This is a genomic window from Sphingomonas sp. (assembly GCF_965227385.1).
Taxonomy (GTDB): Bacteria; Pseudomonadota; Alphaproteobacteria; order Sphingomonadales; family Sphingomonadaceae; genus Sphingomonas.
Map to the genome: position 1 here is coordinate 1 of NZ_OZ245750.1, position 457322 is coordinate 457322.

The following is a 457322-nucleotide window of genomic DNA, read 5'->3' on the forward strand; positions in this document are numbered from 1 at the left end:
AGAGATCTGCGCCATTATGCGGGCAATAGGCGCTGACAACGTTCGCCACGCCATCCTCGCTGCGATAGACCGCGACACGACCGTCCAGGAAGTTGCGCCCCAAGACGCCGCCGGATGCGACATCGCTCGACCGACACAGCGGATACCAGTTCTGCGAGAACTGATCGTCCTGCCCCTCATAGGTTACGCCCCGCCCGTGCCGGCGGCGATCGAGCAGATCGACCGCGGCCTGCTCGCCGTTAAACATGCTTTCCAGATCGCGAACTTGCGTCGACATGGCTCAAATCCTCAGAAGTTGAAGGTTGCAGCGACGCCGTAGCGACGCGGCTGACCCGGGTAGCGGATGTCGGCAGCGCCGGCTGAGAACTCCTTGGCGAAGAACTCCTCAGTGTAGCGCGTGTCGAACAGGTTGTTGGCGTAGAGCGCGACCGAATAGCGCGGCGCCTCGAACGTCAGCCGGGCGTTGACAAGATGGACTGGATCCTGCCGATCGGCATTGTCGATGTGCCAGTAATTGCCGGACTTGCCTGAATAGTCCGCCCGGGCGATCAGCGACATGTCATTGCCGAGCCGCGCACGGTATTGGCCGAATAAGGTATAGGACCAGCGATAGGTCAGCGGCACCTGATTGCCGCGAAAGCGCGCCGTGCCGTCGAAATCCTTGATGTTGGTATCGATGAAGCCGAGCGACGCGCCGATCTGCACATCGCGCACCGGGCGAGCCTGTGCCTCCACCTCAAACCCGAAGATGTCGGTCTTGGCGACGTTGACGATGCCTTGATCCGCGAGGTTCAGGATGAAGACCTGCTGATCCTTGTACCGCATGTAGAACGCGGCCGCGTTCAGCGTGATGTGGCGATCCGCCAGGCTGTTCTTGGTGCCGAATTCCAGCGTGTCGGCGACTTCCGGGCGATAAATCGCAGGGAAAACGCCGGTTGGCGGATTGAACCCGCCGCTGCGGAAACCGCGCGCGGCCGTCGCATAGATCATCGATGTCGGCGATAGATCATATTTGATCGAGAGCTTGGGCTGCCACTCGTCAAAGCTCGCCTCGCGCCGTGGGCCGCCGGTCAACCGGTCCACCTGCTCGCGCTCGTCATTGTCGTAGCGCAGCGCGGCGGTCACTTCGAGAGCGTCGGTCAAGCTGTAGTTCAGCTGCGCATAGGCGGCGCGGGTCAGGATGTTCTCGTCCGCAGCGGCGACCAGCACGGGAATATAAGCGGACGGCGGCAAGCGGCTGGCCGTCGGATCGGGCGAGATCAGGACAGTGGTGTCGATGCGCTTCTTCGCATCGAGCAGGTACACGCCCGCCGTCCAGCGCAGCTTCTGCGCGGAGGGCGAGGCCAGCCGGATTTCCTGGCTGAAACTCTCATAGCCCCGCAGCTGTCGCGCGCCGAGGATCGACTTGGGCGTCCAGTCCAGGTCTTCGATGAGGTCAATGTCGGTCTTGTTGTAGGCAGTGACGGACGTCAGCGTGAATGGATCGAAGCGGTAGTCGATCTTGAGCGAGCCGTCCCTGGTATTGCGCGGGCTGAACCCCAGGAAATCGTTCTGGATCGGCTCGCTGGTGTTGTTGGGCTGGCCGTCCGGCAGCGGGATGTACCAGGACGCGCCGCCATCGAGGTCGCCATAGGCGCCGCGCAGGTCGAAGCTCAGCCGGTCGGTCGGTGTCAGGATCAGTCGCCCGCGCAGGTTCAGATCCTCGACGAAATCGACCTTGTGATCGAGCGTCACATTATGCTGCACACCGTCGAACTTGCGGTAATCGGCGGCCACGCGGAACAGCAGCAGATCGGGCACGAGCGCGCCACTCAGCGCGCCCGACAGCCGGCGATCGTCGCCATCGGCATAATCGACGCCGATGCGCCCCTGCAGCTCGTTGGTCGGTCGCTTGGTCGTGATGTTGATCGCGCCGCCGATCGCATTGCGCCCGTAAAGCGCTCCCTGCGGCCCCTTGAGCACTTCGATCTGCTCTAGGTCGAACAGCGCTTGCTTGATCATGTCAGTCGAAGTCATCTGGACCCCGTCGATCACCAGCGCGACCGGCGCTTCGCCGTTGCGCACCTGGCCGATGCCGCGCACGCTGATCGCGACCGTGCCGGCGTCCTGCGCATCGACCAGCGAGACGTTGGGGATCAGCGTCGTCACATCGTCGATGCTGCGGATGCCGGCCTCTTCGATCGCCTGAGCGGAAAAGGCGGTGACCGAGTCCGGCACCTTCTGCAGGCTTTCCGACCGCTGCCGCGCGGTGATGACGATCTCGTTGCCCTCGGCCTCGCCCGCCTGTGCCAGCGCGGCATTTGCGTTCAAGCTGGCGATCGCAGCGACCCCGCTCAGCAGGATCTTCCGGTAATTCATGTGCAGCTCCCTCCGACTGTCACGCCGGATTGTGATCCGTGCGCCTGTTCTCGAAGGCTACGGTCGAAGGGGACGCCGCGTATATCGGTCGAAAAGGTGGAGCCAGCGGATCAGATCAGGCGCAGGGTGCGGGCCGCCGCGATCGCTCGCGACCGTGTCGCCACGTCGAGCTTGCGGTAGATGTTGATGCGATGCGTCTTGATCGTGCTCTCTGCGATTCCCAGCGTCCGCGCCATTTCCTTGCTCGACAGCCCGTCCGCCAAGGCACGCAGCACATCCACCTCGCGCGGGGTAACGATGATGTCGCTAGCGGCAGGCGGCACGACAGTTGCGCCGCGGCGCGCCGACGGGCTGTTCTGACGCAACCGCGCGACGACACTGCGTTGCGCCGGCTCGAAAACGTGCAGTGCCGCCTCGCACGCCTGCATCAGCGGCGGCAGCAATGCGCCGAACTGCGAGACGAGGCCGATCAGTCCTTCCCGCTCGGCCGCCTCCAGCGCAGCGCGGAATGCCCGCGCCGCGTCGGTGGTGCGCCCCTGCGCGGCAGCTGTGGTTGCGCTCAGCATGTCGAGCTCGATCGCCAGCGCGGTCGAAGCAGTCGCGCCCGCCTGCGCCCTCAGCTCGCCTAGCGCTGCCGGATCGGCATGCCCCTGCTGCAGCGCGCAGGCAGTGATCGCGATGCGATAGTCGCACGGCAGACGCGGATCGCGCGCCACCATCAATGGGCTTGGCTCACCAAGCGTGTCGAGCAACAGCATGGCCGCGCTCACCTGCCCGACGCTCAACAGCATGCGCGCGCGCATCAGGTCGAGTTGATAGCGCAGGCGCGGCAAATTGCGCCGTTCTGCCGTCAGCCGACCGCGGTCGAGGATCTGTTCGGCGCGCGATTGATCGCCTGTGCGTAGCGCGGGCCAGGCCTGGGCGGCATAGGCGGCGACGAAGACTTCGTGCCAGCCCTCGGTGGCCTCGATGACCGGCAATGCCGCTTCGAGCAGGTCGGTCGCGGTAGAGAGATTGCCCGATAGATACAGCGTATAGGCCAGCAGGGCCAATGCCACGGCAACCTGCGGACTGCCCTCGCCGAACTGGCGCGTCGCCAGCTCCAGGCTGCGCCGAAAGCAAAGTTCCGCTTCACGACGGCGGCCGGTGCGCAGGTGCGACAAGCCAAGATATTGATAGGAATAGACCTCGACCAACGGCAGCTGGTGCAGTTGCGCGAGCCGTCCGGCCTTTTCGCCATGCACGCGGCACCATAGGTCGTCGCCGCGATCGAAACTGGCGAGCGAGGAGAGATGGTGCAGCAGGACGCGCATCGACGGGTCGTGGACGTCGTTTGTCAGCTGGCGGTCGAGAATCACCGCCGCCTCGGCCGGGAATGCACGGTCCTCATAAATGCGCAGAACCAGGTCGTTGCACAGGATCTCGCAAGCCAACCCCGGATCGCGCTGCTCGACCTCGGCCAGCGGGCAAGCGGCGATCAGCATGTCGAGCCGAATGCGCGCTTCGACCAGCCGGCCAGTCTGCGCGGCATAATAGGCCTGACCCAGAGCCACGCGCGGGAACTCCGCGACATCGCTCGTGTCGATCTCATCGAGATGGCGCAGCAAGGTGAGACCACCGCGCATCGCGATCCGCCAGCCGCCCGCCGCCTCGATGATCCCGAGGGACGCCGCGCGATCGGAGATCAGCGCCGAATGCGTCAGCGCCTCGGGCAACAGGCCCTCACCCGCCAGCCACGAGGCGGCACGCAGATGCAGCGCATCCAAGCGCTCGCGGCTCCCCTGCGCGAGCAAGTCGTACAGGAACTCGCGCAGCAGCGGATGGAACCGATACCATGTACCTTCATCGTCCAGCGGCGCGATCAGCAGGTTCTGCCGGCGCATCTGCTCCAGCATCGCCGCGCTGTCACCGCGCTGCGTGATCGCGTCGCCCAGCCGCTTGCTGATCCGCTCGGCAATCGAGGTTTCGAGGAGGAATTGCTGCGCGTCGGCTGACAGGCCCGAAAACACCTGTTCGGCCAAATAGTCCGCCAGATCGATCGACCTTCGCGTGAGATGGTCGAGATTCTCGATATTGCCCCGGCCTGCCAGCCACAAACGCAGCAATTGCAGCGCGGCGGGCCATCCCTCGGTCCGGTCGATCAGCTCGCCCCAGTCCACCTTCGCGCATTCCGCGCCAACGAACGCACGCGCTTCACTGTCCGAGAAGCGAATGTCCGCCTGATCGAGCTGGAGCAGCTGGCCTCTCACCCGTAGATGCGACAGCGCGATCTCCGGCAGACCGCGCAGCGCCAACACGATCGCGGCGTGGGCCGGCATGCGTTCGATCACATAATCCAGGAAACGGTTGGTCGCAGGCGAAGCGATGCGGTGATAATCGTCGATGATCAGTCGCACCGGCTCTTCGCTGGCCTCAAGCGCCAGCACCATCGCGCGCGCCGCCGCTTCGGCCGCTAGGCCGGGCAGGCCCGCATCGATGGCCTCGCTCGAATAAGGCAGGGGCAGGCCGGCGCGGTGCAGCGCCGCCATCAGATAGGCGAAGAACTGATCCGCCTCGAACTTGCCGTCATCGACGCTGTACCACGCGACCGCCACATCCTCCTGCCGCCAGCGCGCATGGCACTGGCTCAGCAGCGTCGTCTTGCCATAGCCGGCCGGCGCCGAAAGCACCGTCAACTGCCGCTGCGAAACGATGATCCGATCGATCAGGGCATCGCGCGAAAGCAGGTCGATCGACCTGTTCGGCGGCGCCAATTTGGTGCGGATCAGCATCGCGCGATCATGCCACAAAGCGGTCTTGTGCCCATCCACCTAATCGGTGGATTGTTTGCGCCGCAGAGAGACCGCACGCTTCTCGCGACTTTACGAGGGCGACATGACCAAGACTATCCTATTCGTACTCACGGGACAGAGCGAGCTGGGCGACACCGGCGCCAAAACCGGCGTCTGGCTCGAAGAGCTGGCAACGCCCTACCAACTATTGAGCGCGGCGGGCTATGACATCCTGTTCGGCACGCCCGGCGGCAGGGTGGCGCCGCTCGATCCGGCCAGCCTGGCCGAGCCATGGCTACTGCCGGCAGGTCACTGGTTTCTCGACCAGAAGAACGTCGTCGCGAAGCTGGATGCGCCGCTCGATCTCGCCGATGTCGACGCGTCGCGACTGGACGCGATCTTCCTGGTCGGCGGGACCGGGACACTGTGGGATTATCCAGACTGTCGGCCGCTGGGGTCGCTGGTCAGCGCGCTGATCGCGGATGAGCGGCCGGTAGCGGCGATCTGCCATGGCGTGGTCGGGCTGATGACGGCGACGACGCCCGACGGCGCGCCACTCGCTGCCGGAAAGGCGCTCACCTGCTTCAGCAACGAAGAAGAAGCGATGCTGGAATATGACAAGCTTGTGCCGCTGCTTGCCGAGACCGAGCTCCTGAAGCAAGGCGCGCGCTATAGCCAAGCAGCGGCATTCGAACCGCATCTAGTCGAGGACGGCGCGCTCATCACCGGCCAGAACCCGGCCAGCGCCGCCCCCCTGGCTCAAGCGTTGCTTGCTCGTTTAACCCAATTCTCGTCGCAGCCATAGGCCGCCCAACCTGTGACGGGCCTAGTGACTTGACGCTGGTGAACAAACGATCATCGAGGGGACACGTGTCCGCCCAGCGATGCGCAGTCGGCTTATGGGCCGGCAGCGGATAGGCGGCTTAAAGCTGCCCGACTCAGAAAAGCTGACATGCTCCGCCGGTCATATCCAGCGGAAGCTCACGACCAATGTACGCCATTCCGGCGCTGGCTAGCATGTCCGCTGAAGCTGGAACTGGTCGCTTGCAAGCTGGGCCGGAGCTGTATTCTCCTCGCGACACGCTTTTTGTCCGTTTCCGCGAACCCTCCGACGGTGATCCCTTGGACGCGCTGGCAACCGACGTGTCGGGGAATGAGCCGACATCCTCGGCGGTGATCGAGTGGACCCGTGTGTTGGCATAGTGCTTGCGGTTCTGCGCCGAGTCCAAGTCTGTCGCGACTGCCGATCATCAAAATCCGGCGGAGAATACCTCTTGATGACACACATATAACAACTATAGTACCAGCGGTCGGCGCAGCGTGTTCCGGCACAGCGGCGGGAAAGGCAGGCAATGGCGGGGGCAGCGACAATGGTCGAGCGCAGCACCTTGATGGAGAGCGAGGCCGGCGAAGCCGCAGCTGCGGTAGCGCGCATGCTGGATTCCAATGGTGCAGCCTTCGCCCGAATTGCGGCACGGCTCGCCGCCGACGCGCCCGCAACCGTCATCACCTGCGCCCGCGGTTCGTCCGACCATGCCGCGACTTACGCCAAATATCTGATCGAGACTTACGTCGGAGTGCCGGTGGCCTCGGCGGCGTTGTCGGTCGCCACCTTGTTCAACGCGCCGGTCCTTCCAGGCAACCGGCTGGTGATCGCCATTTCGCAATCGGGGCGCAGCCCAGACCTGCTCGCCACGGTCGAACTCCACCGGCGTGCAGGTGCCTATGTCGTTGCGCTGGTGAATGCCGAGGATGCGCCGCTGCGCGACCTCGCGCATGAGGTGATCGCGCTGTCCGCCGGTCCCGAACGTTCGGTCGCGGCGACGAAGTCCTATATCGCGTCGCTCGCTGCGATCGCGGCGCTGGTCGCCGCCTGGGCGCGCAACGCCGCGCTCGCCGGTGGGGTGGCTCAGCTGCCGGAGCTGCTCGAAAAGGCCTGGACCCTCGACTGGTCGGCTGGCGTCCCGGCGCTGGTCGATGCCGACAATCTGTTCGTGCTCGGACGCGGTCACGGCTATGGCATTGCGCAGGAAGCTGCGCTCAAGTTCAAGGAGACCTGTGCCCTGCATGCCGAGAGCTTCAGCGCTGCGGAGGTGCGGCACGGCCCGATGGCGATCGTCGGGCGTAATTTCCATGTCCTGGCATTTGGCGGGAGCGACCGCGCGGGGGCCAGTGTGCGAGAGACGGCGGCGGAGTTTCGTGCGCGCGGCGCGAAAATGCTGCTCGCCGATCCGGTCGCTGCCGATGCCGAACTGCCCGCGTTGGCGGCGCATCCGGCGATCGAGCCGCTGTTAATGGTGCAAAGCTTTTACGCTCTGGCCAACCGGCTGGCGCTGGCGCGCGGGCTCGACCCCGACGCCCCGCCACACCTGCGCAAGGTGACCGAAACGCTATGATCGTCCGCATCCTCAACGGGCGCATCGCGACGCCGCGCCAGGTGCTCGACTCCGCCGATATCGCCGTCGCGGGCGAGTGTATCGCCGCGATCGGCCCGGCGGGGTCTGGACGTGCCGATGCGACGATCGATCTCGACGGCGGCTGGCTGCTGCCCGGTTTCATCGATTGCCAGGTCAATGGCGGCGGCGGCGTGCTGTTCAACGACCATGCCGATCTCGAGGCTATCGCCGCGATCGGCGCGGCGCATGCCGGATTCGGCACGACCGGCTTCCTCCCCACGCTGATCAGCGATACGGCGAAGCAGATCGCCGCCGCGCTCGACGCGGTCGATGCGGCGATCGTTCAGGGCGTTCCGGGGGTGCTCGGCATCCATATCGAGGGGCCGTTCATCAACGCGGTGAAGCGCGGAATCCACGAGGCGCATCGCATTCGCCCGCTCGACAGCGATACGCTCGCCCTGCTGACCGCGCCCCGCCGCGGACGGGTGATGGTGACTCTGGCGCCCGAACAATGCGCGCCCGAAGACATTGCGACGCTGACCCGCCATGGCGTGATCGTCAGTGCAGGGCATAGCGATGCGACCTATGACGCCGCGAAGCGCGCAATTCATGCGGGGCTGTCCGGGGTCACGCATCTGTTCAATGCGATGTCGCCGCTGCACCACCGCGCGCCGGGACTGGTCGGTGCGGCGCTGGATTCGGATATCTGGTGCGGGCTGATCGTCGACGACGCGCATCTTCACCCCGCCGCAGTGCGGATCGCGGTCAAGGCCAAGGGTGTTCACCGGCTGATGCTGGTCACCGACGCGATGCCGACCGTCGGCACCGATGCGACCGAATTCATGCTGCAGGGCAAGCGGATCACGGTGCGCAACGGGGTATGCGTGTTCAGCGACGGCACGCTGGCCGGCACGCATCTCGACATGGCCTCGGCGCTGCGGAACACGGTCGCGTTGACCGGGCTGTCGGTCGCCGATGCCGCGACGATGGCCAGCACCACCCCGGCACATTTCCTGTCGCTCTCCGACCAGCGCGGTTCGCTGGAGGTCGGGCTGCGCGCCGACTGGGTCAGCCTGGACCGCGATCTGCGGCCGACCGGTACCTGGATCGGTGGCATTCCGTTACATTCTGATGCTCCTGCGCGCCTGAGCGCTTCCCTTTGATGAAAGGACCGGCGGCACGATGACGCTGATCATCACTTCGCCGCTTCGGGGCTGGGCCACCCAGCTCGATCGGGTCCCCGACCCCGTTTTCGCGCAGCGGATGATGGGAGACGGCGTCGCGATCCACCCGCTGGGCGACATCGTCTGCGCGCCATGCGACGGTGAGATCGTGACGCTGCACGATTCCGCCCACGCCGTGTCGTTGCGCAGCGACGAGGGCGCAGAGCTGTTGATCCATATCGGGCTGGAGACGGTCGCGCTGAAGGGGCGGGGCTTCACGCCGTTGGTGGCGCCGGGCGCGCGCGTGCTGCGCGGCGATCCGCTGATCCGCTTCGACCTCGATGCAGTTGCGCTCGCCGCCGCCAGCCTCATCACACCGGTCGTGGTGACCAACGCCGAAGCCTTTACCATCACCCGCCGCACCGTTGACCGCGCGGTCGGGGCGTGTGAGGAGTTGATGGCACTCGCCCCGACTGCTCAGACCCAGCGCCGCTGGTCGGATGACGGGACGGTGATTGCGCAGACGGTGACGCTGCGTCTGCCCCATGGCATCCACGCCCGCCCCGCCGCACGGATCGGCGAATGCGCGCGCGGGTTCGAGGCCGATGTGCACCTGGTGCTGGGCGAACAGCGTGGCGACGCGCGCAGCCCCATCGCCCTGCTCGCGCTGGGCACGAAGCTGGGTGATGTGGTGCGGATCGAGGCGCGCGGCGACGATGCCGAAGCCGCGCTCGCCGCGATGATGGCGCTGCTCGACACCGACATGGGAGAAGGGGTGCCCACCGCCGATGCGCGGCCGCCCGTCAACGCGCGCTTGCTGGAGCCCGGACAGATTGCAGGCGTGATCGCCGCTCCCGGCCTGGCGATCGGGCCGGTCGCGCGGATTGATCGCGCGGCGATCGCGGTGCAGCGCGAGGGCGCGGGCGTGGAGGTCGAACGCGAGGCGCTCGCCGCCGCGCTGGTCGATGTGGGGGAGCGGATTGCGGCGCGGGCGGCCACCGGAAACAGCCATGTCTCGGCGGTGATGACGGCGCACCTCGCGCTGCTCGATGATCCCGGCCTCGCCAGCGCGGCGGATGCGCGGATCGCCGAGGGCGCGAGCGCAGGCTTTGCCTGGCGCGGCGCGGTGCATGACCAGATCGACGCCCTGCGCGCGACCCGCAACGCGCATCTGGTCGAACGGATCGACGACCTGATCGATATCGAGCGACAGGTGCTGGCAGTGCTGACCGGGACCCCCGCCGATGCCGATGCGGCGCCACCGGGCGCGATCCTGGTTGCCGATGACCTGCTCCCGTCCCAGCTGGTGTCTCTTGCCGAAGCGGGGCCCGCCGGCCTGTGTCTTGCGCGCGGTGGCCCGACCTCGCACGTGGCAATTCTGTGCGCGGGAATGGGGTTGCCTGCGCTGGTGGCGATGGGCAATGCGCTCGATGCTGCAACGCCCGGCGTCACCATGCTGCTCGATGCCGAGACGGGTTGCGCGACGATTGCGCCCGACGCGGCGACGCACGATGCCTTTGCCGCCCGATGCGATGCGCGCAGCGCACGCCGCGCCGCCGCGCAGGCGGCCGCCAGCGATCCCTGCCACACCGCCGATGGCACGCGGATCGAGCTGTTCGCCAATCTCGGCAGCGTCGAGGATGCGCACGCCGCCGCCGCACAGGGGGCGGAAGGATCGGGACTGGTGCGCAGCGAATTCCTGTTTCTGGGCCGCAATGCTGCGCCGTCGGAGGATGAGCAGCTTGCCGCATATCAGGGGATCGCCGATGCCCTGCCCGGCCTGCCCGTCATTGTCCGCCTGCTCGACATCGGCGGCGACAAGCCCGCCGCCTATCTCCCGTTCGCGGCGGAGGAGAATCCGGCGCTCGGCCAGCGCGGCATCCGCGTCGGCCTTGCACATCCTGATCTGCTCGAAAGCCAGCTGCGTGCAATTCTGCGGGTCCGGCCCGCTGGCCAATGTCGCATCATGTTGCCGATGGTGGCGAGCGTCGCGGAGATCGTCGCGGTGCGCACCGTTGTCGACCGGCTGCGGGGGGATCTGGGGATTGCCGAGCCGGTTCCGGTCGGCGTGATGGTCGAGACCCCGGCGGCGGCGATCACCGCCGATCTGCTGGCGGCCCACGCCGATTTCCTGTCGATCGGGACCAATGACCTCAGTCAATATGTGCTGGCGATGGACCGCGGCAACCCGGTGGTGGCGGCGCAGGTCGATCCGCTGCATCCGGCGGTCCTGCGCATGATCGCCGAGACTTGCCGCCGCGGCGCGGGGGCCGGGCGCTGGGTCGGGGTCTGTGGCGGCCTTGCCTCCGATCCGCTGGCGGTGCCGATTCTGATCGGGCTGGGTGCCACGGAATTGTCGGCGGTGCCGGGCTTCGTTGCGGAGGCAAAGGCGATCGTCCGGTCGCTGACGCTGGCTTCGGCACAGGCGCACGCCCGCGCCGCGCTCGATTGCACCTCAGCGGCCGACGTTCGCGCGCTCGCCCGCGCTTTTGCGGAGAGCCGCGCATGAAGAAGATCCTCGAAGCGCTCCAGCCGCTCGGTCGGGCATTGATGCTGCCGATCGCGGTACTCCCGATCGCCGGACTGTTGCTGCGCGTCGGCCAGCCCGACTTGCTCGACATCGCCTTCATCTCGGCCGCCGGTGCGGCGATCTTCGACAATCTCGGCATCCTGTTCGCGATCGGCGTGGCGACGGGCTTCGCCCGCGACGGCAACGGCGCGGCCGCGCTGGCGGGGATCACATGCTATCTCACGACCATGACCGGGGCACAGACCTTCCTGGTGACGCCGACCGATATCGGCGCGGGTCTGCCGGACGCGGCCGCTGCACTCGCGAGCAAGACATGGGTGATCAGCCAGATCGACCGGCTGGAGGTACCGATCGGCATTCTCTCCGGCCTGATCGGGGGCAAATTCTACAACCGCTTCGCAACGATCGCGCTGCCCGAGTATCTGGCCTTTTTCGGCGGGCGACGCTTCGTCCCGATCGCCGCGGGCATTGCCGGTCTGGCGCTTGCTGCGCTGGTCGGTGGCCTGAATTCGCAGATCAGCGCCGGCATGGACGGGGTCAGCCGCGGCGTCGTGGGGTCGGGCGAGTTCGGGCTATTCGCCTATGGCGTGCTCAACCGGCTGCTGATCGTCACCGGACTGCACCATATCATCAACAATATCGCCTGGTTCGTGATTGGCGATTTCAACGGCGTGACCGGCGATCTGCGGCGCTTTTTCGCCGGGGACGCCAGCGCAGGGGCTTTCATGACCGGATTTTTCCCGGTGATGATGTTCGGCCTGCCCGCGGCATGCCTCGCCATGTACCATGAGGCGCGGCCGGAGCGGCGCAAGGCAGTGGGCGGCATGCTCTTCAGCCTTGCCTTCACCAGTTTCCTGACCGGCGTCACCGAGCCCATCGAATTCAGCTTTATGTTTCTCGCGCCGCTGCTCTACGCAGTTCATGCGGTGCTGACCGGGTTGTCGATGGCGCTGATGCACCTGCTCGGTGTGAAGCTTGGCTTCGGCTTCTCCGCCGGCCTGTTCGATTATGTGCTGAACTTCAAGCTGTCGACTCAGCCCTGGCTGCTGCTGCCGGTCGGCGCGGTCTATGCGCTGCTCTATTACACCCTGTTCCGTTTCTTCATCCGCAAGCTCGACCTTGCGACACCCGGGCGCGAGCGCGAGGCGACATCGACCGCCAGCGGCGCGGCGGTAGAGGGCGGGCGCGGTGCCCAGTTCGTGGCCGCGCTGGGCGGTGCGGCCAATTTGACCAGCGTCGACGCGTGCACCACCCGGTTGCGCCTGATCGTCGTCGATCAGCAGGCGATCGACGATGCGGCGCTGACCGCATTGGGCGCGCGCGGGATCATCCGGCCCTCGGCAAATGCGGCCCAGGTCGTGCTCGGGCCACTCGCCGACCTGATCGCGGAAGAGATTCGGGATGCACTTGGCGGCGCCAGCACCACCCCGGTGAACCAACCGCAGCCGATCGCCGCAGCCGTTCCGCCTCCATCGCTCGACGCTGCACTCGTCGCGGCGCTGGGGGGCGCGTCGAACATCATCGGCTATCGCGCCTTGCACGATCGGCTGCGGGTCGAGGTCGCCGCGCCGGAGCGTGTCGATGCCGCCGCTCTCGGCACCGCGACCCGCGGCGCGGCCCAGCTGGAGGCAGGGGTGTTTCACCTGCTACCGGTCGACTAGCCGCGCACCAGCCGTTTCAGTTGGAGTTTGTTTCAGCAAAGCTGAAACGCCTGCGGCACCGCCCACTCCAGGACCGGCAGCGCGGGAAATCGTTCGCCGAACCGCGTCTGCAGTAGATCGGGACTCTCTGGGTCGTCGTGAATCCTGACGAAGTCGCCCGGAGGATGATTTGGCGTTTGTCGCGCATGCTGCGCTAGCGCTTCACCGGCATGCCGAGCCCAGACGGCTTTCGATCCGGCGAGCGGTCGGGATCGTCGACGGCAACACGGCATCCACTTCCGCAGCGCGCAGCCGCCACTTGCCCTGGCTAGGAGGGGTGACGGTGGATGCCGATGTGGGCAGCGCGGCGTCGCGCCACTGCTGCCACGGTCCGGCGATATTCAGCCGCTCGCCGAGCGCCGTCAGCACCATCTCCGGCGCATCGATCAACGCCTGATAGCTGACGCCGATCATCGGCGCATCGCCCAGATCTGCCAGGATCTGATCGTTACAGGCGTTCCACTGAAAGGCGCAGATGTCCGCCAACGGCCTTCCGATCAACGCCCGCCATCCGCGCGGGAGGACGAAGCACCATTGCTCCCGATCCCAACCTGGCAACTTGCGATAGGTTACGAAACGACCGGTGCGCGCGCCCGTTTCCCAGCCTTCGATCAGGCTGGCAATCGTTTCGGCGGCATCGCGGTGCAGGAACACATAGCGCGCATTTGGAAACACGTGTTTGAGGAAGGGCAGGTTCAGGGCATTGCGTGGCGTCTTCTCGACAATCACATACCCCTCGGTACTGCGGCCGGGCAAGTCGTGCAGCAGTCGGCCCTGGTTGTTGCGCAACATCGCCAGGAACATGCAGCGGAACATGCGCACCGTTTCAGGATCGGCATGCCGCGCGTCCAGCATACCCGAATCGAACTCCGGGTTTTCGGCGGCAAGGTGAGGAAATTGGCGGTAGACGGCATGCGTCTCGCCACCGATCGTCAACACCTGGCGCGATCGCGACAGCAGATCGAACAGGAGCGTGCTGCCCGATCGGGGCGCGGACAACAGTACGACGATATTGGCCAGCCGCGCCTCCAGCTCTGCGTCCGGCAGCCGCGCATAACGCCGCGCGATCATGGCGATGCGCGCGGGATCGGCGGCGCTCATCCCGGCAGGCGTCCGGCCTTGCGCATCAGGTCGGTGTAGAGCGCGTCCCAGTTGATGGGGTCGAGCATCAGCGCGGGGAAGCTCGCCTTCACCGCGATGCTGTCGAGCACTTCGCGAAGATAGGGAAACAGCGCATTGGGGCAGACCGTGTGCAGGATGCGATCCTGCATCGCGGCGTCGAAGCCGCTGAGGTGGAACAGCCCCGCTTGCACCGCTTCGGCCATGAACGCGGTGGTGCCGGCATTCTCCGCGGTGACGGTGATGCGCGTGGCGACTTCGTGCAGATCTTCTGCCACCTGCGCCGCAGCCACGTCGGTATCGATCGACAGTTCCGGCTTCCAGTCATTGGTGAAGCTGTGGTGCCCGCCCGGGGCTTCGAACGAGACGTCCTTGAGGTAGATCCGCACGATCCGAAAGTTTCCGCCTGCCTGTGTCACATGCATTCCCTTGTTCAGGCGACCAGTGCGCCGTCGTGATCGAACACCGTTTCGCCGGGTTGGACATAGTCCATGATGAGATGGACCCGCGATACGTCGCCATCATTGCTGACGGCGTGAATCAACCGGTTGTTGATCTCCCATATCTCGCCCGGCTGCATCGCAACGCTGGTTCCGCCGACATGGAACCGGCAATCCGGGTTCGACCAGATCGGCAGGTGGATACGGTGGCAGCGCGCCAGTGAATAGCCCCCGTCCGCATGCGGCTTGATCGCTGCCCGGGGCGCGAGGCGGGTCAGGATCATGCGTACGAAATAGCCCGCGCCATGCCGCGCGATCCAGCGGCGCTGGCGCATCGTCCTGCTGAAATGCGCGCGGATCAGCGTCATGACCGGGTCGAGCAGCGGCAGCAGCTCGCCATAAGCGGGGTGAACCGTGGGATCGCGATGGCGATAATCGGCATCGAAGATCAGTTTCACCATGGCGGTACTGGCATGCGCGTCGAACAGCTCCTGGCGGCTCTGGTCTTCGTACCACCGCGCCTCGTCGAATGCGCGCACCGCCGCCTGCAGGGGCGCGATCGGCACGGTACCGAGCAGCTCGATATCGCCCTGGAAGTTCATGCCGCCTCCAATATCGCGCGCGCCGGGTTCAGCGCGTCACCGTAACGCTGGGCATGGTTCAGCGCGGAGGTGTAGATCGGCTGGCGCACCTGGGCGAGGCTGGCCGTATCCACTGGCGCAACATTGCGCTCGGGCGTCAGGCATGCGTCGTGCCAGTCGAGACCCAGAAAAGCCTTCACCGCGCGTAACGTGCCGGCGGGATCGCGGACCAGGTCCGCATAGCGTACCTCCAAGATACGACCCGGCAGGCGATCGACCCAGAACGCCATCAGCGCGCGATAGCAGCGATAATAGCGCGCGCACTCCTCCAGGTCGTAGGAGAAATGGTGAAAGCCGAGCGAGAACATCTGCTTGAAATTGGCGAACACGGTGTCGAGCGGATCGCGCACGGTATGGATGAACCGGGCGGCCGGCAGCGCGTCGGCGATCAGGCCCAGATCCAAGAAGTTCATATGATATTTGTCGGTGAACCATTTGCCGGCAAACCCTTCGGGCGCGGCGTTGGCGCGATAATGTGCGCCGATCGCCGCCACATCCACGACGCGATCCGGCTGGCCATAGAAATGCTCGTGGAACCCTGGCCCGCCGGCGTAGCCGGTGGCGACCTTCATCGCCTCCTTGACGTTGCCCAGTTCGCCCATGGTCGCGACGTCCGGATGACAGCCAAGCATGCGGTCGAGCAGCGTACTGCCGGTGCGCGGCAGGCCGACGATGAACAACGGCGCGGGCCGCGACGCCGGCTGCGGAGCCGCGACCGGGCGGCCCTCGAAATAGCTCCGGGTGAGTGCGAACGCTGCTTCGCTCGCTTCATGCGAGTAGGGGGCGAGCGCCCGCATGATGCGGTTGCCTGCGGCAAAGGCATCAAATGCGGCCCGATAGTCGCCGCTGTCCTCCAGCGCCTTGCCCAGCGCGAAATGCGCAGCCGCCATATCCTCGCTATCGGGTTCGAGATGCGGCAACGCCGCCGCCACGCGGCGTGCGATGTCGCTGGCGTCACGCTGCTTGCGGACATAGGCGAGCAGGCGGATGCCGTGGCCCGAATGCGGGCGCACCGTCAGCGCCTGTTGGAAACAGCGCTCCGCCATATCCATCCGCCCGAGCTTTTGGTTGATATGGCCCAGGTTCACCAGGGCGGCCACATCGGTCGCATCCTCGCGCAGCAGCAGTTCATAGGTTGCGCGCGCTTGATCGAACAGGCCGAGTTCATGCGCAGCCTTGGCCAGTTCGTGCCGCACCGCGCGCGCGAGGCCGGGGCGCCCCAGCATCGCATCCACGATCGGAAACGCCTGTTTGCGGGCAAAGGCCGCCAGATGGCCCCGCAGCCGCAGTAGTTCGAGTTCGATCGAGGCGCCATGCCGGTCGATCGCACGGTTGGCGACCGCCGCGGCAAAGCTGCCGCAGCCCAGATCCAGCAGCAGTTCCGCCTCGACCCGGGCGACGTCCGCGCCTTCCCCACCGGTGTCCTGCACACGATGCAGCTCTGCCAGTGCGTTCAGCGGATCCTGCGTGCGCAACGCCGCAATCCGCGCAATGCTGCGACGAAGCCGGGCCGGACCGATTGTGGTTGCACTCATCGCATCAGAATAGGCGCTCCCCTGCCGGCGGCAAGGCAGCGCCCCATTCATCATCGCCTCAGAACTTCGCCGTGAAGGTCAAGCCGATATAGCGGTCGAAGTCGCGCGGCACATTGCCCTGCACCGCTGCCTGCCGGAAGAAGCGACCGTCCGGCGTCGCGCCATAGGTCGGATAGGCCTGCGCGATGCCGACCAGTTCCGGGACGACCGCCAGATCGCCGCCCACGGCGCGGCTTCCCAGCCCGTCGCCATAATCCGTCTTCAACACATAATAGTGCTTGTTGAACAGGTTCTTGACCGACAGGCCGAACGAGAAGCGTTCATCCGGGGTCGACGCACCCAAGAACAGATTGTGGAGCGTGACGCCCGGCGCCGTCGTATTCTCGTTGTTGTTCGCCTCACCGCCATGGTTGGTATACTCGGCCGAGCGATGATGGGTGTTCCAGCGAATGAACGCGGGGATACGACCCACTTTGAACTCGTAGGTCGCATTGCCGACCACGGTATCGACCGGCGCATTGGCCAGCCGCGCCCCGTCCAGCTGGAAGAACCGGCCGCGCCGGGGGAAGGTGTAGTCGAAGAACTCACCATAGTTGATGATGTCCGAGCAGCCGGTGGCCGCCCCGGCACACGGGATCACCACATCGGTGTCAGCGAACCGGGCGTCGACATGGCTCCACGCCGCCTGAAGCGAAAAGCCTTTGAACACCCTCCACGTCACTTCCGCGTCGAAGCCCTTGGTCTTCAGCGTACCGGCATCGATGATGTCGAAGCGGTTGATCGGCTGACCGCTTGCGGTCGGGTCGTTGCCGATATTCTGGAGCCCGCCATTGACGATTGGGAACAGATCGTAGTCGAGCAGGCGCAGGCGCTCCTGATAATGGTAGAAATTGGTGCGGAAGTAGGTGAAGTTCACGCGCAGGCGACGGTCGAACCATTCGGTGCGCGCACCCAGTTCCAGGTTGCGCGAGCGCTCAGGCGAGATCGGATATTTGCTGTCCAGTCGCGCCTGGGTCATGTCGCTGTCGCTGTGCCAGGCGGCGCCCTTGTAGCCAGAGGACAGGTTGGCGAAGAAGGTCAGGTCGCGCGACGGCTGGAACACCAGGGCCGCCTTGTACGAGAACGCCCAGTCCGATGCCGACTTTGCGATCGTGCGGAACGGCGTTGCGGGGCTGCGGATGTCGAGATTGGCCGCAGGATCGCTGGTCACCCGCCCAAAGAACGGATTGGCAACGAAGATGCGGCGACCGTCGATCTCAATTCGGTTGCCATCGGGATCGTTGATCCACAACAACGTCGGCCGCGTATCGATATTGGGCACGCCATCGTCGCGCACGTCCATGCGGTAACGCGACTTTTCATAGGTTCCGCGGCCGCCCAGAACCAGTGTAAACATCCGGTGCAGGTGGACATTTGCCTGGCCGAAGATTGCGGCATTGTCCGTGGTGATGACGTTGTCGCGATATTCGCGATTGTAGATCAGGTCGGACAGGTTGTTCTGGATGCCGACGCCGGTCACCGCCGGATTCACTTCGTCAAAGCCGAAGGCGTAGCCGGCGCAGTCGAGCAGGTTGAAGTTGGCGTCGACCTGACTGGTGGCGAGACCCGGTTCCTGACATGCCAGCACCTTCTGATCGCGCTCCACGCGCGAGTGCTGGAAATAGGTTCCCGCCACGAAGTCGAACGTATCGCTGACCGGCGACGCCACGCGCAGTTCGTGCTGAAAGGTTTCGCTGTTCACCGTGCCGGCGAAATTCAGCGGAAAGATATTCGCCGCGACGCCGATACCGGAATCGTTGGTGTAGAGGTCGGTCTTGCGCACATGCAGCGTAGTCGTCAGCTCGTATCCGTCGATATCCTTGATGAATTCGAGCGAGGCACCGTACGACTTCTGACCGCCATTGTCGCGGCCGGGGGGGGCGGAGGTGCGGTTGTTCTCCGGCCCCGCCGGCGTCTGCGAGATTTCGTGCAGGCGCGTCTTCAACAGCTGATCCAGCGCTGCAGGCGTGAGGTTGAGGCCGTCGATCACCGATTGCGGAATCTGGCCGAACCCGTCGCCGATGGTGAAATCGTCCCGACGCAGGAACACGCGGATGCCCGGCCCGAAGTTCAGTTCGCCATAATCCGCGCGCAGCAGCAGGGTCGACGTGTCGTCCAGTTCGGTCAGATACTGGGCGCGACCGCCAAATCCAGAGCTTTCGCCGCCGTTCGGCGCGTCTTCGATGACGTTCGGGATCCAGCCCTGCTGTTTCTTGCCGAACAGGTTGACGCGAAGTGCGGAGCGGTCGGTCAGCGGCTGGTTCATCGTGACGGATGTGTTGATTCCGCCGAACAGCTCGCCCTCGCCCTCTTCCAGCGTCAGGTCATAGCGATATTCGGTCTTGTTAAGCTTGGGGCGATTGGTCCGCACGAGCAGCGCGCCAGCGACCGAGTTCTTGCCGAACAGCGTGCCTTGCGGCCCCTTGAGCACTTCAACCGATTCAAGGTCGTTGATGTCGCCGAACAGGCTGGAATTGCGCGCCTGCACTTCCCCGTCGACGTTGATCGCGGCGCTGGGTTCGATGCCGATGAACGACTGGTTAGAGCCGACGCCGCGGATCAGGAAGCCCACGTTGCGCTGATCGTTGTTCTCACGGATCGAGATGCCGGTGACCATCTGCTGAATGTCCTTCAGCGTATCGGCACCTTGTGCGCGCAGTTCTTCGCCGTCGACCCGACTGATCGTGACCGGCACATCCTGCAGATTTTCCTCGCGGCGCTGTGCCGTGACGACGATTTCCTTAAGGCCGCTGTCGCTTTCCTCGGCAGCAACTGCATCCTGTGCCTGTGCGACGCCGGAGAACTGGAACGCCGCCACGGCACCGAGCGAGACGCCCAGGCGCAGTGCATTGCGGATTTTTTCGATCGCTGATTTCATTGTCGCCCCGCCCCAAAACAAGAAAAGAATACCACTACAATGCCAAAACGAAACCAAATTGCAATAGTATCGTCACGCTGATCTGGTTTCGCCTTGGCAAACCGTTCGCCGCGCGGCTCAGGCCGGCGTGAAGGTGAAGTTGGTGATGATGATCTCAACCGGTTGCGCATCGGCCGGCGGTGCCGTGACCCACAGGTTCATGAACACCGGCATCGGCTGTTGACCGATTCGGTTCGGCATCCCGGCGGGCGCGAAAATCCAGTCGGCGATCGGCAGCGGATTATTGTCATAATGACCGTGCGTGGACTGGAACCGCACGCTTTGCGGACCCCAGATATAGCGGTGGGTGGACCAGTCGCCGTTCAACGTCATCGGAAAGTGGATGGTGGTGTGCGGCAGACCGGACGCCGCCGGATAGACCGTGTAATTGAGGATGTTAGCCGACGGGTCACCCCACCGGGTGAATTCGATGTCCAGCTCATTGGTGCCGTCGGGTCCCACATCGGCGGTCGGATAATGGAACAGGCCGAAGACCACATTGCGATCGAGCTGATCGACCCGGCTCGCCAGCTGCCATTGATAGGTGCCGAAGCCCAGCCGTTGAACCGTCTGAACCTGTGACGAGCACCAGCTGCCATCCGGTCGGCGCGTCAGCTTCAAATGAAGTCTGCCCTGCGCGTCGACAAATACATTGGAATCGCACCAATTGTTGTTGCGCGGCCCGCCCACGCCGTCCGGCCGGACCGTCCACTGATATCCCGAAAAATTGATTGTCCGCGCCGACGCCGGCGCTGCGCCTGCTACGAGTGCAATGGCGCCGCTCAGAACGGCGATCAAGGCCCTGGAGGGTCGTGGAGTCATGTTCAAGCTCCTCTGTGGGCGGCGGACAATCTCCGACTCGCCTAACGATAGGTATCATGAAAATCTCTAAAGGATATATATTGATCTTATTTTGCGAACTCGCGCGCAGGGTTCAAAACGATCGATCAGATAACGAGATGGAGCGCGCCTCCTCCACAAACCGCCATGTCATTGAGCTGGCGAGACGTTGACAACGCCTCGCCGCGATGCAAGCTAATACCAATAAGAGCCCAAATGGCCGGGCGAGGAGGTCGAACATGCAGCATCCTGTCCCGCGCGCGTTGATTGCCGCGCTATTGGCGGTCGCGTCCCCGGCCGCTTATGGACAGGTCGCCGGCGCACCTTCCGCTCCCTCGTCCGAATGGGTCGATCTGGCCGAGCGCATGGATGTGCAATTCGCAATCCTGGACAACAGCAGCGGCGATTGCCCCGCCGGAAACGAGGATTGCTTCCGGGCCGAGATCACGCTCACCATGCCCGAGCATATGCCCGTGGCCGGCAATCTGCAGGACATCAGGATCTATTATGGGTTTGTAACTCGCCTGCTGGATTTCCGGAGCGACACGTTCCAGGACCGACTGATCAACGGCGACTTGCGCGAACTCAGTCTGCGCCCCGGTCGGCAACTGGAGCCTGGATCGCGCCACCTGCTGCAGCTGGTCGGTCGCGCGAACTTCTTTTCCACCTCCTACGTCATGCCCAATTTCTATCTGGTCACACCCGATGGTAAAGCATTGGTGTTGCGCGCCACCGTCCCCGTGATCGATGCCGAAACCGGGCTTGAAACGCTTCCCTTCGTACGGCCCATGACCGACGCGGTGAAGCTCGCCCGGGGCACTCCCGCCGATCAAACGCAGTGGCGCAGCGCGGCGACGGATTATGCCCGCTACGCCAGCTGGGATGCGACGACCGTTGCGAACCCCGGCGTTTCGGTGATCGTCCCCACGCCCCTTGCCGAAACCGCGCTCCCGGGGGATCCGCTCGATCTGCGCCGCGGCATCGCGCTGTCGTTGCGCGGAATCGAGCGCGCCCAAGTGTCAGAAGCACTGGCGCGGTGGGCGCGCGACGGCGTGCGTGAGGCAGAGGCTGGTGTCGCAGTCGAGATCCGGATCGACCCGGAGCTGCAACTGCGCGTGCCCGCCGCCGCCACCGCCAGCCCGGAGCGCTATCGCATCAGCGTCTCCAGCCAAAGTGTCGAGATCGAGGCTGCTTCCCCGGCCGCCGCCTCTGCGGCACTGTTCGGCCTGTCGCAGCAGATCGCCCATGGTGGCGGCGTGCTGCGTCCCATGCGGATCGAGGACGCGCCGCGCTTTGGCTTTCGCGGGCTTCACATCGACATCGCGCGCAACTTTCACGGTCCGGCCGAGCTGCACCGGTTGCTCGACCAGATGGCGCGCTACAAGCTGAACCGGCTGCACCTGCACCTCGCGGACGACGAAGGCTGGCGGCTGGAAATACCCGCCCTCCCGGAACTCGCGCAGGTCGGCGGCTTTCGGTGCCACGACCTGCAGGAGGACCGCTGTCTCCTTCCCCAGCTTGGCGCCGGTCCGGACCGCGCCGCGCCACAGAACGGCTACCTGACCCGGTCCGATTACATCGCGTTGCTCAAGGCGGCCCAGGCCCGGCATATCGAAGTCATTCCGTCGTTCGACATGCCGGGCCACAGCCGCGCCGCAATCAAATCGATGGAGGCGCGGTATCGCCGGCTGATGCGGGCGGGCGATCGGCAGGGCGCCGAACGGTATCGCCTCACCGACCCGGGCGATACGACGCAGTATCGCAGCATCCAGAACTATGATGACAACACGCTCAATCCCTGCCTGCCGGCCACCTTCCGATTTTTCGACACGGTGGTCGGGGAGTTGCAGGCCATGCATGCCGATGCGGGCGTGCCGCTCGAGACCTATCACATTGGCGCGGATGAGACCGCCGGAGCCTGGATCGAGTCTCCCGCGTGCCGCAAGCGCGCCCGGGGGGGCAAGGTCGACGGCAAGGCCGTGGGCGCGATGTTCATCGAACGCGTGGCGAAGCGGCTGAGCGACCGCGGCATTGTTCCCGCCGGCTGGAGCGACGGGATGGGCCATGCCGACCCCGCAAAAATGCCGGAAAAGGTACAGTCCAACGTCTGGGCGATGCTACTTTCGGAAGCGCCACAGGTCGCGCATACGCAGGCCAATCGCGGCTGGCGCACCGTCATTTCGGTCCCCGACATTACATATCTCGATCATCCGCAGGCGGTCGATCCCGATGAACCCGGCTATGACTGGGCGTCGCGCGGCACCGACTTGCTCAAGGTCTTCTCGCTGATGCCGGAAAATCTGCCGGCCAATGCAAGCATCGTGCGCGACCTGCTGAACCGGCCGGTAACCACGCCCGACACCGTGCCGCTTCGCCCCGGCGCGCGCCCCTTTTCCGGCCTGCAGGGGCATTTGTGGAGCGAGACCGTCCGCACCGACGGGCGGGTCGAATATATGCTGTTCCCGCGCTTGCTCGCGATCGCGGAACGCGCATGGCGCCGCGCGCCATGGGAGCCTGCCTATGTCGCGGGGCATGCCTATCGCTATGGCGACGAAACAGTCGATCGCAACGCGATCCTTGTCGACTGGCGCGCGTTTCGCGGCCGCCTTAGTGCGCAGATGCCGCTGCTCGATCGCGACGGCATCGCCTATCGCGTCGCCCCGCCGGGCGCGCGGCTGAGCGGCGGCGAACTGACGGCGAATACCGAGCTGCCCGGCATGGCGATCGAGTGGCGCGCGCGCGATGCGGCTGAATGGACGCTCTATCAGGCCCCGGTTGCGGTCCGTGGCGCCGTGCAAGTCCGCGCCCGATCGGCCGACGGTCGGAGGGCGAGCCGAAGCGTTTCGGTGACGCCGGAGTGATCCGGCTCAGCCGCCGCCGTTGATTTCCGACACGAAGTCATAGGTGTCGCCGCGATACCAGCTCTTGGTCAGTTCGACCATCTGCCCCCGCGCGTTGAAGCCCCGGCGCTCGATATAGAGCGCCGGCGATTGAACTTCGATGTCGAGCAGCTTGGCCTGGCTCGCGTCCAGCGACACGGCCCGAAGCCGTTGCAACGCGCGCACCGGGCGATTGTCATGCGCCTCCAGCGCGACATAGAGCGAGGTGTCCACCAGCTTTAGCGACGGCAGTGCGAAGTCCGGAATGGTCGTCATCTCGATCGCCAGCGGTTCGCCGTCGGCGCAACGCACGCGATGGAACCGAAAGACCTTCGATCCCAGGCTCTGGCCGAACGCCAGCGCTTCCTCGGTGGTGATCCGCCCGCTGCTGCGGTCGAGCCATCGCGATGTCACGTCCCGACCCGACGCCGCCATGTCCTCGCTGAACGACGAGATCTTCGCGAATTGCTTGTCAATGCGCGCCGCCACATAGGTGCCCGACCCCTGCTGGCGAACCAGCAACCCCTCCTCGACCAGGCCGGAAATCGCCTTTCGCACCGTGATGCGCGAAATACCGAGCCGTGCCGAAATCTCCCGCTCGGGCGGCAGCGTGGCGCGCGGTAGCAATTCGCCATTCTCGATCGCGCTCCGGATAGCATCCTGCAGCTGCAGATAGAGCGGCCCGGGGCGGCTAGCGCCGTCGAGCACAACATGATCGAAGAACGCGAAGTCCAATTTGGGTTTACCGGATGGCATTTTGAACAGCCTAAACAAAGCGCAAGGTTGGCGTGTGAGGCCGAGACGTCACACAAGCGCATCTCGATGGGGATTGCAACCGATCCACGCCGCACGTTCAGGTGTCACGATGGCGCAGCGTTGTCCGTCACCCGGCGAAGTCGGGTTCTGTGAGGTTCGAACATTCGAGCCGCCCGGCCGGATCGGCCGCTATGTCCCAACGGCCGCCTCCCCACGACCGACTCTATCAGATGAACGAACGGCCGGTTTCGGGCACGTCCGGAGGCGAGCTGAACGTCTGACTATGGGGCGCGAAGCTGTCGTTGCGCGCGGCGCAATTGACGGCAACGCGATCAAGAGCAGGTTCGAAATGGCTACAGCCATGTCCAGTAAAGTGGTTGATAACATGCGCGGTCGGCACGTCACACCTTAGGCGCGCAGCTTCGATCGCTGGCAGGCGAGATCGATTGGCTTGAGCCCCAGATCCTCGCCTGGCATCGGCCCCATCACGGCATCAGCGATCGGCGCAGCTCTGCCGGATGTATCGCTGTTCCGATCCAGTCGCCAGTTCGCTGCGTGGTTGGGTCATAACCCGCGCACCAATAGCTCAGGCGGCAAAAAGCGGCTCGGTGGGATCAGCAAGCAAGGCGATAGGTATCTGCGGAAGCTGCTGGTCGTTGGCGCCACCGCTGTGATGCGCATGGCGCGCAAGGTTGCGAGCCGCCAGCCCTGGCTGGTGCAACTGCTCGAGCGCAAGCCAGTGAAGATCCCCTCGTGGCCGATCGCACGACAGTTGCCGCCTCGTGTGGCGCCCGCGGGCGCAGGAACTTGACCATGGCCGCTGCCCGGCGGGGCAGACGATCAGGGTGCGCGGCAGCGCTGGCAGAGCACCATCGGGTGCAGTTGAGTGGATAGCAGGTGAGAGGGGAAAAATCCCTTGTCACCGCTCGCTATCTGCAAGCGAGGTTAAGATATGGCTTACGGAAACGCGCTCTCGAAACTTTTTTCCTATCACGTTGCAGCGACGCAACATATCAATCCGGACGATGGGCTCCGCGATGGCGCCCGTCATTTTAGCATCCAATCGACGTCGCCGATGACGGCACGCGGCCTCATGCTGATGAAGCAGGCGGTGCGCGAACACGGTCGCACGATCGTGTCGCTGATCTACGACGTCGATGGCGACACACCGAAGCTCGACCGGGTCTGGTTGATGATGCCATCCACCGACCCAGCGGTGCTCGCGCGCGGCGACGACCTGACTTTGCTCATCGACTGCAAGCTCTGGGCACCGGCCAACGACGGGCCGATCATCATCCTCGCGCCGATGACGTTCGGCGGGCACTTCGCGCTGTCTGCCGACGGAACCCGGCTTGAGCATCGCTCGCACCGGCCTGCGCAGCAGCTGGTCGCGGGCGTGCAGCGTGCCGAGAAGCGGATCGCGCGCGCTGCGCGGTCGCGTGGCCTGCGGGCACCCCGCGATACGACGATGCTGATCGCGGCCTGACACCAAGGTTCGGCGGGATGCTTCGGGCGTCCTGCCGAACTGCTCGCGCGCGCCGGCCACGCGCGCATTCGTAAACGACGCGCTTCGTCTGCGTTTTCTCACCCGTCCGCGTAAAGCGGAAACTTGGAGCGTTAACGGGAATAATCAATTGCCAAACCGACCGAATAGCAAATCGTTCTGCCTACGCTTCACCATCGGGTGGCTTTTGAATGATAAGTTCGATATGCCATGACACGGTGCCGCGGGCGTTTTGCCCGCAAATTCAGACCCTCCATCCGGTACAACCGCCGAACACGTTTCACGTTGACCGCCCAACCTTCGCGGCGAAGTAGCACGTGAATGCGCCGGTAGCCATAGCGCGCCGCGTCTCGGCAATCTCCTTGATCCTGCTCCTCAGTGGCGGCTGATCGCCTCGGACCGACCAGTAGCGGTGCGTCTTGCGATCGAACCGGAGCACGGAACAGCTGCGCCGTTCACTCACTCGATAACAATCCTGCACCCAGTGGACGATCTCGCGCAGCCGACCAGGCGCTAGGCTTTTTGCCAGCACTTCCTGGAGCATGGCCTTGTCGAGCGACAGGTCCGCCACAAGCCGCTTCAGCTTGTGTTTCTCTTCCCCGAGCTGGCGCATCTTGCGCAGCTCCGACGGCCCCAGGCCACCATACAGCCGCTTCCAGCGGTAGTACGTCGCCTCCGACACACCCATCTTGCGGCTGACCTCGGCGACCGGTGTTCAAACCTCGGCCTGGCGCAGCGCAAACGCGATCTGCTCGCCCGTGAACTTCAATTTCTTCATGCAAAACCTCCAGCTTCCGTCAGCTTCGACTTTGTCAGATTCCTCTCATTCTCACTGGAGGCATTTTTCGGGACAGGGTCATCGGACAGCGTGCAACGCCTCCGCCCTGCCCCGCTGCCTGAACCTAATTACGGTAACGACGAAGTCCGATAGGAATGGGCTATGTTCCGGACTTCGATCCTCGCGTTCACTCTGCTCACTTTGGTCAACGGCTGCGCCGACGAGCGGCAGGCGGATGTATCCCGCCGTGCGTCGGCACCGCTCAAGATCGTCAGCTGGAACCTCGAGCATCTCGCCGAACGCAACGGCCAAGGCTGTTGTCCCCGCACCGATGTGGACTATGCCGAGCTGCGCCGTCACGCCGATGCGCTTGCTGCCGATGTGATTGCGCTCCAGGAGGTCGAGAGCAAGGTTGCAGCCGAGCGAGTCTTCGATCCAGCCCGCTATGATGTCGTGATGTCGGCGCGCCCACAAAGCCGCCGCGGCGGCACCTGCTATGGCAAACCGGGACAAAGCATCGGCCACCAGGCGGTGGGTTTTGCAATCCGCAAAGGAGTTTCTTGGACCCGCAACGACGATCTGTCAGCGTTGGCGCTCGGCAGTCCGACTTGCGCTGGGGTGTCGATGTGACGATTGCAGGACGCCGCCCGCTGCGCCTCCTTGCCACTCACTTTAAGTCGGGTTGCCAGACAGGATTCGAACCCGAAATACCTGCCCCCTCAACCCACGGATTTCTGCGGGTTTCGCGGGATCGCGAGGCCCTTGTGAATCGGTTTTGTGTACGTGTCCAGTGCGATCTGGGGATTGATCCCTTCGCGCCCCGATCTCGGCCATCTGCATTTCGCGAACCGCGTTCTATTGCCGCTGGAGCTTCGCTCAGCGTATCGGGCATGCATGGAAGCGCTGACGAAAACCGACTACCGAATGCCGCGCATTTGGATAGCTTTTGCATGGTCATGTATAGCGCTTGCCTGGGGCCCTGCCGCAGCACTTGCTTCGAGCCCCCGCCCATCGCCCATGGACTTTTTCCTCGCGACGGCATTCTGCTTTGCAACCTTCCTCCCTTGGGCTCTGGCGACCCCAGTGCTATTCGCGATTTGCCGGAGACATCCGCTCGGAACGGGGCGCAATGCTTCCTCGGTCACAGCACTGCTGACCATCGGTTTGGGTGTCGTCGCGCTACTTTCGAGCCTGGTGCCAGTGATGCAAGCGCTGGGGGCGATCATCTTGCCGGCGCTTCTCGGAGGGCCGCAGTCAGTCGAGGCGTTGGCGAGACGTATCCTGGTCACATCCTTGTTCGCCGTGCCAACCTACGTGGCAGTCATCGCCGTCGGCCAGACGCTGGTATGGGCGGAGCGAGCGCGGGATCAGGAGGTCCGGTCAACGCGCGCAGAATTGCGAGCCTTGCGGGCCGAACTAAACCCCCACTTCCTGATGAACGCGTTGGGATCGATTGCCCAAATGGCCCATGCCTCCGCCGACCGCGCAGAGGCAGCACTATCGGCGCTGGCGAACGTCCTGCGTAGCGGTTTGTCGGCAGAAGAGGAGTTGCACACTCTTGCCGACGAATTGGGCGCCGTAGAAGAGCACGTGCTGCTCTATCGCCAATTGGACGGCAAACTCGATTACCGGCGCGAGGTCGCCGACGGACTGTGGCAGCGGCAGGTGCCGTCGCGCATCCTTGTTCCGTTGGTTGAAAACGCACTGACACATGGCGCGCCGCTGCCTGACGGCACGCGGCAGATCGAGCTATGGGTGACGGCTGCGCAAGATGTGACACGGATCAAGATCATCAATCCGTTGTCTCTCGTTCCGCACGCCTCGATCGGCCTAGGCTCCGGTCTTGAGCAGGTCAGGCAGCGCCTGTCGATCCTGTATCAGGACCGCTTCCGCCTCACTGCGAAACCTGAGGGCGCTCGCTTCCACGTGGTTCTAGAGGTGCCATTTGCCTGACCTGACGGTGCTGGCCGTCGAGGATAATCCGCTGGCTCGTGGAGCTTTGCTTCGGCTGCTAAAAGCACATGCTGATATCGGTCCCGTGGTCGAAGCTGCAACTTTGGCGGAGGCCAGAAAGAGCATCGCGTCGAGAACCTTCGACCTAGTCTTCCTCGATGTTTGCCTCCCTGATGGTGCGGGTACGCAACTTGGCAGCGAACTGAGCGGACACGTGCAAGCCCCCGCGCTGGTCTATATCACGGCCGATCCGGGAGCGGCGGTAGAAGCCTTCCGGCAAGGCGCGTTCGATTATCTGCTCAAGCCCATTGTAGCCTCCGATCTTGCCCGGGCCTTGGGTCGTGTGCGCCAGGCCCGGCATGGCTCAGCGCCCGCGCCGATCGAAATTCGCGACGGGTCTTCGACGCGCTTCATCGCAACCGAACTGATCGCGGCGGTAGAGAGTGCCGGCCATTACCAGTGCGTTCACGCCGCTGGCGAAGTGCACCTTATCCGTGAATCGATCGCTACACTCCTTGCACGGCTTGGGCCGGGCTTCGTACGCGTCCATCGCTCTGTCGTTGTTCGCGCCAACCTCGTCACCGCGATGGAAACGAAGCGTAATGGCGATGGGGAACTCGAACTGGTTGGCGGCAAGCGAGTTCGCTTCAGCCGATCTTTTCGAGGCGCCCTGGAAGAAGCGCTCTGCGCACGCTGACCGGTTCGCGTCGCCTGCGCCCCATCTCACGTCGCGGAAGCTGGCAGGGAGCAGCAGACAGCCTAGCGCCGGGCAACTCACGAAGGAGTGGTCATGTTGCGCTTTATTGTTCCGGCCCTTGCCATGTTGCTTGCGTCCGCCCCACTTGCCGCCGAAGAGGGAGAAATTACCGGCGGCCCCCGTGTTGCCGTCACTCTGCCCAAACCCACCCTTTCGCTTGAAGGAGGGAGGTGGTTCGACGGCCAGCGTTTTGTCGAGGACAGCTGGTATAGCGTCGACGGAAAGCTCACGCGCAAACGTCCGCCGAGAATTGATGTGCGAGTGAATTTGCAGGGGCAGTATATGATCCCACCGCTTGCCGATGCGCACAACCATAATCTGCAAAATGCGTGGTCGGCATCCACCTTTGCTGAAGATTATTTGAGACGCGGCATCTTCTATTCAGCGCAGCTGGCAGCGAATACGGAGGAGATTGCCGGGCATCGGGGCTTGCTCGGCGGTCCGGGACGCGTTGACGTGCTGTGGGCAGAAGCGACCTTGTCCAGTTCGGATGGTCATCCTCTAGGACTTGCCCTTGCGGGCGCAAAACAGGCCGGAATGCCCGCGAACCCAGGCGACTACATCGATAAGGCGTTTTGGGCGATCGATAGCCTCGCAGATCTGGATGCCAAATGGCCGAAGATTGCCGAGAGCCGCCCCAAACTGGTCAAGGTAATCGTTGTCGATGATGCCCATGCAGCGGCTCAGCGCCAGGATCCATCGAGTTATGGCCTTCGTGGAATGAGCACGGCTTTGCTGCCGCAGGTCGTAGAGCGAGCCCGCGCCGTCGGAGCGCGCGTCGCGGCCCATGTTGATAGCGCGGACGACATCGCCCGTGTCGTTGCTGCGGGTGTCGACATCGTCGCACATCTCAATACGCGCATCCCCGCTGGCCTGAGCGTGTCGGATCTGCGCCTGTCGGACGCGACGATCGCCGAAATGAAGCGGCGCAACACGGTGATGATTCCGACCGTCGCGGTCTCGCGCTACTACCTGATGGCGCATCCCGAAGATCGCGAAGCGCTGATGGCGGTCATCGCCGATAATCTGGCCCGGCTGAAATCAGCAGGTGTGCCGATCCTGACTGGCAGCGACCTGTTCGACGGATCGGTGATCGACGAGATCGAGGCCCTGGATGGGACCAAAGTCTTCAGCCCCGCAGAATTGCTGCGTCTTGCCACCACCACCACGCCGCAAGCTATTTTCCCCCACCGGAACATCGGCAATTTTTCGGAAGGAGCGGAGGCCAGCCTCGTCGCCTACGCTACCGATCCGACGCGCAACCTAGGAGTCCTCCGACGACCGCAGATCGCGATCAAGCAGGGCGAAATTCTAGCTCGCTAAGGTGATACAGATTGATGGGCCTATCGCTGCTGATGACTCGGGTCTGGTTGCTGGCGCGCCGCCGCACCCTGGCCGCGGCGTGGATGCAAGGCATGATCAACGCTCGCCGCGATTACCTTCAACGTTCAGCTGTGGCGCCGGGGCTGGTCAGCCGAAGCCAATTTGCTGCACCTCACCCTGGCGATTGGGGTCGCTGCGCTGGTCCTTCACGTACTGCGTCGATCCGATCGGCAAAGCTGACTTGGAACGACGGATTGCACATGTTGTTGTTTCGCCTTCCTGCGGTGGGACATCGTCTGCTTCCGGCCCGCTTTCAGCCCATTACTCAACACCGCAGCCGACTGACGCGGCCTTATCTCCCCGGGCGGGGGATAGGGCCGTCCAGGCTCAACTCCATACCATCGCCACTAGCCCGCCACTTGGGGACGATATTCATTGAAGAGGCGATGGACTGGATCACGCGCGATCCCAGACCAGAACCCTTCGCCGCGCGCTCTGCCTCTGCCGCGCCTGCGGTCCCGTTATCACGGCAAAGGAGCGCCAATCGGCCAGGCTGCGCATCTATCTCGACCTTGATTGAACCATGACCTGAGCCGAAGGCATGCTTGACGGAATTGGAAACAAATTCGTTGACTATCAAGACCAGCGAATTGGCAAGTTCCGGGCCTACCCCGCCGTCGCGCACGACTATAGAGAGTTCTATTCCTTCAGGGAGCAACTGTCGCAAATCGGTCTCGACGCGCATAAACAGCGATTTCGTGCTTACCAGATCCTGCCCACCCAGCTCGTGGAGTTCTGCATGGAGCGATGACAGTGAGCGAACGCGGCTACCCGCATCCTCCAGCGCGTGCCGCACAGCGGCGGCTGTTTCCCTCCGCGCCTTCATAAAAAGCAATGCCCCGATCGACGCGAGCGAGTTCTTGACCCGGTGATCGACCTCCCGCCGGAGTGTCTGCTCCTGATCCAGCGCCAAGCGAAGGTCCAGTTCACGCATGATATGGCGCGACAGCACCCGCAGCACCTTGCGCTGATGTTCCGACAACGCCCGCGGCTTGTGGTCCAGGACGCACAGCGTGCCTAGCGGAAGACCGTTAGCCCCCTTCAGGACCGACCCAGCGTAGAAGCGAAATCCCGGATCGCTGGTGCAAAGCGGATTATCCGCCATCCGTGCATCATCGAGGGTGTCTGATATCTCGATATAGTCGCCCTGCAGGATCGCGTGGCCGCACAGGCTTGTCTCGAGCGGAGTTGATCTGACGCCTAGCCCGACCTCTGCCTTAAACCACTGTCTGCCTTGGTCGATGAAATTGATAACCGAGACGGGGGCTTCGCAAATTTCCGACGCTATTTCGACCAGCTCGTCGAACTCGCGCTCCCGGTCGGTGTCCAGAATCCCGTAGCGACGAAGTTCGCGCAGGCGATCATCTTCATGCGGGTGCAATGCGGGCTTCATGCGCCTCCGTTAGCAACAGAGCACCGACAGCGGAAGTGACCGAACAGCACTATACCTCCCCGTCCCTTCCCCGCAGTCGGTGCCACGAAGCCGACAGGCTAATCCGGCCCAAGAGCGTCTTCGTAGGGGTCCCACCGGCAAAACTATTTTTGTCGCTCAGTGGCCTTTTTCGGACCCGTTGCGTTTGTCGCCAGCCGGATCGCAGTTGCGTCGCGGAATGGAGACAGGAATGACGTCATCGATAGCGTGGATCGCAGCCCAGATGGCGCGGAAGCTCGAAGCCGACGATCTGCTCTACCTCGCCGACGATGACCAACAGGCGCAGGCGCTTACTGCCGCGCTTCGGGCGATGCTCCCCGCCGCGCCGGTTTTCTTCGTGCCCTCGAGTGACGCCCTGCCCGGCGACGTGGCGCCCGCATCGCCAGCCAATATTGGAGTGCGCGTGGCTGCGCTGCACGCACTCCGCATGGCCCAACACGTGGCTAATCGCGCTCACTTGGCCTGCGTTATGAGTGGCGAGGCCGCGGCTCGGCTCTATCCGCCGCCCCAAGCCTTCGATCAGGCGCTGCCGCGGCTCTCGGTCGGGGACGTGCTGGCAATCGGGCGCTTGTCGGAGATGCTAGAGACAATCGGCTATGTCGCGGATGATCGCGTCGATGAACCCGGCGAGATGGCTGTTCGTGGCGACGTCGTCGATATCTTCCCCGCCGACGCCGGGGCGCCGGCCCGGATCGAAATTGCCGAGGGCAAGGTGGCTGCGATCCGTTCCTACGATGCCGTCACGCAGCGCACAGTCGGCGATCTCGAATCGATCGAGATCGGTCGCGCCGCCGAGCCGCCTGCCGACGGCGCGGGCTCGATCCTGCCGCATCTCGTTCCTGGCACGATCCTATTTTCGGAGAAAGCCGACAAGCGTCGGCGGCGTTTCCTGCGCTTGGCTGAGGATGCTGCGCAAGGGGATAAGCGAAAAATCGACGCGGTTGCGGAAGCGGATTGGGCGGCGACACTGTCCGAATGGCGAGTGGACCGCCTTGAAGCGGCATTCGATCCGGTTCCCCATTTTGCGGAGACGCGCTCGCCGCTGTCGGCGCTCACGCGTTTCGCCAAGCCGTTGCTGGAAACACATGCCTTCGTGTTAGCGGGGAGCCAGCGCGATCTGCGTTTCCTGCGTACCCGCGTCGCCAAGCGTCTCGGCCTGGAAGTCGCATCACTCGCCGATTGGGCCGAAGCCGAAGCTCTTCCCACCGGCACCGCCGGGCTGCTGGAGATGCCGGCCGATCGTGGCTTCGTAAGCAAGGCAATGGTGCTGGTGGCGGCCGCGGACCTGCTCGGCAGCCGCGCACTCAGCGACGGCTCCAGCACTGCCGCCGCCAATCCCTGGTCGGTCGGCGGCAGCGAAATACGGATTGGCGATGTCGTAGTTCATGAAGATCACGGCGTCGGCATCGTGGCAGGGCTTGAGCCCGCACCTATTGGCGGCGAAGGCGGCGAGATGATCGCGCTCGAATATGCCGGGGGCGCGCGGCGCCTCGTGGCGATCGATGACGCTGACCGGATCTGGCGCTATGGCGCGGATGCGGAAGCCGTCACCCTCGACAAGCTCGACGGTTCTTCCTGGTTGAAGCGCCGTGGTGAAATCAACGCAGCGATCACCGAAAGCGCGAAGGGATTGGCTGCCCTTGCCGAGACGCGTGCCAAGCTCGTCGCACCGGTCCTCGAGCCCGATCCCGCCGCCTATGAGCGTTTCGCTGGCGGCTTCCCGTTCAACGAGACCGCCGATCAAGCCCGTGCCATCGCCGCGGTGCGCGCCGATCTTGCCAGCGGCAAGCCGATGGACCGGCTCGTCGTCGGCGATGTTGGTTATGGCAAGACCGAAGTTGCGCTGCGTGCCGCGGCGATTGCCGCGCTGTCGAGCCATCAGGTGGTGATCGCGGCGCCGACCACGGTGCTCGTCCGCCAGCATCTCGCCAGCTTCCAACGTCGCTTCGAAGGGTCGGGACTGAACGTAGCCGGATTGTCGCGCCTGTCGAGCGCCGCCGAGAGAAAGGCGGTTAAGGCCGGCTTGGCCGACGGATCAGTGCACATCGTCATCGGAACCGGCATACTAATGGCGAAGGGCGTGACCTATGACCGGCTCGGTCTGGTGGTTATCGACGAGGAACAGCGCTTTGGTGCCGCCGACAAGGCGAACCTGCGTGGATCGGGCGAGATGCATTTGCTCAGCCTCAGCGCAACGCCGATCCCGAGGACCCTCCAGATGGCGCTTGTCGGTCTCCAGCAAATTTCGATCATCGCCACGCCGCCTGCCCGGCGCCAGCCAATACGCACCAGCCTTGATCACTATGACGATGGGCGCATCCGCACGGCACTGCGGCGCGAGAAGGTCCGGGGCGGGCAGAGCTTCGTCGTCGTCCCCCGGATCGAGCATATGGCCAATGTTGCCGAAAAACTGAGGCGGGTGGCGCCCGATCTGCTCTTGGTCGAGGCGCACGGCAAGATGCCGCCAGCTGAAATCGATGCGGTGATGGCGGGCTTTGCGGACGGACAAGGGGACGTTCTGCTCGCCACCAACATCATCGAAGCTGGGCTCGACGTGCCCCGAGCTAACACGATGATCGTCTGGCGTGCCGACCGCTTTGGTTTGGCCCAGCTTCACCAGCTTCGCGGGCGCGTCGGCCGAGGTGCGCGTCGTGGTCAGGTAATCCTGCTCACCGGCGATGACCGCACGATCGGAGAGCGGACGATGAAGCGACTGCGCACCTTGTCTACTTTCGATCGCTTAGGCGCAGGTTTCCAGATCAGCGCGCAGGATCTCGACATGCGCGGGGCCGGTGATCTGCTGGGAGAGACGCAGGCCGGGCACGTGAAATTGATAGGAATCGATCTCTACCAGCATTTGCTCGGGCAGGCGCTGCGCGAAGCGCGCGGGGAGCCGGCAGACCGTTGGACACCAGAACTTCATCTCGGCACGCATGGCGCGCTGCCGGACAGTTGGATACCCGAGGCCGATACGCGTCTGACGCTCTATGTGCGGCTAAGCGGATTGACGCGAGAAGCCGAAATTGACGCGTTCGAAGAGGAGCTGATCGACCGTTTCGGGCCGCTGCCCAATGCCGCTGCCGATCTGATGGCGCATTCCCGGCTGCGCCTGGCCGCGCGGACCGCCTGTGTCGCCCGCGTCGACGCCGGGCCTTCAGCAATCGCTTTAACGCCTCGACGCGACTTCAGTGCGGATGCTGCTCGGCACGGCCTGACGGCCAAAAACGACCGCCTCGTGCTTCTCGAAGCGATCGACGAACCCGCGCGAGCGGAACGGGTCCAGGCGTTGTTGGAAGCGCTTGCTGCTTGATCACAAGTCAGGATTGAGTGCTAGTGCGCATGCAGGCCCTGTGAGGGTCTGGATTTGCAGCTTGACGACTTCGGCTATGTCGGGATCGACGCGGAAGATGCGCGTGCCTTGACTGGGGCCCCCGAGATTGCCTGACAGGCTCCCTCACCTTGCGCGAGGTGTCGATTTTAACGCCCCAGAAGATGCACTTATGTTCGCGGTTCAAAAAAGCGAATATACCGTGCTGTCGAACGAGGCTGAGGTACGTCCCCGAGCAGATCGCGGCGCAGCGCATATCCCGCCTGCCGGGCCAGGTCATCGAGGTCGATGCACGCGTCGACGTGCCACCCCGGGAAACCTTGACGTGCAGCTTGCACCGCCTCCTTGAAGTTTCCCGCACTGAAGAACCGGTAATCATGCTGCTCGCGTATCGCGTTCGCCGAATTGCGTCCGAGCTCCACAACGAAAAACGATGGCCCAACTCGCGCCCCATCCTCGGTCAGATCTTCGAGCTCCAGTTCGATCCATCCGTCGAGATGGGCAGCCCGCATCGCGCCGGCAAATCGGGACCGACAATCGAGAATCAACTGCTCCTCGCCGGGGGCGACCAGCGCATGGACTTCGTGGCACTCGAACAGATTACCGTCGCGCATGCCTCCTATTTCCACGAGGTAGAGCTTCATCCTATATCCTTCATGCTGGCGATTCGATTGCGCGCCCGACAGGCGCGTCGTTGCAGGAACCTCCCACCGGCGGGCGGCGTTCCAGCATCCCTTCGAAGCGCGATGCGCGAATAGAGGCTTTTCTTATCCATACCGAAGATCGCCATGACTTGGGCGAGCGCATCGCGATCGTCGGTGCCGGTGCCACCGGCACCTATGTGCTGGATGCCCTGCTCCGCAGCGGGGTGGCACACGCGATTGTTGTGTTTGAGGTCAGCAACGCTCTGGGGCCGGGTTTCGCCTATGCCGAGCATCTCAACGAGGCGCACGCCCTCTCCAACATCGCCGGGATCGAAATCCCGCCACTGATCGAGAGCGTCAACGCGTGGGCATTGCGGCAGCCTTCCGCCAAGCTCGATGCCTGGGGCATCCGCGCCTCCGCCGGCGACAATCGCGCCTTTTTCCCCCGGGTCGCGCTGGGCGCCTGGCTGGCGGATCAGTTCGCCATGATCGTCGCCCGAAGCCCGGTACCTGTTTCCGTGCAGCGGCAAGTGGAAGTTGTCGATGTGATAGCAATGCCGCAGGGTTGCCGGGTCGACTGGCGTGGCACTGACGGTCACATCGTCCAGGACCATTTCGACCGGGTGATCGTGGCGACGGGCTATGGCCCGATCGCGACGGATGCGGCGGCGACGGACGGGCACAACGAGAAGGCTCCTGCAGCCTTGGGAGGGGGTCAGCGGACCGAACGCTTTGCTGTGCTGGGCTCGTCCCTGTCGGCGATCGACGTGGTGACCGCGATTGCTACGGCTCGCGGCACGTTCGTCCCGCGCGGTGGTACATTGACCTATGTGGCCGAAACCCCGTGGCACGCGACCTTGCTCAGCCGGAACGGCCTGTTGCCGGAAGCGGACTATTGGTTCCCCCACCCGCTCCCTACACTGAACGGGTTCACGCCGGCGACTGCGGCCGCAACGACGCGGGGGGACGACGGCGACCTGGACAGGCTGTTCGACCAATTCGTCGCGGTGCTTAGGGACGGAGCGCCGGATTGGGCGGCGCGGCTCGGCCTTGCGGACGCCACTGCGGATGATTTCGCGGATCGCTACTTCGCCGCACGCCATTCAGCCAATGCTTGGGCCTATGCCCGCCAAAATCTTGCCGACGCCCGGAACGGGCATGAGCATCAAGATACGCCCTTCTGGCGCATCGCGATCCTCAAAGCGCACGAGGTGTTTGCCAGCGTGCTCCCGTCGCTGTCGAAGGTGGATCTCGCCCGCTTTCATCGGGGCCTGAAGCGCGTCTTTACCGACAACTATGCCGCGGTTCCACATCTCTCGATCGAACGGCTTCTCGCTTTACATGACGCCGGCTACCTCGACGCCCACGCGCTCGGCGACGCGTATAACATCGTATCCCAGCCGGATGGCACCTGCTTGGTGGAGTCTCCGAATTGGGCCGGAGCTTTCGACGAACTGCTCGACGCCCGCGGAACCCAGACAGCCGCCATGAACCACTTCCCGTTTCCCACTCTCCGCCTTCAGCTTTGCGCCAGTGCAATAGAGGCCGACCATGCGTGGAGCAGCGGAATCAATCCAGCAGGCGACCTCACGATGCGTGAGCAGGACCCATCGTTGGAGCGCGTGCATCTTTGCGCGCTACCCTTTTTGCTGGGCAATCGGCCGTTCGTGCAAGGGCTCGTGGAGTGCGCAGGGATGGCGGCGGCGATCAGTCGTGCGATCGAGGAAGGCCGCGCCACGACCTTCACAGATCAGATGTCCGCTGCGGAGCTACTGGATGTCCTGGAAAGGCCCAGCGTCATCCTCCCGGACGGAGCGGTGCTCCCGCTGGCCGGTTCGAAGCGATGAAGACAGCGCCGTCCCGGCATTTGACAAATGCTGGGACCGCCCCCTTCGTGGGCACGTGGAGACCAATGCGGCCGCGCTCGATCAGGCCGCGAAACGAAGCGGTGCCGCCTGCGCCGGGCGTGCCGTGGGAGCATAGCGCGCCTGGATGGCATTCAGCGACGACAGCAGACTGAGCACCGCACCCTCGGTGCATGCGAAATCCTGGCGCTTGGTGTTGAGGACGCCTTCGGTCATCAGCGTCTCGAGCGTAGCACGCGCCCGCGACACGCGGCTTTTGACCGTGCCCAGCATCACGCCGGTAACTTCGGCGACTTCCTCATAGGACATGCCTGCCGCCGCGACCAGGATGATCGCCTCGCGCTGGTCGGTGGATATCTGCTGGAGCGCTCGCATCAGGTCGCGAAGCTCCACTACCTTGTCCTGGATGGCCGGTGCGGCCAGCACGCGATCCGCGACGAGGTCATCCCACTCACCCACGAAGCGCTTGCGCCTCGTCTGGCTAAAATAAAGGTTTCGCAAGATGGTGAAGGTCCACGCCTTGAAATTCGTGCCGCCCTGGAACCGGCTACGCGCGGCCCAGGCCTTGAGCATGGTCTCCTGCACGAGATCGTCGGCAGTATCGCGGTTGCCGCTGAGTCCCCGTCCGAAAGCGCGAAGGTGCGGAATGACCTTCTGAAGCTGATCCTTAAATTCTTCGTCGCTAAGCGCGGCACCGCTTGAAACGCTGGGTTCAGCGTTATGCATTGTTACCTCCACCCGGTATCACGTTCCCTACAGAAACGTTTCGCTAGGGAAACTGTTCCACCCGCGACACATCCTCGCAGTCATTTACTTCGGCGGCGGTTATCTGAGCGCCCGTCAGACGCAAAGATTTGTCGTCATAGCTGCGAGTGGTCGGCAGGCCCCTAGACCGAACCCGGTTTACAGCTCGACCCGTCCGGCTGTTATGACGTGAGCGGCCTTATCTTTCTGTTCGCCCTGGTGCGCGTGCTGATCGAGCAGCTCGCGCACCCTGATTGCCAGCGCGGCATAGGTGAAAGGATTGGCGATCAGGTCCACCATCGGGTCCAGCCGCCCGTCGCGCATCATTACTTCATTCGGGTAGCCCGAAGCGAAAAGGACCTGCCCGCCCTAGTTACCGACGGTCTCCTGATCACCGGCCAGAACCCGCCGTCAAGCGACCCCACCGCGCACGCCCTGCTCGACGCGCTGAACGCCAAGGCCTGACGATCCACCGCCGCCGGATGACCGCGTTCCGAGGTCGTCCGGCGGAGGCCGCTCATTTCACGTTGAGCGCAAACGTCGCGCGCCCGAGTAGCGGTACTTCACAAAGCGGGCGTAAGGACGATGTCCTTCTGCCGAACTTGCACTGCCATGCCGCCGCCGCGACGCACATTGAATCCCCCTGCCTGCTCGATCAGCGTCGTCAGCTTGGTGCAACCATATGTGCGCGGATCGAATTCAGGGTCCATTGCCAAGAGCCGTGAACCAAGGCCGCCCAAGTGGACCCAGCCCTCTTCATCTTCGAGCTGCGCAATGGCGCGTCGGATCAGCGCTGTGGCCTCGCTGGGCTTGCGGGGAGCGGCAGAAGTTGTGGACGCTGAGTTAGGTAACGGCTTTGAGCTAGCGATTGACGTTGCAGGTTGAGGCTTGGAAAGCAGGTTCTCTGTAAGGACAAAGCGCTTGCAAGCTTGGCGGAAACTCTTTGGCGTCTTTGCCTCGCCAAAACCGAACACGTCGAGGCCGTGCTCACGGATGCGGGCGGCGAGTCTTGTGAAATCGCAGTCTGACGAGACGATGCAGAAGCCATCAAACCGGCCACTGTGCAACAGATCCATGGCATCGATCACCAGCGCAATGTCGGATCCGTTTTTTCCAACAGTCAACGCGAAATTTTGCTGGGGAATGATCGCATGGTCAGCCAGTATCTGCGCCCAGCCCTTCAACTGTTCCGCCGAGAAGTCGCCGTAGATCCGGCGGACGCTAGCCTCTCCGAGGGTCGCGATCTCTTCCAACAGGCGCCCCGCAATGCGGGGTGAAACGTTTTCTGCGTCAATCAAGACAGCAAGACGGGGAAGTGGATCGGCGCGTGACATAAGCCACCCCTACGTGCCAAGTGCTTGACATCACGCTAATTCGCCACACGATCAAAGGCTTTTCGGCACGAACCCGAGGCGCTTTTGGACACGTCGATCGGTACGGGCATTCCCCGCAGCGGCTTCGCGCTTCCGGTTGCAACTATATTCCCGCCTTCGGCTTTGTCATTCAGCCAAGTCGCCAGCCCCGTCCGATCAGGCTTTGTAATGCTGATGCCTGACGCAAATTCCGGACGTCTCGAACACGATCCGATTGATTGTCCCAAATGGCGGGGCATCGAGTTTGACGAGCGATCAGGGGACAGTGGACAGGATTCGAACCCGAAATACCTGCCCCCTCAACCCACGGATTTCTGCGGGTTTCGCGGGATCGCGTGGCCCTTGTGAATCGGTTTTGTGTAGGTGTCCAGTGCGATCTGGGGGCGACCGCTTTGCGCCCTAATATCGGCCGTTGGTTAAGCCAGAGGTTCTTCCCGAAAGCGGACTATCGACCTGATTCATAGGCCCTAGCTTCTGCGTCCATCAGGATGTCCGCGAGCATCCAATAGGCTTCGCCCCACGCGGCCAGCACCGCATCGGTGGCGACTTCCTCGCCCAGCACGTCGCGGATCGCCGGCAGCAGCGCGGCGGCGACATGCGGATAATGTTCGGGCATTACGCCGGTCTCGACGTGGCGCGTCACCATCCGTTCGACTGCCGAGCCGAGGTTGGGGAGCTTGTCGATATTGCGGGCATAGGCCAGAATTGCCCCCGCCAGCCGACGCGGTTGCTCGCCGCTCTCCTGTGCCGCACGGTCGAACATGGCCGCAATCTCGGCGTTCTCGAACAACCGCGCATACATAGCGGTGGTGATTGCAACGCCGTTCTTTTCGAGCGCCGGTGCCGTAGACTTGACGATGGCCATCGCCTCGGGGGTTGCCGTCCGCATGTTATTTTCCTTGATCGAATGAACAGGGACGCGGGCGATCCAGTCGCTCCGCGCCCCGGCAAGGGGGATGTCAGGCGACTTTCTTCCAGATCGGTTCGAGTGCGACGTGCGGCGGGCAATCCGCAACCGGACCGGCGGGAAGCCCGGCCAGCTCGTTGGCAAAGCCATGGTTGACGTCGCGGTGATGCGCTTCGTCGGCGCGGACCACGAGCACAACGTCACGCAGCGTCGCATTCTCGGGCAGACCCCAATAACGCTTGGCGATCTCAGGGGCCGGCACGTTGGGGCTGCGGCCCTCGTCGATTTCGGCGAGATAATGGGTGTAACTGATGACCGCCTCTTCCTCGAAATAGCCGACGACGCGATGGGCGGTCTTGGAGCTGACGAGGTAAAGGCCGAAGAAGAACAGGTAGAACACCCATTGCACCCCAATGATGACGGCGCGTTCGAACCAGGTCGGCTTGGAAACCTCAATGAACGTCATCAGGTGCATGCGTTCGTTCTCGGCCTCGTCCATCAGCGTCTTGATCCAGCCCTTGTCGTCGCAGATGCGGCGCAGGCAGGCGAGGTGCGTGATGGTCGCGCCGACCATGCCTGGGACGGCGGCAACGGTCTCGAGTACCACAGCGCGATGGCCATAGCGTTCGGCGAAGAACGTATCGGCGGTCCAGCGCAACAGCTTGGTAAAGCTGTAAGCGATCCGATCGGACGCGCCCTTGGGCTGGTGGTGTACGCCAAGATCGATGAACGGCGGGGTCATGGTCAGTCTCCGATGGTCCGGTGTTTCTGTGTGGCACCGAACTAGGCCGGTCGAACCGAAGGCGAAATTTGGATGTTGTCCCTACCGGCATGTCCCTAAGGGCAATCACGGAGGTGGCGGATGAGAGAGCGACACGGCATGAAAGGCCGATGACCGCACCGCGTCTACCGCTGCGCCATACGATCCTGCCGACACCCGCCTTGGGCGTCACGCTGGGGCTGGCGTTCGTCGCTATCGTCATCGGCGCAGGCGTTCGCGTCGGATTTGCGGCCGAGCTGGGCGCACGGGCGACTTATATCTTCTTCGTCCCGGCCGTGGTGGTCGCCGGCGCGCTCAGCGGCTTGCGTGCTGGCGTGGTCGCCAGCCTGGCGGGAGCCGCAATAGGTCTCGCATGCGATCGGCTGACCGGCCCAGTCGAAGCGGGCAGCATGATCGCATCAATTGCTTTCGTCGTCATCGGGTCGGCCATAGCGCTCGGGGGCGAATGGTTTCAGCGCGCCCGCGCTGAAGCCGAACGGGTGACCGAAGGACTGGCCCGCCGCGAGGCGCATCTCCGTTCGCTGCTCGACACAGTTCCCGATGCGATCGTCGTGATCGATGAGGCGGGAAAAATTCGCGACTTCAGCCCGGCGGCGGAGCGCTTGTTCGGATGGGAAGCGGACGAGGTTCGCGATCGGAACGTCGCGATGCTGATGCCCGAACCCTATCGCAGCGCGCATGACGGCTATCTCGAGCGCTATTACGAGACGGGCGAGCGGCGCATCATCGGCACCGGCCGGGTGGTCGTCGGCAAGCGCAAGGACGGGTCGACGTTCCCGATGGAACTGGCTGTCGGCGAAATGCGCGTCGGCGGGCAGCGGCATTTCACCGGCTTCATCCGCGACCTGACCGAGCGCCAGGAGGCCGAGGCGCGGATGCAGGAACTCCAGAACGAGCTGGTTCATGTCTCGCGCCTGACCGCATTGGGTGAGATGGCCTCGGCGCTGGCGCACGAGCTCAACCAGCCATTATCGGCGGTCGCCAATTATCTTCAGGGCAGCAAAATGCTTCTGGCGCGCGACGATGTTCCCATCGCGCGCGTCACCGATGCCGTGGACCGAGCAGGTGAGCAGGCGTTGCGTGCCGGCGACATCATCCGTCGCCTGCGCGAGTTCGTCGCGCGCGGCGACACCGATCGCGCGGTCGAAAGCCTACCCAAGCTGGTCGAAGAGGCGAGCGCGCTCGCGCTGCTCGGCGCCAAGGAGCACGACATTCGCGTCCATTACGACTTCGCCCCGGAAATCGACCGCGTTCTCGCTGACCGGGTTCAGATCCAGCAGGTTTTGCTCAACCTGATCCGCAATGCGGTGGATGCGATGGTCGAGGCGCAATCGCCACGGCGCGACCTGACGATCACGATCGCCGCTGCCAGCGAGGATTTTGCCTGCGTTACCGTCGCGGATACTGGGCCGGGCATCGCCACCGATGTCGCGGACAAGCTGTTTCAGCCCTTCATCACTACCAAGCGAACCGGTATGGGCGTCGGTCTGTCGATTTCGCGGACGATTGTCGAGGCGCATGGCGGCCGCATCTGGGCAGAACCGCGCGAAGGCGGCGGCGCATTGTTCGGGCTCACGCTGGAACGGTTCAGATCGGGGGATTTGCAGGATGGCGAATGAAGCGATCGTCTATGTGATCGACGACGATGAGGCGGCACGTCATTCGCTGGAGTTTCTCCTCGACTGCGCGGGGATCCGCGTGCGCTCCTTTGTCAGCGCCGACGCATTTTTGAGAGCCAGCCCGCCGTTGGCAGATGCGTGCATAGTGACCGATGTTAGGATGCCGGGGCGTAGCGGGATCGAACTGGTCGAGGAGATGGGTCGGCGAGGCGCATCGATCCCCGTGATTGTGATCACCGGCCATGCCGATGTCCCGCTGGCGATCCAGGCAATGCATGCCGGCGTCGCCGACTTCATCGAAAAGCCGTTCGATGACGCAACAATCCTGACCGCGATCCGCAAGGCGATTGCGCAACAGGCGAGCGAGAGTGCCTCACAAGCTGAACGGCAAGCGCTGCTCGACCGCATAGCGACGTTGAGTGGTCGCGAGCGTGAGGTGATGGAAGGCCTTGCGCGCGGAGATGCGAACAAGGCGATCGCCTACGACCTTGGCATCAGTGCGCGCACCGTCGAGGTCTATCGCGCGAACGTGATGCTCAAGATGCAGGCGAACACATTATCAGATCTGGTGCGGATGGTGACGCTTGCGCGGATTGTTTGAGCTGTCGGAAGCGCGACTGCTTAGCGCCCTAATTGCCGCCGTTTAGCGCGCCGCTTGAAAACCCCGAAAACGGTCGTCCGTTTCAGCAGGGAGCCTATTTAGCTCGGCGCGGACCACGCTCTGAAACGCCGTCCTCGCGGCCGCCTTGGCACCCTTTACGCGGTTCCGGACTTCCTTTGCGGGCTTCCTGTGGCTCGGCAGGCCCTTAATAGTGGCGATTTTCCTCATGATGAGCCGTTACCTATTGCGTAACCGTCGGTCTGGCATTACCTGATAGGTAACAACGGGCAGGTGGATGGAACTTGAGTTCGCCTCGGAAGCGCTCGGCAAGCGCATGGAAAATGACAAGGCGATGTCCAAGGCGTTCGGCGAGCGGGCAAAGCCGCTGAAGTTGCGCCTGGCGCTGCTTCGGCAGGCGGCGAATCTCGCCGACGTGCCGCATGTCCCACCACCCAGGCGGCATAAATTGTCGGGGACACGTGATGGTCAATATGCGGTCGACCTCAAGCATCCGTGGCGCCTCGTATTCGAGCCGGCGAACGATCCACTGCCGATGAAGGGCGACGGCAGCCTCGACCTCGCGGCGGTTACCAAGGTGCGGATCCTCGAGGTGACCGACTATCATTGAGGATATTTGACGTGGCTGGAGCACAGGACACACAATTCAGGCCTGACTGGGCCATTCACCCCGGCGAGATGCTGGAGGAGTATCTGGAGGCTTACGGCCTATCGCAGGCCGAGTTCGCGCGTCGTGCGGACCTTACACCCAAGCTCGTCAACACAATCATCAAGGGTCATAATCCGGTCGAGGCTGATACGGCGCTTGCGCTCGAGCGGGTCACCGGAACCAGAGCCTATATCTGGACCGGGCTGCAGAAAGAGTGGGAACTGTACCGCTCACGCGTCGCCGAGCGCAGCCAGCGCGACAGCAACGCGATCAAAGACTGGTTGGCGCTGTTTCCTGTAAAGGAATTGCAGCAGCGCGGGGTGCTCCCAAGCTCGAACGACTTACATGGGCTGCGCGAGAGCTTGCTGGCATTCCTCGGCGTCGCGAACGAGCACGCCTTTGCTGGGCTCAACCAGCGCTACGCGGTCCGCTATCGCGCGTCCAAAGCATTTCGCAGCTCGCCCGAATGCGTACATGTCTGGCTTCAGCTCGCGACCCGCGCCGCCGAGGAAATGGACGTCGCCGAGTTCAGCGATGCCAAGCTGGTCAATGCGCTGGCGGAAATCCGTCCATTGACTAAGCTTGCGCCGCGAGAATTCCAACCACGCGTGACGGCGCTATGCGCGGCGGCCGGCGTGGCGATCGTGCCAGTACCTCCTTTCAAGAAGACCAAGCTCAATGGGGCGGCCTTCTGGTATGCCCGCAACAAGGCTGCCGTCGTCCTGTCGCTTCGCCACAGGACCAACGACCATTTCTGGTTCACGCTTTTCCACGAGTTGGGCCACCTCTGTCTTCACGGGCGCGATATGGCCTATGTCGACGATGACAAGCCAGAGAGCGATCCGGCCGAGGCCGAAGCCGATGCCTGGGCTGAAGACAAGCTGGTCGGGCGCGCACGGCTCCAAGCCTTCATGGCCGGGCAACCCCGCGCCAAGGCTGAGGTGCGGCATTTCGCCGCCTCCGTCGGCATCCATCCCGGCATCGTCGTCGGGATGCTCCAGCATCATGGCGTGCTGCCCTGGACGCATATGAACGACCTCAAAGACATCTTCGTCTTTGCAAGCGAAGGCTGAGGAACGGCGACATGCTTCCCACCTATCCCAAGCTCGTTCGTCACCGGCAGAGCCGCAACATGGAGACGGTGCATGCCCGCGTCCGCCAGCTCTCGCCGATGATCGGTCTGATTAAAAGCCACCAGCTGTTCGAAGGCCGATCTTCGGCGATCCAGCGTGAAGACGGAAAGATCGATGAGTCGCCAATCCACCGGGCGAGCGGTGAGATCACGATCAAGCGTGAGATGCTGCTCGATTTCAATGAGGCGATGGTCGCGCATCATCTGGATGAAATGGCTGAACAGCTCGCTCGCAGTATCAGCGAGCAGTTCCAGCAGCGCATGAACGAGGTCACCAGCGAGACCGGCAACGTCGTCGACGGAGGCGGCAAGCCGTTCTCGGAGGACACCTTCCTCGATGGCATGGAGGTTATGGAGCACAACTTCGGCAAGGACGGGAGTTGGAAGCCGCCGACGATGATCGTCGGTCCCGGTATGGCCGAAAAGATCGCCGCGGCCGGTGAGATGTCCGCTGCCGGTAACAAGCGCCTCAAGGCGATCCTGGAGAGAAAGCGCGATGAGCACCGTCGCCGAGAGGCTGCTCGAATCCTGGTTGGATAACCAGACCGAGCGCCGCTACCAGCCCGCCTTCATTCAGATGCTCGTGTCGGAGGGCTGGACCGTCCTTCATAACACGCGTCACTCACCGATCGAGCTCGGCAAGGACGTCATTGCGCGCAATCCGTCGGGCGTGCTCCATTGCTTCCAGCTGAAGGGCAATCCCGGTTCGCGCGTCACCAAGAGCGAGGCTGCAAACCTCCTAGAGCAGTTTCACGAGCTCGTACGCTTGCCGCCAGGGCCCGAGTTCCAGAAGAGCCCGCAGGAAAATCACGTCGCGGTATTCGTGACCAATGGCGAGATCGACGAGGAAGCGCGCCTCCTGTTCGAGCGCGCCGGCGCCGCCTGCGGTCAGCCGGGCGTAGCGGCGTCGCGCTACGAACTCTGGTCTCGCGGCAAGTTGTTGTCGATGGCGAAGCCCGCGATCCGGGTGTGGCCGGCGAGCATCGAAGCCACGCGTCTCATCCTCAACCTACTCGCCGGCGATGGTCGCGAGCCGCCGGTGCCGGCGGACATCTCGACCATTATGGTGTCGTTGCTCCCGCCGGCCGGGGCGACATCGCCCGCCAAAACCTCGGCGCTAAGTGGAATGCTGGTGGTTTCCGAGATCATCAAGCAACGCTGGTATCAGAAGGAGAACCATCAGGCGCTGCATGCGGTGACGGTATTGGCCTGCATCGCGGCGCTGCCGCTCGCCGACACGGAAGAGCGGCTCGGGATGATTGAGGGCTACGCCCCGCTGGCGCTCGAGCATTGCTCCGACCTCCTTACAGAGGCCAAAGAAAAGAATTTCGAGCCGGACCGTGCATGGGCCGAAGGCGATATGCTCGGTGAGATCGACGTCATGTGGGAGCGCCGGCGGCTCGTCGCCGATTGCGCGGCAATTGCCATACTCGGCGGGCGAGACCTATCGCCCGAGCTGCGCAGCTACGCCACGGATCTCGTCACCCGCGTTACTCACCAAGTGATGCTTTGGGGGCAGGCGCAGATCCCCTCGTCAATCGTGGCGTTCTGGGCCCGGTCGCTGGTCGACGCCGGTATCGGCAAGGAGTTCGATCTGGCCGCCACCCTGCGTGCAATTGAGCAGGCGAATAGCGGGGACGATGATCGCACTATGCTTCCTGGGCCCTATTATCCATGGCCCGATGTCTGGGCTTTGCACCAGAACAAGCCGCACATGACCGATACCCCGATTTTCAACGACACCGCTCACGGGCATCTCCATTTCGGGCGCGCAATCATGGGCATGCTCGCTAAGCGCAATCTGAAGCGGACCTGCGGCGCGCTCTGGGCCGATCATACGCGCGTCATTCACGAGGAACCTGAGCTGGCAGACCACGTGTTCTTTTCGGCCGTTCTCGCCGATGAGGGCTCGATGCGTGATGTCCAGCTACGGACCGGCGTATGGGCAGACGTGGTCAATGAGGCAATCGATGGGGGAGCGACACCGTTCCTCGATCCTTACGCGGCGCTCGCTTGGCTTCTCGCCGCCTACGTATCTTTGGTGCCCTATCGAGCCTGGACTCGCGTGCTCCTCTGGCTCGACCGCCAGTTTGGCGAGACTTGGTATCATGCGGAATATCGGCCGCGCTGACTGCCACGAGTCAGTCCACGATTTTTCGAGGCGCTTTCCGCGCCGCTCGACAAACAGTGGCAGACGTGTCTCGACATCCGCAACTCAGTCTTAGCAGTTTCGTGATCTTCCCAAATGGATGTCTGCTTTAGATATCGAGCCGCCTGAAAGCTGTCTGTCGGCAATCGGCCCAGTTCCTGCCGCAGAAAACCAGTCAGATGACGGTCTCCGGAACCAGGCTTGCTGTTTGCCGATCGTATTTCATGCCTGTCAGCGTACCATTCTCGATCCGCTGCACGATTTCGTCGATCACCGGCAGCGGGACCAAGAACCATTCCCGCGGCCTGAACGGCTTTCCGAAACGGTCGGTGAGTTCCGCATCGAAGCGGACGCTGTCGAGAACGCGATGGATCAGACGTTCAAGTTTTGGGCGCTCGATGTCGAGCAGCTTGTAGGTTGCGATGACATCAACCTCGGCGAGCAGGAAGGTCGGGTCGTCGATCGCGCCGGCAATGCGGCGTTCGACTGAGCCACCGGTGATGCCGATCTTGTGGACGAGGTCGCGGTGCGCGGCGATGGTCGGATGGATGGAGCGGCTGCGCAGGACGTAGAGCGTACCGGTTTCGAGATAATCGCCGTCCGGCTCGATCTCGGGCGCGTCAAACAGCGGCCCGACGGTGGGCTCAGTAACGCGGCGACCACCTTCGTCCTTGTAGAGCGCGCGCTGGAGTGACCAGCGGAGCAGATCACTCTCGGTGCCGTTGGAATAGATCACTCGCAGCCGCGCGTCGTTCTGACCGTTTGCCGCCTTGATCGGCTCGCCGATAATCTCGGCGACATAGGCGAGCTGTCCGCGCAGGATGAAGAAATCGGTGACGTCGATGCTGGCATCGCGACCGAAGCGCCGCGTCGTGCGGATGCCCTTCTCCAGTTCCGTCTGGACCTGGTCGAACAGCGGCTTGAAGCGGTCGAAATCTTCGCAGCGTTGCGCGGTCGCGATTTCCTCCGCCGCCTTGCGTTCGGTGGCGGAGCGGACGTTGCGGAGTTGGGTGATGTCATCGTCGGGCGCCGCGTCCATGCCGAGTTCGGCGAGCAGCGCGTCGTCGTCGAGCGGTGCGTCGCCCGCATCGCCATCGAGCAGCCCGTGCGTGTCCATCTCCGCCAGCAGCTCGCGGCATTCGGGCAGCGCGCGCAGCCGGTCGAGCCGTACAGCGTAGAGCCGTTCGAAGATATCGCGGCCCTCGCCATGCTGCGGCGCGCGGCCATGCTCCTCGCGGAACTTCACGATATCCTCGAACCCGGCGATGATCCGCTCCTCACGCGGGGTGCGCGCGCGGACCTGCTTGGGCGCGAGGTCGATGCCCAGTTCGGCCAGCAGTTCGTCGTCGGTCATGTCAGCCACTGGCGGCAGCCTTTGCCCGATAGCGCGCGAAGGCGGCAACACCCTCGGCCAGCTGGCGCTCCCACGGGTCCTGCGACGTCACCTCGGGCGCGCGGCCGCGTTCGCGCTTCCACTGCACCGCGCGGACGGCATAGGCGCGCGCCTCCTCCTCGCTCAGCGTCACCTTGCGTCCGGTGATCGCCGCCTGCACTTGGCGCAGCGTATTTTCGTTCATCGCGCGCGACAGGATCGCGTAGGCGGCGTCGAACGGGTTGATGCGGTCGATCAGGTCGATGTCGAGGTCGCGCACATTCATGAACTTGCGCACCCCGTCGACGAAGGAGGTATTCGCCTTCAGCTCGCCCGATCCGTCGTCGGTGGCGCTGTCGGCGACGATCTTCGCCGCCTGTTGCGTCACGTTGAGCGCGGCGATGGCGTGCTGGCGGATCGCCTCCTGATCGTCCTCGCTCAGCTCCGGGTAGCGGTCGCGCACGATCTTGCCCATCCGCACCACGGTCAGCTCTTCGGGCACCACTTCGGGGTCGAACAGACCGCGCTCGATCGCCTGCTTGTCCTGAATGAAGCTGGTGATGACCTCGTTGATGTCCTCGGCACAGATGCGCTTGGCCTCCTTCGAGCTTGGCAGGAGCAGGTCCTTCAGCTCGAAATGGAACTGCCCGCGCTCCTCGTTGAAGCCGACATTGGTCCGCCCTTCCTGATAGCCGCCGGGGCCATAATCGAACCCCTCTTTCGGCCCGACATCCTTGGGCGTGAAGTCGAACCGGGGGGCGAGCACCTGTTCCATCAACAGGCTGGCCGCGATCGCCTTGAGCGTATCGTTGACCGCTTCGGCCACCGCATCGTCCGCCGCAGCCGGCTCGGCGATCAGGTTGGTGAAGCGCGCCACGGTCTTGCCCGGCGCGTCGCGGGTGGCGCGACCGATGATCTGGATGATCTCGGTCAGGCTCGAGCGATAGCCGACGGTCAGCGCATGCTCGCACCAGATCCAGTCGAACCCTTCCTTCGCCATGCCCAGCGCAATGATGATGTCGACATGGTCGCGGTTCGCGCGTGCATCCGGGCTTTTGAGCGCCGCAGCCACGCGGTCGCGCTTGGCGGGATCGTCATCGACCAGGTCGGCGACCTTGATCGTCCGCCCATCGGCCGTTTCGATCAGGTGAAAGCCGGTCGCCGGATCGGTACCGCGCCAGGTGCCGAGGTGATCCATGATCTCCTCAACCTCGCGATGCTTGTCCTTGGTGCTTTCGCGGCTGTTGACGCTGGGGATATGGACGATTGTCTTGACCGCCGGATCGAGCAGGTCGTTGATCTTGTCGATATAGCGCCCGGTGTAGAAGCTGTAGGCGATGTCGAGCGTCTTGAGCCAGGTATAGCCGTTGAGCTGCTCATAATAGGTGTAGGTGACGGTGGTGAACTTGCCCTCATCCTCCGGCGACAGCACTGCCGCCGCGTCGCCCCGGAAATAGCTCCCGGTCATCGCGACCAGATGCACCTTGTCGCGCGCGATCAACTGGCCGAGCTGTGCGCCCAGCCGGTTGTCGGGATTGGCGGAAACATGGTGGAATTCGTCCACCGCGATCAGGCGATCGTCGAACGCTTCGATCCCCAGCTCATCGACCGCAAAGCGGAAGGTGGCGTGGGTACAGACCAGCACCCGGTCCTCGCTCGCCAGAAACTCGCCGACCGCGTTCACCTTGGACTTGGCGACCTTCACATCGTCGGCGCCCGGCGTGTTGCACAGGTTCCAGTGCGGGCGGACCACCCAATCGGCCCAGAAGCCATGCTTGCTCAGCGGCTCATCGGCAAAGCTGCCGCCGATCGACCGCTCGGGGACGACGATGATCGCCTGCCTGACCCCCTGGTTCTCCAGCTTGTCGAGCGCGATGAACATCAGCGCGCGCGACTTGCCCGAAGCCGGGGGCGATTTGATGAGCAGATATTGCTCGCCGCGATGGGCATAGGCGCGCGCCTGCATCGGTCGCATGCCGAGTTCGTTGGCGCTGGCCGATGCGCCGGTGTGGGCGGTAACGAGGCGGACGGCGGGAATGGTACCGGTTGTCATCATGCGGTCCGATGCTGTTCGGCGAGCGTCTTCCAGACGCTCAATCTGGATATGTTCGAGCGCAGCCAATCCTGCAGGTCCAATGCGCGTCTAATACCAGCAACGAGTTGGTTACGTTGGACCGCAAAGTCCTGCTGATTGTCCACCGGGGGTGTGGCGCAGGCAATCGTCAGGCCGGGGTTTGGCCGCACCTTTGTCGGTGGCTTGGCAAAGACTGTTGCACTCAATTCGGCGAGATCCTGTTCGATCACGGGCTTGAGCAACGGCAGCGCCGCGCCCCAGCCTCCAAATGTTACTGCGACGTAATTAGCGCGGTGCTCCTGCCCCCGTCCAAGTTCATGGGCAAAGCGTGTAGGCCGTACATTCGAGGGCAAGGCGGCCAGGGAAGCCGCATGGTCGAAGATCATGGACGTGCTTTCATCCGGATTAGCGGGCTTGAGCATGCTCTTGCCCGGCTTGATTGCCGGGGCCACTTCGGACAGCAACCGGACATACCGCGCGTTGAAGTCACCTACGATCTCGTTCGGGATCGGCGTGTAGCCCCGTCTGTGCTTGTTGACCGCTTGGTTGAGGATATCACGGCGGAACCGTGCTCGCGCTGACGGCTCTCCAGTGGTCCTGCCAACTAAACCGTCAAAGTACTTCGCAACCTCTTCATAGGTGATCACGGCGTCGAATTTTTCTGTGAACGCCTTATGCTCCCGCGCATAGCTGTCGGGGCACACGATGAGCATTGCGGCAGTCGGGTAGTCGCCGCTAATTCGGTGCAGTTCCTCGCGATAGCTTTCGGCTTGGTCAGGCTGCTCACTGGCGTCGAGCTTGTTCTCAATCAGCAGCGCGGCCTTGCCACCGTCGGTCAGGAGAAGGTCGACGAAGATGTCGATCTCACGCCGGCTTCGGGTACGCCGCTTGCTGTGAAGCACCGTAGACGTTTTGATGGTGCCGCTGGCGCCTCCTCGAGCGGCCAGCCAACCGATGAATGCGGGAGAGGCATACAACTCTTCTACCAGCATCAGATCGATGTCGCGCTCGGTCGCATGGGTGAGCGTCGGGATAAATTCTTCGCTCACGCTGCCGCCTTCCTGCCCTTCGCCGGCTTCGGCTGGTTCGCCGTCATCTTCGTGTACATCTCGAACAGCTTTTCCAGCCGTTCGGTGTCGTTGCGGAAGCGGCGGCCAATATAGATGCGTTCCAGCACTTCGTCATTTTCCTCATGCGCGCGGCGCAGGTCGTTGGGCATCGCGTCGGGATCATAGAGATCGGCGATGGTCGCGGGGAAATGCGCCTCCCGCGCCAGCAGGATATTCTCCGCCGTCCGGGTGAGGTCGGCCTTGTCCTGCTCGGTCAGCTTCGGGACCGGGAAGGTGTTCCAGCCGAGGGTATTGGAGTAGCGGTATCGCGTCTCCAGCTTTCCGCAGACCGTAGCGATCCAAACCAAGTGAAGACGTGATGCGATTAACGCAAGGTGCCACAGAGGCGCGTCGTACAATCCGAACGCTGCGTTTGAGACGACAGCACCCTGGGGGAGGGCTCCGACAGGCAGAGCGCTTCTCGCCTCGCTCGTGTGAATGGGGATTACGAGCGGATAACCGCTACTGTATTTTCCATGACGAACCTCAGCGAAGCGGTGAGGCGTGCTCGCCTGAGCTTTCGTCTTTGCCTTGGTACTCCGAGCGCGTGCCAATGAAACGATGTTGAGTCGTTCGCGTACGAACGGAATGCGCATTGCGCCATCGAGGCCGTTTTCTTCAATCCATAGACAGAAGCGCATTTTGCCATCGATGTACTCGTCGCTCCCGACATACGGCTTTATCAGTTCCCGGGCCACTGAAGGTGCCGCTAGATATTCTGAGGTAGAAAGTATCAAACCTCCCCCATCCGCTGGCTTGCTTCCATAATCCATCGGGGCCAGCCCATTCAAAGGCTTGCTGGATTTATGAATTATAGTCAGCGAGTTCGGAACAAGATAAGGTCCAATTTCATCTACGTATCTTCCTGTGCCAGGGCCGCCATCCTCTCCTTCATACAAGACGGGTCGCGCATCTTGGCACGATAGTCCCACCACGATGACGGTAACGCCTGCATTATTCTTTGCGAGGTTCTTCCATTTGAAAGATACGCGAGCAAATTTTATTCTTAGTCCATCTAAAAGAACGTGCTTCCAAAAAGCCGGAACCTGCTGACCTTGGCAGATTGAGTTGGTGGTAACGAAAGCGCATGCTCCGACACCCTCGCGACACATCTGGATAGCTTTTTGAAACCAACCAAGCACGTAGTCGAGTGATTTCCAGTCAGCAGGACTTCCAGAGAAAGCTTCTTTGAGGTCTTCCTTCTCACGGTCGCTCATTTCAGACTGGCCGCTATAAGGCGGGTTTCCGCAAATATACGTCTCAGCCCGACAACCCTCGTCCAGCCCATTCTCCTCCAGCGCCAGCCGCCCGGTCGGCCCGGCCAGATCCTGCTCCTCCACCAAGGTCGCCCCGACCGGCGGGCAGACCTCCAGCCAGTCGAGCCGCAGCGCGTTGCCGACGGTGATCTGCCCCGTCTTGTGCAGCGGAAGGACCATCGCGCGCGCCTCCTGCTGGCTCAGATACAGGCAGTCCGCTTGGAACTCCGCGATCAGCAGGGCGAGCCGGGCGATTTCTGCCGCAAACCCCTTGATCTCGATGCCATAGAAGTTGCTGAGCGGGATGACGCTGCGGCGGTCGGCCAGTTTCAGGCTGGCTTCGCCGCCCAGCCGGGTGACGATCTCCGCCTCGATCGCGCGCATTTGCTTGTACGCGATCACCAGGAAATTGCCCGATCCGCAGGCGGGATCGAACACGCGGATATTGCCCAGGCGACGGCGCAGGTTGCGCAGCTTCGCCTTGCTGTCCCCCGCCGCCTCCAGCTGTTCGCGCAGATCGTCGAGGAACAGGGGGTTCAGCACCTTCAGGATGTTGGGCACGCTGGTATAGTGCATGCCCAGCTCGCCGCGCTCGCCATCGTCGGCGACCGCCTGGATCATCGACCCGAAGATGTCGGGGTTGATCTCCTTCCAATCCAGCTCACCCGCGCGCAGCAGGTACGCGCGCGCAGTGCGGCTGAACCGCGGGCAATCCGTCGCCCCGGTGAACAGGCCGCCATTCACATAGGGAAAGACATCGGCATAGGGCCGGATGCCCGCTGCGCGGCGATAACGATCGTCCAGGTTGCCTTCGTGCGTGACCGGCGTGTCCATCGCGCGGAACAGCTCGGTCAGCACCACATGGGTGTTTCCCCATTGCTCCTCACCGCTGCCATGACCGGCCTGGCTCATCTGGGTGATGGTTGCTGTGAACTGACCCTCGCGGAAGATGCCAGTATCCTCGGCAAAGAAGCAGAAGATCAGGCGCGCCATGAACTGGTTGAGCTCATGCCGCCGCTCGTCGGTCGCCCAGTCGGGATTGTCCTTGAGCAGCTCGACATAGAGTTTGTTGAGGCGCCCGGTCGCCTTGACGTCGATCGGGTTGTTCTTGATCTCCTTGACCGTGGAGATGCCGGCGAGCGGCAGGAAGGTCGCGAAATGCCGGGGCAGGTCGGCATAGGGGCAGGCAACGACATCGCCGCCGACCAGATCCTCCGCCTCCACCGTGTCGCCATCGGTGGCGAGGATGAACTTGGCCTTGGCGCTAGCGGTCTTTGCGCTGGCGCGCAGGGCGGTGAGGGTCGCGGCGACTGCGCCTGATGGCGCGACCGCGAGATGGATGTTGTTGCGCCACAACACGCCCCCCGCAACGTCCGACGCATTCGAGTCGCCCTTGCGCAGCCGCTTGAGCGTCGTCTCCTTCGCGCCGAAAGCGGTGAGGAAGTGAAAGGGGAATTCGACGGCATCGAACGGCTGGACGACCAGCTCCGATACGGCCTCTTCAATCTCGACGGCGTTCATGGAGACAGCTGTGCCAGTCCACCACCGGGGGATGCAATCTGCTTTCGATGCGAGCTGGCCTTAGATCGGCGAAAGCCCGGTCTTCTGCTGATAGATTTTGCGCGCCGCCGGCCCGAGGGATCGGGAGATGATGATGCGACGATGATTGATTTGCCCTTGAGGCGAGTGGTTCAGATAGAAGTGATTTGCGTAGGGGGCGTCGATACCTTTCGCCATATATTTCGCGAGCTTGCTCGTAGTTGTCGCCGGCTGCACCAACAAACAGCGGCTGGGCATATTCGGCGCGAGCTTTTTCAGCGTTCGACGGATGCGCTTGTCGAGATCGTCCTGATCAAGCGGTGACCAGCGCAAAAGCCAGTGAACATGGATTGGGCCGCCAAGGGGCTTTTCCCACACGGCCATCGCATCAAAGGTGCCATGCGCGAGTCCTTGGCCGACGCGATACTTCCATGCTCGCTGCGTATTCTGCCAAATTTTTCGAAACAGCGCATAAGGCTGCGCACTGCTCGCCAGCGCCGAGCTGAACTCGATGGTGATCGCAGTATCCAAAGGTGACAGCGCTTTGCGTGCGAACCGCTCGGCATGCAGCAGCGCTCGAGCGCTCTCGGGCCGCAGGCACTCGCCCTTTGGCAGTTGGGGCACGCCCGCGGTCATGGAGGATCGCCACATACCCTTTAGGCTAGTGGGCATTGGTTAACGCTCTGACCACCTAGTTTTCGTCGGTAGTACGCCCCCCCGGGACTTTATATAATCAATGGTCAGAACGGGCCCGTGCCGCAGCTTGGTTCCGCCGTGATCCGATTGGATCTCCCCATAGCCACAATCATCTTGACTAACTGGCTGGCTCACTTTCGTTGGAGCGCCGGCCCCTTCAAAGTCTCTGCAGTGGCCGCATCTTCCAAATGATCACGGTCCAACGCTACCAGACGTCGAATGCGGTTGGTACCTGCGGGCCCTGGCAGCCGCACCCCGTCGAAGAGGCCCGCCCGTCCCAGTTGATGTTCGGGGGACGTTTTGATTTCGAACAGCAAGAACAGCCACAGGCGGCGTTCTTCCTCCGTCAATTCTCGCGCCGTTCGGGCGCAATGTTGACCGACGAAGCGTTGCGCCCACACCCCATTCTCATCATCTTCGGCGCCGACTGCCAGCGTCTCCTCTAGGCTCATGGGTATCGCCAGTGCCCGCATCGATCGATCGTCAGGAAGTTGCAGGTGCAACGCCGCCGCATCCTCGGTCGAACGGACCTCATCCTCCTCGATGCGATAGCCAGTACCGGTCACATCGATGATGTCCCAGATGCCCTGGCTCAATTCTTGGTTGGCTGAGGCGTCTGAATCGGCGCCTGTAACTGTGCTAACCGGCGAGGCATCCGACAAGCCTGTCGTCGAACCGCTGCCTAGGCTCGTGTCGACACGCCGCTCCACGCGGTCAGGGTGCGTCTGCGCAGACGATCCGTCGACCTCCGTCAATTCGGCCTCGTCCCCGTGATTTGGTTCGGGCCACGAAGAACGCGGGAGATTATCTGGAACGTCGGCGAGGGCAGATTGCAAGTCCACATCCTTGATCGCCGCTACGACCCGGGCTAGCCGGTCTCTTGGCATGAAGCGGACGTCTCTGGCGACCACGCCCGAGGCCATCAGGCGATTTACGAAATCGACCATAGCCAGCGGGATATCACGCAATTCATCTGCTGCGCGATGACGGGCGTCAGTCGCGATCTCTCGCAATTCCTGGTCGATCGCGACGTGCTCGACCAAGTGGCGAATGAGCGTATCCATAACCCGCCCATTCGCGTGAATTGCACGCTTTGCGTCTGAAAACGCATTTACGGGAGATTTTTTCTCCAGCCACGGGCGAGACGTGGCTCGGACCCCAGTTAGTCCAGGAAGGTCCCGCTCCCCCGCTGCAAGTTCGTCACCGGCCAATTTTGCCTGCGCGCCAACTTTTCGAGCGGACTCGCTAATTATTTGAGATATTCGGTCGAGCTTCGCTTCAGTTCCCAATTCCTCTATCGGATCAGCGAACTTATCGCTCGATGCAAAGAGCGCCTCACCCGCCATTTCCGGCGCGTGCACCATGACCATCGATCCGATTATTTCTTGCGTTTTCCGTGGCCTACCGCGCCCGCTGCGGACTGGCCTTGTCCCTTTACCCATACACGTTCCTCCACCGCGACAACTTCGCCGACGCGGGATCCTGACCACCTCACATAATTGCTTTTTAACCCGCAGCTCAGATAGTAGGCAGTCAAGGCACAGCTATCAATGGGCGCTAAAGCCCGACTTTTGTTTTTGTGAGAAGGAAAACGGCACGAGTCAGCCACATTCGACCAGATTCTGTCGTCTGAGCTCGTTTGCCGGTGCCTAAAGGCACCCTGATATGTCAGGCGCAATACCGCAAACGTGACGCAAGCGTTCACGTTTGCTGCGCGGCGTCGTTTTTTACTCCGCGGAGGCCCTCGCTTCGCTCGCCGGGTCGGCGCGTCGCGCCTCGGATCGGATGCTTGGCATCCTCGGTCGTGCCGCCGCGTCTACGACTGCGGCGGCACGTGGGTTCGCTTGGTGCGAACCCTGCGTCATCCTAAAACAGGTATACCAAGGAGGTGGTCGTGGAAACCTTGTTCGACGCATTGAAATATCTAGCCCGTCGCTATCACGGTCGATGGAGCAGGCTTGACGACGCTCTTTTGCGAATTCGCGCCGAGGACGATGGCGGCCGGAGCAAAGAAGGCGAACGCGCGCGACGTACGCTGATCAATGCTTTTCGGGTCCAGGCATATCTTGGGCCGACCCGCGATACGCTCTACGCTGATCGATCAAACGCCATACGCAAGCTCGGGGAGCCGCTTTCGGAAGCTCTCGGTCACATCATTACGATCGAACTGGCCGATCAGATGCTCGAAGCCTTGGAAGAAGCCGAGCGTGCGCGTGGGCAGGAACGCGATGATGCAGAGGCCGTGGAAGGCAGCTCCAGCTCATATGGACCGCTGATTACTGCCCTGCATCGGCATGGCGTTAATCGCGGCAACTATCACGTTCTGCTTGATGTCGAATACGCTGCCATCGCGCGTTACATCCGGCGGAAGGTCGAGCAACGACTAGCTCCTCTACCGCCAATACGTTCGGCATCTGAAATGCGGTCTCCACACGGGCGCCTTCATCCCTTCTGGAACCCATATCGTATGTCTTTCAAGCGCGGTGCCCCCTGATGACGCACGGCGCGACCTTTGAAAATTTAGATTGTAGGTGGCTGAGGAAGGTTTTGGAAAAATCCTTTTATCAACTCGTGCTTGCCGTCAGGCGGCACGCTTTCCGTCAGTGTGTCGATACTATCGGGTGAAACCACCGACCATCTGCCCTGTGATCAGGGGCAAGATGAGAAAGTTGCCGGACAACTTCGGTCAACCTGTTGGCGACACCACCACACCACACACCCAATGATGAGGTAAGTCTATGCGCGCATCCGTGCGCCAGCCATGCCGTGCGCCTAGCACGCAGTCGGTGCTGGCCTATGATATCGAAACCATTGCACCCCAGCAGGAGGACGGTTCGTTTCCACCCTGGCCGCTCCACAGGCCCGTTGCGATCGGTTTCGCCGCGGCAGCGTATCGCGAGGGTAGCTGGTCTTTCGATATTGAGGCGCTTGTCATCAAAGATGGCGCGGACGAAGCAGACCTGATCCGTGCCGCAGACACCCGCATGGCCACCGTTTCGCTGGTGACTGGCTACAATTCTGCTCAGTTCGATGCTCTTGTTCTGCGGCTCGCTGCTCAGCGGTGCCGGGTATGGGACGCTAAGGCGTTGGGCAATCATGCGGGTGCTCATCGCTATAGTGGCGAGCACGCCGATCTGGCAGATCTCTATGGGAGCTATGGCCGCAAGGTCGGGCTGGCTCAGCTCTGCGACGCGGTGGGCATTCCTGTGAAGACTGACGTAGGTGGCGGCGACGTCGGGGGCCTGTGGGAAGCAGGTGAAACCGAGCGCATCCGCCGTTATGTAATGGAGGACGCAGTCGCCACGCTCTGCCTATACTTCGCATGGACGGCCGGACGTGCGGGGGACGAGGCGCTGGTCACCCGGCCTATGGCAGCGCTCGCTCGCCATATCGAATGCTCGCCGGACCTCTCGCATTTGCAAACGTTTATCGACTGCGCACTCATGCGCTGGTGCCGCCCGCGCGCGCTGAAGGCCGATGTTGCCGCCTCGCTCGAACGGGTCACGGCAAGGCTTCGCCGCGAGCAAGAGGAAAGGACATTTAAGATGTCCTGAACACAGCCGTCGCCCTCTCATCAACTCACGCCATGCCGGCCTGGCCATCACCACGATGGCCAGGCCGATTTCATTTCGAAGGCAGAACATGAACACGGATACCGTCATCCTTTCCACCGCCTGGATCAATCAACCTGAACTCGGCGAACGCCCTGCGCGAACGCTGCTAATCGGAGCTGCAACGCTGACCGTTTCTAATCGGTTCGGCACGCTTGCCTTTGATCTTGCCGCCCACAGTACGACTGTGACCTGTGATCAAGTCGAAACCATGAAGTGGCTCGCCGACCGCCTGCAGGCGCCACCGGCGCGACTGCTATTGTGGAGAGCGGGCGATATCGTGGTCCCATCGCTCATTGCTGCAGCCGAGACCGCCCGCGACGCTATCTCGGGCGCGCGGCTGCTGCGTCAGTTCGACTTGGCGCTGACCGGCGAGGTGATCGACGTGGCGGATAGCTATGGGGGCAGCAAAGCCACATCTTTCGATGCAATCGCACACCAGGCGGGTCTGTCCTTCGTGCCGATGACACGCGCCGACCTTGCCGAAGCACACCGCACCGGATGCCACGGGGCGATACGCGACCATCTGGCTGCGCGAGCAAAGGCGACTTGGCGACTGTGGCTGAACGGTCTGGACGATGCCACGACGCAGATTGCTGCGACCACGGCTTGGGACAACACGGCAGAGTCGGAGGTGCAGCTGTGATGATTGTCGAGGGCAAGCCCCACATCCGTCCATGCCGATCGATCCCCAGCGACGGAAACGAGAACAACGAGTGGGTCGCCTCGATCCCGCATCTCTATGATTGCCTGACGGTTCCGCTGCCATTGGCCGGCGCATCAGCGCTGCCCCGGCCGCGCGGCGGTAATGAGTCACGGATCGCGGCGATCCTGCGGGCCGAAGCGCCATGGATGGCGACAGCGATCGACCGTATTGCGGACCAGTGCGCACTCAACTTGTGGGCGGGCCGGCCTTGGCTATCGTTGCGGCCGATGTTGCTTACGGGACCGCCAGGTGCCGGCAAAACGCATCTCGCGCAGCGAATCGCAGATCTGTCCGGGTGCGGCAGCGCTCTTTTGTCGCTGGCCGGGGTGAGCAGTAATGCCGAATTGGCTGGCAACCCGCGGGGTTTTCGCCATCAGCAGCCGTGCTTCCCGGCGATGACGATGTTGAAGACCGGTACCGCCAATCCAGTGGTAATCATAGACGAGATCGACAAAGCGGCGGCCGGGAATATGGGCGATCCGGTTTCAACGCTGCTCGGCATGCTGGAGCGATCAACTGCTGCCCGGTTTTTCGACGGCTGCCTTGCGGTCGAGATCGACCTTAGCCACGTCAACTGGATCCTAACGGCCAACCGCATCGATCGGCTCCCCGCCCCGCTGTTGTCCCGCGTGGACGTGGTGGAGGTGGCCGGCCCCGGGCCGGAGCATGCCGAGTTGATCCTGGCCACGCTTTGGCGCGACGTTGCCCGCGATGTCGGACTGCTACCCTCGGCTCTGCCGGGCATCGAGCGCGGGTCGGAAGCGGCGTTGCTGCGATTGTTCCGCAACACCCGTTCAGTCCGCCGGCTGCGTCGAGCGATCGAGACGCTTGTGGCGGTGTCGGCGCGACATATGTCCCGCACGATCAACTGACTTCGGCGGGAAGAATCAGGGATGAGCCCCCTGACGAACGGGAAAAATGCTCGGCCGCGCAGGCCATCACTCAAACGGAAAGAAACCATGGAAATATTAAAGGCCGAGACTATCACTCTGCCCCGCGCTCGACGTTCTTGGGTAGTCCTGGACATCGAATCTGCAGTGCTCGATGATATCGGGCACAAGCGCTATCAGGTCATGGAGCGTTGGGTCCCCAGCGACGACAAGCCAATCCGGCGAGGCTATACGCGCAGTGAGGATCCACTCACGTGTCCCAGATGGGTTTTCCAGACGATCACCACCGCCGCGGTCATGGTGCTTAGCGAAGACGCGCAGGGTGGCATTGACGTTGACCGCTTCGTAACGCTTTCTGCCCCGGAACAAAACGAGCGAGCCGTACTCTCCGGCATCCTGCGGGTCCTCGCAGAGGCGCCGAGCGAAACTGAAATCGTAACGTGGGCGGGTCTCGCTCATGATATTCCGCTGCTCATTAGCGGATGCATGCGTCACGGACTAACCCTGCCTCCAGGTTGGGGCTGGCTCATGCATGGCGGATTCCATAAGCAACGGCACCTCGACCTAGCTCACGCATTCACCGGCGGGATGCGTATGAAGCCTCTGCACTTGTCCGAGGTTCTGGCCGCGATGGACATCCCGGGCAAGTTGTCGTGCCCGCCTTTCGCGGTCGCAGGACTTATACTTGCGGGCGAATGGGATAAAGTGAAAAGCGCCTGCGAAATCGACGTGGTTTCGACCGCCTGCCTACTAGCGCGTTGGCGTGGACTAGTCGATGCCCGCGTCGCGGCGGTTGCGGTGGAGGATCGCATTCTGCGGCGCGTGATCAAGAAGCGTAAGGATCGCGAATACATCGCAGCGCTTGAAGCGCACCGACGAAAGCGCTTTGCGGCTCTCTTCGCAAAAACTGCTAGCGATGCCAGCACGCTGGCGCCGTGGCTTGATCTTGACGCCGCTTAACCCTTGGGCCGGACTTACAACCACCAGGTGGCATGTGGTGGTTATGAGTCCCGACCCTGGGCAACTACGGCAATTTCTATAATCTCTCGAGCGGTTACGGCATAAACTTCGCGATGGTAATCCCCTGCCGATCGCCACCCCAGTCCTCCCAGCCAACATGCATCTCTACGCCGGTCTTCGTGGCTATGACGACAATCAGGTGCTCGGATGAGAAAGACATGCGTTCGACAAGTCCGTGCGCAGCCTCCATCACCAGCGACCTTGCCTCAAACCGGATGCGCTCATCCTCGTCGTTCAGCGTACCACGCAACTTTTGGATGCGGCGTCGATGCTGGGCCGGTGTCGCCGTACCGCGGGCGTCTTTGATGTGTCGCTCGAGTTCCACAATTGATGCGTCGAGTTCGTCGATCTCCTGAGTGATCGCCATCCACCTAGCCTTCACCTCAGGGCGGTTGGTCTCGACGTAAAGTGCAAGCGCCGTTTCGGCACGCTCTCGGTCAGTTTTCCGCTTGCGGATGCGTTCAGCCAGTTGGATCTCGAGCGGGCGGATTATCTCGGGTGACGAGAAGTGGCGGTCCTCCATCGCGTCGTAGAGGATCGCGTCAAGGATGCCGTCCTCCCAAACCGAATAGTTGAAGTGACGACCGTTCTGACAGCCAAGCCCCCGTTGGTACCTGTCGCAGATGAGGTAATCCTCGTTGACGATCGAGCCGTCAGCCCGAACCTTCTTTCCCTTGCCCCTGAAGGTCATCTTCGAGCCGCAGCCGCCGCAGACCGCTAGACCGCCAAATAGATTGACCAAACGTCGTCCGCGCCCACCGACCCGACGGGGGCGACCCGAAATGCTCTTGAGAGTACGCGCGTAGAGGTCCTCATCGATGATACGGGGATAGTAGTCCTGGATGGGGTCGCCAACGGATTGGCGCGGTTCCCCCCGCGCCTTTTGGCCGGGCTGAAACTCGCCGAGAACTGCGGGACCGGTTAGGATCTTCTGAATGTACGACGGATGCCAGCCCGACGCCCTGCCGAAAGTCGGAACGCCGTCGAGGTTAAGACCACGCGCGATACTGTGCTTGCCGAGGCCGGCGCTAGTCTCTTCGAAAATGCGGCGGACGACAGCGACGCGCTCGGGGATCGGGACGAATCGCGCGGGCGTGCCCTCGACCGCAAGCCAAGCTGGTGCTCGGCGCGTCAGTACCTGGGTCTCACCATCTGCCAGTCTACGTCGCTTCGACGCCCATGCCGCCGCCAATCGCGAAGACTTCTTCTCCGACTCCTCGTTTGCGAGCTCAGCCTTGACCACGACCTCGATGATCGAGGCCATGTCCAGATTGTCCTTCGCGTAGCGCCGGTCGCCATCGACGGTCGCCACGACGACGCCGAGGTCAGTGATATCGACGACCCACGAGAACACCTTCTTTGCCTTCTCACGCGACAGTCGATCCAGCTTCTCAGTCAGGAGCACCACCCCATCGGGATAAACACCGGCCTCGACATCAGCCACGAATTTCCCGAGTTCGCCAACGATAGCGTGACGCCCCTTGAACGCCGACACGCCATCGTCCACGAGTTCGGCTACGACGTTCCATCCCTTTCTTGCCGCGAGCGCGCGACACTGTTCGCGCTGCCGCTCTAGGCTGCTGCCCTTCCCCTGCTCGGCCGAGGACCAGCGAATGTAGATAACGGCGTCCATGATCAATCCTGTCCGGTGTAGATCAACATTACATTAGCAGGTTGTGCCCGCCCGCCGCCGCGATCTCCAGTGCGCGTTTGGCCGTCTCCTGCCCTTTGACCTGTTTGAGGTCGGGACCGAAGCCGGGCGCATCGGCCTCCCCCGGCTCGGGCGCGCCGAGCAGCTGCTGGCCCTTCAGATGGTTGAGCAGGCCGATCAGGTCGGGCGCCGCCAGCACCGCTCCCGTCCCGGCCCAGGCTGCCTCCGCCCCCTGCGCCGCGGGACAGATCAGCCCCTTCCCCTCCCCCGCCGCGTGCAGCGCCGCGAGCAGCACGCCGGGCGACGGCGCAATCCGGCCATCCAGTGCCAGCTCGCCGACCACGACATAATCGCTGAGCGCCTCGGCATCGGTGACCCCCATCGCCGCCAGCAGCGCCAGCGCAATCGGCAGGTCGAAATGCGACCCTTCCTTGGGCAGGTCGGCGGGCGACAGGTTGAGCACGATATGCTTGGGCGGCATTGCCAGCCCGATCGCCGCCATCGCCGCGCGCACCCGCTCACGGCTTTCCGCCACCGCCTTGTCGGGCAGCCCGACAATCATGAATTTGGGCAGGCCGGGGACGAGGTTACACTGCACCTCGACGCTGCGCGCCTCCAGCCCGAGATATGCGACCGTCGAGACACTCGCGACCATCAACGCCCCCCTTTTGTTCGCACACTCTTAGCCGCTTTTCGTGTCAGGGAAACGGTTCATCGTGCCTGCGCCTTGCATCGGCAATACACCGCCCCATCTGGAAGCGATGCGTTCCAACCCGCATCCCTTTGTGCGAATCGCCTTGCTCGTGACCGGCTGGCTGCTGTTCCTGATCGTCGCGCCGCTCGTCTCGCCATTTCCAGGACCGGCGGGCACAGTCGTCGCGGCATTTGGCCTGATCCTGATCCTGCGCAATTCGCGCTGGGCGCGGTACCGATTCGTGCGATTGAAGGCCAAGTGGCCGCGAGTCGGCGCATTCATCGACCGGATTCTGGTGCGCGGAAGCGCCAAACGTCGCCGGGAAGTGGCAAAAAGGCTCGCCGCGAATTGACTTGCGCGTCCGCTTTGGCTAACGGCCCCGTTCACACGGTCGCCCCCGCGGCGGCCTTTTCAGTTTCTAGAATTCAGGGAATGAGCGATGAAGCGGACCTTTCAGCCGAGCAACCTGGTGCGAGCGCGCCGGCACGGCTTCCGCGCGCGCATGGCGACCCCCGGCGGTCGCAATGTGATTCGCGCCCGCCGCGCCCGCGGCCGCAACAAGCTGAGCGCGTAAGCCTGACGCCAGCATCGCTGGCGCCGAACCAGCCCGTTTCCTCAGGCGAGGAGGCGGGCTGTTTGCGTTCGCCCGCCCCGCTTGCGCGGATGACGCAGCGCAAGGACTATCTCGCCGCCAATGCCGGCAAGCGGGCACCGATGCCCGGCTTCGTCCTTATCGTCCGCGCGCGCGGCGATGATGATGCGACGATGCGGATCGGAATCACCGTGTCGAAAAAGGTCGGCAACGCCGTCACCCGCAACCGCATGAAGCGCCGTTTCCGCGCACTGGTGCGCGAGGTGCTGCCGATCGATGGCGTGGTGGGCGCCGACCATGTCCTGATCGGCCGCGCCAGCGGGATCGAGCGGGACTATTCCGCACTCAAGACCGAACTCTCCAAGGCGCTGGCAAAGGTGAAGCGGTGATCGCCCGCATCTTGATCCTCATCACGCGCGGGTGGCAGCTCGGCCCCTCGCGAATCCTGCCGCCCAGCTGTCGGTTCGCGCCAAGCTGTTCGGCCTATGCAATACAGGCGCTCTCCCGCTATGGGGCGCTCAAGGGCGGATGGCTCGCGCTGCGGCGTATCCTTCGCTGCCATCCATGGGGTGGGCACGGCTATGACCCCGTGCCCTGATGTCCTGACCGGGGAATGACGTGAAAGAAGACCAGAAGAATTTCCTGCTGTTCGCGGTGATCGCGGGGCTGCTGCTGTTCGCATGGCCGGCGGTGACCGGCTGGCTGTTCCCGACGCCCCCCGCCCCGACCGTGACCAAGGCCCCGGATGGCTCGCCCAAAATGGTCCCCAATCCCGGCGCGGACCCCGCCGCCGACACGCCGCAGGCGATCCGCGACCGCGACAGCGTACTGCGCGAAAGCCCCCGCATCGCGATCGAAACCCCGACGGTGCAGGGTAGCCTGAACCTCAAGGGCGCGCGCATCGACGATCTGGTGCTGGTCAAGCACAAGGAAAGCATCGCCAAGGACAGCGCGCCGATCCGCCTCCTGTCGCCCAGCGGCACGCGCGACGCCTATTTCGCCGGCTTCGGATGGTCGGGTCAGGGCGTCAACGCCCCCGGCCCGGACACGCTGTGGAAGGCCAGCGGGTCGAAGCTGACCCCGACCACCCCGGTCACGCTGACCGCCACCAGCGGCAGCCAACGCTTCGCGATCGAGCTGTCGGTCGATGACGGATACATGTTCACCGTGCGCCAGAAGGTCGCGAACCTGGGGCAGAAGGCGGTGGCGGCGGCCGGCTATGGCTATCTCTACCGCTATGGCCCGGGCAAGGATCACGACACCTGGACGATCCACGCCGGTCCGGTCGCGTCCTATGGCGGCGCGGTCGATTATGGCGTCAATTACGACACGGTGAAGGACGATGGTCCGCAGCGCTTCGACGCCAAGGGCGGCTGGATCGGCTATACCGATATCTACTGGCTGACCGCTTTGGTGCCCGATCAGGGCATGCCGGTCAGCCTCAGCTTCCGCCCCGGCGCCGGCACCGCGACCCAGGCGCAGTTCGAGCCGACCACGGCGCGCCAGATCGCACCGGGCCAGGTTATGACCCAGACCACGCGCTTCTTTGCGGGCGCGAAGGACATCAACCTGCTCGACAGCTACGAGGAAGAAGGCGGAATCCACCACTTCGGCAAGGCAATCGACTGGGGCTGGTTCGAGATCTTCGAAAAGCCGATCTTCCATTACCTCCACTGGCTGTTCCGCATGGTCGGCAATTTCGGTGTGGCGATCATCCTGCTGACCGTCACCGTCCGCCTGCTGCTGTTCCCGATCGCGCAGAAGCAGTTCGCGTCGATGGCAGCAATGCGCGCGCTCCAGCCCAAGATGAAGGCGCTGCAGGAACGCTACAAGGACGACAAGCCGCGCCAGCAGCAAGAGATCATGAAGCTGTACAAGGACGAGAAGGTGAACCCCCTCGCGGGCTGCCTGCCGACCCTGCTGCAGATTCCGATCCTCTACGCGCTGTACAAGGTGCTGATGCTGTCGATCGAAATGCGCCACCAGCCATTGGTGCTGTGGGTCAAGGATCTGTCCGCGCCCGACCCCGCGAACCTGGTCAACCTGGTCCATTACCTGACCGGTATCCAGCTGCCGATGTTCCTGGCGCTGGGCGTGTTCCCGATCCTGCTCGGCGTCTCGATGTGGGCGCAGTTCAAGCTGAACCCGGCACCCACCGACGAAGTGCAGAAGCAGATGTTCGCGATCATGCCGTGGATCCTGATGTTCGTGATGGCGCCGTTCGCGGCGGGTCTCCAGCTTTACTGGATCACCTCGAACCTGCTCACCATCGCGCAGCAGAAGTTCCTGTACATGCGCCACCCGGCGCTCAAGGAACCGGTGCCCGCAGCGGGCGCGGTGATCGACGCCAAGCCGGGCAAGGGGAAGAAGTGACCGAGTTCGACCCCGAGCTGATCGAGGGCGCGCGCAAGACCTTTGCGGGTCCGGTCACGTTCCTCAAATCCGCGCCAGCGCTCAACTTCCTGCCCGATGCGATCGTGCCGGAAGTGGCGTTTGCGGGGCGGTCGAACGTCGGCAAATCCTCGCTGCTCAACGCGCTGACCAACCGCAACGGCCTTGCCCGCACCTCGAACACGCCGGGGCGGACGCAGGAGCTGAACTTCTTCGATATCGGCGATCCGGTGAAGTTCCGGCTGGTCGACATGCCCGGCTATGGCTTTGCCAAGGCACCCAAGGATGTCGTCAAAAAATGGCGCTTCCTGGTGAATGACTATCTGCGCGGCCGCGACGTGCTCAAACGCGTGCTGGTGCTGATCGACAGCCGCCACGGGATCAAGGATGTCGACCGCGAAATTCTCGACATGCTCGACGCCGCGGCGGTCAGCTATCGCATCGTCATGACCAAGGGCGACAAGATCAAGCCGGCCGAACTTGCCGACGTGACCGAGCGTACGATCGCGGAAGCGCGCAAACGCCCCGCCGCGCATCCCGACATCCTCGCGACCTCGAGCGAGAAGAATGACGGCATCGCCGAACTGCGCGCTGCGGTGATCGAGGCGGTCAGCGTCTGACCGCCCCGCCGGGGCATGCCGACCGGACCGAGGCGACGCGGATGCAACGTCACCGCGCCATTGCCCCGCCCCCGCCCCGCCGCTATCCCCGCGCGATGCTCAAGCTCTTCATCGGCAACAAGGCCTATTCCTCCTGGTCGCTGCGCGGCTGGCTCGCGTGCAAGCTCTCCGGGCTTCCGTTCGAGGAAGTGGTGGTCCCGCTTTACGATCAGGACTGGGACCAGCGGCGCGAGGGCGATGAGTTCGCGCCGTCATCGGGCAAGGTGCCGATCCTGTGGGACGGCGACGCGGTAGTGTGGGACAGCCTCGCCATCGTCGAATATCTCAACGAGAAATCGGGCGGCGACAAATTCTGGCCGACCGATCCCGCCGCCCGCGCAATGGCGCGGTCCATGGCTGCGGAGATGCACTCGGGCTATGCCGCGCTGCGCCGCAAGCACAGCATGAACATCCGTCAGGTCTATCCGCCCAGGACCCCCGACGAAGACGTGATGCACGACATCCAGCGGATCATGGAGCTGTGGGCGCAGGCCCGCGCGCGCTACGGCAGCGACGGCGAATTCCTGTTCGGCCAGTTCGGCGCGGTCGACGTGATGTTCGCGCCGGTCGTGACCCGCTTCGTCACCTACTCGCTCCCCGTCGCGCGCTTTGCCCCGGCGTACATGAACGCGGTGCTCCAGCATCCCTTCATGCAGGACTGGATCGCCGGCGCGCAGGAAGAGGAATGGGTGATCGAGCAGTTCGAGCAGGAACCCGCCTAGAACTCACTTCCATCTTTCCGCTTGAACCCGCGGCCATTCGCCAGGTGCATGTCGATATCGGGGTAATGGCAATCGCTCGCCGCCGGGCGGCCGATCGCGACGAACACGCAGTCGGCGTCGCTGCGGTTCTGCAGGACATGGCCGTTGCCGTCGCCCTTGGGGAAGGCGGCCACATCGCCGGGGCGCATCACATGCTCGCCCGCGTCGTCGACCAGCACCGCTTCGCCCGCCAGCATCACGACCAGCTCGTCCTCGCCCTCATGCCAGTGGCGGTGCGCGGACCACGCGCCGGGCTTGAGCGTAACATGGCTCGCGCCGAAATCGGTGAGGCCCGATGCGGGGGCAAGGCGGCGGTACCAGCGGCCCTGCACGACATCGGCATATTCAGCCGGATAGCCGGTCGCATTGGTCTGCGGGATTGTGTCGAGGTCGAGCTTGGGCAAAGGAGCCTCCCAGTGAAGGAGCGAATATGCCCGATGTCGTCGACCTGACCAAGGCGCTGATCGCCGCGCCCAGCATCACCCCGGCGCAGGGGACAGTGTTCGATGTTCTCGAGGCGGCGCTGATCCCGCTCGGCTTCGACGTCGAGCGGTTCGTGGCGGGTGAGGCCCCGGACGGCCCGGTTGAAAACCTGCTCGCCGTGCGCAGCGCCGGGCCGGGGCCGCATTTCGCCTTTGCCGGGCATCTCGACGTTGTGCCGCCGGGCGAGGGCTGGGCGTCGGGTGCGTTCGATCCGGAAATCCGCGGCGACCTGCTCTACGGTCGCGGCGCTGTGGACATGAAGGGCGCGATTGCCGCGTTCGTGGCGGCGCTCGCCCCCCTGCCCGCCTCCGGCACCGTCAGCCTGATCATCACCGGCGACGAGGAAGGCCCGGCGACCTATGGCACGGTGGCGATCATGGACCGGATGGCAGCACGCGGCCTGACCCCCGATATGTGCCTGGTTGGCGAGCCGACCTCGGCGCATCGGCTGGGGGACACGATCAAGATCGGGCGGCGCGGGTCGACCGTGATCGATATCGAGGTGCCGGGGCGGCAGGGCCATGTCGCCTACCCGCACCTTGCCGACAACCCCGTCCCGCGCCTCGTCCGCGCGCTGGCGGAGATCGACGCCATCGTACTCGACGAAGGCACCGACTGGTTCCAGCCGTCGAACATCGAAGTGATCGATCTGGAGGTCGGCAACTCGGCGACCAACGTCATTCCGGGCAAGGCGCGTGCGCGGCTGTCGATCCGCTTCAACGACCAGCATCGCGGCGCAGACCTGATCGCACGGGTGCAGGACATCGTCCATGCGCACGCCCCGGCAGGGATCGTGCGCGGGCGGGTCTATGGCGAGGCGTTTCTGACGCAGCCGGGGGCGCTGTCAGCGCTCGTCACCGACGCGATCCGGGCGGAAACCGGGGTCGAGGCGGAATTGTCCACCAGCGGCGGCACGTCCGACGCGCGCTTCCTGTCGCGCATCTGCCCGGTGGTCGAATTCGGCCTGCTCAACGCGACGATGCACAAGCTCGACGAAGCGGTCGCGCTGGACGATCTGCACACGCTGACACGGATCTATGCGAGCGTGCTGGGACGGGTGTTCGGGTAAGGGTTCAGGCCCGCAGCGCCAATCGCGGCGCGGCACTCGCCCATTTGAGGAACGCCTGCTCGGCCATCGGCTTGGCGATGACATAGCCCTGCAAAATGTCGCAGCCGATCACGCGCAGCACTTCCAGCTGTGCCTCGGTCTCGATCCCCTCGGCCACGACCTCGCACCCGATGCCGTGGATCAGGCCGATCACGGCATGCGCGATGGTGCGCGATTCGGCGCTGGTCGCGACATTCTCGACCAGGGTACGGTCGAGCTTGACGCGGTCGAGCGGCAGGTCGCGCAGTCGGGCCAGGTTGGAATATCCGGTGCCGAAATCGTCCACCGCCACTGTCGCACCATCGCTGCGCAACGCCGCGATCGCATCGATCACCTCACGCGAACAATGCATCGCCAGCGTTTCGGTAATCTCCAGCTCGAGCAGCCGGGCGGGTGCGCCGGCAGCCTGCATCGCTTCGCGCAACCGGCGGAAGAAGGCGGCATGGTCGAGCTGGCGCGGGCTGATATTGACCGCCATCCGCTGCTCGATACCCATCGCACCCCAGCGCGCGATGGTCGCGGCGACATGTTCGACCACCCACTCGCCGATCTCGACGATCAGGCCGGTTTCCTCCGCCCGCCCGATGAAGCTGCCGGGCAGGCACAGGCCGCGCGTCGGATGCTGCCAGCGCAGCAGCGCTTCGGCGGCGACGATGCGACCGTCGTGCGCGCTGATCTGCGGCTGATAGACCAAGGTGAATTCATCGCGCTCGACCGCCATGCGCAGATCGCTCTCGAGCAGGGCGCGCGCGGCGATTTCGCTGGCGAGATGGTCGGTGAAATGTTCCGCGCGACCGCGGCCCTTGGCCTTGGCGTGATACATGGCGGCGTCGGCGGCGCGCATCAGGTCGGTCAGGGACGTGCCATGTTCGGGCCGGATCGCAATGCCGACGGACGCACCGATCGACACTTCCTGATCGGCAAGGTCGAACGGCTCCGACAGGGCGAACAGGATGCCGCGCCCGACGCGATCGGCGTCCCGCACATGCCCCAGCTCGGGGAAATAGATGGTGAACTCGTCGCCCGACAGGCGACCGATCAGCGGCTGGCGCGCATCACCTTCGATCGCGAAGCGGTCGGCGACCGCGCGCAGGCGGTTGGCGACCATGCCCAGCAGCTGATCGCCCACGGCATGGCCCAGCGTGTCGTTGACCGCCTTGAACCGGTCGAGATCGATGAAGAACAAGGCCGCCATCGCATCGTGTGGCAGCTCGGCCAGCATCCGCTCGCAACTGCGGCGGAAATGGGTGCGGTTGGGCAGGCCGGTGACCGGATCGAACAGGGCGAGGCGCTGGACGCTGTCCAGATTGCTGTGCAGCTGGCGGAACAGCCCGTCCATCGCGCGGGCGAGCGGCGGGACGCATTGCTCCACCTCCTGCGGAATTTCGCTTTGCAGGTCGCCATTGGCAGCCTGGGTCAACCGCTCGATCGCTGCGTCGATCGCTGCGGCGGTCGAGGCAATGGTGCGCTCGGCATAGGCCCAGCACATTGCGGCGCAGATGATCGCGGCAATCAGCGCGCGGCTGGCGCTTGCAACGTCGAAAGGACCGCGCGTGGTCGCGGCAAGCGCGAGGATGAAGACGAACGCCCCCGCGCACAGCGCGAATGCTATCGCGCGGCTTTTGAGCGAAAATCCGTCCATTGCGGTTGCGCGATCCCCCACGCCAGCCGGACCATCCGGCTTCCTGGCAATGGGTATGGCGGCAAAGAGTTAAAAAATTCGAGCGGACGACCGGGATCGGCGCAAGATGATATAGAGCGCGCCCTGCCCGCCATGCCGTGGGTGCGCGCCGCGTACCGCCGCGATGGCATCGGCATGGCGCGACGCGGCGAGCCAGTCCCCCACCGCAGCCCGGATCGCGCCGCGCGCATGCGGGCGTTCGGACTCGGGCCGGGGCGGCTTTCCGGTGATCAGCAGCAACACGCGGTCGCCGCGCGCGATCGCGCGGGCCAGACCCTGATCAAGCAGGGCATGGGCGCTGGAGAGTGTATGGCCGTGCAGGTCGATCGAACTTTCCGGCGCGACCAGCCCGCGCGACAAGCGCCGGTCCCAGCCGCCGTCCAGCGTATCGCGCGGGGGCTTGGGCGGGGGCGGTGCGGGCTGGCGCGGGGGCGGAACGCGCCCCTTGACCTTCTTGGGCGGGACCGGCTCAGCGACAGGTGCAGGTGCCGCGAACGGAACAACCGGTGCCGCCGGCACAGGCTTGGCCCGTGCAATCGGCGTCACGCTGGAGACCACGCGCTGCCACAAGGCCCGTTCCTCGGGCGAAAGCGCGCGCGGCGGGCGGGCCATGGATCAGTCGCGCGCGGCGCCGAGCCGCTGCAGCGTCCCCTTGGGCAGCAGCAGCCAGGCGGTGCCGCGCGCGGCCATGCCGCCGGCAATGGCGCGCGCGTCGTCGCCCGCGCCCCAGAAAGTGTCGAAGCGGTTCGAGCCCTTGATCGCGCCACCGGTATCCTGCGCGATCCACAGGCCATTGGCGTCCTGCCGATCCATCGACAGGAACACCGGCGCACCGAGCGGCACGAATTTTGGATCGGTCGCCACCGTCGCCTGTGCCGTAACCGGAATCCCCAGCGCGCCCAGCGGCCCCGGGCCGGTCAGTTCGCGAAAGAACACATAACTCTTGTTCTCGCGCATGATTGCGCGCCCCTCTTCGGGGTTGGCGCGCAGCCAGGCCATGAGGCCCTGCATCGAGGCCTGACCGCGCTGGACCAGGCCACGGTCGAGCATCAGCTTGCCGATGCCGGTATAGTCGCGCCCGTTCTGGCTGGCATAACCGATCCGCATCACGCCGCCATCGGGCAGGCGCAGACGCCCCGAGCCCTGGATCTGGAGGAAGAACAGCTCGACCGGGTCCGCCGCCCAGGCGATTTCCAGCCCGCGCCCGGCGAGCGCGCCCTGCTCGATCGCGGTGCGGTCGTGATAGGGCACCAGCTTGGTGCCATCGACCCGGCCGCGGATCGACTTGCCCGCGAGCGTGTCGGTAAAGCTGCCGAGATCAACATCGACCAGATCGGTCGGCCGGGCATAGACCGGCACTTCATAACCCGGACGCCGCGTGCGCGATCCGGCAATTTCGGGCTCGTAATAGCCGGTAGCGAATGCCTTGCCGTCGGCGACCTGCACCGTTTCGAAATAGCGCGCGAAGAAGCTGGTGGCATCGCGGTCCTGTGTGGTCCGCGCCGCGTCGCATGCCGGTTGCCAATCCGCGCCGCGCGTCAGCGCGGTCGCGTCGGTCCGGCGCACCAAGGTGGCACAGCTCAGCTTGAACGCCCCCAGCGCGCGCGCGGCGGCCGCCATGGTGATCGGCAGATCGTCGACCGCCGGGCCGGGCAGCAGTCCGGCCCCGGCCGCCGTGGTGACGCCCGCCGGAACCGGCGCGGCGGGGGCAGGCGTCAGCGGCGTGGCGGCAACCGGCTGACGCACGGGAACGCCGGTCGGTGGCGCGGGACGTGCGGGGACCGCTCCGCCGGTCGCAGGCCGCCCCGCCGGAACCACACCGGACGAACAGGCGCCCAACAGCGCGGCGCAAGCCGCTACCCCCCAAGCGCGCATCACTGTCCCCTTATGTCCGATCAAACTTCGTCGGTGTCGCTCAGCTTCCAGTTCGGATCGCCGCTGCCCAGCGTGCGGCTGAACGTCCACGCATCGTGAGTCTGCACTGCGTCGCTCAGCGACCCGGCGATGACGTTGCCGTCCTTGTCGCGCGTCACTGCGGCGATATCCGCGTCGAAGCGGACCGTGATCCGCGCCACGCGCCCGTCGAGCGCGATGTCGGAAACGGTTGCGCGCTCGATCGAGATCAGGCGGTTGTCGAGCGTCTCGCCCGCCGCCTCGCGCGCGTCGATCGCGGCGATGAAGCTGTCGCGCACTTCCGCATCGACCAGCCACTCCAGTGTTTCGCGGTCGCCCTTCCAGAATGCCTCAAGGATCATGCGATAGGCGGATTTGGCGCCCTCGACGAACTGACCGACGTCGAACGACGGGTCGGCGGCGACCAGCGCGCGAAGGCCACCCTCCGCACCGCTCTCCAGCGCGCGCGGACCGGTGTCGCGCACCTCGGCCGGCATGTCGATCGTGCGCGGCATCTGGGGTGCGCCCACGCGCTCCTCCGCCGGACGCGGCAACGGCTGCTCATGCCCGGTGCGCTTGCCCAGCACCGAATACAGGCGCAGCGCAAGGAACGCGGCAATCGCCGCAAACAGGATCACCACATATAAAGACACGTCGTCACCTTCTTTCTGAGCTCCAACATAGGCCGGAAACCCGCACGTTTCAAATCCGGTCTGATGCGAACCGCACGCCCGTTGAAACGGTCAACCGCCCCTGCTAGGCGCGGCGGTCATTCGAACGCGGCGAACCGCGACAATATCCCGAACACACAAAGGAAGTTTGACGAGCATGGATACGCCCGACACCGCAGCACCCCAGGCGAATGGCGCCGACACCGCTCCGTCGGTCGGCGTGATCTCGCAATACACCAAGGACTTCTCGTTCGAAAACCCGAACTCGCCCGCCATCTATCAGGTGCAGGGGCAGCCGGCATTCGACGTCCAGTTCAACATCGGCGCCGCCGAAGTGGCGCAGGACGTCCATGAAGTGACACTGAAGATCGATGTCCGCGCGACCATGGAAGAGCAGGTCGCGTTCATCGTCGACCTGTCCTATGCCGGGCTGTTCGCGATCCGCAACGTGCCGGCCGAGCATCTTCAGCCCTTCCTGCTCGGCGAAGCGCCGCGCCTGCTGTTCCCGTTCGCGCGCCGCGTGCTGGCCGACGCGGTCCGTGACGGCGGCTTCCCGCCGCTGATGCTGGAGCCGATCGACTTCAACGGCCTGTACGAGCAGCAGCGTGCACAGCACGACGCGCAGGCGCAGCTGGGCGGCGAGGCCGGCCAGGCGTAATTGCTCGGGGAGCGGCACCTGCCCGCTCCCCCACCCGGCCATCCAGCGCCAGCACCCTATGGGTGGCCGGGTGGGGAAGTGGGCAGGTGCCGCTCACGCGCCGGGAGGCGCATCAGACAAACAAAGGCGGGGAATCCATGAATCTCGTCAAGGCACTCGGGTCGATCGGCGGGCTGACGCTCGTCAGCCGGGTGCTGGGGCTGGTCCGCGATTCGCTGTTCGCGCGCTATGTCGGCGCCAGCTTCGCGTCGGACGCGTTCCTGATCGCCTTCCGCCTGCCCAACCTGTTCCGCGCGCTGTTCGCCGAAGGGGCGTTCAGCGCCGCGTTCGTGCCGATGTTCAGCAAGAAGGTCGGCGAGTCCGGCGGCGACACGAAATCGGCGCTGTCCTTCGCCGAAGAGGCGCTGTCGGTCCTTCTGCCGATCCTGATCCTGCTCACCGCGATCATGGAAATCGCCGCCTTCCCGGTGGTGTGGGCGCTGTCCGGCGGGTTCAACGACGCGAGCCCGGCCGAGTTCGCCTATGCGGTCGAGCTGTCGCGCATCACCTTCCCCTATCTGCTACTGATCAGCCTCGTCTCGCTGCTCGGGGGCATCCTCAATTCGCTCAACAAATTCTGGGTGAATGCCGCGGCGCCGATCCTGCTCAACGCGACGCTGATCGTGGCGCTGCTGTTCTTCCACACCGACGACACGCTGCTCACCGCGCGCAACCAGGCGATTGCCGTGACCGTGTCTGGCGCGCTGCAGCTGCTGTGGCTGATCCTCGCCTGCCGCGCCGCCGGCGTGAAGCTGCGCCTTCGCCTCCCCCGCCTCAGCCCGGACGTGAAGAAGCTGCTCAAGCTGATCGGTCCCGCGGCGGCGGGCGCCGGGGCGTATCAGATCAACCTCGTCATCTCGACCGCGCTCGCCGCCAGCCTGCTGGTCGAAGGATCGGTGTCGTACATCTATTATGCCGACCGGCTGAACCAGCTCCCGCTCGGGCTGATCGGCATCGGCCTCGGCACCGTGCTGCTCCCCACCATCGCGCGTCAGCTGGGCGCAGGGAATGACGGCGCGGCGATGCACACGCAGAATCGCGGGACCGAACTCGCGCTGTTCCTCACCCTCCCCGCCACCGTCGCGCTGGTCGTATGCGGCGCACCGATCGTCGCCGCGCTGTTCCAGCATGGCGCGTTCACGCCCGAAGATACCCGCGCCACGGCACAGGCGCTCGCCGCCTTCTCGGTCGGCCTGCCCGCTTATATCCTGGTCAAGGTGCTGACCCCGGGCTTCTACGCCCGTTCGGATACCAAGACGCCGGTGCGTTATGCGACGCTGTCGATCGCGATCAATCTGGTGCTCAACCTCGCGCTGATCGTGCCGCTCAAGCATATGGGGCCGCCGCTCGCCACCGCGATCGCCGCGTGGGTCAATGTCGCCCTGCTTTATCGCACGCTGGTCAAGCGCGGCCATTTCGAGGCCGATCCCCAGCTGCGCCGCCGCGTCTGGCGGTTGGTCGGCGCGGCGCTGGCGATGGGTGGCGTCATGTTCTTCCTCAACGACCTGTTCACGCCCTACACCAGCGGTGCATGGACGATCCGCACGGGCGCGATGATGGTGCTGGTCGGCGCAGGCTGCATCGTCTACGCCGCCGCCTGTTTCGCGACCGGCGCGTTCCGGCCAAGCGACATCAAGTCGCTGGTGCGCCGCAAAGCAACCTGAACCTTGGACACCTGAACATGCGCGTCGTTTCCGGCATCAAACCCACCGGCAATCTCCACCTCGGCAACTATCTCGGCGCGATCAAGCAGTGGGTCGGCATGCAGGCGCAGGTCGAGGCGGCGGGCGGCGAGTCGATGTACTTCATCGCCGACCTCCATGCGCTCACCGAATGGAGCGAGCCGGCAGCGATCACCGACAGCACGTTCGAGGTGAGCGCCGCGATGATCGCCAGCGGCATCGATCCGACCCGCTCAATCCTGTTCAACCAGGCGCGCGTTCCGGCGCACAGCGAGCTCGCGTGGCTGCTCAACAATGTCGCGCGCGTCGGCTGGCTCAACCGCATGACCCAGTTCAAGGACAAGGCGGGCAAGAACCGCGAGGGCGCGAGCGTCGGCCTGTACGACTACCCCGTGCTGATGGCCGCCGACGTGCTGCTGTATCGCGCGACGCATGTGCCCGTCGGGGAGGACCAGAAACAGCATCTCGAGCTGGCGCGCGACATCGCGGCCAAGTTCAACCTAGACTACAAGACCGACCTGCTGCTCGAACCCGAACCGCTGATCAGCAAGGCCGCGCCGCGCATCATGTCGCTGCGCGATGCGACGCAGAAAATGTCCAAGTCGAACCCGTCCGACGCGGCGCGGATCAACCTGGTCGATGACGACGACGCGATTGCCCAGAAATTCCGCAAGGCCAAGACCGACCCGGAGCCGATGGGCGAGAGCTGGGATGCGCTCAAGGACCGGCCCGAGGCCAGGAACCTCGTCACCATCTTCGCGGCGCTCGCCGACCGCACGCCCGAAGATGTGGTCGCCGAATATGCCGGGCAGGGGTTCGGCAGCTTCAAGCCCGCGCTCGCCGATCTTGCCGTGGCGAAACTCGGCCCGATCCGCGACGAGATGGTCCGCCTGATCGCCGACAAGGGCGCGGTTGATGCCGAGCTGCGCAAGGGTGCGCAGCGCGCCGCCACCCTGGCCGCACCGCTGCTGCGCGACGTACAGCAGGCGATGGGGCTGCGGATCGACTGACAGGAATTGTCGCTGGCGTGATCGCGCCGCGATGATAGGTTGACGGGGATGCGCGCGCTCATCCCCATGCTTTTGCTCGCCAGTCCGGCACTGGCGGCCGACCGCGCGCCGGTGCCCAAGGCTGCGGACAAGGTGCAGGCCGCGCTGGATGCGTGCCTGGCCAAGCCCGAACCCGCCGACCGCTGCGTCGACCTGCAATTCGCCCGCGCCCGCGCGCTGCTCGCGACCGATCCGGAGGCGGCGCACAAGCTCGGCAAGGCGATCCATGTCGCGCTGATGGACGCCAGCGGAGTTGAGGAGGACCGCATCGCCCCGCTGCAGTTCCGCCGCGAAAAGGGCACCCTCACCCCCGCCGACGCCGCCGCCCTGCAGCGCGGGGAGGAAGTGGTCCGTCGCTATTGGGTCGAAATCGCGCAGGTCAGCGAACTGCTCGGCGATGTCGGCACCGTCACCGGCAAGATCTACCGCGAACCGGCGCAGGACTATGACCGCACCGTTGCCATCCTCGAACAATATGGGCGCGGCATCGCCGACACGCGCTGGCGGCTGCGCGCCAAGGGCAAGCAAGCCGCCGCCTTCACCGACTCGCCCGCTCCGGCTGAAGGCGAAAAGCCCGCGCGCGAAGCCTATGACGAGGCGCTGAAGACGTTCGGACCCGCCGACCCCCTGACCCTGTCGCTCGCGCTGGTCCGCGCCGACTCGCTGGCGCAGCTCGGCCGGTTCGGCGAGGCCGAGCCGCTCTACCGCGACACCCGCGCGCGGACGACCGACCCCGTGGCGCGACTGGACGCCGACTCGCGCTATCTGCGGCTGCTCATCCGGCTCGACCGGCGGCAGGAGGCCGATGCGCTCGGTCGCGACCTGCTCACCCGCCTCGCCACCACAGGTGCCGATCCGCTCCAGGCCGCGCGCATCTATCTCGACCTGTCCGCTGTCGTTTTACCGGAGGACGGCCTGGCCCTTGCCCGCAACGCACTGGCGCTGCGCACGCAGCGACTGGGCGAAACGCACGTCGACACCGTCCGCGCACAACTCGTCGTCGCGACGCTGCTGGAGGCGCTGAATCGGTATGCCGAGGCGGAGCCGTTGCGCCGCACGGGCGCATGGGCCCTGCGGTCCAAACTGTTTTCCCAGCACCCGGAAACGGCCACTGCCTGGCTACGCTATGGTGAGAACCTGCTGCTGCAGGGGAAGGTCAAGGAGGCCGCCGCCGCACTCAGCTCCGCCGAATATTCGGTGCGCGATTCGGTCGGGGACAAGCATCCGCAATATGGCCGCGTGCTGCTGTTCACCGGCATGGCACAGCTGCGTCAGGGCGACCCGCAATCGGTCGCGACGATCGAGCGGGGACTGGCCATCATCCGCGCCGGCCTTGCCCCCACGCATATCGACCGCGTTCAGGCCGAACTGACCTGGGGCATGCTCAAGCTGCTCGCAGGCGATCCCGCCGCAGCCCGGCTGCAGTTCCGCGCAGTCGGCCGCGCCGGGCTGGAACGTGCTGCCGCCTTCCCCGACTACGGCCCAGCTGCCCAGCGCGAGCTGCGACAATTTTCCGGCGTCTACGGGCTTGAGGTCCGCGCGGCTTGGCAGCTGGCGGAACAACCGCGCTAGAATTTTGTCTCGTCGTAAATCCGGCTGACATCGCCCTGCCACGCGCCGTGATAGCGCTCGAGCAGCAGCTCGGCCGGCACCTTGCCGCTGCGCACGATCTCACGCAGCGGGTCGAGGAAGCCGTTCTCGCTGTCCCCCGCCGAATTGAGCCGCGCCCGCGCCGTCAGTCCCGCTCCGGCAATGTCGATCACCTGCCCGGCAATGTCGCGCAGCTTCCCGCCACCCGGCAGCGGCGCGTCGAGGCCCAGGCGCGGCACGCTGTCGCGCAGCGCCTGTCGCCCGGCCATGTCCCAATCCTTGACCAGATCCCACGCCGCATCCAGCGCGCCCTGATCATAGAGCAGCCCGACCCACAAAGCGGGCAGCGCACAGATGCGCCCCCACGGCCCGCCATCCGCGCCGCGCATTTCGAGGAAGGTCTTCAACCGCACTTCGGGGAAGGCGGTCGACAGATGATCGGCCCAATCGTCGATCGTCGGCTTCTCGCCCGGCAGCACCGACAATTCGCCCTTCAGGAAATCGCGGAAGCTCAGGCCCGCCGCGTCGATGTAGCGCCCGTCGCGGTAAACAAAGTACATCGGCACATCGAGCGCATAGTCGGCATAGCGCTCATAGCCGAACCCGTCCTCGAACACGAACGGCAGCATGCCGGTGCGGTGCGGGTCGGTGTCCGACCAGATGTGCGAGCGATAGGAGAGCATCCCGTTCGGCTTGCCCTCGGTAAACGGCGAATTGGCGAACAACGCGGTCGCCAGCGGCTGCAGCGCCAGCCCGACGCGGAACTTCTGCGCCATGTCGGCCTCGCTCGAATAATCGAGGTTCACCTGGATCGTGCAGGTGCGCAGCATCATGTCGAGGCCCAGGCTGCCGACGCGCGGCATATGGTTCAGCATGATGCCATAGCGGCCCTTGGGCATGATCGGCAGCTCGGCGCGGGTCTTGTCCGGCCACATGCCAAGGCCGAGGAAGCCGATGCCCAGCTTCTCGCCCACCGTCTTGACCTGCTGCAGATGCCGCCCGGTCTCGGCGCAGGTCTCGTGCAGATTCTCGAGCGGCGCGCCCGACAGCTCCAGCTGCCCCGCCGGCTCCAGGCTGACCGTCCCGTCGGGACCCGACAGCGCAATGACCTTGCCGCCCTCCTCGACCGGGCTCCAGCCGAACTGGGTCAGTTCGGCGAGCAGGTCGCGGATCCCACCCGGCTCGTCATAGCTGGGGGCGTGATGGTCGTCCGTCGCATAGACGAACTTCTCATGCTCGGTACCGATACGCCAGCGCTCCGCCGGCTTCTCACCCCCGGCGAAATAATCGAGGAGCGCCTGACGGCTCTCGATGACAGGCGCGTTGCTGTTTGAAACCGTCTTGGTGCTCATCGCGCGCATTTAGGCGCGTGAAACGATCTGCGAAAGGGGGCATAAAACACCCAAATCGGGATGGGAAATGCGGCGGTCGAGCCGTCTGCTGCCCCGCGCTGCGCACCACCCGCCCCAACCTCTCATGGCGTCCGCTCACGAACTTCCGCCGTCGGGACGGGGGGCGGTGATGCTGAAGGTCCACAATCGGGTGGAAGCTGCTGGATAACGCGTGGGGGCGATCGCCACGTGCCCGTCCTTGGCGTGCAATCCCGCCTTATGGTTTAGTTGGCGATTTCGGCGGCGAACCGTCCTTGCTGAGTTTCCATGCGACACGAATCTGACCAATGAAGGCAGGACGTCCGTTCTTTACATAGATCTTTGCTACCTCTGTGAATCCTTGCTCATATCGCATTTTCTGGAGTACTTCCAAACCTGCCTCACGGTACAGCGCGCGAGACCTGAGGAAATCGCCGTCTGGCATTTCGAGCCGCTGGGCGACTGGCAGCAGGGCATCTGAATAAGCCATTTGCGCGCCCAATGTTTTCAATCCCGACATCATCCGGCCAATCACCGGGTGCGTGGCCGGTACTGTGGCGAGCAGACCGTAAAGCGCATATTTGTACGCGCGCTCGGCGTCGAACCGCTGGCCAAGAGCCTGGAGATCTTCTGCCATATAGGCAATTTGAAGCGCTTCCGGCGCACTCGCGCCGCTGCTCTCTGCGCTGTCCTGCGCCAGCATCGCAGCAAGGTTGCCGCGGGTTGCGCTGGCCGCTGACAGGGTCTCGTTCCCACTGCCGATGCCGGACACATGGGGCGACCAATATTCGTTGACGGCTGCGAACTGGTCCATGCCGATCTGGCGCTGCGATCGGTCGCGATACTGCGCCCCGCGCAGGCTGGCGACAGCGTCCGCGGCGGAACCCGTAGCTTCTGCATAACGCTCGGTACGAAACAGATTAAGCACCTTCTCGGCTTGCAGCATTGCAAGTTCCGGCGCGTCGGATGGTAGTTTCCGCTTGGCAAAAGCGTGGGCATGCTCGGTCAGTCGGGATGCCTCGGCATGTCGCTCCTGCTGGGCAAGGTTTCGCGCAAGGAGCAGCTGGTCCATGACATAGGAGTCCACCGGCCGACCCGCCATCGTGCCCCGACTTGCTGCTTGGCGGCGAAACTCTTCTGCCTCTTTGGGCTTGGCCAGCACCTCTAAACTCGATGCGAGCTTGCGTAGTAGAGAACTGCTTGCCGGCATCCTCGATCTGGCACCCCCTGCCCGCGCAGCAGCGAGATAGGCCACCGCAGCGCTTTTGGTATCATCGCGCGACGTGTCATAGTCGCCAAGCGCGGTGTACGCTTTCACAAGTGCGGCGACATCGTGCGCGGCCCATTTACGATGCCATTCGACAATGCGCACGAGCTTCGATCGTGCTTCGCTCTGGTCGTCCCGCCGCTCGAAGGAGGATGACGCCACCAAGGCGCGGGCGCGCAGACTGTCGGCCGAGACCTGCAGCGCCACGACCCAGTCGGGATGATCGTCGGGAAGTTGCGCATCGGCCATCTCGATCAGCGCTCGGCGCGAAAATCGCACGCTCGTGTCGGGATCGGTCGCGCGCGCGCTTAATGCGAGCGCAAAAAGGAAGCTCCGGCAATCTGCGCCATTTGGATTTGCCGCGTGGCATTCATCGTTGCGTCGCAGCAGCTCCTCATTGTCCGCATGCGACCCATTCCCGTCACGAAGTTGATCCGATGCACTAGGCTTGGTCGACGTTGACCGATTGTCCGTCGCATGCGCCGTCACCGGAAGCACTGCGGCAGCGAGAAGCACCAGCAATCGTTCGATCTGCACCCGAAGCATAGTCTTGGCCCCTTGGAGCGGCGCTCAGGTGAGGACGCTGTAGATTTCAACCTATCCGCTGAACGGCTTATGGCAACACGCTGGGTGGGCAGAATGAACGTGCGCTATGGCGTCGGCAACCGACAGAAGGTGACGGCCAAATACCGCACCGGCTCGACTGTGCGTTGCGGCGCGCGGGCCACCGTGGCACGCGCTCAAACGCTCACCAATCCCCCACCGCCCCCATCCACAGGCTGACCGCCGCCGCCGCCGCGGTCTCGGCACGCAGGATGCGCGGGCCGAGCGAAATCCCCACCGCCCCCGGCACCGCCCGGATCGCCTCGCGCTCCTCGGCGTCGAAGCCGCCCTCCGGCCCCACCAGGATCGCCGCCGGGCCGGGATGCGCCTTCATCGCTTCCAGCGCGGGCGCGCCGCCGGTCTCGTCGGCAAAGAACAGCGTCCGCCCCGCCGGCCAGTCGCGCAGCATCGCGGCCAGCTTCACCGGCTCGGCGAGGTCAGGCAGCGCGGTGCGCCCGCATTGCTCCGCCGCCTCGATCATGTGCGCGCGCAGCCGGTCGAGGTTGAGCTTGTCCACCACCGCGCGCCGCGTCAGCACCGGCGCGACGCGCGCGACGCCCAGCTCGCACGCCTTTTCGACCACCCAGTCGATCCGCCCCTTCTTGATCGGCGCAGCGCATAGCCACAGGTCCGGCACCGCCTCGCGCTCGCGCAGCCGCTCCCGGATCTCCAGCACCACGTCGCGCTTGCGCACCTCGCTCGCGACGCCAAGCCATTCGCCGGTCGCATCGTCGAACAGCTTGACCGGGTCGCCGACCTTCAACCGCATCACGCTGGCAAGGTAATGGCCCTGCTGGCCGTCGATGCGGCGGTGTTCGCCCATCGTCAGCGCGGGTTCGACGAACAGGCGCGGGGTGGATTGCGGCGGCCAGGCGGGGGTGGCGATCATGGCCGAGCCATATCGCGCCCCAAATGCTTCGTCACCCGGCGTCTTTTCGCTGTCCTACACGCAACCCGATGTGGCAGCAGGAGGCATGACCGAAACGGCCCCCACCCCCAACCTGACACAGCGCCTGACACCGCGCATACAACCCGCATTTTTTGTCAGCTTCGTCGTCAGTTTCGCACATGACTGACCCGGCGCAGATCGTCCCCGACACCGAACATCGCGGCCTGATGGCGCTGCTGCCCGCCGCCGCGCGCCCCTATGCCTTGCTCGCCCGGTTCGACCGGCCGATCGGCTGGTGGCTGCTGTTCTGGCCGGGAGCGTGGGCGATCGCGCTGTCCGGTGGCGCGGTCGAGCGCTGGGACCTGATCCTGTGGTTCCTGCTCGGCAGCATCGGGATGCGCGGCGCAGGCTGCGTCTATAACGACATCGTCGACCGCGACCTCGACCGCCAGGTCGCCCGCACCCGCAGCCGCCCGCTGGCGAGCGGCGCGGTCAGCCTGAAGGCTGCGTGGATCTGGCTCGGCTTCCTGTGCCTGATCGGCCTGGTCGTGCTGGTCCAGCTCAACCCCTTCGCCGCCGGCATCGCGGTCGCCAGCCTTGCGCTGGTCGCCGCCTATCCCTTCATGAAGCGGATCACCTGGTGGCCCCAGGCATGGCTGGGCCTCGTCTTCTCCTGGGCCGCCTTGGTCGGCTGGGCGGCGATCACGCGCGAACTCCCCTTGCCCGGCCTGCTGCTCTATGCCGGGTGCATCTTCTGGGTGATCGGATACGACACCATCTACGCGCTGCAGGATGTCGAGGACGATGCGCTGGTCGGCGTCCGCTCCTCCGCCCGCCGCCTGGGCAGCAATGTGAAGGCCGGGGTCGCGCTCTTCTACGCCCTCGCCCTCGCCCTGTGGAGCGCCGCCTTGTGGCAGGTCCGCCCCGACCCGCTCGTCCTCGCCGCCCTCGCTCCGATGGCGTTGCATCTGGTCTGGCAGGTCGTCACGCTCGCCCCCGCTGACGGCGCCAACGCGCTCCACCGCTTCCGCTCGAACCGCAATGCCGGGCTGCTGATGTTCGCCGCCTGTTTCGTCGTGGGGACCACTGCCTTTTGAACCGGCGCCTTTTGACCTTCGCCCCCGCACTTCCTAGATCGCGTCGATGCTGACCCCCGATCAAGCCCGTGACCGCGTCCACGACGCCATTGCCCGCGCCACCCGCGCCGGAGCCGACGCCGCCGATGCGATGCTCTCCGCCGGCGAATCGCTGTCGGTCTCGGTCCGGCTCGACGCGCTCGAGGATGTCGACCGCGCCGAGCATTTCGAACTCGGCCTGCGCGTGTTCTGCGGCCAGCGGTCTGCGAGCATCTCCACCACCGACCTGACCCCCGCCGCGCTCGACATCCTCGCCGAACGCGCCGTCGCGATGGCGCACGAAGCTCCCGAGGACGAATGGGCCGGCCTCGCCCCCGCCGAGCGGCTGATGCATGGCGATGTGCCGCGACTCGACCTCGACGATGGCGCGCTGGGCGATCCCGCCGCGCTCAAGGAAACCGCGCTGATCGCCGAACGCGCCGCCCGCGCCGTCCCCGGCGTCACCAACAGCGAAGGCGCCGGTGCCAGCGCCAGCCGCAGCATCTGGGCGCTCGCCACCAGCCACGGTTTTGCCGGCGCCTATGCGTCGTCCAACCACAGCATTTCGGCCAGTGTGCTCGCGGGCGACGCCGGCGCGATGGAACGCGATTACGATTATCACAGCGCCCGCCACGCCGCCCGGCTCGATTCCGCCGACGACATTGGCCGCCGCGCGGGTGAGCGGGCCGTCGCCCGTGTCGGCGCCGGGCGCGTTCGCGGCGGCCCGATGCCGATCGTCCTCGACCCGCGCGTCGGATCGAGCCTGCTCGGCCATCTGAGCGGCGCAATCTCGGGCAGCGCGATCACCCGCAAGACCAGCTTCCTGCTCGAAGCGATGGGCACGCGCATCTTCGCGCCGGGTATTGACATCGTCGACGACCCGCACCAGCCGCACGGCCTGCGCTCGCGTCCCTTCGATGGCGAAGGCCTGCCGGTGTCGCCGATGAAGCTGGTGAGCGACGGAATGCTCGAAACCTGGCTGCTCGACAGCGCCGCCGCGCGCCAGCTTGGCCTAGAGCCCACCGGCCATGCCGTACGCGGCGTCGGCGGCGCGCCGAGCGTGGGGCCGAGCAACCTCTATCTCGCCAATGGCAAGACCCCGGTCGCGTCGCTGATCGCCGATATCGACTATGGCGTGTATGTCACCGAACTGATCGGTCAGGGGATCAACCTCGTCACCGGCGATTACAGCCGCGGCGCGGCGGGCTATCTGATCGAGGGCGGCGTGATCACGACGCCGGTCAGCGAATTTACCGTCGCCGGAACGCTACAATCCATGTTCCGCGAACTTGTCCCGGCCAACGACCTCAATTTCCGCTATGGCATCAACGTACCCACGCTGCGGATCGACGGGATGACGGTGGCCAGTGGCTGACGACCTCGCCGCCGCCGTCAGCGCCATCGCCGCCGAGGCGGGTCGGCTGGCGCTCGGCCGCTATGGCACCGATGTCGAGAAATGGGAGAAATCGCCCAACAATTTCGTGTGCGAGGTCGATCTGGCGGTCGACGAACTGCTCCGCAACCGTCTCTCCGCCCTCCTTCCCGACGCCGGCTGGCTGTCGGAGGAGACCGCCGACGACCTGGCCCGCCTCTCCTGCCGCCGCGTCTGGGTGGTCGACCCGATTGACGGCACCCGCGATTATCTGCGCCAGCGCCCCGGCTGGGCGGTCTCCGTCGCCCTGGTCGAGGATGGCCAGCCGGTGATCGGCGTGCTCGACGCCCCGGTGCGCGGCGAACATTGGCTGGCGGTGAAGGGTGAAGGCGCAACGCGAAGCGGCGCGCCGATCGGCGTGTCGGACCGCACCGACCTGACCGGCGCACGCGTCCCCGCCGACGATCTGGCAAAGGTGGACCGCCACCTGGTCAAGGTCGACAAGCCCAATTCGATCGCGCTGCGCATGGCGATGGTCGCGGCGGGCGACGCCGATCTGCTCGCCACCTTCCGCTGGGGTGCAGACTGGGACATCGCCGCCGCCGTGCTGATCGCGCGGGAGGCCGGCGCGAAGGTTACCGACGCGCTCGGCAAGAAAATCCGCTTCAACACCCCGCGCGGCGAAAGCTTCGGCCTGCTCGCCGCCACCCCCGGTATCCACGCCGCCGCCGCAGATCACTTGCGGCCGCGGGCGGTGGAGGCGTTGGGCAAACCTATCCGCTGACCTCGTCATCCCCGCGGTAGCGGATCTGCAGGTACCGACCCCGCGTCGCCAGCGCGTCGAGATCGCCCTGTGCCAGCTGCGCCGACATCTGCGCGATTTCCTGGTCGATCAGGGCGAGCCCATCCACCAGCTGCTTGTCGGGCGACTGGCCGAAACGGTCGACGCGCCGCAGATTTTCGGGAACGCGCTGATAGCCCTTGATCAGTTCGGGCAGCTGCTCACCCACCAGCTTGCGCACTTCCGCCGCCGCCGGCTCGCCCTCGTTCAGCGCCTTGAGCTGCCCGGCCAGCACGTCCAGCTTGACCCCGATCCCGTCGACCAGCGGCATCGCCGCCCCGGGCAGGCTCGGGCGCTGGCGGTCCAGCCACTCCTCGGTCTGCAGCGGCAGCGACGCCAGCGACACCTCGCCGAAGCGCTCGGGGATTGCTTCCCGGCTGGTCGGCACCAGCCCGAAGAACAGCGTCACCGCGATCAGCGCCGCCATCACCAGCAGCGCGCCGCCCATGCCGAGCGGGATGAACCAGCCGAGCACCATCGCGCCAATCAAGATCGCACCCACCGCCGCCGCGATCCGACCGATCCGCCCGAGAATCTCGGCCTCACGCCGCTTCTTCGCGCGCGAGCTCAGCGTCGTATAGCGTTCGCGCGAACGGTTGAGGACCTCGCTCGCGCGGTCGATCTGGCGGTCAATCTCGGTGGGCATGACAGCTACTTACAGGGCCTCCAGCTTGAAGGTTTCGTTGGTGCCGCCGATCTGGTTCTGCGCCGCACCCTCGGCCCGGGCGATATAGCCCTTGGACTTTTCGACCTCGGTCGACAGCACGTTGACCGTGGTCTTCATGTTATCGAGCGCCTTGACCTTGAACGTGTCGATCGCGTCCATCGTGTCATAGATGTTCTGGAACGCGCGCTGCAGCGTTTCGATCGGGATCGTCGCGGACGCCGCCTGTTCGTGGATGCGCCCGGTATTGTCCTTGAGCAGCTTGCCGGTCGAATCGATGATGTTCGCGGTCGTGGTGTTGAGCGCGGTGATCTGGTCGAGCACCAGCCGCTGCGCGGTCAGCGCCTGCGCGACGGTAACCGCCGTGCGCAGTGCGCCGACGGTGGTGGTGCTGGCGCGGTCGACACCCTTTACCAGCTCGACGTTATTTTTCTTGACCAGATCGAGCGCAAGATAGCCCTGTACGGTGACCGCCATCTGGGTCAGCAGGTCCTGGGTGCGCTGACGGGTGTAGAACAGCGCCGTCTCACGGATCGCCTTGGCCTTGGCCGGATCGCTGTGATCCAGCTCATTGGCCTTGTCCTCCAGCCGCTGATCCATCTCCTTCGAGATATAGATCATCTGCTCGAGCCGCCCCATCGCCGCCCACAGATTCTGCCGCTCCACGTCGATCGCGGCATTGTCCATCAACAGTTCGTCCTTGCCGGACTGCAGGCTCTTCAGGATCGCGGCGATATGGCCCTGGCTCGACTTGTAGCTGTCGAAATAGTTGCGCAGCGAATTGCCGAACGGGATGATGCCGAACAGCTTCTTGCGCTGGGTCAGGCTGCCCTTCTTGCCAGGATCGAGATCCTCGACCACGCGGCGCAGCTCGGCCAGGTCCTTGCCGACGCCGACATCCTTGTCCATCGCGCGTACCGGGCGGTCGAGGAAGCGGTTCGACTGGCCCGCCGCGTCGCGGATCTCCTTCGATCCCATCGCAGTGATCGCGTCGACGCGCTTGCCGAACTCGGGCGAGTTCACGTCCTGCGCCACCAGATCGTCGATGAAGCTCTCGACACGCGTCACCAGCTCGGACTTTTTGCCCTCATCGACGGGCACCAGCCCGGCCATCTTCTCGATCGGGCGTTCCTTCAACGGCTCGGGCGCGGTCAGCACCAGATCGTCGGTTTTTTCGGCAGTCGCAGTCTCAGTCGACATCCCATCCCTCCAGCGGTTCCCCCCTAGATGAACGGGAACCGCGTCGCCTTCAAGTGTATCGCAGATATAATACACTCTGGTCGGGGCGCAACCGACTGCATATGTCAGTAGTTGGCGATACGCGGGCTGTTAACATATCGGCGCTACGGAGGACTGATGGAACGCAGGCTCAGGATGATGATCGCCGGTTCGATCGCGGTATGGGTGCCGGTGGCTTCGGCCTCCGATTCGCGTCCTGCGGCCGTCGATGCGGGGAAACTCTATCGCCTGAAGGCCCAGCCCGCGACGAAAGCGCCTCCGATCATGGAGGATCATGCGCGCTAATCTGGTCGCGGTTCTGCTCACCGCGTTCGTTGTTCCCGCTTCGGCATCGCAAGCGGATCTCTGCCAACAGACCTATGGCCAGCGCGCCTGCACTGGGAGCGCACTCGCCCCGCTCCGCGCCGAGCTGGCGCACAAATTCGCGGCGGTCATGGCGCTGGGCAACCGCACCGCAACCTGGCAGGCGCGCCACGACGCCGTGCTGCGCGAGATCCGCGCCGCGCTGAACTATGACGGCAAGCCGATGGACGATGTCGAACTGGAACAGACGTTCCGCGACGCGATCGCCGAGTATGACAAGGCCTTGGCGCAGGCACAGGGCGTCCGCACGATGATCAAGACGCCATCGGCACGCAGTCAGACCTGCATGGCGAAATGGCTCGATCAGGGCTGCGGGGTGATTGCTTCGGGCATTCTGTGGCGCAAGGACGGCCAGCCGGTCCACTGGCAGATGATGGATGGCGCATCGGGTGCAGACGGCATCGGCGCGGGCATCGTATTGTGGGCGGAAAGCGGGCATGGCACCGCCAATCTGATCGGATGGTCGTTCGACGGCGTCGTCTACGAACCGCCGCGCATGACGCAGGGCGGGATGATCTGGGTGCCGGGGCGCAGGGCCGGAACAGGCGACGGCAATGCCGATCTGCTTTTCAAATGGGATGACGCCCGCAAGGCCTGGCAGGATATCGAGCTCGAGAGCTGGCGCGATGCGCTACCCGGCAAGCTGCCCAAGGGCCTCGGCATCTGGAAGGGCGTCGATTATGATTTCGAGGGGATGGGCGCGGCCAGCAAGCTGTGGCGCGACAAGGACCCGAATTGCTGCCCCAGCGGTGGCGAGGCGCAGCTCGGCTTCGCGATCGCCGGGCGCTGCCTGGTTCTCAACGAGGTTCAACTAGACCGCCGCTGAGCGACACCGCGCCGCCTCCGCGTTGCCAGGGCCCCGACTGCCCGCGCCAACGCATCCTTACGCTACTCAGCTTTAAGCAGATGTTTACGCAGCTTGCGTCATCGGGACGGTGGGCGGAGGTGCGGCATGAAGGGCGTGATCTTTAACATCCTTGAGCAGGCCGTCATCGAACACCTCGGCACCGGGGTGTGGGACGATCTGCTCGACGCGACCGGTCTGGAGGGGGCTTACACCTCGCTGGGCAGCTATCCAGACAGCGAGATCATGGCGCTGGTCGGTGCCGCGGCAAGCGCGCAAGGCAAGACGCCCGCAGAAATCCTGCGCTGGTTCGGCACCGCGGCAATTCCGGTGCTTGCGGCCAAATATCCCGTGTTCTTCGTGGGGCAATCCGACGCGCGAAACTTCCTGCTGAGCGTGAACGGCATCATCCACCCGGAAGTCCGTAAACTCTATTCGGGAGCAGGATGCCCCCATTTCAGGTTCAGCGAACAGTCGGGCGAGCTGATCATCCGCTACAACTCGCCGCGCAAGCTTTGCGCTCTTGCGCATGGATTCATCGATGGCAGCGCCGCCTATTATCGTGAAGCGGTGACGGTCGATCATCGCAGCTGCATGCATGACGGTGCCGATGAATGCGCGTTGGCAGTCCAATGGGTGTCCTGAGCTTCAGCGACCTCGACGTTTCCCAGGCCGCCGATCTCTCCCGGGAACTGGCGCGGCTGCAGCGCGCACTGCGCCGAGAGCGCACCGCGCGGGAGGAGGCGGAGACAATTGCCGAAACGGGGCTGCGCGACCTCTACCTCGCGCAGCAGCGCGCCGATCTGCTGCATCGCATCGCAACCATTGCCAACCAGTCGACGACCGTCCGCGAAGCGCTGCACGCGGCATTGGTCGAGCTGTGCCAATTTACCGAATCGGCGTTCGGCAACGTCTATCTGACCGTGCCCGACGGCCAGTCGGTGGTGCCGGCGGGCATTTGCTACGCGCCGGAGCCCGCCGCGTTGGCCGACTTCGTAACCCTGTCGCTGAACCGTGAATTTGCGTCCGGCGAAGGACTGCCCGGACGTGTTCTGGCCAGTCGGCGCCCGGATTGGATTGCGGACCTGCGCAATGCCGTTGACTCCCCGCGGCAGAAGCTCGCCGGGCTGGCGGGGCTGAATTCGGCATTAGCGTTTCCGGTGGTGGTGGGTGAGCGGATCGAAGCCGTGATCGAATTCTTCACCCTGCCCCATCGCGACATCGACCCCGCGATGCTGGACTTGATGGCACAGGTCGGAACGCAACTTGGGCGGGTGATCGAACGTGACAGGCTCAACACCAAGCTGCTGTTCGATGCGCTTCATGATCCGCTGACCGGGCTCCCCAATCGGACGCTGTTCATGGACCGGGTGGATCAAGCGCTGCGCAGAAGGGATCGCCATCCCGACCTCGCGCTGGCACTGATATTCGTTGACCTCGACGGATTCAAATATGTCAATGACAGCCTGGGTCACCATGCTGGCGATGCCATATTGTGCACTACGGCTAAGCGCTTCAAGGCCGCCGTGACCGCGATCGCCGGCGCAGCACAATGGACCCTCGCGCGATTGGGCGGGGACGAGTTCACGGTCATCCTCGATGACTATGTTGATCCCACATTGCCGACACGGCTGGCGAATGCCCTTCTGGAACAAGCATCGCGGGGACATGATTGCAACGGGAGCGAAGTGGTCGGAGGTGCCAGCATCGGGATTGCGCACCCGCTCAGCGCCACGGCGACCGCGATCGATTTGCTGCGAAAGGCCGACACCGCGATGTACGCGGCCAAGGCACGGGGTCGCGGGCAGATCGCAGTCTTTGACGACGAGCTTCGCGCGCGCGCACTGAAGCGGCTGCAGATCGAGAACGGGCTGCGCCGTGCGGTGCGCCGCAGCGAGTTCCGCTTGTTTTTCCAGCCCATCGTCGACATGGAAAGCGACCATCTCGCCGGGTTCGAGGCGCTGTTGAGATGGGAGCCGCAACGTGGCGAGATTGTCGCTCCGGCCGACTTTATACACGTCGCCGAAGAAACCGGTCTGATTGTCGCCATCGGCGAATGGGTGCTGAACGAAGCCTGCCTTGCGGCAGCGCGTTGGAACCGCCGCTATCCTGGCCGCCACCTGACGATGAGCGTGAATGTCTCGCCCCGCCAATTCGCGCAGCCGGGCTTCGCGCGGCTGGTTCGCGCAGCGATTGCACAGAGCGGCATCGCACCAGCCACACTATCCCTCGAGATTACCGAAGGCATCGCGATCACGCAGCCCGAGCGCGCTGTCCGCGTGATGGAGGAATTGGCGGAGATCGGCGTCAAGATCAGCCTCGACGACTTTGGCACCGGCTATTCATCGCTTGGACATCTGCATCGTTACCCGTTTCACACGCTGAAACTGGACCGCTCTTTCGTGGTCGGGATGGGGGCCGTAAATCGCCGCAAGGGAATTGGCATCGTCAGGGCCGTGCTCGACCTTGCCGCCACGATGAATATGACCGTGGTGGCCGAAGGCATCGAAACGGTCGGCCAGCGCAACAGGCTTCGCGACATGGGCTGCCAGCTCGCCCAAGGCTATCTCTATTCGCGACCGCTGGACGCCGATGCAGCGGAACGGCTGATCGCCGCGCGCGCTTAGGTCTTTCCGCAGTGCGACATTTCCGCTAAGGGCGCCCGCGACCCGCGCTTCCGCGGCATCCAGGAACCGACATGAACCTCCGCAACGTGGCGATCATCGCCCACGTCGACCATGGCAAGACCACGCTCGTCGACCAGCTTTTCCGTCAATCCGGCACTTTCCGCGACAATCAGCGCGTCGAAGAGCGCGCCATGGATTCCAACGACCTGGAAAAGGAACGCGGGATCACCATCCTGGCCAAGCCGACCTCGGTCGAGTGGAACGGCACGCGGATCAACATCGTCGACACCCCGGGTCACGCTGATTTCGGTGGCGAGGTGGAGCGCATCCTGTCGATGGTCGACGGCGTCATCCTGCTGGTCGACAGCTCTGAAGGCGCGATGCCGCAGACCAAGTTCGTGACCGGCAAGGCACTGAAGCTGGGCCTGCGTCCGATCGTCGTGGTCAACAAGGTCGACCGCCCGGACGAGCGCATCCAGGAAGTGCTGGACGAGGTGTTCGACCTGTTCGTGTCGCTCGAAGCGACTGACGAGCAGCTGGACTTCCCGGTGCTCTACGCCTCGGGCCGCAACGGTTATGCGAACGAGGACCCAAGCCTGCGCGAGGGGACGCTGGAGCCGCTGTTCCAGAAGATCGTCGATCATGTCCCGCCGCCCGCGCTGGACGTCGACGCGCCATTCACCTTCCTCGTCACCCTGCTCGACCGCGACAATTTCCTCGGTCGCGTGCTGACCGGCCGCGTCACCAGCGGCAAGGTGCGCGCGAACCAGGCGATCCATGCGCTCGACATGGACGGCAACGTCATCGAGACCGGCCGTGCGTCGAAGATCATGGCGTTCCGCGGCCTTGAGCGCGTCCCGGTCGACGAAGCGCAGGCGGGCGACATCATCAGCCTCGCCGGCCTTGCCGTCGCGACGGTGTCGAACACTATCGCCGACACCAGCGTGTCCGTGCCGATCCAGGCGCAGCCGATCGATCCGCCGACGCTGTCGATGCGCTTTGCCGTCAACGATTCGCCGATGGCGGGCCGCGAAGGCACCAAGGTGACCAGCCGCATGATCCGCGACCGCCTGTTCCGCGAAGCCGAGAGCAACGTCGCGATCAAGGTGACCGAAGCCGCCGACAAGGACAGTTTCGAAGTCGCCGGCCGCGGCGAATTGCAGCTGGGCGTGCTGATCGAGACGATGCGCCGCGAAGGCTTCGAACTCGGCATCAGCCGTCCGCGCGTGCTGTTCCAGGAGCAGGACGGGCAGAAGATGGAGCCGTACGAAACGGTGATCATCGACGTCGATGACGAGCATTCGGGCGCGGTCGTCGAGAAGATGAACCTGCGCAAGGCGGAGATGACCGACATGCGCCCGTCGGGCGGCGGCAAGACGCGCATCACCTTCAGCGCGCCCAGCCGTGGCATGATCGGGTACCATGGCGAGTTCCTGTCCGATACGCGCGGCACCGGCATCATGAACCGGCTGTTCGAGAAATACGGCCCTCACAAGGGCGTGATCGAAGGCCGCAAGAACGGCGTGCTGATCTCCAACGGCACCGGCGAGGCGAATGCCTATTCGCTCAACTCGCTGGAAGAGCGCGGCATCCTGTTCGTCGGCCATGGCGAGGCGCTGTACGAGGGGATGATCATCGGCGAAAATGCCAAGCCGGACGACCTTGAGGTCAATCCGATGAAGGCGAAGCAGCTGACCAACATCCGCTCGTCGGGCAAGGACGACGCGATCCGCCTGACCCCGCCCAAGAAGATGACGCTGGAACAGGCGATCGCCTATATCGACGATGACGAGATGGTCGAAGTGACCCCGAAGACGATCCGCCTGCGTAAGCGCTTCCTGGACCCGCATGAGCGCAAGCGCGCGAGCCGCGCCAAGGCGGCATGAGCTGAACACCAGAAAGGCGCCGGGGGAGACTCCGGCGCCTTTTCTCACTGGGCCGCGTACTGGTCAGCTCCACAAAGCGGGTACTGACGCCCGCCCGTTCGTCACCGCTGCAATCCCTGCAGTGAGAGTGAGACGATGAAGGCCTGATTGCCGCCCCCTGACAATGCTGTGAAGCGTGGCGGGTGCATCGCCGCAAGCAAGTACATCGCTTGAGCCCAGATGGCTCGGACGCGATTATCACCAACAGTCCGTGGCGAACCCCAACCACCCCGGTTGCTCAATCCGCCGCGTGGATAGCTCTGGCCGTCCGGACTCGCCGTAGGGGAGTCGGAACCAAGCAACAGACGCCGGATTAGCTCTTCCGGCCCCGTAACGGGCCGACCAGTTTCAGGAGTATGTTCATGCGTTCCATTCACCCCAAGACCATTGCCCTGGCCGCGCTGCTGGCCAGCGCCGCGCCGACCGGACTTGCCGCGCAGGAGCAGCCGCTTCCGCCCGGCGATCAGGTAACGATCCAGGGCGAGCCACTCCCGCCGCTTGCGCAGCTGCCTGCGGGGCCAGAAATCGAGGGGATGATCTCCGCGCGTGAGGGCAATCAGATTCAGGTGACGACCGCCGACGGCACACCCACGCTGATCGCGGTGACCGGCGAGACGCAGATCCGTTCGGCCGGCGGCTTTCTGGGCCTGGGGCGGACCAAGCGGGGCAGCGATGCGCTGCTCAACGGCCTGCCGGTGAGCGTGCAGACCCGCCAGTTCGGCGGCGGGCTGGTCGCGGCGCAGGTGAAGCTGGCGGACAAGGATCTCAAGACCGCGGCGATGATCCGCAGCGGGACCAGCCAGGGCTTTGCCGAACAGACCGCGGCGACCGAAGCGCTGCGCGGCCGGGTCGGCGACATCGACCAGTATAACGTCAAGGGCACGACCAACGTGAACTTCGACACCGGCAAGGCGGTGCTGAGCGCGCAGGCCAAGGCCGAACTGTGCAACGCGGCGAGCCAGGCCGGGTCGATGGAAAATGCACTGCTGCTGGTCGTCGGTTATACCGATGCGACCGGACCCGATGAGCTCAACCAGGAGCTCAGCGAAAAGCGCGCCAGCCGCGTGGTCAACCATCTGCAGCAGGCGTGCGGGTGGAAGCCCTATCGCATGCTGACGCCGACCGGCATGGCCGAGGCCGACCCCCTGGCCGACAACAGCACCGAGGAAGGCAAGGCGCAGAACCGACGCGTGGCCGTGAACATCCTCGTCAGCAAGGCGGTCGACGGGCTGTAAGGCAGCCCCGATCGAATGAGACGGCGTCGGGCGCGAGCCCGGCGCCGTCTCACTGCGTGAGCGGCAGCAGGATCAACGTGATGCGGTCATGGCCGACCGCGATGTCCAGCGTTTCACCCGCAACCACATCGACCGGCGCGGGAAAGCTGTGCAGGATCTGCAGCCAGCCGCCATCGGTGTAGCGGTCGGGGTGGTTGTCGAACGTGACGCCGGGCCACAGGTCGATGTGCATCCACTGCACGATGCCGATCGCCCGCCCGCTCGCCGTCACCGGGATGCGCAGGCGGCTCAGCACCGCATCATGCTTGGCTTCGGTCAGATCGAGGCGGACCAGTTCGTGATCGTCGGACAGCCGCTGCCACGCCGTCATCGTGCCGTGGATCGGCAGGCGCTGCTGGGCGAAGGCGGTGAAGGGCGACAGGTCGAACCCCGAAACCTCGCCCACAAAGGCGTAGTTCGCCAGCGTCTCGCTCGCGACCAGGCATCCCATCGCGCTCGCCGCGCGCGGGATCACCAGCGCGTCGGGGGCAAGCAGGCGGCGATGCGCATCTTCAAACGTGTCGAGCACCTTTTCGGTGAGCAGGTCGCTGGACAGGATTTCGGAAACCAGGATTTGCGCCGGGCGGTCGAGCTCGACCCCGATGGCAAGGTCGGTGGACGGCTTGGCATGGACGGTGACGCGATCGGCATAGCCGTTCCGCGCCACGATCTGCTGCGCCATTTCGGCAATCAGTGGTTCCATCTCGCACGCCACCACCTGCGCCGCACCCGCCCGCGCCGCCATCAGCGACAACAGCCCGCTGCCCGCCCCGATATCGAGCACCCGCGCATCCGGGCCGGCAACGGCGATCGCCGCCTTGATCGCCGCCTCGAACGCGTCGTTGCGCGGTGCGTCGTTCATCATCGGGATATGCCAGAAGGGCACCGATGCCGCGCCCAGCCGGCGCAGCTGATGGCACAGATGCAGATTGTCGGGCTGAAGCGCCAGCGCGCGGCGGAACTGGCCGATCGCCGCGTGATTGCGCCCTGCATCGGCCAGCACCACTGCCAGATTGCCGATCGCGATCGCGTTGTGCGGATCAAGCGCACAGGCCTGCTCCAGCGCCGCGACGGCTTCCCCCGTGCGGCCGAGCCAGTGCAGCGTCAGCCCCTTTTCATGCAGCGCCACGGCATGATCGGGTTGGATGTCGAGCAGTTGCTCCCACGCGGCCAGCACATCTTCCGGACGGGTCAGGCGCCCGAGCAGTCCCGCCAGCAGGGGCAGCACGTCGGTCGCGCGATAATCGAGCGCCAGCACCGCGCGATAGCCCGCCTCGGCACCCTCCAGATCGCCTTGTTCGTGCAGTGCCATCGCGGTGGCGAGGGCCGCGCGTGCCTCGCTCAGGCGGTTAGCGGAAAGCTGGTCGGTCAAGGCGTCGTTTCCACAAAGTCAGTGCCATCCGATAGTCCAATCAGCGGTCGCAGCGATAGCCTCGATATCTCAGGCCGGTTCGCCTCCCGCTGAGCGCCAATTGCCACGCCATGCCAATCGGATAGGATCGCCTCCGAATCGAACGGGGGCCATGATGGACAAGATTTTGCGGCCGTGGCGCCACTATGTCGACTTTAGCGGACGATCGACGCGCACCGAATTCTGGCTGTTCTATATCGTTTTTTACGGCCTGATCGCGGCGTCGTTCATCGTGACCGACGCACTTTTCGGGAGAGGGCTGGACGATGCTGCCAAAGGCGATGAATTTTCGCTCGCCTATGTCCCTCTGATCCTCTGGGTCCTCGCCTGCCTCCTGCCGAGCATCGCGGTGACCGTCCGTCGCCTGCACGACAGCAACAAGAGCGGGTGGATGTATCTGCTGACCCTCGTCCCCTATATCGGCTTCATCTTCTTCATCGTGTTCGGCTTTTTGCCCGGCACGCGTGGCGAGAACGACTATGGCTTCGACCCGCGGCTGGGCGAAGGCGCGCCCGATTTTGATGCACCCGAAATCTTCAGCTGAACCGGTCGGGTAACGACGCCACGCGGCGTTACCCGTCGAACAGCCCCTCCTGGGATCCGGCGGGCGGGTTGAGGCCGAGATGCTTCCACCCGGCCGCGTTGAGGCAGCGCCCGCGCGCGGTGCGGGCGATCAGGCCGATCTGGATCAGATAGGGTTCGATCACCTCCTCGACCGTGTCGCGCGGTTCGGACAGGCCCGCGGCGAGCGTCTCCACCCCGACCGGGCCGCCGCGATAGATGTCGGCGATCATCGTCAGGTAGCGACGGTCCATCGCGTCGAGGCCGAGCGCATCGACCTCAAGCCGATTGAGCGCGGCATCGGCGGCGCGGGCGTGGACCACCGCCTCCCCCGCGACATTGGCAAAGTCGCGCACGCGGCGCAGCAGCCGCCCGGCGATGCGCGGCGTGCCACGCGAACGCCGCGCAATCTCAGCCGCCCCATCCTGCGCAATGCCAAGGTCGAGCAGCCCGGCGGCGCGGGTGACGACGCGCGTCAGTTCCTCGACCGTGTAGAATTGCAGCCGCACCGGAATGCCGAAGCGGTCGCGCAGGGGGGTGGTCAACAGCCCCTGTCGCGTCGTCGCGCCGACCAGGGTGAAGCGCGGCAGGTCGATGCGCACACTGCGCGCCGACGGCCCCTCCCCGATCATCAGATCGAGCGCGCGATCCTCCATCGCGGGATACAGCACCTCCTCGACCGCGGGGGCGAGGCGGTGAATCTCGTCGATAAACAGGACATCGCCATCCTCGAGATTGGTGAGCAGCGCCGCGAGATCGCCCGACTTGGCGATTACCGGGCCGGACGTTGCGCGGAAGCCGACGCCCATTTCCTTGGCGATGATCTGCGCCAGCGTGGTCTTGCCCAGACCCGGCGGGCCAAAGAACAGCACATGATCGAGCGCATCGCCACGCTGGCGGGCGGCGTCGATGAACACGCGCAGGTTGTCGCGCGCGGCGCGCTGGCCGACGAACTCGTCGAGCGACTTGGGGCGCAGCGCCGCGTCGATGTCTTCCGGGCGGCGCGATGCGGTGAGGATGCGGTCAGGGTCGGTCATTGCTTACCCTTGTCGCACAAACCGGCGTCATAGTCCCAACGTCCGCCGCGATCGAGGCACGTGTCAATCTGTGCCCATTGGCTGCGGGTCAAGAAGTACCATCCCGCAGCGGCGCCGAAGACTATCATGCATAATCCAACAAAGAGGGCTTTGCGACGCACGCTCATAAGTTCCTGCCGTCATGCTGAACTTGTTTCAGCATCCACCGTTCGGCGGGCGGCTGTTCAGCGGCTTCAGCCCCAGCCCGACCGCCAGGTCCGCCCAGTCCGGGTTTTCGGACTCGATCAAATTGACCTTCCATAGCCGATGCCAGCGCTTGAGCTGCTTTTCCCGAGCAATCGCCTCGAGCATCGTGGCGAAGAATTCGTAGCGGACGAGCACGTGCACGTGGTTGCGCTGCGTGAAGCCCGGAATTGCGCCGCTGCGATGCTGAACCAGCCGGGCAATCAGGTTGGACGTGACGCCGACATAGATCGTGCCGTTCGGCTGGCTGGCGAGGACGTAGACGCAGGGTTGTTTGGGCATGGCTGCGCCCTTTGCGATAGAGCCGCCAGTTCGTCGCTTGTGGCGCGGTGGATGCTGAAACAAGTTCAGCATGACGGAAGATAGGGTCAGACTGGGGGATCACGCTCGCCACGAACGTTCCTTATCCGTTCGCTTGCGGCAAGCCAATCCCCTCCCCGTCCGTCAGGTCGGCGCTGGACGCGCGGTCGTCGCCGCGAATGCATCGCCAATTGCGGTGTAGAGCCGCTTGGGCTGGGCGCTGGCGTCGTAGGGGAGCGGGCGCAGCGGCTGGCCGTCGGGGCGCGGGGTGCCGAAATTCTGCAGCCAGCTATATTTGTCGTTCATGCCCCAGACGAGCACGTCCTTGAGCTGCGGATAGCTGAACAACAGGTCGAGCCACGCGCGACCGTAGACCGCGACATCCTCGTCCCGCTGCGCCACCGTGCCGGTGCGGTTGCGGTCGCTGACGTCGAATTCGGTGATGATCAGCTTGTAGCCCAGTGCCACGACCGCATCGAGGAACGCGCGCATCGCCGGGATCTGCGCATTGGCGATGTCCTGCGCGGTGCCGCTGGAGTAAAAGCCGATATGCGACTGGATGCCCAGCGCGTCGATCGGCACATTGCGGTCGCGAAAGCCGCGCAGCAGGTTGAGCACGCCGTTGCGGTGGGTGGTCGAACCCCAGTCCATATAGTCGTTATAGACCAGCTCCGCCGTAGGCAGCTCGGCGCGCGCGGTGCGGAAGGCGAGATCGAGTATCGAATTGTCGCCGCCGACTGCGGTGTGCAGGATGTTGGTGCGGACATTGCCGGTCGCGGGGTCGATCGCCTCGTTGATCACGTCCCAGCTCTTGATGCGGTTGCCGAAATGGCGCGCGGTGCTCTCGACATGGCTGCGCACCAGCCGCTCCGCGGTGGCGCGGGGGTTCACCCCCATATCGTAGCTGCGCAACCAGGCGGGGAAGCGCTCCTGGATATACCATAGGAAGCAATGGCCGCGCATCTCCATGCCCTTGGACTCGGCATAGGCCAGCATCTGGTCCGCGCGGGTCCAGTTGTACACATTCTCGGCGCTCGACTGATATTCCCATTTCATCTCGTTCTCGGGGACCAGCAGCTGGCAGTCGCGTTCGAGCAGCGCAGCGTAAGCTGGGTTGTTGAACGACCCGGCATCCGCGCCGGGCGACGCCCAGGCGAAGGTCGAACCGAAGCGCATCCGCTTGGATGCGGCCGCGGCCTTGAGCGTGCTGGTCGGGGTCGGCGTGGGGGTCGGGCTGGGCGACGGCGAAGGGCTTGGCGATGGACTTGGGGTCGGTGACGGCGTGGAGACGGTCCCGCCGCCGCTCGATCCGCCACCGCTGCAGGCTGCAACGCCCAGCGCACCGGCAAGGGCAAGGGTTTCCCGACGTGTAAGGGACCGCATCCTCTCTCTCCTAATCGCGGCCCGTTTGCGGGCCTGCACGACCGGAATCATGTCCGGCGGAGTTTATGGTAGCGCTATCAATATGGGGCGCAACGGGAATCTGGTAGCGCTATCTTTAAAGGGGCCCGTCATGCTGAACTTGTTTCAGCATCCACCGTGCGGCGGGCTGCCGTTCCGAGACCTGGTCCCGAGCGTCGCGCCAAGGGCGGCATGGACTGCCCGTTGCAGATAGAGCCTCTGGTCAGTCGCTGCGGGGCTCAGTGGATGCTGAAACAAGTTCAGCATGACGGGAGGAAGGTGCGCGAAGCCGACCCTATTTCTTCCCCCTGCCCTGATCCGCCTTCGCCTTGAATTCCGGATCGACGATATACTTGTCGAGTTCAGCGGCGCTTCGACCCTTTGGATAGATCCGACCCCTGACCGGGCGCGCGACGACAACGATCTCTCCCGAGGCACGCGTGAAAACGCGGTCGAAAACGATCAGTGCGCGGCCTTCTCGGAGTCCATAGTCGATACAGTTGGTTACCTCTGGGTAATCGGGCAGCTCGATCTGAATATCTCTGCCACCGAGTGCCTTTGCTAGGCGTTCGTCGGCTTTCGCGTGAACGATTTGCCCGTCGATGCGAACGATCTCGACCGGCAGCAATCGCGCGACCTCCACACCCTCGGGTCGCACACCGAAGAAGTAATAGCGGGTCGACGAGCCATCCGTGCAAGCCAGTGCATTGCTGCTCATCAGCAGCGCAATCAGACAGATGACCCACTTCACTTCGCCGCCTTGCGCAACGCCAGCCGGACGAGCGCATCCAGCGTCGCGCCCGGCCCGAGTTCGTCGCTCGCCGCGTTCACCGCGTTGCTCGCTTCGGCGGGTTTGAAGCCCAGGTTGAGCAGCGCCGACACCGCGTCGTTGGCCGCGCTGCCGGCGGGGATCGCCGCCCCTGCCCCGCCGCCGATCGCCACGCCGCCGGCCTTGTCCTTCAGCTCGTTGACGATGCGCTGGGCCAGTTTCGGGCCGACGCCATTGGCGCGGGCGACCATCGCGGCGTCGGCGCGGGCGATGGCGGTCTGGACCTCGGTTGGCGAGAGGATCGAGAGGATCGCGAGCGCGACCTTGGCCCCCACCCCCTGCACGCCGGTGAGCAGGCGGAACCAGTCGCGTTCCTCCGCGCTGGCAAAGCCCATCAGGCGGATCGAATCCTCGCTGACCAGCATTTCGGTGTGGACCGTGACGAACTCACCGATCGCGCCGAGCGCCGCCAGTGTCCGCGCCGATGCGCCGACCAGATAGCCGACGCCATCCACGTCGATCACCGCATGGTCGATGCCGGTTGCTGCGAGATGGCCGTTGAGATGCGCGATCATGACCGGGACATAAGCGGAACGGGTTAGGCGCGCAAAGCGAAAAGGTCAGGGAATCCGGCGCGCCGTCGCCAGATGATGCGCATGACAGATCGCGACCGCGAGCGCGTCCGCCGCATCGGCCCCGGCGATCTTGGCGCCGGGGAGCAGGCGGGCGATCATCGCGTGGACCTGCGCCTTTTCTGCGGTGCCGGTGCCGACCACCGCCTTTTTGACCAGACGCGGCGCATATTCGCCGACATCGAGGCCGGCGCGCGCCACGGCGGCAATGGCGACGCCGCGCGCATGGGCGAGCTTCAACGTCGATTGCGGGTTGGAGTTGACGAACACCTCCTCCACCGCCGCGCCATCGGGCGCGTGGTCGGCGACCAGCGCCGCGAGCATCGCGTCGAGATGTGCCAGCCGCTGGGGCAGCGGTGCCTTCGCATCGGTCTTGAGCTGGCCGTTGCCGACATGGCTCAGCCGGTTGCCCTCGGCGCGGATCAGGCCCCAGCCGGTGGTGCCAAGGCCGGGGTCGAGGCCAAGAATCAGGCGAGTCGGGCTCATAGTGTTACTGCGCACGCTCCATGCAGTAACGTATTTCTACTTGTTGCCCGACCTGTAACCATCGCCGCGCCCTAAAAGACATGTGGACGGTGCGCCAGCCCGTCCCGGCATCGTTCCGGTGCCGTCCTGTCGATCCGGAGCGTGAAAGCGGGTTTTGGTGACCGAACTTGATCCATTCTTTGCCGAGCACCGTCGCTTGCGCGCATGTAATGCAGAAATGGGGGCAATCGCCCTTCGGCCCGCACCACCCGATCGCGACGCGCTGAACGACATGCGATGGCGCCTGATGCGATCGCTGCTGCGGACGCTGACGCTCAAGGACCGGATGATCTATCCCCGGTTGCGGCTTCATCCGGACGTTGCCGCGCGGGCAGTTGCCGAACGCTTTTCCGCGTCGACCGAGGCCGATTATGAGCGCATCGCGGCGCACTCAAAGCGCTTCCCACCCGAAGCGGTGGCGCGCGACTGGCCGGGCTATACCGCCTCGGTGCGGCTGCGCGTCAACGAAATGAACGACCGGCTGGACCGCGAGGAGCGCGAGCTGTTTCCCTTGCTCGACGGCGCACCGCGCATTGCCTCGGTTTCGTTTTCGCAAGGAACGAACTGGGCTGCCGATGCCTGGCGCATCCGCGCGATGCTGGGGATGGATGGGGCCGACGATCGGGCGGCTTGACCGAAATTCCTCCCTGCCCCGCAGGGGAGGTAGCAGCACGATGCTAAGGGAGGGGTCGCCCTCGCAGAGGGCGGATTTTTCCGAGCTGTTCACGGCCGTCTGCGCGGCCGCCCCTCCACCACCGCCTGCGGCGGCGGTCCCCCTCCCCCAGCGCGCTGGGGGAGGAATGAGACATCAACCCAGCTTGGCCATCACCTCGTCCGAGACTTCGTAATTGCCCCAGACGGTCTGGACGTCGTCGTCATCGTCGAGCGCGTCGATCAGCTTGAACAGGGTCGCGGCGTCGTCTTCGCTCACCTCGACCATCGTCTGCGGCTTCCACGCGAGCTTCGCGCCCTCGGCCTCGCCGAGCACGGGTTCGAGCGCCTTGGCGACTTCGTGCAGGTCGGCGCTGGCGGTCCAGATCTCGTGGCCGTCTTCGGACGAGGTCACGTCTTCGGCACCGGCTTCGAGTGCGGCTTCGAACACCTTTTCGGCGTCGCCGACGCTGGCGGGATAGGTGATCAGGCCGACGCGGTCGAAGGCATGGCTGACCGATCCGGATGCACCGAGATTGCCGCCATTCTTGGACACTGCGGTGCGAACATTGGTGGCGGTGCGGTTGCGGTTGTCGCTCAGCGCCTCGATGATCAGGCTGACACCGCCGGGGCCGAAGCCCTCATAGCGGATTTCCTCGTAATTCTCCGCGTCGCCCTTGCTCGCCTTGTCGATCGCGCGCTGGATATTGTCCTTGGGCATCGACTGCGCCTTGGCGGCGTTGACCGCCGCGCGCAGGCGCGGGTTCATGTCGGGATCGGGCAGGCCCATCTTGGCCGCGACGGTGATTTCGCGGCTGAGCTTGCTGAACATGCCCGAGCGCTTCTTATCCTGCGCGCCCTTGCGGTGCATGATGTTCTTGAACTTGGAATGGCCTGCCATGGGGTGTCTCTATGGAATTGGGTGGGGCGTCTCTAGGGCAAGGGCAGCGCCGGGTGCAACCGGGGGTTTCCCACTACCGCTCGTCACCCCGGCACAGGGCCGGGGTGACGAGTCAGCAGAGTCGCGCCTCAAACCCCGCTCAGCGTCACCGCCGTACCCGAGGCGGAGACCATCAGCATCGACCCATTCTTGCCGATCACTTCATAATCGAAATCGATGCCGATCACGCCGTTGGCGCCCAGCGCACGGGCTTCGTCGCGCAGTTCGTCGAGCGCGGTCTTGCGCGCGTCCTTGAGCGGGCGTTCATAGCTGCCCGATCGACCGCCGACGATGTCGCGGATGCCGGCGAACAGGTCGCGGAAAATGTTCGCGCCGATGATCACCTCGGCGGTGACGATGCCGTGATAGCGCGTGGCGCTGTAGCCATCGAGGGTGCTGGTGGTGGTGAGAATCATGCGGACCTCCTGTTGGGAGACGGCATGCTAGGGCGGTGGGGTGTGGGGCGGCAATGCCCGCCCGCCACCACCGTCGCCCCGGACTTGACCCGGGGCCGGGCTGCCTCTCTTCGGCGGAGGAAGAAGTAGCCCTGTCCCGGGTCGAGCCCGGGACGACGAGAAAGTGGGCTGCGCGCTTACTGCATCCCCAGCGCGGCGCGATAGGTTTCGAGCAGCGCGTCCTGCTCGTCGAGCTGGTGCTTCTCCATCTTCCGCAGGCGGATGATGGTGCGCATGATCTTGGCGTCGAAACCGGTCGCCTTGGCCTCGCCATAGACATCCTTGATGTCGTCGCTGATGCCCTTCTTTTCTTCTTCCAGCCGCTCGATCCGCTCGATCAGAAGGCGCAGCTGCTCGGCCGAAATCGAGTCGCTCATGTCCCGCTCCATAACTGTGGTGAACGGGCGCGTTTAGCGGCTGTGCCGGGGGGTGCAAGGGGGCGGCGCTACCCGGCTGTGGATAGCACCGCCCGTTGCGACCGGATCAGCGCTTGCCGGGCTGGCGGCGCAGCATTGGCCCCTTGGGCATGTGCGATGCCGACAGCGCCTCCGCCTGTGCGGGGGGCACGCCTTCGCGGATCAGCGCTTCGTAAAGGGCGCGCTCGGGGGTAACCGCGATATCGGGCTTCACCCCCACCTGCTCCCAGCTGTCGCCACCGGGGAAATAGCTGCGACCGACCGGAATGAACGCCGAATAGCCGCCGCCGAGCGGCGCGGTGCCGCCATAATGGCCCGCCCCGGCGGTGGTTTCGCCGATCAGCGTCGCGCGCTTCGTGCCCTTGAACACCGATGCGAGATGCTCGGCAGCCGACGCGGTGCGCGGCGAGGTGAGGTAATAGATCTTGGTCTTCGCCCAGGGACTCGCCGGGCTTGCCGGGATGACGCGGTGCTCGGTCCGCGCCAGCTCGGCGGGGGCATCGACCTTGACCAGCGAGCGGAACGGCAGCGGACCGGCCCCCTCGGCAAAGGATGCGCGCGTGTCCATGATCATCACCGTCTGCGGCTTGTCGAAGATGCGCGGGAACAGCAGGTCCATCTCGTCCAGCCCGCCGCCGCGATGCGTGCGCGCGTCGATGATCAGCGTCTTGGCCCCGGCCTGCTGGTCGAGAAAGGCGGTGAAGGCCTTGAGCGCTTCCGGCTCGCCGAAAAAGCCGTTGAAGCGGACATAGGCGATGCCGGGCGCGATCATCCCGGCCTGCTCCATCGCCGGCGGGGGCAGCGGGGCGTTGCCGATCTGCTGCTGGGTCGAGGGCTGGCCGACACGTTGCGACTGCGGACCGCCGGGCGCGAACATCGCGAGATGGCCGTCGGGGGCGATCGCCTGCAGATCGGCGGTCACGGCGGTGGCCAGCGCATAGCCGTCGGAAATGCCGTCATAGCCCCCCGCCGCCAGCTTCGTGCGCAGGGCGGCGGCGTAGCGCTTAGCGGTATCGGGGAAAACGAAGTTCTTCTCCAGCTCATCCGCCAGCGTCGCCACCGCTGCCTTGGCCGCCGCCGCGTCATAGGCGGGCGCAGCGGCCAGCGCCGGCGCCGGCGCCTCGCTCTGTGCCATCGCTGCCGGTGCCAATGCCGCCAGGATCGCCGCCGCCATCACGTTCTTGCCCATCGAGTCCCTCCCTTGTGGATTACCAGAAGTGTTATAGTTGACTAACACGCCTTTTGCAGCCGATGGTGGCACGCTATGTGCCGAAAATCGTCATTCGGGAGTGGGTTCGCGCAAGACATGGGCAAGCTCGACGCCTTCGACATCCAGTTGCTCAACCTGCTCCAGGCCGATTCGCTGGCGACTGCCGAGCAGCTGGCGCGCGTCGTGCCGCTGTCGGCATCGGCGGTGACGCGGCGCGTGCGGCGGCTGCGCAGCGAGGGGTTCATCGCGGCGGACGTCGCGCTGCTCGCGCCCCGGCTTACGGAACGAAGGCTGCGCGCCCTGGTGCGGGTGCAGGTGCATGAACATGCCGAAGCGCGCGGCATCGCGGCCTTGCGCGCGGCGCTCGCCGCCGAGGATTCGGTTCAGATGATCCTCGACGTCGCCGGGGCGGACGATCTGGCAGTGCTCGTCTGCGCGCGCGACATGGCCGATTACAATGCACTGGCAGAGCGGCTGTTTCAGAACGACCCGGCGGTGCGGCGCTACGAGACGAGCTTCATCAAGCGCGTGCACAAGCAGAGCGGGAGGGTCGTGTTGACGGCTGGCGATGTGGAGTGAGGGGGATGGCCACCCGTAAAGGGTGGCGCGAGTGACGGGGCTCGAACCCGCGACCTCCGGCGTGACAGGCCGGCGCTCTAACCAACTGAGCTACACCCGCATGACCCTGGCGCCGAAGCGCAGTCCCTTGCGAGAGCGCGGCACCTAACCGGGCGGTCCGGGGCTGTCAACTCCGCTTTCGCGCATAATTTGCGGACGGGGCGCGGAAGGGTTTCCGCGCGCGACCAGGGTGCCATGTTCGAACAGGAATCCGGCGATGTCCGGCTTGCCCGCTGCATTGAGCACGGTCTGGATGATGATCAGCAGCGGCACCGCGAGCAGCGCGCCCGGCGTACCCCATACCCAGCCCCAGAAGGACAGCGAGATCAGGATCATGATCGGATTGATCGTCAGCCGCCGCCCGACCACCAGCGGCGTGATGAAGTTCGCCTCGATCGTGTGCAGCCCGATCATGATCGCGGCGGGCAGCAATGCGGTCCACACGTCCTGAAACGTCATCAGTCCGCCCACCGCCAGAAATCCTGCGGCAAAGATCGGGCCGAGATAGGGAATGTAGTTGAGCAGCGCGACGATGCCGCCCCACATCAGCGGGGTCGGCATGCCGATCAGCCACAGCGCGCCCGCCACCGTCAGCCCCAGCGTCACGTTGATCATCGTGATCGTGCCGAGATAGGCCGAGGTATCGTCGACCACGTCCTGAATCACCCGCGCGGTCGCCATCGCGCCGCCAAAGCTGGTCCGGCTGGTGATCGCGTTGCGGCGCAGCCGGGTCCAGCCCGACAGGAAGAAATAGATGACGAGGACCGCAAAGAACATCTCGATCAACGCGGTCGGCGCACTGGTCGCGGCAAGTTCGAGGATCGACCGCGGGGGTGCCTGCCCCGCGGTCTCGGCCGGCTGGATCGGGCGCGACTGGGCGAGATCCTGGATCGTCTTGTTCACGAAGTTTTCGAAATTCGAATAGAAGTCGATCAGCGGCTTCACGTTCGACTGGATATTGTCGATCCGTTCCGGAAGGATCGACAGCCAGCCCCAGGCGGGCACGACGATCGACGCCAGCGCGGCGTTCGCGGCGGTCAGGAACAGTAACAGACAGATCAGCGCGGCGAGCGGCGCGGGGACGCGATGCCGCTCCAGCCATTCGAGGATCGGGACCAGCGCGATTGCGATGACGATCGCGGCGGTGAGCGGCAGAAAGAAGGGCGACCCGGCCTTGAGCGCGAAGGGCAGCGCGAGGACGAGGCCGATCCCCGCCATCAGCGTCAGCCCGGCGAGCAGGCGGTCGCGGCGATTCTCCGCCTCGGTCTCATGATCGGCGGGCGGCACTACGGGGACAAAGTGATGCGTCGAGTCGGGCGTGTCCCCCTCCCCTTCGCCGCGCCGGTCGTTCCCGAAAGCTTCGTCCACTTGCTTCACCTCTCGACCGAATCCTAGCGCGATTTGCGCGCGATGTAATCCCGGCTAACCTGTTTCGATGGGAGAGATTCTGCTGGTCATCGACGAGGGGACGACCTCGACCCGCGCGATGCTGTTCGCGCCGGATGGGCGCTGCCTCGACAGCGCGTCCGCGCCGCTGCGCCAATTCTATCCCCGCCCCGGCTGGGTCGAGCACGACGCCGCGCAGATCTGGGCCGATTCGGCGCAGTGCGCGGCGGCGATGGTCGAGCGCGCGGGCGGGGCCGATGCGATTGCGGCGATCGGCATTACCAACCAGCGCGAGACAATCGTGTTCTGGGACCGCGAGACGGGCGAGCCGCTCGCCCCCGCCATCGTGTGGCAGGACCGGCGCAGCGCCGATCTGTGCCGCAACCTCAAGGAACGTGGCGAGGAGCCGGGCGTGCAGGCGCGCACCGGCTTGCTGCTCGATCCCTATTTCAGCGGGACCAAGATCGCCTGGGCGATGGCCAACTGGCCGCAACTGCGCGCGGCCGGCGACCGGCTGGCGATCGGCACGGTCGAAAGCTGGCTGGTATGGAACCTGTCCGGCGGCCTGCATGTCACCGACGCGACCAACGCCTCGCGCACCCTGCTGATGGGCCTGGGCAGCGGCGGGTGGAGCGACGGGCTGCTCGACCTGTTCGATTGCCCGCGCGGCGCGCTGCCCGAGATTGTCGATTGTGCGGGGCAGTTCGGCGAGACGACGCTGTTCGGCGGCCGCATCCCGATCTGTGGGCTGGCCGGCGACCAGCAGGCGGCGACGATCGGCCAGGCGTGCCTCGCGCCGGGCGAGACCAAGGCGACCTATGGCACCGGCGCATTCATGCTGACCAATGCCGGGGAGCGCCAGCCGACATCGCGCCACCGGCTGCTCTCGACCGTGCTGTGCCAGCTCGGCGGCAAGCGCACCTATGCGATCGAGGGGTCGGTGTTCGTCGCGGGGAGCGTGGTCAAATGGCTGCGCGATTCGCTCGGCCTGATCGCCGACGCGGGCGAGACCGAGGCGCTGGCGCGGTCGGTCGCAGACAATGGCGGAGTGTATTTCGTGCCCGCGCTGTCGGGGCTGGGTGCGCCGTACTGGGAGCCGGAGGCGCGCGGGGCGATCAGCGGGCTCAGCCTCGCCAGCGGCAAGGCGCATGTCGTGCGCGCCGCGCTGGAGGCGATGGCGCACCAGAGCCACGACCTCAAGACCGCCTTCGCCGCCGATGGCTGTGACTGGTCGCGGCTGCGGATCGACGGGGGCATGGTCGCCAATGACTGGATCGCGCAGGACCTGGCCGATGTGCTGGGTGTGGCGGTGGAGCGGCCGGCGTTCACCGAGACGACGGCGCTGGGCGCCGCCATGCTTGCGGGCGTGGGCTGCGGGCTGTTTTCCGGGCTGGAGGAAGCGGCGGCAATGCGTGGACGGGTCGAGATGTTCGAGCCGGCGATGGATGCGGGCGCGCGGGCGGCGCGGCTGAACGGGTGGGCGAAGGCAGTGGCGGGGGTGTTGGCGTAGCACCTATCCGTCGCCCCGGGCTTGACCCGCGGCTGGGCTCTTCTTCCCCGGTATTGAAGGAAGAAGAAGCCCGGTCCCGGGTCAAGCTCGGGACGACGAAGAATGTTGTTCGCACCCGATTGCGCCTCCCCCTGCCCACCGTTATGGTAACACAATACACCATCGACTCTCTGGGGGGATTTTTCCATGAAGATCAATGTTTTCGCGCGCCTGACGCTGGGCGTGGCCGCGCTCGCGCTGACCGCGCCGGCGCTGTCGCAGAGCGCAAGCGGGCCGCGCTATGGCACCGTGGGCCTGGAGCTGACCGGGCAGGACAAGAGCGTCAAGCCGGGCGACGACTTCTGGTCCTACGTCAATGGCGGCTGGGCCAAGTCGGTCGAGATCGCGGCCGATCGCTCCTCGGCGGGCTATGGCGTCAAGCTGACCGACGAGGCCGAAGTCTCGGTGCGCGCGATCCTGGACGACATGGCCAGGAACCCCGGCCAGTTCGGCGCGAAGGGCCAGCAGATCGGCGACCTCTACGCCAGCTGGATGGACGAGGCCGGGATCGAAGCGCGCGGCACCGCGCCGCTCAAGCCCTATCTGGCGAAGATCGCGGCGGCGAACGACCGCGCCAAGCTGCAGACGCTGTTCGCGACCGTCGGCTATGCCAGCCCGGTCGATGTGGGGATCATCCCCGACCTGGCCGACCCGACCCAGTACACCGCCTTTGCCGGTCAAGGCACGCTGGGCATGGCACGCGACTATTATCTGCTGGAAGGCGAGAAATACGACAAGTTCCGCGCCGCCTATCGCGCCTATGTCGAACAGGTGCTGACGCTGGCGGGAATCGCCGATGCGGCGAAGAAGGCGGACACGATCGTCGCGTTCGAAACCGCGATGGCCAAGGTCCACTGGAGCCCCGAGCAGAACCGCAACATCATGGCGCTGTACAAGCCGATGGACCGGGCCGGCATGGCGAAGCTGGCGCCGGAGTTCGACTGGCCGGCGATGATGCAGACCGCCGGTCTGGGTTCGCTGCCCAAGATGATCATGGGCAACGACACCGCACTGACCGCGCTGGGCAAGATGTTCGCGCAGGTGCCGGTTTCGACCTGGCAGGACTGGATGACGTTCCACTTCATCTCGTCCAACGCGGCGTATCTGCCCAAGGCGTTCGACGATGCCTCGTTCAACTTCTACGCCAAGACGCTGTCGGGCACCCCGCAGAAGCGCGAGCGCTGGAAGCGCGGCATCCAGCTGGTCAACGGCGCGCTGGGCGAAGCGGTCGGCGAGATCTACGTCGCGCGCCACTATCCGCCCGAAAGCTCGGCCAAGATGAACGAGCTGATCGTCGATCTGCGGGCCAGCCTTGAGGAGCGGTTGAAGGCGAACCAGTGGATGGACGCCGCGACCAAGGAAAAGGCGCTGGCCAAGCTCGCCGCATTCGATCCGCGCGTCGGCCATCCCGAAAAGTGGATCGACTATTCGAGCATGAAGATCGGCCGCGGCGACCTGCTCGGCAACATGATGGCGTCGCGTGAGTGGGGCCAGCAATATCAGCTGTCGAAGCTGGGCAAGCCGGTCGACCGCGCGGCGTGGGACATGACCCCGCAGACGGTGAACGCATACTACAACCCGCTGATGAACCAGATCACCTTCCCGGCGGCGATCCTGCAGGCGCCCTATTTCGACGCCAAGGCGGACCCGGCGGTCAACTATGGCGCAATCGGCGCGATCATCGGGCATGAGATCGGCCACGGCTTTGACGATCAGGGCAGCCAGTTCGGCGCGGACGGCAAGTTCGCCAACTGGTGGACGCCCGAAGCCAAGGCCGCCTTTGCCAAGCGCACCGGCGTGCTGGTCGAGCAGTTCAACCAGTATGAGCCGATCCCCGGCACCAAGATCAACGGCAAGCTGACGCTGGGCGAGAATATCGGCGATCTGGGCGGCATCGAAATGGCCTATGGCGCGTACCAGCGCTATCAGGCCAAGCATGGCAAGGCCCCGGTGATCGGCGGCCTGACCGGCGACCAGCGCTTCTTCCTGTCCTATGCGCAGGCGTGGCAGTCCAAGCTGCGCGAGGATGCCGAGCGTCAGCGCCTGCTGACCGACCCGCACAGCCCGGCCAAGTATCGCGTCAACGGCATCGTGCGGAACGTCGACGCGTGGTACACCGCGTTCAACGTCAAGCCGGGCGACGCGCTGTATCTGCCGCCGGAGCAACGGGTGAAGATCTGGTGAGGCGGCACGTCTTTTGAGACAGAAGGGCCGGTTCGAAAGGACCGGCCCTTTTTTGTTGCCCGCGCCCTCCCTTTCGTGGCCCCGGGCTTGACCCGGGGCTGGGCTTTTCCTGGCGGGCGTTGGAAGAAGAAGAAGCCCTGTCCCGGGTCAAGCCCGGGACGACGAGAGGGTGGAACTACGCCACCCCTTCCTCCACAAACAACGCCTTCAGATCCTTCTTCAAGATCTTCCCGTTCGCATTGCGCGGCAGCGTTTCCGCGACGAACTTGATCGCGACGGGAGTCTTGAAGATGGCGAGGCGCTCGCGGACCCACGCCTGCAACTCGGCCTCGCTCGCCTCCATCCCCGGCGCCAGATGAACCACCGCGGCCGGCTCCTCGCCCAAAGTCTTGTGCGGGATTCCGATCAACGCGCAGTCGGTGACGGCGGGGTGGGCGTAGAGCACGTCCTCGACCTCGGACGAGTAGATATTCTCGCCGCCACGGATGATCATGTCCTTGGCTCGGTCAACGATGTAGAGGAAGCCCTCCTCGTCCAGCTTCGCCAGATCGCCGGTGCGGACCCAGCCGTCGCGGAAGCATTCGGCGGTCGCTTCGGGCTTGTTCCAGTATCCCTTCACGATCATCGGCCCCTTTGCCCAGAGCTCGCCGACTTCGCCGACAGGGAGTTCGTTGACGCCATCCGCGTCCATGATCTTGAGGTCGGCAACCGGCACGGGCGGGCCGGCGCTGGTCGGGCGATTGAGATAATCCTCGCTCGAATGGCTGGTGACGGTCGCCATCGTCTCGGTCATGCCCCAGCCATTGCCGGGCAGCGCGCCGAATTCGGTGTAGATGCGCTTGACCAGCTCGGGCGCCGATGGCGCGCCGCCATAGGCGATCGCCTCGAGGCTGGAGAGATCATATTTGTGGCGGTCGGGATGCTCCAGGATCTGCCAGGCGATGGTCGGCACGCCACCGGTCAGATTGACCTTCTCGCGCTGGATGATCTCCATCGCCTCGACCACGTCCCATTTTCGCATGAACACCGCCGTGTTGCCCGATGCCAGCGTGCCCATCAGGCTCGCCGAACAGGCGGTGACGTGGAACAGCGGGATGACGAGCAGGCCGACCCTGGGCTGCGGCTCGGGCGGCATTTCGCCGCGGCGCAGGTAGGAGCGCGCGGCGGCGTACCCGCCCGACATGATGTTGGTGCACAAATTGCGGTGCGTGCCGAGCGCGCCCTTCGGCGATCCGGTGGTGCCGCTGGTGTAGAAGATCGTCGCGTCATCCTCCGGCTCCAAGGTCGGTTCGGCGGGCAGCGGGACGTCGGGCAGCGAGGCCCAGTCGTTTGGCGCACCGATCAGGTCTTCGAGCTTGTCGACGCCCTCGGGCAGTTCGGCGTCCCAGCGGCTGACGATGGTGCGCTGAAGATCGGGCAGGTCGGGCAGCCGCTTTTGCAGCCGCGCGAACCGCTCGCCGTCGAGGAAGAGCACCTTGGACCCGGAGTCGCGCAGGCCGTAATCGAGCTCGCCGCCAGTCCACCACGCGTTGAGCGGGACCAGGATCGCGCCGATGCTGACCGCGGCGAAGAAGATCACCGGCCATTCGGGCGTGTTGCGCATCGCCAGCGCGACGCGGTCGCCCTTCACCACCCCCATCTCGCGCAATTTGGTCGCGAGGTGCGCGGTGGCGCGGAAATTCGCCTCGAAGCTGACGCGCTCATCCTCATGGATCGTGAAGATGCGCTCGCCATGGGTGCGTGACAGCTGGAGCAGGGCGGCGAGGTGCGGCGGAGCATTCTTCCACACCCGCGTCTTGATGCCGCGAATTTCGATTTCTTCCATTTCCAGCTTCTGGCCGGGCGCGGTCATCAGCGCCTGGGCTTGCGCCAGCGTCATCTTCGGCCAGGACGGGTCGAGCGGGATGAGCGGTTCGGGGGCCAAGGCGGGTCTCTCCAATGCTGTCATCATTTCGTTGTTGAATGTCGGGTTTGGCGATTCCACCTTGCCCGAACACACTTCATTCTTGATTCATTAGCCGCTCAACGCAATAGGGAAGCGACAAGCGAGCGATCGCCGCGGAACAAGGATTCGAATTAGAGGTATGGACTCAACCGCCCTCGCTACCGCTACGGAAAGCGGCTTCGACGCCGATCGGCTCGCGCGCATCGATGCGTTCGTCAGGGCGCGCTACCTCGACTCGGGGAAACTGCCCAACGCCCAGCTGCTGATCGCCCGCGACGGCAAGATCGCGCATTTCAGCCATCAGGGTGTGGCGCGGGAGGGCGGCGCGGCGGTGGACGAGACTTCGATCTACCGCATCGCGTCGATGACCAAGCCGGTGACGTCGATCGCATTCATGCAATTGGTCGAGGGCGGCAGCGTCGCGCTCGACACGCCGGTCCATCACGTCCTGCCCGAGTTCAAGGGGCTGGGCGTCTACAACGGCGGCGGCGGCGGGGTGCCGTTCGTGACCAGGCCGACGACCGAGCCGATGCGGATGATCGATCTGCTGCGACATACCTCGGGCCTCACCTATGGCTTCCAGAATCGCGGCAATGTCGATGCGGCCTATCGCGAGGGGCGGATCGAGAATTGGCACGGGCATCTCGATCTGGATGGATTCGTCGCGGCGCTGGGCAAGCTGCCGCTCGAATTTTCGCCGGGTGAGGCGTGGAATTATTCGGTCGCGACCGATGTGCTGGGCGCGGTGGTCGAGCGCGTGTCGGGCCAGAAGCTCGACGCCTATTTTGCCGAGCACATCTTCGCGCCGCTCGGCATGCACGACACCGGCTTCTGGGTGCCGGAGGACAAGGTCGATCGGCTGACCGACTGCTACACGTTCAAGGCCGGCGAAGGCCGGGTGATGTACGATCGCGGGGCGCAATCGGCGTGGAGCCGCAAGCCGACCTTGTTGTCGGGCGGCGGCGGGCTTGTCTCCACCGCGCTGGACTATCACCGTTTCTGCACGATGCTGCTGAATGGCGGGACGCTGGACAGCGCGCGAATCATTGGGCGCAAGACGCTCGACCTGATGGTGATGAACCACCTGCCCGGCGGCAAGGATCTTTCGAGCCTGTCGCGGTCGCTGTTCAGCGAGACGCAGAATGCCGGCACCGGCTTTGGCCTGGGATTTGCGATGAACATCGACGTCGCGCGATCGATGATCCCGGGCAGCGTCGGGGAGTTTTACTGGGGCGGGATGTTTTCGACCGCCTTCTTCGTCGATCCGGTCGAGCGGATCAGTATGGTGTTCATGACCCAGCTGTCGCCGTCGGGGCTGTACCCGATCCGGCGCGAGCTGAAGACGATGATCTATTCCGCGCTGGCCTGACCGGCGCAGCACTCAACTGGAGAGCGACATGTCCGTGATTACGACCGAAAAACAGGGCGATATCCTCGTCATCACCTCGAACAACCCGCCGGTGAACGCGCTGGGCGCGGCGGTGCGGCAGGGGCTGGACGCGGCGATCAAGGAGCTGAACAGCGACGACAGCCTGAAGGCCGCCGTGATCCGCTGTGACGGGCGCACCTTCTTTGCCGGGGCCGACATCACCGAATTCGGCAAGCCGATGCAGGAGCCGGGGCTGCCCACCGTGGTCGATACGATCGAGGCGAGCGAGAAGCCGGTGGTCGCGGCCGTTCACGGCACAGCCCTCGGCGGCGGGTGCGAGGTTGCGCTGGCGTGCCATTATCGCATCGCCGTGCCCTCGGCGAAGTTCGGCCTGCCCGAAGTGAAGCTCGGCATCCTGCCCGGTGCGGGCGGCACCCAGCGCCTGCCGCGCGTCGCGGGGGTCGAGTTCGCGCTGGAGCTGGCGGCGAAGGGCGATCCGGTCCCGGCCAAGGTGGCGCAGGCCGCCGGCCTGGTCGATCGGCTGGCCGGAGAGGACAGCCTGACTGCCGACGCCGTTGCCTATGCCAAGGAAGTGGCCGACGCCCGCCCCCTGCCCCGCGCCAGCGAAAAGCCGGTGAGCGTCGAGCCGGGCGTGTTCGACGCGTTCCGCAAGACCAACGCCAAGCGCTTCCGCGGCTTCGACGCACCGGCCGAGATCATCGCGGTGATCGAGGAAACGGTCGACAAGCCCTATGCCGAGGGTGTGCAGCGCGAGCGCAACGGCTTCATGAAGCTGATCATGGGCACGCAGTCGGCGGCGATGCGCCACATCTTCTTCGCCGAGCGCAAGGCCGCAAAGATCGACGATGTGCCGGAAGATACGCAGCTGCGTGCCATCAAGAAGGTCGGCGTGATCGGCGCCGGCACGATGGGCGGCGGCATTTCGATGAACTTCCTGTCGGCCGGAATCCCGGTGACGATCGTCGAGATGCAGCAGGAAGCGCTCGACCGCGGCACCGGCGTGATGCGCAAGAATTACGAGGGCAGCGCCGCGCGCGGCCGGATCAAGCCCGAGCAGGTCGAGCAGGCAATGGGCCTGCTGACCCCGACGCTCAGCATGGACGACCTCGCCGACTGCGACCTGGTGATCGAGGCGGTCTATGAGAATATGGACGTCAAGAAGGACATTTTCGGCAAGCTCAGCACGATCTGCAAGCCGGGTGCGATCCTGGCGTCCAACACCAGCTACCTCAACATCGACGAGATCGCGGCATCGACCAGCCGTCCGGGCGATGTCGTCGGCATGCACTTCTTCTCGCCCGCCAACGTCATGAAGCTGCTCGAAATCGTGCGCGGCGCAAAGACCGACAAGGATGTGCTGGCGACCGTCATGGACGTCGCCAAGAAGATCAAGAAGGTCGCGGTGGTCGCGGGCGTGTGCCACGGCTTCATCGGCAACCGCATGCTGATGCCGCGTCAGGTCGAGGCAATGAAGCTGCTGATGGAAGGCGCGACGCCCGAACAGGTCGACCGCGTCCATGTCGAATTCGGCATGCCGATGGGCCCGTTCCAGATGAGCGATCTGGCCGGTGTCGACATCGGCTGGCACCGCGACCCGACCCGCATCGAAAGCATCCGCGACGCGCTCGCCGCCGAGGGCCGCTGGGGCCAGAAGAAGCAGGCGGGCTTCTACGACTATGACGACAAGCGGAACCCCTCGCCGTCGCCGCGCGTCGCCGAGATCATCGAGGATTTCCGGAAGAAGACCGGCGCGGTGCAGCATGACGTGACCGCCGAGGAGATCATCGAGCGCACACTGTACACGATGGTCAACGAAGGCGCCCTGATCCTGCAGGAAGGCATGGCGCAGCGTGCGTCGGACATCGATGTCGTGTGGATCTATGGCTATGGCTGGCCGGTCTATCGCGGCGGCCCGATGTTCTGGGCGGATACGGTCGGCCTCAAGACCATCGTCGCGGGGCTGGAGAAGCATGGCTTCCCGGTTGCGCAGCTGCTGAAGGACAAGGCCGAGAAGGGCGAGCGCTTCAATGGCTGATGCCGCACTGGCCGGCGCAGAGACGGGCGAGGTGGAGGCGCTGCGCTTCCGCCTCGGCTTCTTCAAGCTGGTCGTGCGCGATCTGGCCGCGATGGAGCGGTTCTACTGCGACACCTTCGGGTTCGCGGTGACCAATCGCGTGGTGCTGCCTGGGCTGGAAGAGTCGATGCTCAACCTGCCCGGCCAGCCCTTCACCTTGGTGCTGTTCCATTACACCGATGGCCGCGCGGTGACGGTCGGCAACGGGCATGGCCCGGTCGGCCTCACCACCGCCGATCTGGACGGGGCGGCGGCGCGCGCAATCGCGCATGGCGCGCGTCCGCTGCACGGCCCGCACGAATTGCCGGGCGCGCGGCTGACCTTCCTGCTCGACCCCGAGGGACATGAACTCGAGCTGATCCAGCGCACGGGCGCACCGGGATGACATTGGCGCGCGCGTCCGCGATCGACATCGCCACCGCAATCGCGGCGGGCGAGACGCGCGCGCGCGCGCAATGCGAGGCCGCTATTGCGCGGATCGAAGCCGGGGACGGCGCGATCAACGCGGTGGTGGTGCGCGATTTCGAGCGCGCGCTGGCAGCGGCGGACGCGGCCGATGCGGCGGTGGCGCGCGGCGAGCGCCGCCCGCTGCTGGGCGTGCCGATGACGGTCAAGGAAGCTTTCGACGTCGCCGGGCTGCCGACCAGCTGGGGCTTTGGCCACGCGGCTGGCAACATCGCGACCTCGGACGCGGTCGCGGTGCAGCGGCTCAAGGCGGCGGGCGCGGTGATCCTGGGCAAGACTAACGTCCCCAAGGCGCTGGGCGACTGGCAGAGCGTCAATTCAATCTATGGCCGCACCAGCAATCCGCACGACCCGGCGCGCACCTGTGGCGGCAGCTCGGGCGGCGCGGCGGCAGCATTGGCGGCGGGCTATGTGCCGATCGAGCTGGGCAGCGATATCGGCGGGTCGATCCGGGTGCCGTCGCACTTCTGCGGCGTGTGGGGGCACAAGCCGAGCTATGGCGCGCTGAACGGCCATGGCCATCGCTTCCCCGGCAGCGACGGCGCGGAAGCGGTGCTGGGCGTGATCGGGCCGATGGCGCGGCGGGGCAGCGACCTGCCGCTGCTGCTCGACCTGCTCGCCGACCTGCCCCTGCCCTGTGATGCCGCGCCAGCCCGGCGCGTGCTGGTGCTGACGGCGCATCCGGCAACCGCGACCGCTGCGGCGGTGATCGACGGGGTCGAGCGCGCGGCCGAAGCGCTGGCGCGCGATGGGGTCGAGGTGATCCGCACCCACCCTGCCCTGCCCGATCTGATGGCGCAGCATGACGCCTATACCGCGCTGCTCGGCACGGTGTTCGCGCGGTCCGATCCGACGCTGCACGACACGCTGCCGCGCCTGCTCCCCTATCTCGCGATGCTCGACGCGCAGGCGCGCAACACGCGGGCCTGGGCGAAGCTGTTTGCCGAGGTGGATGCGGTGATCGCCCCGCCCGCCGCAACCCAGGCATTCCCGCACGACCCGCGCCCGCAGGCCGAGCGGACGCTCGATATCGACGGCGTGGAGAGCGGCTATGACGCGCACCTCGCCTGGGCGGGGCTCGCCACCTATCCGGGCCTGCCTGCCACCACTGTCCCGGTCGGGACCGCAAACGGCCTGCCGACCGGGGTGCAGGTGCTGACCGACCTCAATCACGACCATCTTGCGATTGCGACCGCGCGCCGCATCGCCGCTTTGCTGGACGAGGACCCATCATGACCGATCTCGATCAATTCCGCGCCGAAACCCGCGCCTGGCTGGAGGCCAATGTCCCGGCGTCGATGCGCCAGCCGATGCGCGGCGAGGGTGACGCCAATTGGGGCGGGCGCAAGGCCGATTACAGCAAGAACCCCGACCAGAAATTGTACATGGACCGGATGGCTGCGCGCGGCTGGACTGTGCCCGACTGGCCGAAGGAATATGGCGGCGGCGGGCTGTCGCCAGCGGAGACCAAGATCCTGCGCGAGGAGATGGCGGCGCTCAACTGCCGCAATCCGCTCAACAGCTTCGGCATTTCGATGCTCGGCCCGGCTTTGCTCAAATACGGGACCGAGGAGCAGAAGCTGGAGCATCTGCCCAAAATCGCGCGCGGCGAAATCCGCTGGTGCCAGGGCTATTCCGAGCCGAATGCGGGCAGCGACCTTGCCGGCCTCGCCACCAGCGCGGTCAGCGATGGCGACGATTACATCGTCAACGGGCAGAAGGTGTGGACCAGCTACGCCGACAAGGCCGACTGGATCTTCTGCCTGGTGCGCACCAGCAAGGACAGCAAGCAGGGCGGGATCAGCTTCCTGCTGTTCGACATGGACTCACCGGGCGTGTCGACAAAGCCGATCCTGTTGATCAGCGGCTATTCGCCCTTCTGCGAAACCTTTTTCGACAATGTTCGCGTGCCCAAGAAGAACCGCATTCACGACGAGAACAAGGGCTGGGACGTCGCCAAGTACCTGCTCGGCCATGAGCGCGAGATGATTTCGGGCATGGGCCTCGCCTCCCCCGGCGGCAACCCGCTCATCGAGGGCGCGATTGCGACGATCGGGCTGGACGCACAGGGGCGCTTGGCCGACCCGATCCTGCGCGCGCAGCTCGCACTGTTCGAGGTGCGGTCCAAGGCGTTCTCGGCAATGTCGGAGCGGTTCATCGACCAGCTCAAGGCCGGACAGGCGCACCCGGCCCAGCCGTCGATGATGAAGTACTACGGCACAGAGCTCAATAAGGACCGCCACGAGCTGATCATGGCGAGCGGCGGGTCGGACACGCTGGAATGGGAAAGCGAACGCTCCAACGGCGGCGCCAAGCCGCGCGCGTGGCTGCGGACCAAGGCGAATTCGATCGAGGGCGGGACGAGCGAGGTCCAGCTGAACATCGTTGCCAAGCGGATTCTGGAGCTGCCTGCCTAGCTCACCGTCACCCCAGCGAACGCTGGGGTCTCCAGTTGCGAAGCGGTTACCCTGCCGCACGAGACCCCAGCGTTCGCTGGGGTGACGTAGAAGAGGGCGACGGAGTTGAAAATGCCACTCTACCTCAACGACGAACAGACCATGCTCCGCGAGAGCGCACAGCAATTCGTGGCCGAGGCCGCGCCGGTCAGCCATATGCGTGCGCTGCGTGACGCGAACGATGCGACCGGGTTCAGCCGCGAGCTGTGGAAGCAGTTTGCCGAAATGGGCTTTACCGGCATCCTGATCCCCGAAAGCGATGGCGGCCTCGGCCTCGGCCATGTCGAGGCGGGGGTGGTGCTGGAGGAGATCGGGCGCAACCTGTCCCCCTCCCCCTTCCTCACCACCGCGGTTGCGGCGGTGGCGGCGCTCAAGGGCACCGCGCAGCGTGAACGCTGGTTCCCCGGCATCCTGTCGGGCGAGACCGTCGCGGCGCTGGCGATCGACGAGCGCGCCAAGCATGGCGACGCGATCGGGATGAAGGCCGAACGCTCGGGCAATGGCTTCAAACTGACCGGGACCAAGCAGTTCGTCGCGCATGGCCATGTCGCGGACCTGCTGATCGTCGCCGCGCGCACCGCCGGATCGCCCGAGGATGCCGACGGCGTGACGTTGTTCGCCGTGCCGAAGGACGCCGCGAACCTGGCCGCCGACCCGCAGCGGCTCGCCGATGCCAGCCTCGCCGCGCGCATGACGTTCGACGGGGTCGAGGTCGATGCCGATGCGGTGATCGGTGAGGTCGATGGCGGCCGCGCTGTGCTGAACGCACTGCTCGGCGCCGGGCGCACGGGCGCGGCGGCGGAGATGCTGGGCGTCGGCGGCGGCGCGATGGACATGACCGTCCAGTATCTGAAAGAGCGCAAGCAGTTCGGCGTGCTGATCGGCAGCTTCCAGGCGCTGCAGCATCGCGCCGCGCATCTCTACAGCGAACTGGAAGTCGCCCGCGCGGCGGTGCTCAAGGCACAGCAACTGCTCGATGCCGGCGACGCCAGGGCGAACGAGGCGGTGTCAGTCGCCAAGGCGATGGCCGGCATGGCATCGACGCTGGCGGTGCAGGAAGGCGTGCAGATGCACGGCGGCATCGGCATGACCGACGAATATGATATCGGCTTCTACATGAAGCGCGGGCGCGTGCTGGCGGAGCTGTTCGGGGATACCAATTTCCATGCCGATGCGCTGGCGCGCGCGGCTGGGTATTGATCCTGCCATCCGTTTGCGCTGAGCCTGTCGAAGCGCCAAGGACGAAGGGAAGTTGAAGGTGCTTCGACAGGCTCAGCACGAACGGATGTTAGACAAATGACCGAAAAACGCGCCGAAACCGCTGCCGAACAGGTGACCCAACTGGTCGAGCTGCTCGACGTCGAAACCATTGACGTCGACCTCTATCGCGGTGCGCGCCAGCCCGGCGGGGTCGGGCGCGTGTTCGGCGGTCAGGTGATCGCGCAGGCGCTGCAGGCGGCGCAGCGCTCGGTCGAGGGCAAGGACGCGCACTCGCTCCACGCCTATTTCATGCGCCCGGGTAATGAGGATTTCCCGATCATCTATCGCGTCGTGCGCGACTATGACGGGGGCAGCTTCGCCAATCGCCGCGTGATCGCGCTGCAGCAGGGCGTGCCGATCCTCAACATGATCGCGTCGTTCCAGCGGCCCGAAGACGGCCTGTCGCACCAGGCCGACATGCCAGACGTGCCGGGGCCGGACGACCTGCGCTCCGAGTTCGACCTCCGCGAAGAAATCCGCGACCATGTGCCGGAGCGGTTCCGCCCGTTCTTCCTGCGCCCGCGGCCGATAGAGATCCGCCCCTGCAATCCGCGCAACTGGTTCAAGCCGGAAAAGCGCGACCCTGTCCAGCATAGCTGGTTCCGCACCGCCGCCGCCCTGCCCGACGATCCCGCGCTGCACCGCGCAGTGCTGTCCTATGCCAGCGACATGATGCTGCTCGGCACCGCGACGATGCCGCATGGCGTCAACTGGATGACGCGCGGGCTGCAGAGCGCGAGCCTGGACCACGCCGTGTGGCTGCACGAACCGCTGCGCGCCGACGACTGGCTGCTCTACACCACCGACAGCCCCTGGGCCGGCCATGCGCGCGGGTTCAACCGTGGGCGGATCTACAGCCGCGACGGGCGGCTGGTGGCGAGCGTGGCGCAGGAAGGCTTGATGCGGATGCGGGAGGGGTAAAGGCTGCCACTCCCCTCCCGTTTGCGGGAGAGGAGATCAATCCTTCGGCCGGATCACATACGCCGCGGGCAGATACAGAAACACCTCGGTCAGGCTCGCGCGCGACCATTCGACCGGACGGTCCAGCCCGCGCACCTCGACCCCGTAACCCGTACCGAAACGCGCGGCGGTGGTGGCGGCATCTGCGGCGATCATCTCGATGATCTTGGTGCGATACTGATCCGGGTTGAGCACAGACAGCGTCATGTCGCCGCTCTTTTCGATCTGCGCCCGCCCGGTCGGCGGCACCGCCTTGATGAACCTGGCGATCCGGTCGAGCGCGGCGCGCGCGTCCATGCCGGGCTCCAGCTTCACCTTGATGATGAAGCTGGTCCGCTCCGAATCCGGGCGGCCATCGCGGCTCAGCAAAAGGTCGCCATAGTTGGCGAGCGTCAGCGCCTCGACCACATAGTCGCCGGTCGCCAGCTCGACGCCATGCTTGCCCGCCTGCTCGATCGCGCTGCGAACCATCGCGTAGATTTCCTTGCGCCGCAGCGCCTCGTCGCGCGTGTCGCCGGTGATCGAAACGCGCTGCACCGCGAAATCCGCCGTGCGCCGCAGCGTGATGATCGGGATCGACGTGCCCTGAAACCCGTCGCGATTGCTCGCCGATCGGGTAGCGGTGACCACCACCTCCTGCGCCGGGGCGGGCAGGATGCTCGCCGCCATCAACGAAATCGCCGTCAGTGCCCGAATGATCCGCATCGCCCTGCTCCCGTTTTCCTCAGGTGCACGGTCGCCCTTTGGCCCCGTCCGGTCAATCGCATGTCAGGAGCCGTCAGAAACCCGCCGCGTCGTCATCGACGTCATCGGGTCTTGCCATGCGATACTGCACCCGCGCGATGCAGCCCTGCGCGCCGCTGGACGAGGTTTCGGCGCGCGCGGCGATGATCATGCGGCGCGCCTGTTCGCCAAAGTCCGCCGCCGGCTCGCTGGCAAGCACGGTCACCGCACCCGTCGCACCCCAGGGCGCGAGATCGTAGCGGACGATCGCCCAACCCTCGATCGCGCGGCGGCGGAACGCGTCGGGGAATTCAAGGTTGAGCGGGCGGGCCCACCGAACCGGCTCTGGGCAGCGCCCCTCGGGATAGGCCGCTTTCGGCGGCATGGGCGGGGCGGGAACCGGAACGGTCGCGGGGCGGCCAAAGGGGATTGTGCAGCGCGTGCGCGGCGCGTTCCCGACATAGCGGCTGCGCGCCGCAGCATCGCTCGCCGCCGCCTCGAGCACGCGGTTGCCATCGCTGGCGACGATGCCGGGATTTTGCGGCACGCCATCGGCATCGACGTCGAAACTGGCGACAGCATAGGACGGCACGCCCGGCGTCTGCGGAATACGGCGATCGTCGACGAATGCGCGCAGCAACATGCGCGGCCGCCCCGGCCCGGCACAGTCGCCCGACTTGCGGATCTGCTGCATCACCGTCTGGAATTCGGACGGGTTCGCCATGCGCAGCGCCGCGACGCGATAGAGATCGGCCGGTGCCGCGCGGTCGAGCGGGACGCTGCGCGCGGCAAAGGTCATGGTGCACGCGGCCCCGGCCACGCCCTCCGGGAAGCGCCACAGGCTGAGCGCGGGAGCCAGATCATTGCCCTGCACATAGCCCTTCGGCCCGGACGCCGCGACCCGCTGCGTAATGCCGAGCGGGCGGCCATCCTCGCCGATCGTGAACCCCATTTCATAGGAACGCGGTGCATCGACCCCGATCCGGGCGACCTGGGTGAAGGGAGCGACGGCGGAAAGCGGAGCGACCACCTGTCCGCCGCATTGCGCGGTGGCGCCGTCATAATCGACCAGATGCGGGCCCCAGCCCGGAACGCCGGCGTGTGGTGCCGCCAGATGTGTGGGAGACCGCGGCGGCGCAGGCGGCGGCACGGTGATGGTCGCGGTCTGGGCGGCGGCGGCGAGGAGCGTCAGCATGAAGCGCAGCGTCCGCCTTTTTTATTACCGGATCAAGGCATTAGCTCGGGAGCGCCGAAAACACCGTTTGGCGCGGGAGCGGATCTGGAAAAGTGCGTGTCAACTGTCGTCCCAGCCATTACGCCGCGCTTGCTCGGCAAGATGGGCGTAAATGGCCGCCTGATCGAGGTGGAACTTGCGGTCCGCTGGGCACGTAGCACGCTTGGCTTCGTCGAGGGACTGGACGGCACAGCGCGTGCTGGCGATGCTGGACAGGTTTTCAGGCACTGATTGTCCGATTGGTTGCCAACCGGCAGATCGGTCAGTCGGGTAATAACTGGCGGGCGGTCACAATGTTCAAACCACCAGCGCTTCGGCGCCTGGCCGTGCTACAATCGCGCTGAAGCACCGATAGTCGGTTACACCGCCGTCTTGCCATACTCCTGCCGCGTCACCGGGTGGCTGGACGACAGCCCGCCATCGACCGCCAGCGCCTGGCCGTTGACATAGCTGGCATCATCCGACGCCAGGAACAGCGCTGCCCGCGCCAGTTCCTCGGCCTGCGCACCGCGGCGGAGCGGGTTCAGCCGGCCCACGCGGTCCATCTTCCCCGCCTCGCGCGCATAGTCGAAGGTGGGCTTGGTCATGCCCGTCTCGGTAAGCCCCGGGCAGAGCGCGTTGACGCGAATGTTGGAGCCCGACAGCTGCTGTGCGGCGACGGCGGCAAGGTTGATCACGCCCGCCTTCGACGCCGAATAGGCCGGGCTGCCCGCGCCCGACCGGATGCCGGCAACGCTGGCGGTGAGGACGATCGCGCCCTTGCCCCGCTCGGCGATCTTCGGCGCGCCATGCTTGATCGCGAGCAACGGCCCGATCAGGTTCACGCGCAGCACTTCGGCCATCAGCTCCGGCGTGGTGTCGAACAGGTTCGCCATGCCGCCCGAAATCCCGGCATTGGCGAAGAGGATATCCAGCCCGCCATATTCGGCGACGGCGAGATCGATGGTCGCGATCACGTCCGGCTCGCTGCCCGCGTCCATGCGGATCGCCTTGGCGGTGCCGCCCGCCGCGGCGATCAGCGCGACGGTCTCATCCGCGCCTTCGCTCTTGTCGGCGACGATCACCCGGCCCCCTTCGGCGGCAAACAGGATCGCGGCGGCGCGGCCGATCCCGCTGCCTGCCCCGGTGACGATGATCGACTTGTCGGTGAAGCGCGCCATTAGATCGTCACCCCGCCATCGATCACCAGTGCCTGCCCCGTCGTGTAGCGCCCCGCTGCGGAGGCGAGGAAGACGACGCCCCCGGCAATGTCCTCCGGCTCACCCAGACGGCGCAGCGGGGTCTGCTTGTTCACCCGCGCCTCAGCTGCGGGATCTTCCCACAGCGCACGCGCGAAGTCGGTCTTGATCAGGCCCGGCGCGATGCAGTTCACGCGGACATTGTCGGGGCCATATTCGACCGCATAGTTGCGCGCGAGCTGGAAGTCCGCCGCCTTGGACACGTTGTAGGCTCCGATCACCGGCGACCCGCGCAGGCCGCCGATCGAGGATATGATGACGATCGCGCCGTCCTTGCGCGCGCGCATTTCGGGCGCGACCATCTGAATCAGCCAGTGGTTGGACAGGACATTGTTGTCGAGGATCTTGCGGAACTGCTCATCCGCGATGCCCGCCAGCGGCCCGTAATAGGGGTTGGACGCAGCGTTGCAGACCAGGATGTCGATCCGCCCGAACACGCGGCGCGTCTCGTCCACCAGATGCTGGAGCGCGTCCTTGTGCGAGATGCTGGCGGCGACCGCGACTGCCGTGCCGTCGCCATGTTTGGCGTTGATCGCGGCCGCGACCGCTTCGCACGCATCCTGGTTGCGACTGGAGATGACAACCTTCGCGCCCTGATCGGCGAGCGCCTCGGCGCTGGCCTTGCCGATCCCGCGCGAAGATCCGGTGACGATAGCGACCTTACCGGTCATGTCGAACAGGCTCATCAAAACCCCTCCCAATCAATTCCAGTCACCCCAGCGAAAGCTGGGGTCTTTCGCCGCACGCGAGTCCGGCGCCGCACGAGGCCCCAGCCTTCGCTGGGGCGACGGCCCGATTATGCCCCCGCCTTGCGCGCAAATTCCCACGCGCTCGCGGCCAGCCCCGGCACCCGCGCCGCCGTCTCCTCGGCGTGCGCATTGCTGGCATTGCCGTCGAGCAGGCGGCGCTTGATCCCCTGCACGATGCTCATCAGCCGGAACTGGCCGAACGCGAAATACCAGTTGAGGTCGGGGATGCCGTCGCGCCCGGTCGCGGCGCAGTAGCGCTCGACCATCGCCTCGACGGTCGGAATGCCTGTCTCCGCCCCGGTAATACCGCCGATGCCCGACGCGCCATTGGCCGGGATCATCCAGTTCATCAGCAGGTAGCTGAAATCCGCCATCGGATCGCCCAGCGTCGACAGCTCCCAGTCGAGCACCGCCTTCACCCGCGGCTGCTCCGCGTCGAAGATCATATTGTCGATACGATAATCGCCGTGGACGATGCTGGTGCGCGTCTGCGGCGGGAGGGTGCGCGGCAGCCACTCGATCAGCTTTTCGACATCCTCCAGATCGTCGGTCTGGGCGAGCCGATACTGCTTGGTCCAGCGCCCCACCTGCCGCTCGAAATAGCTGCCCGGCTTGCCATAATCGCCAAGGCCCGCCGCGACGTAATCGGTCTCATGCAGCTGCGCGAGGCGGTCGCAGATTTCGTAATAGATTGCGGTGCGCTGCTGCGGCGTCTTGTCGGGCAGCGATCCGTCCCAATAGGTCGCGCCCTCGACCAGCTCCATGATGTAGAAAGCCGACCCGACCACACCATCATCCTCGCACAGCCCATAGGGCTTTGCGACCGGGAAGCCGGTCGGATGCAGCCCCGCAATCAGGCGGTACTCTCGATCCACCGCATGGGCCGAGGGCAGCAGCGGCCCGAACGGCTTGCGCCGCAGCACATAGGCGCCGCTCGCCGCATCGATGCGATACGTCGGGTTGCTCTGCCCGCCGGGGAATTTGGCGTAGGTGAGCGGACCTTCGAAGCCCGCGACATTGGCCTCCATCCACGCGGTCAGCCGCGCGATGTCGAGGTCGTCGACCTGCTCCATCGGCTGCCCGCCGCGATGTCCCGCCGGCGGGGTCATGCGAATTCGATCACGGATCGCACCGCGTCCCCCTGGCGCAGATTGTCGAACGCGTGGTTGATGTCCTCCAGCTTGATCCGCTCAGCCACCATCGTGTCGAGGTCGAGCACCCCGTCGAGATACATCTGGACGAGGCGCGGCAGATCGATCGGGAACTGCATCGATCCGGCGAGCGAACCCTGCAATTTCTTGCCCGACAGGAAAGTCGGACCCGGAATGCTGACCGACTCACCCGGCTTGATCATGCCGAGGATCGTCGCGGTGCCGCCCCGGCGCAGCACGTGCCAGGCGGTCTCCGCCGTCTGCGGCCGCCCGACCGCCTCGATCGCATAATGCACGCCGCCATCGGTGAGCTTGAGCACCTGCTTGACCAGATCGGGAGCCATGGCATCGAGGTCGTGGGTCGCGCCCATCTTCCGCGCCAGCGCGCGCTTCTCTGCCACCGGATCGATCGCGATGATCTTGCCCGCGCCCGCAATCTTGGCGGCGTTGATCGCGGACAGGCCGATGCCGCCGCACCCGATCACCGCGACCGTTTCGCCTGGCACCACCTTGCTGTCGCGGAAGATCGACCCCGCGCCGGTCAGCACCGCGCAGCCAAGCAACGCGGCCCGGTCGAGCGGCATGTCCCTGCTGATCGCGACACAGGCATTTTCGTGGATCAGCATCTGTTCGGCGAACGCCGACAGGTTGAGGAAATGGTTGACCGGTGTGCCGTCGGTGAGCGTCAGCTTGGGCGCGGCATCGGCCGGGCGACGGGTCGAATTGTCCAGACAAAGCGACGGTCGGCCCGAGATGCAGAACTCGCACGCACCGCAGAACACGGTGAAGAAGGTGATGACATGGTCGCCGGGCTTCAGCCGCGAGACCTCGCTCCCCACCGCCTCAACCACCCCCGCCGCCTCATGCCCTGGCACGGTCGGCATGGCGTGTGGATAGGCCCCATCAACAAAATGCAGATCCGACCGGCACACCCCGCAAGCCGCGGTACGCACCAGCACCTCACGCGGGCCGGGCTTGTCGACACGGATATCGTGGATTTCGAGCGGCTTGCCCGCCTCGAACAACACTGCTGCTTTCACTTTTTCCTCCGTCACCCCAGCGAAAGCTGGGGTCGCAAGCCGCACGAGACCCCAGCTTTCGCTGGGGTGACCCCAATATTACCGTGTCACCGCCATGTCGCCGCTGCTCGGGCGATCCGCTTTGAACTCGCCGTACTTGCCGAACTCGCTACGCGCGATCGCCCGGTTGTGCACCTCATCCGGCCCATCGGCAAAGCGCAGCGTGCGCATGCTCGCCCAGGCGCTGGCCAGCGGCGTATCGCCCGACACGCCCGCGCCGCCGAATGCCTGAATCGCATCGTCCAGGATTTGCAGCGTCATGCGCGGTCCCATCGCCTTGATCATCGCGATCTCGCCCTGCGCCGACTTGTTGCCGGCCTTGTCCATCATGTCCGCGGCCTTGAGACAGAGCAGCCGCATCATCTCGAGGTTCGATCGCGCTTCGGCGACGCGCTGTTCCCAGATCGAATGATCCGCGATGCGCTTGCCGAACGCGATGCGGCTCAGCAGCCGCTTGCACATCAGCTCCAGTGCCATTTCGGCGACCCCAATCGACCGCATGCAATGATGGATGCGCCCCGGCCCGAGGCGGCCCTGCGCGATCTCGAACCCGCGCCCTTCGCCGAGCAGGATATTCTCAACCGGCACGCGGACATTCTCCAGCACCACTTCGCCATGGCCGTGCGGCGCGTGATCATACCCGAACACCGAAAGCATGCGTTCGACCCTGACGCCGGGCGTGTCCATCGGCACCAAAATCTGGCTCTGCTGCGCGTGGCGCGAAGCGTCGGGGTTGGTCTTGCCCATTACGATCGCGACGGCGCAGCGCGGGTCTCCGACGCCCGACGACCACCATTTCCGGCCGTTGATCACATAATGGTCGCCATCGCGAACCATCGAGGTCTGGATGTTGGTCGCGTCGGACGAGGCGACGTCCGGCTCGGTCATCAGGAAGGCCGAGCGAATTTCGCCGTTCATCAGCGGCTTGAGCCAGCGTTCCTTGTGCTCGCGCGTCCCATAGCGGTGCAGAACCTCCATATTGCCGGTGTCGGGCGCGGAGCAGTTGAACACCTCGCTCGCCCAGCCGGCGCGGCCCATCTCCTCGGCGCACAGCGCGTATTCGAGGTTGGTGAGCTGCGTCCCCTCGAACTCGAAACTGTCATCGACATGGGTCTGGCCCGAATGCGGCGGCATGAAGAAATTCCACAGCCCCTGTGCCCGCGCGACCGGCTTCAGCTCCTCGATCACCGGCAGCACCTTCCAGCGCTCGCCGGTATAGACCTGCTCGCGATACTCGCTCTGGCGCGGGGTGATATGCTGGTCGATGAACCCGCGCACGCGGTCGCGGAAAAAGGTCTCGCGCTCCGTCAGCGTGAAATCCATGCGCCCTCTCCTTCTTCAATCCGTTTCGACTCGATTAGGCCATACCCGATATTCGGTAAAGTGGGCGATGCAGCATTTTTCCGCTGCGCTTCCCTGTACGTTGCACCGCTGCGCTTTAGGACTGTTCGTTCGAATCAAATTTGCTAATCTGTCACGATGAACGCCGAAGACGCAGCGCCCGAAGAGGCGCGGGGGGAAACCAAACGATTCCGTGCCAAGCGCGACGCGATCCTCGCGGCGGCAGCGGACGTGATCAACGATCAGAGCGCGAAGGGCATGACCTTCGCCGATGTCGCGCAGCGCGTGGGCCTCAACACGACCAGCGTTACCTATTATTTCAAGCGCAAGGAAGACCTGGCAGCGGCGGCGTTCGACGTCACGCTCGACCGGCTCGATGCGATGCTGGACGAAGCGCATCGCGAAGCGACGCCCGAAGCCCGCGTTGCGCGCTATCTGTCGATCAACATGGCGCGTCTCGCCAGCATCCATCGCGGCGAGGAAAAGGCATTCGCGATCCTGTCAGACCTGCGCGCGATGGAGGGCGATCTGCGCACCCGCCTGATGCAGCGCTGGCAGCAGATTTTCCGCAAGACCCGCGCCCTGTGGGGCGAAGGCGGCACGCGCGCGGAGACCGACCTGCGCGGCGGACGGGCGCATGTGCTGCTCGAAAACACCTTCTGGCTCCCGGCCTGGATCACGCGGTACGAAGTCGACGAATATCCGCGCGTCGAAAGCCGGCTGATGGACGTGTTCCGCCACGGCATCGCCACGCCGGGCGATGTGTGGAAGCCGGCGATGCTCGACCTGACGCATGACGAGGCCGAGCCGGGGCGCGAGGCGTTTCTGCTCGCGGCGACGCGGCTGATCAACGAACTGGGTTATCGTGGCGCTTCAGTGCAGAAGATCGCGAGCGAGCTCAACGTGACCAAGGGCAGCTTCTACCACCATCTCGACGCGAAGGACGAGCTGGTGATCGAATGCTACAAGCGCAGCTTCGACCTGATCGCCGACGCGCAGCGGTTGGCTGAGGAAGGGCCGGGCGACCATTGGCGCAAGCTGACCAGCATCATCGCCACCCTGCTCGACGTTCAGTTTTCGGAACGCGGGCCGCTGCTGCGCACGACGGCGCTTTCCGGCCTGCCCGCGCGCGTGCGCACCGCGCTGATCGACCGGTCGAACCGCATTGCGCGGCGCTATGCCGGCATGTTGTCCGACGGCATCGCCGAAGGATCGATCCGCGCGATCGACCCGCTGGTCGCCAGCCAGACGATGATGGCGCTGCAGAACGCCGCGTTCGACATGCGCAAATGGGCCAGCACGATGCCGCGCGAGCGCGCGGTCGCCTTCTACGCCTCCACCATCGTGTTCGGGCTGTTCGACGACCGGGTGCTTGAATTTTGAACGCGGCGACGCGTAGCGGTCAGGATTTGGGCGGCACGACCGACGATGTCATGTCGACGATGTGCAGCGTCGGCTCCCCGTTCCGCACCTTGAGGCGCGACATCTTGTCCAGTCCATAGGACGGCCGCAATGTATAGCGTTCGACGCGGTAGAAGCCCGGTCCGGATGGATCGGTGGCGGCGTAACGCCGTCCGGCGACATAGGCGATCAACGGCTCGGCCCAGCCGGTTCCCGTCCCGGGCTGGACGATCTCGACCTCCTCGGTCCGGCCATCAGGCTTGATCCAGAAACCGATATCGACCCAGCGAATGGCGCCTGAAGCCTCGATTGCAGAGGTGATGGTGATCGACGGCTCGCCATGGCGGCGCGAGGCGTCTTCGGCCGGTGATTGGAACGAGGGCGGCGGCGGCGCGGCGAGCAGGGGTGGCGGCTGATCGCCGGTCGTGATGCCCGCCATCAGCCGCTGCGCCCCGGCCTCGTCACCCGCCCTGAACAGAATCTGCGCGCGCAGGATCCGGCCCTGGCGGCTCAGCCACGCGTCGTGCGGATAGCGCCGCTCCGCCGCGTCCAAATAGCGCAGCGCCGTGCGCGGCGAACCGTCGAGAAATGCGAGCCGGGCGCGCCGCAGGCCCAGCGCGGCGGCGACCTTGTCGTCGCCCGCGCGCTCGGCTGCCTCTGCTGCGGCGCGATAACTCGTCGCGGCGAGCTGCGTGTTGCCCAGTTTCAGGCGCATGTCGCCGATCCGCGCGGCCGCGGCGAGTGTCGCGGGGTGGTCGGCACCCACATATTTGCGCAACACCGTTACGCTCCGCAGCGCCGAGGCGCGCGACAGCTCATTGTCCCCTTCATGCTCGGCGACATCGGCCAGCGTCGCATACAGGTCCGACATCTTGCCCGGTATCTTCGCTGCATGTTGCGCGTTCCGGGCGACGGCCCGCGTCAGGGTCGCCTTGGACTCAAGATATTTCCCCTCCCGAAAGCTCTCGGCTGCGGCCGCCATCGCGGCGTCGACCTCTTCCCCCGGGGGACATTGGCGTGCGAGGCAATCGGCCAGCGCGTCGCGCATTCGGGTACCGCGGATCACGATCTCCTCGCGCGCTTCGACCGGCTCGACCGCGGGCGATCCCGCTTGAAGTCCCATGGCGGCCAGGGCGAATATCAACATCCGGATCTCTTTCACGCACGCGCCGAGAGTGGCGCGCGATCATCTAGCGCACCGCATTTGTTGCCACAAGCGAGGCGGGACAAGCGCCCGACCGGCGCTCCGTTCAGGTCGGGTTCGCCGCGACCTGCCGCCGCTTCAGCCAGACCCCCGCGCGCCAGTAATGGAACAGCGCCCAGGGCGTCGCGGCGGCGAAGGTGAGCATCGCCAGGCGCAGTGCTTCCGCCTCGCCATAGGTCGGCTTCAGCGCGTCGGAGATCACACCGATCATCGTCGGACCGAGGCCGAGGCCGATCAGGTTGATGACCAACAGCGTCACTGCGGCCCACAGCGCGCGCATGCGCAGCGGGGCGAGCCCCTGGATCAGCGCGAAGCTGGGGCCGAGATAGGAGTTCACCAGCAGCAGCGACACCCAATAGATCGGGATCGCGATCCACGGATCGGACGAGGCGAAGAACAGGAAGGACAGCGGCAGCCCCACGCCCTTCATCACCAGCACCAGCCACGCCTGGCTGTGCAGTCCCCAGCGCACCGCCGCCTTGTTCGCCAGCCAGCCGCCGAGCACCGCCGACAGCGTGCCGCACACCGCACCGACCGGTGCGACGATCGACGCGATCTCGATCTTGGTCAGGCCGATCGTGCGGATGAGGAAGCTGGAACCGAAGGCGGTATGGCCATAGCCGATCAGCGAGGTGATGGTGACGCCCAGCACCAGATGCACTGCGGCGCGGTTGGAAAAGAGCGAGCGGAAGCCGTCGCCGAGGCTGGGCATCGCCCCTTGTGCGGCAGGCACATGGCTGGGGTCGGACAGGCCGCGACGCGGTTCGACCACGAACAGCTTGATGATGATGGCCAGCATAATGCCGGGAATGCCGACCGCGAACATTGCGACGCGCCAACCGAAATAATGCGCCAGCGTCCCGCCGATGATCGTGCCGCCCGCAGCACCCAGCACGACGCCGAGCGAGTAGATGCCCATGGCTCCCGCGCGTTTTTCGGGCGGGTACAGGTCGGCGATGATCGAATGGCTTGGCGGGCTCGACCCCGCTTCACCGATACCGACGCCGATGCGGGCGAGCAGCAGCTGCACGAAATTCTGCGCCAGCCCGCACACCGCGGTCATCGCGCTCCACAGCGACAGCGCGATCGCGATGATGTTGACGCGGTTGCTGCGGTCCGCCCAGCGCGCGACCGGCAGCCCCAAGGTCGCGTAGAAGATCGCAAAGGCGAACCCGGCCAGCAACCCGAGCTGCGTGTCGGACAGCAGCAGCTCTTTCTTGATGTCCTCCTGCAGGATCGCGAGGATCTGCCGGTCCATGTAGCTGAAGAAATAGGCGGCGGTGAGCAGGATCAGCGTGGCGGTACGCCGCCGGATCGCGAGCGCGTCCTCGGGAGACGTCGCGGGAATGGTCGCCATCGTTACGCTACTCCTTCACTCGGCCGACGCGGCCCGATGCTAAAATTCGGGGCTCCGCCGCGTTCCCCGCGCGACGAAGCCCCGAAAGGTGCCGGCTTCAGAATTTGGCGGACACGCCGATCTTGAAGTTGCGGCCCAGAGGGTTCCCCACGAACGGCTCGTAGTTATAGTCTTCGCGCGCGAAGGGCGGATCCTTGTCGAAGATGTTGTAGATGCTGCCCGACAGCGTGACGTCCTTCACGATCTCGAACTGGATCGTGAAATCGGCCGTGGTGAAGCTGTCGATGAACGCGCCTCCCGCCACCCGCGCCCCGCCGAGCGAGGCGTTGGGGCCATAGACGCCGGCCGTCGTGGTATCGGCGCGCTGGTCGTACAGCCCATCGATATAGGTCACGGTCAGCCGCGCATCGACCGGCCCGGCACCGAATTCCAGGAAGCCCTGCCCCTTCCACTCCGGCACCGGATAGAGCGTCGTCTGATAGTTGAGCAGGCCCACGCCATCATAGCCGCGCTGCACCAGCGTCCCTTCGACGTAGATGTCGCTGATCCGGTTCTGCAGCGTGTAGGTGACATTGCCGCCGATCGCGAAGCGCGTCCCCTCGCCCAGCATGTCGATCCCGCGATAGCTGGCCGCCACGTCGATGCCTTCATTGGTGATCGACGCGCCATTCTGCGTCACCGTTTTGACGCGAGAGATGGCGGTGCGCTGCGTACCCGATCCAGGCACGCCCGGCGTCGAAGCGACGCACGGGCCGGTCGAGAAGGTGAAGCGCGCCGCCAGCGCCGCATTGGTGGCACAGGTATTGCCGCCGGTGCTGGGGAACAGCGTGTTGACCATCGAGATCAGCGGATCGGAGACGATCACGTCCTCGATGTCATAGCGGTAATAATCGATGCTGGCGCTGAAGCCCCCGGCATTGAGCAGCACACCGCCGCCGTAATTCTTCGAGCTTTCCGGGACCAGGTTCGGATTGCCGAACACGTCGATCGGGCGGAACGTCGTATCGATGATCTGCAGCGCCGTGATCGACCCGGGCGCCACCTGGTTGAGCGTCGGCGCGCGGAACGTGGTGCCGAACCCGCCGCGCAGCGCAAGCCAGTCGGTTACCTGCCAGCGCGCGCGGATCTGCGGATCGAAGGTGGAACCGGTGGCCCCGCCGTAATCCTCGAACCGCGCGGCGACCTGCAGGTTCAGCGAGTCGAGCACCGGCAGCTGCAACTCGCCATAGACCGCCCAGACGTCGCCCTGCAGGTCATAGTCGGCATTGGTGCCGAGGAAGCCGAGCGCACCGGCCGGGGCGCGCCCACCCGAACACGCAGCGCCGTTGGTGTTGCCGTTGAGCGGGGATTCGCGGCACGGGTTGGTGGCCAGGTTGTTGGCCGCACCGTACCGCCCGGTGACCGACGTATCGCGATATTGCGCGCCGACGCCGAACTGCACTTCGCCGCCCGGCAGGCTGAATCCGGTGCCCCCGCTCAGCGACCCTTCGAACACCAGCAGGTCGGTGTTCACCTTGGTATTGGAGCGGACGAAGAACCAGTCGGTCAGCTCCGCGCTGTTGCGCGGACCGTTGGCGACGGGGTTGGTCTGGCCGGTGGCGGGGTTTACCGTCACCGCATTGCCGAACGGATTAAGCCACTGACAGCCATTGGCCCCCGGCGTCGTCCCGGAGCAGTTCGGCCCGCCAAAGCCAAGCAACGCACGCTGCACGCGGTCGCCGAAGGAATCGTAGCCGTCGATGTACCGGTAATAATTGTGGTAGGTGGCGTTGAGGTTGTAGTTCAGCCCGTCCGCGATCTCGCCCCGCAATTCGGCGGTAAAGCGGGTGGATTCGCTTTTGCGCAGACCGGTCGCCGAACCCGGCGCGAACTCATTGTCCAGCGTCGAGGGATTGCCGCCGAGCAGGAACGGCCGGAACAACAAGGTCGGGAACAGCACGCCCGCGCCCGCCGGGGTCGTATTGGCCGCGCGATAGGCAACCAGGCCCGGATTGGCGCTCGGCACGAAAAACCCGCTGCCCAGCAGCGCCGCGAACGGTGCGTAGGGCGTTCCCGCAATCGCGACGCCCGATGGCGGCTGGGTCAGCAGATAGGATGGCGAAGTGAGATAGTTGGGAACGGTGGTGCGCCCGTACAGCGCGGTCACCTGCAGCGTCGTCTTCTCGCCCACATCCCATTCGAAATCGATGAACGCCTGGCCGCGCATCTCCTTTTCGACCAGATTGTCATAGGTCGAATATTGGTTGTAGCACCGCGCATCGGCCCCGACGAAGCCGCCGAGCGGCGCGCAGGCCGAGTCCGCAGCGATGCCGCTGACCGGCGACCCGGTCGCGCCGAGGAACAGGAAGTTCGCGGGGTTGCCGCCGCCGGTCCACCCGCCCTGCGGGTTTTCGGCATAGGGGCGGATCGCCCAGTCGCGTTCCTTCGCCATCAGCTGCCCGCGCTGCTGATAGCCGCCCGCGACCAGTACCCGGAAATTGTCGCCGACATGGCCGAAGCTGAGCGACACATCGATGTCACCGTCCGACCCGTCGATGAAGCGCCAGCTGCCCGATCCCTGGAAACCGCGCTGATTGGTACGCGTAATGAAGTTGACCACGCCCGCAATCGCTTCGGAGCCGTAGGTCGCAGCCGCACCGTCCTTCAACACCTCGACCCGGCCGATCGCGGCCTGGGGCAGCATGTTGATATCGACGGAGGGTATGCCGTTGCCCGACGTCGCCAGCCGCTTGGAATTGAGCAGCACCAGCGTGCGCTGCGGGCTGAGGCCGCGCAAATTGACCGTCGCGATACCCTCGGCACCCTGCGAGCGGCTGTCAAACTGGTTGGCGTCGCCGAGCGACGCGCTCGAGCTCGGCAGTGCCTTGACCAGGTCGAGTACCGTCGGATTGCCCTGCTTGGCCAGTTCCTCGGCACCGATCACATCGACCGGCAGCGCCGCATCCTCAGGCGTGCCGGCGATCAACGATCCGGTAATGACGATTTCGGTTTCGCCATCGCTGTCCTGCGCAAAGGCGGGCGCCGCGCCGCCGAGGACAAGCGCCGAAATCCCGCACGCCGCCAAAAGCTGCTTCTTCATAGATCCCACTCCCGTTCGGCCGGAACGCTGTTCGGCTCCATACCGTAAACTCGAATAGAGCGAGTTCCAGAGTTGTGGTCAAGGCGAGAAAAGCGTTGCGAAACGCCACCTATCCTTGAGTGTAACGGGAAAAGCACGCCCCATCGGCTACTGTAGAAATACGCGTGGGTATGTTGAACCGATCTTCTAAACCGACGATCTTATACCGCAGATGCGAAAAGAGCGTTGGCGCGACTGCGGACATTGGACCCTTCCGCTTAAGGGAAGGGGTTAGGGGAGGGTCGGTCTGCAAACGACGGGCCCGAGATGACACGCCCTCCACCGGCCCCTCCCGCAAGCGGGAGGGGGGAATGGACCGATTTGGTCAAACGCGATCCCTTGCCTTCCTCGCCTCCCTGTCAGGAAGGGGAGTCCAAGGGCTGGATGACGATACGACTTAAAACCCGCTCAGCCGCGCGAAACGGTCGCGATGATAGGCGGTGTTGCCCCACATCTGCTCGAGCACGCGCATCCGCTTGAGGTAGAAACCGGCATCATATTCGTCCGTCATGCCGATGCCGCCGTGCAGCTGGATCAGCTCGCGGCTCATCAGGTGACCGATCTCGTTCGCCTTGCCCTTGGCCAGCGATGCCGCCTGCCGGACATCGCCGCCCCGGTCGATCGCGGCGAGCCCCGCCTCGACCGCCGAGCGCATCTGCTCGATCTCGCTGAACAGGTTCGCCATGCGGTGCTGCAGCGCCTGGAAGGTCGCGAGGATTTGCCCGAACTGCACCCGCTGCTTGAGATAGGCGAGCGTGGTGTCGAACGCCTGCCCCGCCATGCCCAGCATCTCGGCAGCGGTCAGCACGGCAGCGCGATCGAGCACCGCGTCGAGCAGATCGGTGCCGCCCGCCGCCAGCTTGTCGGCGGGCGCGCCATCGAACGTCACCTGCGCATGGCTGCGGAAATCGACCAGATGGCGGCGCGAAACGGTCACTCCCTCCCCTGCCTCGACCAGGTACAGGCCATCGGTCGCGGCGACGACGAACAGCCCGGCGCTGTCGCCCTCGGCGACGAACGCCTTGGTGCCGCTGAGCTTGCCGCCCTCTACCGTCGCGGCAATCGCCGCCGGATCGTGCCGCGGCCCTTCGTCCACCGCGAGCGTCGCGACCAGTTCGCCACTCGCGATGCGCGGCAGATACTTCTCCTTCTGCGCGTCGCTCCCACCCAGCAGGATCGCGGAGGCCGCGGCTGCCGACGCCGCGATCGGGCTGGCGGCCAGCGTCTTGCCCAGTTCCTCGATCACCAGCCCCAGGCTTAGCCACCCGAAATCGCTGCCGCCATGCGCTTCGGGGATGATCACCCCGGTCCAGCCCATTTCGGCCATCGTCGCATAGGCGGCGGGGTCGTATCCCGTCGCATCATTGGCGTTGCGGATCTTGCGCCATGCGGTGACTGGGCTCTCGTTGGTCGCCCAATCGCGCGCCATGTCGCGCAGCATCGTCTGTTCTTCGGTCAGAACGGCCATTTTCAGTCCTTTACGTCCGTCCCATCTAGGCCGTCATCCCAGCGAAAGCTGGGATCTCGCGCGGCGAGGGAAACCCATGTGGAGAAAGACCCCAGCTTTTGCTGGGGTGACGTTCAGCTATTGATGATCGAGCATCCCCAGGATGCGCTTGGCGATCACGTTGTTCTGGATTTCGGTCGAGCCGCCATAAATGGTCGTCGCCTTGCCGAAGAGCCAGGCGCGCACGCCATGGATCTGCGCTTCGGTAAAGCCCTCGCCCTCCCAGCCGAGCCCTTCCATCCCCTGGATCTCGATCAGCAATTCGGCGCGTTCCTGGCCCAGCTTGGTGCCGAGCGTTTTGAGGATCGACGACACTTCGGACACGCCGCCCACCGCCTTGCTCTCCGCCTGCACGCGCATCGCGGTGAGCAGGAAAGCGCGCCAGTCCATCTCGAACTTGGCAATGCGCGCGCGCAGATCGGGGTTAGCGATCCGCCCCTCGGCATCGACGCCGACATATTTCTTGGCGATGTCCGCCAGCGACGGGCCCGACATGCGGAAGGCGGAGCCGCCGCCCGACAAATTGGTGCGCTCATGCTGGAGCAGGCGCTTGCCGATGGTCCAGCCCTGCCCTTCCTCACCGACGCGGTTTTCCTTGGGCACCTTCACATTGGTGAAGAAGGTTTCGCAAAAGGGCGACATGCCGCTGATCATCTGGATCGGCTTCACCTCGACCCCGGGCGCGTCCATGTCGATCAGCAGGAAGGTGATGCCGCCCTGTTTCTGGGTCTTGTCGGTGCGAACGAGGCAGAAGCATTTGTGGGCCCATTGCCCGCCGCTGGTCCAGGTCTTTTGCCCGTTGACGACATAATGGTCGCCCTTGTCCTCGGCAAAGGTCTGGAGGTTGGCAAGGTCGGAGCCGGCATTGGGCTCGGAATAGCCCTGGCACCAGCGCACTTCGCCCTTGGCGATCGCCGGGATATGTTCGCGCTTCTGCGCCTCATTGCCATATTCCAGCAGCGTCGGGCCGAACATCATCACGCCCATGCCGCCGATCGGATTCCATGCGCCCACGCGCGCCATTTCCTCCTGCAGCACCTTCGCCTGCGCGCGACTCAGGCCACCGCCTCCATATTCGGCAGGCCAGGTCGGAACGCCCCAGCCCTTTTCGCCCATCGCCTTGCGCCACGCGGCCTGTTCGGGGGTCTCGTTGGTCGGCCCCTCGACCGCCGACATGCTGTTGTCCTTGCCCTTGAGCGAGGCGGGGAAGTTGGCCGCGAGCCAGTCGCGGACTTCGGTGCGGAAGGTGTCGAGATCGACCCTTACATCCTCCATTACAGACATCTTCTCTCCTCAAAATTCACAACGGGCTGCGGATCCACGGCGCATTCTTCGGCGACATGTTCGCTTGTGTTCACTCTGTGCGAATTTCCTCGACATGTTCGCTTTCGACCATTTCCAGCCTCTTGGCTTTGGGCCGTTTGCATGCACCGTCAAAGCGACTCCCACGACATTCAATTTGAATTTGCGGTATGGCTTGATGCCCGTCAATACCCCGTAATTACCGCACGGGGCCGAGCAGGGCGGAATTGTCCATCTCGAGCGACCGCGCCTCGGCCTCGCGAGCACGCAGGGCGGCGACATTGGCTTCGTGCTTGGCGCGGGTGATCGGGTAGAAGAGCAGGATCAGCGCACCGAGCGTCCACAGCCCGATCGAGCAGGGGATATAGTGGATGACGAGGCTGCGGACCGCCTCCTCGCTCACCTGCCCCGGCGCGGGCTTGGCGGGGAAATCCGACCAGACCAGCAGCCGGCCGGCGAGGAAGATGCCGATCGCGGTCGAGCATTGCTGCATGAAGCTGGACGCGGCGAAGAAGATCCCCGCCTCGTGCCGGCCGGTCGTCACGGCGCTGTCCTCGACCACGTCGGCAAGCATCGAGCTGGTGTTGATCAGCGAGATGGCGACCATCGCGCCATAGAGCGCCCCGATCGCGAACAGGGTCGGCACCAGCAGCGCGTCGCCGGGCACGAAGAACCAGCCGAAATAGGACAGCAGCAGCGGCGACAGGCCGATCGCGACGCCGACCACGGCGAACAGCATCGAACTCGCCCGCTTGCCGATCCAGGCCGACATGACCGGGGCGAGCGGCGCGGCGATGGTCGCGGCGACCAGGCTGTCGATGGTCAGGATAGCGAGCTGGGTCGCGTTGAGTTCGAACAGATAGGTGCCGAAGAACAAATTGGTCGCGCTGTAGAGGCCGATCGCGGAATATTTGAGCACGCCGAACCCGAAAATCGACAGAAACGCGCGGTTGCGCAGTGCACTCCCCATTTCGCGCAGATGGCCGAGCAGCGGGGTGCGCTCGACCCGGACCTCGGCCTGGCGCAGATAGGGGATGCGGTTGTGCGTGCCGATGCCGCAGATCAGGATCACGACCAGGATGGTCAGGGCGCCGGCAATGGCAAAGCCGGGATAGCCATCGGGATTGAGCTGGCCGCGCGGATATTCCGGGGTCGCGGCAAAGAAGGTCAGCAGGCAGAGCGTGGTGAAGCCATAGGTGCCGGCATAGCCGAACCACCAGCGCAGCGAGAACAGACGCGTCCGCTCGCGATAATCATCGGTCATCTCGGGCGTCATTGCCGAGGTCGCGATCTCGAACGCGCTGATCGATACGCGGGTGAGCGACGCGGTGACGAAGATCCAGACGCCCATCTGCAGATCGCTCATCCCCGCGGGCGGGAACCAGGCGAGCAGGAAGAACAGGGCGGTCGGGAGCGCGGCGCCGTAGATGAACGGGTGGCGGCGGCCCCAGCGGCTGCGCGTCAGGTCGGACCAGCGCCCGATCAGCGGATCCGCGACGGCATCGACCAGCAAGGTCAGCGCGACCGCGGCGGAGACGATCCCGGCCGGCACCCCGATGATCTGGCTGTAGAAAAACAGCAGATAGGTGGTGAAAGCGGCGTTCTTGATCCCGTTGGCGATCGCGCCAGTGCCATAGCTGACCCGGGTGCGCAGCGTGATCGGCGGGGTCCCAGACACGCGCGCCCGTTCGACCGGCACGGTTCCACCAAGCGTCGTCGCCATCTCATCCCTCCTACACCGTCTGCTGCGGCTGTTTAGAAGGTGCGGTATGGATGACGCTACGTCAAGCGGTTGTGGGAGAATGGCGAATGAGGTGAGCATGTCGCGGAACTTCGCGTCATTCGTCGCACGGCCCGGAGGACATTTGCACAGCGCGAACGATGCAAACGGCACGCGGTCGGCGCAGCGAGCGCCGCTTGCCCCTTGTTATCGCCCAAGGCTTGACCGGGGCTGAGCTGCCTTCTCCTTGCCCCGGAAGAAGCCCTGCCCCGGGTCAAGCCCGGGGCGACGATCGGGTTTGGTGGTTGCGCTTTCGTCTGACCCTGATCGGTCCTAAAAGCGGGTCGAACGGGGGACAGGGGCATGAAGTTCGGACATCGCGCGGTTCCGATCGCGCTGGCGGCGGTGCTGATCGATGCGATCGGGTTCGGAATCGTGATTCCCGTGCTGCCGACGCTGATCGTCGAGCTGAGCGGGGCGACGCTGACCGATGCGACGCGGATCGGCGGGGCGCTGGCGATCGTGTTCGCGCTGGCGCATTTCTTTGCCGCGCCGATCCTGGGCAATCTGGGCGACCGTTTTGGGCGGCGGCCGGTGATCCTGGCGGCGATGCTGATCTTTGCCGTCGATTATGCGCTGATGGCGTTTGCGCCGACGATCGCGTGGCTGTTCGCCGGGCGGCTGGTCGCGGGGATTGCGGGCGCAGTCTATGGCCCGGCCAATGCGATTCTGGCGGACGTGACCCCGCCCGAGAAGCGCGGCGCGACATTCGGCCTGATGGGCGCGGCGTTCGGGATCGGGTTCGTCGTCGGCCCGGCGATTGGCGGGCTGCTCGCCGATTTCGGGCCGCGCACGCCGTTCATGGTCGCGGCCGCACTGGCGGCGATCAACGCGACCTGGATCTTCTTCATCCTGCCCGAGACACTCGCGCCCGAGAACCGGCGCCAGTTCGACTGGAAGCGCGCCAATCCGCTCGGCACCTTTCGCCCGTTGTTCGCGATGACGGGGGCGCTGCCGCTGCTCGCCGTCGCGTTCATCTGGCAGCTGGCGCATCAGGTGTACCCCGCGACCTGGGCCTTTTATGCCGAGCTAGCGCATGGCTGGGACAGCCGTGCGATCGGCTGGTCGCTGGCGGCGTCGGGCACGGCGATGGCGCTGACGCAGATTTTCGTGACCGGGCGCGCAATCGCCGCGCTGGGCGAGGCCAAGACGCTGATGATCGGCCTGATCGTCGGCACGCTTGCCTACACCGCCTATGGCTTCGCGACGGCGGGGTGGCAGGTCTATGTGATCCTGATGTTCGGGGCGTTGCAGATGCTCGCCTACCCCGCGCTCAACGCGATGCTGAGCCGGCGGGTCGACGCCGCCAATCAGGGCGCGTTGCAGGGCGGGATGGCGAGTATCGCCAGCATCGCCGCGATCCTGGGGCCGCTGAGCCTGACCCAGACTTTGGCCTATGGCGCCGAGCATGGCTTTCCGGGCGCGGCGTTCGCGCTGGCGGCGGTACTGACGACGGTCGCGGCGGGGATCGTGCTGGTCTTCGTCCTGCGGCGACCCCACGCTGCGGAGCCGGTTGCTTAAGCGACGCGCCACCCCATTTGTGGGGCTTCACGCTGGAGACCCGCGCCCATGATCGACCTGCATTACTGGCCCACGCCGAACGGCCACAAGATCACGCTGTTCCTGGAGGAGGCCGGCCTCCCCTATTCCATCGTGCCGGTGAACATCGGGCAGGGCGAGCAGTTCAAGCCCGATTTCCTTAAGATCGCCCCCAACAACCGCATGCCGGCGATCATCGACCATGATCCGGTGGATGGCGGCGAAGCGATCAGCGTGTTCGAGAGCGGGGCGATCCTGCTGTACCTAGCCAACAAGACCGAGCATTTCTTTGGCCCCGAGCAGCGCGACAAGATCGTGCAGATGCAGTGGCTGATGTGGCAGATGGGTGGCCTTGGCCCGATGGCGGGGCAGAACCACCATTTCAACCGCTACGCGCCCGAGCAGATTCCCTACGCGCAGAAGCGCTATATCGACGAGACCAACCGGCTGTACGGCGTGCTCGACCGGCAGTTGGCCGGCAAGCCCTTCGTCGGGGGCGAAGATTATTCGATCGCCGACATGGCGATCTATCCATGGATCGTGCCTTATGAAGCGCAGAGCCAGAATCTCGATGATTTCCCGCATGTGAAGCGCTGGTTCGAGGCGGTCGCCGCGCGCCCGGCAACGGTGCGCGCCTATGCCAAGGGCGAGGAACTGCGGTCGGGAAATCCGGTGATGACGGACGAGCAGAAGAAAATCCTGTTCGGCCAGACTGCGGCGGTGACGAAGGGGTAGTTCGGCTCCCGCTTGTCTTATTTAGCCCGCCCGCTTGTGGGAGCGGGCTAAATAAGGGGAACGCCTGTTCAGTCGATCACAGGCCGGCCTTTTCGATCGCGATGGCGAGTTCATTGGCGGCGGACACATCGTCGGCGGGCCGCAGCCGGTTGAGCGCGGTCTGCACACGGGTCTGCGCGACCTGCAGCGTCTTGTAGCGCGTCTCACGCGCCAGATTGGTGCGCCAGGACGGGCTTTGCCCCAGCAGCGGCAACCATTTGGCTTCTTCGGTTGCGAGAATCTCGAGAGCGAGGCGCAGGCCGTCGCGTCTGCCCCGGTCGTAATCATCCGCCATTCGCTGCCCCTTTCGTGCGGCACCGGTCGGAACAGAACTTCACTTGTTCCCAGTCCCGTTCCCATTTCTTGCGCCAGGCGAACGGGCGGGCACAGGCGACGCAGATCTTGGTCGGCAGGTTCAGTTTCTTGTGGGCCACCTTTACCCTTTACCCGGCCTGCGCGATAATCCCACATCAAGATGCGCACCGGCGTCGAGCAGCACGACCTCTCCGGTAATCACGCGGCTGGCGGGGTCGAGAAGGTTGACGATGGGCCCGGCGATATCCTCGGCATGGGCCGCCATCGCCATCGGGGTCTGGCTGGCGATGAAGGCTTCGAACTTGTCGAACGCTTCGGGCGTCATCCGTTCGCTGAACCAGCCGGTGCCGACATAGCCCGGCGCGACGGCGTTGACGCGGATGGCGGGGGCGAGGACGCGGGCGAGGCTCTTGGTCATCGTCGCCAGCGCGCCCTTCGACGCGGCATATGCGACCGAGGAGCCGTTGCCGAACACCCCGGCGACCGAGGCAATGTTGACGACCGCGCTTGCTGGCCCCGCGCGCATGGCCGGGGCGCAGGCGCGGATCATCTGGAACGGGGCGACGGTGTTGAGCCGGTAGATGTCGAGGAAATCGTCGGCGGTCAGCGCCTCCAGATCCTCGTGATTGGCGAATTTGGTCTTGCCGGCATTGTTGACGAGCAGGTCGACGCGGCCGAACGCCTCCGTCGCTGCAGCGGCGAGCGCGCGGCACTGGGCGTCGTCGGCGATGTCGGCCTGAACCGCGATCGATCCGTTGCCGAGTTCCGCCGCCAGCGCCTCGGCCGCGTCGCGGCTGTTGGCATAGTTGATGACGCAGCGCACCCCGCGCTCTGCGAGCCGCCGGACCACCGCTGCGCCGATGCCGGTGCCGCCGCCGGTGACGATCGCGGCCATGCCCTCCATGGTCATGCCGCAGCGCTCGGGCGCGCGGTGACGCGGCGGTGCCAGTCGTTCAGGCGGACACGCTCCTCTGCGATCGTCAGGCCGATGAAGGTGCCGAAGTCGATCGTGGTGAGCAGCAGGATGTCGGCCATCGTGTAGCGCTCGCCTGCGACGTACGGGGCTTCGCCGAGCGCCTGGTCGAACAGCGCATGGGCGCGGTCGACGAGCGTGCGGTTGCTCTCGCCGAACTCCTTATACTGGTGCGGCACGACGCGCGCGGTGAAGGGGTGGGTGTGGATCCAGATCATGCCGGTCGGCACCATCAGGCGCAGTTCGACGCGGCGGCTCCACATTTCGACCTGGGCGATTTCGGTCGGGGTGCTACCGAACAAGGGCGGCTCCGGGTGCAGCGCTTCGAGATAGCGGCAGATCGCAACGCTTTCGGAGAGGCAAATTCCGTCGTCAGTTTGCAACGCCGGGGTCTGGCCGAGCGGGTTGATCGCCTTGAACTCCTCGCTCTTGTGCTCGCCCTTCATGATCGACACATCCTGGGTCGGAAGGGTGATCCCCTTTTCCGCCGCGAAGATGCGGACGCGGCGGGGATTGGGGGCGGGCATCGCCGAATCGTAGAACAGCATCGACCTCTCCTCGTCATTTTTCGAAGATCGCGTATGGCAGCCAATGGCGGTTTCGCATAGCAGTTGATACGAATCGAGGAGTGGGGATGCAGACAGCGACGGAAATCCTGACCCAGCCATTCGGCACCATCCCCGCGCTGATCGCCGCCCATGCGCGCGAGCGTGGCGACAAGCTGGCGGTGGTGCATGGCGACGATGCGCTCACCTATGCGCAGCTCGATGCGCGGATGGACGCGATCGCGGCGGCGTTGCAGCGCGACGGGCTGGCGCGCGGGCAGGCGGTGGCGATCGTCGGGGCGATGGGCGTCGATTATGCCGCGATCTTTCTAGGCGCGATCCGGGCAGGCGGGGCTCCGGCGCCGATCGCGCCCTCCTCCACCGGCGAGCAGATGGCGGCGATGATCGCGGACAGTGGTGCGGGGGTCGTGTTCCTCGACGCCGATGCCGCCGCGACATTGGGCGACCGCACGGTGGCGGCGCGGCGGGTGGCGCTGGATGGCACCGATGCGGGCGCGGCGCTGGAGGACTGGCTGGCGGGTGCGCGTGCGCCCTCCCCCGTCGAACTGCGGCCCGAGGACCCGTTCAACATCATCTATTCGAGCGGGACGACCGGCACGCCCAAGGGGATCGTGCAGCCGCATGCGATGCGCTGGGCGCATGTCGCGCGCGGCGATGCGGCGGGCTTTGCCGATGCGGTGACGATGATCGCGACACCGCTCTATTCGAACACGACGTTGGTCAGCTTCATCCCGACGCTCGCCTGGGGCGGGACCGCGGTGCTGCTCGGCAAGTTCGATGCGCGCGGGTTTTTGGAGGCGGCGGAGCGGCATCGCGGGACGCATGCGATGCTGGTGCCGGTGCAATATCAGCGGATCATGGCGCTGCCCGATTTCGATAGCTTCGACCTGTCGAGTTTTCGGTTGAAGACATGTACCAGCGCGCCCTTCTCCGCCGCGCTCAAGGCCGATGTGGTTGCGCGCTGGCCCGGGCTGCTGGTCGAATATTATGGGATGACCGAGGGGGGCGGCACCTGCATCCTCAATGCGACCGCGCATCCCGACAAGCTGCACACGGTCGGGCAGCCCGCGCCGGGGCACGACATCCGCCTGATCGACGAGGATGGCCGCGAGGTCGCTCAGGGCGAGATGGGCGAGGTGGTCGGGCGCAGCGGGGCGATGATGTCGGGCTATCACGGGCGCAAACAGGCGACGTCGGACGCGGAGTGGTATTGTCCGCAGGGCAATCGCTTCATCCGCCATGGCGATGTCGGGCGGTTCGACGAAGACGGCTTCCTGATCCTGATGGATCGCAAGAAGGACCTGATCATCTCCGGCGGGTTCAACATCTACCCCAGCGATCTGGAGGCGGAGTTGCGCCAGCATCCCGGCGTGCGCGATTGCGCGGTGGTGGGCGTGCCGTCGGAGCATTGGGGGGAGACGCCGGTCGGCTTCTACGTCCCCGCCGATGCGACCCCGGCGGGCGAGATTTTGGCGGCGGTCAATGCTGGCCTGGGCAAGACTCAGCGCTTGTCCGACCTGATCGCGATCAACGAATTGCCGCGCAGCGCGATCGGCAAGGTGCTGAAGCGCGAATTGCGCGACCTCTATCAGGAGAAGAGCCCGGCATGACTTCGCTTATCGACCTGCTGGCATCGGCGCAGCGCACCGAGACGGGCTTTAAGACCGAGATTCCGGCGAACTGGCTACAGGGGCGCACCGCTTATGGCGGGCTGTCCTCGGCGCTGGCGCTGGCGGCGGCGAAGCAGGTCGAGGCGGATTTGCCGCCGCTGCGATCGGCGCAGGTGGCGTTTGTCGGGCCGCTCGCCGGGCCGGTGGCGGTGACTGCGACCAAGCTGCGGCGCGGGCGCAATGCGGCGTTTATCCAGGCGGATATCGTGAGTGAGGCGGGGCTGGGGCTGCGCACCAATTTCGTGTTCATGAGCCGGCTGGAGTCGGCGATCGACCATGACGGGACCGCGCGAGCGGAACATGCGCCGCCGCCTGCGGATGCCGCGCTGTACACCGGACCGAAGGAGTTCTTCACCGGCAATTTCAACTTCTTCGACCTGAAGGCGGAGGCTGGGCCGACCGAGTGGCTGCGCTGGGGCCGACTGATCGACCGGGCGGGATTGGACCCGGAGGTCGAGCTGCTGGCGCTGGGCGACGCGCTGCCGCCGGCGGCGTTCAAGCTGTTCGAGAAGATGACGCCGCTGTCTTCGCTGACCTGGCAGGTCAATGTCCTGCAGCCTGCGCCGGTCACGACCGATGGCTGGTGGCTGCTGGAAGCCGAGACCGACAGCGCGCGCGGCGGCTATTCGAGCCAGACGATGCGGATGTGGTCGGCGGACGGGACGCTGGTGGCCGAGGGGATGCAGGGCGTGGCCATTTTCGGGTAACCCGACACAATTTGCGACAATCTCCTGTCGCGCTGACAAACGCGTGCGACAGGCGGGGTTCAGAAGGGCATCACTGCGGCGCCCCCTGCCGCGTGACAGGAGCCCGTATGAAGAAACTTCTCACCACGGCGGCGATCGGCGCGATGCTCGCCGCTGGCACCGCAATCGCAATGCAGAGCGAAGCCCCGGCCGCGCCCAAGCAACCGATTTCCAAGGCCGAAATGCTGGCGCGCGCCGATGCGCGGTTCGACCGGATGGACACCAACAAGGATGGCCAGCTGAGCGCCGACGAGCGCAAGGCGGGTGCCGAGGCCGCACGCGCCGCGATGGCCGAGAAGAAGGGCGGCGAACTTCAGGACTTCATGCGCGGCGGCCGGCGCGGTGGTGGCGGCATGGGCGAGCGGATGCTTGCGCGCGTCGACACCAATGGCGACGGCCTGATCAGCAAGGCGGAGAACCGCGCGATGGTCGAGGCGCGCTTTGCCCGGATGGATGCCGACAAGGACGGCACGGTCGAGGCGGGTGAAGGCCGCAAGGGCTGGGGCAAGCGCGGCGAAGGCCGTGGCGGCAAGGCCAAGGGCATGCACGGCGGTCGCGCTGGCGGCGCAGGCATGATGATGGCCGACACCAACAAGGACGGCGCGATCAGCAAGGCCGAGTTCGACGCGATGTCGGCACAGCGCTTCGCCAAGCTCGACACCAATAGCGACGGCAAAATCGACGCGGCCGAAATGCAGGCGCAGCGCGAGAAGGCACGCGACAAGGTGAAGAAGATGCGCGAGCGCCGCGGAAACACACCGCCGCCCCCGCCCTCCCCCCAGGGCGCGTGACGGCGATGCCGGGCGGGATCAGCGACCTCCTCCGCGCCCGCCCGGCACTTCCCGAGCGGACGGAATCTGCTAACTCCAACGAGATGACCAATGAGACCCCGCATTTGCTGCTCGTCGATGACGAGCGTTCGATCCGCGAGCCGCTGGCGCAATATCTGACCAAGCAGGGGTTTCGCGTGACGCAGGTGGCCGATGCGGAAGCCGCGCGGACGCGGCTCTCGGCCTACGCGATCGATCTGGTCGTGCTCGACATCATGATGCCGGGCGAGGATGGGTTGAGCCTGTGCCGCCATATCCGCGCGACCAGCGAAGTGCCGGTGATCCTGCTGACCGCCAGGAGCGAGGAAACCGACCGCATCGTCGGCCTTGAAATGGGCGCGGACGATTATGTGGTGAAGCCCTTTTCCCCGCGCGAATTGGCGGCCCGCATCAAGGTGGTGCTGCGCCGGATGCAGGCGGGTGGAACGCGCCTCGCCGCGCCGGAGACGGGCAGCTATGCCTTTTCCGGATGGGTGCTAAAGACCGGCGAGCGGGCATTGGTCGACCGCGAGGGCGTGTCGGTGCCGCTGTCGACCGGCGAGTATAACCTGCTGCTCGCGCTCGTCATGCGCCCGCGCGCGGTGCTGACGCGCGACCAGCTGCTCGACCTGACCCAGGGGCGCGAGGCGGCGGCGTTCGACCGCGCGATCGACAATCAGGTGAGCCGGCTGCGCAAGAAGATCGAACCGGATGCCAGGAACCCGACGCTGATCAAGACGGTGTGGGGTGGCGGCTACACGCTGGCGAGCGACGTTACCAAGCTGTGAGACGGTTCGTCCCCAGCAGCTTGACCGGGCAGATCGCGCTGCTGGTCGCGCTGGCGCTGTTCGTGGCGCAGGCGATCAACTTCGCGCTGATCCTGCGCGAGCGGCGTTCGCTGCGCTTCGAACAGGTGACGGCGCCGGCGATCACTCGCGTGGTCGATGCCGCCGAGCGCATCCGCGACGGGCGATTCCGCGAGCCCCCGGAGCAGCGCAGGGCGCGGCTGCGGCTGGAGCCGACCAATCCCATTCCTGCAGGGCTGCGGAGCAAGCCTGAGGTCGAGGAGGGCATCCGCGCCTCGCTCGCCGAGGCCGGGATCCCGGTGGGGCGCATCGTCACGGGCGTTCGCAAATTGTCGCCGACCGATCCGCGCTTTGCCCGGATGAACGCGCTGCGGGCCGAACGCATGAAGCGGCTGGGCGGCGAGCTGATGGTCGCGGTCGAGCTGCCCGGCAAGGGCTGGCTGGTGCTCACCTCGGCCTGGCCGCGCAGCGATGGCGACATCATCTGGCGGCTGATCCTGCAGACGCTGATCATCTATGGCCTTGTACTCGTTCCGGTGCTGTGGGTTGGCGCGCGGGTAAACCGGCCGTTGCGCTCGCTCGCTGATGCGGCGCGCGGGTTCAGCCCCGGTGCCGCGCCCGAGCCGATCGAGGAACGCGGGCCGGGTGACGTGCGCGCGGTGATCGCCGCGCATAATCTGATGCGCAGCCGCGTGACCGCGATGCTGGACGAGAAGGACCAGATGCTCGGCGCGATCGGGCACGACCTGCGCACACCGCTCGCCGCGCTGCGCGTGCGGATCGAATCGGTCGAGGATGACGAGGACCGTGCGCGCATGGCCGACACGATCGACGAGATGAACCGCACGCTCGACGACATATTGTCGCTGGCACGGCTGGGCCGACCGAGCGAGCCGCCGACCGAGACCGATTTGTCGGCGCTGATCGACGCAGTGGTCGATGACTTCCGTGATCTGGGCGCGGCGGTGGAGTATGAGAATGGCCATCGCCTGATCCGCCGCATCCGCCCGTCCCTGATGCGCCGCGCGCTGCGCAACCTGATCGAGAACGCGATCAAATATGCGGGCGCCGCCGAGGTGAAATTGGGCCATGACACAGGCGGCGTGCGGATCGAGGTGGCCGATCGCGGCCCCGGCATTCCGGCGGAGCAGATCGCGGCGGTGTTCGATCCCTTCACCCGGCTCGACCCCTCGCGCAACCGCACCACGGGTGGGGTGGGCCTCGGCCTGACGCTGGCGCGCGCGATCGTGCGCGAGGCGGGGGGCGACATCACGCTGGCGAACCGCGACGGTGGCGGGCTGTGCGCGACGATCACGCTGCCGGGGCGGTGACGCCGCTGGATCGACAGGATAAGACCACGGCATGACCGAGACGCCACCCGACCCACATGAGGACCAGGCCGAGAAAGCCGAGAAACAGGCGGTGCGCCGCCGCTGGCTGACGATCGGTGAACTGGTTGCGGTGGCCGGCGTGGTGATCGCGGGGCTGACATTCTGGAACGGCTGGTCCGAACGCCGCGATGCCGCCGCGACGCGCGCTGCCGAACAGGCGGCGGCGCAGGCAGAGGCCGAGGCGACCCGCCGTCGGGTCGGGCTGATCGCGACCGATGCCGGCGGCGATACGCTGGCGTTCAAGGGGGTCGAATGCGCGCTGCAGGCGACCGACATCCGCTTTCCGCCTTCGCTGGGGGTCGAACCCCAGTTTACCGTGACGGTACATGCGTTTCAGGCCGACTGGATCGCCAGGCCCTTGCTGACGCTGACCGATGGCGGGCCGGATCGGCGCCGGGGTCGCCTGCCGGTCCTGATCGAAAGCCGCTGCGACGGCGCGGGCGGGCCGCGGCTGGAACGCGCGATTTACGATCTGGTGTGGGAGATCGAGCCCGGGCTGTTCGGGAGATCGCTGAAATTGCGCGGACTGATCCTGCGCGAGGACAAGCTGGGCACGAACGTCGATGCCCGGCTGAATGCGCTTTGGGACAAGCCGGCGGCACAGCCGGGCGGCTAGAGCGCGGAAGAGGATCGCGAACGTCGGATTGACAAGGTGCGCCCTGCGCCCGACGAACCGGGCCAAGGGGACATGATGTGAGCGGTTTCGAGTTCATCTTTTCGCTGTTCGGGCTGATCCTGGGCCTGGCGCTGGCGGAGGGGCTGGGTGGGTTGACGCGCGCGATCAAGGCGCGGGGGATCCGGACAATCGGCTGGTCGACCGGACTGCTCGGCCTGTTCGTGTCGTGCGACGTGGTGACATTCTGGATGTATGGCTGGGCAATGCGCGATCAGCTGCCGCTGAGCTGGCCGGTGATGTTCGGCGGGTTTCTGGTGACGGCGGTCTATTATGTCGCGGCGTCACTGGTCTTTCCCGACGCGGTCGACCGCGACAGCGACCTTGATGCGCATTTCGAGCGCAATTACCGCACGGTGATGGGCGCGCTGTTGTTCTGCAACGCGGTCCTGATCGGGCTGGTGTTCTGGCTGCTTTCCCCCGCGCTCGACCTGCGCAGCGCGATCCTGAGCCTGTCGTTCTTCCCGGTCAGCCTGATCGCGATTTTCGTGCGCAAGCGGCCGGTGGTGATCGCGTGCCTGATCTGGCTGATCGCGCTCTATCCATTGTCGGCGATCTGGCACTGACGCAAAACGGGCCGGGGTTGCCCCCGGCCCGCTTGGTCTGGTCCGATGATCGGCTCCATCAGCCGACGATTTCTTCCGGCTTGAAGAAATAGGCGATTTCGATCGCCGCGTTCTCGTCGCTGTCCGAACCATGGACGGTGTTGGCTTCGATCGACTCGGCCAGCTCGGCGCGGATCGTGCCCGGCTCGGCGTTCGCCGGGTTGGTCGCGCCCATGATGTCGCGGTTGCGCTGCATGGCGTTCTCGCCCTCGAGCACCTGCACGACGACCGGGCCGGAGATCATGAATTCGACCAGTTCACCGAAGAAGGGGCGCTCCTTGTGGACCGCGTAGAAGCCTTCGGCCTGCTCGCGGGTCATGTGGATGCGCTTGCTGGCGACGACGCGCAGGCCGGCTTCCTCAAGCATCTTGGTGACCGCGCCGGTCAGGTTGCGGCGGGTGGCATCGGGCTTGATGATCGAAAAGGTACGGGTCACGGCCATGGCCGAGCGGCTCCTGTCATATGGGGGATGGGATTGCGCGCGCCTCTAGTCGGGTGCGGGCGTGGTGGCAAGGGGGCGGGCGGCGATGAAATCCTCCCCAGCACCGGGAGATGGCAGCGCGCAGCGCTGACGGAGGGGGCCCTCCGCGAAACGAAGTCCTTGACCCGGGCCCACTCCACCACCGCTTCGCGGCGGTCCCTCTCTCCGTTCCGGGGAGGATTGAATGGTTACGCCGCCTGTGCCCAGCGGCCGGTTTCGTCCTGTTTCCAGTAGCGGCGCTCGACGCCATCGCGGTCGGCGAGGGTCTTCCACGCGATCCGCGCCGCCCCGATGCTGTCTTCACCGAAGAAGTGGAAGGCGCGGTCGAAGGTGAGCGCTTCGTCGCGCCATTCCCCGTCGATCAGCGCGACGTGGCGCGCGCCGTTGCCGGGCGCGACCGCTTCGCCGATCAGGACTGGCTGGCGGCTGTCGTCTCCTGCCCCGGCCTGGGCGTGGGGCAGGAAGCTGTCGGGGCGGAAGGTCCATAGCAGCTGGTCGATCCGGCGGCGCTGTTCGGCGTCGGCGGAGACGATCAGCAGACGCTGGCCGGTTTCCACCACCTTGGCCGCGATCTGCGGGAGCGCGCGCTCCAGCGGGGTCGCGGTGAGGTGGTAGAAATCGACCTGCATCACCCGATCACCGCTCGAAATTGTCGCGGATATAGCGGTCGAGCAGGCGGACGCCGTAGCCGGTTGCGCCCTTGTCGTAATTCGGGCCGGGCTTGTCAGCCCACACCATACCGGCGATGTCGAGATGCGCCCAGCGCACGCCGGTGTCGACGAAGCGCTGGATGAACTGCGCCGCGGTGATCGACCCGGCGCCGCGCGGGCCGACATTCTTCATGTCCGCGATCGGGCTGTCGATCAGCTTGTTGTAGGCGTCGCCGAGCGGGAAGCGCCACAGAGGATCGCCGGTCGCGCGGCCGGCGGACAGCAGCTCCTCCGCCAACCCGTCGTCGTTCGAGAACAGGCCGCCATGCTCGCTGCCGAGCGCGATGATCATCGCGCCGGTCAGGGTAGCGAGATCGACGATCGTCTTGGGGCCGTGGGTGCGCTGCACCCAGGTGATGGCGTCGCACAGGACGAGGCGGCCCTCGGCGTCGGTGTTGATCACCTCGATCGTCTGGCCCGACATCGAGGTCACGACGTCACCCGGACGCTGCGCATTGCCGTCGGGCATGTTCTCGACCAGGCCGCACACGCCGATCACGTTCGCCTTGGCCTTGCGCAGCGCGAGCGCCTTCATCGCGCCGGCGACGGCACCTGCGCCGCCCATGTCCCACTTCATGTCTTCCATGCCGGCGGCGGGCTTGATCGAGATGCCGCCAGTGTCGAAGGTCACGCCCTTGCCGACCAGCGCGACATCGACGTCGCCCGATCCCTTGCCGTTCCAACGCATCGCGAGCAGGCGGGCCTCACGGCGCGACCCCTGTGCGACACCAAGCAGCGCGCCCATGCCGAGCTTTTCCATGTCGGCGCGGTCGAGCACGGTGATTTCGACGCCCAGATCCGCAAGGTGGCGGCAGCGTTCGACGAAGCTTTCCGGATAGATGATGTTCGGCGGCTCCGACACCAGCGTGCGGGTCAGTTCCATCCCCTTGGTCACCGCGTCGAGGCTTGCCCAGCTTGAGTCGCTGTCGGCGGGGGCGTTGGCGAGGGTGAGCGTGTCGAGCGTCGGCTTCTGCTTGTCGCTGAGCTTGGTGCGATAGACGTCGTGGCGCCAGCTGCGCTGCACCGCGGCCGCGGCGAAGCGCGCGACGGCGCGCGCGGTCGGTGCACCGCCCAGAGCGGCGAAGTCGACCGTCACGGCGGTCACGCCCGAGGTCAGGAAGCGCGCGGTCAGCGATCCACCGGCGCGCTCATAGTCCGCCTCGCTGCCCGAACCGACGCCGAGCAGCACCACCCGGTTCGCCGCTTCGCCACCGGGGACGAAGATTTCGGCGATGCCGCCCGCCTCACCCTCGAACCGACCCGCCCGGGCCGCGCCGCGCACCAGTGCCAGCGTCGCATCGTCCAGCGTGCCTGCGGGCATGCGATCCAGCCCGTCCTTTTCGATCGGGAGCGCGAGCACTGCGGTATCGGCGGGGCGGGTGGCAGAAAAAATGACCTGCATGAAGCTTCCTGTTCCTGTGGGCGTTAGCGGTTCGGATGGGCCGCGATTCACGCCTATCTAGGCGCGGCACCCGAGCGGGGCAACGTCGGGCGATTGCGAAGCGGGCCGTGCGGTGCGATAGGGCTGCTTCGGCCCTGCGCGGGGCGAGTGTTGGTTCAAAGGGGTTTTCGAGAAACGTGACGCGCAAGGCTCTGTTGCTCGCCGGGGTCGTCCCGCTGGCCCTGTGTCTGGTCCCCGGGGCCGGCGCGACCGGCGTTCAGGACCTGCAGGACCGCGCGGTCGAACCGCCGCCGCCGTCCGAAACCCCGCTGCCCGACGATCCCGACCAGATCCAGTTTTCCGCCGATCTGGCCGAATATGATTCGAACGGCGATGTCGTCACGGTGAGCGGCGATGTGCGCCTGTTCCGCGACGGCAACCGGCTGCGCGCCGACAAGGTGATCTGGAACCGCAAGACCGGGCAGGTGGTGGCGAACGGCAATATCGCGGTCACCAATCCCGAGGGCGACACCGCCTATGGGGACCGGATCGAGCTGACCGATTCGCTGAAGGACGGCGCGATCGAGAACATGCTCGTCGTGCTGGAGCAGGGCGGGCGCATCGCTGCGGAGCGCGGGACGCGTGAGGCCGGGGGCGTGATCCGGGTCGATCGCGCCGCCTATACCCCCTGCGCCGTGGTCGATTCGGGCAATTGCCCCAAGGAGCCGTCGTGGAAGATCACTGCGGTCCGCGTCGTCTATGATCCGGCGACCCAGCGCATCCGCTACACCGGCGCGCGCGTGTCGCTGTTCGGCATCGCCAGCCTGCCGCTGCCGGTATTTTCCCATTCGGTGGGCGACGGCAATGCCAGCGGCCTGCTCGCGCCCGAGCTGCGCTACGACGCGGTCAACGGGTTCGAGGTCGCCCTGCCCTATTATTTCAGCCTGGCGCCCAATCGCGACCTGACGCTGACCCCGCACATCTTCACCGATGCGCTGCCGATGATCCAGGCGCAATACCGCCATCTGCTCGACAAGGGCGCGTTCAGCGTCACCGCCTATGGCACCTATAGCCGGCGCAGCGATGATTTCATTTCGCCCAGCCCCACCGTGTCGAGCGAGAATGCATTTCGCGGCTATATCGACGCGGTCGGCCGGTACCAGTTCGACGAAAACTGGAGCACGAGCGGATCGGTCCGGCTGGCGAGCGACCGGACCTTCCTGCGCCGCTACGATATTTCCAGCGACGACCGGCTGCGCAACAACCTGCGCGTCGAGCGGATCGACCGCGATTCCTATTTCTCGATCAACGGCTGGTTCGTCCAGACGCTGCGCCCGACCGAAAGCCAGGGGTTGCAGCCTGTGGCGCTGCCCGAGATCGACTATCGACTGCGCTTTGGCCAGGACCTGATCGCCGGCGGGCGGTTCGAGCTGCAGGCCAACAGCCTGGCGATCGGGCGCAACGCGGGACAGGATACGCAGCGCGCCTTTGCCTCGCTGCGCTACGACCTGCGCAAGCTGACCGCCTGGGGGCAGGAGGTGACGCTGACCGCCTATGGCCGCGGCGACCTGTACAACACCCAGCAGACCGCCGCGACCAGCGTGGTGAGCTATCGCGGGCTGGAGGGCTTTCGCGGGCGCGCGATCGGTGCGCTCGCGCTGGACGTCAAATGGCCGCTGATCGGGGACGCGTTCGGCGGCACGCAGCGGATCACGCCGCGCTTCCAGATCGTCGCCGCGCCGCGCATCGAGAATATCGACGTGCCGAACGAGGACGCCCGATCGGTCGATCTCGAGGATTCGAACCTCTTCGCGCTCAACCGCTTCCCGGGTTACGACCGGTTCGAGGATTCGACGCGCTTCACGTTCGGCGTCGACTATGCGCTGTACCTGCCGGGCATTTCGGTCGAGGCGAATGTGGGGCAGAGCTATCGCCTGAATGCGCGCCCCACGATCCTGCCGAGCGGGACCGGCCTCGACGACCGGCTGTCGGACATCGTCGGGCGGACGGTGGTGCGGTATCGCGACTTCGTGTCGTTCACGCACCGCTATCGCGTGGACAAGGACAATTTCGCCGTGCGCCGCAACGAGATCGACGCGACCGTCGGATCGCGCACCACGTTCGTCACGCTTGGCTATTTGCGGCTCAACCGCAACATCCCCTTCGCGCTGGAAGATCTGCAGGACCGCGAGGAAGCGCGGATCGGCGCGCGCGTCCAGATTTCCCGCTTCTGGTCGGCATTCGGATCGGCGGTGGTCGACCTGACCGATGGCGAGGAAGACCCGGCCTCGCTCGCCGACGGGTTCGAGCCGGTGCGCCACCGGCTGGGCGTCGAATATGAGGACGATTGCATCCGTGTCGGCCTGACCTGGAAGCGCGATTACCAGACCACGGGCGATGCGCGGCGCGGCAATTCCTACCTGTTTACACTGGCGCTGAAGAATCTGGGGCGTTGAAGATTCGCTAAGTCTTCCCCGCGAGGGGAGGATCAGGGTGCGCCCAATCATGACCATTGCGGCGATAGATTACAGGCCGTAAGCCCCAGTTCAGGCACAATTGGCTAGTAAGACGGCCTCGATCACGAAAATCGAACAGGTTTCAGGCACAGGTGAAGATGACGAAAGTCGCGCGTTTCGGCCGGATTGCGGCCCTTGTTCTGGGTATTGCGGGCAGCACGGCCATTGCGGCGCAAACCGTCGATGACGGGGCCGTACCATCCACGGCGAACCTCAATCTGCCGGAAAATCTGCAGCTGTTCGGCAAGGCAGATCCCAATGTGCGCAAGCCCACGGCCATCGTGAACGGCTATGTGCTGACCCGGACCGATGTCGATCATCGCGTCAACCTGGCGATCGCGCTCAACCAGTGGAAGCTCTCCGACGCGGAAAAGGATCAGCTGCGCATGCAGGTGCTGCGCCTGTTGATCGACGAGACGATCCAGATACAGCACGCCAAGGCGGAAAATGTGTCGATCGCCGCCGAGCAGATCGAGCGCAGCTTTGCCGGCATTGCGCGCCGCTATGGTCGCTCGCCCGATCAGATGCGCGCATGGCTGAAGGACGTGGGATCGTCGGAACGCTCGTTCCGCCGCCAGATCGAAGGCGAGCTGGCATGGCAGGCGGTGATCCGCCGCAGCGTCGGCCCGTTCATCAACGTCGGCGATTATGAAATCCAGCAGATCATCGACACGATCGAAGCGTCGAAGGGCACCAACGAATATCACCTGCGCGAGATCTATCTCTCGGCCCCGCCGGAGCGCGCGGGCGAAGTGTTCCAGGGCATGCAGCAGATGATCCAGCAGATGCAGCAGGGTCGCCCGTTCGAATATTTCGCGCAGTTCACCGAAGCGACGACCAAATCGACCGGCGGCGATCTGGGCTGGGTCCGCACCGAAATGCTTCCTGCATCCCTGGCGCAGGCGGCGCAGCAGATGCAGGTCGGCCAGGTTGCGGGCCCGATTGAGGTGCCGGGCGGCTTTTCGATCCTGTATCTCGTCGACAAGCGGCAGGTCGGCATGCCCGATCCGCGCGACGCGAAGCTGAGCCTGCGCCAGCTGACCGTCAAATTCCCGGCCGGCATCACTCAGGCGCAGGCGACCGCCAAGGTCGCCGAATTCGCCGCGGTGCTGAAATCCACCAATGGCTGTGGCGCGGTCGGCAAGGCGGCCGAGACGCTGGGTGCCGATGTCATCGACAATGATTCGGTGGTCGCGCGCGACCTGCCGCCGCAGTTGCAGGACCTGATTCTCGGGCTGCAGGTCGGACAGGCGACTCCGCCCTTCGGATCACCGTCCGAGGGCATCCGCGCTCTGGTGCTGTGCGGGCGCGACGATCCCAAGACTGCCGCCGGGCCATCGCCCGACGCGATCCGCAACGGGCTGGAAGAGCGCCGCACCAATCTGCGCGCTACACGGCTGCTCAAGGATCTGCGCCGCGACGCGATCGTCGAGTATCGCTGAGCCGTGAGCGGCGCGCTGCGTCCGCTCGCGATCGCGATGGGCGATCCGGCAGGGATCGGCCCGGAGATCATCGGCAAGGCGTGGCACGCCCGCGAGTTGCATGCGCTTGCCCCGTTCTTCGCGGTCGGTGAGCCCGGCGCGATCGCGGCGGTGTGGGACGGGCCGGTGGCGCGGATCGGCAGCCCCGACGAGGCACGCGGCGCGTTTGACGCCGCGCTGCCGGTGCTGCCGGTCGATTGCTCTGCCGCCGTCCAGCCGGGGGTTCCCGACGTCGCGGGGGCGCGCTGCGCGCTGAGCAGCCTGGAGCTGGCGACGGGGCTGGCGCGATCGGGCACAGCGGGCGGTCTGGTCACCGGGCCGGTGTCGAAGGCGCAGCTCTACGCCATTGGCTTCACCCATCCGGGGCAGACCGAATTCGTCGCCGAACGCTGTGGCGTGGCGCCGGAAAATGCCGTGATGATGCTGGCCGGGCCGACGCTGCGCGTGGTGCCGGTGACGACGCACATCGCGCTGAGCGCGGTGGCGCCGACGATCACGATCCCCTTGATCCTGGCCAAGGCACGGGCAACTGCACGCGGCCTTGCCCGCAATTTCGGGATCAGCGCGCCCCGCCTGGCCTTTGCCGGGCTCAACCCGCATGCGGGCGAGGGCGGCGCGATCGGGCGCGAGGAGATCGACCTGCTGATCCCGGCGATCGAACAGCTGCGCGCCGAGGGGATCGACGCGACCGGGCCGTTTGCCGGCGACACGATGTTCCATGCGCGGGCGCGCGCGACCTATGATGCCGCGATCTGCCTGTACCACGATCAGGCGCTGATCCCGCTCAAGACGCTGCATTTCGACGAGGGAGTCAATCTGACGCTTGGCCTGCCGATCGTGCGCACCTCGCCCGATCATGGCACCGCGTTCGGCATCGCGGGCAAGGACATGGCCGAGCCGGGCGCGATGATCGCAGCGATCCGCATGGCGGCGCAGGCGGCGGAGCATCGCGCCGCCTATGACGCCGAACAGGTCGCGCCCGCGTGACCAAGCTGCCGCCGCTGCGTGAGGTGATTGCGAAACACGGGCTCTCCGCCAGCAAGGCGTTGGGCCAGAATTTCCTGTTCGATTCGCAATTGCTCGACCGAATCGCGCGGGTGCCCGGCGATCTCAACGGCGCCGAGGTGTTCGAGGTCGGCCCGGGGCCGGGCGGCCTCACGCGCGCGCTGCTGGGTGCCGGCGCGCAGGTCACGGCGGTCGAGCGCGACCGGCGCTGTATCCCCGCGCTGGAGGAACTGGGCGAAGCGTTTCCGGGACAGCTCAAGGTGATCGAGGGCGATGCGCTGGAGGTCGATGCCCCGGCGCTGTTTTCGGGCAAGCCGCATATCGCGTCGAACCTGCCGTACAATGTCGGCACGGCGTTGCTGGTCGGCTGGCTGTCCGCCGAGTGGGAGCCGTGGTGGGCGAGCCTGACCCTGATGTTCCAGAAGGAAGTGGCCGAGCGCATCGTCGCAACCACCGACAGCGATCATTATGGCCGCCTCGCCGTGCTCGCCCAGTGGCGCAGCAGCGCGCGGATCGCGATGCCGGTCCACCGCAGCGCGTTCACCCCGCCGCCCAAGGTGATGTCGGCGGTGGTGCATATCGTGCCCGGCGACGAACCGCCGGGGGTGAAGTTCAAGGTGCTGGAGAAGCTGACCGCCGCCGCCTTCGGCCAGCGGCGCAAGATGCTGCGGCAGAGTTTGAAGGCGGTTCCGGGCGCGGTCGAAGCGGCCGAGGCACTCGGGATCGATCCGACGCGACGCGCCGAGACAGTGAGCGTCGCGGAGTTTGTCGCGCTGGCACGCGCATTGTCCTAAAAGGGCGATGCTCCCGGCGACGAAGCCTGAAGCGGATCGGGCGGCGACGCGGGCTTCCCGGAGGCACTATGGTTTTCGTGAGTATCACCCGGCTGCGCATTCGATCGTGGCGGTTCATGCCGGGTTTCGCGATCGCGGCGCTACGCACCCGCGCTCAGGTCGGCCGCGCCGAGGGGTTTCTGACGGGATCGCTGCTCCCCGATCGCGAACGCACCTTCTGGACGATGACCTTATGGCGAGATCAGGCCGCCATGCGACGCTATATGACGAGCGGAGCGCATCTGAAGGCGATGCCGAAGCTGATGCTCTGGTGCGACGAGGCGAGCATCGTGCACTGGGAACAGGATGATGCGGTGGCGCCCGACTGGACCGAGGCGGACCGGCGCATGCGCGCCGAGGGGAGACCATCAAAGGTCGGTCGGCCTTCCAGTCGCCATCACGATCTGAGCTATGCCGCGCCGCGAACGAGCGGCGCCGTGGCGATGCCCGCCACGGACGCGGAATCGGGACGCGATTAGTTCTTCTTTTCCTCGTCCGGCTTGGCTGCCGGAACCACCTGCGCCGTGGCGGTAGCCGGCGGCCCCTTGGCGATCGCGGCGGCCAGCTGCGTCGCCTCGGCGCAATTGCCGCACAGCGTCTTCAGCCGCGCGAGATTCTCCCGGGCGCGTTCGACCGCGCCCTTTTGCACCATCGCTTCGCCCTGCCCGCGCAATGCCGCCTGGTCGTTCGGCTCGAGCGTCAGCGCTTCGCGGTAGAAGCGGATCGCCTTGCCCGGCAAGCCCTGCGCGCGGGCGATTTCGGCCAGCACCAGATAGGCGGCGCGGTTACGCGGATCGACCGCGAGCGCGCTTTCGATCAGGCCATTGGCGGTGTCGAGATCACCGGCGGCGCGCGCCGTCTTTCCGCGATCGAGCAATGCGACCGAGCGCGCGTCGATCTGGTCGTCGGCACGCTGGGCGTTGAGCGAAGTCGAAACGCTGAGCAGCGTGAGAGCTGCGGCGGCCGACACGAGCGAGATACGCATGACAGTCTCCGGACGTGGAATGGATAGGGCTATCATGCGCGCACCAGCCGCGCGACAAAAAAGCCGTCGGTCGCATCGCTGAGCGGGGTGAGGCGCATGCCGGGTCCATGCGGCGTGCCGAGCGGGAGCGCAAGCGGCTCTGCACGGAAGGCGGGATTGCGCGCAAGGAACGCCGTCACCTGATCCGCCCCCTCCGCATCGAGCAGCGAGCAGACGATATGGATCAGCGCGCCGCCGGGGCGGACCAGCGCCGCGCCGACATCCAGCAACCGCGCCTGCGTCTCCACCAGCCGCGCGAGCCGCGCCGGGGTGAGCCGCCAGCGCGCCTCCGGATTGCGGCGCCACGTGCCGGTGCCGGAACACGGCGCGTCGATCAGCACGACGTCCGCGCTGTCGGCCCAGTCGGTCAGCGCATCCGCCTCCCGGTTCGGGTTGAGCAGGCGGGTTTCGACGATCTCCACCCCTGCCCGCTGCGCGCGTGGGGCGAGGCGCGACAGGCGGGCGCGGTCGCTGTCGGTGGCGAGGATCGCCCCCTCCCCCGCCATCGCCGCGGCGAGCGCGAGCGTCTTGCCGCCCCCGCCCGCGCACAGATCGACCACGCGCATGCCCGGCGCCGCGGCCGCGGCGAGCGTCACGGCTTGGCTGCCCGCATCCTGCACCTCGAACCAGCCCGCATCATAGGCGTCGCTCTTGTCCACCGGCGTGTCGGCGGACAGGCGCAGCGCGAGATCGAGACCGGGGATCGGCGCGGAGTCCGGGAAAATGGCGGCGAGCTGGTCGCGGTCGGCCCGCAACGGGTTGACGCGCAGGTCGAGCGGGGCCCGGTCGAGCAACGCTGCTGCCTGTTCGCCATCGACGCCCGAGGCGACGAGCGCGTCGATCAGCCAGGCGGGAGCGATGCCGTGAACGGCGGCAGGCTCACCGGGCTTGATCGGAGCAGGGCCATAGGGCGAGCCATCGAAGGTCGCGGCAAGATCAGGATCGCGCGCGGCGAGCGCGAGCAGCGCGGCGCGGCCACTCGCCGGAACTTCGCCGCTCAGACGGATCGCGTCGTAGACGAGCCCGCGGATCGCACGCCGGTCCTTCGACCCGGCATAGCGGCGCGCGGCGAGTTCGCGCGCGATCAGCACGTCTGCCGACGCACCCCCTTCGCGCGCGGCGGCGATGATCGTGTCGAGCAGTTCGATGGCAGTGCGGGTCCGCGCAGCAGGTGTCATGGCGTTCTCATAAGGACGGTTTCAGCAAAGCTGAAACAGTAGCGGCACCGGCCCTTAGGGAATCGACAGCGGTTCAGCGAGGGTCTGGGGGAATGCGCGGATGATCGCCGGGGCAAGCTTGGCCGCGAGCGTTGCCGGAACATCGGCGCGGGTGCCTGCGGCCTGAGCCGTGAGCGCACTGCCGCGCCACACGACCGTGTCGTCGGCGCGGCTGATCAGTTCGACCGTCAGCGTGGTGACGATCAGGCCGCGCAGCTGGCGCTTGCCGGAGGGTAGCGTCACGCTGACCCCACCGCCCCAATTGCCGACGCCGCCCGACGCGCCCGGCTCACGCCCGTTCGACGCGACCGCGCCACGCTCGGCACGGGTCACGCCGATCCGCGCAATGTAGCGCCCGCGCGCCTGTGGCGGCAGCGCGGTGAAGCGCGCGTCGAGCAGTGCCTGTTCCACCGCGTCGGCAAAGACCTGACGCACCGCAGCCGGGGTGGCTTCATCCGCCACCGCCTCGACCGTCACGGTTCCGGGGGTCGGCGTCGGGGCGTCCTGAACGCCGGAGGCCAGCAGGGCCAGAGCTGCAATCCACATCATTTCGTTCCTTTCGAGAACCTAGCGTACGCGCGTTGAACCGACTTCGTAATCGATGCGGATCCGCACCCATTCGCCGACCTGATACTGTCCGCGCAGCCGGGGCGGCCGGACGCGAAACTGCCATGCGGCGGCGAGCACGGCGCGCCCGATCTGCGCGCCGTCCGGATATTCGTCGAGCAAGGTACAGCTGTCGATGCGATAATCGGCCACCGTGCGGCACGCGATCAGCGCCCAGCCGGGCGGGCGCGCGGTCGACAGATAGCCGCGCAGCTCGCTGTCATAGGGTTCGCGGAACCAGGACGCGGCATAGAGCGGCTCGCCATTGGGGCCACGCCCTTCGACGCGGCGCGAGTCTCCCGGGTCGGGCCCAGGCGCGGGAGGACCGGCGACACGGCGCGCGGGGGCCGCGGGACCGGCAGCCGGGCGACGCGGCAGGGTGGAGATGTCGGGCATGCGGCTGAGCGGAATGTCGAGCAGCACGGGCGGCTCTGGCACAGGATCGGCGACCACCGGGTCCGGCGTCGGCGGCACTTCAGCGTCGCGCGGCTGCGCGCGTGCACTGGGCCGGGGTTCGGCCGCGGCGGGGCGGGCATCGGATGGCGGTTCGGGCGCGGATTCGGGTTCGGGGCTGACGCCAAAGGTCTTCAGCGGGACCGTTTTGTCCGGTGGCGAGAGGATCTTGGGCGCGATGGTGAGCAGGAGCAGCGCCAGCAGCAGTTCGACCAGCAGCGCCAGTGCAATCGCTACCGCGCGGGTGCCGAACCGCTCGCGCAGTTGCGCCAGCGGCGTGCGTGATGCTTCGGGCGGGGGCGGGACAGCGATACTCGACAAGGCGGGGTCGGATTGCCCGCGCATTGCGTCGAAATGATGTCAGGCCGTCACCGCTCCCTTGCAGGGAGAGGAAGGCGCGATGCCCCTTACACCCGCTGCAGCATCGCATCCGACACGGCGCGTTCCAGGTCGGCCTGAGTGAAGGGCTTGTTGAGACGCAGCAGGTGCGCGGCGGCGGCGGCGGGGGTTTCGCCATAGCCGGTGGCGAGGATGATCGGAAGCTCGGAACGCCGTTCGCGGACCTGGGCGATCAGTTCGGTTCCGGTCATGCCGGGCATCGCCTGATCGGTTATCAGCAGCGCGATATCCTCCCGTGCCACAAGCTGCTCGAGCGCGGCGGCGCCGGAATCGGCTTCGATCGCCCTGTGCCCAAGGTCGGTGAGCAGATCGGCGGTATTCATCAACACCAGTGGATCGTCATCCACCACCAGCACGACGAGCGACCGGGTGGCGGCGCGGCCCATGACGCTGCGCGGCGTGGCCACCGCCGTGCGCGCGCGGTCCCCCGCGACCGGCAGCCAGATATGCGCCGCCGTGCCCTTGCCCGGCTCGCTCTCCAATTCCAGCATCCCGCCATTCTGCCGGGCAAAACCGTGGATCATCGACAGGCCGAGGCCAGTGCCCTTGCCCACCCCCTTGGTCGTGAAGAACGGCTCGGTCGCGCGGGCCAGCGTCGCGGCATCCATGCCGCTCCCCTCGTCGCGCACCGTCATGCGGACATACTGACCCGAGGTCAGGCCGCGCACTTCGCCAACCACTTCACGCTCGACACCGCGGATCCAGATGCGACCGCCATCGGGCATCGCATCGCGGGCATTCACCGCCAGATTGACCAGCGCCATTTCGAGCTGGTTGGCGTCGGCAGAGACCGCGGGCAGTTGATCGGGGAAATCGACCTCGATCCGCCACGACGGGCCGATCGTCCGTTCCAGCAGGCCGCGCATGTCGGCGACCAGTGCCGGGACGTCGATCCGTTCGGTCTTGAGCTCCTGTCGCCGGGCAAAGGCGAGCATCCGCTGAGTCAGCGCCGCGCCGCGATCGGCCGCCTGCATCGAATTGTCGATCAGGCGGGTGATCTGCGCATCGCCCTCCGGCAGGCGCTTGCGCAGCAGGGTCAGGCCGCTGATGATCGCCATCAGCAGATTGTTGAAGTCATGCGCGACCCCGCCGGTGAGCTGGCCGATCGCCTCGATCTTCTGGCTCTGGAACAGCGCCTCGCGCGCGACTTCCAACTCGCGCTGCGCCTCCTCGCGTTCGGTGATGTCACGGGTGATCTTGGCAAAGCCGATCAGCTTGCCGTCATCGTCATGGATCGCGTCGAGCACCACACTGGCGCGGAAGCGCACGCCGCCCTTGCGCATCCGCCAGCCTTCGGCGGCGAAGCGCCCCTGGCGGCGCGCGGTTTCAAGGGCGCGCTGCGGTTCCCCGGCGGCGCGATCCTCTTCGGGATAGAAGGTCGAGAAATGCGCTCCCATGATCTCGTCCGGCGTATAGCCCTTGATCCGCTGCGCCCCGGCATTCCAGCTGGCGACCACCCCGTCGGGATTGAGCATGTAGATCGCATAGTCGGTCACGCCCTGCACCAGCAGGCGGAACTGGGTGCGGCTCTGCTCCAGCGCGGCGGCACGTTCGTTGGCACGGGTTTCCAGTTCGGCGTTCAGCTGGCGCAGCTGTTCGGCGGTCCGGCGCAGCTCCGCTTCGGCAGCCGTGCGCGCGACATGTGCCCAGCTGCGGTCGGTGACCTCACGGATCAGCGCGATCTCGTCCGGGGTCCAGACATGCGGCTCGGCATGATGCGCCGCCATCAGCGCGATCAGCCGCCCGTCCCGGACCAGCGGCATGCAGCAGGTGGCGGCGATGCCGATCGCCTGAAACGTCGCCGCTTCATGCGCCGGTAGCTCCATCGCATTGTCGTCGAGGATTAGCGGGCGCCCGGCGTTGAGCTCGCGCACCGCCTGCTCGCCGAATGCGGCCAAGCTGTAATGGCCGACGATCGAGCGCGACCCCGGCTTCGCCCAGTCACCGCGGACGGTGAAGCCGTCGCCATCGGCATCCATATCGGCATAGGCGCAGTTGGATGCCCCGAGCTTATCGGCGAGCCTGCGCGTGGTGTTCGCAAGAATCTCCGACGGATCGGTCGCGCCGCCGGTTTCGCGGTCGAGAATGTCCAGAAAGCGTAGCCGTGCCTCGCTCTCGCGCAGCGCCTGCTCGCTCCTGACCGATTCGGTGGTTTCGACCACCACGGCCATGACCCCGGCCGGATGCCCGTCATCCTCGAACACCGGCGAATAATCGAGGTCGAGCCAGCAATCCTCGAACGTACCCGTGCGGTTGAGCTTCAGCTTGTGATTGCGATAGGCGAGCGTCCCGCCTGCCAGGCCGACGCGCATCACATGCGCGTTGAGGTCGGCGACTTCGGGCCAGGCCTCCAGCACCTTCATGCCGAGCAGCCCGGGATGGCGCTCGCCGGCAAAGACCGAATAGCCGTCATTGTAAATGAGGTGGCCATCCTCGCCCCACAGCATGACCAGCGGCACGGGCGAGTTTACGAGAAATGCGACGATGCTGCGCAGGCTCTGCGACCAGGCGTCGATCGGCCCGGCACTGGTTGACGACCAATCGAAGGCGGCGATGCGCGCGCCCATCTCTCCGCCATTCGCCAGAAAAGCCGGGACGTCCGCCACCCGTGTCGCGCTGGATTCCACGATTGCTCCGTCATTCCCCCAGGTGATGCACATGCATCGGCCCGGAGCAGTCAACGCGCACGCGAAACGATCGGTTCCAGTCCCGCTAAATTTCTGAGATTGCGCGGTTTAGGCGGGGATCAGCGCGTCGGGTAGTTGGGAGCTTCGCGCGTGATCGTCACGTCATGGACATGGCTTTCGCGCAGGCCGGCATTGGTGATCCGGACAAACTTGCCCTTCTGCTGCAACTCGGGGATCGTTGCCGCGCCGGTATAGCCCATCGCCGCCTTGATGCCGCCGATCAGCTGGTGGATCACGTCCTTGGCCGGGCCCTTGAACGCGACCTGGCCCTCGATCCCCTCGGGGACGAGCTTCAACTGATCCTTGATGTCGCCCTGGAAATAGCGGTCGGCCGAGCCGCGGCCCATCGCGCCGACGCTGCCCATGCCGCGATAGGATTTGTACGCGCGGCCCTGATACAGGAAGGTTTCGCCCGGCGCTTCCTCGGTCCCTGCCAGCAGCGATCCGACCATGCAGGTCGATGCCCCGGCGGCAAGCGCCTTGGCAAGGTCGCCCGAGGTGCGCAGGCCGCCGTCGGCGATCACCGGGACGCCTGATTTGGCGGCTTCGTTGGCGGCGTCCATCACGGCGGTCAGCTGCGGCACGCCGACGCCTGCGACCACGCGGGTGGTGCAGATCGATCCCGGGCCGATGCCGACCTTCACCCCGTCCGCGCCCGCGTCGATCAGCGCGCGCGTGGCGGCGGCGGTCGCGACGTTGCCGGCGACGACCTGGACGCGGTTCGACAGCTTCTTCACCCGCTCCACAGCGCGCGCGACGTCCTTGTTATGGCCGTGCGCGGTGTCGATGACGATCAGGTCGACTTCGGCGTCGACCAGCGCCTCGGTGCGCTCGAAGCCCTTGTCGCCAACGGTGGTCGCGGCGGCAACGCACAGGCGGCCCGCGCCATCCTTGGTCGCGTTGGGATAGTTCACCGCCTTTTCGATGTCCTTGACGGTGATCAGCCCGACGCAGCGATAGTTTTCATCCACCACCAGCAGCTTTTCGATGCGGCGCTGGTGCAGCAGGCGGCGGGCCTCTTCCTGACCCACACCGATCGACACGGTGGCGAGATTGTCGTGCGTCATCAACTCGCTGACCGGCTGGCCGGGATTCTCGGCAAAGCGCACGTCGCGGTTGGTGAGGATGCCGACCAGCTTGCCATCGGCTTCGGTGACCGGAATGCCGCTGATCTTGTGCCGCGTCATCAGCGCCTGCGCCTCGGCGAGCGTTCCGGTTGCACGGATCGTGATCGGGTTGACGACCATGCCGCTTTCGAAGCGCTTGACCTGCCGCACCGCCTCAACCTGCTCATCGATCTCGAGATTGCGGTGGAGGACGCCGAGGCCGCCGAGCTGCGCCATGACGATCGCCATGTCCGCCTCGGTCACCGTGTCCATCGCCGAGGACAGGATCGGGATGTTGAGCGCCAGCGACTTGGTCACGAACGTCCGCGTATCCGCCATGCTCGGCAGCACCTCGCTCTCGCCCGGATAGAGCAGAACGTCGTCGAAGGTGAGGCCGAGCGGGATATCCATGAGGTGCGCCAATGTCCTGAGTCGAAGATTGGCGGCCCATGTAACCGTGCTATGTGACGGGCGCTAGGGGGCTATGGCCGCCATTGACTTAACCGTCGTCCAGACCAAAGTGGCAAGATGCTTGCCGCCCTGCTCTCCCTCACGCTGACGCCCCAAACAACTGACGACCCGCTTGCGATCCTTTCATCCATGCCGATCGAGGAGGTACTGGCGATTGGCGGCATACGGCCTGTTCGGCTGCATGAAGTCCAGTGCATCGGAACCGCCCGCTGGATGCGCGCAAATAACTCCGGGGCGCCGCCGCCTGCCGCCCATATTGACACCGCAGCAGCAGAGATAGCGCGCCGCACATCGGCCGAAACCGGGGTGCGCAATATAGCGATCCGGGCGATGTTCGCGGCCTATGGCGGCGAAATCGACGCGCGGATTGCTACCCCAGGGGCGGATCGGGACGCGGTCATCGCAGAGCATGTCGGCCCCTGCACCAGCCTGTTCGCCGCGATCACGCAGGGCGATGCGGCAATGCTGGCCGCGCTTGCCCCTGCCCGGGATCCTGCAGTGGTCGATCCCCAGCTTGCGGCCTGCGCCGCCGCCTATGGCATAGCCGCGAGGGAGGCGACCGGGGATGAGGCAGCCGCGCTGGCAGGCGATGCCGATCGTGCCCGTTCGCTGGCGCTTGATGGAAAACTGGGCGACGCCCGTACACGGGCGGAACGCGCGCTGGCCGAAGCGGAAGCCGAGGATGCGGCCCAGCAATCGGTGGACGCGGAAACGCGAATGGCGCGGCTGGTGCAGTGCCAGATCGTCATCAACCGATCCGCCCGCAAATAGAAGCTGACAGATATTTGCGTCGATCCAGCGAACGACCGGCGGGCTAAGTCATGATCCGCCCGCCCGCGTCAGCAGCGCCTTCGCGCGGTCGACGTGCATCTCCTCGATCATCGCGTCCTTGTAGCGTTCGGCGCCGCCGGTGAATGCCGCGACCAGCGCGCGGGCCTCGTCCAGTTCCGCCTCGGTCGGATCGAATGCGGCGCGGGCGATGTCGATCTGGTTCGGGTGGATCAGCGACTTGCCGTCGAAGCCGAGCAGGCGGCCCTCGGCGCATTCCGCCGCCAGCCCCTCGGGATCGTCGAGGCGGTTGAACACGCCGTCGAGCACCCACAGCTCGCGGGCCCGTGCCGCCAGCACGACCAGCTGCAGCGACAGCGCCATCTGCGCGCGCCCCGCCGCCGGGGGCAGCTTGAGCGATGCGGCAAGATCATTGGTGCCGACGATCAGGCCGGCGAGTTCGACGCCCCAGCCGGTGGTGCTGGCGATCGGGCCGACATTCATCACCCCCGCCGCGGTCTCGATCATCGCCAGCACGGGGCGGTCGGCGTAGAGCGCGGCATAGGTGATCGCCTCCGCCGTCTCAACCTTGGGCAGGATGACATGGGTGGCGGCGGATTTCTTGACGGCCTTAAGGTCGGCCTTCCAGTGGTCGCTGTCCTTGGCGTTGACGCGGACGCCGAACGGGCGGTCGCCAAAACCATCAACCGCCTTCACTGCCTCGCGCGCAGCCTCCTTGTCCTGCGCCTTCACCGCATCCTCGAGGTCGAGGATGACCATGTCAGCTTCCAACCCTTTCGCTTTTTCGATGGCACGGGCATTCGACGCGGGCAGGAACAGCGCGGTGCGCGGCGGGGCGTAAATCGCTTTGCTCATGCCGCCTCTATGCTAGGATCGGATGGACTAGGAAACCCAGGGGACGCGTGATGGAACTGACGGTCGGCGCATTTTTCATCCTGATGGTGCTGGTGCTGCTGTACCTGTTCGCCAGCATCAAGATCGTCCGTCAGGGCTACCACTATACGATCGAGCATTTCGGCCGCTTCACCACCGTCGCGCAGCCGGGGTTCAACCTCTATCCCGCATTCTTCTACCGCGTGGGTCGCCGCGTGAACATGATGGAGCAGGTGATCGATATTCCGGGTCAGGAGATCATCACCAAGGACAATGCGATGATCTCCACCGATGGCGTGGTGTTCTTTCAGGTGCTCGACGCGGCCAAGGCAGCCTATGAAGTGTCGGACCTGTATGTCGCGTTGCTTCAGCTGACGACGACCAACCTGCGCACGGTGATGGGGTCGATGGACCTCGACGAAACCCTGTCCAAGCGCGACGAGATCAACGCGCGGCTGTTGTCGGTGGTCGATCATGCGACGACGCCGTGGGGGGTCAAGATCACCCGCGTCGAGATCAAGGACATCCGCCCGCCCGCCGATATCGTCAACGCGATGGGCCGCCAGATGAAGGCCGAGCGCGAGAAGCGCGCCAATATCCTTGAGGCCGAAGGCTCGCGCGCATCGGAGATCCTGCGGGCAGAGGGGCAGAAACAGGCCCGCATCCTCGAGGCCGAGGGCCGCAAGGAATCGGCCTTCCGGGACGCCGAAGCGCGCGAGCGCGCGGCGGAGGCCGAAGCCAAGGCGACCGAACTGGTCAGCCAGGCGGTCGAAAGCGGGTCGGCCCAGTCGCTCAACTACTTCATCGCGCAGAAATATGTCGAAGCGGTCGGCAAATTCGCGACCAGCCCCAATGCCAAGACGATCCTGTTCCCGGTGGAGGCGACGCAGTTGATCGGCACGCTGGGCGGCATCGGCGAGCTGGCCAAGGAAGCGCTTGGCAGCGGCAAGGACACGCCGCCTGTGCCCCCCTCCCCGCCCGCCCGCGTGCGTCAGTCGCCATTCGGCGGCACGCAGGAATGAGCGACTGGCTGGCTGAACAGGCCGGGTTCGTCTGGCTCATCGTCGCGGCGCTGCTCGCCATCTGCGAGTTGATGATCCCCGGCGTGTATCTGACATTCCTCGCATTTGGCGCGGCGGCGACGGGGGTGCTGGCGCTGCTCTTTCCCGAGCTGGGGGCGATCGGGCAGTTCATCAGCTTCGCGGCCTGGTCGACGGTCGCGGTGCTGGTGGGCAAGCGCTGGTACGGCGCGAACCCGGTGCCGAGCGCCGATCCCGACCTCAACAACCGCGCCGCGCGGATGATCGGGCAGAGCGTCACGGTGGTCGATGCGATCAGCGGCGGCAGCGGCCGGGTGCGCGTCGGCGACGGCGAGTGGCCGGCTGAGGGCCCGGACCTGCCCGCCGGCGCCAAGGCGCGGATCACCGATGTGCGCGGCGGGGTAGTGTTGGTGGAAGCAGTGGCGGCACTGCCGGCCGACTGATCCCACGCTTACCGGATCGAAGGAATTTTACCGCTAACCCTGCGCGTCAGGGAGCGGATCGATGTACGTTGAGCGGATCGACTGGGCGGAGCAACGCAACGGTGTCGCGGTGGCGCGGCATCCGGGGGTCGACGACTCAGTCGATGCGCTGGCACCGTTCCTTTCCCCACAGCACCGGTTCCTACGCGCCGCCTGGTTCGGTGCAGCCGATGACGGCGACGCCGCGACGCTGATCGCCTGGCGTGGCAACGACACACCGTTAGCGGCGATACCGACGATCGGGTTGGGTCCGGCGCTGGTCGGTGCGCGGACCGTGCCGGGCAGCTATTGGCCGTTCCGCGCGCTGCCGATCGCGGCGGATGCCTCCGCCGAAGAGCTTGCAGAGTTCCTTGCTCATCCGGTGACGCTCGGCGCGCTGGGGCAGGTGTGGCGGCTCGGCCCGACCTATGCCGACGATCCCGCGACGCAGCTCTTCTCACGCGCCGCGGCGATGGCCGGGTGGACGGTGCTGTCGCGCCCGCTGGGCCAGACCTTCATCTTCGATCCGGCCACCGGCTGGCCGCGCGCATCGACGCGGCGGCGGCTCGCCAATTATGCGCGGCAGCTCGATCAACAGGGCACGGTCACGATCGAGTCCGTACGCGGGTCCGGGTGGAGTGCGGCGCTGCTCGCCGATCTCGGCGCGATCGAACAGGCGAGCTGGGTCGGGCGCGCGACCGACGGCACGGGTGCCAAATTCCTGTCCGAAACGCGCCGCGCCGACTGGCGCCGCGTGCTGGGCGATCCGGTGCTGGCGCAGATGCTGATGGCGACCGTGCTGCGCGTCGACGGCCGGCCCATTGCCTTCTCGTTCGACCTGCTGACCCCGCCGGTGCAGTACAGCATCGCCAGCAGCTATGACGAAGCCTTCGCGGCCTATCGCCCCGGCAAGCTGGTCACCGCGCATCTGGTGGGGCAGGCCGAAGCGCTGGGCATCGACCGGATCGATTTCGGATCGGGCGACTCCGGCTACAAGCGTGAGATGGGAGCGGAAGCGGGGTCGCGGATCGTCGACCTGTTGCTGGTGCGCAACCGCGCGGCATCTTCGCTGCTCCAGCTGCGCTGGGGCCCCGAATGCGCCATCGCTGCAGAGGCCTATCGCACCGCCAGCCTGCTCCGCCACGGCGCACGCGCACGCAAGGGGCGCAGCCGGATCGACATGCTGATGGCGATGGGCGCGATTGCCGCGGCGGCGATCAGTTTCGGGGAATAGGCGCGCTTCGGGTTGATTGGTGGCGGCACCGGCCCGCTTCTCCACCCGGCCACCCAACGCCAGTGTATTCTATGGGTGGCCGGGTGGGGGAGCGGGCCGGTGCCGCTTCAGCGAAGCTGAAAACGACTCTACCGGGTGGCGCTGGCCGTCCGCGCGGCTAAGGTAACGCGGGTAACCACCTCCCGCGTATCCGGAGCCGTCATGATCGCCAGCCGCCGCCAGTTCCTCGCCTCGACCGCCACGCTTGCCGCATTTCCCGCCCTCCCCGCCTGCGCGAAGGGCGCGCCGTCTGCGGATGCGGCGGCCGACGCACTGCTCAGCGCGACCGCCGAGCAATTGCTGACCAGTTCGCCCGAGAGCGCGACCTCGCTCGGCATCGACAAGGGCGAGCGGGCGCATCTGCGCTCGATGGTCGAGGATCGCAGCATTGCGGGCCGTCAGAAGGTCGCCGAGGGCCTGCGCGCCCGCATCGCGCAGCTCGACGCGCTCGACCGCAATGCGCTGTCGCCGGTGATGCAGACCAATGTCGATGTGGTGCGCACCGCGTTCCAGAACGGGCTGGACGGGTTCGCCTTTGGCTATGGCGATGTCGCGGTCGGCGGGTGGCGCAACACGCCCTATGTCGCAATCCAGAATGTCGGGGCCTATCTCGACATGCCGCGCTTCCTCGACAGCGAGCACAAGGTCGAGAGCGCGGCGGATGCGGCGTCGTGGCTGGCGCGGTTCGAGGGCTGGGCCGGGCAGATCGACGGCGAGACCGAGCGGCTGAAGATCGCCTATGACAAGGGCGTCGTCGCGCCCGACTTCCTGCTCGACAAATGCCTGCGCCAGATCGCGCTGACCCGCGGCACCGATGCGGGGAAATGGGAGCTGGTGGAGAATTTCACCGGCAAGAAGGTCGTGACCGGCGATCAGGCGGTGGCGGTAGCGAAGCTGGCGGCGGGCAGGATCGCCCCGGCGCTCGACCGCCAGATCGCCGAGCTCAAGCGCCATCGCGCCAAGGCGACGTCGGACGCGGGCGTGTGGAAGTTCCCGGACGGCGAGGCATACTACGCCTGGGCGTTGCGCGCCGGCACCACGACGACGATGACGCCCGACGAGGTGCATCGTGCCGGGCAGGAGGAGCTGAAGGCGCTCCAGTCCGAGATGAACACCATCCTCAAGAAGCTCGGTTATTCCAAGGGAACGGTCGGCGCGCGGATGACTGCGCTCGGCAAGGATCCCAAGTTCCTCTACCCCGACAATGACGCCGGGCGGCAGGAAATCCTCGCCTATATGACCAAGACGATTCAGGACATGAAGGCAAAGATGCCGCAGGCGTTCCACACGCTGGTGCGCGGCAATGTCGAGGTGAAGCGGCTCCCGCTCGCCGAAGAGCCGGGCGCGCCGGGTGCCTATGGCGGCGCGGGATCGATCGACGGGACGGTGCCGGGGCGCGTGTGGCTGAACCTGCGCACCACGCATCTGCATACGCGCTACAGCCTCGCCACGCTCGCCTATCATGAGGGCATTCCTGGGCATGCGTGGCAGGGCGAATACACGTTCAAGCTGCCGCTCGTCCGATCGCTGCTGGGGTTCAATGCCTATAGCGAGGGCTGGGCGCTCTATGCCGAGCAGCTCGGCGCGGAGCTGGGCGCGTATGACAGCGATCCGGTCGGGCGGCTGGGCTATCTCCAGAGCCTCGCCTTCCGCGCCTGTCGCCTCGTCGTCGACACCGGGCTGCACGCCAAGCGCTGGACGCGACAACAGGCGGTCGAATGGTTCGCCACCGCCAATGGATCGTCGGTCGAGGAAGTGAGCGGCGAGGTCGATCGCTATTGCAGCTGGCCGGGTCAGGCATGCGGCTATAAGCTCGGCCATACCGCGATCAACCGGCTGCGGACCAAGGCGCAACGCGCACTCGGCCCGCGCTACGATTTCCGTGCGTTCAACGACGCGCTGGTGCTCGGCGGCGGGGTGCCGATGAGCGTGCTGGAAGGCGTGATCGACCGGCACATCGCCGGGCGGAAGGGGTAGCATTCGACCCTCCCCCGCAAGGGGGAGGATTAAGTCAGACCAACCCCGCCTGCCGCAGTGCCACACCCGCACCCGCGCACAACCCGAGCACGCTAAACAGGCCGAGCTTGAGCCGGAACACCGCGATCAACGCGAACAGCGTCAGCGCCGCCGCCCAGGGGTCGATGCGCGTCAGTACGGGCGCATCGAACGACACCGGCCCCGCCCCGACCGCTACGGTCTCCCGAAACACAGCGTGGATCGCGAACCATAGGGCCAAGTTGAGGATCACCCCCACCACCGCCGCCGTGATCGAGCTCAGCGCTCCGGCCAGCGCCGCATTTCCACGCAGCCGCTCGATGAATGGCGCACCGAGGAAGATCCACAGGAAGCACGGCGCGAACGTGACCCAGGTCGCGAGCAGCCCGCCCAGCGTCCCGGCCAGCATGGGGGAGAGCATGCCGGGGTCGCGATAGGCGCCCAGGAACCCGACGAACTGCAGCACCATGATCAGCGGCCCGGGCGTGGTCTCCGCCATGCCGAGCCCGTCGATCATCTCGCCGGGCGAGAGCCAGCCATGATGCTCGACCGCCTGCTGCGCGACATAGGCGAGCACGGCATAGGCCCCGCCGAACGTCACCATCGCCATCTTGGCGAAGAAGGTCGCGATCTGGCTGAGCACATGGTCCGGGCCGAGCGACAGCAACAGCGCCGCGATCGGAACCAGCCACAGCGCCAGCCACAGCAACGTGTCGAACAGCACCGCACGCCAGCGCGGCCGGGCGTGATCGGGCAAGTCCTCGCCCAGCACCGTGTCGCGATCGGCAACGCCGCCGCCCGATCCGCCATGCCCGCCGTCCGCGAACGCCTTGCTGCCGGACCGCCCCGCCAGCCAGCCGATCAGTCCCGCGACAAGCACGATCAACGGAAAGGGAGCACCGAGGAAAAAGATCGCGACGAACGACGCCGCCGCGAGCAGCCGCGCGGCGTTGGAACGCAGCGCGCGTCCGCCGATCCGCACCACCGCCTGTGCCACAATCGCCAACACCGCGGCCTTGAGCCCGAAGAACAGCCCGCCAATCAGCCCGCTGGTACCCCACAGGACATAGATCCAGCTCAGCGCCATGATGGCGAGCGCGCCGGGCAGGATGAACAGCGCGCCCGCGATCAGCCCGCCGACCCGCTTGTGCAGCAGCCAACCGATATAGGTCGCCAGCTGCTGCGCCTCCGGCCCGGGCAGCAGCATGCAGAAGTTGAGCGCGTGGAGAAACCGCTGCTCACCGATCCAGCGTTTCTCATCGACCAGCACGCGGTGCATCACCGCGATCTGCCCCGCCGGCCCACCGAACGACAGCGCGGCGATGCGCAGCCACACGCGCACCGCTTCTCCCAGCGGGATCGTAGATCGAGCCATGCTCAGGCCCGCTGACGCGCGGTCACGTCTTGCCGAACAAGCCCGAGGCGATGCCGCCCAGATCGTTGAGCGGGTTGCCGTCGCCGTCGCGGTCGAGCGCGCCGAGGATGCCGCCCGCGCCGTCCTGTTGCAGCATCGTCGCGAATTTGCCGAGCGCGCCCTCGCCGCCGATCTGGGTGATCAGTTCCTGGATTTTGTCGAGCGGCAGGCCGGTCGCAGCCGCCGCGCCTTCCGCCGTGTCGCCGGCCATCTGGTGATGTTTCGCCAGCGCCTGAACCGCCTGATCGACATGCTCGGGCGAGAGCCCGACCTTTGCCGCAAGGTTCGCAAGGCCGTCGCTGCCGCCGACCTGGCCCAGAATCGAATCGAGGATGCTCATCTGCGTCGCTCCTTCAAAAGGGGGAAGCCCGTCCGATCCTAACCCGCCGGGTGCAGGGCGTCGAGACGCGCAACAACCGCGCGGAAGCCGCCGTCGTCGGCGATGGCGAGATCGATCGGACGGCCGCCAAGCGAGGTGTCATGCGTGTTTAGGAAAGCGGCTGCTGCGACGCTGTCCCGAAGCCGCTCCCAAACCAGTGTCGCCACCCGCCCCTGTCGCGCAACCGCCGCCGGAGCGAGCAGCGGTCTGTGGCTATGGCGGCGGAACTGGCGCGTGCGCGGCTTGTCGGTTTCGAGCGGTGCAGGCGTCAACATGGCGCGCGCGTCAGCGAACCCTCTTCGCCAAATCCGCTGCGCAGCACGCGGATGCGATCCGCATAGCCCTTGGCAAGGTCGCGGTGCGACCGGGTCGCGCACACGCAATCCGATGCCTTGGCGCGCATCAGCGAAACCTGATGCCGATAGAGAAGATAGTTGAGGTCCACAGCGCGGCTCCCGTCATGTAAGCGGGAGCGCGAAGAATCTCTCAGCCGTTGGCGCCTACGGAGTGATGTGCCGACGATGAACCGGATATAGGCGCTGGACCGAAAAATAGCCAGCGCCATCCCCCGCCGGTGCATCGGCGGGGGACGGTCGCGGATCAGGCGGGCTCGGTCGCCTTGCTGCTGCGTGGCGCTGCGTCGCGGACGCCCGCATCGACATAGTCCGCGAACTGCGCGAAGTTGGCGACGAATTCGTCGACCAGCCTGGCCGCCGTCGCGTCATAGTCGCCCTTGTCCGCCCAGGCGGCGCGCGGGTCGAGCATGTTGGGGTCGATCTCGCCGACCGCGACCGGGACCATGAAGCCGAAATTGGGGTCCTGACGGAACTCCGCATCCTTCAGGCTGCCGTCGAGCGCGGCGTTGAGCAGTGCGCGCGTGACGCGGATCGGCATGCGTTTGATCCCCGGCATCGTCGCCTTGCCGCCGCTCCAGCCGGTATTGACCAGCCAGCAATCGACCCCGCCCTTGGCGATCCGCTCTTTCAGCAGATTGCCATAGACAGACGGATGGCGCGGCATGAACGGCGCGCCGAAACAGGTGGAAAAGGTCGCGGTCGGCTCGGTCACGCCGATCTCGGTCCCTGCGACGCGTGCGGTATAGCCCGAGAGGAAGTGGTACATCGCCTGATCCGGCGTCAGCTTCGCGATCGGCGGCAGCACGCCATAGGCGTCGGCGGTGAGAAAGATGATGTTTTTCGGCACCGGGCCGAGATTGTCCGCGCTCGTATTCGGGATGAAGTCGAGCGGGTAGGATCCGCGGCTATTCTCCGCGAGACTGTTGTCGTTGAAGTCGAGCTCGCGCGTCGCATCGTCCATCACGACATTTTCGAGCACCGTACCGAAGCGCTTGGTGGTGGCGAAAATCTCCGGCTCGGCCTCGGCCGACAGGTTGATCATCTTGGCGTAGCAGCCGCCCTCGAAATTGAACACCGCGGTGTCGGACCAGCCATGCTCGTCATCGCCGATCAGCGTGCGGCTGGCGTCGGCGGACAGCGTCGTCTTGCCGGTACCCGACAGGCCGAAGAACACCGCCGTGTCGCCGTTCGGGCCGATATTGGCCGAACAATGCATCGGCATGATGCCCTGTGGCGGAAGCAGATAGTTGAGCAGGCCGAACACGCTCTTCTTCATCTCGCCGGCATAGGCGGTGCCGCCGATCAGGATCAGTTTTTCGGTCAGGTTGACCGCGATCACCGTCTCGCTGCGGCAGCCATGCTTCGCCGGATCGGCGCGGAAGCTCGGCAGGTCGATGATGGTATATTCGGCGACGAAATCGCGCAGCTCATGCGCTTCCGGGCGGACCAGCAGGGTGCGGATGAACTGGCTGTGCCAGGCGAGCTCGTTGACCACGCGCACGGTGACGCGATGCTCGGGCTGCGAGCCGCCATACAGGTCCTGGACGAACAGCGTGTCCCGGGTAGCCAGATGCGCGAGGAAATCGGCCTTGAGCGCCGCGAAATGCTCCGGCGTCATCCCGACATTCGTGCTGCCCCACCACACGCTGTTCTCGGTCTCGGCGTCGCGGATGATGAATTTGTCCTTGGCGCTGCGCCCGGTGTGCTTGCCGGTTTCGACGACCAGCGGCCCGTCCTTGGCGAGGCGGCCCTCACCGCGACGCACAGCATGCTCGACCAGTTGGGCAGGCAGCAGGTTCCAATGGATGGCGGCCCCGGCCGCGACGCCCAGCGCGTCGAGGCCGATCTTCGGCGTACGATCGGTCACGTCTCTCTCCTCCGCCGCGCCTCTCCGCACGGCATTGCATTCGTATGCGTGGAGTCGCGCATAGGCAGCGGCGGAAACGGGGGTCAACGCTAGTAACCGGTGTCAAAAGCGCGATAGCTGTCTATTTTTCGGTGACAACGCTGACCTGTTGCAGCGATGTGCGGATCGACGCGATCAGGCCCAGCTCCAGCCAGTGGTTGAGGATCGCCCCGGCTGCCGTTGCAGCCGCTTCCGGATCGAGCCGCGCGGCGAGGCGGGTGCAGATGTCGCCGAAGCTCGCGCCGTGCAGCGCGGCGTTCAGCGCTTCGCCCTCATGGTCGGGGAGCAGGGCGAACACCGCCTCCTCGCCTTCGCGCCAGACCAGCAGCCACTGGGGTGTCTCCAGCCGCTCGACGATCGGCTGATCCGCATCCTGCGCCAGGGACCGCCACAGCTGGGCCAGATCATGGGTCACCGGGCGCAGCGCCGTGCCCGAGATCGGAACGAGCACGAGTTGCTCCCAATCCGTCGCATCAAACCCCGCCGTCGCCGCGGCGAACCCGGCATGCGTCAGCGGCGTTTCGTCGGCGGCGGTGAAGGCGCTTTGCATTGCCCATTCGAGCCAGGCGAGTTCCGGCACATCGGGGTCATGGGCAAACAGCTCGGCGCAGGTGTCGGCGAACCCCTCCCCGGCCCGATCGATCGTCCAGGCCGATGGCGGATGCGCGATCAGATGGTGCGCCGCCGCCTGATGAAAGGCCTCTGCACCGACCAGCCGCGCGGTGCGCGCATAGCTGTCCGCCAGCACGTCGAGCAGCCGCGCGCGATAGCCGTTGCGATACACCGCCATGCCCGCCGCGCGCGTGGCGTCGAGACCGGGCGGCAACGGCGCGTCGTCATTGTGCAGGCAGGCGAGGAAGGAGTCCTGCAGTTCAGCCAGCGCAGTCATGCCGCCGCCTCCAGCCGCGCGGTCGCGGCGATGGCGCGCGCCCGATCGAGCTCGGTGAGCAGCTCGGCCAGCGGCGGGACTGCGTCGTCGCGCTCGATCATCACCGCGACCGGCCCGAGCAGCGCGATTGCGCGGGCGAACAGATCCCAGACGGCATCGCAGACCGGGCGGTCATGCGTGTCGATCACGATCTCGCCCGGCGTGTGCCCGGCAAGGTGCACCTGGCGCACCCGCTCTGCGGGGATGCCCGCCAGATAGTCGCGCGGGTCGAAGCCGTGATTGCACGCGCTGACATGGATATTGTTGACGTCGAGCAGCAGGTAACAGCCGGTGCGGCGGCTCATCTCGGTCAGAAACTGCCATTCGGTGAATTCGTCCTGCGGAAAGGACAGATAGCTTGACGGATTCTCAAACAGCAGCGCGCGGCCCAGCACATCCTGTGCGCGGTCGATATTGTCGCATACCAGATCGAGCGCATTGCGGGTCAGCGGCATCGGCAACAGGTCGTGGCTGTTATGCGCGCTGGTGCGTGTCCAGCACAGATGATCGGACACCCAGAGCGGATCGATCCGGTCGGCCAGCGTTCGCAGTCGCGCGAGATGATCGGGGTCGAGGCCGTGCGCCGATCCGATCGACATCGACACGCCGTGCAGGATCACCGGCAGCTTCGCGCGCACCTGTTCCAGAATGCGGATCGGGCGGCCGCCATCGATCATGAAATTTTCGGAGATCACCTCGACGAAATCGACCGCGACCTCGCCCTCCAGAAAATCCCGATAATGGTCGCGGCGCAGGCCAAGGCCAAAGCCGCCAAAGGGCGTGACGGGGTCCATGGCGTCGCTCCTGGCAGTCAACAGATGGATCCGGCGGGCCTTGGGGTTTGCGGGGGGTGCGGCCCGCCGGATCGGGCAGGATCAGCCGAGGTCGCCGATCGTGCCGCCCTTCGAGAGGCATTCACCGGCCTTCATCGCCTTGAACCCGTGACCCTTGCAGGCATTGTTGCCCTTGCACTGATGTTCGGCGGTCGCGCAGTCGGACTGGCCCTTGCAGCTGTGCAGGCCATAGCAATGGACAGTGTCGTTCGCGCCGATCGCGCGGCCCTTGCTGCCGGCGGGGGTGTCGGCGGCGAAGGCCGCGACCGAACCCAGTGCGATGGCGGCGGCGGTGGCGGCGATGGATGCGGCGGTGCGCGTGGCGGTCTTCATGTGGCTATTCCCTTCAGGCGGATCGTCGTGCGGAAGCGCACATCGGTCGGTTCGCCCCACGCCGCATGGGGGTTACACCCGAAACAATTTTTTCCGGCTGTAACATCCGGGTGGTCGACCCCGAATGAGCAGCTGTGCCGACGCTGTCAGCGCCGACACGGATCCACAGCCGGAGACGATGACGATGACCACTTCCCCGATTGCCCGCCTCGCCGGGCTCGCCGCCACCGCCGGCCTCGCCGCCGCGCTCGGCACCGCCCCCGCCATGGCGCAGAAGCCCGAAATGGAAAAATGCTATGGCATCGCCAAGGCCGGCAAGAATGACTGTGCGGCGGGCCCCGGCACCAGCTGCGCCGGCACTTCGACCCGGGACTATCAGGGCAACGCCTGGAAGCTGGTTGCCAAGGGCACGTGCGAAAAGACCGAAACGCCCAAGGGCAAGGGTTCGCTGACCCCGGTCCAGCGCTGATCCATTTCGTACAGACGGGATATCGACATGCAGCGCATCGCATCTTTGTACGACCGGGCCGTCACGCTGGTCGGCTCGCACCCGGCAGAGGGCGTTGCGCTGCTGCTGGTCCGGGTCGCGCTCGCCGGAGTCTTCTGGCGCGCGGGCCGCAGCAAGGTGGTGGAGGGGAGCTGGTTCGAACTCAGCGACTCCACCCACTATCTGTTCGAGAATGACTACAGCGCGGTTCCGCTGCCGCCTGAGTTCGCGGCGCCAATGGCGCTGATGGCGGAGCATCTGTTCCCCGCCTTGCTGCTGATCGGTCTCGCTACCCGCTTCTCGGCGCTCGCGCTGCTCGGCATGACGCTGGTGATCCAGATTTTCGTCTATCCCGATGCTTGGTGGGCGACCCATATCCTGTGGGTCGCGCTGGCAGGAATCCTGGTCGTGCGCGGCGGAGGCATGGTCTCGCTCGACGCGCTGATCGCCAGCTGGCACCGTCGGCGGGGCTGACACCGGGTCAGGGCGGCGGGGGCGGCGATGATTGCAGACGAAGCCGGCTTCGTGCGGCTGATGATTGCGGCTCAGGCGGGCGACAGCCGTGCCTATACCGTCCTGCTGACTGAGGTGCAGCTGTGGCTGGAACGGTATTTCCGCCGCCGCGTCGCGCCCGCCCAGCTCGACGATCTGGTGCAGGAGGTGCTGCTGGCGCTGCATGCCAAGCGCGCGACATGGGACGAAACGCGTGCCTTTCTACCCTGGCTCGCGGCGATCGCGCGCTATCGCTGGGTCGATCATCTGCGCCGAGTCTATCGCAGCGCAGAAGACGCGCTGGAGGATCAGGATTCGGCCGAGGACAGCGACGAAGAGGCGGTGCTGGCGCGGATGAGCCTGGAGCGATTGTTCGTCCACCTGCCCCGCGGCCAGTGCGAGGCGATCGAGCTGGTCAAGATCAAGGGGCTGTCCGTGTCCGAGGCAGCTCAACGCAGCGGTCAGAGCGAAAGCCTGATCAAGGTGAATATCCATCGCGGTTTGAGAAAGCTCGCCGCGCTCGTAGAAGAGGCCGATTAAAATGACCCGCCCGCCGTCCCCCTTGATCGCACAGCTCGCCAGCGAGCTGGAACCGGTGCGCCCTGTCCGCATGGGGCATGGCCGCGCGCTGCTGGCCGTGTCCGTGGCCGCAACGATTGGCATCGTCGCACTGGGGCTGGGCCTGTGGTCCGGCCCGCTGCATGGCGAGGCGGCGGGGATGTTCTTCGTTGCCAATGCGCTGATCGGACTGGTCGGTTTGGTCTCGGCGCTCGCTGTCATCCGAATGGCCGGCCCGCGCGTCGGGGCGCGGCAGGACGGTGCGCGCTGGCTGCTCGCCGCGCTTGCGATCCTGCCCATGGCCGCCGTCCTGCTTGCCGCGATCGAGGGACAGATCGATTGGCATGAGCACGCGACCCATGGTCCGGAATGCTTCATCGCCGGGACCTGCGGCGGCGCGTTGGTGGCGGTCGCCCTGGTCGCCTGGCTGCGGCGCGGGGCACCGGTCGCCCTCAGGGTCGCTGGCTTCTACACCGGCGTCGCCGCCGGCGCGCTCGGCAGCTTTGCCTATGGCCTGTCGTGCCCGGTGGATTCGATCGGCCATCTTGGCATCTGGCACGTCGCGCCGGTCGCCGTATCTGCCGCGCTGGGGCGGGCCTTCGTGCCGCGCTGGGTGCGCTGGTAGCGGACACACCCCTCCCTTGTTGAGCCGCGCGGCACATTCCGCTACCCCGCGTGCATGACCGCAACGATTGCGCTGGTCGATGACGACCGCAACATCCTGACGTCCGTGTCGATCGCGTTGCAGGCCGAAGGGTTTGTGACGCGCGTCTATTCGGATGGCGAGGCGGCGCTGAAGGCGCTGGTCGACAATCCGCCCGAGCTGGCGGTGCTCGACATCAAGATGCCGCGCATGGACGGGCTGGAGCTGCTGCGCCGGCTGCGCGAGAAGAGCCAGATCCCGGTGATCTTCCTGACCAGCAAGGATGACGAGCTGGACGAGGCGCTGGGCCTTGCCATGGGCGCGGACGATTATATCGCCAAGCCGTTCAGCCAGCGGCTGCTGATCGCCCGCATCCGCGCGATCCTGCGCCGGACCGAGCTGGTCGCGGCGACGGCGCAGGGCGAAGAGGAGGCGACGACCGAGGTCCAGCCGGTGATCGAGCGCGGCCCGCTCACGATGGACCCGGCGCGGCACAAGGTGACGTGGAAGGGCGACAACGTCACCCTGACCGTCACCGAATTCATGATCCTCGAAACGCTCGCCCAGCGGCCCGGCATCGTCAAGACGCGCAACCAGCTGATGGATGCGGCGTACCAGGACGACATCTACGTCGATGACCGCACCATCGACAGCCATATCAAGCGCGTGCGCCGCAAATTCCGGCAGGTCGATCCCACATTCGACGCCATCGAGACGCTCTATGGCGCCGGATATCGCTTCTCCGACGAATAGGCCCGCGGCACCGCGGGAAGAGCGCGACCTGTCGCTGCGCTGGTCGGGCCGCGTCAGCCTGACGCCGCGCATTCTGGCGGTGAACATCTTTGCGCTGGTGATGCTGGCGGGTGGGTTCTTCTACCTCGACAGCTATCGCGCGCGGATCGTGGACAGCCGCGTCGAACAGGCCAGCCGCGAGGCGCGGCTGATCGCGCAGGCGATCGCAATGACCCCGCCGGACGATCGCACCGCGCTGATCGAACGCGTGGCGAGCGAGGCGGATATCCGCATCCGCCTGTATGATCGCGCGGGGCGGATGACGCTCGACACGCGCGCACTGGGCCTCAACAATTTCGTGCTGCGCGATCCCGACAAGGATCCGTGGAACCAGAGCGCGGCGCGCTTCCTCGACGCGGTGATCGATACCGTGGCGGGCGCGGACCGGGCGCAGCAGTTTCGCGAGCGCGCGCCGACCAAGGGGCTGGACTGGCCCGATCTCGCCGCCGCGCTGCGCACGGGTGAGGCGAGCGCGACGGTGTGGCGCGCGCCCGATCGCACGCCCGTCATCACCGCCGCAGCGCCCTACGGACCGGGAGGGGCGGTGTTCACCAGCTCCAACGCGCGCGACATTACCCAGCGGGTGCGGATCGAGCGGTTCCGGCTGGGGCTGGTGCTGGCCTTCACCGCCGGGTTGTCGATCTTCCTCTCGCTGTTCCTCGCCCGCACCATCGTCCGCCCGCTGCGCCGCCTCGCCCGCGCGGCGGTGCGGGTGCGGCTGGGGCGCGCGCGCGAAGTGGTGGTGCCGCGCCTGCCCGAACGGCGCGACGAGATCGGGCACCTCGCCCGGTCGCTGTCCGACATGAGCCTCGCCCTGCGCGCGCGGATCGACGCGACCGAGGCGTTCGCCGCCGATCTGGCGCATGAGATCAAGAACCCGCTCGCCTCGCTCCGCTCCGCCGTCGACAGCCTGATGGCGGTGCGCGATCCGGCGCTGCAGGCGCAGCTGCTGGCGGTGGTGCGCGACGATGTGCTGCGGCTCGACCGGCTGATCAGCGACATTTCGGAGGCATCGCGGCTCGATGCGCAGCTGTCGCGTGCCAAGTTCGATCCGGTCGATCTGGGCGCGATGCTGGCGGCGATGGTCGAGCAGCGCACCGCGCGCGGGGTCGAGCGCGGCATCCGCCTGCGCTTCGACGCGCCGATCGGGCCGATGCCGCGCGTGATGGGCGAAGGCGCACGGCTGGAGCGGGTCTTTGCCAATCTGATCGACAACGCCATCTCCTTTTCCCCCGATGGCGGCACCGTGGCGCTATCGCTGATCGCCGTCGGCGACATGCTGGAGGCGCGGGTCGAGGACGAGGGGCCGGGTGTACCGGAAGAAGCCCGCGAGGCGATCTTCCGCCGCTTTCACACCGACCGGCCGGAGGGCGAGGAATTCGGCAAACATTCCGGACTGGGACTTGCGATTGCGCGGACCATCGTCGAAGGTCATCAGGGTACGATCGGCGTCGAAACGCGCGAGGACCGGATGCAGGGCGCGCGGTTCGTCGTCCGGCTGCCGTTCGTGCAGGCGGGTTGAGCGTACGGGGAGTTAGAAGCGTGGCGATCCTGTCTTCCGAAACGCTGCACGCGTCCTGCGTCGCGATCGACGGGCGCGCCGTGCTGGTCGAGGGGCGGTCGGGCGAAGGCAAGTCCGATCTGGCGCTGCGGCTCATCGACCGGGGCGCGCTGCTGGTGTCCGACGACTATACGATCTGCGCGCGGCGCGACGGCATGCTGTATGGCGCCCCCCCGGCGACGATCGCGGGTAAGATCGAGGTGCGTGGGATCGGCCTGATCACCCTGCCTCATGCCGACAGCGCACCGATCGCGCTGCTCGTTACCATTCTCGACGATCCGCCGCGCATGCCGGAGGGGCCGCAATCGCGACGAATCGCCGGGGTCGACGTGCCGGTAGTGGCGCTGCCCGCGCTCGAACCGTCGGCGCCGATCAAGGTCGAACTGGCATTGCGTCACCTCACGGAGCTCAGGCGATGAGCAAGCGGCGGCCCAAGCAGATCCTGCTGGTCACCGGCATGTCGGGCGCGGGTAAGTCGACCGTGCTGCGCACGCTGGAGGATCTGGGGTGGGAGGTGGTCGACAATCTGCCGCTGCTGCTGCTCAATCGCCTGCTCGACACCGACCCACCCGAGGGCAGCGACGGCGACGATCGCCCGCTCGCGCTCGGCATCGGCACGCGCACGCGCGGGTTCGACGCCGACAGCATCGTGCGCCGCATCAAGAAGCTGCGCGACGAGCGCGGCTACGACATGGGCACCCTGTTCCTCGATTGCGCGGGCGCGGAGCTGGAGCGACGATATTCGGAGACGCGCCGTCGCCACCCGCTCGCGCTCGACCGGCCGGCGGGCGACGGGATCGTGCGCGAGCGCGAGTTGCTGCAGCCGCTGCGCCGTTGGGCCAATCGCGTGATCGACACGACCAGCCTGACGTCGAACGAACTGGCGCAACAGATCCGCACGACCTTTTCCGGACCGGGCCTGGGCGAGACGGTGGTGTCGGTGATGTCGTTCGGCTTTGCGCGCGGCGTGCCGACCGGGGCCGACCTGGTGCTCGACATGCGCTTCCTGCGCAATCCGCACTGGGTCGAATCGTTGCGCCCGGGCACGGGCAAGGACCCCGACGTCGCTGCCTATGTCGCCGGCGACCCGGCCTATGCCGACGGGGTTGGACGGATCGAGGAGCTGCTGCTGCTCCTCCTCCCCCGCTATCAGGCGGAAGGAAAATCCTATGTTACCATCGCATTTGGCTGTACCGGCGGGAGACACCGGTCGGTGCACGTCGCCGAACGCGTCGCTGCCCGGTTGCGCGACGCGGGTTTTTCGCCCACGGTGACGCATCGTGACTTGCAAACCGCGCCGCAGGACTCGCTAGAAGGCCCGCCGGTCGGCAACTGAACCGCATGGGACAAGCGTAAAGACATGATTGGACTGGTACTCGTGACGCACGGGCGGCTCGCGGAGGAGTTCGTCGTCGCGATGGAGCATGTCGTCGGCCGTCAGGACCGGATTGCCACCATCTGCATCGGCCCCGAAGACGATATGGAGGAGCGGCGCGCGGATATCGCCAAGGCGATCGTCGCGGTCGATGGCGGGCGCGGGGTGATCCTGCTGACCGACCTGTTCGGCGGCACCCCGTCGAATCTGGCCATTTCGCTGCTGGAGGCCGGCAGGGTCGAGGTGATCGCCGGCATCAACCTGCCGATGCTGATTCGCCTGGGCGGCGCGCGCAAGACGATGAAGGTGACCGAGGCGGTCGCCGCCGCGCGTGAAGCGGGCAAGAAGTACATCACCGTCGCGTCCGAAGTGCTCGGCGAGGCCGCCGCTTGAGCCGGGTCAGCCGCACCGTCCTGATCGGCAACCGCCGCGGACTGCACGCGCGCGCCAGCGCGAAGTTCGTCACCCTTGCCTCGTCGCTGCCGTGCGAACTGACCGTCGAGAAGGACGGCAACGCCGTTACCGGCACGTCGATCATGGGCCTGATGATGCTGGGCGCGGCGATGGGCGACACGATCACGATCAGCGCAGCCGGTGACGGCGCCGAGGACGCGGTGCTAAAGCTCGTCGAACTGGTCGAGGATCGCTTCGGCGAGGATTGAGCCGGTGCGCGAAATAACCGCCTTTTCCAACCCGCTGGTGAAGCGGGTCCGCTCCTTGCGCGACAAGAAGCATCGTCGCGACGAGGGGCTGTTCCTGGCCGAAGGGCTGCGCATCCTGACCGAAGCGCGCGAGGCGGGGCATCTCCCCGCCTATCTGTTCTTTGCCAAGGGCCATGACGGACACCCGCTGGCGCAGGAGCTCATCGCCGCGACGGAAGGTTCGGGCGGTGAGGTCATCCAGACCGACAGCGACATTCTGTCCAAGCTGTCGGGCAAGGATAATCCCGGCGCGGTCGTGGGCGTCTATCGCGAGCTTTCGACCGACCTCGCCCGCATCGACCGCAGCGCCGCGCCGCTCTGGCTGGTGGCCGAGCGGCTGCGCGATCCGGGCAATCTCGGCACGATCCTGCGCACTGCCGATGCGGTCGCCGCGGGCGGGCTGATCCTGGTCGACGAGTGCGTCGATCCGTTCAGCGTCGAAGCGGTCCGCGCGAGCATGGGCGCTCTCTTCACGATTCCCTTGGCGCGTGCGCCGTGGGATGAATTCCACGCCTGGCTGCGCGCCGGCCCCGGCCAGCTGGTCGGCCTCGCGCTCGAGGGGGCAGTCGATTACCGCGCGCCGAACTTTGCCGCGCCGGTGTTCCTGCTGACCGGGAACGAGGCGCAGGGGCTCCCCTCCGATTATGCCGCAGCGTGCGACGTGCGGGTCAAAATCCCGATGCTGGGCAAGGCGGATAGCCTGAATGCAGCCGTCGCGACCGCCGTCATGGCCTACACCGTGCTGGACCGAATTCGTCCGTTGGACTGACTCGGGACGTGTTGCAGTTTGGCGACACCTGACCCGCTCCGTCGATACGCGCTTGGAACAAAATCGCGTTTCCGTGCGTCGAACCGGGCAAGTCTGGAGACGAGCCGATGTTCTATGACACGACCCCCTTCACTGCCGCCCAGAGCGGCTATCGCATTGCCTTTCGCCCCGGCGAGCAGAATGTGTGCCCCGGATGCGGCCAGTCGCACTGGATGATCGGGCGCATGACCGCCGAGTGCGCGTTCTGCGCGACGGCGCTGCCGATCCACAGCGGCGGCAGTTTCGGCACCGGCACCTTCCGCGTGAGCGAGAAGCCCAAGCCGCTCGCCGCATGATTCCCGCGCGGGGAGGTTGGTAAGCCGCCTCCCCCGCGCTATGGCGCCGCACATGACTGGCGCCACGCTCACCCTCTACAACAGCCTCACCCGCGCGCTCGAACCGTTCGCGCCGATCGACCCCGCCAAGGGCGTGCGCGTCTATTCGTGCGGGCCGACGGTCTATAGCGACCCGCATCTCGGCAATCTGCGCGCCTATGTCTTCACCGATACGCTCAGCCGAGTGCTGCGGTGGAAGGGCCATGCCCTGACCCATGTCATCAACATCACCGATGTCGGCCATCTGACCTCCGACGCCGATGCGGGCGAGGACAAGATGGAAGCGGCGGCGAAGCAGCGCGGCCTGAGCGCGTGGGACATCTCCCGCCACTATGCCGATGTGTTCCGCCGCAATTTGCGCGACCTCAACATCCGCACCCCCGATCACATGCCGCTGGCGACCGATTACGTCGCGAAGATGATCGACTTCGCCAAGGGCATCGCCGACCGGCATTGCTACCAGCTCGACAGCGGCCTGTATTTCGACAGCAGCACCGTGCCCGATTACGGCAAGCTGTCCGGCGGGCAGGACGATGCCGGTGAAGGCCGGATCGAGAGCGTCGAAGGCAAGCGCCATCCGCAGGATTTCGCGATCTGGCGCACCACCCCGCCGGGCGAGACGCGGCAGATGGAGTGGGATTCGCCCTGGGGTCGCGGCGCGCCGGGCTGGCACCTCGAATGTTCGGTGATGAGCGCCGAGCTGCTCGGCCTGCCATTCGACATCCACACCGGCGGGATCGACCATCGCGAGATCCACCACGTCAACGAAATCGCGCAGAATCAGGCGCATTGCGGGTGCGCGAATTCGGGCGCGAAGGTCTGGATGCACAACAATTTCCTGGTCGATCGCGGCGGGAAAATGTCGAAGTCGAAGGGCGGCATCGCGACGCTCGAAGCGCTGGTGGCAAAGGGCGTGCACCCGCTCGCCTATCGCCTGATGTGCCTGAGCGCGCATTACCGCAGCGAGCTGGAGTTCAGCGGCGAGAATCTGATGGCGGCGCTCGTGCGGCTGCGGCGGCTGGTGCTGGCGGCGGAGAAATTCCGTGCCGCCGAGGGCAAGGGTGGCGGGAATGCCGCAAGCTATCTCGAGCGGCTCGACGCGGCGGTGTCGGACGACCTCAACACCCCCAGGGCGCTGCCGGTGCTGGAGGAACTGCTCGCCGACAAGCAATTGGGACAGGAAGCGCGGCTGATGGTGCTGGCACAGTTCGACGAAGTGCTGGGCCTGGACCTGCTGCATTTGTCCCGCGCCGACCTCCGCGTCCGCCCCGCCGACGCACTGGTCAGCGAAGCGGAAATCGAAACGCGCCTGGCGCAGCGCAAGGAAGCCCGCGCCGCGAAGGACTTCGCCCGATCGGACGCACTCCGCGACGAGCTGATCGGTGCTGGCGTCGAGGTGATGGACGGCGATCCGATTGGGTGGGACTGGAAGGTCGAGATCTAAACTGACGCCCCGGCGAAGGCCGGGGAGACAGCCCCCTCTGCAACGAAAGGCCCGCGCGCCCTTACCGGCGCAGGGGTGACGCCAGCTGGATCAGCAACCCGTCGCGCGGTGCGTCGGCAATGCCGACCACGACGTCCGAGCCATCGGGACGCCGCTCGGTCCCGAACAGGCGGTCCCACAGGGTGAACATATCGCCATAATTGCCCGATGCCGCGCCCGCCGCCGCGTCGTGATGCAGCCGGTGATAGCGCGGCGTGACGAACAGCCGCTCGGCAACGCTGGCGGCCGGTGCAGGCAACCGGACATCGGCATGCTGCCAGAACGCCGCCATCAGCAACAGCGCATCGACCGCCAGCACCACCGCGCTCGCGGGCGCGAGCGCTGCGCTGATCGCGACGGCAAGGGCTAGGCCCACCAGCTGCTCGATCGGATGGTTGCGCAGGCCGCTCGACACGTCGAGCTCCGCATCAGCGTGATGGACGCGGTGCAGCCGCCAGAGCAAGGGATGGGCATGCATCGCGCGGTGCAGCCAATAGGCGGCGAAGCTGCGCGTGACGAGCAGCACGGCGAGGGCCACCGCTGCGGCCATGGCAAGATGCGCTTCCAGGCCCAGTCCCGCCGCGCGGGACCATGACGCCGCGACCAGGGTGGAAACGGGCAGCAGCGCCGCGATCGCGAACCCAATCGCGCCAAGCCCGAAATTGGTGGTCCAGCGCCGCCGTCGGTTGACCGACCGCTCGACGTCCCCGTCCGCCTCCAGCGCGAACAGCAGCGCGAACCCGCCGCCGAGCACGAGCGATGTCCAAAAATACGCGCTCACGCCCGCCACTTACCCCTCAATTTTCGGCACCGACGATTTACAACGCCGCCCGTGATGATATCGATTTAGCAGAACAGGATAGGGGAACAATGACGATGCGCGCCGGAACTCTGATGGCATTCGCGGTGATGGCAGTGGTGGGCGCAAGCCCGGCAATCGCCGGACTGCCGCCAACGCCGACGCCCGAAATGGGCGTGGGCCTTGCCGCAATGATCGGCGTTGCGGTCGGCTATCGTGCGCTTCGTCGCCGTATCAAGCGCTGAACGATCCGCGCCGCGTGGCGCGGCCGGAACGACCATTGATCGGACAAGCTGGCTCGCCCTCGCCACCATCGTGGCGGGGGTCAACGCGCTGGCATCGAACTTGCTCGCCAGCTTTGCGCGCGGATGGGCAACCACCCTGCTCGATCTGGGCGGGGTCAACCCGGCGCTGTGGTTCGCGCTGTTCGCCATCGGCAGCATCGCGGCCGAACCCGATGAAGCGGGCGATGCCCGCCCGGCAATGACCGCGCGCGACTGGCTGGTATTTGCCGCCGTGCTGGGTGCAGCCTTCACCCCCATCCCATTGGCGGGAGCGGTGGGCGTGTTCCTGGGCGGGCTGTGGATGCTGTTGCGCGGCACAAAGGGGTCGCGTGCGCGACGGATCGGCGTGATTGCGCTCGCGCTGACCTCGATGCTGATCTGGGGCCGCGCGTTGCTGGTTCTTGCCGGCGGCCCGGTGCTGTCGCTCGATGCCGCCTTTGTCGCGTGGCTTGCGGGGACCACGGCGCAGGGCAATCTCGTCTATTTCGCGGGTGAGGCCCAGCCGTTCGTCATCGGCTTTGGTTGTTCGTCGATGGACAACATGACCTTGGCGGTCCTGTTCTGGGCCGCGCTGACGCAATTGCTGCGCATTCCGCTCGATCGCCACTCGGTGCTGCTGTGCATGACGGCGATGGGCGCCAATTTGTTCGTCAACGTGCTGCGCCTGGCGGTGATCGCGCACAAGCAGCAATATTATGACTATTGGCACAGCGGTCCGGGCGGAATGCTGTTCGCATGGGCAGGCCTCGCCGTTGTCGCCGTTATCGTGGGGGTTGGGTGTGCCCGGCTGGCGGATCGGCGCGCTTAGTGCGCTTGGCCTGGCACTGATCGCAGGTTCGCTTGGGGTCAAGGCGATGGCGACCGGCGCGGTCCTGCGCGACCAGGCACGGTTCGACGCGGAGGTGATCGCGCGGCTGCAAGCTCAGGGGTTCACCGCCACGCGCGAGCATCGCTATGCCGATATCAGCCGGGTCCATGCGCAGCGGGGAAACTGTCGCGTGCTCGTGCAGGAGGCGAGCCGCGTCAATGAATTCGACGCGGTGTATCGCCTCAAGGCGCGCAGCTATGGCCCGCTGCGCTACCGCTATCGCGGCGCATGGCGCGCACCGCCGTCCGAAGCAATGCTGCAGGCCGAAAGCTTCGTGCAACGCCTGAGCGCGCGGCTGGGGATCTTCGTGCCGATCTCGGTCCCGGTCGCGATTGCCGGCTCGCCGGGCTGCAATCTCGACGCGATCGATTTCGGCCCGCTCGAACTTTCGATGCGCCGCCTCTGAGCCGTCCGCCTCGACCCTCAAACAAACCCCAGATTCGTCGTCGCGTAATTCCCGATGTTCGGCAGCACCGTCGACATGTTCCCCGCCGACACCCCGAACCAGCTTGCCAGCGTCGCGGCATATTGATCGACCGAGGTCGTCGGCAGCAGGCGCCCCTGTCCCACATCGCTTGGCGTGTTGTGCCCGAAATCGGGCGGGGTGCCATAGATGCGGCCGCCCTGCACCGCGCCGCCCAGCACGAAATGCATGCTGCCCCAGCCATGGTCGGAGCCGTCGTCATTCTGCGTCAGAGTACGGCCGAAATCGGATGCGGTGAAGCTGGTCACCTTGTCCGCGATGCCCAGCGCGTTGGTGGTGTCGTAGAAAGCACGCATCGCGTCGGCGACGCGACCGATCAGGGTCGGGTGATCGCGCAGCAGGAAATCGTGCATGTCCCACCCGCCGATCGACACGAAGAACACCTGTCGTTTGGAACCCAGTTCCTGCGACACCGAAATCAGGCGCGCGACGATCTTGAGCTGGTCGGCCAGCGAATTGCCGACCGGAAACAACGGGAAATTCGCCGCCGGTGCGCTGCCCAGCGCACCATTGACCTGCGCATAGAGGTCGAGCGCGCGTTTCGACACGGTGGCATGTTCGTTGGCGATGAGGTTCGCCTGCGCCCCGCCCATCAGCGTCCGCAGCGTGCTGGCCGCGGTGGCCGATCCGAACAGCGTCGATGCGCCGTTGATCAGCGCGGTCGGCCCGTTGGTGCCGGTGACATATTGGATTGCACTGCGCCCCGACAGATAGGTCGCATTGCCCGAAGCGCTGATACAGGTCAGCGCGCTGGTGCCGTTGCCGCTCTGCAGCAGGTCGCCGATGCGGCCGCCCCAGCCCGACGTCGCGCCCTCCGCGCTCGATGCCTGCCAATAGCTTTGCTGGTCGTTGTGGCTGAACAGCTTGGGCGGCAGCGCCACCGACCGCGCGTTGTATTCCGCCTTGGTCGTCGGCCGCACCAGCGTGCCGACATTGAGGACCGGGGCGAGCTTGCCCGCATTGAACAACGGCAGCAGCGACGCCATCGTCGGCGCCAGCGCATATTGCCGCCCACCCAGCGCATTGGCCGGGTTGAGCAATGTCGCGGTCAGGCTGTCGCGCGTGTGCCCCAGCGTCGGGCGCTGCGCGAGATAGGCGGCATGCGTTGCGCTGTCATAGGGCGGCAGCGTGTTGGCGTAATCATTGCCGCCATAGAGGAAGATGCACACCAAAGCCTTGTAATCGCTGGCGACCGCGGCCGATGCTTCGCCGATCGCGGCAAGCTGCGTGACGAAAGGCGCGGCGGCACCCGCTGCACCGAGCGCGGCGGTGCGCTTGAGGAAGGCGCGGCGCGATTGGTTCTGATCCATGTCCCGGCCCCTCACTTCAACGTCAGAAATTCGGGCGACGCCAGCGTCAGCAGGACAGCGATCGCGATGCGGTTATTGGTGTTGGTCGAGCTGTCCACCGCAGCACGGATCGCCGCCACGGTGGCGCTGGAGAGCTGACCGGCGGCGAGCCACAGATTGACCCGCTCGACCAGTGCCGCGCTGTCCCCCGCGATACCGCTGATCGAACCGTAATCGGTGCGCAGGTCGGTCGTGTTGTTCACCACCGACTGCATGTAGTTCACATAGCCGACAACGCTGATTTCATTGGTGATCTGCAATTCCGGCGCGACCAGCCCGGCGGTCGCGATCGGCGTGTTGGGCGGGGTGTAGCCGGGGCGGAAGAAGTTGAACACCGACGGGCTGCGTCCCATCGACTGTGCCAATCGGTTGGTGGAATTGCTGGTGTTGCCGGTGGTCCAGTTGCCCGACACGCTGGTCGCACCGAATGCGCGCGCCCAGCCGGTCAGGCGCATCACCGGCTCGCGCAACTTGCCCGCGCTGGTGGCGGTCGGCTCGGTCCGTGCCTCGCTGTCCATCAGGATCGCGCGGATCACCGCCTGCATGTCGCCGCGCACGCCCGATCCATTGTCGGCGAACTTCGCCGCGACGCGCCCGACATAGGCGGGCGAGGGATTGCTGGTGGCCAGCCGCTGGATCAGCTGTTTCGATACGAACGGCGGCACATTGGGGTGAGCAAAGATCGCGTCGAGCGCCTGCTTGACCGCATCCGCGCCCGATGCCCCCGCCGCCACATTGGTGCCAAGGAAGGTCGAAGCGCCAGTCTCATGCTGACCGGTGTTGAAGATCATCGCACGGCGGTAGCGGTCCGGCGTCGTATTGTCGGAACTGTCGAGCACAAGGCCCGTGAAGACCCGCGCCAGCCCCGATACGTCCGCCGGCGTATAGGTCTCGACCGGCTGTCCGCCCGACGTCACCACGCTGCCGTCCATGTTCAGCCGGTAGAGGCCGATGGTGAACAGCTGCATCAGCTCGCGCGCATAATTCTCGTCGGGGACCGATCCGGTGCGGCTGTCCGCCTTGCGGTTGCCGAGATAGGTCAGGAACGACCCCATTGCGGGGTTGTAGGTGACCCGCTCGATCAGCGTGCGGAAATTGCCGAACGCATGCTCCATGAGGATGTCGACATAGGCGGCCATCGCGAATTGCCGCCAGCTCAGGTTGACCCCGTCGATCCCGACGACAAGGATTTCGAGCAGCGCCATGCCGACCCGCTGGCGCAGCTGATCGCCCGCCCCGACCAGCTGGCTCCAAATCGCATTGTCGAAGCCGTTCTGGTTGTTGACGTTGGCCGCGTCGTTATAGCCCTTGGCCACCAGCCAGTCCCACAGGCTGGTCGGGCGCGATTTCCCGAATTCGGCGGTGATCCAGGCGTCGTAACCGCGCGCCTGCACGTCGGCGATATCGGCGGCGGTCGCGCCCATCGTCGCCTGCGCCAGGAAGCGGCTGGCCTGCCCCGCAGTGGGCGGCAGCACCGGGCTGGACGTCGGCGTCGGGCCGGGCGTCGAGACAACGCCACCGCCCCCACCGCCGCCCGAATCGCATGCCGCAAGCGCCAGTGCGAGACCGCTGACCCCGACTGTGGTGAAGCTGCCGCCCGCCCGCGCGAGATCACCCGCAACCGGCTGTTCCCGCACGTCTAGATCATCCGCCGCGATCAGCGGCGATTCCGGTTTGTCCATTGGTCCCACCCCCGGGGCGGGTCACACCTTGCCCCACCCGATCCTCTCAATCTTTCTAGAGGCCTGCCAGAGGGAAACAGCGTGAAGCCCGTGCTAACCGACTCGGTCCGGCGCGAATTGCGCGCTCTTCGCCGCCGCCGTAACATCATGGCCATGAAAGCTGTGCTGCCCGCGCTCGCCCGCCCGCTGATCGAACCCGGCCTGCCCGCCGGCATCACCGCGCATTGGTTCGCCAGCCGTGAGGAGGCGCTGGCGATGATCGGCGACGCCGATATCGGCTGGGTCGACATGAACCGCCCGGGCTGGACCGGGGAGATCGCGGCGGCGGGAAAGCAGCTCAAATGGCTGTCGACCATCTATGCCGGGATCGACGCGTTCGACATCGACCTGCTCAAGGCGCGCGGCACGATCCTGACCAACGGCGTCGGTATCAACGCGATCGCGGTCGCCGAATATGCGGTGCTCGGCATCCTCGCGGCGGCCAAGCGCTTCGACGAGGTGGTGCGGATCGCCGACCGGCGCGAATGGCCGGGCGACGCGCCGGGCAAGGTCGAGCTATGCGAAACGCGCGCGCTGGTGATCGGTTACGGCACGATCGGACGGATGATCGGGGAGCGGCTGGCAGCGTTCGGCGTCGATGTCACCGGCGTTACCCGCTCGGGCCGCGACGGCACGCTGACGCCCGACCAGTGGCGCACGCACCTCGCGGACCATGACTGGATCATCCTCGCCGCCCCCTCGACCGATGCGACGGCGGCGATGATCGGCGCGGACGAACTGGCGGCGATGAAACCCGGCGCGTGGCTGATCAACGTCGCACGCGGCGACATGGTCGATCAGGACGCGCTGATCGCCGCGCTGCACAAGCGGCGGATCGGCGGCGCATTTCTCGACGTGGTGACGCCCGAGCCGCTGCCCGCCGACCACCCGCTCTGGACCGCGCCCAACACGCTCCATTCGATGCATCTGTCGGGCCGCTCGCAGACGCGGATGTTCATGCGCGCCACCGCTTTGTTCCTCGACAACGCCCGCGCCTTTGCCGAGGGTCGGTCGATGAAGAATGTCGTCGATCTCGACGCAGGCTACTGACGCGGCTAATCCCCCACCCATGATCCTCGTCATCGACAATTACGACAGCTTCACCTGGAACCTGGTCCATTACCTCATGGAGCTGGGCGCGGAGGTGAAGGTGGTGCGCAACGACGCGCTCACCGCGCAGGATGCGATCGCCAGCAACGCGCAGGCGTTCCTGCTCTCGCCCGGCCCGTGCACCCCGAACGAAGCGGGGATCAGCCTAGACCTCGTCGCCGCCTGTGCCGAAGCGGGCAGGCCGCTGCTCGGCGTGTGCCTGGGTCACCAGTCGATCGGCCAGCATTTCGGGGGCAAGGTGGTGCGCGGCGGACTGATGCACGGCAAGACGTCGCCGGTCAGCCATGACGGCACCGGCCTGTTCGAAGGGCTGCCCAGCCCCTTCACCGCCACCCGCTACCATTCGCTGATCGTCACCGACATTCCCGACGCGCTGGTGGTCAACGCGACCGCATCGGACGGCAGCATCATGGCGTTCCGCCACCGCGACCTCCCGATCCACTCGGTCCAGTTCCACCCCGAAAGCATCGCCACCGAACACGGCCACGCGATGCTCGCCAATTTCATGAAGATCGCGGGACTTGAGGCAAAGCAACTGACCTGAACCGCCGTGGGCCGCAGTCAATATCGGCTTAACCCATTGGCGCTAAGCATCGCTGGCAACGGCGTAACTGCGGCTCCGTCTGCGCGGAGCTGGAAGGTCAAACCATGGGCGAACCAGCGATCCACGAAACCCTCACCCCTCGCAAGCCGCGCCAGCAGGTGTTGCTGGGTGCGGAGATTTGCGGCTTTGGCGGTGGCGCCCCGACCAAGCATCGGATCAAGGACCTGTCGGTGTCCGGTGCGCGGATCGACCGCGCGGACGGGTTGAAGCCGGGCGCGACCGTGCTGGTATCGGTGGGCGTGCTGAAGGCGGTCGGCGCCACCGTGATCTGGGTCAAGGACGACCTGGCGGGGCTGCGCTTTGCCGAAACGATCGATCCCGATGCGGCGCGGTCTAAGGCAATGATCGCTCCCCCCAAACCGCGCCCTGCGGCCACGATCGACCGGGGCGCGACTGCGGGCTGGATCAGGGACCTCGATAGCCCCTACCGGCGCTGACCCGCATCCGTCGAACTTGACCCGCCGATAACAGGAATTGCTCGACTCGCGCGGCGCACGCCGGAATAGAGGCGGCGTGACCAGCTTCAGCCTCCTCCCCGATCCCGCCACCCCGCTCGCCCGCGAAAGCGCGGCGCAGGCCTTCGCCGATATCCTCGACAGCCGCGCTGCGGAGGACGAGATCGAGGCATTCCTGATCGCCCTGTCCGATCGCGGCGAGACCAGCATCGAGATTGCCGAGGCGGCGCGGGCGATGCGCGCGCGGGTGATCCCGGTCAGTGCCCCGGCCAACGCCATCGACGTATGCGGCACCGGCGGCGACGGGCATCACACGCTCAACGTATCGACTGCAGTCGCGATCGTCGTCGCGGCGGCGGGCGTGCCGGTCGCCAAGCATGGCAACCGCGCCGCCAGCTCGAAATCGGGCGCGGCGGATACGCTGGAGGCACTCGGCCTCGACCTCGACCGCGCGGCGGCCAATGCCGAAGCGCACCTCAACGACCTCGGCATCGCCTTTCTTTTCGCGGCGAAGCACCACCCGGCGATGGCCCGCGTCGCCCCGATCCGCAAGCGCATCGGGCGGCGCACGATCTTCAACCTGATGGGGCCGCTCGCCAACCCGGCGGGGGTGCAACGCCAGCTGATCGGCATCGCCCGCCCCGATTACGCGCCGATCTATGCCGAGGCGCTGGCCCAGCTGGGCGTCAAGGGCGCGGCGATCGTCGCGGGCGAAGAGGGACTCGATGAGCTGTCGCCCGAAGGTGGCTCGGTGGTGGTCAGCATCGGCGATGTCAGCCTGCCCGCGCGCGTGACCCCCGCAGACGCCGGCCTGTCCGCCCACCCGCTCGCCGCACTGCGCGGTGGCGACGCGCAGGAGAATGCCGCAGCGCTGCGCCGCCTGCTCGATGGCGAGCGCGGGGCCTATCGCGACGCGGTGCTGCTCAACGCCGCCGCAGCTTTGGTCGTCTCGGGTGAAGCGATCGATCTGCGCGAGGGCGCGGAGGAAGCCGCGGAAACGATCGACAAGGGACTTGCCAAAGCGCTGCTCGACTGCTGGATCGCCGCCGCATGAGCACGATGCTGGATGAGATCATCGCGGTGAAGCGCGGCGAAGTGGCGGACCGCAAGGCGGCGACGTCGCTGGCGGACCTTCAGGCGCTGGCGATGGCGCAAACCCCGCCACGCGGCTTTCGCGCCGCGCTGGATGCCAAGGCCGCGACCGGATACGGCCTGATCGCGGAGATCAAGAAGGCCTCGCCCTCCAAGGGGCTGATCCGCGCCGACTTCGATCCCCCCGCCCATGCCCGCGCCTATGCCGCCGGCGGCGCGGCGTGCCTGTCGGTGCTGACCGATGCGCAATTCTTTCAGGGGCATGAGGCGTATCTGATCGCCGCGCGCGCCGCCTGCACCCTGCCGGTGATCCGCAAGGATTTCATGATCGATCCGTGGCAGGTGCTGGAGGCGCGCAGCATCGGCGCCGACGCGATCCTGATCATCGTCGCGGCGCTCGAAGACGCGCAGATGGCGGACATCGAGGATGCGGCACTCGGCCTCGGCATGGACGTGCTGGTCGAGGTGCACGACGCCGCCGAGCTCGACCGCGCGCTGGCGCTGCGCTCGCGGCTGATCGGGGTCAACAACCGCAACCTCAAGGACTTCAGCGTCTCGTTCGACCGCACCTACGAACTGGTCGGCCGCGCACCCGAGGGCTGCACCTTCGTCGCCGAAAGCGGGCTCACCAGCCGCGCCGATCTCGACGCGATGGCGCAGCATGGCGTGCGCTGCTTCCTGATCGGCGAGTCGCTGATGCGGCAGGACGATGTGGAGGCGGCAACGCGGGCGATGATCGGGTGAGCGACCTCACCCATCTCGATGCCAGCGGCGCGGCGCGCATGGTCGATGTGGGCGGAAAGGCGGAGACCGAGCGCGTCGCCATCGCCACCGGGCGGATCACCATGTCCGCCGAGGCCGCCGGCGCGATCCGCAACGGCCTGCTCAAGAAAGGCGATGTCATCGCCGTCGCGCGCATCGCCGGGATCATGGCGGCAAAGAAGACCAGCGACCTGATCCCGCTGTGCCACCCGCTGACGCTGAGCAAGGTCAGCCTCGACCTGGTCCCCGATGACGGCGGCGTCACCGCCACCGCCACGGTCGGTCTGACCGGGCGGACGGGCGTGGAGATGGAAGCGCTGACCGCCGTCACCGTCGCGCTCCTGACCGTGTACGACATGGCCAAGGCGCTCGACCGCACGATGGAGATCGGCGCGGTCCGCCTGATCGAAAAGCGCGGCGGCAAGTCGGGCGACTGGCACGCGACACAGGGTTAACCCGCCCCTTACCGCGCTCGCTCAGCGAATCTTGACGGCGCTGGCCGCACAGCTTTTCCGTTCAGTTGTGGGGCGTTATGTCGAGTTCAGGGCGGTCGGCCATATTTTCACTGTCGGACGGTCTCGAGTCCGTCCCGCCCGGCACTGGCGAGAATGGAACGCACGCCCGGTTGATCGGCAGCCACGGTCCGCGCGACTGTTTCGTTCACCGCATCACCGCCGCCGGCGCCACGCTCACCGTCAGCGGGCCGGTGACCGATGGCGATCGCGGCCGGATCGAACTGCCCTTTGGCGTTACTGCCGAAGGATCGGTGCTGGGCGACGACCCGGCTGCTTTCACCTTCTGCTTCGACGAGCCGCTGGACGTGGTCGCGGCGCTCGCCCGCTGCCTTGCCGCCTTGCCCAGCGAGCGTCGCCAGATGCCGCGCGTCGAGCTGCGCCAGCGGCTGTGCATCCGCCATGGCGATCAGGTCGATTTCGCGTGGACCCGCAACCTCTCTCCGGCCGGTCTGGGCGTCGAGACGCGCGCCGCGTTGCACGTGGGCGAAGCGGTGGAGGTCACGCTCGACGGGCTGCGGCCGATCGGCGGCGAGATCCGCTGGACCGAGCGCGGTCAGTCAGGCATCGCCTTTGCCGAGGAGCTCGGGTGGCAAATCCTGATGCCCTGGCTGCGACAGGTCGCCAATCGCCGTCCGCTTCCCGTCCACGCACCGATGGCGGGAGGCGCGTCGCCGCTGGGCGCGGTCAAGAATGCGATCAAGCTGGACGCCGCCACCCATGTCCGGTCGGGCAGCAGCTGGTGGAACGCCCAGATCACCTCGCTCAGCAACGCGCTGGTCGAGTTCGAGAGCGAGACCGAGTTCGCGCCCCTGTGCGGCCTGTGGTTGTCGCTGCCACAGATCGGCGGCTGGCCGATCCGGGTGATCGAGTGCCATGGCGCGCGGCATGTCGCCGAATTCCGACTTCCGCTGCGCCCGCACGAGATGAGCCGGTTGAGCGAGGCCGCGCGCCCGCGCTGATGCCTCGACCATAGGCCCCGCCCCGGCTAATCGGGAGCATGGCCGACATGATCTCTTTAGCCGAAGCGCAAGAACGCCTGTTTGCACTGGCCGATCCGGTAACGGTCGAGCATGTGCCGCTGCGCGACGCCGCCGGGCGCTGGGCAGCAGCCCCGATCGCGGCGTTGCGGACGCAGCCCGAACTGCCGCTCTCGGCCATGGACGGCTATGCGATCCGTTTCGCAGACCTGCCCGGCCCATGGCGCGTGATCGGCGAGAGCGCAGCGGGACGGCCATTTGCCGGATCGGTCGCACCGGCTGAAGCGGTGCGCATCTTTACCGGCGCGGCGCTGCCCGAGGGCGCGGATACGATCCTGGTGCAGGAAGAGGCGGCGCAGCACGGTGACGCGCTCACACTGGACGGCGAGGGTCCGCCCGCGCGCGGCGCGCATGTGCGACCGGTCGGGCTCGACTTTTCCCGTGACGCCATCGTGATCGACGCGGGCGCGCGGCTGACCCCGGCACGGATCGCGCTCGCCGCAATTGCGGGTCACGCGACCCTGCCCATCCGCCGCCGCATCCGCATCGCCATCGCCGCCACCGGCGACGAACTTCGTGCGCCCGGCGCGCCGCTCGGGCAGGGCGAGCTCCCCGAGAGCAACGGCGCCATGCTGGCCGCGATGCTGGCGCCGCTGCCGGTCGACCTGATCGACCTTGGTATCCTCCCCGACCGGATCGACGCGCTCACCGCCGCATTCGCCGCGGTCGATGCCGACCTGCTCGTAACCAGCGGCGGCGCATCGGTCGGCGACCATGACCTCGTCCGCCCCGCGCTCGAGGCTGCCGGCACCGAGATCGATTTCTGGCGGATCGCGCTGCGCCCCGGCAAGCCGATGATGGCCGGGCGGATGCGCAACACCGTCGTGCTCGGTCTGCCCGGCAATCCGGTGTCGGCGCATGTCACCGCCTTGATCTTCGTCCTGCCGATGGTCGCGTATCTCTCGGGCGCAAGCGACCCCCTGCCCCGCCGCCGCACTGCCATTCTCGGCGCAGCGCTGCCCGCCAACGGCCCCCGCGCCGACCATATCCGAGCGGTTCATAGCGACCGGGGCGTGATCCCCGCCGACCGGCAGGACAGCTCGATGCTCCGCATTTTGGCCGGGTCGGACTGCCTGATAGTCCGTGCCCCACATGTTCCTGCAGCGGCACCCGGCGACTCGGTGGAAATCCTCGACATCGGCTGAGTCGCACCCGCTTGACGGGGCGGGGAACAAGGCGTAAACGTTCCACGTCTGTTCTTGATAGGGGACGTCCAATGCTTACGAAGAAGCAGCATGAGCTGATCTGCTTCATCGCCGACCGTCTGGCCGATACCGGGGTTTCGCCCTCGTTTGAGGAGATGAAGGACGCGCTCGACCTCAAGTCCAAGTCGGGGGTCCACCGCCTGATCTCGGCGCTGGAGGAACGCGGCTTCCTGCGCCGCCTGCCCAACCGGGCACGCGCGCTCGAAGTGGTCAAGATGCCCGAGCGTGGCGAGACCAAGAAACCCGCGGCCAAGTCGACCGTCGTCGCGATGCTGCGCCCCGCGCCGCAGCCGGCGAACGACGTGATCGAAATCCCCCTGCACGGCCGCATCGCGGCCGGTGTGCCGATCGAGGCGATGGAGGGATCGACCATGCTCCCCGTCCCCGCCGCGCTGCTCGGCTCGGGCGACCATTATGCGCTCGAGGTTGCCGGTGACTCGATGGTTGAGGCCGGGATCTTCGACGGGGACTATGCGCTGATCCGCCGCCAGGAAACCGCGCGCGACGGCGAGATCGTGGTCGCCCTGATCGACGAGATGGAAGCGACGCTGAAATACTTCCGGACCGAGGGCAGCATGGTCCGCCTCGACCCGGCGAACCGCAGCTACGACCCCCAGCGCTACCGCCCCGATCAGGTCCGCGTGCAGGGCAAGCTGGCCGGCCTGCTACGCCGCTACTGACACACTTAAAGCCCCTCCCGTTTACGGGAGGGGTTTGGGGAGGGCCAGTCAGCGCAATCCCCGACCTGAGCTTGTCGAAGTTCTGGGTAACACTTTAGGAGAGCCAGCATGACCCTGGCCGGTGGATGCCATTGCGGCGCAGTGCGCTACGAAATCCATGGCGAGCCACTCCATGGTGGTCAGGCGCTCTGCCACTGCACCGATTGCCGCCGCTGCGCCGGGGCACCGATGGTCGGCTGGGCGATGTACCCCGAAGACGCGCTGACGGTGACGCAGGGCAGTCCCCGCGAATATGCCTCGTCCGACACCGGCCGCCGCTGGTTCTGCGAAACCTGCGGCACCGGGCTGTTCTACCGCAACGCCACCAACCTCCCCGGCCTGGTCGATGTTCAGGCATCGACCCTGGACGACCCCGACGCCGTCCCCGCCGCCGCCCACATCCAGACCGCCGACCGCATCGGCTGGATGCAGGACGCGCACAGCCTGCCCCAGTTCGAGCGGTTTCCGGGCGGGGCGTAGGTCCCCTCCCTTCGTCACCCCGGCCCTGTGCCGGGGTCCACCGGGAGGCAAGCGCGAAGCAAGAAGCTTGAGCGCCAAGTGTGCGGCCAAGTGGACCCCGGCACAAGGCCGGGGTGACGAACGTGTAGGGACGGAGCACTGCGCGTCCTCACTCCCGCCCCGGCATCACCGTCTCCGCCGCCAGCCACGGATGCCGCGCCCCTGCCCGCCGCACCGTCACCACGGTCGGCTTCTCCCCGAACGTGATCGCCACCCCGCCAGTCGCCTCCAGCTGCGCGCGATCCAGCTTCAGCCACTTCGGCACGCACCCGCGTGGCAGCCAGCGGTCCGCCACGATGATGTCGGCTGAGGCACAGAACGCCACCATTTCCCGCCACGGCACGCGATAGCCGCTGCGCGTCGCCGCGATGCGCCATTCGCGCCCACCACGCTCCACCGTCACCATGCACAGATCCGCGCTGCACCGCGCGCCGCGCTGCTCCGCCAGCGCCGGAAGCTCGGCATCCACCCCGCCATTCTCGGCCAGCGTGTCGCGGACATAGTCCCCCGCCCGGTCGCGCAGCAGCGCCAGCTCGCCGCCGGGCATCCGCAGCGCCAGATGCCGCCCGTCGCCCGTCACCAGCAGATCCGGCATCGGCGTCGTCAGCGCCCACACCGCCCCCACCGCAACCGGCACCACACCCGCGATCCGCACCCGCGTCCGCCACAACGCGATCCACACGCCGCCCACGACCATCAGCGCATAGGCCCCGCCCGGCATCGCGGGCAGCATCGCCAGCGCGCCGGGCGCATTCGCGGCGGTGTGGGCGATCCACAGCAACAGATGCAGCCCCTGCTCCGCCACCCACCAGAAGGGCGCGCCGAGTCCCACCGCATCGAACGCCAGCCCCGCCGCCTCGAACGGCATCACGACGAATGTGGTCAGCGGGATCGCCACGATGTTGGCGAGCGAGCCGTACAGACCGGACTTGTGAAAATGATAGAGCGCGATCGGCGTCAGCGCGATCTCGACCACCAGGCCCGTGAGTAACAGCGAAGCAACCCCGCGCACCAGCCGCCGTCCCCACCCTTCCTCGCGCCGCTCGAACCAGCCACGCACACGCTGATTTTCATACAGCGCGACGATGGCGGTGACCGCGGCAAAGCTCATCTGGAAACTCGGCCCAACCAGCGCCTCGGGCCACAGCAGCAGCACCACCAGCGCCCCGAACGCCACCAACCGCAGCGTGATCGCCTGTCGCCCCAGCATCATCGCCGCCAGCACCATCAGCGCCGCGATGCACGACCGCACCGTCGGCACCTCCGCCCCGGTCAGCAGCGTATACCCCACCGCCGCCAGCCCCGCGACGCCCGCCGCAATCACCGGCAACGGCCAGCGCAGCGCCAGCCACGGGCTGAGCGCCAGCAACCGCAGCACCAGCAGTATCGTCGCGCCCACCACCGCGGTCACATGCAACCCGCTCACCGACAACAGATGCGCCAATCCCGACCGCCGCAACGCCTCGGCATCCTCCTCGGATATCGCCCCGCGATCACCCGTCACCAGCGCCGCCGCAATCCCGCCCGCACTGCCCTCGACCTGCGACTGGACATGCGCCGTCAGCCGCGCGCGCAGCCCGCTATCGGGCCGCCCCGGCACCAATACTTCGACCGGCGCGAACCCCCGCCCCGTCGCGCCCAGCCCGTCGAACCACGCCACCCGCTCGAAATCATAGGCCCCCGGCACGGCGGGCGGCGCGGGCGGCATCAGCCGCGCCCGCACCCGCACCCGCGCACCCGGGGTCAACCCGTCGGGCATGTCCTTCACCGCCAGATCCACCCGCACCAATCCCGGTAAGCCGTTCCCGGCATCGGTGGCAATGCGCAACCGCACCAGCTCCCGCGCCGGCATCGGCTCGATCCGCTCGACGCTGCCTACGACCTGCACCACCGCAGGACGCGCCAGCACCGGCGCCGCGACCCGCTCCGCCCGCCACCACACCAGCGCACAGCCCAGCGCCACCAGCAATCCCGCCCAAACCAGCGCCCGTGCCGCCCGTCCGCTGCGCCCCGCCGCCAGCGCCGCCGCCGCCAGCGCCAGGCCGCCCAGGATCACCGCGCCCCAGCGCGCCGCATCGGGCAGCGCAAACCACGCGGCGATCCCCGCCCCGATCATCACCGGCACCCACAGAAACAGCTGTCCGCGCTCGACCTCCAGCCAGCGCTCGACCCGCGCGGCGACGCCACCCGGCCATGCCGGGGTCGGGAACCGCATCGGCCCCCATGCGCGCGCGGCGTCGGTCCCCATCGGGCGTGCAGCTTGGGCCAGCCATGGTCCCTACGCAACCCACTCCAATACCCTACGTATCACTGCGGTTTGAAGCCTGCGAAACCGCGTGCTAGGGGCGCAGCCGGCCATCCCGGCCACCCTTTGCAAGCTGGAGATCGCGCGGTTGAGCGCAGTAGTTGAGCCTTCGGGCGCCACCATCGTCACGCGCTTTGCGCCCTCGCCCACCGGCTTCCTGCACATCGGCGGCGCGCGCACCGCGCTGTTCAACTGGCTGTTCGCGCGCCATCACGGCGGCAAGTTCCTGCTGCGCATCGAGGATACCGATCGCGCGCGCTCGACCGAACCGGCCATCGCCGCGATCCTCGATGGGATGCGCTGGCTCGGCCTCGATTGGGATGGCGAGGAAGTCTATCAGTTCGCCCGCGCGGGTCGCCACGCCGAGGTCGCGCATGCGATGCTGGAGAGCGGCCACGCCTATCGCTGCTGGATGACGCAGGAGGAAATCGCGGCACAGCGCGAGGCGGCGCAGGCGGCGAAACAGCCCTATCGCATCCGCAGCCCGTGGCGCGACCGCAGCGACGGCCCGCTCGACCAGCCCTATGTCGTGCGCATCCGCGCCGAGCGCGAGGGCGCGACGACGATCCGCGACCTCGTCCAGGGCGAAGTGACGGTGCAGAATGCCGAGCTGGACGACATGGTCCTGCTGCGCTCGGACGGGACGCCGACCTATATGCTCGCGGTGGTGGTCGACGATCACGACATGGGCGTCACCCATGTCATCCGCGGCGACGATCACCTCAACAACGCCTTCCGCCAGCTGACCATCATCCGCGCGATGAACTGGCCCGAGCCGACCTATGCCCATATCCCGCTGATCCACGGCGCGGACGGGGCAAAGCTGTCGAAGCGCCACGGCGCGCTCGGCGTCAACGATTACCGCGACGAACTCGGCGTGCTGCCCGAGGCGTTGTTCAACCATCTGCTCCGCCTCGGCTGGGGCCATGGCGATGCTGAGATCATCGACCGGGCGCAGGCGATCGACTGGTTCACGCTCGACGGCGTCGGCAAGTCGCCTTCGCGCTTCGACCTCAAGAAGCTCGACAACCTCAACGGCCATTATATCCGCGCCGCCGACGATGCCCGCCTCGCCGAGCTGGCCGTTCAGTTCCTGCCGTTCGATCCGACCGCCGAACAGCGCGATCTTCTGCAGCGCAGCATGCATGCGCTCAAGCCGCGCGCCGCCAGCCTGATCGAAATCGCCAACGGCGCGGCCTTCCTGTTCGCCACCCGCCCGCTCGAAATCGATGCGGATGCGGTACCGCTGCTTGAAGGCCCGGCACGCGAACTTATTTCGCAGTTGCACAGCGCGCTTGACGCGGTGGCGGACTGGAATACGGAAGCACTCGAAGCTGCGGTACGTGAGGTCGCAGAGTCGGCGGGGGTAAAACTGGGCGCGGTGGCACAGCCATTGCGCGCGGCGCTCACCGGCAAGCGCACCTCACCGGGGATTTACGACGTGCTCTTCTTGCTGGGGCGCGACGAAAGCCTCAGCCGCATTGCAGATCAGATGACGGCCTCCCCGGGCAATTGACACGGACGGCTGAAGGAAAGGAAGTGACGATGACCGACTCCACCCTCAATCTGGGCGACAAGGCATATCCCGTGCGACAGGGTAGCGTCGGCCCCGAGGTCGTCGACATCCGCAAATTCTATGCCCAGACGGGCAAGTTCACCTATGACCCGGGCTTCACCTCGACCGCATCGTGCGAGAGCGGCCTCACCTATATCGACGGCGACCAGGGCATCCTGCTGCATCGCGGCTATCCGATCGACCAGCTCGCCGAACAGTCGAGCTTCATGGAAGTCGCCTATCTGCTGCTGAACGGCGAGCTGCCGAACGGTGACGAGCTGGGCAAGTTCTCCAACACCATCACCCGCCACACAATGCTGCATGAGCAGCTCGCGACCTTCTACCGCGGCTTCCGCCGCGACGCGCACCCGATGGCGATCATGTGCGGCGTCGTCGGCGCGCTTTCTGCCTTCTACCACGACTCGACCGACATCAGCGATCCCCACCAGCGGATGGTGGCCTCGCACCGCCTGATCGCCAAGATGCCGACGATCGCGGCGATGGCGTACAAGTACAGCGTGGGCCAGCCGTTCCTCTACCCGGACAATTCGCTGTCCTACACCGGCAACTTCCTGCGCATGACCTTCGGCGTCCCGGCCGAGGAATATGTCGTCGATCCCGTGATCGAAGCGGCGATGGACAAGATCTTCATCCTCCACGCCGACCACGAACAGAACGCCTCGACCTCGACCGTCCGTCTCGCCGGCTCGTCGGGCGCCAATCCGTTCGCGTGCATCGCGGCGGGCATCGCCTGCCTCTGGGGTCCGGCGCATGGCGGCGCGAACGAAGCCGCGCTCAACATGCTGCGTGAGATCGGCCGTCCCGACCGCATTCCCGAATATATCGCCCGCGCCAAGAACAAGGACGACCCGTTCCGCCTGATGGGCTTTGGCCACCGCGTGTACAAGAATTTCGACCCGCGCGCGAAGGTGCTGTCCAAGGCCGCGACCGAAGTGCTCGACAAGCTCGGCATCAGCGATCCGGTGCTCGACACTGCGCGTGAGCTGGAGCGGATCGCGCTCAGCGACGATTATTTCATCGAGAAGAAGCTGTACCCGAATGTCGACTTCTATTCGGGCGTGATCCTGTCGGCGATCGGCTTCCCGACCACGATGTTCACCGTGCTGTTTGCCCTGGCCCGCACCGTCGGCTGGGTCGCACAGTGGAACGAAATGATCAGCGATCCGGACCAGAAGATCGGCCGCCCGCGCCAGCTCTACACCGGCCCGACCCAGCGCGATTACGTGCCGGTCGGCCAGCGTTGAAGTGAACCAACCCCTCTCCGGTCCGCCGGGGAGGGGTTTTTCACATCGTGGTGGCGATGATGTAGCCGCCCACCGCAATCACCACGATCGCGAACAGCTGCTCCAGCAGCCCCTTGCGTGCCGCCATCCGCTTGCCGATCGCGATGCCCGCCACCGCGCCGCCGATACCGCCCAGCAGCATCAGCCCCGCGATCCGTCAGTCCTTGCAATAAAGTTGGTATAGGGTGGCGAGCAGCGCCTCGGTCCGCGGATCGGCGATCCGGTACCACAGCGTCTGCCCCTCGCGCCGAAAGGCGACGAGCCCCTCGTCACGCATCTTGGCGAGGTGCTGCGACAGCGCCGACTGCGACAGCGCAACCTCCCGCGCCAGGTCGGTGACGTTCATCTCGCCATGCTCGACCAGCTTGCACAGCACCATCAGGCGCCGGCCATTGCCCATCGCCTTGAGCAATGCGGCAACGCCGTCGGCCTTGGTCGTGAACGTCGCCAGATCCATCGGAGCCTTGAGCATCTACGCTTCCTTACATTAGGTATTGCTAATTTAGATGTCCCTTATATATTGTCAAGCATCGAATGGAGGAAGCCATGCAACCCGTGATCGAAGCGTTCTTCGACGAACCCACAAACACCGTGACCTACCTGGTCGCCGACACTGCTACCGGCGACGCTGCAGTGATCGACCCGGTCCACGACTATGATCCGGCGAGTGGCGAGGTCGACTCGACCTCGGTCGATCAGGTGCTGGCAATGGCGGAGGCACGCGGCTGGCGCATCGTCATGGTGCTCGAAACCCATGCCCATGCCGATCACCTGTCGGGTGCACCGCTGATCAAGGCACGCACCGGCGCCTGGATCGGCATAGGCGAGCATATCCGCGACGTGCAGAAGATCTTCCGCCCGGTGTTCAACCTCACCAACCTCAAGACCGACGGCTCCGATTTCGACCGGCTGTTCGCCGATGGCGAGCGCTTCGCGCTGGGCGAACTGGAGGTTACAGTGATGCACGTGCCCGGCCACACCCCCGCCGACATCGCCTATCGCATCGGCGACGCGGCGTTCGTCGGCGACACGTTGTTCATGCCCGACTATGGCACCGCCCGCGCGGATTTCCCGGGTGGCGACGCCCGCACGCTGTACCGCTCGATCCGCAAGCTGCTGTCGCTGCCCGAGGATACCCGCATGTTCCTGTGCCACGATTACAAGGCACCGGGCCGCGAGGACTATCGCTGGGAAACCACCGTCGGCGCGCAACGCCGCGACAGCGTGCATGTCCATGACGGCGTAAGCGAGGACGCGTTCGTCGCCATGCGCGAAGCACGCGACGCGACGCTGGCGGTGCCAAAGCTGCTGCTCCCCTCGATCCAGGTCAATGAGCGCGCCGGGCAACTCCCCGAAGCGGAGGACAATGGCGTGCGCTACCTGCGCATCCCGGTGAAGCCGCGCGGGGTGAACGCCTGACCCCGCCGCGCGACAGGGACCCTGCCCGGCACCGACGCGTTGGCCATCGAAGGAGTTCGTGATGCCTACCAAGCCGACCGCCACGCTCTACCGCATGGTCATGCCCGGCCATATCTGCCCCTATGGTCTCAAAGCCAAGGCGCTGCTGGAGCGCAAGGGCTATGCCGTCGAGGACCGTTGGTTGAAGACCCGCGCCGAAACCGACGCCTTCAAGTCCGAACACGGCGTCGCGACCACGCCACAGACCTTTATCGACGGACAACGCATCGGCGGATATGACGATCTGCGCCGTCATTTCGGCCTGCACGTGCGCGCAAAGGGCGAGACCAGCTACGCCCCGGTGATCGCGCTGTTCGGGATGATGGCGCTGCTTGCCCTGGCCGCCAGCCATGCCGCCTATGGCTCCTCCTTCACGATCCGCGCGGGCGAGTGGTTCATTTCCTTCAGCATGGTCGCACTCGCCATCCAGAAGCTGCGCGATGTCGAAAGCTTCTCGTCCATGTTTCTCGGGTACGATCTGCTGGCGCGGCGCTGGGTACCCTATGCCTATATCTATCCATATGCGGAGGGCGCGGCCGGCGTGCTGATGACGGCACAGGCGCTGCACTGGCTCTCGATCCCGCTCGCCGCCTTTATCGGGAGCGTCGGCGCGGTGTCGGTGTTCAAGGCGGTCTATCTCGAGAAGCGCGAACTCAGATGCGCCTGCATGGGCGGCGACAGCAATGTGCCGCTCGGCTTCATCTCGCTGACCGAAAATGTGATGATGGTGGCGATGGCAGCGTGGATGCTGCTGCGCTGACCAATCAGACCGCCGCCACCATCCGCCGCACCTCGGCAACCCCGGCGGCGAGGATGTCCCCACCATCCGGCACCAGCACGTCCGGCACCAACTGCCAGCGTGGCCGGTCCGCGACGTCGTAAACCGGCTCGGCCGAATATTGCAGTTCGAACCCGGTGCGGTCGAGCCGCAGGGTGAACACCGCCGCGCCCAGTTGCATCATCGGCGTCCCCACGATCCGCGCCCGGCCCAGCCCGCGCATGCCCATAGGGAAACCCTCCGCCATGCTCGCGCTCCAGCGGTCGCACAGCACGATCACCGGGCGGTCATAGGTGAACGGTCCGCGCGGCTCGACCCATTCGGTCCATGGCGCGCTGAGCCCACGCCCCGCCCGCCGCCGCATCCGCGCATAGGGCGCGCGCGTGGTGATGAACCGCCCCATGATCGGGCGCGCGACCGCGGTGTCGCCCCCGCCATTGCCGCGCACGTCGATGATCAGCGCCGGCGCATCGCGCAGTTCGGCCAGCGCCGCATCGAACGCCGCCGTCGCCGCATAATCGCCAAAGCTGTGGATCACGATCAGGCCGATGCCGCCCTCCAGCCGCCGGTGCGCGATGGTCGGCGGTTCATCGCGCTGCGGGATCGGAAGCGCGACCTCCCCCTTCCCTGCCACCGCGAACTGCCGCGCCATCGCGCGCTTGCCCGCCACCACCGCGTTGATCGCAAACCGATCCGCCGCCGGATCGCGCCGCGCCAAACAGGTCAGCGCCGCCGCCTTGATCGCATCGCTCACGGGCACGCCATCGACGACGGTCACAACATCGCCGATCGCCAGCCCCGCTGCGCTCGCCCCGGAGTCCGGAGCGACATTGGTTATGCGCAAGCCCTCCGCGCCCCGCTCCACGAGCAGATCGAACGGCGGCATCCGGGGAATGCCGTTCGGGCCGTTGCGCACCGATGTGTGTGGATCATAGAGCTCACCCAGCGCCGCGCGCAGCACGTGCGCGAAATCATTCCAGCTCGGCGCCGCAATCGCGCGCGGGCGATAGACGCGGCGCACCTTGTCCCAGTCGGTCGCCTTCTCGCCAAAGAAGCAATAGCCGTCGCGCAGCGTCTCCCACATCTCGTCGAAATCCTGCGCGAGCGTGACGTCGCGCGGCGGCTCCTTGGCCTGCAAAGCCTGCGGAAGGGCGGGAAGCACAAGGCCGGCGGCAAGGCCGCGCAGCGCGGCGCGGCGATCGATCATGGTCATGCGGCGGACCTATCACGCCGCTGCCCCGCCATCAACTACAACCGTAGTCGGAGCAATCAGCCGTCGCGGGCAGGAAGCGTCAGGACGAAACGCGCACCCTGCCCCGGCGCGCTGTCCACGGTGATATCACCGCCCATCGCGCGCGCCAGTCGCCGCGCAATATAAAGGCCCAGCCCGCTGCCGCCCGGTTCGGTCGGATCCACCCGCCCGAATTTCTCGAAGATCCGCGCATGGTCCTCGGTCGCGATGCCCTTGCCCTGATCCGCGACGATGACACAGCCAAGCGCGCCCTCGCGCTCCAGCCGCACCCACACCGACCCGCCCGGTGGCGAATAGCGCAGCGCGTTGCCGATCAGGTTGACCATGATCTGCAACACGCGGCGGAACTCGCCGGTCGCGGGCAGGCTCTCGTCCGCCTTGGGCTTGTCGATCCGCACATCCGCCTCGCTCGCGCGCACGGCGAGCAGCCCGGCGGCACGGCGCGCGATATCGGCCAGGTCGATCGGCTCGGCCTCCACCTCGAAATCGTCCCGCTCGACCGCGGTCAGGTCCGCAAGGTCGTCGACCAGCGACAGCAAATGTCGCCCGGCATTGGCGATGTCGCCGGCATATTCGGCATAATCGGTGCGCAGCGGGCCATCGATCTGCGCGCTGATGCTGTCGGCATTGGCGATGATGCGGCTCAACGGCTTGCGCAGCGCGCGGTCGAGCCGCTGGCCGAATTCGCTGGTGAACACCGCCTCGGGTGCTGCAGGTGGGTGCGATGGCGCATCCGCGTCCGCATCGATCATCTCCGCCGCGCCGGTAAAGCCGGCGAAGCGCAGTTGCGCATCGACACGCGGGCTGGCCGACAGCCGCACGCGGCGACCGGTGCCGCGCAGTTCGGCGACCTGCCCCTCGAACCGCCCCTGCTCCGCCGCTGCGGTCAGGATCGGCAGCGCGCCCTCGTCATCCGCCTCCAGCGCGAACAGCAACGTCAGCGGCTGGCCCAGCATCTTGCTGGCATCGAAGCCATAGCGCGCGCCGGCCTCCAGCGAGAGATGCGTCAGCCGCATCGCCGAATCGCATTCCCAAACCCAATCGGCGTCGGTGCGCAGAAAGGCATCCTCGCGCCCGCCATCCTCCGCGGCGCGCCATGCGGGCCGGGGACGCCAGCCGCTCACCTCCAGCCGCACGCCGTCGGCGTCGGGCTCGGCGCGCACCCACAGGTCGATATCGTCCTCGCCATCCGCCGCCACGATGTTGCGTGAGATGGCGATGCCCAGCCGCAACGCCAGCCGGGCGATCGACGCGATCTGCGGCACGGCGATCGGTTCGCCCTGCTTGCCCCCGGCGCGTGCGTTGAGGTCGGACAGGCGCGGTTCGGCATCGAGCAGCCGGCCGTCGCGCCCGACCCGCCCGATCGCGATCGGCACATGCGGGTCGATCGCATTCATGCCGCCCCTCCCAGCGCCTGCACGGCTGCACGATAGTCGGCCGGCAGCCGCAGTCCGGCCAGCGCCGCACGGGCCTCCGGCACGTCGACGGCCATGATCGTGTCCAGCGTATCGGCGAACGCCTCGATATCGCGGCGCGGATCGGCTTCGGTCAGCGCAAGGCCAAGGCGCGCAATCGCCTCCCGATCGAGATCCAGTGCGCGCAACGCGACCCACAGCCGCCCGCTGCCCGCATCCAGTGCCAGGCTGCGTGCGACGCCATAGTCGACGCCCAGCGCATGCGCGAGCAGCCCGGCAAACAAGGTCACGCGCCGGTCACCCAGCGCTTCGTTGAGCAATTCGGGCAGCTCGTCGGGCTGCGCGTCGATCGCGGCGGCAAGGCGCATCACGGCGGCCTCGACCCGGTCGCCCTCGTCATGCGCCGCCAGGCTGCGTTGCGCGGCTTCGGCGAGCACGCGATCGAGCGCCGCCCCGTCGGAATCGGCCAGTTCGGCTGTTGCAGCAACGCAGCGGCGCAACGCGGCGGCGACCCACCACACCAGCTTGTGATGCAGTTCGGCGGGCAGATCGGTCTGCGGCAAGGGCCCCGCTTCGGGCAGGCTGCGGCGGCGGCTTTCGGCGATCAGCACGCCCATCGCGCTCTGCGCCAGCACCCGGTCGGGATGCTGGACAAACCGGTTGATCAGGCTGGGCCGTTCGGGATCGTCATGCGCCTGTACCGGCATGCCGCTCGCCAGCAGTTCCTGTTGCACCTGCGCGATCAGCTCGGCCATCAGCTCGCGGTCGCGCAGCACGCCCGAGTCGGACAGTGCCGCGAACACGCCTTCCGCCGCCGCCAGCGCATCGGCCAATGCGGTCTCGCCCTGCACCTGCAGCTGGCGCACGCCATGGTCGCGAATCTCGCCCTCGACCGTATCGACCAATGCGCGCAGCAGCCGCGCGAGCCCGACTCGGGTCTGCTCATCGATTCGGTGCGATTCGGGCAGGAAGAAATCGTCGATCGCCGTCGCCAAACCGCGCCAAGCGGCAGCGTCCGCACTCGCGGCATGCGCGAGTAACGTGCGGGCGCCCCGAACGGTGGCGCCGTCACTCATGTCGACATTTGGGTCGGACATGGTCTCCGGAATAACGGAATGCGGTTAAGGCCGCCCTAAGGCTTTTCCCGCCTGCTCTCAACCGCCGCAGCCAGCGTCGCGAATGCATAGATCGCAATCAGCGCCAGTCCCCAGCTGACCCGCCCGGCGATGGCAAAGGGCGTGACCAGCAGCAGATAGGCCGCCGGACTGCCCCACCAGCGGCGAATCACCGCCTGGCTGCGCTCGGCAATCGCGGTCGCGGCAATCGTCACCAGCGCCAGGATCGTTCCGTCCAGCGTCGCGTCGATCCGCATCTCGCCGAGCCCCAATGCCCCGACCACCGCGCCGACGATCCCGCCGATCAGCGCCTCCTGCATCAGCGCGCGCTTTTCCTCGCCGCGCAACGCCGACAGCGCGGCTCCGGTCGCCAGCGCCGCGACGCCGGGAATCGCGACTCCTGCGCCCCAGGCAAAGCCGAACGCGATCAGCGCGACCGCTCCCGCCCCGGTCACCGCGCCACCGGCCATCAGCAGCCAGGCGGGAATGCCCTTTTCCACCACCTTGGGCAGCACCCAGCGCGCGATGCGGGTGAAGACATGGCGGTCGGCCCAGCTCGTCCGCCGTTCGGTCAGCGCCGCCAGCACCGCGTTGCTGCGGCTGGCCAGCGCCGCGCCTTCGCGCTCGACACCATGGCCCGCGCGCACCGCGCCAGCCGACAGCGGCACCTGCTCCGCCCCGGCCTGCACGATCGCGCGCAGCAGGGTCGACTGGAAATCATAATCCGGCGGAAAGTCGGCAATGTCCTTGATCCGCCGCGCCGGCGTGTGCGCAACACCCGCCCAGCAATTGCGCGCGTCGATCCGCTCGAGCGACGCGGCGGGGTCCTGCGTTACCAGGATCGCGTCCTTGCCCTCGCCCGCCATCTTGTCGATCACGTCGTCGGTGGTGACCAGCGCGTCGGCGACCACTACGACATGCGCCAGCGGATGGACCCGCGCCGCCGCCTCCGCCGCCGAGCGCACGATATCGACCGGCACCCCGCGCTTCGCCGCGCGGCTGACCGCGCCGAGCAGCGCCGGCGTGACCCGGCTGACCGCCACCAGAATATGCCCAGCACCCGCGCCGATCAGCAGTCGCGCCTGATATTCGAGCAGGGTCATCCCACCGAACGGCAGCGTCGCGGCGAGCACCCCCGCGCGATCGCCCGCATCCTCCGTCGCAAAGATCAGCCCCGCCAGCATGTTGATCCGGTTAGGCGAATTGATTCGGCGGGGGAAGGGGGACCATTCGCATCCCCCCTTCGTCACCCCGGCCTTGTGCCGGGGTCCACTTGGCCTCGCTCCCGACGCTCTAACCTCTTGCTTCGCGCCTGCCTCCCGGTGGCCCCCGGCACATGGCCGCGGTGACGCCCTTTAGTAGAGTAGGAACCGTTCGCGCAGCGCGACCCACGCCGCCTCATCCGCCCCAGCAGCCGCATCCAGATCGCCCGGCACCGCCCCCGCATCGTCAACCCACGCGCGCAGCCCCGGCCCGCCATTGATCACATCGATCGCCAGCTTTTCGAACTCGTACTCATACGGAAAATCGCGCCACAGGTCATAGTCCGGGTAGAGCGCCCGGATCGCCTTGAACCCCAACGCCTGCAAGCGCCACGGCCGGAAGGCGTCATGATCGTACCCCGCCCCTTCGGCATGGATGAACACGCCGCTGCATAATTGCCCGACATGCTTGTGGAAGGTCGGCTGGAACCAGAAATCGCGCAGCGTGCACCCCGCGGTCCATTCCGGCGCAATCCGCCGCATCTCCGCGATCACCGCCTTGCCGTCGATGTCCGGCGCCCCGAACAGCTCCAGCGCGCGCGTCGTCCCGCGCCCTTCGGACAGCGTCGTCCCCTCCAGCATCACCGTCCCGGCATAGGCCCGCGCCATGTTGACGTTGGCGGCATTGGGGCTGGGGTTGATCCAGACGCGCTCGGGCGGCCAGCCGAACCCGGGTGCAGCGTTGGGCGCCCATCCCTCCATCGCGATCACGCGATAGGCGACGTCCAGCTTGAAGTGCTCGATGAACCACGCGCCCATCTCGCCCAGCGTCATGCCGTGCCGCATCGGCATGGGCCCCGCGCCGACGAAGCTCTCCCACCCGGGCAGCAACGTCAGCCCCTCGACCGGGCGGCCCGCCGGGTTGGGCCGGTCGAGCACCCACACTTCCTTGCCATGCTCGGCCGCGGCTTCGAGCATATAGAGGAGCGTCGTGACATAGGTGTAGATGCGGCACCCCAGATCCTGCAGGTCGATCAGGATCACGTCGAACGTGTGCATCGACTGGCCCGTTGGCCGCCGCACGTCGCCATACAGGCTGAACACCGGCATCCCGTAAGTGGGGTCGGTATAGTCCGGCGATTCCATCATATTGTCTTGCAGGTCGCCGCGCACGCCATGCTGCGGCCCGAACATCGCCGACACGGTGACCCCCGCCGTGACCAGCGCATCGACACTGTGCGTCAGGTCCGCGGTCACCGACGCGGGATGCGCGAGCAGCGCGACGCGACGCCCCTTGAGTTGGGCCAGCAAAGCGGGGTCGGCGATCAGCCGGTCGATACCGAAGTTCATGGGCGTTGGGTGCCGGGACTTGGCGCGCAAAGCAATCGGCTTTGTCGCGCTGCGGCGGACCCGTCCAACGCTTCATCCGTTGGGCGGGCAACGACACAAGGACCCCGCATGCTCAGATCGATCCTGGTCGGCCTCGCCGCCGGCTCGCGCGCAATGACCCCGCTTGCCGTGGTGACCAATGCCGCGCGCATGGGACAGCTGCCACGCGACAGCGCCGCGCCGGCGCTGCTCGCCCATCCCATGGCGTCGGTGGCGACCGGGGCGCTCGCTCTGCTCGAACTGGCCGGCGACAAGCAGGACAAGGCCGGCGACCGTATCGTCACGCCTGCGGTCATGGTGCGCACGCTCAACGCGGCGCTCGCCGGCGCGATGCTGGCGCCCCGGCATCGGCGCTGGGCCGCAGCGGCAGTCGCCGGTACGACCGCAGCCGCAGCAACCTATGTCAGCTGGCGCATCCGCAAGGCCGCGATGGATCGGCACAGCCAGACCGCGACCGGCCTGATCGAGGACGCAATCGTCGTCCCGACCGCCATCGCCGCCGCCACGATGCGCTGATTACCGACGCACGAAGCGGCGGCCCGGACACCCGGACCGCCCCGCCGCAGTCAACCGATCAGAACGACGCCGCCACCTGCACATACCAGCTGCGCGGACGGGCGAAGATGCGCTCGGCATAGCCCAGCGTCGCCAGCGAGGCGTTGCCCTGGATCAGATACTGCTCGTTCAGCAGGTTGTTGACGCCGCCGCTCACCTCGATCCCGTTGCCGAGCTTGAGCGTCAGCGATGCGTTGCCGACGAAATAGCCATCCTCCTCGATCAGCGGGATGCTGCCGGTGATGAAGGTGATCTTCGACTGGTAGCTGCCATCGACGCGCGGCGTCAGCGTCATGTCGCCGCCCAGCGGGATCGCATAGGCGATGCCGAAATTGGCTTGCATGTCCGGGGTAAAGGGCAGGTCGTCGTTCGGCGTCACCGTCGCGGTCGCGCCCGGCACCGGGGTGATGGTCTTGATCTTGTCGTCGAGGATGCTGAGCCCGGCGTCGAAGATGAGGCCCCAGCTGGTACGCAGGCTCGCCTCGGCCTCCAGCCCGCGAATGCGCGCCTCGCCTGCGTTGAACAGCATCGGCACGACGCCCTGGCGGAAGATCAGCTGGATGTCCTGATATTCGGCCTGGAACGCGGCGAGGTTCAGGCGCAGCCGACCGATATTGGTCTTGGCGCCGATCTCGTAGCTGGTGACGCTTTCCTCCGCGAACGGCACCGGGAGATTGCCCGCCGGCGCCGCGTTGTACCGGGTGTTGTAGCCGCCCGACTTGAAGCTCTTGGCGTAGGACGCATAGGTGCTGATCGCGTCGTTCCAGCGATACTGGATGCTCGCAGAGCCCGTCAGCGCCGAGAAATCCTGCTGGAACGGGCGGCTGAAGATGAACAGCGGCCCGCCCTGCGACGTGGCCAGCGTCGGCAGCGGGTTGGGATCGGGCAGGGTCGCGGGGAACAGGTTCAGCACCGTCCCGCGATAATTCTTGCGGTCGCTGGTGTAGCGCAGGCCGCCGCTGATCTCGAGCGCATCGGTGACGTTCCAGGCGAGTTCGCCGAACACCGCGACCGAATCGGTCTTGAGCCGCGAAACCTGAAGATCGCGCGACCCCGGCCCGCCTGCCAGCAGCGATCCGATCACCGGCGGCGATGGCGGGAAGGCGAGCGGCACGGTCGCGCGCTCATCGGTGACTTCGTTGAAATAATAGCCGCCGATGATCGCATTGACCGACCCGAAGTCGAGCTGAAGCTGGACTTCCTGGCTGAACTGCGCCGATTGCGCAGCGACGTCGGTGGTGATCAGCAACAGCGGCGTGTTGTCGCCGTCGCGGATGCCGCGCGATTCGGTCTCGCGGTATGACGTGATCAGCTTCACCGACGCGACATCGGTCAGGCGGATATTGGCGGTCGCGCCGATGCCCCACACTTCCGAATTGCTCTCGACCGGCGCGGTGCCGCCGTTCACGAACGGCCCGCGCGCCTGCAGGTCATTGGCGCAGCGGATGTCGTTGGTCATCGGCACGTTGGGCGCGCCAAAGCGCGGATCGCCGGGAGTCAGCGGCGCGAACGGGATCGTCGCCCCGGGGCAGCCCGCCGCGACGCTGGCGATCGCCGCGACCGGCGCCTGCTCGTTGATCCCGGCAAAGGTGAACGGCGCGCCATTCTCGTCCTGCTTGCTGTAATCGGCGCGCAGGAACAGGTCGAAGTCGCTCGACGGTTCCCACAGCAACGACGCGGCGAGCGAGAAGCGGTTCTCGTTACCCAGGTCCAGCCCGTCGACCACCCGGAACACATAGCCGTCACGCTTGCGGAATCCGCCCGACACGCGCGCCGCGACCGTCTCGCCCAACGGGACGTTGACCACGCCAAAGCCCTCGATCAGGTTTTCGCTGCCGCCCCGCACGCGCGCCCGGCCGCTGAATTCGCCCAAAATCGGCTGTTGCGTGCGAACCAGGATCGCGCCGCCGATCGTGTTGCGCCCGAACAGCGTCCCCTGCGGACCGCGCAGCACTTCGACGCCCGCGATATCGCCGAAATCGATCGCGCCGCCGACCGCGCGGCCCAGATAGACTTCGTCGAGATAGACGCCGACGCCCGGATCGACTGCTGCGGTCGGATCGACCTGACCCACGCCGCGAATGAACACCACCGACGACGCGCTGTTGCCCGACAGCTGGCCGGCCGGCTTGAACTGCAGGCTGGGCGTGATCCGCTCAAGGTCCTGCGTCTGCGTGATCTGCCGCTCCTGCAGCGTCTCGGCGCTAAAGGCGGAAATCGCGACCGGCGTGTCCTGCAGGCTTTCCTCACGGCGGCGCGCGGTGACGAGGATTTCGCCTTCCGCTGCCGTAGTCGCTTCTTCTGCGCTATCCTGCGCCAATGCCGGCGCAGCTGCGGTAAAGCTCAGAAATGCCGCGATCGCGGCGATGCTGGATGCAGCGCGACCCTGCGCGCGCGAAGTCCCTCGACCCATCGTCACACTCCCCTTTTTACCCGCGATTCTTGGCGATCGTCGGTCCAATATTACTCACATCCGAGATTGTTTTTGTCAATAACAGTTATGCGATGAAACTATTCGGGCGGCGGACAGATGGTTTACTTTTGCAACGATCTTTGCCCACCGTAATTACGGTATTGCGGGAAGCGCGAGCACGAACCCGTCCGGGTGATGAAAGTCCGGCTTCTCCCCCGGATGCGCCAGCGCCCAATAGGATTTGGTGCCGTCGGTTTCCTCGATCACGGCGGTGAGCGCGAGCCGTGCGGCGGGACCGGCAAGCTGTGGCCCGATATCGAGATCGGCACCGACCGCGATACTTTCGGCCCAGCTTGCAACGGTGATCTCCGGCTGGACCATCTCCAGCGGCCGCATTCCCTCGCGATACGCGTCGAAGCGGTAGGCTGCCCATTGCCGCGACGGCGCAAGGTTGATCTCATCATAGGCCGGACCGCCCCCAATCCGGAAAAATGCTTCGAAGCAGGTTGTTTGCCAAAGACCATCGACACGCGCCGGTTCGCCCAATTCGGCAATGCGGATCGTGTCGACCGCTCCAGACACCACATACCACAGGCGCAGGCCGGTCTCGCCGAGCCGCGTCACCTCCACGTCAAGCGTGATGACGGGATGCGGCATGGCGAGATGCGGTATCAACCGATGCTTTTGCAAACTCGCGTCTCCATGCTACCCGCCCGCGCACCATGACCGAATACGCATCCAATCTGCTCCGCACTTTGTCCGACCGTGGTTACATCCACCAGGTCACCGACGCCACCGCGCTCGACGCGCTGGCCGCCAAGCAGATCGTGCCCGGCTATATCGGCTTCGACCCGACCGCGCCCTCGCTGCATGTCGGCAGCCTCGTCCAGATCATGCTGCTGCGCCGCATGCAACAGACGGGGCATAAGCCGATCGTGCTGATGGGCGGCGGCACCGGCAAGATCGGCGACCCCAGCTTCAAGGACGAAGCGCGCAAGCTGATGACGGACGAGGTCATCGCGGCCAATGTCGCGTCGATCAAGACGGTGTTCGAGAAGTTCCTGACCTTCGGCGACGGCCCGACCGACGCGATGATGGTCGACAATGCCGACTGGCTCGACAAGCTCGAATACATCCCGTTCCTGCGCGACATCGGCAAGCATTTCTCGATCAACCGCATGCTCAGCTTCGATTCGGTCAAGCTGCGCCTCGACCGCGAACAGTCGCTCAGCTTCCTCGAATTCAACTACATGATCCTTCAGGGCTACGACTTCCTGGAGCTGTCGCGCCGCGCCGGGTGCCGCCTGCAGATGGGCGGGTCGGACCAGTGGGGCAACATCGTCAACGGCATCGAATTGTCGCGCCGCGTCGACGGGACCGAAGTCTATGGCGTCACCACCCCGCTGATCACCACGGCGGACGGCGGCAAGATGGGGAAGACCATGTCGGGCGCGGTGTGGCTCAACGAAGACGCGCTCCCCGCCTTCGATTACTGGCAGTTCTGGCGCAACACCGACGACCGCGATGTCGGCCGCTTCCTGCGCCTGTTCACCGACCTGCCCCTGGACGAGATCGCCCGCCTCGAAGCGCTGCAGGGCGCCGAGATCAACGAGGCGAAGAAGATCCTCGCCACCGAAGCCACCGCCATGTGCCGCGGCCGCGACGCCGCGCTGGCGGCTGAGGAAACGGCGCGCAAGACGTTCGAGGAAGGCACCTCGGGCGACGCACTCCCCATCCTGTCGGTCAGCGGCGAAATCAGCGTCGTCGACGCGCTCGTCGGCCTCGGCTTTGCCGCATCGAAGGGCGAGGCCCGCCGCCTGATCAAGGGCGGCGGCGCGCGCATCGACGGGGAAAAGGTCAGCGACGAGGCTGCGACCGTGACCGTCGGCGCCGCCGAAGTGCGCGTCTCGGCGGGCAAGAAGCATCACGGCCTGCTGCGCCCGGAGTGATCGCACCCCTGTAGGACTACGTAAGTAACCACTGGTAACCAATCCGGTTGCGGAGCTGTTTACGCCCTGCAGCCTACCCAATCTGACATCGAGCCACGAGTCGGTGGGGGCCAGTATGAGTTTTCAGTTCTCGTCCATCGTGCGCGCCACCGCCGCCGACAGCGATCGTCGGAACACCGACCGCGACGAAGTCCATTTCCGCGCCCGCGCCTTCGGTCCCGACGCCCAGCCGCGCACGCTGCTGATCGTCAACATCTCTCCCCACGGCCTGATGGACCGCTGCGAACACGAATTTGCCGAGGGCGACCGCCTGCGCGTCATGCTCCCGGTGGTCGGTGTCGCCCCTGCAGAAATCCGCTGGGCGCTGGGTGGCCGGATCGGAGTGAGCTTCGACAGCGCGGTCGACCTGGCGAGCTATTACGAGCTGCTCGCGCAGATGCTGAAGGCGGGGTGATCGCCGACTTCAGCGATCATAGTTAGGTTTCGCGAGCGGAATGGCCGTCGGATTCAGCCTGACCCATTCCACCGCAACTTCACACAACCGCTGCGTTTCGCCGCCGGTCGCTTTCAAGCCGGCTACGATCGCCGTCACCTCGTCCAGCAAAGCGGTCGGCAGTGGCGTGCCCGATCCGAGATGTGAGAGAAACGCCTTAGTCATGGCGCGATAATCGCCGTCCCAATTGACGCCGCCATTGCCCTCGATTTCATCGCTGACCCGTCCCGAAATGCGGATCACCTCCCCCTGCACCGTGCGAGCCGAGCCGCTGGACGGCACCAGCATTTCCCATAGCTCCTGGTGCTGGTCCTGCCAGCGCCGTGCCTTGGCGGTGATCGGCGATACGCCATCATGCATCGCCCGGCGGGGAACAGCCCGAACCCCGAACAGGGTATAGAGGCGATCGAGCGCAGCGCTGACCTCCTCGACATGATCGGGATTGAAGCCCGCGCGATGGAACTCGAAGTTCGTTCCGATCCGTTCGACCGATGCCTGCATCTCGGGCGTGACGCGGGATGCTGGCTGCGCCTGCCGCCCAAACAGCCGATCCATGATGCTCCGTGCGGGCGCAGGCGGTGGTTCCAAGGCTCCGAGCAACAGCTCGGCCATTGCGGCGCGGTCCACGATCTGAATGTTGCTGCAACGTTCAAGCGCATAAACCAGCGGCGTCTGCCCGCGTTCGTTGCGCGCGTCCGCACGTGCGCCATGTGCCAGCAATAGTCGCGCTGCGTCGACATTGCCCCTATCCGCCGCCTTGTGCAGCGGTGTCCCTCGCGCGCCGTCGCCGCTATTCACATTCGCGCCGAGCTCAATCAGCACAGCAACGCCGCCGTTGCTATACCCGGCTTGGGCATGAAGCGGAGTTTCGCCATAGCTATCCGCAGCTTCGAGGTCTGCGCCACGCTCGACCAGCCAGCGCGTCAGTTCCTCAGGGCAGCCGCGAAACGCCAGCGCGGTCTGCTTCGAATAGCCGCCCCGCGCATTGATGTCGCAGGTCTCGAATACTGCCTTCAATGTCTCCATATCGCCCGCCTCGATCAGCGCATCGAACTCCTTGGGCAACGTCTTTCGCTTCGCCTTGGCCAAATGTTCCTCCTACCCCGCCCGCAACAACCCCACAGCCGCATCGCGCTCGAACAAATACAACGCCACCCGCGCCGCCTGCCCGCGCGCGCCGTCCAGCCCGCCATCGCGATCGACCAGCAGGCGCGCGTCGTCCGTCGCCGCCGCGATCAGTTCGGCGAACTTCTCGGGCGGGGCGAGCCGGAACGTCTGCTCCCCTGATTGCCGCGTCCCCAGTATCTCGCCCGCGCCGCGCAGGCGCAGATCCTCCTCGGCGATGCGAAACCCGTCATTGGTCTCGCGCATCAGCGCCAGCCGCGCGCGCGACGTTTCGCTGAGCGTCCCCCCGCGCAGCAGCACGCACACCGACCGCCCCCCGCCGCGCCCGACGCGCCCGCGCAACTGGTGAAGCTGCGCCAGCCCGAACCGGTCCGCCGCCTCGATCACGATCAGCGTCGCGTTGGGGACATCGACCCCCACCTCGATCACCGTCGTCGCGACCAGCACCCCGAGTTCGCCTGAAGAAAAGCGCGCCATCACCGCGTCCTTTTCCGCCCCCTTCATCCGGCCATGGACCAGCCCCACCCGCTCGCCGAACCGCGCGCGCAACGCTTCGGCCCGCGCTTCGGCGGCGGCCAGGTCGGTCTTCTCGCTCTCCTCGACCAGCGGGCACACCCAATAGGCCTGCCCCCCGCCCGACAGATGGCGGGCAAGGCCGTTGACCACCTCCTCCAACCGCTCCTCGCTGATCACGCTCGTCTCGATCGGCTGGCGGCCCGGCGGCATCTCGTCGAGCTTGCTGACATCCATCTCGCCATGCGTCGCGAGTTGCAGCGTGCGCGGGATCGGCGTCGCGGTCATCACCAGCAGATGCGGCGCGGTTTTCGCCTTGGCCTGCAGCATCATCCGTTCGGCCACGCCAAAGCGATGCTGCTCGTCCACCACGACAAGGCCGAGGTCGCGATACGCGACTCCCTGCTGAAAGATCGCATGCGTGCCGATCAAGATGTCGATCGATCCATCGGCAACCCCCATCAGCGTCGCCTCACGCGCGCGCCCCTTGTCGCGCCCGGTCAGGATCGCGATCTCGACGCCCAGCCCGGCGAACAGCTTGCGCAACGTCTCATAATGTTGCCGCGCGAGGATCTCGGTCGGCGCCAGCATCGCCCCTTGCGCCCCCGCCTCGACCGCGATCAACAGCGCCATCGCCGCCACCAGCGTCTTGCCCGCGCCGACATCGCCCTGCAGCAGCCGCAGCATCGGGCGCGGCTGCGTCATGTCCCCCTCGATCTCCCGGATCGTCCGCGCCTGCGCGCCGGTCGGCGTATATGGCAGGTGCAGCGCATCGCGCAGCCGCCCGTCGCCGGCCAGCGCCCGCCCCTTCTTCGCCCGCGCCGCCCCGCGCACCAGCATCAGCGCCAGCTGATTGGCGAACACCTCGTCATAGGCCAGCCGGTCGCGCGCCTTGGCATCGGCCGGATCGGCATGGATCGCCGCCAGCGCCTCGCGCCACGCGGGCCAGCCCTTGCGCGCCTTCAAGCTCGGCTCGATCCATTCGGGCAGCTCGGGCGCACGCGCCACCGCCTGGCCTGCAAAATCCGCCAGCCGCTTCGACGTCATCCCCTCCGACAGCGGATAGATCGCCTCACGCCCGCCCGGCCGCGGTTCGGTGATCGCGGCGATCTCCGGGTGTACGATCTGCAGTTCCTGGCCGTACTGGTCCAGCCGCCCCGACACCCATTTGGCCTCGTTCAGCGGCAGCTGCTTCTTGGCCCAGCCGCTATTCCCGCCAAAGAACACCAATGTCACATAATTGCCGCGCGCATCGGTCGCCTCGACCCGCGCTGGCGCCCGCGCGCTCCCGCTCATGCGATAATTCACCGGGGTCAGCTTGATCGCGATTGTCCGCCCGACATCGGCCTGATCCAGCTCCTCGCGCGGCAGCCGGTCGATATATCCGCTCGGCAGATGGAAGGCGACATCCACCACCCGCGCCAGCCCCAGCCGCTCCAGCGGCTTGGCCAGTTGCGGCCCCACGCCTTTGAGCGCGGTGACTTCGGCGAACAGCGGGTTGAGGATATCGGGTCGCATGTTTATCTGCCCCCCTACACCCAGCCGACTGCGCGCAAAAGCGCCGTCGGCCAATCTGCGTTGGATGAAGATGGATCTGGAAACCCGCCTCAAACGCCTCCGCTTCCGCGCCTGGCATCGCGGCATCAAGGAAGCCGACCTGATGCTCGGCGGCTTTTACGACGCGCGCTCGGCCAGTTGGACCGAGGATCAGGTAACCTGGTTCGAGGAACTGATGGAGGAACAGGACGTCGACATCATGGCCTGGGCGATGGGAACCGAACCCGTCCCCGCGCGCTGGCAGGGCACAATGATGGATGACCTCAAGTCGCTGGATTACGTCCCGATTTCGAAGTGACCCGTCACCCCGGCGAAAGCCGGGGTCTCCTGCCACAAGCCGCTCGCGTGCGGAGAAAGACCCCGGCTTTCGCCGGGGTGACGAACCGGAATATGCCCGACCTCAACCGCATCCTCTCCGCCAAGACCCCGCTGACCCTCGCCGGCGTCCCCACGGGCTTTCTCCCCTGGCTGCTCGCCGATCTCGCGCGCGCCAGTACCGCAGGCGCGGTCTACATCGCCCCCGATGAATCCGCGATGCGCGCCATCGCCGGCACCGCGCCCTTCTTCGCGCCGGAGCTTGAGGTCATCCAGTTCCCCGCCTGGGACTGCCTCCCCTACGACCGCGCCAGCCCCACGCTGCGCGTCATGGCCGAACGCATGGCCGCCCTCGCCGCGCTTCAGGCCAAGCCGACCGGCCCGCGCCTCATCCTCACCACCGTCAACGCCGCCAGCCAGCGCACCCTCACCCCGTTCCGCATCCGCCAGATGACCGCGCGCCTCGCGCCGGGCGAGCGCATTTCGCTCGACAAGCTCGCCACGCTCCTCTCGTCCAACGGCTATGTCCGTACCGACACCGTCCACGACAGCGGCGAGTTCGCGGTGCGCGGCGGGCTGGTCGACCTCTACCCCTCGGGCGCGGAACAGGCGCTCCGCCTCGATTTCTTCGGCGACGAGATCGAAAGCGTCCGCACCTTCGACCCCGCCGATCAGCGCACCACCGGCCGCGTCGACGGCTTCACCCTCCTCCCCGCCAGCGAAGCCCTGCTCGACGAAGACACGATCAAGCGCTTCCGTACCCGCTACCGCGAGAAGTTCGGCGCCACCGCCACCGGCGACCCGTTGTATCAGGCGATCAGCGAAGGGCGCCGCCTCGCCGGCATGGAGCATTGGCTCCCGCTGTTCGAAGAGCGGATGGAAACGCTGTTCGACCACCTCCCCGACGGCGCCGTCATCGTGCGCGATCCGGGCGAAGCGGGCGCCGCGGAGTCGCGCTTCGAAGCCATCGCCGACTATCAGGCCAACCGCGTCCGCGCCCAGTCGACCGATGCCGGCAGCTACCGCCCGCTCGGCACCGACCAGCTCTACCTGCTCCCCGCCGAGTGGGAGACGCGCCTCAAATCCGCCCGCGCCCATCTCGCCACCCCGTTCCACGAGCCCGAGAGCGCCACCGTCCTCGACTTCAACGTCGACGGCCCGCGCGACTTCGCCCCCGAACGCGCGGCACAGAGCAACATCTACGACGCCGTCACCGACCACCTCGTCAGGCTGCGCAAGGCGGGCAAGAAGCCGATCCTCGCCAGCTATTCCAACGGCTCGCGCGAGCGCCTCAAGGGCCTGCTCGCCGACCACGGCCTGACCAGCACCGTGCTGGCGGACGGTTGGCAGGAGGCGCTGGGCGCCGCAGCGGGCGGGCGCGATTCCGCCAATGTCGCGCTCATCGTCCTCCCCCTCGACCACGGCTTCACCGCGCCCGACATCGCGCTGCTGACCGAGCAGGACATGCTCGGCGACCGGCTGATCCGCCGCAACAAGCGCAAGAAGTCCACCGACGCCTTCCTCGCCGAACTCGCCACCCTCTCCCCCGGCGACCTCGTCGTCCACGCCGAACACGGCATCGGCCGCTACGAAGGGCTCACGCAAATCCCGGTGCAGCAGGCGCCGCACGATTGCGTCGCGCTCTCCTATGCCGGCGGCGACAAGCTCTACGTCCCGGTCGAAAACCTCGAAGTCCTCACCCGCTACGGCTCCTCCGAAGAAGCCGCGACGCTCGACCGCCTCGGCGGTGAAGCCTGGCAGCGCCGCAAGTCGAAGATGAAGGAGCGCATCCGCGAAATCGCGGGTGAACTCATCGCCACCGCCGCCGCCCGCGCCGTCCGCCCGGGCGAGGTGATCGACCCCGACCCCGGTGCCTACCCTGCCTTTGTCGACCGCTTCCCGTTCAGCGAGACCGACGATCAGGAACGCGCCATCGGCGAAACGCTCGACGATCTCGCCGCCGGCCGCCCGATGGACCGGCTCGTCGTCGGCGATGTCGGCTTCGGAAAGACCGAGGTTGCCCTGCGCGCCGCCTTCGTCGCGGCGATGGCGGGCTATCAGGTCGCGATCGTCTGCCCCACCACCCTGCTCGCGCGCCAGCATTATACCAACTTCGTCGCCCGGTTCGAAGGATTCCCGCTGCGCATCGGCCGCCTCTCCCGCCTCGTCCCCGCTGCCGAGGCCAAGGCGACCAAGGAAGCGCTCGAAAACGGCACACTCGATGTCGTCGTCGGCACCCACGCAGTCCTCGCCAAGGGCGTCGAGTTCAAGCGCCTCGGCCTGGTCGTGGTGGACGAGGAACAGCGCTTCGGCGTCACCCATAAGGAACGGCTGAAGGGCCTCAAGGCCGACGTCCACGTCCTCACCCTCACCGCCACCCCCATCCCGCGCACGCTGCAAATGGCGATGTCGGGCCTGCGCGAGCTGTCAGTGATCCAGACCCCGCCGGTCGATCGCCTCGCGGTGCGCACCTATGTCATGCCGTGGGACCCCGTCGTCCTGCGCGAGGCCCTGCTGCGCGAACATTATCGCGGCGGGCAGAGCTTCGTCGTCACCCCGCGCATCGCCGACCTGCCCGACATCGAAACCTTCCTGCGCGAGGAGGTCCCCGAGATCCGCTACGTCGTCGCGCACGGCCAGATGGCGCCGAGCGAGGTCGAGGAGCGCATGTCCGCCTTCTACGACAAGAAATACGAGGTGCTCGTCTCCACCTCGATCATCGAATCCGGGATCGACATCCCGTCCGCCAACACGATGATCGTCAACCGCGCCGACCGCTTTGGCCTCGCCCAGCTCTACCAGCTGCGCGGCCGCGTCGGCCGGGCCAAGACTCGCGCCTATGCCTATATGACCACCGCGCCCCAGCGGATGATGACCGAAGCCGCCGAAAAGCGCCTCAAGGTCCTCTCCGACCTCGAAAGCCTGGGCGCAGGGTTCCAGCTCGCCAGCCACGATCTCGACATCCGGGGCGCGGGCAATCTGCTCGGCGACGAACAATCGGGGCACATCAAGGAAGTCGGCTACGAACTCTACCAGTCGATGCTGGAAGAGGCGATCATGGACGCCAAGGCCGGCGGCATGGCCAGCGACCGCCCCCGCGACCTCTCGCCCCAGATCACCGTCGACGCCCCGATCCTCATCCCGGAAGGCTTCGTCCCCGACCTCGACCTGCGCATGGGCCTCTACCGCCGCCTCAACGATGTCGAGGACCGCGCAGGGATCGAGGAATTCGCCGCCGAGATGATCGACCGCTTCGGCAAGCTGCCCGAGGAAACCGAAAACCTGCTGCTGCTGATCGAGGCCAAGCTGAACGCCAAAAAGGCCTGCATCGCCAAGATCGACGTCAGCCCAAAGGGCGCGCTGGTCACCTTCCACGAAGACAAGTTCCCCAGCGTCGAGGGGCTGTTCGCCTATGTCGAGCGCCTGGACGGCACCGCCAAGCTGCGACCGGATATGAAGCTGGTGGTGGCCCGCGCTTTTGCGACGCCAAGGGCACGGCTGAACGCGGCGCTGCAGATTTCGCGGGGGCTGGCCAAGGCTGCAGGGTGAATGTTCTAATCGGCCAACGCGTAGTGCAACCCTGACTCAATTCAGTGAAAATGAGTAGCAGTCGGACAGCTCAATTCCACGCCTCGACCGCATCGACCAAGCAATGTCGGGACCATTACTTGTCCCACATCAGTCCTGTCAGTTGACTTTGACGCGTCGTTGCGGGTGTAAATTGTCTTGGATTCGGGGAAGATAGAGCGTTTTCCGCAAAACGATTTATCCGCGGAATGCGATCGGTTGGACTTGGGGGCAGTCTGGAATGAAGCGGTTGTTGGCCGCGCTCGCAATTGCGGCGAGCGCAAATCTTGTGTTGATCTCCGATGACGCAAGCGCGCAGCGGCGTAAGGGAGGAAAGCGATCGGTCGCGACGGCGCCCGCCGCCCCCGCCGCCTTACGGATCTGGGGTCCGCTTACACCGCTTACCGGGACTGCCTGGCTGGATGAAAAATCCGGCGACGTTATCCAGTATCGCTGGAAGCTTCGTAACGAAATCCTCGCCATCGAAACCTACTCGCGGTCCGAGACAGAGCCTCAGATCGACGAAGTTCGGCTAGCGCCCAACGGCCTTTCGCTCACCCGGGTGACGGTACAGCCGACGACTGCACTCCAGCGTCAATATGTGCTGGAAATGCCGCGCCCGGGTGTTTTGATCGAAGCCGAGGCAGTCGGCGCGACAATCACGCGGCGAACCCTGCGGCTCACTGCCGACCGGATTTTCGTCGATAGCGAGATCAACGTGAATGGCGTGACCCGGCCTGGCGCGAGCGTCGAATGGCGCAAACTCAGTTCGGCTGAACTGCCTTTGCAACTGGGCCGCATCGCGGCGGCACAGGCAGCCCAGCGCGCCGAGCAGGCAGAGATGGCCAAGATCTGGGGGCCGTTCGCACAACTGGCAGGCACCGACTGGAAGTGGCGGTCGGGCAAATCGGATTTTGTTTCGGAATACCGTTGGCGCGAACCCGGAAAGTCACTTGTCATAACTCATAATGCGTCGCGAAAGGGTGAGAGCTATCAGGAGATCGTGACGCTTGATTCCGGCACCGGTACTTTGACGGGGACCGGAGGGGGAACCGAATATCGGTATAGTCTTGAAGATGGCGCCATCGTCGCGACAGCGTCGAACAATAAGGCTCGCACCACCCGCAAGCTGATCGACGCAACCAGCTACCAGCTCGTCACGCACAAGCGGAAAGGTGAGGGTTGGGTACCGGATGAAAATATTCTCGTGCAGAGTGCAATCGGCGGGGTTCCCACCGTTCCCATTCAGTTGACGGCGACCAGCGGCGCGATAGTGTCCAGTGACGCGCTGCAAGTGGCGGTGCCGATGACTCCGGCCTCTCCCCCCGACCGGGTCGAACAGGTCGCTGTCCAGCATGCCACGCCTCCGCCTCCCGCCGAACCTGCAAAGAAAAAGGGGGGCGGACTGCTTGCAACGCTCGGCCGAGTTGGCGAGGTCATGGTCGCCACAACGGGCGCCAATCTGATTACCGGCGCCTTGACCCGGGAAACCGGCATCGCGGTCGATCCGACTGGGTCCTCGACCGGGGCCCAGTCCCTGCTCGGTGCGCTTCGCGGAGGCCCGGGCGGCGGATCCGGTGCGCCGGCTCCGTCGGGCAATGTCGGTGCGGCAGCACCAGCGGGAAAGAATTACCCGGCGCGCCCCAACATCCTGTCGGGGCATCCCGCTTGCCGCGGGTATACCGTCGACAACTATAAACAGTATTTTCAGCAAAATTCGAAGGGGCCCGACGTGCAGCTTCATTCGCTCTGCGCTGGAGCCTACAATTACTATTGGATGTATTTGAACGCCATCAAACAGGGCTACAGCCAGGCCGACAGCGACCGGACTTATGCTGCGTTTACCGATTCGGCCAAGGTCGCGATCAATTTCTACGAAACCGCGCGCTGAGCGGAAGGCAGACGCGATGCGCGGGTTTCTACTGCTGCTGGCTGCGACGGCCCTGTTGTGGGCTGGCACGGAGTCGACGCCTGCGCAAACACCGCTCAATGTTTATTATTGCTCACTGCATAATGTGAGCTCCGACATCCTTTATGTGTCGCCGACCAGGCGGGTCGGCCCCGTGTCCGAGCGTGCAACCTATGGCCCCGCTTATGCTGCGGAATTGGCAGCCGCTGGCCTGGTGCCTGCAGGTTCGACCCCGAAATGCACCATGCGCGCCACCGACGCGGAGATCGAAGAGGGCCGCGCCAATGCCCTGCGCGATTGTCGCACGTGCGGACCCGCGACTCGCGTCGTCATCGCGGGCCGGGGGAGCGGCGCCCCCACTGTAGCACGCCGCACGCAAGGTTCCGGAGCAGCGCGTTTCGAGGCTCCGGAAGAGTCGATCAGACGCCAGTTCCAGCAAAACGCTCCCGGAACATGCCTTGTCGATCGCGGCGGCGGGGTTCGATGCACTGGCGGCGTCCAGGACGGCAAACCGCTTCCGGGCTTTTCGGTCGACCCCGCCCCCCGACCACAGGCAATCATCGAGTCGCCACCGGCGGGCCGGGCATATATCTGTAAGAAGCGCGTAGCCGGGCGTTGCGTGGACGCGCCTGTGGCATTGCCGACGCCCACACCCCGGCCATCATCTCTGCCCGGCTCCGGCACGATGAAGCCTACGCCCAAACCATCCCCGGCACCTAACCCCAGGCCAAAGCCGACACAGGCGCCGAAGCCAAAACCAACGTCCGCGCCGCTACCCAAACTGGAGACCGTCTGCGCCACCATGGACGTTTACGGCAATGCACAGCCGGTCACGATCACGCTGCGATGGCCTGAAATTCAAGTTCACGTGTCGGGTCACACGCGGCTGTTCATGCGCAATCTGGGGACAGGTGCAGCGTATACCCTCGGGGCTACGCGCTACTCCATACCAGCCGGGACATATAAACTTTGGGCAAACGGACCGGCTGTGGGAGGCCCCTTCGGCAACGGCAACATCTCTGCCTGCGCAACATACCGGACAGCGTAAGGCTGCAAACAAGGGCCACATTCGATGGGCTGCGGTCACCGAACACGCCAGCGCGCCGACGGTTCGCCCTTGCAATGTTGGACCCCATATGTTCCTATCCCCCAGTCGTCGCTCAACCGCTCTTTGACCCCGTCGATCGCCCCGCCGCAGGACCTCGCCAACCCTCGGCCCGAACCTGACAGCCCGCCTTACGCACCCGAATTTCTGTCAGCTTCGTCAGCCCCGCCCCACCGTCACCGCGCAAAAAGCGTCCGAAGCTTACAGGAAGAACCGCGTTCCGCGTAACTTCGTCAGTTTCCGCCAACTCCCCTCCGATCTTGACTTATGGCAACCCTGCTGCCATATCGCGGCGCAGCGAGGCGTTATGCAGCGTGATCGGGCCGGGGTTCATCCTGCGGCTCCGGCTCCGCCTCGGTTGATTGCTCGGCTTCCCATATCACGCGGGTCGTCATTTTTGACCCCGCCTGCGCGCGCGCATTCCGCATGCGCGCTGGCCGTTATGCAAAGAGATTCCATGACCAAGTTCAATACCCTCGGCCTGTCCGAGACCACCCTCGCTGCGCTGTCGGCAAAGGGCTATACCGACGCGACCCCCATTCAGGCGCAGTCGATCCCGGCGCTGCTCGAAGGGCGCGACCTGCTCGGCATCGCCCAGACCGGCACCGGCAAGACCGCCGCGTTCATGCTCCCCTCGATCGAGCGCCTCGTCGCCTCGAACAAGCGGGCGCAGCCGCGCGGTTGCCGCATGCTCGTCCTCGCGCCGACCCGCGAACTGGCCAGCCAGATCGCACAGAGCGCCCGCGACTATAGCAAGGGCACCAAGCTCAGCGTCGCAACCGTGTTCGGCGGAACCTCGATCCACAAGAACAAGACCGATCTGGCGCGCGGCGTCGACATCGTCGTCGCGACCCCCGGCCGCCTCGTCGACCTGATCGAACAAAGCTATGCAATCCTGCTCGGCATCGAGATTCTGGTGCTGGACGAGGCCGACCAGATGATGGACCTGGGCTTCATCCATGCGCTCAAGCGCATCGTCCGCGAGCTGCCCAGCAAGCGCCAGACCCTGTTCTTCTCGGCCACCATGCCCAAGTCGATCCGCGACCTCGCGACCCAATTCATCAAGGATCCGGTCGAGGTGAAGGTGACCCCCGTCGCCACCACAGCCGAGCGCGTCGAGCAGTATGTGACGTTCGTCAATCAGGCGGAAAAGCAGTCGCTGCTCACCATCGCGCTGCGCGACGAGAGCATCGACCGCGCGCTGATCTTCACCCGCACCAAGCATGGCGCCGACCGCGTCGTGAAGCTGCTGGCGGCGAGCGGCATCGCGTCGAACGCGATCCACGGCAACAAGAGCCAGCCGCAGCGCGAGCGCGCGCTGGGCGAGTTCAAGTCGGGCAAGGTCAAGATCCTGGTCGCGACCGACATCGCCGCGCGCGGCATCGACGTGTCGGGTGTCAGCCATGTGTTCAATTTCGAACTGCCCAATGTCCCGGACCAGTATGTCCACCGCATCGGCCGCACCGCCCGCGCCGGCGCGACCGGCATCGCCATCAGCTATTGCGCCGATGACGAGCGGCCGTACCTGCGCGACATCGAAAAGCTGATCCGCCAGAAGGTTGCGATCCAGCCGCTGCCCGAGGACTTTCTTGCCGAATCGGCCCGCATCAAGTCGAGCCGCGGACCGATCCCGGTCAGCCGCGACGAGATGAATGGCCGCAACGGCCGCACGATGCAGGACCGCAACGCCCATCACCGCGCCGCCCAGCGCGACCGCGGCCCGCGCGGCAACCCTGCCGGTGAGCGTCGCGAAACGCTCGGCACCGCCGCACCGCGTGGTGGTGAAGGCGCCGGAGCCGGCGACAAGCCGCGCTTCTATGGCCCGCGCAAAAAGAAGTTCACCCCGCGCCCCGCCGGGGCCCCCGGCGGCCAGGGCCAGCGTCGCGGCTAACCGATCCCCGCTCCTCCCGGCCCGGCCGGGGGGAGCGGATCAGTTGGCGGCGACCGGCGTGATCGCCTTTGCGAACGCCAGCACCGACGGCATCAGCTTGCGAACGTCCGCATCGGTGGTGCCGGGCGCATAGCGATAGATCGTCACGACCTTGCCCGCCACAACGGTCATGCACCCGCTCATCGCCAGCGTGTATTTGATCCCCCGCTCCGGTGCATCCATGTCGAGGACCGCGCCGAGATACAGGCAGTTGGCGTCCTGGCCATAGCCGCGCACCTCGCCCTTGATCTGGACCGGGCTACCCATGGTGCGCGAAACACTCTTCGACGCCTCTTCATTCTCATCTGCGGCCAGCGCAGCCTTGAGCGCCGGAGCGACTGCCTGCTGAAGCTCTGCGGTATTGGTGCTGACGGCCAACAACTCGTTCGGCGTCTTGATGATGAAATAGTCCTTCCACGCCTTGTCCGCGTCGCACGAAAGCGCGGTCAGATGCGTGACGTTGCGATTGTCCGCAGCCGCCAGCATCTGCGCGACGGCAGCAGGCTTGCCTTCCGTCGCAGAACAATAGCCCACCGGGAGCGCGGTCGTGAACTCCACCGTGCCCACGCGAAAGCGGTGTTGGGCGGCAGCGGGGGTTGCGATAGCGGCGACCAGGCCGGCGATCAGAAGCGATTTCATGTCGCGATGCTAGCGCACTGGCGCCCGAAATCGAGTCGCTTTCGCAGCGCCCTTAGCGCCGCACCGGCCTGCGTGCCCGCTCCCGTGCCAGTTCATCCGCACGCCCGGCGATCAGCCGCGCGACCCGGTCGGCACCCACGGTTGCCTCGTTGCCGCCCCGCCCGATCAGCGGCGCAGCACGGCGATACAGCGCCAGCGCCTTGTCATACTCCCCCGCCGATTCGGCGCACAGGCCGAGGTCGAAGGTGACCGACGGATGGTTCGGCGCCTGCTGATCCATCGCCGCCCATGCCGCACAGGCAGCCGGCAGGTCGCGCTGGGTCTGCTTGACGATGTCCTTGAACGGCCGCTCCAACGGTTTGGGCAGGCCGCGCGTGCTCTCACGAAAGCGGATCGAGTAGAGTTCAACCGACGGCACGATGTCGGCGCGCACATTTTCAGCGATGTCGATGATCATCGCGCGAATCGCCTCTTCGGTCGTGCGCGACGGGTCCTGCCCGCGGCACCAGCTGGTTTCATCGCGGCGGGGACGCGACACGCTATAGACGACGCGCGCCCGCGCATCGGCAATCCGCAGGTCGGCGTTCACATTGATGATGCGCCGGGTGCAGTCCCTTTCGACCTCCTCCTCGCGCAGGCACTTGCCATCGCGCTTGCCACCCGCGCGCTCGACACAGTCCTTTTCCTTGCGCTTGATCTTTGTTTCCTGGACCCCGGTGACGACATTGCCGTTGAGCAACCCGTCGGATTCTCCGCCGCGCCCGCCGACCAGGTCGAAATGGGTTCGGCCCTCGATATCCGGTCGCCCCAGCGCGCGCTCGATTGCGAGTCCCAGCTGCATCCCGTCCTCACCCGCGATCCGACCGACCCGCAACGAATCGAGCATCGCGGCATCGCGATAGGGTGCGGCGAAGCGCCCGGTCATGCGCACGCTTTCGGCATGAGCGGCTGTCCCAAGCAGGCTGGCGGCGACAACGGCGAGTCCGGCGCGGATCGGCATCGAAAGCATGGCATTCCCCCCTGAGCGGTGTCAGCAGGCAGTTGTTTCGCACCCGGCGCCATTCCCGGCAAGCCCGCTGCGCACCCGCAGCCGTCATCACACGGTCACACAGGTTGCATCCTCGCCCCCCCTTTGCTAGGCGCGCGCCAACCCATCGGGGGTGCCGCGCAGGCACACCCCCGAATCCCCATGGGGCCATTCTAGAGTCCAAGAGGAAACACGCGTCCGTGGATAATTCCGGCGGTATCCAAGCCAGCTTAAGCGGTCGTTATGCGACTGCGCTGTTCGATCTGGCGCGCGAAGGCGGTTCGATCGCGACGGTCGAATCGAGCCTCGCCACGGTCAAGCAGGCGCTGACCGAATCGGCCGACTTTGCGGCGCTGACCAAGAGCCCGCTGCTCGGTCGCGATGAAGCGGCGCGCGGCGTTGCGGCGGCGGCGGGCGCGATGCAGCTCGATCCGCTCACCACCCGCTTCCTCGGCGTGCTGGCCCAGAATCGCCGTCTGTCGGCGCTGCCCGGCATGATCCGCGACTTCCGCACGCTGGCCGCGCGCCATCGCGGCGAAGTCACCGCGCAAGTCGTGTCGGCCCACCCGCTCGACTCGGCGCAGGTCGCTGAACTGAAGGCGCAGCTGCGCACCCGCGTCGGCCGCGACGTCACCGTCGACCTGTCGGTCGATCCCTCTCTCCTTGGCGGGCTGGTCGTGAAGATCGGCTCCCAGATGATCGACAGCTCGATCAAGACCCGTCTCAATTCCCTCGCGCATGCGATGAAAGGCTGAAAGCTAGAACCATGGATATCCGCGCCGCAGAAATCTCCAAGGTCATCAAGGACCAGATCGCCAATTTCGGCACCGAGGCAGAGGTCAGCGAGACCGGCCAGGTGCTGAGCGTCGGTGACGGCATCGCGCGCGTCCACGGCCTCGACAATGTCCAGGCTGGCGAAATGGTCGAGTTCGCCAATGGCGTTCAGGGCATGGCGCTGAACCTCGAGGCCGATAACGTCGGCATCGTGATCTTCGGCTCGGACGCCGAGATCAAGGAAGGCGACACCGTCAAGCGCACCGGCACCATCGTCGACGTTCCGGTCGGCAAGGGTCTGCTCGGCCGCGTGGTCGATGGCCTTGGCAACCCGATCGACGGCAAGGGCCCGATCGTTTCCGACCAGCGTTCGCGCGTTGAAGTGAAGGCGCCGGGCATCATCCCGCGCAAGTCGGTGCATGAGCCGGTGCAGACCGGCCTCAAGGCGATCGATGCACTCGTCCCCGTCGGCCGTGGCCAGCGCGAGCTGATCATCGGTGACCGTCAGACCGGCAAGTCGGCCGTCGCGATCGACACCTTCATCAACCAGAAGACCGTCAACGCCGGCACCGACGAGAGCAAGAAGCTCTATTGCGTGTACGTCGCCGTCGGCCAGAAGCGCTCGACCGTCGCACAGCTCGTCCGCACGCTTGAAGAGAACGGCGCGATGGAGTACTCGATCGTGGTCGCCGCGACCGCATCGGACCCCGCCCCGCTCCAGTTCCTCGCACCGTACACCGGCTGCGCGATGGGCGAATATTTCCGCGACAACGGCATGCACGCCGTCATCGTCTATGACGATCTGTCGAAGCAGGCGGTTGCCTATCGCCAGATGTCGCTGCTGCTTCGCCGCCCGCCGGGCCGCGAAGCCTATCCGGGCGACGTCTTCTATCTGCACAGCCGCCTGCTGGAGCGCGCCGCGAAGCTCAACGAAGCCAATGGCTCGGGCTCGCTGACCGCGCTGCCGATCATCGAAACCCAGGCGGGCGACGTGTCGGCCTACATCCCGACCAACGTGATCTCGATCACCGACGGCCAGATCTTCCTTGAAACGGACCTGTTCTTCGCGGGCATTCGCCCGGCGATCAACGTCGGCCTCTCGGTGTCGCGCGTCGGTTCGTCGGCACAGACCAAGGCGATGAAGAAGGTGTCGGGCTCGATCAAGCTCGAGCTCGCCCAGTATCGCGAAATGGCCGCGTTCGCGCAGTTCGGTTCGGACCTCGACGCCTCGACCCAGAAGCTGCTCAACCGCGGTGCACGCCTGACCGAGCTGCTCAAGCAGCCGCAGTTCAGCCCGCTGCCGTTCGAAGAGCAGACCGTGTCGATCTTCGCCGGCACCAACGGCTATCTCGACAGTGTCGCAGTGACCGATGTCGTCCGCTACGAGGCCGCGATGCTCGCCGAAATGCGCAGCAAGCACGCCGACATCCTCGCCGCGATCCGCGACAGCAAGGATCTGAGCGACGACACCAAGGCGAAGCTCAAGGACGCGCTCGCCGCGTTCGGCAAGACGTTCGCGTGATCCTTGCGCTTGCCCTGATCACCGCCGCCCAGGCTGTCGCTGCACCCGCAGCGCAGCCGATGGACGGCGCGTGGACGGTGGACCTGTCCACCGAACCGGGCAAGCCGTACACCCAGCCCATGAAGCTGAAGCTGGAGGCCGACGGCACTGTGTCCGGAAGCTTCTACAATAGCGACATTCAGGCCGGGCGTTGGGAAACCGCACGCGGTCGCACCTGCGTCAGCTTCCGCACTACCGATGGTCAGGGGCCGTATCACACCGCCGCCTGCCTGGTCGGAACCGGAGTGCAGGGCCAGACCTGGGCCGAACACCGCAATTTCCTGTTCAACTGGAACGCCGTCCGCGCGGCTGGAAACTAGAAAATGGCTAGCCTCAAGGCACTGAAAGTCCGGATCAACTCGGTCAAGTCGACCCAGAAGATCACCAAGGCGATGAAGATGGTCGCCGCCGCCAAGCTGCGCCGCGCGCAGGAAGCGGCGGAGGCCGGGCGCCCCTATGCGCAGCGGCTGGAACAGGTCGTTGCCAGCCTCGCGTCGAAGGTCGCGGGTGGCCCCGGCGTGTCGCCGCTCCTCGCCGGAACCGGCAAGGATCAGGTCCATCTGTTCATCGTCGCGACCAGCGACAAGGGCCTGGCCGGTGCGTTCAACACCAACATCGCCCGTCTGGCGCGTCGACGCGCGCAGGAGCTGATCGCGCAGGGCAAGACGGTGAAGTTCTACACCATCGGCCGCAAGGGTCGCGCGGTACTGAACCGCCTCTACCCCAACAACTTCGTTCACGGGATTGAGCCCGGCGACTTGGGCAAGCTCGGCTTTGCCGATGCGCGTGGCTATGCCGACGACCTGATCGCGCGCTTCGAAGCGGGCGAGTATGACGTCGCGCACCTCTTCTATTCGAACTTCAAGTCGGTCCTGACGCAGGAGCCGACCGAGCAGCAGCTGATTCCGGTCAAGATTCCCGAGGTCGCGGTCGACGAAGCCGGTGCCGCCGTCACCGAATATGAGCCTGACGAGGAATCGATTCTCGCCGACCTGCTTCCGCGCAACGTCGCGATCCAGCTCTATCGCGCGATCCGTGAGAACGCCGCGTCGGAGCAGGGCAGCAAGATGACCGCGATGGACAACGCCACGCGCAACGCGGGCGACCTGATCAAGCGGCTGTCGATCCAGTACAACCGCGCGCGCCAGGCCGCGATCACGACCGAACTGGTCGAGATCATCTCGGGCGCTGAGGCTCTGTAATCGCGATGCGCGTTTTCCCCCTCCTTCTCGCGACCGTCGCGCTCGCGGGCTGCAACCAGCAGTCTGCCGAGCAGGCGACGCTCGCGCAGAACGAAGCGGCGGCGCGCGAAGCGGCGGCGGACCTCAAGGGCGCGGACCGGATGTTCGGCTTCCCGACCGAAACGATCGGCCGCCTCAACCAATATGGCTATCGCATCGGGACCTATGCCGCAGCTGGCGACAGCTTTGCGGCAAAGGGTGTGGACATCACCCTGTCCCAGTCCGATGCGAAGACTCCGAATACCGGCACCGTCGCCATCACCGGCCCCGACGCGCAGGCGATCGACACCATCGCCTTCTCGCTCGCGCTGACCGATGCCGCAAATGCCGACACCGCGAAGAAGCGCCTGACCGACATCATCCGCGCCTTCCTGTTCCAGTATGGGCTGAAGGACGATGGCGCGCTTGAGACCATCGCCACCGAACAGGCAACCGGCGGTACGATCGGCACCGCGCCGTTCGCCGTAGAGGTCGCCAAGGGCGATGCCGCCCGCACCCTGACCGTGACTTTCCGCCGCCCCTCCGCTACGGCCCCTGCCGAGGCGATGGTCGGCAATTCCCAGCAACCCTGATCGCATTCGCCAAGCAAGGACTTGAAGAACATGGCAACCGCAGCCCCCACCGCAGAAAAGCCCGCGCGCAAGCCGCGCGCGACCAAGCCCAAGGCGGACAGCGCCGCAACCGCGGCACCCGTCGCCGCAGCCGGCCAGGGCCGTATCGCGCAGGTCATCGGCGCGGTCGTCGACGTCAGCTTTGACGGCGAACTGCCCGCGATCCTGTCGGCGCTCGAGACCGACAACAACGGCAACCGCCTCGTCCTCGAAGTCGCGCAGCATCTGGGCGAGAATACCGTCCGCACGATCGCGATGGACTCGACCGAAGGTCTGACCCGCGGCCAGCCGGTCACCGCCACCGGCGCGCAGATCCAGGTTCCGGTCGGCCCGGCGACGCTCGGTCGCATCCTCAACGTCGTCGGTGAGCCGATCGACGAGCGCGGCCCGGTCGCCACCGACCTGCGCGCCCCGATCCATGCCGAAGCCCCGCTGTTCGTCGACCAGTCGACCGAGAGCGCGATCCTCGTCACCGGCATCAAGGTCATCGACCTGCTCGCCCCGTACGCAAAGGGCGGCAAGATCGGCCTGTTCGGCGGCGCGGGCGTCGGCAAGACGGTTCTCATCCAGGAACTGATCAACAACATCGCCAAGGGCCACGGCGGCACCTCGGTCTTCGCGGGCGTCGGTGAGCGCACGCGCGAGGGCAACGACCTGTATCACGAGTTCCTCGACGCCGGCGTTATCGCCAAGGACGCCGACGGCAACGCGATCAGCGAAGGGTCGAAGGTTGCGCTGGTCTATGGCCAGATGAATGAGCCGCCGGGCGCCCGCGCCCGCGTCGCGCTGTCGGGCCTGACGATCGCTGAATATTTCCGCGACGTCGAAGGTCAGGACGTGCTGTTCTTCGTCGACAACATCTTCCGCTTCACCCAGGCGGGCGCGGAAGTGTCGGCACTGCTCGGCCGCATCCCGTCGGCGGTGGGCTATCAGCCGACCCTGTCGACCGACATGGGCGCGCTGCAGGAGCGCATCACGTCGACCAACAAGGGTTCGATTACTTCGGTTCAGGCCGTGTACGTCCCCGCGGACGACCTTACCGACCCGGCACCTGCAACCTCGTTCGCCCACCTCGACGCGACCACGGTTCTCAACCGTGCGATCTCGGAACTCGGCATCTATCCGGCGGTGGATCCGCTGGACTCGACCAGCCGCGTGCTCGAGCCGCGCGTCGTTGGCCAGGAGCATTACGAGACCGCCCGCGCGGTCCAGTCGATCCTGCAGAAGTACAAGTCGCTGCAGGACATCATCGCGATCCTCGGCATGGACGAGCTGTCGGAAGAAGATAAGCTGACCGTCGCCCGCGCGCGCAAGATCCAGCGCTTCCTGTCGCAGCCGTTCCACGTCGCCGAAGTCTTCACCGGCATCCCGGGCGCGTTCGTGCAGCTGGAAGACACGATCAAGTCGTTCAAGGCGGTCGTGAACGGCGAGTACGATCATCTGCCCGAATCGGCCTTCTACATGGTCGGCGGCATCGACGACGTCGTCGCCAAGGCCGCCAAGATGGCCGCCGAGGCGTAAGCCGATTTCCCCTCCCGCTTGCGGGAGGGGCTAGGGGAGGGCCTGTCCACACGGGCCATCCTCGACTTGTTACAGGCCCTCCCCCGACCCCTCCCGCAAGCGGGAGGGGGGAGAAATTCAAATGCTGCACTTCGAACTCGTGACCCCCGAAAAGCTGCTCCGCTCGGAGGACGTCCACATGGTGGTGGTCCCCGGGAGCGAGGGCGATTTCGGCGTGCTGGAGGGTCATGCGCCCTTTATGTCGACGATCCGCGACGGCAATATCGAAATCTACAAGACCGCGTCGAACCAGTCGCCGGAGATCATCCGCGTCGAGGGGGGCTTTGCCGAGGTCAACGAAAAGGGGCTGACGGTCCTCGCCGAAAAGGCGGGCTGATCCCTTAGCCAGCGCCGGAATCGAAAAGGGCCGCGGGGCAACCCTGCGGCCCTTGTCTTGCGCGCAGTCCGAATCAGCCCCGCCGATACTCCATCGCGTTCCCCCAGCCCTGCGCCGTGCCACGCTCGACCTTCAGCACATCGCCGGTGCGGGTGAAGCGCAGCCGGGCGGTGCCACCCTTGACCGGCATCTCGAACGTCACGCTCTGGCCGTCGCGCGCCACCTCGGTGAACTCGCTCGACGGTATGGACGGGAGGGTCAGGCGGAGAAGTGCCTTTTCGCCGCCTGTCTCGAACGCCAGTTCCGCTTTCGCGCCCTGCATGGCGCCGCTGACCCCCTCCTCGCTGCACGCGATGCCGAGCTTGGTCTGATCGCACTTCATTTCCAGCCCGTTCCCGCGCCAGGTCCCCCCGAGCCAGTCGAGCCGCCCGCTATCGACCGCGACGGCGGCAGCGGGGGCAGGCGCGACGGCCAGGCCGGTCGGCGCCGCCAACATCGTGAACAAGGAGATGAAGAAAGTGAGCATGAAGAAACCCCTGTGATCGAACATCACGGCCCCAGTCGCACCCTCATCCCCCGCCAGCCACGGTCAGGATCGGTCAGCGTACGCACATAAAAGTCCAGCGCATCGCCCTGCGCCCGTTCGCCAGGGGGGCGTCGGCGCCGCACCAGCGCCCCGCCAGCCATTCGGGAATGCCGGTGCGCCCGTCCGGTCCCGGTCCGGCCAGCGGCATCGCCAACGCCGTTAGCGCCAATGTCACCCCGATCATCCGAATCTCTCCATGTATTTACGCCACGACAGCCGCGGCGTCCGGCTGGCTTGAACCAATGCCACAGGCAAGGCTGGCGACGGACTATCGCGACACTCCACCTCAGCCCGGCGATCGGATCGCGCATGAGGCAGTGCGCGACGGCTGCATCGCGCTGATCCGTCGCCATGCCGGCCGTTCGTCGCCGCGCACGACCAACCGGCGATGGATGGTTAGGAACTTGTAAAACCTTGGCGGTTATCCCGGAGCAGACAGCGGATAGCGGGGAGCCGAGGTGAGCGCATTTGGACGTCGTAGCGGACCGGGAGCTGGGCCGGGACGCCCTGCCTTCGGCGTTGCGCGCCCGATGCAGGGCGGCGGCGCATCGCGGTCCAGCGAGCCGATGGGTGGCGAGCAATTCCCGCCGCTCCACGACGTACCCCTGCCCGGCGCTGCGCAGATTCCGCCCGAGCCGGTGTCGGCCGGAGGCATGGCCGCCCAGAATATGAGCGAGGCGATGCAGCGCCTTGCCGATCGTCAGGCCGCGACCGGCGAACCGAGCAGTTCGCGAATCGAGGGCTTCGAGGCCTCGATCCACCGCATCAAAGAACAGGTGCTCCCACGCCTGCTCGAGCGCGTCGATCCCGAGGCAGCTGCCACGCTCAACAAGGATGAACTGGCTGAGGAATTCCGCCCGATCATCGGCGAGGTGCTGGCCGAGCTCAAGCTCACCCTCAATCGCCGCGAGCAGTTCGCGCTCGAAAAGGTGCTGGTCGACGAGCTGCTCGGCCTCGGGCCGCTCGAGGAATTGCTGTCCGACAGCTCGATCAGCGACATCATGGTCAATGGCCCCGAGCAGACGTTCGTGGAACGCAAGGGCAAGCTCGAGCTCGCGAACATCCAGTTCCGCGACGAGGAGCATCTGTTCCAGATCGCCCAGCGCATCTGCAACTCGGTCGGTCGCCGCGTCGATCAGACCACCCCGCTCGCCGACGCCCGCCTCAAGGACGGCAGCCGCGTCAACGTGATCGTACCACCGCTCAGCTTGCGCGGCACCGCGATCTCGATCCGTAAATTCTCCGACAAGCCGATCACGCTCGACATGATGGCGGGCTTCGGATCGATGTCGACCAAGATGGCGACGATGCTGAAGATCGCCGGCGCCAGTCGCTTCAACATCGTCATCTCGGGCGGTACCGGCTCGGGCAAGACGACCATGCTCAACGCCCTGTCGAAGATGATCGACCCGGGCGAGCGCGTGCTGACGATCGAGGACGCGGCCGAACTGCGCCTGCAACAGCCGCACTGGCTCCCGCTCGAGACCCGCCCGCCAAACCTGGAGGGTCAGGGCGAGATCACGATCCGCGACCTGGTCAAGAACGCGCTGCGTATGCGCCCGGACCGCATCATCCTCGGCGAAATTCGCGGACCCGAGTGCTTCGACCTGCTGTCCGCGATGAACACCGGCCATGACGGGTCGATGTGTACGCTCCACTCCAACTCCCCGCGCGAGTGCCTCGGGCGTATGGAGAACATGGTGCTGATGGGCGACATCAAGATCCCGAAGGAGGCGATCAGCCGCCAGATCGCCGACTCGGTCGACCTGATCGTTCAGGTCAAGCGCCTGCGCGACGGTAGCCGCCGCGTCACCAACATCACCGAAGTGATCGGCATGGAAGGCCCCGTCATCGTGACGCAGGAGCTGTTCAAGTTCGAATATCTCGACGAGAGCGCCGATGGCAAGATCATCGGCGAGTACCGCTCGATGGGCCTGCGTCCCTACACGCTGGAAAAGGCGCGCTCATTCGGTTTCGATCATGCGCTGCTGGAAGCGTGTTTGTAAGTCAGGCACCCGGCCCACTCCCTCAACGGGACATTAACTACGACCGCAACTGCTGGCGTGCTGCCGCCCTGCCCTTAGCATGGACGGCATGGATGTCCGCGCGCCCATGATCCTGCTTGCCGCCTTGCTGGGACTGGCCGCACCGGTCGATCGCGTCACCGCCGCGCCGGCAGTCATGCACCTTGCTACCGACAGCGAAGCCCGCTGGGTCAGCTTCGAGCTGACGTCGGGCAACCAGATCCGGTTTCGCACGATGCTCAACGGGCGTTGGGTGGATGCGCTGCTCGACACCGGCGTTACCGACAGCGCGGTCACCACGCGCTTTGCCCGCGCAGCCGGACTGAAGCCGCTGGTTGCGGGGCGCGCGGATGCGATCGGCGGCAGCGTGGCGCTGTCCTGGACGGGCATCGATCGTGTCGAGGTCGGCGGATTGGTCCGCACCGGCGGACGCATCGCCATCATCGACGCCGACCCACGCGTGACGGGCAGTGCGCCGGTCGACCTGTTCGTCGGCTCCGACCTGCTCGCAGGCCATGCGCTGGAGATCGATTACGATGCTCAGCGCTTCCGCCTGCTGCCCAGCGGCCGCTTGCCATTCCGCGGCGTCACCCTGCCGCTGCGCCTCGCCGAGCGTTCGGGGCTGTATGTCAGCGAACTGGATTTGGGTCGTGGCAATTTGCGGCCGGTGATCGTCGATACCGGCGATGGCGGCATGGTCAGCCTGACCCGCAGCGTGTGGCGGGCGAGCGCGCCCGGCTCCGTTCGCACGACGACAGCGATCGCGTGGGGCCTGGGCGGCACGGTGGAGAATGAGATCGCGGTCCTTCCGACGCTGCGCATCGGCGGCCTTGCTGCCGAGGTCGAATTGCGGGTCGAGGCCGATACCGGCTTTTCCGCGCGCAAGGGTGCCGCCGGCCGAATCGGCGGCGGATTGCTGCGCCGTCACCGCGTGCTGCTCGATCCGCGTGCGCGGCGAATGGTGCTGGCCAGCGGCGCGCGTGCCGACTGGCCGGTGACGCGATCGACCAGCGGCCTGATGGTCGCGCAGGAAACGGACCGGTTGCGCGTGTTGCACGTGATGCGGGGGAGCCCGGCGGCGGCGGCCGGCTGGCGCGCGGGAACGCTGATCTGCGCAATCGATGGGCTCCCGACCGCCGATGCGCCGCGCGACTGGGCGACCGGCACACCGGGCCGCCACGTTCGTCTGAAGCTGTGCGACGGCACCGAACGCACGCTCACCCTCGCCAACTTTTACTGAATCACCCGCCCTTGAGCGCCAGCGCCGCGCCGACGATAGCGAGCAGCAGCGCCATCACCTGAATGAACGTCCACGGCACCCAGCCGACCTTGTCGAGGTCGTGCCGCTTGCCGCGGCGCCACTCCGCCACGCCGCTGACGCCGACCAGCGCGACCATCGCGCCCACTCCGATCCATAACGGCCCTTGCATCGCCCCGCGCCCCACTCCAAACCACGCCCCAGAACAGAGAGGAGCCGTCCATGCGCTACACCCTGCCCGCTATCGCTCTATCCGCAATCGCCCTGACCGCAGCCGCCGCGATCGGCGCGCCTCAGATGGGCAAGCCGACCGCCGAATTGAAGGCCGCCGTTGCCGCTTCCACCCGCACCCCGGCCAATGTCGCCCGCGACAAATACCGTAATCCCGCAGAGACGCTCACCTTTTTCGGGGTGAAGCCGTCGCATACGGTGGTCGAGCTGTGGCCGGGCGGCGGCTGGTACACCGAAATCCTGGCGCCCTATGTCAGGAAGGGCGGCGGCACCCTCTATGCTGCGGCGCCCTGGCCCAATGGCGTGAAGGGCACCCAGACGCTGCAGGCGAAGGACGCCGACCTCTATGGCGCGATCAAGCTCGCGGCCTTCCCATCTGCCGAGGGCGCCCCCAGCGTTCCCGCCGGCAGCGCTGACGTCGTGCTCACCTTCCGCAACATCCATAACTGGAAAATGGGCACCACCGACCGCAGCGCCGAGGCGTTCAAGCAGATTTTCGCCATGCTCAAGCCCGGCGGCACGCTCGGCATCGTCGAGCACCGCCTGCCGGAATCGGCGGACCCGGCGCGCGAGAAGACGAGCGGCTATGTGAAGGTTTCGACCGTCCGCAAGCTGGCGGAGGACGCTGGCTTCAAGTTCGTCGCCGCGTCGGAGGTCAACGCCAATCCCAAGGACACCGCCGACTGGAAGGACGGCGTCTGGACGCTGCCGCCGGTCCTGCGCCTCAAGGACGTCGATCGCGCCAAATATGAAGCGATCGGCGAAAGCGACCGCATGACGCTCAAATTCCGCAAGCCCAATCCCGGCGTGCGGGGCGGCTGACGCATGCCGGGGGCGGCACGCGCCGCCCCCGCCATCTCATTGCTTTTGCACCGCCCCGGCGCGCATCACGAACCCGACCGATTTCAGCACGCGCACATCCTTGAGCGGATCGCCGCTCACCGCGATAATGTCGGCGCTCTTGCCCGGTTCGATGCTGCCCACTTCCTTGGTCAGCCCCAGCAGATCGGCGGCATTGGTGGTCGCCGCGACGATCGCCTGCATCGGCGTCATGCCATGCTTGACCAGCAATTCGAACTCATCGGCATTGCGCCCATGCTTGGACACTCCGGCATCGGTGCCGAATGCGATTCTGACGCCCGCCGGCACCGCCTTTTCCAGCGCCTTGCCGGTGATGCCGATGCGCCAGTCAATCTTGGCGCGCACCGCGGGCGGATAGGCGTTGGGATCCTTGGCGATCCGCTCGAGATAGCCGTTCACGGTCGACAGCGTCGGAACGTAATACGCCCCCGTCTTCTTGAAGAGCGCAATCGCCTCGTCATCCATCAGCGTGCCGTGCTCGACCGAATCCGCGCCCATCTTCAGCGCCAGCGTGATGCCGTCGGCCCCATGCGCATGCACCGCAACCTTCTTGCCATAGAGCCGCGCCGTCTCGACGATCGCCTTCGCCTCGTCATCGAACATCTGCTTGCCAAGGCCAGCGCCGATGCGGCTGTTGACCCCACCAGTGGTGGCGATCTTGATCACGTCAGCGCCGCGCGCGACCTGGTTGCGGACCGCCTTGCGGCATTCCTCCGGCCCGTCGCACAGATTCTCGATGTTCATCACCGGGTGCAGATCCTCGACTACCCCCAGCCGCCGGTCCATGTGACCCGAGGTGGTGGAGATCGACCGCCCGGCATCGATGATCCGCGGCCCGTCGGCCCAGCCCCGCGCAATCGCCTCACGCAGCGCCAACGTCGCGCCGTCATCGCCCAGATTGCGCACCGTGGTGAAGCCCGCCATCAGCGTCTTGCGCGCGTTCCACAGCGCCTCGTATGCGCCCAGTTCCTTGCTCTCGGTAAAGCCGGCCAGCAGCCCTTCCTGTCCCGCGCGGTCGGAGCCGAGATGCACATGGCTGTCGATCAGCCCGGGCAGCACCGTCTTGTCCCTGAGGTCGATGACCGGTGCATCGCCCAGCGGCGTGACATGACCGTCATAGACGCCGACGATCCGGTCGCCCTTGACCGCAATCGTGCTCGCACCGCGCGGCGCCTGCCCCGGCCGGTCGAGCAGCGCGCCGGCATGGATATAGCGGTCGACTTGAGCCGGTGCCTGTGCGAACGCCGATCCGGCGAGCAGGCCAGCCGTTGCGATGGCGATCAACGATTTCATGCACTTCCCCCTTCAATACCGCGAAGGGGGTTGAGGCTATTGCGCTCAGCCGAGCTTGTCGACCTGATCCTTGAGCGCCGACAGCTGCGCCTTCAGCGCGGCGATCTCGTCATCCTTGCTCTTCTCGGGCGCGCCAGCAGCGGGCTTGGCCGCAGCCGCACCGGTCGCTGCAGCACCGGGCTTGAACGCCTCGGCCGCCGCTTCAAACATCTGCATGTTGCGCTTGGCGATCTCGGCAAAGGGCGAGTTGGCGAACGCGCCTTCGACCGCGCTCTTGAACTGCTCCTGATTGCGGCGGAAGCTTTCCATCGATGCTTCCAGATAGCCCGGCACCATCGCCTGCATCGAATCGCCATAGAGCGCGATGAGCTGGCGCAGGAAGTTGACCGGCAACAGCGTCTGGCCGCGCGCCTCTTCTTCCATGATGATCTGGGTCAGCACATTGTGCGTTATGTCTTCGTCGGTCTTGGCATCGACGACCTTGAAATCGCGCCCCTCGCGCGTCATCGCGGCGAGATGGTCGAGCGTGATGTAGGACGAGCTTTCGGTGTTGTAGAGGCGCCGGTTCGCGTATTTCTTGATGATGACCGGGCCGTCCGTCTGCGCTGTCTTTTTCATGATCGCCCCCAAGGGTATTTGACATGGCCCTAACATCTTTCATTGCCGCATCGCAACACGGGCCGCGTCCCCTTCCGCTGTTTCTCGACTTGCTGCGCGAAGAAACCGCAGCATCGCCGGATCGCCGCGCCGCCGCACTCGCCGGGCTGGCCGCCTATCAGGCCGCACCTCGCCCCCGTCCGCGCCGCCCCATGCCGGTGGTCGCGCGGGCGGGTCGGGCGACGCTACATGATTATGGCGGAACGGGGATTCCGACGGTGTTCGTGCCCTCGCTGATCAATCCGCCGATGATCCTCGACATGCGCTACCGCCGCTCGCTTCTGCGCTGGCTGTCGCAGCAGGGCGTGCGTCCGCTGCTGGTCGATTGGGGCGTGCCGACCCCCGCGGACCGCGGCTGCGACGTCGCGCAGCATATCGAACACATGCTGATCCCGCTGCTTCGCAGCATTGGTGAGCCGGTGGCACTTGCGGGCTATTGCCTTGGCGGAACGATCGCCGCGGCGGCGGCTCAGGCGGTTCCGGTCCGGGGCCTTGCGATGATCGCCGCGCCGTGGCGGTTCGCCAATTTCGGGCCTGACGCACTGACGCGCATCGACGCGATTTGGCAGGCGGCGCACGGCACCTGCGACGCCTTGGGCCTGGTCCCGATGGAGGTGCTTCAGGCCGGATTCTGGCAACTCGACCCGGCGCGCACGATCGCCAAGTTCGAGAAATTCGCGCGGCTCGATCCGGCCAGCGCGGCGGCGAAGAATTTCGTGGTGCTGGAAGATTGGGCCAATGCCGGCGCGCCGCTGACCTTCGCCGCGGGGCGGCAGATGTTCGACGATTTCTTCACCGCCGACCTGCCCGGGCGTAGCCGATGGCGCGTGGCAGGACAGGTCGTGGACCCGCTCACCCTGCCTTGCCCCTCGGTCGAGTTCGTCTCGCTCACCGACCGCATCGTCCCTGCCGCCAGCGCGGCCGGCTTTGCCGACCAGCGCAAGTTGCGCCTCGGCCATGTTGGCATGGTGGTCGGCTCGTCGGCGCGGGAATCATTGTGGCGGCCACTCGCAGACTGGCTAACCGGCCTCCCCTCCCCTAAATAGCCCGCAACCAAGTTCAGGAGCCCCTCGATGACCGAAGTCGTGATCACCGCCGCCAAGCGGACCCCCGTCGGCAGCTTCCTCGGCGCCTTCGCCGCCACCCCCGCGCATGAGCTCGGCCGGATCGCGATCGAAGCCGCGCTGGAGCAGGCCGGCGTCAAGGGCGAAGAGGTGTCGGAGGTGATCCTCGGCCAGGTACTCACCGCGGCGCAGGGCCAAAATCCGGCGCGTCAGGCATCGATGGCCGCCGGCGTGCCCAAGGAAGTGCCGGCTTGGGGCCTCAACCAGGTCTGCGGATCGGGCCTGCGCGCAGTCGCGCTCGCGGCCCAGGCGGTCCAGACCGGCGACGCCACCATCGTCGTCGCGGGCGGCCAGGAATCGATGTCGCTCGCCGCACATGCCCAGACGCTGCGTGCGGGTGCGAAGATGGGCGACGTCGCTCTGGTCGATACGATGATCAAGGACGGCCTGACCGACGTGTTCAACGGTTATCACATGGGCATCACGGCGGAAAACCTCGCCGAGCAATATCAGGTCGGCCGCGCCGAGCAGGACGAATTCGCCGTCCGCTCGCAAAACCTCGCTGAAGCCGCCCGTGCCGAGGGGCGCTTCAAGGACGAAATCGCGCCGGTCACGATCAAGGGCCGTAAGGGCGACACGGTCGTGGAGCAGGACGAATATATTCGCGCCGGCGCAACGCTGGACGGCATTGCAGGCCTGCGCCCGGCGTTCAAGAAGGACGGCACCGTCACTGCTGGTAACGCATCGGGCCTTAACGATGGCGCGGCGGCACTGGTCGTGATGAGCCGCGATGAGGCCGAAAAGCGCGGCGCACCGATCCTCGCCACTATCAAGAGCTGGGCCACCGCCGGCGTCGATCCGTCGATCATGGGAATCGGCCCGGTCCCCGCGTCGAAAAAGGCGCTGGAAAAGGCCGGCTGGACCGTCGCCGACCTCGACCTGATCGAAGCGAACGAGGCGTTCGCGGCCCAGGCGCTGTGCGTCGGCAAGGAACTGGGCTTCGATCCCGAAAAGGTCAACGTCAATGGCGGCGCAATCGCGATCGGCCATCCGATCGGCGCTAGCGGGGCGCGGGTGCTGACGACGCTGATCTACGAGATGGCGCGCCGCGACGCGAAGAAGGGCCTTGCGACGCTGTGCATCGGCGGCGGCATGGGCATCGCGATGTGTATCGAGCGGTAAGCACGCGCGGCGCCCCTGACGCGCAGCCTGCTGGCGCGCAACCCTGACTGAATTCCGGGCGCTTGCGTTTTGACGCGAGCGCCCTTTTGCATTCCGCCGGCGCGGTTCGCGCAAGGCGGGGTCATGCATATCTGCGATTGCGGCAGGTGGCTGCCAAGGATCGGCTCGCCCCGACCATCGCGACACGATCGCCCCATCCCCGCCGCTCCGCGTACCGATCAGCGACGTGGCGTCCGCGCGTCCATCCGCACAGGCGAAGAGCGGCGCGCGGCGTACACCGATCGCGGATTCCGGACTGCGGCAAGTGCCTTGGAACAAAAAAAGGGGGTGAGGAAAACCCTCACCCCCCAATTTCTTCAGATCAACTTCAGATCAGAAGCGGATCTTCGCGCCTGCAGTGAAGCGGCGTCCGATCACGTCGAAGTCAGCCGAGGTTTCCAGGCCGGTCGGCGTACCGAACTGCGCACCCGGGAGGTACTGCGGCTTCGTGTCGAAGACGTTGTCGACGTTCAGGAAGAACGAATAGCTACGATCGATATCCCAGCGGATCTGGGCGTCGTGCAGCCAATAGTCCTTGATGTCGTTCAGCGCGGCAACAGCAGGGTTGTTGCTGGTGAAGCCGAGCGTGTACGGACCGCCGCTCATGAAGCGGGTGGCCCAGCTCATGCTGAACTCGTCGATCGAGTAGGTCGCACGAACGTTCGCACGATGCCGCGAGTAACCGGCACCGAACGTACCCGAATAATCGATCGGATCGTTGGCCGGATCGGACTGCTGATTGTACTCGATCAGGTAGGTGTAGTTACCGCTCAGCGACAGACGGTCGTTGTTGAGCAGACCCAGCGGGGTCGAGTAACGCACACCAACGTCGATACCGCTGGTCTGGTAACCCACCACGTTGATCAGCTGACCATCAACCCGCGTCACGAAACCGGTCGTCGCGTTGCGAACGACGTTGTTACAATAGACGGGCTCATTAGTCAGAAGGCACTGTTCGATCGAGTAGGAACGACCCAGCGAACCGATCGCGTCGTCGATCTTGATGTTGTAGTAATCGACAGTGAAGACCAGGCCGCGGACCAGCTGCGGGCTGACCGCCAGACCGATGGTGTAGGTCTTGGCCTTTTCTTCCTGCAGGTTCGGGTTACCGCCAACGAAGCCGTTGATGCCCTGCAGATCTGCCAGCGTGTAGGTGAACGCGCCACCCGGATTCGCTGCCAGGAAGGCTGCGATCGCGGGGACGGAGCGGCAAGCCGTAGCTGCAGCGCCAGCAGTCGTTGCCGTCACGCCGTCGCAAGGATCAGTGACCGCTGCAAAGGTTTCCGACGGTGCGCTGAACAGTTCGGAAATGTTCGGCGCGCGGTTGGCGACAGCGTAGTTACCGCGGAAGCGGAGACCGGCAATCGGCTCATATTCCAGACCGGCGTTCCAGCTGAAGGTGCTGCCGATGGTCGAATAGTCCGAATAACGGACCGCACCGTTCACGCCCAGATAGTGGGCCAGCGGCTGGTCGGCCAGCAGCGGAAGACGGGCTTCGCCATAGACTTCCCAGACGTCGAAACGGCCAGCAAGATCCGGGGTCACGTTGCCCGAGTTGCCACCGGTGTTGGTCAGGATGTCCAGATCGTCGAAGGTGCTTTCCGAACGATATTCCACGCCAGCAGCAACGCTCAGGTCGCCTGCCCACAGGGTTGCAACCGGGCCGGCAATGCTGAACGCCGCAACATGCTGCTCGTTCGTGACTTCTTCCGACTTCGGAACCACCGCCTGCACATAGCTGGCGGCACGCGGATCGGCGGTGTTGAACCCGAACAGGTTGAGCGGGATACAACCCTCGGCACGCGCAGCTGCGTCGCGGCAGATGATGTCGACGCCGACAACGTTACCCGGACCAACGCGGATTGCGTCAAGGGCATTGCGATAACGGTTGTTATCGATGTCCTGGCTCGCATTGAAGTCGTTCATGTGGCCGTAGACGTAGCTGGCTTCCCAGTTGAAGCCGCCCAGGTCACCCTTGAAGCCGGCAGCGACACGCCAGGTGTTGCGCAGAACCTCGTTCGAGCGATCGAACACGTCATTCTGACGACGACGGCCGTTGATGGCGGCGACATCGTTGGTGGGATCCGCGTCCGAGTTCGCAGCCGCGATCGCAGCCGCGATCGGACCAGGGATGAACGGGTTGGTGATCGGAATGCCGTACGGATCAATGTCGCGGAAGTAGATGTCGTTGAGCAGATCGAGCGCGAACGGCTCGAGGCTCGAATTCGACGACACGCGCGAATAGGTCACTTCTGCGAACGCGGTGACGCTGTCCGAGATTTCGTAGTTACCGACGACTGCACCGAGGTAACGCTCGACCGGCACCGAGATATAACGCTCGGCGTTGCGGTTGAAACCGTAACCAACCGCGCCCAGACCCGGGATGATCGCGAGGCTGTTGTCGGGGTTGAACGAGAAGGTGCTACGACCGCCGGTCAGGATCGGACGCGCTGCACCACCGGCCGAAACCAGCTGGTACTGACCCTGGGGCGCATAGGACGAATAAGCCGCCGGGCCGCAGGTCAGGGCCGAGCAGTCCTGGTCCGAAATGTCGCGCTTGCGTGAGTACAGGCCATCGTCACGGTCATAGGTGAAGTTGGCCATGATGTTGCCGCGCGCGCCAAAGGTGGTGCCTGCGGTGGCGCTGATCAGGTACTGACCATTGTCGCCTTCATCGGTGATGCCGGCCTGTGCGCGGAGCGTGAAGCCCTTGAAGTTGTCGCGCAGGACGAAGTTCACGACACCCGCCATAGCGTCCGAACCGTAAACGGCCGACGAACCGCCGGTGACGATGTCGACGCGCTCGAGGAAGTCGGTCGGGATGTTGTTGAGGTCGACAGCCGAGTCGCCAGCAAAGCCGCTGATGAAGCGACGGCCGTTGACCAGCGTCAGCGTGCGCGAGTTGCCCAGCGAGCGCAGGTTCACGGTCGCGATGCCGGTACCCGAGGTCAGGAAGTTGGTGTTGGTACGGGTCGAACCGATACCGACCTGCGGCAGTTCGTTCAGGATGTCGCTGACGTTCTGCGAACCTTCGACGGCCAGGTCGCGCTCGTCGACCACAGCGACGGGAACCGGCGATTCCGCCTCAGGACGCGCGATGCGAGAACCGGTGACGACGACCGTTTCACCCGCAGGCTCCTGGGCACCCTCTTGAGCGAACGCAGCCGGCGACAGCATCGTAGCGCCGAGCAGCGACGATGCCATCAACCTAAAGCGGAAAGTGGATTTCATGTTTGAGCCCCTATCAATTCATCTCTTTGCAGGCCAAAGCCTGCTACGCCGATGGTTAGGTCGGCATAGGGGCGAGCTTAGTTACCACGGGCACTATTGTGCAACGCACATCGTGGACTGTCATGATTTTGACCGAAAATGTGGCGCAAATGTCACACGGCGCACAAACATGGCGCAATCTGCGCGCCTCTGCGCGATCCACCGGGCCGCGCGTCAATGCGCGACCCGGCGTCAGCGCGACGGGATATTTAGCGAGCGCCCGTCTTCACGCGCTCATAGGGCACGAAATCGCCCAGCACGACAAACCCGCTCCACATTTGCGAGGTGCGATCGACCAGGTCGATCTTGTCGATATTGCACAGCTGGCTGCCATGGATCTTGGTCACCAGAATCTCATCGTCGCTCAGCTGGTCGGCACCCCCGCGCGGGCGGTTGACGTACAGCTTCGATCCCGCGCGGTAGACGATGGCGGTCTTGTCGATCACCGTGCTCTGGTCGAGCCGCGAATGCGGCAGGCAGCGTACGGGCGTTCCGGCCACGCGGCCTTCCAGCATCTTGGCGAGTTCGGCTTCCCCCTTGGGATATGGTTTCTGATCGGCCATTGCGACGCCCGGAAGGGTCAGGGCGGCAAGGGCGGCGGCGGCAAATGCAAGGCGCATGACGTTCCACTCCTCTGTTACCCAACATGGTACCCGCGCGCGCCTTTCGCAACGCTGAACCAGTTACAGCTTCAGCCCCAGACCCGGTCGTACCGCCCGCCGAGGCCGGTCAGCAGCTCATATTGCGACAGTCCCGACAACGCGGCCATCGTCGGCAGGTCATAGTCCATCGCCAGCCAGTCGCCCTCGGTCAGCTCCGGAGCCGCGCTCACGTCCACTGCGGTCAGGTCCATCGACACCCGCCCGATCACCGGCAGCACGCTCTCGTCCAGCATCGCCCGCCCCTTGCCGGAGAAACAGCGCAGATAGCCGTCCGCATAGCCGAGGTTGAGGATCGCCACTTCGGTATCGGCGGCAGCCGTCCAGGTCAGGTTGTAGCCGATGCCCGCGCCCGCCGGGACCAGCCGCCGCTGCAGAATCTGCGCCTCGGGCGTCACCACCTGCCGGATTCGTCCGGTCAATGCGGGGACCGGCACCGCCCCGTAAAGAGCAACGCCCGGTCGCGTCAGGTCGAACGCATAGTCGGTCCCGAGCGCGATCCCAGCCGAGTTGGCCAGGCTCATCCGCCGCGCCCGCGTCCGTCCGCGCAATGCGGCAAGGCTGTCGCGCTGGCGGCCGTTCAGCGGGCTATCTTCATCCGCGCAGGCCAGATGGCTCATCAGCGTCTCGACCTGCATCCCGTCGAGCAGCCCGGCGGCCACATCCTCGGGACGGATGCCGAGCCGGTTCATGCCGGTATCGACCATCACGTCGCACGCGCCGCCCCCGGCATCGCGCCAACGGCGCAGCTGCTGCACACTGTTGAGCACCGGGCGCGCATGGGTCGACGCCAGCGCCGCCGCCATATCCGCGTCGCGGACGCCATGCAGCACGGACACGGCGACGCCGCACTCGGCCAGCGCCAGCGCCTCGCGCCAGGTGGCGACAAAGAAATCGCGGCAGCCTGCCTCCGCCAGATGCTGCACGACCTCGCGCGCGCCCAGGCCGTAACCATTGGCCTTTACCGCCGCCCCGCACGCGGCCGTCCCGCTCATTGCCGCAAGCGTGCGCCAATTGGCGACCAGCGCGTCGCGGTTGAGACGCAGGCGAAGCGGAGAAGCGATCATCCCGCCCGGTTAGGCATCGCGCGCGCTCGCCGCAATCACTGCTGAACCAGATCGCGTTCCTTGAGAAGGAAGACGGTCACCGCCAGCGCCATCGCCACGACGATCCAGGTGTACCAGAGGCCCGCATAGGGATCGCCGCTCTTGGCCACCATATATTGGCTGATCAGCGGCAGGAATCCGCCGAAATACCCGGTGCCGATATGATAGGGGATCGACATCGAGCTGTAGCGGATGCGCGGCGGGAACAGCTCGGTCAGCAACGCGGCCACCGGGCCATAGGTCGCCCCCGACAGCGCCGCCAGCGCGACGATCGCGATCAGGATCAGCACCAGATCGACCGTGCCCGGCGTAACCCGGTCCAGCGAATAGCCCGATTCGGCCAGCGCCTTGTCGATATCGACCGACGTGTTCGAAACCACCGGGATGCTGCCGATCGCGACCGATGCCGAAGGCGTCACCGCCTGGGTATAGGGAATGCCCTTTTTGGACAGATAATCCATCAACTGGCCGCACGTCGTCGATTGCTGAGCGGCAAAGGGGTCATAGGCGCAATCGGGTCCCGATACGACCACGGGCGAGCGTTTCGCCGCCTCGGCCAGCCCCGGATTTGCGGCATGTCCCATCGCCCAGAACAGCGGGAACAGCAGCAGCAGCGTGAAGCCATAGCCGATGATGATCGGCTTCTTCCGACCGATCTTGTCGGAGAGCTTGCCGAACAGGATGAACCAGAACAGCCCCGCCGCCGCGCCGCCAGCGGCGAGCAGCTGCGCCACCACCGGCTCGACCCGCATCGGCCCCTGCAGGAACGACAGGACCGAAAAGGTCGCGGTGTACCAGATTACCGTCAGCCCCGCCGCGATCCCGAACAATGCGACCATCAGCCGCCGCCAGTTGCCGGGATAAGTAAAGCTCTCCTTCAGCGGATTGCGCGCAATCTCCCCCGACGCCTTCATCGCCTTGAACACCGGGCTTTCGTTGAGCTTTACCCGCATCCACAGCGAAATGGCGAGCAGCGCGATCGAAAAGATGAAGGGCAGACGCCAGCCCCACTCCTCGAAGCTTTCCGACGGCATCGCAAAGCGCGTCGTCAGCACGACGGCAAGGCTCAGGATGAACCCGGCCGACACGCTCGCCTGAATGAAACTGGTGTGATAGCCGGCGCGGCCCGGCGGCGAATGTTCGGCGACATAGATCGCTGCCCCCCCATATTCCCCGCCCAGCGCCAGCCCCTGCAGGATGCGCAGGCCGATGACGATCATCGGCGCGGCAACGCCGATGCTGGCATAGGACGGTACCAGCCCCACGCCCGCCGTTGCGATGCCCATCAGCGTGATGGTGACGAGAAAGGTGTATTTGCGCCCGAGCTTGTCGCCCAGATAGCCGAACAGCACCGCGCCCAGCGGACGGAACCCGAACCCGACCGCAAAGCCGGCCCAGGCATAGAGCGCCTCCAGCACCGGATTGCCGGTCGCGAAGAAGGTGCGCCCGATGATACCCGATGCGGCGAGCGTTCCGTAGATGAAGAAATCATACCATTCGAACACGGTGCCCAGCGACGACGCGGTCACCACCTGCCGCATCTCCGCCTTGCTCGGCTCGCGCTGCGCCAACGCCTCGTCCGCGGTCGTCGCCATGTCCAGAATCCCCCAATCCCTCTGGCGCAAGGGTTTAGCGCGAATGAAGGGGTCGGCAAGCACCCAAAATCCTCCCCGAGCGGGGCGGGGAGCATGCGCAGCATGGTGGAGGGGGCCCGGGGCACCGGATGCCCTTGCCTCGGCCCCCACCGTCAGCGCTCCGCGCTGCCACCTCCCGGCTCCGGGGAGGATTTGAAGCGCAAAGCATTCCCTCCTAAAGCCGCCACATGCTCCGTCTCTCTGGCCTCAACCTCCCGCTGAATCACGCACCCGAAGCGATTCCCGCCGCGATCTGCGACCGCCTCGGCATCACGCGAGAAGCGTTGCGCGGCTGGACGCTGTTCAAGCGCGGCAATGACGCCCGCCGCCGCAACGCGATCCAGCTGGTCTACACCTTCGACCTCGACCTCGCCGACGAGGCTGCGGTGCTCGCGCGCTTCCCGGACGACAAGGATGTCCGCCCCACCCCCGACATGGCCTATCGCCCGCCGGTCGCCGCCCCGGCCGGATGGTCGGGCAAGCGGCCCGTCGTGATCGGCGCTGGCCCATGTGGTATCTTCGCCGGCCTGATCCTGGCGCAAATGGGCTTCCGCCCGATCATCCTCGATCGCGGCAAGGTGGTGCGGCAACGGACCAAGGACACCTGGGGCCTGTGGCGGCGCAGCGAGCTCAACCCCGACAGCAACGTCCAGTTCGGCGAAGGCGGCGCGGGCACCTTTTCCGACGGCAAGCTCTATTGCCGGGTCAAGGACCCCCGCTTCCTCGGTCGCAAAGTGCTGGAGGAGTTCGTCAAGGCCGGCGCGCCCGACGATATCCTGTGGGAAGCGCACCCGCATATCGGCACCTTCCGCCTCGTCACCATGGTCGAAAGCATGCGCGCGGCGATCGAGGAACTGGGCGGCGAATATCGCTGGCAGACGCGCGTCGACGACATCGAGCTTGATGCCGACCGCAATCTGCGCGGCCTACACCTCCACGACGGCAGCTTCCTCGAAACCGACATGGTCGTGCTCGCGGTCGGCCACAGCGCGCGCCCGACCTTCGAAATGCTCCACCGCCGCGGCGTGCATGTCGAGGCCAAGCCCTTCGCGATCGGCGTGCGGATCGAACATCCCCAGGCGTGGATCGACACTGCCCGCTTCGGCAATTGCGCGAAGCACCCCGATCTAGGCCCCGCCGCCTATTCAGTGGTGCACCACGCATCGAACGGGCGCAGCGTCTACAGCTTCTGCATGTGCCCCGGCGGGCGCGTCGTCGCCGCGACCAGCGAAGAGGGCCGCGTCGTCACCAACGGAATGAGCCAATATTCGCGCGCCGAGTTCAACGCCAATTCGGGCCTGGTCGTCGCGATCGATCCGGCGCGCGACTATCCCGACGGCCCGCTGGCGGGCATCGCGCTGCAGCGGCAGTTCGAGGATCTGGCGTTCATCGCCGGCGGCTCCAACTACAACGCCCCGGTCCAGCGCGTCGGTGACCTCCTCGCCGGCCGCGCCTCGACCGCGATCGGGGAGGTGGTGCCGAGCTACAAGCCCGGCGTCACTCCCACCGACCTGTCCGCCTGCCTGCCGCCCTTCGTGATCGAGGCGTTCCGCGAGGCGCTGCCCGTGTTCGGACGCCGCATCGTCAATTATGCGCACCCCGACGCGATCATGACCGGCGTGGAAACCCGCACCTCCAGCCCCGTCCGCATCACGCGCGGTGGCGATTTCCAGAGCCTCAACACCCCCGGCCTGTTCCCGGCGGGCGAAGGCGCGGGCTATGCCGGCGGCATCCTCTCCGCCGCGATCGACGGGATCAAGGTCGCGGAAGCGGTCGCCGCGCGACTGATCGAGAACCGCTAGCAGCCCTTTATTGCAACTAATTCGCACGAGCAAAGATTTCTTGACACCGCGCAATTCGCCGGTTGCCCCGCCTCTATAATGCGCCTAAGGCGCCTCCGTCCCTGCGGCCAATATGTAGGACCGGCCGCCCAACGCATGTTCAGGGAGGCTCATTTGGCCCGCAAGAAGATCGCCCTTATCGGCGCCGGCAATATCGGCGGCACGCTTGCCCATCTCGCTGCACTCAAGGGACTGGGCGACATCGTCCTGTTCGATGTGGTCGAGGGCGTTCCGCAGGGCAAGGCGCTCGACCTGTCGCAGTGCGGCCCGGTCGAAGGCTTCGACGCCACGATCACCGGCAGCAACGACTATGCCGACATTGCGGGCGCGGACGTGATCATCGTCACCGCCGGCGTCGCCCGCAAGCCGGGCATGAGCCGCGACGACCTGCTCGGCATCAACCTCAAGGTCATGAAAGCCGTTGGTGAAGGGATCGCCGCCAACGCGCCCGACGCCTTCGTTATCTGCATCACCAACCCGCTCGACGCGATGGTGTGGGCGCTCCGCGAATTCTCCGGCCTGCCGCACAGCAAGGTCGTCGGCATGGCCGGCGTGCTCGACAGCGCGCGCTTCAGCCACTTCCTCGCCGATGAGTTCAAGGTCTCGGTCAAGGAAGTGAACAGCTTCGTGCTCGGCGGCCACGGCGACACGATGGTCCCGGTCGTCGAATATTCGACCGTCGCCGGCATCCCGATCCCCGACCTGATCAAGATGGGCCGTTCGACCAAGGAGCGCATCGACGCGATCGTTCAGCGCACCCGTTCGGGCGGCGGCGAAATCGTCGGTCTGCTCAAGACCGGCTCGGCCTTCTATGCCCCCGCCACCAGCGGCATCGCGATGGCCGAGGCCTATCTCTACGACCAGAAGCGCCTGCTGCCCTGCGCCGCGCACCTGACCGGCCAGTACGGGGTCGACGACCTCTATGTCGGCGTTCCGGTGATCATCGGCGCGAACGGCGTCGAGCAGATCGTCGAAATCGAGCTGGATGACGAGGCCAAGGCCAACCTTCAGGTCTCGGTCGACGCGGTCAAGGAACTGCTGGTGGCCTGCAAGGGCATCGACAGCTCGCTCGCCTGATGTCGGCAGCCGCCCTTATCGCAGCAATTGGCTTGGCGCAGGCGGCACCCGCCCCTGCGCCATCGCCGCTGTTTGCTGCGTTCAAGGCGGCCTGCTTCAACCTCAAGAGCGCGGACGGCAAGTCGGCATTCGCTCGCGTAGCCCCCGCCGCCAAGGCTGCGGGCTGGACCGAAGTGGCCGAGGCCGAGGCCGACCCGCGCATCGCGCGCATCACGGCCATGGGTCGCAAGGCGGTTCAGGCCGAGGAGCCCGATGGCACCCAGTCGGGCCAGATGTTCCGCCACAGCTTCGACGGCCGCACTGTCTGGCTCGTCACCAGCCGCTTCGTCGCCAAGGAAGGCTATTGGGGCGATGGCTGCCGCGCCTATGACCTCGACGCCCCAGCCGCCCCGCCGCGCGAAGTGATCGACTCCTGGGTCGGGTCGGCACCGACCGGCGTCCAGGCCAACGGCACCGCGACCAAGCGTCTGTGGGAGCCGTGGCAGACTGGCGTCACGCTCGAAATTACCTATGTCCCGCGCGGTCACCCGCTGGGCTCATCTTACGGCATCCAGGGCCTGGTCCTGGTCTCGCAATCTATCGGAGGGTTCTGAATGTCCATTCTCATCGACCGGAATACCAAGGTCATCACACAGGGTATGACCGGTGAGACCGGCACCTTCCACACCCAGCAGGCGCTGGCATATGGCACCCAGATGGTCGGCGGCGTGACGCCGGGCAAGGGCGGCTCGACCCACATCGGCCTGCCGGTGTTCGACACGGTGGCCGAAGCCAAGAGCAAGACCGGCGCCGACGCATCGGTCATCTATGTTCCGCCGCCCTTCGCCGCGGACTCGATCCTTGAGGCGATCGACGCCGAGATCCCGCTGATCGTGTGCATCACCGAAGGCATTCCCGTGCTCGACATGGTCAAGGTGAAGCGGTCGCTGTCGGGCAGCAAGTCGCGCCTGATCGGTCCGAACTGCCCCGGCCTGCTGACCCCGGGCGAGTGCAAGATCGGCATCATGCCGGGCAACATCTTTTCCAAGGGCAGCGTCGGCGTCGTCTCGCGCTCGGGCACGCTGACCTATGAAGCGGTGTTCCAGACGACCAATGCGGGCCTCGGCCAGACCACCGCAGTCGGCATCGGCGGCGATCCGGTCAACGGCACCAACTTCATCGACGTGCTCGAGCTGTTCCTGGCCGACGATGCGACCGAATCGATCATCATGATCGGCGAAATCGGCGGCGACGCCGAGGAGCAGGCCGCGCAGTTCCTGATCGACGAAGCCAAGCGCGGCCGCAAGAAGCCGATGGCCGGCTTCATCGCGGGCCGCACCGCCCCTCCGGGCCGCCGCATGGGCCATGCCGGCGCGATCGTGTCGGGCGGCAAGGGCGATGCCGAGAGCAAGATCGCGGCGATGGAGGCAGCGGGCATCCGCGTGTCGCAGTCGCCCAGCCTGCTCGGCGAAACGCTGCTCGAGGCGCTGAAGGGCTGAAGTGGACGCCGTCGCCCCAGCGAAAGCTGGGGCCTCGTGCGGCAAGAGACCCCAGCTTTCGCTGGGGCGACGAAGGAACGTTGAAATGGGCGTTGATGGGTTGGATTTCGCGGAGATCGCAGGTGGCGTGAGCCCCGCCTTCGTCGAGACGTTGTACGCGAAGTTCAAGGCCGATCCCTCGGCAGTCGAAGCTGGCTGGCGCCAGTGGTTCGAGGGGCTGGAAAGCACCGCCTCCGGCCCCAGCTGGGCCAATCCGCGCTGGCCGCTCAAGGACACCGACGCGCTGACTGCCGCGCTCGACCCCACCCAGATGGAGCCAGCGCCCAAGCCTGCACGTGGCGGCGCCCCGGCTCCGGCTGCGGCCCCTGCCCCGGCTGCATCGACCGCCGACATCGCGCGCGCCGCGAACGATTCGATCCGCGCGATGCTGCTGATCCGCACCTATCGTGTGCGCGGGCACCTTGCCGCCAATCTCGACCCGCTCGGCCTGTCGAAGCAGGAGCTTCCCGCCGACCTGACGCCCGAATATCACGGCTTTACCGACGCCGACATGGACCGCCCGATTTACCTCGGCGGCACGCTCGGCCTCGAAAAGGCGACAATCCGTGAGCTGGTCGCGATCCTGCGCCGCAATTACTGCGGCAATGTCGGCCTCGAATATATGCACATCGCCGATGTGGAGGAGCGCCGCTTCCTGCAGGAGCGGATCGAGGGCCAGGACAAGGCGATCGAATTCTCGCCCAACGGCAAGAAGGCGATCCTGTCCAAGGTGATCGAGGCCGAGCAGTGGGAAAAGTTCCTCGGCAAGAAATATGTCGGCACGAAGCGCTTCGGCCTCGACGGCGGTGAATCGATGATCCCCGCGATGGAAGCGATCATCAAGTATGGCGGCCAGTACGGCGTGCGCGAGATCGTGTACGGCATGGCGCATCGCGGCCGTCTCAACATGCTCGCCAACGTGATGGCCAAGCCCTATCGCGTGATCTTCCACGAATTCGCCGGCGGCTCGGCCAACCCCGACGATATCGGCGGTTCGGGCGACGTGAAGTACCACCTCGGCACCAGCACCGATCGCGAGTTCGACGGGATCAGCGTCCATATGTCGCTGGTCGCCAACCCCTCGCACCTCGAAGCGGTCAACCCGGTCGTGCTCGGCAAGGTCCGCGCGCAGCAGACCAACCGCAACGACCTTGAGGAGCATGAGCAGGTCCTCCCCGTGCTGCTGCACGGCGACGCCGCCTTTGCAGGCCAGGGGATCGTGTGGGAGTGCCTCGGCTTCTCCGGCATCCGTGGCTACAACACCGGTGGCTGCATCCACTTCATCATCAACAACCAGATCGGCTTCACGACGAGCCCGCAATTCGCGCGCTCCTCGCCCTATCCATCGGACGTGGCGAAGGGCGTGATGGCCCCGATCTTCCACGTCAACGGCGACGATCCCGAAGCCGTGACCTTCGCGTGCAAGATGGCGATCGAATACCGCCAGAAGTTCAAGCGCGACGTCGTCATCGACATGTGGTGCTATCGCCGCTTCGGCCATAACGAAGGCGACGAACCGTCCTTCACCCAGCCGCTGATGTACGCCAAGATCAAGGGCCATCCCGGCGTCGCCGACCTCTATGCCAAGCGGCTTGAGGCGGAGGGCGTAGTCGACAGCGGCTTCGCGGCCAAGCACATCGCCGACTTCACCGCGCATCTCGAGGAAGAGTTCAGCGCGGGCGCGACCTACAAGGCGAACAAGGCCGACTGGTTTGGCGGCCGCTGGACCGGCCTGTCCGCGCCGGTCGATGCCGAGAATGCACGCCGCAACGTCGAAACCGGCATCGACAAGAAGCTGTTCGACAGCCTCGGCCGCACGCTGACCACCGTTCCCGAGGGGCTGACCCCGCACAAGACGCTGCTGCGCGTGCTGGATGCCAAGGCGAACATGTTCAAGTCGGGCGAGAATTTCGACTGGGCGACCGGTGAGGCACTGGCCTTCGGCTCGCTGCTGTCGGAAGGCTATGGCGTGCGCCTGTCGGGCCAGGATTCGGGCCGCGGCACGTTCAGCCAGCGTCACGCCGTCTGGGTCGACCAGACCGATGAGCGCAAATACGTGCCGCTCAACGAAATCCCGCATGGCCGGTTCGAGGTGCTGGACAGCCCGCTTTCCGAATATGGCGTGCTCGGCTTCGAATACGGCTATGCCCTCGCCGACCCCAAGAGCCTGGTGCTGTGGGAGGCGCAGTTCGGCGACTTCGTCAACGGCGCACAGATCATGATCGATCAGTTCATCGCGTCGGGCGAATCCAAGTGGCTGCGCGCCAACGGCCTCGTGATGCTGCTTCCGCACGGCTATGAAGGCCAGGGCCCCGAGCATAGCTCGGCACGTCCCGAGCGCTTCCTTCAGCTGTGCGCGGGCGACAATATGCAGGTCGCGAACGTCACCACCCCGGCGAACTATTTCCACCTGCTGCGCCGCCAGATGCACCGCACCTTCCGCAAGCCGCTGGTGATCATGACGCCCAAGTCGCTGCTGCGCCACAAGCTGGCGGTGTCGACCGCGGACCAGTTCCAGGGCGACACGCATTTCATGCGCATCCTGTCGGACCCCTCGGCCCCGGCGGATCAGGATGTGAAGCGCGTCGTGCTGTGCACCGGCAAGGTCGCCTACGACCTGATCGAGGCGCGCGACGCCGCGGGCGACAAGAACACCGCGATCATCCGCATCGAACAGCTGTACCCCTTCCCCGGCGACCCGCTGGTCGCGCGCCTGTCGCGCATGACAAATGTCGAGGAAGTGGTGTGGGCGCAGGAAGAGCCGCGCAACAATGGCTACTGGTTCTTCGTAGAGCCGTATATCGAGGCATGCATGGTCGAAGCGGGCATCAAGCCGCAGCGTCCCCGCTATGCCGGTCGCGCCGCGGCGGCATCGCCCGCCACCGGCCTGATGAAGCGCCACCAGGCCGAACAGGGCGCGCTGATCGCCGACGCGCTCGGCCATAATGTGCGTGAGGAAATCCGCCGCGCACGCACCACTGAAGACCCCAAGACCGCCGGCAAGGCGGGCGCCTGATCCCCAGGAAGGACCCAACGAGATGGCCACCGAAATCCTCGTCCCCGTGCTGGGCGAATCGATCACCGAAGCGACGCTGGGCGAATGGCTCAAGCAGCCGGGCGAGCCCGTCGCGGCTGACGAGCCCGTCGCCAGCCTCGAGACCGACAAGGTCTCGGTCGAAGTCCCCGCGCCCGTCGCGGGCGTGATGGGCGCGCACGCCGTCGCCGTCGGCGACACCGTCAATGTCGGCGCGCTGATCGGCACGATCGAGGCCGGCTCGGGCGCCGCTGCCCCGGCCCCCGCCGCTGCGACCCCGGCTCCGGCTCCCGCCGCCGCCGCGCAGCAGGCCCCGGCTGCTCCGGCCGCCGAGCCCGCTGGCGAAGCCGCCGCCGCCCTCTCCCCCGCCGTGCGCCGCGCGGTGCTGGAGCATGGCGTCGATCCCGCGACGATCACCGGCACCGGCAAGGATGGCCGCATCACCAAGGAAGACGTGATCGCCGCCGCCTCGTCCAAGCCTGCCGCCACCCCGGCTGCGGCCCCTGCCCCGGCTCCGACGACCGCCGCCCCGGCAGCATCCGGCGGCCGCAAGGAAGAGCGCGTGCGGATGACCCGCCTGCGCCAGACCGTCGCCCGCCGGCTCAAGGACGCGCAGAACACCGCGGCGCTGCTCACCACCTTCAACGACGTCGACATGACCGCCGTCATCGAAGCGCGGACCAAGTACAAGGATCTGTTCGAAAAGAAGCACGGCGTTCGCCTCGGCTTCATGGGCTTCTTCGTGAAGGCCGCGACGATGGCGCTCAAGGACATCCCCGCCGTCAACGCGCAGATCGACGGCGATGAGATCGTCTATCACGACTATGCCGACATCTCGGTCGCGGTCAGCGCGCCGCAGGGCCTGGTCGTCCCCGTCATCCGCGACGCCGACCAGATGAGCGTCGCTCAGGTCGAAAAGACCATCGGCGACTTCGGCAAGCGCGCCAAGGACGGCACGCTCAAGATGGAAGAGATGAAGGGCGGCACCTTCACCATCTCCAACGGCGGCGTGTTCGGATCGCTGATGTCGACCCCGATCATCAACCCGCCGCAGTCGGCAGTGCTCGGCCTCCACCGCATCGAGGACCGCCCGGTCGTCCGCGACGGCCAGATCGTCATCCGCCCGATGATGTACCTCACGCTCAGCTACGACCACCGCCTGATCGACGGGCGTGAGGCGGTCACCTTCCTCGTCGCGCTCAAGAACGCGATCGAGGATCCGACCCGCCTGCTGATCGATTTGTAAGTGGACGAAACGCCCCTTCCGCCGTGGCAGATGTATCCCGATATCCCATTCGGATCGATCGGCTGGCGGATGGGCCCAGGGGAAGATGCCTTGTGCGCCTTCTATCAATGGTTCGCCGAGCTAAATGACGTTGATGCTGCCGAGTTTGTAGCGAGTAACCCGGCACCCGATGACGACTGGCGAGATTGGTGCCGGCGCATTCGGGCAGATGATTGGGATTGATACTATGGCTGAATACGACTTCGACGTCCTCGTGATCGGTGCCGGGCCCGGCGGCTATGTCGCGGCGATCCGCGCGGCGCAGCTCGGGCTCAAGACCGCGTGCGCCGAGGGGCGCGAGACGCTGGGCGGCACCTGCCTCAATGTCGGCTGCATCCCGTCCAAGGCGCTGCTGCACGCCTCCGAGCTGTACAACGAAGCCGCCAGCGGCGCGCTTGCCAAGCTCGGCGTCAAGCTCGGCAGCGTCGAGCTCGACCTCGACGCGATGCACGCGCAGCGGCTCGACGCGGTCAAGGGCCTGACCGGCGGCATCGAATATTTGTTCAAGAAGAACAAGGTCGAATGGCTCAAGGGCTACGCGTCCTTCACCGGCAAGGACAGCGTCCAGATCGGCGACCGCACCGTCCGCGCGAAGAACATCGTGATCGCCACCGGCTCCAGCGTCACTCCGCTCCCCGGCGTCACCGTCGACCAGCAGGTTGTGGTCGACTCGACCGGCGCGCTCGAACTGGCCAAGGTGCCCGAGCATCTCGTCGTCATCGGCGGCGGCGTGATCGGGCTTGAGCTGGGCAGCGTGTGGCGCCGCGTCGGCGCGAAGGTCACCGTGGTCGAATATCTCGACCAGATCCTCCCCGGCTTCGACGGCGACGTGCGCAAGGAAGCGCAGAAGCTGTTCAAGAAGCAGGGCATCGAGTTCAAGACCGGGACCAAGGTCACCGGCGTCGCGGTCAATGGCGGCAAGGCGACGATCACCGTCGAACCGGCCAAGGGTGGCGACGCCGAGACGATCGAGGCGGACAACGTCCTCGTCGCGATCGGCCGCCGTCCCAACACCGACGGCCTCAACCTCGAAGCCGCCGGCCTGACCGTCAACGCGCGCGGCCAGATCGAAATCGGCCACGAGTTCGAAACCGCGGTCGACGGCATCTGGGCGATCGGCGACGTCGTCCCCGGCCCGATGCTGGCGCACAAGGCCGAGGATGAGGGGATTGCGGTCGCGGAGAATATCGCTGGCCTCACCGGCATCGTGAACCACGACCTGATCCCGTCGGTCGTCTACACCATGCCCGAAATCGCCGGCGTCGGCCTGACCGAAGAAGCCGCCAAGGAAAAGGGCGAGATCAAGGTCGGCAAGTTCCCGATGGCCGGCAACAGCCGCGCCAAGACCAATCACGAACCCGACGGCTTCGTGAAGGTCATTTCGGACGCCAAGACCGATCGCGTGCTCGGGGTGTGGATCGTCACCAGCCTCGCCGGCACGATGATCGCCCAGGCGACGCAGGCAATGGAATTCGGCGCGACCAGCGAAGACATCGCCTATACCTGCCACGCCCATCCGACGCACAGCGAGGCGATCAAGGAAGCGGCGATGGCGGTAACGGGCAAACCGATCCACATCTGATCGCGATAGAGCGGGGGACGACATGATCGCGCTGGCGCTGGCCGTTATGGCCATGTCCGACGACAAGCCGGTGCGAAGCGTCGATCTCTACGTCACCCCGCTCTACTCCAGCGCGGCCAAGGCATCGAAGCGGGTGGTTCGGGTCGATCCCGATCTCGACCCCCTACTCCGGTCCGACCGCGCCGAGGATGTCCTGGCCGCGCAAGATCGCGTCCGCGCCGCCCCGGCCAATGTCAGCCCGCTGGCCATGATGGTACTCGCATCGCGCCTCTACGATGTTGGCGCGCGCGACGATTCGGTGTTCTGGTTCTACGTCGCCAAGGACCGGTTCATGGCGATGGCGGGCGTGCTCAGCGGCTATGACAGCCCCGGCATGTTCGCTGCAGGCAGCGAAGCGCGTGCGGCAATGGGCGCGTTCGTCCAGCTCGCCGGGCCGACGATCAACGGCTACGCCTTCTGCAACATCGACAATCAACAGGCGCTGCGCCGCAAGGCATATGACTGGGTCGTTGCCAATCCCTATCGGCCGGTGTTCGACACGGCGCGCCCGGCCAAGGGCGACGATCGCCAGGCTCTGCTCGATGCCGCCACTGCCCGGTTGCGAGCGGATGTGGAGAAGGAAGCCGCCTATCTCGCGGATGCACAGAACCGCGCCGACCTTGTCGACGCACGCGAGACGAACGGCGCCGACAAGCGGTTTTGCTGGTAGTCGCACCGCGCCGTCGCCGGCCACCCTATTAGCCGCCACTTAACCGGTTGCTGCTTATGGGTCGATCATGGTCGCCCGCCTGCCCTCTTTCCTCCGGGACATGTCGATCGCCACACGGACGGCGATCGCGCTGTCGGCGCTGATCGGCCTGATCTTCATCCTGGCGGGCATCGTATCCTATCATGACAGCGCCCCGCGTACGAAGGCGGCCGGGCTGGCGACGCTCGATCATTATGCGCGCCAGGTCGCCGAGCGGCAGGAGGCGCGCTTCGCCCGTATCCGTGCAGTCCATCTGCGTGCCACCGACCTGTTGCGCGCCGAACTGTCGGCCAACCCCCGGGTGGACGATGCCGGGGCGTTCGACGCCATGTTCCCGTCGGATGCGCGCGGCGGCCGCCGCAGTGCCGATACGCTTTATACCGGTGCCAGCACCCCGTTCGGCCATGTCCGGACCGTCGGCGGCTTCATCCCGCTTGAGCCCGATCCTGCCGCTCGCCGCCGTCTGATGGCTGCAACCGGAGTTGTCAGCCGTCTGGGTGAAGGCGCCAGCCCCGAACTGGAAAGCCTCTATTATTTCACGCCGGACAATGCGCTGATCATCTTCGCCCCGAACCGTCCGGACCAGCTGCGCTTCTACCGCAAGGACGCGCCGAGCAATTTCGATTTCCAGCAACAGGAATTTGCGACGATCACCACCCGTGCCGCCAATCCGGGCCGCACGATGCGCTGCACCGCGCTGCGCCACATTCTGTACGACCGCACCGGCGGGACATGGACGACGGGCTGCATGACGCCGTTCGATGTCGACGGCCGGCACGTGGGCAGTTGGGGAACCAGCGTCCCGCTCGACGCCCTGATGCCCACGCACGACCGGAACGATTTGCCCGGCACGGGGGTCATCCTGATCTCGCGGGAGGGGCGGCTGATCCACCACCCCAGCTATACCCGCCAAAAGCGATCCGGTCCGGAATCGATGCTCGACCTGACCACGACCCGCGACCCGCAGCTTGCAGCGTTATGGGCTTTTGTGCAGCAGCATCGTGAGGACAACTATCTTGGCGAAGCGCTGGACAGCTTCGTCGCGATGCGCCGGATCAACACGCCGGGCTGGTATGCGATCGTGGTGCAGGATCCCGACGTGCTGCAGGCGGAGTCCAACCGCCTGATCCTGCGCGTCGGAATTACCGCTGCGGTCTGTCTGGTTCTTCAGGCGCTGACGATCACCTGGCTGCTGCGCCGCCGCGTCGGGGCACCGCTGGCCCGGCTCATCGAGCGGACGCGTGCGCTTACCCGCCGCGTTCCCAGCGCGCGCTTCGTCGATGTCGACCCCGTCGCCCGGCGGGACGAGGTGGCCCAGCTGACGCACGATTTCGACCTGATGGCCGAACGGATCGGATCGGCGCAGAGCGAACTGGAACGCAAGGTCGCCGACCGGACCAAGGCGCTGCGCCGCGCCAATCTCCAGCTCAAGCTGATCGCGACCCGCGATCCGCTGACCGGCATTCCCAGCCGCCGCCATCTGGCGAGCGAGATCGATGCGCGGCTCGCGGTCCATGGCGGCGAGGGGCACTATCTGCTCGTCTTCGACATCGACCATCTGCAACGGATCAACGCCGCGCATGGCGAGGAAACCGGGGACCGCGCCCTGATCAACATCGCCAACGGCATCGCCGCGCTGCTGCGCGAGGGCGATTTGTGCGGGCGGATCGGCGGCGCGGAGTTTGCAGTTTTCGTGCGCGCCGACACGCAGGCGGAGGCAATGAACGTCGCCGAACGCGTCCGCACCGGCCTGTACGGCCTCGAAACGCCGGGCCGCTATGGCGAGATGATCCGGGTGACGGTCAGTGCCGGAGTGACCGGAGCCGGTGCCGGCGACCGGTTCGATGCCCTGCTGCTCCGCGCCGAGGAAGCGCTCGCCGAGGCCAAGCAGGGCGGGCGCGACCGCTCGATATGGCACCGTCCGACGGCACGGCGGCACGATGCGGTCCGGCGCACCGTCTGATCATCGGCATCGCTTGCCTTTCCCACCCTGGGCGTTATAGTCGAGTAACACACAGGGGGAGAGTTTTCATGCGCCGTTTCGTCGTCGTTGCATCCGCCACGCTTGCCCTTGCGCCGCTTCCCGCGTTTGCGCAGGACCCAGCGCGCATGGATGCGGTGGTGCGCGAAGACGCCGAAAACGGCGATTTCATGGGTGCCGTGCTGGTCGCGCGCGATGGCGATATCCTGTTCGACAAGGGCTATGGCTCGGCCAATCTCGAGTGGAACATCCCCAATGACGGTGCCACCAAGTTCCGCCTCGGCTCGGTCACCAAGCAATTCACCGCGGTCGCCATCCTGCTGCTGCAGGAACGCGGCAAGCTGACGCTCGACGCGCCGGTCAAGACGTATCTGCCCGATGCCCCCGGCATTTGGGACAAGGTGACCGTACGCCATCTGCTGACCCACAGCTCCGGCATCCCCAACTTCACCAACTTCCCCGATTACGGCACGACCAAGACCCTTCCCGCGACCCATGCCAGCCTGATCGCGCGTTTCCGCGACAAGCCGCTGGAGTTCGCACCGGGGGCCAAGTTCGCCTATTCCAACTCCGGCTATGTCCTGCTCAGCGCGATCGTCGAAAAACTGAGCGGTCAGAGTTACGCCGCCTTTGTCGCGGAAAACCTGTTCAAGCCGCTCGGCATGGCCGACACCGGCTATGACGTTCACGCCGCGATCCTCCCGCGCCGCGCATCGGGCTATTCGCCCGGACCCAAGGGGCCGGTCAACGCCGACTATATCGATATGTCGATCCCGCAGGGGGCCGGTGCCCTCTATTCCACCACGCGCGACCTGCTCAAATGGCAACGCGGCCTGTATGGCGGCACGCTGCTCAAGCCCGCCACGCTCGCCGCCTTCCGCACCCCGTACAAGGACGGCTATGCGCTCGGCGTCGGCGTGCAGAGCGCGGGCGGCGTCACCACGATCGAACATGGCGGCGGGATCGAGGGGTTCAACACCTCGCTCGCTTACGACCCCGATCGCAAGATCACGGTGGTCGTGCTCGGCAACCTCAACGGTCCGGGGCCGGGCAAGCTGTCCAAGTCGCTGATGACGCTCGCGCGCGGTGGCACGGTCACCCTGACCAGCGAACGCAAGGCCGCCACAGTCGCGCCGGATCAGCTGGACCAGTATGAAGGCGTGTACGAACTCGCCCCCACCTTCGCGATCACCATGCGCGTCAAGGACGGCAAGCTGATGACCCAGGCCACCGGTCAGCAGGAGTTGGAGCTGTTCGCGGAGAGCAAGGACCGCTTCTTCCTCAAGGTCGTCGATGCCCAGGTCGAATTCACCCGCGACGCCAGCGGCAAGGTCACCGGCCTGATCCTGCACCAGGGCGGACGATCGATGCCGGCCCCGCGGAAATAGCCCTGCCGCTTACACCCGCTTGCCGGGTTTCGCGGCAAACCGGTCGATCGCCGCCAGTTCCTCCGCGCCGAAGTCCAGCCGCTTCACCGCATCCAGCGAATTGTCGAGCTGCGCCAATGTCCGTGCGCCGATCAGCGCGGAGGTGACCCGCGGGTCGCGCAGCACCCAGGCGATCGCCATCTGGGCGAGCGTCTGGCCGCGCGCCACGGCGATGGCGTTGAGCCCGCGCAGCCGTGCCACCATCGCCTCGGTCACCCGCTCGCGCCGCAGCGAAAAGTCCTTCGCCGCGCGCCCATCGTCCGGCACGCCATCGAGGTAACGCCCGCCCAGCAGCCCCTGCGCCAGTGGCGAAAAGGCGATGCATCCCGCCCCCGCCGCCTCCAGCGCATCGAGCAGACCGTCCTCGATCCAGCGGCTCAGCATCGAATAATCGGGCTGGTGGATCAGCAGCGGCACACCCTCCGCACGCAAGATCTCCGCCGCGCGCCGCGTCGCCTCGGGCGTGTAGCTCGAAATGCCGACATAGAGCGCCTTGCCCTGCCGGTGCAGCTGCACCAACGCGCCGATCGTCTCCTCGATCGGCGTGTCGGTGTCCATGCGATGCGAATAGAAGATGTCGACATAGTCGAGCCCCATGCGGCGCAGCGACTGGTCCAGGCTGGCGATCAGATATTTCCGGCTCCCGCCATCGCCATATGGGCCGGGCCACATGTCCCACCCCGCCTTGGTCGAGATGATGAGCTCGTCGCGATGGGGCTTGAGATCGCCCGCCAGCACCCGCCCGAACGTCTCCTCTGCCGAGCCGTAGGGCGGCCCGTAATTGTTCGCGAGATCGAAATGGGTGACGCCGCGATCGAACGCGCGCAGCAGCATCGCGCGCCCGGTCTCGTAGACATCGACCCCGCCGAAATTCTGCCACAGCCCCAGCGAAATCGCGGGCAGCACGATCCCGCTGCGCCCGCACCGGCGATAGGGCATGCCACCGGCATAGCGGTCGGCGGCGGGGACATAGGTCATCGGGTCACTCCTCGGGTCAGTCCGGCCGCGACCAGCGTCAGCCCGCCTGCAGCAATCGCCGCAATCCATAGCGCCGCGTCCGCCGCCGCCAAGCCCAGCTTCGCCCCCAGCACCACGCCGACCGCAAAGCCCAGCCACAACATCAGATGCGGCACGAACGCCCAGCGGTCGGGGTCGCCCATCAGCGCCCCGGCCAGCCGCTGCGCCATGCGCACCAGCGATCCGGTCATGTAGGAGACTCCGATCGCCACCTCGCCATCGCGCGCAAACACGCCATTTTCCATCCCCATCGCGGCCGCGACCAGCAGCAGCGGGAACGGCCCCGGCACGACCATCCACAGTGCCGCCGCCAGCGCCAGCGTGGCCGTGACCGCGCTCAACACCGCTACCTTGCGCCGCGCCGCAAAGCGCCGCGCAACGATCGTCGCCGCCATCACCCCGGCAACGAACGCCAGGATCAGTCCCGCCGCCAGCGCCGCCGTGCCGTCCGCCAGCCCGATCCCGACGCCCAGCCGCGTCGAATTGCCGCTCATGAACGACACGAAATAACCACCCAGCCGGGTGAAGGCGATCGCATCGACAAAGCCGGCCAGCGCAGCCAGCGCGACGGCGAGGCCGATCAGCGGGGGCGGATAATCCTTCATCCGCGCCATTCTCCACACCCGCGTCACGACGCCAAGCAGGAAATCGCCTCGCCGATTGAACCGAATGCCCGATCCGACGCACCTTGTCCGCATGAACGGGGAAATGGATCAGACCGACCGCGCCACCGATGGCTGGCTGGTCGTCGCTGCGCAGGCCGGGGACCGGCGCGCGCTCGAGCGGCTGGTCGTCCGCTGGCACCGGCGGCTGGTGGCGCATGGCTGGCGGCTGACCGGCGACCGCGCGCTGGCCGAGGAAGCGGTGCAGGCCGCATGGATCGACATCATGCGTGGCCTGAGCGGCCTGCGCGACGAACGCGCCTTTCCTGCCTGGGCCTATCGCATCGTCACGCGCAAGACCGGTGCCGCAATCGGCGAACGGATCGCCGGCCGCGCGCTCGCCACCGCGCTGGAGGACGCCCCCGTACCCGCGCCTCCCGACCCGGACGCGTCCGCCGAACGCAGCGACCTGCGTCGCGCGGTCACCGCACTCGCGCCCGGCCACCGTGCCGCCGTCGCGCTGCATTATTTCGAGGGGCTGAGCATCGCCGAAACCGCGGTCGCGCTCGGCATCCCGGCCGGAACCGTCAAGACCCGCCTGCTGCACGCCCGCGCCAGGCTCAAAACCCAATTGGAAGGAGACTCCCATGCGTGACCATGACATCGACGCCGCCATCGCGGCCGAGGAACGCGAACTGCTGCGCCAGATCGGTGAGGAACCGGGCTATCTGACACAGGTCGGATCGCTGTTCGGCGGCAGCCTAGGCTGGACCAGCGCCGTGGTGCTCGTCGCCCAGATTTTGATGTTCGTCGCAGGCGTCTATGCCGCGTGGCGTTTCTTCGCCGCGACCGAAACGCTGGAGGCGCTGCACTGGGGCTTTCCCGCAATGACTCTGATCCTCGTCGCAACGATCTTCAAGGCGACGATGCTGCCCGTGCTGCATATCCAGCGTGTGCTGCGCGCCCTCGCCCGGCTCGGTATCGGCACGGCGCGTTGACCGCGGCCGAGCGGAGTGAGACAGCATGCCCCATGTCCCCCACCCCACTCCCGCTCGGCACCGTGTTGCCCTGGCTCGACCTGTTCGGCATCGCCGTGTTCGCCGCAACCGGCGCGCTGGCAGCGGCGGGGCGCGCGCAGACCTTCGTCACCGCCGCCTTCTTCGCGCTGGTCACCGGAGTCGGCGGCGGCACGATTCGCGATCTGCTGATCGGCGCGCCGGTATGGTGGGTGCATCACCCGTTCGTGGCCGCTTTGTGCCTGGGCGTGGCGGCGGTCATCTGGGTGACTCCGCAACGCTGGTGGCAGGGACAGGGGTTCGACTGGCTCGATGCGCTGGGTCTCGCCGCCTACGCCGTGTTCGGCGCGGCCAAGGCGCTGAGCTTCGGCATCCCGCCGGTGCCCGCGATGCTGATGGGTGTGCTGACGGCGTGCGCGGGCGGGATCATCCGCGATGTGCTGGCGGGGGAGCCGTCGATCCTGATGCGCCCCGAACTTTACGTCACCGCCGCCGCGCTCGCCTCGGGCCTGCACGTCGCGCTGACGCTGGCGGGATTGCCGCTCTATGCCGCCGGGCTGCTGGCGGCGAGCGCGGGCTTCGCGCTGCGTGCCGCCGCAATCCGGTGGAAACTGGCACTGCCGGCGTATCGCGACGGGCGCTAGCGCTCCATCAGCCAGGCGATGGCGGCATCACGCGTGTCGAATACCGCGATGTCCGGGCGTACGTGCTGCAACCGCTTGATCTGCAATCGCGCCGTGGCAGTGGTGGCGACAAAGGCAACCTTGCGCGCCCAGATGGCGCGCACGGCAGGATGATCCAGCGTCCTCAGGATCTGATCGACCGTCGCGGTCGGCAGGCTCGGGATCGCGCTGCCATCGTACAGCGTCACATGCTGCCCGATATCCGGCCCGAAACTCTGGATCGCCGCGCGCAGCTCTTCGCCCGCCCATGCCGATTCTTCGGGCGCGTGCATCGTCAATGCGGTGAGGATCAGCAGCTTGCGCGCACGATCGACCTCGATCCGGTAGCTTGGCGCTTCATCCATGCTGCCATCATAGCAGGAATTGGCGCCAAGAAACTCGAACATGGGAAAAATCGTTACGCTTCAGCCGCGCACGACGCCGACCTCAGCGAACGGCCGCGGCTCGACCGGCGGAACCGTGCTGTCGTTCAGTTCGCACTGCCAGATCCCGATATCGACCCAGCGCCCTTGCTTGAAGCCGATCTCGCGCAACTGCCCGGCGCGGCGAAAGCCGACCTGCTCATGCGTCTTGATCGATTGGTCATTGGGCAGCGAAATCACGCCGATCGCCTGGGTAAAGCCCTGCGCGCGCAGCGTGTCGATCAGCGCTTCATAGAGGAGCCGTCCGACCCCCTGCCCCTGCACCGCACCGGCGACATAGACCGAGGTTTCGACGACATAGCGATACGCCGCGCGCTCGCGGAACTTGGTGGCATAGGCATAGCCCAGCACGCCGCGCCCCTCGCCATTGGTCGCGACGATCCACGGATACAGCCCGTCCGACGCCTCCATCCGCCCGCGCATCGCGCGCGCATCGGGCGGATCGAACTCGAAACTGACCGTGCCGGTCAGCACATAGGGCGCATAGATGGCAGCGATGGCCGCCGCGTCGCCGGGCTCGGCGGCGCGCAACTGGATCTGGATCACGCGTTCAGTTCCTCAAAGGCCCAGCTTCGCCATCACCAGATCGATCAGCCGCGCATCCGCCTGTGCCTGCGGCCCCGACATCGGGCCATAGGCCGCGCATTCGAGGCAGCGCGCCTGCATCGACGACGCCCCTGCGAGCCTTTTGGCATCGCCCAGCGCCTGCGCCAGCACCGCGCGGCGATCGCCCGCGATCCGGGCATAGAGGTCACCGCCGCTCTCCGGTGCCGCCTCTTCCTCGTCGCTATCACCGCCCGCCATCAACCCGGCGATCAGGTTGCTGAACCAGTCCGGCTCCTTCTCCAGGAACACCGCGTGCGTCTTGGCCGGGTCGAGCTTCGCGCGCTTGGCCGCTTCGGCGACTGCGTCGTCGAGATTGCCGAACCGGTCGACCAGCCCCAGCTGGCGCGCCGTGCCGCCGTCCCACACGCGGCCCTGGCCGATCTCGTCCACCCGCGCCGTCGTCATCTTGCGCGACCCGGCGACCAGGCCGATGAAGCGGCGATAGCCCTGCTCGATTCCCGACTGCAGCATCCGGTCCACTTCGGCATTGGTGCCGGCATAGACATCGGGCTGGCCGGTCAGCGGCGTAGTCTTCACCCCGTCCGACGTCACGCCGATCTTGGCGAGGCTGTTCTCGAACGTCGGCAGGATACCGAAAATGCCGATCGATCCGGTGATCGTGTTCGGCTCGGCAAAGATCACGTCGCCCGGGGTCGAGACCCAGTAGCCGCCGCTCGCGGCCAGGCTGCCCATCGACACCACGACCGGCAGACCCTGCGCCTTGGCCTGCAGGATCGCCTGACGGATGCGTTCGGACGCCAGCGCCGATCCGCCCGGCGAATCGACGCGCACGACCAGCGCCTTCAGCTTCTTGTCGGCCAGCCCCTTGAGCAGCAGGTTGGCGATGGTGTCGCCCGCCGCCACGCCCGGCCCGGCCTTGCCATCGACGATCTCGCCCGCAACGGTGATCACACCGATCGCGTCGCCGGTCTTGGGCGCGGGATTGGCCTCCAGCCAGTTGGCGAGCTTGATCGCCTTGTAGCTGCCGACCGGCTTGTTCGCGTCGACCCCGGCGATTTCAGCGACGCGCTTGCCGAACGCCAGCCGGTCGCCCAGCTTGTCGACCATGCCGAGCTGCTGGTTCATCTTGGCGAAGTCGCCATTGGCCGCGACCACTGCGTCGGCCGGGTTGGTCAGCAGCGGTTCGATCCGCGCCTTGGGCCGCGCCTTCTTCACCGCTTCGCGCCACTGGTCAAAGATCGCGCCATACAGCGCCTCGTTCGCCTGTTTCGCCTCGGGCGATTGCTGGGTCAGGATATAGGGTTCGACCGCAGACTTGAACTTGCCGACCTTATAGACGTGCGTGGTCACGCCCAATTTGTCGATCAGCCCTTTGTAATAGAGGCGCGAACCGCCCGGCCCGGTGAAGATCGTGCCTCCCATCGAGTCGACCCAGATCTCGCTGGCATTGGCCGCAAGCAGATAGCTCGCATCGCTGTAGCCGGTGGCATAGGCCAGCACCGGCTTCTTCGCGTCACGCACGCGACGGATCGCCTCGCCCACTTCTGCGACCGCAGCGGGGTAACCGCCGCCGAACCGGTCGAGGTCGAGCACGACCACCTTGACGCGCGCATCGTCCTTCGCCGCGTCGAGCGCGCGGACCAGATCGCGCATGCGATATTCGCGCGGCACCTGGCCGCCGCCCAACCCACCGAACGGATCGGCCTCCGCCGGCTGCTCGACGATCGTTCCATCGATCGCCAGCACCAGCGCGCCATCCTTGACCCCGCTCGGGTTCGGTCTGGCCGACAGGAGCGCGAACAGCACGCCGAAGAAGAACAGCATGAACAACAGGACCAGAGCGTCCTTGATGCCGACCAGCAGCTTCCATGCGCCGCGTACCAGTTTCACGTCTGAGTTCTCCGAAATGCCCCGCGCAATTGACGCACAGCTAGGGCTTCGGGGCAAGCGAGTAAAGCCACTGTGTTAACGAGGTGATACAGGCGCGGTCGACCTGCGCGATCATTTGCTGACAAATTGCGTCAAACCGGCGGGGACCCCGTTGACGCCCATCCGACGCTCACCCATATGACCGCTGCTGGCACTCGCCGGGGGTGAGTGCCAACAATGCTATTCAACCACGTTCAGGAGAGCTCCATGAACTTTCGTCCGCTGCACGATCGCGTGCTGGTCCGCCGCGTCGAGGCCGAGGCCAAGACCGCCGGTGGCATCATCATCCCTGACACCGCCCAGGAAAAGCCGCAGGAAGGCGAAGTCGTCGCCACCGGTTCGGGCGCCAAGAACGACAAGGGCGAGGTTTCCCCGCTCGACGTCAAGGCCGGCGACCGCATCCTGTTCGGCAAATGGTCGGGCACCGAGGTCAAGGTGAACGGCGAAGACCTGCTGATCATGAAGGAAAGCGACATTCTGGGTATCGTCGGCTGATCGCCTGACACTCCCCTGAAAACGTCAGTTTCGTCAACTTCAACTCATTTGAAAGGGTAGCCACCATGGCAGCCAAGGACGTAAAATTCAGCCGCGACGCGCGTGAGCGCATCCTGCGCGGCGTCGACATCCTCGCCGACGCGGTGAAGGTCACGCTGGGCCCGAAGGGCCGCAACGTCGTGATCGACAAGAGCTTCGGCGCCCCGCGCATCACCAAGGACGGCGTCAGCGTCGCCAAGGAAATCGAACTGAAGGACAAGTTCGAGAATATGGGCGCGCAGATGGTCCGCGAGGTCGCCTCGAAGACCAACGACGTCGCCGGCGACGGCACCACCACCGCCACCGTGCTCGCCCAGGCGATCGTGCGTGAGGGCATGAAGTCGGTCGCGGCCGGCATGAACCCGATGGACCTGAAGCGCGGCATCGACCTCGCGGTGACCAAGGTCGTCGCGGACCTCCAGTCGCGCTCGAAGCCGGTTTCGGGCTCGAGCGAGATCGCCCAGGTTGGCATCATCTCGGCCAATGGCGACCGTGAAGTCGGCGAGAAGATTGCCGAAGCGATGGAAAAGGTCGGCAAGGAAGGCGTGATCACGGTCGAAGAGGCCAAGGGTCTCGAGTTCGAGCTGGACGTCGTCGAAGGCATGCAGTTCGACCGCGGCTACCTGTCGCCCTACTTCATCACCAACCCCGAGAAGATGGCGGTCGAGCTCAACGACCCGTACATCCTGATCCACGAGAAGAAGCTGTCGTCGCTCCAGGCGATGCTGCCGATCCTCGAGGCGGTCGTGCAGTCGGGTCGCCCGCTGCTGATCATCGCCGAGGACATCGAGGGTGAGGCACTGGCGACGCTGGTCGTCAACAAGCTGCGCGGCGGCCTGAAGGTCGCAGCGGTCAAGGCGCCGGGCTTCGGCGATCGTCGCAAGGCGATGCTGGAAGACATCGCGATCCTGACCAAGGGCGAAGTGATCAGCGAAGACCTGGGCATCAAGCTCGAGTCGGTCACGCTGAACATGCTGGGCACCGCCAAGCGCGTGTCGATCGACAAGGACAACACCACCATCGTCGACGGTGCGGGTGAAGCCGATGCGATCAAGGGCCGCACCGATGCGATCCGTCAGCAGATCGAAGTCACGACTTCGGACTATGACCGCGAAAAGCTGCAGGAGCGTCTCGCCAAGCTGGCCGGCGGCGTTGCCGTCATCAAGGTCGGCGGCGCTTCGGAAGTCGAAGTGAAGGAGCGCAAGGACCGCGTCGACGACGCGCTGCACGCAACCCGCGCAGCCGTTGAAGAAGGCATCGTCCCCGGTGGCGGCACCGCGCTGCTCTATGCGACCAAGGCGATCGACGGCCTTACCGGCGAAAACGAAGACCAGACCCGCGGCGTGGACATCGTCCGCAAGTCGCTGACGGCGCTGGTCCGCCAGATCGCGGCCAATGCCGGCCATGACGGCGCGGTGGTGTCGGGCAAGCTGCTCGACCAGACCGACACCTCTTTCGGCTTCAACGCTGCGACCGACACCTACGAGAACCTGGTCTCGGCCGGCGTGATCGACCCGACCAAGGTCGTCCGCACCGCCCTGCAGAACGCGGCCTCGGTCGCCGGCCTGCTCATCACCACCGAAGCGGCGGTGAGCGAGCTGCCGGAAGACAAGCCCGCGATGCCCGCAATGGGCGGCGGCATGGGCGGCATGGGCGGCATGGACTTTTGATTTTGGACCGGGGCAGCGTTCGCTGCCCCGGACACAAAATCAAAACGGACGGCGGGTCGGCGGCCATTCCGCCGAACCCGTCCGACGCCACGGCTTTGCCGGGGCGGAAATCCAGAAGCCTCGCCAACCGGCGAACCAAAAAAAGGGCCGGGGAGTCGCCTCCCCGGCCCTTTTTCCATACGCAACGCTACACCTACACTCACCGCATGCCGAGCAACCGGAATGCGGCAATCGCCTGATCCATCGTCTCACGCTCCCCCGGATTTGCGTCCGGGCAGCCTGCCGGGCTGAGCATGATGCTGCCCACGCTATGGCGCGGCAGCTTCGCCCGCTTGTCGCGCGGCATGTTCGCCGCCACCGGCAGCCGCCGCCCAAAATCGCTCGGCACCGCGTGCCGATGATAGCCGCTGCGCCATACGACCCGATATTTGCTCGGCACCGTCCGCCACGGCCCGTCGGCGCGCATCATGTCGCGGCCACAGCGGGTGCAGCGGGTGAAGAAATACCCCTCGTTCCAGATCTCATCGCCCGGCTGATGCCCGGTCAGGTGACAGCGCGCCATGTTCCGCTTCCCATTACTGGAGCTTCGTCGCCGAGTGGACCAGCGCGACCAGATCGGCGTCGTCCGACTTCATCGCGTCCTCGATCGACCAGATCTCGAACGTCTCGCCCGCACCGACGAACAGCGCCGCGTTGGCGATCCCCGCCACGGCCCGCGCCCAGCTCGGCAGCTTGACGAACTCATTCGGCCGCCAGAATTCCTCGCAAAATCCGAACAGCCGGCGCGTGCGGGCGGTGGCGGGATGTCGCGCCGTTCCGCCGCATCGGCGCCGTCGAGGCGATGGCTGTCGCAGCTCATCGTCAGCTGCTGCCACCAGCGCACGCTCGAACCGACCAGGCAGTTCTGGGACGCGTGCAGACCAAGGAAGATGCTCGGCCCCTCGCTGCTCACATTGCGGCGCACGAAGGAAGGAAGACGGACCAGGCCATTGGTCTTGACCGGAACGATGCAATGCCCGGCATAGGGAACAAAGCCCCCCAGCGGTCGCGACGGGCGCGCCTGCGGCGCCGGGGCGAAGCGACCATCGGTCGGTGCAAACAGGCTGCGCCCGATCGCCGCAGACGAAGGCGACCAAGGTGAAGCACGCCCGCCCATTGGAGCCGTTTGAACGCCTTCAGAAGCAACGCTACGCATACCCATCCCCTGTGCTCGACTCACCGCCTCAATAAGCACCTTGTCCCTCGATTCGTGGTTAATCAGCGATATCGGGATTCTACGATCCGAGAATCTACAACTCGCAAAACTACAAATCTGAATCCGATTTGATATGTATAGTTCGAATTAAATTGGATTGTATTGACCCATTTTTTGCTCAAGCATCGCCATCAATATTTGCCCTTCATTTGCCATATTGCGGTCATTTGCAGGCTATCCGCAGATTTCTGAAAATAGATCATCCCTATTGGCGCAACCGCCCTATTCGCGAATCAATCTCAACTTGTCGTGGCGCGCGTGTAATAAATGCGATGATTCCGCGAGTCGCGGGCTGCCGGGGCGGGATTGCTGTCGGAATAGCGCTCAGGTTCGGGCAGGATATTGCTACCCAAAGCGAAGTAATCGACACGATCCGATTACACCGCTGCCCGCCCGATCACCTCTTCAGGTTCGATCTGCGCGGGCGCCGCGCGATTGGGGAAATTTAACGCTTCGTCATTACGCCATGCGCGTGACCCAGACCCTTCAGGAGCGGCGATGAACGCGGTGACGGCCATCGACACGGGCGGCGGACACGCGCCTGCGCCCGATGCGCTGTGCGCCATCGCGACCGCGACTCAGGTCGAGATCGCGGCGCTGGGCGACCCCGATGCCGCCTTTGCAGCCGAATGGGACGCGCTCGCCCGCCACGTCGCCGAGCCGGATGCATTCGCCGAACGCTGGTTCGCGGAGGCGAGTCGGCACCTCGCTCCGCCAGACATGCGCCTGTTGCGGGTCCGTCGCGGCGGGCAGATGATCGGGCTGATGCCGATCGTCCCCGCCACCCGATACGGCCGCATCCCGCTGCGCCACGTCGAGAATTGGGCGCATTACCATCGTTTCCTCGGCGCGCCGTTGCTCCGGCAAGGGCATGAAGTCGCGGCGTGGACCGCGATTCTCTCCGCACTCGATGCGACTCGCGACGCCGGCGCGCTGCTCCATGTCAGCGGGCTGGTCGAGCACGGCCCCGTGCATCGCGCGCTGGTCGATGCAGCGCAGGCCCTCGGGCGACCGTGCGACACCGTGCACCGGATCGAACGGGCGATGCTGGCGACCGATCTGTCGCCCGACGCATATTACGCCGCCACGGTGCGCAAGAAGAAGCGCAAGGAACTGGGTCGGCTGCGCTCGCGCTTGCTCGAGCAGGGCGTGGTCGAAACGCGCCGCCTGACACCGGGCGACTCGCTGCCGGACTGGATCGACGCCTTCCTTGCGCTCGAACGTGCCGGATGGAAGGGCGCTGCTGGCTCAGCGCTCGCCTGCACGCCCGAAACCCGCGCCTTTTTCCGCGATGTCGTGACCGGCGCGCATCGCGCGGGCAAGCTCGACATGATCCGCATCGATCTGGACGGCGCGGCGATCGCGATGCTGGTCAATTTGCTCGCCCCGCCCGGCGCCTTTTCGTTCAAGACTGCGTTCGACGAGCGCCTGTCGCGCTTTTCCCCCGGCGTGCTGCTGCAGATCGACAATCTCCAGCTGCTGGCGCGCGGCGACATCGCCTGGATGGACAGCTGCGCGGTCGAGAATCATCCGATGATCAACAGCCTGTGGGGCGAGCGCCGTGCGATCGTCCGCGTCTCGGTCCCGCTTGCCGGAGCACGCCGTCGCGCCCTGTTCACTGCGGCACGCGCGCTCGAACAGGGCGCAGCCGCCCTGCGCGCGCTGCGCGCCTCCCGCCCCGTTCCCACCGTGGAGAGCGACGCATGACCCCGATCTTCGACACCGATTCGCGCACCGCATTCTCCGTGCTCTATCCGGAGCGCCCGGGCGTGTTCGGCCACCATCTGTGCGGCCATCCGCTGTTCGAACTCGACGCACTCGTCGCGCTGTCGCAGCGGATCCGCCCGGTCGATGTCGAACAGAATCTCGCCCACATCCCGGTCGGGATCGATCCGTCGGAACTGAAGAGCAACGGCCTGTCGGTCGAGGAAACGATCCGCTCGATCGAACAGAACGGGTCGTGGATGGTGCTGAAGTTCGTCGATCAGGACCCGCTTTACCGCGCGTTGCTGGACACCGTGCTCGATGAGATTGAGCCGCTCGTCGCGCGCAGTACCGGTGCCATGCTGAAGCGTGAGGCGTTCATCTTTGTCTCTTCGCCCGGCGCGGTAACCCCGTTCCATATCGATCCCGAGCACAATATTCTGATGCAGCTGCGCGGGGAAAAGGTGATGACGGTCTTCCCCGCCGCCGACCCCGAACTGGTGCCCGGCGCGCTGCAGGAGGCGTTCCATGAGGGCGGCCACCGCAACCTGCCCTTCCACGACAGCTTCGCCAAGAAGGGCACACCGCTGCGCCTCACGCCGGGCGACGCGCTCTACGTGCCGGTCAAGGCGCCGCACTGGGTGCAGAATGGCGACGCCATGTCGATCTCGCTCTCGGTCACCTGGCGCTCCGAATGGAGCTATCGCGAGGCGGACGCCCATGCGCTCAACCGCCTGCTGCGCAAGGCGGGGTTGCAGCCCGCGATGCCCGCGCGCTTCCCGCAGCAGAACCATATCAAATCGATCGCCTGGCGCGGAATTCAGAAGGCGCGACGCATCACCGGTCACGCCGAATGACAGCGCACTTCCCGCTGATCGAGGCCGCAGCAGCCCCCGGCGCGCGGATGCTCGGTTCGATCGACGCGCTCGCCCGCGAGTCGGCGGGGATGCTCGACCGCCCGTTTCAGCGCGGCCATTACGACCGGCTCGACTGGCTCACGCTGACCGCTCAGCACCTCTGGCCCGACACGCCGATTGCGATCGCGTCGGCGCGTGTCGGCCCGCACGCTTTGTGGCTGCCATTGCGCGACGGCGGTGCGGGCCGCGCGCGCAGCCTCGCGAGCTGGTACACGCTCGCCTTTGCGCCGATGTCCACGCCGGGCTGTCCGGAAGATGTGCGCGCGACGCTCCTCGCAACGATCGCACGGCAGGTGGGCAAGCGCTTCGGCGCGCTGGCGCTCTGGCCGCTGGAGCCCGAGGTCTGCGCCGAAGTGCAAAGCGCGTTCCGTGCGCAGGGCTGGATTGCGATCGCGCGGGTCGAGACCGCGCATTGGATTGCGCATACGGCCGGACTTGATTTCGACGCCTATTGGGCGCGGCGCGGGTCGAAGTTGCGCAACACGGTGCGCCGACGCGCGAAGAGCAGCCCGGTCGAAACGCAGATCTTCGACCGTTTCGATGCCGATGCCTGGGCCGCATATGAAACGGTCTATGCCGGCAGCTGGAAGCCGAATGAGGGCTCGCCCGCCTTTGTCCGGGCCTTTGCCGAGCAGGAGGGTGCGGCCGGCACGCTGCGTCTCGGCATCGCGCGGCGCGATGGACAGCCGGTCGCCGGGCAATTCTGGACCGTTGAGAACGGGGTCGCAACGATCCACAAGCTGGCGCATCTCGAAAGCGAGCGCGCCAACTCGCCCGGCACCTTGCTGTCGCATGCGATGTTCCGGCACGTCCTCGATCACGACCGGCCCGACCTGATCGATTATGGCAATGGCGATGAGGGTTACAAGGCCGAGTGGATGGACGAGCGCCGCGTGCGCCACCGGCTGCGGCTGTTCAACCCTTACAGCCTGAGCGGACTGGCGGCCGGAGCAACCACCGCTGCCAAAGCGCTTTTTCGTCGATTCGGCCACTGACACTGGTCGCTCCGGGCAGCGCGACCTATAGCCCGAGCATGCGCGCCGCCGATCACCGCTTGCCTCTGATCCTGTTGCCGCTCGCGCTGTTCGGCGTCTTCTTTCACTGGCAGATCCTCGACATCGGCAATGTCGGCTGGCTGCTGCGCGGCACCGACAATGGCGAGAATGCGCTGGGCCTGCACGCGTGGTTGCACGATCCCGCCCCCGGCTTTCTGCGCACCGGCCTGCTCGGCGCGCCGGAGGGGACGCCGCTGCTGTTCACCGACAGCAACCCGCTACTCTCCGCGCTCGGCTTCCTGCTGCAATGGGCGCTGCCCGACGATGCGCAGCTGATCGGTTGGTGGCTGCTCGCCTGCTTGTTCCTGCAGGTTCTTTTCGCGTGGCTGCTGCTCCGTCGCTATGCGCCCGGCCCGGTTACCCTGTGGTGCGGCGTGTTGCTGCTTGCCGCGCTGCCGACCCTGTTCAATCGCGTCGTCCATGTAAATTTGATGGCGCATTGGCTGATCCTGTGGGCGCTGTGGCGGTTCGACGATCCGCAGCGGTCGGCGTCCAATCGCGGCTGGGCGGTGCTGATCGCGCTGACGACATTGGTGCACAGTTATCTGCTGGTGATGGTCGGCGCGATCTGGGCGAGCGCGATGTTGGAGCGGCTGGGCAAGGATCGCAGCGCCCTGCCGCGTCTGCTTGGTGAGGGCGCGGCGATGGTCGCCATGGTGCTCGCCATCGCCTGGGCCCTCGGCGTGTTCGGCGACTTCCAGTCCTCGGGCAATTACGGCGCCTTCGCCATGCCGCTCGACGCGCTGTGGAACCCTGGCGTGGACAGTTATTCGACCTTCCTGCCAGCGATCGAACAGCGTCCCGGGCGCGGGTTCGAGGGGCTCCAGTATCTCGGCCTCGGCCTGCTGCTGCTGCTCCCCACCGCCGCGATCCTCGCGCGGCGCCTGCCCCGCCCCGTGCCCGACGCGCCGGACAGCCTGTCGCGCTATCGCTGGCTGGTCCCGGCGCTGGTCGTGCTCACCCTGCTCGCGGTCAGCACTTACCCCGATATCGCCGGCCATATGCTCCCGCGCCTGCATCTGCCGGTCGAGATCGCCAACGCGCTCGATGCCGTTCGCGCCTCGGGGCGGCTATTCTGGCCGGTCGCCTATGTGCTGGTGTTGGTCGCGCTGCGGGTGATCTATCGCCTGCCGGAGCGGACCGCCCGGCTCGCGCTGATCGCGGCGGTCGTCGTACAGGTGGCCGACCTCGTGCCCATGTCCGCCGCGATCCGGGCGCAAACGGCGGAGGCCCGCCGCGCCCCGCTCTATGTCCGCACGCCCTCGCCCGAATGGGACCAGTTGATCGCCCAGGCCGACGACATCGCCTTCATCCCCGGCGACGTGACCAAGGGGCTGGGCCATTTTCAGGAAATTGCCTGGCGCGCCGTCAAGGCCGGGGTACCCGTGCGCAGCGTCTATGTCGCCCGCGTTTCGCACAGCAGCGCCGCCCGGCAACAGGCCGAAACCGATCGCTTCCGCGGCGGTGAGGTGGTGCCGGGCCGCCTTTACATCCTCATCGACAACGAACGCGTCCCCGCCCCGCTGATCTTTCAGGCACGACCGCTCGACGGAGTCGCGATTGTCTTCGTACCGCGCTAAAGCGCGGTGCGGTGCCGCTTCAGCGAAGCTGAAACACACTCAGGTTCCGTCCTTCATCGCCGCCAATACGCGCTTGACCTCCTGGCTACGCCCGCGCGGCAGGATCAGCACATCGTCGCCATCGACCACCACGATCAGGTCGGACACACCGACCAGCGCAACTTTCTTGCCTTCGCCCGCGCGTACCAGGCAATTCGCCGTGTCGATCGCCACCACATCGCCGCGACAGGCATTGTTGCTGGCGTCGCAGGCGCTGATTGCGTGGAGCGCGTCCCAGCTGCCGACATCGGACCAGCCCATGCGCACCGGGACCACCGCGACCTTCGACGCCTTTTCCATCACGGCATAGTCGATCGAGTCGGACGGCGAGCGCGCGAATTCGGCGGCATCGGGCAGGATGCGATTGCCCTCCCGCACCGCCCGGTCCATCGCCGCGCGCGCCGCCGCCAGCATCTCCGGCGCGAACTCGGCCAGCGCATCGACGAACACATCGGCGCGGAACAGGAAGATGCCGCCGTTCCACACATGGTCGCCGCTCGCGACCATCGCCTCGGCCGCCGCGCGCTCGGGCTTTTCGACGAAGCGGGCGACGCGGTGGATGCCCTCTCCAATCGCCTCGCCGACGCGGATATAGCCATAGCCGGTTTCGGGATGATCGGGGCTGATCCCGAACGTCGCCATCCACCCGTCGCGCACGGCGGGCAGCGCCGCCTCGATCGCGGCATGGAAGGCCGGGATGTCGGCGATGACGTGGTCGGACGGCATCACCAGCAGCGGCGCGCTGCCATCGACCGCCAGCGCCGCCAATGCAATCGCAGGCGCGGTGTTGCGGCCCATCGGCTCCAGGATCATCGCACGGATCGCATCCGTCCCGCCCAGCTGCTGCTCGATCATGTCGGCATGCAACGCATTGGCGACCACGATCGGCGCGCCGAACCCCGCCTCCGTCGGCGCGCGCTGCGCGGTCAGTTGCAGCATCGTCTCGTCGGCGGTCAGCGCCAGCATCTGCTTGGGCCGTTCGGGCCGCGACATCGGCCATAGCCGGGTGCCCGATCCACCCGACAGGATGACCGGGACGATCGCTTCATGCTCGCTCATTGATTGCCCTTCAAATCCCCCGACGCGCGATAGCAATAGGCCGCACGGGCTGCACTCCCAAACACTTATCTGGCGCGCAGTTTCCGCCGTTCAGCATTTCTTCGTCAATTTCACCGACATGGGGGCCAGTGTCGGATTTGTTTACACGCGCGCTTTAGGGTTGAGCCATCATGATCCGCCTGTTCAAACACTATATCCCGAACGCGGTGCTGCTGCTGGCGCTGTTCGACATCGTGCTGCTGTTCGCCGCGGCCGAGTTCGGCTGGATCTATCGCGCACATCAGATCGGGATGGCGGTCGAACCGATCGTGACCCGCATCCCCCAGATGCTCAGCTTCGTGGCCAGCCTCGAACTCGCGATGATCGCCGTGGGAGTCTATGGCGCGGACTCGCTCCAGTCGAACCGCGTTGCGACCGCGCGACTGCTGGTTGCCGTGTCGCTCGGCACGATCTTCCTGTCGGTGATCTTCTTCCTGGTCCCGGCGCTCACCTTCTGGCGCTCGAACCTGCTCTACGCGATGCTTGCATCGTTCGTCGCACTGTTCGCGCTGCGCATCCTGCTCGGCAAGACGCTGGGCAGTCAGGTGTTCAAGCGTCGCGTCGTCGTGCTCGGCGCCGGCCCGCGCGCGGAACGGCTCAAAGTCCTGTCCAAGAAACCCGGATCGGGCTTCGTCGTCGTCGGCTATGTCTCGATGAGCGAGGCGAACCGCGTGATCCCGGAGGCGATCGCGCGCGACGCGATCTACAACCTCGCCGACCATGTCGTGCTGCTCAACGCGAGCGAAGTGGTGCTGGCGCTCGAAGAACGCCGCAACGCGCTCCCGCTCAAGGATCTGCTGCGGATCAAGACCACCGGCGTGCACGTCAACGAGATCTCGACCTTCCTCGAGCGCGAAACCGGCCGCGTCGACCTGCAATCGGTCAACCCCAGCTGGCTGATCTTCTCCGACGGATTCTCCTCCGGTCGGATGTTGTCGAGCATGTTCAAGCGCCTGTTCGACATCGCCGCCAGCCTGATACTGCTGGCACTCACGCTGCCGGTGATCCTGCTCGGCGCGCTCGCGGTGAAGCTGGAGAGCAAGGGCCCCGCCTTCTACCGCCAGCGCCGCGTCGGCCTGTACGGTCAGGGTTTCGACATCATCAAGCTGCGCTCGATGCGGCAGGATGCCGAAGTCGCGGGCAAGGCCGTCTGGGCCGAAAAGGACGACCCGCGCATCACCCGCGTCGGCAGCTTCATCCGCAAGGTGCGGATCGACGAGCTGCCGCAATGCTGGAGCGTGCTGAAGGGCGAGATGAGCTTCGTCGGCCCGCGCCCCGAACGCCCGCAATTCGTCGAGGATCTGGAACAGCAGCTGCCCTATTATGCCGAGCGCCACATGGTGAAGCCCGGCATCACCGGCTGGGCGCAGATCAACTATCCCTATGGCGCGTCGATCGAGGACAGCCGGCAGAAGCTGGAATATGACCTCTATTACGCGAAGAACTATTCGCCCTTCCTCGACCTGCTGATCCTGCTCCAGACATTGCGCGTGGTCCTGTTCCCGGACGGGGCGCGGTAATTCGATGCTCGCGACGCTGATCCTCTGGGGCCATGCGCTTGCCGCCCTGTTGTTCGGCGCGATGGGGCTATGGGCGCTGCGCAGCGACCCGGCGGCGATGCCGCGCCTCCCGCTCGTCGCGGCGCTGGGCGTCACCGCGCTCTGGGCGCTCGCAGTTGCCGGGATCGGCGAGAGCGACCTCGTCACCCAGATCGCCGCCGGCGCGCGCAACCTCGCCTGGTTTGGCTTCATGGTCGCGCTCTACCGCAGCGGTGCGATCGAGCGTCCACCTGCCGCCATCGGCACCGTTTTCGGGGTCGTCGCGGTCGTGATCCTGATGGCCGCGACGCTGGACATCTTCACCAGCGCTGCGGGCGATCTGCCCCGCCCGATGCTCGACGCTGCCCTGCTGCTCAAGATGCTCGCGACCGTCGCGGCACTGCTGCTGGTCCAGGGTCTGCACAGCGCGCTTGCCCCGCGTCAGAGCCATGCGGTGCGCCCCGTGATCCTCGCGCTCGGCGCGATGTGGCTGGTCGACATCAACCTGCTCGCCGTCGCCTGGCTGGTCGAGCGCTGGCCGCTCCAGCTGATCGCAGTGCGCGGCTTTGCCATGGCAATCATCGCCATGGCCATCGCCGCCGGGCTGCAACAGCGCGGCGACCGGCCCGTGCAGATGTCGCGTACCGTCATCTACCAGGCGCTGACCCTGATCGCGATCGGCGTCTATGTCGCGCTGCTCGCCGCCGCCACCAGCGCGCTCGCCGCGATCGGCGGACCCAATGCGCGCCTGCTCCAGACCGCCTTCGTGTTCGGGTCCACCGCCGCGATCCTCACGCTGATCTCAAGCTCGTGGCTGCGCGCGTGGACCAAGGTGAAACTCGCCAAGCATTTCTTCCGCCACCGCTACGACTATCGCGCCGAATGGATGCGCTTCACCGGAACGCTGGGCGAGCCCGACGGGGCGGCAACGCTCGACGAACGCATCGTCAAGGCGCTCGCCGACCTCACCGACTCCCCCGCCGGCGTATTGCTGCTGCCCCAGGGCAACAGCTTCACCGTCGGTGCCGGCTGGAACATCGCGCGCGCCGACCTGCCCGCTGCCTACGGCGAGAGCTGGCAGCGCGACCGCGTCGATCCGGCGCTGGTGGTCGAGCTCGACACCGGCGCGGGCGCCGATGCGGTGCCGCCATCGATTCGCGCCTGGGCCCAGGCATGGGTGGTAGTGCCGCTGCCGCACCAGCAGAAGCTGGCCGGGGTGATCGTCCTTGCCCGCCCGCCGGTACCGCGCGCACTCGATTGGGAGGACTTCGACCTGCTCAAGGCCGCAGGTCGTCAGGTCGCCAGCCATATCGCCGAGGAACGCGCGCAGGAGGCGCTGGCCGAAGCCGAACGGTTCGACGAGTTCAACCGCCGCTTCGCCTTCATCATGCACGACATCAAGAATCTGGTGAGCCAGCTCACCCTGGTCGCGCGCAATGCCGAACGCCATGCCGACAATCCCGCATTCCGCGCCGACATGGTCGCGACGCTGCAGGATTCGGCCGGCCGCATGAATGACCTGCTCGCGCGCCTGTCCCAGCATCATCGCGCCCGCAACGAACCGCCGGTCGCCATGCCGCTGGTCCCGCTGCTCCGCCGCATCGCGCGCAGCCGCGAAGCGACCCATCCGGTCGAGGTGGTGAGCAAGGGCGACCCGATCGCGATCGCCGACCCCGCCCGCCTCGAAACCCTGCTCGGCCACCTCGTTCAGAATGCCATCGACGCCAGCGCGCCCGAAGCGCGGGTGACCCTCGCAATCGTGGAACTGGGCGATGCGGTCGCGATCGACGTGATCGACCGCGGCTGCGGCATGTCGCCCGCCTTCATCCGCGACAAGCTGTTCCGCCCCTTCGTCTCGTCCAAATCCGGCGGCTTCGGCATCGGCGCGTTCGAAGCGCGCAAGCTGGCCGAGGAAATGGGCGGACGGCTCGACGTCTCCAGCGCGGAGGGGCGTGGCAGCCGCTTCCGCGTCGCCCTGCGCGCAGCCCGCGCCGACACCAACGCCCTCGGAAACGCCGCATGACCGACAAGCCCGCCCCGCTCCCCAAATTGCTGATCGTGGAGGACGATCCCGGCCTGCAGCGGCAGCTGCGCTGGGCCTATGAGGGCTATCAGATCCTGCCCGCGAGCGACCGTGAAGGCGCCATCGCCCTCCTCCGCGCCGAGGAGCCGGCGGTGGTCACGCTCGATCTCGGCCTCCCGCCCGATCCCGATGGGACCAGTGAGGGGTTCGCGGTGCTCGAAGCCATTCTGGCACTCAAGCCCGATACCAAGGTGATCGTCGCCTCGGGCCATGGCGCGCATGAATCGATGCTGCGCGCCATCGCGATGGGCGCGTGGGACTTTTACCAGAAGCCGATCGACATCGACGCGCTCGGCCTGATCGTCGCGCGCGCCTTTCACGTCCATGCGCTCGAAGCCGAAAACCGCCGCCTTGCCGCGCGCGCCGAGAGCGGCAACGCGCTCGGCGGCATCATCACCAGCGCGCCGGAGATGCTCAAGGTCACCCGCACGATCGAGCGCGTCGCTCCCGCCGATGTCTCGGTCATGCTGCTCGGCGCGAGCGGCACCGGGAAGGAACTGCTCGCGCGCGGCCTGCACGAAGCGAGCGGGCGCAAGGGCGCGTTCGTCGCGATCAACTGCGCCGCCATCCCCGAAACCCTGCTCGAATCCGAGCTGTTCGGCCATGAAAAGGGCGCGTTCACCGGCGCGGTCAAAACGACCGAAGGCAAGATCGAACAGGCACAGGGCGGCACCCTGTTCCTCGACGAGATCGGCGACGTGCCGCTCCCGCTCCAGGTCAAACTGCTCCGCTTCCTGCAGGAACGCGTGATCGAGCGGATCGGCGGGCGCAAGCCGATCCGCGTCGACACCCGCGTCGTCTGCGCCACCCATCAGGACGTGGATGCGATGGTCGCCGCGAACAGCTTCCGCGAAGACCTCTACTATCGCCTCGCCGAGATCGTCGTGCGCATCCCCAGCCTGGCCGAACGCCCCGGCGACGCCGGGCTGCTCGCGCGCCATCTGCTGCACAAACATGCCAGCGCGATGAAGCTGCCCGCCAAGAGCTTCGCCCCCGACGCGCTCGACGCGATCGACGCGTGGCACTGGCCGGGCAATGTCCGCGAACTGGAAAACCGCGTGAAGCGCGCCACGATCATGGCCGATGGCAAGCTCGTCACCGCCGCCGATCTCGACCTCGCGCCCGCGGAAGACCCCGAGCCGATCAACCTCAAGGCGATCCGCGAAGCCGCCGACCGCCGCGCCATCGCCAACGCACTGGCGCGGGCGGAGGGCAATATCTCCGGCACCGCGCGCCTGCTCGGGATCAGCCGCCCCACCCTCTATGACCTGATGAAGGCCTATGACCTCCAGCCCTGAACCCCGCCGCCGCCGTCGCCGTTCGGGCGAAGCACGCGCCCGGCGCGGCGTCACGCTGCGCCGCCTCATCGTGTTCGGCCTGTGCCTCGGCGCGTTCGCGGTCGCGCTCTTCGCGTTCAAATCGGTCATCACCGATCGGCCCGATCCCGCCGCCGCGCGCGCGGCGCTGGCGCGCAGCGAAGCCTATCTCAAGGCCAGCAACGCCTCGGCCGCGCGCAGCCAGGCGTTCAGCGCGGTCCGCGCCGACCCGGCATGGGGCGAGGCGCATCTCGCACTCGCCCGCGCGAACCTCGCGCTCGACGAAGGCGTCGCCGCCGAAGCCGCGCTCCGCCGCGCGCTCGACAGCGGCATCGCCCCGGCGCGTACCCATGCGCTGATGGCGCACGCGATCCTGCTGCAGGGCGATCCCCGCCGCGCGCTGGTCGAAAGCCGCAAGGCGCCCCAGGCCGACCGTCTCTATGCGTTGCGCGTCCAGACCCGCGCCTATGTCGCGGGCGGCAACCTCGCCGCCGCGCAGGAGGCGGCCACCGCCGCCGTCACCCTCGCCCCGCAAAGCGCCGACGCCTGGACCGAACTCGGCCGCTTCCGCTTCAACGCCGGCGACGTGGTCGGCGCGATCGAGGCGAGCTCGAAGGCGGTCGATCTCGACAAGGGCAATACCGACGCGCTGCTGCTGCGCGGCGAGCTGGTCCGCACCCAGTACGGCCTGGTCGCGGCGCTCCCCTGGTTTGACCGGGCGTTGCAGCGCGATCCCTATCGCCACGCCACGCTGATCCAGTACGCCGCGACGCTCGGCGATGCCGGTCAGACGCGCGCGATGCTCGACCTCACGCGCCGCGCGATGGAGGTCCGCCCGCGTAGCCCGCAGGCGCTCTACCTTCAGGCCGTGCTCGCCGCGCGCGCGCAGCGCTTCGACCTCGCCCGCCAGCTGCTGACCCGCGCCGGCGGCGGCGTGGGCCAGCTGCCTGGCGGCCTCCTGCTCGGTGGCGCGCTCGACCTCGAAGAGGGCGCCTATGCCCGCGCGATCGAGAAGCTGCGCACCCTGATCACGCTGCAGCCGATGAACATTAATGCGCGCAAGCTGCTCGCCACCGCTTTGCTTCGCTCAGACGCGTCGAAGAACGGCATCGACGTCCTCCGCCCGGTCGTCGCGCGCGGCGACGCCGACACCTATGCGCTGACGCTCGTCGCGCGCGGCTATGAACGCATCGGCGAGCGCGCCGAGGCGGCACGCTATTTCGACCGCGCTGCCCTTCCCGTGCGCGACAATCCCGACTGGTTCAGCTCGGACGATTCGCTCCCGATCCTCGCCGCCGCAGCGGGCAAGGCGGGCGGCGACGATCCCAAGACGCTGATCCCGCTGCTGCGTGGCCTGATCGAAAATGGCCGCGGCGGCGAAGCGCTCGCCCGCGCGCAGGCTGTGGCTCAGCGCAACCCCGGCGCGCCCGCATCGGCCAGTCTGGTCGGCGACGTGCTGATGCTGCTCAAGCGCCCCGGCGACGCCGTCGCGTGGTACAAGACCGCTGCCGGCATCCGCTTCGACGAGCCGGCGATGCTCCGGCTGGTCGAAGCACTCGACCGCTCGGGCCAGCGCCAGACGGCATCGACCACGCTCGCGCTGTTCCTGTCGCAAAACCCGTTCAACCTGTCCGCGCTGCGCCTCTCGGCGCACTGGCAGGCGGCGGCGGGCGATTTCGACGCGGCGATCGATTCGCTGGAGGCAATCCGCCTGCGCATCGGCAATCGCGACGCTGCTTTGCTGGCCGAACTCGCCTTCGCCTATGCCGGAGCCGGCGAGCCCGACCGCGCCGCGCGCTATGCCGAAGCGGCCTATCTGATCGCGCCCAGCAACCCGGCGGTTGCCGGCGCGATGGGCTGGGCGCTGGCACAGGGTGGCGATCAGGCGGGCGGGATCGAGCTGCTGCGCAAGGCCGTAACTCTCGCCCCGCGCCACCCGATGCTGCGCTGGCAACTCGCCCAGGCCTATGCCGATGCCGGCCGCAAGGACGAGGCTGTGACCGAGACCCGCGCCGCACTCGCCACCCCCGGCTTCACCGACAAGGGCGCCGCAGAGGCGCTGCTGGCGAAACTGGCGTAACCCGCCTCTCTTCGTTGTCCCGGGCTTGACCCGGGACCGGGCTTTCTTGCTCTGGACAGCGCGCAAGGAAGCCCGGTCCCGGCTCAGGGCCGGGACGACGGGGTAGCTTGCCAACCCCCGCCCCACCCCCTAGCCCTCGGGCCGATGACCGACCCGCTGGACCGCATCGCCGCCGCGCTTGAACGGCTCGCGCCGCCCCCGCCGCCCGCGCCCGACCTGACCGCGCACCCCGCCTATGTCTGGCATCAGGGGTATCTCCAGCCCGCCCGCGCCTTCGCCCCGCTCCCGCTGTCCGAACTGGTCGGGATCGACGCCCAGAAAGCGACGTTGGTCGAAAATGTCCGCCGCCTTGCCGCCGGTCTTCCCGCGCATGACGCCTTGCTATGGGGCGCGCGCGGTACCGGCAAATCGGCGCTGAGTAAGGCCGCGGTCGCCGCCGTTCAGGCCGAAGGCGGAGCCGTCGCGCTGGTCGAGGCACAGGCCGATGCGCTCGACACGCTCCCCACCCTGTTCACACAGCTTGCCGACGCCCCGCGCGCCTTCGTCATCTTCCTCGACGATCTCGGCTTCGACGCAGCCTCGGACGGACGCGCGCTGCGCTCGCTGCTCGAAGGCGGAGCAGAGGCCCGCCCGGCCAATGCCCGCCTGTTCGTGACCTCCAACCGCCGCCACCTGATCCCCCGCAACCTCGAGGAACAGGCGAGCGCGATCAACCCGCGCGACAGCATCGACGACAGCCTTGCGCTCGCCGACCGCTTTGGGCTCAGCCTTGGCTTCCACGCGATCGATCAGGACACCTATGTCGCGATCGTCCAGACCTATGCCGCGGACCACGGCCTGCCCTTCGACGCGGCGGAGGCGATCAACTGGGCAGCCCGGCGCGGCAGCCGCTCGGGCCGCGTCGCGTGGCAATATGTCGTCGATCTCGCCGGACGGCACGGCAAGCGGCTGTGAGGGGGCAGCTCGCGATCCAGCATGTCCATATCCATTGGGACAAGGCGGCGCGCGGCATGCCCTGGTCGGGCGTGCGCAACGCGCTGCCCCGCGAAGTCCCGTTCGACCCGCCGCACGCAAGCGAGCAGGGCTGGTACCAGCGGATCGACTATCAGGCGCGCGACCGCTTCGTGCCCGTCACCAGCTATGGCGCATTGGGCGAGATCGAGGAATGGCGCGTCCCGCTCGCCACGCGGATGGAGGGCAGCGATCATCTCTGGCTGCGCTTCAACGTCGCCAATCACACCCCATATCGCCCGAATCTCGACCAGTGGATCGTGCGCCTGCCCTTCGGCCAGCGGGTCACGTTGCGCTGCAACTCCAAATCGGATGGCGACCATGACCGCTGGTATTTCGAAGATGTCGTCCATGTCGGCTGGGCCGACACCGCCACGCTCGACCTCCCCGTCTTTCGCGAAATCGACGAACGTGCACTGCTTTACTGATCGGGCGATGGACCTTCGCCGCGCCTGCGGGGTTGGGGCGCCATGACTCTTCCCGTCCCGCGCGAAGCCGTGCTGATCGTCAATGCCAAGTCGCGGCGCGGCGAAGCGCTGTTCGAGTCTGCGCGCGAAAAGATCGAAGCGGCTGGCATCCGCCTGATCGCCGCGCATCCGGTGAAGAACCCCGACCTGCTCGACGACACCGTTCGCGACGCGATCCGCAGCGGCGCGCCCATGGTGATCGTCGGCGGCGGCGACGGATCGCTGTCGGGCGTCGTCGACGATGTTGTCGGCAAGGATGTCGTATTCGCCGTCCTCCCCCTCGGCACCGCCAACAGCTTCGCGCGCACGCTCGGCATCCCGCTCGACCTCGACGGCGCGATCCAGACGATCGCTGCCGGCAAGCGCCGCCGCGTCGATCTCGGCATGATCGATGGCGACTATTTCGCGAACGCCGCCGCGATGGGCCTGTCGCCGATGATTGGAAAGACGGTGCCGCACAATCTCAAGAAATATGCGGGACGTGTCGGCTATCTCGCCTGGGCGCTGTGGTGCTTCGCCCGCTTCCGCCCATTCCGCGTAACCGTCACCGACGCGCGCGGCCCGCACCGCATGTGGGCGAGCGAGGTCCGCATCCTCAATGGCAAGTTCCACGGCGGCGTGGTGATGAGCGACGAGGCCTGTGTCGAAAGCGGCGAGATGATGATTCAGGTCGTGACCGGCCGCAATCGGTGGCGGCTGGCCTGGGACTGGTATCTGCGCTTCTTCCGCCTGCGCGGCCGCGAGAAGCTGGTGGAGGAATTTCGCGGGACCGAACTGAAGCTCGACGCCCGCCCCCGCCGCAGCATCTCGATCGACGGCGAAGTGCTCGCACGCGTGCCGGTGACCGTGCGCGTCGCCGAACGCGCCATCGACGTGGTGGTGCCGGCTTAAAGCCTCATCCCAACCCCTCGGCCATCTCCGCCAGCTCCAGCCAGCGCAATTCCGCCGCGTCCTTTTCGTCGCGCGCCTTGGCGATCGCCGCCATCAGCGTGTCGAACTTTTTCGGGTTCTTCGCGTACAGGTCCGGATCGGCCAGCGCCGCCTCGTCGCGCGCAATCGAAGCGTCCAGTTCCTCGATCCGCTTGGGCAGCAGATCGTAGTCGCGCTGGTCCTTGTAACTCAGCTTGGTCCGCGCCTTGGGCGTTTCCGCGACCGGCGCGGCCTTGGCCGTCACCTTCTTCGCCTCGGTCCGCACCTTGCGCTTGGCTTCCCAGTCGGCATAGCCCCCGACTACCATGTCGACCGTCCCCGAGCCGTCGAGCCCGATCGTCATCGTCACGGTGCGGTCGAGAAAGTCGCGGTCGTGGCTGACGATCAGCACCGTGCCGTCATAATCGGCGATTACTTCCTGCAACAGGTCGAGCGTTTCGAGGTCGAGGTCGTTGGTCGGCTCGTCCAGCACCATCAGGTTCGACGGCCGCGCAAATTCGCGCGCGAGCAACAGGCGTGACCGCTCGCCCCCCGACAACGTCCCCACTTTCGCCTCGACCATTTCCGGCGCGAACAGGAACTCCTTCAGATAGCCATGGATATGCTTGCGCACACCCAGCACATCGACCCACTCACCGCCATCGGCGACGACTTCGCGCACTGTCTTGTCCGGCTGCATCCGGCTGCGCTGCTGGTCGATGATCACCGGATCGATCGTCCTTGCCTGCGTCACCGTCCCGCTGTCGGGCTCGATCTCGCCGGTCAGCAGCTTGAGCAAGGTGGATTTGCCCGCGCCATTCTTGCCGACGATGCCGATCCGGTCCTTGCGCGTGATGCGCAGGGTCAGGTCGCGGATGATCGTGCGGTCGCCATAGGCTTTGCTGGCACCCTTGGCGTCGATCACCACCTTGGTCTTCGAATCGTCCGCCGCCGTGGTCAGGTTCGCCGCGCCCTGTGGCCCGGTCATCGCCGCGCGCTCGGCCCGCATCTCCAGCAGCTTGGTCAGCCGCCCCTGATTGCGCCGCCGCCGCCCGGTGACCCCGCGTTGCAGCCAATGCTCCTCCAGCTTCAGCCGCGCGTCGAGCTTCTCCGCCGCGCGCTGCTCCTCGGCATAGACCTGATCGGTCCACGCCTCGAACCCGCCAAAGCCAACCTCCGCCCGCCGCATCGCGCCGCGGTCGAGCCACAAGGTCTGCCGCGTCAGCCGCGTCAGGAAAGTACGGTCATGGCTGATCACCACGAACGCGCCGCGATAGCGGGTCAGCCATTCCTCCAGCCATTCGATCGCATGGATGTCGAGATGGTTGGTCGGCTCGTCGAGCAGCAGCACATCGGGGTCCATCGCCAGCGCGCGCGCAATCGCCGCGCGTCGCCGCTCGCCGCCCGACGCGGTCGCCGCCTCGCGCGTCAGGTCGATGCCCAGCTGGTCGGCAATCGCCTCCGCCTCGTGCCGCGCGGGCGCATCGTCGCCCGACAGGACATAGTCCATCAGCGTGACGCAGCCCGCCATGCGCGGCTCCTGCTCCAGCATCACGACGCGGGTACCCGGCTGGATCGTCCGTCGCCCCTCGTCGGCGTCGACCTGGCCCGCGATCAGCTTGAGCAACGTTGTCTTGCCCGCGCCGTTGCGGCCGATCAGCGCCAGCCGATCGCGCGCACCGATATGGATGTCGAGTTCGCGGAACAGCCAGCCGGATCCCTGGATCAGGCCAAGCTTTTCATAGGAGAGGACAGGGGCAGCCATGGCCGGGGCAGGTAGGGCCGCGCACGCCATCGGGCAAGCATTGTCGGGCGGCCCGTTCCTGACAGCCACCTTTCCGCCGCATTCACGGGCTGTTCAACGCGGCGGGGCTATGCCATCCCCGTCATGAAGATGTTTGGTGTCCTTTGTCTCGGCGCGTATCTCGCCGCCGCCGTCCCGGTTCACGCCGCGCCCCAGGATCGGCGCAGCGACCAGGAGGCTGCGCGTGAGGGCCGCCTGCAGGGCCGTCTGCTTCCGCTCCGCGCGATCGAGGCGCGGGTGGTGCCGCAGATGGAGCGCCAGGGCGCCCGCTATCTCGGCTTCGACTTCGATTCGGGAACCGGCATTTACACGCTGAAGTTCCTGCGCAATGGAAATGTCATCTGGATCGATGTCGACGGCCGCACCGGACAGGTGATGAGCCGGTCGGGCGGATGACCCGGCGCCAAAGAGGGAAACACCGATGCGCGTTCTGATCGTCGAGGACGAACCCAATCTCCGCAACCAGCTTCAGTCCACGCTCGAGGGCGCGGGCTATGCGGTCGACACCGCGAGCGATGGCGAGGAAGGCCATTTCCTCGGCTCGACCGAAGCTTATGACGCGATCGTCCTCGACCTCGGCCTGCCCGAGATCGACGGCCTGACCGTGCTCGACCGCTGGCGCAAGGAGGGCAAGACCACCCCGGTGCTCGTGCTCACCGCGCGCGACAGCTGGTCGGACAAGGTCGCCGGACTTGACGCGGGCGCCGACGACTATGTTGCCAAGCCCTTTCAGTCCGAAGAGCTGATCGCCCGCCTGCGCGCACTGATCCGCCGCGCATCGGGCAATGCCAGTGCCGAACTGATCGCGGGCGACATCCGCCTCGACACGCGCAGCGGCAAGGTGACCAAGGCCGGCGAGCCGGTGAAGCTGACCGCGCAGGAATACAAGCTCCTGTCCTATCTGCTCCATCACAAGGGCAAGGTCGTCAGCCGTACCGAACTGATCGAACATATCTACGACCAGGATTTCGACCGCGATTCGAACACGATCGAGGTGTTCGTGACCCGCATCCGCAAGAAATTGGGCGCGGACGTCATCACCACGATCCGTGGCCTTGGCTACAGCCTTGAGGAACCGGCGGAGGCCGGTGCCTGAGCTCCCGTTTGGCCTGACGCTGTCGCGCTCCCTCCCGTTCGTGCATCGCACGCCGGCCGGGGACGTGGCGGCGCCGGTGGAAACGCGTCCGGGCGACCCCGCCCCGCGCAGCTACACGCCCAGCACCGGATCGCTCAGCCGCCGCATGATCCTGATCGCGGCGGCGTGGATCACGCTGCTGCTCGCGGGTGGCGGCTTTGCGCTGGATCGCGTGCTGACCAGCGCGGTCACGCGCAATTTCGACGAGGGGCTGGAATATATCCTGACCTCGCTGATCGTCTCGGCCGAGCTCGATCCCGACGGCAATGTCGCGTTCAACCGTCAGCTTTCGGACCAGCGCTTTCTCGAACCCTATTCAGGCCTCTACTGGCAGGTGTCCGGCCCGGGGCACGAGCCGTTTCCGTCGCGCTCGCTATGGGATCGCCGTCTCGACACGGGGATGACGCACAACGATCTCGAACTGCACACCTATAATTCAGAGCAGCTCGACCAGCGGCTGCGCGTCGTCGAACGCGACGTGCGTCTGCCCGGATCGCCCGTGCGCTGGCGGTTTCAGGTCGCCCAGACGCGCGATGTGCTCGACGCGCAGATCGAGGCGCTGCGCAAGACACTGGTGCGCAGCTTCGTGCTGCTCGCCGCCGGCCTGATCGCGATGGCCGCGCTGCAGACCTGGTACGGCCTGCTCCCGCTGCGCAAGCTGCGCATCGCCATCCAGAAATTGCGGACCGGCGAAACCCCGCGGATCGACGGCGCAATGCCCGCCGAAGTCGCGCCTTTGGTGGAGGAGCTCAACGGCCTCGTCGCGCATAACGACCGCCAGGCCGAGGAAGCACGGCGTCACGCCGGCAATCTCGCCCATGCGCTCAAGACGCCGCTCACCGTCATCATGAACGCCGCGACCGCAGAGGCCGACGACCTGCCCGCCACCGTGGTGCGGGAGGCGCGGACGATGCGCCGACAGGTCGACCACCACCTCGCCCGCGCCCGCGCGGTCGGTCGGCGCGGCAGCGCGCACAGCCGCGCACCCGTCTGGCCCAGCGTCGAATCGGTCGAGCGCGCGGTTGCCCGCCTCTACCCCCATGTCCGCATCGACACCGACGGCTCCAAGGATCTGATCGCGCATATCGAGCGTCAGGACCTCGACGAGATCATGGGCAATCTGGTCGAAAACGCCGCCAAATATGGCGGGGGCAGCGTGTTCGTGACCGTGCGGATTGAGGCGGGCTTCGTCGAAATCCTGGTCGAGGACGACGGCACCGGCATTCCGGAAGCCGACCGTATCCGCATCTTCGACCGCGGCGTGCGGCTCGACACCGGCAAGCCCGGCACCGGTCTCGGCCTCGCCATCGTCCGCGACGTCGCGGAGATTTACGACGGCACCGTCACGCTGGAGGAAAGCGAAGATCTCGGTGGGCTGATGGTTCGCCTGCGGCTGCCGGCGGCGACCGCCTAACCCATCACCCCAACGAACCGCCACCGCCCCGTCACGGGACTCAGCACCAGATCGCATCCGCAATCGCGGCACTGGGTCTCGAACTCGCCCCGGCCGGGGCGGTCGCGGCGGCGCGGGCGGTGGATGCCGAGATGGCACCGGACGCCGGGACGCGCGGAAGGGGTTGACGCGGTCATCGTCAGTCTCCTGTTCCGGCCCCTGTCGATCGCCGTCCTGACCATCAATTCAGGCGGGATTCAGGCGGCGAGGTGGCGCATCGCGGCGGCGGCAATCGACACGCTCTTCCGGCGTGCCGCGGGGTCGAAGATCGAACTGGTCAGCATCACCTCATCCACGCCGGTCCGCGCGATAAAGCCCTTCAACCCCGCCCGGATCGCGTCCGGCCCGCCGATCGCGGTGCACTCCAGAACATGGTCGAGCATCGCACGCGCCTGGAGCGGCAGACTGTCGCGATAGCCCGGCACGGGCGGTGGAAGCGGCACGCCCGTCCCAGTCGTGCGCAAGGCAACGAACGCCTGCTGCATCGAGCTGGCGAGCAGTTCCGCCTCGGCATCGTCATCCGCCGCAAACACGTTGAACCCCGCCATGGCGTAGGGTTTGTCGAGCACGGCCGAGGGGCGGAACTGGCGACGATACACGTCCATCGCTTCGTCCAGCGCCCCCGGCGCGAAGTGCGACGCGAACGCATAGGGCAGCCCCAATGCAGCAGCCAGCTGCGCACCGTACAGGCTCGATCCGAGGATCCACAGCTCCGGCTTGGCACCGCCCCCCGGCACCGCGCGGATACCGGTCTGCCCATCATCGGCGAAATAGCTTTGCAGCTCCATCACATCGCGCGGGAATCCGTCCGGGCTGCTCTCCAGCGTCCGCCGGAGCGCCCGCGCGACGGTCATGTCGCTCCCCGGCGCACGCCCCAGCCCCAGGTCGATCCGCCCCGGAAACAGTGCGTCGAGCGTGCCGAACTGCTCGGCAATCACCAGTGGCGCATGGTTGGGCAACATGATCCCGCCCGCGCCGATGCGAATGGTCGATGTCGCCGCACCGACATGCGCGATGACCACCGCCGTCGCCGCGCTGGCGATTCCCGCCATGCCGTGATGCTCCGCCACCCAGTAACGCGAAAACCCTTCGGCCTCGGCATGCCGCGCCAGATCGGCGGCATTGGCAAAGGACTGGCTGGCGGTCCCGCCCTGTAGGATCGGGACGAGGTCGAGCAGGGAATAGGCTGTCATAGCCGGAAGATGGGAAGGCCAGTTGCGTTTTGCTACTCAAGATGGAGTTGGGGCGCACCAACATCCGTTTGTGCTGAGCTTGTCGAAACACGATCTCAAACAAATGTGTCGCGCCTCCCTTCGACAAGCTGAGGGCAAACGGACGTGGGCCGCAGGCGGAAAGGGATTTGCGCCGTCCAATCATTCCTATCCTTCCCCTCCGCCCCCTTCCCCCCTAAACGCCCCGCCATGCGCCCCGACCTCGCCCATATCGACGCCTGGTTGTTCGACCTCGACAACACGCTCTATCCGGGCAGCACCGACCTGTTCGCACAGATGAACCAGCGCATCGGTGCCTATGTCGCGCGACTGCTGGACCTCGATCCCGACGCCGCGCATCGGTTGCAAAAGGACTATTTCATCAGCCACGGCACCACGCTCGCCGGGCTGATGGCCGATCACGGCGTCGACCCGTACGAATATCTCGCCGACGTCCACGACATCGAAATCGACATCCTCGAACACAACGCCCCGCTCGCCGCCGCGATTGCCAAACTGCCGGGGCGCAAGCTGGTCTTCACCAACGCCGACGCGCCTTATGCCGAGAAGGTGCTCGACCGGCTCGGCGTCCGTGAACATTTCGAGGCGATCCACGACGTCCACGCCAGCAGCTACCACCCCAAGCCGCACCCGCACGCCTATGCCAGCGTGTGCGAGGCGTATCGCATCGACCCGAAGCGCGCGCTGTTCGTCGAGGACATGGCGCGCAACCTCGCCCCGGCCAAGGCGATCGGCATGACCACCGTCTGGGTCGACAATGGTTCGGAACAGGCCCCCGATGCTGATCGCAGCTTCATCGACCATATCACCCACGACATTTGCCACTGGCTCGAAACCATTCAGGAGCATCCATGACCGACCTCGCCGCCACGATCGACGCCGCCTGGGAAGACCGCGCCAACATCTCGCTCGCCACGACCGGCGCGGTGCGTGAGGCAGTGGCCGAGGCGCTGAGCCTTCTCGACAGCGGTGCCGCACGCGTCGCCGAGCCGGTGGACGGCGGCTGGCAGGTCAATCAGTGGCTCAAGAAAGCCGTGCTCCTCTCCTTCCGCCTCAACGACAATGCCGTCGGCCATGGCGGCTTCGACAAGGTCCCGCTCAAGACCGCGGGCTGGGACGATGCGGCCTTTCGTGCCGCGGGCTTCCGCCAGGTGCCGGGCAGCGTCGTGCGCCACGGCGCGCATATCGGCCGCAACGTCGTGCTGATGCCCAGCTTCGTGAACATCGGAGCCTATGTCGGTGAAGGCACGATGGTCGACACGTGGGCCACGGTCGGCAGCTGCGCGCAGATCGGCAAGAACGTCCACCTCTCGGGCGGCGTCGGCATCGGCGGCGTGCTCGAACCGCTTCAGGCCGATCCGGTGATCATCGGCGACGGCGCGTTCATCGGCGCCCGCGCCGAAGTGGCAGAGGGCGTCCGCGTCGGCGAAGGCGCGGTCCTCTCGATGGGCGTCTATTTGGGCGCGAGCACCAAGATCGTCGACCGCGCCACCGGCCACATCTATCGCGGCGAAGTGCCGCCCTATGCGGTCGTCGTCCCCGGCACCCTGCCCGGCACGGACGGCGGCCCCGGCCTCTATTGCGCGGTGATCGTCAAGACGGTCGACGCCCAGACCCGCAGCAAGACCGGGATCAATGAGCTGCTGCGCGACTGACGCCTATTCCCCCTTTCCGCGTCGGAACGAGGTCGGGTGGTGAAAGCCATGCTTGGCGATCTTCACCCGATCATCGCCGATCTCGACCGTCTTCGGACCAGCGGCGGGCAGCACGCCGCCGACCCACATCGCGATCTCCTGATGGGCAGTGAACGGGTCGATCGCCTTTGCAAAATCCATTGCTGAAAGCGACGGCTGATCGACCGCCCAGTCCAGATGCTCCTGTTCCGGGCCGGGGATATAGGGCGTATCGGGATTTTGACTGGCGATCGTGATACCGGCCGCCACCACCGCCTCGCGCACGGTGCCCGTCAGCGGCTCCGGATCGAACCATTGGCTCAGCGGAATCATGCGGTCGGGATAATTGATGGTCTGGCGCCGGATATTGCTCGTCTCGCGTCGCTCGCGCTCGGACTCCTCGCCTTGGTGAAGCGCCAAACCGTGCTTGTGCGCAAACGCGATGATCGCGTCATATGTCCAGAACCAGCGCGCATCCTCGGTGGGGCGGCCGCGCGCCAGCCGGATACCGTGGTATAGCACACCACAGAACAGTACCCGCGCCGCGTCCTGGACATGCCGCGCGCCGTCGATCTCGACATCGCTGAGCGGACGATATCGGGTCAGCGCCCGCTGGCGCGCCGCCGCCGTGTCCGGTTCTGCGGGGACCAGCCCGCCCGCGCACGATCTGAGCGGCACGCGCAGCGCTCCGTGGATCTCGGCACTGGCCAGCCCGCGCGTGCCGTTGCGCATGAAGGTGACCGAGTCATCCTGTCCCCAGGCCGCGCCTGCGTCATAATAGTCCTTGCCACCGATGATCCGCATCGCGCGATCTTCGCGTTTGAGGCGGTCAGGTCAACCCGGCTCACCTGACGCTTTCCGACGCGCGATTTCAAAAGCCATTTCCTACAGACCCTCGCCTGGGGTAGTCGTTTCCCATGCAACCAACCCCCGCCCCCGCCCCGGCTGACACCGCCCCTACACACGCATTTTTTGTCAGCATTGTCGTCAGTTTCGCCGCAGGGACACCGGCATGAGCGATCCGATGACCTATGGGCGCTACCTCGCGCTCGACCAGCTGCTGACCGCGCAACATCCGATTTCGGACGAGCATGACGAGCTGCTGTTCATCGTCATCCACCAGACCAAGGAACTGTGGCTCAAGCAGATGATCGCCGAGCTGGAGGTCGCGCTCGACCTGGTTCGCAGCGATCGGCTGGTCGAGGCGTATAAGGGCCTGGCGCGGGTCAGCCGGATCCAGGCGGTGATGACGCTCTCGTGGGAAATCCTGACCACGATGACGCCGAGCGATTATACCCGCTTCCGCGACGTATTGGGGTCGAGCAGCGGGTTCCAGTCGGACCAGTTCCGCGCGGTCGAAACCATGCTGGGACTGCGCGGTGGCGGCGTGCCGGGGCCGCTGACCGAGCGTTACGGCAGCGCACCCAGCCTGTGGGACGAGGCCAATGCCGCGCTCGCCCGCGCCGGGTTCGACCTGCCCGAAGCCGCGCTGAACCGCGACTGGGCCAAGCCTTATGAGGCCAACCCACAGGTCGAGGCCGCTTGGGCCAAGGTCTATCGCGAGCCGGGCACGCATTGGGAGCTCTACCAGCTCGCCGAAAAGCTGGTCGATATCGACGACGCGCTGGCGACCTGGCGGCACAAGCATGTGCTGACTGTCACCCGTGTCATCGGCATGAAGCCCGGCACCGGCGGCACCCCCGGCGCGTCCTACCTTCAGTCCACGCTGACCAAGCGCGCCTTTCCTGAACTCTGGACGCTGCGGACGCTTCTTTGATGTGTTTCGGCACCGGCCCGCTCCCCCACCCGGCCACCCAGCGGTAGCATGATATGGGTGGCCAGGTGGGGGAGCGGGCCGGTGCCGCCCTTGCAAAGGCAAGAAAATGACCAGCTACAAGCATCTCTTCCAGCGCTCGCTCGCCGCAGCCCCGGACCGGCTTCACTTCGCCGCGCACAGCCATCACCTTTGGCCCGATGCGTCGTTCGTCGGCCATCAGGCGGCATGGCAGGACGCCGCCCGGCTCGCCGACCGCAAATGGGACCGGGTGATGGGTAAGATCTGGCCCGCAGCCCAAGCCCATGTAGCCGCCGAACTGGCGCTGCCCGACCCGTCGTCGGTGACCTTCGCCGGCAACACCCACGACCTGATCCTGCGCATCGTCTCCGCCCGCAGCGAACGCCCCCTGCGCATCCTCGCCAGCGATGGCGAGTTTCACAGCTTCCGCCGCCAGGCCCAGCGCTGGATCGAAAGCGGCCGCATCACGCTCGACACGGTGGCGCGGGCCGCCGATTTCGACGCCCGCTTCCTCGCTGCGGCGCGTGGCGGCAATCACGACCTGATCTTCGTCAGCCAGGTGATGTTCGAAACGGGCGCGGTGTTCGGGGCCATCGCCGACCTCGCCACACTCGCCCGACCCGACGGTCCATGGGTGGTAGTCGACGGCTATCATGGATTCATGGCGATGGAGACCGACCTGTCAGCGGTCGCCGACCGCATCTTCTACACCGCCGGCGGGTACAAATATGCCATGGCGGGCGAAGGCGTCGCCTTTCTCCATTGTCCGCCCGGCTTCGGGCCGCGCCCCGAAATCACAGGCTGGTACGCCGAGTTCGCCAATCTCGAAGCCCCGCCGCCCGGCCAGATCGGCTATGCCGCCGATGCAATGCGTTTCATGGGATCGACCTTCGACCCCAGTGGTATCTACCGCTTCGTCGCCATCCGCGACATGCTGGCCGAGGAAGGGCTGACCACAGCCGCGATCAACGCGCACGTCACGCCGCTGCGAGATCAGCTACTCGCCGCCCTGCCAGGAACAGCGCTCGCCGACGCAGAATTGCTCAACCCCGGCAGCGATCCGCGCGCACGGTTCCTCGCGCTGCGTTCACCGCACGCTCCAGCGTGGAAAGCGGCGCTGATGGATCAGGACATCATCACCGACGTCCGCGGCGACGTGCTGCGGATCGGCTTCGGCCTCTACCACGACCAACGCGACGTCGAGCGACTAGTCGCCACCCTGCGCGATCTTGGATACGCCTAGCCGCGGAATCTCGATCGCGGGGCAGCGGTCCATCACCACCGTCAACCCCGCCGCCTCGGCCCGCGCGGCGGCGTCTTCCTTGATGACGCCAAGCTGCATCCACACCGCCTTGGCCCCAACTGCAATCGCCTCATCCACCGCCTCGCCAGCCGCAATCGGCCGCCGGAAGATATCGACGATGTCGATCGGCTCCCCGATCTGCGCCAGCTCGCGGAATACGAACTCGCCGTGCAGATGCTCGCCGGTGATCTGCGGATTAACCGGGATGACACGATAGCCATGCTCCTGCAGCATCGCCATCACCCGATAGCTCGGCCGATCCGGCCGGTCGCTCGCCCCGACCAGCGCAATCGTCCGCGCCCCTTCGAGCAGCGCCTTGATCTCCGCGTCCTGGGCGAGGGGCATGGGTCAGCCTTTCTGTGTTTCCAGCCAGGCAAACACCTTCCCGGCCACTTCAGCAAACGCCGCGCCCTCGACCCCGTTCCCCGCCGCCGGGGGAGCGCCGGCATCGGACGCCGTGCGGATCGCGATGTCGAGCGGGATGCGCCCCAGGAAGGGCACGCCCAGCCGCTCAGCCGCAGCCTCGGCGCCGCCGCGCCCGAACGGGTCCGACACCTCGCCGCAATGCGGGCAGGCATAGCCCGCCATGTTCTCGACGATCCCGATCACCGGAACGCCCGCCTTGGCGAACAGGTCGATCGCCCGCGTCGCGTCGATCAGCGCCAGATCCTGCGGCGTCGAGACGATCACCGCGCCGGTCGGGCGGTGCTTCTGGATCATCGTCAGCTGCACGTCGCCCGTGCCGGGTGGCAGGTCGAGGACGAGCGTGTCCGCCGCGCCCCAGTTCGCATCGACCAGCTGGGTCAGCGCGCCCGCCGCCATCGGCCCGCGCCAGGCGATCGCCTGCCCCTCCTCGACCAGCCCGCCCATCGACAGCATCGGCACCCCGAACGCGGTCGCAAGCGGGACCAGCTTCTTGTCGTGCGCGACCGGTTTGCGTCCCTCGACGCCCATCAGCTTGGGCTGCGACGGGCCATAGATATCGGCATCGACCAGCCCGACCCTGCGCCCCGCCCGCGCCAGCGCGATGGCGAGATTGGCGGATACGGTGGATTTCCCCACCCCGCCCTTGCCGCTCGCAACAGCGATCAGGCGACGCGCGACCCGCTGGGCCGTCCGTGCGATTCGCACCTCATCGATCCCCGGCACGCTGGCGGCCGCGCGCAGATCGGCCTCCAGCGCATCCTGCGCCGCTTCGGGCAGGCCGGTCACGTCGAGGATGATGCTGGCGCGGGCACCCTCCACCCGCACGGTGGCACGCCCGGCCGCGATGGGGGCGAGGATGGCCTGGAGCTCGGTCTGATCGGTCATGCCGCGCGACATAGGACGGCTTTCGATCGGTGCCACTGTAAATCCGCCGCGCGGTCCCTATAAAGGCTGATATGGCGAGACTGAATGGTTGGATCGCACGCGTTGCCGGAATGGGCGGCGCGCTGTGGAATGAGAACAAGGGCCCCTGGGGTGGCGGGAGCGGAGGCGACGACAAGGGCGGCGCGGACGGCGGCAATGGCGGCGGCCCACGCAATCCCTGGGCGTTTCCGCCCGAGGGCAAGCGCGGCGGCAAATCCAATGTCAGCAGCCTCGACGATTTCCTGAAGCGCGCGCGCAAGGGCGGTGGCGGCGGAAGCGGCGGCGGTGGTGGTCGCGGCGGACTGCCCACCGGAATGCCCAGCCGTCCGATCGTGCTGGTCGCGACCGGCCTGCTCGTCCTTGCGTGGATCGCCTTCACCAGCGTCCATGTCATCACCCCCGAACAGCGCGGCGTGGTGAAACTGCTCGGCCGCTATTCCTACACGATGGAGCCGGGCATCGGCATGACCATGCCCGCCCCGATCGCGACCGTGGAAAAGGTCAACGTCCAGAAGATCACCAACGAGGATTTCCCGCAGGGTAGCGGCGAAAATCTGATGCTGACCCAGGATCAGAACATCGTTGATCTCGCCTACGCAGTCCGCTGGGACATCGCCAATCCGGAAGACTTCGTCTTCCAGATCGCCGAGCCGACCATGACCGTGCGCGCGACGGCGGAAAGCGCGATGCGTGCCGCGGTCGCAAGCGTCACGCTAAATGACGCGATCGGCCCGGGCCGCACCGTGATCGAGGCGCGCGTGCAGCAGACGATGCAGGCGATTCTCGACGAATATAATTCGGGCGTCCGCGTGCGCGGCGTTTCGATCAAGAACGCATCGGCCCCGGCAGCCGTGGACGAAGCCTTCAAGCAGGTCACCGCGGCGCAACAGGCGGCCGAGGGCGATCGCAACCAGGCGCGTGCTTATGCCCAGCAGACACTGGCGCGCGCGCAGGGCGCCGCGACCGAGTTCGACAAGATCTACGAGCAGTACAAGCTTGCCCCCGAGGTCACCCGTCGCCGTATCTATTATGAAACCATGGAGGCGGTGCTGGCCAAGTCGAACAAGACCGTGATCGAGACGCGTGGCGTGACGCCCTATCTTCCGCTCCCCGCCGCACGCGGCAATTCCGTGCAGCCGCAGGTTCAGCAAGGTCAGCAGGCGCAACCTGCCCAGCAGCAGGGAGGCGCACAGTGAACGCCATCGTCAACCGCCCGATCCTGTTCGGCGGGCTCGCTCTCGGGCTGCTGTTCGTCCTGCTCAACACGGTGTTCGTGGTGGACGAGACCAAGCAGGCGGTGATCCTGCAGCTCGAACAGCCGATCCGCACGATCAACAAATACCAGCCGGGCGAACAGTTCGGGCGCAACACCGGTGCCGGCATCAAGGTCAAAGTGCCGTTCATCCAGCGCGTGGTGTGGGTCGACAAGCGGGTGCTCGACATCGAGCTGGAGAACCAGCCGGTGCTGTCGACCGATCAGCTGCGGCTGGAAGTCGATGCCTTTGCCCGCTTCCGCGTCGTGGATCCGCTGCGCATGGTCGTAACCGCCGGAACCGAACGCCGCGTCGCCGACCAGTTGCAGCCGTTGTTCGGGTCGGCGCTGCGCGCCGAACTTGGCAAGCGCACCTTCGCCTCGCTGCTCACCCCTGAGCGAACCGCGGTCATGGACAATATCCAGGCCGGACTTCAGCGCTATGCCAGCCAGTACGGCGTCGAAATTGTCGACGTGCGGATCAAGCAGGCCAACCTCCCCGAAGGCAGCCCACTGCAATCGGCCCTCAACCGCATGGCCACCGCCCGTCAGCAGGAGGCAACGACCATCCGCGCCAACGGGCAGAAGGATGCCACCGTGATCCGCGCAGAAGCCGACGCAAAGGCCGCGCAGATCTATGCGGCCGCGTTCAACAAGGATCCGCAATTCTACGATTTCTGGCGCGCGATGCAGTCGTACAAGACGACCTTCCTCAGCTCGGACGCGACCGGCGAAACCTCGATCATCCTGTCGCCCGACAATGATTATCTGCGCGAGTTCCGGGGCCAGAGCCGATAGGCTCTGGTCACGAAGTGTCAGAAACGATCCGGACCCCAACGGCTGTCGGTTCGTTCATATTCAATCGCCGTTCAGCTATTTGAGGCGAGTAATACACCGATGACCGAACCTACGCCCGGAATGGGCCGCAACTCCAAGGGCCAGATGACCAAAGGAACCACTCCCGTGCGCTATGCCTATGCCATCACTTCCGCGCTCCTGATCGGCGGTGCGAGCGCCGCGCTGGTGATGCAGAACCCGGCCGGCGCGCAGACCGCCCAGAACGAACCCGGCGCGATCCAGGCCGCAGCGCCCCGCGCCGGCGCGCCGATGAGCTTTGCCGACATGGTCGCCAAGCTCCAGCCCGCCGTCGTCAACATCTCGACGACGCAACGCGTGCAGGTGCAGACCAACCCGTTTGCCGGCACCCCGTTCGGCGATCTGTTCGGCGGGCAGCAGGGCGGCGGTGGCCGTCCGGTCACGCGCCAGGCAGAATCGCTCGGCTCGGGCTTTCTGATCTCGGCCGATGGCTATGTCGTCACGAACAACCACGTGATTTCGGCGGGCCAGCGCGGCGCGGTCGTCGAATCGATCAAGGTGACGCTGGCGGATCGCCGCGAATATACCGCCAAGCTGATCGGCCGCGATCCCGCGACCGACCTCGCCGTGCTCAAGATCGAAGGGGCCAACCTGCCCTTCGTCAAGTTCGGCGATTCGGACCGCGCGCGTGCGGGTGACTGGGTGGTTGCCATCGGCAACCCGTTCGGCCTCGGCGGGTCGGTGACCGCCGGCATCATCTCCGCGCTGCACCGCGCCACCGGACAGGGCGGTCCGCTCGACCGGTTCATCCAGACCGACGCCTCGATCAACCGTGGCAATTCCGGCGGTCCGTTGTTCGACCTCAACGGCAATGTGATCGGCATCAACTCGCAGATTCTTTCTCCGACCGGCGGCAATGTCGGCATCGGCTTCGCCATCCCCTCGTCGGAGGCCAAGCCGATCATCGATACGTTGATGAAGGGCAGCAGCGTCGAGCGCGGCTATCTCGGCGTCGGCATCCAGCCGCTGACCGACGATCTGGCCAAGTCGTTCGGCGTTCCGAAGGGCAAGGGCGAGCTGATCAGCCGCGTCGAGCCGGGTGAGGCCGCAGCCAAGGCGGGGATCAAGCAGGGCGACGTCATCGTCAAGATCGACGGCAAGGATGTGACCCCGGACCAGACGCTGTCCTATCTTGCCGCCAATGTCCGCCCCGGCACACGCATCGCGGTCGAGCTGATCCGCGACGGCAAGCCGGTCACGGTCCAGGTCACCGTCGGCAAGCGTCCGCCGGAGGAACAGCTGGGCGGCTTCGATCCCGATGCCGACGAGGGCGCACCGAGCGGCGATGACGCAACGCAGGGTCCCGCGTCGCTCGGCGTCAGCGTGACCGCGCTCACCCCGCAGATCGCGCGCACCATCGGCGTCGATCCGGCGACCAAGGGCGTGGTGATCGTCGGCGTCGATCCGGCGAGCGACGCTGCGCAGAAGCAGCTGACGCGCGGCCTCGTCATCACGTCGGTCAACCGTCAGCCGATCGAGACGCCGGCCGACTTTGCCCGCTTGGTCAACGCGGCCAAGGCTTCGGGTGCCGAATCCGTCGTCCTCTACATCATGGCACGCGGCGGCGTTGGCACCTTCCGGTCGGTCGATTTCGCCCGCTGATAGGGCTAGCCTCGGCCCACATTCTCCCTAATGCTGCGCTTCTGATCATCGGGAGCGCAGCATGTCGGGTGAGAGCGATCTGTTCATTGGATTAGGCGGCGGCGAGCGACAGGCGCTCGTGCTCAAGCGGGCCAATCGTCATGGCCTGATCGCCGGCGCCACCGGCACCGGCAAGACCGTGACGTTGCAGGGCCTTGCCGAAAGCTTCAGCCGGGCGGGCGTCCCGGTCTTTGCCGCCGATGTGAAAGGCGACCTGTCGGGCATGGCGATGCCCGGATCGCCGACCGCCAAGACCCACGAGCCGTTCAGCAAGCGCGCGGCCGAGATCGGCGAAACCGACTGGCAATATGCCGCCGCGCCGGTGCAATTCTGGGACCTGTTCGCCGAGCAGGGCCACCCGGTGCGAACCACCGTGTCCGAGATGGGGCCGCTGCTGCTGGCCCGCCTGTTGGGACTGAACGAAACGCAGGAAGGCGTGCTGACGATCGCGTTCCACGTCGCCGACGACGACGGCCTGTTGCTGCTCGACCTGGACGACCTTCAGGCCATGCTCGCCGCGTGCAGCGAACGCGCCGATGAGCTGAGTGCGCGCTACGGCAATGTCGCCAAGACCAGCGTCGGCGCGATTCAGCGCCAGTTGCTCCAACTGCGCAGCCAGGGGGGCGAGCATTTCTTCGGCGAACCGGCGCTGTCGATTCAGGATTTCATCAAGACCGACGACAATGGCCATGGCGTCGTCAACATCCTCGCCGCCGACAAGCTGATGGCCTCGCCCCGGCTCTACGCCACCTTCCTCCTGTGGCTGTTGTCTGAGCTGTTCGAATCGCTCCCCGAAGTCGGCGACCCGGACAAGCCCAGGCTCGTCTTCTTCTTCGACGAAGCGCATCTGCTGTTCGAGGAAGCGCCCAAGGCGCTGCTCGACAAGGTCGAACAGGTCGTCCGCCTGATCCGGTCCAAGGGCGTCGGCGTTTACTTCGTCACCCAGAACCCGATCGACATTCCCGAGGATGTCGCGGGCCAGCTCGGCAACCGCGTCCAGCACGCGCTGCGCGCCTTCACCCCGCGCGAGCAAAAGGCGATCAAGGCGGCCGCGGAAACCTTTCGCGCCAATCCCGACCTCAATGTCGAAACCGCGATCACCGAACTGAAGGTGGGCGAGGCGCTGGTATCGGTGCTGATGGCCGATGGTGCGCCCTCCCCGGTACAGCGCACGCTGATCAAGCCGCCGCGCGGTCGGGTGGGCCCGGTGACGCCTGAAGAGCGCAAGATCCTGATCGACACCGATCTGGTCGGATCGAAATACGATGCACGGGTCGATCGCGAATCCGCCGAAGAATTGCTCACCGCCAAGGCCAGCGAAGCGTCAGCCGCCGCTGCGGAGGCCAAGGCTGCCGACGAAGCGGAAAAAGCGGCGCTGGCGCAGGCAAAGGAAGACGCCCGCACCGCCAAGGAAGCCGAACGCCGGCGCCTCGCGGAACAGCGCGAAGCCGACCGTCAGGCTCGGTTGGAGGAACAGGCCCGGCGCAAGGCCGAGCGTGAGGCGGCGAACAACCCGTGGAACCGTGCGGTCAAGTCCGCCACCCAATCGGCCTCCTCTGCTGCCGGCCGCGCGGTCGCGGGCGAAGTGTCCAAGGCGATCTTCGGCAAGAAATCCGGTGTCGGCGCCAGCGTCGTCGGCGGCATCGTCCGCGGCATTCTCGGCGGGTTGTTCAAGGGGCGTTGACGCGGCCCCCTACATCACTGCCAGCAGCGACTTGATCGACACGAACGCAAAGGCGACCGAGCTGTCCGCGACGCCATAGGGGATGAAGATCGACTCCCCATGGCGGATCGCGCCGCACGAATAGACGACATTCGGGACATAACCCTCGCGATCCTCGCTCGCCGCCGCCAGGATCGGCGCGCTGGTGCGTCCGATCACCTTCGACGGATCGTCCTTGTCGAGCAGCGCCGCGCCGATCGAATATTTGCGCATCGCGCCGACGCCATGGGTCAGCATCAGCCAGCCCTCGTCCAGCTCGATCGGCGGGCCGCAATTGCCCATCTGCACCAGCTCCCACGGGAATTTGGGCGTGATCAGCTTCACCCCCTCGTCCCAGTGGGTCAGGCGATCGGATTCGATCAGGAAGATATTCTCCCCGTCCTGCCGCCCGATCATCATGTACTTGCCGTTCACCTTGCGCGGGAACAGGCCCATGCCCTTGTTGCGCGCGGCGGTGCCGGTCATCGGCACCAGGTCGAACGCGCGCCAGTCGCGGGTGCGCAGCATCTCCGACTGGATCTGCGACCCGTTATAGGCGGTGTAGGTGCCCAGCCATTCCTCGCTGCCATCGTCATGGCGGAAGTGCGTCAGGCGCATATCCTCCAGCCCGTTGGACTGGGCGCGGGTGATCGGGAACAGCAACGTCCCCGACAGCGTCGAATCGCGGTGGCGATGCACGGTGACCTCGCCCTCCGGCACGTCATCCTCATCCCCGAATGTATCCGCCGCCGTGGCAAAGGGCGGCTCGGGGGCGAGCGTCAGGTCGTTGGTGTCGGTGATGATCCCCTCGCGAAACGCGACGGAGGAGATATGCCCCTCCCCCACCGCGCGCAGGCTCATCAGGATGCGAAGCGACCTCTTGGGCATCCCCGTTTGGTCATAATGCGGCACCGCGCTGGGGTTCATCAGCGCTGCGGCGGCATAACTGTATTCGTGACAGAAATAGGCGCCGATCAGCTGGCGCTTCTCGTCCCCGATGCTGGCGCCGTCGAGACCCATCTGCGCCTCGATCTCGTCATAGCGGGTCATGAACACGCGCCGCGTCTGCCAGTGGCGCGCCTCGAAATCCTTGAGCACCGCGTCGAGCTGTCCCCGCGCCTCGCCCGGGGACATGTCGAGCACCGCGCGTACCAGCCGCTCCATCCGCGACGGGGCGCCGTTCACCGACTGCCAGGCGATATGGAACGGCCTGACCACGACGCGCGACGGATCGGCGCGCAAGCGCATGGGATGGTGGTAAAGATCGATCATGCGTCCCCCGGGGCCGAACTGCTCTGTGCCGTCCGGTCTCCCTAGGCGACGGCTTGTGCCCTAACTGCCATGTTTTGCGTGCGCTGCAACAGAGACGACATCGCGCAATTGGCCAATTGAAGCGCAAGGATCGATTCAGCTCCCTGATTGCGGTTCAGCCCGTGCGGCGTCAGCCCGTCGAAACATCCGCCATCGGCGGTACTGGCGAGCGGCAGGTCGAGGTCATTCTGGCCCAGATACCAGCGATAGGCCCGCTGGGCCTCATCGATCCAGCGCGATTCGCCAGTCGCGTGACAGGCAGCGGCGCAGGCATCGATCGTTGCCTGCGCCTCCAGCGGCTGCTGATCGAAGGGCATCGGGTCGGCATAGGGACGCCCGAAACTCTCGGTCCCGATCGCGCGGAACCGCCCCTCGGGCGAAGTCTGCTGGCGCACGATCCAGTCCAACGTCGACAAGCCGCACGCGACGAAGTCCGGCCGGTCGAGCGCATGTCCCGCGCGGATCAGGGCCTCGGGCAGCCGGGCATTGTCATAGGCGAGCACAATTTCGAACCATTCCCATTCGGGCCGCCGCGCTTCGTCCAGCAGCGCGACCAGCTCGTCGCCGAATCGTTCCAGCACTGTCCGCGACAGAGCATGTCCCGGGTGCGCATCCAGCATCGCCGCCGCGCCCAGCATCGCAAAGGCGCGCGCACGCGGGCTACCGAACTCGAACGCGATTGACGCGGTCTGGTCGAACAGCACCCGGCCCCAGTCACGATATTTCGAGTCGCGCGCTTCGGCGGCAGTCACGCCGAGCGCCCACAAGGCACGCCCGTTCGAATCCTCCGACCCTTCGTCCTCGCACCAGCTGCGGTCGAACCGCATGAAGTTGCGGAACCGGCGCGTATCCGGGTTCCAGGCGAACTGCACGAATGCAGCGAACACGCTGGTCCAGCGATCGCGCTCGCTGTCGCCGACGGTATCAATGCGGTGCATCAGGATCAGCGCACGGGCATTGTCATCGATGCAATAGCCATGACGCCGGTCGGGCACGGCATAGATCGAATGCTGCAGCATGCCGGTCGCGTCGCTCATCCGCTCGACCGCGCGAAAATCGGTTGGCAGCACCGTGTCGCGTTGGGCAGGTCCGGGAATGATGCGCGGCGGTCGGGTGTCGCGCACTAGCCCAAGCAGATCTGTCACCGCCTCTGCGATTCGCGGCCAGATCATCGTCCGCCCTCGCGCATAGGCGCGCTGCGCCATGGCGGCACGCGCTTCATCGTCGTCGAGCAGCGCGCCGATCTCTTGCGCAAACGCGCCGCTGTCACCGAACGGCACCATCACGCCGTGATCGTCCGCCAGAATTTCGGTGGCGTGGACATAGGGGGTGGAGACAACCGGCTTCCCCATCGCCACCGCATAGGACAATGTCCCCGACGTGATCTGCGCCGGATTGGGATAGGGCGTCGCGTAGATGTCCGCCGCCTGCAGATAGTCGAGCAGCTCGTCCTGTTCGACAAAGGCATTCACGAATGCGATGTGCCGCTCAACCCCCAGCTTTGCCGCGAGCGCGTGCAACCGGTCGCGATAGGCCTCGCCCTCATGCGCGATCAAATTGGGGTGGGTCGCGCCCAGGATGACATAGAGCGCGTCGGGGTGCCGGTCGACGATGGCCGGCAGCGCCTCGATCACCGTTTCGATCCCCTTGCTCGGCGCGAGCAGGCCAAAGGTCAGGATGACCTGCCGCCCATCCCAGCCGAACCGGGACTTCATGCTGTCCGGTTCGACATAGTCCCGGTCGGGGACGCCATGCGGGATCACCACCACCTTGCGCGGGTCCACGCCATGCGCGCGGCGCAGGATATCGCGCCCCTGTTCCGCCATCACGATCACGCGCGCGGCACGGCGCAACAGCGCTTCCATCACGCGGCGCTCGTCGGGGTTGGGTGCCTCCAGTACGGTGTGCAGCGTCGCGATCACCGGCAGGCCGCTCCGGTCGAGCAGCGCCAGCAGATGATCGCCGGCCGCACCGCCATAAATGCCATATTCGTGCTGGACCCAAATCACCTGCGCGCCAGACGCATCGATGGCACGCGCCGCACCGAGATAAGCGGCACGGTCGTCCTGCGGAATCGTTGCGGTCACCGCGCTGGGGAAGTCATAGCTGCCCGGACGATCATCCATCGCGTAGACGTCGACCCGCAAGTCTGGAAAGCGATTGCGCATCGCGTGAAAACTGTCGGTTGTGAAGGTGGCCAGCCCGCATTTGCGGGGCAGGAAATTGCCGATCAGCGCGATGTGATCCACTCGGTCCGATACCGGCGACGTTCGCGTCATCCCGAATTCCTTCGCAACAGCAACATGGATTAAGCCCGAAACTGGGCGTGCGATCTCCAAACGTTATCGTTACAATATGGTTGCATCGATGCTGCATTGCAACATCGCTAAATCATTCAAATTACCCGCGTCCGCGATAGCCCGGCACATCCTGCGCCGGAATCCACACGCCCGCCGGTGCGTCGCCCGACTGCCAGAACACGTCGATCGGAATCCCGCCGCGCGGATACCAGTATCCGCCGATACGCAGCCATTTCGGTTTCATCTCGTCAAACAGTCGCTGCCCGATCCCGACGGTGCAATCTTCATGAAATGCGCCATGGTTGCGAAAGCTGCCAAGAAACAGCTTGAGCGACTTGGATTCGACGATCGTCTCGCCCGGCACATAATCGATCACCAGATGCGCAAAATCCGGCGCGGCGGTGATCGGGCAGAGCGAGGTGAACTCCGGCACGGCAAACCGCACCAGATAATCGCTTCCCGGACGCGGGTTTGGAACATAATCGAGCACCGCTTCTTCCGGGGAAGCGGGAAGCGCGCTGGTCTGGCCGAGATGCTTGGGTGTCATGGCGCGCGATGTAGGAAAGGCGCTGCGGAAATGGAACGGGGGATCGACACGCTGATACCGGTCTTGGGCGACCAGCTTGCGCCCGGCCTGTCGGCGTTGCGCGATGCGGACCCCGCAAGCGGCGTGATCCTGATGATGGAGGTCGAGGAGGAAGCGACCTATGTCCGCCATCACAAGAAGAAGATCGCGTTCCTGTTCGCAGCGATGCGCCATCATGCCCAAGCGTTGCGCGACGCCGGGTGGCAGGTCGAGTATGTCCGCCTCGATGATCCCGACAACAGTGGCAGCCTGACCGGCGAGGTCGCCCGCGCGGTCGAACGGCACCGCCCCGCGCGCATTGTCGCGACCGAAGCGGGCGAGTGGCGCGTGCGCCATGCGCTGGAGCTGTGGCCGGACAAGTTCGACGTCCCGGTCGAGATCCGCGAAGACGACCGCTTCATCGCCAGCCATGCCGAATTCGACGCCTGGGCCGAGGGTCGGAAGCAGTTGCGGATGGAATTCTTCTACCGCGAGATTCGGCGCAAGACCGGCCTGCTGCTCACCGAACGCGGCGAGCCGGAGGGCGGCCAGTGGAATTTCGACAAGGAAAACCGCAAGCCCGCCGCGCGCGATCTCACCATGCCGCAACCACTGTCGTTCGCGCCCGATGACCTGACGCAGGAGGTGCTCGCGCTGGTCGCCGATCGCTTCTCCGATCATCCCGGGACGCTGGACGGGTTTGATTTCGCGGTCACGGCAGCGGACGCCGAGCGTCAGCGGGCGCATTTTCTGCGCTATGCCTTGCCGCAATTCGGCGATTATCAGGACGCGATGCTGACCGATGTGCCGTTCCTGTGGCACTCGATTTTGTCGCCCTACATCAATTGCGGGCTTCTCGATCCGCTCGACCTGTGCCGTCGGGTCGAAGCGTCGTACCGCGCCGGCCACACCCCGCTCAACGCCGCCGAGGGGTTCATCCGGCAGATCATCGGCTGGCGCGAATATGTGCGCGGGATCTACTGGCGCGAGGGCCCGGAATATACGTCGCGCAACTTCCTGAACGCGACGCGCCCGCTCCCCGGCTTCTATTGGACCGGTCAGACCGACATGCACTGCATGGCGCAGGCGATCGGGCAGACGCTGCAGAACGCCTATGCGCACCATATCCAGCGGTTGATGGTGACAGGCAATTTTGCGCTGCTGATCGGTGCAGATCCGGCCGACGTCCAGCGCTGGTATCTCGAAGTCTATGCCGATGCCTATGAATGGGTCGAGGCGCCCAACACGCTGGGGATGAGCCAGTTCGGCGATGGCGGGCTGCTGGGGTCGAAACCCTATGCGTCGTCGGGCGCCTATATCGACCGCATGTCCGATTATTGCGGGCATTGCCGCTATGACGTGAAGGCGCGCACCGGCCCCAAGGCATGCCCGTTCAACGCGCTATATTGGGACTTCCTCGCGCGAAATCGCGACAAGCTCGGCAGAAACCAGCGGCTCGCCATGCCGTATCGCAATTGGGACCGGATGGACGCGGACACGCAACGCGCACTGCGGACACAGGCGAAAGCGTTTCTCGCTCGGCTGGATGAAGGCTAGGCTGGCACCATGGACTCACTCGTTTCGACGCAATGGCTTGCCGATCATCTCGGCGACGCGGACCTCCGCATCCTCGACGCCACCTGGTTCCTGCCGGGCGAGCCGCGCGACGCGGTGGCGGAGTTCGCCGGGGCGCACATCCCAGGCGCAGCCTTCTTCGACATCAACGCCATCGCCGACCGCGCCAGCCCGCTGCCGACGATGCTGCCACCCGCAGAGCAATTCGCTGCGCAGGTCGGCGCGCTGGGCGTCGGCGATGGCGACCGCATTGTCCTTTACGACAACGCCCCGCACCACACCGCCGCGCGCGCCTGGTGGATGTTCCGCAGCTTCGGCATCGCCACCGCGATCCTCGATGGCGGCTTCGCCAAATGGCGGGCCGAGGGGCATCCCATCGAAACCGGCGCTGCCGCCCCCGCCCCCCGCACGCTGACGGCAACGCACGACGCCGCCGGGGTTCGGAACACAGCCCAGATCCGCGCCAACCTCGACAGCCACGCCGCGCAACTCGTCGATGCGCGCTCCGCCACGCGCTTTGCCGGCAGCGAACCCGAACCGCGTCCTGGCGTAGAACCCGGCCATATCCCGGGCAGCGCCAACCTGCCCTATTCCGAATTCTTCAACGCCGACGGCACGTGGAAGCACGTCGCCACGCTGCGCGCGCTGTTCGAGGCGGAGGGAATCGAGGTCGAGCGCCCGGTCATCACCACCTGCGGATCGGGGATCACGGCGGCGGTGCCGGCGTTCGCGCTGCACCTGCTCGGACATCGCGCCGCACTCTATGACGGCAGCTGGAGCGAATGGGGCGCAGACCCCGACACGCCCAAGGCAAAGGGAGCTGCATGAGCGGCACGGACGACAGCAAGGGTAACGGGACGAAGGTCGTTGGCGCAGGCCGCCGGCCCGAATGGACGCAGGGGATCGTCAGCCCGCCGGTGTGGCGCGCCTCGACCATCCTCTATGACACGGTTGCCGATATGCGTGCGGCGGGTGGGCGCGACACGCACCACCGGCTCTTCTACGGCCGTCGCGGCACGCCGACCCAGTGGAGCCTCGCCGACGCGCTGACCGAACTGGAACCGGGCGCCGAGGCGACCTACCTCTACCCCTCGGGCGTCGCCGCGGTCTCCGCCGCGCTGCTCAGCGTGCTGTCGCCGGGCGACGAGTTGCTGCTTCCCGACAGCGCCTATGACCCTACGCGCAGCTTCGCGACCGGCTTTCTCGCACGCTTCGGGGTGACGACGCGCTTCTACGATCCCATGGTCGGCGGCGGCATTGCCGATCTGATCGGCGAGCGGACCCGCGCAATCCTGATGGAAAGTCCCGGCAGCCTGACGTTCGAGGTTCAGGACGTCCCCGCCATCGTCGCCGCCGCCAAGGCGCGCGGGGTAACCACGCTGATCGACAATACCTGGGCCACGCCGCTGCTGTTCCCGGTAATCGAACTGGGTGTCGACCTGTCGATCCTGGCCTGCACCAAATATATCGTGGGCCATAGCGACGTGATGCTCGGCAGCGTCACCGCCGCGCCGTCGCATTGGGGCAGGCTGCGCGATACCAGCTTCGCGCTCGGCCAGACCGCCAGCCCCGACGATGCCTGGCTCGGCTCGCGCGGATTGCGCACCATGGCAGTGCGGCTGAAGCATCACGGCGCGGCGGCGCTGGAGATCGCGCGCTGGCTGGAAACGCGGCCCGAGGTTGCCCGCCTCCTCCACCCCGCTCTGCCCTCCTGTCCCGGCCATGACGTGTTCTTGCGCGACTTCAAGGGCGCGTCCGGGCTATTCAGCTTCGTTCTCAATGGCGGCACCGAAGCCTCGCGCGCTGCGCTGATCGACGGGCTCGATCTGTTCGGCATCGGCTATAGCTGGGGCGGGTTCGAGAGCCTGGCGATCCCCATCGACCCGCAACGCTACCGCAGCGCGACGCGCTGGGAAGCAGAGGGGCTGGCCGTGCGACTGCAGATCGGGCTGGAAGATCCCGCCGACCTGATCGCCGACCTCGCCGCCGGCCTCGACCGCTTCCGGGCGGCAACATGATCCCGCCCGCCCTCGCCAACTGGCTGGCCGAAAGCGGCTTTGGCGCGCCAACCGCGCCGGAACTCTTCGAAGCAGCGGTAGCGGGCGGCATCGCCCTCCTCGCGCTCGCGGCCGGCTGGTTCGCCGGCCGCAGGCTGGGGCCACCAATCGCCACCTTTTGGCAGGGGCGCGTCGGCAATCATGTCGAGGGGCTGGCGCACCGCATGGGTGCGCTGGTACGGCATGGCAGCGCCGCTTTGCTGCTCGCGCTCGCGCTGAATGCCTGGCCGTGGGCGCCGTTGGGCCGGGCGGGTCTGGGCTTTGCGCTCGCATCTGCCAGCGCGATGACGATGCTGGTGTTCATGCGCGGCCTGCATATGCCGCGCTGGAGCGCGTGGCTCGCCGCGACCGCCGTGTTCGCTGCGATCCTCAGTCACGCCATTGGCGGGTTCAACGTGATCACCGACACGCTAGACCGCATCGGCATGGATGTGGGTACGCGGCGCATCTCGCTGCTCGCGGTCGTCACGATCCTGATCACCGCGATCGCGCTCTACGCCGCCGCGCGCCTCGCCAATCGGATGATTTCGCATTCGATCGCTCAGGCGCGCGGTTTCGACGCGACCCAGAAGCTGCTGGTGCAGAAGCTGGCGAGCATCGCGGTCATCGTGGTCGTGTTCTTCTTCGGCATCGACCTGCTCGGCATCGACCTGACCAGCTTCGCCGTGTTCTCCGGCGCAATGGGTCTCGCGGTCGGTTTCGGCCTGCAAAAGACGGTCGGCAATCTGATCGCCGGGATCATCCTGTTGATGGACCGCTCGATCAAGCCGGGCGACGTCATCGTCGTCGGCGACAGCTTTGGCTGGGTCAACAAGATCGGCGTGCGCGCGGTCAGCGTCATCACCCGCGACGGTAAGGAACATCTGATTCCGAACGAGAATCTGATGACGCAGGAGGTGGAAAACTGGTCCTTCTCCGACCGCAATGTCCGCGTCCGCATCCCGGTCGGCATCGCATACGAGTCCGACGTCAAACTGGCGCAGAAGCTGATGCTGGAGGCCGCATTGGAAAGTCCGCGCGTCCTGCAATCGCCCCGGCCCAATGTCTGGCTCACCTCGTTCGGCGACTATGCGCTGGAGCATGAGATCCTCGCCTGGATCAGCGACCCCGAAGGCGGCGTCGGCAATGTGAAGAGCGACGTGCTCAATCGCCTGTGGGTCAAGTTTCAGGAACACGGTATCGAAATCCCGTTCCCGCAACAGGTGCTCCACTTCCGCAGCAGCAAGGGCGACCGCATCGGCAGCATCGCGGGCGTGCGCAGCGAAACGCCGGTTGGCGGACTCGAGGATGCTCCCTAGATACAGGGCGTGCCGGAATCCATTTCAGCCCGCATCGCCGAAGGAGTCGCGTCGATCCCGGCGGCGCAGTGGGATGCGTGCGCGGGCGACAGCAATCCTTTCCTGAGCCACGCCTTCCTGGCCGCGCTGGAAGCATCGGGATCGGTCGGACCGGCAACCGGGTGGCAGTCGCTGCCGATCGTGATCGAAGATGCGGACGGCGTCCCCGCAGCTATCGCGCCTGCCTATGCCAAGAGCCACAGCCAGGGCGAATATGTGTTCGATCACGCCTGGGCCGACGCCTGGGAGCGCGCAGGCGGGCGCTATTACCCCAAGATCCAGGTCGCAGCCCCCTTCACACCCGTCCCCGGCCCGCGGCTGCTGCTGCGCGATCCGGCACTGGCACCAGCGCTGATCGCGGGGATCGAGGCGCTGACTGACACCAACCGCCTTTCGTCGGCGCACGCGACCTTTGTCGACGAGGCTCAACTGCCGCTGTTCGAACGCGCCGGCTGGCTGGTGCGCGCAGGGACGCAGTTCCACTGGCACAATCGCGATTACGCCGATTTCGACGCGTTCCTGTCCGACCTGTCCTCCCGCAAGCGCAAGGCGATCCGCAAGGAGCGCGAACGCGCGGTCGATGGGCTGACGATCCGCCATCTGACCGGTGCGGAGATTACCGAGGCGCACTGGGACGCGTTCTGGGTCTTCTATCAGGATACCGGCAGCCGCAAATGGGGTCGCCCGTACCTCACCCGCAGCTTCTTCTCACTGCTCGGCGAAACGATGGGCGAGCGCGTGCTGCTGATGCTGGCCGAACGCGACGGGCGTCCGATTGCGGGCGCGCTCAACCTGATCGGTGCGGATACGCTCTATGGCCGCTACTGGGGCTGCGTCGAGGACGTGCCCTATCTGCATTTCGAGCTCTGCTATTATCAGGCGATCGACGCCGCGATCGCGCTCGGCCTGGCGCGGGTCGAGGCGGGCGCGCAGGGCGAGCACAAGCTGGCACGCGGCTATGCCCCCGTCACGACCTGGTCGGCGCATTATATCCCCGATCCGGGCTTTCGCCGCGCCATCGCGGAGTATCTGGCGCATGAGCGCGAAGCCGTGGCGCAGGAACAGGAATATCTGGGCGAACTCGCCCCGTTCCGACGCGGCGGTTAAGCTTTCTTCTGCGCCGCCGTCCAGGCTTCCATCTGCTTCTTTTTGTCGCGCTCCAGGAACTCACGCATTTTCTGGATATGCCCGCGATAGGGACCGAGATCCTCAGGATTCAGGATCGCGGCCGGAGTGCCATGATCGATCTTGAACAGCGCGCTATTGCCGTCGCGCCAGACCGGGATCAGCCCAGCCTCGAGCCGCCTGTCATAGGGCGGCGGGCTGATCACCCACAGATAGTCATAGGCATGGCGCGGGAAGCGCGCGAGGCTGACCGCGACCGGCCGCCACCATTCGCGCGGGCATTTGGTGTCGGTGACGATCTGCGACGGATCATGGCTGAACCCGCGCGCCTGCTTGTAGCGCACGGTGAGCAGCTGCCCGCCCGCCATCGACCATTGGTCGTTGGTATAGGCCAGTCGCCGCACCATCGCCATTCCGGGCAGATGCTGCAGCCGGGTCATCGTCCATTCGTTGTAGCAGGTCTCCCCGACAAAGCTCAGCAGCTTCGCCCCTTCGGGCACATGCTCCAGCGCCTTGAGTTCGCGGTCGTACGACTTGTCGTAGAGATAGTTGCTGTAGGTCGTCGCCCCCATGCGGACGAGGAAGAAGGCCAGCCCCGCCATCGCCAGCACGCTCGCGCCGCGGATCGTCATGCCGGGCTTGGGCCGCAATGAGATCACGGCAATCGCGATCATGTACGGGGCGAGCCGCATATCGGCATAGGCCGACCCGAACACCACGCGCGGCAGCAGGATGAACACCGCGATCAGGAACAGCGCCGAAATGCCCAGGTGACGCGAATATTCGATATTGGGATCGCGCAGTCCCTTGAGCAGGACGAGGAACAGCGCGCCGAGACAGGCGATGTCGAACAGCTGCCACCGGTCGCGCAGCACCATCATCACCCACCAGATCTTGGCGCGCCAGTTGAACCAGTCGCCGGTGACGCCGCTGACGTCGCCGGCGCTGCGCCACATCAGCATCAGCACGGCGGCGGGAACCAGCGAGAGGCAGTGGATGCCCGCCATGAACCACGGCACGACCCAGCTCTGCACGAAATTCTCGCGCCAATGCCCGGTGCGCGGCCCGCGCATATCATGCTGGCGGATCAGCTCGGCGGCAAAGCACAATACGCCCAGCGTGCCCCAGCCAAAGGTATGCGTGACCCAGATCAGCATGCCGATCGGTACGAAGATCACCGCACGCAGCCGCACATTGCCCATTCGAGCCAGTCGCAGCCACAGCGCAAAGGCGTTGAGCGCCAGCGCCATCGACAGCGCGAAATTGGCAAAGCCGAAATGGAAGGCATAGTTATAGGCCAGCGGCAGCGCGAACAGCGCCGTCGCCGGAATGCGGCCATGCACCTCGCGCGCGATCCACAACAGGCCGGTCACGGTCAGCACCGGAATCGTGATGACGATGAGCTTGACCGCCAGTTCCAAGCCGAAGATCGGTTCCAGCGGGATGATCAGCAGGTCGAGCCCAAGATTGCCGATCAGGCTCCACTCGAAATTATACCAGTCCTTCAGCCACGGCACCGCCTCATGGCTCAGCTGGACGCGATAGCGCGCCATGTGCCCGGGCAAGTCGACCTGCGGCGGAATATCCGGCCACAACAACGGGACCGCTGCCGCCAATGCCGCGAACAGCACGAACCAGCGCGTCTGCCACCAGCGTGGCATCTCGGTCGGATTTCCCCCTTGCATCCGACCGCCTTTACTGCGCCGCCACACCTGCGGGCAAGCGGCTTGCCGCACGATCGATCGCATAGAGCACCGAACGGTCCTGTTTCCAGACGGGGGTCAAGCCGCGCAGCGCTTGCGACGGCGTCGGCGCATCGATCAGCCAGACATGGGTGAAGGCGTCTCGCGGGAAAGCCGCAAGCGCCCGCTCACGCGGCAGCAGATTCGGATCGTGCGGACAGGCCTGCACCACCGAAATCTGCGACGGATCATGCGCGAAATAGCCGAGCAGAAGTGTCACCCGCAGCAGTGGTGCGCCCTCCATCCGCCATTGGTCATTGGCAAAGGCGGCGCGGCGCGCGGTGGCGAAGGCGGGGAGGTGCGTGCGGCGGCTATGCGCCCAGGGCTGATCGCAGCCATCACCGACCAGCGCGAACACGCGCGCGCCGCGTGGCAAGGCGTCGAGCGCCGTTAGCTCCCGCCGCCAGTCGGCATCGTAGAGCGCGAAGCTGGCGGTGGTCGCAATCGTCCGGATCAAGAAGAAGGCGAAGCCCACGAGCGCGATGGCGCGGACTGGCGCGCCCTCACGCGGGGTCAGCCCCGCCAACGCTACAGCGAAGGCAAAAGGCAAAAGCCGCAGATCGGCATAGGCCGAACCGAGCAGCGTGAACGGCAGCAACAGAAATGCCAGCACCGTCAGTGCCGCAGCGGCAGCGGCCTGCGGCGCGAATCGCCCCGCCTGCCCCCGGATCCCGGCGTAGGCCACCATCACGATCAACAGCAGTGCTGGCAGGTCGAGCCAGATCCACCGGTCGCGCAGCACGCTGCCCAGCCCCTTGAGCTTGGCCACCAGGTCGAAGAAGCGTCCGGTGTCGGCCGGCGCACCCCCGCCCCGCCAGATGAGCATCGCGAGAACTGGCGGGGCAAGCGGAAGCGCTGCGACACCCGCGTCGAATGCAGCGCGCAGGATCGTCCGATCCTTGGCCCGTGAGGCCCATTCGCCCGCAAAGACGAACAGGCCCAGCATCGCCCAGCCCATCGCATGGCACGTCCACACGATCAGCCCGAACGGCATGAAGATCGCTGCGCGCAGCCCGATCCGGTTCAGGCGTCCGAGCCTGAGCCACAGCGCCCAGCCGCCGAGCGCGAGCGCCATGGCAAGGCAGTAGTTCACGAACCCAAACTGAAACGGATAGCTATACGCCAGCGGCAGCGCGAACAGCGCCCATGGGCTGATCCGCCCGGTCAGCTCGCGACTGAGCCACAGCAGCGCCCCGGTGGTCAGCACCGGGATCGCCAGCACGACCAGCTTGACCGCCGGCTCCAGCCCGATCAGCGGCGCCAGCGCAGCGACCAGCAGGTCGACGCCGAGGTTGCCGACCAGCCGCCACTCGAACGCGTAGTAACGGTCAAGCAGCGCCGCCTCGTCGCCAAGCATCACGCGATACCGCCCGATATGGCCGGGCAGATCGGTCAGCGGCGGCACGGCGGGCAACAGCAGGGGTAGTGCCGCGAGCAGCATGGCGGCGGCAAAGAACCACCGGCTCTCCCACCAGCGCCCGCTCATCGCTCCACCCGATAGACACTCGCGCCCGGCGCCACCGGGGTCAGCCAGTCGGGCGGCGTCCCCGCCCGCAGCGCGGCGCGCAGAGATCCGGCGGGCGGCGCGCCCAGCTCGTCCCACGCCCCGCCGCAATCGGCGATCAGGTCGACCCGCAGCCGCCGCACTTGCGCGCGCGCCGCGACCACCGGCAGGTCGATCAGCCGATAGACCGCCAGATTCCCCTCCGCATTGCGATGATAGGGCGCGGCAAGCACGCGATGCCGCGTCTCGGCCAGCGCATAGGCACCCAGGTCGATCGGCGCGGCGAGCGTCCCGGCGGGCTGCGCGCGAAGCTGCGCCAACACCGCCCCGCCATCGCACGTCGCGGCGGGCGGCGTCGGCGCGACAAGGCTGCCCAGCGCCGGATAGACGAACCCCGCCGACGCAACCCATGCCGCCGCCAGCGCCAGCGCGCCCCGCTCCCGCGCATAGGCGATCAGCGCCGCGAGTCCCGGCGCGGCGAGCAGCGTCCCGGCATAGATGCCACGCAACTGCACCAGCGCCAGCGCAAGCGCGGCGAGCTGAACCGCGCCCAGCACCGCCCAGCCCATTTCGCGCGTGCGCCGCCACTGCCACGCCGTGGCGGCCAGCCCGGCCAGCGCCAATCCGACATAACCGATCGCATGATCCAGCGGCGCGGCGAACAACGGCTGCGCCTCCGCCACCCGCCCCAGCCACAGCCGTTCGAGCAGCGGATCGACCCCACCATAGGGCGACAGGCAGGCGGGCGAGAGCGCGAGCGCCGCGACGACCACAACGTCGACCACCACGAACGCCGTGATCAGCCGCGCGCGCGGGCTCGCCATAGGGCGTGCGACCAATGCGAGCGCGAGCGGGGCAACCGCCGCCACCTGCGCCGCACGCCACAAGGGGGCAGCAAACGCATCGCAGGTCGCGACACTCCACCCACTCGTACGAAACAGCAGCGCCGCCAGCGCCAGCCCGACGACCAGCGCAGCGCCGTAACCGAGCAGACGAAGCCGCTCCCCCGCGCCGTCTGCGACCCAGCGCAACACGAGCACCCCGCCGCCCAGCGCCAGAAACGGCGCGGTCTCCATCCCCACCACCAGCGACGCGACGCTCGCCGCGCCCGCCGCGACGCCGCTGCGCCACCCGCCGGAACCGAACATGGCGCGGACGAGGATCAGCAGCAACACCAGCTGCACCCCATGATGGTCGATCCGCCCGGGCAGGAACAGCGCACTCGCTGGATAGGCCAGCGCGGCCACGATCACCGCGACCGGTGCCGAAACCTCCACCCGCCGCGCAATCGCTGCGACCAGCATCAGCGCAACCGCAAACAACAGCAACGGCCACAGAATCACCGCAACCAGCTCCGCCGCGTGCGCGCCCGTCACCGGCGTCAGCATCGCAATGATCACCCCGGGCACCAGATCGGGCAGCCGCGACCAGTGCATCTCTAGCCCCGCCGCGCCCAGCCGATGCTGCGCCAGATCAGCGAACCGCTGACCCGCCACCCAGTCGCGGATCTGCTGCAGCCGCATCACATCATCGGTATCGGGCAACCGCAACGCCGACAGCGCCGCCCAGTCCCGCCACGCCCACACTGCGGCAAGCATCAGCGCCAGCGCCGCTGCAACTGCATTATCCCGCCAAACCGTGGATCGCCCCGCCCCCATGGGCACCTGCTATCCCATCATGATTAATTTTCGTCGAGGGGCATCAGGCGAAGGCCGTCGAGCAGTGTTTCGAGATGCGCGCGGCTGATCCGGCTCCAGACATTGTAGGTACAGGTCTGGCCGTGAACGCGGACATAGGCGGCGGAATGATCGCCCTTCCCGTCCGGATTGTCGGCGCGGTACGGCTCGGCACCGTTGAGGCCATAGCCCGCGAAGGACGGCGCCTGCAGCGCGCTCAATTCCTTGAACTCTGGCCATTGCTGCATCAGCCGCCGGGTCTGTCGATAGGGCGGGTCAAAGTCGATCGGAATCAATCCAGGTCCAGCCACACCATAAGCGCTTCGGACACCCGGTGTATCGAACGCCACCCCCCAGCCACCCGAGAAATTGGCGCGGCGCGGCACGCCGTTGGCGCCGCCATCGTCGGTAAGGGCGACGGGCGCGCATTTGGCCCGATTGTCGGACTTGGCCCATTCCTGCCGGATCAGGGTTTCGGCGATGAAGCCTGGCGCCCGCCGCTCTGGGGGCGCGCCGAAATGCGGCGGCGGCGGGGTCGCCGCATCGGCAACTGGGGTTGCGAGCGGCGCGGGGGATGGCGTCGCCGTTCGCTCGGGCTCGGGGGCAGGACCGCAAGCAGCGAGCATGGCGAGCGGCAGGATCGGGCTCAGGTACAGACGCAACATGGGGAGACGACGCCCCGCCCACCCATGCGTTCCGCGCGGCATCAACCTGCAATTGCGGACAAGGGACGATCTGCTAGGCTCAAACGATGAAGCGTAGTCTGCTTGCCGGCGTGACTCTGATCCTTCTGGTCCTCGGCTATGGCTATTGGGGCGCCGTCCGCCACCCGGTTGTACGACATGCCCGTATCGAACTGCCCGACTGGCAGACCGACGCAATTCTGCGCGTCGCGCTGCTCAGCGACCTGCACGTCGCCGGTCCGGACATGCCGCCCGAGCGGCTGGCGCGGATCGTCGAACAGGTGAACACGCTCAAACCCGATCTGGTGCTGATCGCAGGCGATCTGGTCAGCGACAAGCGCATCTCTACCCATCGCTACAGCGAGGAGGAAGCGGTCGCGCCGCTCGTCGGACTGCGAGCACGCCACGGCGTCGTTGCTGTGCTTGGAAACCACGATCACTGGCGCGACGCCTCCGGGTTGCGACGAGCGCTGGAGGCGAACCGCATCACGGTGCTGAGCAACAGCGTGATCGTACGCGCCGGTCTGGTCCTTGCCGGAGCGGATGACGACTTTACCGGCCGTGCCGATCCGGCGGCTCTGGTTCGCGCCGTTGCGCCGCTGAAGGGCCCGGTGGTGACGCTGAGCCATTCGCCCGACATTACCCCGGCGCTACTGCCGCGCTTCAGGCTGGTGCTTGCCGGACACACCCATTGCGGCCAGGTCGCACTGCCGCTGATAGGACGCCCGGCCACGATGTCGCGCTATGGCGACCGCTTCGCGTGCGGGTTGATACGCGAGGGCGAGCGTACCATCGTTATCGGCGCGGGGCTGGGGACCAGCGTATTGCCGATCCGGATCGGTGCCCCGCCCGACTGGTGGCTGCTGGAGCTTACGCCCCGCGCCGCCCCAGCAACCGCAGCCGCAGCGCATTGAGCTTGATGAAGCCCGCCGCGTCGCGCTGGTCATATGCGCCCTGATCGTCCTCGAACGTCACGACCTTCTCGCTGTAGAGCGAGTAAGGCGACTTGCGCCCGACGACGTAGACGCCGCCCTTATACAGCTTCAGCCGCACGGTCCCGGCGACCTTCGCCTGCGAATAGTCGATCGCGGCCTGCATCATCTCGCGCTCCGGCGCGAACCAGAAGCCGTTATAGATCATCTCGGCATAGCGCGGCGCCCATTCGTCCTTGAGGTGCGCGGCGCCGCGGTCGAGCGTGATGCTCTCGATCCCGCGATGCGCGAGGTGATAGATGGTGCCGCCCGGCGTCTCGTACATGCCGCGCGACTTCATGCCGACAAAGCGGTTCTCGACCAGATCGAGCCGGCCGATGCCATGCTTGCGCCCCAGATCGTTGAGCGCCGCGAGCAGCGTCGCGGGCGACATTGCCACGCCGTTGAGCGCGATTCCGTCGCCCTTTTCGAAATCGATCGTGATATATTCGGGCGTGTCCGGCGCGTCTTCCGGGTTCACCGTGCGCGAATAGACATAGTCCGGCGTCTCGTCCCACGGATCCTCCAGCACCTTGCCCTCGGACGAGGTGTGCAGCAGGTTCGCGTCGGTCGAAAACGGCGCTTCGCCGCGCTTGTCCTTGCTCACCGCAATCTGATGCTGTTCGGCGAATTCGATCAGCCTGGTGCGGCTGGTCAGGTCCCATTCGCGCCACGGCGCGATCACCTTGATATCCGGGTTCAGCGCATAGGCCGACAGCTCGAACCGGACCTGATCATTGCCCTTGCCGGTCGCGCCATGGCTGACCGCGTCCGCGCCGACTTCCTTGGCGATCTCGATCAGCCGCTTGGAGATCAGCGGCCGCGCGATCGACGTGCCGAGCAGGTACAGCCCCTCATACAGCGCATTGGCGCGCATCATCGGGAACACGAAATCGCGAACGAACTCCTCGCGCAGATCGTCGATATAGATATGCTCGGGCTTCACCCCGGCGTTCAGCGCCTTTTGCCGCGCCGGCTCCAGCTCCTCGCCCTGCCCCAGGTCTGCGGTGAAGGTCACCACCTCGCACTGATATTCCTGCTGCAGCCATTTCAGGATCACGCTGGTGTCGAGGCCGCCCGAATAGGCAAGCACCACACGATTGATCTTGTCGGCCATGTCTTCAGCTCCTGAACGCGATTTGCGGGCGCTCTACGTCCGGGGGGCCGGTTCCGCAACACCGGCGAACAGCCGCGGCACATGGATGGCGAGCAACCCCGCGCGAAACCCATAGCTCGCCAGCAGCGCCAGCCACAGCCCGGTCGCACCAAGCGGCCGCAGCAACAGGTCGGTCGCGATGTACAGCGCCGTCGCCAGGATCGCGGCATTGCGCAGCGCCCGCCCTTGGGTCGCACCGATGAACACACCATCGAGCAGCCAGGCCGGCACGCCGACGATCGCGGCCAGCGCGGCGAGCGGCAGCACCCCGCGCGCCGCCTCCCGCACCGCTGCATTGGTCGTGAGCAGGTCGATCAACGCGCCGCCGAATACCAACGCCGCGAGCGTCGCGAACAGGCCGAAGGCGACCGAAAACTCCCCCGTCAGCCGGATCGCCCGCTTCAGATCACGCTGCGACCCCCTCCCCACCGCCTGCCCTACGCGCGACTCAGCGGTGAAGGCGAACCCGTCGAGCACGAAGGCAAAGATGCTGACCAGCTGCATCAGCACATGGTTGGCGGCGAGCTGCACCGTGCCGAGCCGCGCCCCGGCATTGGCGAGCCACAGGAACAACGTCAGCAGCGCGATCGTGCGCACCATGATGTCGGCATTGACCGCGAACAGCCGCCGCCACGCCGCAGGCTCAAAGAATCCGGCACGCTGCCCGAGCAAAGCGCGCGGCCTTGCGATGCGCACCACCAGCATCAGCCCCGCCACCAGCCCGACCCATTCCGCGATCGCGGTGCCCAGCCCCACGCCCCGCGCGCCCATGCCGAACTGCCATACGAACAGCATGTCGAGCACGCCGTTGACGAGGTTGACGAGGATTTGCAGCGCCAGCGTCTCGCGCGTACGGCCCAGCCCGTAGAGCCAGCCATTGATCGCGTAGAACCCCAATGCGGCGGGCGCGCCCAGGAACCGCGCCGTCACGAACTCGCGCGCCGCAGCGTCGAGCGCACCGCCGCCCGCAAGCAAGGCAAAGGCGAGCGGCACCAGAATGATCTGCAGTGCCACCAGCACCGCACCGATCCCCAGCCCCGCCGCGACACCGCGCAGCAGCAACCCGTCGACTTCGGATTGCTCGCCCCGGCCATGCGCCTGCGCGGTCAGTCCGGTCATCCCCATGCGCAGGAAGCCGAACGCCCAGAAGATGAAACTGATGATCGCCGTCCCCAGCGCCACCCCCGCCAGCGCCGCAGCATCGCCGGTCCAGCCGATCACCGCCGTATCGACCAGCCCGACCAACGGCACCGTCGTCTGCCCCAGCATGATCGGCCAGGCCTGCGCCAGGATCGAACAACGGGTGAGCGGCTGGGCGGTCATGGCGCGCGCATAGGGTGATCCACCCACCCCGTCACCCCGGACTTGTTCCGGGGGCCACCGTGCGGCACACTCTAAAGCTCCGGGACTTGCGGCACGGTGGATGCCGGAACAAGTCCGGCATGACGAGGGGTTGGAATGGCCGAGACCAAGACAAAGCCGACGCCAGTCAATGTCGCCGATTTCATCGACGCGGTCGAAAACCCCGTCCGTCGCGACGACGCCAAGACGGTCTGCGCGATGCTGGAGCGGATTACCGGCGAACCGCCCAAAATGTGGGGGCCGTCGATTATCGGCTTTGGCAGCTACCATTACAAATATGACAGCGGCCATGAGGGCGATATGTGCCGCCTGGGCTTTTCGCCGCGCAAGGCGGAACTGGTGCTCTACATCCTGACCGACAGCGACGATGAGGCGGAAAAGCTCGCGCGGCTCGGCAAGCACAAGACCGGTAAGTCTTGCCTATACATCAAGACATTGAGCGATGTGGACATGGCGGTGCTTGAGGAGCTGAGCCGCGACCGTTTGAAGCATATGGATCAGGCCTATCCGTCCAACTGACCCGGCGCGCTCGCTCTGGCCGATTCGGGACGCGTTCCACCGATTCACGCCATTGCCCCCAGCGCGCGCATGGGCGATAGGGATTCATGACAGATCTGAGACAAGCGCCTCCCGCGCTCTCACGCGTTCAGCAGAATTGGCTGGCGGCAGGCGAACGCCGCATCCTCAACTGGCTTTGCGCCCGCATGCCGCGCGCAATCACGCCCGACATCCTGACGCTGACCGGAATGGTCGGCGCGGTGATGGTGTTCCTGGGTTACATCGCCAGCAACTGGGGCGTTGCCTGGCTCACCGTGTCGATCGTCGGCTATGCCGTGCAGTGGTTCGGCGACTCGCTCGACGGCAGCCTCGCGCGCTGGCGGCGGATCGAACGCCCCTCCTACGGCTATTTCATCGACCATAGCTGCGATGGCCTCGCCAATCTGCTGATCGTCGCGGGGATCGGGCTCAGCCCGTTCGTGACGATGGACGTCGCGATGGTTGCGCTGGCGGGGTATCTGCTGATGTCGATCCACGCCTTTCTCTCGGCGCGCGTCGTCGGAGAACTGCGTCTCTCCTACCTCGCCGCTGGCCCAACCGAATTGCGGTTGATGCTGATCGGGATGACGGTGATGATGATGGTTCTGGGGCCGGACCGCGGGCTGTTCGGCGTCGTGTCGGGCTTCGACCTGTTCGTCGGGAGCATCGGCGCGATCCTGATCCTGTTGTTCCTCGGGCAGACCATTGCGACCGGGCGGCGGCTCGCGGCGCTCGAGCGGCGGCCGTAAGCACGGTTCACACATGGCTCATGCTGCGATACCCATAGTGACGCCATGCTGATTGCACTTTCGCTTCTCGCCCTTCAGGCCCAGCCGCTCCACGTGGCACCCGGACCGCTGCCCAAAGCCGAAGCCGACCGCCGCGTGGCCGAGCGTTTCGCCGATCTCGATCTCAACGAGGATGGCGCGATCGAACGCGATGAGGTGCGCGCCCGGTTCGATTTCGAGGCGAGCGCCGAAGCGACCTATGCCGCCGCGCGCCAGTCGAAAAAGGCGAGCGAACCGCGTCCGGCCATCCGTACGCAGCGCGCCGACTGGGCCAGGGCCGATGCCTGGTTCGCAGCAGCGGACAGGAACGGCGATGGCAGGGTGACGCACGCGGAACTGGCCGCGCATCTGGGCGCGGATGTCGAGCAGCTCGGCGTCCGGTAATCAGCCGCGCAGCCGCGCCTCATCCTCCGCCATGTAATCGCGCGTGATCGGCAGCGCGGTGCGCGATCGGCTATATTGCAGCTGGTAGTTCACCAGCCCGCCATTTTCGAAACTGACCAGCGACCCGGCGAGATAATAGGTCCACATGTTGAAGAAGCGCTGGTCGTACAGCGCGACGATCTGGTCGCGCGCGGCCATCGCGCGGTCGTACCAATGCTGCAGCGTATGGCCATAATGCAGGCGCAGTACCTCGACATCGGTGAGGAAGAAGCGCAGCCCTTCATGCCCGCGCAGGATTTCGGACAGCGCCGGGATATAGCCGCCGGGGAAAATGTATTTGGCGGTGAATGCGTCGGTCACTCCCGGGCCGCCCGCGCGCCCGATCGTGTGCAGCAGCATGACGCCTTCGGGCGTTAGCAGCTCCCGGCATTTGGCAAAGAAGGTGCTATAATGGGCCGGACCGACATGCTCGAACATGCCGACCGACACGATCCGGTCGAACTGACCGGTAACGTGGCGATAATCGATCAGCTCGAACCGCACCTTGCCCGCGACGCCCGCCGCCTCGGCGCGCTCACGCGCAACCTTGAGCTGCTCCTCGCTCAGCGTCACGCCCAGCACCTCGGCCCCGGTCTTTTCGTGCAGGTACAGCGCCATCCCGCCCCAGCCACACCCGATGTCGAGCACCGTCATGCCCGGCTGGATCGCCAATTTGGCGGCGATATGCGCCTTCTTGTCCAGCTGCGCCTGTTCCAGGCTGTTCGCCGGATCGGTGAAATAGGCCATCGAATATTGGCGGTCGGCGTCGAGGAACAGGTCATAGAGCCGCGCCGACAGGTCGTAGTGATGCGCGACATTGCGCTTCGACCGCCGCGCCATGTTGATGCGGTCGAGTCGGAAGCGGACGCTGTCGAACGCGCGCTTGAACGCACCCGGCATCAGGTTGCCGGTCGCATCCTCCCATTTGTTGTTCGCGGTGACCAGGCGCAGCAGCGCGAGGATGTCGCCGCGCTCGATCACCAGCCGCCCGTCCATGAAGGTTTCGGCCGCGCCCAGTGCCGGATCGGTAAGGATGCGCCGCGCGACCGAAGGGTCAGTGAAGCGGATCGTGACCGGGATAAGGTCTGCGTCCGGCGATCCGAAACTGCGCGCACTGCCATCCGCATGGATGACGGTGAGCTCGCCGCGCTTCACCGCGCGGGTGAAGAAATGATCGATCAGCGCCATAAGGTCACGCTAGCGATCAGGGTTCGTTTCGCAAGTGCGAAGGTCGCAGGAAACAGCGCTAAATCCCGGCATACCATTCGTAATCGGCGACATCCTCCCAATATCCGCCCTTGCCGCGCCCGATCCCGTCGAGCGATGCCACAGCCTCGATCCGCATGACATATTTGGCATGCTTGTAGCCCAGCTGCCGCTCCACCCGCAGCCGCACCGGCGCGCCATGTGCGATTGGCAGCACCGCATCGTTCATCGCCCAGGCGAGGATCGTCTGGGGGTGAAAGGCGTCGATCAGGTCGATCGACTCGTAATAGGTTCCACCGCGCAGACTGTCGGCGCAGTGGAACACCAGGTAGCGCGCGGTATCGCGCAGTCCGGCCGCATCGAGAATCCCCGACAGCTTCGGCCCCTGCCACTTGCCGATCGCGCTCCATCCCTCGACACAGTCGTGCCGCGTGATCTGCGCGCGCTGCGGCATCGCGCGCAGATCGGCGAGCGAGAGACTCAGCGGACGCGCCACCAATCCATCGACGCGCAGCCGCCAGTCGGCGAACCGGTTGGCGGCAAGCGCCTGATAGGCGGGCGTGCCGGGGTTGCGTGTTCCGTTCGAACGGAAGCGCGGCGACATATCCTCGGGCGAGAATTCCCGCGCCAGTGCATTGCGGTTGGTAATGACGCGCTGCAGGCTGCGATGCACCGCCTCCGCCTTGAACAGGATATCCCGCCCGGTCTCGCTGCTGCCGACGCGGTCGCACCCGGCGAGCAGCCCGCCCGCCCCCGCGACGATCAGGTTGCGGCGCGTGATCAGCGTCATGCCCCGTCCTCCGGCGGCACCCGCCATTTTCCGGTCAGCATCGACCGCACTTCATTCAGCGGCCCGGCGAGGATCACCAGCGCCAGATGGACGATGATGAACCCCGCCAGCAGCATCGCGACGATGAAGTGGACCGACCGTGCGCTCTGCCGCCCGCCGAAAATGTCGAGCAGCCACGGCCACGCCGCATTCATCCCTGGCGACATGGCAAGGCCGGTAAAGATCACCAGCGGCAGCAGCACGAAGATCACCGCGGCGTAGCTGAGCTTCTGGAAGATATTGTACGCGCGCGGATTTTCGGGATCGTGGAAGCGCAGCGCCAGATGCGACCTGAAATCGGCGACCAGATGCCCGCGCGACAGCTCGCTCCGCCGGATGCGCAGATCGCGCTGGAAATGCCGGTTGATCAGGCTGACGATCATGTACGCCAGCAGCGCAAACCCCAATATCAGCGCGAAGAACAGGTGCCAGCGCCGCGCCAGCGCCAGATTGTAGCTCGACGGGATCGTCAGCCATCCCGGCACGCGCGCTGTGTCGAAAAACCAGATCAGCTTGAACCAGGGCTGGTCGTAATTCGCACCATATTCGCCCCAATAGAGCTGACCATGCGCGTTGAGGATCATCAGCCCGCTACCGAGCAGGATGATCACGCTGACCGCCGTCGTCCAATGCCACAGCCGCGTCGACAGCGTGTGTCGGCGAATGACGTCGCGGCTTTCCGGTTCGCTCATATCCACCACTACGCTGGAGGGGTCGAAAAGGTTACAGCCGGGCGAAGAACAGGATCGTCGTTCCGGCCGTCACAAGCAAGGTCCAAATCCGCACCACGCGCGGCGACAACCGCTTGCCGATCGCCGCGCCACCGAATCCGCCGACGATCGAACCGGCCAGCATTGGCAGGCACGCGCGCCACTCCACCATCGCAAAGCCGATGAACACGAACGCGGCGGCGAGATTGGCCACCGCCAGCATCAGCGTGCGGATCGCGAACAGCGCGCGCGGCTCGATATTTGCGAGCAGGCCATAGGTCGCGGTGGTCATCAACCCCACGCCGCCCCCGAAATAGCCGCCGTAGATCCCGAGCAGTCCCTGCGCCCCGATCAGCGTGCGCCGCCCGATCGTTACCCGCGCATGCAACCAGTTGGCTGCGCGCCGTCCGAACGCCATCACGACAAAGGCGAACAGCAACAGCCACGGGATGATGACGTCGAACGTGTCGGTCGGCGTCAGCACCAGCAACAGGCTGCCCCCCAGACCCGCGACAAAAGTGATCGTCGCCAGCAGCAGAACCGACAGTCCCGCTACCGGCCCCAGCTCGTCGCGAAAGCCCCACGCACTCGCCGCCGCACCGGGCAGCAGCGCGACGTTGGAGGTCGCATTGGCGATATTTGCGGGCAGCCCGAGCGCGATCAGCGCGGGCAAGGTTGCGAAGGTGCCACCGCCCGCAAGCCCGTTCATGACTCCGCCAACGACCCCGGCCCCGGCGGCGAGCAGCAAAGCGGACCAGTCCATGCCACGCCACTACGCACCGGACGCACAAATGCAAAGACCGGGTGCAGCATTCGATATGGGTAGCTGATTTGTCCCGTACGCGCCCCTGCCAGCGCTGACCCGTCTAAAATATCATCGCCAAATGGCGATAACGGGTGGGAATTTATGCACGGACACGATCTACTGGCGCAGGTGCAGGCGGCAATCGGCGCGCATGGCGCATGGAAGCTGAAGCTCAGCACGGCGGTTTCGACCGGTCGGAGCGATGACGAGCCCGCCCTGGTGTGCCGGGACGACTTGTGTCGGTTCGGCGCATGGCTGCACGGCCCGGATATCGATCCTGGCACGCGCGCAGGCAAACCCTATCAGGTCGTTCTGCGTCTCCATGCAGAGTTCCACCAGTGCGCTGGCGCGGTGCTCGATCAGGTCAAGCGCTTCGATCAGGCGCGTGCGCGCCGGCTCCTTGAAGGCGAATACACCGATCGTTCGGCAACGCTGATCCGCGCGCTGACGTTGTGGAAGAGCGAACTCCAGGCGACTTCAGAACTCGCATGAGGACCCGGCGCCTGCCCCCTTGCGCCCACCCGCAACGCGGTCCAATCCGCCGAGCTGGAACGAGGAGCGCGACATGAAGCTTGATCTGATCGACGTGTTCGGGGGGGACGGCAATACCGGCAACCCGCTGGCGGTGGTTCATGATGCAGCGACGATGGACGCCGACGCGATGCTCGCGCTCACCCGCTGGCTCGGCTTTTCGGAGACGACCTTCCTGGTTCCCGCGACCGACCCCGGCGCGGACTATCAGGTGCGCATCTTCTACCCGGCGGGGGAACTGCCCTTTGCCGGGCACCCGACGCTCGGCACCTGCCATGCCTGGCTGGAGGCTGGCGGCGTGCCGCGCGACCCCAACCGGATCGTCCAGCAATGCGGCGTCGGGCTGGTGCCGATCGCGCGCGACGGCGACCTCCTGTCCTTCCGCGCCCCGCCGCTGGTCCGTTCCGGCCCGCTCAGCGACACCGAACGCGCGGAGGCAGCCCGGCTTGCCAATGTCCCGGCGGAAACGATCGTCGACGCGGTGCACGCCAGCAACGGCCCCGGCTGGCAGCTACTGCGTCTGCGCTCCGCCGCGGACGTGCTCGCGGTCGACCCGCCCGCGCGCGCGCCGCTCGGCACCGATATCGGGCTGGTCGGCCCGCACCCCGATGGCAGCGCGATCGCGTTCGAAGTCCGCGCCTTCTTCACCGACAGCAATGGGCGGCTTGTCGAAGATCCGGTGACCGGCAGCCTCAACGCCGCGACCGCGCAGTATCTGTTCGAGGCCGGGCTTGCGTCGGGCAGCTACACCGCCGCGCAGGGGCGCATGACCGGCTGCGACGGGCGGGTCGCGGCGCGGATCGACGCCGACGGCCATGTGTGGATCGGCGGACGCACGGCAACCGTGGCGCGCAGCGCGGAACTCGCCTGAATCAAAAAGGGCGACCCGTGAGGGCCGCCCTTTCCGATTGTCGTTCCGACCGCAGCGATCAGAAGCGGAAGCCGACGCCGACGCCGGCGAAGTTCACGTCCGGACCTTCGACCAGGGTGCGGCGATACTCAACCTTGGCGAAGACGTTCGTGCCGAGGTTGTGCTGGTAACCGGCGCCAGCGAATGCGCCGTCGTCGCCGTCAGCGAAGCCGTAGCCGCCGAGAACATAGGCGCGGCCGGCATCGCCGACCTTGGCGCCGACGCGGCCACCGATGGTCCAGAACACGTCCGCACCTTCGGTAAGGACCTTGTCCGCCCCAGCTTCGACGCCGACGAACGCGGTGTCGCCCAGATCAAAGTCATAGCCGACTGCAACGCCAGCGAACGCTTCTTCAGCGCCCTCGGCCCATGCGATACCGCCGCGCACTTCGACGCGGCCTTCACCCGAAGCTGCGTCCTGAGCGAACGCAGGCGAAGCGACGGTGGCGGCAGCAAGCGCCGCAAGAATAGCGATCTTACGCATAACAGATTCCCCAAGCAGGATGTTGTTTTAGTTAAGCAACATGTCGTTGCGGGTGCACAACTAGTAAGCCCACGCGTGCGTTACAAGAGTAACACGGTTCATTTTGGCAACATTGTAGAAATACCGTGATATCTTGGCAACACTGCCCCGATCAGCCGAGCGCGGCCTGCTTCTCTTCGGCCAGCCGGTCGAGCTCCGCGCGGCTCTTTTTCTCGCTCGCGGTCTTGAGCTGACCGCATGCGGCATCGATGTCGCGCCCGCGCGGCGTGCGCGCCGGAGCGGAAATGCCCGCACCGAACACAATTTCCTGAAACGCCCGGATTCGCTCGGGCGTTGAGCATTCGTACGGCGCGCCGGGCCAGGGGTTGAACGGGATCAGATTGACCTTGGCGGGCAGCTTGTACTGCTTGATCAGCCGCACCAGCTCGCGCGCATCGTCGTCGCTGTCATTCTTGTCCTTCAGCATCACATATTCGAACGTGATGCGACGGGCATTGTTCGCGCCGGGATAGTCGGCGCATGCCTGCAGCAGCTCCTCGATCCCGAACTTGCGGTTCAGGGGCACGATCTCGTCGCGCACTTCCTTGGTCACCGCGTGGAGCGAAACGGCAAGGTTGACGCCGATCTCCTCGCCCGCGCGCGCCATCATCGGCACCACACCGCTGGTCGACAGCGTGATGCGCCGCTTGCTCAGCGCCAGTCCGTCGCCGTCCATCACGATCTTCAGCGAATCGCGGACATTGTCGAAATTATAGAGCGGCTCGCCCATTCCCATCATCACGATGTTGGTGAGCATCCGCCCCTCGGGCGTGCTCGGCCATTCGCCCAGCGCGTCGCGCGCCAGCATCACCTGTCCGACGATCTCGCCGGGTTCGAGATTGCGCACCAGCCGCATCGTGCCGGTGTGGCAGAAGCGGCAGTTGAGCGTGCAGCCGACCTGGCTCGACACGCACAAGGTTCCCCGATCCGCGTCGGGGATGAACACCATCTCGTAATCCTGCCCGTCGTCCGACCGCAGCAGCCACTTGCGCGTGCCGTCGGTCGACACCTGCGCCTCCACCACCTGCGGGCGCGAGATCACGAAACGCTGCGCCAGCCAGGGCTGCATCGCCTTCGAGATATCGGTCATCAGGCTGAAATCGGTGACGCCGCGATTATAGATCCAGTGCCACAGCTGTTTGGCGCGCAGCTTTGCCTGTTTCGGCTCCAGCTGTGCCGTCTCCAGCGCCATGCGCAGATCGGCCTTGGACAGACCGAGCAGGTCGATCCGCCCATCGGCGCGCGGCTTCAGGCTGCGCGGAACGGGCACGGGATCGATGTGCCCGGGAATGGGCATGGGGGGCGACGAGACTGGCTGCATCGCGCGAATATAGCCGAAGTGCCGACACATTTCCATGCCCCGCCCGTCCCGGGCCGGCCACGGCTTGCCGAGGAAAGGTTGCGATCGATCGCCGGGGTCTGGAACCCTGTCGCGTGCGCGTCTTTGACGCCTGTACATTCAACGATACTGGAGTTTTGTTTTGACCTATTTGACCCGCGCGGCGCTGACCGCTGGTTTCCTGTTCGCCGCACCTGCCCTTGCCCAGACCGCCGCCCCCGCGCCCCAGGCCGAAGCGGCCGCTCCTGCCCCGATCACCGACGCCGAGGTGACGATGTTCGCCAAGGCTGCACTCGCCTCCGACGCGGTATCGAAAGATCCGGCGATCCCGGCCGCAGACAAGGCAGCCAAGATGACCAAGGCCGTGACTGCCGCCGGTCTCGAAACCGCCCGTTTCAACGAAATCGCCAAACTCGCGCAGACCGACGCTGCGGTGCGCGACAAGGTTCAGGCGGCGATCATCGCGGTGCGCGACGGCCCGCAGGCGACGGCGCCCACGCCCGCCCCGACGGGCAGCCCGGCCCCCGCTCCGTCGGCAAGCCCGACTCCGGGACAACAATAATCCGATGCATGGGCTGGGCGCTTACCGACGCGCACAGCCCATCGCGGCCGCATCGATCGCGGTCGCTGCGCCCTTGAGCGCATAGACGTCGGCGAACGCTCCGCCGCTACGGGCGACGCTTTCGACGCTCATCGACCGGCTTGAGCGGATCGCGGCAACGATGGCACGATCGGTCCGTGCATCGGGAGCCCATGCGTCACTCGCCCCCGCGATCAACTCGAACCGCCGTTCGCCGATCGCCAGCGTGACCTTCGCCCGCGGATCGCGCGCGCGGCTCAGACGGATATGGACCTGATTGCGCGCGCCGGATCGTGGCCAGTTGGCGATGCTGGCAAAAGCGCCGTCGCGTCCACGTACCGGCTGGCCGATGGCATAGCAGCGCGCCGGGGCGGCATCGCGAAACGCTCCCCAGGCATCGAAGACGCCAAGCGCTTCGCGGCCTTGACCCTGCGCGGCGAGCGCAACCGCGAGAAGCAGCGCCGTCACGCCGGCGCGCGTCCGCTGCCCAGATGCACGATCGTTTCACGGCCATGCTCGATCATGACGATCGACCCCTGCGGCAGTCCCGCGGCAATCGGCGTGGCGAACTCGGGATGGACGTCGCACCCGGTCATCACCCCACGTAGCACACGGCTGGAAATGCCGTGCATGATGATCAGCCGGTCGCCGGGGTCGTCGTGGGTGTCGGCAAGCCAGTCCGATACGCGCGCCGCGATCTCGGCATAGGTTTCACCATCCGGCGCCGGATGGAGCAGCCCGGTCGGGGCAATCACCGGCAGGTCGCCCGCCATCAGTTCCGCATAATAGCGCCCGCCCCAACTGCCCATGCCGATCTCGGTCAGGCGCGGATCGTGCCGCGCACCGTGCCAGTCGAGGCCGAGGTGCTCGGTGATCACCGCCAACGTCTGCAGCGCGCGGCCGGTGTCGGACGCCCATAATGTCAACGCTGGCGCGCGGCCGAGCATGTCTGCGAGCGCCTGCCCCATCTGGTCCGCCTGGGCAAAGCCCGCGCGGGTCAGCGGGGTGTGCAGATGGTCCCCCTGCAGTCGCCGGGCAGCGTTGAACACCGTTTCGCCATGTCGGGCGATGAAGTCGCGTCCTTTCCGCATGGCCAAGCTGAATGAGTGCACTGTGGCACAATAGCAACGGTTTTCCGCGTTTATCCAGCGTTCATGCAACTTGTGCGGCGCAGCGTCATTACAGCCCCCAGCCCGTGAACGGGTTGAGTTAAGGAGTTTCAATATGCGTATCGCAATTGCCGCCGCTCTGGCCGCATCGACCATGATCGCCGCCCCGGCCTTCGCCCAGGACACCGATCCGACCTTCACCGGCTTCCGCGCCGGCGTCATCGGCGGTTATGACATCGTCCGCCCGGGCAGCACCGAGGACAGCGACATCGACGGCGACGACCAGAATGTCGATGGTTTCCTCTACGGCGTGGACGTCGGATACGACATCGCCGTTGGTGGCGCGGTGGTCGGCGTCGAGGCCGAACTGTCGGATTCGACCGGCAAGGTCGAAGCACGGTCGACCGATCCGAACTTCTTCGGTTTCGGTGAAGTCGGCACCGGCCGTGACATCTATGTCGGCCTGCGCGCCGGCGTACTCGCCTCGCCCAGCACTCTGGTCTATGCCAAGGGCGGCTACACCAATGCCCGCCTGAACGTCCTTGCGACCGACGGCACGACCGAACTGCGCGACAATTTCGAGCTGGACGGCTGGCGCATCGGCGCGGGCATCGAGCAGGCGATCGGCACCAACAGCTATGCCAAGCTCGAGTATCGCTATTCGAACTATTCGAACGCGAATTTTGAATATAGCAATGGCGCGATCACCGAGGATTTCGACATCGATACCGATCGTCACCAGATCGCAGTGGGCGTCGGCTTCCGCTTCTGACGGTTCGCCTGTCCACAAATGAATACGACGAAGGGTCGGAGCCGCTTGCTCCGGCCCTTTTTCGCGTTAAGGATAGCTTGAACTTCCGACGGCAATCACGCGCCGTCTGTTGAATTTGGGCGACCGCCCGGGGGTTTTGAACACACATGAAAGCGACGATCGAACGCGCCACGCTCCTTCGGGGCCTCAGCCACGTCCAGTCGGTGGTCGAACGGCGCAACACCATCCCGATCCTGTCCAACGTGCTGATCGAGGCATCGCTCGACGGATCGCTGCGGCTCATGGCAACCGATCTCGACCTGCAGATCGACGAAACCGTGGCGGCTGCGGTCGATCAGGCGGGCGCGATCACCGTCCCTGCCCACACCCTGTTCGACATCGCGCGCAAGCTGCCCGAGGGGGCACAGGTCGAGCTGACCGCCGCCGAGGGCAAGATCAAGGTCAATGCCGGCCGCGCCAAGTTCGAGCTGGGTACGCTGCCGCGCGACGATTTCCCGGTGATCGCGGAAGGCGAACTGCCCACCGTGTTCGAGCTGCCCGCCGAAACGCTCAAGCAGATCATCGACAAGACGCGCTTCGCGATCTCGACCGAAGAGACGCGCTATTATCTCAACGGCATCTTCCTGCACGTCGCCGACGACATGCTGAAGGCCGCGGCGACCGACGGTCACCGCCTTGCCCGCGTCACCGTGCCGCGCCCCGAAGGCGCCGAAGCGATGCCCGACGTCATCGTGCCGCGTAAGTGTGTGGCCGAGCTGCGCAAGCTGCTCGACGAAGTCGACGGTTCAGTCGGCGTGTCGCTGTCGGGATCGAAGATCCGCTTCGACCTCGGCGCTGCGATCCTCACTTCGAAGCTGATCGACGGCACTTTCCCCGATTATTCGCGCGTCATCCCGACCGGGAACGACAAGATCCTCAAGATCGACCCGCGCAGCTTCATGCAGGGCGTCGACCGCGTGTCGACCATCGCGACCGAAAAGACCCGCGCGGTGAAGATGGCGCTCGACCGCGACCGGATCACCCTGTCGGTCACCAGCCCCGACAACGGCACTGCGGCCGAGGACGTGCCCGGCGAGTACGCCGCGCAGCCGTTCGAGATCGGATTCAATTCGCGTTATCTGATGGACATTCTCGGCCAGATCGAAAGCGATGTGGTCGAAGTCCACCTTGCCGACGCCGCCGCGCCGACGCTGATTCGTGAAAATGACAAGTCGCCGGCGCTCTATGTGCTGATGCCGATGCGCGTCTGACCGGACCGGGAAGGCGCCGCGCGCGCCTTCCCCCCTTCGCACTCAGAGCTGGCCAAGCCCGCGCCGCAGCCCGATCCAGCTCGACGCCACCAGATAAGCCGCCATCACCAGCGTCAGCAGCGTCCAGCTGTCGACGTCCGCGACCAGCCACAGCTTGGCCAGCGTGGCCCAGATGAACAGCGCCAGCTGCGCACCCCAGAAGCACACCGCGCCAGCCACGATCGCCACCTGCCGCACCAGTTCGTCGCTCGTGCGATAGAGCCGCCAGTTCAGCCAGCTCTGCACCGCGAGCGCCCCCATCACGCCCGCCGCCGCGATCGCCCGCCCGTCGTCGCCAAGGCCTAGATGCGCCAGCACCGGCGGCGCGGCGAGGGTCGGGCCGGTCAGCGCGATGATCACGCCCTGACGGCGGACCGCCAGCATCGAATCGCGATCCGGCGGCTCGCTCCCGGGCTGACGAAATGCGACCAAACGCCGCCACCGGTCTTCAGATGCGCTCATCACCAGCACGAAGCCGCCCATGAACAACAACATGAACCCGATGCCGAGCGACGCGAGTTCGGCGATGGTCCACTGCTCGAATCCGGTCGAGTCGACAAAGCTGGCCATACCAAAGCCGAAACCGGCGCCGATCATGCCACCGATCAGCGCCTCGACCGCATGCCGGCGCCAGCGTTGCGCACGCGTGAATTCAGTCACGGTCGGGTGCGACCCAGTCATCGACGAAAATTTCATCGACTGCCACTCCAAAGATTTTCGCCATCCGCAACGCCAGCGGCAGGCTCGGGTCATATTTGTCCGTCTCGACCGCATTCACGGTCTGGCGCGAGACGCCGAGCAGGCGGGCGAGGTCGGCCTGACTGAGGTCCGCGTCTGCCCGCAAGATAAGCAACCGGTTGTTCACCGGAACTGTCCAGAGCTCTTGTCACCTTGCAATGCGGGGGATAACCACTTATTGACACATCTGTCAGTAACGGTGGTTCCCATGGCAACTCAGGCGATCGACTGGAGCAAACCGCGCAAGCGCGAATGGGGGACAGCGCTGACCGCGCTGCGCCGTCTGCTCGCCAACGGCGACGATACGGTGCAGGTGTTCCGCATCATGCGCGCGCTGAACGGCGACACGCTGGCGCGCAATTATCGCCGTCTGCTGAGCACGGCGGAGGGCGGGCGAATCGCCTATCGCCGCACCGAACTGGCCGAGAAATTCTCCGACCGCGCCTGGCTCGACTCGCTGCCCGAAGGCAGCGTCGGCGCGGCCTATCGCGCCTTTCTCGATCGCACCGGCTATTCGGCTCAGGGGCTGGCAGATGTGAGCTATGCCGACGCCGATGTCGAACGCGGGATCGAGCATCCGCATGCCTGGTATGGCCGGCGCGAGCGCGACATTCACGACATCTGGCACGTCGTCACCGGCTACCAGGCCGACGAACCGCTCGGCGAAGCGTGCCTCGTCGCCTTTTCCTATGCCCAGACCGGCGGCCTGGGCTGGGCATTCATCGCCTTGGGCGCCGCGCTCAAGAGCCTGCGCGTCACCGGATCGCGCAGCTTCGCCAAGGCGGTGCGCGAAGGCTATCGCCATGGCAAGGCCGCGCGCTGGCTGTCGGGCGAGGATTACGAGCTTTTGCTCGCCGAACCGCTCGACGCGGTCCGCGCGCGGCTCGGTATCGGCGACCCGGTCCAGTACCGCGCGGCGCAGGCAGAATTGCGCGCAAAGGGCCTGATCGGAATTTAGCTTCTATCCACATGCGGCTCTTCACTCCCGCCCTGAAGAGGGAGGCGAATTGCATGTGGCTGCACCCAGACGCTGTACCCCAGCAGGCTGTGCATCCAGCCTTGGCGAGCAGCATCGCCGCCAGAATCGGTCGCTTCCAAAGTGCCCAAGGAGGCTTTCGCCGCGTGAACGCTATCGCGCGCCACGCCGGAACGCTAGACGCCGCTGATGGCCCTCACCCGCCTCGTCCTGACTGATTTCCGCAACCATCGCGACACGATCTTCAATGTCGGGACCGGCTTCGTCGTGCTGGCGGGGGACAATGGCGCGGGAAAGACCAATGTGCTGGAGGCGGTGTCCCTGCTCGCCCCCGGTCGCGGCCTGCGCCGCGCGCCGCTGACCGAAATGGCGCGACAGGGCGGCAGCGGCGGGTTCGGGGTGGCGGCGCAGCTCGACGGGGAGGTCGAGATCGGCACCGGCACCCAGCCCTCTGCGCCCGAGCGCCGCATCGTCCGCGTCAATGGCGCGACCGCCGCGGCGACCTCGCTCGGCGAATGGCTGACCGTGCTGTGGCTCACACCCGCGATGGACCGGCTGTTCGCCGAACCGGCGAGCGAGCGGCGGCGCTTTCTCGACCGGCTCGCCCTCGCGCTCGTCCCCAGCCATGCCCACCACAGCGCGCGCTACGAAGCCGCGATGCGCGAGCGCAACCGCCTGCTCGGCGCCGAAGAACCCGCCGATCCCGACTGGCTCACCGCGCTGGAAGCGCGCATGACCGAACATGGCGCGGCGATCGACACCGCGCGCCGTACCACCGTCGCCCAGCTCTCCGACCGCCTCGTCGCGCAACCCGAAGGGCCGTTTGCCCGCGCCGGCCTCGCCATCGAGGGAGATGACGCGACCGATCTCACCGCGCGCCTGCGCGCCGGTCGCGCGCGGGACGCCGCCGCCGGGCGCACGCTGAACGGCCCGCATCGCCAGGACCTTGCGGTCACGCATCTTGGCAAGGGCCAGGCCGCGCATCTCTGCTCGACCGGCGAGCAAAAGGCCCTCCTGCTCGCCATCGTCCTCGCCCATGCCGAACTTGTCGCCGACCGCACCGGCCGCGCGCCGATCCTGCTGCTGGACGAGGTCGCCGCGCACCTTGATCCCGCCCGTCGCGCGGCGCTGTTCGAACGGCTGACGGGGCGCGGACAGGTGTGGATGACCGGCACCGAACCAGCATTGTTTGCCGAGGCGGGGGCGGCGATTCGGCTCACCGTTCACGACGGCGCGATCCACCCCGCCTAAGGCCCATTTCGCTTCCGTTTTGTGACTGTCGACCCTATATGCTGGGCATGGCATCAGACGACAACAACACCACCGATTCCGCCCCCAACTCCAACGCCTACGGCGCCGACAGCATCAAGGTCCTCAAGGGCCTCGACGCGGTGCGCAAGCGGCCCGGCATGTATATCGGCGACACCGACGACGGTTCCGGCCTGCACCACATGGTGTTCGAGGTTTCGGACAACGCGATCGACGAAGCGCTGGCCGGCCATTGCGACAAGATCATCATCCAGCTGAACGCCGATGGCTCGGTGTCGGTCGAGGATAACGGCCGCGGCATCCCGACCGGCATCCACAGCGAAGAGGGCGTGAGCGCGGCTGAGGTCATCATGACCCAGCTCCACGCCGGCGGTAAATTCGAAAACACCTCGGACGACAATGCGTACAAGGTCTCGGGCGGTCTGCACGGCGTCGGCGTGTCGGTGGTTAACGCGCTGTCGGAATGGCTCGACCTCAACATCTGGCGCGACGGCGAGGAGCATTACATGCGCTTCGCCTATGGCGACGCGACCGCACCGCTCAAGGTGATCGGCCCGGCCAATGGCAAGAAGGGCACGCGCGTGACCTTCCTCGCCTCGACCGAAAAGACGCCGGGCGATGGCGGCACGTTCAAGAACCAGATCGAATATGATTTCGACAAGCTCGAGCATCGCTATCGCGAGCTGGCGTTCCTGAATTCCGGCGTGCGCCTGTTCCTGCGCGACGCGCGACACGAAGAGGTCAAGGAAGTCGAACTCTATTATGAAGGCGGAATCGCCGCTTTCGTGAAGTGGCTCGATCGCAACAAGTCGCCGCTCTTCCCCGATCCGATTTCGGTGACCGGCCAGCGCGACGATATCGGCATCGATGTCGCGCTGGAGTGGAACGACAGCTATTACGAAAACGTCCTCTGCTTCACCAACAACATCCCGCAGCGGGACGGCGGCACCCACCTTGCCGCGTTCCGCGCCGCGCTGACCCGCACGATCAACAGCTATGCCGACAAGTCGGGCCTGCTGAAGAAGGAAAAGGTCACGCTCACCGGCGACGACATGCGTGAAGGCCTGACGGCGATCGTCAGCGTCAAGCTGCCCGATCCCAAGTTCAGCAGCCAGACCAAGGACAAGCTGGTGTCGTCCGAAGTCCGCCAGCCGCTCGAAGCGCTGATGGCCGACAAGATGAACGACTGGCTGGAGGAAAATCCCGCCCACGCCCGCATGATCATCCAGAAGGTGATCGACGCCGCCGCCGCGCGCGAAGCGGCCAAGCGTGCGCGCGAACTGACCCGGCGCAAGGGCGTGATGGACATCGCCTCGCTGCCCGGCAAGCTCGCCGATTGTCAGGAGCGCGATCCGGCCAAGTCCGAACTGTTCCTGGTCGAGGGTGACTCGGCCGGTGGCTCGGCCAAACAGGGCCGCGACCGTCATTTCCAGGCGATCCTCCCGCTGCGCGGCAAGATCCTGAACGTCGAGCGCGCGCGCTTTGACCGCATGCTGTCGTCCAAGGAAATCGGCACGCTGATCCAGGCGATGGGCACCGGCATCGGCCGCGACGACTTCAACCTCGAAAAGCTGCGCTACCACAAGATCGTCATCATGACCGACGCTGACGTGGACGGCGCGCATATCCGCACGCTGCTGCTCACCTTCTTCTACCGCCAGATGCCCGAGATCATCGAGGCCGGGCATCTCTTCATTGCCCAGCCGCCTTTGTACAAGGCAACCAAGGGCCGGTCGGAAGTGTATCTGAAGGACGATGCCGCGCTCGACGATTATCTGGTCGAGGCGGGGGTCGCCGGCAACCGGCTGGAAACCGCGTCGGGCACCCGCTTTGGCGAGGATCTGGCGAGCCTGGTCGAGCATGCGCGCCGCATGAAGACGCTGATGCGCTATGTCCCGCGCCGCTACGATCCCTCGATCATCGAGGCGCTGGCGCTGGGCCGCGCGCTCGATCCCGAAGCGACGCGCGAGCAGCGCGGCGAGCGGCTGGCTGCAGTCACGCAGCGGCTCGACCTGACCGACGCCGACGCCCGCTGGACCGCGCGCGTCACCGACGATGGCGGCTTCCATTTCGAGCGCTGGTGGCGCGGCGTGACCGATCACCACATCATCGAGGCCGCGTTCCTGACCTCGGCCGAGGGGCGCAAGCTCCACGCGCTCGCCGCCGAACAGGCCGACAGCTATGCGCAGATCGCCAAGCTCGTCTCCGCCAAGGTCGCGCAGGCCGAGGAAGCGGCTCCGGTCGCCGAGGGCGAAGAGGAGCTGCCCGTCGCCGCCGCCAAGGGCGAGACCCTCGTCGCACGGCCGAGCGAGCTGCTCGACGCCATCCTCGCCTCGGGCCGCAAGGGCCTGTCGATCCAGCGCTACAAGGGGCTGGGGGAGATGAACGCCGAACAGCTGTGGGAAACCACGCTCGATCCGGCCAACCGCTCTATGCTGGTGGTGCAGGTCGATCAGGCCGATGTCGCGGACGAGATCTTCACGCGCCTCATGGGCGATGTCGTCGAACCGCGCCGCGAATTCATCCAGGAAAACGCGCTAAGCGTCGCCAATCTCGACGTTTGACCGCAGAATCCAAACAACGCGGCGCTGGACGGATTGCCCTCCAGCGCCGCGTCTGTTTCACCCCCGCACCGAAAGGGGCCGGGGACCATGCGTTCGATCATCGCTGTCATCATGCTGACCGCCGCTGCGCCGGTCGCGGCGCAGGACGCCACCCCTGCCGTTGCCGCACCCGGCGCATCGACGGTGATGGCAAGCGGCATGGCAAGCTATTATGGCGCCGCCCATGCCGGCAACCGCACGGCAAGCGGTGAGCGGTTTGACCCCGATGGCATGACCGCCGCGCATCGCAGCCTGCCATTTGGCACCAAACTGCGCGTAACCGATCCGTCGACCGGACGCAGCGTGGTCGTTCGCGTCAATGATCGCGGGCCGTTCCACAAGAGCCGCATTCTCGACCTGTCCGAAGCCGCCGCGCGCGAACTGGGGATTGTCCGTCGCGGGCGCGCCGTGGTGGAGATCGCGCTGGCGGACGCCGCGACGGTTTCCAGCGACGGTAACTGACCCCCGTTTCGCCACCGAAAGCATCGTGATAGCGTTGCGTCGGGAGGTTCGACGCCATGTCCCTGATGCTGCTTGCCCTCGCGTTCCAGTCCGGTGCCGACGGCGCGCTGCTGCGCGCGCATCGGGAAAAGACGCGGGCCGTCATCCCATGTGAAAAGACCGCCGATCCGGATGAAGTGACGATCTGCGCGCTGCGTGAGGCAGACAAGAAATATCGCGTCCCGTTCGTCACCGCCCGCGCGGTCGACAACCGGCCTGCCGAGACGGCACGGGTGCTGGAGGACACGATGTTCCAATGCGGCGTCTCGGGCCCGTTCCTCACGCCGTGCGGTGGGATGGTCGGCGTGACGGTCGGCGTCGGATTCGACGGCAAGGTGGTGCGCCAGCGCGAACCCGCGCCGTAGCACGTCCTCATTCGCCGAGGATATGCATCCACATCGGCTCGCCCGCGAGGCTCTGCGAGCCGCGCAGCTTCTCCAGCGCCTGCGCGACACACCGCTCCGGCCCCTCATGCGTCACAATCGCCAGCAGCACGCTTCCATCCGCGATGGCACCACGCTGGATCAGCGATTCGATCGACACCCCCGCATCGCGCATCGCTGCCGCGATCTCGGCGAGCACGCCGACCTTGTCGGGCACGGTGAAGCGCAGATAGGCGCGCCCGCGCCGCTCGCCGCTCGGTGCCGCAGGTTCCTTGGCGAGCCTGGCGGCTGGCATTGCGTAGGGGGGGCCGAACTCCGTACGCGCAATATCGATCAGGTCGGCGACCACGGCGCTCGCGGTGGGACCATCTCCGGCCCCAGCACCCTGAAACAACAGGCGTCCCACAAAATTGCCTTCCGCCACCACCGCATTGGTCGCGCCGGTGACGTGCGCGAGCGGATGGGCGAGCGGGACAAGGTGCGGATGGACACGCTGGAACAGGCCCTCGCCGTTCAAATCCGCGATGCCGAGCAGACGGACGCGATAGCCCAAGGCCGCCGCCTCGGCGATATCGGCAGCGAGCAGGTGACGGATACCGCCGATCGCGACATCGCCGAACGCCGGCTGGGTCCCGAAAGCGAGGCTGGCGAGGATCGACAGCTTGTGCGCGGCATCGACGCCATCGATGTCGAAGCTTGGATCCGCCTCGGCAAAGCCCTTGGCCTGTGCCTCGGCCAGAACCTCGGCAAAGTCCCGCCCCTCGGCCTCCATCTTCGACAGGATGAAATTGCAGGTACCGTTGAGGATGCCATAGACGCGGTCGATCACGTTGGCCGCCGCGCCCTCGCGCAGCCCCTTGATCACCGGAACGCCGCCCGCGACCGCCGCCTCGAACTTCATCGGCGTGTCGGCCTGTTCGGCGACGTGCGCGAGTTCGAGGCCGTGGTGGGCAATCATCGCCTTGTTGGCAGTGACCAGCCCCTTGCCCGCCGCCAGCGTCGCGCGGGCGAGCGCGAGTGCGGGTCCATCCGACCCGCCGATCAGTTCGACCACCACATCGGCGCGCGGATGCTGGGCCAGATCGCGCATGTCGTCGACCCATTCGAAGCGGGTGATGTCGACACCGCGATCCTTGGTCCGGTCGCGTGCGGAGACTGCGACGATCTCGATCGGCCGCCCTGCGCGCCGCGCGATCAGCTCCGCATTGGCGTCGATCAGACGAATGACGCCCGCGCCCACCGTGCCAAGGCCAGCCAGTGCAACGCGAAGCGGTTCGGTCATGTCTCAATCCCCATAAGTGGCAACGGCCCGGGCATCGCCCGAGCCGACTGTTCTGCCCATACCTCCCTCCCTTGCGGGGAAGGGAGATATTTTTTCTATTTCTTCGTCAGCCCGATCTCGGCCAGGCGCTCGGCGAGATAGTCGTGCGCAGTGATCGGCGGCTCGCGCTCGGGATTCTCCGCGGTCACCGTCTGCGGCAGCGCCTTGATCAGGAAATCGGGCGCGGGGTGCAGGAAGAAAGGCATGGAGTAGCGCGAATGCCCGCGCCGCTCGACCGGCGGATTGACCACGCGGTGCGTGGTCGAGGGCAGGACATGGTTGGTCAGCCGCTGCAGCATGTCCCCGACATTGACCACCAGCGCGCCCTCTGGCGGCTTGACCGGCAGCCATTCGCCATCCTTGTCGAGCAGTTCCAGACCCGCCTCCTCGGCGCCGAGCAACAGGGTGATGAGGTTGATGTCCTCATGCGCACCCGCGCGCACGTTCGGCGCATCTTCGGTCACCGGCGGATAGTGCAGCAAGCGCAGCACCGAATTACCGTCCCTCACCGCATGGTCGAACCAGTCCGGCGCGAGGCCGAGATGCACTGCGATCGCCGAAAGCAGTCTGTCCCCGGCGGTGTCGAACGCGGCGAACAGCTCAATCAACGTATCGCGGAACCCTTCGGGCTGGTCGGGCCAGATGTTCGGCGCCATCAGCTCCGAAAAACGGTGACCGGCGGCCAGCTCGCGCCCGATATGCCAGAATTCCTTGAGGTCGACATGGGTCGCGCCCTTGGCGATCTCGGTCTTGAACGGGGTATAGCCGCGCGCGCCGCCACCACCCGCGACGAAGTAGCTGCGCTTGACCTCTTCGGGCAGATCGAAAAACGCCTTGGTCATCGCCCAGGCGCGGTCGATCAGTTCCTGCGGAATGCCGTGGTCCGAGACCATCGCAAAACCGAACCGCTCGAACGAGCCGCCCAACGCGGCGGCAAAGCCCTCGGGATCGCGCGCCTGATCGGCGAGGCTGACGAGCGGGACTTGGGCGAGAACGGTATCGGGCATTGCAAGCGACTCCGGGAAACGAATCCCCCTCAAATAGTCGCCTTAGAGACGATCGAACAGGGGCGGGAAATCCCGGATGGCAAGCGCGGGAGAAGCGCGGTGCCGTGCGCTCCTCCCGCTGCGCCGTCGCCTACGCGTGGACGGCGGATGGTGCAATTTGCTGGTTCAACGAAGATGAAACGGCGGCCGTGCGCGCGCGCTCCGGCAATTGCCCAACCCAGCTTCAGCTTCCGGAGACGGTCAGCGTGCCGCGACTTTTTTCTTCGCCGGTTCCGTCGATCTTGAGTGTGTAGGGGCTCCCCGACTTGGTCTTGCCGGTCAGCTCGTCGCGATTGCCAGTGACGGTGAAGCCAGCGCCCTCCATCTGCTCGCGGAACCAGTCGCGCACCCGGTTCGCCTCTGCCGGAGCGTCGAACGTCACCTTGACGCCGCCGGACTTGGTGCCGTCCTGACGATCGTCGATGTTGAGGCTGGAGACGGTCGCACCGGGATAGAGCTTGACGCCATCGACTTCGAAATTCTCGGCGCCGATATTGAACTTGGGCAGCTTGATCGAGCCTTCGAAACCCGGGGCCTTGACCGACACCTTGCCGTCCTTGTCAGCTGCGGCGGTGACCGACCCGTTATCGCCCTCGATCGAGATGCTGGTCCCCTCACCGTCCCCGCCACAGGCGGCGAGGGCGGCCGCGACCGGAAGCACAAGCCAGATTGGTTTCATCACAAAACTCCAAGCGTGTTATTTGAGCAATACACTAACGCGCTTTTGCGTTCAGGTCAAATCCCGGGGGTGACGCAATGGTTGCAATGCGGCATGGGCCGCGCATGGACGCGCTTACCCAATCTGCCGCAGCGAAGACGCCGGAAAACCGCTCCCCGATCCCGATGGGCGAATTCGTCGCCCTGATCGCGTCGATCATGGCGCTGACTGCGCTAGGCATCGATTCGATGCTGCCCGCCCTGCCCGCAATCGCGGATCAACTGGGGGTGAGCGAGCCCAACCATCGCCAATATGTGATCACCGCCTTCATGCTGGGCTTCGCCGTGGCGCAGCTGGCGCACGGCCCGCTGGCCGACCGGTTCGGGCGCAAGCCCGTGATCGGCGTCGCCTTGGCATTTTATGTGGTGACCAATCTGATCGCGGCCAGCGCAACCAGTTTCGAACTGCTGCTGATCGCGCGTGCGGCGAGCGGCGCCGCGGTCGCCGCCGGGCGAGTCGTTACCGTTGCGCTGGTGCGCGACTGTTTTCAGGGGCGTGCGATGGCGCGGGTGATGAGCCTGGCCTTCATGACCTTCATGGTCGTGCCGGTACTTGCCCCCGCCTGGGGCCAGTTGATGGTGATGATCTTCGGGTCGTGGCGGCTTATCTTTGGCGGGATCGGGATCGTCGCGGCGCTTGTGATGGGCTGGTTCCTGATCCGCATGCCCGAGACGCTGGACCCGGCATCGGTCAATCGACTCGATCTGAAGGAAATCTGGCGCGGCTATCGCATCATGTTCCGCGACCGCTGGGCCGTCGGCTATACCTTTGCGACCGCCGCCATTTCGGGCTGCTTCTTCGCCTTTATCGGGTCGATCCAGCAGATCGTGTATGACGTGTTCAAGCGCCCCGAGTTGCTGACCGCCGTGTTCGCGTCGATCGCGGGGCTGATGGCGGTCAGCGCCTTTGCCAATTCGCGGCTGGTGATGCGCTTCGGCATGCGTTTTCTGTCCCACCTCGCCATCGTCGTGACGACGGCGCTGGCCGCCGTGCATCTTGCGATCATCCTCTTCTACGGCGAGACCCTTTGGATTTTCATCGTGCTGCAGGCTCCGATGATGGCCGCAATGGGCCTGGCCAATTCGAACTTCTCGGCCATGGCGATGGAGAATATGGGCGAGATCGCCGGACGCGCATCCAGCCTGCAGGGGTTCATCGCCACGCTTGGTGCCGCCGTCCTGGGTGCGGTGATCGGCCAGGCGTTCGATGGAACGACCGTGCCGCTCTACATCGGCTTCACCACGTTGGGCCTGACCGCACTGGTCATCGTGTTCGTGACCGAGCGCGGCAAGTTGTTTCGTCGCAGCTGACGCCGTCCGTCGCACGCCAGGGAACCAGCCGCCCCCGCCCGCCGTTCGCGCATCCAGTAGAACGCAAGGAGACGGCAATGGGTGGTCACCAGGTGCAAAGTCATGGAACCGGCGACGACGGCTATGACGAAGACGGCTATGACGAGAGCCAACGCGCGGAGATACTGGAGGCGACGGTCGGAGGCCCGGGCAACGGGACGCTGCTGACCGATCTGGCCCCCGACCTCGGCGCCGAGATCGACGCCGACGACGACGAGGACGATGTTCTGCTTGCCGCAGAGGAAGTGGCGGATGAAGCGATCGGTGATCCCGACGAAGAACAAGACGAGATCGAGGATTCGCTCCAGGAAGATTTCGACACGGGCACGATCGACGACGACGATCTCGACGATCCCGAAGCCGCCTCTCTGAATCCGTGACCTGCCTGGTCGGGGCGCAGCACGTCTGTACCCCGACCGCAAACTCCCCTTGTTATCCAGCATACATATGCAATGGTACATCATCTCGTTAACGAGAGGAGGTATCGATTCCGCGTGCTTTTGCGGACCGCCGCGCGCAGGATCGCGCGCAGGATGACGCGCTGTTCAGCACTCTCAACACCACCCCGTTGATCGATGTGATGCTGGTGCTGCTCATCATGCTGATCGTCACCATCCCCAGCCTGACGCACAAGGTTCCGGTGGACCTGCACCAAGGCGAGAAGACGGCGCCTCCGGGCCAGCCGCACCAGCTCGATATCACGGAAGACGGATCGTTGCTGTGGGATGGCGCGCCGATTTCGGATGCGCAACTCGCCCCGCTGCTCAGGGCCGGCGTGTCGACGGATGCACTGCTTCTGCTCAAGACCTATGCGGCGGCCCGCTATGAACGCTTCGACACCATCCTTGCACAGGTGAAACGCACCGGGGTCAGCAGGCTCGCCTTTGTCGGACATGAGCGGACAAAGTTCGACTGATCCCTGCGCGATTGCAGCGCTGCGCAGGTGCCGTTAACGTCAACCCATGGCGCGCTTCACCAAAAGCATCACGGCCCAGCCCGACGACATCGACGAGCTGGGCCATGTCAACAATGCGGTGTGGGTCCGCTGGATCCAGGATGTGGCGGTGTCGCACTGGGATGCAATCGCCGCGCCGGAACATCGCGACGCCTATGTCTGGGTCGTAACGCGGCACGAGATCGACTATCGTGGCAATGTCAGCGCCGGCGAGACGGTAACGGCCGAAACATGGGTACCAGACCCGCCCAAGGGCGCGCGCTTCGATCGCCATATGCGCTTCACCGGCGCCGATGGACGGGTGAAGGTCGAAGCGGTTTCGACCTGGGCGATGCTTGACCGCGCCACCGGGCGGCTGGTGCGGGTGCGGCCCGAAATCGCCGCACCCTTTATGGCCAACCCCTAGCCCGAATTGCGCAGCGCGGTCGCGATTGCGTTGATCGAGAGCAGGATGCCCTGTTCGATCTTGGGATCGGTTTCGCCCGCGCGGTGGCGCTTGAGCAATTCGACCTGAAGCAGGTTTAGCGGCTCGATATAGGGCAGCCGCAGCTTGATCGAGGTTTCGAGCGCCGGATGCTTTTCGAGCAGTCGGGTCTGGCGCGTTACTTCCAGCAGCTGGTCGTGAGTCGTGCGCCAGCCGTCGCGGATGCGCCCGAAGATTGCGTCGGCAAGTGCGCGGTCCTCGACCAGTGCAGCATAATGGCCGGCGATGCCCATGTCGGACTTCGCGAGTACCATTTCCATATTCGCCAGCGTCGAGGCGAAGAGCGGCCAGCCCGCCGCCATCTCGCGCAGCAATCCGCGATCGGGGAAGGCCGCCAGCGCCTGCCCGACACCGTACCAACCGGGCAGCATGACGCGCGCCTGCGCCCAGCTGAACACCCAGGGAATTGCGCGCAGATCCTCGATCGCGTCGCTCTTCTTGCGGCTCGCCGGGCGGCTGCCGATCTTGAGGCCGGCAATCTCGGCGATCGGGGTCAGCTGGCGGAAGAAGGTGGTGAAGCCGTCGGTGCCGTAGACCAGGTCGCGATACGCCTTGAACGCGGTGGTCGAGAGTTGCTCCATCGCGCCTTCGAACCGGGCGGCATCGGCGTCCGACAGCCGCTGCGGCTCCAGGCTGGCTAGCAAGGTCGCCGACGCCATCGCCTCCAGATTGGTCTGCGCGCTCTCGCGGGTGCCATACTTCGCCGCGATGACCTCACCTTGTTCGGTGATGCGGATGCGGCCCTGCACCGTGCCGGGGGGCTGCGCCTGGATCGCCGCAAAGGACGATCCCCCGCCGCGCCCGACCGCGCCGCCGCGGCCGTGGAACAGCTGCATACCGATCCCCGCTTCCTCGAACACCGGCCGCAATGCGGTCGATCCCTTGCTCAGCCCCCAGGTCGAGGTCAGGTAGCCGCCATCCTTGTTCGAATCCGAATAGCCGATCATCACTTCCTGATGCCCGCGCTTGGTGGCGATCGCCGCGACCTCGGGCAGCGCGAACCAGGACCGCATGATGTCGGGGCCGGCGTCGAGATCGCCGATCGTCTCGAACAGCGGAACGGCCATGATGTGCGCCTGCACCGGCTCGCCGGGTGTGTAGAGGCCGGCTTCCTTGAGCAGGACATGGACCTCGAGCAGGTCGGACACCGACTGCGCCATCGACACGATATACTGGCTGATCGCCGCGCGGCCGTAGCGTGCATGGACCTCGGCTGCGGCGTGGACGATGGCGAGTTCCGACGCGGTTTCGTCGGAGTAATCGGCATAGCGGCTGGTGAGCGGGCGCGGGCTGGCGAGTTCGCGGCGCAGCAGCGCGATGCGCGCGTCTTCGTCGAGCGCGGTGTAATCGGCCTCGACCCCGGCGACCTTGAGCAGTTCGGCGACCACGCGCTCATGCACCGCGCTGTTCTGGCGTATGTCGAGCGTGGCGAGATGGAAGCCGAAGATATCGACCGCGCGGATCAGCCGCCCGAGCGACCCGCTCGACGCCAGCGTCTCGCCGCCCTGCGCAGCCAGCCCCTTGGCAATGGCCGACAGATCGGCGCGGAACGCCGCCGGGTCGGGATAGCGCTCGCCCTTGAGCGCGCCGGGGCGCGACGGCGCCTTGCCAGTCAGGTCGCGATAGGTCGCCGCCAGGCGGGCGTAGATGCCGGAGATTGCGCGGCGATAGGGTTCGTCGCTGCGGCTCGCGGCATCGTCGCCGCTGGCGTCGGCGAGCGCCTGCACGCCAGCGTCGATCTGCGCATGGTGCGACGAGATCGAGATTTCAGCCCCGAGGGCATGAACCGCATCGAGATAATAGGTCAGCACCGTCTCGGCCGAGCGCGCCATGGTGAGTCGCATCGAATCGGCGGTAACGAAGGGGTTGCCGTCGCGGTCGCCGCCAATCCAGTTGCCGGGGCGCAGGAACGCCGGGACGCGGCTGCCGAGCGCGCGGTCCCAGCGGGCGTACAGGGCGGGCAGCGTCGGCAGGAAGATGTCGCGCAAGTACGACAGCGCATTTTCGATCTCGTCGGCGACATAGAGCCGCTCGAACCGCAGCACGCGGGTCTGCCACAGCAGGGCGACCTGTCGCACAATCGCTTCATCGACCAGATCGCCGTCGTGCGTCTCGGTGACGCCCTGATCCTTCAGCCGCATCAGTTCGGCGATGCGGTTGCGGTGGTCGAGCATCGACTTGCGCCGAACCTCGGTCGGGTGCGCGGTCAGCACAGGGGCGACCAGCGCATCGGCCAGCAGCTCGGCGATCCGATCGCGCCCGATGCCATGTTCCTTGAGCTTGGCGACGGCATGCTCGATATCCGCGCCCGGTTCCGCGGCGATGCCCTGCCGGTCCTCGGCCAGATTGGCCAGCATCGAGAACAGCATGAAGCTGCGCACGAAATCGAGCGTTTCGTCGAGGCTGAGGCTGTCGAGCCCCGGATCGATCGAGTCTGCGCCAGCGATGCCGCGATGCCGGTCGACCGATGCCGAGCGGATATACTCGATCCGCCGGAACAGCGCCTCGCCGCCATAGGCACGGATCACGTCGCCCAGGACGCGACCGAGGAAACGGACATCGGGATTGTTGGTGATCGGGGGTGCACTGGCCATGTCGGGCGTGCTGCACTGCAAGATGGATCGCGTCAACGAGTCCGTAACGTCAGTTACCATTCGGGCGGTCATGCGAATTTGCTGACGATGACAGCGTTGGCGGGCATCGACAAGCCGGTCCGGCCCTCCTATCGCCGCGCTCAACCAAGGCATAACAGGATCCGCCAGCCCCATGCAGACCGCCAGCCACGTTCTCGACCGCGTGCTCGTCCTCGAAATGGTCCGCGTGACCGAAGCTGCCGCCATCGCCGCATCGACGCTGACCGGGCGCGGCGATGAAAAGGCCGCCGATGCCGCCGCCGTGGAAGCAATGCGCGCTTCGCTCAACGAGCTGTACATGGACGGCACCGTGGTGATCGGTGAGGGCGAGCGCGACGAGGCACCGATGCTGTATATCGGCGAGAAGGTCGGATCGGCGCCGGGCAAGGGGCCCAAGATCGACATCGCGCTCGATCCGCTGGAGGGCACCACGATCTGCGCCAAGGCTGGTCCCAACAGCCTGGCCGTACTGGCGATTGCCGAGGAAGGTAATCTGCTCAACGCCCCCGACGTCTATATGGACAAGATCGCGGTCGGCCCGGGCTATCCGCCCAACATCATCGATCTCGACAAGTCGGTAACAGAGAATATCTGCGCGATCGCGGCGGCAAAGGGCGTGGAGCCGCGCGAGATCATCGCCTGCGTGCTCGATCGCCCGCGCCATGAAAAGCTGATCGCGGAGCTGCGTTCGCTGGGCTGCGGCGTGGTTCTGATCGGCGATGGCGACGTTGCCGGGGTGATCGCGACCACCGATCCCGACACGACGATCGACGTCTATATGGGTCAGGGCGGCGCGCCCGAGGGCGTACTGTCATGCGCGGCGCTGCGTTGCGTCGGCGGCCAGTTCAAGGGCCGCCTGCTGTTCCGCAATGACGATGAGCGCGCCCGCGCCCGCAAATGGGGCATCACGGACCTCGACAAGCAGTACGACCTGTCGGAGCTGGCCAAGGGCGACTGCATCTTCGCTGCCACCGGAGTGACCGACGGATCGCTGCTGCAAGGCGTGAAGCGCAAGAAGGGCAAGATGACGACCGAGAGTGTCGTGATGCGCGCTAGCAGCGGTACCGTGCGCTGGGTCAAGGGCGAGCATCGCATCGATTGATGGGCGTCGCGCTCCTCGACGCGTTTCTGCTCATCGCGCTGATCGGCGCGTATTTCTGGTACATCCGCGGCGACCGCAGTGGGCGCGCTCCTGCTGACCGGATCGCCAGCTACCGCCGCTGGATGCGCCGGGCGCCGCTTGCGTTCGGGGCGAGCGCGCTGGTGGCGCTGCTGCTCGCGGGTCGTTGGGATGCGATCGCGGTGCTGCCGCCCGAGTTTTCGCCGCTGATTCCAGGCGCGCGGCGGCTCGCGGGGTTCGGCGATAATGTCGTGCATCTCAAGATTGCAGTGCTGGCGGGATTTGCAGCCGGTGCGGTAATCGGCCTCGGCATCGCCTGGTGGCGCGCGCATCGGGGTCAGCGGCAGCTGATGTCAGGCAAGTTCGCGGCCCTGCTCCCGCGCACGCCTGGCGAGACCGGCTGGACCGCGGCGCTCGGCATCACCGCCGGTGTGGTCGAGGAGCTGTTCTTCCGCCTCGCGCTCCCGCTGTTTGCAGCCAGCGTCACCGGGAGTGCGCTGGTCGGCATGGGGCTCGCCACGGCGTTGTTCGCCTATGCGCACCGCTATCAGGGCTGGGCGGGGGTCGCAGCATCAGCACTCGTCGGCGTGACGGTTGCGATCCTCTACCTCGCCACCGGTCAGCTATGGTTCGCGATGCTGGTCCACGCGCTGCTCAACCTCAACGCACTGGTGCTGCGGCCCCTGCTGGTGCCCGTCAGTTCTTCAGACGCCAACCGCTCTTGAAGATCCAGCCGATCACGGCGAGGCAGGCGACCAGGAACGCCGCGGTGAAGCCCAGGCTCACGCCGATTGCGACATCGCCCTTGTCGAAGAACGCCCAGCGGAACCCGCTGACCAGATACACGACCGGGTTGGCCAGGCTGATCGTCCGCCACGGTTCGGGCAGCATGTTGATCGTGTAGAATGCGCCACCCAGAAAGGTCAGCGGGGTGACGATGAGCGCCGGGACGAACGACAATTGCTCGAACCCCTTGGCCCAGATGCCGATGATGAAGCCGAGCATCGAGAAGGTGACTGCGGTCAGAACCAGCATCGTCAGCATCATGAACGGATGCGCGATCGGCACGTCGACGAACACCATCGCGGTGAACAGGATGATCAGCCCGATCGCGATCGACTTGGTCGCCGCCGCGCCGACATAGCCGATCACCATCTCCCACGCCGTCACCGGCGCGGACAGGAGTTCGTACACCGTGCCGGTGAACTTGGGGAAGTAGATGCCGATCGACGCGTTCGAGATCGACAGCTGCAACAGGTTCATCATGATCAGGCCGGGCACGATGAAGCTGCCATAGGATACGCCGTCCAGCTCCTGCATCCGCGACCCGATCGCCCCGCCGAACACCACGAAATAAAGCGCGGTGGTAATGACCGGGGTGACCAGGCTCTGCCACAGGGTGCGCAGCGCGCGCGCCATTTCGAAGCGATAGATCGCCCAGACGCCGTGATGGTTGAATCCCTTCACGCCGCTTCCTCCCGCTTGGCCGCCACAAGGTCGACGAAAATGTCCTCAAGGCTCGACTTGGACGTGTCGAGATCCTTGAACGCGATGCCGAGCTCGCCGAGCTTGCGCAGCAGCGAGGGGATGCCGGTCCGCTCCGCCTGCGCGTCGAAGGTGTAACGCAGCCGCGTCCCTTCATCGGTCAGCGTCAGTTGCCATTCGGCGAGTTCGGGCGGGATTACCGTCATGGGCTCGACCAGCGACAGGTCGAGTTCGCGCTTGCCGAGCTTCTTCATCAGCACGGCCTTGTCCTCGACCAGCAGCAACTCGCCCCGGTTGATCACGCCCACCCGATCGGCCATTTCCTCGGCCTCCTCGATATAATGGGTGGTCAGGATGATCGTCACGCCGCGCTCGCGCAGGCGGTGGACCAGCTTCCACATGTCGCGGCGCAGTTCGACATCGACGCCGGCAGTGGGCTCGTCGAGGAACAGGATGTCGGGCTCATGCGCCAGCGCCTTGGCAATCAGCACGCGGCGCTTCATGCCTCCGGACAGCTCCATGATCTTGGAATTGCGCTTGTCCCACAGCGAAAGGTCCTTCAGCACCTGTTCGATATGCGCGTCATTGGCGGGGCGGCCGAACAGGCGGCGGCTGTACCGCGTCGTCGCCAGTACGGTTTCGAACATGTCGACCGACAATTCCTGCGGCACCAGCCCGATCATCATGCGTGCGACGCGGGCATCGGCGATCGCGTCATGCCCGCCGACGGTGATCGCGCCGGACGAGGGCGTGACGATGCCGCAGATGATGCTGATCAGCGTCGTCTTGCCCGCACCATTGGGGCCGAGCAGCGCGAAAATCTCGCCCTTGTTGATGTCGAGATCGACCGCGCCGAGCGCCCGATGCCCGGAGGCGTAGGTTTTGCTGACGCCGCGAACGGATAAAATCGGTTGCATGCATGGCCCCCTGCATGTGGAGGCCGCCATCTAGGGACGGGACAAAGCCCGAACAAGGCCGGGCTGGCTATTTCCCTCTGCGCCGAGCGGTTTGGACGGCTTCCTTCAGAACCTCGTACGGTACCATGCCGGAGATGACCTGTTCCCCGATCACCCAGCTGGGCGTGCCCGTTACCCCAAGCTTGCTAGCAACGTCGAGGTTTCGGGCAACCTCGGCTTCGACCGGCGCGCTGCCGATCGCCTGCTGCGCCCGCGCCACGTCCAGCCCGGCGGACGCGGCAGCGGCGTTGATCGACGCCTGGCTCAGCTGGCCGCCCGAATAGAGCGCCATGTGGAACGGCTTGAACTTGCCCTGTTCAGCAGCGGCAAGGCCCCAGCGCGCGGCAACGCGGCTACCCTCGCTCAGCACAGGCAATTCGCGATAGACGATGCGGACCTTGGGGTCCTCCGCCACCAGTCGCGCGATCATCGGCAGGCTGGCACGGCAATAGCCGCAGGCATAATCCATCCATACCGACACGGTGACGTCGCCCGACGGATTGCCTTCCCACGCCCCGGCATAGGCGTCGAAGATCGCGGCGCGGTTGGCGGCGACCGCCTTGCCGCTCTCGCGTTCCTGCAGCCGCTTCATCGCCTCTGGTAGAATTTCGGGATTTTCGAGGACATAGTCGCGCACGACCTGCCCGATCGCCTTGTCGTCGCGTGCGGCGGGATTGGGCATCAACGATTGGGCGCCGACCACCACCAGTCCGCCGACGATGCCGGACAGCACCAATGTGCCGGCCAGTGCCAGCGGGCTCTTCGACAGTCTTTCGATCACTTGCGCTTCCTGTCCTGCATCATCGCCTGGCCCGCCATGACGATATCCTGCGCACGAATCCAGTCGGGCGTGCCCTGGGGCAGCCCCGCCATGGCGACCTGTGCGCTCGGAATGGCGCGGCCGAAATCACCCATCATGCTCGCGCGCTCCGCGGTGGCGAGTGCGGCGCGGGCGCTGTCGCCCTTGCGCTCGTACAGCATGCCGAGCTGATACCAGGCCCAGGGGTTCTCTTTGTCGCGCACCACCGATTGCCGCAACACCGTCTCTGCCTCCGCCAGATAGGCCGGATCCTCGGTCGCGAGCAGCGCATGGCCGAAGGTGGTGGCGATCAACGGCTGAAAATTGGTCTTGGCCGTCGCCGCACGCAGCGGGGCCAAAGCATCGCGCGGCTTGCCGGATTCGAGCAGGATCTGACCCTCCAGCTCGAGAAAATAGGGATTGTCGGGTTCCGCGCGGACCAGTGCCGCCGCCTCGCCCGCCGCTTCCTTGGGGTAGCCGCCGAGATGATAGGCATAGGCACGGGCGTAGCGCGCGGGAACGGTCGTGTCGGTCGCGGGATAGCGGCGCAGCGTGTCCTTCGGTTCGGTCACATAGCCGCGCAGCTTGGCCTGAACGCGCTTGAACCGCGCCTCGAGCTGGGGATCGCTTGGCTTGTTCCAGGCGGGGTCTGCCTGAAGGTCGGCGGTAAGCGTCGCGACGCGGTCCCCCGACATCGGGTGGCTCATGACATAGCTGGTATCGCTGCCACGCTTGAGGCCCCAGCGATATTCCTGCTGCTGCAGCTTCTTGAAGAAGTCGAGCATGCCGCGTCCGCTGACCCCGGCGCCGGACAGGAACTTGGCCCCGGCGGCATCCGTCGTCGCCTCCTGCGCGCGGCTGAAGGCGAGGTAGCTGCCCAGCGCGGCGCGCTGGCCAAGCTGCATCAGGCCCATGCCTGCATCGGTGGAGCCAGCCGCCATCGCCGCCGCGCCGAGCAACAGGCTCAGGATCGTGATGCCGGTCGCGCCCTTGGCCATACGGTCGCCCAGCGGCACGTGCCCGCCGGTGATATGGCCGATTTCGTGCGCGATCACGCCCTGCACCTCATTGGCGCTGGAGGCCGCATCGACCAGGCCGGAATGGATATAGACGGTCTGCCCGCCCGCAACGAAGGCGTTGATCGACTGATCGTTGATCAGGACGATGCGGACATTGGCGGGCGACAAGTTCGCCGCCTTGATGATGTCGCGCGACATATCGGCGAGCAGCGCCTCGCTCTCCGCATCGCGCAGGATCGATTGGGCATAGGCCGGGCTGGTGACGCACAGCAGCAGCAACGCGAACAGGGATACAAGCCGCTTCATGCCGCACATCATGGTGGTTTTTCCCCCGCGATCAACCGTCGGCATGACGGGACGCCGTTTCGGCGGCTTGGCCCGAGCGCAATGAACCCGCGATGAAAAAAGGGCGGGAGCATCGGCCCCCGCCCCTGTTTTCGGATCAGGCCCCGAAGGTGCGCTGCCACCAGCCGCCGCGGCGCGGTGTGGCTTCCGCCCCACCACTATCATCGGCGCTCGCCTCGACCGGCGCAGGTTCGGCAGCTTCGGCCGGCGCTGCATCGGCTTCCGCGACCGGGGGAGCAAGGTCCTGTGCCACTTCCGCAGCCGGCGCCTCGTCGGCCTTTTTGCGGCGGGCGCGCTTCGGCTTGGCCGGCGCTTCCTCCGCGACCGGAGCTTCGACGGCTTCGACCGGTGCGGCTTCGGCTGCAGCAACCTCCTCGCCCTTCTTGCGGCGCGTGCGCTTGGGCTTGGCGGGGGCCTCATCGACGGCCGGAGCCACCACTGGCGCTTCGGCAACCGGTTCGGCGGCGTCGGCTACCGGCTCGGCATCGGCCTTCTTACGACGGCTGCGCTTGGGCTTTGCGGGCGCTTCCTCGACCACCGGCGCAGCGACCGGCTCGGCTGCCTCTGCGTCGACCGGAGCGGCTTCCTCGGCGTCCGCAGTGCCAGTCTCGGCCCCGGCATCCTCACCGCCCGTACCGCGACGACCGCCACGACGGCCACGGCGACGGCGCTTGCGGCCCTCGCCCTCGCTCTCGGTACCCGAGACGTCGGCCCCCGTCTCGACAGCCTCGATCGAGTCGGCGTCGGCATCAACTTCGGTGCCGTCTTCAGCACCTTCGCTATCGCCATTCTGCTCGCCACCATTGCCCTGCGGCGCATCGCCGTCCTCGCGACGGCCGCGACGGCCACGGCGGCGACGACGGCGCTTGCGGCCCTCGCCTTCGGTCTCGGCACGCTCGCCACGGTCGCGACGCTCACGCGGCGCACGGGCCTCGACCTCTTCTTCCTCTTCGTCTTCTTCCTCGTCGATCTCGTCGACGACATCCTCTTCGATCTCCTGGATCGCGGCGGCGAACTTTGGTGCGTGCGCGGGCGGCGGGCCGCTCGCCTCGACCGACATGCGCGCGCCTTCCAGCTCGCCGTCCGACAGGATCTCGACGCGGACGCCGTAGCGATCCTCGATCTCCGCGATGTCGGCACGCTTGTTGTTGAGGACGTAGAAGGCCGCTTCCTGGCTGCAGCGCAGCGTGATGTGCGACCCGCGACCGCGTGCGGCCTCGTCCTCGATCAGGCGCAGCGCCGACAGGCCCGCCGACGAAGCGGTGCGCACCAGCCCGGTGCCTTCGCAATGCGGGCACTGGCGGGTCGATGCCTCGAGCACGCCGGTGCGCAGCCGCTGGCGGCTCATTTCCATCAGGCCGAAGGCCGAGATGCGACCGACCTGAATGCGCGCGCGATCGTTCTTCAGCGCCTCCTTCATCGCCTTCTCGACCTTCCGGACGTTGGACGAGTGGTCCATGTCGATGAAGTCGATGACGACAAGGCCGGCCATGTCGCGCAGCCGCAGCTGGCGCGCGATTTCCTGCGCGGCTTCGAGGTTGGTGGCGGTCGCGGTCTGCTCGATCGAATGTTCGCGGGTCGAACGGCCCGAGTTGATGTCGATCGACACCAGCGCCTCGGTCGGGTTAATGACCAGATAGCCGCCGGATTTCAGCTGCACCACCGGGTGGTACATCGCCGACAACTGCTCCTCGACCCCGGCGCGCTGGAACAGCGGCACGGCGTCGCTGTAATGCTTCACCTTCTTGGCATGGCTCGGCATCAGGAGCTTCATGAAGTCCTTGGCCTGGCGATAGCCCTCATCGCCCTCGACGATCACCTCGTCGATATCCTTGTTGTAGATATCGCGGATCGCGCGCTTCATCAGGTCGCTGTCGCCATAGACCAAGGCCGGCGCGGAGGATTGCAGCGTCTTTTCGCGGATCTCGTCCCACAGCCGGGCGAGATAGTCGAAGTCGCGCTTGATCTCGGTCTTGGTGCGCTGGAGCCCGGCAGTGCGGACGATGCAGCCCATCGACGGCGGCAGCTTGAGGTCCGCCATGATCGTCTTAAGGCGCTTGCGATCGGCAGCCGAGCTGATCTTGCGGCTGATTCCGCCGCCATGCGCGGTGTTGGGCATCAGCACGCAGTAGCGACCGGCCAGCGACAGATAGGTGGTCAGCGCCGCGCCCTTGTTGCCGCGCTCTTCCTTGACGACCTGAACGAGCAGCACCTGGCGGCGGCGGATCACGTCCTGGATCTTGTACCGGCGGCGCAGGTTCATGCGGCGCTGGCGCAGCGCCTCGACCTGATCGTCGCTGCCCTTGCGGCCGCGACGACGACGGCCCTTGCCGTTTTCGCCCTCGCCCTCGCCATCGCCATCGCCCTCGGCGGTTTCGGCACCGTCATCATCCTCGTCGGCGGGACGCTCGACCACCTCGACGTCGCCATCCTCGTCATCATGGTCGTGATCGTCGCTGTCGTCCGCCTCGCGCAGCGCGGCTTCCTCGGCGGCGTGCTCGGCCTCTTCGCGGAGCAATGCTTCGCGGTCTTCCTTGGGGATCTGGTAGTAATCGGGGTGGATTTCGCTGAACGCGAGGAAGCCGTGGCGATTGCCGCCATATTCGACGAACGCCGCCTGCAGCGACGGTTCGACACGGGTTACCTTGGCGAGATAGATATTCCCCTTGAGCTGCTTGCGCTCGGCACTCTCGAAATCAAACTCCTCGATTCGATTTCCTTTGACGACGGCCACGCGGGTCTCTTCCCGGTGGCGTGCGTCGATCAGCATACGCATGGTCATTGATTGGTCTCCGGGCGCGCCAGGCGGGTGTCAGCCGCGGCGCGCGAACATGATTGCGCCCCGTCAAAATGGGGGCGCAGGGGTTTGGTGATGCCTCTGCTGCATTGGCACGGCCGGACCCGTGGGTGCCCGCCTCCGCCGCCTCGCGCGCGACCGCCTGAGCGGTGCGATGCGGGATGGACGGAAATTGCCTCATGCAGCGTCAACCTGAATTACCGGGCCGATTGGGCCGGCGATGGATACCGAGTGACCTAAATCTCGCTCGGTCGGCACAATGCCTAGCATCGGTGTGATCGCGCGGCAACATTTCGCGTGCGCACCGTCATTTGCCCATCCGCCCGGCAACGCTCCCGGCAATCGCCTGCCGGTTGCCGGCAAAAAGATGCCGAACGCCGGGTTAACCGCAAGGCTTCACCGCGCCGGAAGGTCCGGGTGATTATTCCAATCGGGTCAGGGAGACTTTTTTGTGAGTACATGTGCATGCTTTTGGGCTGGACCCCCCCCAGCCCGGCGCGGCATATCGCCCGGGTGTCTTTTTTCCTGGCCCTTCTCGCCGGCTTTTTGACCGGTGCACCGAGTTGGGCCGGGACCATACGTGCCATCGACGTGCAGTCGAACCGGATCGTCATCCGGTTTGACGAACGGGTCGCCGGTGCCAGCAGCTTTGTCCTCGCGGGTCCCAACCGGATCGCGCTGGACCTGATGGGTGCGCGCCCCGGCGCGGCGCCCGACCTCAACCGTGGTCCGGTCGCAGCCGTGCGACAGGCGGCGCAGGGCGATGGCGCGCGCGTCGTGTTCGACCTTGCCCGGCCGGCGATCGTGACGGACGGCAAGTTCGGCGCCGACGGCTCGACGCTTACACTCGAGCTGCGCACGGTCGATGAAGCGCGCTTTGCCCGCGCCGCTGCCGAAGGGCGGCTGAGCTTCCTCCCGCCATTCAGCTTCGTGCGCGCGTCGACCCGGCACAGTTACAGCGTGTCGGTGCCGGTGCCGCCCAAGCCGATGCCCTTTGCCATGCCGCGCATCTATGGTGCCGACGATGATCGCCCGCTGGTGGTGATCGACCCCGGCCATGGCGGCCATGACCCCGGCGCCATTTCGGCTGACGGCATCCAGGAAAAGGAACTGGCGCTCAAAATCGCCAAGGCGATCCGCGACCAGCTGGTGGAATCGGGCCGGGTGCGCGTCGCGCTGACGCGGGAGGATGACCGCTATCTGGTGCATCGTGATCGGTTCGAGGTCGCCCGTGCGCTGGGTGCGGCACTGTTCATCTCGGTCCATTGCGACGCGGCGCTCCACACCGGCGCGAGCGGAGCGACGGTCTACACCCTGTCCGAAGTGGCGTCTGACAAGGAAGCCGCGCGGCTGGCAGCGCGCGAAAACAAGTCCGACATTCTCGCCGGCATCGACCTGGCGGGCACGAATCGCGACGTTTCGTCGATCCTGATCGACCTCACCCAGCGCGAAACGATGAACGCATCGGCCAAGTTCGCCCGATTGCTGGGGCGCGAAGCGCAGGGGTTGATCCCGGTGAAGGACAATCCGCACCGCATGGCGTCGCTGCTGGTGCTCAAGGCACCCGACATGCCGTCGATCCTGTTCGAGGCGGGCTACATCTCCAACCCCGCCGATGTCGCGCTGCTCAACACCGCCGAGGGGCGCAGGCGCGTGGCACAGAGTGTCGACCGCGCCGTGGCGATCCACTTCGCCACCAGGATGGCGGCGCGGTAGGGCGTTGTCGGCGTTGCCGAGCGGCACGACCGGTTCAGCTTGCTGAACCGAAGCAAAGCGCCCCCTCACCCCGTCGCATCCCCCGCTGGCAAGAGCGCGCATTCCTGCTAAACCCCGCCCGCAATGGCGGACCAGACCCAACCCAATTTCGTGCTCAAATTCACGCGCGAGGACGCCGGCGACCGGTTTGCGGAGATCCGCCGCAAATGGTGGTTCAGGATCCTCGCCTGGCTCGCGCTGCTCGCGGGCGTCGGGACCATCGTGCTATGGGCGCTGTTCCTGCGCGACCTGCCGTCGGTCGACAAGTTGCGCAGCTACGAACCGCCGCTGCCGACCAATATCCGCGCGGGCGACGGCACCCCGCTGCGCAGCTATGCGCGCGACCGGCGGGTCGAACTGTCGTTCGAGGAATATCCCAAGCTGATGGTCGGCGCGTTCCTCTCCGCCGAGGACAAGACTTTTTTCCAGCATAGCGGCGTCGATTATCCGGGACTGGTGCGCGCGGCGTGGCAGGGGCTGACCAGTGGCGAAACGCCGCGCGGCACGTCGACCATTACCCAACAGGTGGCAAAGAACCTGCTGCTGACCAACGAGGTCAGCTACGTCCGCAAGGCGCGCGAGGCGATCCTGGCGTTCCGCATCGAGAACAGCCTGTCCAAGGAACAGATTCTCGAGCTCTACCTCAACCAGATCGCACTGGGGCGTAATGCGTTCGGGGTCGAGGCGGCAGCCAATGCCTATTTCGACAAGAGCGTGCGCGAATTGACGGTCCCGCAATTCGCCTATCTGGCGATTCTGCCCAAGGGCCCGAGCAATTACATGCCCGAGCGGCATGAGAGGCGCGCGATCGAGCGGCGCAACTGGGTGCTCGGGCAGATGCTGGAAAACGGCTATATCGACCGGGCGCAGCATGATGCCGCGGTCGCCGCGCCACTTGGCGCCGTGCCGCGCAAAACGCCCAAGACCGACCCGCTTGGCGGCTATTTCATCGAGGAGGTCCGCCGCCAGCTGATCGACAAGTTTGGTGAGACCGAGGAGTCGGGGCCGTACAGCGTCTATGCCGGCGGGCTTTGGGTGCGCACCTCGTTCGATCCCGAACTGCAAAAGGCCGCGCAAAAGGCGCTGCGCGACGGCCTGATCCGCTACGATCGCGGACGCGGCTGGTCGGGGCCGATGCGTGAGGTGACGATCAGCGGCGACAATTGGCGCAGCGCGCTGCTCAACACCAATATCGACCTGGATTACGAGGATTGGCGCGCCGCGATCGTCATCGCCAAATCGGGCAACAGCGCGCAGCTTGGCTTTGGCAATGGCACGACCGGCGTGCTGCCGCGCGGCGGTGCGCAGATGCCAGTGCGCGGGAAGGGCGGCACTGCCTTTGCCGCCTTGAAGCCAGGCGACGTCGTCGCGGTCGCACCGGAGGGCGGCGTGTTCGGCCTGCGCTCGGTCCCGAAGATATCAGGCGGCATGGTGGTCGAAGACCCACGTTCGGGCCGCATCCTCGCCATGCAGGGCGGGTTCGACGCGACGGTTCAGGCCTTCAACCGCGCAACCCAGGCCCAGCGCCAGCCGGGTTCGACGATCAAGCCGATCGTCTATGCCGCCGCGCTGGAAAACGGAATGACCCCCGCATCGATCATCGTCGACGGCCCTTTCTGCGTGTGGCAGGGCGCGGCGCTGGGCGAGAAATGCTTCCGCAATTTCGGCAACACCCGCGGGGCGGGGCCGCGCACCATGCGCTGGGGCATCGAACAGTCGCGCAACCTGATGACCGTGCAGGCGGCGAACCAGACCGGCATGGACAAGGTGGTCGACCTGATGCAGCGCATCGGCGTCAGCCAGCAGAAGTATCCGCCCTATCTTTCCTATGCGCTGGGCGCGGGCGAGACGACGGTGATGCGGATGGTCAACGCCTATTCGATCTTGGTCAATCACGGCCGCGCGCTCAATCCGACGCTGATCGACTTCGTCCAGAACCGCCATGGCAAGATCGTGTGGCCGGAGAACTGGCGCCCGTGCGACCGCTGCAACATGCCCGATTGGGACGGCAAGCCGATGCCGCGCCCGGTCAATCGCGCGCGCCAGGTGCTCGACGCCATGAGCGCATATCAGATGGTGCACATTACCGAGGGCGTGATCCAGCGCGGCACCGCGACGGTTCTGCGCGACCTTGATCGCCCGATCATGGGCAAGACCGGGACCTCGTCCGGCCCGCGCGACGTGTGGTTCATCGGCGGAACGCCGCAGATGATCGCCGGCCTCTATATGGGCTATGACACGCCGACCAATCTGGGCGGCTATGCGCAGGGCGGCACGATTGCCGCCCCGATCTACAAGGCGTTCGCGCAAAAGGCGCTGGAGAAGGAGGACGTCCTGCCCTTCACCGCGCCGGCCGGCATCCGCATGGTCCGCATCGACCGCACCACCGGCAAGCGCGTGTTCGGCGCCTGGCCCGGCACCGACCCCAAGGGCGCGGTGATCTGGGAAGCGTTCAAGCCGGAAAGCGAACCGCGTCGCCGCAGCCGCCGCGACGAAGAGGCCCCCAAGGCCGAGGTGAAGAAGAAAGCGGTGCAACGAGACGGGCCGCGCGACAGCGATTTCTTGCAACGCGAGGGCGGAATCTATTAGCGGCATCGTTGCCCCGGCGAACGCCGGGGCCTCGTGCCTCACGCCGCGCGCTTGCGGCTGGAGACCCCAGCGTTCGCTGGGATGACGGATTGTTTGAAAGGTCAATTACAATGCGCGCCGAAGCGCAGGCTCATGCCGACAAGATCAACGCCGCGCTCGCACTGCTGCGCCGCTTCATCGACTGGGACAAGGCGCTGCGCCGGCTCGACGAGCTGAACGCACGAGTCGAGGACCCGACCCTGTGGGACAAGCCCCGCGAGGCGCAGGAGGTGATGCGCGAGCGCCGCCGCCTCGACGAATCGATCACCGCGACTCGCGCGATCGAACGCGAGCTGGCCGAGACCAGCGAGCTGATCGAAATGGCCGACGCCGAGGGCGATGAGGAGATGGCGAGCGAGGGCACGCAGGCGCTCGCCGCGCTCGCCGCGCGCGCCGAGCAGGACAAGGTGAAGGCACTGCTGTCGGGCGAGGCCGATGGCAACGACACCTATCTCGAAGTCCATTCGGGCGCGGGCGGGACCGAGAGTCAGGACTGGGCCGAGATGCTGCAGCGCATGTACACGCGCTGGGCCGAGCGTCATGGCTTCAAGGTCGAGCTGATGGACTATCACGCCGGCGAGCAGGCCGGGATCAAGTCGGCGACGCTGCTGATCAAGGGCGAAAATGCCTATGGCTATGCCAAGACCGAGAGCGGCGTGCACCGCCTGGTGCGCATCTCGCCGTACGACAGCTCGGCGCGGCGGCACACCAGCTTCTCGTCGGTGTGGGTCTATCCGGTGATCGACGATTCGATCGATATCGAGATCAACGAAAGCGACCTGAAGATCGACACCTATCGCGCATCCGGCGCGGGCGGGCAGCACGTCAACACCACCGATTCGGCGGTGCGCATCACCCACGTGCCCAGCGGCATCATCGTCGCCAGCCAGCAGGACCGGTCGCAGCACAAGAACCGCGCGACCGCGATGGGCATGCTAAAGGCACGGCTGTACGAAGCGGAGCTCGCCAAGCGCGAGGCGGCGGCGCTGGGCGAGTATACCGCCAAGACCGAGATCGGCTGGGGCCACCAGATCCGCTCCTATGTCCTCCAGCCCTATCAGCTGGTGAAGGACCTGCGCACCGGCGTCACCTCGACCGCCCCGTCGGATGTGCTCGACGGGGCACTCGACCCGTTCATGGCAGCTGCGCTATCACAGCGCGTGACCGGCGAAACGGTCGAGGTGGAGGACGTCGATTGAGACTGGCCGGCGCTGCGTTGTTCCTGACCCCGGCGCTGCTGATCGCCGGGTGTGACGAGACGCGCCCGCGCCCTCAGCCCGAGCCGAGCGAAGAGCTGGCCTTTCCCGCCGCCGACCGCCCGGTTGCGCCGATCGTGTCGTCGCGCTGGTCGACCGAAGAGGCGCGCGACCGGCTGAACGAAGCCGATACCGTCATGAACATGGCGGATATCCGCCCCGGCACCACCGTCGCCGATATCGGCGCGGGCGAGGGCTATTACACCGTTCGCCTGGCGGCGCGTGTCGGTGCCAAGGGCAGGGTGCTGGCACAGGACATCGTGCCCGAAGTGCGCGACGCGCTGGCGCAGCGCGTGGCACGCGACCGGCTCGACAATGTCAGCGTGCGGCTGGGCGAGCCGGACGACCCCAAGCTGCCCGACAACAGCTTCGACCGCGTGTTCATGGTGCATATGTATCACGAGATCGAGGAGCCCTATGAATTCCTGTGGCGGATGCGCACGTCGCTGCGCCGCGACGGGCTGGTGGTCGTGGTCGATGCGGATCGTGCGACCGAAAATCACGGTACGCCGCGCGCCCTGCTGAAATGCGAGTTCGCCGCGGTCGGTTATCGACAGGTGGCGATTCGCGACATGCCGTCGGCCGGCGGTTATCTGGCGATGTTCAAGGCAGAAGGACCGCGCCCCGAACCCTCGGCAATCCGCCCCTGCCCCAACCGCCCGAGAGCAAGCGCGACCGGCAAGCCGATGGGCGACGAATAGGGGTCAGAGCAACCCCGCCGCCTGGAAACTCCACGTCGCGCCCCCTCGCCCCACCACCACATGATCGACCAGCCGCGTGTCCACCGCCGCGAGCGCGCGGGCAATGCGGGTAGTCACCACGCGGTCGGCGCGGCTGGGCCAGGCTTCGCCGAACGGATGGTTGTGCGCCATCACCACCCGCGCCGCATCCAGCAGCACCGCATCGGCGACGATCCGGCGCAGCGGCAGTTCCACCGCATCGCTCCAGGGTGAGGTGATGCGGCGCGCGCCGATCACGGCCCCGCGCGAGTCGCAAAATGCAAAGACTGCAAGCTCGTGCCGCGCATCGGCGATCTCGGCAGCAAGGCGGCTGGCCAGCACGTCGGGGGAAGCTTCCGGGGAAAGAACGGACAACGCGCCAGCCATACGTCGAGCGTCGCGCGCCGCCGCTGCCGGGTCGAGCGCAACTGCGTCCGCGATGGCGGGACTTCACACCAAAATGGTGAGACCGCGCTTGGCGGCTCCGGGACGCTCGGCTAGGCTCGGGCGATGCGGCAATATCTCGACCTGATGGAACGCGCGCTGCGCCATGGCGCGGTGCAGAATGACCGGACCGGCGTGGGCACGCGCAGCGTGTTCGGCCACCAGATGCGTTTCGACCTTGGCGAAGGCTTTCCGCTGCTGACGACCAAGAAACTGCACATCCGGTCGATCTTCATCGAATTGCTGTGGTTCCTGCGCGGCGACACCAATGTGAAGTGGCTGCAGGACCGGCGGGTCAGCATCTGGGACGAATGGGCGGACGACAATGGCGGTCTCGGCCCCGTCTATGGCAAGCAGTGGCGCGACTGGGAGGCGCCGGACGGCCGGCATATCGACCAGATCAAGGAGCTGATCGAGACGCTGAAGACCAGCCCCGCGTCGCGCCGGATGATCGTATCCGCCTGGAATCCCGGTGAATTGCACGCGATGGCGCTGGCGCCGTGCCACTGCCTGTTCCAGTGCCATGTCGCCAACGGCAAGCTGTCGCTGCAGCTGTATCAGCGCAGCGCCGACATCTTCCTGGGCGTGCCGTTCAACATCGCGAGCTATGCGCTGCTGACCCATATGCTGGCGCAGCAATGCGATCTGGAGGTGGGCGAGTTCATCTGGACCGGGGGCGATTGCCACCTCTACTCCAACCATGTCGAACAGGCGGAGCTGCAGCTGACGCGCACGCCGGGGCCGCCGCCGCGCCTGGAGATTCTGCGCCGTCCGCCGTCGATCGACGCCTATGAGTTCGAGGATTTCGTGCTGCACGATTATGTCGCGCAGCCGCATATCAAGGGCGCGGTGGCGGTTTGATCACCTTTCATCTGGCGCGGGCGGAAAATGGGGTCATCGGGGTCGATGGCGACCTGCCGTGGCGGCTGCCCGCGGACCTCAAGCGGTTCAAAGCGCAGACCATGGGCAAGCCGATGGTGATGGGGCGCAAGACGTTCGAGGGGTTTCCGGCCCCCCTGCCCGGCCGTCGCCACATCGTCCTGACCCGCGATCCGAATTGGCGCGCGGAGGGGGCGGAGGTGGTGCATTCGGTCGCGGAGGCGCTGGAAATCGCGGGTGACGGCGATGTCGCGGTAATTGGCGGGGCGGAGATTTTCGCGCTGTTTCTGCCACTTGCCGAGCGGATCGAGCTGACCGAGGTGCATGCGTCGCCCGCCGGGGACGCGGTGGTGCCGGCGTTCGGGGCGGAGTGGCGTGAAGTCGCGCGCGAGGATCATGCCGCCGAGGGCGAGCGGCCTGCCTATAGTTTCGTTACCCTCACCCGCGCTCCCTGATTGCCACCCCGGCCTTGTGCCGGGGTCCACAGTGCCGCAAAACCTTAAGTGATCGGATGCGCGGCACGGTGGATGCCGGACCAAGTCCGGCATGACGAAGGGGGGATTTGGCGATGCGGAAATGGATTTGGGGTGCGATTGCCCTGATCGCGGTGGCGTTGTTCGCCTTTTTCGCCTTTGCCCCCGGCTATGTCGAAAAAGGGATGAATCAAGTCGTCGCGACCAAGTTGCCGACCGTGTCCGATTCCACCCGCAAACTGCACGCAGGTCTCCAGATCGCGGACATGCATGAGGACACGTTACTGTGGAAACGCGACGTACTGGAGCGCGCGTCGCGCGGCCATGTCGACCTGCCCCGGCTGATCGAGGGAAATGTCGCGCTGCAGATCTTCTCGTCGGTGACCAAGACGCCGAAGGGGCAGAATTACGACGCCAACAGCGCGGAGACCGACAATATAACCATGCTCGCGGTCGCGCAGCTGCAGCCGCCGCGCACCTGGACCTCGCTGCTCGAACGCTCGCTGTTCCATGCGCAGAAGCTGGAGCGCGCGGCGGCGCGGTCGGAGGGGCGGCTGCACGTCATCCGATCCCCCGGCGAGCTCGATGTGCTGCTCGCGGCGCGCGCGGCGGGGCAGAAGGCGGTCGGCGGGCTGCTGTCGATCGAGGGGCTGCAGAATATGGAGGGCAAGCTCGAGAACCTCGATCGGCTCTACAGTGCCGGGTTCCGCATGGCGGGCCTAGTCCATTTCTTCGACAATGAGATCGCCGGGTCGATGCATGGCGAGCAAAAGGGCGGGCTGACCCCGCTCGGCCGCCAGACGGTGCGGCGGATGGAGCAGCTCGGCATGATTGTCGACATCGCGCATTCGAGCCACGCGACGGTCGCCGAAGTGCTCAAGATCGCCAGGCGCCCGGTCGTCTCGAGCCACGGCGGCGTGCAGGCGGTGTGCAAGGTCAACCGCAACCTGAGCGACGAGGAGATTCGCGGCGTGGCGAAAACCGGCGGGGTGGTCGGAATCGGTTACTGGGACGCGGCGATCTGTGGCACCGAACCGGAGAAGGTCGCCGCCGCGATCGCGCATGTCCGCGATCTGGTGGGGATCGACCATGTCGGGCTGGGGTCGGACTTCGACGGAGCGGTGACGACGGGGTTCGATACGGCGCAGCTGATCTATGTGACGCAGGCTTTGGTCGATCGCGGGTTTACGCCGGAGGAGATCGGCAAGGTGATGGGCGGCAATGTGCTGCGCGTCCTGCGCGCGGGGATGGTGCCGGGGAGGATTTGAAATTTGCACGCTTCGTCCTTCGCACTATAGCCCCCGCGCATGGAGCGGCTGGACGGAGCGGCTTCGGTCCCCGCGAACCTGCGCGGCGGGATCGTTGCGCTGGGGAATTTCGATGGCTTTCACCGCGGCCACCAAGCGGTGGTGGGTCGCGCCGTGGCGCGTGCGCGCGATGAGGGGCGTCCGGTCATCGTCGCGACGTTCGACCCGCATCCGGTGCGCCATTTCCGGCCCGACACTCCGCCGTTTCGCCTGACCACGCTGGACCAGCGCGCGCGGCTGTTTGCCGCAGCGGGCGCCGACGCGATGCTGGTGTTCGGGTTCGACGCCGCCCTTGCCAGCCTGTCGGCGCGCGAATTCGCGCAGCAGCGGCTGGTCGACCTGATCGGCGCGGGGGGCGTCGTCACGGGCGAGGACTTTACCTTTGGCAAGGGGCGCGACGGCAACGTCGCGGTGCTCGCGGAACTCGGCGCGGAGATGGGGTTCAGCGTCGATACGGTTTCGCCGGTCGCGGCGGAGGGTGAGGTGGTGTCGTCGAGCCGCATCCGCGACGCGCTGCGCGAAGGGCGTCCGCGCGAGGCGGCGGCGCTGTTGACGCGGCCATTTGCGATTCAAGGCGTGGTCGAGGGCGGGGCAAAGCTGGGCCGACAGCTGGGCTATCCGACCGCCAATATCCGCATCGGTGCCTATCTGCGCCCGCGCTATGGCGTCTATGCGGTGCGCGGGCGGCTGGCGGATGGCCGGGTGCTGGATGGCGTGGCGAATTTCGGGATTCGCCCGATGATCGACCCGCCCGAGGAGCTGCTCGAGCCCTATTTCTTCGACTTTTCGGGCGATCTTTACGGCCAGATGGTCGAGGTGCAGCTGATCGACTTTCTGCGCGACGAGGCCAAGTACAACGATCTCGATGCGCTGAAGGCGCAGATTGCGCGCGATTGCGAGGATGCGAAGGCCGCGCTGCGAATTACCTGACTCCCCTCCCGCCTGCGGGAGGGGTCGGGGGAGGGCATGTCCCCGCAACGGTTCGCTTGCAGTCGCGCGACAGGCCCTCCCCTAGCCCCTCCCGCAAGCGGGAGGGGAACGCTCTTTCCGCCCCGCCCGCTTTCCTCTAATCGGCGCAGACCCATGACCGACACCAACGACACGCAGCGCGACTGGCGCGACACCGTCTTCCTGCCGAAGACCGATTTTCCGATGAAGGCGGGGCTTGCCGCCAAGGAGCCGGAAATCCTGGCGCGCTGGGAAAAACTCGGCCTCTATCACCGCCTGCGCGAGCAGCGCGCGGGGCGTGAACGCTTCATCCTGCACGATGGCCCGCCCTATGCGAATGGCGACATTCACATGGGCCATGCGATGAACAAGATCCTCAAGGACATCATCGTTCGCAGCCAGTCGTTGATGGGCAAGGACGCGCCCTATGTCCCCGGCTGGGACTGTCACGGCCTGCCGATCGAGTGGAAGATCGAGGAAGCGTATCGCGCGAAGAAGCTGAACAAGGACGAGGTGCCGGCGGCGGAATTCCGCGCCGAATGCCGCGCCTATGCCGAGAAATGGGTCGCGGTGCAGCGCGGGCAGTTCGAGCGGCTGGGCGTGATGGGCGATTGGGACGATCCCTATCTGACTATGAAGTTCGACGCCGAGGCGACGATCGCGGGCGAATTGCTGAAGTTCGCGGAGAGCGGCCAGCTGTATCGCGGGGCCAAGCCGGTGATGTGGTCGCCGGTCGAAAAGACCGCGCTGGCCGAGGCCGAGGTTGAATATGAGGATGTGGTGTCGACGCAGATCGACGTCGCGTTCGAGATTGTCGATGCGCCGAACGCGCCGGAGCTGGTCGGCGCGCATGCGGTGATCTGGACGACCACGCCGTGGACGATCCCGGTGAACCAGGCTTTGGCCTATGGGCCTGAGGTTACCTACACCGTACTAAACTATGACGGCCGAAAATACGTCGTGGCGAGCGATCTGCTGGAAAGCTTCTGGAAGCGTATCGAGCAACACCGTTACAGCGACTACGACACGCCCGATGGGCCTTCGGGAATCCGCATTCTCGGATCGAGCGCATTTGAAGGGGCCACCGCCCGCCACCCTATGCACCATCTCGGCGGGTTCTTCGCCAGACCCCGTCCGTTCCTGCCCGGCGAGTTCGTCACCACCGACGCCGGTACCGGCCTCGTCCATATGGCCCCCGATCATGGCGAGGACGATTTCCTGCTGTGCAAGGCGCATGGCATCGAACCCGTCTTCGCGGTCGATGATGCGGGGATGTACCGCGCCGACTGGCTGTGGCTGGGCGGTCAGGGATCGGTGATCAACAAGAAGTTCGTGGCATCCGACGGGCCGATCTGCACCGATTTGCGCGCCGCGGGGGCGCTGCTCGCCGCGTCGGACGATTTCGCGCACAGCTATCCGCACAGCTGGCGGTCGAAGGCGAAGATCATCTTCCGCTGCACGCCGCAGTGGTTCATTCCGATGGATGGGAGCCGTTCGTCGGTCGCCCCAGCGAAAGCTGGGGCCTCAGGCGAGAGCGCGGGACAGGAGCCGCACGAGACCCCAGCTTTCGCTGGGGTGACGGGGAGAGACGTTGCCGCCGAACTGCCCGGCTTTGCAGCGGACGCCGGATTCGGCCCGATCGTGAACCCGGCGCACGGCAACGCCCCCACCCTGCGCAACCTCGCGCTCGACGCCATCGAACGCACCCGCTGGGTGCCGGAGAAGAGCCGCAACCGCATCCATGCGATGGTCGAGGGGCGGCCGGACTGGGTGATCTCGCGCCAGCGTGCGTGGGGCGTGCCGATCCCGCTTTATGTCCACCGCCAGAGCGGCGATTATCTGCGCGACGAAGCCGTGAACGCGCGCATCCTCGACGCCTTCCGCGCGGGGGGTGCCGATGCGTGGTTCGGGGCGGATCATCAGGCGTTGCTCGGGCCGGACTATGATCTGGCCGATTATGAGGTCGTCAACGACATCCTCGACGTGTGGTTCGACAGCGGATCGACGCACAGCTTCGTGATCGAGGCGCGGTACGGCGCTGGCGTGCGCGCCAACCTGTATCTCGAAGGGTCGGACCAGCATCGCGGCTGGTTCCAGTCGTCGCTGCTCGAGAGCGCGGGGACGCGCGGGCGCGCGCCCTATGACGCGGTGCTGACGCATGGCTTCGCGCTCGACGGGCAGGGGCGCAAGATGTCCAAGAGCCTCGGCAATGTCGTTGATCCGCTCAAGATCATCGGCGAGAGCGGCGCGGACATCCTGCGGCTGTGGGTCGCGCAGACCGATTATTTCGAGGATGTGCGCATCGGCAAGGAGGTGCTGGCGGGCACGGGCGACGCGTATCGCAAGATCCGCAACACCTTCCGCTATCTGCTCGGCGCGCTCGATGGCTTCACCGATGCCGAGAAGGTCGCGGTCGAGAAGATGCCGGAGCTGGAGCTGTATGTGCTCCACAAGCTCGGCATGCTCGATGTCGAGCTGAAGGCGGCGGCTGAGGCTTACGAGTTCAACCGCTATGCCCGCGCGCTGTCGGACTTCATGAATGAGGACCTGTCGGCCTTCTTCTTCGATATCCGTAAGGATTGCCTCTACTGCGACGCGGCGGATAGCCCGAAGCGGCGGGCGTATCGCACGGTGCTCGACACGCTGTTCCACGCGCTGGTGCGCTATGCCGCGCCGATCCTGGCGTTCACTGCCGAGGAAGTGTGGCAGGCGCGATTCCCGTCCGAGGACGGATCGGTCCATTTCCTCGAATGGCCCGACCTCCCCGCGCTGCCCGGCGACGATCTGGTCACCACCGAGTGGGAGGATATCCGTCGCCAGCGCGAGGCGGTGACCGAGGCGATCGAGCCGCTGCGGCGCGAAAAGGTGATTCGCTCCAGCCTGGAGGCCGAGGTCACGGTGCCGAACCTGCTGCGTCCGGCGGCAGAGCTGGCCGAGGTGTTCATCGTTGCCGATGTCCATTACGGGTCGGACGACGGCGTTGCGGTCAAGCGGACCGAGCACAAGAAGTGCGGCCGGTGCTGGCGTCTGCTTCCGGAGGTTGAAGCCGATGGCATGCTGTGCCACCGCTGCGACTCGGTAGTTTCCTGAAAGACATGGGGTCCATGAACCGCAACCGCACGATCGGCTTCGTCCTCGCCCTGCTGATCTTTGTCGCCGATCAGGCAATGAAGGCATGGGTGGTCGAGGGGCTGGGCATCGACGCGCCGGGCAAGGCGATCGAGGTCGTATCCTTTTTCGACCTGCGCTTCGTCGCCAATATCGGGGTGTCGCTGGGCCTGCTGGCCGCGGAGACCGATACGATGCGCTGGGCGCTGGTCGCGCTGACCGCCGCGATCGCCGGCGGCGTGGGCTGGTGGATGCTCAAGGAGCAGAACCGCCACGACATGCTGGCGCTGGCGCTGGTGCTGGGCGGCGCGTTGGGGAACATCGTCGATCGCGTGCGCTTTGGCTATGTCGTCGACTATGCCGATCTGCACTTTGGCGAATGGCGCCCTTTTTTGGTCTTTAACGTCGCCGATGCTGCGATTACCATCGGCGTCCTGATCCTGCTCATCCGGGCGCTGTTCGTGCGTGAGAAACCCAAGGCCGATGACACCGGCGCCCCTGTGGAGAATGCCAATGCGTAAGTCCGTGCTTGTTGTCGCTGTATGCGGCGCGGCGACCCTGCTCGCCAGCTGCGGCAGCAGCCTGTTGGGCGACCGCAAGCGTCCCGACGAATTTGCCGTTGCGCGTCAGGCGCCGCTGGTGATTCCGCCCGACTTCGCCATGCGCCCGCCCCAGCCGGGTGCGCCGCGTCCGCAGGATGCCGGTGGCCCGGCGCAGCAGGCGCTGGACGCGCTGTTCGGTGGCAGCGCACCGCGCAGCGCGACCGAGCGCGCGGCGCTCGACGCAGCCGGCGCGCGCACGGGCGCCGATGTCGGCATCCGCTCGGGCGTGGGCAGCCCCGACACCGCCGTGGTGGACAAGGGCAGCACGACCCGCGACATCGTCGCCGCGCCGCAGGGCGATGGCCGCGATGCACAGACCCAGGCAGGCAGCACCCCTGCCCCGGCCGCTTCGCCGACGCCGCAGAACTGATCCGCCCGCTTCTTCCCTTCCCTACTGGGAGGGGTCTTGCGACGGTAACGCAAACAGCAAAAGGGCCGCGGAACCAGTGTTCCGCGGCCCTTCGCTTTGTCCGGTACGGGTTGGCTTAGAAAGCCGCGCCGAGCGTGAACAGCACTGCGCCGTCCGCGCCGACCGATTCCTTGTACCCGCCGAGCGTCGGTGCATCGGTGTTGACGTACGACACGCCCAGCGTCAGCGCCTTCCAGCTGACTTCGGCGCCGATCGAATAGTCGAGCACTTCACCGTCGAGACCGCCGAGGAAGCTGTCGCTCTTGGCATAGCCCAGATGCGCCTTGAGCTTCAGCGGGGTTTCCGGGATGCCGACGGCGGCATCGGTGTAGACATAGACCGCGCTCTTGTCAGCGAGCGCGTCCTGGCCGCCCCACGCCCAGGCGACGCCGCCCTTCAGCGTGGCCGGACCGACGGTGCCGGTGAGCGAGAAATAAGGCTCGAAGATCGTGGTGTCCGACGAACCCGGGTAGAAATAGCCGGTGACGCCGATATCGGCGGTCAGGCCCGACGCCACTTCCTTGGCAAAACCGGCGAACACGTCGATCTCGGTGCCGTTGTTGAACCCGATGCCCGAGCCCCAGGTGCCGACATAGACGCCGCTTTCGTGCGCGACGGTGAAGCCGCCCTGGATGGTCGCTTCTTCGTTGGTCTGGCTGAAGCCGCGGAAGCGATAGTCGCTGACGACGGTCGCCGAACCGGTGATGGTGAAGGCGTCGGGCGCCTCGGTTTCCTGCGCGAATGCAGGGGTAGCGGTGGCGGCGAGCAGCAGCGCGCCGGCGATGGACTTGGTGAAACGCATGGGATCCCTTTCGTCTTGGTGCGATTTCGGTCCCCACCTGCAGTGACAGGGCTGCCGCATTTGGCTCGGAACCTGCGTTCCGGCGCGGCTATCGCCTCCCACCGAGAGAAAGCTGCAGCAATTCGTTGCGCTGCACAATTCCATTTCGCGTCTGTCGCGCAATTGCGCCGCCGCTGTTGCGGCGGCGCAACAGGATTGTAACATCCGCGACCGTTACTTGACCGCAATAATCGCGTCGATCTCGACCGCCGCACCGCGCGGAAGCACCGCGACGCCGACCGCCGCGCGGGCATGGCGGCCCGCTTCGCCGAACAGCTTCTCCATCAGCTCCGACGCGCCATTGGCGACCTGGGGCTGCTCGGTGAAGCTGGGGGCGGAGTTCACGAACACGCCAAGCTTCACGATGCGTTCGACCCGGTCGAACCCGCCCAGCGCCTTTTCGATCTGGGCAACGACCATCAGGCCGCAGCGCTCGGCGGCTTCCTGACCATAGGCCAGGTCGCGGTCCTCACCGAGGCGGCCGGTCATCACCACGCCGTCCTTGAACGGCAGCTGTCCCGACACGTGCATCAGCCCGCCGGCGGTGACGGTGGGGACATAGGCAGCCACCGGCGCAGCGGCTTCGGGCAGTTCGAGGCCGAGTTCGGCAAGGCGGGCATGGACGTCGGTCATGGCGTGTCTCCGTGGGGTTATGATCGGGGTGCAGGCTTGCCATCGGCGAAGCGCGCGGAAATCCAGCGCTGCGCCTCGCGCCAGTCGTCGATACGGGCGTGCGCGTGCGGCGCGACCGGCACATGCGGAGCGAGCCGCGGTTCGGACACCATGTGCAGGCGGAACACGTGCGGCGCCTCTTGCGCGACCGATTGATGATGCACCGCAAGATCGTCGACGAACACCGCGACGCTGGCGCCATGCTCTTCGACCAGCTGCGCCACCGGGCGCCCCTTGCCGCCCTGATTGCACTCCACGCGGTGGATGATGCCATGCGTGTCGAGCTGGGCGATGCGATGCTCGCGGCAATGATCGCGCAAATTGGTGAGGATGACGATGTCCGCCTGATCGGACAGCGCCTCCAGCGCTTCGCGTGCGTGCGGGACCAGCGTCTGGCGGTCCATCTGTGCGGGGAAGAAACCGTCGAGATAGCCCCACATCGCCTCGGGGGTCAGCGTGCGGCCGTCACGCGGCTTCATCGCCCGCGCCCAGTCATGGCTCGACAGGTCGAACTCGATACCATGCGCCTCGTCCAGCCAGGTGCCGAAGTGGCGCACCATGTGCAGCAACACTTCGTCGCAGTCGCAGATCAGCAGCGGCTTCATGGAGTCTCCAGCGCCTGACGGGCCGCGACGAGTGCGGCGGGGGTGGTGCCGATCGCGTCGGCACAAGCGATCAGATCGGGCTCATGCGCCTCCAGAAAGCCGAGCACGGCGGCCAGCACCTGCGGATCGTCGGCGCGGGCGCGCAGGTCGTGCGGCGACAGACCGGTCAGGTCGAGCAGCCGGTGTGCGCGCGCGGCATCGGACAGGGCCCAGGCCAACGCGCCCAGTGCCAGCGTCCCCGCCTCCTCATTTGTCACCGCGCTGCGCATCGCCTAGAGCTCGCCCAATCGTTCGTTGGCCAATCGTTCGTCGAAGGGATCGCGTGGCAAAAAGGGTGCTGGTTGTCGAGGACAACGAACTCAACCTCAAACTTTTCTGCGACCTGCTGCGCGCGCACGGGTTCGAAACGATGCCGGTGCGCGACGGGCGCGAGGCGGTGGCGACCGCGCGCAGCTTTGCCCCGGACCTGGTGATCACCGACATCCAACTGCCGCACATTTCCGGCATCGACATCATCGCCCGCATGCGCGGCGACCCGGCGCTGAAGGCGATCCCGGTGATGGCGGTGACGGCCTATGCGGGGCAGGAGGACGAGGCGCGCATCCGCGCGGCGGGGGCGAATGCCTATGTCACCAAGCCGATTTCGGTGATACGGTTTGTGGACGAAGTGAAGGCGCTTTTGTAGCGGTGGCGGCGTTCCCCTGTCCCGGAAGACAGGAGGGCAACTTCGCCGACGTCAGGAAACGCAAAACGCGAAAAGGCCGCTGGGCGAATCCGCCCGCGGCCCTTATCCGGGTCAGGTCCGGAGCAACGCCCGGCGGCCTAAGCCGCCGTCAGCATCACTTGATCTTCGCTTCCTTGAACTCGACATGCTTGCGCACGACGGGATCGTACTTCCGGAAGCTCAGCTTCTCGGTCTGGTTGCGCGGGTTCTTCTTGGTCACATAGAAAAAGCCGGTGTCAGCGGTGCTGACGAGCTTGATCTTGACGGTAGTCGGCTTGGCCATCGCCCGGGTCCTGCAATTATCAAAAAAGAATAAGCGGCCCGCGCTGGCAGGCCGCTGTCAGGAGGGCCGCATGCCGGTTGTGGCCGGGAATGTCAAGCGCAGGGTGGTGTTCGCGGCTTCGGGCGATAGAGCCTGGGTCAGGTGAAAGCGGCACCGAAATGCGGCCCTGAACCTTTGCGGAATCGCAGAGTCGGGCTTGGATTCGCGCCCTACCCCGGCTTGCGCAGATCGAAAAATCCGTGGGCGAACTTGTAGGCATAGGTCTGACGATGTGCCGGATCGGTCAGCCGGATTTCCCAGCGCTTGCGAATCGGCGGATATTGCGGGGAACTGTCGGACAGCACGAGCGCGCACGGCAAATATTGGCCCGTCGGGACCATGCCGTCCGGACCATTGGGCTTGTTGATCGCGCATTGCCCGTAAAATGCCTGGGATTCGATATTCATGCTGGGATGCGCGGGCTTGCTCATATCCGGGCGCCATGCGGAGGACGTCGCGGCGATGTCCTTTACCTGCACGCCGCCGATCCAGTGGCGCAGCTCGGCGCGGTCCGTACCGATGATCGTGAAGCTGTTGCCCTTCAGCCGAAAAGTGATCCCCCCGGCCTGCACGCTGCTCCATTCTCCCTGATAGGCTGACAAGGGCCGCGTTTCGACCACGCGTCCATTCGGAAGCACGCCGGAAGACGCCTGTGCGAGCACCATCAGACCAGCGACGATCGGTTTCACCATCCTTGCGCACCCCAATTGGCGATATCGGCGTCATGTTGTTCCCCTGGCGGGCCGGGGTCAAGCGCGTCACATTTCGTCGGACCCACTTTGGCACTGTCTTTCGCAATTCAGCGCATTCCAGGCTTAAGACCCTTTTAACCATGTTGTCGCACGCTGCTGTCAGGAGACGGGCGCGATACGGGAGGCAGGCATGGCACAGGGACAGAATTGGGTACTGACCAGCGAACTGCACCAGCGAATCGATTCGATCGCGACGCGGGCTGCGCGCGCGGCGACATCCGACCTAGCCGCCGACCTTGATGCCATTCGCCGGATCGCGATGGCCAATGGCCTGACTCCGGCCGTGTGCATCGTCCATGCACTTGAATCCGCGCTTGCATCGGGACAGCGCGGGCCGATGATAGCCGACGGACTGTCGCTGCTGCGCGACGCGGTGGCCTGTGGCCGCACCGATTCGCGGACCGACGCGGCGTTCGCGGCGGCTTGCTCGATTCGTCTCGCCAGCTAGAAGGGTTTCCATGGAGGCGGTGGTCCCTGCGTTCATCGCCGCATTGCTGACCCAGGCGGGAGGCCGCTCGCCCTGGCTCGTCGCGATCCTAGCCGACCGTTATGGCCGCCCCTTCACCGTCGCCTTTGCCGCGCTGCTCGCCCATGCCGCGGGGAACGCGATCGCCGCGACCGGCGCCCTGCTGATCGCCCCCCTGCTCACCCCCAATGCCAAGCAGTTGCTGCTCGCGCTCGCGCTGATCTTTGCGGCGATGGAGGCGCTGTGGCGGTTGAAGGCAACCGACCGGCTCGAGCGCTGGCGGCTGGGGGCATTGCTGACCCCGCTGCTCGGCATCTTCATCCTCGCACTGGGCGATACGACGCAATTCTTCACGCTGGCGCTGGGGGTGCGCGGGCCAAGCCCATGGTTCGCGTTCGGCGGCGTGTGCGCGGCGATCCTGATCGTCAATCTGGCAGCCGCGCTGATGGGCGAGTTGAGCTGGCGCCAACTGCCGATCCGGGGCTTTCGCGTCGGCTTCGGGCTGCTCGCATTGTTCGTCGGGGCGGTGATCGGCGCGGGGGCGTTGCGCCTGATCTAAGCACTCAATCACCCTGATCGGGCAATTGCGTCGGGCCAAACGGGACCCCAATTGGTAGAGAGTCGTTACAGACCCGACTCAACGATCAGCGAGGGACATTCTCCATGGCCGACACCGCCAACAACCTGAAGACGCCGACCGATCTCAACCGCAACGACACCAAGAGCGTCGCCGATGCGCTGAACGGGATTCTGGCCGACAGCTATGCGCTGTATCTGAAGACAAAGAATTTCCACTGGCACGTGTCGGGACCGCATTTTCGCGACTATCACCTGATGCTGGACGAGCAGGCGGCGCAGATTCTGGCGACCACCGACGCGATTGCGGAGCGGGTGCGCAAGACCGGCAACACCACGCTGCGTTCGATCGGCGACATTGCCCGCCGCCAGACGATCAAGGACAATGACGCGGACTTCGTCAGCGCCGACAAGATGCTGGCCGAGCTGCGCGAGGATAACCTCAAGCTGGTCGAGCTGCTGCGCGAGGCGAAGGACATTGTCGACGACGCCAAGGACAACGCCACCAGCGGCATCCTGGACGACTGGACCGATCAGGCTGAGGAGCGCGCCTGGTTCCTGTTCGAAACCAGCCGCAAGGGGTAAGTGGGTCGCATGCCGGGCCGCATCGCGGTCCGGCCGACTGGCCCAGTTTCAACAAATGGCGCACCCGAAGGGATTCGAACCCCTGGCCTCTGCCTTCGGAGGGCAGCGCTCTATCCAGCTGAGCTACGGGTGCGTGGGATGCAGCGCCTAGCAAAGCCGCGCGCGCGGCGCCAGCGTTAAACGGCGGGTTCTTTCCTAGCTTTGGGCGCGGGCGTTTTCGGCTTGAACGCGCACAGGTCCGCGACGGGGCAGCGCCAGCATTCGGGCGTGCGCGCCTTGCAGATGTAGCGGCCGTGCAGGATCAGCCAGTGGTGCGCGTGGAGGCGGAATGGCTGCGGCACCGCCTTTTCCAGCTTCTTCTCGACCGCCAGCGGGGTCTTGCCGCGGGCAAGGCCGGTGCGGTTGCCGACGCGGAAGAGATGGGTGTCGACCGCAAAGGTTTCGTGGCCGAAGGCGACGTTCATCACGACATTGGCGGTCTTGCGCCCGACGCCGGGGAGCTTTTCGAGCGCGTCGCGATCCTCCGGCACCTGGCTGCCATGCTGCGCGATCAGCGCCTCGCTGAGCGCGATGACATTCTTGGCCTTGCTGTTGAACAGGCCGATCGTCTTGATGTGCTGCTTGAGGCCGTCCTCGCCCAGCGCGACCATCTTTTCGGGCGTATCGACCTGCGCAAACAGGCGGCGGGTCGCCTTGTTGACCCCGGCATCGGTCGCCTGGGCCGAGAGCACGACGGCGACGAGCAGCGTATAGTCGTTGACCGATTCGAGTTCGGTTTCGGGGTGCGGATTGGCCGCGGCCAGCCGTTCGAAAAAATCAAAAATCTGGGCTTTGTTCATCCTGCGACCTCTACCACGCGACCAGCGCGTGCGTGGTTGCTTTGCCCGTATCAATATCGGCAATCCGCAATAGGCAATCCTGTCCGCCGCCCCCACCGCCGGTCGGTCGAACCGAGATCAGTACCCTTGCAGGATTAGCCCTCCAGAATGCGGGCGGTGCTAGCGGATCGTACATGTCGGAAGAATCTGCCGCGAATCTGGACAGAGCGACGGGCGCATGACCGGCGCGCAATACGACATTCGCTTGCAGTGCATAGCCGGAACTGGCCCAGGCGACGATCAGTGCCGGTTGGTCGGGATCGACATCGGGGGCGATATCGTGAACCTGAACATGGGGCAGCCCCGCGCGCTGTCCCCACGGCGCCGCGTCGCGGGTTCGGCGCGCGATCATCGTGTCCAACGTCCCGATCGCCTTCACCGTTCCACAGCCGAGGCGATAGAGCGGTTGTCCCAAGCGGGCGCGATCGACGATATAGGCCACGCGCCCCGGATAATAGGCGATCATGAACCGGGGGCCGCCCATTTTGGCGAGATGCTGGCTGACGTCGGGCGTGGTTTGCGCGGCCTGCCCCAGATCGACGACACAGGGTGTGGATCGTCCGTCCAGCCCCTTGCCGAACACCAGTCGCGTGCCCTTGTGCGCGATCAGCTCGGCCCGGTTTCCGGTCTGGCCCGCCCAGATTGGATCCCGCTCCGCAACCGGGCAGCCGGTGACGATACGCGGGTCCATCCTGCGGCACCCACGCGCATGCAGGCCGCCGCCGCCTGCGACAAAGCGCGGAAATGCGTCGTCGTCATCGGCATCTGGCCGGTCGGGGCCATAAGCCCAGCGATGCGCCATCGGCACGTCGCGCATGGCTAGCGCGTCGCCGTCGAATGCACGCGCACGAAAATCCGCCGACAACCGGAACTCCGCAACGCCATGATCCATCGGCAGGCGGAACCGGTGGCGCACCCGCTCAACGGCAGAGACGAGGATGATCCCGTTGTCGGTTGCGATATGGTCGTAGTGGCGGCGCTCTGTCGCATCGCGGTCGCATCCCGCGAGCGCGAGCATCATGGCTATGGCGGCAAACCTAAAGCCCAAGCACCGCATCCATCGTGTAGCGCCCGGCGGGCTGGCCCGCGAGCCACAGCGCGGCGCGCACCGCTCCGCGCGCGAAGATCGCGCGGTCTTGTGCATAATGCGCCAGTTCGATCCGCTCACCCTCGGTCGCCAGCATCACATTGTGATCGCCAACGATGCTGCCGCCGCGCAGCGAGGCGAAGCCGATCGTCCCCTCTGCACGCGCGCCCGACAGGCCGGCGCGATCGGCGACGCGGACTTCACCCAGCGCGACTCCGCGCCCGGCGGCGGCCGCTTCGCCGAGCATCAGCGCGGTGCCCGAGGGCGCGTCGAGCTTGTGGCGGTGATGCGCCTCGACAATCTCGATATCCCAATCGGGGCCAAGGCGGGTCGCGGCCTCCCGCACCAGCCGCGCGAGCAGAACGACGCCGAGCGAGGTGTTGCCGGTCTGCAGCACCGCAATGTCGCGCGCGGCGTCGTCGATCGCGGCATGATCGGCGGCGGTCAGGCCGGTGGTGCCGATCACGATCGGGGTCCCGGCATCGCGCGCTGCGGCTAGATGCACGCCAAGTGCCGAGGCGGTCGAGAAATCGACCAGCGCATCGGCGGCGCGCGCCAGCTCCGCCGGATCGTCGCCTGCATCCGCGCCGCCGGCGAGGCGCACGCCCTGCACGGCCAGAATGTCGCGGATCGCGGTGCCCATGCGGCCCAAGCTGCCGTAAATGCCGATGCTGGTCATGCGCCGTGCTTGGCGGGGCAAGCGGCGGACTGCAACAGAGGAAATATCGCGCGGCCGCGCGGCTTTGCTTTTCGCTTGCGACGCAGGCGGTTGGCAGCGAAGCAGAGGCGATGCTTCTTCGCTCGCTTGCGCTCGCCGCCGCCCTGCTCTTCCCCGCCGCCGCTTTGCCGGACCAGTTGTTCGAGGATGTCCGCATCCTCGCCGCCGACGACATGGCCGGGCGACTGGTGGGCACGCCCGGATCGGCCAAGGCGCGCGCCTATCTGATCGGGCGGATGCAGGGAATCGGGATCGAGCCGTTTGGCGAAGGATATGCGCAGCCGTTCACCGCGAAGCACAAGGAGCAGGTGCTCAACGGGGTCAATCTGGTCGGGCGGATTCGCGGGACCGGGACAAGCGACCGGGTGCTGGTGGTCGGCGCGCATTACGATCATTTCGGCAGTCGCGACGGCAAGGTGCTGAACGGCGCGGACGATAATGCATCCGGTGTCGCGGCCTTGCTGGCAATCGCCGCGGATTTCGCGCGCAACCGGCCGACGCACGACGTGATCTTCGCGCTATGGGACGCCGAGGAACAGGGACTGTATGGCGCGCATGCCTTTGTCGACTCGCCGCCGGTGCCGCGCACGCGGATCGCGCTGAACCTCAATCTCGACATGCTGAGCCGCAGCGACAAGGGCGAATTGTGGGTCGCGGGCGCGCATCATTATCCGTTCCTGCGCGCGCGGTTCGAGCGGCTGGCGAAGGAGGCCCCGGTCACGCTGAAGATCGGGCATGACGGCCCGCCCTGGACGGGCAGCGACGACTGGACCGCCGGGTCGGACCATTATGCATTTCACCGCAAGGGCATCCCGTTCGCCTATCTGGGGGTCGAGGATTATCCCGACTATCATCAGCCCAGCGACGATTTCGACACGATCCCGAAGGCGTTCTTCGCGCGATCGGCGGCGACGGCGGTAATGGCGGCGCGGTTGTTCGAACGGGAGTTGGGGGAAATTGCGGCGGAGGCCGGGCGGGGGAAGTAGGGCGCAAAATCCTCCCTCGCCAAGGGGAGGAGTGTCAGGTGCGTCCGGCTGCCCGCCTTGGGCTAAGCCCCCTCCAGCGCCTTTTGCCGCCGCCGCTGGACCGAGCTGCCGATGCCCATCGCCTCGCGGTATTTCGCGACGGTGCGGCGGGCGATGTCGAAGCCCTTGGCGTTGAGCATCTCCACCAGCGTATCGTCGGACAGGATCTTCTTGGGATCCTCCGCCTGGATCAGCGCGCGGATCGCGCTCTTGACCGCTTCGGCCGAGACCGCGTCGCCGCCTTCGGATGACTGGATCGCGCTGGTGAAGAAATATTTCAGCTCGAACAGGCCGCGCGCGCAGGACAGATATTTGTTGCTCGTCACGCGGCTCACGGTCGATTCGTGCATCTCGATCGCGTCGGCGATCTGGCGCAGCGTCAGCGGTTTCAGATGGCTGACGCCGTGGCGGAAGAAGGCTTCCTGCTGCTTCACGATCTCGGACGCGACCTTGATGATCGTGCGCTGTCGCTGGTCGAGCGCCTTGACCAGCCAGTTCGCGCTGGCGAGCATGTCGCTGAGCCACGCCTTGCTCGTCTTGTCCTGCGGCCCCGTCGATACTTCGGTGTAATAGGCGCGGTTGACCAGAACGCGCGGGAGGGTGGCGCTGTTGAGCTCGACCGCCCAGGCCGCGCCGCGTTGCGCCACGAAGATGTCCGGCGTGACCGCAGGCACCGCCTCGCCGCCATAGCGGCAGCCGGGCTTGGGATCATAGCTGCGCAGCTCGCGGATCATGTCCGCCATATCCTCGTCATCGACGCCGCAGATGCGCTTCAAGCGCGCCAGCTCGCCGCGCGCGAGCAGATCGAGATTGGCGATCAGCGCCGCCATGCACGGGTCGTAGCGGTCCGCCTCCTTCGCCTGCAGCGCGAGGCATTCGGCCAGGTCGCGCGCGCCGACCCCGGTCGGGTCGAGCGTCTGGATCAGCGCCAGCACCGCCTCTACCCGTGCGAGCGGGACGCCGAGCCGGGTGGCGATGTCGAGCAGCGAGGCGGTGAGATACCCGCACTCGTCGATCTGGTCGATCAGATGCTGGGCGATGAACAGGTCGGCGCCGTCGATCACCGCGCCAATCTGGGCCGTCAGATGGTCGGCAAGGCTGAGGTCGGGGGAGGAGAAGCTGTCGAAATCCGGGCCATCCTCGCCCCCCGCCCCGGTGCCGGCCATGCCGAGCGCGCCATCGAGCCCCCCGACCGAATCGGCCGCGCTGTCATGGTGGAACGTCTCGGCGGTGAAATCCACGTCCAGCGCCGCCTCCCCCGTCGCATCGCCGGAGGAGAGAAGTTCGCTCGAATCCGCCGGCCTATCGCGTTCGATGACAGGTTCGGTCGGTTCGCCGGAATCGGCAACATCGCCGCGCTCGTCCTCGCCGCGCCCGGCGTCGAGCAACGGATTCTTCTCAAGCTCTTCGGCGATGAACGTCTCGATCTCGAGGTTCGAGAGCGCGAGCAGCTTGATCGCCTGCTGCAATTGCGGCGTCATCACCAGCGATTGCGACTGGCGCAGATCGAGGCGGGGCGCGAGGCTCATGGCTTAAAGCGAGAAGCCCTCACCCAGATACAGGCGGCGCACATTGGCGTCGGCGACGAGATCCTCGGGCGACCCGGCGAACAGCACGCGACCGTCGTAAATGATCGATGCGCGATCGACGATGTCGAGCGTTTCGCGGACATTATGGTCGGTGATCAGGACGCCGATGTTGCGCGTCTTCAGCTCCTTCACCAGATCGCGGATATCGGCGATCGAGATCGGATCGATGCCCGCGAACGGCTCGTCGAGCAGCATGATCGACGGATCGGCGGCGAGCGCACGGGCGATTTCGGCACGGCGGCGCTCACCGCCCGACAGCGCCATCGACGGCGCGTCGCGCAGCCGGGTCAAACCGAATTCGTCGAGCAGCTTTTCCAGCTTGCCCGCGCGCGCGTCCTTGTCCGGCTCCGACAGTTCGAGCACGGCGGAGATGTTCTTCGCGACCGAAAGCCCGCGGAAGATCGACGTTTCCTGCGGCAGATAGCCCAGCCCCAGGATCGCGCGGCGATACATCGGCAACGGAGTGATGTCGTTGCCGTCGAGCATGATGCGCCCGGCATCGGGCTTTACCAGTCCCATCACCGAGTAGAAGCAGGTCGTCTTGCCCGCGCCGTTGGGACCGAGCAGCCCGACCACTTCGCCGCGCCCGACGGACAGCGACACGTCCGACAGCACGACGCGCTTGTCATAGGATTTGGCGATCGACACCACCGCCAGCCCCGACGCGGGCGGCGCGTTTGCATCGATGGTTTCAGGTTCCAGTGTCTCGACGTCTGCCATGCTGCCCTTCCTGATCGCAGGAGATGCTTAGCGAAACCTCACCATACAGTCACTTGGCAAGTTTTATGCATGGATGTGGGCGACGATCCGCCCCGATGTCCCGATCAGTTGCGGTCGGGAACGGTGAAGCGCCCGGTGACGCGCCCGCCGGAGCGGACCACGGTACCATCGGGCGCGCGGGTGGTGCCGACGCCCGAACCGTCGATCGATGCACGGCCGCTGTCGAGATCGAGGGTCAGCCGCCCGCCGCTGACGGTATTGCCGCCCTGGGTCAGGCTGACATTGCCCAGCATGGTGATGACCCGACGGTTGATGTCGTACACGCCATATTGCGCGCGCGCGGTCTGGTCGGGCCGGGAAACGGTGACACCGCCCGACGCATCGAAGCGCGTCGCCGCGGGCGATCCGTCGATCACCTGACCGCTATAGGTCACGGTAACGCGGGCGGCATTGAGCGTCAGGTTCGCCTGTGTGATCTTCACCCCGCCGGACAGGATCGCGCGGTTCGCGCGATCGTCCAGCTCGATGCTCTGTGCGTCGAAATCGATCGGCGCGCTCGAGTCGTGGCGCGACTGGCCGACCGCTGCGCCGCCGATCAGGGCGGTGGTGACAAGGGCCGCAGAGGCGGCAATCAGCAGGGGGCGGGGCGCACGAGCCATGATGTCACCTATTTGCGCGCTTGGGATCGATCCGCAAGCGGGCATTGCCCTCTATTTTTACGGTTCGCTTGTCGAGATCGGCGGTCATCTTGTCCCCACTGAAGTTCCCGAGCGGGGTATTGCCCGACACGGCGCCGGTTCCGGTCAGCTGGCGCGACTTGAGATCGATCGTCGAATCGCGCGTGTCGAGCCGGTAGCCATCGGAGGTGCGGAAGCGGATCGGACCATCGACCGCGACCTGTTCGCTCTCCATATCGTAGCGGCCCTTGTCCGCCTTTACCTGGGCCGGGCCGTCCGACAGCTGGATGCCGGCGGTCAGGTCGTTGAGCTGAACCACTGGCTCGGCCGAGCTCTTCTGCACCGCCGATCCGGCCTGAAGCACAAAGGCCTGGCCCTTGGCATCGGCACCGCGATAGCGCGCGGACTGGATGCGCAGCCGCTCGCTGGCGACATCGACCTTGTTCTTGTCGAGCATGAACGACACGTCGCCGCCCATGAACAAGGGCGCCATAACAAGAAACGCACCAAGCACGCCGATGCCGGCGGGCAGCACCGCGAGCAGCGTCCGCACGATTCGGTCATGGCTGCTGCCAGGCCGCGCCCAGCGCTTACGCCGCGAGCGTTCCTGGACAGCAATTTCAGACATATGTGACACCTTCGATGGGGCGGCGCCGGCGCTCCCGATGCTGTAGACCAAACTCACGCATGCGCGAAAATATCCGTTTCGGGCCATCCGGCGAGGTCGAGATCGGCACGGTGCGGCAGAAAGTCGAAACAGGCCTGGGCCAGCACCGTCCGCCCTTCGCGCGCCAGGCGGCGGTTCAGCTCTTCGCGCATCGCGTGCAGGTAGCGCACGTCGGACGCGGCATAATCCTTTTGCGCCTCGCTCAGCACCGGGCCGCCCCAGTCGGACGATTGCTGCTGCTTGCTGATCTCCTGACCCAGCAGGTCGCGCACCAGGTCCTTGAGCCCGTGGCGGTCGGTGTAGGTGCGCACGAGCCGCGACGCGATCTTGGTGCAGAACACCGGCGCGGCGGTGACGCCCAGATAGTGGCGGATCGCGGCCAGGTCGAAGCGCGCGAAGTGATAGAGCTTCACCCGCGCCGGATCGGCGAGCAGTGCGCGCAGATTGGGCGCGGCATAGTCGCTGTTCGGGCCGAACCGCACCAGATGCTCGTCCGGGCCGCCATCGGACAGCTGGACGAGACACAGGCGATCGCGCGGGGTGATCAGCCCCATCGTCTCGGTATCGACGGCGATGTCGGCACCGGGGGCGAACACGCCCTCGGGCAGATCTTCTTCATGCAGGTAAACGGCCATCGTCTGCGCCTAGCCGGTTATGGCTTAACGCTCAATAACCGCGCGCGTCAGGCGGCGTCGCCGCCCTCGCGCTTTGCAGCACGGCGCCGCGAGGCCATGTTCAGCACCTCGACCATCGCCGAGAAGGCCATCGCGGCATAGATATAGCCCTTGGGCACGTGCACGCCGAAGCCGTCGGCGATCAGCACGGCGCCGATCATCAGCAGGAAGCCGAGCGCGAGCATGACCACGGTCGGGTTGCGCTTGATGAAATTGGCGAGCGGGTCGGCCGCGATCAGCATCACGATGACGGTGACGATCACCGCGACGAACATGATCGCGATCTCGTCGGTCATGCCGACCGCGGTCAGGATCGAATCGACCGAGAACACCATGTCGAGCAGGATGATCTGGAAGATCGCCGATCCGAAATTCATCGTCGCGACCTGCTTCTTGTCGAGCACCGCATGGTCGGTCGGAACCGGATCGATCGTGTGGTGAATTTCCTTGGTCGCCTTCCACAGCAGGAACAGGCCGCCGGCGATCAGGATCAGGTCGCGCCACGAGAAGGCGGTTTCAAAACTCGGCTCCCCGGTCGGTCCGACCGCGCCCTGGATGCCGAGGTCGAACACCGGCGTCGTCAGCGACACGATCACGAAGATCATCGAAAGCAGCAGGATGCGCATCACCAGCGCCAGCCCGATGCCGATTCGCCGCGCCTTTTGCTGCTGATGCTCGGGCAGCTTGTTGGTCAGGATCGAGATGAAGATCAGGTTGTCGATCCCGAGCACCACCTCCATCACGATGAGGGTGACGAGGGCGGCCCAGGCGGCCGGGTCGACGATCAGCGCAGCGATATCCATGGCGCCTCTGTGCCGTTGCCAACGCTGTCGCGCAAGTATCCGTCGAACCGGTGCCAAAATCGCGACGAAATTGTTCGCGCATCTTCGCATTCTGGTCTATGTCCGATTCCATAGGCGTGTCGCGAACGCCGGGATGCCTGCGCCTTCGTCCGGTTCAGGTCTTCGAATTGAGTATGGGCGAACCGGGAAGACGAACAGGGCAATGAGTTTTGATCGAGGGCGCCGCGGTGATCGCGGTGGACGTGGCAGAGACAAGCGCGACGGCTTCGGCGGCGACGATTTCGGCGGCAGCAGCTATGGGGATCGTGGCGGCTTTGGCGGCGGCGGTTTCGGCGATCGTGGCGGTTTCGGCGGCGGTGACCGCTTCGGCGGCGGCGGCGGCGGTGGCGGCTTCGGCGGCGGCGGTGGCGGTGGCTATCGCGGCGGTGGTGGCGGCGGCGGCTTTGGTGGCGGCGGCGGCGGCGGTGGTCGCGGCATGCCCCCGCAGGTCGTTGGCGAAGGCACCGGCGTCGTAAAATTCTTCAACGCACAGAAGGGATTCGGCTTTGTCGTTCGTGATGACGGCGGCGAAGACGTGTTCGTGCATATCAGCGCGGTCGAGCAGGCCGGCCTGACCGGTCTGGCGGAAGGCCAGCCGCTGGGCTTCACGCTGGTCGATCGTGGCGGCCGCATCAGCGCGACCGACCTGAAGATCGACGGCGAGCCGATGCCGGTCGAGGATCGCGGCCCGCCGCGCGACCGTGGCGATCGTCCCGAGCGCGGCCCCGGTGGCGGCGGCATGGGCGGCCCGCAGCGTCAGCTGACGGGCGAGAAGGCGACCGGCACGGTCAAGTTCTTCAACGCCATGAAGGGCTTCGGCTTCATCCAGCGCGACGACGGCCAGCCCGATGCGTTCGTGCATATCAGCGCGGTCGAACGCGCCGGCATGCCGACGCTCAACGAAGGCGACCGACTTGAGTTCGAGCTCGAAGTGGACCGTCGCGGCAAATATGCTGCGGTGAACCTGACGCCCGGCTCGTAAAGCACATCCCATGTTCCGGCTGATCATCGCCGGGCGCGGGATCATCGCGGGGGCTGCCCTGGCCATAACGGCTGCGGCAGCCCCTGTTGTTTCAGCTCCCCGCCCCGCCCAGACGACGGCGCCTGCCCCGGCAGAGGTGCCGGTCGAGGCTGCACATGTGCTTGCCGCCTATCCGCATGACACCGGGGCATTTACCCAGGGGCTGTTCTTCGCCGATGGCGCGCTGTTCGAAAGCACCGGGCAGCATGGGGCGTCGGTGGTGCGCGAAGTCGACCTTCGCACCGGCAAGACCAAGCGCGAAGCGCGGCTGCCGATAGACTATTTCGGGGAGGGCAGCACGGGCTGGGGCGATACGATCGTCAGCCTGACCTGGAAGCAGGGTACCGCATTTCGCTGGGACCGCCGCACGCTGCGCCAGACCGGCACGTTCAGCTATCCCGGCGAGGGCTGGGGCCTGACGCAGGACGGCCAGAGCCTGATCCTGAGCGATGGCACCGCGGAGCTGCGCTTCCTCGACCCGGCGACCTTTACCGAGCGGCGGCGGATCACCGTCACCTATCAGGGCCGCCCGATTCGCCGCCTGAACGAGCTGGAATATGTCCGCGGCGAGATTCTGGCGAATATCTGGCATCAGGACCTGATCGTGCGAATCGACCCGGCGAGCGGGGTGATTACCGGCGTGATCGACCTGCGCGACCTGGCCGCCGCCGTGCCGGTGACGGACAGCGAAGCGGTGCTCAATGGCATCGCGTACGACGACAAGACCGGAAAGCTCTATGTCACGGGCAAGAACTGGCCGTCCCTTTACGAGATCGCGCTCCCCGCGCGCTGAGCGTCACTTGACGACGGCGCGCGCCCGCCACACCGCCAGCCAGTTGCTCGACCCGCGACACTCGCCCATCGCGCGCGCTTCGGTCAGGCGGAAGCGGGTGCCGTCCCACACATAGGTTTCCGCGCTGCCGCAATCGCCGATGCCGCGGCCCTTGGCATAGCTGCCAAGCTCACCGGTCCTGGCGTCGAACCCGGCATTGACCAGCATCGGCGGGCCATCCCCAGTCCATCCGGGCGGCGAATCGAATGCGGCGACCTGCGCCGTTCCGCCCCGGACGACATAGGCGATGGTCGAATAGTTGTACGCCCCGGCGCCGCACGGAACGAGCGCGAGCGTCGCGCCGCCGCCCAGCGCATGGCGCTCGATATCGGGCCGCGCCGCGCCCTCGTAATTCTCCGCGCAATCCGATTGGGCCCAGAGCTGCTTGAGCAGCGCAGGCGACAGGAGCGCCGGCGCTCCGCTGGCGCGGACCGAGGTAATCACCGGTAGCGACGGCGCAGCGGGCACCGCGCTGGCGGGCTTGGCGCCCTTGGCCACCGCCGCGCTGACCGTGCCCGCCCTGCCCTGCTCGGCATCCATGAAGCGCAGCGACGCCGATGAGCCCGACAGCGAGATCCGCCCGAGCTCCTTGCCTGCGCCGGTGCGGACGACCACGGCTTTGCCGATTGCCAGTGCCTCGACCAGCCGGAGCGCGTCACCCCCGACGAAATCAGTGCCGCGCCACACTGCGGCCGCGCTGGCCGCGGGTGCGCCGTCGACATGGACGGTCAGCCCGGAGGGTGCGTCCTCGCCCATCAGCTCGACCGTCCAGCCCCCGGCCGGTCCTGCCTCGCGCGCCACCGCCATCTGCCAGCCCGACCAGTCCCTGCCCTCGGGCTGGAGCGAGGTCATCTCGCACCGCTTCCCATTGTCGCAGGCGACCACCCAGTCGCCAAACGTCTTCATCGGCCCCTGTTGCGGGGCGGCTTGGGCGAGCGCGAGCGCGGCGAGGATCAGCATGGCGCGCATCCTAGCGGTTCGCGCGGGGACGCGGTAGGAGGCGCGCAACGATTTGATGGAGACGGTGATGAAAACGGTTGGCGTGATCGGGGCGGGGCAGATGGGGGCGGGCATCGCCCAGGTGTCGGCGCAGGCCGGCTATCGCGTCCTGCTGTCCGACATGGATGTCGAACGCGCCGAAAAGGGCAAGGCCGGGATCGCCAAGCAGCTGGCGCGGGCGGTCGAAAAGGAGAAGATCACCGCCGATGCGCGCGACGCCGCGCTCGCCAATATCGAATGCGTCGGCGGCACCGATGCGTTCGCGCCATGCGACCTGGTCATCGAGGCCGCGACCGAACGCGAAGAGATCAAGCGGACGATCTTCGCCAATGTCGGCAAGGTGCTGAGCGACACCGCGATCCTCGCCAGCAACACCTCGTCGATCCCGATCACGCGGCTCGCGCAGGCGGCGCCCGATCCTGCGCGCTTCATGGGCGTGCATTTCTTCAACCCGGTGCCGGTGATGGGCCTGATCGAGCTGATCCGCGGCCTCGCCACCTCAGATGCGACGGTCGCGGCGGTCGAGGCGTTCGGCAAGACGCTGAACAAGCGGATCGTCCATGCCAATGACGCGCCCGGCTTCATCGTCAACCGCGTGCTGATGCCGTTCCTCAACGAAGCCTGCTTCGCGGTCGGTGAGGGCGTGGCGACGATCCCCGACGTCGATGCGGCGATCCAGCTCGGCCTCAACCACCCGATGGGGCCGTTCACGCTGGCCGATTTCATCGGGCTCGACACCTGCCTCGAAATCACCCGCGTGCTGTTCGAAGGGACCGGCGACCCCAAGTTCCGCCCCGCCCCGCTGCTGATCAAATATGTCGAGGCCGGCTGGTATGGGCGCAAGACCGGGCGCGGCTTTTACGACTATTCGGGCGCGGAGCCGGTACCGACGCGCTGAGCGAAGGTCAGCGTCAGGCTGTCGCCGACCGCGACTGCGTCCCATTGCGCGGTCAGGTCGGCGATTCGGGCGCGGATCGCGATGATCGTCGCGCCATCCACCGGCAGCGGCGGGCAGGATCGCGCGTCGCAGGTGACATGGTAGAGATCGAGCATCGCATCGGGCGGGGTGGTCCCGCCCGACCAGCCATCACCCTGAAACACCTCGACCAGCCGCTCGACGCCGTCGGATTCAGCGTTCGCCTCCATCCGGAAATCCGCAGCTTCTCCATGCGCGACCCGTGTCAGAAAGCCGCACCGATCCAGGACGTCCTCGACCGCGAAATGGACCATGTCGTGCGGGATGATCCGCTGCTTGGGACAGGCTAGCGTCTCCGCCACCGACCCGTCGCGCAGCACATCGAGCCGGTCCTCCTTTCCGCCCCCTTTGGTGAAGCGGAACGCGGTCGTCACGGCAGCATCAGCCCCGCCAGCGCCGCGCTGAGCAGGTTGGCGAGACTGCCCGCGAGCAGTGCCTTAATGCCGAGCTTCGCGATCATCGGGCGCTGGTTCGGCGCAAGGCTCCCGGTCGCGGCCATCTGGATCGCGATCGAGCTGAAATTGGCAAAGCCGCACAGCGCGAACGTGATGATCGCGGTGCTGCGCGGGCTGAGCCCCGACGTCTCGCCAAGATTGAGGAAGGCGACGAATTCGTTCAACACCATCTTGGTGCCGAACAGCCCACCGGCTGCCGCCGTCTCGTTCCACGGAATGCCGACAAGGAACATGACCGGCGCGAACGCGGTGCCGATGATCCCCTGGAACGTCAGCTCGGGATAGCCGAACAGGCCGCCGACCGTGCCAAGCAGGCCGTTGGCGAGCGCCACCAGCGCCACGAACGCCAGCACCATGGCGCCGACCGCGACCGCGATCTTGACGCCGGTCTGCGCGCCCATTGCGGCGGCCATGATGATGTTGGCGGCGCGCTCCTCGTCCACCTCATTCTCGACCGCGCGGATCACCGCCTCCTCGCCATCGACCAGCGTGTCCTCGAGTGGAAGTTCGTCGGCCTTGGTCACAGGCTCATCGGGCATCATGATCTTGGCCATCAGCAGCCCGCCCGGCGCCGCCATGAAGCTGGCGGCGAGCAGATACTGGATGTTGATCCCCATCGCCGCATATGCGGCGAGGATCGTGCCCGCGACGCCCGCCATGCCGACCGACATGATCGCGAACAGCTGCGACGGGGTGAGGCTGGCGAGATAGGGGCGGATCACCAGCGGCGATTCGCTCTGGCCGACGAAGATGTTGGCGGCCGAACACAGCGATTCGACCTTGCTGACCCCGGTCACCTTTTCGATCGCGCCGCCGATCCAGCGGACCAGGAACTGCATGATCCTGAGGTGATAGAGCACCGAGACCAGCGCGGCGAAGAAGATGATGACCGGCAGCGCGGCGATCGCGAAGCTCTGGCCGCCCACCTCGGGCCGGGCGAGCGGGCCGAAGATGAAATCGGTGCCCGCCTGCGCATAGCCGAGGAGCGCCGACACGCCCTTTGACATCCACTCGATCGCGGCGCGGCCGGCGGGGACGTAGAGAACGAGGAAGGCGATGCCTGCCTGCAAGGCGAAAGCCGGGCCCACCACCCGCAGCCGAATCGCGCGCTTGTTCGAGGAGAGCAGGAAGGCAATCGCGAGAATCGCGACGATGCCGAGAATGCCGATCGGAAGATTGTTCAACTAAAGGACCCCTTCGTGCCGCGTCTGCGCGCGGCGTTCGGGGTCGCACCATAGCGTGCGTTTCGGTCGCCGCTAGGTGCTTCCGTATCGCGTGAAACCGCGTTACGCAGCGCAATGACCATACCGGCTCCGCTGACGCGCTCGCTCTTCGTCCTTTCGATCTTTTACGGCGGCATGGTCTGCATTGCGGGCGTGCTGGGTAACAAGCAGGTGGCATTGGGGCCGCTGGCGGTGGAGGCAGGCATCTTCGCCTTCCTGCTGCTCGTCGCGGTGTCGAGCGCGATCGCCGAGCTGCACGGGCGCGCGACCGCGAACCAGCTGGTGCGGTTCGGCTTCATCCCGTTGCTTGCCTCGATGCTGCTGTCCTGGCTGGTCTGGGCGCTGCCCGCTTCGCCCAAGATGGGGCCGGAATATCGCGACGCGATCCAGCTGATCCTTGGGACCACCTGGCGCATCTGGGGCGCGGGCATCGTCGCCTATGGGGTGTCGCAGACGCTGAACGTCACCATTTTCAGCGCGATGCGTGGCGGTGAGGGCAGCAAGATGCTGTGGCTGCGCGCCGGGGTTGCGGGAATCCTCAGCCAGATCGTCGACACGCTGATCTTCATCACCCTCGCCTTTTACGGCGAATTTCCGATCGGGCCGCTGCTGGTCGGCCAGCTGATTTCGAAGATCGCGCTGTCGGCGCTGCTGGTGCCGGTGCTGATCTACGCCTTCGTCGCGTTGGGACGCCATCTGGACCGGAACGCCCCCGCAGCCTAAGGGCGCGGCATGACCGATCACGCACCCGATCCCGCGATGCTGGCCAAGGCCGAGACGCTGACCGACGCGCTGCCCTATATGCAGCGTTACAAGGGCAAGACGTTCGTCGTGAAATATGGCGGCCACGCGATGGGCGATCCCGAGCTGGCGCGCGATTTTGCCGAGGATGTCGTGCTGCTCAAAGCCGTCGGCATCAACCCGGTGGTGGTGCATGGCGGCGGGCCGCAGATCGGGTCGATGCTCAAGCGGCTCGGCGTCGAATCGCGATTCGTCGGGGGCCTGCGCGTCACCGACGCCGAAACTGCGCGCATCGCCGAAATGGTGCTTGCCGGATCGATCAACAAGGAAATCGTCAGCTGGATCAGCGCGGCCGGCGGCAAGGCGCTGGGCATTTCGGGCAAGGATTCGGGGCTGGTCACCGCGCGCAAGGTGCAGCGCGACGCCGCCGATCCGCTGCAGGGGATCGAGCGCCATGTCGATCTGGGGTTCGTCGGCGAGCCGGTCGCGGTCGATGCGTCGGTGCTGACCACGCTGAGCGATCAGGGGTTCATCCCGGTGATCGCGCCGATCGCGCTGGGCGCCGATGGCCATACCTATAACATCAATGCCGACACCATGGCGGGGGCGATTGCCGGGGCGCTGGGTGCAGCGCGCTTTTTCCTGCTGACCGATGTGCCGGGCGTGCTCGACAAGGACAAGCAGCTGCTGACCGACCTCGACCCCGGGCGCATTCTGGCGCTGAAGGCCGATGGCACGATCAGCGGGGGGATGATCCCCAAGGTCGAGACCTGCGTCGCCGCGGTCGATGCCGGGGTGGACGCCGCCGTCATCCTCGACGGGCGCATCCCGCATGCGATGCTGCTCGAGATTTTCACGACGCAGGGCGCGGGCACCTTGGTTCACCGCTAAGGCGTATTACATGGTCAACACAGTTGCCGATAGCCGCCGCTTTCCTGTAAAAGCGCCAAAACTCCGGAGGCCCGATTGGACCCGTTTCTGAACATGCTCTTCGGGATCGTGCAGATCCTGCTCAACGTCTTGTGGTGGATCATCGTCATCCAGGCGGTGCTGTCGATTCTGATCTCGTTCAACGTGATCAACACCTATAACGACTTCGTCAGCTCGCTGTGGCGCGGGCTCAACACGCTGACCGAGCCGATCTATCGCCCGATCCGCCGCATCCTGCCCGACACTGGCCCGATGGATTTCGCGCCGTTCGTGGTGCTGATCCTGATCGCGATCATCAATTATGCCGTAATCCCCAACCTGGCGGTCGCGCTCTCCAGCCCGTCGGTGTGAGCCAGCCCTGGCGCGAAGCGCCGCCTGGCCTGATCGTCGCGGTGCGCGCGACGCCGCGCGCGTCGAAAAGTGCGCTGCTGCCCGGCACGCCCGAGCATTTCGCCGCACGCATTGCCGCGCCGCCGGTCGAGGGTGCGGCCAATGCGGCGCTGATCGAGCTGGTCGCCAAGACATTCGGCGTACCCAAACGCGACGTAGAGCTGATCGCCGGGGACACCGCGCGGGTGAAGCGCATTGCCATCACCGGCGATCCCAAGACGCTGGCGGGAATCGCCGCATCGCTCTATGGGGCGGGGCATGAGCGCTGAGATCATCGACGGTAAGGCATTTGCCGCCAATCTGCGGGCCCGGGTGGGCGAGGCTGCGGCTGAGTTCGAGGGGCGCGCGGGCCGCAGGGCTGGCCTCGCGGTGGTGCTGGTCGGCGACGACCCCGCGTCCGCCGTCTATGTCCGCAGCAAGGGCAAGGCGACAGTCGCCGCCAACATGGCGAGCTTCGAGCATCGCCTGCCCGCCGCCACCCAACAGGACGCGCTGATCGCGCTAGTGCGCCAGCTGAACGCCGATGCGGCGGTCGACGGCATCCTCGTCCAGCTGCCCCTGCCCCGCCATCTCGACGAACAGGCGGTGGTCGCGGCAATCGATCCGAACAAGGATGTCGACGGGCTGACCCCGGTCAGCGCGGGCCGACTGGCGCTCGGCATCGACGGGCTGGTGCCGTGCACCCCGCTGGGCAGCCTGATGCTGTTGCAGGACCAGATCGGCGACCTCTCGGGCCTCGACGCGATCGTCATTGGCCGCTCGATCCTGGTCGGCAAGCCGATGGCAGCACTGCTGACTGCCGCCAACTGCACCGTCACCCTTGCCCATTCGCGCACCCGCGACCTCGCCCATCATGTCAGCCGCGCCGATATCGTCGTGGCGGCGGTCGGGCGTGCGGGCTTCGTCAAGGGCGAGTGGCTGAAGCCGGGCGCGACGGTGATCGATGTCGGCATCAACCGCGTCGACGGCACGCTGGTCGGCGATGTCGCGTTCGACAGCGCGGCTTCCGTCGCGGGCGCGATCACCCCGGTGCCGGGCGGGGTCGGGCCGATGACCATCGCCTGCCTGTTGCGCAACACGCTGGTCGCGGCGCATCGCAATGCGGCGCTGGACTTCGATGCGAGCGTGTTGTGATCGCGCTGGCCCTGCTTTTGTCGATGCAGGGCCAGAGCGCGGTCGATGCCGAGCGCGCGTTCAACCGCATGGCGCAGACCGAGGGGCAATGGGCCGCGTTCCGCGCCTTTGCCACCGACGACGCGGTGATGTTCCTGCCCCAGCCGTCAAATGCGCAGGCGTTCCTGAAGGACCGCAAAGAACCCGTCATCGCGGTGCAATGGTGGCCAGCGCAAAGCTATGTCGCGTGCGACGGGACGACTGCGGTCAACACCGGTCCCTGGGTCCGGCCCGGCGGATCGGGCTATTTCACCACCGTCTGGCACCATCAGGGCGATGGCGGGTGGAAGTGGAGCTATGACGCGGGCGACGCGCTGACCAAGCCGCGCGCGCTGCCCGAGCAGCCAATGGTCCGCCGCGCGGCATGCGGCGGCAAGCCTGTTCCGCCAGCCCCTGCGCGGGGTGAGCGCAGCGGCGGCGGTGCCTCACCCGACGGCACGCTGATCTGGCGCTGGGAAGTCGACGCCGATGGTGCGCGGCGGTTCACCGCGTCCTTGTGGACCGGCCGCCGGTACGAACCCGTGGTCGAGGACCGCGTCGCCACGCCAGCCGGCTGATCGCCGCCGGCTAACATCCGTCGCACTGCAGCAATATTTTACTTGTGACGTTGTATCATTGCACATATGAGATCGCGCAAAGTCAGTCCAGGGAATTTGCGTAGCCATGAAGTTCACCTCCATCCTGCTCGCCACGAGCGTCCTCGCCGCCCCCGCCCTTGCCCAGACCAGCGACCATGCCGAGCGTGACCGGTCGAGCCGCAATCCCGTGCATGGCGAGACGGTCGAGGAAGTCGTGATCAGCGCACCCGGCGTCGAGCGGCTCGACCTGCTGGCGGGCACGTCGGTGGTGACCGGCGACGAGCTGGTGCGCGACATTCGCGGGCAGATCGGCGATTCGCTGACCCAGGTGCCGGGCGTGTCGGCGACCTCGTTCAGCCCCGGCGCGTCGCGCCCGGTGCTGCGCGGCTTTCAGGGTGAGCGCGTTCGAGTGCTGACCGATGGCCTTGGCACGCTCGACGCGTCGAACACCTCGACCGACCATGCCGTGTCGATCGAGCCGCTGACCGCCGAGCGGATCGAAGTGCTGCGCGGCCCTGCGGTGCTGCTGTTCGGCAGCCAGGCGATCGGCGGCGCGGTCAACGTGCTCGACCGCCGCATCCCGCGCGCGGTGCCGGAGAACGGCTTCCATGTCGACGCGATCGGCGCCTATGGCTCGGCCGCGGACGAGCGCGGCGGCGGCGCGGCGGTGGACTTCGCGATCACGCCGCAGATCGTCGCGCATATCGACGGCAGCTATCGCAAGAGCGACGATCTGCGCGTCGGCGGCTATGTGCTGAGCGCCCCGCTGCGCGCCGAGCAGCTCGAGATCGCGCAGGAAGAAGCGGACGAAGGGAATCTCGATGAGGCCGAAGAGGCGCTGGAGAATGCCAACCGCCGCGGTCGCCTGCCCAATAGCGGCACGCGCACCTATTCGCTGGGCGGCGGCGTCGCGCTGATCAACGATGGCGGCAGCCTGGGCTTCTCCGCCGGCTATTACGACACGCGCTATGGCGTCCCGACGCGGCCTGGCGCGCATCACGATCATGGCGGCGGCGGCGGCGCGCATGAGGAAGAGGGCGACGTCACCATCGGCCTGCAGCAGTTCCGCGCCGATATGCGCGGCGAAGTGAAGATCGGCGGCGGTCTGATCGACGCACTGCGCGTGCGCGTCGGCTATTCGGACTATGAACATACCGAGTTCGAGGGCGACGAGGTCGGCACCGTCTTTTACAATGAAGGCTTTGAAGGGCGGCTGGAACTGGTTCAGGCGAACCGGGACGGCTGGCGCGGCGTGACCGGCGTCCAGGCGTTCACGCGCAACTTCAACGCGGTCGGCGCCGAAGCCTTCGTGCCGAAGAACGTCACCGACCAATATGGCGTGTTCACGCTGCAGGAAGTCGATCTGGGCGCGATCGGGCTGGAGGGCGCGCTGCGCTACGAGCATACGCGGGTGCGCTCGAACACCGTCAAGCTCGACCTGGTCGAGGATGGCCCGACCGGTCGGTTCGACCGCCGCTTCGACGCCTTCTCCGGCGCGATCGGCCTGTCCTATTCGGTCGCACCGGAAGTGAAGGTCGGGTTCAACGTGTCGCGCGCGGTGCGTGCGCCCTCGGCCGAGGAACTCTTCTCCAACGGCCCGCACGTCGCGACCCAGGCTTATGAAGTCGGCAACCCCAATTTCCGCACCGAAAAGAGCTGGGGCGGCGAAGTCTATGCGCGCGGCGTGGCCGGGCCGGTGCGCTTCCAGATCACGGGCTATGCCAACTGGTTCGACGATTACATCTATGAAGTCGCGACCGGCGACGAGATCGACGAGCTGCCGGTATTCCAGTTCTTCCAGTCCGATGCCCGCTATCTGGGCGTCGAGGGTGAAGTGTCGACCACCTTCATCGACGGTGGCGAAGGCGGCTTCTCGCTCGGCGGCAATCTGGTCGCGGATTATGTGAATGCCGAGCTGGGCGATGGCAGCGCAGTGCCACGCATCCCGCCGTTCCGCGTGCTCGCCGGGATCGACGCCAGCCAGGGCGCGTTCGGCGGCCGGGTCGAGGTCGAGCATGCGATCCGCCAGACCCGCGTCGCGGCATTCGAGACCGAGACCCCGGCCTTCACGCTCGTCAACGCGTCGCTCACCTGGCACCCGCTGGGCGAGCAGCGCGAGACCGCGATCATCCTGTCGGCGAACAACATCTTCGACGTCGATGCACGCCGCCATGCGAGCTTCACCAAGGATTTCGTGCCGCTCCCCGGCCGCGACATCCGCGTGTCGGCGCGACTGAGCTTCTAACGGCTCACCCCCGAGGGATTGGGCGCTGCCGATCAGACAGCCGGCAGCGCCCAGTCTATTTCACCGCGTCCATGCGCGCGCAGAAACGCATTCGCCTGTGAGAACGGGCGCGAGCCGAAGAACCCGCCATGCGCCGACAGCGGCGAGGGGTGGACCGACTTGAGCACCAGATGACGCGGATCGACCGATGCCGCTTTCTTCTGCGCATGGCTCCCCCACAGCATGAACACGACCGGATCTGGCAGCGCGTTGACCTGCGCCACCACCGCGTCGGTGAATCGCTCCCAACCGCGCCCCTTGTGCGACGCCGCCAGCCCCATCTCGACCGTCAGGCAGTTGTTGAGCAGCAGCACCCCCTGCTTCGCCCAATGCTCCAGAAAGCCGTGCTTCGGCGGATCGATCCCCAGGTCGCTCTTCAGCTCCTTGTAGATGTTGACCAGGCTCGGCGGCACCTTCACCCCCGGCTGGACCGAGAAGCACAGGCCATGCGCCTGCCCCTCGCCATGATAGGGGTCCTGCCCCAGGATCACGACGCGCACGCTTTCGGGCGGGGTCAGGTCGAGCGCACGGAACCAATCGCTGCTCTTGGGGAAGATCCGCTTCCCCGCCGCCTTCTCGGCCAGCAGGAACGCGCGCAGATCGGCCATGTACGGGCTGTCGAACTCGTTCTGAAGCGGGGCGAGCCAGCTTGGATGCAGCTTTACGGTCATGCACGGGGACTGGGCGAATCCGGCCAGCTGTGTCAATCGAGCGCGATGCACATGACGCACGCCGCCAACGCCCCCGCCGCGCCGCAGATCGATTTCGACCAGTTCCTCGCGGTCGATATTCGCGTCGGCACGATCATCGCCGCCGAGCCGTTTCCCGAGGCACGCAAACCGGCGTTCAAGCTGACCATCGACTTCGGACCGGCGATCGGGGTCAAGCGCTCCTCGGCGCAGATCACCGAACATTACACGCTGGAGGATCTGCCCGGGCGACAGGTCGCTGCAGTAGTCAACTTCCCCCCGCGCCAGATCGGCCCGATGATGTCGGAGGTCCTGACGCTCGGCTTCCCCGATGCGGAGGGGAAAGTCGTGCTGTTCCACCCGAGCGTGCCGGTGCCCAATGGCGGACGGCTATTCTAAGCGTTCAACGCGATCTCATGCTTTGCTCATGACGCTCACCGGCCAGCAGGACGACATGGTGCTGCCAGACCAGGAGAGGCACCATGACCGACGACCGCCAGCAGCTGCCAGCTTGGCCAAGCGACAAACCCTCAACGACGATCTTCGACCGGATTCACCGCTCGCCGCGAATCCCTGACCGCTACGCAGATCGCCGCGCGGTCAGCAGATAGTTGAGCGCCGTGTCCTCGCTCAGATGAAAACCCGCGCTGGGCGAGAAGCTGAGCCCGCGCAGGTCGGATACGGCCATCCCCGCATCCTCGAGCAGGGCGGTCAGCTCCTCCGGCGTCAGGAACTTGGCGTGATCATGCGTGCCGCGCGGGATCATGCCCAGCCCCTCCCCCACGGTGATCATCGCCAGCCGCGATAGCGGGGTGCGGTTGGGGGTCGACAGGATCATCAGCCCGCCCGGCGCGAGCGCGGCGACCAGGCCACGCACGAACGCCTCCGGATCGGCAACATGCTCGATCACTTCCATCGATGTGACGAGGTCGAACTGGCGACCCGCGACCTCGCTTTCAAACTCGCCCGCGCGATAGTCGATGGTCAGGCCAGCCGCTTCGGCATGCGCGCGCGCCGCGCCGATATTCTCTGGCGCCGCGTCGACCCCGGTCACATGCGCGCCCATCCGCGCCAGCGGCTCGCACAGCAGCCCCGCGCCGCAGCCGACATCGAGCGCGGTCCGGCCCTTGAGCGGTGCGAAATCGCGCGGATCGCTGCCCCAATGCGCGTCGATCGCTTCGCGCACATAGCGCAGCCGCACCGGGTTGAGCCGGTGGAGCATCGCCGACTCGCCCCTCGGATTCCACCAGTCCGCCGCCAGCCGACCGAAATGTTCAGCTTCACGCGGGTCAATCGTTGCTTTGCTTGTCATCGCCATCCCCCCCTCTTATCAGCGCGCCCACAGCTTCCCAACCGGGACTTTGGGGGACAGGTTCAGATGGCGCGTATCGTGATGAAGTTCGGCGGCACGTCGATGGCCGGGATCGAGCGGATTCGCAACGTCGCGACGCGCGTGAAGCGGGAATGGGAGGCGGGCAATCAAGTCGCGGTCGTCGTGTCGGCGATGGCGGGCGAGACCGACCGGCTGGTCGGCTTCTGCAAGGAAGCTTCGCCGCTCTACGACCTGCGCGAATATGACGTCGTGGTTGCCTCGGGCGAACAGGTGACCAGCGGCCTGCTGGCGATCACGCTGCAGGCGATGGGCGTTCCGGCGCGCAGCTGGCTCGGCTGGCAGCTGCCCATCCACACCAGCAGCGCGCATGCCAGCGCGCGGATCAACACGATCGACACCGATGCGCTCAACGCCAGCCTGGCGGACGGCCATGTCGCGGTGATCCCGGGGTTCCAGGGCCTGGCCGAGGACAATCGCGTCACCACGCTCGGCCGTGGCGGATCGGATACCAGCGCGGTCGCGGTCGCGGCGGCGATGAAGGCGGACCGGTGCGACATCTACACCGATGTCGACGGCGTCTACACCACCGACCCGCGCATCGTCCCGCGCGCGCGCAAGCTGACCAAGGTCACTTACGAAGAGATGCTGGAACTGGCGAGCGTCGGGGCGAAGGTGCTCCAGACCCGCTCGGTCGGGCTGGCGATGAAGGAGGGGGTGCGCGTGCGCGTCCTCTCATCCTTTGAAGATGCGCATGACGAGGCCGGCCATCGCGGCACGCTGATCGTCGGCGAAGAGGAGATCAACGACGTGGAACGGCAGCTCATCACCGGCATCGCCGCCGACAAGAACGAAGCCAAGGTGACGCTGACCAACGTCCCCGACCGCCCCGGCGCGGTGGCGCATATCTTCGGTCCGCTGGCGGAGTCAGGCATCAACGTCGACATGATCGTCCAGAACGTGGCGCACGCCACCGGATCGACGGACGTGACCTTCACCGTACCGCGCGCCGAACTTGCCCGCGCGCTCGATGTACTGGGCAAGGCAAAGGCACCGATCGGCTATGACGATCTGGTCCACGATACCAAGATCGCGAAGATCAGCGTGGTCGGGGTCGGCATGCGCAGCCATGCCGGCGTTGCCGCGACGATGTTCGACACGCTGGCGGATCGGCGGATCAACATCCTCGCCATCACCACCAGCGAGATCAAGGTCAGCGTGCTGATCCATGAGGACGAGACCGAACTCGCCGTCCGCGTGCTGCACACCGCTTATGGACTGGATGCGCCGGAGGACGAAGCAGCCTGAGCATGACGCCCAGGCTGCGGTCGATCAGTCTTCCAGGTCGCGCTTGACGATCTCGTACGTACCGGGGCGCAGCTTGAGGTCGTAGCGCTTGCCGTCGGCCATGCGCGCGTCATCGACTTCCCAATAGGGGCCGTCGTCGTCCAGCTCGACCTCTTCCCAGCTGACGAAGCCGGCGGCGCGCACCGCCTTTTCGATCGCGGCGGCCTCGGTCGCGGTCGGCGGGCGATCCGCGAGCGCGGGCGTCGCGACGAGCACAGCAGCGCCAGCGGCGGCGAGAGCGAATATCTTCATGAAAACCTCAATCCTTCGGGTCTGTGGATCACAGGCCGGTGCGCAGCGCGGCGCGATATCCGCGTGCACGACCCGGCCGGGTCGATGCGTCCGACATCACGATCAAGGGATCGCCAGAGGGGCCCGGGCCGCCCGGAATTAAAGCACGGAACGCCGCGGGGTTCCCGCCTCCGCGATTGGCTCAGCGCAGGGTGAGCGTCGCCGCGACGCCATAATGGTCCGACGGGAACTCGCCCGCCACCGCATCGGCGATGCGTCGGGCGTCACCGATTTCGAATGCGCGCGGGTCGGCGAAGATATGGTCGATCACCCGCGCCCTGTGCCCGCGCGCGACCACCAGCGTCGTGTCGGTCGCGCCCGGCGCCAGTACCGGCTCAAGCCCGCGGATCGCTATCGGCGCCAGCGCGGCCTCGTCGAGCGGGGCGTTGAAATCGCCCATCAGCACCAATGGCACATCGTCGGTCGGCAACCAGCCGAGCAGGCCGTTGATCTGCTGCGCCCGCACCGGCCCGGCGTCAGGTTGATGGGCAAGGTGTGTGTTGACCATATCGACCAGCCGTTCGCCCGACTGCACCCGCACGCGCAGCGCGGTGCGATAATCGTTGAGCGGCTCCAGCTTGATCGTGGCGGTTTCGACCACCGGCAGGCGGGTCAGGATCGCATTGCCATAGCGATTGGCGGCGCCGACCGGAGAGGTCGACATGAACGCGACGCGATAGCCGCCCAGCGCGGCGGCGATCGTCTCGGCCTGATTGGGCAGGTTCTTCTTCGCATCCTGCAGCACTTCCTGCAGCGCGATGACATCGGCGTCGGCGGCCCGCAGCGCATCGACGATCAGCTTGAGCCGCAACGGCCAGTCGCCGGCATCGTGCCAGATGTTGAACGTCACCACCCGCAGCGGACGGCGCGGCGCGGTGGCCCGCGGGGCACAGGCGGCAAGCGGGGCGGCGGCAGCGGCGGCGAGCAGGGTGCGACGATCGATCATGGCGCGGCCTTAATAGGGATCGACCGGGATGTCGAAGTGCAACACATCCTCCCGCACCCCCAATTTGGTGTAGAGCGCGACCGCGGGCGGATCGACATAATCGGCCTGAACATAGATGACCCACGCCCCCGCCGCACGCGCGATCGGGCGCAATGCGTCGATCAGCGCGGTGGCGATCCCGCGCCGCCGCTGCGCCTCCGCCACAGCGAGGTCGTAGATATAGATTTCGCTGCGCGCCTGTTCGAACTTGGGCAGGACATAAGCGGCGAGCGCACCGACCATCGCGCCGTCAATCTCCGCGACCAGTGCGATGAAATGCGGATTGGCGAGCAACCCGGCGACATGATCCGGCCCGGGCGGCGCGGACAGATAGCTTTCCGCATCCTCGAACTCCCGCGCAAACAGCGCGTTCATCGCGGCAAGCACGGCGGCGTCATTCGGGCCAAGGCGGCGAATTTGCGGCATGCGCCCATGCTGCGCATTGAACTCCGGCGCGTCCACCGCATTGTTAGCCCATGCGCATGATCATCACCGCCTTCACCCTGGCCCTCGCCGCCTGTTCGCCCGGACCGGTTCCGCCGCCCAATGCAAGCGAGACCGAGCCGACGCCGATCGAGTCCGGCATTCCCCCTTCCCCCACGCCCAGCCCGACGCCGATCGTGCTTGGCCGCGTGACCGAGGCTGCGGCGACGCAGGTCAAGGGCGAGCTGCGTTGCGCCTTCCTGTCGGACACCAGCGACCTGCTGCTGGTCGGTGCGGGCGATGTCGACAAGGCGAGCCGCGCAACAGCGGTCGTCATGCGCGACGCGACGCCGGTGCAGCTCGGCGCGACAGATCCGGGCGGATTCGACGCCTTGACCAAGGGCGGCAGCTTCGCCGGCGGAGGCCTCGCCGTCGCGATCACGCGCGGGGCGGAACGGCCGACCGGACATGAGGGGTCGAGCCATACCGCGACGCTGTCGATCGAAGCGCCGGGCAGCGCGCCACAGGCGATCGACGGTGTGTGGGAATGCGGCCCGTGATTGCGTGCCGCTTGCGTAACCGCGCGGACCGGCGCTAGGCGAGCGGCATGACCATTGGTGAACAGCGCCTTTCGCGCCGCATGGCGCGCGGCATCGAATTTCTCGGCAGCGAGACGGCAATCCTGTGCGGCGCGATGTCGTGGGTGAGCGAGCGCAACCTAGTCTCCGCCATCTCCAACGCGGGTGGGTTCGGCCTGATCGCGTGCGGCGCGATGACGCCCGAACTGCTCGATGCCGAAATCGCGGGCACGAAGGCGCTGACCGACAAGCCGTTCGGCGTGAACCTGATCACCATGCACCCCCAATTGTTCGACCTGATCGACGTGTGCGCGAAGCATGGCGTCACCCACATCGTGCTCGCGGGCGGCCTGCCCCCGGCGGGGTCGCTCGACGCGATCAAGGGCAATGGCGCGAAGCTGATCTGCTTCGCCCCCGCTTTGTCGCTCGCCAAGAAGCTGATCCGCAGCGGCGTCGATGCCTTGGTGGTCGAGGGGATGGAGGCCGGCGGCCATATCGGCCCGGTGTCGACCAGCGTGCTCGCGCAGGAAATCCTGCCCGAAGTGTCGGAACAGGTACCGGTGTTCGTCGCGGGCGGGATCGGGCGCGGCGAGGCGATCGCCGGTTATCTCGACATGGGCGCGGCGGGCGTCCAGCTCGGCACCCGCTTTGCCTGCGCGACCGAGAGCATCGCGCATCCGAACTTCAAAAAAGCATTCTTCCGCGCCAGCGCGCGCGACGCGATCTCCAGCGTCCAGATCGACCCGCGCCTGCCGGTGATCCCGGTCCGCGCGCTCAAGAACGCATCGTCCGAACTGTTCACCGCCAAGCAGCGCGAAGTCGCGCAGCTGCTGGACGAGGGCAAGGTCGAGATGATGGAAGCACAGCTCCAGATCGAACATTATTGGGCAGGCGCACTGCGCCGCGCGGTGATCGAGGGTGACGTCGACAATGGCTCGCTGATGGCCGGCCAGTCGGTCGGCATGGTCAGCAAGGAAGAGCCGGTCGCCGACATCATCGCCCAGCTGATGGCCGAGGCGGCGTCGGCGCTGGAGAAGCGGGCGGCTTAGCGCTGCGGTCGAGCCGCCAGCCCGATTGCGCAACCTGACGGAATCCAAGTGGTCAGCGCCACCCGGCACCGTCTCGCCCCATTCGCCGGCGCGCTTAACCAGTCCTTGACTCCAGCCTGCTTGGGTAGGCGGCATGTTCCGCGTTCTTCCTGCCTTGTCGCTGCTTGCCCTGGCCACCGCCTGTGCTGGGCCGGAGCGGATCGCCGCTCCTGCGCCGCTCCCGGTGCCCCTTCCGCCTCCGGTGCAAACCGCAGCGCCGCGCGCGCCCGATGGGGCTGCGGCGAACCTCGTCATCCCGGCACGCCTGCCGGACGGAAGCTATGCGACGCCCAACCGCAACGTCTCCGCCGCAGCGACCGCGTGGCATCTGCGCGCGGCGTTCAACGTCGCTGCACTCAACTGCAACGACCCCGCGCTTGCCCCGGCCTATAACCAGTTCCTGAAGGTCCATCGTGGCGCGCTGAAGGATGCTCACCGCGCGCTGACGCGCGAATATGGGGATGTAGCGGCATTCGATCCCGCGATGACGCGGCTCTATAATTACTTCGCGCAGCCACCGGTGATGGCGCGATTCTGCGCGACCGCCGCGCCGCTGCTGCATCAGCTTGCCGCGCTGCCCGCCTCCGAGCTGTCCGCCATGGCGCCCGCCGCGCTGGCGCAGCTAGACCGGCCCTTCACCGATTTCTACGCCCGCTACGATGCGTGGCGCGTCGATCTGGCCGCATGGCGCGCAGGCTCGGCGCCGGCCAGCCCGCGCCTGGCCTATGCCGCCGAGATCTTTCGCGCCGAAACGGACATAGGCGGCGGCACCGTCACGCTCGCCGCGCGCTGAATTCCTTGGCGCTGTCGGGGCGATCTGATAGCGATTCGCTCATGCCCGTTTCCGCCGCCGCCTCCGCCCGCGAAATCCTGACGCGGTTGCACGACGTGATGGCGTCGCGCACCCCGGCCCAGTCCAAGCTGAACGCCGTGGTCGAGATCATCGGGGAGTCGCTGCGCAGCGAAGTCTGTTCGATCTACCTGCTGCGCGAAGGCGTGCTCGAACTCTTCGCAACGCGCGGCCTGGCGCAGGAGGCGGTGCACGTCACCAAGCTGGCGCTGGGCGAAGGTCTCGTCGGCACGATCGCCAAGAATGTCGAGACGCTCAACCTCGACGAGGCGGCGTCGCATCCCGACTTCGCCTATCGCCCCGAAACGGGCGAAGAGCGCTTCCACAGCTTTGCCGGCGTCCCGATCATCCGCAAGGAGCGCGCGGTCGGCGTGCTCGCCGTGCAGCATGCCGATCCCCGCAAGTACGAAGAGGTGGAGATCGAGGCGCTCCAGACCGTGGCGATGGTGCTGTCGGAGCTGATCGCCAATGCCGGCCTGATCGACAGCGCCGATACGAGCGCGGGCGGATCGACCCGCGCCCAGCCGACCGCGACCGCACGGATTGCCGGGTTTAAGCTGGTCGAGGGCATGGCGGCGGGCGCCGCCGTCTTCCACCAGCCGCGCATCACGATCGAGCATACGGTGGCGGAGGATACCGAGGCCGAGCGCCACCGCGTCTATGCCGCGTTCGACAAGATGCGCGAACAGATCGACCGCATGACCAGCCAGGCCGAATTCGGCGTCGGCGGCGAGCATGAGGAGATCCTCGAGACCTACAAGATGTTCGCCTATGACGAGGGTTGGGGCCGTCGCATCAACGAGGCGATCGACAGCGGCCTGACCGCCGAGGCGGCGATCGAGCGGGTGCAGCAGCGCACCCGGATGCGCATGCGGCAGATCGACGATCCCTTGCTGCGCGACCGGATGCACGATCTGGAGGATCTGTCCAACCGGCTGCTGCGCATCGTGTCGGGTCAGCTGGGCACCGCCGCGCAACTGGGGCTGCGGCAGGATTCGATCCTGATCGCGCGCAATCTCGGTCCGGCCGAGCTGCTCGAATATGATCGCCGCCGGCTGAAGGGCGTGATCCTGGAGGAAGGGTCGCTGACCGCGCACGTCACCATCGTCGCGCGCGCGATGGGCGTGCCGGTGCTGGGCCGGGTCAAGGACGTCCGCCGCCTGGTCGCGGAGGGCGACCGGCTGCTGCTCGACGTCGCGGAAGAGTCCGTCGTCGTCCGCCCGACTCTGGCGATGGAAGAGGTGTTCGAGGCAAAGCTGCTGATCACGCAGAAGCGCCGCGCCGCCTTTGCCGCGCTCCGCAACGAGCGGCCCGAAACGCGCGACGGGCATCGCGTGACGGTGATGGTCAATGCCGGGCTGCGCGACGACGTCGCCGCGCTCGACCTGACCGGCGCGGACGGGATCGGGCTGTTCCGCACCGAATTCCAGTTCCTCGTCTCCGCCACCCTGCCCCAGCGCGAAGGACAGAAGCGCCTGTATCGCGACGTGCTGGAGGCGGCGGGCGACCGCCCGGTAATCTTCCGCACCGTCGATATCGGCGGCGACAAGGCGCTCCCCTATCTCGACCATGACGAGAATGGCGAGGAAGAGAATCCCGCGATGGGCTGGCGCGCGATCCGCCTGGCGCTCGACCGCGAAGGGTTGATGAAGGTGCAGGCGCGCGCGCTGCTCGAGGCCGCCGCCGGGCGCACGCTCAGCGTGATGTTCCCGATGGTTTCCGAACCGTGGGAGTTCGAACAGGCGCGCGCGATCTTTGAGGCGCAGCGCAGCTGGCTCGAGGGGCGCGGGCACAAGCTTCCGCTGCACATCCGCTACGGCGCGATGCTCGAAGTACCGGCGCTGGCCGAGGTGCTCGACATCCTGTTGCCGCAGATCGATTTCCTGTCGATCGGCACCAACGACCTGACCCAGTTCCTGTTCGCCGCCGACCGCGCGCATCCCAAGCTGGCGGTACGCTATGACTGGCTGAGCCCATCGATCCTGCGCTTCCTGCGCCGCGTGACGCGGGAGGCGCATGCAGCGAACGTTCCGGTGGCGGTGTGCGGCGAGATGGGCGGGCGGCCGCTGGAGGCGATGGCGCTGATCGGCCTTGGCATCGATCGCCTGTCGATCACCCCGGCGGCGGTCGGCCCCGTCAAGGCGATGGTCCGCAGCCTCGACCATGCCGCGCTGGCCAAGGCGATGGAGACGCTGCTCGCGGCCCCGCCGCGCGACATGCGCGGCGCACTGGAAGCCTGGGCCGCGGAGAACGGCGTCGAGCTGGCCTGACGCAAAAGCCGGACGCATGCTGGCATTTCAGGTAGTGCGCACGTTGACACTCCTTTAAGGAGTGCAGCAAGGCGCGAATTTCAGGCACCGGAGGGAATTGAATGGACGGCGAACCGGGCGACACCCCGAACCTGTTTCCGGTGAAGGTTGGGGAGAAGCTGCGCGACGCCCGGATGGCGCAGGGGCTGGAGCTGTCCGACGTCGCCGCGCGCACCCGCGTGCCGCTGCGCCATCTCGCCGCGATCGAGGCATCAGATTATTCGGGCCTTCCCTCAACCACTTACGCGATCGGCTTCGTCAAGGCCTATGCCCGCGCCGTCGGCGCCGACGAGGTCGCGCTGGCGCGTGAGCTGCGCGCCGAGACCGCATCGACCTTTGCCGCGCGCGAAGTCTATGAAAGCTACGATCCGGAGGATCCGGTGCGGGAGCCGCCAGGCGCGCTGGCCTGGGGCGGGGCGATCGTCGCGATCCTGCTGCTCGCGGCCGTTGGCATCTGGTATGGCACCGACCTGTTCCGCGGCGGCATGACGCCCGCGCCCGAGCCTTCGCCGACCGCGCTCGCCACGCCCGTCGCTGCACCCAGCGCCGCCGCGACCCCGGTCACCGGCGGACAGGTCACGCTGACCGCGACCCAGCCGGTGTGGCTGCGCATCTATGACGCGACCGGCACGCGCCTCTATGAAAAGGAAATGGCAGCCGGCGAACGCTATGACGTGCCCGCCGACGCCAATGGCCCGATGATCAACCTCGGCCGTCCCGAAGCGGTGCAGGTGACGATCGATGGCGCCACCGTCGAGCCGCTCGGCCGCGCGGGCGTCGCGATCAAGGATGTGCCGATCAGCGCCGACGCACTGCGCGCGCGCGGGCAGCCGGCTGCGACTGCCAGCCCGACCCCCGCTGCGACGAGCACGCCGGGTGCGCAGCGTGCACCTGCGGCCCGGCCCAGCCCGGCACCGACCCGCAGTCCGGCTGCGCGGCCGACTGCCACTGCGCCCGCGCCGCAACCGACGCCGGCACCGGTCGCAACCGCCGCGCCGGATGCTTAAGGCTGGGGTCAGCATCGGCAATACAGCGAATGATGCTATAACGAGTTGAGCGAAGCGTACGCGGGTGGGGAATGACATGCGGTTTCTGAACAAGAGTGCGGCGATGGCGGTGGTGCTGGCAGGGATGGCGTCGCTCGCCATGCCGGGTGCGGCGCAGACCAGCCGCGACGGGATCGAGGGCCGGGTCGACCGGCTGGAGCGCGAGATGCGCGCGGTGCAGCGCAAGGTGTTCCCGGGCGGCGCGGGCCAGACGGTCGAGCCGCAGATCACCGCCCCCGACCGCAGCGGCCCTGCCCCCGGCATCCCGGCAAGCGGCGTGGTCAGCGACCTCACCGCCCGCGTCAGCGCGCTGGAATCCCAGCAATCCGCGCTGACCGGCCAGATCGAACAGAACCAGTATCGCCTGCGCCAGCTGGAAGAAGCGTTCACCGCATACAAGCGATCGACCGACGCGCGGTTGAAGGCGCTGGAGGATGGTGCTTCGACGGTCGGCGGCAACGCCCCGGTGACCGGTATCGGCACCGCGCCGACGACGACCCCGCGTCCCACGACGCCGCGCCCGACCACGCCGCCACCGACCACCACCGCGCCGGTGCCGACCGCGCCGGTGGCAGGGATCGAACGCCCCAGCACCGGCGACGCGGCCGAAGACACCTACACCTATGGCTTCCGCCTGTGGCAGGCGAAGCAGTATGACAAGGCGATCGTCGAACTGCGCAGCGTGGTGCAGAAATATCCCAAGCACCGCCGCGCCAGCTATGCACAGAACCTGCTCGGCCGCGCGCTGCTCGACCAGAACAAGCCCGCGCTTGCCGCGACCGCCTTCTTCGAAAACTACCAGAAGATGCCCAATGGCGAGCGCGCGCCCGACTCGCTCTATTATCTCGCCCAGGCGCTGGTGAAGATGAAGAAGCCGGCGAGCGAAGTCTGCAAGGTCTATGACGAGCTAACCCAGGTCTATGGCGACCGCCTCTCCGAAGCGATGAAGATGGATGTCGCCACCGGCCGTTCCGCCAGCAAGTGCCGCTGACCCGCTGAACCCGCTCGACCGCCAGGCGGTCGAGCGGTTCAGGGCTGACCTGACGGCGTTGGCCGAGCGGGCTGGTGCCACACCTCTCGATCGCATCGCGCTGGCGGTATCGGGCGGCGCGGACAGCATGGCGATGCTCGTGCTGGCCCGCGCCGCCTTTCCCGGCCAGGTCATTGCTGCGACGGTGGATCATGGCTTGCGGCCCGAGGCGGCCGACGAAGTGGCGCTGGTCGCGACTGCCTGTGCCGCACTGGACGTTCCGCATGCGAAGCTGAGACCGTTGACTCCAATCGCCGGGAGCAGCGTGCAGAAGCAAGCCCGTGAAGCGCGTTACACAGCCTTGACGGCCTGGATGTCGCGGGAGCGTGTGCCGCTGTTGCTGACAGCGCATCATGCCGACGATCAGGCGGAGACGTTGCTGATGCGGCTCAACCGTGCGTCGGGAACGCCCGGACTGAGCGGCATTCGTGCGGTTCGTCGCAGCGGCGAATGCTTGATCCTGCGCCCCCTGCTGCGCTGGCGGCGGCATGAACTACGTGCGGTGATCGGGGGGACGGGGCTTGGGTGGGTCGAGGACCCGTCCAATACCGACCAACGGCATGACCGAACGCGCTATCGTGCCTTTCTGGCCGGACAGTCGCTGCTGTCGGCGGGGTCGATCGCGGCCGCGGCGGCGCATCTGCAGGAGGCGGAAGATGCGCTCGATGCGCTCACCGACGGGTTCTGGGACGAACGCTGGGACGATTCAACCGCCCGGTTGCAGGTCCATGCCCTGCCGCGTGAGATCGTGCGGCGGCTGCTGCGGCGAGCGATAGCGGCAGTGCGATCGGCCGAGCAGGTGACTCAACCGCGTTTCTCCGCATCCAGCAATGTAGAGGCATTGCTGTATGCCCTGAACCTCGGTCATTCGGGCACCCAGGGAGGCGTAATGGCCACGCCGGACGGCGAAATCTGGCACTTCCGCCCCGCCCCGCCGCGTCGATCACTCTGATCGAAGCTGTTCCATTGCCATTAACCTGCGACCGCCTATCTTGTGCGCTGAGGAAGGTGCATTCGACCCATGAGTGACGACAACAAGACCCCCGGCCCCGAAAATAACGGCAATCCGTGGATGAAGAGCCTGCTGGTCTGGGTGGGTATTCTCGCCGCGCTGGCGCTGTTCGTCAGCATGTTCGGCGCGCCCAGCAGCACGGCTGCAGGCTCGACGATCGCCTATTCGGAATTCCTCGACAATGTCGAGCAGGGCAAGGTCAAGGACGTCAACGTCGCCGGAAGCGTCATCACCGGCACGATGGACAATGACACCAAGTTCCGCACCAACGCCGTCCCCAACCCTGAACTGATCCCGACGCTGCGCAAGCAGGGCGTGACGATCAGCGCGCGTCCGGAGGAAGGCCCGTCGATCTGGCAATATGTGCTGGTCCAGGCGCTGCCGTTCCTGCTGTTCCTTGGCATCGCCTTCTTCGTGCTGCGCCAGATGCAGAAGAGCTCCGGCTCGGGCGCGATGGGCTTTGGCAAGTCGCGCGCCAAGCTGCTGACCCAGAAGGAAGGCAAGGTCACGTTTGACGACGTCGCCGGCATCGACGAAGCGCGCGAGGAGCTGGAAGAAGTCGTCGAGTTCCTCAAGGACCCGACCAAGTTCGCTCGCCTGGGCGGCAAGATCCCGAAGGGCGCGCTGCTGGTCGGTTCGCCCGGCACCGGCAAGACGCTGCTCGCCCGCGCTATCGCGGGTGAGGCCGGCGTGCCATTCTTCACGATCTCCGGCTCGGACTTTGTCGAGATGTTCGTCGGCGTCGGCGCGAGCCGCGTGCGCGACATGTTCGAACAGGCCAAGAAGAGCGCGCCGTGCATCGTCTTCATCGACGAAATCGACGCGGTCGGCCGCCATCGCGGCGCGGGCTTGGGCAATGGCAATGACGAGCGCGAGCAGACGCTGAACCAGCTGCTGGTCGAAATGGACGGCTTCGAGGCCAATGAAGGCATCATCATCGTCGCGGCGACCAACCGCCCCGACGTGCTCGATCCCGCGCTGCTGCGCCCGGGCCGCTTCGACCGTCAGGTCGTCGTGCCGCGCCCGGATATCGAAGGCCGCGTGAAGATCCTGCAGGTGCACATGAAGAAGGTGCCGCTGGCGCCCGACGTCGATGCGCGCGTGATTGCGCGCGGCACGCCGGGCTTCTCGGGCGCCGACCTTGCCAACCTCGTCAACGAAGCCGCGCTGATGGCAGCACGCAAGGGCAAGCGCCTGGTTGCGATGAGCGAGTTCGAAGAGGCCAAGGACAAGGTGATGATGGGCGCCGAGCGGCGGTCGATGGTGATGACCGACGATGAGAAGCGGATGACTGCCTATCATGAGGCCGGCCATGCGATCGTCTCGCTGCACGAACCGGCATCGGACCCGATCCACAAGGCGACGATCATCCCGCGCGGCCGCGCGCTGGGCATGGTGATGCGCCTGCCCGAGCGTGACAGCTACAGCTATCACCGCGACAAGATGTACGCGAACCTTGCCGTCGCCATGGGCGGTCGCGTGGCCGAAGAGATCATCTTCGGCTATGACAAGGTTTCGTCGGGCGCGAGCGGCGATATCCAGTACGCCACGGGCCTTGCCCGCGACATGATCACCAAGTGGGGCATGTCGGACAAGCTCGGCCCGGTGGAATATTCGCAGCCAGAGGGCGAGAGCTTCTTGGGCTATTCCGCCTCGCAGCCGCGGCACATGTCGAACGAGACGCAGCAGCTGATCGACCGCGAAATCAAGGAGACGGTCGAGGGCGGCCTTAATCGGGCGCGCGACGTGCTGACCGAGCATATCGACCAGCTGCACCAGCTGGCCGGCGCGCTGCTCGAATATGAGACGCTGTCGGGCGAAGAGATCAAGAAGCTGCTCAGCGACGGCGATATCGGGCGTCCCGATGCGTCGGCGACCAAGGGCACGGTCCCGGTCACCGGCACGTCGATCCCCAAGACCCGCCGCCCCAAGGGGCCGTTCGGCAACCCCGCTCCGCAGGGCGCTTAACCGGCAACCACCCCTCCCTGAACGGGAGGGGCTGGAGGGTTGGTGCGCGCGTTTGCGGGCTCCAAAGTTGAATCCGACCGCCCGGGAAAAAAGCGACAATCGAGCCATCGAGCCTCGCTTGCCGGTCACCCACCCCTAGCCCCTCCCTTTCAGGGAGGGGAATTGGCGTCGGAGCCTCCCTTACTTCTTCTCCGCCTCGGCCTTGGCACGCTGGGTGAGCGCCCTTCGCATCGTCCGGGCAATGTCTGCGTCCGGCAGCGCGACCAGTGCCTCCAGCATCGCAATGCGCGCGTCGCATTTGGCCGCCGCATCCTTGCCCTCCAGCGCGTCGGCCAGCTTGTTCGCCGCCGCGACGTCGCCATCGGTCGCCGTTCGTAACAGCTCCATCAGCGGGACCTCGCGCCCCTTGCTCAGGTCACGCAAGACCAGCAGCGGTGCCCCCGCCACCTCCAACGCATGCGCATAGTGTCGCTGACGCAAGTCGCGGCTCAGCAATGCACTGGTCGCGTCGCGGTCCCCCGCACACGCGCGCACATCGGCCTTGCGCAGCTCACGCGCCCGCGCGAGGCGAATGTCCATTTCCGCGGCGATCAGCGCCGATCCGACCAGCGGCAGGCGCGTCTGATAGGCCTTGTTCACCAGTGCATCGATCGTGCGATACCCCTCGTCCGCGTTCCGCGTCTCCGCCGCCATCTCCTTCCGGATCGCGGCGACCTCGTCATACAGCTTGGGATTACCCGTCTTCAGCGCGCGGAACCCCGGCTCGGACGCTTCCAGCGCCTTCATCGGATCGGCGGGAACGACCGAAATCGGCGGCGGCAGCGCGCCACCCTTCTCCCGATCCGGCACCGACATGACCGCCGCGACGATCACGATCGCCCACAGCAGCATATTCGCCAGTGCCGCCACGCCGCTGCCCCGCCCGTCGGGATCGCCCGCACGCAGCCCGCCCATCAGCACCAGCGACGTCCCCGCCGCCGCGCCCCATACGATCAGCGGCGTGCCGGGCATCCAGTCGCTGCGCACGATCGCACCGACGATCAGCGCCGCCATGACGCCCAGCGCGATCAGCACCGGGCGCGGCGCGATCACCCGGGCGATGGCGTCCCGCGCCGACAGGCCGACAATGCCGGCGGACAGGCCGAACAACACCGTCAGCGCCTGCTCCCCCACGTTCATCGCGAAGAAGGCCGGTCCGATGAACGCGCCGGCAATGGCCAGCATCACCATCCGCTGCCAGCCCAGGCCCCCGATCTCCTCCGCGCTGTCGAGTATCACGATCGCGATCGCCAGGATCAGGAACGCCGCCCCCAATCCGCCCGCAATCCACGGCGTCGCCGGCGCACCGATCGCCGCGGCGGTGAGGACCAGCCACAGACCAAACCGCCAGCCGGCGCCGCGTGACCGCACCACGCCCTGCCGCGCCGCGCGCCAGCGCATCGGCGTGACGAACCGCCAATGCGCCATCGACAGCACAAGGCCGCCAGCGCCTGCACAGACCGCGCCCCACGTCCGCACCGCCGGTGTCGCGCCCAACACCGCGAACAGCACGGCGACCACCCCGCCCAGCAGCAGCAATGCAACCTCGACCGATCCGAAGCGTGGCGCATCGAGATGCGCGCGCCACCACTCGGCGGCCTTGGGGTGAAAGCTGTGCGCGATCCCCGGCACGTCGTAATCGGCCAGATCGAACAGCTGGCGTACCTGTCCCGCGACACCGGGGCGCAGCGCACGGATCCGCCGCAGCCAATTCGACGACTTGCCGTCGATCAGGGCGCGCCACCCGCGTTCCAGCGCATGGCGACGCCCGAACGACGCGATGAGCCGCCATTCGTCGAGCCGCGCGCGCAATGCCCAGATTGCGGGCGGGTGGTTGCCCTCCCCTTCCCAGCCGAACGCCGCCATCGCCTCACGCAGGATCGCGTCGCTGCGCGGGATGGTGTCGGCGATCAGCGCGGCGATCCGGTATTCGGCATAGGCCCGCCGGTCGAGCTCGATCAGCGCGGGTGCGGCCATCACCGCGTCGAACGCGGCACGAATGCCGTCCCGATCCTTGAACCACGGGCCGCGTAGCCCGGCTTCAAGCTCGGCGAAGCGCCGCTCGAACTCCGCCGCATCCGCCGCGCGCTCGACCTCCAGCGGGTCAGGCTCCGGGGGCGGCAGCGGCTCCGGGGGCGGCAGCGGCTCCGGGGGCGGCAGCGCATCGTCGTTGGGCGCGATCACCGCCTCAACCGGGGTCAGCGTCAGCCCGGCGCGCGCAGCCTCCGTTGCCGCGTCGTCCTCTTCATTGTCCCAATCGTCGAACTGCTGGTAATCGACCCAGCGCAGCGCCTCTTCATAGGCCGCGCGCAGTTCCATAAAACCGGCGGCGTCATCCTCAGGGTTGGTGACCTTCAGCTTGGCGGCATAGGCGCGGCGGATCGTCGCGCGGTCGCTACCGCGCGGGACCCCCAGCACGCGCCACCATTGCCTCACAGAAAGGTCTCGCCCTCAAGCTGGTCAAGCGCGGTGTGGAGCTCCTTGCGCGCGGTTTCGATCACGCGCGGGTCCTGCGTCTCCAGCGCGGCCATAAAGCGCGACATCACTTCGTCCACCCAGTAACGCTGCTCGCCCAGGAAGTTCTCGAAGCATTTCTCGCCGCGCGCGATCGCCGCCTTGTTCTCCGCCTCGTCGCGCGGATGGACCTTCAGCCCCGCCAATGCCGCCCGCGCCTTTTCCAGTGCTGCCGGATCGGCGACATTGCCGTCATTGATCGTCAGGCTGACCCGCTGGCCCGTCTCGGGCACCAGGATATCGACTTCCAACAACCCCGACACGTCGTAGGAAAAGCGCACGTCGATCGCCTGCCCCGCCGGCGCGCGCGGCACCGTAACCTTGGTATTGCCGATCTCGACATTGTCGCGCACCAGCCGCGCCTCACCCTGATAGATGCCGAATTCGACCACGGTCTGGTTGTTGTGCATCGTGCTGAAGCGGTGCTCGCGGCTCGCCGGGATCACCGTGCCGCGTTCGATGATCGGCGCGAACAGCCCGTCCTCGAACCCGCCGCCGGGCAACCGCCGGGCGACGCCGACCCCCAGCGAATAGGGGCAGACATCGGTAACGACGACTTCCTTCAGCGCCGAATCGCGCGACTTCAACCCCGCCTGCACCGCCGCGCCCAGCGCCACCGCCTCGTCCGGGTTGACCGTCGCATTGGGAAAGCGGCCGAACATCCGTGTCACCGCGCTGCGCACCAGCGGCATCCGCGTTGCGCCGCCGATCAGGATGATCTCGCTCAGTTCCGCGCTCTTGATCCCCGAATCGCGCATCGAACGGAGGACGGGTTCGCGCAGCCGGTCGATCAGCGGCTTGGCCGCCTCTTCGAATGCAGCGGCGGTGACGGTGTGACGATATTCGGCATCGTTCCACACGATGCGCATCTCCGCCTCGCCCGCGCTGCTCAGCGTCCGGCGCGCGCGTTCCGCGGCTTCGCGCAATTTCTGGTGCAGCGCATCGTCGCCGCGCCCTGCCTGGCCGAACGCATCGGCATGCGCGTCGCGCATCAGAGCGACCAGCAACTCGTTGAAATCCTCCCCACCCAGATGATTGTCGCCGGTCGAGGCGCGGACTTCGATGATCCCTTCGAAAATCTCGACGATCGACACGTCGAACGTGCCGCCGCCCAGGTCGAACACCAGGAAGCGCGATTCGTCGGCCAGCTGGTGGATGCCATAGGCGAGCGCCGCGGCGGTCGGCTCGTTGACCAGCCGCTCGACCTTCAGCCCGGCCAGCTCGCCCGCGCGGTGTGTCGCCTTGCGCTGTTTGTCGTTGAAATAGGCCGGGACGGTGATCACCGCCTCGGTCACTTCCTGCCCCAGAAACGCCTCGGCATCGGCCTTCAGGCTGCGCAGCACCAGCGCGGACAATTCCTCGGGCGCGAAGCTGCGCTTGCCGAGCTTCGTCGTGCGCTGCGTGCCCATATAGCGTTTGAACGCGGTAATGGTGACGTCGGGATGGCTCGCCATCCGTTCACGCGCGGCAAGGCCGGTGATGACATCGCCACTTTCATCGATGCTGACCGCCGAGGGGGTGAGGAAATGGCCGAGCCGGTTGGGGATCAACTCCGCCGCCCCGTCGCGAAACACCGCCGCGGCACTGTTCGTGGTGCCGAGGTCGATACCGATAATCATGTTACGCAGTCCCCCGTCGAATCGCGGGGACTCTAACGGGCCGTGCGCGCCTGTGAAGCAGACGAATTCATATGGTGTTCAAGCGGCTTGTCGTGTTGTGTGGGACCGTTGCGGGAGGGTATCGATGCGGACGATTCTGGCAGTCATGGCGAGTGCGGCACTGCTGCTTCCGGCAAGTGCGCAGGCGATGAGCGTCGCCGAGTTTCTGGCCAAGGCGAATGCGCTGAAGGCGAAGGGCTTTCTCGCGATGGGCTCCCCCGACATCAAATTGCTGCGGACCGAGGTGGAGCGCGCGTCGGACGCCTATCGCAGCGACCTGGCCACCGCCAAGGCCGCCGGCCGCGCCCCGCACAGCTGTCCGCCGCCCAAGGGCAAGGCCAGAATCGGCAGCAAGGAACTCATCGCCGAGTTCGAAGCGATCCCGGCGGCGCAGCGCGGCATAAGCGTCAAATCGGCCTTTTACGCGATGATGAAGAAGCGCTTCCCCTGCAAAGGATGATCGCGCTCCTCATCCCAGCAGGCCGAGACCCAGCAACAGCAATCCGAACAGCGTGACGATGATGCTGATGAAGATCAGCAGCACGAAGGTGCGCACCAACGCCTTCCAGGCAGGCTGGCGATAGGCCCCCTTCATCTGGAAGAAGATGTGAACCGGGGGCGCAAACACCGCGATCATCGAGATGATATCGCTCGCCAGCCCCAGCGCTGCACCGATCATCAGCGCAATGAACAACAGCGACATGAAGGCGAGCGAATAGGTGACGAACACCGCATGGTCATAGCCGCGATATTGCCGTCGCCCTGCAAACAGCAGCCACACGAACGGGATCGACAGCGGGATGAGCGCCCAGCTGAACTTGTAGCTGTTGGTCTGGAGCTTGTAGAGCGCGAGCCCGGGGTTTTTCTCCATCTTCGCGATCCCCTTGTCGAGCCGCTTCCACCCGGTCGTGAAGCCGGAGGGTAACCCGCTCCGACCGCTCAGCGTGGTCGGAATCCGGTTCAGGTCGGCCAGGTCGGTCGACAGCTTGGCGATCTTTGCGTCGAGCGTGCGGGCCCGCTCGCTCCCCGGCTCCGCGCTGGTCCGCGCTTCCCGCGCATCGGCAAGGGCATCCTGGGTATTCTTCCGCGCGAACTGCAGCCCCTGCTCGAACTGCGCGGTCGTCCCGACCTCGGCGGGCGGCGACACGCCCATGATCTGCAGTACCGCGAACATGGTGAAGACCGAAAACAGGAACATCGCCATCGGCGATACGAAATGCGCGCGCTCGCCGAAGATATAGCGCCGGGTCAGCTCGCCGGGACGAAAGGTGAGCAGCGGCAGCGTGTTCCACAATTTGCCTTCGAAATGGACGACGCCGTGCAGGATCTCGTGCCAGATCGCGCCGATCGTGCGGTGGACATGCCCGACCTGCCCGCAGCGATGGCAGTGCGGGCCGACCAGTTCTGTCCCGCAATTCAGGCAGATGCCGCCATGCCCATCGCCATCATGCGCGCCCGATCGCTCGACCGCGCGGCCGAGCAACGTTCCCGTGACCAGATCCCCGGCTGCGTCGAATTCCCCCATGAAGCTCATCTATCAGCTTGGCAAAGCGCGCGCGATAGCGACTTTGCAGGTGCAGCATGCTAGCGCGAACCGATGGAACAGGATGTACAGACCCTGATCGCCGACATGGGTGCCCGCGCCCGCACCGCCGCCACCGTCCTGGCCGGCCTGCCGACCGAGGCCAAGGCCGCCGGTCTGCGCGCCGCGGCGGCCGCGATGCGGGCGGATGCAGAGGCGATCCTCGCCGCCAATGCCTGCGACGTGGATGCTGGCGCGGCAAATGGCCTGTCGGGCGCCTTGCTCGACCGGCTGCGGCTCGATCCCGCACGGCTCGAGGGCGCGGCGGCGGGCGTGGAGGCGGTCGCGGCGTTGGCCGATCCGGTCGGCGCGGTGATCGATGCGAGCGAACGCCCCAACGGCCTTCGGCTCAGCCGGGTGCGCGTGCCGATCGGGGTGATCGGAATCATCTATGAAAGCCGCCCCAACGTCACCGCCGATGCGGCGGCGCTGTGCGTGATGAGCGGCAATGCCGCGATCCTGCGCGGCGGGTCCGAAGCGGCGCACAGCAACCGCGCGATCCACGCCGCCTTCGCACGGGGCCTGGCCGAGGCCGGCCTTCCGGCGGACGCCGCGCAGCTGGTGCCGACCACCGATCGCGCCGCCGTGGGCGCGATGCTGAAGGCTGACGGCGCGATCGACCTGATCGTCCCGCGCGGCGGCAAGAGCCTGGTCGCGCGCGTGCAGGAAGAGGCACGCGTGCCCGTGCTCGCGCATCTCGACGGCATCTGCCACACTTATATCGACCGCGCCGCCGACCCGGCGATGGCAGTCAAGCTTGCGGTCAACGCCAAGATGCGTCGCACCGGCATCTGCGGCGCGACCGAAACGCTGCTGATCGACCGTGGCTTTGCCGATCCGGCACCGATCCTGTCCGCGCTGATCGCCGCGGGGTGCGAGCTGCGCGGCGATGCCGATACCCGCTCGATCGAACCGCGCGCGATGGCGGCAACTGGCGAGGACTGGGACACCGAGTATCTCGATTCGATCCTGTCGGTCGCTTTGGTCGACGGAGTCGACGGCGCGATGGCGCATATCGCGCGCCATTCCAGCCGCCACACCGACGCAATCGTCACCGAAGACGCTGCCACCGCTGAGCGCTTCCTCAACGGCGTCGACAGCGCGATCGTGATGTGGAACGCCTCGACCCAGTTCGCCGATGGCGGCGAGTTCGGTCTGGGAGCGGAAATCGGCATCGCCACCGGCCGCCTCCACGCCCGCGGCCCGGTCGCGCTGGAGGGGCTGACGACGTACAAATGGGTCGTACGCGGGAGCGGCCAGGCACGTCCTTGAAACGCATCGGTCTCCTTGGCGGGTCGTTCAACCCGGCGCATCGCGGCCATCGTGCGATTTCGCTCCACGCGCTGCGCGCACTGCAGCTGGACGAAGTCTGGTGGCTTGTGTCGCCCGGCAACCCGCTCAAGCCGGACACGGGCATGGCGCCGCTCGCCGCACGCCTGGCATCGGCGCGGCGAATCGCGCGTCACGCGCCGATCCGGCCCAGCGCGATCGAGCAGCGTCTCAAGACCCGCTACACCGTCGATACGCTGGCCAACCTGACGCGCCTTTACCCCCGCCACCGCTTCATCTGGCTGATGGGCGGCGACAATCTGGCGCAATTCGACCAGTGGCGCGGCTGGCGGCGGATCGCGCGACAGGTTCCGATTGCGGTGATCGCGCGTCCGGGCTATGATCGGGACGCTCATGCGAGCCCCGCAATGAGCTGGCTGCGGCGTTTCGTGCGGCCCGCACGCCAGGCGAAGAACTGGACGAAGTGGAGTTTGCCGGCCCTGGTGCTGTTGCGCTTCCGCCCCGACACGACTTCGGCGACCCGCCTCCGCGCCGCCGACCCCGGTTGGCACCGGCGATTTACCCGTGGCCGCACGCCGCCTGATCCCAGTTCGCACTAACCCAGGAGTCCCCTTGCCCGCTTCCCCTCACCTCGATGCCGCCCCCGTGGCGAGCGCCACCGTCGCCCCGGATGCCGAGGCGCTGCATCGACTGGTGCTGACCTCGCTCGACGACGATCAGGCGGTCGAAACCGTCTCGATCCCGCTCGCCGGGAAAAGCAGCATCGCCGACTATATGGTCGTGGCGAGCGGGCGCTCGACGCGGCAGGTCGCATCGATGGCGCAGAAGCTGGCCGAGAAGATCAAGGCCGAGCGTGGCCAGAGCCCGCGGGTCGAAGGGCTGCCGACCGCCGACTGGGTGCTGATCGACGCAGGTGACGTCATCGTCCACCTGTTCCGCCCGGAAGTCCGCACCTTCTACAATCTCGAACGCATGTGGGCATTCGGCGACAGCGCACCCGCCGGCAACGCGTGATCCTTCCGCTATGCTGCTGCACATCGTCGCCCGCGGGCGGATCGGCCGCAGCCCGGAAGCCGAGCTGGTCGACCGCTATCTGAAGCGCGTCACGCTACCCACGCGGGTCACCGAACTGCCCGACACGGGCGGCAAGATGCCCGCGGTCGCCCCCGGCACGCGCATCGTGATGCTCGACGAAAAGGGCGAGAACATCCCCTCGCGCGTCTTCGCCGAACGCATTCAGGCATGGCGCGAGGACGGCGTGCGCGAGGCGCGCTTCCTGATCGGCGCGGCGGATGGCTTCGACGATGAAGCGCGCGCCCAGGCCGATCTGCTGATCTCCTATGGCCGCGCCACCTGGCCGCACATGCTGGCGCGCGCGATGCTCGCCGAACAGCTCTGGCGCGCGTCCAGCATCCTCGCCAACCACCCCTATCATCGCGAGGGATGATGCGCCGGCTCGCTTTTGCCGCGGCGATCATCGCAACCGCATCGGCGGGTCTCGCGGCGCTTCCCGCGCAGACCCCGTCGCTCACCGATCAGCGCGCGCAGCTCGATACTGCAAACAAGGCGGCCAAGGATGCCGAGGCGCGCGCGCGGCAACTTCAGCGAGCCGCCGCCGCCGAACGCGACGAGGCCCGCCGCGCCCGCACCCGCGAAGCCGCGATCGCCGCGAGCATCCAGGCGGCGGAGGCCGAGATCGTCGCCGCGCGGGCGCGCATCGCCATTGTCGATCGCATGCTGGGCCGACAGCGTACGCGCCTCGCCGAACGCCAGGGGCCGATCATGCGGCTGATGGCGGCGCTGCAATCGCTCGCCCGCCGTCCGGCGGTGCTGGGGCTGGTCCAGCCCGGATCGACGACCGACATCGTGCATGTGCGCGCGGTGCTGGGTGCGGTCACCCCGGCGGTGCGCGCCCGCACCGCCGACGTCCGCGACGAAATCGCCCGCACCCGCCGCATGCGCGAAGGGGCACAACTCGCCGCAAAGACGCTCGCCGACAGCCGCGCGCGGCTGCAGAACGACCGGCTCGCGCTGGTCCGGGCCGAGGGCGAGCATCGCCTCAAATCGGTCGGCTATCGGCGGGAGGCGATGTTCGAATCGGATCGCGCGCTGGCGCTGGGTGAACAGGCCCGCGATCTCGTCGACCTCATGGACACGATGGGCGAGGCCGCCGAGACCCAGGCCGCGCTCGCCGCGCTGCCCGGTCCGCTGCCGCGTCCGACCGAAGGCGAGGCACCGGCGGCGGCGGCGCGCTCCGGCCCGCCGCCCTATCGCCTGCCCGTCGCCGGCACGGTGGTCACGGGACTTGGCGAGCTGTCCGATACCGGCGTGCGCGCGCGCGGCCTTACGCTCGCCACCGCGCCGGGCGCGGAGATCGTCGCACCGACCGGTGGGCGCGTCAGCTATGCCGGACGTTTCCGCCGCTACGGCAATATCGTCATCGTGGACCATGGTGGCGGCTGGACCTCGCTGATCGCCGGCCTCGACACGATGCTGGTCAAGGTGGGCGACACGCTGAACCAGGGCACTGCGATCGGCCGCGCCCCGCAGGGCGAAGCCCCGCGCATCACCGTCGAGCTGCGCCGTCAGGGCCGCCCGGTCGATCTGGCGCAATTGCTCGATTGACGCCCCGCCGCAGACACGCGCTTGCCGCTTTGCGGCCACGCGGTTCCGGTCTATCTTGTGCCAAATCCCGTTGAGGCCCGTATGCGTATGATCCGTCCCATCCTCCAGGTTTCCGCCGCCGTCGGCGCGCTGGCACTGGTTCCCGTCACCACCGGCGCGATGGCGAGCGTCGACACGTCGAGCTACCGCGAGCTCGATGCGTTCATGGACGTCTACACGCGCGTAAAGGCCGCCTATGTCGACAAGGTCGACGACAAGACGCTGATCAAGGGCGCGATCGACGGCATGCTCGCCAGCCTCGATCCGCATAGCTCCTATGTCGATGCGCTCGCCTTCGACAATCTGCGCCTCGCCACCGACGGCAATTATGGCGGCCTCGGCCTCTCGGTCACGATGGAGGATGGCGCGGTCAAGGTGATCACCCCGACCGAGGATACCCCGGCGTGGAAGGCGGGGATCAAGGCCGGCGACTATATCACCCATCTCGACGGCAAGCTGATCTATGGCGGCACGCTGGATGAAGCGATCACCCAGATGCGCGGGCAACCGGGCACCAAGATCACGCTGCGCATCGTCCGCCCCGGCCGCGACAAGCCGTTCGACGTGGCGCTGACCCGCGAAACCATCGTGCAAAAGGCGGTGAAGTGGGAGGTGCAGGACGGCATCGGCATCCTCAACATCAACACCTTCAGCGCGACCACGGCGGCCGACATGCGCGCCGGCATCGCCGCGATCGAAAAGCAGCTGGGCGGCAAGCCCAAGGGCTATGTCATCGACCTGCGCGGCAATGGCGGCGGCCTGCTCAACCAGGCGATCGAGGTCAGCGACGCGTTCCTGACGCATGGCGAAATCGTATCGCAGCGCGGGCGGGAAAAGAGCGATATCGAGCGCTGGTACGCCGAATCCGCGATCCGCGGCGACCTGACCGGCGGGGTGCCACTGGTCGTGCTCGTCGATGCCGGCACTGCGTCTGCCTCGGAAATCGTCGCCGGCGCGCTGCAGGATCACCACCGCGGGCTGGTGCTCGGCGAAAAGACGTTCGGCAAGGGATCGGTCCAGTCGCTGCTCCAGCTCGGCCCGCGCACCGCGCTGCGCCTAACCACCGCGCGCTACTACACCCCCTCGGGCCGCTCGGTGCAGGAAGGCGGGATCGAACCCGATCTGGCCGTGCCGCAGATTTCCGACCCCGATTACAAGACCCGGCCCGTGTTCCGGGAGGCGGACCTGCGCCGCCATCTGATCAACGAGACCAAGGTCGATAACGCGGTGCTGGAAGAGGATACCAAGACCGATCCGCGCTTCGCCGCCACTCCGGCCGAGCTGGAGAAGAAGGGGATCAAGGACTTCCAGCTCCATTACGCGCTGCAGACCATCGCCCGCACCGCCGCGCCCGCACGCGTGGCCGGAGGCGGCGCGGCGAAGACGAGCAAGCGCTGAGCCCTGTCATGACGCCCAGCCGCACCGCCCAGGCGCTCGCCCTGCTTATCCCGCTCGCGCTGATCGGCGGCGCGCTGACCAGCCAATATGGGTTCGGTCTGTTCCCGTGCGAAATGTGCATGTGGCAGCGCTGGCCGCATTACACCGCAATCGTGCTCGCGGCGCTGTCGTTCGTCGTCGCCCCCGCGCGTACGCCATTGGTGGTCCTCGCCACGCTGGCAATCGCGGTCAGCGGCGCGATTGGCGCCTTCCATGCCGGGGTCGAATATGACTGGTGGGAAGGGCTGACCCAATGCTCCACCCATTTCAGCGGCGAAGGCAGCGCGCTCGACCGGATCATGAACGCGCCTGTGATCCGCTGCGATGTCGCACCCTGGGATCTTTTCGGAGTGTCGCTCGCTGGATGGAATGCGATCTTTTCGCTCGGTGGCGCGTTGGTGATCGCGATTCTGTTGCTGAAGGGCCGTAAGACGTGAAGTGGAAACCCGGAGATCCCCGCCGCGACGTCGACTCGATGATCCGCGTCGATCAGGCCGGTGAATATGGCGCGACCCGCATCTATGCGGGCCAGCTCGCGGTGATGGGCGACCGCCATCCGATGGCGCGCGCGATCGCCGGCATGGCCAATCAGGAAGAACGTCATCGCGCTTTTTTCGACGCGCTGATCGCGCGACGCGGCGTGCGCCCGACCGCGCTGCAGCCGGCATGGAATGTTGCAGGCTTTGCGCTTGGCGCAGCGACGGCGGCGCTGGGTCCGACTGCGGCGATGGCCTGCACGGTCGCGGTCGAAACCGAAATCGACCTTCATTATCAGGAACAGCTGGACGCGCTGGGTGCGGATGACCCCGAACTGGCCGCCGCCGTCGCGGAATTCCGCGCCGAAGAGCTGGAACACAAGGACAGCGCGCTAGCAGCAGGTGCGGAAACGGCACCCGCCTATCCGCTGCTCGCCGGGGCAATTCGATTGGCATGCAAGACCGCGATCGCGGTGTCGAAGCGGCTGTGAGCGCCGCAAGGAGTCGATGATATGAAGACGATCCTGCTGACCCTCTCCGCCGCCGCATCCGCGCTGGCCCTTCCCGCCCTGCCCGCAACCGCGGCGATGGCGCCACAGAACGGCGTGCTGATCATCTATGGCGACGACAAATGCCCGACCAACAATGACGGCGAGGAAATCGTGGTGTGCGTGCGCCGCCCTGCAGGCGAACGTTTCCGCATTCCAAGCGAGCTGCGCGATACCGAGGTATCGCCGCAGCGCGAAAGCTGGGCCGTGCGCCAGCGCTCGGCGCTGACCGCGGGCGACACCGGCATCGGCAGCTGCACCACGGTCGGTCCGGGCGGCGGCATCGGCTGCTCGACGCGCGAGATCCAGGCGGGCAAGGCCGAAGCGGATGCCCGCAAGCGCGCCGAGAAGGTCCTGCCGGACTGACACCTTTTCGATCCCCTGCTTGAAAGGGCGGGGCAAGGGGTGGGGGTCGCTGGGCGAGGGTCAATGCCTCACACGGCGCTTTTGCGATCCGGCGCAGATCTTCGGAGTGCGCCACACCCGCTATCCGATCTTCATCTCGTTCGATGGGGAAGCGTGAATGATCCTGTCAGCCGCGCATCACCGCTGGCATGTTCCCGCCCTGCTGTTCGCCCTCGTCTGGCTGTCCTGCATCTGGTTCGGCTCTTGGGCGTTCAACCCCAACAGCGCCACGCGCATTCTCGCCGCCACCGCGATCGTCGAGACCGGTAGCGCGCGGATCGATCCCTATGGTGCGATGACGATCGACAAGGCGCAGTTCGACGGCCATCTCTACATGGACAAGGCGCCGGGCATGACGCTGATGGCGCTGCCCTTCGTCGCCGCCACCAACTGGGTCACGCAGCAGACCAGCGCGGACGTCCCGCACGTGTTGTTCGACCCGGACGCCGAAGCGTTTTTGCGCCTGCGCATGCGCGTCGCCATCGCCGGGATCGGCGCGGTGCTGACCGCGCTCGCAGCCGTCGCGCTGTTCGACCTCGGCACAGGCATCGGCGGCAGCCGCGCGGCAGGGCTGTTCACCGCAATCGGCTTCGCGCTCGGCACCACGCTCTGGGGCTGGACGACCACCTGGTTCGGCCATGCAGCCTCGACCTCGCTCATCGCCATCGCGCTCTGGGCCGTGTGGCGCGGCACTCGGAACGGCCTCGCCCCCTGCTATGCACTGATCGCCGGCCTGGCACTCGGCTGGGCCGTGGTGGTGGAGCATGGCGCGCTGCTGCTCGGCGCGCCGGTCGCGCTATGGGCTTTGTGGCGCATCCGCGATGCCGACCGCGCCGCCCAACTCCGCACAATCGCCCTCGCCATTACAGGCGGGATCCTAGCCGCCATCCCCCTCCTCGCCTACAACCTCGCCACTTTCGGCCACCCCTTCACCACCGGCTATTCGGGTGTGGTCGGCTTCGAAGGCATGAAACAGGGTCTGTTCGGCCTCACCTATCCCAAGCTTGAGGTGCTCTACGAAATCCTGCTCGGCAAACGGCGCGGGATCATCTGGGTCGCGCCGATCCTCGCCCTCGCGCCGTTCGGCATCTGGACGCTGCTGCGCGACCCCACGCGGCGCGACCTCGGCGTGCTGGCGGCGGGCGGCGCGCTCGCCTGCTTCCTCTACCACGCGGCTTACATCTATTGGGACGGCGGCAACGCCACCGGACCGCGCCATGCGCTCCCGGCAATCGCCTATCTCGCCATTGGCCTCGCCGCCTATTGGGGCAGCGCCAGCCGGACCGAGCGCGCCCTCGGCCTCGCCTTCCTCGCCGCCAGCCTTGCGCTCAACCTGATCATCGCAGCGGTCGATATCCAGGCCCCGCACCACTTCGCCGCGCCGCTGGTCGACCACATCCTGCCCGGCTTTCTCGCGCTCAACCTGCGCACCATCCCCAGCGAGTTTTGGGGCTGGTCCCCCGGCGCAGGCCTCGCCCTCTACCTCATCCTCGCAGCCACCCTCGCCGCGCTGCTCGCGCTCGCCTGCCGCCGCAGCGCGCCGGACTGACTGGACAGCCAAGCGCCTGGAACGTACAAAGAACATATGGCCCAGCTCGACCTGCGCGAAAAGCTCGAAATCCTCGCCGATGCCGCAAAGTACGACGCGTCCTGTGCGTCGTCCGGCACGTCGAAACGCAAATCGTCGGGCGGCAAGGGGCTGGGCTCGACCCAGGGGATGGGCATCTGCCATGCCTATGCCCCAGATGGCCGCTGCATCAGCCTGCTCAAGATCCTGCTGACCAACAGCTGCATCTTCGACTGCCATTATTGCATCAACCGCAAAAGCTCGAATGTCCGCCGCGCGCGCTTCACCGCGCAGGAAGTCGTCCGCCTCACCCTCGATTTCTATCGCCGCAATTATATCGAGGGGCTGTTCCTCTCCTCGGGCATCATCCGCTCGCCCGACTACACGATGGAGCAAATTGTCGAGGTCGCGCGCAGCCTGCGCGAGGATCACGACTTTCGCGGTTACATCCATTTGAAGACGATTCCGGACGCCGATCCGGGCCTGATCCATCAGGCCGGGCTGCACGCCGACCGGCTGTCGATCAATGTCGAGCTGCCCACCGTCGCCGGCCTCACCCGCCTCGCCCCGGAAAAGTCCGCCCCCCGGATCGAGGGGGCGATGCGCGATCTGAAGCGCGATATCGAGGATACGGGCGACGCGCGCAAACGCTACCGCTCCGCTCCCAAATTCGCGCCGGCTGGCCAGTCGACCCAGATGATCGTCGGCGCCGACGCCGCCACCGACCGCGACATCGTCGGCCGCGCCGCGGGGCTCTATGGCCGCTTCGGCCTGCGCCGCGTCTATTATTCCGCGTTCAGCCCGATCCCGGACGCCAGCGCCGTGCTCCCGCTCCAGCGCCCGCCATTGATGCGCGAACACCGCCTCTATCAGTCCGACTGGCTGATGCGCTTCTACGACTATCGCCCGGACGAGGTCGCCAACGCCGCCGATCCCGCGACCGGCATGATGCCGCTCGACATCGACCCCAAGCTTGCCTGGGCGCTGAAGCACCGCGACAGCTTCCCGCTCGACGTCAACTCCGCCCCGCGTCAGGCGCTGCTGCGTGTCCCCGGCCTTGGCGTAAAGGCGGTCGACCGCATCCTGATCTCACGCCGCTGGCGACGGCTGACACTGGCGGACGTGGCCCGCCTCACCGTGTCTGTGAAGAAGCTCAAACCCTTCCTGATCACCAGCGACTGGCGCCCGACATTGCTCGCCGACCGCGCCGACCTGCGCCCGCTCGTCGCGCCGCCGGCCCAGCAGATGGAGCTGTTCGCGGCGTGAGAATGAGTCGCGGGTGAAACAACCATGCGGGCAAGCGGTTGAGCGCGCAAAGGAGACTTTGCATGGCCGACGAACGCATTTTCGAGGATCTGATCCAGGATCACAATCGCCAGCGCGACCTGCTCGACCGCATCGCCGAGACCAGCGGCGACAGCGAAGAGCGGCGCACGCTGTTCGAGGAGTTGCGCAAGGAACTCCAGGCGCACGCCGCCGCCGAGGAGGAATCGCTCTACGCGACGATGCTCGCCAACCCCGAGCTGCGCGACGAAGCGCGCCATTCGGTCTCGGAGCATAAGGAAGTCGACGACATGCTCGGCGAACTGGTCGAGATGGAGATGTCCTCGTCCGGCTGGCTGACCAAGTTCAAGTCGATGCGCGACCGCTACCTCCACCATATTGACGAGGAGGAGGAAGAGATGTTTCCCGCTGCGTCGAAGGACCTAGACGACGCGACCAAGGCCAAGCTCGCCAAGATCTTCGAGGCGCGCAAGCCCAAGGAACTGGAACGCGCCGAAGACGAAATGCCGGGCGATGCGCGGGAGTAACTGACACCCCTGTAAACGACTGGACGCGCGGTGCGGACTGCGTAAGCTGCTCCCCAAAACGAGGAGAGGCCCATGATCCGCACCGCTGTCGCGGCCGCCGCATTGCTCGCCTGTGCGCCGACCGCCCACGCCGAAACCCTCAACGTCCCCGCGGGCCCCGACGGGCAGGAGCGGCTGCAACAGGCGCTGCTCGACGCCAAGCCCGGCGATATCGTCGAGATCGGCGCAGGCAGGTTCGAGTTCACCGACGGCCTCAGCCTCGACGTCAACAAGGTCACCGTGCGCGGTGCCGGGCCGGACAAAACCATCCTCAGCTTCAAGGGCCAACTCGGCGCGGGCGAGGGGCTGCTCGTCACCTCCGACGATGTCGTCCTGCGCGGCTTCGCGGTCGAGGACAGCAAGGGCGACGGCATCAAGTCCAAGGGCGCCGACCGCATCGTCTACAAGGACATTCGCGTCGAATGGACCGGCGGGCCGAAGGAGAGCAACGGCGCGTACGGCGTCTACCCGGTGTCCAGCAGCCACATCCTGATCGACGGCGTGACGGTGAAGGGCGCGTCCGACGCCGGCATCTATGTCGGCCAGTCGGAACAGATCATCGTCCGGAACAGCTTCGTCTCGCACAATGTCGCCGGCATCGAGATCGAAAACAGCAACCATGCCGACGTCTTCGGCAACACCGCGACGAAAAATACCGGCGGCATCCTCGTCTTCGACCTGCCCAATCTCCCCCGCATGGGCGGCGGCGCAGTGCGGGTGTTCGGCAACAAGGTCTTCGCCAACGACACCCCCAACTTCGCGCCAAAGGGCAATATCGTTGCCACTGTGCCCAAGGGGACCGGGGTGCTGGTGATGGCCAATGACGGGGTGCATGTGTTCGACAACGACCTGTCGGAGCATGCCACCGCCAACGTCATCATCATGTCCTACCGCCAGAGCTACGAGGACAAGGGCTACAACCCCTATCCGCGCCGCATCGTCGTATCGGGCAACCGCCATGGTCGCGCCGGGTTCGAGCCGGGGGTCGAGGGCGGCGGCTTCCTCGTCGCCGCGTTCGGCGGCGCCGCGCCGCCGGTGTGGTGGGACGGCACCGGGACCGTCGCCGACCTCGGACTGCACGTCGCCGATCCGGTGCCGGTGCTGACGCTGGGCCTCGCGCTCGCCGCGCCGACCAACTCGGCCAAGCCGGGCAAGGCAGTGCTCGACGCCCCCGCTGCACAGCGCCCCGCCGCCGTGGTGCTGCCCGCAGCGATGGAGGCCGCGGCACAGTGACTCGCGCTGGACTCGCGCTGCTGGCCCTTTGCGCAGCAGCATTCAGCGTCGCTGCCGCGCGGCAGCCTGCGCGGGTCAACGACGCCGCGATTACCGCCGACGGCTACCCCGCCAAACTCTCGGACTATGGCTTCTTCACCGACCTGACGCGGCGCGCTCCGGCGGCGCGCGTGGTCGGCTACGACCTCGAAACCCCGCTCTTCTCCGACTACACGACCAAGCAGCGCTTCATCTACGTCCCCGCCGGAGCACAGGCCAAATATGACGCCAAGGCCGCCTTCGACTTCCCGGTCGGCTCGGCGCTGATCAAGACCTTCGGCTACGGAACCGGCGCAGCGTTCAAACCGATCGAAACCCGCCTGTTGCTGCGCCGCGCATCGGGCTGGGTCGCAATTCCCTATGTCTGGAATGCCGACGGCACCGACGCGCTGCTCAGGCGCGCCGGTACCCGCCTCCCGGTCGCCTTCACCGACCCATCGGGCCGCGCGCGCCAGATCAGCTACGCCGTCCCCAACGCGAACCAGTGCAAGGATTGCCACGCGCTCAGCGGCCAGATTACCCCGATCGGCGCCAAGGCACGCTACCTCAACCACGCCGGCCAGCTCGAGACATTGGTTCGCGCCGGCCTGCTCGACCGCGCCCCCGCCAACGCCCCGCGCGTCGCGCGCTGGGACGACCCCAGGGCCCCGCTCGACGCCCGCGCCCGCGCCTATCTCGAGATCAACTGCGCGCACTGCCACAATCCGGCAGGCGCCGCCTCCAACTCGGGCCTGTTCCTCGAACTCGACCGCACGGACCCAGTCGCGCTCGGCATCGGGAAGCGCCCGGTCGCGGCCGGGCGCGGCAGCGGGGGGCGCGACTTCGCGATTGCGCCGGGCAATCCCGACGGCTCGATCCTGATCTACCGCCTGCGCAGCACCGATCCCGGCATCGCCATGCCCGAACTCGGCCGCGCTACCGCGCATGACGAAGGAATCGCGCTGCTCAGCGAATGGATCGAATCGCCCCCCGCAGACTAGTTTTAGGTCCGGCCGTGCCGAACACGGCACCAGCCCGCTCCCCCACCCGGCCACCCATCGACAGGATATTCTGAAATGGGTGGCCGGGTGGGGGAGCGGGCTAGTGCCGCAACCGTTTCTGCTTTGCTGAAACCGCAAAGGACTCAAATGCGCGTCGTAGCTCTTTCTGCCGAGGATGATTTCGAAGGCTGGCGCGACGCCGCCCGCTCGCTCGCCGCCGCGCGGGTCGATCCGTCGGAGGTGGTGTGGCAAGTCGGCGACCAGCCCGCCGACCTGTTCGGCGACGAAGCCGTCCTCCCCGCCGCTGCCCCCGATTTGCGCGTGTCGCGCCGCTTCGTCAGTCTCGCGCGCGAAGCGATCCCGCACAGCGACCCTGAGCGTTTCGCGCTGCTCTACACGCTGCTGACCCGCGTGATCGCCCGGCCGGGCAGTCTCGAGGACAAGGTCGATCCGCTGCTCCGCCGCCTTGACGACATGGCCAAGTCCGTGCGGCGCGACATCCACAAGATGCGCGCGTTTCTGCGCTTCCGCGAAGTCGCCGACGACACCGGCCCCCGCTTCATCGCGTGGTTCGAGCCGGATCATCATATCGTCCGCGCCAATGCCCGCTTCTTCGTCGACCGCTTCCACACGATGCGCTGGTCGATCCTCACGCCCGAACTGACCCTGCACTGGGACGGCGAAACGCTCAGCGAAGGCCCCGGCGCGAGCAAGGCCGACGCGCCACAGGACGATCCGGTCGAGGCGGTGTGGAAGACCTATTATGCGTCGATCTTCAACCCCGCCCGGCTCAAGACCGGCGCGATGCTCAAGGAAATGCCGCGCAAATACTGGAAAAACATGCCCGAAACCGCGTTGGTGGAAGAGCTGATCAAGGGCGCGCGCGCCCGCGAGCTGGCGATGGTGGAGACCGCGCGGATGACCGGCCCGGGCGACAATGCGACCAAGGCATGGGCAGCGCTGCGTGACGAGGCGATGACCTGCACCCGCTGCCACCTCCACAAGCATGCGACGCAGACGGTGTTCGGCGAAGGACCGGTCGACGCCCCGCTGATGCTGATCGGCGAACAGCCCGGCGATCAGGAGGACCTTGCCGGCCGCCCGTTCGTCGGCCCGGCCGGGCAGTTGCTCGACGATGCGCTGGCACAGGCCGGGATCGACCGCTCCGCCGCCTATCTCACCAACGCCGTCAAGCATTTCAAATTCGAGCCGCGAGGGAAACGGCGCATTCACGCCACCCCCGATGCGGGCGAGATCAGCGCCTGCCGCTGGTGGATCGAACAGGAAATGCTGATCGTCCGGCCCAAGGTCGTCATCGCCCTCGGCGCCACCGCCGCGCGCTCCCTGCTGGGCAAGGCCGTCACCATTTCGCGCGAACGTGGCCGCGCCATCCCGCTCGATTCGGGCGCGGAGGCGTGGATCACCGTCCACCCCAGCTATGTGCTGCGCCTGCCCGACCCGGAGGCGAAGGCCGCCCAGCATGCCGCCTTCATCGCCGACCTGCGCAGCGCAGCGGCGCGGCTTTGACAGTGCGCGACAAAAGGGCCATTTTCGCGTTGGGGTAGAACGAATGATGCGATCTGCGGCGACCGCAGCGTTAATCTTGATGGCGTGCGGGCTGCAGGCCGTCGCCGCGAATCGACAAGCTGCATTGCCCGCGCCCGCCCCCTCCCCCACGGCCAGCCCGACCCCGGACCAGACCGAGCAAGTTCGCGCGCGGGAAGCGGCGGCGGCAGCGAGGCGTCGGGCCGAGGCCGAAGCAGCGATGAGAGAGGGACAGACGGAAGCCCAGCGGGCAGCGCAATGCGCCGAACAGCGCTACCGGGCGGCGCTAGCTGCAGCCAAGGGATCGGTCACAAAGCCTTCGGCATCAACTCAGCGCGACGATGGCGAAGCTGCTTGCCCCACCTGCCCGCCACCGTGTTGAAAGCGCGGATCAGCTCTTTTTGAGCTTCGCCAGCGCGGCGAACGGCCCGGTCTCATCTTCGCCCAGCACGCCCGCTTGGCGCAGCGCATCGTCCGCACCCGGACTGCGCGGAAAGGGATCGAGCGCCAGCGCCAGCGTCTCCGCCGCCGCCTCGCCCAGGTCGATCGCCCCGCCGCTGTAGAAGACGGTGTCGCACTCGTCGTCCGACAGCTCGACCTCGTCCCCCTCGACCGTGCCTTCGGGCAGGAAACGGATAGTGAAGTCTTCCGCGATCTGCGCTGGAACCGGGTCGCCGGTCACGCTGCACGCCTGCACCACCGCGCCGTTCAGATTTCCGCGCGCCAGCACGCCGGTCGCGTCGCGATGCACCGTCATCAGTGCGTCGAGCCGGTCGATCGCGATCAGCCCGAACCGCTTCGCCAGTGCCGCGCGCTCGGCCGCATCGGCGGAAATCTCGACGCGATGCTCGCCCTTGCCGATGGCATCCAGCCGCTGCGGGCGCGAAAATTCCGGCGCGATCATGCCAGCCGCCCCGCCAGCAGCGCCTCATGCGACACGCGCGCCAGCCCGTCGTACAGCGCACGCAGTCCCTCCGCCGCATGCGCCAGCGCCGCGTCTCCGGGATGCTCGCCGCGATACAGGTTGCGCAACAGCGCGTCTGAAAACGCGCTCGGCGCGGCCCCGTCGGCCAGCGCGTCGCGATACGCACCGATCCGTCCGCCGAGCAACGCCATCATCTTGCCGATCCCCTTGCCGACCACGACGTCGCCGATGCCGATCTGGCGCAGTTGCCCGTCCATGTCGTCAACGAAGCATTCGGTCAGCCGCGCGGTGGTCTCCGCCGCCTGCGGATCATGCTCGATCCGCAGCATCACCATGGCGAGCACGCTGGCGATCATGTCGAACCGGCCATTGACCGTATCGGGCACCGCGCCCGCCTCATACCAGTGCGGCTCGCGCCCGCGCGCCACCACCGCCTGATACAGCGCAGCCGCCGGGTTCTCCGCCTTGCGCCCGGTCAGCCTGTCCCACAATCGCATCGTCTCACTCCAATGTCTCTCGGCGCTTGTTTGCCGGAGCCGCCCCGCATATTGAGGGGAACGGCGCGCGATGCAATGCGCGGCCGTGCCCGTCTGGGGAGAGTGAGTTTGATGAAGTCCGCCCGTATCCTGTCCGTCGCGCTGTGCGGCACGATCCTGCTCGGCACCAGTGCCTGTGTGAAGCCGCTGCGGGGGTATCAGGGCTATGTGGTCGACGCCGACCTCGTCAACTCGGTCCAGCCCGGCGTGGACAATCGCGAATCGGTGCTTCAGACGCTGGGCAAGCCGACGCTGACCAGCCAGTTCAACGAGGGCGAGTGGTATTATATCGGTCGCCAGACCCGCAATTTCGCCTTCAACAATCCGACCGCCAAGGAACAGACGACGCTGCGCATCCGCTTCGACGCGGCCGGCAATGTCACCGAAGTGACGCGCACCGGCGCCGAGCAGATCGCGTCGATCAACCCGTCCAACGAAAAGACCCCGACGCTGGGCCGCAAGCGCGGCTTCTTTGAAGATCTGTTCGGCAATATCGGCACCGTCGGCGCACCCGGCACCGGTGGCGGCGGCGGTCCCGACGGGCCGTAAGCTGTCCGGATTGCAAAGGGCGGTCTCGGTTCAGCGCGGCTGAACGCCGGTCGAAATCTCCTTTCGCTTGGCTGAATTGCGCGTTCCCGCGCCGTTCACGCGCCGGGTCCTACTTTCCGCTCATGCCCCGCTACGGGGCCGAGTCGAAGGAGGACGTAATGAGGAAATTCATCGCAACCGCGCTGATCGCCGCTGTCGCCATGCCGGTGATGGTGCCGGCCGCCAGCGCCCAGTCGCAGCGCGAAGTGCGCCGCGAGCGCCAGGACCTGCGTGAGGAACAGCGCGAACTGCGCGATGCCCGCCGTTATGGCGACCGCCGCGATGTCCGCCGCGAACGGCGTGACGTGCGCGAGGAGCGCCGCGAGTATCGCGACGCGGTGCGGGATCGCAACCGCCGCTGGGGCGACAATGACTGGCGCACCTATCGCGGCTCGAATCGCGGCATCTATGCCCGTGGCAACTGGCGTGCGCCGTTCCGCTATCAGGGTTTCCGCGCCGGTGTCCGCATCGCCCCGACCTATTATGGCAGCCGCTATTACATCAGCGATCCGTGGCGCTACCGCCTGCCCCCGGCCGGCCGTTACCAGCGCTGGGTGCGGCACTATGACGACGTGCTGCTGGTCGACACCCGCCGCGGCCATGTGGTCCGTGTCTACCGCAACTTCTTCTGGTAAGACGTAAAAATGGCCGCGCCGACGGATACGCTGTCAGCGCGGCCTGATACTCTGTTGCGGCCCCGAAAGGGTAGGACCGGCTGCGATAACGCGCCGATTCCGCTTTGGTTCAGCGGACGGTAAACATCACCTGATCCACCACGCGCCCACCCGGTGCCACCAGCCGCAACTGGTGTCGCCCCGGGCCTGCCAGCACCAGCGGCCGCGCATCGGCACTACCCAGATCGCGTCCGTCCAGCAGCAGCCGGTGGCCGATCATTTCCCCCGATACGCTGATCGCCATGCGTTGCCGTTCGATTGGAATATCGGGGTCGAGTGCGTAGACGCTGCCCGCCACCGGGCTGACGATCCGCGGCCGCCGCGCCACCGCCGGCGCTGCCGCGACCTGCGTCATTGCGGTCCCGGTGAGGAAATACTCCCGGCGCGGCTGCTCGATACTGCCGCTAAAGTCAACCTGCCGCTCCTCGATCCCCTTCGGTCGCTCCGGCGCCCGGCCGGGCCGCTGGGCATGCAGCGCCATCATCACGTCGCGCCAAACGGGCGCCGCCCCGCTCGTCCCCGAAACGGCGCGCATCGGATCGCCCTCCAGATTCCCGACCCAAACGCCGACCGTGTAACGATCGGAAAAGCCGATGCACCAATTGTCGCGCATCGCCTTCGACGTCCCCGTCTTCACCGCCGCCCAGAACGGCAGGCGCAACGCCGAGTCCATGCCAAAGGTCGATGCCCGCGCCGCCGGATCGGCCAGCATGTCCGCGACCAGCCATGCCGCCTGCGGCGTCGTCGTCACGCGATCCGCCTCCGACTTGGCATCCGCCTCGACATGCAGCGGTGCGAACCGCCCGCCCCGCGCGAGACTGCGATAGGCGGCAACCTGCTCGACCAGCGTCACCTCCGCTGACCCGAGCGCAAGGCTGAACCCGTAATAATCGCCGCTCTCGGTCAGCCCGCGATAGCCGCTGTCCCACAGCCGATCGCGAAACGCCTCCACCCCGGTCAGGATCAAGGTCCGCACCGCCGGCACGTTGAGCGACCCGGCCAGCGCCGATCGCGCGCTCACCGGCCCCTTGAACGCCCGGTCGTAATTCTGCGGCACATACAGGCCCGACGCGGTGTCGAGCTGCACCGGGCTGTCATCAAGGATCGAAGCTGGGGTCAGATACCCCTTCTCGATCGCCTGCGCGTAGAGGAACGGCTTGAGCGTGGATCCCGCCTGGCGATAGCTCGCCGCGCCATCGACCGAGGGCGCGGTCGACGCCCCGCCGATTCCGCCGACCCAAGCGAGGATTTCGCCGGTTTCATTGTCTGCAACGATCACCGCCCCGTCACGCGCACGCGTGCCGCCCAAGCCAACCAGCTGCCGCCGCAGCGCACGGATCGCGACGCGCTGCACGTCCAGGTCTATCGTCGTCTTCACCTTCAACCCCGGCTGGGTCAGCATCCGGTTGGACAGATGCATGGCGAGGCCGGGATCGAGCGTCAGGCTGCGCGCCGGGCCGAGCATCGACGCAGCGGCCCCGGCAAAGCGGCTGCAATCCTCGTCGCGCGACAGCGCGCACGCCCGCCGCGCCACGCTGTCCGCCCCTGCCGCAGGATCGGGCAGCAATGCCGCGAGCAGCAGGCCGTCGTCGCGCGTCAGCGCATCGGGCGTCTTGCCGAACAGCCCTAGTGCCGCTGCGCCGATCCCCTGCGCCTCGCCTCGGAACCCGGCGAGGTTGAGATAGGCTTCAAGGATCTGGTCCTTGCTCCACCCACGCTCCAGCGCCGCACCGGCGCGCATCTGGCGCAGCTTGTCCACGATCCCGCGCGATCCTGGCGCGGCCAGATCGGGCGCCAGATACGCCGCGACCTGCATCGACAGCGTCGACGCCCCGCGTGCGCGCTTGCCCTCCAACCGGTCGCGGATCGACCCGGCGACCGCCCACCAATCGACGCCGTCATGGTCGCGAAACCGGCGATCCTCGGCATTGGCAATCGCCTCCACCGCCTCGGGCGCGATCTTGTCCAGCGGCGTCCACGCCAGCCGCCGCGCCTGAAAATCGACCCGCGAACTGTCGAGCAACCGCCCCTCACGGTCGTACAGCCACGCCTCGGACGGCTTCCACCCCGCCACCGTGCCCCGGTGCGACGGCAATGGCGGCGGCAGCGTCGCCCAATCCACCGCGACATGCACCCCGGCCAGCGCCAGGATCGCCGTCACCGCGATGCGCGGCCCGGTCCACCACGCGCGATGCGTGACGGCTTCGAGCCGGGTCCAGAGGCCGTGAAGCCGGTGCCAGAGCTTTTCCACCTTCGTCACCCCGGCCTTGTGCCGGGGTCCACCGCGAGGCGAGCGCGAAGCAAGAGGCTTGAGCACCGGACGTGCGGCGAAGTGGACCCCGGCACAAGTCCGGGGTGACGATCGCAAACTGGCCTACGCATCACACCCGACCCACGCACCTCACCGCTGCGCCACCACCATCGGCTGGTTCGGCACCGCCGCGCGGATCTCGGGCGAGTACATCGCCTCGACCCGACTCGGCGGCAGCTGCAACCGGCCCGCTGCGTTCAGCCGCATCGCATAGCTCACGCTGTGCGTCCCGCGCGGCATCCAGGCGAAGTAACCGCGCCACGCATCGCGCCCGCGCTCGACATAGCTGGTGCCGCCGGCGCCCGTGCCCTCGGCCAGCATCTGCGATTGCCCGCCCAGCGAGCCGATCACCGTCGCGCCCGCCGGCACCGGATCGCTGATCACCACCCAGTTGCGATCCGCGGTCGCCTCGACCGTCAGCGTCACCTTGAGCACGTCGCCGCGCGTCAGCACGCCCTTGGTCTTGGCCTGCACCACCTCGACCGTGCGGGTCAGCTTATAGCCGGCGTTGAGCGGCTGGGTCAGCGGCACCGCCGCCTTGACCTGCACGCTCGCCCATGGCCCGGCCCCGCCCGACTGGGCGAGAACCAGCGGCGTCTGCCGTGCGGGCAGCGCGAACAACAGGCTGCGCTGCGCCTCGGCCAGCGGCCAGCTGCGCGTCACCGTCTGCGTGCCGATCGTCGCCGTCGTGATCCCCGCCACCTGTGCCGCCGGATACACGCCCTCGAACTTGCGCGCGGCGATCACGCCCCACGCATTCGCGGTGGTCGTGTCCCAATGCCCGCGTTGCTGGCGCAGCGCCGCGCCGACCATCATCTTCGGCCCCTCGCCCTGGAACGCCGGACGGCCCAGCGTCGCGACCAGCGCCTTGAGCACCGATTCGTCGCCCGACGCCATCAGCCACCACGGCGTATCGCCCTTGTCAGACAGGTCGATCCGCGTGCCTTCATAGACTAGCCGGGTCTTGAGCACGCCCTCCGCCGCCGCACGCAACTGCGCACCATTGGCAAGGCCGGGCACCCGGCCCAGCGCCGCGATATAATCGGCCAGCGTCGATGTCGGCATGTCGGCCGGCGTGATGCCGAGCTGCCCGAGCATCGCCGCATTCGCCGCGCCCTGCCGCGCCAGCGCCGCGAACGCCGCGACCTTCTGCAGCCGCACATCGCCATAGTCATCATGCCGCAGCCGCCCGTCGAGCACTGCCTTCAGCGCCTCGATCATCCGGCCACGCGATGCTTCGGGGATCGGCAGCCCGGCTTCCGCCGTGATCGACAGGATATAGCTGGTCAGCGCCTCCGACCCGCGCAGGCTCTCCGACGGGAAGTATCGCAGCAACCCGTCGCGATCGAGATAGACCGGCATCTCGCCCGCCAGCCGGTTCCAAGCGCCCATATCGCCCAGCACCACCGCCTGCGACGTGCGCTGCTCGAAACAGCCATAGGGATATGCCGCCATGTAATCGCGCACGCCCTGCAGCGGCGGGACCAATGTCTCGGTCAGCCGCACCGTCACGCTGCCGACACCCGGCAGTGCGCCGGCGGGCGGCGCGATCGCAATGGGTCCGCCCTCGCCCACGCGCGCCAGCGTCGCGGCCCAGGTTTCGATCGGCACCGCCGGCGCAATATCCTGCACCACCGTCACCGCATCGACCGCCTTGCCCGACTCGTCGCGCGCACTGACCTTCCACTGCAATTTGTCGAAGCCCTTTGGCGCGGTCAGGTTCCACGCGATCGGCACCGCCCCGCCCGCCGGGATCTCGACCGTCAGGTCGCGGCCCACCGCCACCTTGGGCGACAGCTCGACCTTCGCCGTCACCTTCATCGGCTTGTCGGAGCCATTGCGCAGCGTGAACCCGGCGGAGAAGAAATCTCCGTCGCGCACCAGCGGCGGGATGCCCGCAAAGATGCTCAGATCCTGCGCCGTCCGCACCGCCGTCTCGCCGGTGCCGAACGTCTGGCCGTCGCTGCCGACCGCCACCGCGACCAGCTTGAACGCGGTCAGCGCATCGCTCAGCGGCACGTCGACCTGCGCACGCCCTTGCGCATCGAGCGGCACGGTCCCGCGCCACAACAGCACCGGCTGGAAATTCTCGCGGTTCAGCGCCGACAGATCGCCGCCGCCACCGCCGCCCGCCGCCACCGCCTTGCGCCCATAATGGCGCTTGCCGACCACCTGCGTCTGCGCGGTGGAGGTCAGCACCGACAGCGGCCGCTCACCCATCATCGCTTTCAGCACATCCAGGCTCTCGTTCGGGGCGAGCTGCAACAGCGCCTCGTCCACCGCGACGAACGCGACATCGGCCTTGGGCGCGACGCTGCCATCGGGGTTCTTGACCTGCAGCTGCACCTTGGCGGTATCGCGCGCGGCATAGCGTTCCTTGTCCGCCTTGACGGTCACCGCCATGCGGTGCCCTTCCCAGCCGACCTTGATCTTGGCGATGCCCATGCGGAAGCTCGGCTTGGCCAGGTCGACCAGCGCCGTGGGCTTTGCCCCCTCGCGTGAGAAGAAGGGCAGGTTCCAGCGACGCGCCAGATCCGCCCACCACAATTTCCACCCGCCGACGCGCCCGCGCACCGCCATCACCGACACGAACACGTCGGGGGCATAAACGCCCTTCAACGGCACCTCGACCACCGGATTGGCCCCCGACAGCTCGGTGACAAAGCTCGACAGCACGCCTTCACGCTCCACCGTCACCAATGCCGTCGCCTCACGGAACGGCATGCGCACCTGGAATCGCGCGGTATCGGTGGACTTATACTCCTGCGCCTCGGCAATGACGTCCATCCGGTCGCCATTGTCGCCCCCGAACCACCAGTCATCCTCGCCCGCCAGCCACACCGACGTGGTGGCACGCGCGACATTGCCCGCGCTGTCGGTGGTGGTCGCCACGACATGCACCTCGCCCGACACACCCGGATCGATCGAACATTGCGCCAGGCCGAGTGCGTCGGTCTTCGCCGAACAGGACGCACCGATCTTGGTGGTGCGCATGTTGTTTTCATAGGCGTAGAAGCCGCCGATCAGCCGTCGCCGCGCGGTCAGGATCTCGCGGCTGTACACCGCGACCTGAACCTTCTGGCCCTTCAACGGCTTGCCCTGCGGATCGAGCGCGACGAAGCGCAGCCGCAAATCGTCTTCCTTCATCAGCCAGCCATCGGTCTTGATGCCCAGCTGCACGGCGGCACCGAACAGGGTGATGCCGCGCGACGCGGTCAGCACCTCGCCATTGGCGTCCTGATAATCCATCTCGACCCGCATCCGGCTGGTGCCGGTCAACGTCTGGGGAATGTCGACACTGGTCCGCGCGGTGCCATCGGCACCCAGCGTCACGGGCAGCGTCTGCATCGGCGGCAGGTCGGTCGAATCCTCCTCCTCGCCATCGCCGTTGAGCGGCTTGGTCCCCTCCTCGATCGCGCGCCCGCCAAAGCTGTAACCGTCCCAGCCATCGGGCGTATCGCTCTCGTCATAATAGCCGATGCGCAGTTCGACCGGCAGGTTCGACGCCCCGCCGCCCGACAGATACCCGACGAACAGGTCGAGCGGCAAAGTCTTGGGCCGTACCGCCGCTTCCTTCGGCCCGGCGACCGATGCCTTCATCGTGGGCAGCTTGTACTCGTCGACCTTGATCGACTGGCTGGTCCAGACGGTCTCCTCGCCGCCCTTGCCGTCGCTCTTCACGAATTGCAGGTTATAGTCGCCCATCGGCGCACCCTGCGGCACGTTCCACTGCGTCTCGCCGCTGCCCATCGCGCTGATCGTCACCGGCAGCTCGAACTGCGTGTCCGATCCGCTGTGCGACAGGCGCAGCTTGCCGCTGAACCCTTCCGGGAAGACGAAGCCGTTAGCGACCGGGCGGCGCAGGATATGCTTCATGTTGACGCTCTCGCCCTGGCGGACCAGCGCGCGGTCGAACACGGTGTGGACGATGTCGCTCGCGGCTTCATAGCCATAGCGCAGGTCGAAGTCGTACGGCCGGATACCCTCGCCCCACGCGGTCAGCGTAAAGCTCATATCATCGCCCTTGCGCGCCGACACCATCAGCGGCGGGGCACTGCCCGCCTCGCACCCGCCCCAGCTTTGCGGTTCGGGAATCCCCTGCGCGACGGTCAGGCGACCATATTGATCGGTCTTGCCGGTGGCGAGCGACCGGCCCGAACAGCTGTCGGTGACGCGCACATCCGCGCCGCCCACCGGCTTGCCGCTGTCGAGCGCGGTGACCCACACCAAAGACCCCTCGCGGCCCCATTTGAAATGCACCGCCATGTTGGTGACCAGCGCACCGGCGGCAACATAACGCGGCGCATCGCGACCGAGCAGCGCACGACCCAGCTGCGGCGACGCCAGCTCGACGACATAGAATCCGGGCTTGCCCAGCGGGATGCCGACAACCTCGAACTCCTTGCCCTTGCCCGGCAGCGCGATCGGCTGCAGCGCGGCGCCGACATTGCCGGTCAGGATCGACCTAGCTCCGGTCTGGTTGATCGTGACCGTCTCGGCGCCCTTCTTGACCTCGTCGCTCTTATAGTCGTCGGCATCGTCGATGGTGCGCAGCCATTTGGCGATCACCCCGTCCGACGCTTCGACCCGCAACTGCTGGCCCGCAACGGTCAGCCCCTTGCCCTGCAGCGCGGGTTCGACATTGCGCACCGTGACGGGCAGCACCCCGCCTTCCTGCGCCTCGATGATCCCGAACGGCGCGGCAAACTTCACCAGCGGCGGTGCCTCGTCGAACCGCACCTCCAGCGGGAAGCGCTGGCCGTTCGACAGCACCCGCCCGCTCTCGTCCTTCAGCCCCTCGGGCAGCAGCACCTTGCCCGTGGTCGACGCGGGCAAGGGTCCTGCGAACTTGATGTCGCTCACCGTATTGGCGCGCTTGTCCTCATCGCTCAGCGTGGGCTTGAGCTCCTTGCCATCGGGCAGCGAAATGCGGATTGCCTCGGCCTGTTCGCGCGGGATGCGCGCGGTGAAGCGCACCCACGCTTCCTTGACCGGGTTACACCCCGCCTGCGGATTGACCCGCGAACATTCGAAGCGCGCCTCGAACGGCTTGCGCACGGTAAAGTCGAACCGCTGGTCCGCACCCGCGGTCTTGCCGCCCGCCCCGGCCACGCCCGCGCCCCACACCAGCGACACGTCGCGCCCCGGTGGCAGCGGTCGACCGCACTT

General features: G+C 66.3%; 425 protein-coding genes, 2 tRNA genes and 3 pseudogenes (1 of these 430 running past the window's edge). 246 read left to right on the plus strand and 184 right to left on the minus strand.

Annotation, left to right across the window (positions count from 1 at the left end; all coding sequences use genetic code 11):
- The 3 genes from ACO05N_RS00005 to ACO05N_RS00015 all read right to left on the minus strand — a co-directional run.
- The coding region (locus tag ACO05N_RS00005; RefSeq protein WP_422055165.1) for a Rieske 2Fe-2S domain-containing protein at positions 1-277 on the minus strand (277 nt) is incomplete at its 3' end.
- Positions 278-288: 11 nt separating this feature from the next.
- Positions 289-2358 (minus strand): TonB-dependent receptor, encoded by a 2070-nt coding sequence (locus ACO05N_RS00010; RefSeq protein ID WP_422055166.1) that lies wholly within the window; start codon positions 2356-2358, stop codon positions 289-291.
- 110 nt (positions 2359-2468) lie between these two features.
- The gene (locus ACO05N_RS00015) at positions 2469-5129 is read right to left on the minus strand and encodes a LuxR C-terminal-related transcriptional regulator (protein ID WP_422055167.1); all 2661 of its coding nucleotides are present in this window, start codon (positions 5127-5129) and stop codon (positions 2469-2471) included.
- Between the two features lie 103 nt (positions 5130-5232).
- On the opposite strand from ACO05N_RS00015, the gene ACO05N_RS00020 reads away from it, so the two are divergent.
- The 5 genes from ACO05N_RS00020 (at position 5233) to nagE (ending at position 12879) form a co-directional block, all read left to right on the plus strand.
- Positions 5233-5934 (plus strand): type 1 glutamine amidotransferase domain-containing protein, encoded by a 702-nt coding sequence (locus tag ACO05N_RS00020; protein ID WP_422055168.1) that lies wholly within the window; start codon positions 5233-5235, stop codon positions 5932-5934.
- A 547-nt stretch (positions 5935-6481) separates the two neighbouring features.
- Positions 6482-7525, plus strand: coding sequence for an SIS domain-containing protein (locus ACO05N_RS00025; RefSeq protein ID WP_422055169.1), 1044 nt, complete (start codon positions 6482-6484; stop codon positions 7523-7525).
- Positions 7522-8688: an N-acetylglucosamine-6-phosphate deacetylase gene (nagA, locus tag ACO05N_RS00030; protein WP_422055170.1), complete on the plus strand. Its 1167-nt coding sequence runs from the start codon at positions 7522-7524 to the stop codon at positions 8686-8688. Before ACO05N_RS00025 ends, nagA begins: the two co-directional genes overlap by 4 nt.
- 19 nt (positions 8689-8707) lie before the next feature.
- Positions 8708-11197 carry a phosphoenolpyruvate--protein phosphotransferase gene (gene ptsP, locus ACO05N_RS00035; RefSeq protein ID WP_422055171.1) on the plus strand — a complete coding sequence of 830 codons (2490 nt, stop codon included), beginning with the start codon at positions 8708-8710 and terminating at the stop codon, positions 11195-11197.
- Positions 11194-12879: an N-acetylglucosamine-specific PTS transporter subunit IIBC gene (gene nagE, locus ACO05N_RS00040; RefSeq protein ID WP_422055172.1), complete on the plus strand. Its 1686-nt coding sequence runs from the start codon at positions 11194-11196 to the stop codon at positions 12877-12879. The genes ptsP (ACO05N_RS00035) and nagE overlap by 4 nt, the downstream gene beginning before the upstream one ends.
- A 201-nt stretch (positions 12880-13080) precedes the next feature.
- Here nagE and ACO05N_RS00045 read toward each other — a convergent pair whose 3' ends face one another.
- The 6 genes from ACO05N_RS00045 to ACO05N_RS00070 all read right to left on the minus strand — a co-directional run bounded on the left by ACO05N_RS00045 (position 13081) and on the right by ACO05N_RS00070 (position 20407).
- Positions 13081-14019: a sulfotransferase family protein gene (locus tag ACO05N_RS00045; RefSeq protein ID WP_422055173.1), complete on the minus strand. Its 939-nt coding sequence runs from the start codon at positions 14017-14019 to the stop codon at positions 13081-13083.
- On the minus strand, positions 14016-14462 hold the full coding sequence (secB, locus tag ACO05N_RS00050; protein ID WP_422055174.1) for a protein-export chaperone SecB: 447 nt from the start codon (positions 14460-14462) through the stop codon (positions 14016-14018). The genes ACO05N_RS00045 and secB (ACO05N_RS00050) overlap by 4 nt, the downstream gene beginning before the upstream one ends.
- Positions 14463-14470: 8 nt before the next feature.
- Complete coding sequence (locus ACO05N_RS00055) at positions 14471-15079, minus strand: aspartyl/asparaginyl beta-hydroxylase domain-containing protein (RefSeq protein ID WP_422055175.1); 609 nt, start codon at positions 15077-15079, stop codon at positions 14471-14473.
- Positions 15076-16653: a sulfotransferase gene (locus ACO05N_RS00060; RefSeq protein WP_422055176.1), complete on the minus strand. Its 1578-nt coding sequence runs from the start codon at positions 16651-16653 to the stop codon at positions 15076-15078. Before ACO05N_RS00060 ends, ACO05N_RS00055 begins: the two co-directional genes overlap by 4 nt.
- Before the next feature lie 58 nt (positions 16654-16711).
- On the minus strand, positions 16712-19570 hold the full coding sequence (locus tag ACO05N_RS00065) for a TonB-dependent receptor (RefSeq protein WP_422055177.1): 2859 nt from the start codon (positions 19568-19570) through the stop codon (positions 16712-16714).
- Between the two features lie 117 nt (positions 19571-19687).
- Positions 19688-20407, minus strand: a complete 720-nt coding sequence (locus ACO05N_RS00070; protein WP_422055178.1) for a glycoside hydrolase family 16 protein — start codon at positions 20405-20407, stop codon at positions 19688-19690.
- Between the two features lie 281 nt (positions 20408-20688).
- On the opposite strand from ACO05N_RS00070, the gene ACO05N_RS00075 reads away from it, so the two are divergent.
- Positions 20689-23310, plus strand: a complete 2622-nt coding sequence (locus tag ACO05N_RS00075) for a family 20 glycosylhydrolase (RefSeq protein ID WP_422055179.1) — start codon at positions 20689-20691, stop codon at positions 23308-23310.
- A 6-nt stretch (positions 23311-23316) separates the two neighbouring features.
- Here the strand turns inward: ACO05N_RS00075 and ACO05N_RS00080 are convergent, their stop codons facing one another.
- Positions 23317-24063 (minus strand): GntR family transcriptional regulator, encoded by a 747-nt coding sequence (locus ACO05N_RS00080; RefSeq protein ID WP_422055180.1) that lies wholly within the window; start codon positions 24061-24063, stop codon positions 23317-23319.
- A 490-nt stretch (positions 24064-24553) separates the two neighbouring features.
- Here ACO05N_RS00080 and ACO05N_RS00085 point away from each other — a divergent pair.
- Positions 24554-24895: pseudogene (locus ACO05N_RS00085) on the plus strand (transposase); the annotation flags it as partial.
- A 264-nt stretch (positions 24896-25159) separates the two neighbouring features.
- Positions 25160-25570 carry a hypothetical protein gene (locus ACO05N_RS00090; protein ID WP_422055181.1) on the plus strand — a complete coding sequence of 137 codons (411 nt, stop codon included), beginning with the start codon at positions 25160-25162 and terminating at the stop codon, positions 25568-25570.
- A 224-nt stretch (positions 25571-25794) separates the two neighbouring features.
- On the opposite strand, the pseudogene ACO05N_RS00095 reads toward ACO05N_RS00090, so the two are convergent.
- A pseudogene (locus ACO05N_RS00095) lies at positions 25795-26366 on the minus strand (transposase); the annotation flags it as partial.
- Between the two features lie 162 nt (positions 26367-26528).
- On the opposite strand from ACO05N_RS00095, the gene ACO05N_RS00100 reads away from it, so the two are divergent.
- From ACO05N_RS00100 to ACO05N_RS00115, 4 genes are all read left to right on the plus strand, one after another.
- Entirely contained in the window at positions 26529-26996 is a 468-nt protein-coding gene (locus tag ACO05N_RS00100) for a hypothetical protein (protein ID WP_224922765.1), read from the plus strand.
- A gap of 387 nt (positions 26997-27383) precedes the next feature.
- Positions 27384-28319 carry a sensor histidine kinase gene (locus ACO05N_RS00105; protein WP_224922767.1) on the plus strand — a complete coding sequence of 312 codons (936 nt, stop codon included), beginning with the start codon at positions 27384-27386 and terminating at the stop codon, positions 28317-28319.
- A complete protein-coding gene (locus ACO05N_RS00110; protein WP_422055182.1) occupies positions 28312-29016 on the plus strand; it encodes a LytR/AlgR family response regulator transcription factor in 705 nt (234 codons plus the stop codon). The genes ACO05N_RS00105 and ACO05N_RS00110 overlap by 8 nt, the downstream gene beginning before the upstream one ends.
- A gap of 93 nt (positions 29017-29109) precedes the next feature.
- Positions 29110-30399, plus strand: a complete 1290-nt coding sequence (locus tag ACO05N_RS00115; RefSeq protein WP_422055183.1) for an amidohydrolase family protein — start codon at positions 29110-29112, stop codon at positions 30397-30399.
- Between the two features lie 352 nt (positions 30400-30751).
- Here ACO05N_RS00115 and ACO05N_RS00120 read toward each other — a convergent pair whose 3' ends face one another.
- Positions 30752-31852: a sensor histidine kinase gene (locus ACO05N_RS00120; protein ID WP_422055184.1), complete on the minus strand. Its 1101-nt coding sequence runs from the start codon at positions 31850-31852 to the stop codon at positions 30752-30754.
- Between the two features lie 262 nt (positions 31853-32114).
- Here ACO05N_RS00120 and ACO05N_RS00125 point away from each other — a divergent pair, with 262 nt between their 5' ends.
- A complete protein-coding gene (locus ACO05N_RS00125; protein ID WP_422055185.1) occupies positions 32115-35201 on the plus strand; it encodes a helicase-related protein in 3087 nt (1028 codons plus the stop codon).
- Positions 35202-35389: 188 nt separating this feature from the next.
- Here the strand turns inward: ACO05N_RS00125 and ACO05N_RS00130 are convergent, their stop codons facing one another.
- Positions 35390-35863: a hypothetical protein gene (locus ACO05N_RS00130; protein ID WP_224922772.1), complete on the minus strand. Its 474-nt coding sequence runs from the start codon at positions 35861-35863 to the stop codon at positions 35390-35392.
- Between the two features lie 50 nt (positions 35864-35913).
- Here ACO05N_RS00130 and ACO05N_RS00135 point away from each other — a divergent pair, with 50 nt between their 5' ends.
- A complete protein-coding gene (locus ACO05N_RS00135; protein WP_422055186.1) occupies positions 35914-37710 on the plus strand; it encodes an FAD/NAD(P)-binding protein in 1797 nt (598 codons plus the stop codon).
- Between the two features lie 81 nt (positions 37711-37791).
- Here the strand turns inward: ACO05N_RS00135 and ACO05N_RS00140 are convergent, their stop codons facing one another.
- The gene (locus tag ACO05N_RS00140) at positions 37792-38454 is read right to left on the minus strand and encodes a sigma-70 family RNA polymerase sigma factor (protein WP_422055187.1); all 663 of its coding nucleotides are present in this window, start codon (positions 38452-38454) and stop codon (positions 37792-37794) included.
- 207 nt (positions 38455-38661) lie between these two features.
- Between ACO05N_RS00140 and ACO05N_RS00145 the strand changes: the two genes are divergently transcribed.
- Positions 38662-38937 (plus strand): hypothetical protein, encoded by a 276-nt coding sequence (locus tag ACO05N_RS00145; protein WP_422055188.1) that lies wholly within the window; start codon positions 38662-38664, stop codon positions 38935-38937.
- Positions 38938-39035: 98 nt separating this feature from the next.
- On the opposite strand, the gene ACO05N_RS00150 is transcribed toward ACO05N_RS00145, so the two are convergent.
- From ACO05N_RS00150 to ACO05N_RS00160, 3 genes are all read right to left on the minus strand, one after another.
- Positions 39036-39806, minus strand: coding sequence for an NYN domain-containing protein (locus ACO05N_RS00150; protein ID WP_422055189.1), 771 nt, complete (start codon positions 39804-39806; stop codon positions 39036-39038).
- 484 nt (positions 39807-40290) lie between these two features.
- A complete protein-coding gene (locus ACO05N_RS00155; protein WP_422055190.1) occupies positions 40291-40734 on the minus strand; it encodes a globin domain-containing protein in 444 nt (147 codons plus the stop codon).
- 70 nt (positions 40735-40804) lie between these two features.
- Positions 40805-41494, minus strand: a complete 690-nt coding sequence (locus ACO05N_RS00160) for an alternative oxidase (RefSeq protein WP_422055191.1) — start codon at positions 41492-41494, stop codon at positions 40805-40807.
- A gap of 149 nt (positions 41495-41643) precedes the next feature.
- Between ACO05N_RS00160 and ACO05N_RS00165 the strand changes: the two genes are divergently transcribed.
- The 6 genes from ACO05N_RS00165 (at position 41644) to ACO05N_RS00190 (ending at position 47683) form a co-directional block, all read left to right on the plus strand.
- The gene (locus ACO05N_RS00165; protein WP_422055192.1) at positions 41644-43152 is read left to right on the plus strand and encodes a PAS domain S-box protein; all 1509 of its coding nucleotides are present in this window, start codon (positions 41644-41646) and stop codon (positions 43150-43152) included.
- Positions 43142-43753 carry a response regulator FixJ gene (gene fixJ / locus ACO05N_RS00170; RefSeq protein ID WP_422055193.1) on the plus strand — a complete coding sequence of 204 codons (612 nt, stop codon included), beginning with the start codon at positions 43142-43144 and terminating at the stop codon, positions 43751-43753. Before ACO05N_RS00165 ends, fixJ begins: the two co-directional genes overlap by 11 nt.
- 295 nt (positions 43754-44048) lie before the next feature.
- Positions 44049-44381, plus strand: a complete 333-nt coding sequence (locus ACO05N_RS00175) for a type II toxin-antitoxin system RelE/ParE family toxin (RefSeq protein ID WP_422055194.1) — start codon at positions 44049-44051, stop codon at positions 44379-44381.
- A gap of 11 nt (positions 44382-44392) precedes the next feature.
- Positions 44393-45493, plus strand: coding sequence for a HigA family addiction module antitoxin (locus ACO05N_RS00180; RefSeq protein ID WP_422055195.1), 1101 nt, complete (start codon positions 44393-44395; stop codon positions 45491-45493).
- Between the two features lie 11 nt (positions 45494-45504).
- Positions 45505-46092, plus strand: a complete 588-nt coding sequence (locus ACO05N_RS00185) for a hypothetical protein (RefSeq protein ID WP_422055196.1) — start codon at positions 45505-45507, stop codon at positions 46090-46092.
- Positions 46049-47683, plus strand: a complete 1635-nt coding sequence (locus tag ACO05N_RS00190; protein WP_422055197.1) for a hypothetical protein — start codon at positions 46049-46051, stop codon at positions 47681-47683. The genes ACO05N_RS00185 and ACO05N_RS00190 overlap by 44 nt, the downstream gene beginning before the upstream one ends.
- Positions 47684-47876: 193 nt before the next feature.
- On the opposite strand, the gene ACO05N_RS00195 is transcribed toward ACO05N_RS00190, so the two are convergent.
- The 6 genes from ACO05N_RS00195 to ACO05N_RS00220 all read right to left on the minus strand — a co-directional run bounded on the left by ACO05N_RS00195 (position 47877) and on the right by ACO05N_RS00220 (position 56811).
- A complete protein-coding gene (locus ACO05N_RS00195; protein ID WP_422058674.1) occupies positions 47877-49055 on the minus strand; it encodes a GIY-YIG nuclease family protein in 1179 nt (392 codons plus the stop codon).
- Between the two features lies 1 nt (position 49056).
- Positions 49057-51129, minus strand: coding sequence for a DEAD/DEAH box helicase (locus tag ACO05N_RS00200; protein ID WP_422055198.1), 2073 nt, complete (start codon positions 51127-51129; stop codon positions 49057-49059).
- A complete protein-coding gene (locus tag ACO05N_RS00205) occupies positions 51126-52196 on the minus strand; it encodes a PD-(D/E)XK nuclease family protein (protein WP_422055199.1) in 1071 nt (356 codons plus the stop codon). Before ACO05N_RS00205 ends, ACO05N_RS00200 begins: the two co-directional genes overlap by 4 nt.
- Positions 52193-55033, minus strand: coding sequence for a class I SAM-dependent DNA methyltransferase (locus tag ACO05N_RS00210; RefSeq protein WP_422055200.1), 2841 nt, complete (start codon positions 55031-55033; stop codon positions 52193-52195). The genes ACO05N_RS00205 and ACO05N_RS00210 overlap by 4 nt, the downstream gene beginning before the upstream one ends.
- A gap of 60 nt (positions 55034-55093) precedes the next feature.
- Positions 55094-55687, minus strand: coding sequence for a hypothetical protein (locus tag ACO05N_RS00215; protein WP_224922779.1), 594 nt, complete (start codon positions 55685-55687; stop codon positions 55094-55096).
- A gap of 191 nt (positions 55688-55878) precedes the next feature.
- Positions 55879-56811 (minus strand): hypothetical protein, encoded by a 933-nt coding sequence (locus ACO05N_RS00220; protein ID WP_422055201.1) that lies wholly within the window; start codon positions 56809-56811, stop codon positions 55879-55881.
- A gap of 830 nt (positions 56812-57641) precedes the next feature.
- On the opposite strand from ACO05N_RS00220, the gene ACO05N_RS00225 reads away from it, so the two are divergent.
- The 5 genes from ACO05N_RS00225 (at position 57642) to ACO05N_RS00245 (ending at position 61914) form a co-directional block, all read left to right on the plus strand.
- Positions 57642-58241 carry a hypothetical protein gene (locus ACO05N_RS00225; protein ID WP_224922781.1) on the plus strand — a complete coding sequence of 200 codons (600 nt, stop codon included), beginning with the start codon at positions 57642-57644 and terminating at the stop codon, positions 58239-58241.
- Between the two features lie 292 nt (positions 58242-58533).
- Positions 58534-59301: a hypothetical protein gene (locus ACO05N_RS00230; RefSeq protein ID WP_422055202.1), complete on the plus strand. Its 768-nt coding sequence runs from the start codon at positions 58534-58536 to the stop codon at positions 59299-59301.
- 88 nt (positions 59302-59389) lie between these two features.
- On the plus strand, positions 59390-60004 hold the full coding sequence (locus tag ACO05N_RS00235; RefSeq protein ID WP_422055203.1) for a hypothetical protein: 615 nt from the start codon (positions 59390-59392) through the stop codon (positions 60002-60004).
- Positions 60004-60936 carry an AAA family ATPase gene (locus ACO05N_RS00240; RefSeq protein ID WP_224922784.1) on the plus strand — a complete coding sequence of 311 codons (933 nt, stop codon included), beginning with the start codon at positions 60004-60006 and terminating at the stop codon, positions 60934-60936. Before ACO05N_RS00235 ends, ACO05N_RS00240 begins: the two co-directional genes overlap by 1 nt.
- 165 nt (positions 60937-61101) lie before the next feature.
- Positions 61102-61914 carry a hypothetical protein gene (locus ACO05N_RS00245; protein WP_422055204.1) on the plus strand — a complete coding sequence of 271 codons (813 nt, stop codon included), beginning with the start codon at positions 61102-61104 and terminating at the stop codon, positions 61912-61914.
- Between the two features lie 94 nt (positions 61915-62008).
- Here the strand turns inward: ACO05N_RS00245 and ACO05N_RS00250 are convergent, their stop codons facing one another.
- The gene (locus ACO05N_RS00250; RefSeq protein WP_224922786.1) at positions 62009-63607 is read right to left on the minus strand and encodes a recombinase family protein; all 1599 of its coding nucleotides are present in this window, start codon (positions 63605-63607) and stop codon (positions 62009-62011) included.
- Between the two features lie 31 nt (positions 63608-63638).
- A pseudogene (locus ACO05N_RS00255) lies at positions 63639-64280 on the minus strand (magnesium chelatase domain-containing protein); the annotation flags it as partial.
- A 106-nt stretch (positions 64281-64386) separates the two neighbouring features.
- Between ACO05N_RS00255 and ACO05N_RS00260 the strand changes: the two are divergent.
- From ACO05N_RS00260 to ACO05N_RS00290, 7 genes are all read left to right on the plus strand, one after another.
- A complete protein-coding gene (locus tag ACO05N_RS00260; RefSeq protein WP_422055205.1) occupies positions 64387-64671 on the plus strand; it encodes a hypothetical protein in 285 nt (94 codons plus the stop codon).
- An 87-nt stretch (positions 64672-64758) separates the two neighbouring features.
- Positions 64759-64893, plus strand: a complete 135-nt coding sequence (rpmH, locus tag ACO05N_RS00265) for a 50S ribosomal protein L34 (RefSeq protein ID WP_044332822.1) — start codon at positions 64759-64761, stop codon at positions 64891-64893.
- 62 nt (positions 64894-64955) lie between these two features.
- The gene (gene rnpA, locus ACO05N_RS00270) at positions 64956-65300 is read left to right on the plus strand and encodes a ribonuclease P protein component (RefSeq protein WP_422055206.1); all 345 of its coding nucleotides are present in this window, start codon (positions 64956-64958) and stop codon (positions 65298-65300) included.
- Positions 65297-65509, plus strand: coding sequence for a membrane protein insertion efficiency factor YidD (yidD, locus tag ACO05N_RS00275; protein ID WP_422055207.1), 213 nt, complete (start codon positions 65297-65299; stop codon positions 65507-65509). Before rnpA ends, yidD begins: the two co-directional genes overlap by 4 nt.
- Before the next feature lie 20 nt (positions 65510-65529).
- Positions 65530-67284 (plus strand): membrane protein insertase YidC, encoded by a 1755-nt coding sequence (gene yidC / locus ACO05N_RS00280; protein ID WP_422055208.1) that lies wholly within the window; start codon positions 65530-65532, stop codon positions 67282-67284.
- On the plus strand, positions 67281-67922 hold the full coding sequence (yihA, locus tag ACO05N_RS00285) for a ribosome biogenesis GTP-binding protein YihA/YsxC (protein ID WP_422055209.1): 642 nt from the start codon (positions 67281-67283) through the stop codon (positions 67920-67922). The genes yidC and yihA overlap by 4 nt, the downstream gene beginning before the upstream one ends.
- A 95-nt stretch (positions 67923-68017) precedes the next feature.
- Complete coding sequence (locus ACO05N_RS00290) at positions 68018-68683, plus strand: glutathione S-transferase family protein (RefSeq protein WP_422055210.1); 666 nt, start codon at positions 68018-68020, stop codon at positions 68681-68683.
- Here the strand turns inward: ACO05N_RS00290 and ACO05N_RS00295 are convergent.
- Positions 68680-69126, minus strand: coding sequence for a cupin domain-containing protein (locus tag ACO05N_RS00295; protein WP_422055211.1), 447 nt, complete (start codon positions 69124-69126; stop codon positions 68680-68682). The two genes, ACO05N_RS00290 and ACO05N_RS00295, sit on opposite strands and share 4 nt — an antisense overlap.
- A 26-nt stretch (positions 69127-69152) precedes the next feature.
- On the opposite strand from ACO05N_RS00295, the gene dapE reads away from it, so the two are divergent.
- Positions 69153-70274 carry a succinyl-diaminopimelate desuccinylase gene (dapE, locus tag ACO05N_RS00300; RefSeq protein ID WP_422055212.1) on the plus strand — a complete coding sequence of 374 codons (1122 nt, stop codon included), beginning with the start codon at positions 69153-69155 and terminating at the stop codon, positions 70272-70274.
- Between the two features lie 4 nt (positions 70275-70278).
- Here the strand turns inward: dapE and ACO05N_RS00305 are convergent, their stop codons facing one another.
- The 4 genes from ACO05N_RS00305 to ACO05N_RS00320 form a co-directional block, all read right to left on the minus strand.
- Positions 70279-71955 carry a putative bifunctional diguanylate cyclase/phosphodiesterase gene (locus ACO05N_RS00305; protein ID WP_422055213.1) on the minus strand — a complete coding sequence of 559 codons (1677 nt, stop codon included), beginning with the start codon at positions 71953-71955 and terminating at the stop codon, positions 70279-70281.
- Between the two features lie 69 nt (positions 71956-72024).
- Complete coding sequence (locus ACO05N_RS00310; RefSeq protein ID WP_422055214.1) at positions 72025-72606, minus strand: Smr/MutS family protein; 582 nt, start codon at positions 72604-72606, stop codon at positions 72025-72027.
- A 3-nt stretch (positions 72607-72609) separates the two neighbouring features.
- A complete protein-coding gene (locus ACO05N_RS00315; RefSeq protein ID WP_422055215.1) occupies positions 72610-73869 on the minus strand; it encodes a murein transglycosylase A in 1260 nt (419 codons plus the stop codon).
- 20 nt (positions 73870-73889) lie between these two features.
- A complete protein-coding gene (locus tag ACO05N_RS00320; RefSeq protein ID WP_422055216.1) occupies positions 73890-74540 on the minus strand; it encodes a Tim44/TimA family putative adaptor protein in 651 nt (216 codons plus the stop codon).
- A gap of 175 nt (positions 74541-74715) precedes the next feature.
- Between ACO05N_RS00320 and secB (ACO05N_RS00325) the strand changes: the two genes are divergently transcribed.
- The 4 genes from secB (ACO05N_RS00325) (at position 74716) to ACO05N_RS00340 (ending at position 79558) form a co-directional block, all read left to right on the plus strand.
- Positions 74716-75216: a protein-export chaperone SecB gene (secB, locus tag ACO05N_RS00325; protein ID WP_422055217.1), complete on the plus strand. Its 501-nt coding sequence runs from the start codon at positions 74716-74718 to the stop codon at positions 75214-75216.
- A 137-nt stretch (positions 75217-75353) separates the two neighbouring features.
- Positions 75354-76919 (plus strand): murein biosynthesis integral membrane protein MurJ, encoded by a 1566-nt coding sequence (gene murJ / locus ACO05N_RS00330; protein ID WP_422055218.1) that lies wholly within the window; start codon positions 75354-75356, stop codon positions 76917-76919.
- A gap of 17 nt (positions 76920-76936) precedes the next feature.
- Positions 76937-77947: a tryptophan--tRNA ligase gene (trpS, locus tag ACO05N_RS00335; RefSeq protein WP_422055219.1), complete on the plus strand. Its 1011-nt coding sequence runs from the start codon at positions 76937-76939 to the stop codon at positions 77945-77947.
- Between the two features lie 48 nt (positions 77948-77995).
- The gene (locus ACO05N_RS00340) at positions 77996-79558 is read left to right on the plus strand and encodes a hypothetical protein (protein ID WP_422055220.1); all 1563 of its coding nucleotides are present in this window, start codon (positions 77996-77998) and stop codon (positions 79556-79558) included.
- Here ACO05N_RS00340 and ACO05N_RS00345 read toward each other — a convergent pair.
- From ACO05N_RS00345 to ACO05N_RS00355, 3 genes are all read right to left on the minus strand, one after another.
- Positions 79555-80928: a glutamate--cysteine ligase gene (locus ACO05N_RS00345; RefSeq protein WP_422055221.1), complete on the minus strand. Its 1374-nt coding sequence runs from the start codon at positions 80926-80928 to the stop codon at positions 79555-79557. The genes ACO05N_RS00340 and ACO05N_RS00345 overlap by 4 nt on opposite strands.
- A 256-nt stretch (positions 80929-81184) precedes the next feature.
- On the minus strand, positions 81185-82759 hold the full coding sequence (locus tag ACO05N_RS00350) for a hypothetical protein (protein ID WP_422055222.1): 1575 nt from the start codon (positions 82757-82759) through the stop codon (positions 81185-81187).
- Between the two features lie 202 nt (positions 82760-82961).
- Entirely contained in the window at positions 82962-83705 is a 744-nt protein-coding gene (locus tag ACO05N_RS00355; RefSeq protein ID WP_422055223.1) for a 16S rRNA (uracil(1498)-N(3))-methyltransferase, read from the minus strand.
- Here ACO05N_RS00355 and ACO05N_RS00360 point away from each other — a divergent pair.
- From ACO05N_RS00360 to ACO05N_RS00375, 4 genes are read left to right on the plus strand one after another with little or no spacing between them, the layout of a single operon-like run.
- A complete protein-coding gene (locus ACO05N_RS00360) occupies positions 83695-83892 on the plus strand; it encodes a hypothetical protein (RefSeq protein WP_422055224.1) in 198 nt (65 codons plus the stop codon). The two genes, ACO05N_RS00355 and ACO05N_RS00360, sit on opposite strands and share 11 nt — an antisense overlap.
- Positions 83885-84802: a 4-hydroxybenzoate octaprenyltransferase gene (gene ubiA, locus ACO05N_RS00365; protein WP_422055225.1), complete on the plus strand. Its 918-nt coding sequence runs from the start codon at positions 83885-83887 to the stop codon at positions 84800-84802. Before ACO05N_RS00360 ends, ubiA begins: the two co-directional genes overlap by 8 nt.
- Positions 84803-84848: 46 nt before the next feature.
- A complete protein-coding gene (locus ACO05N_RS00370) occupies positions 84849-86195 on the plus strand; it encodes a TldD/PmbA family protein (RefSeq protein ID WP_422055226.1) in 1347 nt (448 codons plus the stop codon).
- Positions 86188-86976: an inositol monophosphatase family protein gene (locus ACO05N_RS00375; RefSeq protein WP_422055227.1), complete on the plus strand. Its 789-nt coding sequence runs from the start codon at positions 86188-86190 to the stop codon at positions 86974-86976. The genes ACO05N_RS00370 and ACO05N_RS00375 overlap by 8 nt, the downstream gene beginning before the upstream one ends.
- On the opposite strand, the gene ACO05N_RS00380 is transcribed toward ACO05N_RS00375, so the two are convergent.
- Both ACO05N_RS00380 and ACO05N_RS00385 read right to left on the minus strand, forming a co-directional pair.
- Complete coding sequence (locus ACO05N_RS00380) at positions 86966-87679, minus strand: hypothetical protein (RefSeq protein ID WP_422055228.1); 714 nt, start codon at positions 87677-87679, stop codon at positions 86966-86968. The genes ACO05N_RS00375 and ACO05N_RS00380 overlap by 11 nt on opposite strands.
- Before the next feature lie 9 nt (positions 87680-87688).
- Positions 87689-88897 carry a toxic anion resistance protein gene (locus ACO05N_RS00385; RefSeq protein ID WP_422055229.1) on the minus strand — a complete coding sequence of 403 codons (1209 nt, stop codon included), beginning with the start codon at positions 88895-88897 and terminating at the stop codon, positions 87689-87691.
- A gap of 156 nt (positions 88898-89053) precedes the next feature.
- Between ACO05N_RS00385 and ACO05N_RS00390 the strand changes: the two genes are divergently transcribed.
- The 6 genes from ACO05N_RS00390 to ACO05N_RS00415 all read left to right on the plus strand — a co-directional run bounded on the left by ACO05N_RS00390 (position 89054) and on the right by ACO05N_RS00415 (position 95930).
- Complete coding sequence (locus ACO05N_RS00390; protein WP_294019196.1) at positions 89054-89221, plus strand: hypothetical protein; 168 nt, start codon at positions 89054-89056, stop codon at positions 89219-89221.
- Complete coding sequence (locus ACO05N_RS00395) at positions 89211-90125, plus strand: hypothetical protein (RefSeq protein WP_422055230.1); 915 nt, start codon at positions 89211-89213, stop codon at positions 90123-90125. The genes ACO05N_RS00390 and ACO05N_RS00395 overlap by 11 nt, the downstream gene beginning before the upstream one ends.
- A 126-nt stretch (positions 90126-90251) precedes the next feature.
- A complete protein-coding gene (locus ACO05N_RS00400) occupies positions 90252-90788 on the plus strand; it encodes a heme NO-binding domain-containing protein (protein WP_422055231.1) in 537 nt (178 codons plus the stop codon).
- Positions 90776-92770 carry a putative bifunctional diguanylate cyclase/phosphodiesterase gene (locus ACO05N_RS00405; RefSeq protein WP_422055232.1) on the plus strand — a complete coding sequence of 665 codons (1995 nt, stop codon included), beginning with the start codon at positions 90776-90778 and terminating at the stop codon, positions 92768-92770. Before ACO05N_RS00400 ends, ACO05N_RS00405 begins: the two co-directional genes overlap by 13 nt.
- 71 nt (positions 92771-92841) lie before the next feature.
- Complete coding sequence (gene typA, locus ACO05N_RS00410; RefSeq protein WP_422055233.1) at positions 92842-94656, plus strand: translational GTPase TypA; 1815 nt, start codon at positions 92842-92844, stop codon at positions 94654-94656.
- Between the two features lie 395 nt (positions 94657-95051).
- Entirely contained in the window at positions 95052-95930 is an 879-nt protein-coding gene (locus tag ACO05N_RS00415; protein WP_422055234.1) for an OmpA family protein, read from the plus strand.
- A gap of 49 nt (positions 95931-95979) precedes the next feature.
- Here the strand turns inward: ACO05N_RS00415 and ACO05N_RS00420 are convergent, their stop codons facing one another.
- Positions 95980-97341, minus strand: coding sequence for a 50S ribosomal protein L11 methyltransferase (locus ACO05N_RS00420; protein WP_422055235.1), 1362 nt, complete (start codon positions 97339-97341; stop codon positions 95980-95982).
- Positions 97342-97495: 154 nt separating this feature from the next.
- Between ACO05N_RS00420 and ACO05N_RS00425 the strand changes: the two genes are divergently transcribed.
- Positions 97496-97924: a DUF805 domain-containing protein gene (locus ACO05N_RS00425; RefSeq protein ID WP_422055236.1), complete on the plus strand. Its 429-nt coding sequence runs from the start codon at positions 97496-97498 to the stop codon at positions 97922-97924.
- A 28-nt stretch (positions 97925-97952) separates the two neighbouring features.
- Here the strand turns inward: ACO05N_RS00425 and ruvB are convergent, their stop codons facing one another.
- From ruvB to ruvC, 6 genes are all read right to left on the minus strand, one after another.
- Complete coding sequence (gene ruvB / locus ACO05N_RS00430) at positions 97953-98978, minus strand: Holliday junction branch migration DNA helicase RuvB (RefSeq protein WP_422055237.1); 1026 nt, start codon at positions 98976-98978, stop codon at positions 97953-97955.
- A gap of 195 nt (positions 98979-99173) precedes the next feature.
- Positions 99174-99503, minus strand: a complete 330-nt coding sequence (locus ACO05N_RS00435; protein ID WP_422055238.1) for a GIY-YIG nuclease family protein — start codon at positions 99501-99503, stop codon at positions 99174-99176.
- A gap of 162 nt (positions 99504-99665) precedes the next feature.
- Positions 99666-100904, minus strand: a complete 1239-nt coding sequence (locus tag ACO05N_RS00440) for an endo-1,4-beta-xylanase (protein WP_422055239.1) — start codon at positions 100902-100904, stop codon at positions 99666-99668.
- Positions 100905-101217: 313 nt separating this feature from the next.
- Entirely contained in the window at positions 101218-101673 is a 456-nt protein-coding gene (locus ACO05N_RS00445; RefSeq protein ID WP_422055240.1) for a hypothetical protein, read from the minus strand.
- The gene (ruvA, locus tag ACO05N_RS00450; RefSeq protein WP_422055241.1) at positions 101670-102266 is read right to left on the minus strand and encodes a Holliday junction branch migration protein RuvA; all 597 of its coding nucleotides are present in this window, start codon (positions 102264-102266) and stop codon (positions 101670-101672) included. Before ruvA ends, ACO05N_RS00445 begins: the two co-directional genes overlap by 4 nt.
- Positions 102267-102311: 45 nt before the next feature.
- Positions 102312-102809, minus strand: a complete 498-nt coding sequence (gene ruvC / locus ACO05N_RS00455) for a crossover junction endodeoxyribonuclease RuvC (protein WP_422055242.1) — start codon at positions 102807-102809, stop codon at positions 102312-102314.
- Between the two features lie 286 nt (positions 102810-103095).
- Here ruvC and ACO05N_RS00460 point away from each other — a divergent pair, with 286 nt between their 5' ends.
- Positions 103096-103482: a hypothetical protein gene (locus ACO05N_RS00460; protein ID WP_422055243.1), complete on the plus strand. Its 387-nt coding sequence runs from the start codon at positions 103096-103098 to the stop codon at positions 103480-103482.
- Positions 103483-103656: 174 nt separating this feature from the next.
- On the opposite strand, the gene ACO05N_RS00465 is transcribed toward ACO05N_RS00460, so the two are convergent.
- From ACO05N_RS00465 to ACO05N_RS00480, 4 genes are all read right to left on the minus strand, one after another.
- On the minus strand, positions 103657-104400 hold the full coding sequence (locus ACO05N_RS00465; protein ID WP_300501155.1) for a YebC/PmpR family DNA-binding transcriptional regulator: 744 nt from the start codon (positions 104398-104400) through the stop codon (positions 103657-103659).
- Between the two features lie 128 nt (positions 104401-104528).
- Positions 104529-104855 carry a heavy metal-binding domain-containing protein gene (locus ACO05N_RS00470; protein ID WP_422055244.1) on the minus strand — a complete coding sequence of 109 codons (327 nt, stop codon included), beginning with the start codon at positions 104853-104855 and terminating at the stop codon, positions 104529-104531.
- A 176-nt stretch (positions 104856-105031) separates the two neighbouring features.
- Positions 105032-105271, minus strand: coding sequence for a DUF2312 domain-containing protein (locus ACO05N_RS00475; protein WP_066660091.1), 240 nt, complete (start codon positions 105269-105271; stop codon positions 105032-105034).
- 106 nt (positions 105272-105377) lie between these two features.
- On the minus strand, positions 105378-106499 hold the full coding sequence (locus ACO05N_RS00480; RefSeq protein ID WP_422055245.1) for a S41 family peptidase: 1122 nt from the start codon (positions 106497-106499) through the stop codon (positions 105378-105380).
- Positions 106500-106616: 117 nt separating this feature from the next.
- Here ACO05N_RS00480 and ACO05N_RS00485 point away from each other — a divergent pair, with 117 nt between their 5' ends.
- Positions 106617-107099 (plus strand): Lrp/AsnC family transcriptional regulator, encoded by a 483-nt coding sequence (locus tag ACO05N_RS00485; RefSeq protein WP_422055246.1) that lies wholly within the window; start codon positions 106617-106619, stop codon positions 107097-107099.
- A 23-nt stretch (positions 107100-107122) separates the two neighbouring features.
- On the opposite strand, the gene ACO05N_RS00490 is transcribed toward ACO05N_RS00485, so the two are convergent.
- A tRNA-Asp gene (locus ACO05N_RS00490) sits at positions 107123-107199 on the minus strand.
- Between the two features lie 44 nt (positions 107200-107243).
- A complete protein-coding gene (locus ACO05N_RS00495) occupies positions 107244-108425 on the minus strand; it encodes an AI-2E family transporter (protein WP_422058675.1) in 1182 nt (393 codons plus the stop codon).
- 148 nt (positions 108426-108573) lie between these two features.
- Between ACO05N_RS00495 and glpK the strand changes: the two genes are divergently transcribed.
- Both glpK and ACO05N_RS00505 read left to right on the plus strand, forming a co-directional pair.
- Positions 108574-110034, plus strand: a complete 1461-nt coding sequence (gene glpK, locus ACO05N_RS00500) for a glycerol kinase GlpK (protein ID WP_422055247.1) — start codon at positions 108574-108576, stop codon at positions 110032-110034.
- Between the two features lie 186 nt (positions 110035-110220).
- Positions 110221-112257, plus strand: coding sequence for a M13 family metallopeptidase (locus ACO05N_RS00505; protein WP_422055248.1), 2037 nt, complete (start codon positions 110221-110223; stop codon positions 112255-112257).
- Between the two features lie 175 nt (positions 112258-112432).
- Here ACO05N_RS00505 and ACO05N_RS00510 read toward each other — a convergent pair whose 3' ends face one another.
- A complete protein-coding gene (locus ACO05N_RS00510; RefSeq protein ID WP_422055249.1) occupies positions 112433-114205 on the minus strand; it encodes a class I adenylate-forming enzyme family protein in 1773 nt (590 codons plus the stop codon).
- A 136-nt stretch (positions 114206-114341) separates the two neighbouring features.
- Here ACO05N_RS00510 and ACO05N_RS00515 point away from each other — a divergent pair, with 136 nt between their 5' ends.
- The 7 genes from ACO05N_RS00515 to ACO05N_RS00545 all read left to right on the plus strand — a co-directional run bounded on the left by ACO05N_RS00515 (position 114342) and on the right by ACO05N_RS00545 (position 122768).
- Positions 114342-115571 carry a serine hydrolase domain-containing protein gene (locus ACO05N_RS00515; RefSeq protein ID WP_422055250.1) on the plus strand — a complete coding sequence of 410 codons (1230 nt, stop codon included), beginning with the start codon at positions 114342-114344 and terminating at the stop codon, positions 115569-115571.
- A 28-nt stretch (positions 115572-115599) separates the two neighbouring features.
- The gene (locus ACO05N_RS00520) at positions 115600-117627 is read left to right on the plus strand and encodes a 3-hydroxyacyl-CoA dehydrogenase NAD-binding domain-containing protein (protein WP_422055251.1); all 2028 of its coding nucleotides are present in this window, start codon (positions 115600-115602) and stop codon (positions 117625-117627) included.
- Positions 117620-118051, plus strand: a complete 432-nt coding sequence (locus tag ACO05N_RS00525; RefSeq protein WP_422055252.1) for a VOC family protein — start codon at positions 117620-117622, stop codon at positions 118049-118051. The genes ACO05N_RS00520 and ACO05N_RS00525 overlap by 8 nt, the downstream gene beginning before the upstream one ends.
- Positions 118048-119367, plus strand: coding sequence for an amidase family protein (locus ACO05N_RS00530; protein ID WP_422055253.1), 1320 nt, complete (start codon positions 118048-118050; stop codon positions 119365-119367). The genes ACO05N_RS00525 and ACO05N_RS00530 overlap by 4 nt, the downstream gene beginning before the upstream one ends.
- A complete protein-coding gene (locus ACO05N_RS00535; RefSeq protein WP_422058676.1) occupies positions 119361-120548 on the plus strand; it encodes an acyl-CoA dehydrogenase family protein in 1188 nt (395 codons plus the stop codon). The genes ACO05N_RS00530 and ACO05N_RS00535 overlap by 7 nt, the downstream gene beginning before the upstream one ends.
- A 111-nt stretch (positions 120549-120659) precedes the next feature.
- Positions 120660-121787, plus strand: coding sequence for an acyl-CoA dehydrogenase family protein (locus ACO05N_RS00540; protein ID WP_422055254.1), 1128 nt, complete (start codon positions 120660-120662; stop codon positions 121785-121787).
- Between the two features lie 96 nt (positions 121788-121883).
- Positions 121884-122768, plus strand: a complete 885-nt coding sequence (locus tag ACO05N_RS00545; RefSeq protein WP_422055255.1) for an acyl-CoA thioesterase — start codon at positions 121884-121886, stop codon at positions 122766-122768.
- A 36-nt stretch (positions 122769-122804) separates the two neighbouring features.
- Here the strand turns inward: ACO05N_RS00545 and ACO05N_RS00550 are convergent, their stop codons facing one another.
- The 7 genes from ACO05N_RS00550 to ACO05N_RS00580 form a co-directional block, all read right to left on the minus strand.
- Positions 122805-123512, minus strand: coding sequence for a TonB-dependent receptor (locus ACO05N_RS00550; RefSeq protein ID WP_422055256.1), 708 nt, complete (start codon positions 123510-123512; stop codon positions 122805-122807).
- A gap of 73 nt (positions 123513-123585) precedes the next feature.
- The gene (locus tag ACO05N_RS00555) at positions 123586-124725 is read right to left on the minus strand and encodes a hypothetical protein (protein WP_422055257.1); all 1140 of its coding nucleotides are present in this window, start codon (positions 124723-124725) and stop codon (positions 123586-123588) included.
- A gap of 398 nt (positions 124726-125123) precedes the next feature.
- Positions 125124-125924, minus strand: coding sequence for an SDR family NAD(P)-dependent oxidoreductase (locus tag ACO05N_RS00560; protein ID WP_422055258.1), 801 nt, complete (start codon positions 125922-125924; stop codon positions 125124-125126).
- The gene (locus ACO05N_RS00565; RefSeq protein WP_422055259.1) at positions 125924-126688 is read right to left on the minus strand and encodes an SDR family NAD(P)-dependent oxidoreductase; all 765 of its coding nucleotides are present in this window, start codon (positions 126686-126688) and stop codon (positions 125924-125926) included. The genes ACO05N_RS00560 and ACO05N_RS00565 overlap by 1 nt, the downstream gene beginning before the upstream one ends.
- 110 nt (positions 126689-126798) lie before the next feature.
- Positions 126799-127860: a phosphotransferase family protein gene (locus ACO05N_RS00570; protein WP_422055260.1), complete on the minus strand. Its 1062-nt coding sequence runs from the start codon at positions 127858-127860 to the stop codon at positions 126799-126801.
- Positions 127857-128942, minus strand: a complete 1086-nt coding sequence (locus ACO05N_RS00575; protein WP_422055261.1) for a Zn-dependent alcohol dehydrogenase — start codon at positions 128940-128942, stop codon at positions 127857-127859. Before ACO05N_RS00575 ends, ACO05N_RS00570 begins: the two co-directional genes overlap by 4 nt.
- Before the next feature lie 78 nt (positions 128943-129020).
- Positions 129021-130304: an acyl-CoA dehydrogenase family protein gene (locus tag ACO05N_RS00580; RefSeq protein ID WP_422055262.1), complete on the minus strand. Its 1284-nt coding sequence runs from the start codon at positions 130302-130304 to the stop codon at positions 129021-129023.
- Positions 130305-130460: 156 nt separating this feature from the next.
- Between ACO05N_RS00580 and ACO05N_RS00585 the strand changes: the two genes are divergently transcribed.
- Positions 130461-131705 carry a TetR/AcrR family transcriptional regulator gene (locus ACO05N_RS00585; protein WP_422055263.1) on the plus strand — a complete coding sequence of 415 codons (1245 nt, stop codon included), beginning with the start codon at positions 130461-130463 and terminating at the stop codon, positions 131703-131705.
- A gap of 19 nt (positions 131706-131724) precedes the next feature.
- Here ACO05N_RS00585 and ACO05N_RS00590 read toward each other — a convergent pair whose 3' ends face one another.
- The 6 genes from ACO05N_RS00590 to ACO05N_RS00615 form a co-directional block, all read right to left on the minus strand.
- Entirely contained in the window at positions 131725-132870 is a 1146-nt protein-coding gene (locus ACO05N_RS00590) for a tetratricopeptide repeat protein (RefSeq protein WP_422055264.1), read from the minus strand.
- 103 nt (positions 132871-132973) lie between these two features.
- Positions 132974-134284 carry a spinster family MFS transporter gene (locus ACO05N_RS00595; protein WP_422055265.1) on the minus strand — a complete coding sequence of 437 codons (1311 nt, stop codon included), beginning with the start codon at positions 134282-134284 and terminating at the stop codon, positions 132974-132976.
- Between the two features lie 97 nt (positions 134285-134381).
- The gene (locus tag ACO05N_RS00600; protein ID WP_422055266.1) at positions 134382-137363 is read right to left on the minus strand and encodes a TonB-dependent receptor domain-containing protein; all 2982 of its coding nucleotides are present in this window, start codon (positions 137361-137363) and stop codon (positions 134382-134384) included.
- A gap of 436 nt (positions 137364-137799) precedes the next feature.
- Positions 137800-138870 (minus strand): acyl-CoA dehydrogenase family protein, encoded by a 1071-nt coding sequence (locus ACO05N_RS00605; protein WP_422055267.1) that lies wholly within the window; start codon positions 138868-138870, stop codon positions 137800-137802.
- Positions 138871-138987: 117 nt separating this feature from the next.
- Positions 138988-140193, minus strand: a complete 1206-nt coding sequence (locus ACO05N_RS00610; protein ID WP_422055268.1) for an acyl-CoA dehydrogenase family protein — start codon at positions 140191-140193, stop codon at positions 138988-138990.
- Between the two features lie 217 nt (positions 140194-140410).
- Positions 140411-141934: an MFS transporter gene (locus ACO05N_RS00615; protein WP_422055269.1), complete on the minus strand. Its 1524-nt coding sequence runs from the start codon at positions 141932-141934 to the stop codon at positions 140411-140413.
- A gap of 360 nt (positions 141935-142294) precedes the next feature.
- Between ACO05N_RS00615 and ACO05N_RS00620 the strand changes: the two genes are divergently transcribed.
- The gene (locus ACO05N_RS00620; RefSeq protein WP_422055270.1) at positions 142295-143512 is read left to right on the plus strand and encodes a TCR/Tet family MFS transporter; all 1218 of its coding nucleotides are present in this window, start codon (positions 142295-142297) and stop codon (positions 143510-143512) included.
- A 48-nt stretch (positions 143513-143560) separates the two neighbouring features.
- Complete coding sequence (locus ACO05N_RS00625) at positions 143561-144265, plus strand: glutathione binding-like protein (RefSeq protein WP_422055271.1); 705 nt, start codon at positions 143561-143563, stop codon at positions 144263-144265.
- Between the two features lie 76 nt (positions 144266-144341).
- Here ACO05N_RS00625 and ACO05N_RS00630 read toward each other — a convergent pair whose 3' ends face one another.
- Genes ACO05N_RS00630 through ACO05N_RS00645 form a run of 4 tightly spaced genes read right to left on the minus strand, consistent with a single transcriptional unit; the run spans position 144342 to position 146140 of the window.
- The gene (locus ACO05N_RS00630; RefSeq protein ID WP_422055272.1) at positions 144342-144599 is read right to left on the minus strand and encodes a hypothetical protein; all 258 of its coding nucleotides are present in this window, start codon (positions 144597-144599) and stop codon (positions 144342-144344) included.
- Positions 144589-144738 carry a DUF2256 domain-containing protein gene (locus ACO05N_RS00635; protein WP_422055273.1) on the minus strand — a complete coding sequence of 50 codons (150 nt, stop codon included), beginning with the start codon at positions 144736-144738 and terminating at the stop codon, positions 144589-144591. The genes ACO05N_RS00630 and ACO05N_RS00635 overlap by 11 nt, the downstream gene beginning before the upstream one ends.
- Positions 144739-144740: 2 nt before the next feature.
- Entirely contained in the window at positions 144741-145529 is a 789-nt protein-coding gene (locus tag ACO05N_RS00640) for an SDR family NAD(P)-dependent oxidoreductase (protein ID WP_422055274.1), read from the minus strand.
- Positions 145526-146140 (minus strand): glutathione S-transferase family protein, encoded by a 615-nt coding sequence (locus ACO05N_RS00645; RefSeq protein ID WP_422055275.1) that lies wholly within the window; start codon positions 146138-146140, stop codon positions 145526-145528. The genes ACO05N_RS00640 and ACO05N_RS00645 overlap by 4 nt, the downstream gene beginning before the upstream one ends.
- 86 nt (positions 146141-146226) lie before the next feature.
- Here ACO05N_RS00645 and ACO05N_RS00650 point away from each other — a divergent pair, with 86 nt between their 5' ends.
- The 7 genes from ACO05N_RS00650 to ACO05N_RS00680 all read left to right on the plus strand — a co-directional run bounded on the left by ACO05N_RS00650 (position 146227) and on the right by ACO05N_RS00680 (position 152819).
- Positions 146227-147768: a class I adenylate-forming enzyme family protein gene (locus tag ACO05N_RS00650; protein ID WP_422055276.1), complete on the plus strand. Its 1542-nt coding sequence runs from the start codon at positions 146227-146229 to the stop codon at positions 147766-147768.
- Complete coding sequence (locus ACO05N_RS00655) at positions 147765-148535, plus strand: thioesterase family protein (RefSeq protein ID WP_422055277.1); 771 nt, start codon at positions 147765-147767, stop codon at positions 148533-148535. The genes ACO05N_RS00650 and ACO05N_RS00655 overlap by 4 nt, the downstream gene beginning before the upstream one ends.
- A 107-nt stretch (positions 148536-148642) precedes the next feature.
- Complete coding sequence (locus ACO05N_RS00660; protein WP_422055278.1) at positions 148643-149365, plus strand: hypothetical protein; 723 nt, start codon at positions 148643-148645, stop codon at positions 149363-149365.
- An 83-nt stretch (positions 149366-149448) separates the two neighbouring features.
- Positions 149449-150171 carry a response regulator gene (locus ACO05N_RS00665; RefSeq protein WP_422055279.1) on the plus strand — a complete coding sequence of 241 codons (723 nt, stop codon included), beginning with the start codon at positions 149449-149451 and terminating at the stop codon, positions 150169-150171.
- Positions 150168-151520, plus strand: coding sequence for a sensor histidine kinase (locus tag ACO05N_RS00670; protein ID WP_422055280.1), 1353 nt, complete (start codon positions 150168-150170; stop codon positions 151518-151520). The genes ACO05N_RS00665 and ACO05N_RS00670 overlap by 4 nt, the downstream gene beginning before the upstream one ends.
- Positions 151521-151551: 31 nt before the next feature.
- Entirely contained in the window at positions 151552-152196 is a 645-nt protein-coding gene (locus tag ACO05N_RS00675; protein ID WP_422055281.1) for a hypothetical protein, read from the plus strand.
- 77 nt (positions 152197-152273) lie between these two features.
- On the plus strand, positions 152274-152819 hold the full coding sequence (locus ACO05N_RS00680; RefSeq protein WP_422055282.1) for a hypothetical protein: 546 nt from the start codon (positions 152274-152276) through the stop codon (positions 152817-152819).
- 58 nt (positions 152820-152877) lie between these two features.
- Here the strand turns inward: ACO05N_RS00680 and ndk are convergent, their stop codons facing one another.
- From ndk to ACO05N_RS00695, 3 genes are all read right to left on the minus strand, one after another.
- Positions 152878-153300 (minus strand): nucleoside-diphosphate kinase, encoded by a 423-nt coding sequence (gene ndk, locus ACO05N_RS00685; protein ID WP_257845413.1) that lies wholly within the window; start codon positions 153298-153300, stop codon positions 152878-152880.
- Positions 153301-153527: 227 nt separating this feature from the next.
- Complete coding sequence (locus ACO05N_RS00690) at positions 153528-153968, minus strand: DNA polymerase III subunit chi (protein ID WP_422055283.1); 441 nt, start codon at positions 153966-153968, stop codon at positions 153528-153530.
- A 7-nt stretch (positions 153969-153975) separates the two neighbouring features.
- The gene (locus ACO05N_RS00695) at positions 153976-155451 is read right to left on the minus strand and encodes a leucyl aminopeptidase (RefSeq protein WP_422055284.1); all 1476 of its coding nucleotides are present in this window, start codon (positions 155449-155451) and stop codon (positions 153976-153978) included.
- A gap of 176 nt (positions 155452-155627) precedes the next feature.
- On the opposite strand from ACO05N_RS00695, the gene ACO05N_RS00700 reads away from it, so the two are divergent.
- The 5 genes from ACO05N_RS00700 (at position 155628) to ACO05N_RS00720 (ending at position 161744) form a co-directional block, all read left to right on the plus strand.
- Positions 155628-157886, plus strand: coding sequence for an LPS-assembly protein LptD (locus ACO05N_RS00700; protein WP_422055285.1), 2259 nt, complete (start codon positions 155628-155630; stop codon positions 157884-157886).
- 158 nt (positions 157887-158044) lie between these two features.
- Entirely contained in the window at positions 158045-159388 is a 1344-nt protein-coding gene (locus ACO05N_RS00705; RefSeq protein WP_422055286.1) for a peptidylprolyl isomerase, read from the plus strand.
- A gap of 3 nt (positions 159389-159391) precedes the next feature.
- Positions 159392-160414 (plus strand): 4-hydroxythreonine-4-phosphate dehydrogenase PdxA, encoded by a 1023-nt coding sequence (pdxA, locus tag ACO05N_RS00710; RefSeq protein WP_422055287.1) that lies wholly within the window; start codon positions 159392-159394, stop codon positions 160412-160414.
- Positions 160411-161226, plus strand: a complete 816-nt coding sequence (gene rsmA / locus ACO05N_RS00715) for a 16S rRNA (adenine(1518)-N(6)/adenine(1519)-N(6))-dimethyltransferase RsmA (RefSeq protein ID WP_422055288.1) — start codon at positions 160411-160413, stop codon at positions 161224-161226. The genes pdxA and rsmA overlap by 4 nt, the downstream gene beginning before the upstream one ends.
- Positions 161227-161294: 68 nt before the next feature.
- A complete protein-coding gene (locus ACO05N_RS00720) occupies positions 161295-161744 on the plus strand; it encodes an antibiotic biosynthesis monooxygenase (RefSeq protein WP_422055289.1) in 450 nt (149 codons plus the stop codon).
- Here ACO05N_RS00720 and ACO05N_RS00725 read toward each other — a convergent pair.
- The 6 genes from ACO05N_RS00725 to guaB form a co-directional block, all read right to left on the minus strand.
- Positions 161741-162250, minus strand: coding sequence for a tetratricopeptide repeat protein (locus ACO05N_RS00725; RefSeq protein ID WP_422055290.1), 510 nt, complete (start codon positions 162248-162250; stop codon positions 161741-161743). The genes ACO05N_RS00720 and ACO05N_RS00725 overlap by 4 nt on opposite strands.
- A 32-nt stretch (positions 162251-162282) precedes the next feature.
- Entirely contained in the window at positions 162283-163467 is a 1185-nt protein-coding gene (locus ACO05N_RS00730) for an RsmB/NOP family class I SAM-dependent RNA methyltransferase (protein ID WP_422055291.1), read from the minus strand.
- A gap of 54 nt (positions 163468-163521) precedes the next feature.
- The gene (locus tag ACO05N_RS00735) at positions 163522-164052 is read right to left on the minus strand and encodes a hypothetical protein (RefSeq protein ID WP_422055292.1); all 531 of its coding nucleotides are present in this window, start codon (positions 164050-164052) and stop codon (positions 163522-163524) included.
- Between the two features lie 21 nt (positions 164053-164073).
- Positions 164074-164886 (minus strand): hypothetical protein, encoded by an 813-nt coding sequence (locus ACO05N_RS00740; protein ID WP_422055293.1) that lies wholly within the window; start codon positions 164884-164886, stop codon positions 164074-164076.
- Between the two features lie 86 nt (positions 164887-164972).
- Positions 164973-167591, minus strand: a complete 2619-nt coding sequence (locus ACO05N_RS00745) for a PAS domain S-box protein (protein ID WP_422055294.1) — start codon at positions 167589-167591, stop codon at positions 164973-164975.
- A 119-nt stretch (positions 167592-167710) separates the two neighbouring features.
- Positions 167711-169168 carry an IMP dehydrogenase gene (gene guaB, locus ACO05N_RS00750; protein WP_422055295.1) on the minus strand — a complete coding sequence of 486 codons (1458 nt, stop codon included), beginning with the start codon at positions 169166-169168 and terminating at the stop codon, positions 167711-167713.
- A 189-nt stretch (positions 169169-169357) separates the two neighbouring features.
- Here guaB and ACO05N_RS00755 point away from each other — a divergent pair, with 189 nt between their 5' ends.
- Complete coding sequence (locus ACO05N_RS00755; RefSeq protein WP_422055296.1) at positions 169358-169999, plus strand: hypothetical protein; 642 nt, start codon at positions 169358-169360, stop codon at positions 169997-169999.
- Positions 170000-170047: 48 nt separating this feature from the next.
- On the opposite strand, the gene ACO05N_RS00760 is transcribed toward ACO05N_RS00755, so the two are convergent.
- A complete protein-coding gene (locus tag ACO05N_RS00760) occupies positions 170048-170872 on the minus strand; it encodes an HpcH/HpaI aldolase/citrate lyase family protein (RefSeq protein WP_422055297.1) in 825 nt (274 codons plus the stop codon).
- 50 nt (positions 170873-170922) lie between these two features.
- Between ACO05N_RS00760 and ACO05N_RS00765 the strand changes: the two genes are divergently transcribed.
- The 4 genes from ACO05N_RS00765 to ACO05N_RS00780 all read left to right on the plus strand — a co-directional run bounded on the left by ACO05N_RS00765 (position 170923) and on the right by ACO05N_RS00780 (position 175641).
- Positions 170923-171912, plus strand: a complete 990-nt coding sequence (locus ACO05N_RS00765; RefSeq protein ID WP_422055298.1) for an SPFH domain-containing protein — start codon at positions 170923-170925, stop codon at positions 171910-171912.
- Positions 171909-172373, plus strand: coding sequence for an NfeD family protein (locus tag ACO05N_RS00770; protein ID WP_422055299.1), 465 nt, complete (start codon positions 171909-171911; stop codon positions 172371-172373). The genes ACO05N_RS00765 and ACO05N_RS00770 overlap by 4 nt, the downstream gene beginning before the upstream one ends.
- A 61-nt stretch (positions 172374-172434) precedes the next feature.
- Positions 172435-173625: a GNAT family N-acetyltransferase gene (locus ACO05N_RS00775; RefSeq protein ID WP_422055300.1), complete on the plus strand. Its 1191-nt coding sequence runs from the start codon at positions 172435-172437 to the stop codon at positions 173623-173625.
- A gap of 201 nt (positions 173626-173826) precedes the next feature.
- Positions 173827-175641, plus strand: a complete 1815-nt coding sequence (locus ACO05N_RS00780; RefSeq protein ID WP_422055301.1) for a DUF885 domain-containing protein — start codon at positions 173827-173829, stop codon at positions 175639-175641.
- 34 nt (positions 175642-175675) lie between these two features.
- Here ACO05N_RS00780 and chrA read toward each other — a convergent pair whose 3' ends face one another.
- The 8 genes from chrA to ACO05N_RS00820 all read right to left on the minus strand — a co-directional run bounded on the left by chrA (position 175676) and on the right by ACO05N_RS00820 (position 181808).
- Complete coding sequence (chrA, locus tag ACO05N_RS00785; protein WP_422055302.1) at positions 175676-177034, minus strand: chromate efflux transporter; 1359 nt, start codon at positions 177032-177034, stop codon at positions 175676-175678.
- A 22-nt stretch (positions 177035-177056) separates the two neighbouring features.
- Positions 177057-177413, minus strand: coding sequence for a hypothetical protein (locus ACO05N_RS00790; RefSeq protein WP_422055303.1), 357 nt, complete (start codon positions 177411-177413; stop codon positions 177057-177059).
- Positions 177414-177451: 38 nt separating this feature from the next.
- Positions 177452-177727, minus strand: a complete 276-nt coding sequence (locus tag ACO05N_RS00795; RefSeq protein ID WP_422055304.1) for a hypothetical protein — start codon at positions 177725-177727, stop codon at positions 177452-177454.
- Positions 177721-177897 carry a hypothetical protein gene (locus ACO05N_RS00800; RefSeq protein WP_422055305.1) on the minus strand — a complete coding sequence of 59 codons (177 nt, stop codon included), beginning with the start codon at positions 177895-177897 and terminating at the stop codon, positions 177721-177723. Before ACO05N_RS00800 ends, ACO05N_RS00795 begins: the two co-directional genes overlap by 7 nt.
- Before the next feature lie 155 nt (positions 177898-178052).
- On the minus strand, positions 178053-179675 hold the full coding sequence (locus ACO05N_RS00805; protein ID WP_422055306.1) for a phosphoenolpyruvate carboxykinase: 1623 nt from the start codon (positions 179673-179675) through the stop codon (positions 178053-178055).
- Between the two features lie 121 nt (positions 179676-179796).
- Positions 179797-180603, minus strand: a complete 807-nt coding sequence (locus ACO05N_RS00810; protein WP_422055307.1) for a putative DNA-binding domain-containing protein — start codon at positions 180601-180603, stop codon at positions 179797-179799.
- Positions 180600-181436 carry a DUF692 domain-containing protein gene (locus ACO05N_RS00815; protein WP_422055308.1) on the minus strand — a complete coding sequence of 279 codons (837 nt, stop codon included), beginning with the start codon at positions 181434-181436 and terminating at the stop codon, positions 180600-180602. Before ACO05N_RS00815 ends, ACO05N_RS00810 begins: the two co-directional genes overlap by 4 nt.
- An 81-nt stretch (positions 181437-181517) precedes the next feature.
- Positions 181518-181808 (minus strand): hypothetical protein, encoded by a 291-nt coding sequence (locus tag ACO05N_RS00820; protein WP_422055309.1) that lies wholly within the window; start codon positions 181806-181808, stop codon positions 181518-181520.
- Positions 181809-181992: 184 nt separating this feature from the next.
- Between ACO05N_RS00820 and ACO05N_RS00825 the strand changes: the two genes are divergently transcribed.
- The 13 genes from ACO05N_RS00825 to cysS all read left to right on the plus strand — a co-directional run bounded on the left by ACO05N_RS00825 (position 181993) and on the right by cysS (position 191004).
- Entirely contained in the window at positions 181993-182277 is a 285-nt protein-coding gene (locus ACO05N_RS00825) for a DUF2282 domain-containing protein (protein WP_422055310.1), read from the plus strand.
- Positions 182278-182304: 27 nt separating this feature from the next.
- Entirely contained in the window at positions 182305-182769 is a 465-nt protein-coding gene (locus ACO05N_RS00830; protein WP_422055311.1) for a DoxX family protein, read from the plus strand.
- 27 nt (positions 182770-182796) lie between these two features.
- The gene (locus ACO05N_RS00835; protein WP_422055312.1) at positions 182797-183327 is read left to right on the plus strand and encodes a sigma-70 family RNA polymerase sigma factor; all 531 of its coding nucleotides are present in this window, start codon (positions 182797-182799) and stop codon (positions 183325-183327) included.
- A gap of 1 nt (position 183328) precedes the next feature.
- Complete coding sequence (locus ACO05N_RS00840; RefSeq protein ID WP_422055313.1) at positions 183329-183970, plus strand: DUF1109 domain-containing protein; 642 nt, start codon at positions 183329-183331, stop codon at positions 183968-183970.
- A gap of 54 nt (positions 183971-184024) precedes the next feature.
- Complete coding sequence (locus ACO05N_RS00845) at positions 184025-184741, plus strand: response regulator transcription factor (protein ID WP_422055314.1); 717 nt, start codon at positions 184025-184027, stop codon at positions 184739-184741.
- Positions 184710-186302 (plus strand): stimulus-sensing domain-containing protein, encoded by a 1593-nt coding sequence (locus ACO05N_RS00850; RefSeq protein WP_422055315.1) that lies wholly within the window; start codon positions 184710-184712, stop codon positions 186300-186302. The genes ACO05N_RS00845 and ACO05N_RS00850 overlap by 32 nt, the downstream gene beginning before the upstream one ends.
- 20 nt (positions 186303-186322) lie before the next feature.
- On the plus strand, positions 186323-186760 hold the full coding sequence (locus ACO05N_RS00855) for an HPr kinase/phosphorylase (protein WP_422055316.1): 438 nt from the start codon (positions 186323-186325) through the stop codon (positions 186758-186760).
- The gene (gene rapZ / locus ACO05N_RS00860) at positions 186757-187677 is read left to right on the plus strand and encodes an RNase adapter RapZ (protein WP_422055317.1); all 921 of its coding nucleotides are present in this window, start codon (positions 186757-186759) and stop codon (positions 187675-187677) included. Before ACO05N_RS00855 ends, rapZ begins: the two co-directional genes overlap by 4 nt.
- A 24-nt stretch (positions 187678-187701) precedes the next feature.
- Positions 187702-188109, plus strand: coding sequence for a PTS sugar transporter subunit IIA (locus ACO05N_RS00865; protein ID WP_422055318.1), 408 nt, complete (start codon positions 187702-187704; stop codon positions 188107-188109).
- A complete protein-coding gene (locus ACO05N_RS00870) occupies positions 188106-188378 on the plus strand; it encodes an HPr family phosphocarrier protein (RefSeq protein WP_422055319.1) in 273 nt (90 codons plus the stop codon). The genes ACO05N_RS00865 and ACO05N_RS00870 overlap by 4 nt, the downstream gene beginning before the upstream one ends.
- A 4-nt stretch (positions 188379-188382) precedes the next feature.
- Positions 188383-189186 carry a TrmH family RNA methyltransferase gene (locus tag ACO05N_RS00875; RefSeq protein ID WP_422055320.1) on the plus strand — a complete coding sequence of 268 codons (804 nt, stop codon included), beginning with the start codon at positions 188383-188385 and terminating at the stop codon, positions 189184-189186.
- A gap of 107 nt (positions 189187-189293) precedes the next feature.
- Positions 189294-189521: a hypothetical protein gene (locus tag ACO05N_RS00880; protein WP_422055321.1), complete on the plus strand. Its 228-nt coding sequence runs from the start codon at positions 189294-189296 to the stop codon at positions 189519-189521.
- Between the two features lie 52 nt (positions 189522-189573).
- Positions 189574-191004: a cysteine--tRNA ligase gene (cysS, locus tag ACO05N_RS00885; RefSeq protein ID WP_422055322.1), complete on the plus strand. Its 1431-nt coding sequence runs from the start codon at positions 189574-189576 to the stop codon at positions 191002-191004.
- A gap of 61 nt (positions 191005-191065) precedes the next feature.
- On the opposite strand, the gene ACO05N_RS00890 is transcribed toward cysS, so the two are convergent.
- Positions 191066-191824: a sterol desaturase family protein gene (locus ACO05N_RS00890; RefSeq protein WP_422055323.1), complete on the minus strand. Its 759-nt coding sequence runs from the start codon at positions 191822-191824 to the stop codon at positions 191066-191068.
- A 95-nt stretch (positions 191825-191919) separates the two neighbouring features.
- Here ACO05N_RS00890 and ACO05N_RS00895 point away from each other — a divergent pair, with 95 nt between their 5' ends.
- The 3 genes from ACO05N_RS00895 to ACO05N_RS00905 all read left to right on the plus strand — a co-directional run bounded on the left by ACO05N_RS00895 (position 191920) and on the right by ACO05N_RS00905 (position 193400).
- Positions 191920-192087: a hypothetical protein gene (locus tag ACO05N_RS00895; RefSeq protein WP_422055324.1), complete on the plus strand. Its 168-nt coding sequence runs from the start codon at positions 191920-191922 to the stop codon at positions 192085-192087.
- 70 nt (positions 192088-192157) lie between these two features.
- Positions 192158-192934 carry a hypothetical protein gene (locus tag ACO05N_RS00900; RefSeq protein WP_422055325.1) on the plus strand — a complete coding sequence of 259 codons (777 nt, stop codon included), beginning with the start codon at positions 192158-192160 and terminating at the stop codon, positions 192932-192934.
- Positions 192906-193400, plus strand: coding sequence for a hypothetical protein (locus tag ACO05N_RS00905; RefSeq protein ID WP_422055326.1), 495 nt, complete (start codon positions 192906-192908; stop codon positions 193398-193400). Before ACO05N_RS00900 ends, ACO05N_RS00905 begins: the two co-directional genes overlap by 29 nt.
- A 17-nt stretch (positions 193401-193417) precedes the next feature.
- On the opposite strand, the gene ACO05N_RS00910 is transcribed toward ACO05N_RS00905, so the two are convergent.
- Entirely contained in the window at positions 193418-194788 is a 1371-nt protein-coding gene (locus ACO05N_RS00910; RefSeq protein ID WP_422055327.1) for a DUF1501 domain-containing protein, read from the minus strand.
- An 11-nt stretch (positions 194789-194799) separates the two neighbouring features.
- Positions 194800-196509, minus strand: a complete 1710-nt coding sequence (locus ACO05N_RS00915; protein WP_422055328.1) for a DUF1800 domain-containing protein — start codon at positions 196507-196509, stop codon at positions 194800-194802.
- Positions 196510-196662: 153 nt separating this feature from the next.
- Between ACO05N_RS00915 and ACO05N_RS00920 the strand changes: the two genes are divergently transcribed.
- The 10 genes from ACO05N_RS00920 (at position 196663) to ACO05N_RS00965 (ending at position 204527) form a co-directional block, all read left to right on the plus strand.
- Positions 196663-197598, plus strand: coding sequence for a D-2-hydroxyacid dehydrogenase (locus ACO05N_RS00920; protein WP_422058677.1), 936 nt, complete (start codon positions 196663-196665; stop codon positions 197596-197598).
- Between the two features lie 19 nt (positions 197599-197617).
- Positions 197618-198202 carry an anthranilate synthase component II gene (locus ACO05N_RS00925; RefSeq protein ID WP_422055329.1) on the plus strand — a complete coding sequence of 195 codons (585 nt, stop codon included), beginning with the start codon at positions 197618-197620 and terminating at the stop codon, positions 198200-198202.
- A gap of 104 nt (positions 198203-198306) precedes the next feature.
- Positions 198307-198699 carry a PilZ domain-containing protein gene (locus ACO05N_RS00930; RefSeq protein WP_422055330.1) on the plus strand — a complete coding sequence of 131 codons (393 nt, stop codon included), beginning with the start codon at positions 198307-198309 and terminating at the stop codon, positions 198697-198699.
- A 76-nt stretch (positions 198700-198775) separates the two neighbouring features.
- Positions 198776-199771 carry an anthranilate phosphoribosyltransferase gene (trpD, locus tag ACO05N_RS00935; protein WP_422055331.1) on the plus strand — a complete coding sequence of 332 codons (996 nt, stop codon included), beginning with the start codon at positions 198776-198778 and terminating at the stop codon, positions 199769-199771.
- Entirely contained in the window at positions 199768-200553 is a 786-nt protein-coding gene (gene trpC / locus ACO05N_RS00940; protein WP_422055332.1) for an indole-3-glycerol phosphate synthase TrpC, read from the plus strand. The genes trpD and trpC overlap by 4 nt, the downstream gene beginning before the upstream one ends.
- Complete coding sequence (gene moaC / locus ACO05N_RS00945) at positions 200550-201026, plus strand: cyclic pyranopterin monophosphate synthase MoaC (protein WP_422055333.1); 477 nt, start codon at positions 200550-200552, stop codon at positions 201024-201026. The genes trpC and moaC overlap by 4 nt, the downstream gene beginning before the upstream one ends.
- 170 nt (positions 201027-201196) lie before the next feature.
- The gene (locus ACO05N_RS00950; protein WP_422055334.1) at positions 201197-202045 is read left to right on the plus strand and encodes a PilZ domain-containing protein; all 849 of its coding nucleotides are present in this window, start codon (positions 201197-201199) and stop codon (positions 202043-202045) included.
- A gap of 38 nt (positions 202046-202083) precedes the next feature.
- Positions 202084-203268, plus strand: a complete 1185-nt coding sequence (locus tag ACO05N_RS00955; protein WP_422055335.1) for a molybdopterin molybdotransferase MoeA — start codon at positions 202084-202086, stop codon at positions 203266-203268.
- A gap of 71 nt (positions 203269-203339) precedes the next feature.
- The gene (gene lexA / locus ACO05N_RS00960; protein WP_422055336.1) at positions 203340-204008 is read left to right on the plus strand and encodes a transcriptional repressor LexA; all 669 of its coding nucleotides are present in this window, start codon (positions 203340-203342) and stop codon (positions 204006-204008) included.
- 108 nt (positions 204009-204116) lie between these two features.
- Positions 204117-204527: a GFA family protein gene (locus ACO05N_RS00965; protein WP_422055337.1), complete on the plus strand. Its 411-nt coding sequence runs from the start codon at positions 204117-204119 to the stop codon at positions 204525-204527.
- Between the two features lie 148 nt (positions 204528-204675).
- Here the strand turns inward: ACO05N_RS00965 and ACO05N_RS00970 are convergent, their stop codons facing one another.
- The gene (locus ACO05N_RS00970) at positions 204676-206814 is read right to left on the minus strand and encodes a ComEC/Rec2 family competence protein (RefSeq protein WP_422055338.1); all 2139 of its coding nucleotides are present in this window, start codon (positions 206812-206814) and stop codon (positions 204676-204678) included.
- Between the two features lie 145 nt (positions 206815-206959).
- Between ACO05N_RS00970 and gltX the strand changes: the two genes are divergently transcribed.
- Positions 206960-208387, plus strand: coding sequence for a glutamate--tRNA ligase (gltX, locus tag ACO05N_RS00975; RefSeq protein WP_422055339.1), 1428 nt, complete (start codon positions 206960-206962; stop codon positions 208385-208387).
- Between the two features lie 29 nt (positions 208388-208416).
- Complete coding sequence (locus ACO05N_RS00980) at positions 208417-209691, plus strand: citrate synthase (protein ID WP_422055340.1); 1275 nt, start codon at positions 208417-208419, stop codon at positions 209689-209691.
- Between the two features lie 40 nt (positions 209692-209731).
- Here ACO05N_RS00980 and ACO05N_RS00985 read toward each other — a convergent pair whose 3' ends face one another.
- Together ACO05N_RS00985 and ACO05N_RS00990 are read right to left on the minus strand one after the other, a co-directional pair.
- On the minus strand, positions 209732-209872 hold the full coding sequence (locus ACO05N_RS00985; protein ID WP_422055341.1) for a hypothetical protein: 141 nt from the start codon (positions 209870-209872) through the stop codon (positions 209732-209734).
- Between the two features lie 15 nt (positions 209873-209887).
- The gene (locus tag ACO05N_RS00990; protein ID WP_422055342.1) at positions 209888-210202 is read right to left on the minus strand and encodes an ArsR/SmtB family transcription factor; all 315 of its coding nucleotides are present in this window, start codon (positions 210200-210202) and stop codon (positions 209888-209890) included.
- Positions 210203-210276: 74 nt separating this feature from the next.
- Here ACO05N_RS00990 and ACO05N_RS00995 point away from each other — a divergent pair, with 74 nt between their 5' ends.
- Positions 210277-211149, plus strand: coding sequence for an MBL fold metallo-hydrolase (locus tag ACO05N_RS00995; RefSeq protein WP_422055343.1), 873 nt, complete (start codon positions 210277-210279; stop codon positions 211147-211149).
- 61 nt (positions 211150-211210) lie between these two features.
- Entirely contained in the window at positions 211211-211948 is a 738-nt protein-coding gene (locus tag ACO05N_RS01000) for a MauE/DoxX family redox-associated membrane protein (RefSeq protein WP_422055344.1), read from the plus strand.
- Positions 211949-211952: 4 nt separating this feature from the next.
- Here ACO05N_RS01000 and ACO05N_RS01005 read toward each other — a convergent pair whose 3' ends face one another.
- The 5 genes from ACO05N_RS01005 to ACO05N_RS01025 all read right to left on the minus strand — a co-directional run bounded on the left by ACO05N_RS01005 (position 211953) and on the right by ACO05N_RS01025 (position 218300).
- The gene (locus tag ACO05N_RS01005; protein ID WP_422055345.1) at positions 211953-213179 is read right to left on the minus strand and encodes a S41 family peptidase; all 1227 of its coding nucleotides are present in this window, start codon (positions 213177-213179) and stop codon (positions 211953-211955) included.
- Positions 213180-213235: 56 nt separating this feature from the next.
- On the minus strand, positions 213236-214615 hold the full coding sequence (locus tag ACO05N_RS01010; RefSeq protein ID WP_422055346.1) for an ATP-binding protein: 1380 nt from the start codon (positions 214613-214615) through the stop codon (positions 213236-213238).
- Positions 214612-215628 (minus strand): DUF2336 domain-containing protein, encoded by a 1017-nt coding sequence (locus ACO05N_RS01015; protein WP_422055347.1) that lies wholly within the window; start codon positions 215626-215628, stop codon positions 214612-214614. The genes ACO05N_RS01010 and ACO05N_RS01015 overlap by 4 nt, the downstream gene beginning before the upstream one ends.
- Positions 215629-215765: 137 nt before the next feature.
- Positions 215766-216932 carry a hypothetical protein gene (locus ACO05N_RS01020; RefSeq protein ID WP_422055348.1) on the minus strand — a complete coding sequence of 389 codons (1167 nt, stop codon included), beginning with the start codon at positions 216930-216932 and terminating at the stop codon, positions 215766-215768.
- Positions 216933-217103: 171 nt separating this feature from the next.
- Positions 217104-218300 carry an exo-beta-N-acetylmuramidase NamZ family protein gene (locus tag ACO05N_RS01025; protein ID WP_422055349.1) on the minus strand — a complete coding sequence of 399 codons (1197 nt, stop codon included), beginning with the start codon at positions 218298-218300 and terminating at the stop codon, positions 217104-217106.
- Between the two features lie 108 nt (positions 218301-218408).
- Here ACO05N_RS01025 and ACO05N_RS01030 point away from each other — a divergent pair, with 108 nt between their 5' ends.
- On the plus strand, positions 218409-218855 hold the full coding sequence (locus tag ACO05N_RS01030) for a DUF4126 family protein (RefSeq protein ID WP_422055350.1): 447 nt from the start codon (positions 218409-218411) through the stop codon (positions 218853-218855).
- Between the two features lie 58 nt (positions 218856-218913).
- Here ACO05N_RS01030 and ACO05N_RS01035 read toward each other — a convergent pair whose 3' ends face one another.
- Both ACO05N_RS01035 and ACO05N_RS01040 read right to left on the minus strand, forming a co-directional pair.
- Entirely contained in the window at positions 218914-221307 is a 2394-nt protein-coding gene (locus tag ACO05N_RS01035) for a TonB-dependent receptor (protein WP_422055351.1), read from the minus strand.
- Between the two features lie 153 nt (positions 221308-221460).
- Positions 221461-221964, minus strand: a complete 504-nt coding sequence (locus tag ACO05N_RS01040) for a DOMON-like domain-containing protein (protein WP_422055352.1) — start codon at positions 221962-221964, stop codon at positions 221461-221463.
- Between the two features lie 65 nt (positions 221965-222029).
- Between ACO05N_RS01040 and tyrS the strand changes: the two genes are divergently transcribed.
- Both tyrS and ACO05N_RS01050 read left to right on the plus strand, forming a co-directional pair.
- On the plus strand, positions 222030-223256 hold the full coding sequence (gene tyrS, locus ACO05N_RS01045) for a tyrosine--tRNA ligase (RefSeq protein WP_422055353.1): 1227 nt from the start codon (positions 222030-222032) through the stop codon (positions 223254-223256).
- Positions 223257-223371: 115 nt separating this feature from the next.
- Positions 223372-223710, plus strand: coding sequence for a PilZ domain-containing protein (locus ACO05N_RS01050; RefSeq protein ID WP_422055354.1), 339 nt, complete (start codon positions 223372-223374; stop codon positions 223708-223710).
- Positions 223711-223719: 9 nt separating this feature from the next.
- Here ACO05N_RS01050 and ACO05N_RS01055 read toward each other — a convergent pair whose 3' ends face one another.
- Positions 223720-224838, minus strand: coding sequence for an ankyrin repeat domain-containing protein (locus ACO05N_RS01055; protein ID WP_422055355.1), 1119 nt, complete (start codon positions 224836-224838; stop codon positions 223720-223722).
- A gap of 9 nt (positions 224839-224847) precedes the next feature.
- Entirely contained in the window at positions 224848-226905 is a 2058-nt protein-coding gene (gene recG / locus ACO05N_RS01060; protein WP_422055356.1) for an ATP-dependent DNA helicase RecG, read from the minus strand.
- Between the two features lie 70 nt (positions 226906-226975).
- Between recG and ACO05N_RS01065 the strand changes: the two genes are divergently transcribed.
- The 4 genes from ACO05N_RS01065 to ACO05N_RS01080 all read left to right on the plus strand — a co-directional run bounded on the left by ACO05N_RS01065 (position 226976) and on the right by ACO05N_RS01080 (position 235731).
- A complete protein-coding gene (locus tag ACO05N_RS01065) occupies positions 226976-227242 on the plus strand; it encodes a succinate dehydrogenase assembly factor 2 (RefSeq protein WP_422058678.1) in 267 nt (88 codons plus the stop codon).
- Between the two features lie 92 nt (positions 227243-227334).
- The gene (gene mfd, locus ACO05N_RS01070; RefSeq protein WP_422055357.1) at positions 227335-230808 is read left to right on the plus strand and encodes a transcription-repair coupling factor; all 3474 of its coding nucleotides are present in this window, start codon (positions 227335-227337) and stop codon (positions 230806-230808) included.
- A 259-nt stretch (positions 230809-231067) separates the two neighbouring features.
- Positions 231068-232717, plus strand: a complete 1650-nt coding sequence (locus ACO05N_RS01075; protein ID WP_422055358.1) for a hypothetical protein — start codon at positions 231068-231070, stop codon at positions 232715-232717.
- Between the two features lie 1580 nt (positions 232718-234297).
- Positions 234298-235731, plus strand: coding sequence for a DEAD/DEAH box helicase (locus ACO05N_RS01080; RefSeq protein WP_422055359.1), 1434 nt, complete (start codon positions 234298-234300; stop codon positions 235729-235731).
- Positions 235732-235770: 39 nt separating this feature from the next.
- On the opposite strand, the gene ACO05N_RS01085 is transcribed toward ACO05N_RS01080, so the two are convergent.
- Positions 235771-236409: a hypothetical protein gene (locus ACO05N_RS01085; protein WP_422055360.1), complete on the minus strand. Its 639-nt coding sequence runs from the start codon at positions 236407-236409 to the stop codon at positions 235771-235773.
- A 52-nt stretch (positions 236410-236461) separates the two neighbouring features.
- The gene (locus ACO05N_RS01090; RefSeq protein ID WP_422055361.1) at positions 236462-237418 is read right to left on the minus strand and encodes a hypothetical protein; all 957 of its coding nucleotides are present in this window, start codon (positions 237416-237418) and stop codon (positions 236462-236464) included.
- Between the two features lie 218 nt (positions 237419-237636).
- On the opposite strand from ACO05N_RS01090, the gene ACO05N_RS01095 reads away from it, so the two are divergent.
- The 7 genes from ACO05N_RS01095 to ACO05N_RS01125 all read left to right on the plus strand — a co-directional run bounded on the left by ACO05N_RS01095 (position 237637) and on the right by ACO05N_RS01125 (position 243520).
- On the plus strand, positions 237637-238191 hold the full coding sequence (locus ACO05N_RS01095; RefSeq protein ID WP_422055362.1) for a F0F1 ATP synthase subunit delta: 555 nt from the start codon (positions 237637-237639) through the stop codon (positions 238189-238191).
- An 11-nt stretch (positions 238192-238202) separates the two neighbouring features.
- Positions 238203-239732: a F0F1 ATP synthase subunit alpha gene (gene atpA / locus ACO05N_RS01100; RefSeq protein WP_422055363.1), complete on the plus strand. Its 1530-nt coding sequence runs from the start codon at positions 238203-238205 to the stop codon at positions 239730-239732.
- A complete protein-coding gene (locus ACO05N_RS01105) occupies positions 239729-240091 on the plus strand; it encodes a hypothetical protein (RefSeq protein WP_422055364.1) in 363 nt (120 codons plus the stop codon). Before atpA ends, ACO05N_RS01105 begins: the two co-directional genes overlap by 4 nt.
- Positions 240092-240094: 3 nt before the next feature.
- Complete coding sequence (locus tag ACO05N_RS01110; RefSeq protein WP_422055365.1) at positions 240095-240973, plus strand: F0F1 ATP synthase subunit gamma; 879 nt, start codon at positions 240095-240097, stop codon at positions 240971-240973.
- 5 nt (positions 240974-240978) lie between these two features.
- Entirely contained in the window at positions 240979-241584 is a 606-nt protein-coding gene (locus ACO05N_RS01115; RefSeq protein WP_422055366.1) for a hypothetical protein, read from the plus strand.
- 30 nt (positions 241585-241614) lie between these two features.
- Entirely contained in the window at positions 241615-243144 is a 1530-nt protein-coding gene (gene atpD, locus ACO05N_RS01120) for a F0F1 ATP synthase subunit beta (RefSeq protein ID WP_422055367.1), read from the plus strand.
- A gap of 121 nt (positions 243145-243265) precedes the next feature.
- The gene (locus tag ACO05N_RS01125) at positions 243266-243520 is read left to right on the plus strand and encodes an ATP synthase F1 subunit epsilon (RefSeq protein WP_422055368.1); all 255 of its coding nucleotides are present in this window, start codon (positions 243266-243268) and stop codon (positions 243518-243520) included.
- Positions 243521-243593: 73 nt separating this feature from the next.
- Here ACO05N_RS01125 and ACO05N_RS01130 read toward each other — a convergent pair whose 3' ends face one another.
- Both ACO05N_RS01130 and ACO05N_RS01135 read right to left on the minus strand, forming a co-directional pair.
- A complete protein-coding gene (locus ACO05N_RS01130; RefSeq protein WP_422055369.1) occupies positions 243594-244046 on the minus strand; it encodes a hypothetical protein in 453 nt (150 codons plus the stop codon).
- Positions 244047-244119: 73 nt separating this feature from the next.
- The gene (locus ACO05N_RS01135) at positions 244120-244290 is read right to left on the minus strand and encodes a hypothetical protein (protein WP_422055370.1); all 171 of its coding nucleotides are present in this window, start codon (positions 244288-244290) and stop codon (positions 244120-244122) included.
- Between the two features lie 274 nt (positions 244291-244564).
- Here ACO05N_RS01135 and ACO05N_RS01140 point away from each other — a divergent pair, with 274 nt between their 5' ends.
- Positions 244565-246112, plus strand: a complete 1548-nt coding sequence (locus tag ACO05N_RS01140) for a CpaF family protein (protein ID WP_422055371.1) — start codon at positions 244565-244567, stop codon at positions 246110-246112.
- Positions 246113-246200: 88 nt separating this feature from the next.
- Positions 246201-247370, plus strand: a complete 1170-nt coding sequence (locus ACO05N_RS01145; RefSeq protein ID WP_422055372.1) for an aspartyl protease family protein — start codon at positions 246201-246203, stop codon at positions 247368-247370.
- Position 247371: 1 nt separating this feature from the next.
- Here the strand turns inward: ACO05N_RS01145 and ACO05N_RS01150 are convergent, their stop codons facing one another.
- Positions 247372-247560 carry a hypothetical protein gene (locus ACO05N_RS01150; RefSeq protein WP_422055373.1) on the minus strand — a complete coding sequence of 63 codons (189 nt, stop codon included), beginning with the start codon at positions 247558-247560 and terminating at the stop codon, positions 247372-247374.
- Between the two features lie 50 nt (positions 247561-247610).
- Here ACO05N_RS01150 and ACO05N_RS01155 point away from each other — a divergent pair, with 50 nt between their 5' ends.
- A complete protein-coding gene (locus ACO05N_RS01155) occupies positions 247611-248441 on the plus strand; it encodes a class I SAM-dependent methyltransferase (protein WP_422055374.1) in 831 nt (276 codons plus the stop codon).
- Between the two features lie 36 nt (positions 248442-248477).
- Here the strand turns inward: ACO05N_RS01155 and ACO05N_RS01160 are convergent, their stop codons facing one another.
- Together ACO05N_RS01160 and phaR are read right to left on the minus strand one after the other, a co-directional pair.
- Entirely contained in the window at positions 248478-249773 is a 1296-nt protein-coding gene (locus ACO05N_RS01160) for an amidohydrolase family protein (protein WP_422055375.1), read from the minus strand.
- Between the two features lie 45 nt (positions 249774-249818).
- Positions 249819-250391 (minus strand): polyhydroxyalkanoate synthesis repressor PhaR, encoded by a 573-nt coding sequence (phaR, locus tag ACO05N_RS01165; protein WP_066657908.1) that lies wholly within the window; start codon positions 250389-250391, stop codon positions 249819-249821.
- A 23-nt stretch (positions 250392-250414) separates the two neighbouring features.
- Here phaR and ACO05N_RS01170 point away from each other — a divergent pair, with 23 nt between their 5' ends.
- Entirely contained in the window at positions 250415-251476 is a 1062-nt protein-coding gene (locus tag ACO05N_RS01170) for an alpha/beta hydrolase (RefSeq protein WP_422055376.1), read from the plus strand.
- A gap of 27 nt (positions 251477-251503) precedes the next feature.
- Positions 251504-252676 (plus strand): acetyl-CoA C-acetyltransferase, encoded by a 1173-nt coding sequence (locus ACO05N_RS01175; protein WP_422055377.1) that lies wholly within the window; start codon positions 251504-251506, stop codon positions 252674-252676.
- 372 nt (positions 252677-253048) lie between these two features.
- Here ACO05N_RS01175 and ACO05N_RS01180 read toward each other — a convergent pair whose 3' ends face one another.
- The 4 genes from ACO05N_RS01180 to ACO05N_RS01195 all read right to left on the minus strand — a co-directional run bounded on the left by ACO05N_RS01180 (position 253049) and on the right by ACO05N_RS01195 (position 259345).
- The gene (locus ACO05N_RS01180) at positions 253049-255919 is read right to left on the minus strand and encodes a TonB-dependent receptor plug domain-containing protein (protein WP_422055378.1); all 2871 of its coding nucleotides are present in this window, start codon (positions 255917-255919) and stop codon (positions 253049-253051) included.
- A gap of 275 nt (positions 255920-256194) precedes the next feature.
- On the minus strand, positions 256195-256605 hold the full coding sequence (locus ACO05N_RS01185; protein WP_422055379.1) for a hypothetical protein: 411 nt from the start codon (positions 256603-256605) through the stop codon (positions 256195-256197).
- A gap of 71 nt (positions 256606-256676) precedes the next feature.
- A complete protein-coding gene (gene alr, locus ACO05N_RS01190) occupies positions 256677-257711 on the minus strand; it encodes an alanine racemase (protein WP_422055380.1) in 1035 nt (344 codons plus the stop codon).
- 35 nt (positions 257712-257746) lie between these two features.
- Complete coding sequence (locus ACO05N_RS01195; protein ID WP_422055381.1) at positions 257747-259345, minus strand: MFS transporter; 1599 nt, start codon at positions 259343-259345, stop codon at positions 257747-257749.
- Positions 259346-259572: 227 nt separating this feature from the next.
- Between ACO05N_RS01195 and ACO05N_RS01200 the strand changes: the two genes are divergently transcribed.
- From ACO05N_RS01200 to ACO05N_RS01250, 11 genes are all read left to right on the plus strand, one after another.
- Positions 259573-261186 (plus strand): NAD(P)/FAD-dependent oxidoreductase, encoded by a 1614-nt coding sequence (locus ACO05N_RS01200; protein ID WP_422055382.1) that lies wholly within the window; start codon positions 259573-259575, stop codon positions 261184-261186.
- Positions 261187-261339: 153 nt separating this feature from the next.
- Positions 261340-262302 carry a malate dehydrogenase gene (gene mdh / locus ACO05N_RS01205; RefSeq protein WP_422055383.1) on the plus strand — a complete coding sequence of 321 codons (963 nt, stop codon included), beginning with the start codon at positions 261340-261342 and terminating at the stop codon, positions 262300-262302.
- The gene (locus ACO05N_RS01210; protein WP_422055384.1) at positions 262302-262895 is read left to right on the plus strand and encodes a hypothetical protein; all 594 of its coding nucleotides are present in this window, start codon (positions 262302-262304) and stop codon (positions 262893-262895) included. Before mdh ends, ACO05N_RS01210 begins: the two co-directional genes overlap by 1 nt.
- On the plus strand, positions 262896-263780 hold the full coding sequence (gene sucD, locus ACO05N_RS01215) for a succinate--CoA ligase subunit alpha (RefSeq protein ID WP_294018566.1): 885 nt from the start codon (positions 262896-262898) through the stop codon (positions 263778-263780).
- Between the two features lie 85 nt (positions 263781-263865).
- Positions 263866-266835 carry a 2-oxoglutarate dehydrogenase E1 component gene (locus ACO05N_RS01220; protein ID WP_422055385.1) on the plus strand — a complete coding sequence of 990 codons (2970 nt, stop codon included), beginning with the start codon at positions 263866-263868 and terminating at the stop codon, positions 266833-266835.
- A 22-nt stretch (positions 266836-266857) separates the two neighbouring features.
- On the plus strand, positions 266858-268099 hold the full coding sequence (gene odhB / locus ACO05N_RS01225) for a 2-oxoglutarate dehydrogenase complex dihydrolipoyllysine-residue succinyltransferase (RefSeq protein WP_422055386.1): 1242 nt from the start codon (positions 266858-266860) through the stop codon (positions 268097-268099).
- Positions 268100-268321 (plus strand): hypothetical protein, encoded by a 222-nt coding sequence (locus ACO05N_RS01230; protein ID WP_422055387.1) that lies wholly within the window; start codon positions 268100-268102, stop codon positions 268319-268321.
- A 4-nt stretch (positions 268322-268325) separates the two neighbouring features.
- Positions 268326-269720, plus strand: coding sequence for a dihydrolipoyl dehydrogenase (gene lpdA, locus ACO05N_RS01235; RefSeq protein WP_422055388.1), 1395 nt, complete (start codon positions 268326-268328; stop codon positions 269718-269720).
- 22 nt (positions 269721-269742) lie between these two features.
- Positions 269743-270429, plus strand: coding sequence for a hypothetical protein (locus tag ACO05N_RS01240; RefSeq protein WP_422055389.1), 687 nt, complete (start codon positions 269743-269745; stop codon positions 270427-270429).
- 100 nt (positions 270430-270529) lie between these two features.
- Complete coding sequence (locus ACO05N_RS01245) at positions 270530-272431, plus strand: sensor domain-containing diguanylate cyclase (RefSeq protein WP_422055390.1); 1902 nt, start codon at positions 270530-270532, stop codon at positions 272429-272431.
- 68 nt (positions 272432-272499) lie between these two features.
- Positions 272500-273837 carry a serine hydrolase gene (locus ACO05N_RS01250; RefSeq protein WP_422055391.1) on the plus strand — a complete coding sequence of 446 codons (1338 nt, stop codon included), beginning with the start codon at positions 272500-272502 and terminating at the stop codon, positions 273835-273837.
- 9 nt (positions 273838-273846) lie between these two features.
- On the opposite strand, the gene mgrA is transcribed toward ACO05N_RS01250, so the two are convergent.
- The gene (gene mgrA / locus ACO05N_RS01255; RefSeq protein ID WP_422055392.1) at positions 273847-274854 is read right to left on the minus strand and encodes an L-glyceraldehyde 3-phosphate reductase; all 1008 of its coding nucleotides are present in this window, start codon (positions 274852-274854) and stop codon (positions 273847-273849) included.
- The gene (locus ACO05N_RS01260; RefSeq protein WP_422055393.1) at positions 274851-275591 is read right to left on the minus strand and encodes a YoaK family protein; all 741 of its coding nucleotides are present in this window, start codon (positions 275589-275591) and stop codon (positions 274851-274853) included. The genes mgrA and ACO05N_RS01260 overlap by 4 nt, the downstream gene beginning before the upstream one ends.
- Here ACO05N_RS01260 and ACO05N_RS01265 point away from each other — a divergent pair.
- The 3 genes from ACO05N_RS01265 to ACO05N_RS01275 are packed head-to-tail and all read left to right on the plus strand — an operon-like array spanning position 275590 to position 277155.
- Positions 275590-276150: an RNA polymerase sigma factor gene (locus ACO05N_RS01265; RefSeq protein ID WP_422055394.1), complete on the plus strand. Its 561-nt coding sequence runs from the start codon at positions 275590-275592 to the stop codon at positions 276148-276150. The two genes, ACO05N_RS01260 and ACO05N_RS01265, sit on opposite strands and share 2 nt — an antisense overlap.
- A complete protein-coding gene (locus ACO05N_RS01270; RefSeq protein ID WP_422055395.1) occupies positions 276143-276493 on the plus strand; it encodes a DUF6768 family protein in 351 nt (116 codons plus the stop codon). Before ACO05N_RS01265 ends, ACO05N_RS01270 begins: the two co-directional genes overlap by 8 nt.
- 32 nt (positions 276494-276525) lie before the next feature.
- Entirely contained in the window at positions 276526-277155 is a 630-nt protein-coding gene (locus ACO05N_RS01275) for a trimeric intracellular cation channel family protein (protein WP_422055396.1), read from the plus strand.
- Here the strand turns inward: ACO05N_RS01275 and ACO05N_RS01280 are convergent.
- From ACO05N_RS01280 to sppA, 3 genes are read right to left on the minus strand one after another with little or no spacing between them, the layout of a single operon-like run.
- Positions 277152-277580: a hypothetical protein gene (locus tag ACO05N_RS01280; protein ID WP_422055397.1), complete on the minus strand. Its 429-nt coding sequence runs from the start codon at positions 277578-277580 to the stop codon at positions 277152-277154. The two genes, ACO05N_RS01275 and ACO05N_RS01280, sit on opposite strands and share 4 nt — an antisense overlap.
- Before the next feature lie 18 nt (positions 277581-277598).
- Positions 277599-278162, minus strand: a complete 564-nt coding sequence (locus tag ACO05N_RS01285; RefSeq protein ID WP_422055398.1) for a GNAT family N-acetyltransferase — start codon at positions 278160-278162, stop codon at positions 277599-277601.
- A 12-nt stretch (positions 278163-278174) separates the two neighbouring features.
- Complete coding sequence (sppA, locus tag ACO05N_RS01290) at positions 278175-280073, minus strand: signal peptide peptidase SppA (protein ID WP_422055399.1); 1899 nt, start codon at positions 280071-280073, stop codon at positions 278175-278177.
- 246 nt (positions 280074-280319) lie between these two features.
- Between sppA and groES the strand changes: the two genes are divergently transcribed.
- Both groES and groL read left to right on the plus strand, forming a co-directional pair.
- Positions 280320-280607: a co-chaperone GroES gene (gene groES, locus ACO05N_RS01295; RefSeq protein ID WP_422055400.1), complete on the plus strand. Its 288-nt coding sequence runs from the start codon at positions 280320-280322 to the stop codon at positions 280605-280607.
- Between the two features lie 65 nt (positions 280608-280672).
- A complete protein-coding gene (groL, locus tag ACO05N_RS01300; protein WP_422055401.1) occupies positions 280673-282316 on the plus strand; it encodes a chaperonin GroEL in 1644 nt (547 codons plus the stop codon).
- A 199-nt stretch (positions 282317-282515) separates the two neighbouring features.
- Here groL and ACO05N_RS01305 read toward each other — a convergent pair whose 3' ends face one another.
- Both ACO05N_RS01305 and ACO05N_RS01310 read right to left on the minus strand, forming a co-directional pair.
- Positions 282516-282878 carry a hypothetical protein gene (locus ACO05N_RS01305; RefSeq protein ID WP_422055402.1) on the minus strand — a complete coding sequence of 121 codons (363 nt, stop codon included), beginning with the start codon at positions 282876-282878 and terminating at the stop codon, positions 282516-282518.
- A 13-nt stretch (positions 282879-282891) separates the two neighbouring features.
- On the minus strand, positions 282892-283026 hold the full coding sequence (locus ACO05N_RS01310) for a hypothetical protein (protein ID WP_422055403.1): 135 nt from the start codon (positions 283024-283026) through the stop codon (positions 282892-282894).
- Positions 283027-284069: 1043 nt separating this feature from the next.
- Here ACO05N_RS01310 and ACO05N_RS01315 point away from each other — a divergent pair.
- The 4 genes from ACO05N_RS01315 to ACO05N_RS01330 are packed head-to-tail and all read left to right on the plus strand — an operon-like array spanning position 284070 to position 288827.
- Entirely contained in the window at positions 284070-285278 is a 1209-nt protein-coding gene (locus tag ACO05N_RS01315) for a GNAT family N-acetyltransferase (protein ID WP_422055404.1), read from the plus strand.
- A complete protein-coding gene (locus ACO05N_RS01320; RefSeq protein WP_422055405.1) occupies positions 285275-286132 on the plus strand; it encodes a cupin-like domain-containing protein in 858 nt (285 codons plus the stop codon). Before ACO05N_RS01315 ends, ACO05N_RS01320 begins: the two co-directional genes overlap by 4 nt.
- A complete protein-coding gene (locus tag ACO05N_RS01325; RefSeq protein WP_422055406.1) occupies positions 286129-287187 on the plus strand; it encodes a GNAT family N-acetyltransferase in 1059 nt (352 codons plus the stop codon). Before ACO05N_RS01320 ends, ACO05N_RS01325 begins: the two co-directional genes overlap by 4 nt.
- Positions 287188-287225: 38 nt before the next feature.
- The gene (locus ACO05N_RS01330) at positions 287226-288827 is read left to right on the plus strand and encodes a DUF6311 domain-containing protein (protein ID WP_422055407.1); all 1602 of its coding nucleotides are present in this window, start codon (positions 287226-287228) and stop codon (positions 288825-288827) included.
- A 39-nt stretch (positions 288828-288866) separates the two neighbouring features.
- Here the strand turns inward: ACO05N_RS01330 and ACO05N_RS01335 are convergent, their stop codons facing one another.
- The gene (locus ACO05N_RS01335) at positions 288867-289925 is read right to left on the minus strand and encodes a mannose-1-phosphate guanylyltransferase/mannose-6-phosphate isomerase (protein WP_422055408.1); all 1059 of its coding nucleotides are present in this window, start codon (positions 289923-289925) and stop codon (positions 288867-288869) included.
- Between the two features lie 170 nt (positions 289926-290095).
- On the opposite strand from ACO05N_RS01335, the gene ACO05N_RS01340 reads away from it, so the two are divergent.
- The 7 genes from ACO05N_RS01340 to ACO05N_RS01370 all read left to right on the plus strand — a co-directional run bounded on the left by ACO05N_RS01340 (position 290096) and on the right by ACO05N_RS01370 (position 299350).
- Positions 290096-291484: a TIGR03013 family XrtA/PEP-CTERM system glycosyltransferase gene (locus ACO05N_RS01340; RefSeq protein WP_422055409.1), complete on the plus strand. Its 1389-nt coding sequence runs from the start codon at positions 290096-290098 to the stop codon at positions 291482-291484.
- A 4-nt stretch (positions 291485-291488) separates the two neighbouring features.
- Complete coding sequence (gene prsK, locus ACO05N_RS01345; RefSeq protein ID WP_422055410.1) at positions 291489-293525, plus strand: XrtA/PEP-CTERM system histidine kinase PrsK; 2037 nt, start codon at positions 291489-291491, stop codon at positions 293523-293525.
- On the plus strand, positions 293522-294883 hold the full coding sequence (gene prsR / locus ACO05N_RS01350) for a PEP-CTERM-box response regulator transcription factor (RefSeq protein ID WP_422055411.1): 1362 nt from the start codon (positions 293522-293524) through the stop codon (positions 294881-294883). Before prsK ends, prsR begins: the two co-directional genes overlap by 4 nt.
- On the plus strand, positions 294867-296981 hold the full coding sequence (locus tag ACO05N_RS01355) for a tetratricopeptide repeat protein (protein WP_422055412.1): 2115 nt from the start codon (positions 294867-294869) through the stop codon (positions 296979-296981). Before prsR ends, ACO05N_RS01355 begins: the two co-directional genes overlap by 17 nt.
- A gap of 144 nt (positions 296982-297125) precedes the next feature.
- Positions 297126-297935 (plus strand): ATP-binding protein, encoded by an 810-nt coding sequence (locus tag ACO05N_RS01360; protein WP_422055413.1) that lies wholly within the window; start codon positions 297126-297128, stop codon positions 297933-297935.
- Positions 297932-298420, plus strand: coding sequence for a hypothetical protein (locus ACO05N_RS01365; RefSeq protein WP_422055414.1), 489 nt, complete (start codon positions 297932-297934; stop codon positions 298418-298420). The genes ACO05N_RS01360 and ACO05N_RS01365 overlap by 4 nt, the downstream gene beginning before the upstream one ends.
- A 42-nt stretch (positions 298421-298462) precedes the next feature.
- The gene (locus tag ACO05N_RS01370) at positions 298463-299350 is read left to right on the plus strand and encodes a diacylglycerol/lipid kinase family protein (protein WP_422055415.1); all 888 of its coding nucleotides are present in this window, start codon (positions 298463-298465) and stop codon (positions 299348-299350) included.
- A 4-nt stretch (positions 299351-299354) separates the two neighbouring features.
- On the opposite strand, the gene ACO05N_RS01375 is transcribed toward ACO05N_RS01370, so the two are convergent.
- Positions 299355-301133 carry an ABC-F family ATP-binding cassette domain-containing protein gene (locus ACO05N_RS01375; RefSeq protein ID WP_422055416.1) on the minus strand — a complete coding sequence of 593 codons (1779 nt, stop codon included), beginning with the start codon at positions 301131-301133 and terminating at the stop codon, positions 299355-299357.
- Between the two features lie 123 nt (positions 301134-301256).
- Between ACO05N_RS01375 and ACO05N_RS01380 the strand changes: the two genes are divergently transcribed.
- The 3 genes from ACO05N_RS01380 to ACO05N_RS01390 all read left to right on the plus strand — a co-directional run bounded on the left by ACO05N_RS01380 (position 301257) and on the right by ACO05N_RS01390 (position 303721).
- Complete coding sequence (locus tag ACO05N_RS01380) at positions 301257-301568, plus strand: hypothetical protein (protein WP_422055417.1); 312 nt, start codon at positions 301257-301259, stop codon at positions 301566-301568.
- Positions 301569-301593: 25 nt separating this feature from the next.
- On the plus strand, positions 301594-302268 hold the full coding sequence (locus ACO05N_RS01385; protein WP_422055418.1) for a response regulator transcription factor: 675 nt from the start codon (positions 301594-301596) through the stop codon (positions 302266-302268).
- 76 nt (positions 302269-302344) lie between these two features.
- Positions 302345-303721, plus strand: coding sequence for an ATP-binding protein (locus tag ACO05N_RS01390; protein WP_422058679.1), 1377 nt, complete (start codon positions 302345-302347; stop codon positions 303719-303721).
- On the opposite strand, the gene ACO05N_RS01395 is transcribed toward ACO05N_RS01390, so the two are convergent.
- Both ACO05N_RS01395 and ACO05N_RS01400 read right to left on the minus strand, forming a co-directional pair.
- A complete protein-coding gene (locus tag ACO05N_RS01395) occupies positions 303718-303897 on the minus strand; it encodes a hypothetical protein (protein ID WP_422055419.1) in 180 nt (59 codons plus the stop codon). The genes ACO05N_RS01390 and ACO05N_RS01395 overlap by 4 nt on opposite strands.
- Before the next feature lie 60 nt (positions 303898-303957).
- Positions 303958-304953: an LLM class flavin-dependent oxidoreductase gene (locus ACO05N_RS01400; protein ID WP_422055420.1), complete on the minus strand. Its 996-nt coding sequence runs from the start codon at positions 304951-304953 to the stop codon at positions 303958-303960.
- A gap of 228 nt (positions 304954-305181) precedes the next feature.
- Here ACO05N_RS01400 and ACO05N_RS01405 point away from each other — a divergent pair, with 228 nt between their 5' ends.
- Together ACO05N_RS01405 and dapD are read left to right on the plus strand one after the other, a co-directional pair.
- A complete protein-coding gene (locus ACO05N_RS01405) occupies positions 305182-305847 on the plus strand; it encodes a pyrimidine 5'-nucleotidase (protein ID WP_422055421.1) in 666 nt (221 codons plus the stop codon).
- The gene (dapD, locus tag ACO05N_RS01410) at positions 305844-306647 is read left to right on the plus strand and encodes a 2,3,4,5-tetrahydropyridine-2,6-dicarboxylate N-succinyltransferase (protein ID WP_422055422.1); all 804 of its coding nucleotides are present in this window, start codon (positions 305844-305846) and stop codon (positions 306645-306647) included. Before ACO05N_RS01405 ends, dapD begins: the two co-directional genes overlap by 4 nt.
- Positions 306648-306650: 3 nt before the next feature.
- On the opposite strand, the gene ACO05N_RS01415 is transcribed toward dapD, so the two are convergent.
- Positions 306651-307469: a hypothetical protein gene (locus ACO05N_RS01415; RefSeq protein WP_422055423.1), complete on the minus strand. Its 819-nt coding sequence runs from the start codon at positions 307467-307469 to the stop codon at positions 306651-306653.
- Between the two features lie 208 nt (positions 307470-307677).
- Between ACO05N_RS01415 and ACO05N_RS01420 the strand changes: the two genes are divergently transcribed.
- Positions 307678-308442: a tryptophan 2,3-dioxygenase gene (locus tag ACO05N_RS01420; protein ID WP_422055424.1), complete on the plus strand. Its 765-nt coding sequence runs from the start codon at positions 307678-307680 to the stop codon at positions 308440-308442.
- Positions 308443-308548: 106 nt separating this feature from the next.
- Positions 308549-309703 carry an aminotransferase class V-fold PLP-dependent enzyme gene (locus ACO05N_RS01425; protein WP_422055425.1) on the plus strand — a complete coding sequence of 385 codons (1155 nt, stop codon included), beginning with the start codon at positions 308549-308551 and terminating at the stop codon, positions 309701-309703.
- Here the strand turns inward: ACO05N_RS01425 and ACO05N_RS01430 are convergent.
- Positions 309668-310108, minus strand: coding sequence for a CoA-binding protein (locus ACO05N_RS01430; RefSeq protein ID WP_422055426.1), 441 nt, complete (start codon positions 310106-310108; stop codon positions 309668-309670). The genes ACO05N_RS01425 and ACO05N_RS01430 overlap by 36 nt on opposite strands.
- Before the next feature lie 3 nt (positions 310109-310111).
- Positions 310112-311074 (minus strand): P-loop NTPase, encoded by a 963-nt coding sequence (locus ACO05N_RS01435; protein ID WP_422055427.1) that lies wholly within the window; start codon positions 311072-311074, stop codon positions 310112-310114.
- Between the two features lie 71 nt (positions 311075-311145).
- Between ACO05N_RS01435 and hflK the strand changes: the two genes are divergently transcribed.
- From hflK to ACO05N_RS01455, 4 genes are all read left to right on the plus strand, one after another.
- Positions 311146-312309 (plus strand): protease modulator HflK, encoded by a 1164-nt coding sequence (gene hflK, locus ACO05N_RS01440; RefSeq protein ID WP_422055428.1) that lies wholly within the window; start codon positions 311146-311148, stop codon positions 312307-312309.
- Complete coding sequence (hflC, locus tag ACO05N_RS01445; RefSeq protein ID WP_422055429.1) at positions 312306-313163, plus strand: protease modulator HflC; 858 nt, start codon at positions 312306-312308, stop codon at positions 313161-313163. Before hflK ends, hflC begins: the two co-directional genes overlap by 4 nt.
- Before the next feature lie 165 nt (positions 313164-313328).
- Entirely contained in the window at positions 313329-314843 is a 1515-nt protein-coding gene (locus tag ACO05N_RS01450; protein ID WP_422058680.1) for a Do family serine endopeptidase, read from the plus strand.
- 61 nt (positions 314844-314904) lie between these two features.
- Positions 314905-316566 (plus strand): helicase HerA-like domain-containing protein, encoded by a 1662-nt coding sequence (locus ACO05N_RS01455; RefSeq protein WP_422055430.1) that lies wholly within the window; start codon positions 314905-314907, stop codon positions 316564-316566.
- A 9-nt stretch (positions 316567-316575) separates the two neighbouring features.
- Here ACO05N_RS01455 and ACO05N_RS01460 read toward each other — a convergent pair whose 3' ends face one another.
- The 3 genes from ACO05N_RS01460 to queF form a co-directional block, all read right to left on the minus strand.
- Positions 316576-317856, minus strand: coding sequence for a glycoside hydrolase family 130 protein (locus tag ACO05N_RS01460; protein ID WP_422055431.1), 1281 nt, complete (start codon positions 317854-317856; stop codon positions 316576-316578).
- A gap of 41 nt (positions 317857-317897) precedes the next feature.
- A complete protein-coding gene (locus tag ACO05N_RS01465; RefSeq protein WP_422055432.1) occupies positions 317898-320174 on the minus strand; it encodes a glycosyltransferase in 2277 nt (758 codons plus the stop codon).
- A gap of 121 nt (positions 320175-320295) precedes the next feature.
- Positions 320296-320742: a preQ(1) synthase gene (gene queF, locus ACO05N_RS01470; protein WP_422055433.1), complete on the minus strand. Its 447-nt coding sequence runs from the start codon at positions 320740-320742 to the stop codon at positions 320296-320298.
- 30 nt (positions 320743-320772) lie between these two features.
- On the opposite strand from queF, the gene ACO05N_RS01475 reads away from it, so the two are divergent.
- The 5 genes from ACO05N_RS01475 to ACO05N_RS01495 are packed head-to-tail and all read left to right on the plus strand — an operon-like array spanning position 320773 to position 326836.
- On the plus strand, positions 320773-322317 hold the full coding sequence (locus ACO05N_RS01475) for a cryptochrome/photolyase family protein (protein ID WP_422055434.1): 1545 nt from the start codon (positions 320773-320775) through the stop codon (positions 322315-322317).
- A 9-nt stretch (positions 322318-322326) separates the two neighbouring features.
- Positions 322327-323163 (plus strand): 3-mercaptopyruvate sulfurtransferase, encoded by an 837-nt coding sequence (sseA, locus tag ACO05N_RS01480; protein WP_422055435.1) that lies wholly within the window; start codon positions 322327-322329, stop codon positions 323161-323163.
- On the plus strand, positions 323160-324353 hold the full coding sequence (gene metC, locus ACO05N_RS01485) for a cystathionine beta-lyase (RefSeq protein ID WP_422055436.1): 1194 nt from the start codon (positions 323160-323162) through the stop codon (positions 324351-324353). Before sseA ends, metC begins: the two co-directional genes overlap by 4 nt.
- Positions 324350-325690, plus strand: coding sequence for a mechanosensitive ion channel family protein (locus tag ACO05N_RS01490; RefSeq protein WP_422055437.1), 1341 nt, complete (start codon positions 324350-324352; stop codon positions 325688-325690). The genes metC and ACO05N_RS01490 overlap by 4 nt, the downstream gene beginning before the upstream one ends.
- A gap of 9 nt (positions 325691-325699) precedes the next feature.
- Positions 325700-326836, plus strand: a complete 1137-nt coding sequence (locus ACO05N_RS01495) for a GNAT family N-acetyltransferase (protein WP_422055438.1) — start codon at positions 325700-325702, stop codon at positions 326834-326836.
- Here ACO05N_RS01495 and ACO05N_RS01500 read toward each other — a convergent pair.
- The 4 genes from ACO05N_RS01500 to ACO05N_RS01515 form a co-directional block, all read right to left on the minus strand.
- Complete coding sequence (locus ACO05N_RS01500) at positions 326833-328539, minus strand: hypothetical protein (RefSeq protein WP_422055439.1); 1707 nt, start codon at positions 328537-328539, stop codon at positions 326833-326835. The two genes, ACO05N_RS01495 and ACO05N_RS01500, sit on opposite strands and share 4 nt — an antisense overlap.
- Before the next feature lie 10 nt (positions 328540-328549).
- Entirely contained in the window at positions 328550-330082 is a 1533-nt protein-coding gene (locus ACO05N_RS01505; RefSeq protein ID WP_422055440.1) for a hypothetical protein, read from the minus strand.
- Positions 330079-331698: a hypothetical protein gene (locus ACO05N_RS01510; protein ID WP_422055441.1), complete on the minus strand. Its 1620-nt coding sequence runs from the start codon at positions 331696-331698 to the stop codon at positions 330079-330081. The genes ACO05N_RS01505 and ACO05N_RS01510 overlap by 4 nt, the downstream gene beginning before the upstream one ends.
- Before the next feature lie 83 nt (positions 331699-331781).
- Complete coding sequence (locus tag ACO05N_RS01515; protein ID WP_422055442.1) at positions 331782-332441, minus strand: hypothetical protein; 660 nt, start codon at positions 332439-332441, stop codon at positions 331782-331784.
- Between the two features lie 86 nt (positions 332442-332527).
- Here ACO05N_RS01515 and ACO05N_RS01520 point away from each other — a divergent pair, with 86 nt between their 5' ends.
- Positions 332528-333373 carry a metallophosphoesterase gene (locus ACO05N_RS01520; RefSeq protein ID WP_422055443.1) on the plus strand — a complete coding sequence of 282 codons (846 nt, stop codon included), beginning with the start codon at positions 332528-332530 and terminating at the stop codon, positions 333371-333373.
- Here ACO05N_RS01520 and ACO05N_RS01525 read toward each other — a convergent pair.
- Positions 333330-334547 (minus strand): argininosuccinate synthase, encoded by a 1218-nt coding sequence (locus tag ACO05N_RS01525; protein ID WP_422055444.1) that lies wholly within the window; start codon positions 334545-334547, stop codon positions 333330-333332. The genes ACO05N_RS01520 and ACO05N_RS01525 overlap by 44 nt on opposite strands.
- A gap of 33 nt (positions 334548-334580) precedes the next feature.
- A complete protein-coding gene (locus tag ACO05N_RS01530; protein WP_422055445.1) occupies positions 334581-335909 on the minus strand; it encodes an MATE family efflux transporter in 1329 nt (442 codons plus the stop codon).
- A 135-nt stretch (positions 335910-336044) separates the two neighbouring features.
- Between ACO05N_RS01530 and ACO05N_RS01535 the strand changes: the two genes are divergently transcribed.
- The 3 genes from ACO05N_RS01535 (at position 336045) to ACO05N_RS01545 (ending at position 337657) form a co-directional block, all read left to right on the plus strand.
- Positions 336045-336467 (plus strand): DUF1801 domain-containing protein, encoded by a 423-nt coding sequence (locus ACO05N_RS01535; protein WP_422055446.1) that lies wholly within the window; start codon positions 336045-336047, stop codon positions 336465-336467.
- 86 nt (positions 336468-336553) lie between these two features.
- A complete protein-coding gene (locus ACO05N_RS01540) occupies positions 336554-337234 on the plus strand; it encodes a CDP-alcohol phosphatidyltransferase family protein (protein ID WP_422055447.1) in 681 nt (226 codons plus the stop codon).
- Positions 337235-337327: 93 nt separating this feature from the next.
- Positions 337328-337657, plus strand: coding sequence for a hypothetical protein (locus ACO05N_RS01545; RefSeq protein ID WP_422055448.1), 330 nt, complete (start codon positions 337328-337330; stop codon positions 337655-337657).
- On the opposite strand, the gene ACO05N_RS01550 is transcribed toward ACO05N_RS01545, so the two are convergent.
- From ACO05N_RS01550 to ACO05N_RS01565, 4 genes are read right to left on the minus strand one after another with little or no spacing between them, the layout of a single operon-like run.
- Positions 337658-338884, minus strand: coding sequence for a class I SAM-dependent methyltransferase (locus ACO05N_RS01550; protein ID WP_422055449.1), 1227 nt, complete (start codon positions 338882-338884; stop codon positions 337658-337660).
- Between the two features lie 58 nt (positions 338885-338942).
- A complete protein-coding gene (locus ACO05N_RS01555; protein WP_422055450.1) occupies positions 338943-339692 on the minus strand; it encodes a molybdopterin-binding protein in 750 nt (249 codons plus the stop codon).
- Positions 339689-340423 carry a cytochrome b/b6 domain-containing protein gene (locus tag ACO05N_RS01560; protein ID WP_422055451.1) on the minus strand — a complete coding sequence of 245 codons (735 nt, stop codon included), beginning with the start codon at positions 340421-340423 and terminating at the stop codon, positions 339689-339691. Before ACO05N_RS01560 ends, ACO05N_RS01555 begins: the two co-directional genes overlap by 4 nt.
- A 31-nt stretch (positions 340424-340454) precedes the next feature.
- Positions 340455-341204, minus strand: coding sequence for a sulfite exporter TauE/SafE family protein (locus ACO05N_RS01565; RefSeq protein ID WP_422055452.1), 750 nt, complete (start codon positions 341202-341204; stop codon positions 340455-340457).
- Between the two features lie 144 nt (positions 341205-341348).
- Here ACO05N_RS01565 and ACO05N_RS01570 point away from each other — a divergent pair, with 144 nt between their 5' ends.
- Both ACO05N_RS01570 and ACO05N_RS01575 read left to right on the plus strand, forming a co-directional pair.
- Positions 341349-341738: a CZB domain-containing protein gene (locus tag ACO05N_RS01570; protein WP_422055453.1), complete on the plus strand. Its 390-nt coding sequence runs from the start codon at positions 341349-341351 to the stop codon at positions 341736-341738.
- Between the two features lie 73 nt (positions 341739-341811).
- Positions 341812-342648 (plus strand): PhzF family phenazine biosynthesis protein, encoded by an 837-nt coding sequence (locus tag ACO05N_RS01575; RefSeq protein WP_422055454.1) that lies wholly within the window; start codon positions 341812-341814, stop codon positions 342646-342648.
- Between the two features lie 58 nt (positions 342649-342706).
- Here ACO05N_RS01575 and ACO05N_RS01580 read toward each other — a convergent pair whose 3' ends face one another.
- Together ACO05N_RS01580 and rlmN are read right to left on the minus strand one after the other, a co-directional pair.
- A complete protein-coding gene (locus ACO05N_RS01580) occupies positions 342707-343171 on the minus strand; it encodes an outer membrane protein (protein ID WP_422055455.1) in 465 nt (154 codons plus the stop codon).
- 151 nt (positions 343172-343322) lie between these two features.
- Positions 343323-344507: a 23S rRNA (adenine(2503)-C(2))-methyltransferase RlmN gene (rlmN, locus tag ACO05N_RS01585; protein WP_422055456.1), complete on the minus strand. Its 1185-nt coding sequence runs from the start codon at positions 344505-344507 to the stop codon at positions 343323-343325.
- Between the two features lie 184 nt (positions 344508-344691).
- On the opposite strand from rlmN, the gene ACO05N_RS01590 reads away from it, so the two are divergent.
- A complete protein-coding gene (locus ACO05N_RS01590; RefSeq protein ID WP_422055457.1) occupies positions 344692-345111 on the plus strand; it encodes a DUF4168 domain-containing protein in 420 nt (139 codons plus the stop codon).
- 21 nt (positions 345112-345132) lie between these two features.
- On the opposite strand, the gene ACO05N_RS01595 is transcribed toward ACO05N_RS01590, so the two are convergent.
- The gene (locus ACO05N_RS01595) at positions 345133-345597 is read right to left on the minus strand and encodes a hypothetical protein (RefSeq protein WP_422055458.1); all 465 of its coding nucleotides are present in this window, start codon (positions 345595-345597) and stop codon (positions 345133-345135) included.
- Complete coding sequence (locus ACO05N_RS01600; RefSeq protein WP_422055459.1) at positions 345594-346220, minus strand: histidine phosphatase family protein; 627 nt, start codon at positions 346218-346220, stop codon at positions 345594-345596. Before ACO05N_RS01600 ends, ACO05N_RS01595 begins: the two co-directional genes overlap by 4 nt.
- 133 nt (positions 346221-346353) lie before the next feature.
- Between ACO05N_RS01600 and ACO05N_RS01605 the strand changes: the two genes are divergently transcribed.
- Complete coding sequence (locus ACO05N_RS01605; RefSeq protein WP_422055460.1) at positions 346354-347010, plus strand: outer membrane protein; 657 nt, start codon at positions 346354-346356, stop codon at positions 347008-347010.
- Positions 347011-347156: 146 nt separating this feature from the next.
- Entirely contained in the window at positions 347157-348260 is a 1104-nt protein-coding gene (gene dnaN, locus ACO05N_RS01610; RefSeq protein WP_422055461.1) for a DNA polymerase III subunit beta, read from the plus strand.
- Positions 348261-348302: 42 nt separating this feature from the next.
- On the opposite strand, the gene ACO05N_RS01615 is transcribed toward dnaN, so the two are convergent.
- Positions 348303-348959 (minus strand): hypothetical protein, encoded by a 657-nt coding sequence (locus tag ACO05N_RS01615; protein WP_422055462.1) that lies wholly within the window; start codon positions 348957-348959, stop codon positions 348303-348305.
- Complete coding sequence (locus tag ACO05N_RS01620; protein WP_422055463.1) at positions 348952-349164, minus strand: helix-turn-helix transcriptional regulator; 213 nt, start codon at positions 349162-349164, stop codon at positions 348952-348954. The genes ACO05N_RS01615 and ACO05N_RS01620 overlap by 8 nt, the downstream gene beginning before the upstream one ends.
- Before the next feature lie 81 nt (positions 349165-349245).
- On the opposite strand from ACO05N_RS01620, the gene ACO05N_RS01625 reads away from it, so the two are divergent.
- The 5 genes from ACO05N_RS01625 to ACO05N_RS01645 all read left to right on the plus strand — a co-directional run bounded on the left by ACO05N_RS01625 (position 349246) and on the right by ACO05N_RS01645 (position 354751).
- A complete protein-coding gene (locus ACO05N_RS01625; RefSeq protein ID WP_422055464.1) occupies positions 349246-349995 on the plus strand; it encodes a Coq4 family protein in 750 nt (249 codons plus the stop codon).
- Between the two features lie 207 nt (positions 349996-350202).
- The gene (gene recF, locus ACO05N_RS01630; protein WP_422055465.1) at positions 350203-351264 is read left to right on the plus strand and encodes a DNA replication/repair protein RecF; all 1062 of its coding nucleotides are present in this window, start codon (positions 350203-350205) and stop codon (positions 351262-351264) included.
- A 47-nt stretch (positions 351265-351311) separates the two neighbouring features.
- Entirely contained in the window at positions 351312-353846 is a 2535-nt protein-coding gene (gene gyrB, locus ACO05N_RS01635) for a DNA topoisomerase (ATP-hydrolyzing) subunit B (protein WP_422055466.1), read from the plus strand.
- Between the two features lie 87 nt (positions 353847-353933).
- Entirely contained in the window at positions 353934-354347 is a 414-nt protein-coding gene (locus ACO05N_RS01640; protein ID WP_422055467.1) for a septal ring lytic transglycosylase RlpA family protein, read from the plus strand.
- A 65-nt stretch (positions 354348-354412) separates the two neighbouring features.
- Positions 354413-354751, plus strand: a complete 339-nt coding sequence (locus tag ACO05N_RS01645; protein ID WP_422055468.1) for a hypothetical protein — start codon at positions 354413-354415, stop codon at positions 354749-354751.
- Positions 354752-354758: 7 nt separating this feature from the next.
- On the opposite strand, the gene ACO05N_RS01650 is transcribed toward ACO05N_RS01645, so the two are convergent.
- The 3 genes from ACO05N_RS01650 to ACO05N_RS01660 form a co-directional block, all read right to left on the minus strand.
- The gene (locus ACO05N_RS01650) at positions 354759-356051 is read right to left on the minus strand and encodes a homoserine dehydrogenase (RefSeq protein WP_422055469.1); all 1293 of its coding nucleotides are present in this window, start codon (positions 356049-356051) and stop codon (positions 354759-354761) included.
- Between the two features lie 95 nt (positions 356052-356146).
- On the minus strand, positions 356147-357097 hold the full coding sequence (locus tag ACO05N_RS01655; protein WP_422055470.1) for an isopenicillin N synthase family dioxygenase: 951 nt from the start codon (positions 357095-357097) through the stop codon (positions 356147-356149).
- 223 nt (positions 357098-357320) lie between these two features.
- Positions 357321-357815: a hypothetical protein gene (locus ACO05N_RS01660; RefSeq protein ID WP_422055471.1), complete on the minus strand. Its 495-nt coding sequence runs from the start codon at positions 357813-357815 to the stop codon at positions 357321-357323.
- Between the two features lie 104 nt (positions 357816-357919).
- Here ACO05N_RS01660 and ACO05N_RS01665 point away from each other — a divergent pair, with 104 nt between their 5' ends.
- The 4 genes from ACO05N_RS01665 to ACO05N_RS01680 all read left to right on the plus strand — a co-directional run bounded on the left by ACO05N_RS01665 (position 357920) and on the right by ACO05N_RS01680 (position 360564).
- The gene (locus tag ACO05N_RS01665; protein ID WP_422055472.1) at positions 357920-359164 is read left to right on the plus strand and encodes a multidrug effflux MFS transporter; all 1245 of its coding nucleotides are present in this window, start codon (positions 357920-357922) and stop codon (positions 359162-359164) included.
- 77 nt (positions 359165-359241) lie between these two features.
- Positions 359242-359583: a DNA primase gene (locus ACO05N_RS01670; RefSeq protein ID WP_422055473.1), complete on the plus strand. Its 342-nt coding sequence runs from the start codon at positions 359242-359244 to the stop codon at positions 359581-359583.
- 161 nt (positions 359584-359744) lie between these two features.
- Positions 359745-360119: an ExbD/TolR family protein gene (locus tag ACO05N_RS01675; protein ID WP_422058681.1), complete on the plus strand. Its 375-nt coding sequence runs from the start codon at positions 359745-359747 to the stop codon at positions 360117-360119.
- A gap of 46 nt (positions 360120-360165) precedes the next feature.
- Positions 360166-360564, plus strand: coding sequence for an acyl-CoA thioesterase (locus ACO05N_RS01680; protein ID WP_422055474.1), 399 nt, complete (start codon positions 360166-360168; stop codon positions 360562-360564).
- Here ACO05N_RS01680 and ppc read toward each other — a convergent pair.
- On the minus strand, positions 360561-363236 hold the full coding sequence (gene ppc, locus ACO05N_RS01685) for a phosphoenolpyruvate carboxylase (RefSeq protein WP_422055475.1): 2676 nt from the start codon (positions 363234-363236) through the stop codon (positions 360561-360563). The genes ACO05N_RS01680 and ppc overlap by 4 nt on opposite strands.
- A gap of 172 nt (positions 363237-363408) precedes the next feature.
- On the opposite strand from ppc, the gene glpX reads away from it, so the two are divergent.
- Together glpX and ACO05N_RS01695 are read left to right on the plus strand one after the other, a co-directional pair.
- On the plus strand, positions 363409-364377 hold the full coding sequence (gene glpX / locus ACO05N_RS01690) for a class II fructose-bisphosphatase (protein WP_422055476.1): 969 nt from the start codon (positions 363409-363411) through the stop codon (positions 364375-364377).
- Positions 364377-365120: a CPBP family intramembrane glutamic endopeptidase gene (locus ACO05N_RS01695; protein WP_422055477.1), complete on the plus strand. Its 744-nt coding sequence runs from the start codon at positions 364377-364379 to the stop codon at positions 365118-365120. Before glpX ends, ACO05N_RS01695 begins: the two co-directional genes overlap by 1 nt.
- Here the strand turns inward: ACO05N_RS01695 and ACO05N_RS01700 are convergent.
- The 5 genes from ACO05N_RS01700 to ACO05N_RS01720 form a co-directional block, all read right to left on the minus strand.
- Positions 365092-365862 (minus strand): ABC transporter permease, encoded by a 771-nt coding sequence (locus ACO05N_RS01700; protein WP_422055478.1) that lies wholly within the window; start codon positions 365860-365862, stop codon positions 365092-365094. The genes ACO05N_RS01695 and ACO05N_RS01700 overlap by 29 nt on opposite strands.
- Positions 365859-366797 carry an ABC transporter ATP-binding protein gene (locus ACO05N_RS01705; protein WP_422055479.1) on the minus strand — a complete coding sequence of 313 codons (939 nt, stop codon included), beginning with the start codon at positions 366795-366797 and terminating at the stop codon, positions 365859-365861. Before ACO05N_RS01705 ends, ACO05N_RS01700 begins: the two co-directional genes overlap by 4 nt.
- A gap of 67 nt (positions 366798-366864) precedes the next feature.
- A complete protein-coding gene (locus ACO05N_RS01710) occupies positions 366865-367617 on the minus strand; it encodes a DsbA family protein (protein WP_422055480.1) in 753 nt (250 codons plus the stop codon).
- The gene (locus tag ACO05N_RS01715) at positions 367614-368969 is read right to left on the minus strand and encodes a M48 family metalloprotease (protein WP_422058682.1); all 1356 of its coding nucleotides are present in this window, start codon (positions 368967-368969) and stop codon (positions 367614-367616) included. The genes ACO05N_RS01710 and ACO05N_RS01715 overlap by 4 nt, the downstream gene beginning before the upstream one ends.
- A gap of 127 nt (positions 368970-369096) precedes the next feature.
- The gene (locus ACO05N_RS01720; protein WP_422055481.1) at positions 369097-371781 is read right to left on the minus strand and encodes an Rne/Rng family ribonuclease; all 2685 of its coding nucleotides are present in this window, start codon (positions 371779-371781) and stop codon (positions 369097-369099) included.
- A gap of 480 nt (positions 371782-372261) precedes the next feature.
- Here ACO05N_RS01720 and ACO05N_RS01725 point away from each other — a divergent pair, with 480 nt between their 5' ends.
- From ACO05N_RS01725 to ACO05N_RS01740, 4 genes are all read left to right on the plus strand, one after another.
- Positions 372262-373512: an N-acetylmuramoyl-L-alanine amidase gene (locus tag ACO05N_RS01725; protein ID WP_422058683.1), complete on the plus strand. Its 1251-nt coding sequence runs from the start codon at positions 372262-372264 to the stop codon at positions 373510-373512.
- Between the two features lie 123 nt (positions 373513-373635).
- Positions 373636-376140, plus strand: coding sequence for a penicillin-binding protein 1A (locus tag ACO05N_RS01730; protein WP_422055482.1), 2505 nt, complete (start codon positions 373636-373638; stop codon positions 376138-376140).
- Positions 376141-376250: 110 nt separating this feature from the next.
- Complete coding sequence (prfB, locus tag ACO05N_RS01735; protein ID WP_422055483.1) at positions 376251-377378, plus strand: peptide chain release factor 2; 1128 nt, start codon at positions 376251-376253, stop codon at positions 377376-377378.
- Positions 377375-378136: a class I SAM-dependent methyltransferase gene (locus ACO05N_RS01740; RefSeq protein ID WP_422055484.1), complete on the plus strand. Its 762-nt coding sequence runs from the start codon at positions 377375-377377 to the stop codon at positions 378134-378136. Before prfB ends, ACO05N_RS01740 begins: the two co-directional genes overlap by 4 nt.
- 3 nt (positions 378137-378139) lie before the next feature.
- On the opposite strand, the gene ACO05N_RS01745 is transcribed toward ACO05N_RS01740, so the two are convergent.
- Complete coding sequence (locus ACO05N_RS01745) at positions 378140-378529, minus strand: JAB domain-containing protein (RefSeq protein ID WP_422055485.1); 390 nt, start codon at positions 378527-378529, stop codon at positions 378140-378142.
- A gap of 135 nt (positions 378530-378664) precedes the next feature.
- Between ACO05N_RS01745 and ACO05N_RS01750 the strand changes: the two genes are divergently transcribed.
- From ACO05N_RS01750 to ACO05N_RS01780, 7 genes are all read left to right on the plus strand, one after another.
- Positions 378665-379459 (plus strand): thymidylate synthase, encoded by a 795-nt coding sequence (locus ACO05N_RS01750; protein WP_422055486.1) that lies wholly within the window; start codon positions 378665-378667, stop codon positions 379457-379459.
- On the plus strand, positions 379456-379932 hold the full coding sequence (locus ACO05N_RS01755) for a dihydrofolate reductase (RefSeq protein ID WP_422055487.1): 477 nt from the start codon (positions 379456-379458) through the stop codon (positions 379930-379932). Before ACO05N_RS01750 ends, ACO05N_RS01755 begins: the two co-directional genes overlap by 4 nt.
- Positions 379933-380045: 113 nt before the next feature.
- Complete coding sequence (locus ACO05N_RS01760) at positions 380046-381218, plus strand: dipeptidase (protein ID WP_422055488.1); 1173 nt, start codon at positions 380046-380048, stop codon at positions 381216-381218.
- Between the two features lie 39 nt (positions 381219-381257).
- Positions 381258-382187: a bifunctional riboflavin kinase/FAD synthetase gene (locus tag ACO05N_RS01765; RefSeq protein ID WP_422055489.1), complete on the plus strand. Its 930-nt coding sequence runs from the start codon at positions 381258-381260 to the stop codon at positions 382185-382187.
- 153 nt (positions 382188-382340) lie between these two features.
- Positions 382341-385295, plus strand: coding sequence for an isoleucine--tRNA ligase (locus tag ACO05N_RS01770; RefSeq protein WP_422055490.1), 2955 nt, complete (start codon positions 382341-382343; stop codon positions 385293-385295).
- Between the two features lie 14 nt (positions 385296-385309).
- Positions 385310-385834 carry a signal peptidase II gene (gene lspA / locus ACO05N_RS01775; protein WP_422055491.1) on the plus strand — a complete coding sequence of 175 codons (525 nt, stop codon included), beginning with the start codon at positions 385310-385312 and terminating at the stop codon, positions 385832-385834.
- Complete coding sequence (locus ACO05N_RS01780; protein ID WP_422055492.1) at positions 385827-386285, plus strand: DUF3035 domain-containing protein; 459 nt, start codon at positions 385827-385829, stop codon at positions 386283-386285. The genes lspA and ACO05N_RS01780 overlap by 8 nt, the downstream gene beginning before the upstream one ends.
- A gap of 115 nt (positions 386286-386400) precedes the next feature.
- Here ACO05N_RS01780 and ACO05N_RS01785 read toward each other — a convergent pair whose 3' ends face one another.
- From ACO05N_RS01785 to ACO05N_RS01800, 4 genes are all read right to left on the minus strand, one after another.
- Positions 386401-387126: a TorF family putative porin gene (locus ACO05N_RS01785; RefSeq protein ID WP_422055493.1), complete on the minus strand. Its 726-nt coding sequence runs from the start codon at positions 387124-387126 to the stop codon at positions 386401-386403.
- A 213-nt stretch (positions 387127-387339) separates the two neighbouring features.
- A complete protein-coding gene (locus ACO05N_RS01790; RefSeq protein WP_300501605.1) occupies positions 387340-387798 on the minus strand; it encodes a RidA family protein in 459 nt (152 codons plus the stop codon).
- Positions 387799-387815: 17 nt separating this feature from the next.
- Positions 387816-388442 (minus strand): HAD family hydrolase, encoded by a 627-nt coding sequence (locus ACO05N_RS01795; RefSeq protein WP_422055494.1) that lies wholly within the window; start codon positions 388440-388442, stop codon positions 387816-387818.
- Positions 388439-388711 carry a DUF3572 family protein gene (locus ACO05N_RS01800; protein WP_422055495.1) on the minus strand — a complete coding sequence of 91 codons (273 nt, stop codon included), beginning with the start codon at positions 388709-388711 and terminating at the stop codon, positions 388439-388441. The genes ACO05N_RS01795 and ACO05N_RS01800 overlap by 4 nt, the downstream gene beginning before the upstream one ends.
- A gap of 53 nt (positions 388712-388764) precedes the next feature.
- Between ACO05N_RS01800 and ACO05N_RS01805 the strand changes: the two genes are divergently transcribed.
- Entirely contained in the window at positions 388765-389127 is a 363-nt protein-coding gene (locus tag ACO05N_RS01805) for a response regulator (protein ID WP_422055496.1), read from the plus strand.
- A 154-nt stretch (positions 389128-389281) separates the two neighbouring features.
- Here the strand turns inward: ACO05N_RS01805 and rpmG are convergent, their stop codons facing one another.
- Together rpmG and ACO05N_RS01815 are read right to left on the minus strand one after the other, a co-directional pair.
- Positions 389282-389449, minus strand: coding sequence for a 50S ribosomal protein L33 (gene rpmG / locus ACO05N_RS01810; RefSeq protein ID WP_066664926.1), 168 nt, complete (start codon positions 389447-389449; stop codon positions 389282-389284).
- Between the two features lie 209 nt (positions 389450-389658).
- Positions 389659-390180 carry a hypothetical protein gene (locus ACO05N_RS01815; protein WP_422055497.1) on the minus strand — a complete coding sequence of 174 codons (522 nt, stop codon included), beginning with the start codon at positions 390178-390180 and terminating at the stop codon, positions 389659-389661.
- 190 nt (positions 390181-390370) lie between these two features.
- On the opposite strand from ACO05N_RS01815, the gene ACO05N_RS01820 reads away from it, so the two are divergent.
- The 3 genes from ACO05N_RS01820 (at position 390371) to ACO05N_RS01830 (ending at position 391867) form a co-directional block, all read left to right on the plus strand.
- On the plus strand, positions 390371-390688 hold the full coding sequence (locus tag ACO05N_RS01820; RefSeq protein ID WP_422055498.1) for a hypothetical protein: 318 nt from the start codon (positions 390371-390373) through the stop codon (positions 390686-390688).
- Between the two features lie 10 nt (positions 390689-390698).
- Positions 390699-391265 carry a TMEM165/GDT1 family protein gene (locus ACO05N_RS01825; protein WP_422055499.1) on the plus strand — a complete coding sequence of 189 codons (567 nt, stop codon included), beginning with the start codon at positions 390699-390701 and terminating at the stop codon, positions 391263-391265.
- Positions 391266-391369: 104 nt separating this feature from the next.
- Positions 391370-391867 (plus strand): Dps family protein, encoded by a 498-nt coding sequence (locus ACO05N_RS01830; protein ID WP_422055500.1) that lies wholly within the window; start codon positions 391370-391372, stop codon positions 391865-391867.
- 56 nt (positions 391868-391923) lie between these two features.
- Here the strand turns inward: ACO05N_RS01830 and ACO05N_RS01835 are convergent.
- The 4 genes from ACO05N_RS01835 to dapB form a co-directional block, all read right to left on the minus strand.
- Positions 391924-392000, minus strand: a tRNA-Arg gene (locus ACO05N_RS01835).
- Positions 392001-392043: 43 nt separating this feature from the next.
- On the minus strand, positions 392044-392706 hold the full coding sequence (gene nth / locus ACO05N_RS01840; protein WP_422055501.1) for an endonuclease III: 663 nt from the start codon (positions 392704-392706) through the stop codon (positions 392044-392046).
- Between the two features lie 10 nt (positions 392707-392716).
- Positions 392717-393766 carry a hypothetical protein gene (locus ACO05N_RS01845; RefSeq protein WP_422055502.1) on the minus strand — a complete coding sequence of 350 codons (1050 nt, stop codon included), beginning with the start codon at positions 393764-393766 and terminating at the stop codon, positions 392717-392719.
- A 16-nt stretch (positions 393767-393782) separates the two neighbouring features.
- A complete protein-coding gene (gene dapB / locus ACO05N_RS01850; protein WP_422055503.1) occupies positions 393783-394511 on the minus strand; it encodes a 4-hydroxy-tetrahydrodipicolinate reductase in 729 nt (242 codons plus the stop codon).
- A gap of 110 nt (positions 394512-394621) precedes the next feature.
- Between dapB and ACO05N_RS01855 the strand changes: the two genes are divergently transcribed.
- On the plus strand, positions 394622-395536 hold the full coding sequence (locus ACO05N_RS01855; protein ID WP_422055504.1) for a M28 family peptidase: 915 nt from the start codon (positions 394622-394624) through the stop codon (positions 395534-395536).
- Positions 395537-395598: 62 nt separating this feature from the next.
- Here ACO05N_RS01855 and rpoN read toward each other — a convergent pair whose 3' ends face one another.
- From rpoN to ACO05N_RS01885, 6 genes are all read right to left on the minus strand, one after another.
- A complete protein-coding gene (gene rpoN, locus ACO05N_RS01860; RefSeq protein ID WP_422055505.1) occupies positions 395599-397104 on the minus strand; it encodes an RNA polymerase factor sigma-54 in 1506 nt (501 codons plus the stop codon).
- A gap of 3 nt (positions 397105-397107) precedes the next feature.
- Positions 397108-397884: an LPS export ABC transporter ATP-binding protein gene (lptB, locus tag ACO05N_RS01865; RefSeq protein WP_422055506.1), complete on the minus strand. Its 777-nt coding sequence runs from the start codon at positions 397882-397884 to the stop codon at positions 397108-397110.
- A 104-nt stretch (positions 397885-397988) separates the two neighbouring features.
- Complete coding sequence (locus ACO05N_RS01870) at positions 397989-398543, minus strand: LptA/OstA family protein (RefSeq protein ID WP_422055507.1); 555 nt, start codon at positions 398541-398543, stop codon at positions 397989-397991.
- A gap of 4 nt (positions 398544-398547) precedes the next feature.
- The gene (gene lptC / locus ACO05N_RS01875) at positions 398548-399189 is read right to left on the minus strand and encodes an LPS export ABC transporter periplasmic protein LptC (RefSeq protein WP_422055508.1); all 642 of its coding nucleotides are present in this window, start codon (positions 399187-399189) and stop codon (positions 398548-398550) included.
- Positions 399190-399242: 53 nt separating this feature from the next.
- Positions 399243-399863 (minus strand): ribonuclease D, encoded by a 621-nt coding sequence (locus tag ACO05N_RS01880; protein ID WP_422055509.1) that lies wholly within the window; start codon positions 399861-399863, stop codon positions 399243-399245.
- Between the two features lie 47 nt (positions 399864-399910).
- Complete coding sequence (locus ACO05N_RS01885; protein WP_422055510.1) at positions 399911-400705, minus strand: TerC family protein; 795 nt, start codon at positions 400703-400705, stop codon at positions 399911-399913.
- A 202-nt stretch (positions 400706-400907) separates the two neighbouring features.
- Here ACO05N_RS01885 and ACO05N_RS01890 point away from each other — a divergent pair, with 202 nt between their 5' ends.
- Together ACO05N_RS01890 and ACO05N_RS01895 are read left to right on the plus strand one after the other, a co-directional pair.
- Entirely contained in the window at positions 400908-401726 is an 819-nt protein-coding gene (locus tag ACO05N_RS01890; protein WP_422055511.1) for a cold-shock protein, read from the plus strand.
- 10 nt (positions 401727-401736) lie between these two features.
- The gene (locus tag ACO05N_RS01895; RefSeq protein ID WP_422055512.1) at positions 401737-402558 is read left to right on the plus strand and encodes a glutaminyl-peptide cyclotransferase; all 822 of its coding nucleotides are present in this window, start codon (positions 401737-401739) and stop codon (positions 402556-402558) included.
- A gap of 3 nt (positions 402559-402561) precedes the next feature.
- Here ACO05N_RS01895 and ACO05N_RS01900 read toward each other — a convergent pair whose 3' ends face one another.
- Entirely contained in the window at positions 402562-403557 is a 996-nt protein-coding gene (locus ACO05N_RS01900; RefSeq protein ID WP_422055513.1) for a DUF1176 domain-containing protein, read from the minus strand.
- A gap of 67 nt (positions 403558-403624) precedes the next feature.
- Here ACO05N_RS01900 and ACO05N_RS01905 point away from each other — a divergent pair, with 67 nt between their 5' ends.
- Complete coding sequence (locus ACO05N_RS01905; RefSeq protein WP_422055514.1) at positions 403625-404494, plus strand: 3-hydroxybutyryl-CoA dehydrogenase; 870 nt, start codon at positions 403625-403627, stop codon at positions 404492-404494.
- Here the strand turns inward: ACO05N_RS01905 and ACO05N_RS01910 are convergent.
- On the minus strand, positions 404461-404946 hold the full coding sequence (locus ACO05N_RS01910; protein ID WP_422055515.1) for a hypothetical protein: 486 nt from the start codon (positions 404944-404946) through the stop codon (positions 404461-404463). The two genes, ACO05N_RS01905 and ACO05N_RS01910, sit on opposite strands and share 34 nt — an antisense overlap.
- Positions 404943-406211 carry a NupC/NupG family nucleoside CNT transporter gene (locus ACO05N_RS01915; protein ID WP_422055516.1) on the minus strand — a complete coding sequence of 423 codons (1269 nt, stop codon included), beginning with the start codon at positions 406209-406211 and terminating at the stop codon, positions 404943-404945. Before ACO05N_RS01915 ends, ACO05N_RS01910 begins: the two co-directional genes overlap by 4 nt.
- A gap of 114 nt (positions 406212-406325) precedes the next feature.
- On the opposite strand from ACO05N_RS01915, the gene ACO05N_RS01920 reads away from it, so the two are divergent.
- From ACO05N_RS01920 to ACO05N_RS01950, 7 genes are all read left to right on the plus strand, one after another.
- Positions 406326-406973 carry a queuosine precursor transporter gene (locus tag ACO05N_RS01920; protein WP_422055517.1) on the plus strand — a complete coding sequence of 216 codons (648 nt, stop codon included), beginning with the start codon at positions 406326-406328 and terminating at the stop codon, positions 406971-406973.
- A 9-nt stretch (positions 406974-406982) separates the two neighbouring features.
- Entirely contained in the window at positions 406983-407882 is a 900-nt protein-coding gene (gene argB, locus ACO05N_RS01925) for an acetylglutamate kinase (protein WP_422055518.1), read from the plus strand.
- Positions 407883-407975: 93 nt separating this feature from the next.
- Positions 407976-408272: a YggT family protein gene (locus ACO05N_RS01930; RefSeq protein ID WP_422058684.1), complete on the plus strand. Its 297-nt coding sequence runs from the start codon at positions 407976-407978 to the stop codon at positions 408270-408272.
- Entirely contained in the window at positions 408269-408580 is a 312-nt protein-coding gene (locus tag ACO05N_RS01935; protein ID WP_422055519.1) for a DUF167 domain-containing protein, read from the plus strand. Before ACO05N_RS01930 ends, ACO05N_RS01935 begins: the two co-directional genes overlap by 4 nt.
- Positions 408570-409445, plus strand: a complete 876-nt coding sequence (gene folD, locus ACO05N_RS01940; RefSeq protein WP_422055520.1) for a bifunctional methylenetetrahydrofolate dehydrogenase/methenyltetrahydrofolate cyclohydrolase FolD — start codon at positions 408570-408572, stop codon at positions 409443-409445. The genes ACO05N_RS01935 and folD overlap by 11 nt, the downstream gene beginning before the upstream one ends.
- Positions 409442-410041: a hypothetical protein gene (locus tag ACO05N_RS01945; protein ID WP_422055521.1), complete on the plus strand. Its 600-nt coding sequence runs from the start codon at positions 409442-409444 to the stop codon at positions 410039-410041. The genes folD and ACO05N_RS01945 overlap by 4 nt, the downstream gene beginning before the upstream one ends.
- 106 nt (positions 410042-410147) lie before the next feature.
- Positions 410148-412307: a TonB-dependent receptor gene (locus tag ACO05N_RS01950; protein WP_422055522.1), complete on the plus strand. Its 2160-nt coding sequence runs from the start codon at positions 410148-410150 to the stop codon at positions 412305-412307.
- Positions 412308-412339: 32 nt separating this feature from the next.
- Here ACO05N_RS01950 and ung read toward each other — a convergent pair whose 3' ends face one another.
- Positions 412340-413017: a uracil-DNA glycosylase gene (gene ung, locus ACO05N_RS01955; RefSeq protein ID WP_422055523.1), complete on the minus strand. Its 678-nt coding sequence runs from the start codon at positions 413015-413017 to the stop codon at positions 412340-412342.
- A 45-nt stretch (positions 413018-413062) separates the two neighbouring features.
- Here ung and ACO05N_RS01960 point away from each other — a divergent pair, with 45 nt between their 5' ends.
- Entirely contained in the window at positions 413063-413434 is a 372-nt protein-coding gene (locus ACO05N_RS01960; RefSeq protein WP_422058685.1) for a tRNA-binding protein, read from the plus strand.
- Positions 413435-413615: 181 nt separating this feature from the next.
- Here ACO05N_RS01960 and ubiG read toward each other — a convergent pair whose 3' ends face one another.
- Entirely contained in the window at positions 413616-414347 is a 732-nt protein-coding gene (gene ubiG, locus ACO05N_RS01965; protein WP_422055524.1) for a bifunctional 2-polyprenyl-6-hydroxyphenol methylase/3-demethylubiquinol 3-O-methyltransferase UbiG, read from the minus strand.
- Between the two features lie 66 nt (positions 414348-414413).
- Between ubiG and ACO05N_RS01970 the strand changes: the two genes are divergently transcribed.
- Positions 414414-415673, plus strand: coding sequence for an aspartate kinase (locus ACO05N_RS01970; protein ID WP_422055525.1), 1260 nt, complete (start codon positions 414414-414416; stop codon positions 415671-415673).
- Positions 415674-415697: 24 nt separating this feature from the next.
- Here ACO05N_RS01970 and ACO05N_RS01975 read toward each other — a convergent pair whose 3' ends face one another.
- From ACO05N_RS01975 to ACO05N_RS01985, 3 genes are all read right to left on the minus strand, one after another.
- Complete coding sequence (locus ACO05N_RS01975) at positions 415698-415964, minus strand: PepSY domain-containing protein (protein ID WP_422055526.1); 267 nt, start codon at positions 415962-415964, stop codon at positions 415698-415700.
- Positions 415965-416145: 181 nt separating this feature from the next.
- A complete protein-coding gene (locus ACO05N_RS01980; protein ID WP_422055527.1) occupies positions 416146-416949 on the minus strand; it encodes an endonuclease/exonuclease/phosphatase family protein in 804 nt (267 codons plus the stop codon).
- Between the two features lie 9 nt (positions 416950-416958).
- Positions 416959-417414 (minus strand): AAC(3)-I family aminoglycoside N-acetyltransferase, encoded by a 456-nt coding sequence (locus tag ACO05N_RS01985; protein WP_422055528.1) that lies wholly within the window; start codon positions 417412-417414, stop codon positions 416959-416961.
- A gap of 50 nt (positions 417415-417464) precedes the next feature.
- Here ACO05N_RS01985 and ACO05N_RS01990 point away from each other — a divergent pair, with 50 nt between their 5' ends.
- From ACO05N_RS01990 to ftsH, 8 genes are all read left to right on the plus strand, one after another.
- Positions 417465-417971 (plus strand): hypothetical protein, encoded by a 507-nt coding sequence (locus ACO05N_RS01990; RefSeq protein WP_422055529.1) that lies wholly within the window; start codon positions 417465-417467, stop codon positions 417969-417971.
- 47 nt (positions 417972-418018) lie between these two features.
- Positions 418019-419038: an NAD(P)H-dependent flavin oxidoreductase gene (locus ACO05N_RS01995; protein ID WP_422055530.1), complete on the plus strand. Its 1020-nt coding sequence runs from the start codon at positions 418019-418021 to the stop codon at positions 419036-419038.
- Positions 419039-419171: 133 nt separating this feature from the next.
- Positions 419172-419870, plus strand: a complete 699-nt coding sequence (locus ACO05N_RS02000) for a hypothetical protein (protein ID WP_422055531.1) — start codon at positions 419172-419174, stop codon at positions 419868-419870.
- Between the two features lie 41 nt (positions 419871-419911).
- Positions 419912-422197 carry a phosphoenolpyruvate--protein phosphotransferase gene (gene ptsP, locus ACO05N_RS02005; protein ID WP_422055532.1) on the plus strand — a complete coding sequence of 762 codons (2286 nt, stop codon included), beginning with the start codon at positions 419912-419914 and terminating at the stop codon, positions 422195-422197.
- A gap of 101 nt (positions 422198-422298) precedes the next feature.
- Entirely contained in the window at positions 422299-423243 is a 945-nt protein-coding gene (locus tag ACO05N_RS02010) for a helix-turn-helix domain-containing protein (protein WP_422055533.1), read from the plus strand.
- 76 nt (positions 423244-423319) lie between these two features.
- Complete coding sequence (locus tag ACO05N_RS02015; RefSeq protein WP_422055534.1) at positions 423320-424273, plus strand: tetratricopeptide repeat protein; 954 nt, start codon at positions 423320-423322, stop codon at positions 424271-424273.
- A complete protein-coding gene (gene tilS / locus ACO05N_RS02020) occupies positions 424236-425264 on the plus strand; it encodes a tRNA lysidine(34) synthetase TilS (protein ID WP_422055535.1) in 1029 nt (342 codons plus the stop codon). Before ACO05N_RS02015 ends, tilS begins: the two co-directional genes overlap by 38 nt.
- A 69-nt stretch (positions 425265-425333) precedes the next feature.
- Positions 425334-427292 (plus strand): ATP-dependent zinc metalloprotease FtsH, encoded by a 1959-nt coding sequence (gene ftsH / locus ACO05N_RS02025; RefSeq protein ID WP_422055536.1) that lies wholly within the window; start codon positions 425334-425336, stop codon positions 427290-427292.
- A 180-nt stretch (positions 427293-427472) separates the two neighbouring features.
- Here ftsH and ACO05N_RS02030 read toward each other — a convergent pair whose 3' ends face one another.
- On the minus strand, positions 427473-429749 hold the full coding sequence (locus ACO05N_RS02030) for a hypothetical protein (RefSeq protein ID WP_422055537.1): 2277 nt from the start codon (positions 429747-429749) through the stop codon (positions 427473-427475).
- A 14-nt stretch (positions 429750-429763) separates the two neighbouring features.
- Positions 429764-431464, minus strand: a complete 1701-nt coding sequence (locus ACO05N_RS02035) for an Hsp70 family protein (protein ID WP_422055539.1) — start codon at positions 431462-431464, stop codon at positions 429764-429766.
- Positions 431465-431588: 124 nt separating this feature from the next.
- Here ACO05N_RS02035 and ACO05N_RS02040 point away from each other — a divergent pair, with 124 nt between their 5' ends.
- On the plus strand, positions 431589-431963 hold the full coding sequence (locus tag ACO05N_RS02040; RefSeq protein WP_422055540.1) for a hypothetical protein: 375 nt from the start codon (positions 431589-431591) through the stop codon (positions 431961-431963).
- A gap of 9 nt (positions 431964-431972) precedes the next feature.
- On the opposite strand, the gene ACO05N_RS02045 is transcribed toward ACO05N_RS02040, so the two are convergent.
- The gene (locus ACO05N_RS02045; protein ID WP_422055542.1) at positions 431973-433028 is read right to left on the minus strand and encodes a DUF3667 domain-containing protein; all 1056 of its coding nucleotides are present in this window, start codon (positions 433026-433028) and stop codon (positions 431973-431975) included.
- 72 nt (positions 433029-433100) lie between these two features.
- Here ACO05N_RS02045 and ACO05N_RS02050 point away from each other — a divergent pair, with 72 nt between their 5' ends.
- From ACO05N_RS02050 to ACO05N_RS02120, 15 genes are all read left to right on the plus strand, one after another.
- Positions 433101-434357 carry a glutamate-5-semialdehyde dehydrogenase gene (locus tag ACO05N_RS02050; RefSeq protein WP_422055543.1) on the plus strand — a complete coding sequence of 419 codons (1257 nt, stop codon included), beginning with the start codon at positions 433101-433103 and terminating at the stop codon, positions 434355-434357.
- On the plus strand, positions 434354-434974 hold the full coding sequence (locus ACO05N_RS02055) for a nicotinate-nucleotide adenylyltransferase (RefSeq protein ID WP_422055544.1): 621 nt from the start codon (positions 434354-434356) through the stop codon (positions 434972-434974). The genes ACO05N_RS02050 and ACO05N_RS02055 overlap by 4 nt, the downstream gene beginning before the upstream one ends.
- 46 nt (positions 434975-435020) lie before the next feature.
- Positions 435021-435389, plus strand: coding sequence for a ribosome silencing factor (gene rsfS, locus ACO05N_RS02060; RefSeq protein WP_422058686.1), 369 nt, complete (start codon positions 435021-435023; stop codon positions 435387-435389).
- Positions 435390-435399: 10 nt separating this feature from the next.
- Positions 435400-435822 (plus strand): 23S rRNA (pseudouridine(1915)-N(3))-methyltransferase RlmH, encoded by a 423-nt coding sequence (locus ACO05N_RS02065; RefSeq protein ID WP_422055545.1) that lies wholly within the window; start codon positions 435400-435402, stop codon positions 435820-435822.
- Positions 435822-437000 carry a murein hydrolase activator EnvC family protein gene (locus ACO05N_RS02070; protein ID WP_422055546.1) on the plus strand — a complete coding sequence of 393 codons (1179 nt, stop codon included), beginning with the start codon at positions 435822-435824 and terminating at the stop codon, positions 436998-437000. Before ACO05N_RS02065 ends, ACO05N_RS02070 begins: the two co-directional genes overlap by 1 nt.
- Positions 437001-437087: 87 nt before the next feature.
- Entirely contained in the window at positions 437088-438437 is a 1350-nt protein-coding gene (locus ACO05N_RS02075; RefSeq protein ID WP_422055547.1) for a S41 family peptidase, read from the plus strand.
- Positions 438438-438445: 8 nt separating this feature from the next.
- The gene (locus ACO05N_RS02080; protein WP_422055548.1) at positions 438446-438913 is read left to right on the plus strand and encodes a disulfide bond formation protein B; all 468 of its coding nucleotides are present in this window, start codon (positions 438446-438448) and stop codon (positions 438911-438913) included.
- Positions 438914-438951: 38 nt separating this feature from the next.
- Positions 438952-439443 carry a demethoxyubiquinone hydroxylase family protein gene (locus ACO05N_RS02085; RefSeq protein ID WP_422058687.1) on the plus strand — a complete coding sequence of 164 codons (492 nt, stop codon included), beginning with the start codon at positions 438952-438954 and terminating at the stop codon, positions 439441-439443.
- A 21-nt stretch (positions 439444-439464) separates the two neighbouring features.
- Positions 439465-439866 (plus strand): hypothetical protein, encoded by a 402-nt coding sequence (locus ACO05N_RS02090; RefSeq protein ID WP_422055549.1) that lies wholly within the window; start codon positions 439465-439467, stop codon positions 439864-439866.
- A 157-nt stretch (positions 439867-440023) separates the two neighbouring features.
- Positions 440024-441454 carry a hypothetical protein gene (locus ACO05N_RS02095; protein ID WP_422055550.1) on the plus strand — a complete coding sequence of 477 codons (1431 nt, stop codon included), beginning with the start codon at positions 440024-440026 and terminating at the stop codon, positions 441452-441454.
- A 36-nt stretch (positions 441455-441490) separates the two neighbouring features.
- On the plus strand, positions 441491-442738 hold the full coding sequence (locus ACO05N_RS02100) for a putative DNA modification/repair radical SAM protein (protein WP_422055551.1): 1248 nt from the start codon (positions 441491-441493) through the stop codon (positions 442736-442738).
- 62 nt (positions 442739-442800) lie between these two features.
- Complete coding sequence (locus ACO05N_RS02105; protein WP_422055552.1) at positions 442801-443283, plus strand: hemerythrin domain-containing protein; 483 nt, start codon at positions 442801-442803, stop codon at positions 443281-443283.
- Between the two features lie 72 nt (positions 443284-443355).
- Complete coding sequence (locus tag ACO05N_RS02110) at positions 443356-444555, plus strand: parallel beta-helix domain-containing protein (protein ID WP_422055553.1); 1200 nt, start codon at positions 443356-443358, stop codon at positions 444553-444555.
- Positions 444552-445574 carry an SO2930 family diheme c-type cytochrome gene (locus tag ACO05N_RS02115; protein WP_422055554.1) on the plus strand — a complete coding sequence of 341 codons (1023 nt, stop codon included), beginning with the start codon at positions 444552-444554 and terminating at the stop codon, positions 445572-445574. Before ACO05N_RS02110 ends, ACO05N_RS02115 begins: the two co-directional genes overlap by 4 nt.
- Positions 445575-445721: 147 nt before the next feature.
- A complete protein-coding gene (locus tag ACO05N_RS02120) occupies positions 445722-447101 on the plus strand; it encodes a UdgX family uracil-DNA binding protein (RefSeq protein ID WP_422055555.1) in 1380 nt (459 codons plus the stop codon).
- A 409-nt stretch (positions 447102-447510) separates the two neighbouring features.
- Here the strand turns inward: ACO05N_RS02120 and ACO05N_RS02125 are convergent, their stop codons facing one another.
- Together ACO05N_RS02125 and ACO05N_RS02130 are read right to left on the minus strand one after the other, a co-directional pair.
- Positions 447511-448023, minus strand: a complete 513-nt coding sequence (locus ACO05N_RS02125; RefSeq protein WP_422055556.1) for a DUF177 domain-containing protein — start codon at positions 448021-448023, stop codon at positions 447511-447513.
- Positions 448020-448541, minus strand: coding sequence for a ubiquinol-cytochrome C chaperone family protein (locus ACO05N_RS02130; protein WP_422055557.1), 522 nt, complete (start codon positions 448539-448541; stop codon positions 448020-448022). Before ACO05N_RS02130 ends, ACO05N_RS02125 begins: the two co-directional genes overlap by 4 nt.
- Positions 448542-448652: 111 nt before the next feature.
- Here ACO05N_RS02130 and ACO05N_RS02135 point away from each other — a divergent pair, with 111 nt between their 5' ends.
- Together ACO05N_RS02135 and ACO05N_RS02140 are read left to right on the plus strand one after the other, a co-directional pair.
- Positions 448653-449129, plus strand: coding sequence for an outer membrane protein assembly factor BamE (locus tag ACO05N_RS02135; protein ID WP_422055558.1), 477 nt, complete (start codon positions 448653-448655; stop codon positions 449127-449129).
- A gap of 158 nt (positions 449130-449287) precedes the next feature.
- Positions 449288-449803, plus strand: a complete 516-nt coding sequence (locus tag ACO05N_RS02140) for an RcnB family protein (RefSeq protein WP_422055559.1) — start codon at positions 449288-449290, stop codon at positions 449801-449803.
- A gap of 109 nt (positions 449804-449912) precedes the next feature.
- Here ACO05N_RS02140 and pbpC read toward each other — a convergent pair whose 3' ends face one another.
- Both pbpC and ACO05N_RS02150 read right to left on the minus strand, forming a co-directional pair.
- A complete protein-coding gene (gene pbpC, locus ACO05N_RS02145) occupies positions 449913-452009 on the minus strand; it encodes a penicillin-binding protein 1C (protein WP_422058688.1) in 2097 nt (698 codons plus the stop codon).
- 234 nt (positions 452010-452243) lie between these two features.
- Positions 452244-457322, minus strand: the 3' portion of a protein-coding gene (locus ACO05N_RS02150; protein WP_422055560.1) for an alpha-2-macroglobulin family protein. 678 nt of this gene lie beyond the right edge of the window; only the last 5079 of its 5757 coding nucleotides appear in the window; its start codon lies off the right edge, out of view — the gene reads right to left on this strand; it ends in the stop codon at positions 452244-452246.

Bases quoted from the DNA above. Each gene is read 5' to 3' on its own strand.
- ACO05N_RS00010 (WP_422055166.1), bottom strand. From the start codon at position 2,358: ATGAATTACCGGAAGATCCTGCTGAGCGGGGTCGCTGCGATCGCCAGC.
- ACO05N_RS00015 (WP_422055167.1), bottom strand. From the start codon at position 5,129: ATGCTGATCCGCACCAAATTGGCGCCGCCGAACAGGTCGATCGACCTG.
- ACO05N_RS00020 (WP_422055168.1), top strand. From the start codon at position 5,233: ATGACCAAGACTATCCTATTCGTACTCACGGGACAGAGCGAGCTGGGC.
- ACO05N_RS00025 (WP_422055169.1), top strand. From the start codon at position 6,482: ATGGCGGGGGCAGCGACAATGGTCGAGCGCAGCACCTTGATGGAGAGC.
- nagA (WP_422055170.1), top strand. From the start codon at position 7,522: ATGATCGTCCGCATCCTCAACGGGCGCATCGCGACGCCGCGCCAGGTG.
- ptsP (WP_422055171.1), top strand. From the start codon at position 8,708: ATGACGCTGATCATCACTTCGCCGCTTCGGGGCTGGGCCACCCAGCTC.
- nagE (WP_422055172.1), top strand. From the start codon at position 11,194: ATGAAGAAGATCCTCGAAGCGCTCCAGCCGCTCGGTCGGGCATTGATG.
- ACO05N_RS00045 (WP_422055173.1), bottom strand. From the start codon at position 14,019: ATGAGCGCCGCCGATCCCGCGCGCATCGCCATGATCGCGCGGCGTTAT.
- secB (WP_422055174.1), bottom strand. From the start codon at position 14,462: ATGCATGTGACACAGGCAGGCGGAAACTTTCGGATCGTGCGGATCTAC.
- ACO05N_RS00055 (WP_422055175.1), bottom strand. From the start codon at position 15,079: ATGAACTTCCAGGGCGATATCGAGCTGCTCGGTACCGTGCCGATCGCG.
- ACO05N_RS00060 (WP_422055176.1), bottom strand. From the start codon at position 16,653: ATGAGTGCAACCACAATCGGTCCGGCCCGGCTTCGTCGCAGCATTGCG.
- ACO05N_RS00065 (WP_422055177.1), bottom strand. From the start codon at position 19,570: ATGAAATCAGCGATCGAAAAAATCCGCAATGCACTGCGCCTGGGCGTC.
- ACO05N_RS00075 (WP_422055179.1), top strand. From the start codon at position 20,689: ATGCAGCATCCTGTCCCGCGCGCGTTGATTGCCGCGCTATTGGCGGTC.
- ACO05N_RS00090 (WP_422055181.1), top strand. From the start codon at position 25,160: ATGACGGCACGCGGCCTCATGCTGATGAAGCAGGCGGTGCGCGAACAC.
- ACO05N_RS00100 (WP_224922765.1), top strand. From the start codon at position 26,529: ATGTTCCGGACTTCGATCCTCGCGTTCACTCTGCTCACTTTGGTCAAC.
- ACO05N_RS00105 (WP_224922767.1), top strand. From the start codon at position 27,384: ATGGACTTTTTCCTCGCGACGGCATTCTGCTTTGCAACCTTCCTCCCT.
- ACO05N_RS00115 (WP_422055183.1), top strand. From the start codon at position 29,110: ATGTTGCGCTTTATTGTTCCGGCCCTTGCCATGTTGCTTGCGTCCGCC.
- ACO05N_RS00120 (WP_422055184.1), bottom strand. From the start codon at position 31,852: ATGAAGCCCGCATTGCACCCGCATGAAGATGATCGCCTGCGCGAACTT.
- ACO05N_RS00125 (WP_422055185.1), top strand. From the start codon at position 32,115: ATGGCGCGGAAGCTCGAAGCCGACGATCTGCTCTACCTCGCCGACGAT.
- ACO05N_RS00130 (WP_224922772.1), bottom strand. From the start codon at position 35,863: ATGAAGCTCTACCTCGTGGAAATAGGAGGCATGCGCGACGGTAATCTG.
- ACO05N_RS00140 (WP_422055187.1), bottom strand. From the start codon at position 38,454: ATGCATAACGCTGAACCCAGCGTTTCAAGCGGTGCCGCGCTTAGCGAC.
- ACO05N_RS00150 (WP_422055189.1), bottom strand. From the start codon at position 39,806: ATGTCACGCGCCGATCCACTTCCCCGTCTTGCTGTCTTGATTGACGCA.
- ACO05N_RS00155 (WP_422055190.1), bottom strand. From the start codon at position 40,734: ATGCGGACGGCAACCCCCGAGGCGATGGCCATCGTCAAGTCTACGGCA.
- ACO05N_RS00160 (WP_422055191.1), bottom strand. From the start codon at position 41,494: ATGACCCCGCCGTTCATCGATCTTGGCGTACACCACCAGCCCAAGGGC.
- ACO05N_RS00165 (WP_422055192.1), top strand. From the start codon at position 41,644: ATGACCGCACCGCGTCTACCGCTGCGCCATACGATCCTGCCGACACCC.
- fixJ (WP_422055193.1), top strand. From the start codon at position 43,142: ATGGCGAATGAAGCGATCGTCTATGTGATCGACGACGATGAGGCGGCA.
- ACO05N_RS00175 (WP_422055194.1), top strand. From the start codon at position 44,049: ATGGAACTTGAGTTCGCCTCGGAAGCGCTCGGCAAGCGCATGGAAAAT.
- ACO05N_RS00185 (WP_422055196.1), top strand. From the start codon at position 45,505: ATGCTTCCCACCTATCCCAAGCTCGTTCGTCACCGGCAGAGCCGCAAC.
- ACO05N_RS00190 (WP_422055197.1), top strand. From the start codon at position 46,049: ATGAGCACCGTCGCCGAGAGGCTGCTCGAATCCTGGTTGGATAACCAG.
- ACO05N_RS00195 (WP_422058674.1), bottom strand. From the start codon at position 49,055: ATGACCGACGACGAACTGCTGGCCGAACTGGGCATCGACCTCGCGCCC.
- ACO05N_RS00200 (WP_422055198.1), bottom strand. From the start codon at position 51,129: ATGATGACAACCGGTACCATTCCCGCCGTCCGCCTCGTTACCGCCCAC.
- ACO05N_RS00210 (WP_422055200.1), bottom strand. From the start codon at position 55,033: ATGAACGCCGTCGAGATTGAAGAGGCCGTATCGGAGCTGGTCGTCCAG.
- ACO05N_RS00215 (WP_224922779.1), bottom strand. From the start codon at position 55,687: ATGACCGCGGGCGTGCCCCAACTGCCAAAGGGCGAGTGCCTGCGGCCC.
- ACO05N_RS00220 (WP_422055201.1), bottom strand. From the start codon at position 56,811: ATGGATACGCTCATTCGCCACTTGGTCGAGCACGTCGCGATCGACCAG.
- ACO05N_RS00235 (WP_422055203.1), top strand. From the start codon at position 59,390: ATGAACACGGATACCGTCATCCTTTCCACCGCCTGGATCAATCAACCT.
- ACO05N_RS00240 (WP_224922784.1), top strand. From the start codon at position 60,004: ATGATTGTCGAGGGCAAGCCCCACATCCGTCCATGCCGATCGATCCCC.
- ACO05N_RS00250 (WP_224922786.1), bottom strand. From the start codon at position 63,607: ATGGACGCCGTTATCTACATTCGCTGGTCCTCGGCCGAGCAGGGGAAG.
- ACO05N_RS00260 (WP_422055205.1), top strand. From the start codon at position 64,387: ATGCGTTCCAACCCGCATCCCTTTGTGCGAATCGCCTTGCTCGTGACC.
- rpmH (WP_044332822.1), top strand. From the start codon at position 64,759: ATGAAGCGGACCTTTCAGCCGAGCAACCTGGTGCGAGCGCGCCGGCAC.
- ACO05N_RS00290 (WP_422055210.1), top strand. From the start codon at position 68,018: ATGCTCAAGCTCTTCATCGGCAACAAGGCCTATTCCTCCTGGTCGCTG.
- dapE (WP_422055212.1), top strand. From the start codon at position 69,153: ATGCCCGATGTCGTCGACCTGACCAAGGCGCTGATCGCCGCGCCCAGC.
- ACO05N_RS00305 (WP_422055213.1), bottom strand. From the start codon at position 71,955: ATGGACGGATTTTCGCTCAAAAGCCGCGCGATAGCATTCGCGCTGTGC.
- ACO05N_RS00310 (WP_422055214.1), bottom strand. From the start codon at position 72,606: ATGGCCCGCCCGCCGCGCGCGCTTTCGCCCGAGGAACGGGCCTTGTGG.
- ACO05N_RS00315 (WP_422055215.1), bottom strand. From the start codon at position 73,869: ATGCGCGCTTGGGGGGTAGCGGCTTGCGCCGCGCTGTTGGGCGCCTGT.
- secB (WP_422055217.1), top strand. From the start codon at position 74,716: ATGGATACGCCCGACACCGCAGCACCCCAGGCGAATGGCGCCGACACC.
- murJ (WP_422055218.1), top strand. From the start codon at position 75,354: ATGAATCTCGTCAAGGCACTCGGGTCGATCGGCGGGCTGACGCTCGTC.
- trpS (WP_422055219.1), top strand. From the start codon at position 76,937: ATGCGCGTCGTTTCCGGCATCAAACCCACCGGCAATCTCCACCTCGGC.
- ACO05N_RS00340 (WP_422055220.1), top strand. From the start codon at position 77,996: ATGCGCGCGCTCATCCCCATGCTTTTGCTCGCCAGTCCGGCACTGGCG.
- ACO05N_RS00345 (WP_422055221.1), bottom strand. From the start codon at position 80,928: ATGAGCACCAAGACGGTTTCAAACAGCAACGCGCCTGTCATCGAGAGC.
- ACO05N_RS00350 (WP_422055222.1), bottom strand. From the start codon at position 82,759: ATGCTTCGGGTGCAGATCGAACGATTGCTGGTGCTTCTCGCTGCCGCA.
- ACO05N_RS00355 (WP_422055223.1), bottom strand. From the start codon at position 83,705: ATGATCGCCACCCCCGCCTGGCCGCCGCAATCCACCCCGCGCCTGTTC.
- ubiA (WP_422055225.1), top strand. From the start codon at position 83,885: ATGACTGACCCGGCGCAGATCGTCCCCGACACCGAACATCGCGGCCTG.
- ACO05N_RS00370 (WP_422055226.1), top strand. From the start codon at position 84,849: ATGCTGACCCCCGATCAAGCCCGTGACCGCGTCCACGACGCCATTGCC.
- ACO05N_RS00380 (WP_422055228.1), bottom strand. From the start codon at position 87,679: ATGCCCACCGAGATTGACCGCCAGATCGACCGCGCGAGCGAGGTCCTC.
- ACO05N_RS00385 (WP_422055229.1), bottom strand. From the start codon at position 88,897: ATGTCGACTGAGACTGCGACTGCCGAAAAAACCGACGATCTGGTGCTG.
- ACO05N_RS00390 (WP_294019196.1), top strand. From the start codon at position 89,054: ATGGAACGCAGGCTCAGGATGATGATCGCCGGTTCGATCGCGGTATGG.
- ACO05N_RS00395 (WP_422055230.1), top strand. From the start codon at position 89,211: ATGCGCGCTAATCTGGTCGCGGTTCTGCTCACCGCGTTCGTTGTTCCC.
- ACO05N_RS00400 (WP_422055231.1), top strand. From the start codon at position 90,252: ATGAAGGGCGTGATCTTTAACATCCTTGAGCAGGCCGTCATCGAACAC.
- ACO05N_RS00405 (WP_422055232.1), top strand. From the start codon at position 90,776: ATGGGTGTCCTGAGCTTCAGCGACCTCGACGTTTCCCAGGCCGCCGAT.
- typA (WP_422055233.1), top strand. From the start codon at position 92,842: ATGAACCTCCGCAACGTGGCGATCATCGCCCACGTCGACCATGGCAAG.
- ACO05N_RS00415 (WP_422055234.1), top strand. From the start codon at position 95,052: ATGTTCATGCGTTCCATTCACCCCAAGACCATTGCCCTGGCCGCGCTG.
- ACO05N_RS00425 (WP_422055236.1), top strand. From the start codon at position 97,496: ATGGACAAGATTTTGCGGCCGTGGCGCCACTATGTCGACTTTAGCGGA.
- ruvB (WP_422055237.1), bottom strand. From the start codon at position 98,978: ATGACCGACCCTGACCGCATCCTCACCGCATCGCGCCGCCCGGAAGAC.
- ACO05N_RS00435 (WP_422055238.1), bottom strand. From the start codon at position 99,503: ATGCCCAAACAACCCTGCGTCTACGTCCTCGCCAGCCAGCCGAACGGC.
- ACO05N_RS00440 (WP_422055239.1), bottom strand. From the start codon at position 100,904: ATGCGGTCCCTTACACGTCGGGAAACCCTTGCCCTTGCCGGTGCGCTG.
- ruvA (WP_422055241.1), bottom strand. From the start codon at position 102,266: ATGATCGCGCATCTCAACGGCCATCTCGCAGCAACCGGCATCGACCAT.
- ruvC (WP_422055242.1), bottom strand. From the start codon at position 102,809: ATGAGCCCGACTCGCCTGATTCTTGGCCTCGACCCCGGCCTTGGCACC.
- ACO05N_RS00460 (WP_422055243.1), top strand. From the start codon at position 103,096: ATGCGATCGCTGCTGCGGACGCTGACGCTCAAGGACCGGATGATCTAT.
- ACO05N_RS00465 (WP_300501155.1), bottom strand. From the start codon at position 104,400: ATGGCAGGCCATTCCAAGTTCAAGAACATCATGCACCGCAAGGGCGCG.
- ACO05N_RS00470 (WP_422055244.1), bottom strand. From the start codon at position 104,855: ATGATTCTCACCACCACCAGCACCCTCGATGGCTACAGCGCCACGCGC.
- ACO05N_RS00475 (WP_066660091.1), bottom strand. From the start codon at position 105,271: ATGAGCGACTCGATTTCGGCCGAGCAGCTGCGCCTTCTGATCGAGCGG.
- ACO05N_RS00480 (WP_422055245.1), bottom strand. From the start codon at position 106,499: ATGGGCAAGAACGTGATGGCGGCGGCGATCCTGGCGGCATTGGCACCG.
- ACO05N_RS00485 (WP_422055246.1), top strand. From the start codon at position 106,617: ATGGGCAAGCTCGACGCCTTCGACATCCAGTTGCTCAACCTGCTCCAG.
- glpK (WP_422055247.1), top strand. From the start codon at position 108,574: ATGGGAGAGATTCTGCTGGTCATCGACGAGGGGACGACCTCGACCCGC.
- ACO05N_RS00505 (WP_422055248.1), top strand. From the start codon at position 110,221: ATGAAGATCAATGTTTTCGCGCGCCTGACGCTGGGCGTGGCCGCGCTC.
- ACO05N_RS00510 (WP_422055249.1), bottom strand. From the start codon at position 114,205: ATGACAGCATTGGAGAGACCCGCCTTGGCCCCCGAACCGCTCATCCCG.
- ACO05N_RS00515 (WP_422055250.1), top strand. From the start codon at position 114,342: ATGGACTCAACCGCCCTCGCTACCGCTACGGAAAGCGGCTTCGACGCC.
- ACO05N_RS00520 (WP_422055251.1), top strand. From the start codon at position 115,600: ATGTCCGTGATTACGACCGAAAAACAGGGCGATATCCTCGTCATCACC.
- ACO05N_RS00525 (WP_422055252.1), top strand. From the start codon at position 117,620: ATGGCTGATGCCGCACTGGCCGGCGCAGAGACGGGCGAGGTGGAGGCG.
- ACO05N_RS00530 (WP_422055253.1), top strand. From the start codon at position 118,048: ATGACATTGGCGCGCGCGTCCGCGATCGACATCGCCACCGCAATCGCG.
- ACO05N_RS00540 (WP_422055254.1), top strand. From the start codon at position 120,660: ATGCCACTCTACCTCAACGACGAACAGACCATGCTCCGCGAGAGCGCA.
- ACO05N_RS00545 (WP_422055255.1), top strand. From the start codon at position 121,884: ATGACCGAAAAACGCGCCGAAACCGCTGCCGAACAGGTGACCCAACTG.
- ACO05N_RS00550 (WP_422055256.1), bottom strand. From the start codon at position 123,512: ATGCGGATCATTCGGGCACTGACGGCGATTTCGTTGATGGCGGCGAGC.
- ACO05N_RS00555 (WP_422055257.1), bottom strand. From the start codon at position 124,725: ATGCTGACGCTCCTCGCCGCCGCCGCCCAGACCGCGACCATCACCGTG.
- ACO05N_RS00560 (WP_422055258.1), bottom strand. From the start codon at position 125,924: ATGGCGCGCTTCACCGACAAGTCGATCATCGTCACCGGGGCAGGCAGC.
- ACO05N_RS00565 (WP_422055259.1), bottom strand. From the start codon at position 126,688: ATGAGCCTGTTCGACATGACCGGTAAGGTCGCTATCGTCACCGGATCT.
- ACO05N_RS00570 (WP_422055260.1), bottom strand. From the start codon at position 127,860: ATGACCCCGCCGGCGGGACATCGCGGCGGGCAGCCGATGGAGCAGGTC.
- ACO05N_RS00580 (WP_422055262.1), bottom strand. From the start codon at position 130,304: ATGGATTTCACGCTGACGGAGCGCGAGACCTTTTTCCGCGACCGCGTG.
- ACO05N_RS00585 (WP_422055263.1), top strand. From the start codon at position 130,461: ATGAACGCCGAAGACGCAGCGCCCGAAGAGGCGCGGGGGGAAACCAAA.
- ACO05N_RS00590 (WP_422055264.1), bottom strand. From the start codon at position 132,870: ATGTTGATATTCGCCCTGGCCGCCATGGGACTTCAAGCGGGATCGCCC.
- ACO05N_RS00595 (WP_422055265.1), bottom strand. From the start codon at position 134,284: ATGGCGACCATTCCCGCGACGTCTCCCGAGGACGCGCTCGCGATCCGG.
- ACO05N_RS00600 (WP_422055266.1), bottom strand. From the start codon at position 137,363: ATGAAGAAGCAGCTTTTGGCGGCGTGCGGGATTTCGGCGCTTGTCCTC.
- ACO05N_RS00605 (WP_422055267.1), bottom strand. From the start codon at position 138,870: ATGGCCGTTCTGACCGAAGAACAGACGATGCTGCGCGACATGGCGCGC.
- ACO05N_RS00610 (WP_422055268.1), bottom strand. From the start codon at position 140,193: ATGTCTGTAATGGAGGATGTAAGGGTCGATCTCGACACCTTCCGCACC.
- ACO05N_RS00615 (WP_422055269.1), bottom strand. From the start codon at position 141,934: ATGGCGACGACGCTTGGTGGAACCGTGCCGGTCGAACGGGCGCGCGTG.
- ACO05N_RS00620 (WP_422055270.1), top strand. From the start codon at position 142,295: ATGAAGTTCGGACATCGCGCGGTTCCGATCGCGCTGGCGGCGGTGCTG.
- ACO05N_RS00625 (WP_422055271.1), top strand. From the start codon at position 143,561: ATGATCGACCTGCATTACTGGCCCACGCCGAACGGCCACAAGATCACG.
- ACO05N_RS00630 (WP_422055272.1), bottom strand. From the start codon at position 144,599: ATGGCGGATGATTACGACCGGGGCAGACGCGACGGCCTGCGCCTCGCT.
- ACO05N_RS00640 (WP_422055274.1), bottom strand. From the start codon at position 145,529: ATGACCATGGAGGGCATGGCCGCGATCGTCACCGGCGGCGGCACCGGC.
- ACO05N_RS00645 (WP_422055275.1), bottom strand. From the start codon at position 146,140: ATGCTGTTCTACGATTCGGCGATGCCCGCCCCCAATCCCCGCCGCGTC.
- ACO05N_RS00650 (WP_422055276.1), top strand. From the start codon at position 146,227: ATGCAGACAGCGACGGAAATCCTGACCCAGCCATTCGGCACCATCCCC.
- ACO05N_RS00655 (WP_422055277.1), top strand. From the start codon at position 147,765: ATGACTTCGCTTATCGACCTGCTGGCATCGGCGCAGCGCACCGAGACG.
- ACO05N_RS00660 (WP_422055278.1), top strand. From the start codon at position 148,643: ATGAAGAAACTTCTCACCACGGCGGCGATCGGCGCGATGCTCGCCGCT.
- ACO05N_RS00665 (WP_422055279.1), top strand. From the start codon at position 149,449: ATGACCAATGAGACCCCGCATTTGCTGCTCGTCGATGACGAGCGTTCG.
- ACO05N_RS00675 (WP_422055281.1), top strand. From the start codon at position 151,552: ATGACCGAGACGCCACCCGACCCACATGAGGACCAGGCCGAGAAAGCC.
- ndk (WP_257845413.1), bottom strand. From the start codon at position 153,300: ATGGCCGTGACCCGTACCTTTTCGATCATCAAGCCCGATGCCACCCGC.
- ACO05N_RS00690 (WP_422055283.1), bottom strand. From the start codon at position 153,968: ATGCAGGTCGATTTCTACCACCTCACCGCGACCCCGCTGGAGCGCGCG.
- ACO05N_RS00695 (WP_422055284.1), bottom strand. From the start codon at position 155,451: ATGCAGGTCATTTTTTCTGCCACCCGCCCCGCCGATACCGCAGTGCTC.
- ACO05N_RS00705 (WP_422055286.1), top strand. From the start codon at position 158,045: ATGACGAAAGTCGCGCGTTTCGGCCGGATTGCGGCCCTTGTTCTGGGT.
- ACO05N_RS00720 (WP_422055289.1), top strand. From the start codon at position 161,295: ATGGTTTTCGTGAGTATCACCCGGCTGCGCATTCGATCGTGGCGGTTC.
- ACO05N_RS00725 (WP_422055290.1), bottom strand. From the start codon at position 162,250: ATGCGTATCTCGCTCGTGTCGGCCGCCGCAGCTCTCACGCTGCTCAGC.
- ACO05N_RS00730 (WP_422055291.1), bottom strand. From the start codon at position 163,467: ATGACACCTGCTGCGCGGACCCGCACTGCCATCGAACTGCTCGACACG.
- ACO05N_RS00735 (WP_422055292.1), bottom strand. From the start codon at position 164,052: ATGTGGATTGCAGCTCTGGCCCTGCTGGCCTCCGGCGTTCAGGACGCC.
- guaB (WP_422055295.1), bottom strand. From the start codon at position 169,168: ATGGATATCCCGCTCGGCCTCACCTTCGACGACGTTCTGCTCTATCCG.
- ACO05N_RS00755 (WP_422055296.1), top strand. From the start codon at position 169,358: ATGCCGATCGAGGAGGTACTGGCGATTGGCGGCATACGGCCTGTTCGG.
- ACO05N_RS00760 (WP_422055297.1), bottom strand. From the start codon at position 170,872: ATGAGCAAAGCGATTTACGCCCCGCCGCGCACCGCGCTGTTCCTGCCC.
- ACO05N_RS00765 (WP_422055298.1), top strand. From the start codon at position 170,923: ATGGAACTGACGGTCGGCGCATTTTTCATCCTGATGGTGCTGGTGCTG.
- ACO05N_RS00770 (WP_422055299.1), top strand. From the start codon at position 171,909: ATGAGCGACTGGCTGGCTGAACAGGCCGGGTTCGTCTGGCTCATCGTC.
- ACO05N_RS00775 (WP_422055300.1), top strand. From the start codon at position 172,435: ATGTACGTTGAGCGGATCGACTGGGCGGAGCAACGCAACGGTGTCGCG.
- ACO05N_RS00780 (WP_422055301.1), top strand. From the start codon at position 173,827: ATGATCGCCAGCCGCCGCCAGTTCCTCGCCTCGACCGCCACGCTTGCC.
- chrA (WP_422055302.1), bottom strand. From the start codon at position 177,034: ATGGCTCGATCTACGATCCCGCTGGGAGAAGCGGTGCGCGTGTGGCTG.
- ACO05N_RS00790 (WP_422055303.1), bottom strand. From the start codon at position 177,413: ATGAGCATCCTCGATTCGATTCTGGGCCAGGTCGGCGGCAGCGACGGC.
- ACO05N_RS00795 (WP_422055304.1), bottom strand. From the start codon at position 177,727: ATGTTGACGCCTGCACCGCTCGAAACCGACAAGCCGCGCACGCGCCAG.
- ACO05N_RS00810 (WP_422055307.1), bottom strand. From the start codon at position 180,603: ATGACTGCGCTGGCTGAACTGCAGGACTCCTTCCTCGCCTGCCTGCAC.
- ACO05N_RS00815 (WP_422055308.1), bottom strand. From the start codon at position 181,436: ATGGACCCCGTCACGCCCTTTGGCGGCTTTGGCCTTGGCCTGCGCCGC.
- ACO05N_RS00820 (WP_422055309.1), bottom strand. From the start codon at position 181,808: ATGAAGACCGCCACGCGCACCGCCGCATCCATCGCCGCCACCGCCGCC.
- ACO05N_RS00825 (WP_422055310.1), top strand. From the start codon at position 181,993: ATGACCACTTCCCCGATTGCCCGCCTCGCCGGGCTCGCCGCCACCGCC.
- ACO05N_RS00830 (WP_422055311.1), top strand. From the start codon at position 182,305: ATGCAGCGCATCGCATCTTTGTACGACCGGGCCGTCACGCTGGTCGGC.
- ACO05N_RS00835 (WP_422055312.1), top strand. From the start codon at position 182,797: ATGATTGCAGACGAAGCCGGCTTCGTGCGGCTGATGATTGCGGCTCAG.
- ACO05N_RS00840 (WP_422055313.1), top strand. From the start codon at position 183,329: ATGACCCGCCCGCCGTCCCCCTTGATCGCACAGCTCGCCAGCGAGCTG.
- ACO05N_RS00845 (WP_422055314.1), top strand. From the start codon at position 184,025: ATGACCGCAACGATTGCGCTGGTCGATGACGACCGCAACATCCTGACG.
- ACO05N_RS00850 (WP_422055315.1), top strand. From the start codon at position 184,710: ATGGCGCCGGATATCGCTTCTCCGACGAATAGGCCCGCGGCACCGCGG.
- rapZ (WP_422055317.1), top strand. From the start codon at position 186,757: ATGAGCAAGCGGCGGCCCAAGCAGATCCTGCTGGTCACCGGCATGTCG.
- ACO05N_RS00865 (WP_422055318.1), top strand. From the start codon at position 187,702: ATGATTGGACTGGTACTCGTGACGCACGGGCGGCTCGCGGAGGAGTTC.
- ACO05N_RS00880 (WP_422055321.1), top strand. From the start codon at position 189,294: ATGTTCTATGACACGACCCCCTTCACTGCCGCCCAGAGCGGCTATCGC.
- cysS (WP_422055322.1), top strand. From the start codon at position 189,574: ATGACTGGCGCCACGCTCACCCTCTACAACAGCCTCACCCGCGCGCTC.
- ACO05N_RS00895 (WP_422055324.1), top strand. From the start codon at position 191,920: ATGCGCGCCGGAACTCTGATGGCATTCGCGGTGATGGCAGTGGTGGGC.
- ACO05N_RS00910 (WP_422055327.1), bottom strand. From the start codon at position 194,788: ATGGATCAGAACCAATCGCGCCGCGCCTTCCTCAAGCGCACCGCCGCG.
- ACO05N_RS00915 (WP_422055328.1), bottom strand. From the start codon at position 196,509: ATGGACAAACCGGAATCGCCGCTGATCGCGGCGGATGATCTAGACGTG.
- ACO05N_RS00920 (WP_422058677.1), top strand. From the start codon at position 196,663: ATGAAAGCTGTGCTGCCCGCGCTCGCCCGCCCGCTGATCGAACCCGGC.
- ACO05N_RS00925 (WP_422055329.1), top strand. From the start codon at position 197,618: ATGATCCTCGTCATCGACAATTACGACAGCTTCACCTGGAACCTGGTC.
- ACO05N_RS00930 (WP_422055330.1), top strand. From the start codon at position 198,307: ATGGGCGAACCAGCGATCCACGAAACCCTCACCCCTCGCAAGCCGCGC.
- trpC (WP_422055332.1), top strand. From the start codon at position 199,768: ATGAGCACGATGCTGGATGAGATCATCGCGGTGAAGCGCGGCGAAGTG.
- ACO05N_RS00955 (WP_422055335.1), top strand. From the start codon at position 202,084: ATGGCCGACATGATCTCTTTAGCCGAAGCGCAAGAACGCCTGTTTGCA.
- lexA (WP_422055336.1), top strand. From the start codon at position 203,340: ATGCTTACGAAGAAGCAGCATGAGCTGATCTGCTTCATCGCCGACCGT.
- ACO05N_RS00965 (WP_422055337.1), top strand. From the start codon at position 204,117: ATGACCCTGGCCGGTGGATGCCATTGCGGCGCAGTGCGCTACGAAATC.
- ACO05N_RS00970 (WP_422055338.1), bottom strand. From the start codon at position 206,814: ATGGGGACCGACGCCGCGCGCGCATGGGGGCCGATGCGGTTCCCGACC.
- ACO05N_RS00980 (WP_422055340.1), top strand. From the start codon at position 208,417: ATGACCGACTCCACCCTCAATCTGGGCGACAAGGCATATCCCGTGCGA.
- ACO05N_RS00985 (WP_422055341.1), bottom strand. From the start codon at position 209,872: ATGCTGCTGGGCGGTATCGGCGGCGCGGTGGCGGGCATCGCGATCGGC.
- ACO05N_RS00990 (WP_422055342.1), bottom strand. From the start codon at position 210,202: ATGCTCAAGGCTCCGATGGATCTGGCGACGTTCACGACCAAGGCCGAC.
- ACO05N_RS00995 (WP_422055343.1), top strand. From the start codon at position 210,277: ATGCAACCCGTGATCGAAGCGTTCTTCGACGAACCCACAAACACCGTG.
- ACO05N_RS01000 (WP_422055344.1), top strand. From the start codon at position 211,211: ATGCCTACCAAGCCGACCGCCACGCTCTACCGCATGGTCATGCCCGGC.
- ACO05N_RS01005 (WP_422055345.1), bottom strand. From the start codon at position 213,179: ATGACCATGATCGATCGCCGCGCCGCGCTGCGCGGCCTTGCCGCCGGC.
- ACO05N_RS01010 (WP_422055346.1), bottom strand. From the start codon at position 214,615: ATGAATGCGATCGACCCGCATGTGCCGATCGCGATCGGGCGGGTCGGG.
- ACO05N_RS01020 (WP_422055348.1), bottom strand. From the start codon at position 216,932: ATGCTGGCGGGGCTGATCTTTGCGACGGAGGATGCGGGCGATCGCGCG.
- ACO05N_RS01025 (WP_422055349.1), bottom strand. From the start codon at position 218,300: ATGAACTTCGGTATCGACCGGCTGATCGCCGACCCCGCTTTGCTGGCC.
- ACO05N_RS01030 (WP_422055350.1), top strand. From the start codon at position 218,409: ATGCTCAGATCGATCCTGGTCGGCCTCGCCGCCGGCTCGCGCGCAATG.
- ACO05N_RS01035 (WP_422055351.1), bottom strand. From the start codon at position 221,307: ATGGGTCGAGGGACTTCGCGCGCGCAGGGTCGCGCTGCATCCAGCATC.
- ACO05N_RS01040 (WP_422055352.1), bottom strand. From the start codon at position 221,964: ATGCCGCATCCCGTCATCACGCTTGACGTGGAGGTGACGCGGCTCGGC.
- tyrS (WP_422055353.1), top strand. From the start codon at position 222,030: ATGACCGAATACGCATCCAATCTGCTCCGCACTTTGTCCGACCGTGGT.
- ACO05N_RS01050 (WP_422055354.1), top strand. From the start codon at position 223,372: ATGAGTTTTCAGTTCTCGTCCATCGTGCGCGCCACCGCCGCCGACAGC.
- recG (WP_422055356.1), bottom strand. From the start codon at position 226,905: ATGCGACCCGATATCCTCAACCCGCTGTTCGCCGAAGTCACCGCGCTC.
- ACO05N_RS01065 (WP_422058678.1), top strand. From the start codon at position 226,976: ATGGATCTGGAAACCCGCCTCAAACGCCTCCGCTTCCGCGCCTGGCAT.
- mfd (WP_422055357.1), top strand. From the start codon at position 227,335: ATGCCCGACCTCAACCGCATCCTCTCCGCCAAGACCCCGCTGACCCTC.
- ACO05N_RS01075 (WP_422055358.1), top strand. From the start codon at position 231,068: ATGAAGCGGTTGTTGGCCGCGCTCGCAATTGCGGCGAGCGCAAATCTT.
- ACO05N_RS01080 (WP_422055359.1), top strand. From the start codon at position 234,298: ATGACCAAGTTCAATACCCTCGGCCTGTCCGAGACCACCCTCGCTGCG.
- ACO05N_RS01085 (WP_422055360.1), bottom strand. From the start codon at position 236,409: ATGAAATCGCTTCTGATCGCCGGCCTGGTCGCCGCTATCGCAACCCCC.
- ACO05N_RS01090 (WP_422055361.1), bottom strand. From the start codon at position 237,418: ATGCTTTCGATGCCGATCCGCGCCGGACTCGCCGTTGTCGCCGCCAGC.
- atpA (WP_422055363.1), top strand. From the start codon at position 238,203: ATGGATATCCGCGCCGCAGAAATCTCCAAGGTCATCAAGGACCAGATC.
- ACO05N_RS01110 (WP_422055365.1), top strand. From the start codon at position 240,095: ATGGCTAGCCTCAAGGCACTGAAAGTCCGGATCAACTCGGTCAAGTCG.
- ACO05N_RS01115 (WP_422055366.1), top strand. From the start codon at position 240,979: ATGCGCGTTTTCCCCCTCCTTCTCGCGACCGTCGCGCTCGCGGGCTGC.
- atpD (WP_422055367.1), top strand. From the start codon at position 241,615: ATGGCAACCGCAGCCCCCACCGCAGAAAAGCCCGCGCGCAAGCCGCGC.
- ACO05N_RS01125 (WP_422055368.1), top strand. From the start codon at position 243,266: ATGCTGCACTTCGAACTCGTGACCCCCGAAAAGCTGCTCCGCTCGGAG.
- ACO05N_RS01130 (WP_422055369.1), bottom strand. From the start codon at position 244,046: ATGCTCACTTTCTTCATCTCCTTGTTCACGATGTTGGCGGCGCCGACC.
- ACO05N_RS01135 (WP_422055370.1), bottom strand. From the start codon at position 244,290: ATGATCGGGGTGACATTGGCGCTAACGGCGTTGGCGATGCCGCTGGCC.
- ACO05N_RS01145 (WP_422055372.1), top strand. From the start codon at position 246,201: ATGGATGTCCGCGCGCCCATGATCCTGCTTGCCGCCTTGCTGGGACTG.
- ACO05N_RS01150 (WP_422055373.1), bottom strand. From the start codon at position 247,560: ATGCAAGGGCCGTTATGGATCGGAGTGGGCGCGATGGTCGCGCTGGTC.
- ACO05N_RS01155 (WP_422055374.1), top strand. From the start codon at position 247,611: ATGCGCTACACCCTGCCCGCTATCGCTCTATCCGCAATCGCCCTGACC.
- ACO05N_RS01160 (WP_422055375.1), bottom strand. From the start codon at position 249,773: ATGAAATCGTTGATCGCCATCGCAACGGCTGGCCTGCTCGCCGGATCG.
- phaR (WP_066657908.1), bottom strand. From the start codon at position 250,391: ATGAAAAAGACAGCGCAGACGGACGGCCCGGTCATCATCAAGAAATAC.
- ACO05N_RS01170 (WP_422055376.1), top strand. From the start codon at position 250,415: ATGGCCCTAACATCTTTCATTGCCGCATCGCAACACGGGCCGCGTCCC.
- ACO05N_RS01175 (WP_422055377.1), top strand. From the start codon at position 251,504: ATGACCGAAGTCGTGATCACCGCCGCCAAGCGGACCCCCGTCGGCAGC.
- ACO05N_RS01180 (WP_422055378.1), bottom strand. From the start codon at position 255,919: ATGGCATCGTCGCTGCTCGGCGCTACGATGCTGTCGCCGGCTGCGTTC.
- ACO05N_RS01185 (WP_422055379.1), bottom strand. From the start codon at position 256,605: ATGCGCCTTGCATTTGCCGCCGCCGCCCTTGCCGCCCTGACCCTTCCG.
- alr (WP_422055380.1), bottom strand. From the start codon at position 257,711: ATGATCGCTTCTCCGCTTCGCCTGCGTCTCAACCGCGACGCGCTGGTC.
- ACO05N_RS01195 (WP_422055381.1), bottom strand. From the start codon at position 259,345: ATGGCGACGACCGCGGACGAGGCGTTGGCGCAGCGCGAGCCGAGCAAG.
- ACO05N_RS01200 (WP_422055382.1), top strand. From the start codon at position 259,573: ATGCTCCGTCTCTCTGGCCTCAACCTCCCGCTGAATCACGCACCCGAA.
- ACO05N_RS01210 (WP_422055384.1), top strand. From the start codon at position 262,302: ATGTCGGCAGCCGCCCTTATCGCAGCAATTGGCTTGGCGCAGGCGGCA.
- sucD (WP_294018566.1), top strand. From the start codon at position 262,896: ATGTCCATTCTCATCGACCGGAATACCAAGGTCATCACACAGGGTATG.
- ACO05N_RS01220 (WP_422055385.1), top strand. From the start codon at position 263,866: ATGGGCGTTGATGGGTTGGATTTCGCGGAGATCGCAGGTGGCGTGAGC.
- odhB (WP_422055386.1), top strand. From the start codon at position 266,858: ATGGCCACCGAAATCCTCGTCCCCGTGCTGGGCGAATCGATCACCGAA.
- lpdA (WP_422055388.1), top strand. From the start codon at position 268,326: ATGGCTGAATACGACTTCGACGTCCTCGTGATCGGTGCCGGGCCCGGC.
- ACO05N_RS01240 (WP_422055389.1), top strand. From the start codon at position 269,743: ATGATCGCGCTGGCGCTGGCCGTTATGGCCATGTCCGACGACAAGCCG.
- ACO05N_RS01245 (WP_422055390.1), top strand. From the start codon at position 270,530: ATGTCGATCGCCACACGGACGGCGATCGCGCTGTCGGCGCTGATCGGC.
- ACO05N_RS01250 (WP_422055391.1), top strand. From the start codon at position 272,500: ATGCGCCGTTTCGTCGTCGTTGCATCCGCCACGCTTGCCCTTGCGCCG.
- mgrA (WP_422055392.1), bottom strand. From the start codon at position 274,854: ATGACCTATGTCCCCGCCGCCGACCGCTATGCCGGTGGCATGCCCTAT.
- ACO05N_RS01265 (WP_422055394.1), top strand. From the start codon at position 275,590: ATGAACGGGGAAATGGATCAGACCGACCGCGCCACCGATGGCTGGCTG.
- ACO05N_RS01260 (WP_422055393.1), bottom strand. From the start codon at position 275,591: ATGCGGACAAGGTGCGTCGGATCGGGCATTCGGTTCAATCGGCGAGGC.
- ACO05N_RS01270 (WP_422055395.1), top strand. From the start codon at position 276,143: ATGCGTGACCATGACATCGACGCCGCCATCGCGGCCGAGGAACGCGAA.
- ACO05N_RS01275 (WP_422055396.1), top strand. From the start codon at position 276,526: ATGTCCCCCACCCCACTCCCGCTCGGCACCGTGTTGCCCTGGCTCGAC.
- ACO05N_RS01280 (WP_422055397.1), bottom strand. From the start codon at position 277,580: ATGTTCGAGTTTCTTGGCGCCAATTCCTGCTATGATGGCAGCATGGAT.
- groES (WP_422055400.1), top strand. From the start codon at position 280,320: ATGAACTTTCGTCCGCTGCACGATCGCGTGCTGGTCCGCCGCGTCGAG.
- groL (WP_422055401.1), top strand. From the start codon at position 280,673: ATGGCAGCCAAGGACGTAAAATTCAGCCGCGACGCGCGTGAGCGCATC.
- ACO05N_RS01305 (WP_422055402.1), bottom strand. From the start codon at position 282,878: ATGGCGCGCTGTCACCTGACCGGGCATCAGCCGGGCGATGAGATCTGG.
- ACO05N_RS01315 (WP_422055404.1), top strand. From the start codon at position 284,070: ATGAACGCGGTGACGGCCATCGACACGGGCGGCGGACACGCGCCTGCG.
- ACO05N_RS01320 (WP_422055405.1), top strand. From the start codon at position 285,275: ATGACCCCGATCTTCGACACCGATTCGCGCACCGCATTCTCCGTGCTC.
- ACO05N_RS01325 (WP_422055406.1), top strand. From the start codon at position 286,129: ATGACAGCGCACTTCCCGCTGATCGAGGCCGCAGCAGCCCCCGGCGCG.
- ACO05N_RS01330 (WP_422055407.1), top strand. From the start codon at position 287,226: ATGCGCGCCGCCGATCACCGCTTGCCTCTGATCCTGTTGCCGCTCGCG.
- ACO05N_RS01335 (WP_422055408.1), bottom strand. From the start codon at position 289,925: ATGAGCGAGCATGAAGCGATCGTCCCGGTCATCCTGTCGGGTGGATCG.
- ACO05N_RS01340 (WP_422055409.1), top strand. From the start codon at position 290,096: ATGATCCGCCTGTTCAAACACTATATCCCGAACGCGGTGCTGCTGCTG.
- prsK (WP_422055410.1), top strand. From the start codon at position 291,489: ATGCTCGCGACGCTGATCCTCTGGGGCCATGCGCTTGCCGCCCTGTTG.
- prsR (WP_422055411.1), top strand. From the start codon at position 293,522: ATGACCGACAAGCCCGCCCCGCTCCCCAAATTGCTGATCGTGGAGGAC.
- ACO05N_RS01355 (WP_422055412.1), top strand. From the start codon at position 294,867: ATGACCTCCAGCCCTGAACCCCGCCGCCGCCGTCGCCGTTCGGGCGAA.
- ACO05N_RS01360 (WP_422055413.1), top strand. From the start codon at position 297,126: ATGACCGACCCGCTGGACCGCATCGCCGCCGCGCTTGAACGGCTCGCG.
- ACO05N_RS01370 (WP_422055415.1), top strand. From the start codon at position 298,463: ATGACTCTTCCCGTCCCGCGCGAAGCCGTGCTGATCGTCAATGCCAAG.
- ACO05N_RS01375 (WP_422055416.1), bottom strand. From the start codon at position 301,133: ATGGCTGCCCCTGTCCTCTCCTATGAAAAGCTTGGCCTGATCCAGGGA.
- ACO05N_RS01380 (WP_422055417.1), top strand. From the start codon at position 301,257: ATGAAGATGTTTGGTGTCCTTTGTCTCGGCGCGTATCTCGCCGCCGCC.
- ACO05N_RS01385 (WP_422055418.1), top strand. From the start codon at position 301,594: ATGCGCGTTCTGATCGTCGAGGACGAACCCAATCTCCGCAACCAGCTT.
- ACO05N_RS01395 (WP_422055419.1), bottom strand. From the start codon at position 303,897: ATGACCGCGTCAACCCCTTCCGCGCGTCCCGGCGTCCGGTGCCATCTC.
- ACO05N_RS01400 (WP_422055420.1), bottom strand. From the start codon at position 304,953: ATGACAGCCTATTCCCTGCTCGACCTCGTCCCGATCCTACAGGGCGGG.
- ACO05N_RS01405 (WP_422055421.1), top strand. From the start codon at position 305,182: ATGCGCCCCGACCTCGCCCATATCGACGCCTGGTTGTTCGACCTCGAC.
- dapD (WP_422055422.1), top strand. From the start codon at position 305,844: ATGACCGACCTCGCCGCCACGATCGACGCCGCCTGGGAAGACCGCGCC.
- ACO05N_RS01415 (WP_422055423.1), bottom strand. From the start codon at position 307,469: ATGCGGATCATCGGTGGCAAGGACTATTATGACGCAGGCGCGGCCTGG.
- ACO05N_RS01420 (WP_422055424.1), top strand. From the start codon at position 307,678: ATGAGCGATCCGATGACCTATGGGCGCTACCTCGCGCTCGACCAGCTG.
- ACO05N_RS01425 (WP_422055425.1), top strand. From the start codon at position 308,549: ATGACCAGCTACAAGCATCTCTTCCAGCGCTCGCTCGCCGCAGCCCCG.
- ACO05N_RS01430 (WP_422055426.1), bottom strand. From the start codon at position 310,108: ATGCCCCTCGCCCAGGACGCGGAGATCAAGGCGCTGCTCGAAGGGGCG.
- ACO05N_RS01435 (WP_422055427.1), bottom strand. From the start codon at position 311,074: ATGACCGATCAGACCGAGCTCCAGGCCATCCTCGCCCCCATCGCGGCC.
- hflK (WP_422055428.1), top strand. From the start codon at position 311,146: ATGGCGAGACTGAATGGTTGGATCGCACGCGTTGCCGGAATGGGCGGC.
- ACO05N_RS01455 (WP_422055430.1), top strand. From the start codon at position 314,905: ATGTCGGGTGAGAGCGATCTGTTCATTGGATTAGGCGGCGGCGAGCGA.
- ACO05N_RS01460 (WP_422055431.1), bottom strand. From the start codon at position 317,856: ATGATCGATCTTTACCACCATCCCATGCGCTTGCGCGCCGATCCGTCG.
- ACO05N_RS01465 (WP_422055432.1), bottom strand. From the start codon at position 320,174: ATGACGCGAACGTCGCCGGTATCGGACCGAGTGGATCACATCGCGCTG.
- queF (WP_422055433.1), bottom strand. From the start codon at position 320,742: ATGACACCCAAGCATCTCGGCCAGACCAGCGCGCTTCCCGCTTCCCCG.
- ACO05N_RS01475 (WP_422055434.1), top strand. From the start codon at position 320,773: ATGGAACGGGGGATCGACACGCTGATACCGGTCTTGGGCGACCAGCTT.
- sseA (WP_422055435.1), top strand. From the start codon at position 322,327: ATGGACTCACTCGTTTCGACGCAATGGCTTGCCGATCATCTCGGCGAC.
- metC (WP_422055436.1), top strand. From the start codon at position 323,160: ATGAGCGGCACGGACGACAGCAAGGGTAACGGGACGAAGGTCGTTGGC.
- ACO05N_RS01490 (WP_422055437.1), top strand. From the start codon at position 324,350: ATGATCCCGCCCGCCCTCGCCAACTGGCTGGCCGAAAGCGGCTTTGGC.
- ACO05N_RS01500 (WP_422055439.1), bottom strand. From the start codon at position 328,539: ATGCAAGGGGGAAATCCGACCGAGATGCCACGCTGGTGGCAGACGCGC.
- ACO05N_RS01505 (WP_422055440.1), bottom strand. From the start codon at position 330,082: ATGAGCGGGCGCTGGTGGGAGAGCCGGTGGTTCTTTGCCGCCGCCATG.
- ACO05N_RS01510 (WP_422055441.1), bottom strand. From the start codon at position 331,698: ATGCTTGCCGCAGTGTGGGCGTGGCGGGACTGGGCGGCGCTGTCGGCG.
- ACO05N_RS01515 (WP_422055442.1), bottom strand. From the start codon at position 332,441: ATGTTGCGTCTGTACCTGAGCCCGATCCTGCCGCTCGCCATGCTCGCT.
- ACO05N_RS01520 (WP_422055443.1), top strand. From the start codon at position 332,528: ATGAAGCGTAGTCTGCTTGCCGGCGTGACTCTGATCCTTCTGGTCCTC.
- ACO05N_RS01525 (WP_422055444.1), bottom strand. From the start codon at position 334,547: ATGGCCGACAAGATCAATCGTGTGGTGCTTGCCTATTCGGGCGGCCTC.
- ACO05N_RS01530 (WP_422055445.1), bottom strand. From the start codon at position 335,909: ATGACCGCCCAGCCGCTCACCCGTTGTTCGATCCTGGCGCAGGCCTGG.
- ACO05N_RS01535 (WP_422055446.1), top strand. From the start codon at position 336,045: ATGGCCGAGACCAAGACAAAGCCGACGCCAGTCAATGTCGCCGATTTC.
- ACO05N_RS01540 (WP_422055447.1), top strand. From the start codon at position 336,554: ATGACAGATCTGAGACAAGCGCCTCCCGCGCTCTCACGCGTTCAGCAG.
- ACO05N_RS01550 (WP_422055449.1), bottom strand. From the start codon at position 338,884: ATGGCGCTGATCGATCATTTCTTCACCCGCGCGGTGAAGCGCGGCGAG.
- ACO05N_RS01555 (WP_422055450.1), bottom strand. From the start codon at position 339,692: ATGACGCTGATCACGCGCCGCAACCTGATCGTCGCGGGGGCGGGCGGG.
- ACO05N_RS01560 (WP_422055451.1), bottom strand. From the start codon at position 340,423: ATGAGCGAACCGGAAAGCCGCGACGTCATTCGCCGACACACGCTGTCG.
- ACO05N_RS01565 (WP_422055452.1), bottom strand. From the start codon at position 341,204: ATGGACTGGTCCGCTTTGCTGCTCGCCGCCGGGGCCGGGGTCGTTGGC.
- ACO05N_RS01570 (WP_422055453.1), top strand. From the start codon at position 341,349: ATGCACGGACACGATCTACTGGCGCAGGTGCAGGCGGCAATCGGCGCG.
- ACO05N_RS01575 (WP_422055454.1), top strand. From the start codon at position 341,812: ATGAAGCTTGATCTGATCGACGTGTTCGGGGGGGACGGCAATACCGGC.
- ACO05N_RS01580 (WP_422055455.1), bottom strand. From the start codon at position 343,171: ATGCGTAAGATCGCTATTCTTGCGGCGCTTGCTGCCGCCACCGTCGCT.
- rlmN (WP_422055456.1), bottom strand. From the start codon at position 344,507: ATGCCCATTCCCGGGCACATCGATCCCGTGCCCGTTCCGCGCAGCCTG.
- ACO05N_RS01600 (WP_422055459.1), bottom strand. From the start codon at position 346,220: ATGCGGAAAGGACGCGACTTCATCGCCCGACATGGCGAAACGGTGTTC.
- ACO05N_RS01605 (WP_422055460.1), top strand. From the start codon at position 346,354: ATGCGTATCGCAATTGCCGCCGCTCTGGCCGCATCGACCATGATCGCC.
- dnaN (WP_422055461.1), top strand. From the start codon at position 347,157: ATGAAAGCGACGATCGAACGCGCCACGCTCCTTCGGGGCCTCAGCCAC.
- ACO05N_RS01625 (WP_422055464.1), top strand. From the start codon at position 349,246: ATGGCAACTCAGGCGATCGACTGGAGCAAACCGCGCAAGCGCGAATGG.
- recF (WP_422055465.1), top strand. From the start codon at position 350,203: ATGGCCCTCACCCGCCTCGTCCTGACTGATTTCCGCAACCATCGCGAC.
- gyrB (WP_422055466.1), top strand. From the start codon at position 351,312: ATGGCATCAGACGACAACAACACCACCGATTCCGCCCCCAACTCCAAC.
- ACO05N_RS01640 (WP_422055467.1), top strand. From the start codon at position 353,934: ATGCGTTCGATCATCGCTGTCATCATGCTGACCGCCGCTGCGCCGGTC.
- ACO05N_RS01645 (WP_422055468.1), top strand. From the start codon at position 354,413: ATGCTGCTTGCCCTCGCGTTCCAGTCCGGTGCCGACGGCGCGCTGCTG.
- ACO05N_RS01650 (WP_422055469.1), bottom strand. From the start codon at position 356,051: ATGACCGAACCGCTTCGCGTTGCACTGGCTGGCCTTGGCACGGTGGGC.
- ACO05N_RS01655 (WP_422055470.1), bottom strand. From the start codon at position 357,097: ATGCCCGATACCGTTCTCGCCCAAGTCCCGCTCGTCAGCCTCGCCGAT.
- ACO05N_RS01660 (WP_422055471.1), bottom strand. From the start codon at position 357,815: ATGAAACCAATCTGGCTTGTGCTTCCGGTCGCGGCCGCCCTCGCCGCC.
- ACO05N_RS01665 (WP_422055472.1), top strand. From the start codon at position 357,920: ATGGACGCGCTTACCCAATCTGCCGCAGCGAAGACGCCGGAAAACCGC.
- ACO05N_RS01670 (WP_422055473.1), top strand. From the start codon at position 359,242: ATGGGTGGTCACCAGGTGCAAAGTCATGGAACCGGCGACGACGGCTAT.
- ACO05N_RS01680 (WP_422055474.1), top strand. From the start codon at position 360,166: ATGGCGCGCTTCACCAAAAGCATCACGGCCCAGCCCGACGACATCGAC.
- ppc (WP_422055475.1), bottom strand. From the start codon at position 363,236: ATGGCCAGTGCACCCCCGATCACCAACAATCCCGATGTCCGTTTCCTC.
- glpX (WP_422055476.1), top strand. From the start codon at position 363,409: ATGCAGACCGCCAGCCACGTTCTCGACCGCGTGCTCGTCCTCGAAATG.
- ACO05N_RS01695 (WP_422055477.1), top strand. From the start codon at position 364,377: ATGGGCGTCGCGCTCCTCGACGCGTTTCTGCTCATCGCGCTGATCGGC.
- ACO05N_RS01705 (WP_422055479.1), bottom strand. From the start codon at position 366,797: ATGCAACCGATTTTATCCGTTCGCGGCGTCAGCAAAACCTACGCCTCC.
- ACO05N_RS01715 (WP_422058682.1), bottom strand. From the start codon at position 368,969: ATGTGCGGCATGAAGCGGCTTGTATCCCTGTTCGCGTTGCTGCTGCTG.
- ACO05N_RS01720 (WP_422055481.1), bottom strand. From the start codon at position 371,781: ATGACCATGCGTATGCTGATCGACGCACGCCACCGGGAAGAGACCCGC.
- ACO05N_RS01725 (WP_422058683.1), top strand. From the start codon at position 372,262: ATGCTTTTGGGCTGGACCCCCCCCAGCCCGGCGCGGCATATCGCCCGG.
- ACO05N_RS01730 (WP_422055482.1), top strand. From the start codon at position 373,636: ATGGCGGACCAGACCCAACCCAATTTCGTGCTCAAATTCACGCGCGAG.
- prfB (WP_422055483.1), top strand. From the start codon at position 376,251: ATGCGCGCCGAAGCGCAGGCTCATGCCGACAAGATCAACGCCGCGCTC.
- ACO05N_RS01750 (WP_422055486.1), top strand. From the start codon at position 378,665: ATGCGGCAATATCTCGACCTGATGGAACGCGCGCTGCGCCATGGCGCG.
- ACO05N_RS01760 (WP_422055488.1), top strand. From the start codon at position 380,046: ATGCGGAAATGGATTTGGGGTGCGATTGCCCTGATCGCGGTGGCGTTG.
- ACO05N_RS01765 (WP_422055489.1), top strand. From the start codon at position 381,258: ATGGAGCGGCTGGACGGAGCGGCTTCGGTCCCCGCGAACCTGCGCGGC.
- ACO05N_RS01770 (WP_422055490.1), top strand. From the start codon at position 382,341: ATGACCGACACCAACGACACGCAGCGCGACTGGCGCGACACCGTCTTC.
- lspA (WP_422055491.1), top strand. From the start codon at position 385,310: ATGAACCGCAACCGCACGATCGGCTTCGTCCTCGCCCTGCTGATCTTT.
- ACO05N_RS01780 (WP_422055492.1), top strand. From the start codon at position 385,827: ATGCGTAAGTCCGTGCTTGTTGTCGCTGTATGCGGCGCGGCGACCCTG.
- ACO05N_RS01785 (WP_422055493.1), bottom strand. From the start codon at position 387,126: ATGCGTTTCACCAAGTCCATCGCCGGCGCGCTGCTGCTCGCCGCCACC.
- ACO05N_RS01790 (WP_300501605.1), bottom strand. From the start codon at position 387,798: ATGACCGACGTCCATGCCCGCCTTGCCGAACTCGGCCTCGAACTGCCC.
- ACO05N_RS01795 (WP_422055494.1), bottom strand. From the start codon at position 388,442: ATGAAGCCGCTGCTGATCTGCGACTGCGACGAAGTGTTGCTGCACATG.
- ACO05N_RS01800 (WP_422055495.1), bottom strand. From the start codon at position 388,711: ATGCGCAGCGCGGTGACAAATGAGGAGGCGGGGACGCTGGCACTGGGC.
- rpmG (WP_066664926.1), bottom strand. From the start codon at position 389,449: ATGGCCAAGCCGACTACCGTCAAGATCAAGCTCGTCAGCACCGCTGAC.
- ACO05N_RS01815 (WP_422055497.1), bottom strand. From the start codon at position 390,180: ATGGTGAAACCGATCGTCGCTGGTCTGATGGTGCTCGCACAGGCGTCT.
- ACO05N_RS01820 (WP_422055498.1), top strand. From the start codon at position 390,371: ATGGCACAGGGACAGAATTGGGTACTGACCAGCGAACTGCACCAGCGA.
- ACO05N_RS01825 (WP_422055499.1), top strand. From the start codon at position 390,699: ATGGAGGCGGTGGTCCCTGCGTTCATCGCCGCATTGCTGACCCAGGCG.
- ACO05N_RS01830 (WP_422055500.1), top strand. From the start codon at position 391,370: ATGGCCGACACCGCCAACAACCTGAAGACGCCGACCGATCTCAACCGC.
- nth (WP_422055501.1), bottom strand. From the start codon at position 392,706: ATGAACAAAGCCCAGATTTTTGATTTTTTCGAACGGCTGGCCGCGGCC.
- ACO05N_RS01845 (WP_422055502.1), bottom strand. From the start codon at position 393,766: ATGATGCTCGCGCTCGCGGGATGCGACCGCGATGCGACAGAGCGCCGC.
- dapB (WP_422055503.1), bottom strand. From the start codon at position 394,511: ATGACCAGCATCGGCATTTACGGCAGCTTGGGCCGCATGGGCACCGCG.
- ACO05N_RS01855 (WP_422055504.1), top strand. From the start codon at position 394,622: ATGCTTCTTCGCTCGCTTGCGCTCGCCGCCGCCCTGCTCTTCCCCGCC.
- rpoN (WP_422055505.1), bottom strand. From the start codon at position 397,104: ATGAGCCTCGCGCCCCGCCTCGATCTGCGCCAGTCGCAATCGCTGGTG.
- lptB (WP_422055506.1), bottom strand. From the start codon at position 397,884: ATGGCAGACGTCGAGACACTGGAACCTGAAACCATCGATGCAAACGCG.
- ACO05N_RS01870 (WP_422055507.1), bottom strand. From the start codon at position 398,543: ATGGCTCGTGCGCCCCGCCCCCTGCTGATTGCCGCCTCTGCGGCCCTT.
- lptC (WP_422055508.1), bottom strand. From the start codon at position 399,189: ATGTCTGAAATTGCTGTCCAGGAACGCTCGCGGCGTAAGCGCTGGGCG.
- ACO05N_RS01880 (WP_422055509.1), bottom strand. From the start codon at position 399,863: ATGGCCGTTTACCTGCATGAAGAAGATCTGCCCGAGGGCGTGTTCGCC.
- ACO05N_RS01885 (WP_422055510.1), bottom strand. From the start codon at position 400,705: ATGGATATCGCTGCGCTGATCGTCGACCCGGCCGCCTGGGCCGCCCTC.
- ACO05N_RS01890 (WP_422055511.1), top strand. From the start codon at position 400,908: ATGAGTTTTGATCGAGGGCGCCGCGGTGATCGCGGTGGACGTGGCAGA.
- ACO05N_RS01895 (WP_422055512.1), top strand. From the start codon at position 401,737: ATGTTCCGGCTGATCATCGCCGGGCGCGGGATCATCGCGGGGGCTGCC.
- ACO05N_RS01900 (WP_422055513.1), bottom strand. From the start codon at position 403,557: ATGCTGATCCTCGCCGCGCTCGCGCTCGCCCAAGCCGCCCCGCAACAG.
- ACO05N_RS01905 (WP_422055514.1), top strand. From the start codon at position 403,625: ATGAAAACGGTTGGCGTGATCGGGGCGGGGCAGATGGGGGCGGGCATC.
- ACO05N_RS01920 (WP_422055517.1), top strand. From the start codon at position 406,326: ATGACCATACCGGCTCCGCTGACGCGCTCGCTCTTCGTCCTTTCGATC.
- argB (WP_422055518.1), top strand. From the start codon at position 406,983: ATGACCGATCACGCACCCGATCCCGCGATGCTGGCCAAGGCCGAGACG.
- ACO05N_RS01930 (WP_422058684.1), top strand. From the start codon at position 407,976: ATGCTCTTCGGGATCGTGCAGATCCTGCTCAACGTCTTGTGGTGGATC.
- folD (WP_422055520.1), top strand. From the start codon at position 408,570: ATGAGCGCTGAGATCATCGACGGTAAGGCATTTGCCGCCAATCTGCGG.
- ACO05N_RS01950 (WP_422055522.1), top strand. From the start codon at position 410,148: ATGAAGTTCACCTCCATCCTGCTCGCCACGAGCGTCCTCGCCGCCCCC.
- ung (WP_422055523.1), bottom strand. From the start codon at position 413,017: ATGACCGTAAAGCTGCATCCAAGCTGGCTCGCCCCGCTTCAGAACGAG.
- ACO05N_RS01960 (WP_422058685.1), top strand. From the start codon at position 413,063: ATGCACATGACGCACGCCGCCAACGCCCCCGCCGCGCCGCAGATCGAT.
- ubiG (WP_422055524.1), bottom strand. From the start codon at position 414,347: ATGACAAGCAAAGCAACGATTGACCCGCGTGAAGCTGAACATTTCGGT.
- ACO05N_RS01970 (WP_422055525.1), top strand. From the start codon at position 414,414: ATGGCGCGTATCGTGATGAAGTTCGGCGGCACGTCGATGGCCGGGATC.
- ACO05N_RS01975 (WP_422055526.1), bottom strand. From the start codon at position 415,964: ATGAAGATATTCGCTCTCGCCGCCGCTGGCGCTGCTGTGCTCGTCGCG.
- ACO05N_RS01980 (WP_422055527.1), bottom strand. From the start codon at position 416,949: ATGATCGATCGTCGCACCCTGCTCGCCGCCGCTGCCGCCGCCCCGCTT.
- ACO05N_RS01985 (WP_422055528.1), bottom strand. From the start codon at position 417,414: ATGCCGCAAATTCGCCGCCTTGGCCCGAATGACGCCGCCGTGCTTGCC.
- ACO05N_RS01990 (WP_422055529.1), top strand. From the start codon at position 417,465: ATGCGCATGATCATCACCGCCTTCACCCTGGCCCTCGCCGCCTGTTCG.
- ACO05N_RS01995 (WP_422055530.1), top strand. From the start codon at position 418,019: ATGACCATTGGTGAACAGCGCCTTTCGCGCCGCATGGCGCGCGGCATC.
- ACO05N_RS02000 (WP_422055531.1), top strand. From the start codon at position 419,172: ATGTTCCGCGTTCTTCCTGCCTTGTCGCTGCTTGCCCTGGCCACCGCC.
- ptsP (WP_422055532.1), top strand. From the start codon at position 419,912: ATGCCCGTTTCCGCCGCCGCCTCCGCCCGCGAAATCCTGACGCGGTTG.
- ACO05N_RS02010 (WP_422055533.1), top strand. From the start codon at position 422,299: ATGGACGGCGAACCGGGCGACACCCCGAACCTGTTTCCGGTGAAGGTT.
- ACO05N_RS02015 (WP_422055534.1), top strand. From the start codon at position 423,320: ATGCGGTTTCTGAACAAGAGTGCGGCGATGGCGGTGGTGCTGGCAGGG.
- tilS (WP_422055535.1), top strand. From the start codon at position 424,236: ATGTCGCCACCGGCCGTTCCGCCAGCAAGTGCCGCTGACCCGCTGAAC.
- ftsH (WP_422055536.1), top strand. From the start codon at position 425,334: ATGAGTGACGACAACAAGACCCCCGGCCCCGAAAATAACGGCAATCCG.
- ACO05N_RS02035 (WP_422055539.1), bottom strand. From the start codon at position 431,464: ATGATTATCGGTATCGACCTCGGCACCACGAACAGTGCCGCGGCGGTG.
- ACO05N_RS02040 (WP_422055540.1), top strand. From the start codon at position 431,589: ATGCGGACGATTCTGGCAGTCATGGCGAGTGCGGCACTGCTGCTTCCG.
- ACO05N_RS02045 (WP_422055542.1), bottom strand. From the start codon at position 433,028: ATGGGGGAATTCGACGCAGCCGGGGATCTGGTCACGGGAACGTTGCTC.
- ACO05N_RS02050 (WP_422055543.1), top strand. From the start codon at position 433,101: ATGGAACAGGATGTACAGACCCTGATCGCCGACATGGGTGCCCGCGCC.
- ACO05N_RS02065 (WP_422055545.1), top strand. From the start codon at position 435,400: ATGCTGCTGCACATCGTCGCCCGCGGGCGGATCGGCCGCAGCCCGGAA.
- ACO05N_RS02070 (WP_422055546.1), top strand. From the start codon at position 435,822: ATGCGCCGGCTCGCTTTTGCCGCGGCGATCATCGCAACCGCATCGGCG.
- ACO05N_RS02075 (WP_422055547.1), top strand. From the start codon at position 437,088: ATGATCCGTCCCATCCTCCAGGTTTCCGCCGCCGTCGGCGCGCTGGCA.
- ACO05N_RS02080 (WP_422055548.1), top strand. From the start codon at position 438,446: ATGACGCCCAGCCGCACCGCCCAGGCGCTCGCCCTGCTTATCCCGCTC.
- ACO05N_RS02085 (WP_422058687.1), top strand. From the start codon at position 438,952: ATGATCCGCGTCGATCAGGCCGGTGAATATGGCGCGACCCGCATCTAT.
- ACO05N_RS02090 (WP_422055549.1), top strand. From the start codon at position 439,465: ATGAAGACGATCCTGCTGACCCTCTCCGCCGCCGCATCCGCGCTGGCC.
- ACO05N_RS02095 (WP_422055550.1), top strand. From the start codon at position 440,024: ATGATCCTGTCAGCCGCGCATCACCGCTGGCATGTTCCCGCCCTGCTG.
- ACO05N_RS02100 (WP_422055551.1), top strand. From the start codon at position 441,491: ATGGCCCAGCTCGACCTGCGCGAAAAGCTCGAAATCCTCGCCGATGCC.
- ACO05N_RS02105 (WP_422055552.1), top strand. From the start codon at position 442,801: ATGGCCGACGAACGCATTTTCGAGGATCTGATCCAGGATCACAATCGC.
- ACO05N_RS02110 (WP_422055553.1), top strand. From the start codon at position 443,356: ATGATCCGCACCGCTGTCGCGGCCGCCGCATTGCTCGCCTGTGCGCCG.
- ACO05N_RS02120 (WP_422055555.1), top strand. From the start codon at position 445,722: ATGCGCGTCGTAGCTCTTTCTGCCGAGGATGATTTCGAAGGCTGGCGC.
- ACO05N_RS02125 (WP_422055556.1), bottom strand. From the start codon at position 448,023: ATGATCGCGCCGGAATTTTCGCGCCCGCAGCGGCTGGATGCCATCGGC.
- ACO05N_RS02130 (WP_422055557.1), bottom strand. From the start codon at position 448,541: ATGCGATTGTGGGACAGGCTGACCGGGCGCAAGGCGGAGAACCCGGCG.
- ACO05N_RS02135 (WP_422055558.1), top strand. From the start codon at position 448,653: ATGAAGTCCGCCCGTATCCTGTCCGTCGCGCTGTGCGGCACGATCCTG.
- ACO05N_RS02140 (WP_422055559.1), top strand. From the start codon at position 449,288: ATGAGGAAATTCATCGCAACCGCGCTGATCGCCGCTGTCGCCATGCCG.